Source organism: Nocardia aurantia, from assembly GCF_009604425.1.
Lineage (GTDB): Bacteria > Actinomycetota > Actinomycetes > Mycobacteriales > Mycobacteriaceae > Nocardia > Nocardia aurantia.
The window spans coordinates 56693-518065 of the sequence record NZ_WEGI01000004.1; the positions used below are offsets into that span (position 1 = coordinate 56693).

Here is a 461373-nt window from a genome sequence, read left to right on the forward strand (position 1 = left end):
CACCGGTGCGCAATCCGGCGCATCCCGGCACTTCGACCACGACACGCTCGCCGACCTCGCGCCGTGGTTCCGGGACGCACGAGTCTACGTGTGCGGACCGGAGCGGCTGATGGCCGCCGTGCGCGCGGTCTACGCCGCCGAGGGACTCGAAAGTTCGGTGCACACCGAGGAATTCACGCCGCCGACGACGGCGGTGGACCCCGCGGACGTGACCGGTGCGACCACGTTCTCGGCCAGCGGAGTGCGCAGCGAGAACACCGGCGCGAGCCTGCTGGAACAGGCCGAGGCGGCCGGGCTCACCCCCGAGTACGGCTGCCGGATGGGGATCTGCCTCTCCTGCACCGCGATCCGGCGTTCCGGCTGCACCCGCAACCGGCGCACCGGCGAACTCGGCAGCGATCCGGACCAGCCGATCCAGCTCTGCATCAACGACGCCGTCGGCGATGTCGACATCGCCATCTGAGACGTCACGAGATACCAGGGGAGTACGCAATGACCATCATCGAACCGAAGGCCACCGAATCGGCCGTCCTCGCCGAGACCGCGGCCGGACCGCTGGTCCTCGGACCGGAACAGGTCGAGGAGATCGGCCGCTACCTCGACGAGTTGCGCAATCGGATCACCGCCGATCTGGGGCAGCGCGACCGGGACTACATCTATTCGATCATCAAGGCGCAGCGCGGTTTCGAGATCGCCGGCCGCGGGCTGCTGTTCCTGGGCTTCCTGCCGCCGTGCTGGCTGGCCGGGGTCGCGGCCCTGAGCATCTCCAAGATCCTCGACAACATGGAGATCGGCCACAACGTCATGCACGGCCAGTACGACTGGATGCGTGAGCCGGGCCTGAATGCCAGGGTCTTCGAATGGGACAACGTGTGCCCGGCCGATCAGTGGAAGCATTCGCACAACTACGTGCACCACACCTACACCAACATCCACGGCCGCGACCGGGACATCGGCTACGGCATCCTGCGCATCGATGAGAGCCAGGCCTGGAACCCCTACTACCTGGGCAACCCGCTCTACGCGTTCGCGCTGATGATGTTGTTCGAATGGGGCGTGATGCTGCACGACCTGGAGTTCGACAACATCGTGCGCGGCAAGCGCTCCTGGGGTGACGTCAAACGCTTGCTCGGTGGGCAGGCGCGCAAGGCGAGCAAACAGGTGCTGAAGGACTACGTGGTGTTCCCGCTGCTGTCCGGGCCCATGTTCGTCTCCACCCTGGCCGGGAACGTGGCGGCCAACCTGGTCCGCAACGTGTGGGCCTATTCGATCATCTTCTGCGGTCATTTCCCGTCCGGAGTACAGACGTTCACCGAGGAGGAGACCGCCGACGAGACCCGCGGCGGATGGTACGTGCGGCAGATGCTCGGCTCGGCGAATATCACCGGCAGCAAACTGTTCCACATCATGTCCGGAAATCTCTCGCATCAGATCGAGCACCATTTGTTCCCCGATCTGCCAGCCAACCGGTATCCGGAGATCGCGCCGGAGGTGCGCGCGCTGTGCGAGAAATACGGCCTGCCATACCACACCGGACCGTTGCGCAAGCAGATCGGCGGAGTGTGGGGAAAGATCTTCCGGCTGGCTCTGCCGCCGTCGCTCGTCAAGTCGAAGGTCGAGCCCGGTGTTATCGTGGGGCGCAAGCCGGAATCGAGCGAAGCGGACGGGTGATGTTCGGAAAATTCGAGCGCAACAAGGATCTGATCCAGGAATTGACGTCGTCCGGGGCCCGGCGCATCGGCAATATCGCGACGATCATCACCGGCACGGTCGCCGAGGTGACGCGCGAGATCGGCGAATGGGTCACCGACGCGATCGAGATGCGGGAGGCGGCCGCCGCCGCCGAGGCCGACCGCCGGGCGGCCGCGCCGGTCAACCAGGGCCGCAGCGAGCCCGATGTGCTGCTCGAGGACCCGGCTCCGGAGATCCGACCGACCGCCGCACAGCCGTTCATCGACGCCGAGAAGCGGATCGTCGATCCGGGCGAACACTGACCGGCCCGCTCAGAACACGGGTAACCGCCGGCGCCGCTCGACCACATCGGTGATCAGGTCCCGGTAACCGTCGGCCAGTTCGGCGAGGCGCACCCACTGCAGGCGCGCCTCGCCGCTGACGCCGTGCTGCCCGAGACGCTGCCGGACCCCGCCCGGCGCCTCCGCCGGAGGTTCCGGCTCGGCGCTGGGGAGACCCAGCGCCTGTTGTGCCGCAACCCATTTCGCGGCGAGCCGATCGATCACCGCGCCGAGCGTCTCGGTGTGCATCGAGGCGCCGTCGCGGTGCACGATGTGCTCGGCGACCCAGCCGTCGATGCGGGCCACCTCCAGTGCGCGGTCCTGATCGATATCGTCGAGCAGCCGCCGGCAGCCGGCGACCAGCACCTCGGACGCGTCCGGCTCCCGGGCGGTCTGCTCGGCGCGCCGGCGCAATTCGTGGCAGCGTGCCAGCCGGTGCGCGGCCTCGAGCAGTCGATGTCCGGAAAGCCGATCGCCGGTCGCGCGGAATGCCCGCAGCACTTCCGTCGCGGACGGCAGCTCACCGGCTCCGGCGCGCATGCCGGGATACTCGGTCGCCATGAATCTCCACCCTCCGGGTCCGGACACAACGACCACCACAAACGCTCACGGTGAGGAAACCGGGAAATCCGCGACGATGCGGGAGGACGGTCCGTCATAGCAGGACATAATCAGGAAAGCGCGTCGCCCGGACCGGCGCAACAGGTCACCGTCGCAAAAACCGAAGCTGCCTGGCAATCGTTATAGTCCATTACGGCACGGTCACATGATCGCCAAGAACGGAGATCGTCTAGCCTGGATTCTCGTGCCCGCCTACGTCTCCTCGCCGGAACTGCGCTTCGGCTTCCTGTTCGCGCTGGAGGATCCGGATCGGATCGCCGAGGTGGTCCGGAATCTGGTGGAACGCCGCCAGGTGTCGGTGTTCCGGCTGGCCCACGTGTCCGGCGCCGACGGGCCACCGGAACGCTACGTGGTGAATTGGGCGGCGGTCGGGTACATCTCGATCATGACGGCCGCCCCGGCGCCCGAACAGCTGGCCGCGAACGGCACCATGCTGGTCAACGCGTTCCTGGGGGAGAACGGGGAGGTCTCGCTGTACTCGTCGGACGGGCCCGGCGGCCGATGACGCCGGACCCGTGACGGCTCAGCCGATCCGGGCCTGGGTGCCGGAGAGTCGTTGCAGCAGTACCTGTTCCAGCAGCGCCACCAGCACCTGCTTCACCGATTCCCGGCTCCGGGCGTCACATTCGACCACGCACAACTCGTCGTCGAGGTCCAGCGCCTCGCGCACCTCGTCGAGATCGAAGCGGGGTCCGCCCTCGAACTTGTTGACCGCCACCACGAACGGGGTCTTGCGATGTTCGAAGAAGTCCAGCACCGGGTAGCAGTCCTGCACTCGGGACGTGTCGACGATGATGACCGCGCCCAGCGCGCCGTCGGCCAGGTCGTCCCACAGGAATTCGAAGCGCTCCTGGCCCGGCGTGCCGAACAGGTACAGCACCAGGGTGCGATCCAGGGTGATCCGGCCGAAGTCGAGCGCCACCGTCGTGGTGGTCTTGTTGGACAGCATGCCGGGTTCGTCGACGCCGACGGACACCTCGGTCATGGCCGCTTCGGTGGCCAGTGGCTCGATCTCGGAGATCGCGCCGATGAAGGTCGTCTTCCCCACTCCGAACCCGCCGCTGATGACTATCTTGACCGACGAGGTGGTCGGCTGTGGTGGTGTGGGGCTGTCAGAGTGCCCGTACAAGGTCCCTGATCCTCTCGATGGCATCGATGGACAATTCGTCGGTGGCGCTGACCGACACGTGTCCGGTGGTCACCAGATCGCTGACCACGACGCGGGCCACACCGATCGGAACGCGCAGCGCCGCGGAGATTTCGGCTATGGAGTGCGGCTGCTGGCACAACCGCACGACCGAATGTTGTTCGAACCGCAACGGCGCCGACAGCGCGGCGGGTGCAGCATAGACCATGGATTCCAGCCGCAGACCGTCGACCAACGGAATCGTCCGGCCACCGGTCATCAGGAAAGGGCGGACCACCGGGCCCTGTTCCGCGGCGGCCCGCGCATACTCGTCCTGATCCGATGCGCCGGACCAGGTTTCGGGGCGGGCGGGTGGAATCATCCGGGAGTCGGGCAGCCGCGGTGGCTCGGTCATCTGCGCAGGGACTCCCGCAGTTCGGAGATCAGCGCGGGGGTGAGCAGCGTGCCGGCGCGGTCGGCCAGCACCGCCATCTGGTAACCGATCAGGCCGACATCGCCCTCGCTGTCGGCGATCACGCCGATGCAGCTGCCGTCGGCGATCGCGGACACCAGCAGGAAGCCGCGCCGCATCTCGATCATGATCAGCTTCAGGCCGTCGAACTCGTAACTGCGCGAAGCACTCCGGCCGAGGCTCACCAATCCGGACACCATCGCGGCGAGGCGGTCGGCCCCGGTGCGGTCCAGGCCGTCCGACATGGCCATCAGCAGGCCGTCCGAGGAGACCGCGACGGCGTCGCGAACTCCCGCGGTGGTACGGACGAAATCGGCCAGCAGCCAGTTGAAGGTATGCGGACCGGAGTCCTGGAGGTGCGTGGTCACCTGGTTTCCTCCTGGGTCGTCGAAGCAGGAATCCATTGCCGCTCATCGGCATGCGTGTCGGACGTGCCGGTGCGTTCGCCACGCTGGTGACCGGCCCGGAAGTCCGCCAGCATACCGCGTATCTGCTCGGGTGAGCGATCCGCGGCAGGATCGGCCTGCGGCCTGAGCGTACGCACAGTCCGGTCGGTAGGTACGGTATCGCGATTCTTCCTGGCGCGCTTGACAAGCCCGTTGCGGGTTCGCTCGACGTCCCGAACGCCCGTTTCGCCCTGATTGTCTCGCGTGACGTCCACCGCCGGCCAGGAACCGGTACGGAACGATTCGGCCTCGTGCCGCTGCGTGACGGCGGCCTCCAGCAGGTCCTTCACCGGGCCCGCGGGCATGGTCGGGAACGGATCGGGCCGCGTGCCGCGATCCGGATGCACGTGACCGTTGGCCGCGGGCAGCGGATCCCGGCGCGGCCGGTCCTGCGTCTGCTCCTGGTTCGGCCGATCCGCCAGTGGCGGTGCGTGATCCGGGACGCGGTGGATGGCCTCGTCGTGCACGGTGAATCCGGTGGCGTCGATGACGAGCGCCTCGCCGGGCGCGGGCGGGGCGACCGGGGGTGTGACCAACGGGGATAGCGGAATTCCGGCACGCGGCGGAACCGGCTCGGGCGCGGGCGGTTTCGCCGCCGACGTCCTGGACCGGGACGCGTCCGCCGGGCCGGCCGGTCGCGGCTCGGTCGCGCGGCCGTCGCGCGTACCGGGGGCGAATCCGGCGGATAAGCCGGATACGGCGCCGTTGTGCGTGCCGGCCGCGGCGTCGCGTGCGGCGCCCCGCTGCGGTTCGGCCGTGGTGACCTTGCGCGGTTCGGCGGTGACCCGGCGCGGTTCGGCCGTGGTGACCTGGCGTGGTTCGGCCGCGGCGACTTGACGTGGTTCGGCGGCGGTGACCTGGCGTGGTTCGGCGGCGGTGACTTGGCGTGGTTCGGCGGCGGCGACCCCGCGCGGTTCGGCCGCGGGGATCCGCTCCGACTTCACCGTGGTGATCGGCGGCGACGCGGGGGCGGGGGCCGGCTCGGCCTTCGGGGCTCGCAGCGGATCCGGTTTCGCCTCGGCCACCGCGGCCGGTTCGGCCAGGAGTTCGGTGGGCAGCAGCATGCGGGCCACCACGCCGCTGACCGGCGATACAGTCAACTCCACCTCGACCCCGAGCCGCGCGGCCAGCCGGCCGACGACGTAGTGGCCCAGGTAGCGGGTGGGGGACAGCAGGAAGTCGGTCTCGCCGCGCAGCCGGGAATTGGCCTCGGCCAGCGCTTCCGGCGGCATGCCGACCCCGTGGTCGACGACCGCGAGCATGTACTGCCGGCCGAGCCGGCGGCCGTAGATCTCCACCTCCAGATCCGGTGGGGAGAAGGCCAAACCGTTCTCGATGAGCTCGGCGACCATGTGCGCGAGCTCGCTGACCGCCGAACCCACGATCGGCGCGTCGTCGACGCGGCGCAGGATCACCCGGCGATAGTCCTCGACCTCGGACAGCGCGGCGCGCAGGACATCGGTCAGCGCGATCGCCTCGGTCCAGCGGCGCGGGCTGGCCTCGCCGACCAGCACCAGCAGGCTTTCGGCGTTGCGGCGCATGCGCGTCGCGAGGTGGTCGAGCTCGAACATGTTGGCCAGCGCCTTGGGATCGAGCTCCTCCTCTTCGAACTGGCTGATCAGGCCCAGTTGGCGGCGGACCAGATTCTGGTTGCGCCGCCCCAGATTCGCCAGCGACTCGGAGGTGTTGTGACGCAGCAGCGCCTGCTGCGAAGCGAGTTCGAACGCGGTGGTCTGCACTCGATCGAGTGCCTGTGCGACGGAGGCGATCTCGGCGCTGGCGCGGGGTTTCGTGCGAATCGGTTCCGGCGGCGCGGGCTCGGCGTCCGCCTGCCAGGCCGAGATCAGTTCCGGCAGACGGTGTCCCGCGACCTCGTCGGCCTCGCCGGCCAGCGCGGTGAGTGGCCGGGCGATCGACCGCACCGTCGCGATCGTGACCGCGATCTGGGCCAGCAGGGCCAGCAGGGCGACGGCCAGGCAGCCGATGAACTGGATACCGGCCAGATTGCGCAGGTGCTCGGCGCGCTGCACGGTGTCGGCGGCCACCGAGCGCTGCACGTCCCGTTCGGCGTCGATGAGCCCGGACATGTTGACCCACCAGGTGTTCGGATCGATCACGCGGGTCAGCGGACCGTCGGCGGAGGCGATCGCCACTCCCTCCGCCGCGGCGGCGCGACCGGCGTTCTCGCTGCGGAACACGGCATCCAGCTTCGCGCGCTGCGCGGACGTGGCGTCGCGGACGAAATCGGCTTGCGCCGCCTGCCGCAGCCCGCGGATATCGCTGAACTGGACGTACTCGCCCTGACCGAATTCGTTCTTGACGAAGATGCCGTTGAGGAAGCCGCGGGTCTGGCCGGTGTACTCCTTCAGATCGCCGAGTGCGTACAGCGCCTGCAGATCTCGCCACAGGTCGGTGTCCCGGGCCAGGTCGGCGCCGGGCCGTACTCGCTGCACGGCCGCGATGGCGTCGGTATAGAAGCGGAAGACCCGGTTGGCGTCGATGCGGTGGGTATCGAGATCTGCGCGGGTGGCGGTGAGGCCGGCGAACTGCTGCAATGCCGTGCGCACATCGGCGTTGCCGGGCACGCCACCGTCGGCGAGGGCGGCGTCGAGTGCCCGGCGGGTGGCGTCGACGGCGCCGCGCTGGCCGATCAACTGATCGTGCATGGAGTTCTGGCCGTTGGCCACGCCGACCGACAGGCCGCGCTCGCGCTGCGCCTCGTGCACGAAATCCTGCACCGCCGAGGCCAATCCGATGGCCCGCACGGTGTCCTGCGAGGCGCGGTAGCGGCCGGAGACGTCCACGATGATCACGGCCAGCAGGGTGAGCACCAGCACCACCGACACCATCAGCATCCGGGTGAGCTGCCCGCGGATGGTGGGCAGGCGCCTCCGCCGGCGATCGCCATCGTCCGGCAACAGAGGTGCTCGACGGAATTGCACGTGTTCTCCTTGTTTCCCGCTGACGCACGGCCTCCGGTCGCCCGGTCCGGAGAATCAGAAGCAACCTGACACATGCGGGTCGGATTTGCAAGGCAGGCACCTCCGTCCGGCCGAAGGCCCATGTGACACACGGAACTCGACACGCCGGATGCTATGGGCACAGTGCGGTGTCGACTGCGGCCGACCCGGTGTAGTGCGGACGGGAATGCGAAACAATTATTCGCACGCGGGCTCACCGCCGAGCCCGGAAATCTGGAGGAGCGCGATCATGTCTTCCGGCAGTCCCGTCTATCCGATCCGCGTCCGTGGCGATCTCGACCCGGCGCTCTCGCGCTGGCAATGGATCGTCAAGTGGATTCTGGCAATTACCCGCGCGGACTTTTCGACTTCAATGTGGGTGTGCTGCGGTGGAGTTGGCGGGTGCAGTTCTATGCGGCGGCGCTGGGCACCGATCGCTATCCGCCGTTCAGCCTGAGCGTGCACGCCGATTATCCGGCCGACCTCGAGGTCGATTATCCGGAACGGTTGAATCGCGGTCTCGTACTGATCAAATGGTGGCTGCTGGCGCTGCCGCAATATCTGATCGTCGCGGCGCTCACCGGCGGGGGCATGCGCTGGATGAGCGGCGGGCACCACGACGGCGGCGGCGCGATGATCTCGCTGTCGGCCGTGTTGTTCCTGGTGGCGGGGTTCGGGCTGCTGTTCACCGGCCGGTATCCCGGCGGGGTGTTCGCGCTGCTGGTGGGGGTGTACCGGTGGTCGATCCGGGTGCAGGGCTACGCCTCGCTGTTCACCGACGAGTATCCGCCCTTCCGGTTGGATCAGGGCGCGCGGGAGCCGGCGCCGGAGTCGGAGCAGCCGGTGGGGTCATCCGGAACCGACTGAACCACAATCGTTCTCGTCCACCGCGCCCGGTCCGCCGGGGCGCGGTGGCGTCGTGGATGTCTCAGCCGGGGTGGCGGCCGGGCGCGCGCAGCGGGGCCCGGGCGGCCGCGGCCGTGGCGGTGGGCAGCACGATGCGGGCCGGCCGGACGTCCGGGATGCGCGATTCGTAGATGCGTCGCACCACGTCCTCGATGTCGGGTTCCTCGATGGACAGATCGCGGACCTCGGCGCGTGCCGAGACGGCGGTGAGAAGCTGTGCGGCGGTGGTGGTTTCGGCGTCGAACGCCAGGCGCTGCCGGACGCCGCCGCCCTCGGTGGCGATCAGCTGCGCTCCCGGCAGGCCGTCGAGTTCGGCGGTGGGACCGGTCAGGTCGACCACCAGCACCCGGCGCACGCCGACGGTGCGCGCCAGCCCGGTGAGGGTGCCGTCGTAGACCAGCCGGCCGTGGTCGACCACCAGCACCCGCTCGCACAACCGCTCGATGTCGCCCATGTCGTGGGTGGTCAGCAGCAGGGTCGTGCCGCGCTGGACCCGCTCGTAACTGAGGAACTCGCGTAGTCGTTGCTTGGACAGCACGTCGAGCCCGATGGTGGGCTCGTCGAGAATCAGTAGTTCGGGCGAATGTAGCAGCGCCGCAGCGATTTCCGCGCGCATACGCTGCCCGAGCGAGAGTTGCCGGACGGGGGTGTCGAGGGTTTCGGTCATCTCCAGTTGCTCGACCAGTTCGTGGGTGCGCTTGCGGGCGCCGTCGGGTTCGAGCCGGTGGATGGCCGACAGGATGGTGAACGATTCGCGCAGCGGCAGATCCCACCACAGCTGCGAGCGCTGCCCGAACACCACTCCGATCCGACCGGCCAGTTCCCGGCGCTGCCGCACCGGTTCCAGCCCACAGGTGTGCACCGACCCGGACGTGGGCACCAGGATGCCGGTGAGCATCTTGATGGTGGTGGATTTGCCGGCGCCGTTGGCGCCGATGTAGCCCACGGCGGCACCGGATTCGACGCTGAAGCTCATCCGGTCGACGGCCGTGATGGTCTCCCGGCGGCGCCGCCTGTGCCGCTCGTCCCGCCGACGCAACACGAATTGTCTGGTGAGTTCGTGGATCTCGATCGCGTTCACCCGCCGCCTCCCTGATAGTGACGTACACCCAGCCGCCAGAACGTCAGTGCAAGAGCCCAGATCCACAGTGCAGCACCCGGAGACGCCCACGCCAGTCCGGCGGGCAGCCAATCGGGGCCGCGGAGGTCCAGTAACGCGATCGTGGGCAGGTACGCGACGAAGGCCACGGGGACGGCGAAACCGAACAGGATCGTCAACGGGAGGCCGAACACCGAGGTCGGCTGTTGCGCGGCGAACGAACCGCCGTAGGTGAAACTGTTGGTCAGTTCGGAGCCGTCGATCAGGAAGAACTGCAGTCCGGCGGCGCCTACGAACAGGCCGCCGAAGATCGCGACGCCGCAACCGAGCGAGAATACGAGCAGGACGAATTTCGTTGCGGTCCAGTGGATGTCGTTTTCGACGAGGCCGACGGAGAGCACCACGGCGGCGACCGCGGCGCGGGTGAGCCGGCGCAGCGAGATGTCGCTGGTGATCAGTTGCAGCAGCAGTGGTTGCGGGCGCAGGTGGAAGGCGTCCAGGGTGCCCAGGCGGATGTAGGTGGGCAGGGTGTCGGTGTGGCCGACCGCGATCTGCGCGATCGCGAAGGTGAGGTTGCTGAGCCCGAACAGCAGCAGCATGCCCTTCATGTCGAGTCCGCCGAGGAATCGGACGTTGTGGTAGATCACCCACACCTCGGCGAATTCGACGATGCCGACCAGCAGTGACGAGAGCATGTCCGCCGCGAACGACAGTGGGTAGGCCCGCTGGGACCGCATCCTGGAACGGAGCACGGCCCGATAGGGCGTGAACCAGTTCCCGTACGGTACCGCCGGCGACTCACCCACCCTGTACCTCCAGTTTCCGCCGGCCCGCGCGCAACAGCGCGCGGCCCAGGGCGAGGGCCGTGATCACCCAGAAAACCTGTACGGCAAGAATTCCCGCAGCCTCTCCCCCGGTGGCATGCCCCGACAGCACGTCGATCGGTCCCTGCAACTGGGACGGAAACGGGCTGAGGTTCGCCAGTGTACGCAGCCACCCGGGGAACAGGTGGACGGGAACGAAAAGTCCCGCCAGGAATGTCGCGACGATCTGATAGAGCAGCCGGATGCCCCGGGTCTCCACCAACCAGAAACCGACCAGCGCGACCGCGAACAGCAGCAGGAACGAAATGCTCACCGCCAGTACGACACTGATCGCGCCGAGCACGTACGGCAACACGCCGTGCGGCGGCTGGAGTTGCAGGAACAGCATGCCGGCGGCCACACTCGGCAGCCCGCGCAGCAGCAGCGTGCACCCGGCCCGGCCGAGATCACCGGCCAGATAGCAGAATTGGATGTCGATCGGGCGCAGGAAGTCGATCGCCACGTCGCCGGTGCGGATCCGCTCGACCAGATCCAGCGGTGGGCCCATCACGCCGAGCGCGCCGAGCAGACCCTGCGAGAGCCAGACGTAGGCGCCGATCGAATCGGGCGTGTAGCCACCGAATCCGGCGGAGGTGCGCACGGCGGCCAGCATCACGGAGGCCCGGACCAGACCGAACACCACATTGGTGAACATGCCGGCGAACATCGCCATCCGGTAGTGCCATTGCCTGCGGAAACCCGCTTCGGCCAAACGAATGTAGACGTCGGGTCGCGCGTGCACAATCACACCACGCTATGGTGCTCGGCTCGGGTTCACAACCTGTCGGCAGACTCCCGAATGTTCCGAAAGTGATACCGCGCGGTTGCCGAGCTGCGATCCTGGCGGTTCGCCGAAACTCTTGTGGCCAGGCCCTGTTCAATGTTAGAAACAGGTACATTTCAGATTGTTGGGGCCGGTCCCGGCTCCCGCCCGGCGAAGGACCGCCATGACCACAGTCTTCGAAACACTCGAATCGAACGTGCGCAGTTACTGCCGGGCGTGGCCCACGGTCTTCGACACCGCCCGCGGCGCCTGGCTGCGCGACGAGAGCGGCCGGGAATACCTGGACTTCTTCGCCGGCGCCGGTGCGCTCAACTACGGCCACAACAACCCGGTGCTGAAATCGGCTCTGCTGGAACATCTGTCGCGGGACGGCATCACCCACGCACTGGACATGAGCACCACCGCGAAACGCGATCTGCTGGTCGCGCTGCGCGATATCGTGCTGGTGCCGCGCGGATTGGACTACAAGGTGCAGTTCCCCGGGCCGACGGGAGCGAACGCGGTGGAGGCCGCGCTGAAACTGGCCCGCAAGGTCACCGGGCGCACCGCGATCTGGAACTTCACCAACTCCTTCCACGGCGTGAGCCTCGGGGCGCTCGCGGTGACCGGCAACGCCGCCAAACGGGCCGCCGCCGGCGTACCGCTGGCACACGCGGTGCCGATGCCCTACGACGGCTACCTCGGCGACGATCCCGCCGCGGGCCCGGCCTGGATGCGACGGGTGCTCGACGATTCCGCCTCCGGATTGGACAAGCCCGCGGCGGTGATCGTGGAGACCGTGCAGGGCGAGGGCGGGGTGAACGTGGCGAGCGGGCAGTGGCTGCGCGCCCTCGCCGAATTATGTTCCGCCCGAGGCATTCTGCTCATCGTCGACGATGTGCAGATGGGGTGCGGGCGGACCGGTCCGTTCTTCTCCTTCGAAACGGCCGGGATCACTCCCGACATCGTCGTGCTGTCGAAGTCGATCGGTGGATACGGGCTGCCGATGGCACTGGTGCTGCTGCGGCCGGAATGGGACCAGTGGGCGCCCGGCGAGCACAACGGCACCTTCCGCGGCAACAATCCGGCGTTCGTCACCGCCCGGGTGGCGCTCGAGCACTACTGGACCGGCGACGGCCTCACCGCGTCGACCCTGGCGCTGGGGGAGCGGGTGCGAGACGCGCTGGACGAGCTCGCCGCACGGTATCCGGGGGTGTCGGCCCGCGGCCGCGGGCTGGTGCACGGGCTGGCGTTCGCGGACGTGTCGGTGGCGGGCAAGGTCTCGCGGCTGGCCTTCGAGCGCGGGTTGCTGGTGGAGACCTCCGGGCCGGACGACGAGGTGGTGAAACTGCTGCCGCCGCTGACGGTCACCCCGGACGAACTCGGGTACGGCCTGACCCTGCTCGCCGAGGTGGTGGACGAGATCTGCGCGGGGTCACCGGCGGTGACCGGCACCGTGCGGGCGCGTTTCACAGGCTGCGGCTAGGTTCGCCACAGCTGGAAGAGAATCTGCTCGGGCACAGTCGGCAGGCCACGGCAGGGCGCCGGGCAACCGCTTCGCATCCGGCTCGGCTGAAGGACTCGCTCTCATGGCCAGATATTCCAACGGTGAATCCGTGCTGTCCCGGCTGGCGCGGCTGTTCGAGGCGTTCGGCCCCGAGACCCGGTCGTCGACGGTGTCGGAACTGTCCGAGCGCACCGGCATCCCACTGCCGACGGTGTCGCGCATGGTCGCCGAACTGGTCGAGCGCGGCTGGTTGCAGCGCGATGCCGACCGGCGGGTGTGGATCGGCGTGCGGATGTGGGAGATGGTCAGCCGGGCCGCGCCGATGCGCGAATTGTCGCGCACGGCCGTGCCGTTCATGACCGAACTGCACGCCCGCATCGGCCAGCACGTGCACCTCGGCGTGCGTGAGGGGCACGAGGTGCTGATCATCGAGCAACTCTCCGCCCCGGTCGCGGTGCGCAGCGCGGTGTCGACCGCGAGCCGGTTGCCGCTGCACGCGTCCGCACCCGGATTGGTCCTGCTCGCGCACGCTCCCGCCGATGTGCAGGAGGCGGTGCTCGCCGAACCGCTGCGCGGCTACACGCCGCACACCGTCACCGACCCCCGCGCGCTGCGGACGGTGCTGAGCCGGGTCCGGCGGGCCGGCGCGGCCTACTGCCCGGGCCTGATCGATCCCGTGGCGACCTCGATCGCCGTGCCGTTGCGGGCCGCGGACGGGCAGGTGATGGCGGCGTTGTCGGTGGTGTTGCCCAACACCGAGTCGGCGACGGCGATGGTTCCCGCGGTCCGGGCCGCCGGGGTGCGTATCTGCCGTGCGCTGGCGGATCGCCGGGTCAGCGAGCTGGCGGTGATCTCCGAGGACCCGCGTCCGCTGCGGACGGGGACATTGTGAGCTGAACCACACCGTTGCATAATTGTGATACTCGGCGCGCTGTCGGTCGCATATGTTGTTGGCTACAACATATGGCCGACGCCACATCCGTACCCGACGGGCCGGCGTTCGGTCGCCAGCTCGAAAGGTGCATCTGATGAGGACGAAAGCGCTCGGCGCCGTTGCCGTGGCCCTGGCCGGTCTGCTGACCCTGGCCGCGTGTAGTTCGTCCGGCGGCTCCGGGGGCGGTGGCGGAAACAACACCGTCGGTGTCATCCTGCCCGAGACCGCCACCTCGGCCCGCTGGGAGGGCTTCGACCGGCCGATGCTGCAGAAGGCGTTCAAGGCCCAGGGCTTCGACGCCGACATCCAGAACGCGCAGGGCGACGTGCAGAAGTTCAGCACCCTCGCCGACGGCATGATCGCCAAGGGGGTGAAGGTGCTGGTCATCGCGTCCATCAACAGCGAGGTCGGCACCGCGGTAGCCAACAAGGCGAAGAAGGCCGGCATCCCGACCATCGACTACGACCGGCTCAACCTCGGCGGTTCCTCCGACTACTACGTGTCGTTCGACAACGTCGGCGTCGGCCAGTTGCAGGGCCAGGGGCTCGCGACCGCGCTGAAGGACAAGCCGGGCGCTCAGGTGATCGAGATCGAGGGCGCGCCCACCGACAACAACGCCACCCTGTTCTACGAGGGTCAGGAGAAGGTGCTGAAGCCGCTCTACGACACCGGCGCGCTGAAGCTGGTGCACAGCCAGCCGATCGACCAATGGGACAACCAGAAGGGCGGCCAGGTCTTCGAGCAGCTGCTCACCGGTAACGGCGGCAGGATCGACGGCGTCGTGGCCGCCAACGACGGCCTCGCCGGCGCCATCATCACCGTGCTGAAGAAGAACGGCCTCAACGGCAAGGTGCCGGTCACCGGGCAGGACGCCACCGCCGACGGGCTCAAGGCGATCCTGCGCGGCGACCAGTACATGACCGTGTTCAAGCCGATCCAGGACGAGGCCGACGCCGCCGCCAAGCTGGCCGCCGCACTGGTCAAGGGCGACAAGGCGAGTGCCGACGCGCTGGCCACCGCGGTCAGCAAGGACACCAAGGGCAACCGGGACGTGAAGTCGGTGCTGCTGACCCCGCACCTGACCACCAAGGCCGAGGTGAAGCAGGTCGTCGACCAGGGCTACATCAAGGCGTCCGACCTGTGCTCCGGCGATGTGGCGGCGGTCTGCGCTCAGCTCGGGATCTCCTGAGCCATCAGATAATTCACCGCTTCGAGGAAGACCATGAGCGAACCGCTGCTGCACATCACCGGGCTGAACAAGAGCTTCGGTGCCGTCCATGTCCTGCATGACGTCGAATTCACCGCTCCCGCAGGGGAAGTCACCGCGCTGGTGGGTGACAACGGCGCCGGCAAGTCGACCCTGGTGAAATGCATCGCCGGAATCCATCCGGCCGATTCGGGCACCATCCGGTTCAACGGGGCCGACGCGCATATGCGCGGGCCGAAGGACGCGGCGGAACTGGGTATCGAGGTCGTCTACCAGGATCTGGCCCTGGCCGACAATCTCGACATCGTGCAGAACATGTTCCTCGGCCGGGAACGCGGCAAGCCGTGGTTCCTGGACGAGGCGGGCATGGAGGAGGCGGCCCGCCGCACCCTCGCCTCGCTGGCGGTGCGCACGGTGAAATCCGTGCGCACGCCGGTGTCCGCACTGTCGGGCGGACAGCGGCAGACCGTCGCGATCGCGAAAGCGGTGCTGTGGAACAGCAATCTGGTGCTCCTCGACGAGCCGACCGCGGCGCTGGGCGTGGCTCAGACCCGGCAGGTGCTCGATCTGGTCCGGCGGCTGGCCGAACAGGGCCTCGGCGTGGTGCTGATCAGCCACAACCTCGCCGACGTGTTCGAGGTCGCCGACCGGATCGCGGTGCTGTACCTGGGACGGATGGCGGCGCAGGTGCGCACCGCCGACGTCACCCAGAACCAGGTAGTGGAACTGATCACCGCGGGCCGCTCCGGCGAACTGGGCTTGGCCCGGCCCGAATCCGCGGTGCTCTAGCAGGAAAGACAGTGTGATGACACAAGTTTCGGCCCCCGGCTCGAACACCAACGGCACTCCGGCCTCGAGCACCGACCGCTCCGCGGCGGAGCCCGCCGGCACCGATGCGGCACAGTCCGCGATCGCCGATTTCGGCATCGACACCACCACCGTGTCCACGGCGGAGGCCGTGCGCGCCTATCTCGCCCGAGTGAGGGGCGGTGAGATAGGTTCGCTGCCTGCGCTTCTGGGGCTCGTGGTACTGATCGTGCTGTTCAGCGTGCTGTCGGATGTGTTCTTCTCGCTGAACAACATCGCCAACCTGCTGGCGCAGGGTGCGGGACAGACCATCATCGCGATGGGCATCGTGTACGTCCTGTTGCTCGGCGAGATCGACCTGTCCGCCGGCACCGCGTCCGGCGTGGCCGGCGCGGTGCTGGCCATGCACTACGTCGACAACGGAAATCTGTTGTCGGGCATGGGCAACACCGTCTTCGTCCTCTTCGATGCCCTGCTGGTGCTGGCGGCGGTGCTGGCCGGACTGCTGCGGATCTGGCCGGGTGTGGCGATGTCGCTGCTGGGCGTGGTGCTGACGGTGTGCGGATTCCACGCCAACCCGTGGATCGAGATGCTGCTGGCGGTGTGCGTGGGCACCGCGATCGGCTGCATCACCGGATTCCTCATCGCCAGAATTGGAATGCCGTCGTTCGTGGTCACGCTGGCGTTGTTCCTGGCCTGGCAGGGCGCCATCCTGCAGTTGATCGGCCAGGGCGGCGTGCTGGGCATCAGTTCCTCGCACGTGCTCGACGAGGTGGCCAACGGCAACCTGTCCGTCGTCGGCAGCTGGGTGTTGTTCGTGGTCGGCGCCGGCGGCTTCGCGTCGGTCACCCTGGTCGGCCACTTCCGCAGGCGGGCAAAGGGTCTGGTGACCCAGCCGACTTCGCTGGTGGTGCTGAAGGTGTCCGCGGTCGGCGTGCTGGCCGCGGTGGCGACCGCCCTGCTGTCGGTGAATCGCTCACCCAGCGCGCTGATCCGGATCTCCGGTGTGCCGTATGTGGTGCCGATCATCCTGGTGCTGCTCGTGGTGGGCACCTATGTGCTCAACCGGACCACTTACGGCCGGCACCTCTACGCCACCGGCGGCAACAACGAGGCGGCGCGGCGGGCCGGCATCAACGTGGTCCGGTTGCGCGCCAGTGCCTTCGTGATCTGCTCCGGGGTCGCGGCGATCGGCGCCATCGTCTACTCCTCGAAGGTGGGTTCGGTGGATCCGCAGGCTGGCGGATTGAACACGCTGTTGTTCGCGGTCGGCGCCGCGGTGATCGGCGGTACCTCGCTGTTCGGCGGCCGGGGCCGCGTGGCGGACGCCGTGATCGGCGGCGCGGTGCTGGCGGTGGTGTCCAACGGCCTGGGGCTGCTGCGGCAGCCGGCCGCGGTCGTCTCGATCGTCACCGGCCTGGTGTTGTTGCTGGCGGCCACGGTCGACGCGCTGTCACGGCGGCGGGCGGCGGCCACCGGCCGATGACTGCGCGGACGGCGATTCGGCCGGGGTGCCTGCGGATCGTCGGCGTTCGACCCGCCGGCACCCCGGCCGTATCGCCGGATGCCCCGGCGGCCCTGTCCCGGTTGTACTTTCGGCCGGACGGACCGCCGGGGCGTCGCGCGCCCGATGGTCGTGGTGACGGCGGGTGGCGAGGTGAGGGGCCTGCAGTGCTATTGATGAGGCCATGACCGTCGCCCGTCCGGACGAGGTACGCCGATTCAACCGGGCCAGCCTGCTGCGTCTGCTGCACGTGGGTGGCCCGGCGACGCGCGCTGCCCTGGCAACGGAATTGGGGCTGAACCGATCGACGATCAAGATGCTCGTCGACGGCTTGGCCACCGACGGCGTGGTGGAGGAACGGGTGCCGCGGCTGGCGCAGGGCGCGGGCCGGCCCTCGCTGCTGGTGCTGCCGCAGGCCCAGGCCGTGGTGGTGCTCGCCGTGGACGTCCAGGTGGAGCACGCCGCGGTCGCGCTGGTCGGACTCGGCGGCCAGATCCTCGGCCGCAACAGCTGGAATCTGCATGGGCGGCAACGGAATCCGGAGGAGGTCGTGACGCACGTCGCCGAATCGGCCGCCCTGCTGGTCAGCGATCTGGGAGTGCGCCCGGTCGCGGCGGGCATCTCGGTGCCGGGCGTGGTGCGCCGCGGCGACGGGCTGGTGCACGACGCGTCGAATCTGGGCTGGACCGAGGTGCCGTTCGGCGAGCGGATGGGCACCGCGCTCGGGATACCGGTGGTGGTGGGCAACGACGCCGAATTCGGCGCGCTGGCAGAGTATGTGCGCGGGGTCGGCCGCGGCGCCTCCGACGCGGTGTTCGTCTCCGCCGATGTCGGGGTCGGCGGCGGCATCATCGCCCAGGGCGGGCTGCTGCGCGGTTCGGCCGGTTATCTCGGCGAGATCGGGCACATGACCGTGCATCCCGGCGGCCGAATGTGCCACTGCGGCAACGAGGGCTGCTGGGAGACCGAGGTCGGCGAGGCGGCGCTGCGCCGCGCCCTCGGCCTGGACCCGATGGCCCCGCGCGGTGCGATCGTCGCGGAAATGCGCCGCCTGCAACGGGATTCCGATCCGGCCGGCCGGCTCGGCGAATACGTCGAGTGGCTGATCCTGGGACTGGTCAACGTGGTCAACATCCTGGGCCCGGAACTGGTGGTCCTCGGCGATCTGTTCACCACCCTGCCCGGCCCGGTGCTGACCCTCGCCGAGCGGGAGGTCCACCGGCGCAGCATGATCAGCCGGGCGATCGGCGGCATCCGGATCGAGAAGTCCAGTCTCGGCGCGGATCTCAAACTGCTCGGCGCGGCGGAGGCGGCGTTCGAGGGCGTGCTCAGTGCGGTCTGAAGGTTCCGGACTCGCCCGGTGGACCGGGATCCCCGCGCCGGCGCAGGGGCTCACGGGATCCATTGCGCCACAGCGGTATCCGGCCGCCGAGTCGCAGACCGGCCAACAGCCCCGCACCACGTCGGCGCAGGGCTGTTCGCGGACCGGCTACTGTCCGGGCGGCGGTGGGCAGCCCGGCGGCGGCCCTTGGGGATCACCCGGCGGCGGACCCTGCGGGGCGCCGGGCGGCGGACCCTGCTGGTCACCGGGCGGCGGCCCGCACTGCCCCTGCGGGGGCGGTCCACCCGGACCGGGATCGGCGTTCGCCACGGCCGCGCCGAAGCCCAGCGCGCTGAGCAACACACCACCGGCGACGGCGGTCTTCACCAGCTTCGCCTTGATAGCCATATACGTCCTCTCCTAGGTCGGACCAGGTCCGAATCCACCGGACAACCACTGTCGACCGGCGAAATCGAGTCTCTCGGCGGGATGTCGGCCCGCGATTGGTACAACCTGTGCAACGGTTATGTGCGGCTGAGAGTCCGCTGATCGAGCAGTGCCCGCCGGTTCAGAATTCCAGCTCGGCCCACGAGATTTCGATGGGGAACGGGAAGCCGATCGCGATGCCGTCGGTGTCGGAGCTGTGCCATTCTCCGGCGACCAGATAGTTCGCCGGTCGTACGGGAGACACGCCGTCCGCCAGCACGCCGTGTCCGATCTCCAGGGCGTAGGCCCGGACGGTCGCAATGCGCGCCGGCGTGCGCTCGGTCAAAACCTCCCAGTACCAAGGGATTCCCGAGCAGGCGTAGTACGCCTTGGCGAATTCGAAATCGTAGGGACCGTCGGGGAACGGAATTACTTCGCCGGCCAACTGGACATCGGTGTCCAGGACGGGTGCGTCCCGTCGGTCGCCGGGAAGATGGACCAGGAAGTCCGGGTCGATGAAGTCCGACCCTTCCGCGCCGAGCGCGATCGTCTTTCCGGCCGCGACGACGAAGCGGCATCCGCCGCTTTCCGGTGTGCTCCGGTCGGCGCAGCGGTGCAGGGCTTCGCGTAGCGCGGCCGCGTAACGGCGACGTTCGGTGTCGTCAGGACGAACTCGGACAGCCCGCCCCGCCGATCGGCCGGTGATGTCCTGCGATTCCCTCGTGCGTTCGGTCGAGCATTCGAACTGTGCCACAGCGGGATTCGGGTTCACCATGCGACCATGGTAATCGTCGGCCGGTCCTCGACCACGCTGCTCAGGGTCGAAGTACCGCTCCGTGCCGGGTGGCACAGCGCTCGGTTGTCGACCAGGATCGGCCTGTGGCCGGCGGGCACGAATGAGAGAGTCGCTCGTTGTCTTCGGTGCTGCCGAATGGCTCGAGCCGCGGCCGGACCTCCGATTGCGGAGTGGGCCGACCGGCGTATCGCGTGGTACGCGTTACGCCGGTCGATCATCCGAGTCGGATCAACCGGCGGCGGGCGGAGCGCCCGGCGGGAGGGCCGGAGCGTTGCCGTCGGTGCCGCCGAATTGATGTGGGCCGCTGCCGTTTCGGCCGCCGGGGCCGCCGAAGCCGGGGCCGCCTCGGCCGTCCGCCTGGGTGCCGGGGTCGGCCAGGGCTCCGGTTCCGCCCGAACCACCCGGTCCGCGCCGGCCGGCGCCGAATCCGCCTCCGGTGCTTCCGGTTCCGGTTCCCTCGGTGATCGTGGTGGCGGTCGAGGTGCCGCCGGCGCCGGTGCCCAGGATGCGGACGGTGTCGCCGACCTTCACCGCTGAGGCGCCGGTGGTGGACGCGGTGATGGTGTAGGTCTGGGTGTAGTCGTCGGCGCTCTTGGCGGTGATCGACTCCGCGGAGACCGCCGTGACCGTGCCGAGCTGGGTCGTCTCGGTCACGTAGGTGCTGCCTTCGGCGATCACGAACTGGCCGTGCAGGGCTGCGGCGGGGGCGGTTCCGGCGCGGCCGGGTTCGGACTGGCCGCCGGTACCCTGCTGCCCCTGCTGGGACTGGCCGCCGGGGCCGCCGTTCATGGCGATACCGGGGCCGCCGCCGGGACCGTGCTCGGTGTTCGAGTGGCCGGAGGCGGCGTAGATGACGCCCGCGCCGCCCGCGGCGATGACGGCCGCGATGCCGACGGCGGCCAGGGATTTCTTCGTGGTCCACGGCGAGGCCGCCGGTTGCGGGGTGCCCCAGGTCTGCTGACCCGGTGGGGCGGCGATCGGCTCGGTCGGCTGCTGCCGGTAGGCGTATTCGGGTGTGCCGGGCTGCGGTTCGGGGCCGGACGGCGGTGCCGGAGGGTGGGTCATGCTCGTGTGCTCCTCGGTTGCGGGATCGTCGCGGCGTCGGCGGCCGCGCTCGGTCCCACCGTGGGTGGCGAAGCTCTGCGGGTGCTGTGCGGGCCGTCCGGGTTGACTGTGCGTGACTGGGGGTTCGCTGTGGCTGTGGCATCCTGTGACGAGGCCCGATGTCACCACCAGGCGTTTCACAGGTTGCGCACAGGTGCGGCCAAGCTGGCACCGAGCTCTCCGATGAAGGATGTCCCGGTGCCTACGAGCAGTGCCAATACCCAGACCGAACGAACCGTGATGCGCCGCGCCGACGGTAGCCCGATCAGCGTGCTGGTCGTCGACGACGAGCCCATGCTGGCGGAGATGCTGTGCATGGCGTTGCGGTACGAGGGCTGGGAGTCCGCGAGCGCGGGTGACGGGCGATCGGCGATCTCCAAGGCCCGGGACCTGCGGCCGGACGTCGTGGTGCTGGACGTCATGCTGCCCGACATGACCGGTCTCGACGTGTTGTTGCGGCTGCGCAAGCACATTCCGCATCTGCCGGTGCTCCTGCTCACCGCGAAGGATTCGGTCGAGGACCGCATCGCCGGGCTGACCGCGGGCGGCGACGACTATGTCACCAAGCCGTTCAGCATCGAGGAGGTCGTCCTGCGGCTGCGGGCGTTGTTACGGCGGACCGGTATCAGCGGCCGCGACGCCGGCGCCCAGTTGATGGTCGGCGATCTGGTGCTGGACGAGGACAGTCACGAGGTGACCCGTGACGGTGAGCCGATCCAGCTCACCTCCACCGAGTTCGAACTGCTGCGATTCTTCATGCGCAACCCGAAGCGGGTGCTGAGCAAGGCCCAGATCCTGGACCGGGTGTGGAGCTACGACTTCGGCGGCCGGTCCAACATCGTGGAGCTGTACGTGTCCTACCTACGCAAGAAGATCGACAACGGCCGCGAGCCGATGATCCACACACTGCGCGGATCCGGCTATGTGCTCAAGCCGGCCGGCTGAGGTCACGCGCCGCTTCCGGCTCTGGCGGCCGTGGTCGCTGCGGCTGCGCCTGCTGATCGGGCAGGTACTGCTGCTGGTCGCCGTGGTGACCGGGGTCGGCGCGGTGACCGAGATCGCGTTGCAGCAGTTCCTCGTTCATCAACTCGACATGCAGCTGTACGACCTGCAGAACCCGTCGCTGATGGATGTGGGCGGCGGTCCCCGGCTGGGACCGCGGCCCAGTGTGCTGCCTTGGCCGCCGGTCCCGGCCGCCGAGACACAGACCGCGGCGACTCCGCCGGCCTCGTCCGCGGCACCGGGACCGGATGCCGCGGAGAGTTCGGAGGCGCCGCCGCCGGGCGGGGTGATCCGGCAACCGCCGCCGGTGGTCGGGGGTTATGACGACGGCCGGCCGCTGCCACCGGGTCCGCCGGGCGGCGGGTCCGGCGATCGGGCGACCGCGCCGCCGCCGGGGAATGCGCATCCGGGCGGTGGGGGATCCGGCGACGGTTCCGGCGGCGGTGATGGTTCCGGCGACGGCAACTCCGGCCACGGTGGCTCGGGCGATGGCAGCTCCGGCCACGGTGGCTCGGGCGATGGCAGCTCCGGCCACGGTGGTTCCGGCGATGGCAGCTCCGGCCACGGTGGTTCCGGCGATGGTGGTTCCGGCGATGGTGGGCCCGGTAATGGTGGGTCGGGGAACGGTGGTTCCGGAAACGGTGGGTCGGGGAACGGTGGTTCGGGGAACGGCTCCGGCGCCGGTACCGGGAACGGTCCGGGCATGCCCAGCCCTGGACCGGGAATCGGGCCCGGTGGATTCGGATCCGTGCCGGGCGGCGGCCACGGCATGCCGGGCGGCGGTATGCGGGGGATCATCGCCGATTCGCTCGCCCCGGCGCGGACCGTGCCGGCCCAGGTGTCCCCGGATCCGCAGCCCGCGAATCCGCCGCAGCGGACCGGGAATTCGGGTCCGTCGTTCCTGCACCGCGGTGGCATCCAATCCGGTTCGGTGGGCGCGATCGTCAACCACGGCATCGTGACCGCGGCCGGCCGCATCAGCGTCGACGGCACCCAGAGCGACCTGTCCGCACTGGCGAAACGGCAGCTCGCGGAGGTGCCGGCCGACAGCGTGCCGATGACCGTCGGCCTCGACGGCGCCGGTCGCTACCGGGTCATCGCCGATCCCACCTGGGACGGCACGGTGGTCGTCACCGGCCTGCCGATGGCGGGTGTGGACGCGATCCTGATGCGCGCGCTGCTGGTGACGGTGGTCGTCACCGCGGTCGCCCTGAGCATCTCGATCACCCTCGGCGTGTGGCTGATCAGCCGGTCGCTGAATCCGCTGAGCCGGGTCGCGGTGACCGCCTCGAAGGTCGCGGACCTGCGGCTGGACCGCGGCGAGGTGGCGCTGCCGGTGCGGGTGCCCAGTGGCGACGCCGACCCGGCCACCGAGGTCGGCCGGCTCGGCGCCGCGGTGAACCGGATGCTCGATCACATCGCCGACGCGCTGTCGTCGCGGCACGCCAGTGAGACCCGGGTCCGGCAGTTCCTCGCCGACGCCAGCCACGAACTGCGCACCCCGCTGGCCGCCATTCGCGGCTATACCGAACTGGCACAACGGGATCGGCACGACATGTCGGCACAGGCCGCGGACGCGATGGCCCGGGTCGATGCCGCCGCCCGGCGGATGTCGGCGCTGGTCGAGGACATGTTGCTGCTGGCCCGTCTGGATTCCGGCCGGTCGCTGGAGCAGGGTCCGGTGGACCTCTCGCAGCTCACCGTCGACGCCATCAGCGATGCCCACATCGCCGGTCGCGAGCATCGCTGGGACCTGGACCTGCCCGACGAGCCGGTGGTGGTGGCCGGCGACGGCGCCCGCCTGCATCAGGTGCTGTCGAATCTGCTCACCAACGCGCGCGTGCACACACCGCCCGGCACCACGGTCACGGTGTCGCTGGACTTCGCGGGCGAGGGAGCGGTCTGGCGGGTCTGCGACGACGGGCCGGGCATCCCGGCGCACCTGCAACCGGAGGTGTTCGAGCGTTTCGCCCGGGGTGACTCGTCGCGGTCGCGGCAGGCCGGCAGCACCGGGCTGGGGCTGGCGATCGTCGCGGCGGTGGTGAAGGCGCACGGCGGGACCATCGCCGTCGACAGCGTGCCCGGCGCCACGGCCTTCACGGTCCGGTTGCCCGGACGAGCGGCAGCGCCGGAAACGAACTGATCGCGCGGCCCTGCTCCCAGGGAACGCACAGCTTCGGCGCAGCCGGGTGGCACGAATCGTCAGCAGGATCGTGGATGTGACGACGACTGTATTGGAACCTGTGGCTCCGCCCGGCCGGTCGCCGCGGCCGGTGCGGGATCGGACGACGGTGTGGCGGCGGCTGTCGCTCGGCGCCCTGCTCCTGGCGACCGCGGCACTGTACCTGTGGGATCTCGGCGCCGGCGGCTGGGCCAATCAGTTCTACGCCGCGGCCGTGCAGGCCGGGTCGTCGAGCTGGAAGGCGATGCTGTTCGGCTCGAGTGACGCGGCCGGCGCGATCACCGTGGACAAGACGCCCGGCGCGCTGTGGGTGATGGATCTCTCCGCGCGCCTGTTCGGATTCAACGCGTGGAGTCTGCTGGTACCGCAGGCGCTGGAGGGTGTCGCGACGGTGGCGGTCCTGTACGCCGCGGTGCGGCGGGTCGGCGGCCACGGCGCCGGGCTGCTCGCGGGCGCGGTACTGGCCGTGACGCCGGTGGCCGCGTTGATGTTCCGCTACGACAATCCCGACTCGCTGCTCGTGCTGATGCTCACCGTGGCGGCCTACTGCGTGCTGCGGGCGATCGAAAAGGACGCCGCCGCATGGTGGTTGCCGCTGGCCGGGGTCGCGATCGGCTTCGGTTTCCTGGCCAAGATGATGCAGGCGTTCCTGGTGCTGCCGGCCTTCGCCGTCGCGTATCTGCTTGCGGCACAAGGTGGCTGGGGTAAGCGGCTGTGGCGCTCGGCGACCGCGCTGCTCACGCTGGTCGTGTCGGCGGGCTGGTATCTGGCGCTGGTGGCGCTGTGGCCCGCGAGTTCACGGCCCTACATCGGCGGCTCCCAGCACAACAGCGTGCTCGAACTCGCGCTGGGCTACAACGGTGTCGGCCGGATCACCGGCAACGAGACCGGCGGGCTGGGCAACACCAACTTCGACGTCGGCTGGGACCGGCTGTTCGGCGACGAGATGGGTGGCGACATCGCCTGGTTGATCCCGGCGGCGCTGATCCTGACCGTGGCCGGGTTGTGGGTGCTGCGCAGGGCGCCGCGCACCGACCCCGCGCGGGCGGCGCTGGTGCTGTGGCTGGGCTGGCTGGTCGTCACCGGCGCGGTCTTCAGCTACGCCAACGGGATTCTGCATCCGTACTACACCGTCGCGCTGGCGCCGGCGGTCGGCGGCGCGGTCGGTATCGGCGCTAGCCTGATGTGGCAGCGCCGCAACGATATTCGGGCGACCGCGGTGTTGTCGGGCACCCTGGTGGTGACGGTGGTACTGGCCGACGTGCTGTTGCGCCGTACCCCGCAATGGAATTCGTGGCTGGTGCCGGTGGTGACTGTGGCGGGTGTCGTCGCGGCGGTGGCGGTGCTGTTCGTCGGCCGGCTGCCGCGGACGCTGGCGACCGTCGCGACCCTGCTGGCCGTCGCCGCGGCGCTGGCCGGACCGGCGGCCTACTCGATCGCGACGGCGGCGACGACCCACGGCGGTCCGATCCCGTCGGCCGGTCCGGGTGGTTCCGGCTTCGGCGGGCGGCACGGTCCGCCCGATGGTGGCAATCGGGACGGCAACTCCGGCAAGGCTTTCGGTGGTTCGCGCAACAGCGGCGGCGCGCCGGGACAGCCCGGTACCGCCGGGCCGGGTGCGGCGGGTGCCGGTACGGGACCGGGCGGCACAGGTCCCGGTACCGGGCCGGGTGGTACGGGTTCCGGTACCGGTTCGGGTGGTACGGGTTCCGGTACCGGGTCGGGCGGCACAGGTTCCGGTACCGGGTCGGGCGCCGCGAGTTCCGGTGCGGGACAAGGTGATCCGCGATTCGGTGCAGCAGCCGGTGGCGCCCCGGGCGGACCGAATACTGCTGCGGGCCCAGGCATTCCGGGATCCGGTGCGACGGCGAACGGCGGTACGACTGGTGCCGCGGGCACTGGCGGTACGGCCGGTGCCGCGGGCAATGGCGGGACGACCGGTGCCGCGGGCAACGGTGGCGGCGGTGGCTTCGGCGGCGGCCCGATGGGCGGAATGTTCGGCTCCGACAAGGCGAGTGCGCAGGTGGTCGCGGCGCTGACGGCGAATGCGGGCGATTACACCTGGGTCGCCGCCGCGGTCGGCTCCAACAATGCCGCGACCTATCAGCTGGCGACCCGTGATCCGGTGATGGCCATCGGCGGATACAACGCCACCGACCCCGCCCCAACCCTGGATCGGTTCCGGGAGTACGTGGCGCAGCACAAGATTCACTACTACATCGACGGATCGACGATGGGTGGTATGCGCGGCGCGAACAGCGGCGGCAGTACCGCGTCGACGGAGATCGCCGCCTGGGTGAAGGCCAACTTCACCGCGCAGACGATCGACGGCGTCACGGTCTACGACCTCACCCCGGGTTCCTGACCCGCCGAGCGAAACACGAACGGCCCCGGAAGCATTGAGCTTCCGGGGCCGTCATGTGTATGAGCGGATGACGGGATTCGAACCCGCGACCCTCACCTTGGCAAGGTGATGCGCTACCAACTGCGCTACATCCGCACGTTGCCGTCCGGCAACGAGAAGGAACAATATCCCACCGTCGCGTGAAACTGCGAATCCCCAGGTCGCGCGGTTCCCAGCGAACTCTCGGCGTAGACAAATCCGGTCCGTACGCGCGGCACCGACGATGGAGTCAACGCAGGAGAGGACCTGACATGACGCTCATCGAAACCCCCGTGCGGCGGGCCCATCCCGCCGATCCGACACCACCGCGACCGGCCCGGCCGCGCAACCGATGGTTCTACGGACCACCCGATCGGCCGCGCTGGGCCCGGCCCTCGCTGCTGGGCCTGCTGGTCGCGACCGCGACACTGTATCTGGTCGGTCTCAGCCGAAACGGTTGGGGCAACGACTATTACGCGGCGGCGGTGCAGGCCGGCACCAAGAGCTGGAAGGCGCTGCTGTTCGGTGCGCTGGACGCCGGCAACTCGATCACCGTCGACAAGCCGCCCGCGTCGCTGTGGGTGATGGGCCTGTCCGGACGGCTGTTCGGCTTCGGTTCCTTCTCCATGCTGTTGCCCGAGGCGCTGATGGGTGTGGCCTCGGTCGCGCTGGTGTATGCGACGGTGCGCCGCTGGAACGGTCCCGCCGCGGGCTTGCTGGCCGGTAGCGTACTGGCGCTGACACCGGTGGCGGCGTTGATGTTCCGGTTCAACAACCCGGACGCGCTGCTGGTGTTCCTGCTGTGCGCCGCCGCCTACTGCACCGTACGGGCCACCGAGACCGGCAGCGGCCGCTGGCTCGCATTGACCGGTGCCGCGCTCGGGTTCGGCTTCCTGGCGAAGATGATGCAGGCGTTCCTGGTACTGCCGGCGTTCGGGCTGGTGTTCCTGCTCGCCGCGCCGATCGGACTGTGGCGACGGGTGTTCGCCCTGGCGGGTGCGGTGGTCGCGCTGGTGGTGTCCGGTGGCTGGTTCGTCGCGCTGGTCGAGCTCTGGCCGTCGGCGTCCCGGCCCTACATCGGCGGGTCGACCAGCAACAGCCTGTGGGAACTGGCGATGGACTACAACGGACTCGGGCGCGTGTTCGGCGGCTCGGGCAACCACGGCGGTGGTGGCGGTGGCGGCGGCAGTTTCGGCGGCAGCACCGGTGTGACCCGGCTGTTCGCCGAGCAGATCGGCACCGAGATCTCCTGGCTGCTGCCCGCCGCGCTGATCGGCCTGGTGGCGGGGCTGTGGTTCACCCGGCGTGACCCGCGCACCGGACGGACCCGCGCCGCGCTGGTGCTGTGGGGCGGCTGGCTGGTCGTGACCCTGGTGGTGTTCAGCTACATGCAGGGCACGATGCACCCCTACTACACGGTCGCGCTGGCACCGGCCATCGCCGCGGTGCTGGGTATCTGCCTGACCGAATTGTGGCGGGGCCGTGGCACTCTCGGCGCGCGCGCAGTTCTCGGCGGGATGCTCGCTGCCACCGGGATCTGGAATTATGTGCTGCTGGACCGCACCCCGGACTGGTATCCGGCGCTGCGCTGGATCGTGCTGATCGGTGCGATCGTGGTCGCCGCCGTGACCGTGGTCGGCCTGCATCAACTCGGCCGCCTGACGGTGGTCGTGGCCGCGGCTGGACTGCTGTTCGGGCTGGCGGGGTCGACCGCCTACACGATCGAGACGGTGGCGACCGTGCACACGGGTTCGATGCCGTCGTCGGGGCCGAGTACCGGGCACGGCTTCGGTGGACCCGGCGGCGGTACCGGCGGTGGCGCACCGGGTGCCGCCGCCCCGGACGGCTCGACCGGCGGTTCGGGCTCCGGCGCTTTGGGCACGGCGGATGGGGCGGCCGGTTCGGGCTCGGCCGGATCGGTCGGCGGACAGGCCGGCGGTGGTTCGGTGACCGGATCGGTCGGCGGACAGGCCGGCGGTGGTTCGGTGACCGGTTCGGCCGGCGGACCGGCGGGCGGTGGTTCGGTGACCGGTTCGGCCGGCGGACCGGCGGGCGGTGGTTCGGCCACCGGTTCGGCCGGAAAACCGGCGAGCGGCGGTTCGGGAACCGGTGCGGCTGCGGCCGGCGAGGGCGGGGACGCGGCGCGGGGTGGGCCGGGCGGCGGCAGCGACAACGCCGCGGTTCAGCAATTGCTGAGAGATTCCGGTGAGTTCCGCTGGGCCGCCGCCACCATCAGTGCCCAGTCCGCGGCCGGTTTGGAACTGAACACCGGCGCCTCGGTCATGGCGATCGGCGGATTCACCGGCAGCGACCAGTCGCCGACGCTGGCACAGTTTCAGCAATACGTGGCCGACGGCGATGTCCACTACTTCGTCGCGGGCGGCGGTATGGGCCCCAGCGGTGGCTCGGGTGTCGGATCGGAGATCACGGCGTGGGTGCAGCAGCACTACGCGGCGACCACGGTCGGCGGCAGTACGGTCTACGACCTGACCGCGCCGATCTCCTGATCGGCCGGACGACGCGAGGCCCGGGGTTCCGAAGGGGCCCCGGGCCTCACGGTCGTGCGGAAGAGATCAGAAGGGCAGCGGAATCCAGGTGCCGAACAGCGAGAACCCGTGCTGCTGCTGGCTCTGCGGCAGCTGCTGGCCCTGCTGGCCCGGCTGCTGCGGCTGGGCTTGCTGCCCCTGCTGGCCCTGCTGCTGCGACTGCCCCTGCTGCGCCTGCTGGCTCTGCTGGTCCTGCTGGCCGGGGGACGACTGCTCCGGCTCGGCGACGGCGATGCCCGCCCCCATCCCCAGGGCCGCGATCGTCACACCACCGGCCAGGACGGTCCGGGCAAGCGTCGACTTCACCTTCATGCACACGCTCCTCTTCGTCGGTAGGACCTTCACAGCTACGTATGAGCTAGGTGCCGATTGTGCCGATCCGAGCGGCAGATGCACATCGACTCGCCGAAGGGGTGATGGTCGGCGTAGCGATCTGCGTCACAAAAAGGTAACGGAAAAGCCTCGATTGCCGAATACTTGCCAGAGAGTGCCGGTCGAGGCTCGTTCCGCCGGTGCGTCCAGAACGTCACACCGCACGGGTCGATTTTTCCGCCTCCGGAGTGTCAGCCGCGGCGTGTTGAAGTGAAAGGTCGACGAACGGATGCAGATGGGGAATTTCGACTCCTCCCGGCGGCGGACCGCCCCGGGATTGCGAGCCTGGGTGTGCGCGGCGGTGCTGGCGATGCTGATACCGGTGACCACCGCGCTGGTCGGTTCGGGCACCGCCCTGATCGGCGCGGGCACCGCCGCGGCGGCCCTGGACCCGGACGGCTTCGACTTCTACGTGGATTCCGCGATGGGCCCGATCAAGTCCCGCGTGTTCCGGGCCGCGGACGGCAACACCAGCCGCGTGGTCTACGCGCTCGACGGTATGCGAGCCCGGGAGGATCTGAGCGGCTGGGAGATCAACACCGAGATCGCCCGCTCGCTGACCGCCGCGAACATCAATGTCGTCATGCCGATCGGCGGTGAGTCCAGTTTCTACACCGACTGGAACGCGCCGAGCAGCATCCTCGGCACCGGTTCCAGCAGCGGTTCGTCCGGTGGTTCGGGCAACGGCTCCTCCTCGGGGTCGGCCTCCGGTTCCGGCGGCCTGCAGGTGCTGTCCAACACCGGCCCGGGCAAGTCCTACACCTACAAGTGGGAAACCTTCCTCACCCAGGACCTGCGCAACGCGCTGCGGGACCGGCTCGGCTTCGCGGCGAGCCGTAACGGCATCTTCGGCCTGTCGATGGGCGGCAGTGCGGCGCTGACGCTGGCCGCCTACCACCCGGACCAGTTCAGCTACGCCGGCTCGTTCTCCGGCTATCTCAACCTGTCGGCGCCGGGTATGCGGGACGCGATCCGGGTCGCGATGGTCGACGCCGGCGGATACAACGTCGACTCGATGGCGCCGCCGTGGGACAAGAAGTGGCTGCGGATGGATCCGTTCGTCTTCGCGCCGCAGTTGATCAACAACGGTACCCGGCTGTGGGTGTCGGCGGCCAGCGGCCTGCCCGCGGCCGGTGACGGCCCGAACCTGAACACCGTCAACGGCATGGGCCTGGAGGCGCTGGCGCTGGTGAACACCCGCGCGTTCCAGGTGCGGATGAACACCCTCGGCGGCGGGAACGTCACCTACGACTTCCCGGCCGCGGGCATCCACGAGTGGAACAATTGGGCGAACGAGGTCAACCGGATGATTCCGGATCTGTCCGCCAACATCGGCTAGCCCGCCGTCGTCTCGTCGGCGCATCCGCCCGTCTCACCATCCGGTGGGGCGGGCGGTTGCGAAATCTCCCTATTCGAACAAACCGTGCGGACGAGAAATAACGTGCGGTCGTATGCTTTGAATATGGCTCCGCCGACAGCCGACAAGCGCGTGCTCCGGGGCGCTCGGACCCGTCGCATCATCGCCCGCCACGCCGCCGACATCGCCTCCCAGGACGGGCTCGACGGCCTCAGTCTGGGCCGCCTCGCCGAGGACCTGGGCCTCAGCAAGAGCGGCGTGCAGACCCTCTTCGTGACGAAGGAGCGGCTGCAACTGGCCGCCGTCGAGGCCGCCCGTTCGCTGTTCGCCGAATCCGTCGTGACCGCGTCCGACTCGGCCGCGCCGGGACTGGCCACACTGCGGGCCCTGATCGAGCGCTGGATCGAGTATGCGGCCGCCCCGTTGTTCCGCGGTGGCTGTTTCTGGGGCGCCAACCTGGTCCGCTTCGGCAACAAACCCGGTCCGGTGCGGGACGCGCTGGTCGCGAGTTCCCGGGAATGGACCGATCTGCTGACCCGGGAACTGGGCACCGCGATCTCCGCCGGCGAGGTCGCCGAGCGGGACGTCGAGCTGACGGTCTTCCAGCTCGACGCCCTGCTGCTGGCCGCCAACACCCGGCTGCGGCTCGGTGATACCGAGGCGATGACGAAATTGCGGCGGACCGTCGACGAATTGCTCAGGGCGCCATGACGGTCGCCCGGTCGTGCAGCGACGCGCGCAGGCCGGTGCTCGGCGGGATGCCGAGTTCGTCCCGCAGGATCCGCTCCGCGGACTGGTAGGACTCCACCGCCTCGGCGTGCCGGCCGATCCGGCGCAACGCCACGACCAGTGCCGAATGCAGTCGTTCGTTCAGGGGATCATCCACGAGGAATCGTTTCGCGTTCACGATCGCTTTCTGGTGCCGGCCCAATTCGATCCAGGCGTGCACCAATTCTTCGCGGGATGCCGCCCGTAATCTGTGCAGTTCGTCGGCAATGGAACACAGCAGGGGTCCGTCGAAAACATCGAGAAGTGCGTCACCGCGCCAGAGTGCCAGTGCGTCGTCGAGTACGGCGGCCACCACCGAGGGCGCCGCCGGTGCGAGATTCAATGCGTTCTCCACACGGGTCGCGAATCGATGCGCGTCGACGGCGGAACGTTCGATGTTGAGCCGATAACCCGACCCTACGGTCTCCAATACGCGATCGTCCGGTGAATGAAATTGAATCCACTTCCGAAGTCGCGTCATATTGGCGTGCAGAGCATTGACAGGATCTCCCGTCGAGCGATCGAGCGCCAATTCCTCGACCAATTCGTCGCGGCGGACGGTATCGCCGGCGCGATATGCCAGCAAGGCCAGGATGCTTCGCATCTTCGTGCCGCTGAGCTGTGCGAGTCCGGTTCCGCAGCGTGTTTGTAGTGGGCCCAGCACGTTGATCTCGATCGATGTCGTATTCACCAATCCTCCGTCTGGTGGGTACCTTTCGGCCGAACCCTGCCGAGTTCGGACCCAACCGGCGAACAACGGTTGTATCCGGTACTGTGCGAGGAAATCGCTATTCACCCGGGTGGACGATGACCACGTTGTCCGATTCCCCCCGTGGAAACCGTTCGGTATCTGATACCGTGCGGCATGCGAACTTTATGTCTCGATGTTGACCGGTGAGAACGGCGCCGGAAAGCCGATAATTGTGGTGCCACCAGCACTTCCGGCTGTCACCCCCGCTTTCGATGTGCCGCCGACGAGTCTTCCGGCGGTTGGCCGAAATTCGTTCCGCAGTGCTCTGGTGAAGCGCTCCTGGACGGCATACAAGCAAGAATACGTGCGATCGTATTGTGAACTCAAGGTAATTGTCCGAAGAGTGTCGATTCAGATGTGATCTCGAGCACGCGGAAGCGCCCCCCTGCCCCAGACTTTCGGGGCTTGCCCCGATGGCGAGCGGTCCGGCGAGCGGTCCGGTGCAGGTGGCGGAACGCCGGTCGGAGTACGCGTGTCCTCGATCCTGCTCTTGACATCACGCATCCCCGGCGCATACTCACATACACGAAGTATGTCACAGACTCTAGACAGGTGAGTTGGCATGAGTTCGGTCGATGTCGTGCCCGCCCGCGTGACGGCTCGGGCCCGGGTGGTGAGGTTCTGGGACGACCATCCCAGGCGCTCGATGGATACCGTGGGCCGGCAGTTGGCGATGGGGTGGGAACTGCTCCGAGGTCTCGCGATCTCCCTGGTCCGCGGTACTTTTCCCTGGCGTGAGTTCGTCCGCCAGTGCTCGTTCATGGCGAGCGTGTCGGCGATACCGACGATGATCGTCGCGGTCCCGGTCGGCGTGGTGATCGCACTCCAGGTGGGCGCGGTGATCCAGCAGGTGGGCGCGGATTCGTTCATCGGCTCGGCGGTCGGGATCGGGGTGCTGAAACAGGGTGCGCCGCTGGTCGCGTCGATGATGATCGCGGGCGCGGTCGGGTCGGCCGTCTGCGCGGATCTCGGTTCCCGCACCATCCGCGAGGAGATCGACGCGATGCGCACGATGGGTGTCGATCCGCTGCAGCGGCTGGTCGCGCCGCGGCTGGTGGCGGCCATGCTGGTCAGCGTCCTGCTGTGCGGATTCGTGGTGTTCGTCGGCTTCGCCGCGACGTTCTGGTTCTACGTCTATCAGGAGGGCGGGACGGCGGGGTCGTTCATCCATGCCTTCGTGAGCTTCGCGACCCCGTCCGATCTGATGGTGGCACTGGTCAAATCGCTGCTGTTCGGCCTGTTCACCGCGGTGATCGCCGGATACCACGGACTCAACGCGCGCGGCGGCCCCGGCGGGGTGGCGAACGCGGTCAACGCCGCCGTCGTGCAGTCGGCGCTGATCCTGTTCGGCGCAAATGTGCTCATCTCCGAGGTCTACAACGTGCTGTTCCCGAGCCGGGTGATCTGATGTCCGCGACCTACATCCCCGCCGCCGCCCGACCGATGCGCCTGTTGCGCGGGCCGGTCAACCTGCTGGCCGCCGCCGGGCACCAGGTCTTCTTCCTGGTGCGCACGTTCCTGTCCGTCCCGGTCGCGATGCGCAACTACTCCCGGGAGGTGCTGCGGCTCATCTCCGACGTCACCTGGGGCAACGGCACCCTCGTCGCCGGCGGCGGCACCATCGGCGTGGTGCTCGTGATCTGCGGTTTCGGCGGTATGACCATCGGTATCGAGGCGTTCAACAACCTGAACCTGCTCGGCGTCGGCCAGGCCACGGGGGCGATCTCGGCGCTCGGCGCCACCCGCGAGATCGTGCCCATCCTCGCCACCCAGGCCTTCATCGTGCAGGCCGGCTGCCGGTTCACCGCGCAACTCGGCGCGATGCGGATCTCCGAGGAGATCGATGCGCTGGAATCCATCGCCATCCGGCCGCTGCCCTATCTGGTCACCACCCGGGTGATCGCCGTCGCCGTGGTCGCGCTGCCGTTGTACCTGGGCGCGCTGGCGATCTCGTACCTCTCCACGCAACTGGTGGTCGAGGTGATCGGCGGCCTGCCCGGCGGGACCTACCAGCACTATTTCTTCCTGTTCCTGGTGCCGGGGGATCTGCTGCGCTCGATGCTGAAGATGCTGATCCTGGTCTCGCTGACCACCTTCATCCAGTGTTACTACGGCTATTTCGCGACCGGCGGCCCGGAGGGTGTCGGGGTGGCGGCGGGCCGGGCGATCCGGATGTCGATCATCGTCATGGTCACCTCGAATCTGTTCATGTCCCTGGCCATCTGGGGCACCACCGCCGGAGCGGCCCGATTCTCGGGGTGAGATATGAACGCCTACAACGGAAGTCGACTCGACGGCGACACCGTCACCGATCGGGCCCGGGCGGTGCTGGCCGAACTGGAGCGCGTCATCGTCGGCCGGCGCGCCGCGCTCACCACGGTCCTGCTGACCGCGATGGCCGGCGGCCACATCCTCATCGAGGACCTGCCCGGCCTGGGCAAGACCCTGATCGCCCGCTCGTTCGCGACGGTGCTGGGGCTGGAGGTCACCCGGATCCAGTTCACTCCGGACCTGTTGCCCGCGGACGTGGTCGGATCCACCGTCTACAACCTCGCGACGGGCGCCTTCGAGTACCGGCCCGGACCGATCTTCACCAATGTCCTGGTCGCCGACGAGATCAACCGCACCCCGCCGAAGACGCAGGCGGCGCTGCTGGAGGGAATGGCCGAGGGGCAGGTCAGCGTCGACGGCCGCACCCGGCCGCTGCCCACGCCGTTCCTGGTGATCGCCACCGAGAATCCGATCGAGCACGAGGGCACCTACGCGCTGCCCGAGGCGCAATTGGATCGCTTCGCCGTGCGAATTCGGCTCGGCTACTTGGATTCCGCCGATGAACTGGCGATGTTGCGTCGTCGGCTGGACCGCGCGGCCCGCGAACCGCGGGTCCACCCGGTGCTCGATGCCGCGGGGCTCCCGGCGTTGCAACGCAGCGTGGAACGGGTGGCCGCGCACGACGACATCCTGGAATACGTGGTGGCACTGGCCACCGCCACCCGCCGGCATCCGCACGTCGACATCGGCGCCGGTCCCCGCGCCGAACTCGATCTGCTGCAACTGTCCCGCGCCCGGGCGGTGCTGGCGGGCCGCGACTACGTGATCCCCGAGGACGTGAAGGCCTTGACCGTGGCCACGTTCGCGCATCGCGTCACGGTCCGGCCGGAGATGTGGGTGCGCCGGATCCGCAGCGAGGACGTGGTCACCGAGATCCTCACCCGGGTTCCCGCGCCCCGGGCCGACGCACGGGTCGGCGAATGACTTCCGGAAGTCGTTGTCTCGGAATGGGTTCCGTTGCGCCGCACCTCGCGCAGGACGGGCCGGGAGGCACGGTTGCCGGGGACGCGGCCGCCGAGCGGGACGGCCCCGGCCCCTCGATGGGATCCGACGCCGATGCGGTGCCGTCGAACGGGACAGTCGCGCTTGCCTGTTCGGGTCGCCGGTGGGCGTTCGGCGACCAGCGCAGGCGGGGGATCCGGCGCGGACCCGGGCTCGATATCCGGGTGGTGGCCGAGATACCGGGCGCGTGTCGTGAGGTGGATCGTGGTGGTCGCGGCGCAGGGGGCCGCGACCACCGTGCCCGACCGGGCTGTGCCGCGGTCGCGCGGGAGTGGGGGCCGTGATGGTAGTCCGGGACGGTGGGGTGCGGCGGGGGACGGCAGTGCGATCCGCGCTGGCGTTGGTGGCGCTCGTGCTGACGGTAGTCGCGTTGCAGGGGGAGATTCCGGCGGGAACCGGCGCGGGGCAACCGGTTCCGGTCTCCTCCTCCCGATCGCAATCGGTGGCGGTGCTGGTCGTGCTGGGTGTCGCGGCGGTGAGCGTGATCGCGGCGGCGTTGTTCCGGTACCTGCGCCACGGGAACGAGCGGGCCGCCACGGCGGCGGCCGAGACTTCCGTGCCGTGGCGAACGTGGCGTTTCGGGTTGCGACAGTGGATATTTCTCGGGGCCGCGCTCGCGGTGACGGCGGGGATCATCGCAGCGATGGCGATCGGAGCCGGGTTGCCGGCTCGTCCCGCCGCGACGCGGTCACCGGCGGAGACCACCGACAGGACGGCCGGTCGGACGGATGACTCTGCGCCGCAGCCTGTTTCGCCTTCGGCGGGCGAGGGGCCGAATCTCGTGGTCGCGGCCGCGACCGGTGGGGTGGTCGTCGCGGTGGCGTTGGCGGGGACCGTGATCGCCGCCCGGTCCGGCAGGAAGCGAACCGAGGTCGCGGCTCCGGACGAGGACGACGACGCGATCGTGGTCCGGGTGCTCGCGACCGCGGCCGAACGTGGCCTGGCCGAGGTGATCGAGGGCGGCGCCGACGCGCGGGGAGCGATCATCGCCTGCTACACCGCGATGGAGAACGCGCTCACGGAGATCCGGGATGTCGCACCGGCACGGTCCGATACCGCGAGCGAAGTGCTGGCGCGAGCGGTCGCCAAGGGCGTGATCCGGCGGCGGGCGGCCACCGGGCTGGTGGAGCTGTTCGCGGAGGCCCGGTTCAGCGGCCATCCGATCACCGACGCGCATCGTACGGCCGCGGCCGGGCTGCTCGCCGAGGTGCTGGCGGAACTGGAGGTGCGGCAATGACTTTCGGCCGAATCGCGGTCGCGGGAATCGTCCTGCTGGCCGGCGTGGAGATCGTGCTGCTGTGCTGCTGCCGGTCGTTGTTGTTACCGGTCGGGGGAGTCGGACTGCTGCTGGTGCTGGCGGTGCTGCGACCGGCCGCGGATCCGGGCCCGCGCGATCACGCGGAAACGGAGGCGCCCACACCGGAGCCGATCGAGCGCTGGCTCGCCCGCACGGCGGCTCTGCTGGACTTCGCCGATTCCTCGCGCGGTGACTGGGATCGGCACCTGCGTCCGGTGCTCGCGCGCGAATTCGCGATGTCGTTGGGGCACAAGGCGGTCGGTGATCGGCGGCTGGTCGCCCAGGTCGGCACGGCGCACTTCGGTGCGGCGCTGTGGCCGTGGGTGGATCCGTCGGCCGCCGCGCCGGACCGGCGATCCGACCCGGGGCCCGGCCGCGGCGTGCTGCTCGAGATCATCGACCGGCTGGAGCGACTGTGACGGAAACCGCCGAGCCGCACCGGATCCGGCGGCCGTCGCCGCTGGCCGTGGCCCTCGTGACGGCTGCGGGTCTCGTGCTGGCGGTCGCGGTCGCGCTGCGGCAGCCGCAGGTGGCGGTGTTCGCGGCTCCCATGGTCGGCGTCCTGGTCGCGGGGCTGTGGCGGCCGCCGCGGGGTTCGGTCCGGGTGACGGCGTCGGAGCCGGGCATCGTGCGCTGCTTCGAGACCGAGGAGCTGGAAGTCACGCTGACGGCCGAGGTGTCGGGCGGTGAGGCCGAGATGCGCCTGGCGGTACCGCCGGTCGACGGACTGTCTCTCGATACCGCGACCGGACCGGACCGGGCCGTGCTCACGCTCCGGATCACCACCGGGCGGTGGGGCGATTACGCACCGCCGGTGCTGGTCACGGCCGTCGATCCGCTCGGGCTGGTGCTGGCCACCACGATTCACCGTCCGCTGCGGCTGCACGTCTACCCCCGGGCCGACCCGCAGCGGATCGATCTCGATCCGCCGGTGCTGCCCGACCGCGCCGGTACCCACCGCACCCGGCGGCGTGGCTCCGGCACCGAGTACGCCGATACGCGAATGTACGTGCCGGGTGACAGTGTTCGATCGATCGACTGGCGCACGACCGCACGCCGCGGCGCGCTGCACGTGGCCGAGCGGTACCGGGAGCATGCCGCCGATCTGGTGCTGCTGCTCGATACCGCACCGCAAGCCGGCGGTCCCGCCACCCGATCGCTGGATCGCGCCGTGCGCGGGGCCGCGCAACTCGCACGCTCGGCACTGGCGAGCGGTGACCGGGTCGGCATCGCCCTGCTCGGCGGCGACACCCGCTGGCTCGACGTCCGCGACGGCCGGCACCAGCTGTACCGGATCGTCGCGGCGGTCCTCGACGCGAACGAGGCCGGAATGTCGGCGGTGCCGGGCACCTTGCTGCCCCGGCAGGCGCTGCCACCGCATACGTCGATCGTCGCCTTCTCGACCCTGCTCGACGCCTCGTTCGGCCTCTCGCTGATCGAATTGCACCGCCGCCGGCACCCGGTCCGGGTAGTCGACACCCTGTCCGGCACACCGTTCGAGGAACCGGAGGATCCGATGCTGTCGCGATGGTGGAGCCTGGAACGCGCCGCGATGTACCGCGACCTCGCCACCGTCGGCGTCGAGGTCCTCGCCTGGGACGACGATCGCACCCTCGCGGAGGTCCTGTGGACCGGCCGGTCCCGCCGCGACGCCGGGCACATCGGAGTCGCGCGATGACATCTGCCGTTCCACTGCTTCCGATGGTCCTGGCTACGGTGGTGCTGCTCGCCGCCGGCGTCCGGTGGCCCCGGCTGACTCCGGTCGCGGTGCTCGCGGTGGTGGGGGCTCTGCTGGTGGCGCGGGGCGGGGTGATCGAGTACGCGGCCGGCGGGTTGGGGGCGACCGCATATCTCGTTGTGGTGCATCGGATCCGGAGCTCCGTGCGGCCTGCTCCGGCGGATCGGGCCGCGGTCGTCGTCGGTGCGGTGTCGTTCACCCTCGTGGCGGCCGCTGTGTTGCTGATGCCGGTCCATCTGCGGTGGATCCCGGTGCTGGCCCCGTTCACCGCGCTCGCGCTGGTGGTCGTCCCGGTCCGGCGATGACCGGAGTGCGAGGGCCCGGTCGGTGGCCCGGCTCAGCCGAGCGCTCGTGCCGGTGCCGGACGGTTGTTCTGGGGGATGTCGCGGTCCGGCGGGGTCAGCGGGAGGCGCAGCGGGGTCCAGGCGCGCTGGTAGCGATGCTTGCGGTGGCGGCGGAAAAGGGTGCGGGGGAGCACGATTCGCCTACCGGTGATGGCGCGGGCGATGGCCCGGGCATCCAGCCGGAAGTCGGGTAGGTCGCCGAGGAGCCGGAAGCCGATGAAGTACAGGCCCGGCGCCTTCGGGACGGAAGTGCCGAAGGCGTGCGGGCGCGCGTTGTGGTCGAGCACGTCGAGATGGCCGACGAGCGACTCCAGGCCCGGCCGGGCGCCGGTCGCGCACACCACGACATCGGCGGGCAGGCGGCTGCCGTCGGCGAGCAGCACCTCGGATTCGTCGAAACCCGTTACCGCGGCGACGGTTTCGATCTGTCCGCAGCGCAGTGCGGCCATCAGGCCGCGGTCGATGATGTAGCCGTGCCCGGTCTCGCGGACCGTCCTGATCAGGCCGAGTTCGGGGACGGCGAACCGGAATCGGGAGATGTCGCCGTAGTAGAAGAACCGGATGCAGTACTGCAGGAAGGTGGTGAACGGGTCCAGGATCGGATCGGCCCAGCGCCCGAACCGTTTCACGAAGAAGGTGAACGTGGTGGGGGAGATGCCGAGTACCGCCGGCGGGGAGATGTGCGGTGGCCGCCGCACCGAGATCCACACTCGCCGTGCGCCACCGGCGGCGCATTCCAGCGCGACGTCGGCGGCGCTCTGCCCGGCGCCCACCACGAGCACGGTCCGGCCGGCGTAGGGTTTCGCGTTGCGATAGTCCCTGGCGTGCAACAACTCTCCGGTGAATTCGGACAGGCCGGGCCACTGCGGTATCGTCGGCTCGGCGTAGGCGCCGGTGGCCACCACCACCTGCGGCGCCCACAGGCATCCCGAGTCGGTGTGCAGCAGCCAGCCGCCGTCGGCGCGTTCCAATCGGCGGACGTTCACCCCGAACTCGATGTCGAGTTCCCAGCGGCGGGCGTAGCGCTCGAGGTAGAGCAGGAAGTCCGTGCGGGAGGGGAATTGCCCGGCGCCGTTGTCGATCAGCATGCCCGGCAGTGACGACAGGACGCGGGGCGAGTTCAGGCGCAGCGAGTCGTAATGTCCGAGCCAGCTCTGGCCGACATTGTCGCCACGTTCCAGGAGCACGGGCCGGACGCCGGCGCGGGTGAGCGCGTAGCCGGTCGCCAGCCCGGCGGGGCCCGCGCCGATGATCACCGGTCCGTCGAACCTCCGAATCCCCGTGTTCGGACCGATTTCGTTGCTGCCCAGCATGTTCGCTCTCCCTGCCCCAAGGCCCGCCCCATGGTTCGAGGCGGGCGTCGGGGTCCCACTATGGTGGGCGCGCCTGATGTCCGGCTGACACCGGTTATCGGCCGGACGGTGGCAACGTCAGACCGAAATGTCCGTGCGCGGAGCCGGTTCCACCTCGGCGACGGTCTCGTGTTCGGTCTCGGTGAAGCCCCGCCGGGCGTGCCAGCGGGCCAGTGGACCGGGCGCCCACCAGTTGGCGCGGCCGAGCAGCCGCATGAAGGCGGGAACCAGCAAGGGGCGCACCAGGAATGCGTCCAGCACGACGGTCAGCGCCAGGCCGACGCCGAGGGCGCGCATGAACGACACCTGCGCGGTGGTGATGGAGAGGAAGACGATCGCCATCACCGTGGCGGCCGCGGTGACGATCCGGCCGGTGCGGGCCAGGCCGAGGGCCACCGCGCGCTGGTTGTCCGCCGCGGTGCCGCCGGAGCGCAGCCACTCCTCGCGCATCCGGGAGAGCACGAAAACCTCGTAGTCCATGGACAATCCGTACGCGAGGCAGACCAGCAGCGGCGGCATCGTGTAGTTGTACGAACCGGTCGCGACCGTACCGAGGCCGCCGAGGTGCCCGTCCTGGAAGATCCAGGTCATCACGCCGAAGGCGGCCGTCAGCGACAGCATGTTCATGATCAGCGCCTTGATCGGCAGCACCACGCTGCCGGTCATCAGGAAGATCAGCACCAGCGTGGAGATCGCGATCAGCGCCAGCATCCACGGCAACCGCTCGACGATGCCGTGCACGTCGTCGCGTTCGCGCTGGGCCAGGCCCGTGAACAGCGCGGGCGCGGGCGTGGGTACCTCCTTCAGCGTGGCGAGCTGATCCTGCCCGGCCGGCGACAGCGGATCCGCGTCGGTGGTGACGGCCAGGTAGGCGGCGTCGCCCTTCTGCGCGGAGTCGACGGTGACGATGCTGATGAGCTCGCCGTGGGCGTAGACCCCGCCGGGTGCGGAAACGGTGTTGACGCCGGGGATCTTGGACAGCTGGATGGCGTATCTGCTCAGCGCGGGCGAAGACGATGCGCCGCTGGGCATCACGATGTGCACCACGCCCAGCTCACCCTCGGAGAACTGGCCGCGCAGGATCTCGCCGACCTGCCGCGCCGACGAGGAGGTGGGCAGCACGCGGTCGTCCGGATAGCCCATCCGGGTGCCCAGCAGCGGCGATCCGAGCAGCAGGAACAGCGCGCCCAGCACGACGATCACCGGCACCGCCCGGCGCATCGCGAACGTGGCGGTGCGATACCAGAAGGTCTGCTCCGGCGCCTTCGGCACCGGTTCCGGCCGGCGCAGCAGCCGCCGGATCGGCTTGCGGATATCGCCCGCGTCGAGCTTGTCGCCGAGCAGCACGATCAGGGTCGGCGCCACGAGCAGCGAGCCGAGCAGCGAGAATCCGACCCCCGCGAGACCCGCGTAGGCCAGTGAGCGCAGGAAGTAGATCGGGAAGGCGAACATGGTCGCGGCCGTGACCACCACGGTGAGCGCGGAGTAGATGACCGTGCGGCCCGCCGTGTTCATGGTGCGGATCAGCGCCCGGTCCCGCGGTTCGCCCGCGGCGACCTCCTCGCGGTAGCGGTTGATGATGAACAGCGTGTAGTCGACCGCCAGCGCGAGGCACAGTGCGGTCGCCAGATTCAGCGCGAAAACCGCGACATCGGTGAAGGCGAACAGCGTGCGCAGCGCGGCGGTGGTGGCCGCGATCGCGAAGCCCGCCACGGCCAGCGGCAGGATCGCGGCGATCACGCTGCCGAAGATCCAGACCAGGGCGAGGAAGGTGAACGGCGCGGCGACCAGCTCCAGTGTCACGAGGTCGACCCGGGACTGCCGGTTCAGCTCGTACTGGGAGATGGCCTCGCCGCCGGCGTGCACGGTGACCCCGTCGCGGTCGCCGGCCAGTTCGGCGGACATGTCGTGCGCGCGCTGTGGTGCGTCCCGGTCGTTGCCGGATACCTGCGCCACCACCAGGGCCGTGGTGTGGTCGCGGCCGACGAGCGCGCCGGCGAACCGCGGCGGCGTCGCCCAGTACGAAATGATCTGCCGCGCATAGGGACTGCGATGCAGTCCGGCGACGACGTCCGCGCCGCGGGCCTTCGCGGCATCGCTGTCGACGCCCGCCGGATCGGTCACCGTCATGATCAGCGTGAAACCGCCGGTGTCGAACTTGTCGGCGAGAATTTGCTCGGCCTGCGTGAATTCGGTGCCGGGGACGTCGTAACCGCCGGCGAGCAGTTTCGTGGTGACCGGCAATCCGAACGCCGCGGCCGCCACGAACAACGCCAAAACCACACCGGCGACGCGGCGGGGGGACCGCAGGGCTAGCTCGGCCATTTTGGTCAGCATGGTATTTCCCCTTCTGCTGCACGGTCGACGTGGATGTCGCACCCGCCCGCATCCGCGCGCGGATACATGATCGGCGCAGAACTCATACGCCAAGTATGTAATGTTACTTACCGTAGGTCAATGCTCGACTGATGGGTATGCTTGACCTGTGTCGAACGTCAAGAGTCGTCGGGAGCTCTACTCCGAGGCCACCCGGGAAGCCCTGCTCGACGAGGCCACCCGGTTGTTTGCCGAGAAGGGTTTCGCCGACACGTCGCTCGACGAGATCGCGACCGCCAGCCTGCTGACCCGTGGTGCCGTCTATCACCATTTTGCGAGCAAGAAGGCGCTTTTCGAGGCGGTCCTGGATCGGCTGGGTACCGCGGTGGTGCAGCGCGTCACCGCCGTGGCGGCGCAATTCCAGGAACCGGTGGTGGCCGCCACGGCCGCGCTCGACGCATTTCTCACCGAATCGTGTGATCCGGTGTACGGCAAACTGGTCTGGCAGGAAGGTCCGCTGGCGCTGGGCTGGGAGGGCTGGCGCCGGTGCGAGCACGAACATTCCTATGCTCTGGTCGAGGCGTTCGTGCTCGCGTTGATGAACAACGGATACCTCGAGCGAAAAGCCGAGACGACGACGATCCGATTGTTCTACGAAATGATCGGTGGCGCCGGGCTGGCGATCGCGGAGGCGGATTCGGCCGACAAGGAACGGGTCCGCTCGGAATGTTCGGACGTGATGCTCCGATTGCTGGCCGGATTGCGCCGGGCGGAATGACCGGCGCGCCGGAATAATCCCGGTTGCCCGCGAAATCAAGAGCAGATCGAGGAACTCTGCCCCAGGGTGGTCACGATTCCGCAGGCCCACGTCTTGTCCAATTTCCATGTGCCCTGATCGGCGACCAGCGGGACCTGGCCCGGATTGGGCTGCCCGTTGAGGGTGAGCACGGCGTCGGCGGTGGCCGTGCCGTCGCAGTGGTCGGTGACGTTGTTGATGTTCACCGAGAGGTCGGCCTGCTTCAGTGCCGCGGTCATGCGGTTGAAGATGTCGGGATCGGCCTCGGTGCCCTGGACCAGCTCGACCTTCTGCGCGGCGGGGACGTTCGGGTCCAGGCCGCGCCGCAACAGCGCGTTGAGCTGGTCGAGTGTGGGCGTGGCCGGATATTTCGCCGAGGCCGGACAGGTGCCCGGCGCGGCCGCGGCCGCGGCAGTCGAGGACGCGGTGGCGGTGGTCTGCTCGGGGGAGTCGGAGCAGCCGGCCAGCAGGGCGGCCAGCGCGACGGCGGCGATCGAGATGCCCCGGGCGCTGTGGCTGAGGTGAGGACGCTTCACGGATGCACATTCCTTCCGAACCTACGGCGTGTGCTGATTGATACTCTTGGTATCACACATACTCTACGTATGTAAACAACAGGCGTTGCACCGCGACCTCGATACCGCGTCGCAGGACGGGCACGGCCACCTGCTCGAGCAGGCCCGCGAGGGTGGAGGTACCGAAATCGAAGGTCGCCTCGAACCGGACCTCGCAGCCGTCGCCGTCGGGCTCGACTCGCCACGAACCGCGGAACACGTCGAAGTCACCGGAGATCTGCTCGAAAACGACTGTGCGACGATGGGACTGGCAGTAGTCGACCTGGGTCCAGGTCATCACCCCGTCGGGAAAGTGCGCCTCCCAATCGCTCTCCGCCGGCAGGTCGGCACCGGCCCGGCGCACGCGCAACGGCCGGACGTCGTCGGCGACCTCGGTGAACCGCTCGAAGCGGCTGATCGTGTCGTACGCGGTGTCCGCGTCGACGTGCGCGGCGCGCACACTCAGTTGCAGGCTTCGCATGCTCCCCTCCGGATCCTCGACGGTACTGTGCGCCCGGGGCGCTGATGCCGCCCTGAAATCCGGCCCGGCGCAGCGTCGGTCGTGGCTCAGGACCCCTTCCTAGGCTGGGTGCGCCCATCATCGGCTGTTGTCCGAGCCATCGATCACCGGCAGAGGAGTCCGTATGTCCGAGGTCAGTTTCGTCGTATCCTGTGACGCGCCACTGGAGGTCGCGTTCGCCTACGTCTCCGATTACCGCCACGTGCCGGACTATTTCGCCGGGATCACCAGCTATGTGCCCTCGGGCGCGCAGACGACCGGCGTCGGCGCCTCCTTCGACGCCGAGATGTCCATCGGCCCGACGTCGATGAGTTCCGTTGTGGCAGCGGAGGAATGGGAGGACAACCGGCGTCTGGTGTTCTCCTCCACCGGTGGGGTGCGCAACATCACCACCTACGACTTCACGGCGGTCGACGAGACGCACAGCCGCATCGACTTCCGCTTCGAGTTCAGACTGCCGGGCGGGCTCGCGGGTCGCGCGCTGGCCCAGGCGCTGGAGCCGCTGGTCTCGCCGGCCGCGCAGCGCACCGCGGAAAACCTGTCCCGCAACATCGCGGAATTCGCTGCGAAGCAGGCGGTTCCGGGCAACTGATCGGACGCCCACGGCCCGCCGCGGCAAGCTGCCGCGGCGGGCCGTCGCGTATCCGGTTACAGGTCGGCGAGCGCCGCGCGCAACACCCGGGCGGTCTCGGCCGGGCCCAGGGTGTCGATGCGCTCCAGATCCGCGAGCACCCCGGGCCGGCCGCCGGCGCCGAGGAATTTGCGGCGCACGATCGCCGGATGATCGCGGCGGGTGTCCGGCCCGTTCATCCCGATCGCCACCGGGCAGTCCTCGGAAACGCTGGTGCCGTCGCTGAATTCGAGTTCGACGCGCGCGCCGATCGCCATCGTGGCGTGCTCGAAGGTGTCCTCCGGCGGGCCCAGTTCGGCCAGGCGACCGGCGATGTCGTCGCCCGCCCAGGCCATCAGCTCCGGCCAGGCGGCCGCGGCCGGTCCGGCCTGCCGCAGCGCCTGCCCCAGCGGGGACGTGGCGCGGACCATCCGCTCCGACAGGGCCATGTCGTGGACGATCTCCACCCGCGCCGCCAAGTCCCAGCGGGCCGGATCCGCCAGCGCGGCCGGGGTGAAATCCGTTGCGCCGAGCGCACCCTCGCGCAGCAGCGTGGCGATCCCGTATCCGGTGCAGAACGTCGCCGCGGTCACCGGCGTCAGTGGCCCGCGGACGTGGCCGCTCACCTTGTGGTCGAGCAGCCAGGTCAGCAGCGAGGCGTGCACGGCGATCCGGCGGACGGCGGCCGCCTCGATCGGGCCGTGCTGCCGGTACATCCGCTGCGCGCAATCGTAGGCCGCCTGCGAGTAGGCGCTGCCCGGGAACCGTTTGAACGTGAGAGTGTCGGTGTGCCAGCGGGTTCCGAGCCCGGAGAGCATCCCGCCGGGGATGCGCACGCCGGAGAGCCGGGCCAGCAGGCCGTCGTCCCCGCCGAGTACGTCGGCGGTGCCGGTGATCCCGGCGCGAGCCGCGTCGCAGGCGTCCAGGGCCTGGCGCACCGGCATCGTGGCGGTGAGCATCTTGAGGTCGCTGTCGAGTACCGCGCCGGACACCGGGGTGGAATGCAGTCCCAGTGCCAGTCCCAGCGCCGAAACCCATTCCGCGGCACCGGCTTCGCGGGCTCGCAACAAGGCGGCGGCCGCCCCCATCTGGTGGCAGTGCGCGGCGGTCTGCGCCCGGAAGAACGGCCCGAGGATGGTCGCCGAGGTGAGCCGGGCCGCGCATTCGTTACCGGCCACGACGGCGGTCAGCAGGTCCGCCCCGGACAGGTCCAGATCGGCGGCGTAGGCGATCGGCACATCGACCGTCGAGACCGACAGATGGCCCACACAGGAGACATCGTCGAAGTCCAGGCAGTTCGCGAGACCGGCCAGCACGGCGGCGGATTGCTTCGCGTCGACCTCCAGCGGCCGCCCGAGCGCGGCGACCAGCCGGCGGCCGAGCGGATGCGACCAGCCCGCCCGCACCGCGGCCAGCGTCGAGATCAGCTGGCTGCGGGCGAAGGCCGCGGTCGCCGCCGGGATGTCCGGGAAGCGCAGTGCCGCCGCCCATTCCGCGAGGGCGGCGGTCACGGCGACATCCTGCTCCACGGCGGTCACCGCAGTGCCGCCGCGGGTGCGCGGTCCTGGCCGGATTCACGCAGCCGGCGCTGGAATTCGATCCAGGCCGGGGTCGCCTTGGGCTCGAACGGCACGGTGAACGGCTTCAGGAAATTCCCGAACAGCGCTCGGTCACCGCACAGATGGATGGGGACGACCAGCATGGCCCAGCCCCAGCCGAACAGGAGGATCCAGACGCCGAGCACCGCGGCCTGGGTGACCAGGCTGTGCATGGTGTTGTAGAGGACGTAGTAGACCCGGGAAATCTCGCGCCCGCCGGCGCGGCGATACGCCACCGCACCGGGCAGATAACCGATCACGTCGATGTACACGAACAGCAGCACCGCCGTCGGCCAGTACACCGAGCGGATGTGGATGAGCCCGAGCACCAGGCAGATCACCAGTGCGACAGCGTATTCCAGCCGGATCAGGCGATAGGTGGCGACGCTGTCCCAGCGATTGACATGGTCCATCTCAGGCCGCCGTGGTCGCGAGCTTGGCGGCGAGCGCCGCGGACACCGCCGGATCGCCCACGACCGCGGCGTCGCCGAGCACCTGCAGCAGGGCGTAGGCGATGCCCTCCTTGAGCACCTTGGTCGCGATCGGCTCCAGCACGCCCTCCAGGCTGGGGATGCCGAAATCGAAGGTCACCTCGAACCGGACCCGGCAACCCGCGCCGAGCGGCTCCACTTCCCAGACGCCGTGGAAGAATTCGAAATCACCGTGGGTCTGCTCGAAGGTGATCCGCAGCATATCCGGTTCGAACGTGTCCACCTCGGACCAGCGCAGCGGGCCGTTGCGGAAATGGACCTCCCAATCGCTGCGCAGGGCGCCGGGGTGATCGTCGTCGGAAGACACCGTGATGGAACGGACGTCGTCGACCAGCTCCGGGTAGCGCTCGAATTTTCCGATCCGCAGATATGCCTCGGCCGCGTCGCAGGCGGTGGACTCGATGGTCAGAACCACATTCCGCATGATGGTTTCACCTTTCGGGGTAATAGTCGGCAGTGGTGATCGCGGCCCGTTCGAACCGGTCCAGCAGGAACTGCTCGTCGGCGGCGCTCAGGATCGCCGGGGGCGTGAGACGCAGGACGTTGTCGGCGTTCAGGGAGAAATTGCCGATCACGTTGTTGTCGACGAGGTCGATGAGCAGTGCACCGGCCATGCCCGGTTCGGCGAACTCGATGCCGATGAGCAGGCCGCAGCCGCGTACCGCCTTCACCCGGGAACCCAAGTGCCGCAACGCGATCTCCTCGAGAGCCGGGGTGAGCCGCGCGCCGAGTGCGGCGGCCCGCTCGACCAGCCCGTCCTCTCGGACGGCCGCGATCGCACCACAGACGGCGGCCATCGCCACCGGCGCCGCGGAGAAGGTCGAGGTGTGCAGGAACGGGTCCCGGTCGAGCCGGGCGAAGGCGTCGCCGGCGGCGATGGTCGCCGCCACCGGCAGCACGCCGCCGCCGAGTGCCTTGCCGGACAACAGGATATCGGGCACGACATCCTCACGGTCGCAGCCCCACCAGGCGCCGAGGCGGCCCAGTCCGGTCTGGATCTCGTCGGCCACCAGCAGCGCACCGTATTCCGTGCACAGCGCGCGCACGGTGCTCAGGTACCCGGGTGCCGGGATGACCACGCCGCCCTCGCCCTGGACCGGCTCGACGAAGACGCTCGCGGTGCCGGGATGCGCGCGCAGCGCCTCGGTCAGCGCCGGAATGTCGTCGTAGGGAACATGGATCACGTCCGGCAGCAGCGGCCGGAACGGGTCCTGGAAGACCGATCGCGCCGTGAGCGACAGGGCCCCCATGGTTTTGCCGTGGTAGCCGCCGTGCATGGAGATCAGGGTGTGGTGCCCGGACAGCCGCGCGATCTTGATCGCCGCCTCGACCGCCTCCGTGCCGGAACCGCTGAAGTGCACCCGATCCAGTCCCGGTGGGGTGACCGAGGCCAGCAGTTGGGCGGCGCGGGCGGCGGTGGGCTCCAGGAACATTCGGCTGCCGACCGGGTGCCGGTCGAGCTGCTGCCGTACCTCGGCCAGCACCAGCGGATGCCGGGAACCCATGATGAACACGCCGTAGCCGCCCGCGTTGAGGTAGCGGTCACCGTCGGCGGTGCCGATCCAGGCGCCGTCGGACTCCACTTCCACTCGGCCGCCGAGCATTTCGCCGACGCGGGCCCGGCCCGGCCCGAGATGGGCCCGGTAGAGGTCGATCACCCGGTCGGTCACGAGGTCTTCGGATCCTGTCGTCATACCTGTCTTCCTGATTCGGGGCGCTCAGTTCAGGCGCAGCACGCCGTCGGTGAGGCTCGCCGCCAGCGCCTCGACGGTGCTCGACCGCGACGGCGGATGGAACGCCAGGCAGCGCGCGGCGGACGCCAGATAGGCCACCTCCGGCGAGCGGATGAACACGTTGCCGCCGAGCGCCTCCACCGCGCGGTTCACCACGTCGGCCAGCGCGTCCTGCGCGCCGTACCGTGCGACCAGCGCCTCGGTCAGCGCGAAATTGTCGGTCGCGCCGGTGTCGAGCAGCGACGCGATGCCCTCGAGCAGCAGTGCCGCGGTCTCCAGCCGTACCCCGAGATCGGCGAGAGTCTGTGCGCTGCACCGGCCCCCGCTGAAGGCGCGTTCCACCAGTCCGCTCGCCATGCCCAGATAGCAGGAGGAGATGAGCATCTCGAACCAGATGAACCCGACGGTCTGCATCCGGTCGATCACGCCGTCGTCGTCGATCTCGGCGGGAGTCACCAGGCGCTCGTCGACGAATACGTCCGTCAGCCGGACCTCGTCGCTCTCGGCGCCGGCCAGGACCGGGGAACCCCAGAACGGATGGGTGGAGATGCCGGGGCTGGCGGCGGGGACCAGCAGCAGAATCATCGCGGTGCCGCCGTTCTCGTCGGGCACCGCGGCGCTGGCGGACAGCAGATCCATCGAATGCGCCATGCTGCACGGCTTCTTGGCGCCGTCCACCACGTAGCCGCGCTCCACCGGCCGGGCCCGCACCCCGGGGGACAGAATGCCCTGGCCCGGCCGCCCCTCGGCGAAACCCGAAGCGACGAGCAGGTTCTGGTCGGCGATCCCCTCCAGGATCGCCCACTCGGTGCCCTGCGCGCGCAGGCTGTCGGCGAGGGTGAACAGGGTGGCGACCGAGAAGTGGTGCATCGCGGTGGCCACCGACAGCGACGGCGCGCGGGAGCCGATCGCCCGCATCACCCGCAGCGCATCGGCCGCCGAGGCGCCGAGACCGCTGTAGGACTTGGGGATCACCAGCGCCGGACCGCCGTGGCGGCGGAACAGCTCCAGGCCCGGATTGCCCGGCTGCTCCAGTTCGAGCAGCGGGATCTCGTCCAGCGCCGAGTAGAGGCCGGGAAGATGGGTCTCACAGGCGGTCCGGGCGTCGTCCAGCGTCTTCACAGCAGGCCCTCCTCGGCCGCGTCGCGGTAGGCCGGCGGCCGGGTGCCGTCGGAGATGGCGACTCCCTGCAGGTGGGTGGTGCGCAGCACTGGGTAGTTGGCCTCGCCGAAAACACCGCCCGTCACACCTGTTCCGCCGTGCGAGGGCAGCGGTGCGACGAAGGAGATGTGGGATTCGTTGATCTTCAGCAGACCTCCGTTGACCACCTCGTTCACGTACCGGTCGATCACCGCGGTGTCCCTGGCCCACAACGAGTTCCGCAGACCGTAGCGGTTGGTGTTGACGTAGTCGATCAGCACGTCGAGCAGCGGGCCGTCCTCATCGGCCTCGGGCACCACCACCGGGATCAGCGGGAAGAACGTCTCCTCGCGGACCGCGTCCAGCTCCCGCGCCTTCAGCAGGCCGTCGACCCGGATCACGGTGGGCTCCAAGAAGAATCCGGTATCGCCGGGAGTGCCGTCGAGATGCAGGCCGCGGCCGCCGGTGACCAGGGTGGCGCCCTTGGTGACGGCGTCGTCGAGGAAGGCGTGGAACCCGTCGTGGCGCAGCACCGGCGACAGCACCACACCCTCCTCGTCGGGGTAGCCCGGCCGCAGCGCGCGGGCCCGGTCGGCGATGCGGGCGATCAGCTCGTCCGCGATCGCCGGATGCGCCAGTACCTGATTGGGAATCATGCACAGCTGCCCGGAACCGTAGAAGCCCTCGGCGACCGCGGTCGCGGCATGGTCGAGATCGGCGTCCCGCCACACCAGTACGGCATCGTTGCCGGCCAGTTCCAGGATCGGCTTCTTGCCCGCCGCAACGCATTTCTGCTCGAACTTGAGGCCGGAGTCCACACCGCCGAAGTACATGATGTCGTCGACGTGCGGGCTCTCCAGCCACATCTTCAGCAGCGGAGCGGGATTGCCGCACACCACGTTCAGGGTGCCCGGCGGCGCGCCCGCGGCCTCCAGCAGCGGCGCGATGACCTCGCGCAGCCCGAACATCGCGCCCAGCGGTGAGGTGCGCGGCGCGCGCACCACCACCGCGTTGCCGGAGGCCATCGCCAGCGCCGCCAGCATCGAACTCGACATCGGCGCGTTCGCCGGGGGATTCACGCACACCACACCGTCGGGCTGGCGTCGCACGATCCGGCGGCGGCCGTCCTCGGTGCGGTATTCGCGCCACAGCTGCTCGCGCAGGAATTCCCGCGCGACCGGCCCGGTCGCCGCGAGCATGCCGGCGTACTCCCAGCGGGCCAGTTCCAGCGGATGACCCTCCACGGTCAGCATCCGGATCAGATCGGCGGCATGGGCGCGTACCGCCTCGTGTACCTGCGCCAGGATGTCCAGCCGCCGTTCCAGCGGGAAGGCGCGCCACCGCACCGCGGCCTCGGCGGCCGAGCTCAGGGCCCGCCGGCACACCTCCTCGTCGGCGAGGGCGACCCGGCCCACCAGGGTGCCGGGCTCCTGGTCGGCCACGTCGGCGGTGCCCCGGTCCAGGTCCCGCTTCAGTCGCAGGCTGCGGAACGAATCCTCGAGCATCGCGCGGGTCGACAGCACGTGTACCCACCGATCACCGGAAACGTCCTCGCCCGCAACGTAACTGCCGTACGTCAGCAGTGTGTCCGTCGTAGCGATAGATGTCGCGGATTGCGCCATGGAGCTACCCACCCTTCTCCTCGTCCTGCGCCGAGTGTCGTGGACCGGGCTGAAGTTGCCCTGACACTGCCGAATTCGTGGTGTCAGAAGCGGATCAGGGCATCGCTGCCAGGATGCAACTCGTCGCCGGTCGGGAGGGTCGGCCGGGACAGTGCGAGGAGGCCGCGGTGACAGTACCGGAGTCGGAGACATCGGCCGGCAACGCGCTCGCCGTCGAGGTGCTGCGGAAGTGCTCGGACAATCCCAGCGCCTTCCTGGCCCTCAACCAGGGCAACGAGATCTACACGGTGCCCGAGATCTTCGGATTCGTCTGCTTCAAGCGGGTGGGCCGGTACCGGGTGCAGTTCGGCGGGCCGTTCGCCGATCCGGCCGACCGCCCGGTGTTGTTGCGGCGCTTCCTCGCCGACACCCGGGCCGCGCGAAAGCGGGTGCTGGCACTGCAAGTGCAGCGCGAGGACGCGGAACTGTATGCCGAACTCGGCATGCGGGTCAACCAGATCGGCGCCTCCTACGCGGTCGAGCTGGCCGGTGCGACGTTGCGCGGCAAGAAGTTCGTCAGTCTGCGCAACAAGATCTCGCGCGCCACCCGGGCGGGTCTGGAGATCGCCGAGGTCGACGCCGCGGCGCATCGGGCCGATATCGAGGCCGTCGACCGGCCCTGGCTGCGTGGCAAGGGCCGGCACGTGAAGGAACTGGAGTTCCTGATCGGCGAGATCGGCGGGCCCGCACAGGAATACCGGAAACTGTTCCTCGGCACCATCGAGGGCCGGCCGGTCGGCTACCTGTCGTTCGCGCCGGTGTACGGCCGCCGGGCGGGCTGGTTGCACGATCTCAGCCGCCGGTTGCCGGACGCGCCGCCGGGGGTGATGGAGGCGATCAACTTCCACGCCATGACGCAATTTCGTGAAACCGGAAGTGAATGGCTGCATTTCGGCTTCACACCGTTCACCGGACTCGAGGCCGGCCACGAGTTGCCGGGGGCCCGGCCGTTCGTCACTCGGGTGGTGCGGCTGCTGGGCGAACGTGGTGAGCTGGTCTACCCGTCGAAGACCCAGCTGGAATACAAGATGAAGTGGAATCCGGCGGTGATCCTGCCCGAGTACATGGCGTACCCGAGCCTGCTGACACCGCCCGCGCTCTGGAGCCTGCTCCGCGTCACCAACAGCGTGTGACGCACCGAGGAAGGGTACCCGAAGAGGCCCAACGGGGTCCGGTCACGGCCGGTCGAGGTGATACTCCCGCAGGTTCGAATCCTGCCCCTTCCGCATCCGGCGGACATCCGTCCGCGCACGTACATTGTCGATACGAGGCGTAAATTCATGACCGACAAGCACCTTCGTGTGTTCGCGATCGTCAACCCGCGCGCGGGCGGCGATCCCGGTGGCACCGTCGCGGAGCTGGAGTCCCGCACCGATCTGACCGTGGTGTGCTCCTACACCGGCGCGCCCGGTGACGCCGAACGGCTCGCGGCCGAGGCCGCCGCCGACGGCTGGGCCGACGTGGTGGTCGCCGTCGGTGGTGACGGCACCGCGGGTCAGGTGGCCGCGGGGCTGTTCCGCGCGGGATCCGCCGCGGCGCTGGTGATCGCGCCGGCCGGCACCGGTAATTCCAGTTATCGCGGCCTCGCCGACGACCGGCCCTGGCCCGACCTGGTGGACGATCTGGCCTCTGGTCGGCTGTTCCCGTGCCGGATCGATCTGGCGATGATCGAGGAACTGCGGCGACCGGTGCTGCTCGGCACGACCACCGGAATCCTGCCCGCCACCCTCGTCGCCGCCCGCGAGATGTCCGGCACCGGCCGAGACCTGCTGGCGGAGGCCACGGTTCGCGCGTTCGGCACGCACCGGCCGCATCCGGTCCGGGTGAGCGTGGACGGCGCCGCCGTGTACGAGGGTGAACTGCTGGGCACCTTCGTCGGCGGGATGCGGCACCGCGGCGGGCGTTTCGAGATGCTGCCCGATTCGCTGCTCGACGACGGACTGCTCGACGTCTGCTGCCTCAGCACGATCGCGCCGCCGCAGTACTCCCGCGGCGAGCACGTCTGCGTCGAGCGCCTCGACGGCGAGGGTCTCCTGATCGAATGCGACGGTGAGCTGGAGCAATTGGCCGAGACGGTCACGGTCCGCGTACTGCCCGCCGCCCTGCACACCCTGGTACCGGTCCCGGTGCCCGCGGCGATGAGCCGCTGAACCCGTATCCACGGCACCGGTACTCGCCGTGCCGGCCGCCTCGAGAAGCCCCGCAACTCCTTCCGGGTCGCGGGGCTGCGCCGTGCGCCGAACCGCTGCCGAAACCAGCTGAGCGCGTTCGTGTCTCGTAGTACTGCGGATTGGGTCGCGGCCTCGCCGCCGGCGTCCGGCGGGCCGTCCGTCCGGTATATAGCCGGGCAGTCGGCGAGCGGACCGGTAGGTACCGGCATCGGCTGCCACGCTCAGCGTGCGGAGCCGATCGGCATCCGTGATCGGGTGAGCGGTCCCGATGTACCGCATCGGCGCGGCCGCGGCGCCGGACCCGGCCACCGCTGCGGCTACCGAGCGGCCCTCCGGGACAACGGGGTCGGCCGAGCGTCCGGGCGCAGGTCAGCGGCTGCGGCACTCGACGAGCCGCTCGGGCCCGAGGATTCCGGGCAACCGGCGCGTCGAGGGAAACGAAGCCGGTCGGTCCGGTGCGCAGCCGGCCGGCAAAGGAAGAACGAAGCCGGTGGGGCCGGTGCGCAGCCGTCCGGCAATCAGTGCGCCGCCGTGTATTCCGTGTCGCTGGAAAAACCGTTTTCGTCGCGCAGTTCCTGCCGGTACAGTTTCCGCGCCTCGGCGACGGTGGCGACCTCCGCGCGCCGCGGGGTGCCGGCGGCCCAGTGCTGCCGCAGGATTCGGCCCGAGATGGGTGCGGCCAGCCGGACGGTGGTCCGGGTTGCCCGCTTCGACTTGTTCAGGGTGCCCAGTAGTCCGCGCATGAACGGCAGGTAGGCGCGGTCCACGGCGGCCGGCTGATCGAATCCGATGAGCCGGCGCATCCAGCTCGGCAGCGTGATGAGGGTCGCGGGGGTGGCGAATCGGCTGAAGGCGGCCAGTTTCGCCGTCGAGTTCGGTCCCGAGGTGGCCAGCAGCTGCCGCATGCCCGACAGCGCGGCCTCGGTGACGCACAGTTGCGGGCGCAGCGTCGCGTAGTATTCGCGGACGCCGTCGCGTGAACGGGGGATGTCGTCCGGCTTGCAGGTGAAAAGTTCTGCCGCCGTAGCGCATTCGTTCCAGAATCGGTGATCGTCGGCGGGTGAGAGAGGGCCCGGGCCGAACACCTCGTAGCACTTCAGCATCGACTGCCAGCCGTCGATGTGCGTGAACAGCTGGGTCTCCGGATTGTTGGCGTGGTACCGCCGCCCGCTGATCGGTTCGATTCCGGTCGCGCGGGTATGAATTCGCATGATGAAATCCGAGGTCTGCAACGCCGTCCGGCTGTCGCCGAGAATTCCGCTGAGCAGGAAGCCGAGCGTCATATCGTAGAAGTGGCCGGGGTATTTGTAGATGGCCTGCGCGTCGTCGTGCGCCGCGGTGAAGAACGGGTTCAGGAATTGCACCGCCACCGCGCGCTGCAGGCCGATCAGGATCGACGGATGCGTCCACACCCGCCAGGCCACCGAATCCGGCCCGAAGAATCCGTGATCGACCCGCCGCAGCTCCGGCATCAGTCCGGGGTCGGTCAGGATGTTGGCGGCCATCTCACGCTCCCTGTCTGCCGAACACCAGCGCCACGTTGTGCCCGCCGAATCCGAACGAATTGCTGATCGCGTATTCGATGTCCTGCGGTCGCGGCGCGCCGGCGACGATGTCGAGGTCGCCGATCCGCGGATCGGGCGTGCGGTAGTTCAAGGTGGGCGGCACGATGCCGGTCCGCAGGGTCAGCACGGTGAGCGCCGCCTCCAGGGCGCCGGCCGCGCCGATCGAATGTCCCAGTGCGGATTTCGGCGCGTATATCGACGCGTGCCCGCCGACGGCGGACCCGATCGCGCGGGCCTCCGCCAGATCGCCGACCGTCGTCCCGGTCGCGTGCGCGTTCACGTGCGTGATGTCGGCGCCGCGCAGGCCCGCCGACTCGAGCGCCCGGCCCATCGCGCGCGCCGCGCCCCGGCCATCGGGATCCGGCGCGACCAGGTGATGACCGTCGGAGGTGAGACCCGCGCCGAGCAGCCGGGCCAGTACGGTCGCTCCCCGGGCTCGCGCGTGTTCGGCCGACTCGAGGACCAGCAGGGCGCCGGCCTCGCCGAACACGAAACCGTCGCGGTCGGCGTCGAACGGCCGCGAGGCGCCGGCCGGATCGTCGTTGCGGGTGCTCATCGCGCGCATCATGGAGAACGCCGCGATCGGCACCGCCTCGATGTAGCCCTCGACGCCGCCGGTCACGACGATGTCGGCGTCGCCGAGCAGGATCATCCGCCAGGCGGTGGCGATCGCCTCGGCGCCGGAGGCACAGGCCGAGACCCGGGTGATCACACCGGCGCGCGCACCCAGCTCCAGACCGACATAGGCGGCCGGGCCGTTGGGCATCATCATCTGCACGGCCAGCGGTGAGATCGTCCGGTAGCCACCGGTCCGCAGCCGTTGCGTGGTGTCCACGTACGCGTCCGCGCCGCCGAGTCCGGTGCCGATGGCGACGGCCAGCCGGTCCCGGTCGACGTCCGGGCTGCCGGCCTCCTTCCACACCTCCCGGCCGAGGACGGTCGCCAGCTGTTCGACGAACGCCATACGGCGGCGCTCGGTGCGGGCCAGCAGTTCACCGGGCGGGCATGTCAGCCGGCCGCCGATCCGTACCGGCAGGTCGTGTTCGGTGAGGAAGGCGTCCTCGAGCCGGCCGATCCCGCTGTGACCGGCGAGCAGTCCCGTCCAGGTGGACTCCAGGGTGTCGCCGACCGAGGTGGTCGCGGCCATCGCGGTGACCACGACCTCCGGGAAGCCCTCGGCGGGCCGGAACGCGGTCACCGGACGGCCTGCGCGGTCACGAGGGGCGCGGTCAGGAAGGCGTCCTCCTCGACCCGGCGGGTCGCGAACCAGTAACTCGTGCCGGTGCCGGGCCAGGACTGCCGGTTGCGGCCGGTGTGATCGAGGAACCAGCTGTGGCAGCCGCCCGAATTCCACACCGAGCCCGCGAGTTTCCCGTGCAGCCGGTCGTTGAAGTCGCGCTGCACGCTCTCGCGCACCTCGAACCGGGTCGTGCCGCGGGACCGCATCAGCCGCAGGCATCGCGTGATGTAGCGGATCTGGGTCTCGATCACGAACAGGATGGATTGCGAGCCGCCACCGGAATTCGGGCCCATGATCATGAAGAAGTTCGGGAATCCGGTCACCGTCATGCCGAGGTACGCCTGCATGCCGTCGCGCCACGCCTCCTGGATGGTGATTCCGTCCCGGCCGACGATGTGCTCACTCGCGCAACGATTCTCGGTGTCGAATCCGGTGCCGAGGATCACCACGTCGGCGGCGTGGAACTCGCCGTCGGCGGTGCGGATGCCGCCCGCGGCGAACTGCTCGATCGGCGCGGTGACGAGCGCGGCGTTGGGCTGCTGCAGGGCCGGATAGAAGTCGCTGGACAACAGGATCCGCTTGCAGCCGATGGTGTACGAGGGTGTCAGCTTCGCGCGCAGTCCGGGATCGGGCACCTGCCGGCGCAGGTTTCGCATCGAGGCCCATTTCAGCAGGAACAGCAGGCGCGGGTGCAGGAACCCGGCCACCGGCACCTCGTGGGTCCAGAACGCGATGTTGCGGTAGATCTTCATCGCCGCGGGGAAGGCCTTGAACAGCTTGTGTTCCCGCGTACTCACCGGCCGGTCCGGCTTCGGCAGCACCCAGTGCGCGTTGCGCTGGAACACGGTGACCCGCTCGGCGCGCTGCACGATCTCCGGCACGAATTGCGCCGAGCTGGCGCCGGTTCCGATCACCGCCACCCGCTTGCCGGTCAGGTCGACATCGTGATCCCAACGGGCCGAATGGAATACGGGACCGGTGAATTCGCTCCGCCCCGGGAAGTCGGGGATGTTGGGCCGGTGCAGCGCGCCGTGCGCGGCGACGACGACGCGCGCCAGATATTCGGCGCCGTCGGCGGTGCGTACCCGCCAGCGGTCGGCGTCGTCCTCGAAGTCGTAGGACACCACCTCGGACCGGAATCGGATGTGCCGCCGCAGTTCGTAGTGCTTGGCCACCCGCCGGATGTAGTCCAGGATCTCCGGCTGGCCCGCGTACAGGCGACTCCAGTCGGTGCTGGGTGCGAAGGAGTACGAATACATCATCGACATCACGTCGCAGGCGCAGCCGGGGTAGGTGTTCTCCCGCCAGGTGCCGCCGACATCGTCGGCCTTCTCCAGAACCAGGAAATTGTTCTCGCCGGCCTCGCGCAGCCGGATCGCCATACCGAGCCCGGCGAATCCGGCGCCGACGATCAGAACATCGAGAACCGCAGCAGTGGTCGCGTCGCCTTGTGCCATGCTCGCAGTCTGGCCGCGGTCTTCTGACACCCGGCTGAAATCCGCCGGGCGCCGGCCTCAGACACGTGTCAGTCCGGAATCGAATACTGCAGGCGCGGCACAGCATCCGCTGTCGTACCCCCGAGGATCAGGTGGCGCGAAATGACAGCACCCTATGAACGACTGCTGGCGACCCCCCGGACCGACCCCATCGCGGAATCCGATCGTTCCGCCGCGGCCGGTCGGCGGGAATCGCCGTTCCCGGCCCTGCAGGCGGAGATTCGCGCGGCGGGACTGCTGGACCTCCGGTGGCGGCACTATCTCGGCAAGATGATCGTGAACGTGATCATGCTGATCGCCGGCTGGACCGTGTTCTTCGTGCTCGGCTCGTCGTGGTGGCAACTGCTCGTGGCGGTCTACCTGGCGTTCTGTTACGTCCAGACCGGGCTGCTCGGTCACGATATCGGGCACCATCAGGTCAGCCGGCGCAAGCGCACCATGGAGGCGCTCGGCTATCTGCACGGAAATCTGCTGCTCGGTGCGAGTTACGAGTGGTGGATCAATCATCACAACCGGCATCACAGCAATCCCAACCACATCGAGAAGGATCCCGACATCGTCCGCCGCAAGGCGATCTTCACCGCCGAGCAGGCGGATCAGCCGATGTCGGCGGGGCGTCGATTCGTGGTGCGGCACCAGGAGAAGGTGTTCTTCCCGATGGCGATCCTGGAATCGCTGGGGCTGCGGGTGGTGAGCGCCCGCGCGATCGCGCAGCGCACCGTGCGCCGGCCGATCGTGGAGGGCGCGCTGATCGCGGTGCATTTCGCGGCCTATCTCACCGCTGTGTTCGTCGTGCTGGATCTACCGAAAGCACTGGTGTTCATCGCCGTTCACCACGGCCTGACCGGTCTGTACGGCGGCATGATCTTCGCGCCGAACCACAAGGGCATGCCGGTGCGCACCGACCGGGAATCGCTGGATTGGATGACCCGCCAGGTGATCACGGCCCGCAACATCCGCGGCGGTTTGGTGACCGACTATCTGTACGGTGGTCTGAATTACCAGATCGAGCACCATCTGTTCCCGTCCATGCCGCAGCCGAATCTGGGCAGGGCCCATCCGATCGTCCGGAGGCATTGCGAGGCAGCCGGTCTCACCTACCACGAGACCTCGATCCCGGGTTCGTACCTGGAGATCGTCCGGCACCTGCACCGGGTCGGCCGGGAGGCGCGGCCGCGCCTGATCGCCGCCGGGCAGCGCGCGGGCCGGTAACTCACCGGATGCGGTTGGGATTGCGCCGCAACGGGTTTCGGAAAGAGGTCGGCCGCGTGCGGTACTGTTTCCGGTAGGAGACAGGAGCTGCCGTGGTGAGCCGTTGGTTTTCGTTGTTGGTCTTCGTCTGGCTGATCCTCGGCCTCGTCGCCGCGCTCCAGCGCGGATATCTGACCCATCCGTCCGACAATTGCGCGGATTTCGCGACCGTTCTGCTGAACGTGGTGGCGGGACCGTTGAACTACATCGGCATACACCCGTCGATGTCGGATTGCGTTCTGCCGCAACCTACTCCGTGAGGCTGTGATCCGCCGGGCCGCGATGTCCGGGAACGTGTTCCGGGTGCTGTCGCGGTAAGCCCGCCGCGGCCCGCATCGCGGACCGGCCGCGCGCCGCCGCGCCGGGGTCGTCGAGCAGCTGGATCTCCTGGTTGACGGCCATCGCGATGCCGATGAGCGCCGTCGCGGTCTCGTCCGGTGGCCGGTGCGCGGATTCGACTCGGGCGGCGGCGATCTCGTCGGTCAGCCGGGAGCGCCAGGCGGTGACCACCGTGCGCAGGTGGTCCCGGAGCGGGCCGGGCCGGCCGTCGAATTCGGTCGATGCGGCGGTGACGAAACAGCCGCCCGGGAACGGGCAGTCGGCGAGGTAGCCGATCCAGGCGTCGATGAGCCGGGCCAGCCGGTCCGCGCCGTGCGGCAGTCCCTTCAGCGGTTCTGTCACGGCCGCCCGGAAGATCCCGCCCGCCCGGTCGAGCGCCTCGATCTGTAACCGCTCGCGGGAGCCGAACGGGCCGAGGATGCCGGATTTGCTCATGCCCAGTCCGTCGGCGAGCGTGCCGATGGTCAGTCCCTCCAGGCCGACCCGCGAGGCCTCCGCGACGGCGTATCCGACGATCCGGTCGCGGGTCCGGGCCGCCTCGGCGAGGGAATGACGGGGAGACATCGCCCAACTATAGCGTCCGGTCGTTCGCTATTGTTTGATGGAGTACGACCGTGCGCTATTTCTCTCGAAGGTGGACCATGATCGACCTGTTGCGGCTGGACGCGACCGCTCTCGCCCTGATCGCCCACGATGTGGCGATGCTCACCGATGCCGAGCTGGATCGGCCGACCCCCTGCACCGGCTGGAACGTCGCGGATCTGTTGCGGCACATGAACGAACGGCACGAGGCCGTCATCGCCGCGGTTCTCGGCGGCGAACCCGACGACGCCGCCGACCCCCGCGCCGGATTCGCCCGGATCGGCGGCCGCTGGCTGGCGGCCATGGAACGCACCGGCGACGCGGTGCCGTTGCCGGAACGCGGCGCCCTGCCGACCGATCGCGTGCTATCGATTCACTTCGTGGACATGCTCGTCCACCGCTGGGACATCGCCCGCGCGCTGGGCCGGCCCTGCGCCGTCCCGGATCGGCTGACCGCCGCGGCGCTGCCGATGGCCCGTGTGACGACCGCCCCCGGCAGTCCGCTCAACGGGCCGGACGGGGTCTACGCTCCCCGGCTGGCGGAGGATCCCGCCCGTCCTGAGATGGACAACGTCGCCGCGCTCCTCGGCCGGGATCCGCGCTGGTGTGCGGTGACCGGCTAGCGGCCGGCAGCGCGCTGGAACAGGTTCTTACCCGGCGCGGCCGCCGGATGGCCGGGGCACCACTGCTCGGCCGGGACGGCGGCCCGGACCTGGTCGACATGCTGGCCGCAACCGGTCCAGGTGGTCTTGCCGCAGGTGGCGCAGGGAACGGGTTGGCACATGGAGTGAATCCTCTCGGTTCGGTCGGGGCGTCGCCCGCACTCGTCCCAGCCTGCCACGCCACCGCGGACGAACGCGACGAACACCACGCCGGACCGGATCGATCACATGCCCTTGACCTCGATCAGCGGTGGTGGATACGACGAGGACGCGAGTGGCGCGCGCCACGGGCGGTGCACCGTGTCGTCCGGCACGTCGGCCAGTTCCGGAATCCACCGGCGGACGTACGCGCCCTCCGGATCGTGCCGCTGCGCCTGCAGGATCGGATTGAGCACCCGGTTGGGCCGGGTGTCGGTACCGGTGCCGGCGACCCACTGCCAGTTCAGTTGATTGTTGGCGACGTCGGCGTCGACCAGCCAGTGCAGGAAATGACGTGCGCCGACCCGCCAATCCACGCCGAGGGATTTGACCAGGAAGCTGGCGGTGATCAACCGGGCGCGGTTGGGCATCCACCCCTCGGCCCGCAACTGCCGCAGACCCGCGTCGACGACCGGATATCCGGTGCGGCCCTCGCACCAGGCCGCCACCGCCTTCGGGTCGTCGCGCCAGCGGACGTTCCGCTGCCGATAGTCGTGCCAGCCCGCGTCGGGCCGCGCGGAGAGTACTTGGTGGTAGAAGTCACGCCATGCCAGCTGCCGGACGAACGCCTCAGCGCCCGGCTTCGCGGTGTCGGCCCGCGACAGGATCTCCGTCGCCGACAGGCAGCCGAAATGCAGATAGGGCGACAGGCGTGAGGTGGCGTCGGCGCCCAGCTCGTCGTTGCGGGTGTCGTACTCCTCGATCGACCCCGACAACCAGCGGTTCAGTAGTTTGCGGCCGGTCGCTTCACCACCGACTCGCAGCTCGGGGGAGCCCTCGCTGTCGGCGAAATCGGGCAACGGGTCGGAGTGCACCCGCGGCACGACCACCTCGTGCGGCGCCCGGAGTGGTTTGCGCAGCGGGACATCGTGCCAGCGCTTGTAGTACGGGGTGAAGACCGCGAAATGATCCCGGCCCGTCCCCGGGGACAGCTCGGCGCGATCCACCGCGGTGATCGAGGAGCGGTGGGTGTGCAGCAGGCAGTTGCGCGCCTCCAGCCGCTCCCGCAGCCGCCGCTCGCGGCGGCCGGAGTACGGGGTGACATCGGCGGCGATGTGCACGCTCTCCGCGTGCGCTTCGGCGGCGACCTCGTCGACCACGTCCACGACATCGCCGTGGCGGACGACCAGCCGGCCGCCGTGCGCCCGCAGAGCCTCGTCCAGTTCGGCCAGCGCGGCGGCGAGGAATCGCATGCGGTTGGGTGCGGCAGCGGTGCGCTCGATCAATTCGTCGTCGACGACGAACAGCGGGACCACGGCGGCGCCTTCGCTACATGCCGCCGCCAGCATCGGATTGTCGTGCACCCGCAGATCGCGGGTGAACAGCGCAATGGTCACGCACATCGACGTACTTCCTTCCGGGATTCGTTGTGCGGCCGGGGCGTGATCATGACGCGGATCCCGTCTCGCCGACGTGGTGCGGCCCGTGCCTGGACTCGGCACCTCTGCTCCACCATAGCGCACTATCGATGCACAAACGATGCGTCCGTTCGGGGACGCGCATCACCCCGGCACGGGCACAATGAAGGCATGCCCGCCGGTTCCGTCTCAGATCCACGCGCCGGGTACACCGTCGGCGCGGTCGCCGAGCGGCTCGGCGTCCCGACGGCGACCCTGCGTAGCTGGACCCAGCGCTACGGCATCGGCCCGTCGCGACATCAGCCGGGCCGGCACCGGCTGTACACCGAGGCCGACATCGCCGCGCTGGAGCGCATGCTGGAACTCGTCCGCGCCGGGGTCAGCCCGGCCGGCGCCGCCGAGGCGGCCCGCGGACCGCAGCCGGCCGTCGGCGACCACACCGCCCTGCTGGCCGCCGCGTTCGCGCTGGACGCCGACACCGTGACCGGACTGCTGATCGCACATCTGCGGGCCTACGGGGTCATAGACACCTGGGACCGCCTGTGCCGCCCCGCATTCGGTGAGATCGTCGCCGAACAGGCCCGCGGCACAGGCTGTATCGACGTGGAGCATCTGCTGTCCTGGTGTGTCGCATCGACACTCCAGCAGTCCCACCCCGCGTCGGCGGCGCGCACCGCCGCGATCCTGGCCTGCACCAGTGGTGAAACCCATTCGCTGGCACTGGAAGCGCTGCGCGCCGCGCTCGCCGAACGGGACATCGCCGCCCTGATGCTCGGCGCCAACGTGCCCACGGACGCCCTGCGCGACGCGCTGGGCCGCACCCCCGGACCGGCCACCGTGGTGCTGTGGTCCCAACAGGAATCCACGGCGCTGGTCTCGGCGGTCCGCGCCTGCGCCGACACCGGCGCCCGGGTACTGGTGGGCGGACCGGGCTGGTCGAGCGCGCTGCTGCCCGGCGGTGTCGAGCCGGTGGGAACCCTCGCCGAGGCGGTCGAACGACTGCGCTGAAAGCCGAGGTGCGCTCTGCCCGAGCCGGTTTCGCGTGCGGGTGGACGGGCCCCTCCGGCGCCGATATCGGCCCGGCGGCCGGCGCGCCGCCCGGCTGAGGTGTTCGCCTCGGGCTCAGGCTGTTCCGGGTGTGTCCGGATCGGTTGTCCGGGTGCGGCCGAACAGATGGCGCAGGGCCGGTTCGAGTTCGGGCGTGCGGAAGCGGTGGCCCGCGGCCTGCAACCGGACCGGCAGCACGCGCTGACTGGCGGTGGCCAGTTCCGCGGCGCCCTTCTTGCCCAGCAACAGCTCCGGGCCGAAGGACGGCACCGGCAGGAGGGCGGGCCGGTGCAGCACCCGGGCGAGGACGGCGGTGTACTCGGCATTGCGAACCGGGTGCGGCGCAACGGCATCCACCGGTCTGGAGAGGGATTCGTCCCACAGCGCGCGGTGGTAGACGTCGACCAGGTCGTCGATGCCGATCCAGGGCAGCCAGCCGCGGCCGTCGCCGATGCGGCCGCCGAGACCAGCGGTGAACAGCGGTCGCAGCAGGCGCAGCGTGCCGCCGCGGGGGGATTGCACGATGCCCGTGCGCACCGTGACGGTGCGCACGTCGCCCGCGGCGGCGGTGGCCCGCTCCCAGCGCTCCACCACATCGGCCACGAATCCCGCACCGCGAGAACTGGTTTCGTCGAGCGGTTCGTCACCTCGATCGGCCCCGTAGTAACCGACCGCCGACGCGCCGACGAACGCCCGGACCTTCGCCTCGGCCGCGCGGGCGGCCAGCCGTTCGGTCGGTCCGATCCGGCTGTCGGCGACCGCGCGCTTGTGCGCCTCGGTGAACCGGCCCGCGATGGACGCCCCTGCCAGATGGATCACCGCGTCGACGCCGTCGAGCAGTCCGGGCGCCGGATCGGCCGGATCCCAGTGCCGCTGCCCGGGCCCGGCCGACCCGCGCACCAGCCGGATCACCGTGTGCCCGCCGGTGGTCAGGAAGGCGGACAGGGCCGTGCCGACCAGCCCGGACGAGCCGGTCATCGCGATGGTCGCCGGACCGTAGCCGTGGGCGGCCGCGTCCCGGTGCGCGGCCAGATCGCCCGCGAGCTGCCGGTAGCGGTAGGCGAACATCGGCCGCAGCGCGGCGGCGGGCACCGGCGTCTCGACGCGGTCCGACACCCGGGTCCGGTCCGGTCCGAGTTCGTCGAACTCGTGGATGTGCCGCCAGGGCAGTAGGCCCGCGGGCGCGGAGGTGATGCCGCGCACCGTGATCCGGTCGACGAAGCGATGCGGCGGGTCGTAGTCCGCGGCCTGATGTGCGGCCACCCACCGCAATCCGCCGGGCAGGCGCAGCACCGCCACCCCGTCCGCGAGCGAATCCGCTTCGGCCGCAACGGCGACCGGCTGCCAGGGCGGCGCCAGCCGGGTGAAGGCGCCCGGCCGGGTGTGCCAGGCGAACACCTCCGCCCGGGGCGCCGCGACGATGGTCGAACTTTCGATGCCCACGCGCCGACTCTAGCGCCGAACGGCTCCGTTGAGTCGTTTCTGCATCGATATATGCCGATTCTTGACGCGTCAGTCGAAGGTGCAGTCCGGGACCGGCGTGCCGTTGAGGCGGTCGACGATGTACGAGATCGCGCCGTTGGTGCCGTAGCCGTCGATCAGTTCGGGGCCGAAGTGATTGGGCAGCGTGAAGCCGGGCAGGATCGGCGGCAGATGGTTCGTCCGGAACGTGACGGTGGCGCCGCTGCCGCACCATTCGGTGGCCAGTTGCCGGGCCTGACCGTAGGGGACGGTGTCGTCGTTGATCCCGCTGGTGATCAGCACCGGCGCGGTCGGGGTGCGGGTGCCCACGCGCTGGTCGTTCAGGATCTCCAGCGCCGCGGGGACCTCGTGCAGTTCGTCGAGCATCGGCCGGTGGTCGAGGGTCAGGTTCGAGGTCCGCTCGAAGGGGTGTTCCAGGATGACGTCGCCGATGCATTCACCCTGGAGTTCGTGCAGCAGGCCCTGGGCCGCGGGGGTGATGCGCTTGTCCAGTTCGGGCCGCAGGTCCGGATAGCGGGCGAGGAATCCGTTGAGCGCGTAGCCGATCACGCCGCCGATCAGGTTGCCGTCGACCTGCCCGAGCACGGCGGCGAGGTCGGCGACCGGCGCGCCGGCCCACACACCCTTCAGCGCGAGTTCCGGGGCGTAGGAGGGCTGCAACTCCGCTGCCGCCGCGGTGGCCCCGCCGCCCTGGGAGTAGCCCCACAGCGCCAGCGGGGTGTCCGGTCCGGTGCCGGAGAGGGCGTCGGCGGCACGCGCCGCGTCGAGCACGGCGTGCGCCTCCTCCACCCGGTTGACGTAGGTGTGCACGCCGGGGGTGCCGAGTCCGATGTAGTCGGTCACGAAAACTCTGGCGCCCAGCGCATTCCAGGCCAGCGCCGACAGCGCCTCCTGATTGGCGGAGATGCTCGGCGGGGTGATCTGCGCGTAGAGGCCGGTGGCGAAGGCCAGCGACGGCGCGCACTGCCGGCCCTGGCCGACGGTGCCGGGTGCGATGACGATGGTCGGCCGTGGTCCCGTGCCCTGCCAGGGACTGGTCGCCTCGATATAGGTGCCGCTCACCGCGACCGGCACGTCGTCCTGCGTGCGCGAGGTGTACATGACCTTCTGCGCACTCAGCGGCCACGGTCCGATGCCCGGCGGGGCGACGAAGACCGGCATCGGCTCGGTCTTGATGACCGAGCCGGGTTCGGTCGCGAATTGTGCCGGTGGCGTGTAGAACTCGTCGATCGGCGCCGCTGTGCCGGGGCCGGTCGCCACGCCGGTCAGTGCGGCGCCGGCGCAGGCGGCGACGCCGAGGGTCAGGGTCCGGCGCAGCCGTGCCCGGCGCCGCCGGGTGGGTGCGGAGGTTCTGCTCACCGATTGTCCCGGCAGTCCGGCCATGGCACGTCGCTCCATTGCGTCGATCGAGTCCGCCGTTGTTACCGGGCGGTAATGATTAACGGTTAACTTATCGCCGGAAATCTGCGGGAACCAAACCGTTCGTCATATTCGACAACGTGCCTGCGATCTGTTTGTTGTTCGCCACAGGCACAGCCGGCTCCAGGCCTCGTTCGCTCGCGTTGTGCAGGCCCAGCAGCGGGAAGGCGGCGCTGCGGGACACCGGTGTTTGTTCACCGCCCCGGCCGAATCGGTGGCGGTCGGCGAGTGGCGGTTGCGGACTCCCGGGGTCCGGCCGCCTCGGGCTCGCGCGGGGACCGTCCGGGCGATCCCGCTGCGGTCACGGGCCCGTGTGGACGTATCCGGACACGAGCACCGCGCGCAGCGTGCGATCGGCCGATTCGCGCGATGTCGTTCGATATCTCCGCTCGGCCGAGGCGATCCGGAATCGGCGCGGGCCGTAGTCGGTCCGGAGGTACGCGTATCCGGCGGCAGGCGCCGGTCCGAGGTCGGCCGTCCCGAATACCACCCGCAGCTCGTCGGCGGGAAGACTGCCCAGTGCGATACGTGTGGTCAGGTGCGTTTCGAGACCGCGCATGTCGTCCCCGCTCAACCGTTCCGCCGCGAGCACCATGACGAAACCGTGGGATCGGCCGAGCCTGCCGAGGGCGACCAGCACGTGCCGTAGATCCGGCTGTCGCGAGAGGAGGTCGTCGACCCCGTCGACGACGACCACCAGGGTGGGCAGGGGATCCAGATCGGCGCCCGCTGTTCTCGCCTGCTCGTAGTCGTAGATGTCGGTGAACTTGGCTGTGGCACCGAGTGTCTCGATTCGCCGGGCGAGTTCGGCGGACAGGGCCGCGACGACCCGGTCGGTGTGCCCGGGCTCGTGCGCGGTATCGGAGACGACCGCCGAGACATGCGGTAGCGCCGCGAGTTCGGCGAACGCTTCGCCGGCGTGGGAATCGGCGAGGAAGAAGCTCACCGCCTCCGGCGGATATCGCAGTGCCAGCCCGAGCACGATCGTCGCCAGTAGTTCCGACCTCCCGGATCGCGCCGCGCCGATCACGGCGACGTTCGCCGCTCGTTCCGGCACCTGCGGGATGTCCAGCTCGATCGGTTCGCCGTTGCGGGCGAGTCCGATCGGGATCCGCAGCCGGCCGTCGCGGGGGCGCCACTGGGCCGTGACATCCGTGTGTTCCGGATCGTCCAGGCCGTATAGCACCGCGAAATCTACTGTGGCGTCCGGAGATACGGGCCGGATGTCGCCGACCCGCGCCGAGGGGGCCACCCAGGTTCGCCACTGCTCGGGCACGAAGCGGCCGTGCGCGCGCAGATGGGCGATGAGCTCGTGCCGCAGGGCGTGGTCGGGCCGGTCCGGGCCGTCGAAGCGCACCGGATCTCCCTGCGTGCGCAGGTAACCGGAGCCCGGTCGGGTCAGCCGGTGCGCGAGCGGTGTGCCCAGTGCCGCCCGCGATTCGTCCGGCGACGAGGTGCGCAGTACGAGCCGGTAGCCGAGGATTCCGTCGAGCGCGCTCACTCGTGCCCGGCCGAATTCGTGTGCGCAGAGCAGCAGATGGACCCCACTGCGGGGCTCGGACCGGGCGATGTGCCCGATCATCGCCGCGAAGTCCGGCACCTCGATCAGCATCCGGGCGAAATCGTCGACGACGATCACGAGCCGGGGCAACAGCGCCACGGGCCGTCCGGAACTGGTCCCAGCGGGCCCGAAGTGCTCCCGCGCCAGGCGATCCCGGGTCCGGACGTCCGCGAGGACGGTGTGGGAGATCGCGCGCTCGTGCGCCAGATACCGTGCGGCGCCGGACACCAGGTAGGTGGTGTGCGGCAGGGTCGCGAGATCGTCGAAGCTGCCCCGGCCGGCGTAGTCGAGGTAGATGTAGCGGAGATGGTCCGGCCCGTGCGTCATCGCCGTTGCCAGCACGAGGGTTTCGATCAGCGCGGCGCGCTCCGCGACCGTCCCGCCCACCAGCAGACCGTGCGGACCCACACCCCCGTTGCCGTGCGCTTCGAAATCCAGCCCGAGCGGCCGGCCGTCGGAGGTCCGGCCGAGCGGAGCGCACAGCCGGTCGGCCGCGAACTCCGCACGCCACCACTGGTTTCCGGTGACCATGCTGTGCCGGTCGATGCCGAGCAGTACTTCTCGATCGGATTCCACCGGCCACTCCTCAACCCCGTCGCCCGCCAACCTCCGTCGAGACGCCGTGCGGCGATCATAGCCACCGGTCCTGAGCATCAAGGGTTCGCGGCGGTCGGTTGTCGCATGCCACGATGCGCGCCGAGGTGCTTCGTGATCATCGCGAGCACGCCTGCGGTTTCCGGGGCGGTGATCTCGCGCCGCCCGAGCAGATGTAGGCCTGAAGCGTCGACGAAAGGTACTTATCGGCGAGGGACCGCGCGCGCTGTCCCGGCCGCGGGAATCCGGCGGTGCCGGGCCTCGGCTGCGTGAGATCCACTGCGCGCGTGCACAGTCGCGGGACCGCTCACCGTTCGTATCCGGGCCTTCCCGGAGCGACGGGCCGAGTCGCTCACCGTTCGTGGACGATCTCCCCGCCGACGAACGTGATCCGGACCGCTGCGCTGTCCGGCCGCGCGTACATCTCCCCGATCGGCCGGTCGAGCAGGACGAGATCCGCCACGGCGCCCGGTGTGACGGTCCGGGCCGGGCCGCCCGGATCATCCAGTGGTGCAAGATATCTCGTCAGCGCATCGGTGGGGGACAACGTTTCCGTGCCGCCGACGACCACGCCGCCGGGAGCCCGGCGCGTGGTGGCCGCGGCGATCACCTCCCAGGGATCGGCGGGACCGTAGGGTGCGTCGCTGGACAGTGCGAGGCCCACACCGGCCTCGCACAGGCTGCGGCAGCGGTAGAGATCCTGGTGGTCACGGGCGTCGACCCGGTGCAGATAATCGTCGCCGCGGTCAGCGAGGAATCCGGGCTGGGTCACCACCGTGAGACCGAGCCGGCGCAACACCCCGATCGACTCCACCGGGATCAGCGCACCGTGCTCGATCCGGTCACCGGTGCGAGTGCCGGTCGACTCGAACACGGCGAGCAGGACGAGCAGCGCCTCCCGGCTGACACAGTGCACCGCGACCGACCGGCCGAGATCGTGTGCGCGCCGGACGATCTCCTCGAGCCCTTCGATATCCGGCAGGTCGGAATCCGCGATGACGATTTTGTACGGCCCGACCGTGACAGCGGGATCGGCAGGATGGCCGAGCGGCACCCCGAGCAGGTGCAGCCGCTGCGGGATCGCGCCCGACACCGCCGCACCACTCAGGCTCGCGAGTGACTCCGGGCTCAGATCCGGTGTGGCGTCGGTGATTCCGGTGATCCCGTAACGGGCGAGCCGCGCCGCCACCGGTCTCGGATCGGGCGGCCCGGTATCGGGCAGCCGCGACCGCAGCCAGGTGTCGGCCCGCCAGATCCGGCCGGTGGGATGGCCGTGCTCGTCGCGCTCCACCCCCCGTTCCGTCGCGGTATCCAGGCCGACCAGACGGGCGGCGGCCGAATTCAGGATCCACAGCGCACCGCTGCGATGCTGAATTCGCACCGGTCGCTCTCGGTGCAGGGCATCCAGCGCGACCGAATCCAGCAGCCCGGCAACAGTTTCCACGTAGCCGACGCCACGGATCCACCCGTCGCCGGGCGCGGCCGCCAACGCCCGCGCGAGCGCATCGGCGGTCCGAACCTGCGGCGGCCCACAGCGAACCGATGCCGAATCGGCCGCGAGCGCGTGCAAGTGCAGATGATGATCGTGCAGCCCCGGGACGAGCGCGCCGCCACCGGCATCGAGCACGGGGATCCCGGGAACCGCCGAATCCACGCCGATCGCGGCGACGAGACCGCCGCGCAGCAGCACATCGGTGCGGGCCCCGGACACCTCGGCATCGCGAATCAGCAAGTCGGTCATGGTCGTTGCCCCGGTGCGGCTTCGCCCGGGCGCGGTATGGCACCGCCATCGGATCGCCGCGGCCGCACAATGTTTCGCGAGGCGTTGATCGGCAGGTGTGTCACGGCCACCGCCCCAGTTCGGTGAGAACGGACACGGTGTCTCGGCCGCTGTCCGGTGCGGCACCGGTGACGGCGCGCCGGCTCGGGGCGATGATCAGCGACTCCTCGATGGGGTCGGCAGTGGCACCGGTGTCGAGCGTCGCGGCCACGACGGACGACATGGCGATGTCCCACAGCCGGCCGGAGCTGCCGGTGGGGGCCGACATCGCGAGAGCGGCCGCCGTCAGGCCGGTCAAGGGGTCGGCGATGGCGTCGCCCACGAAAAGTGGTGTGCCGTCGGCGGTTCGGGCCACGAGTCCGGCCCCGGCGGCGACGTCGTCACCGAATCCGACACGGTTCGACGCCCGGCCGTGTGCGGTGATCGACAGCCAGGTGCCACCGGAGTCGGCGAATGCCCGTGCGTCGAGCCCGAATCCGGCGAGGGCGCGGGGTCGCGACGCCTCGATCACGATGTCGGCGGAGGCGACGAGGTCTGCGAGAGCGGCGCGCTGACCCGGGTCGTTCGGGTCGAGGACGACGGATTCGTGGCCCGCGTGCAGCAGCCGATAGAACCCGGGATCGCCGCGCCGGGCTCCGTCGGGGCGAGTCGGCGTCTCCACCTTGATGATTCGCGCACCCGCCAGCCCGAGCAGGTGGGCACACAGCGGGCCCGCCCAGAGCGCGCTGAAGTCGACGACCCGAAGTCCGTCCACCGGGCGCGGCACCAGCGTCTCCGGTGCGAAGAATCCTGCGACACTTGACGTTTTCGCGATGTGGGTGCTGTGCCGGTCGGACGTGCTGGTGCCCGCGGCCGCTGGTTCCGTCCGGGCTGTGTGCCGATCGACCGCCTCGGCCGGTGTCGTGACGGGTGCGGCGGCCAGGCCGAGGAGTTCCGCGCGCTCGACCAGTTCGGCGCCCGTATGTGTGCGGAGCCAGTCGGCGACGTGGGGCCACGGGTCGTTGCCGACGTCTCGGCAGACGAGTGCGCCGAGGAGAAGCGGGTCGTCGGGGCGGGCGCAACTGACCGCGGCCCAGCCGTCGGCGGTGGGGAGCAGGCGGCAATGGCGGCCTGCGGAAAGGGTGCCACCGCGGGTGAAGCCGGTGTAGGCCGCCCGTTCGGAGAGCAGCCGTGCGCCGTCGAGCCGGACTCGGTCACCGGTCGCCGCCGCGATGTAAGCGGTGTGCCGCCGGGCGATGGTGGCCGCAGATCCGGGCGGAATCAGGGACGGTCCGCCGGTGTATCCGGTGAGCGCGGGCACCCCGCTCTCGGCCCAGTCGCGCACCCGCTGCGACGTCTCTCCCGAGTCGATTCCGGACACGCTGACCATCATAGGCAGCCGGAAATAGTCCGCTACCTGCCTTGTCCCCGGATTTCCTCGGCCATCGTCGAGGTGCGCCCGGTCGGAGCGTTGCCGAGGGCGCAGTGTCGGTTGGCGGCTACGGGGCACCGGACTCGTGGCCTGTTCGCTTCGTACTGACGTCGCCGCGTTCGGTGCTCGCTGTGTGGGTGCCTGCCCCGGCTGCTCGGTTCCGCGTACGTCGCTCGGAGTCGCCGGCGCTCCGGCGTGAATGTTGCGTGCAAGTAACTAGTTGCGGTTGCACCCTGTCAACCCTTGCGTGGGGGTGAATCTTCCGCCACACTGATCTGCATCCAGAAGTGTATACACTTTGAGGGGATCCTATGACCCACCAGCTGACGGTGCCGCAGCGCCGACTCGCCTCGAACGACCCGCGCTATGCGGAGGTCGTCGATTTCTACTTCTACGAGGCGGAACTGCTCGACGACCTGAACGAGCGGCAGTGGTTGACCGACCTGGTCAGCCCCGACATCCTGTACCAGGTGCCGATTCGTGAAACCGTCGAGCGGGCACGCGGTTTCGGATTCTCGGACGCCTCCTATCACCTGAACGAGAACCTGGGTTCGCTCGAATCGCGAGTCGCGCGCGGTGAGACCGAATACGCGTGGGCCGAGGATCCACCGTCACGGGTGCGGCACTTCGTTTCCAACATCCGCGTGCTCGAACACGACAGCGGCGACGCCGACCTGATCATCGGGCGCAGCAATACCCTCATCTACCGCACGCGCCAGGACCAGACCGTTCCCCAGATGCTGTCGGGTGAGCGCCGCGATGTGCTTCGCCGCGAAGACGGGCAGCTCAGATTGCTGCATCGCGTGGTCTATCTGGACCTGACGGTGATCGGCACCCACAATCTGTCACTTTTCTTCTGAGCGACCGCGTTCGCTCGATTCCAGCCCAGGAGTTACACACCTATGACCGCGATACGGGAACCCTCACTGTCGCCGCGGGTCCGGACCTTGATGGATCGGATCGAATCGGGACTGCCCGAGGGGCGGATTCCCGCGAGTATTTTCGGAAATGCCGAGGTGCATCAGGCGGAGCTGCGCAAGATATTCGGCCGGGCCTGGGTCTATATGGCGCACGAATCCGAGATCGAGGCGAACGGCGATTATGTCGTGCGGCGGATCGGGGAGGATTCGTTCGTCGTGACCCGGGACGAGAACGGTGACATCCACGTCCTGTTCGACGCCTGCAAACACCGCGGCGTGCAGATCTGCCGGGCCGACTCCGGCAACACCTCGCACTTCCGTTGCCCGTACCACGGCTGGACCTACTCCTCGGACGGCAGTCTGGTCGGTGCGCCGCTGTGGAAGAACGCCTTCGGCACTATGAGCAAGGCGGACAACGGGCTGGCGAAAGCGGCGCAGGTGGAATCCTTCCACGGCCTGATCTTCGCGACGCTCGACCCCGGCGCGCCGCCGTTGCGGGAATATCTGGGCGGTATGGCGTGGTACATGGACCTGTTGTTCGGCCTCGACAAAGACGGTGTGGAAGTCCTGGGCAAGCCGCAGCGTTTCGTTCTCGACGCCAACTGGAAATCCGGCGCCGACAATTTCTCCGGCGACGATTACCACCTCGGCACACTGCACAAGTCTGTCTATGCGATCGGCGCCTTCCCGGTGCCGTTCAGCGAGAACATGATGGGCTACCACATCCAGGCCTCGCCCGGACATTCGCTGTCGTTCTCGATGGCCGAGGACGCCGATGAACCCGGGCCGAAATTCTTCGGATTCCCGGAATCCCTCGCGGAGAATTTCGACACCGCCAACATTTCCGGTCACCAACTCGAGGTGGCCCGCCGCTCACGGGTATTCGTCGGAAACGTTTTCCCCAACTTCTCCATTCTGGCGCTGCCGATGACCGAGGACGGCGCCACTCATGCGCCGACCGGCGTGCTCACCGTGCGGTGCTGGCAGCCGAAGGGGCCCGGTCAGGTCGAGATGTGGAACTGGTTCCTCGGCTACAAGAACATGACGCCCGAGCAGAAGGACCGCGCCTACCGTGCGGGGCTCGGCACCTTCTCCCTCGGCGGGGCCTTCGAGATGGACGACACCGAACCGTGGATCACGGTCGGGCGCACCGGCCGTTCGGTCGCGGCGGAGTTACTGGACTTCGAATTGAACTACGAGATGGGAATGCCGGGTGTCGGCATGGCTCATCCGGTGCAGGACTGGCCCGGGCCCGGGAAGGTCTACTGGACCCGCTACGAAGAGGGCGTCCAGCGCAATATGTACGCCTACTACGCGGATCTGATGCGCGCCGAACCGGGCCAGTGGCCGGAGCACGAGTTTTGAGCGGCGCGGACGCCGTGCCGGCGGACGAGCAGGTCCGGGCCCGGTACCGGGAGGGCGGCCTGCTCGGAACACTCACTCCCGGAACACATCCCGCGCTGGTGGTCGTCGATCTCCAGTACGGATTCACCGAGGCGCAGTACGGCCCGGGCTTCGAGATGGACGCGGTTGTCGTCGCGACCCGGGAACTGGTGGACGCGGCGCACGAGCACGACGTGCCGGTCTACTTCACGACCATCGCCTTCCCGGTGGACGGCGACGGCACCGCCGGAACCTGGTTGCGCAAGATGCCCGCGATGCGGGGACTGCGAACCGGTGAGCGCAGTGTGCGGATCGATCACCGGCTCGGCCGACGCGACGATGACCCGCTCACGGTCAAGCAAGCGGCCTCCGCGTTCTCCGGCACCGATCTGGCACGACGGTTGGCCGCCGCCGGCGTCGACACGGTACTCGTCACGGGCGCGACGACCTCCGGCTGCGTCCGCGCCACCGTTGTCGACGCCTGCGCGGCCGACCTGCCCGCCTTCGTCGTCCGCGAGTGCGTGGGCGACCGCGAGGAGGCACCGCACCGGGCCGCACTGCTGGACATCGACGCCAAATACGGCGACGTGATCCCACTCGCCACCGCACACGCGATCGTCAAGGGGCTGCTATGACCACTGCTCTCCGATCGGCGCTGCACCCCGCGCCGGCCCTCGACACTCCGGCTCGCGTGGCCGGGGATCTGCCGGGCCGGCTGGTCGTGCCCGGCGTCGAATCTCCCGACTGGGGCCTGGCCGCCGAGCAGGAACTCGGATTCTTCGGCCCCGCAGTGGAATCCGCGGAATTCCTGGCCGAGCTGGCCCGCTCGGGCCTGCGCGGTCGCGGTGGCGCCGGATTCCCCGCCTACCGCAAATGGTCGGCGGTGGCGGCGAGTCCGGACAGTGTGGTCGTCGCCAACGGCCACGAGGGTGAACCCGCGTCGAGCAAGGACGCATGGTTGCTCACCCGCCGGCCGTATCTGGTGCTCGACGGGCTGCTGACGGCCGCGGTCGTCACCGGATCGGGTGAGGCGGTCGTGTACGCCTCCGAGCCCGCGGTGCTGGCATCGGTCCGTGCCGCTGTCGCCGAAGTCGTTGCGGCAGGGCTGGTTCCGCCGGGGATGGGGTTGCGGGTACACGAGGCGCCCGCGGGATATGTGGCGGGCGAGGAGTCGGCGGTCGTGGCCGCCATCAACGGCCGCCCGGCAAAACCGGTCAGCAAGCCGCCTCGCCCGTTCGAGGTGGGTGTGCGCGGTCTGCCGACGCTGGTGAGCAATGTGGAGACCTTCGCGCACGCGGCGTGGATTCGCCGTTACGGCGCCGCCGAATTCGCCCGTGCGGGTACCGCGGCGTCGCGTGGTACAGCATTGTTCACCGTCACCGGCCGCGTCGCGGCACCCGGTGTCTATGAAATGCCGCTGGGCACAACGATCTCGGATCTGGTTGCCGTCGCCGGTGGTGGGGCGGCGCCGATGACGGCCGCGCTGCTCGGCGGTTGGTTCAACGGAATCTCGCTCGGCGACGTGGGTGCGCTGTCGTGCTGCTACGACGCGATGCGCGCGGCGGGTACCGGTCTCGGCTGCGGCGCGATCACGGTACTGGGGCCCGACGACGATCTGGTCGCGCTGGCAGCCGAGCTCGCCGTCTGGTTCCAGAACGAGAGTGCCCTGCAATGCGGTTCGTGCTTCACCGGCACGAAGGCGATCGCGCGGGCGTTTCGGCAGATCCTGCGTGGCGAGGATGCCGCACGGCATATGACGGACCTGACCCGCTGGGGTTCGGACCTCCCCGGCCGCGGCGTGTGCGGCCTCATCGACGGCGCCGCGGCGCTGGCTCGCAGCGGCGTGGAAGAACTCGCGCGTCGCGACGCACGGAAGGAGCGGTGAGTATGCGGGTGATCGTGGACAACACCAGATGCGACGGGTATGGGACGTGTTTCGACATGTGTCCCACTGTCTTTCGCTCCGACGACTGGGGATATGCCGCGGCCGTCGGCGACGGCAGCGTCGCGGAATCCGACGAGACCCTGGTGCGGCGGGTGATCTCGTTGTGCGCCGAGCACGCGATACGCGAGATCTGAATCCGCCACACCGGCCGAGCGCCTCGGCGGCACGACGATCGATCAGCTGAAGGAGAACTTGTGTATCTGGGTCTGGAAAACGGTGTGGCGCTGGTGACGGCCGCCTCCCGCGGCATCGGCCGGGCGACCGCCGAACGGCTGGCCACCGAAGGGATGACGGTGGTCGCGGCCGCGCGCAGTGCGGCCGGCGAACCCGAAACCGTCGGCACCGGGTCCATCGTGCCGTTCGCCCACGATCTGGGTGATGTCGAGGCCACCGCGGCCCTCGTCGACACAGTGGTGGCCGCCCACGGTGCGGTGGACGTCGTGGTGCTCAACACCCCGGGGCCGCGGATCGTGCCGGCGCTGGACGCCGAATGGGACGACTGGGCCGCGGCCCACGACACCCTGCTGCGTCCGGTGGTGCAACTCGCCACCGCGGCGGGTCGGGTCATGCTCGACAAGGGCGCGGGCGCGATCATTCTGCTGTCCTCGACCTGGGTGCGCCAGCCCGCCTCGGGCGGGGTGCTGTCCGCGGCGTACCGGTCGGCCGCCTCGGCGTTCGTCAAGAACCTTGCGAGCGAACTGGCTCCGGCGGGCGTGCGGGTGAACCAGATCATGCCCGGCGCCACCGGCACCGACCGGATGCGGGGGATCGTCGAGATGAAGTCCGATCGCAACGGCACCACCGTGGAGGAGGAGATCGCGCGCGTCGTCGCCGATATCCCGGCCGGCCGGTGGGCGGAGGCGAGTGAGATCGCCGATGCGGTCGCATTCCTCGCGTCGGCGCGCGCGTCGTTCATCACCGGCACCACGCTGTCGGTCGACGGTGGCGCTGTGCGTGCCGCGCACTGAGTCGTCGGCCAGGTGAAAAACCCAGCTGGAGAACATATTTCGTCACCGAGAAGGAAGTTGTCATGCCGAAAACCCTGACCGAGAACTTCGTCGAACAGTTCCGGCTGTGCAAGGTGAACGCCGGCGAGACCGTAGCGGTGATCGCCGAACTCGGACAGAAGACCGAGTACGTCGAATCCGCCGTGGCCGCGGCACGACAGCTGGGCGCCGGTGTGCTGGTGCTGCACGCGTCCAGCCTGTCCAATCCGATGCTGCCGCCCTACCAGCCCGACGGCCGCGAGGTCGCGCCGCTGCTGGCCGCGGCGGGGGAGTGCGATTTCGTCGTCGACGTCACCGTCGGTGGACTGATCCATTCCGATGTCCGCACCCGGATCACCGGGAACGGCAAGCGGATGTTGTTCGTGGCCGAGCCGAACGATGTGCTGGAACGCCTGATGGGCGACGAGAACTTACGCAGGACCGTCGAGGCGGGTGGCCGGAAACTACGTGCGGGATCGACGCTGCATGTGACCAGTGCCGCCGGCACCGATCTGACTGCCGACATCTCCGGAGCCGACCTGCCCATCACCCACCAATGGGGGTATGTCGACGAGCCGGGCCGCTGGGACCACTGGCCTTCGGGTTTCGTCGCCTGCTTCCCGCACGACCGCACCGCCGAGGGCCGCATCGTGTTGCAGCCCGGCGACGCGCTGATCCCCTGGCAGCGCTACGTCCAGGACACGGTCACCATCGAGGTCGAGAAGGGCTACATCACGAGGATCTCCGGTACCGGCACCGACGCGCACGTTCTCGACGACTATTTCCGGGCCTGGGGCGACGACGAGGTGTGGGCCACCAGCCACATGGGCTGGGGTGTGCTGCCGCACGCGCGGTGGTCGGCGTTCGACGTCTACGATCCGCGCTCGCTCTACGGTCAGGAATTGCGTTCCACCGCAGGCAATTTCATGTGGTCGACCGGTTCCAACCGGTTTGCCGACCGCGAGACGCCCGCCCATCTGGATGTGCCGATGCGCGGCTGCACCGTCGAGATCGACGGCGTGGCAGTGGTCCGCGACGGCGCCCTCGTCGAACAGGAGTGAGGACAGTGCCCGCGGACAAGAACGCGATCGAACGGGCCGTCCTGGCGATGGCCCGCGACACCGAACTGCTCGAGCAGGTGAATGCGCAGCCCTCGCGTGCGCCGGAACTGCTGGGCATCGACCGGGAATGGGCCGAGACCATTCTGTCCGGTAACCGAGATCGGTTGCGCGCCATCGGACTCAACGACGGCCTGACCATTCTGGTCAGCCGCTGGTTCAACGACGATCTGGGTGACGCCGCCAGCCACGGCGGATTCATCGTCGACGACACGCTGCCACGAGCCGATCCGGACGTACCCGACGGTGTGGTCTTCGCCGGAGGCTGCTCCCACGTGCCGGATCTGCTGGCGCGCCCCGAGATCGATCCCGACGATGCGGTGGCGCGGTTGCTGGACGGCTACGAACGTCTGCGTCGCGATCTGATCGCCGCCGATCCCGACATCGTGCTGGTGACGGCCGATTGCCACTTCCAGAGCTTCGAGACCGGCCACAACGTGATCGGCACCGGCTCGGGTCACACCGGCTCGATGGAGTTCTTCAAGCGCGGCGATCTGGATCTGAGTCTCACCGGAATGCCTGATTTCGCAGGCGAATTGGCCGCCGCCGTGCGCGCGGCCGGCCTCGAGGTCGAAGAGGCCGAGCGGGTCGACCTCGACCACGGGCTGATCGTGCCGCTGCGGCTGGTGCTGCCGCGCCCGGATCTGCCGGTGATCCCGATCATCACCCAGCCGCACCGCAGCTTCTCCCCGTTCAACGCGCGTCGCTTCGGTGCGGCGCTGCGGGGTGTGGTGACGCGCTCGGGCCTGAAGGTGGCGTTCCTGGCCACCGGTGGCCTGTCGCACTGGCTGGATCCCGGGCACTTCGGCGGGGTGGACGTCGAATTCGACACCTACATCCTGAAGCTGCTGGAGACCGGGCGCGGTCTGGACCTGTGCTCGCTGGAGCCCTACCCGCTGCTCGAGCACGGTCAGTACGAGATCCAGAACTGGATGATCATGCTCGGGCTCATCGGCCCCGGCGTGCACGGCACCGTGTACACCTACGAGCCGATGCAAGCCTCCGGTGGCGGCTGGACCGTGGTGAACATGGATCTCGCCCGCGCGCGGACCGAGACCACGGTGGCAGTCGCGGCGGAGCAGGCGTCATGACCGCGCGAACGCTGAAGGTGGGCCTGACCCAGTGGCACGCCACCACCGATATCGCCGCCAACCTGGCCACCGCCCTCCGGCTGATCGAACGGGCCGCGGCCGCCGGGGCACAACTGGTGACGCTGCCGGAGAACGGCCTGATGCTGGGAACCAACGTGCAGATGCGCGAGGCGGCCCTGCACGAGGACGCCACCGAGATCCGGCAGTTGCGCCGGGCCGCCGTCACCCACGGGGTGGCGGTGGTGCTGGGCGGGATGAAGAATCGCACCGGCGAGGCGACCTACAACTCGGCGCTGGTGATCGACGCCGCCGGCGAGCTGGTCGGACGCTACGACAAGATGCACCTGTTCGATGCCCGGATCGGCGGCCGGTCCTTCGAGGCGTCGACGGTGGAGCGACCCGGCGCCGGGCCGGTCCTGTTGGAGCTCAACGGGATCCGCATCGGCCTGACCATCTGCTACGACGTACGCTTCCCCGAACTGTCGCGGGCGCTGGCCGTGGCCGGTGCGCAGGTGCTGCTGGTGCCGGCGGCGTTCGTGCAGTCGACCGGCGCCGCGCACTGGCACACGCTGCTACGCGCGCGGGCGATCGAGAATCTGGCCTATGTGGTCGCGCCGGCGACCGTGCATTCGCCGGACCCCGAATTCGCGGACGCGTTCGCCACCTACGGGCATGCGCTCGTGGTGTCGCCGTGGGGTGAGATCCTCGCGGATCTGGGAGAGGATCCGGAGGCGGTGCGAGTGGTCGAACTCGATCTCGAAGCCGTCACCCGGGCCCGCGCCGGCCTGCCCGTTCTCGCCGGTCGCCGCGGCGCGGGCGAGTACGACGCCGAACCACGCGTACTGCGGCTCTCGGGCCGCGCCGCGGAGGTGGCGCGATGAGCGAGCGGGATGCCCGCGATCTGCCGACCGGGGTGATCCGCGCAGGCGAATGGTCCGGAGTCGGAAACGAATTCACCGGTGTCCGATTCCGCAAGGTGTGGACCCGCAACGGGGAACGCCTCGAGATCCACGTGCCGCGCACGGGCGCGCACATCCTGCTCGACGCCATGGCCCTCGAGGTCGTCGCGGGGCAGGCACCCGAGTTCTTCACCCGGCTGATCGCCGAAGGACTGGGCGCGGCCGACGAATGACCCTTTCACCACTCGATGACGAAGGTAGCCAGTCGATGACGACGAAACGAGTGGGCATGATCGTGCCCAGCTCCAACACCACCATGGAAACGGAGATTCCGGCCATGCTGCGGGCGCGCGCCGAGGTGCGGCCCGAGGAACAGTTCACCTTCCATTCCTCGCGAATGCGCATGCAGCACGTGACGCCGGAGCAGCTGACGCAGATGGACAGCGATTCGCTGCGGTGTGCCGCCGAACTCGCCGACGCCCGCGTCGACGTGATGGCCTACGCCTGCCTGGTGGCGATCATGGCGCAGAGCCGCGGTTATCACTCGGTCTCGGAATCCAAACTGGCGCAGGTCGCGAAAGAGGAAGCCGGCGAAACCATTCCGGTGCTGTCCTCCGCGGGCGCGCTGACCGAGGCGCTGGCACATTTGAACGTGCGCAAGATCGCCGTCGTCACGCCGTACATGAAGCCACTGACCGCGACCGTATGCGACTACATCGAGCACGAGGGCTTCGAGGTGGTGGATTCGCTGAGCCTCGAGGTCGCCGACAATCTGGCCGTCGGGCGCCTGGATCCGGGCAATCTGCTCGAACACGCGCGCACTGTCGACACCTCCGACGCGGACGCGTTGGTGATCAGCGCCTGTGTGCAGATGCCGTCGCTGCCGATCCTCGACGAGGTGCAACGGCAGTTCGACATCCCGGTGCTCTCGGCGGCCGCGGCGACCACGTGGCGCTTGCTGCGCAGCCTCGACCTCGATCCGATCGTCCCGCGCGCGGGGGCGCTGCTCGCCCCGTAGGTCCCGAATCCCCCGAGTTCTCTGTATCTCGAATTCCCTCGGCCCCTTACGAATCGAGATTCCCATGAGCTTCGATGCTCTTTTCCGGCCCGGCCGCATCGGCCCGGTCGGGCTCCGCAATCGCGTGGTGAAATCACCGAACAGCAGCGCGACCGCCAATATGGACGGCACGATCAGCCGGCGCACCGTCGACCACTATCGCCGTCTCGGTGAGGGTGGTGCCGGCCTGATCATGACCGAATACACCTACGTCGACGACGACGCCAGCAAGGCGATCCACAACCAGCCCGGGATGAGCCGGCACGAGCACATCGCCGGATGGGGCTGGCTCGTCGACGAGGTGCACGCCACCGGCGCCAAGATCGGTCTGCAACTGGCCCACGGCGGCCGCCAGATATTCCTCGGCACGGCACCGATCAAATCGGCCACCGACAGTTCCTGGGATTACGTCGAGGCGGTGGCCGGGGTGATCCCGCAGCCGGTGACCGTCGCCGAGATCGACGATATCGTCACCGCGTTCGCGCAGGCCGCGCTGCGTGCCCGGAAGGCCCGCTTCGATCTGGTCGAGGTGCATGCCGGACACGGCTATCTGATCACCAATTTCCTTTCTCCGCACACGAATTCGCGTACCGACGACTACGGCGGCAGTTTCGCGAACCGTTCCCGGATCCTGGTCCGGATCGTCGACGCCATCCGCGCCACGGTGCCGCGTGATTTTCCCCTGAGCGTGCGCGTCTCGGTCACCGACTACGAGCCCGACGGTATTCCGATCGAGGAGACCGTGGAGCTGTGCCGGCTACTGGAAGCACACGGCGTCGATGTCATCCATGCCTCCGGTGGTCACCATGCCACCATGGAGTGGGAGGTCAGTCCCTGGTTCAACACCCGTGCACCGCACCGCTGGGGCTGGGAGAAATTCCGGCCCGAGCTGTCGATTCCGGTGATCGGTTCGGGTTCGCTGGTCTCCCCGGAGATCGCGAACGACGTCATCGCTTCCGGCTCCGCCGATTTCGTGTCATTGGGTCGCGCGATGCTCGCCGATCCGGACTGGACGCGCAAGGCGCAGGCGGGCCGGACGCTCGAGATCGTGCCCTGTATCCGCTGCAACGACGGTTGCCTGCATCGCGGCGTCGACACGGGGCGTTCGGTCGGATGCACCGTGAACCCGTCGGTGACCGAGGAGGGCCGGTTCCCGATCACCGTGTCCGACACCAGGAAATCGGTCGCCGTCGTGGGCGGAGGACCCGCCGGCCTGCGCAGTGCGGCGGTGCTGAGCGACCGCGGGCACGAGGTGCGGCTGTTCGAACCCGGTGAGCTCGGTGGCCTTCTCACCCACGCGCTGGGCTCCACGGTGAAACAGGACATCGCGGCCTTGGTGACGCATCTCGTGCACGAGGTCCGGCGCCGCGACATCGCGGTCGTTCCGGCCCGTGCCACCGCCGCGGAACTCGTCGCCGGCGGCGTGGACGCGGTGGTCGTCGCCACCGGAGCACCGTTGCGCGAACCGGACTTTCCGATCGCCGCGGAGGTGTCGCACGTGCATGCGGCGCACGTGCGCGCGCAGACGCCACTGCGTGGGCGCGTGGTGGTGATCGGCGGTGGGTTTCAGGGGTGTGAGACCGCGCTGCGGATCGCGGAGATGAGCGACACCGAGGTCACCGTTGTGGAGCAACAGGATTCGCTGCTCACCGGGGACGAGGTGATCTACGACGTGCTGAAACTGCCGCAGTTCCTGGACCGAGCCGGAGTGCGGATTCGCACCGGGGCACGGGTGTGCGACGTGAGCGCCGACGGCGTCGCGATCCGCAGCACCGGCGGTGACGAACTACTGCCCGCCGACACGGTGGTCACGGCACTGGGTCGGGTCCCGGCGTCGAACGAACTCGCCGACGAATTGCGCAGTGCCGGAATGGATGTGCACGTGATCGGCTCGGCGTTGCGGCCGGGCCGGGTGTACGACGCGATCCACACCGCGTTCTTCACCGCACGCGTCATCTGAGTTGGTTCGCGCGGGGCCGACCGTCAGGCGGACGGCTCCGGCGGCGCCATCAGGATCAGGTTGGAGGTCGCGAAATCCGGCAATACCGGATCGGAATCGATCCAGTAGATACGCGCGGGACGTTCGACGCGGCCCCGCTCGTCGTGTTCGATCACGATGTCCCGGCCGCGCATCGCCAGCAGTAGGGAATCGAAGCAGTGATCGGGATCGGCATCGAGGACCAGCCCCAGTGCCGCGTCGATCAGATGGAATTCCATGATCCGGCGAGCCGAGGCCGCGTTGCGATGGCTGATGGCATCGAGAAAGAACTGGTCACTGTCGATGAAGTCGTCCGGGGTGCGGGCATGGGAAAGATAGACGCTCTGATGCCGGTAGATCATGGTGTGCAGCTGCCGGGTGAGGTCGGCGAAATTCGACGGATACCGGTCGAGCGCCACATCGTGGAACAGCTGATGCGCGTCTTGGAAGCGACGACTGTGCGCGCGATGAGTGCGCATGTCCGCCAGATGGTTTCGCATCTGCTCGATATCGTCGTCGGTCAGCAGCTCGACGGTAGCGCCCACGGTCGGTGGCTCGAGCAGCAGTCGCAACGCATAGCTCTGCTCGGTCTCGGAATTCACCAGCGGGGCCACGTGCATGCCGCGGTTGGCGTGCGCCACGACGAGGCCGTCGGCTTCCAGTCGCTGCAGTGCCTCGCGCAGGGGAGTGCGGCTCACCTCGAGTTCGGTGGCCAACTGCTCCTGGGACATCCGCCATCCCGGCGCGTACGCACCGGTGATGATGCGCTCCCGCAGTGTCCGGTACAGCGCATCCACGGTGGTGCCGGCGCGGATCTGTCGAGCAGAGGTGGTCATCAGCATCATCCTAGAGGTCACGGGCAGGGACGGGGTCCCGGACCCGTAGAAGTGTATCCAATTATGTGTTCAGATGGCCGCACATGTCCACGTGTGAAACAACGTTTCGCAGAGGTAACGACATGGCGGAGGTGTTGCGGATTCCCGATCGGCCAGGCATGCTGCACTGTACACAAAAGTGTATTCATTATGGAGGCGACGGGACTACCCGGCGTGAGCCGGCGACCGGTCGCTGTTCATTACTGTATACAGTTTTGAACACAGATTCCGGTATTGCTATCCGTACCCGAACTTCAGGAAATTCTGGAGGCGTTATGCCAGCCCTGCCCGCGCAGCATTCCGTTGCTGATGAAGAATACGGCGCGCACCCGGTGCCTTCCAACGCCCGACTCGGCCGCTGGCAAGTCACCATGTCGTACTGGTCCCTGCTCTCGGCGATGGTCTGGCTGTTCTACGGCGCCCTCGCCGCGAGTTTGTACGGAACCCGCGACGCGATGATTGCCATTGCGCTGTCAACCGTGGTGTTCGCGCTGGCGAATATCGTGATGACACGACTGGGAATTCGCCACGGCGTCAATTCGACGCTATTGACGAAATCACTCTTCGGACGGTGGGGATCTTTGCTCACCGCCCTGCTCGTTGCGGCCACCGTGCTCTACTACGCGATATTCGAGTCGAGTACCCTTGCGGTGGCCTTCCGGAGCTACGTCGAGCATGGCGACATCCGGCTGTGGTATGCCGTGATCGTCGTCGTGAGTCTGCCGCTCATGCTGGGCAGCGTCCAGTCGTGGATGGCCAAGCTCAACGGTGTCCTGCTGCCGTTCTACCTCGTCGGTCTCGTCTCCGTCCTGATCGCGGCGGGCGTGAAGTTCGGCCACGGCTCGCACTGGCTCAGCTTCTCCGGCGTCGTTCCCGCCGAGGGTCGTTCGTTTCCCGGCTGGATCCTCTGCTTCGTGCTCTACATGGGCATCTACATCACCATGCCGACGACGATCGACTTTGCGCGATTCGCCCGGCGCGAGGACGAGAGGTTCCACGAGGTCGTCACCTTCGGATGGGTGTTCTACCTACTGCTGTTCATCCTCAACGGCTTCGCCGGCATCTATCTGGTGCAGCTGGTGTTGCCCACCGAGCCGGCCTCGGAAACCGGTGTGGTGCAGGCTATTCTGGCCAGTCTGGGATGGATCGGCCTGCTGTTCATCGTCATCTCGCAGACGCGGGTGAACACCCTGAACTACTACCAGTCGAGCACGAATTTCGAGCGGATCCTCAGCACGGTCACCTCGGTCCGTCTGCCTCGCTTCGTCTGGGTGACCGCCGTCGCCGTCGTCGTGTTTCTCATGATGCTCACCGATGTCTTCAGCTATCTGCAAACCGCGCTGAACTGGCAGGGCGTGCTCGTCATCGGATGGGTCGGTGTGGTTCTGACGCATTTCGCGCTCAGTAGGCGGGACCGGCAATCCGGCCCGGTTGTCGACGAGAGCATGCCGCGCGTCGGCTGGGGCCTGATCGCGTGGATCGTGCCCTCGATCGTCGGCATCCTGCTGCTGGAAGTGTCATCGGTGCCGGCCGCCGCCAGGCAGTCGGCACAGTTGATAGTCCTCGTTCTCTCGGTAGTGCTCTACACCGTGACCTATCTGCTGACCCGCCGGGCCGATGACACGGCAACCGACGCGCGGGTCGACGGCGCCGAAGTGCCCTCGGCCGTCCACTCGAAGCCGAGTGTGTGAGGGCAGCCGGTGAACCCGACGATCACGAAAACACAAGGATAGAAGGAGAACTCATGGGTGCACTGGATGGCCAGGTCGTAGTGTTCACCGGCGCCGGCGCCGGCATCGGCCGCTCGGTGGTCACGCGGTATGTCGCCGAGGGCGCACGGGTCGTCGCCGTCGACATCTCCGACACGGTCGAGGACCTCGCCGGCGAACTGGGCACGGCCGTCGTTCCGATCGTCGCCGATGTGGCCACGTGGGAAGGCAACCTCGGCGCGGCACAGGCGGCGTTGGACCGATTCGGCAGGATCGACGTCTTCGTCGGCAATGCGGGAATCACCGACAACGCCCAGCCGCTCGAGGACATCCGGGGTGCCGACCTGCCCGCGGCGTTCGGCGAGCTGTTCGGGGTCAACGTGCTCGCTCCGATGCTCGGTGTCCGTGCCTGCCTCGAATCGCTCATCGAAACGCGCGGCAGCGTGATCCTGACCGGATCATTCGCGAGTACGAACGCGGCCGGGGGCGGCTCCCTCTACACCGCTTCGAAACATGCCGTGCACGGGCTGATCCGCCAGCTAGCGTACGAACTCGCGCCGGACGTCCGCGTGAACGGGGTGGCGCCCGGGGTCGCCCCGACGCGGCTGCGTGCCACCGCCTCGCTCGGCCAGGTCACGACCGATTCGGTCCTCGACGGCACCGAGCGGGCGCTGCCCACCCAGCACATCGCGTCCGTCTCCGCCTACGACGGCGTGTTCACGATGCTCGCGTCGCGCACCGAATCGGTCGCCATGACAGGCACGCTCGTCACCGTCGACAGCGGACTGTCGATCCGCGGCATCGCCAAGCCGGGCGGCCGGGTGAGTCGCGCATGAGCAGGACGGATCTCACCGGCAGGACCGCCATCGTCACGGGTTCGCGACGGGGCATCGGCGCGGCGATCGCGCGAGAGCTGTTGGATCACGGTGCCACCGTCGTCGTGTGCGGGCGGAGTGAAGCCGGCGTCGCAGACCGGGTTCGGACGCTCGACACCACAGCGCCGGGACGGGTGCGCGGGTGCGCGGCCGACCTGACCACCGCACACGGGCGTGAGCACCTGCTCGAGATCGCGGCCACAGTGGACATCCTGGTCAACAACGCCGGAGGATTCACCCGGGTGATGGACACGCTCAGCCCGACGCTCGATGAATGGAACGACCAACTCGCCGTCAACCTGACTGTGCCGTTCCTGCTGTGCCAGGCCGTGCTGCCGACGATGATCGAGCAGGGCTGGGGACGCATCGTCAACATCGGGTCGATCGTGGCATCCGCTCCGCAGCTGGGCAACGCCATCGGATATGTGGCGGCGAAAGCGGGGCTGGTCGGGTTCACCAGGCAGCTCGCCGCCGAGGTAGCGCACGCCGGGGTGACCGCCAACGTCGTCAACCCGGGCACGATCGGCACCGAACATCTGCGGGACTACCTGGCCGCGTCCGACCGGATGACCGAGCAGTCGCTGGCCGGCCGCATTCCGGTCGGCAGGCTCGGCCGCCCGGCTGAGATCGCCGGCGTCATCCCCTATCTCGTGTCCGACGCAGGCGCATTCATCACCGGGGCGGTCCTCGACATCAATGGCGGCGCGATTCACGCCTGACCACATCGTCTGCGGGAGAACAGCTCGAAAGGAAGAACGAAATGGCAATCCTGAACGACAAAGTCGCGCTGGTCACCGGCGGCGCAAACGGCATAGGCCGGGCGGTCGTCGAGAAATTCCTTGCCGAAGGCGCGCGGGTCGCAGTGCTCGATCGTGATGTCGACCGCGCGCAGGCTCTGGCCGCCGAGCTCGGCGCCGACGTGCACGTGACGATCGGATCGGTCGAGAACTTCGCGGACGATCAACGCGCGGTCGCCGAGGCCGTCGAGAGCTTCGGCAAGCTCGATATTTTCGTCGGTAACGCCGGCGTAGGCGCCGGCAATCTCCTGCTCAGCGAGATCCCGGCGGACCAGCTGGAGGCGGCGATCGACGAGATCTACGCGATCAACGTCAAGGGCTACCTGCTCGGGGCACGCGCGGCGGCCCCGGCGTTGCTGCGCACCAACGGGAATATGGTGTTCTCCTGCTCGCTGGCCAGCTACCGGGCGGTGGACGACGGGGCGCTGTACGTCTCGACCAAGCACGCCGACCTCGGGATCGTGCGCGGGCTCGCCTGGGAATTCGCACCCAAGGTCCGGGTCAACGGGGTGGCGATCGGAGTCGCGCGGACCCGGATGGAAGGTCTCGCCGCGCTCGGGCAGCAACCGATCGATGCAGTTCTCCCCGGCGCCGAAAGCGTGATCCCGCTCGGTTTTATTCCGGAACCGAGTGATTACGCAGCGGGTTTCGCGTACCTCGCATCCGCGGAAGCACGCGTGGTGACCGGCGAGTGTCTCTGGGCGGACAGCGGATTCGGAATTCGCGGGATCGGCTCTCCGGCTGGTTCGGCCATGCGCGAAACCAAAGGCAGGCAGTGAAAGCACAGGGCGTTGCGGTTCATGGTGCGTGAGGGGCACCAGGAACGCGAAGGTGTTCATCGAGTTCTGTACCGGCCTGCTCGGCGACGAGGAGCGGTTCACCCCGGCGCCGGCCGACCATTCCTTCACCGACCCGTTCCCGGCCGCCGACCTCGATCCGCGCTGGGTGGCGCCGGGCCGGAATCCGCGGAACGACGTAACCGGGGACGGCCCGGGCCGACTGGTGCTCGACGCGGCGCCGGACGAGTCACGGTGGCTGCTAACCTTCGCCCGCGACCCGTACCGGACCGTCACCGCGCGCCTGACCCTCGACCGGGGAACCGCCCGGCTGCTGCTCCGAATGGACGCCGATCACTGGTACCGGCTGACCATCTCCCCCGAGGCCGTCGAGGCGACGATCGTCATCGGACCGATCCGGCAGGCCATCGCCCGGATCGAGCGAGCCCGACCGCATCGAACTGGCCGTCGTCGCGGCCGACGGAGTCGAGCACACTGTCGGCGAACTGCCCGGCCGCTACGTGTCCACCGAGGTCGCCGGGCGGCTTCACCGGTCGGATGAGCAAAGTGGAAGTCCTCGACGGCCGGGCGACCGTCGAGCAGATCTCGTACACGACGATCCCACCGGCAGATCCGCGCCCGGCCGGCGCGGCCGGAGCGGTTACAGTACATCGCTGCGGCCCTTGCGGTTCTGGTGACCGAGTTGCTCGCGGACGAAAGCACCGGCCCGACCGGCAGCGAGGGGTGATGCGGTGACCCCCTGCGTCATTGCAGTTCATTCACTATTTGCGCCCCCGGCAGGAATCGAACCTGCGACCTAGGGATTAGAAGGCCCTTGCTCTATCCAACTGAGCTACGGAGGCAGTGTGCAAACACCAAACCACCTTGCCGCGTCTGTGGCTTGGTTGTCCAGCGGGTTGATTATAGCGACCGTCCAGATCATTCCCCGTAGTTTGCGGGCGAACTTCCGGCATGTCAGCTGGGTCACAGGCCGGAACGATTTCCGCGCTACCCGGAGGGTTGTTCCCCGGCCACCGAACTAGGCTGAATCGCATGTCGTCACCGCAGGACCCGTCCGCCGCACTCGATCCGCGTGCCGTGCGGTCCGAGTCGGCGGCGAGTCTCCCGGCGCTGACGGTCCTGGCACTGGCGTTGACCGCCCTGGTCGCGCCACTGGTCGTGGCACTGTCGGCGGCTCAGGCGCTGACGCTGCTGGGTATTCCCGACCCCGGTCCGCTGACCACCTACGGGCTGCCCGCGGTGCGCGCGCTGGCCGATCTGACCGGCGCCGTCGCGGTCGGATCGTTGCTGTTCGCCGCGTTCCTGACCCCGCCGCAGTCCGACGGATTGCTGGACGTGGCCGGGTATCGGGCGCTGCGGCGGGCCGGGGTGGCGGCGCTGGCGTGGGCGGGTGCGGCCGTGTTGCTGGTGCCGCTGACCCTGTCGGACACCAGTGGGCAACCGCTGCGGAAGACGCTTCGGCCGGAGCAGATCTGGGACGCGATCCCGAAGGTCGAGGTCGCCGGGTCGTGGCGGGCGACGGCGATCATGGCGCTGGCGCTGGCGATCGGATGCCGGCTGGCGTTGCGGTGGGGCTGGACGCCGGTGCTGTTCGGCTGGTCGCTGCTGTGCCTGATGCCGGTCGCGCTGACCGGGCACTCCTCCGCCGGTGGCGCGCACGATCTGGCCACCAACAGTCTCATCCTGCATCTGGCCGGGGTCGCGGTCTGGGTGGGCGGGCTGTTCGCGGTGCTCGCCTACGCGCTGCGCGACGGCACGCACACCGGGCTGGCGGCACGGCGGTTCTCGGTGGTCGCCGCCTGCGCCTTCGTCACGGTCGCCGCCAGCGGGGTGATCAACGCCTGGCTGCGGGTGCCGTTCGGGGATCTGTTCGGCACCACCTACGGGCGGCTGGTACTCGCCAAGACCGCGGCGCTGTGCGCGCTGGGCGTGCTGGGATATCTGCAGCGGCGCAGCGCGATTCCCGCGCTCACCGCCGACGGCCGCGATCGGGCGGCGCTGATCCGGTACGCAGGGGTCGAGGTGCTGCTGTTCGCGGCGACGATCGGGCTCGCGGTCGGCCTCGGCCGCACCCCACCGCCGGATCTGCGGCGCGTGCCCGCACCGGACGAGGTCGCCCTCGGCTATCACCTCGCCGGGCCGCCCACGGTCGCGCGACTGCTGTTCGACTGGCGATTCGATCTGATCTTCGGGACTCTCGCGCTGGTCCTCGCCGTGCTGTATCTGGCCGGGGTGCGGCGGCTGCGCGCCCGCGGCGACGCCTGGCCGGTCGGCCGGACCGTCGCGTGGCTGTCCGGCTGCGCGGTGCTGCTGCTCGCCACCAGTTCCGGGGTGGGCCGGTACGCGCCCGCCATGTTCAGCGTGCACATGTTGCAGCACATGATGCTGTCCATGCTGACCCCGATCCTGCTGGCCCTGGGCGGGCCGGTGTTGCTGGCGTTGCGCGCCCTGCCACCGGCCGGCCGGAACGGGCCGCCGGGGCCACGGGAATGGGTGCTGGCCGCGGTGCACAATCCGGTGTCGCGGGCGCTCACCCAGCCGGCGGTCGCGACGGCGCTGTTCGTGGTCGGGTTCTACGCGCTGTACCTGGGCGGGATCTTCGACTCCGTCGTCGGTGAGCACGGCGCCCACCTGCTGATGAACCTGCATTTCCTGCTGTCGGGCTATCTGTTCTATTGGGTCGTCATCGGGATCGACCCGAAGCCGCGCCAGACGCAGCCGTTGATGCGGGTCGGCATGGTGTTCGGCTCGCTGCCGTTCCACGCCTTCTTCGGGGTCGCCCTGATGAGCATGACCACGGTGCTGGGCGGCTGGTTCTATCGTTCGCTCGGCCTGACCTGGAACAGCGACCTGCTCGGCGATCAGCGCACCGGCGGCGGCCTGGCCTGGGCGCTGGGCGAGGTGCCACTGGTCGTGGTGATGCTGGCGCTGCTGACCCAGTGGTCACGCAGCGACGAACGGCTGGCGGTGCGCCTGGATCGCGCCGCCGACCGTGATCACGACGCCGATCTGGCCGCGCACAACGCGATGTTCGCGCGGCTGGCCGAGCAGGATCGGGAGACCCACCGGTGACGGACGCGGCGGCGGAGCCGAAGGTGAAGCGGCTGTACCGCTCCGACGTGCGTGCGGCCCGGTTGCGGCTGGGCCGGCGGGTGCGGGTCACGCCGGTGTTCCACACCGAGGTCGCGGGCCCGGACGGGCCGGTCGCGGTGACGTTCAAGCTCGAATATCTGCAGCACGGCGGCACCTTCAAGGTGCGCGGCAGCCTCAACGCCCTGCTGGAGGCGCGCGACGATCGGCGGCCGGTGGTGATCGCCTCCGGCGGCAACGCGGGAATCGCCGCCGCGCTGGCCTGCGCGATGCAACAGCGGCCGTGCACGGTGGTGGTGCCCGAGTCGGCGCCGCACACCAAGGTGGCCGCCATGTGGGCCAACGGCGCCGAGGTGCAGTGGTTCGGCACCGACTATCAGGAGGCGTTCCGGCGCGCCACCGACGTGGCGGCCGAGCGCGGGGCGCTGCAACTGCACGCCTACGACCTGCCGGCCGTGGTCGCGGGCGCCGGCGTGGTGGGGCTGGAGATCGAGCAGCAGGTACGCGGTCGGCCGCCGGTGCTGGTGGCCGTCGGCGGTGGCGGTCTGGCCGCCGGAATCGCCGCCGCGCTGGGGCTGCGCGGCCGGGTGGTCGGGGTGGAACCGAAGGGCGCGCCGACCCTGCACTCCGCCCTGGCGGCCGGCCGGCCGATGGATGTGGCCGTGTCGGGTATCGCGGCGGACGCGCTGGGCGCCACCCGGATCGGCACCATCGCCTTCGAGATCGCGCAGCGCTACCGCATCACCTCGACGCTGGTCGCCGACGACGCGATCGCGATGGCCCGGGAATACCTGTGGCGGGAGTTCCGGATCGTGGTGGAACCGGCGGGCGCCGCGGCGCTGGCGGCCCTGCAGACCGGCGCGTACGTGCCGGAGCCGGGGGAGCGGCCGGTGATCGTGCTGTGCGGGGCCAACACCGACCTCGGCACGCTGTAACTCCGTCCGGAACGCTCGGTGTCCACATTCGGATATTCATCCACATTCCGCGTTTCGGCCTGGTGCGGGCCGGTGTCGCTGGGCAGGCTGGAGGGGTCCTGGTCACAGCGCATCGGTCGAGGGGTGGAGTCATGTACGAGGCGAACACGGTCATCATCGGCAATGTGGTGACGCACCCGGTACGGCGTACCCTTCCCGGTGGGGACCAGGTGGTGACCTTCCGGATGGCGAGCAACTCCCGCCGGCTCGATCGCATCAGCGGCCAATGGGTGGACAATGGCACTTTGTATCTGACCGTGAACTGCTGGCGGCGGCTCGGCGAGGGTGTGGACGGGTCGATTCGCCGGGGCGATCCGATCATCGCGTACGGTCAGCTGCGGTCGCACGAGTACCGCACCAAGGACGGCGTGGAGCGCCACGATCTGGAGATGCGGGCCTCCGCGCTCGGCCCGGACCTCAGCCGGTGCAGCGCTTCGGTTCGCCGGCGCAGTCCCGTCGGTCACCTGCCCGGGCCGTCCGTCGTGGAGCCGAGCCCGCCCGGTCAGCCCGCCGAGGCAGCCGCCGCGACCCCGGTAGAAGTCCGATAACCAGGTAATTTTCCGCTGGGCGGGAGGCGGTGGCTCCGCCTCCTGACCCACATCCCGACACGGATAGGCTTTCGTACATGGCGGAGTTCATTTATCAAATGATCAAGGTTCGTAAGGCGCACGGTGACAAGGTCGTTCTCGATGACGTGACCTTGAATTTCCTCCCCGGTGCCAAGATCGGCGTGGTCGGTCCGAACGGCGCCGGTAAATCGAGCGTGCTGAAGATCATGGCCGGATTGGACAAGCCGAACAACGGTGACGCATTCCTCGCCCCCGGCGCGACGGTCGGAATCCTGCAGCAGGAGCCGCCGCTGAACGAGGAGAAGACCGTTCGCGGCAACGTCGAGGAGGGCCTCGGCGAGATCAAGGTGAAGCTGGATCGCTTCAACGAGATCGCGGAACTCATGGCCACCGAGTACTCCGACGAGCTCATGGACGAGATGGGCAGGCTGCAGGAGGACCTCGACCACGCCGACGCGTGGGATGTGGACTCGCAGCTCGAGCAGGCCATGGACGCGCTGCGCTGCCCGCCGCCGGACGAGCCGGTCACCAAGCTCTCCGGTGGTGAGCGCCGCCGGGTGGCGCTGTGCAAGCTGCTGCTGAGCAAGCCCGACCTGCTGTTGCTCGACGAGCCCACCAACCATCTCGATGCGGAGAGCGTCAACTGGCTGGAACAGCACCTGGCCCAGTACCAGGGCGCCGTGCTGGCCGTCACCCACGACCGGTACTTCCTGGACAATGTGGCCGGCTGGATCATGGAACTCGACCGCGGCCGCGCCTATCCGTACGAGGGCAACTACTCCACTTATCTGGAGAAGAAGGCCGAGCGGCTCGAGGTCCAGGGCAAGAAGGATCAGAAGCTGCAGAAGCGGCTCAAGGAGGAGCTGGCCTGGGTGCGGTCCGGCGCCAAGGCCCGGCAGGCCAAGAACAAGGCCCGCCTCGGCCGCTACGAGGAGATGGCCGCGGAGGCCGAGAAGATGCGGAAGCTGGACTTCGAGGAGATCCAGATTCCCGCCGGGCCGCGGCTGGGCAGTGTGGTGGTCGAGGTCGAGCATCTGGACAAGGGGTTCGGCGACCGCCCGTTGATCAAGGATCTGTCGTTCACGTTGCCGCGCAACGGCATCGTCGGCGTCATCGGCCCCAACGGTGTCGGCAAGACCACGCTGTTCAAGACCATCGTCGGGCTGGAGTCGCCGGACAGCGGCACGGTCCGCATCGGTGACACGGTCAAGTTGAGCTATGTCGACCAGAACCGAGCCGGTATCGACCCGAAGAAGACGGTGTGGCAGGTCGTCTCCGAAGGCCTGGACTTCATCCAGGTCGGCAACCAGGAAATGCCTTCGCGTGCTTATGTGTCCGCGTTCGGCTTCAAGGGCCCGGATCAGCAGAAGCCGGCCGGGGTGCTCTCCGGTGGTGAGCGCAACCGGCTGAACCTGGCGATGACCCTCAAGCAGGGCGGCAACCTGATCCTGCTGGACGAGCCGACCAACGACCTTGACGTCGAAACCCTCGGCTCGCTGGAGAACGCGCTGGAGCAGTTCCCCGGTTGTGCCGTGGTCATCTCCCACGACCGGTGGTTCCTGGACCGCACCTGCACCCACATCCTGGCGTGGGAGGGCGACGACGCCAATCCCGCCGAGTGGTTCTGGTTCGAGGGCAACTTCGAGGCCTACGAGGCGAACAAGGTGGAGCGCCTGGGCGCCGAGGCGGCCCGGCCGCATCGCGTCACCCACCGGAAGCTGACCCGCGACTGATCGTCCGGGGGTACGGACCGTTCCGGAGCGTCGACACGCTCCGGAACGGCCCCTTCGATTACCTCGCAGCAAACCGGTTATCGGCCGGTTACCATCAGGCGAATTGTGTTGTTCGTCATATGTCGGACATGCGCCAAAATATCGTCGGCGCAACGTTTGTCGTTCGCTACCTGGAATTTCTGGTGGCGCGTGGGTGAGGTCGTACCGACCGGTCCGTCTTGATAACTGAACGACACCCCAGCTTTGGAAAGAATCCACTCCGCCTGCCGTGTCGCGCAGCTACTCTCGACTCCGGCGTCACTTTGTTACGGAACCGAATCCGAGGAGCTGGCGAAGAATGACAGTCTCGTCCGAATTGTCCACAGCCGCATGGGTTGCCGGGATGCCCGACCCCTTGCGCGGCGATCTCGCCACCCTCGAGGAGGCGTATTTCCGCCATGTGGACGCCGGCGATCTCGACTGTGTCATCACCGGTGATTCGATGGAAGTGTTCCGGCGGCATCTCGAGTTAGGTATGCAACGCCGATCGGGGCAGGCCCGCATGCGTGTGTACCACCCCGACGACGGCACCGGCCTCGGCGCCGCGGTGCAACTCGTCACGGACGACATGCCGCTGCTGGTCGAATCCGTGACCGCCGCGCTGGCCCGCCGGGCCATCAGCGTGAGCGAGGTGATCCACCCGATCTTCGAGGTGACCCGGGACGCCGACGGTCATCTGGTATCGGCGGCGCCGCACGAGGTCGACGGCAACGGCGTGACCGGACTGCGGGAGTCCTGGATGCATGTGCAACTGCATCCGGCCACGAGCCCGGAGTTGTTGTCCCGCATCGAATCCGAACTCCCGAACGTATTGTCCGACGTGCGCCGGGTGATCGGCGACACCGAGGCGATGCGGACAGTGCAGGACCGGCTCACCGGGCTGCTGGAGGCGGCCGCCGACGCCGGCGCGCCCCCGTTCTCCCGATCCGACCTGATCGACTGCGCGAACCTGCTGCGCTGGCTCGCGGACGGGCACTTCACGGTGCTCGGCTACGCCCGATTCCATCGCGCCGAACCGGGCGGTCAGGCGAAATCCGTTGTCGTGCCGGACAGTTGCCTCGGCGTGCTGCGGCCGGATCAGGGCCGCGGCACCGACTTCGAGGTCCCGGTCAACGGCGGCGAGCGTCCGCTGCTGACACTCACGCAGGGCCTGGTGCCCTCGACCGTGCACCGGACGGTGTACCCGTACTTCGTGGGGGTGGCCGAATCCGATCCGTCCGGGGCCATCGTCGGCGAGCACCTGTTCGTCGGTGTGTTCACGGTGACCGCGCTACACGAGAACGTCCTGGAGATCCCGGTCGTCGAGCGCCGGGTGCGGACCGTGATCGAACAGAGCGGTTTCGACCTGGAATCCTTCTCCGGGCAGGCGATGCTGGAGGTGATCCAGTCCTTCCCGCGCGCGGAGCTGTTCTCCTCGGATGTGGACACCCTGCGCCGCACCGCCGGCGCGGTGCTCAACGTGAGCATGCGCCGCCAGGTGCGGCTGTTCCTGCGCTCGGATTCCTACGGCCGCTTCGTGGCCTGCATGGTGTACCTGCCGCGCGATCGCTACACCACCCGGGCGCGGCTGGAGATGCAGGACATCCTGGTCCGCGAGTTCGGCGGCGTCTCCATCGAGTACTCGGCCCGCGTGTCCGAAAGCGACCTGGCCAGTGTGTATTTCACCGTCCGGATGCCCGGTCCGGGCGCGACGGTGGACACCTCCGAGGAGAACCGGCTGCGCATCCAGACGCTGCTGGCCGAGGCCACGCACACCTGGGACGACCGCCTGCGCGACGAGTCGGCCACCTCGGCCGTACTGGATCCCGCTGTCGTACAACGGTATTCGGATGCCTTCCCGGACGCGTACAAGCAGGACTTCGAACCGGTCCGGGCCCTGGCCGATGTCGTTCGGCTGGAGCGGCTGGGCGACGACGGCATCCATCAGCACCTGTACCGCCGCGTCGGCTCGGCGCCGGGCTCGTGGCGGTTCACCCTCTACATCGGCACCGGCATCTCGCTGAGTCAGGTGCTGCCGCTGTTGCAGAGTCTCGGCGTGGAGGTGGTCGACGAGCGGCCTTACCATCTGCGGCTCGCCGACGGAAACCAGTTCTGGATCTACGATTTCGGCCTCCAGGCCCGCCCCGATCTGCTGCGCGCGTCGCTGGACCGGGACATGGATTCCGAGCTGGTGGAGACGGCCGACCGGCTGGCCCTGCTCGACGCGCGCGAGCGCGGGCTGCGGGAGCGGTTCACCGCGGCCTTCGAGGCGCTCTGGTACGGCCGCGCCGAGGCCGACCCGCTCAACGAGCTGGTGCTGCGGGCCGAGCTGCCGTGGCGGTCGGTATCGATCCTGCGCGCCTACTCGAAATACCTGCAGCAGGCCGGTTTTCCCTACAGCCAGGCGAATATCGCCCGGGTGCTGCTCGGGTCGCCGGACGCGGCGCGTGGGTTCGTGCAGTTGTTCGCGGCGCTGTTCGATCCGGATGCCGCGTCGGCGCAGCGGGCGGTCGAGCTCGAGACCGAGGTGCGCGAGCGCATCGACGCCGTGGTGAGTCTGGACGCCGACCGCATCCTGCGCGCGGTGCTCAGCCTGGTACGAGCGACGTTGCGCACCAACTACTTCGTCGTCGACGGCGAAGGGCGTCCCCGGGATTACCTGTCGGTCAAGGTCGAACCGCGGGAGATCGCGGAACTGCCGAAGCCGCGTCCGCAGTTCGAGATCTTCGTGTATTCGCCGCGGGTGGAGGGTGTGCATCTGCGGTTCGGTGCGGTGGCGCGTGGTGGGTTGCGGTGGTCGGATCGGCTGGAGGATTTCCGGACGGAGATTCTGGGTCTGGTGAAGGCGCAGGCGGTGAAGAACGCGGTGATCGTGCCGGTGGGTGCGAAGGGTGGTTTCGTGGTGAAACAGCCCCCCGCGGCCACCGGTGATCCGGTCGCCGACCGCCAGGCCCTGCAAGCCGAGGGCATCGCCTGCTACCGGACGCTGATCTCGGGCCTGCTGGATGTCACCGACAATGTGGACCGGCCCACCGGCCGGGTCGTTCCGCCGGCGCGGGTGGTGCGCCGTGACGGTGACGACACGTATCTGGTGGTCGCGGCGGACAAGGGCACGGCGACGTTCTCGGATATCGCCAATGATGTTGCGGGGCAGTACGGTTTCTGGTTGGGTGACGCGTTCGCGTCGGGTGGCTCGGTGGGTTACGACCACAAGGCGATGGGGATCACCGCGCGTGGTGCGTGGGAGAGTGTGAAGCGGCACTTCGCGGAGATGGGTGTCGATACGCAGTCCGAGGACTTCACCGTGGTGGGTGTGGGTGACATGTCCGGTGATGTGTTCGGTAACGGAATGTTGTTGTCGGAGCACATTCGTCTGGTGGCGGCGTTCGATCATCGGCATGTCTTCGTGGATCCGGATCCGGTGGCGGCGAGTTCGTTCCGGGAGCGGCAGCGGTTGTTCGCTCTGCCGCGGTCGTCGTGGGCGGACTACGACACCTCGCTGATCAGCCCCGGTGGCGGTGTGTGGGACCGCACGGTGAAGTCGGTGCCCGTCAGCCCTCAGATGCGCGAGGCACTGGGCCTGGCCGCCGACATCGAATCGCTGTCGCCGCCGGAACTGATCCGCGCCATCCTGCACTCTCCAGTCGACCTGCTGTGGAACGGCGGCATCGGCACCTACATCAAGGCGCACGGCGAGACCAACGCCGAGGTGGGCGACAAGTCCAACGACGCGGTCCGGGTGAACGCCGATCAGCTGCGGGTGCGGGTCATCGGCGAGGGGGGCAACCTCGGTGTCACCGCCCTGGGGCGCATCGAGTTCTGCGCGCACGGCGGTAAGTGCAACACCGACGCCCTGGACAACTCCGCCGGTGTGGACTGCTCCGACCACGAGGTCAACATCAAGGTGCTGCTGGACACCGTGGTGTCCTCCGGCGAACTGGCCGCCGCCGAGCGCAACCCGCTGCTGGCATCGATGACCGACGAGGTGTCGGAACTCGTTCTCGCGGACAATATTTCGCAGAACTTCCTGATGGGCATGTCCCGCACCGAGGCGCCGCGGATGCTCAACGTGCACATGCGCCTGATCGACGATCTGGTGGCCCGGCGCGGGCTGGACCGCGAACTGGAAGCGCTGCCGTCGGATACCGAGATGCGTCAGCGGCTCGACGCCGACAGCGGCCTCACCTCGCCGGAGCTGTCGAATCTGATGGCGCACGTGAAGCTGGCGCTGAAGTCGGATCTGCTCGACGGCGACCTGCCCGACAGCGCCTATTTCGCCGCCAGGCTGCCGCGGTACTTCCCGACGCCGCTGCGCGAGCGGTTCGCCGCCGCCATCAAGAAGCACCGGCTGCGCCGGGAGATCCTGGCGACCATGATGGTCAACGAGATGGTCGACTACGGCGGCATCACCTACGCCTTCCGGCTCGGTGAGGAGATCGGCGCCACCGGATCGGACGCCGTCCGCGCATTCGCGGCTGCCACCAGGATCTTCGACCTCTCCGCCGTCTGGGACCGGATCCGGGAGACCTCGGCACCCACCGCGGTCAAGGACGAACTGGAACTGGAGACCAAGCGCACCCTGGATCGCGCCTCCCGCTGGCTGCTGTCCAACCGGCCGCAGCCGGTCGCCGTCGGCGCCGAGATCCACCGGTACGCGGGCAAGGTCGCCGAACTGGCGCCGAGGGTGCCGGGATGGCTGCGCGGCCACCACATCGACAGCCTCCAGCAGCAATCCGCGGACCTCATCGCGCAGGGCGCGCCGGCGGATCTGGCCATCGAGGTGTTCGGACTGCTCAACCTGTTCTCGCTGCTGGACGTGATCGACATCGCCGACATCACCGACCGCAGCGGCGAGGAGGTGGGCGCGCTGTACTACGCGCTGAACGAGCACCTCAAGATCGACTGGCTGCTGGCCGCGGTCAGCCATCTGGAACGCGGCGACCGCTGGCATTCGCTGGCCCGGCTCGCGTTGCGCGACGACATGTACGGGTCGCTGCGCTCGCTCACCCTCGACGTGCTCTCCGGTGGCGATCCGGAGGAGACGGCGGAGGAGAAGATCGCGTACTGGGAGTCGAAGAACCAGTCCCGGCTCGGCCGTGCCCGCGCGGCCCTGTCGGAGCTCTTCGAGTCCGGCACACACGATTTGGCGACGTTGTCGGTGGCCGCGCGGCAGGTACGCAGCATGGTCAGCGGTGTCGGTGCGCAGTCCGAGGTACCGCGCTGACCTCACCCCCACGGGAAACCTTCCTGCGGCACCGCCATACTGGTGAGCCGTAGGAAGGTTTCCGGCCACCGCCCCGCCGGAACCGTCGGCGTGTGTCGATCCTGTGCACTGTGGCACGAACCGCGAATTGTCGAGCGGGGCTGAATTCATGGGAGGTAACGCATGTCGAATGTCGGTGCTCCGGTGACGAACGGACACGCGGCGAGCACTGCCCTGCTGCTGCCCCAGCGCTACCACGCAAAGGTCGAGGTTCGCTGGTCGGATATGGATGTGTTCCAGCACATCAACCATGCCCGCATGGTGACGCTGCTGGAGGAGGCACGAATTCCCTGGTTGTTCGAGGACGACCGCCCCACCGCCGGGTTGCGGTCCGGCTGTGTGCTCACCGATCTGCACGTCCGCTACCGCGGCCAGCTCCGGCACCGCGACACCCCACTGGACATCGCGATGTGGGTGGAGAAGCTGCGTGCGGTCGATTTCACGATCGGCTACGAGGTGCGCGCCAACGACGCCGCTCCGGGTTCGCCGCCGGCGGTGATGGCCACCACGCAGCTGGCCGCCTTCGACATCGATACCCAGCGGTTGCGCCGGCTCACGGTTCCGGAGCGGGACTATCTGTCGTTGTGGAAGGTTTAGTGACACCTACCCTGCATGTGCACGACCCCGCCGAGCGGGAGAATCTGGCCACCTTCGCAGGTCATGCGGTGCGGCTGGATCCCGCGGCGGTGATCCGCCTCCGCCGTCGCGGGCACGATTATGTTTCTGCTTGGGCGGCAACGAGTTTCGAGGTACTCGCGGTCCGGACCGTGGTGGGCGAGCTGGCGCTGGACGACATCACCGTCGCCGGTGACCTCCTGCTGTCGAGCCTGTCCGGTCCGGCCGCGGGCGCCCCGATCGACCTGGGCTACTCGATGGATTCGGCGTGGCGTAGCTCGCTACCGCCGATGTCGGGTTTCGCGCATGTCGAGGACGTCCCGGCCCGCAGCCTGATCGAACTGGCCGAGCGCGGTGCGTCGATCGCGGCAGAGCACGCGGGCGGCCACGGGCCGCCCGCGTCGCTGCTCGATCAGGCGGTGCTCACCGTCACCGGTGGTGCGGATCGGGTCGAGGTGCCGATGCGGGTCGTCTTCGCCCTCACCGCGATGGATTTCATCCCGCACGGCGGCGACCGCACCGATTCGCGCCGGATCCCGCTCGACGAGATCGTCCGCGTCCGGGCCACCGCCGCCTGGCTGCGCCTCGACGCCCGCTACGGCTCGGTGGCCCGCCGCCGCGCCGGGGCCGGACCGTCCCTGCGCGTCCTCGGTTAGCCTCCGGCAGCCGATCACACCGGTCCGGATCTCGGTGTCACCGACCGGAACCCGACGGCCGGTCGCCGCCGCGATGCTCGGGATTGTCCGCGGCGGTCGCGCTCGGTAGGGGTTGCCACGGACCGGGAGCCGAAGGCCTCAGGACACCCCGCAGAGACGCAGCAGCGCCGTCGTCGCGGCTGCCGCGAGCACAACCAGGATCAGTGGCACCCGCCGCCACGCCAGCACACCGGCCACGAGAACGCCTGCGGGGAGGGCGAATCCGGCCCGATGTCCCCCCGCCGGGATGATCAGGGTCGAGGCCAGCGCGGTGAGCAGCACTATCGAACAGATCTCCAGCAACCGGGTGACCCGCGCGGGCACCTTCATGCGCTGCCGCACCATCGGCCCCGAGAACCGAATGGCGTAGGTGCCCATCGAGAGTGCCGCCACCCCGGCCACGACCGCCCCGTTCATTCGTGGCCTCCGCCGACGGATCGAATGCCGAGGGGCGAACCCGGCCGTCCGTCGCCTGATCCGGCAGCAGAGCGAGTGCTCGGAAATCGGCTGTGCGTAGGTGAATCCGGTGGTTCGCCGACCGATCCGGCACCCGGAATCGCCCTGTGCGCGAGTTCATCGACCTCGGCAAGCGTTGGTTCGTTTGCGGCCGAACATCTTTCACCACATCGCGTGTCCGCCACCGATTCTTCCCGGCTCACCGGGTTGCGGGTGAGCGCCATCGCGACCAGCAGCGCGACCGGCAAAGCCACCAGCACCGGTAGCCCGGCGGTGAGCAGCGGTGCCGTCGCCGCCGCGACGACGGCACCGAGCAGGGCGGACCATCGAGTCGCGCGGTCCCCGCGGATCGCCGGGAGCACCAGCGCCACCAGCACCGCCGGGAAGACCGCGTCCAGCCCGAAGGCGTCGGGATCGGGAACCGCCGCGCCGATGACGACGCCGAGCAGGGCGCCCACCGGCCAGGCCAGCAGCACCCCGAGCCCGCACATCCAGTACGCGGCTCGCCGCCGCGCCCGGTCCGGCTGGGCCAGTGACACCGCGACCGACTCGTCGTTCATGATGTGGGTGCCCAGCAACCGCCGCCGGCCCGTGCCGACCACGTCCGGCAGCGACAGCCCGTACGGCAGATGCCGGGCGTTGACCAGCAGGCCGGCCAGCACCGCCGCGATCACACTGCCACCCGCGGCCACGATGCCGACGAACAGCAACTCCGAGCCGCCCGCCAGGACCAGGACGCTGAGCACCAGCGGCAACCAGAACGGCAGGCCGGACGTGACAGCGGTGGCGCCGTAGGACACGCCGATCATCCCCACCGCCAGGCAGACGGCGGCGATCCCGGTGAGTTCATTCCGATTCAGTGTTCGGTAGATCGAACGCATGACTTATATAGTGAACATCGGGAGCCGGTTCGTCAACGCGGTTCCGGGTGCGTCCGGGTACTGTCGACAACCACCATGAGCGTGCCCGAAACCGCCGGGGGCCGGACCCCGCAGGAAGTGATCGCCGCCGCGCTGCGCCGCGAGCGCACCCGGGCCGGGTTGTCGCTGACGGAGGTGGCGCGCCGCGCCGGGATCGCGAAATCCACTCTGTCGCAACTGGAGTCGGGTTCCGGCAATCCGAGCATCGAAACCCTGTGGGCCCTGTGTGTGGCGCTGGGCATCCCGTTCTCCGGGCTGCTGGACCCGCCGCAGCCGACCGTGCAGGTGATCCGGGCCGGCGAGGGGCCGGTGCTGGGCTCCTCGCAGGCGGATTACCACGCGACGGTGCTGGCGGCCTCCCGGCCCGGCAGTCCGCGCGACGTCTATCGCATCACCGCCGAACCCGGGGGCCGGCGCGTGTCCGATCCGCATCAGCGCGGCGTCGTCGAACATGTGGTGCTCGGCGCGGGCCGGGCGCTCGTCGGCCCGGTCGACGCGCCGGTCGAACTGCACCCGGGCGACTACATCTGTTATCCGGGTGATCTACCGCACGTCTTCACCGCCCTGGCGCCGGGCACCTGGGCGGTGATGGTGAGCGACTACCCGTGACTAGGCGGCGCCCTCGCCCAGGTACTGCAGCCACACCGGGTCCAGGTCGCTGGTGGTCGACAGCAGTCGCCAGTGCGGGCCCTTCGGGGAGACCAGCGGTTGATGGAGGGTCCAGCCCAGTTCGCTGAGCAGTTTGTCGGCTTTCTGGTGGTTACACGGCGCGCAGGACGCGACGCAGTTCTCCCAGCTGTGCGCGCCGCCCCGGCTGCGCGGGATCACATGGTCGATGGTCTCGGCCTTACCGCCGCAGTAGGCGCAGCGATATCGGTCGCGATGCATGAGCGCGGCGCGGGTCATCGGGACCCGGGCGCGATACGGAACACGGACATAGGTGCGCAGGCGGATCACCGACGGCAGTGCGACGGACCATTCGGCGGAATGCACAACCGGTCCTTCGGGATCGTCGTGCACGGGGTCGGCCTTGTCGCAGATCAGCAACACGATGGCGCGGCGCGCGGAAAGCGCGGTGAGCGGCTCGTAGGTGGCGTTCAGAAGCAACACCCGGCGCTTCACCCAGGTAGCGGTTGGGGTCTCGAGCGTTCGATGCGGCAGGGCACCGAGATGCGAATGTTCGGACATGACATGCAGCGGAGTGGCCCCCGACCCACGATTGTGGACGTCGGCGGGCTCGAGTTGTCGATGTGCTCGCGCCTCGTGTGGTCGGGCGCCATGCCGCTGCTTCATGAGAACCCCGAATTCGTGTTGTCCGGTTCATATGGTATCTGGGCAGACACTGTCACTCAGTTGACCATGGAACCCGAACCAATGCACCCCGATTTCACACATTATGGGGCACATTCGGGTTAACAGACCGTGACCTGCGGCTTACTTGCCGCCGGAGTCGGTTCCGACGCCCATGATCAGGTTCGCGGTGATCGAACCGTCGGGCTCCCGGTCGCCGTGCACCATGATCAACGCCCCGGCCGGGATGTCGGGCACCCGGGTCGCCAGCAGGACGAGGACCTCGGTGTCGGCGGTGGTGTGAATCGTGGACACCGCTCCCAGCGCGTCCTGGACCTGCAATTTCGTACCGTCGTTGGCCTTGACGCGGCCGAGGGTGAAGCCCCGGTTGACCTGGATCGCCGCGGCCGGGGCGGGTTGCGGGTGCGAGCTCGGGCGGGACAACAGCACGCAGCTTATTACCAGCAACACCGCGACCACCAGTCCGGCGGCCACGACCTCGCCCCGGCCGGGACGATGGGTCAGCGCGATCTCCACGACATCTGTCCACCTCGTTGTCACCGGCTCGGGATTTTCGGCCGACCGGCCGTCCGCCGCCGCGATCGGCGCCTCGGCCGTTTCCGGTGCGATCGAGGGCGCGGCCGTCTCCCGGGCGACCGGTCGTCCGGCGCTTTCCGGGGTGCGGGTCGGCGCGGTGCTCTCGGTGGCTGGTCGCGCGGCGGTCTCCGGTGCGATCGAGTGCGCGGCCGTCTCCGGGGTGATCGGTCGCGCGGCGTTCTCGGGGGCGACCGGCAGTGCGGCTGTCTTCGAGGCGGACGGCCACCTGGCTGTCCCGGGCGCGAAGAACGGATCGGCGTCGGAGGCCGCCGGCTGCTCGGCGGTGCCCGGATCGGGCGATCTCGTCCCGCCCGGGGCGGGAGTCGGACTCGGCGGCACTGCGGTCCCGACCTCAGCGGTCCCCGCGGCCGGGCGCGGCGCGAGCTGCCGCGAGATGGCACGCCACCGGGCCGTCGGCTGCAACGTGGGCACGTGTGGCGTCCGCGCCGGGGCCGGTTGTGGCTCGGGGGACTGGCTCGACCAGGGCGAGTTCTGCTCGACCGGCAACTTGTCTGCCATTGCCCGACGGTACATCAACGCGCGGTACGCCATTCGATGGTCTATTGCCTCCGGTGGGGGCACCTCCGGCCGCGCGGGCACAATGGACTCCGGCGGACAACGGCAACGGGAACGAGAGGGTCGATGACTTCCGGCGAGCAGACGGCGACATCCTTCTACGCGGCGATCGGCGGCGCGGAGACGTTCCGGCGCATCGTGGCGGCCTTCTACCGCGAGGTGGCCGCGGACGAGGTGCTGCGGCCGCTGTATCCCGAGGCGGATCTGGGTCCTGCCGAGCGGCGGCTGCGGATGTTCCTCGAGCAGTACTGGGGAGGTCCGCGCACCTACTCCGACGAGCGTGGCCACCCGCGGCTGCGGATGCGGCACAACCCGTTCCGCATCGGCCCGATCGAGCGGGACGCCTGGTTGCGCTGCATGCGGATCGGCGTCGCCGAGATCGAGCCCGAGGTCCTCGACGACGAACATCGCCGGGCACTGCTCGAGTATCTGGAGATGGCCGCCGACTCGCTGATCAACTCGCCGATCTGAGACGGTCGCGACATCGCCCGGCCGTAGCCGGAAAGTTTTGGCACTATGGCCGGTGTGGTCACGCCTTCCTCGACATCCGTACCAGCCGCAACCGGCCCGGACGCCTGGTGGCGCGCGGCGGTGTTCTATCAGGTGTATCCGCGTTCGTTCGCCGACGCGAACGGCGACGGCGTCGGTGATCTGCGCGGGGTGCGCGACCGGCTCGACTATCTGAAGGCGCTCGGTATCGATGCGCTGTGGTTGTGCCCGGTGATGCGCTCGCCGATGGCCGACGGTGGCTACGACGTGAGTGATCCACGCGACATCGATCCGTTGTTCGGCGATCTGGCGGCGATGGACGAACTGCTCGCCGCCGCCCACGAGCGCGGGATCAAGGTCACCATGGACCTGGTCCCGAATCACACCAGCGATCAGCACCCCTGGTTCGCGGCGGCGCTGGCCGCCGGGCCGGACAGCCCGCAGCGCGCCCGCTACATCTTCCGCGACGGCCGCGGGCCCGGCGGTTCGGAGCCGCCGAACAACTGGCCCAGCGTGTTCGGCGGCCCGGCCTGGACCCGGATCACCGAGCCCGACGGTTCGCCCGGCCAGTGGTATCTGCACATCTTCGCACCCGAACAGCCCGATCTGAACTGGGTCGATCCCGAGGTGCTGGCGGATTTCGAGCAGACCGTGCGGTTCTGGCTCGATCGCGGGGTCGACGGATTCCGCATCGATGTCGCGCACGGCATGGCCAAGCCCGACGGCCTGCCCGATATGGCGAACGTCGACACCCGGATGCTGCTGCACGACGACGACGATCCGCGCTTCAACAATCCGGCCGTGCACGAGATCCACCGGGAACTGCGCAAGGTGCTCGACGAATATCCCGGCGCGGTATCGATCGGCGAGGTGTGGGTCGACGACAACATCCGTTTCGGCGAATACGTGCGACCGGACGAACTGCACCTGGCCTTCAACTTCCGGCTCGTCGACACCGGTTTCGACGCCACCGAAATCCGTGCCGCCGTGGACAATTCGATCGAGGCGGTGTCCGCCGTCGGCGCCTCGCCGACCTGGACGCTGTCCAACCACGACATCGAGCGCGAGGTCACCCGCTACGGCGGCGGCGCCGTCGGCACCGCACGGGCGCGGGCGATGCTGCTGCTGGAACTGGCCCTGCCCGGCACGGTCTTCCTGTACAACGGCTCCGAATTGGGCCTGCCCAACGTCGACGACCTGCCCGACGAGGTGCTGCAGGATCCGGCCTGGGAACGGTCCGGGCACACCGAACGCGGCCGCGACGGGTGCCGGGTGCCGATCCCGTGGGGTGGCGAGGCGCCGACGTTCGAATTCACCACCGGCCGGCCATGGCTGCCGATTCCGCCGCAGTGGTCGCAGCTCACGGTGGAAGCCCAGTCCGAGCGGCCCGACTCGACGCTCTCGCTGTATCGGCTCGCGATCGAAATACGTCGCGCGCGTACGGAATTCACCGGCGAGGCGGTGGAATGGCTTCCCGCTCCGGCGGGTTGCCTGATTCTGCGGCGACCCGGCGGGCTGCGGTGCGTCCTCAACGCGTCGACCGAGCCGATCCCGTTGCCGGTCGGTGAGGTGCTGCTCGCCAGCGCGCCGCTCGCCGACGGGCTGCTGCCCCCCGACGCCGCGGCGTGGGTGGTCTGACCGCCCGGGTCACGGCGAGGACACGGGCGCGGGAGGCTCACCGGTCGAACGCCACCCGGAGGCATCGTCTACCGTTGGGCTGTGACCATTCTCGAGACAGTGCTGATTTTCGGCGGCATTCCGCTGGTCATCTACGTGGTGATTGCCGGGTTGTCGTACCTCGGCAAGCCGCTGCCCGGCGAGAAGCCGGTCCACTACAACCTCGGTGATCAGTGGACGGCCGACCCGGTGCTGTGGAGTGCGACCGACGAGCAGACCTCGTTCGGTCACCATGCGTCCACTACGCATGATGATCACGCCGCCATCACAGCGGGCGCAGACCTGATCGGAGGCCGGGCAAGTGGCAACTTCTAATTGGCCCGCGGTGATCGAATCCGATCTGCCGCACGGATGGGTCGTCACCACCAGCGGCCGGGTGTCCGGGGTGCACGAGTCCGGCGACGTGTTCAAGGAAGCGCCGTTCAGCGACAACGAACGACTGCTGATGGACAACACGCTCACCGAGGCCACCCGGATTACCAAGGTGCGGTTCAACATCTACATCGGCGACCTCACCGCCGACCCCGCCGCCGGCGCCGACGCGGTATTCGCCGGCACGCCGGAGGCCGAGCGCTCGGTGCTGCTGGCCGTGTCGCCGAATGCCCGTGCCATCGAGGTCCGGTCCGGTCGCGAGGTCGCCGATCGCGTCAACGATCGGGTGTGCCAGCTGGGTGTCACCGCCGCGCTGAGCTCGTTCCGGCAGGGTGAGCTCATCGACGGGCTGGTCTCGGCCGTGAAGGTGATGGCCGCCGCCATCGGCCGGCCGTACTGACCTTGTCTTCTCGCTCCGACCGGCAGCAGGCGTTGCCGGTCGGAGTGCTTTCCACGGCATGTCGTTTACGCCCACAGCGGAATGCCACCGTCGCCCCGGCCGCATGGCCGTAGGCTCCGGATGTGGGCGAGTATCCGAGATTGCGTGCCATTCCCGGCGGCCGGCCGGATTCCGAACCGGCGACACCCGAACCGGCGGCGCCCGAGCCGTTGTGGCGTGAGGTGCTCGGACAGCGGCTGCGGGTGCTGCGGCAGGAGCAGGGGGACACGCTCGCCGATACTGCCCGGCGGGCCGGGGTCTCCCCGCAGTATCTGTCCGAGATCGAGCGTGGCCGCAAGGAACCATCCAGCGAGATGATCGCCGCGCTGGCGGGTGCGCTGGGCACGGACCTCGGCGGCCTCACCCAGCAGGTCGCGCACGAGCTGCGGACCCTTCGTACGAGCCTCTCCCCGCAGCGGCGCACCGGGCCCGTTCTGCTCGCGGCCTGATCCGGGATCGGCGGGCTGGGTAATGGGCGGAGCCGCAACGGTATTCACTCGCCGATTTCTCGAGCAGGCCTGCGACACCCGTCGGCGGCTGGTGGTCGAGTACGCCGCCTCCGGCGTGCTGATCCTCGGCACCCACTTCCGGCCGCCGGGCACCGCGTCACCGACGGTGACGCGGTGCGGTTCCGGCCGCTCGGCGCCTGATCCGGTCGTTCAATCGCGCGGGCCCAGCACGGTGTCCACGAGCCCGTAGTCGACGGCGGTCTGCGCGGTGAAGACCCGATCCCGGTCGGTATCGTGCCGCAACGTCTCCACGGCCTGCCCGGTGTGGGCCGACAGGATCGCCTCGATCTCGGCCCGCATCCGCACCAATTCGTCGGCCTGCAGGATTAGATCCGGAATCGCGCCCTGTCCGCGGGTGGCGGGCTGATGCAACACGACCCGGGCATGCGGCAGCATCGCGCGCCGGCCGCTCGCGCCGCCGGCCAGCAGCACCGCACCGACCGCGATCGCCTGTCCCACACAGGTGGTCGCCACCGGAGACTGGATGTGCTGCATGGTGTCGTACATCGCGAGCATCGCCGGAAGCTCGCCGCCCTCGCAGTTGATGTACAGATTGATCTCCTGCCCGGGACTGTCCGCATCCAGATGCAGCAGTTGGGCGATCAACGCGTTGGCCACTCCCGAATCGATCGGAGTGCCCAGATAGACGATCCGCTCGGTCAGCAGATGCGAATAGACGTCCATGATCCGCTCGCCACGCGGATGCTGCGCGATCACATTCGGAATCGTGTAACTGGTCATGAGATTCCCACCCGCTGCCGCCGCGGCATCACCTGTGCGAACGAATCCACGATGCCGTCGATGAACCCGTACTCCCGGGCCTGCTCGGCCGTGAACCACCGATCGTGCAGCGAATCCTCGTAGATCCGGTCGAACGGCTGCCCGGTGTCGTCCGCGATCAACCCCAGCACGGTGTTCACGGTGTGCCGCAGATCGTCCGCCTGCACCTCCACCTCACCCGCGCTGCCGCCGATCCCCGCGGACCCCTGATGCATCAGAATCCGCGCGTGCGGCAACGCGAACCGCCGCCCGTGCTCACCCGCGGACAGTAGGAATTGCCCGGCGCTGCACGCCAATCCGAACGCCAGCGTCGACACCGCACACGGCACCAGCCGCATGACATCCCGGATCGCCAGCATCGCCGGCACCGACCCACCCGGCGAATGGATCCACAGCGAGATCGCCGTCTCCGAATCCTCCGCCGCCAGCGTCAGCAACTGGGTCGCCAGCAATGTCCCGTTGTCGTCGTCGAGCGGCCCGTCCAGCACCAGAATCCGCTGCGTCAGTAGTTGTTCCCGTGCCCGCCAGCCGAACAGCGGGGCCTTGTCGTCTTCAGCCATGCACCCACCGTGCCCGGGCGCCCGGTCCTCGAGCCATACCTCGCTGCCGTGAGCAGATCTGCTGTGAGCAGCGGGAATTACCGCCGCAATGGGTTCGGGTATTTCCCCGGAATAATTCGATTCGAGGTTCGACCAATGCGAAGACAGAACAGTGAAAAACGGTCGTTATCACTGGATGACTTGGCGATGGCGGCGACGTATATTTACAGCGTTGCAGGTATTCGAAAGGAAGTCGTAGCAATGTCTTTGAATGCGTTCGATCCGCGAGTGCGGGAGGTTTTCGTGACGACCGCTGAACGGCTTCGTGTCGAAGGGAGGCTCGAAGGGCGACTCGAAGCGCAACGAGAGGTTGTGCTGATGATGCTCGAACTGAAGTTCGGGCCGTTGGCCCCGGTGCAATCCGAAGCTGTTCGTTTCGCTACGGGCGAAGAGCTGGATTTCTGGCTGCATCGGATTCTCGATGCACGACAGATCGACGATGTTCTCGTTGCCTGAATTGTTCTGAAGCGAATATTCGGTTTTGCAGTACCGCGTGTGGAAATTCGCCGGTCACGGAGTTCGGGTGCGTGACGGAGTTCGGGGCGAGAATCGTGCGATTCCCGCCCCGGGTCCGGGACCTACTGTGCGTCGAAAGTCCGTGCGCGCAGCGAGCGTTCGATGCCGGCCTTGCCCTCCACGACCAGGCGGCGCAGGGCCGGGGGGTGGTCGGTGGAGAGGAACTTGTCGGCGACGGCGACGGCTTCGTCGGTGATCGCCCAGTGCGGGTAGAGGCCGACGACCACGGTCTGGGCGACCTCGCTGGAGCGGCGTTCCCAGACGTTCGGGATCTCGGCGAAATACCGTTCGACGTAGGACTCGAGCAGGGCGGACTGGCCGCTCGGGGCGAAGCCGCTGACGATGGCGCGGGCGGTGATGTTGGGGACCGTGTCGTCGTTCATGGCGGTCTGCCAGGCGTTTTCCTTCACGTCGGCCAGTGGGCGCGCCGTGGCGGCGGCTGCCGCGTGGCGGCGGCCCGCGGCGGTGGGGTCGCGGTCGAGCTCGCCGTCGATGAAGGGGGTTTCGACGCTCTCGCCGTCCACCTCGCCGGCGGCGGCCAGGGCCGAGACGATCCGCCAGCGGAGGTCGGTGTCCACGACCAGGCCGGGGAGGCCGACCGTCGCCGGGTCGGCGTCCAGCAGTTCGGTGAGGACCTCGGTGTGCCAGGCCGACAGGCGGGCTCCGGTGAGGGCATTGACGAAGGCCAGCTGGTGGTCCGAGCCTGATTCGGCCTCGCGGGCCAGTTCCAGCAGGCGGTCGGCGAAGGCGGGCCAGCCGGTGTGCTCCGCCCATGCCGGGTCGGCGTAGCTGCCGAGCGCGGTCTGCGCCTGCATCAGCAGACGTTGCACCACACCGATTTCCGATTCCGCGGCCACGCCGCTCTGTACCAGGGCGACGAAGTCGCGGGCGCGCATCTCCGCCTGACGGGTCATCTCCCAGGCCGCCGACCAGCACAGGGTGCGGGGGAGCGATTCGGCGATGTCGGAGACCCGGGTCACCACCGTCTCCAGTGATTCCGGATCCAGCCGGACCGAGCAGTAGGTGAGATCGTCGTCGTTGATCAGGACCAGTTTGCCGCGGCCGACGCCGATCAGTTCGGGGACCTCGGTGCGGTCCGCAGCCTCGAGATCCAGCTCGACGCGCTTGGTGCGCACCAGCTTTCCGTCCTGCTCGTCGTAGACGCCGATCGCGAGCCGGTGCACGCGGTGCTCACCGGCGCCCGGCGCGGCGCCCTCCTGCACGACCGCGAAGCGGGTGAACACACCGTCGGCGACCTCGAAGTCCGGGCGCAGGATGTTCAGGCCGGTGGTCTTCAGCCACTGCGCGCCCCAATCGGAAAGGTCACGGCCGGAGGACTTTTCGAGCGCCCCCACCAGATCGTCGAAAGTGGCGTTGCCGTAGGCGTGTTCGGTGAAGTAGTCGCGCAGGCCCGCCAGGAACGGCTCCAGGCCCACGTAGGCGACCAGCTGCTTCAGCACGGAAGCGCCCTTGGCGTAGGTGATTCCGTCGAAGTTCACCTCCACGGCGTCGAGGTCCGGAATGTCGGCGGCGATCGGATGGGTGGACGGCAGCTGGTCCTGCCGATACGCCCAGGATTTCTCCACGTTCGCGAACGTGGTCCAGGCGTTGGTGTACTCGGTGGCCTCGACCTGGCACAGCACCGAGGCGAAGGTGGCGAACGATTCGTTCAGCCACAGGTCGTCCCACCACTTCATGGTGACCAGATCGCCGAACCACATGTGCGCCATCTCGTGCAGCACCGTCTCACAACGCCGTTCGTACGAGGCGCGGGTGACCTTGGAACGGAACACGTAGTCCTCGAGGAACGTGATCGCGCCCGCGTTCTCCATCGCGCCGGCGTTGAACTCCGGCACGAACAGCTGATCGTACTTGCCGAACGCGTACGGCACCCCGAAGTTTCGGTGGTAGAAGCCGAAACCCTGCTTGGTCTCGGTGAACAGCCGTTCGGCGTCCATGTGCTCGGCCAGCGAGGCGCGGCAGTAGATGCCGAGCGGGATCTCGCCGTGCTCGTCGGTGTAGGCGTCGGTCCACTTCGCGTAGGGACCGGCGATCAGGGCCACCAGGTAGGTGCTCATCCGCGGCGTGGTGCCGAAGGTGTGCTCCACCGCGTCGCCGACGGTCCGGGACGCGGTGGCGGCGCTGTTGGAGATCACCTGCCAGTCCGCGGGGGCGGTGACGGTCAGGTCGTAGGTGGCCTTCAGATCCGGCTGGTCGAAGCAGGCGAAAAGCCGCTTGCAGTCGGCGGTTTCGAACTGGGAGTACAGGTACACCCGGTCGTCGGTCGGGTCGACGAACCGGTGCAGGCCCTCGCCGGTGTTCGAGTACTCGCAGTCGGCCTCCACGACCAGCTCGTTGCGCTCGGCGAGCCCGGTGAGGGTGAGCCCCTTCGACTCGTCGTAGTCGCCGATCTCGACCGGCACGCCGTTCAGCACCGCCGACCGCACCCCGGCCGCCACGATATCGATGAAGGTCTCCGTGCCCGGCGAGGCGGTGAACGTGACCGTCGACCGCGAGGAGAACGTGCCCGTGCCGGCGGTGACCGGAACGGTCAGGTCGAGTTCGACGCGATAGTTGTCCACCTGGACCGTCGCGGCACGTGTGACAGCCTGCTCACGGGTGAGGTTCGGTGCGGACATGGGACTCCTTCGCTCGTCGGCGATACGGAACGCGGCCAGAGCCCAGAATGCCACGTTCCGTTCGCCGAGTTCTCGCCGCGCGGAAGCCGCCCTGTTGAAAGCTGTGTGCAGGGTCCGGCGCGGATCGCCGCGGAGGCGATACCGCTCCGTGCTCGAGCGGTGTCGGAACCGGCCGGTAAGGTGACCGCGACAAGGGTCGTCGGCGGCGGATTCGGAGGAGCGGCGTGAAGCATATCCATGCAGGCAAGGTGCGCGACCTGTATGAGGACGGCGACTCGCTGATTCTGGTGGCCTCCGACCGGGTCTCGGTCTACGACGTGGTGCTGCCGACCCGCATCCCGGACAAGGGCGCACTGCTGACCAAGCTGTCCAACTGGTGGTTCGAGTTCTTCGCCGATGTGCCCAACCACGTGGTGTCCACCACCGACGTACCGGCCGAGTTCTCGGGCCGCGGGGTGCGGGTGAAGCCGCTGAAAATGGTTGCGGTGGAGTGCATTGCCCGCGGTTACCTCGTCGGCTCCGGCCTGAAGGAGTACGAGCGCACCGGCGCGATCTCCGGGGTGACGCTGCCGCCGGGCCTGCGCGAGGGCGACCGGTTGCCCGAACCGATCTTCACGCCGACCACCAAGGCCGCCGAGGGCCACGACGAATTCATCACCTTCGACGACGTGATCGCCCAGGAGGGCCGGGAGGTCGCCGATCGGTTGCGTGATTTCACGCTCGAGATCTACACCCGCGGTGCCGAGCACGCCGCCGGCCGGGGTGTCATCATCGCCGACACCAAGCTCGAATTCGGCTGGGACGGGGATGTTCTCACCCTCGGCGACGAGGTGCTCACCTCCGATTCGTCCCGGTTCTGGCCCGCGGGCGAATGGGAACCGGGCCGCGCGCAGCGTTCCTTCGACAAGCAGTTCGTCCGCGACTGGGCGACGTCGACCGGCTGGGACAAGGAACCGCCGGGCCCGGAGATCCCCGCGGAGGTGGTCGCGGCGACCCGGAAGAAGTACGTCGAAGCGTACGAACTGGTCACCGGCGACACCTGGGAATGACCTCTGTTGCGGCGAGTCGCAGTGACGCCTCGCGAACGCCGCGCCGGGACAGTGCATTCGGCATTACCGTGATTCCACACGCACGACCGCGGCCGCCGGCCCGGGTGCCGTGCGCGGCGCGGACCGGACGGTCTGCGCAGTGGAGTTCGAGGTGAGGTGAGCACGACCATGGACCATCCGATGACCGGCGCACAGACGGTCGCCACGTTACTGGCGTACTGGGCGGGGGAGACCCCGTCGGCGCCGTTCCTGGTGTTCGACGATCTGGCGGGGAACATCGAATTGGTCGACTATCGCGGCACGATGGCGCTGGCCCGGCGCGGCGCGGCCGTGCTGTCGGGGCTGGGAGCCGGCCGCGGCGACCGGGTGGCACTGGTGCTGGACAACAGTGTCGAGTTCTTCGCCTGCTGGTTCGGCGCGGCGCTGACCGGTTCGGTGATCGTGCCGCTGTCGCCGCAACTGCGGGCCGACGACCTCGGTTACGCGTTCGGCCATGCCGGCTGTATGGCGGTGGTCTGCGGGCCGGCGCAGGCATCGGCGGTACGCGCCGGCACCCCGTTGCCGGTGGTCGTGACCGGGGCTGATTTCGACCGTCGCGCGGCCGGCCTGGTGCCGACGCCTGTCCGGGTGCGACCGGAGGATCCGCTGGCGATCCTGTACACCTCGGGGACCACCGATCGGCCCAAGGGCGTGATCGTCACACACGCCAACTATCTGACCGCCGGGCTCACCGTCGCGCACGGGCTGCGGATCCGGTCGGACGATCGCTGGCTGGTGGTGCAACCGCTGTTCCACGCCGATGCCCAGTACTACTGCACCATGTCGGCCCTGGTGTCGGGTGCGTCGATCGCGGTGGCCGCGCGGTTCTCCGCGACCCGCTGGGCCGCCCAGGCGTGCATCCACGGCGCCACGCTGACCAGCCTGTTCGCCTCGTCGCTGCGAATGATCCTGGCCGCGCCGGAAACTCCGTACGACGCGCAGAACCGATTGCGCGCGGCGCTGTTCGCGCAGAACATCTCCGAGGCCCAGTTGGTCCGTTTCCGCACCCGGTTCGAATGCCCGCTGCGGCAGCTGTACGGCATGACCGAGACCGTGGCGCCGCCGCTGCTCAATCCCCTGTTCGGCCCGCACGACAACGCCACCCTCGGCCTGCCCACCGCCTCCGGCCGGGTGCGGGTGGTCGATCCGGACGGTCTCGACGTCGTGCCCGGCGAGGTGGGTGAGCTGTTGGTCGGCGGCCTGCCCGGGTACACACTGATGGCCGGGTACCACGACGACCCCGAGGCGACCGCGGCCGTACTCGCGGACGGCTGGCTACGCACCGGCGACCTGGTGCGGTTGCGGCCGGACGGCTTCATCGCCTTCCACGACCGGGCCGACGACGTGATCCGGCGCCTCGGCGAGAACATCTCCGCCGCCGAGGTCGAGCGGGTGCTGGCCGACCACCCCACCGTGACCGACTGCGCGGTGATCGGCGTGCCCGTGCCCAACGGGGAGGAGTCGATCGTCGCCTTCGTGGTCTGCCATCAACCGGTTCCGCACGTCTCGGAACTGCTCGCGCACTGCATCGAATGGCTTCCGCGAGCGAAGGTTCCGGACCGGATCGACATCGTCGACACCCTGCCGCGCACGGTCATCGGCAGGGTCCGCAAACAGTTGCTCCGGGTCGGGGCCCTCGCCACCGAGCTGGCGGCGGGCTGAGCGCTACAACTCGATGTCCGGGTCGGCCAGCCGCTGCGGATCGGCCGGCCGGCCCGTGACGATGAGTTCCTTGATGCGATCGGTGACGTCCCAGACGTTCACGTTCATCCCGGCGAGGACCCGATTGCCCGAATCCAGCCAGAACGCCACGAATCGGCGTCCGGCCGCGTCGCCGCGGATCACGATCGAGGCGTCCTGCCCGGGGGCGACGTAACCGGTGTACTCCATGCCCAGGTCGTACTGATCGGTGAAGAAGTACGGCAGCCGGTCGTAGACCGCCGGACGGCCGAGCATGGTCGTCGCCGCCACCTCCGGCTGATTGAGGGCATTCGCCCAGTGCTCCACCCGGATTCGGCGGCCCAGCAGCGGATGCTGCTGATCGGCGATATCGCCGACGGCCACGATCGAGGGGTCGGAGGTGGCTAGACTCTCGTCCACCAGAACGCCCTCGCCGGTCGGCAGATCGGCGTCGACGGCCAACTCGACATTGGGCCGGGCGCCGACCGCCAGCAGCACCGCGTCGGCCTCGATCACGGTGTCGTCGGTGAGCCGGACCCCGGTGGCGCGCCCGTCGGTGGTGACGATCTCCGCGACCCGGGCCCCGCAGCGCAGATCGACCCCGTGGTCACCATGCAGGTCGGCGAACACCGCGCCGATCTGCCTCCCGAGCGCCGCCTGGAGGGGGACGTCCTCGGCCTCCAGCACCGTGACCTCGAGACCCGCCTCCCGGGCCGCCGCCGTGACCTCCAGGCCGATCCAGCCGCCGCCGATGACCACCAGCCGGTGCGCCGCGCCGAACAGGGTGAGCAGCGCGTCGGACTGCTCGATGGTGCGCAACTCGTACACGCCCGCGGCGTCGGTACCCGGAATCGGCAGCCGGCGCGGGCGTGAGCCGGTCGCCAGCGCCAGCCGATCGTACGGGACGGTCGAACCATCGTGCAGCGCAACGGTTTTCGTCGCACGGTCGACAGCGGTGGCTGTGGTGTCGAGGCGCAGGTCGACCTCGTGCTCGCGATACCATTCGGGCGGATGCACGGTGAAGTCCACCAGCGCCTTCTTGCCGAGCAGATGGTCCTTCGACAGCGGGGGCCGCTCGTACGGCGGATGCGACTCCGCGCTGATCAGCGTGAGCGCTCCGGTGTACTCCTGGGCCCGCAGCTGCTCGGCGAGCTTCGCCGCGGCGAGCCCACCGCCGACGATGACGAACCTGGAATCCTCGGTCATATCGGACCTTCCTGCGCCGGCCGCGCCGCGGTGTCGTGCGAATTCGGTGTGGTCGAACCTCTGCTGTCGCCGATCTCCCGGGGACTACCCGCCCCGGCCCGTCCGACACTACTGGGCGGCACCGACAACCCCGGAAATAAAGGGAAGTTTCCGGCGTTGATGTCGGTCGACGGCCGTAGTGTGCCGCCGCAGAGACACCAACCTCCGGAGAGGACTACCGACGTGACGACCGCACAGACCGGTGCCAAGGACCGTGTCGACTTCTGGTTCGACCCGTTGTGCCCGTGGTGCTGGATCACCTCCCGCTGGATCCTCGAGGTCGAGAAGGTCCGCGACATCGAGACCCGCTTCCACGTGATGAGCCTCGCGGTCCTCAACGAGGGCCGCGACCTGCCCGAGCAGTACCAGGAAATGATGAAGACGGCGTGGGGCCCGGTCCGCGTGGCCATCGCCGCCGCGCAGGAGCACGGGGACAAGGTGCTCTCCCCGCTGTACACCGCGATGGGCACCCGCATCCACAACCGCAAGGACGAATACGAGCGCGAGGACCGTGCCGAGACGTTCGCCGCGGTCGTGGCCGACTCCCTCGCCGAGATCGGCCTGCCGGCCGAGCTCGCCCAGGCGGCCGGCAGCACCGACTACGACGAGGAACTGCGCGTCAGCCACCACGCCGGCATGGACAAGGTGGGCCCGGACGTGGGCACGCCGACCATCCACATCAACGATGTGGCGTTCTTCGGCCCGGTGCTGTCGCGTATCCCGCGCGGTGAGGAGGCCGGCAAGCTCTGGGACGCAGCCGTGATCCTGGCCGCCTACCCGCACTTCTACGAGCTGAAGCGCACCCGCACCGAGGGCCCGCAGTTCGACTGACTGGTCGCGGCGGCTCGCATCCCCGCCGGATGCGAGCCGGACAGCGCTGGGCCCCAGTGAAATTCGATGGACACCCGAGCCGGCCCCGGAGACCATCGACCGATGACTTTCGACATCCGCACCGCCGATCTCGACGCGATCAACAGCGCCACGAAGTACCCCTCGATCCCGACGTACCACGGACTCGGCGAGCGCGGAGCGCTGACCGACACGGTCGTCGAGTTCGACGGCCCGGTGCTGGGCACGGAAAAGGTCGACGGCACCAACTCCCGGATCATCACCCTGCCCGACGGCTCCTGGCTGCTCGGCAGCCGCGAGGAATTGCTCTGTGCCCGAGGCGATCTCATCGGCAACCCGGCACAGGGCATCGTGGCGGCGCTACGAGACCTCGCTGAGTCCCTGCCGCCGGCCGACGGCGTCGTGCGGGTGCTGTACCTGGAGTTGTTCGGCGGCAAGGTCACCGCCGCCAGCAAGCAGTACACCACTGAGCGCGCCGTGGGTTTCCGCCTGTTCGACATGGTGGTGCTGCCCGACTGGGCGGACCTGTTCGCGCGCCCGATCGCGGAGATCTCCGCGTGGCGCGAATCGGGCGGGCAACCCTTCGTCACCGAAGCCGAATTGATCTCCGCGGCAGCAGATTTCGGTATCGAGCCGACACCCCGGCTGTTCACGATCGACGCCGCCGAGCTACCGCGTGAGATCGGCGCGATGCGCGACTTCCTCACCGATCGGCTGCCGGAAACTCGTTGCCGCCTCGATCCGGGCGCGGGCGGCCACCCGGAGGGCATCGTGCTGCGCAGCCCGGATCGCGCGACGATCGCCAAGGCGCGCTTCGACGATTACGACCGCACCCTCCGCCGCCGTCAACGCGCCTGAATTGTGTCGGCAGGCGCTGACAGCAGTACGTACAACATGTGATGACCAGGCCGGACAATATTCGGCCCGAGTCGGGATGACAGGATTTGAACCTGCGACCCTCCGCTCCCAAAGCGGATGCGCTACCAAGCTGCGCTACATCCCGGAGGCGGGCCGGAGTGTCCGGGGGACGACTGACGGTCCCACCAGAGCGGGCGACGGGAATCGAACCCGCACCATCAGCTTGGAAGGCTGAGGTTCTACCATTGAACTACGCCCGCGCGCATCCGACACCTATGGGATCGCCACGATGTCGTCTGCGCCTGAGACTGTACCGAACGTCACTCACCGAACGCCAATCGACCTGGCCTCGGTGGGTGCGGACGGGAGAAGCGGGCAATTGCGGCGGGGTTTACGTCCGGTTCGATTATTTCTCGGCGCGCCGCGCCGCGACACGCTCGCGAACCGTGTAACGCCAGGTCGGCAGTCGCGATCTCACCGGCGAATCGCCATTCGCGAGGTGCCGGAACAGGTTGTAGAACAGCATTTTTCGGTACCGGGTGGCTTGCTAGGATCCTTTTTGCCGGACGGGGGTATCTGGAAAGGGGGCGGTGAGCGTGCGCCGAGCAGGGTGTGCCGTACCGCATGACAGTGAGCACGACCGGGAGGGCGTGACCGGCCGGAGGGCCGGCACCGGCATCGTCTGCGCTGGGTGAGCGACCATGCGTACCGAGTTCGATACGCAGATCGCCGCCACCACTCGCGACTGGGCCCGTGCCGTCCACCCGGGCAGCGGCATCGCCGCGTCCGCCGAAGAGCTGGAACGCAGGTTCGGCTCGATGATCGATGAATTGCTTGTTTTGGCGGGCTCGGAACCATTTCCGGTGCCCGCCGCCCGCGCGATCGGGCGGCGGTTGGCGGAGGAGCCGTTCGAACGGACCCGGATGCTGGCCCCGGCGTCGCGCGCGTTGCTGGGTTTCGCTCCGGGCGAACCGGGTTCGCTGGTGGCGACCCGGTGGCCGTTCGTGGCCAGCCACGCCATCGACAGCTATGCCGAGGCGTTGCAACAGCGCGCGCTGGCGCTGCAGGAGCGGAACCTGAACGCCGCCGTATCGGTGCGGGTTCAGGAGATCGCCGCGCTGCAGCACCGGTTGCAGCACGAGGCCACGCACGACGCGCTGACCGATCTGGCCAACCGTTCGCTGCTGCAGGAACGGGTGCTGTCGATGGCGGCCGACCGGACCCGCGGGGTCGGGCTGCTGCTCATCGATCTGGACGACTTCAAGCAGGTCAACGACTGTTATGGCCATGCCGTCGGGGACGAGGTGCTGGTGGAGATCTCGCGCCGGCTGCGATCGGCCGCCCCGGGGGAAGCGGTCGTCAGCAGGTACGGCGGCGACGAGTTCGTGGTCGCGCTGCCGGCGTGGCGGAACACGTTGCGGGAGGCCGCTATGCGGGTGCTGGCCGCCCTGCAGGAGCCGATCCGGACCGCCGCCGGGCCGGTCCCGGCTTCGGCGAGCGTCGGCACGGCGTTCTGCCCGGCGAACCGCGCCTGTGACTTCGCCGACCTGCTGCGCAGCGCCGATCGAGCCATGTACTCGGCGAAGACGGCCGGCAAACGCCGGTTCGCCTTGGCGCCGGTGGAGGACGACGAGGAGGACATCGACACCGGCGGCCTGCCGACCGTCGCACTGCGCTACGGAGCCGCCGTGGCGGGATGAGCGGGCGGCATATCAGCAATTTCCCGGCGAAATTCGGACTCCAAGTACTCTGGACGACGTGGCGCTACTGCTGATACTTCTGGTTCTCGTTCTGCTGGTATTCCTCGCGGCGACGTTCGTCAGCCGGGGCAACCGCACCCGCGCGGCCACCCAACTGGCGGATGCCAAGGCGGAGGCGCGGCGGCTCACCGAGCGGCTCGGCGGCCAGGTGTACAACCTGACCGGCACCGACGAGGCCTCCAAGCAGGCCCTCGCCGACGCCGGCGAGCGGCTCAACGCGGCCGGCTCGCAGATCGACCAGGCGACCACCGTCCCGCAGGTCCGGCTCGCGAAGGAGACGGCCGTGGAGGGCCTCTACTACGTGCGCGCCGCCCGCACCGCGATGGGCATGGACCCGGGCCCCGCGATTCCGGAACTGGACGGCCAGCGCACGGCCGGCTCGGTCACCGAGGACCGCAGCATCGACTTCGACGGCCGCCGCATCGAAGCCTCCCCGAACCCCACCGGACGCACTCCCAACTACTACCCGGGCGGCATGGTCTCGGGCCGCCCGGTCCCGGCCGGCTGGTACTCCGAACCGTGGTGGAAGACCGCCCTGGTCGCCGGCGCCTGGGGTGTCGGCTCGGTCCTCCTGTTCGACGCCCTGTTCAGCGGCATGTCCGGAGTCGCCTACGGCGCCACCGGTTTCGAGGGCGGCTACGGCGACGGCTACCAGGACGGCTTCGCCGCGGGCGCCGACCAGGACTACTACGGTGGCGGTGACTACAGCGGCGACTTCGGTGGCGGCTACGACTCCGGTGGCTACGACGGTGGCGGCTACGACTCCGGCGGCTTCGGCGATTTCGGTGGCGGCGATTTCGGCGGTGGCGGCGGTTTCGACGGCGGCTTCTGACCCGCGACCATCCTCCGTTTTCACGGGAATGGCACGGCTGCCGTTCGTCTCGGCACGAGACCGCCGCCGAAGAAAATCCGAATTGTGATCCTCTGCACGACAATTCGGAATGCGCCATTCGAGAGAACGGTATTCATGTTCGGCCTTGGGTGGTGGCGTCGTTGGTGGAATTATCCGGTCGCCTGCTCCCCGTCCGGTTGACAAGTGGGGCACCAGAACAGGTTTCGGGATTCGAGGACGGTGTGGTGGATGGGGGTGGCGCAGATTCGGCAGGGGTCGCCGGTGCGGCGGTAGACGTAGGTGCGGGGTTTGTTCTCCGCGTAGGAGGGGGCGCCGTGGTCGTGTTCGGGGCGGACCACGACGATCTTGCCGCGGCGGACGCCCAGGCGCATGAGGTCGACTAGGTCGGTCCACATCTCGTCCCATTCGTCGCGGTGCAGGGCGCGGCCGGTGCGGTGCGGTGAGATGTGGTGGCGGAACAGGAGTTCCGCGCGGTAGACGTTGCCGATGCCGGCGACGACCGACTGGTCCATCAGCAGCGCGGCGATCGGGCGGGCCGAGCGGTGGATGCGGTGCCAGGCGCGGTCGGGGTCGGCGTCGCGGCGCAGGGGGTCCGGGCCGAGCCGGGTGGTGAGGGCGGTCACCTCCGGCTCGTGCAGGACCTCGCAGGCGGAGGGGCCGCGGAGGTCGGTACCCCACAGCGGGCCCTCCGCGCGGCCGGTGCCGATCATCCGCATCCGCACCTGGCCGACCGGATCACCAAGGGGGCCTGCGGTTTCCGTGAAGGTGCCGTACAGGCCGAGGTGGACGTGCACGAACAGGCCGGACTCGTAGCGGTGCAGCAGATGTTTGCCCCACGCCTCGGCGCGGACCAGGACGTGGCCGTCCACCAGGGCCGCGCCGTCGGCGAAGCGGCCCTGCGGGCTGGAGACCCGCACGACGCCACCCGCGAATCGCTTGTGGTGCAGCCGTGCCAGGCGGTGCAGCGTATGCCCTTCCGGCATGGCCGCGGATCAGTTCGGGACGACCGGTGCGACGCCCGTCTTCTCGTAGTCGGCGAGGATGTCGATGCGGCGCTGGTGCCGCTCCTCACCGGACCACGGGGTGGCCAGGAAGGCGTCGACGATCTGCAGGGCGTCCTCGGTGCTGTGCATCCGGCCGCCGATGCCCATCAGCTGGGCCTTGTTGTGCTGGCGGGCCAGGCGGGCGGTCTCGACGCTCCAGGCCAGGGCGCAGCGGGCGCCGGGGACCTTGTTGGCGGCGATCTGCTCACCGTTGCCGCTGCCGCCGATCACGATGCCGAGGCTGCCCTCGTCCGCGACCACGCGCCGCGCGGCGTCGATGCAGAACGCCGGATAATCGTCCAGGGCGTCGTATTCGTGTGCACCGCAATCGAATACTTCGTGGCCCGCGCGCTGCAGATGATCCTTGATGTTGTTCTTCAACTCGAAGCCGGCATGGTCGGCACCCAGGTATACGCGCATGGGTACCGATTGTGTCAGGCGACCGACACGGTATTCGTCGCGGGATCGCGGCCGCGCGGCGCTCGATAGAGTCGGGATCATGTCCGACGAACACTGGCGTCCAACGGCCGCGCAGCCGCCAACACCGGGTTGGAATCCCGTCACCGGGATGACCGGCTGGGATCCGCGGGTGGGGCCGCCGGGATGGGCACAGCAACAGCCTTACGTACCGCCGCAGATCCCACCGCACCAGCGGGATCGCGGATTGTCACCGTTCGGGATGCCGGCCCGGCACAGCTGGGAGATTCCACTGCTGGTCGTGGTGATCGTGGTGACGGTCCTGGCCTACCTGGTCGTGATCCTGATGGCCGTGCTGGGACACGTCAACCAGTACAGCCTGCTGCTGTTGTTCGCGCCGGTGCTGTTGTGGCTGGGCCGTGGCATGAACTATTCGCAGCAGCGGCTGAACGCGGTGCGGATGTCGCCGACCCAGTTCCCGGAGGGCTATCGGCTTGTGGTGGAGGCCGCCGGGCGGTTCGGGATGGCGAAGGTGCCCGACGCGTACGTGGTGCTGGGCAACGGCCAGATCAACGCCTTCGCCTCCGGGCACGGTTTCCGGCGGTACGTCTGTGTCTACAGCGATCTGTTCGAAGTGGGTGGCGCGGCCCGCGATCCGGATGCGCTGGCGTTCATCATCGGTCACGAGGTGGGCCACATCGCCGCCGGGCACGTCTCCTACTGGCGGCAGTTGGGCATGTTCGTCGTGCCCTTCCTGCCGGTGCTCGGCAACGCGCTGATCCGGTCCCAGGAGTACACCGCCGACAATCACGGGTTCTGCAACCGGCACCTCGGGGCGCCCGGCGCGATGCGGACGCTGGCCGCCGGAAAATATCTGAACAGCCTCGTGCACTTCGACGAGATGGCCGACCGCGCACCTCGGGAGAAGGGTTTCTTCATCTGGGTGGTCAACGCGATGGCCTCGCATCCGGTGCTGACCTGGCGGATGTGGGCGCTGCGCGATCGTAGCCGCCACGGCAAGCTGTTCCTGCGTCCGAGCGTGCCGCCGCCGGCGCGGTTCGCCGGGCCGCCGCCGGGCTATCCGCCGCCCGGCGGTCAGTACGGGGAAGTTCCGCCGTACCGGGCACCGTGACGAAATCTGTTGTCGGACAAGTCGATTCGCGACGAGCACGACGGTCGGTACCGCACCGGGCGGCGGTGGGGCAGACTGCCGGGGTGAGCATGAGGTTCAGTGCGGGCGTGCTGTTGTTCCGGCGGCACGCCGAACTCGAGGTCCTGCTGGGGCATATGGGCGGTCCGCTGTGGGCGAAGAAGGACGCCGCCGCCTGGTCGATCCCGAAGGGGGAGTATCTGCCCGAGGAGGAGACGGCCGCGGCGGCCGCGGCGCGCGAGTTCGAGGAGGAGCTCGGTCTCCCGGTGCCGGCGGGGGAGTGGGTGCCGCTGGGCGATGTGCGGTACGGCACCAAACAGGTGACGGTCTGGGCCGTCGAGGGCGATCTCGATCCGGCGCTCGTCGTACCCGGGACCTTCGAGATGCAGTGGCCGCCCCGCTCGGGCCGCATGCAAGAGTTCCCCGAGATCGATCGGGCGGCCTGGTTCGGGCTCGAAACCGCCCGGGAGAAGCTCGTGGCCGGGCAGCGGCCGATTCTCGACCGGATCGCCGAGCACGTCACCGGCGCGCTGCCGCGCTGACGGCGCTTCCAGCTTTCTCCCAGCTCCGGTGCGGAACAATGGGGTGCGTGAACAGCCCGACGTCGCACGCCGACCTACCCGCCGCCGAGAATCCCCGGCTCGCCGCCGACGGCCTGCCGCGGACGAGGCGCCGATGAGTCTGCGGCGCCGGGTGTCCTCGATCCCGCTGCGTATCGGTCTGGTGGTCGCGATGGTCACCCTGACCGGACTGGTGTTGCTGGCGTGTGGATTCGCGGTCACCTCGTCGCTGTCGAAATCGCTCACCGCTCGCACCGACGATCAGATCACCGACGCGGTGCAGAGCTGGGCCCGGCCGCGGCCGATGAAACAGGTCGACACCGCGAGCGGACCACGCTGGGTGCCCGCCGATCTGCAGGGCCCGCCGCCACCGCAACCGTCGAACGCGGAGCAGCCGCGGCGGTTCTTCGAGGTGCGGTTGTCGCCGAGCGGGGACGTCTATCAGCAGGAGGGTCCGCGGGTGTCCGGGCCGAGGCTGCCGGACAAGCCGGTGCCCGGACCGGTGACGGTCCCGTCGGTGGACGGGTCCACCTCGTGGCGGATCGTCACGCTGAGCAATCAGTACGGCTCGACGACCGTGGGCCTCCCGCTGACCGACAATCGCGACACCGTATCCCGGTTGATCGCCTTCGAGCTCGGCACCGGACTGGCCGGACTGCTACTGCTCGGCGCGGCCGGATACCTGGTGGTGCGGCGCAGCCTGCGCCCGTTGCGGCAGGTGGAGGAGACCGCGGCGGCCATCGCCGGCGGCGATCTCAACCGCCGGGTGCCGGTCCGCAACGTGGACACCGAGGTCGACCATCTCGCCCGGTCGCTGAACGCGATGCTCAGCCAGATCCAGTACGGCGTCCACGCCACCGAGGCCTCGGAGGAGGCGGCGCGCCGATCCGAGGCGAAGATGCGGCAGTTCGTCGCCGACGCCAGTCACGAGTTGCGCACCCCGCTGACCACGATCCGTGGGTTCGCGGAGCTGTATCGCCAAGGGGCGAGCCAGGATCCGCGGCTGGTGCTGGAGCGCATCGAGGGCGAGGCCGGCCGGATGAGCCTGCTGGTGGAGGATCTGCTGATGCTGGCCCGGCTGGACGCGCAGCGGCCGTTGGAACGCCGTCCGGTCGACCTGCTGACATTGGCCGGCGACGCGGTGCACAATGCCCAGGCGATGGCCGCGCAACAGGCCGGGCCGGACAGTCCGGCACGGCCGATCTCGCTCGAAATCGCTTCCGGCACGGGAACTCTGGAGGTCCGAGGCGACGAGGCCCGGCTGCGGCAGATACTCGCGAATCTGCTCGGCAACGCACTGACCCACACGCCGGCCGGCACTCCGGTCACCGTGCGGCTGACGCCGGACGTGGAGCGGGTGCGCATCGACGTCGCCGACAAGGGACCGGGGCTGTCCGCGGAGGCCGCGGCGCGGGTGTTCGAACGGTTCTACCGCACCGACACCTCGCGGACCCGGGCCAGCGGCGGCAGCGGGCTGGGACTGTCGATCGTGCGGGCCCTGGTCACCGCGCACGACGGCGAGGTGAGCGTATCCAGCGAGCCGGGCGCCGGCGCGACCTTCAGCGTCGTCCTACCTCGCTGACCTCGGCGAACACGGCACAGCGAGCTCCCAGGGTTTATCCAGCGACGCTGCAGCATCCGGCCGCATGCTCGAGTCATGACCGAGATTTCAACCGTTGTTCCCGCTTTCGATCGCCGCGGTGCGGCGGTTACCGCACCTGTCGTGGACGTGGTGATTCCCGTCTACAACGAGGAGCGTGATCTCGGCGTCTGCGTGCGCCGGCTGCACGAGTTCCTGCGCGGCGGTTTCCCGTTCACGGCCCGGATCACGATCGCCGACAACGCGTCGACCGACGCCACCCTGGAGGTCGCGCGGCTGATGGCCGCGGAATTGGACGGGGTGCGGGTGGTGCATCTGGATCGTAAGGGCCGGGGGCGGGCGTTGCGTGCGGTGTGGGAGGCGTCGGATGCGCAGGTGGTGGCGTATATGGATGTGGATCTGTCGACGGATCTGAACGCGTTGCTGCCGTTGGTGGCGCCGTTGGTGTCGGGGCATTCGGATCTGGCGATCGGGACGCGGTTGTCGCGGTCGTCGCGGGTGGTGCGGGGGCCGAAGCGGGAGTTGATTTCGCGGTGTTACAACCTGATTCTGAAGGCGTCGTTGCGGGCGCGGTTCTCGGATGCGCAGTGCGGGTTCAAGGCGATGCGGGCGGAGGTGGCGCGGCGGTTGTTGCCGTTGGTGGAGGACGGGGAGTGGTTCTTCGACACCGAGTTGCTGGTGCTGGCGGAGCGGTCGGGGTTGCGGATCCACGAGGTGCCGGTGGATTGGATCGATGATCCGGATTCGCGGGTGGATATCGTCGATACCGCGCGCAAGGATCTGCTCGGCGTCTGGCGGGTCTCGAAGGGCCTGGCGACCGGAGCGCTCCCGGTGGACGAGCTGCGTGCCGCGATCGGGCGGGAGCCGCTGGTCGACGGGGTGCCGCTGGGCATGGTCGGGCAGTTGGTGCGATTCGGCATCATCGGCGTGGCGTCGACCCTCGCCTACATGCTGCTGTATGTGTTGTTGCAGCCGCTGGCGGGGGCTCAGGCGGCCAACTTCCTCTCGCTGCTGATCACGGCCGTCGGCAATACCGCGGCCAATCGCGCGTTCACGTTCGGGGTGCGAGGCTCGACCCGGCTGGTGTCGCAGCACGTGCAGGGCCTGCTGCTGTTCGGGTTCGCCTGGGTGGTGACCAGTGGCTCGCTGTTCACGCTGCACCGCTGGGCACCGGACGCCGACGTACATCTGGAACTGTTCGTGCTGGTGGCGGCCAACCTGGTGGCGACCATCGCCCGCTTCGTGGGCCTGCGGTTCGTGTTCCGCAACGAGGCGCCCGCGGCCGCGGTGGTGAGCGAACAGGCCGCCACCAACCGGCTCGACCGCGTCTACGCCGACGCCTGACCCGACCCGGAGCCCGGCTCGATCACGAGCCGGGCTCCCAGCGTTCTCCCAGCCTCGTCGCAGCGGCCGACAGAGTCGGTCTGCGAGGCTGGGCGCCATGACCGATACCGCGACCGCACCGAGCCGACCCGTGCCCGGACCTCCGGGGCAGGACCGACCCGCCGGGCCGGTGTCCCGGTGGGAGTATCCGGCTTTGGCATTGCTGCTGGTCGGGACCGCTGTCGGGTATTTCTGGAATCTGAGCGCCAACGGCTGGGCGAATTCGTTCTACGCGGCGGCGGTGCAGGCAGGGGCGAAGTCGTGGAAGGCGTTCTTCTTCGGGTCCTCGGATTGGGGTAACTCGATCACCGTCGACAAGACTCCGGCGTCGTTGTGGCCGATGGAGATCTCGGTGCGGGTGTTCGGGTTGCATTCGTGGAGCATGCTGCTGCCGCAGGTGCTGCTGGGGCTCGGGTCGGTGGCGTTGATCTGGGTCACCGTGCGGCGCGTCGCGGGACCGGTCGCGGGTCTGCTCGGTGGTGTCGCGTTGGCGGTGACGCCGGTGGCGGCGTTGATGTTCCGGTTCAACAATCCCGATGCGGCACTGGTGTTCCTGATGCTGGCGGCGGTGTGGGCGATGACCCGCGCGCTGGCCGACGGGCGGTGGCGGTGGCTGGTGCTGTGCGGGCTGTTCGTGGGGCTGGGGTTCCTCGCGAAGCAATTGCAGGTGATGCTGGTGCTCCCGGCACTGGCGGTGACATATCTGGTGGCGGGTCCGCCGCGTCTGGGTGCACGGGTGCTGCAACTGCTGGCCGCCGGGGTGGCGGTGGTGGTGGGCGCCGGTTGGTGGGTGTTGATCGCTCAGCTGTGGCCGTCGGCGTCGCGGCCGTATTTCGGTGGGTCGGAACACAATTCGACGATGGAATTGGCGTTCGGCTACAACGGGCTGGACCGGTTGGGGGTCGGTGGCGACAGCGGATTCCCGGGACCGCCGCCCGGTGGTGGCTCCGAACGCCCGCGGTTCAACTTCTTCGGCTCCGAGCCCGGATTGCCCCGGCTGTTCAGTGAGACTGTGGGTGGTCAGGTGGCATGGCTGATTCCGGCGGCACTGGTGCTGGTCGTCGTCGCGATCATCCTGCGCGGGCGGGCGCCGCGCACTGACCCGCAGCGGTCCGCGCTGCTGCTGTGGGGTGGCTGGGCACTGGTGACCGGGCTCGTCTTCAGCTTCATGCGCGGCATCTTCCACCAGTACTACACCGTCGCGCTGGCTCCCGCCGTCGCCGGAACGCTCGGTCTCGGTGTGGTGCTGGTGTGGCGTGAACGCGAAAAAATCTGGGTGCGTGCGGCTCTCGCGTTCGCGATGGCGTTGACCACCGCCACTGCCGTCGTATTCCTCTGGCGGACACCGTCGTTCGTGCCGTGGTTGCGCTGGGCCGTGCTCGCGATCGGCGTGATCGCCACGATCGCTCTTCTGATACCGAGCGCGCGGCGTCCGGCTCCCGGCTCCGCGGGCCCGGGGCGTTTCGCGCTCGGCTCGGCAGTTCTCGCGACCGTCGCCGGACTCGCCGCTCCGGTGGCGTATTCGATCCAGACGATCGCCCTTCCGCACAACGGTGGCATCGTGCTCGCCGGTCCCCGCACCGGCAGCGGATTTCCGTGGGGGCCCGGACCGGGTGGGCCGGGTGCGGGTGGACCCGGCGGCCAACCGGGCACTGGTGGACCGGGTGCCGCCGGTGACCAGGTGAGTCCTGGCGGCTCGGGCAGTGCCGGTGGTCAAGCCGGTCCCGGCGGCTCGGGGAGCGCCGGTGGACAAGCCGGTCCCGGCGGCCCGGGTGGGCCGGACGGAGGGGCTGCTCCGGGCGTGCCTGGGAACGCGGCTCCCGGTGATTCGGAAGCACCCGATCGCGGTGACGCTCCAGAGGGTGACGGGACATCCGGCGGCCCGGCGGTTCCTGGCGCACCCGGAACTCCGGCCGGCCCGGCGACGCCCGACGGACCCGGCGCACCGAACGCCACGGACAGCACCGGTCGGAGTCCTGGTGTGCCGGGTGGACTTCCCGGTGCGGGAGGTGACGGACAGCAGCCGCAGCCGGCCGGTGATGGCAAGCCGGGCAACGGAACCGGTGGGCCGCGCGGGTCCGATGGATCCGACGACGAGGTGGTGGCGTTGCTGCGTGCGAGCAGCTCGGGATACACCTGGGCGGCCGCCACCATCGGATCGATGGGTCAGGCCGACCTGCAGTTGAACAGCGGACAGGCGGTCATGCCGATCGGAGGCTTCGGCGGTGGCGATCCGTCACCCACCCTGGAGCAGTTCCAGCAGTACGTTGCTACGGGCCGCATCCACTACTTCGTGACGGACAACCGAGGTCCGGGCGGTGGCGGTCCCGGCCGCAACAAGGACTCGGCGTCGGCGAAGATCAGCCAGTGGGTCAAGGACCACTACATCGCGACCGCAGTGGGGGACAGCGTGGTCTATGACCTCACCGCGACACGAATCCCCTAGCCGACACGAATCCGGTCGCGCTCGAGGCGATGTGGCCGCATGCTCCTCGACGGCCGGTACGACCACACGGTGGGCCGGTCCACTACGTCGTGACCGACAACGGAGGGCCCCGGTGGTGGCGATCCTGGGCGGAACAAGGATTCGGCCGTGCCGAAGATCGGTTGATGTCGACGATCGCCAGGCCACCGTCGGTGAGGCAGAGCGGTACACGACTTCACTGTGTGTCGTACCTCTTGGCCGACCGCGAATCCGGTCGGACTCGAGGTGGTGTCGCCCGTGTGCACTTCGAGCACGCGGGCGATACCACCTCGAAGGCGAGAAGCATGCGGTGACGCCGGACTGCTCAGCGCGAACAAGCCGACGGGATCGCCAAGGGGATCGATGGGCGGCACCACTGCTCAGGACCCGACGGGTGCGCCGGCCCATCGGCGCCGACCGAGAGCCGGTTGTACGCGCCGCACCGGATCCGTCGGAGTCGGCTGGGTCTGCGGCGCGCCGCGATGCACAGAGCCGGCGGGTACGAGTGTCGGATCTGCCGGGGCAGCGTGCGCGGCTCGCCGGAGGTTGGCGGCGGGTGCGGTGTGCGGGGTCTGCCGGGATTGGCGCCGGGTGCGGCTGCCGGGTCTGCTGGGGCAGCGTGCCCGACCCGAGGGGGTTGGCGGTGGGTGCGGTGTGCCGGGTCTGCCGGGGTTGGCGCCGAATGTGGCTGCCGGGTCTGCTGGGGCAGCGTGCCCGACCTGCGGGGGTTGGCGGCAGGTGCGGTGTGTCGGTCTGCCGGGGTTGGCGGTAGGTCCGGGTATCGGGTCTGCGGGGGTTGGCGGTGGGTGCGGGTGTCGGGTCTGCGGTGGGTGCGGTGTGTCGGGTCTACCGGGGTTGGCGGTGGGGGCGGGTGCCGGACCCACCGAGGGTTGGCGGCAGGTGCGGCATGCCGGGTCCGTCGGGTCTGCGGGGTTGGCGGTGGGTGCGGGTGCCGGACCCACCGGGGGCGGCGGCGGGAGCGGCGTGCCGGGCTTGCCAGGGCGGCCGCGGGTGTGGCGGGCTGGATCGGGCTCAGAGGCGGGGGTCGATCGGTTCGGATTCCAGGGCGAGGATCGCGAAGACGGCCTCGTGGATGCGCCACAGGGGGTCGCCCGCGACGAGGCGGTCCAGTGCTTCCAGGCCCAGGGCGTATTCGCGCAGTGCCAGGGAGCGTTTGCGGCCCAGGCCGCGGGCGCGTAGGCGGGCGAGGTTGGCGGGGTGCCGGTACTCGGGGCCGTAGATGATCCGGAGGTATTCCGGGCCACGGCATTTCACGCCGGGCTGCACGAGACGGTTACTGCGCGTGGCGGTTCCGTGTACAAGGGCATCGGCGGGTTTGACCACCATGCCTTCGCCGCCCGCGGTGGTGAGGGTGGACCACCAGGTGGTGGCTGCCGCTTCGCTGTCGGCATCCCCGAGGTCGACCACCACTCGCGCGGTCGGTGTGAACAGGTCCGGGTCCGCGGTGACCAGGGTGTCGAGCCGCTCGAGGTGCCAGAGGTGTTCGCGGACAGCGTAGTTGGCGCCCTCGCCGGCCAAGATCTGGAAGGGGGCCAGGCGCACACCCGCCAGGCCGTCGACGGGCCAGCAGTAGCGGCCGTAGGCGGCGGTGAAGGCGTCGGCGTCCGCGCGCCGGGCCGTGGTGCGGGCGGCGAGTTCGCCGACGTCCACGCCCCGGGCGGCGGTGGCCGCGAGCACCGATTCGGCGGCGTTCAATGCGGTCCGGGCGGCGGCGCCGACGGCGGCGTACTGCTCGCGTAGCAGTCCCATCGCCTTCGCCGACCAGGGCAGCAACTCGGCGTCCAGGACCAGCCAGGAGGTGTCCAGTGCCGTGAACAGGCCGGCACTCTCGGCGGCGGCGCGAACTCGGGACAGGATGGCCTCCGTGAGTGCCGGATCGTCGAAGAACGGGCGGCCGGTGCGGGTGTAGAGGGCGCCGGTGGTGCCGTCGTCGACGCCGAAGCGGTCTCGGGCGGCCTCGGCGGTCCGCGCGAGCACGACGATCGCCCGGGAGCCCATGTGCTTCTCCTCGCACACCACCGTCGTCACGCCCTCGGAGCGGAAGTAGTCGAACGCCTGGGCGGGATGCTCCAGGAGATCGTCGGAACCCGAGGTGGCGCACGGCGACATGGTCGGTGGCAGGTGGACCAGCCAGCGCGGGTCGACGGCGTACCGGCTCATGACCTCCAGTGCGGCGCCGGCGTTCTCCTCCTGGACGCTCACCCGGCCCAGGTGCCCGGTCTCCACCACGCGGCGGCCGATCACATCGTCCAGGTCGAGCACGCCGGGGTCGCCGTGCCGGACGCCGTCCACCCCGCTCGATGTCAGCGGGCGCACCGGTTCGTACCAGACCTGCCGGGCAGGCACGGAGATCGGTTCGCGCTCCGGATAACGCAGCGCGGTCAGGCGGCCGCCGAACACCACGCCGGTGTCCAGGCACAGGGTGTTGTTCACCCAGTGCAGGTCCGCGACGGGAGTGTGGCCGTACAGGACGGTGGCGCGACCGCGGTACTCCTCGGCCCACGGATACCGCACCGGCAGGCCGTATTCGTCCGTCTCCCCGGTGGTTTCGCCGTACATCGCGAACGAGCGCACCCGGCCGGAAGCGCGGCCGTGGTACTCCTGCTTCAGGCCGGCGTGCGCGACCACCAGGTTGCCGCCGTCGAGTACGTAGTGGCTGAGCAGGCCGTGACAGAAGTCGCGGGCCACGGCGCGGAACTCCGCGGACTCCGCGGCCAGCTGCGCCAGTGACTCGGCCAGGCCGTGCGCCACGGTGACCTTGCGGCCGTCCAGCGCGCGAACGAGCTTGTTCTCGTGATTTCCGGTGACGCACAAGGCATTTCCGGCGGAAACCATACCCATCACCAGGCGCAACACACCCGGGGTGTCGGGCCCGCGGTCGACCAGATCGCCGACGAACACCGCGGTGCGACCGTCGGGATGCCGCGCGTCGACCGGCCGGCCGCTGTCGTCCCGGTGCACTCGATAGCCGAGTGTGCCGAGCAGGTCCTCCAACTCGGCGCGGCAGCCGTGCACATCGCCGATGATGTCGAACGGGCCGGTCAACTCGCGCTTGTCGGTCCAGGACTTCTCGTCGACCACGGTGGCGGCCTCGATCTCGTCGACCCCGCGCAGCACGTAGACCCGGCGGAAACCTTCCCGTTCCAGGCCGCGCAGGCTGCGGCGCAGGTCGCGCTGGTGCCGGGCGACGACATGATCGGTGAGGTGGCTGCGTTCGGGCCGTAGTGCGTTGCGCTGCAGGCACACCCGGTCCGGGACGTCGAGCACGATCGCCACCGGTAGCACGTCGTGTTCCCGCGCGACCCGGATGAGCTCCTGCCGGGACCTCGCCTGCACGTTGGTGGCGTCGACGACGGTGCGCAGGCCGCGGCGCAGCCGCACCCCGGCGATGTGGTGCAGCAGCGCGAACGCCTCGTCCGTGGCCGACTGATCGTTCTCGTCGTCGCTGACGATGCCGCGGCAGGTGTCCGACGACACGATCGCCGTGGGCCGGAAGTGCTTGCGCGCGAACGTGGATTTACCCGAGCCGGTACTGCCGACCAGGGCCACCAGGCACAGTTCGGGAATGGACAGTTCGGTCATCGCCGCGCCTCCTCTGCTGCCGCGTCGTGCGGCGCGGCGGGTTCGGATGTGCCGAACACCGCCAACTGGGTCGGCGGTCCGAGCTCCGGATCCGCGGGACCGACCGGCTCGAACCGCACCGAATAGCCGTAGTTGCGGGCGACACTCGTCGCCCAGTTCGTGAATTCCGCCCGGCTCCATTCGAATCGGTGATCCGAATGCCGGAAGCTGCCCGCGGACAGCCCTTCGTACAGCGAGTTGTACTCGCCGTTGGGGGTGGTGACCACCACGGTCGCGGGCTTGGCCGCACCGAACACCGAGTGCGCCAGCGCGGGCAGTCGCGGTGGATCGATGTGCTCGATCACCTCCATGAGCACGGCGGCGTCGTAACCGCGCAGCGCGGCGTCGGTGTAGGTCAGCGCGCCCTGGCGGAGCTGGATCCGGTGGGCGAGCGCACCCGGCAGCCGATCGAGGCGCCGCCGCGCGATCTGCAGTGCTCGCGTCGACACGTCCACTCCGACGATCTCCTCGAACATGTTGTCGGCCAGCAGATCTCGCAGTAGGAGACCCTCGCCGCACCCGAGATCCAGTACCCGTCGGGCCCCGGCGGCGCGGAGGGTGCTCACCACCGCCCGCCGCCGCAGCACCGCCAGCGACGGCGGTGCCACAGCGGCCTGCGCGTCGGCCGGAAGCGGTCGTATGCGGTCGGAGCGAGGCGCGTCGGCCGGTTTCGCATCGGCTCGCGGAGCCGACCGGGAGGACGAAAGCTGCTCCGCAGCAGACGATTCCGTGCCGACCATGGCCGCGCCGGCCCGAGTGACCGTCGATCGGACCGCTGCGACATCCGCCTCCAGCGGACGTCGCCCGGCCTCGCCGGGCCCGACATCGGCCGGGCTCGCGGCTCCGGAGTCGGCAGCGGCGGCCGAGCAGTCGTCGGACTGGTCGGCGGTATCCACGTCGTCGACCGCATCCAGCTCCTCGGGTGCGGCGTCGTCGATCTCGGCGAGCCGGGCGAGGGCGGTGCGGACCAGGGACTGGCGGCGGGCCAGATAGCGACGGGTGATCCAGTCGCGTTCCGGATGGGCCGGAAGCCAGTTCGCGCCCGCCCGCAGCAGCTTGTCGATCTCGTCGGCGGCGAGCCAGTAGTGCTTGCCACCGTCGAGGACGGGAAGCAGGACGTACAGATGGTTCAGGGCGTCGGCGAGCCGCAGGGTGCCCGTCAGTTCCAGCCGCAGGTAGTGGGAATCGCCCCAGTCGGGGAACGCGGGATCCAGCGGGACGGGTGTGGCCGTGACCGACCAGCCCAGCGGTGCGAACATTCGCTCGGCGCGGTCGGGACCGCCCTTGCACGGGACGGCCGGCAGTTCGATACGCAGGGGAAGGGCCGTGTCCGGCAACTCGGGACGCAGGGCGCAACGGCCGTGCAGGGCACTGGAGAACACGGTGGAGATGGCGACCGCCAGCAGCGACGAGGCCGCGTAGGGCCGGTCGTTGACGTACTGGGCCAGACTGAATTCGGGTGTGCCACGGGTCTTTCCGCGCACCAGCCGGACCGGGTCGATCTCCAGCAGCAGCGCCGCGGTACAGCGCTGTGCGGTGGCCTCGGGATAGAGCACGTGCGCGGTGCCGTACGACTGATCGAACACCTGCGCCCGGTCCGGGTGTTTGTGCAACAGGTACCCGAGATCCGTTGCCGCCCAAGCGGCATTGTCGGGCCGGAGGCAGGTGATGGTCAACAGCATGCCGTGATCGTCACCCGGGACCGGCGAGTGCGGCAAGCTATTTCCGGTTCCCGCACCCGCTGCCGGGAAACTCGCGGCGCCCGGGACCACGGGAGTGCGGTCAGACCGCCGTCCCGAGCGGAGCCAGGCGGTCGAAGACCGCGGTCGCGGGCTGATACAGCTGGACCGAACGCAATTCGTGCACGTGCAGGTGACCGTCCAGTCGCCGCACCGCCCAGTTCGGTGGCACATTGCGGCGGCGGGCGGCGTACGCGGTCATCAGGTCGCGGGCGAGTTGCGGTGGCGGCACGCGGTAGGCGGCGCGGCGGTGCAGGATCAGCACCAGCACGTGTTCCGGTGGGGCGTCGAGATCGGCCGGGTCGCCCAGCAATCGGAACGAGCGCGCCGCGATGGGGGTTTCGAGATCACTGCCGAGGAATTCGGTTATCGCGCTGGGTGATTCGGCGGTGGCGACGAGCCGCGGCACCAGTTCGGGAGCCGGGTGCGGGGTTTCCGGACCCCTGGCGCGCAGCGGTTCGTGCCGGGCGACCAGGTCGGCGAACGCGTCCCGCAGCCCCACGGCATACAGGTAACCGGTGCAGCGCAGGGCGAAGGAGGTGGTGATGCCGTGGTGTGACGGTGCGGCCGACCGCGGGGCGGGGGCCACCGCGGCGGCGCTGCGGAGCTCCATGTTCGTCCAATCCTCATCGGCGTCCCAACCGGTTTCGTCGTCGGGAGTGGTGCGGAGCCTATACCTCGGAAGTGGGTTAAGCGGATGTGTTTCATTCTTATTGAGTGGACTCACGAATCGGCAGGTCAGACCCTTTGTCCACGGTGTGGTAGCTAGTGTTTCACTGTGTGCCACTGGCGGATTGCGGCCATGCGGACCGGCCGTGTTGACGCTGCTGTTGTCGGCCGGGCCGTGTAGGTTCGCCCCGGCGGCCCGGCGGGGTCGCCGAACGGATGTGCAACGACATCGAGGAGGAGCGCGAATGCGCGGAGTGGGCAGGATCGGATCGGTCGCGGCGGCGATGGTCGCGACGGCGGTACTGGCCGGGTGTGGCAGCAGCGGCGATTCGTCGACGACGTCGGCGACGGGCGCCGGCGCGACCGCCGCGCAATCGCAGGGCGCCGCCGGCCACGGCCGCGCCTGCACCGCCGACGACGTCAAGGTCGACGGTGGCTTCGGGGCGGCGCCGAAGATCACGCTGCCCGGCGACTGCGATCCGCCCGCCAACCTGATCACCAAGGACCTCGTCACCGGCACCGGGCCAGGGGCCGAGGCGGGTCAGCAACTGCTCATGAACTACTCGCTGGTCACCTGGTCGGACAAGCAGAAGCTGGACAGCTCCTTCGACCGCGGCCAGCCGTTCCCGCTGACCCTCGGCGCGGGCATGGTCATCCAGGGCTGGGACAAAGGGTTGACGGGTATCCAGCAGGGCGCCCGGCGCCTGCTGATCGTGCCGCCGCAGCTCGGTTACGGCCAGGGTGGCAACGGTGTGAAGCCCAACGAGACGCTGGTCTTCGTGACCGATGCGGTCAAGGTCGGCGGCTAGCCGCCGCCGCACGGCCCCCGGCCGGGAGTACCCGGGTCGGTCGACTAATCTGGTTCGGATGCGATCGGGGGGACCCTGAAGCCGACCGGACGATGTCGGCCGACCCACAGAACGTCAAACGGAAAAGTACAACGAACAAGGAGCATGTCCGTGAAGAGCACCGTCGAGCAGCTGAGCCCGACCCGGGTCCGCATCAACGTCGAGGTGCCCTTCGAGGAGCTGAAGCCGGACTTCGATCGGGCCTACAAGGCGCTGGCCAAGCAGGTCCGCATCCCCGGCTTCCGCCCGGGTAAGGCGCCCGCGCGACTGCTGGAGGCGCGGCTGGGCCGCGGCGCCATCCTCGAGCAGGTCGTCAACGACGCGCTGCCGGCCCGCTACAGCGAGGCCGTCTCCACCGCCGACGTGAAGGTGATCGGCCGCCCCGAGATCGAGATCACCAAGGTCGAGGACGGCTCGGAGCTGGCCTTCTCCGCCGAGGTCGACGTCCGCCCGGAGATCGCCCTGCCGGACTACAGCGCCATCGCCGTCACCGTCGACCCGATCGCGGTCGGCGACGAGGACATCGAGCAGCAGCTGCAGTCGCTGCGGCAGCGCTTCGGCACCCTGAAGAACGTCGAGCGCCCGGTCGCCGAGGGCGATTTCATCTCCATCGACCTCTCGGCCACCGTCGACGGCCAGGACGTCGAGGAGGCCGCCACCACCGGCCTGTCGCACGAGGTCGGCTCCGGTCAGCTGATCGCGGGCCTGGACGAGGCCGTGACCGGCCTGTCCGCCGGCGAGTCGAAGGAGTTCACCTCCACCCTGGTCGCCGGTGAGCATGCCGGCAAGGATGCGGTCATCACCGTCACCGTGCAGTCGGTCAAGGAGCGTGAGCTGCCCGAGGCCGACGACGAATTCGCCCAGCTGGCAAGCGAATTCGACACCATCGACGAGCTGAAGACCGACCTGCGCGGCCGGGTCGAGCAGTCCAAGAAGGTCGAGCAGGCCGGCGAGATCCGCGACAAGGTGCTCGAGGCGTTGCTGGAGCAGACCGAGGTGCCGCTGCCGGAGGGCGCCGTGCAGGCCGAGGTCGACGCGGTCACCCACGACGCGGTGCACGGCTTCGACCACGACGAGGCCGCGTTCGCCGCCGCCCTGGCGGCCGAGGGCTCCTCCCGCGAGGAGTTCGACAAGGACGCCAAGGAGGCCGCCGAGAAGTCGGTGAAGACCCAGCTGCTGCTGGACGCGGTCGCCGAGGCGGAGCAGACCGAGGTCGGCCAGCAGGAGCTCACCGAGCGGATCCTGTTCCAGGCGCAGCGGTACGGCCTGTCGCCCGAGCAGTTCCTGCAGCAGGTGCAGCAGGCCGGTCAGCTCGGCGCGATCTTCGCCGACGTCCGCCGCGGCAAGGCGCTCGCCGGCGTGGTCGGCCAGGCGACCGTCACCGACACCGAGGGCAACACCGTCGACACCGCGGAGATGTTCGGAGCCCTCGACGCTGACGACGAGGCCGTCGAGATCGTCGACGACGAGTCGGCCGCGGAGCCCGCGGGGACGAGTGCGGAGTAACGAGATGCGTTCGCGGCGCTATTGTCACGGGATGATGAGCGCCGTGCCGCGCGTCGGCGAGGTTCGCCGTTAGCGAAGTGGGGCGGTACCGGGAGTTCGGTGCCGCCCCGCTTCGTTAGGGTTTGTGTCAGCGAACAAGGACAGGGTCGAGCGATGGGCACCGAGGAGACGGCTTGCGTCACCACGGCACGCCTCTGGGAGACCGCAAATGGGATCAAGGCAGTGCTTGCGAGCACCGAGCCGGTGAGAGAGGGCAGGTATCCGTGACAATCAATCAGGCAGGGCCGGTCATGACATCCGCGACCGCTGGTCTCAACCTCAGTGATTCGGTGTACGAGCGCCTGCTGCGGGACCGCATCATCTTCCTGGGTACCCAGGTCGACGACGACATCGCCAACAAGCTCTGCGCGCAGATCCTGTTGCTGGCCGCGGAGGATCCGAGCCGCGAGATCTCGCTGTACATCAACTCGCCGGGCGGGTCGGTCACCGCCGGCATGGCGATCTACGACACCATGCAGTTCGCCGAGTGCGACATCTCGACGATCGCGATCGGCCTGGCCGCGTCGATGGGGCAGTTCCTGCTCACCGCCGGCACCACGGGCAAGCGATACGCGCTGCCGCACACCCGGATCATGATGCACCAGCCGTCGGCCGGTATCGGTGGTTCGGCCGCGGACATCGCGATCATGGCCGAGCAGTTCGCGCACACCAAGCGCGAGCTCAACGAGTTGCAGGCGCTGCACACCGGCAAGTCGGTGGAGCAGGTCACCGCGGACGCCGACCGCGACCGCTGGTTCACCGCCAAGGACGCGCTGGAGTACGGGTTCATCGACAAGGTGATCACCCATGCCCGGCAGGCTTCCAACGGCAGTGCGAACTGACCTGCGCCGCATAGCGAATCGAGCTCAACCCCACCGACTTTGGAGACGAAGATGACCCTCATCGATCCCCGCGCCGGCCTGTCCGGGATCGCGCCGGCGAGCCCGCAGGCGCGGTACATCCTGCCCTCGTTCATCGAGCACTCGAGCTTCGGTGTCAAGGAGTCCAACCCGTACAACAAGCTGTTCGAGGAGCGCATCATCTTCCTCGGCGTGCAGGTGGACGACGCCTCGGCCAACGACGTGATGGCGCAGTTGCTGGTGCTGGAGTCGCTGGATCCCGACCGCGACATCACGATGTACATCAACTCGCCCGGTGGCTCGTTCACCTCGCTGATGGCGATCTACGACACCATGCAGTACGTCCGGGCCGACGTGGCCACCGTCTGCCTGGGCCAGGCGGCCTCCGCCGCCGCCGTGCTGCTGGCGGCCGGCACTCCCGGCAAGCGGGCTTGCCTGCCCAACGCCCGTGTGCTGATCCACCAGCCATCACTGGAGGGGGGCATCCAGGGCCAGGTTTCCGACCTGGAGATCCAGGCCGCCGAGATCGAGCGCATGCGCCGGCTCATGGAGACCACCCTGGCCCGGCACACCGGTAAGGATGCCGACACGATCCGCAAGGACACCGATCGGGACAAGATCCTCACGGCCGACGAGGCCAAGGAGTACGGGATCATCGACACCGTGTTCGACTACCGGAAGCTCAGCGCTCAGAAGAAGTGAATTGTGGCGGATCCCTCGCCGGCAGCGGTCGGCGAGGGTTTTTCCGGAGCAGAAGTGGCAGGCGTGACGGACCGGGACACTCCCGTGACGAGAAACGTGCTCAAGTTGTCGACCTCGATCGCGCGTTCCGGGTACGGTCACTCTAGGGACCTTTGCTCATGGTTGCCGAATGGAGTCGAAGGCGAACCGGTGCCCACCCCCATCTGGCCGCGCCGAAATGTGGCCGGCGCGAGATACTGATGGTTGTGCGACGGGTAGCGTTGTTCGCAGATGGCTTGTCGGCAGCCGGGACAGACGGTTGCACGCGGACAAGGAAGTAGGGACCCACGAGATGGCGCGCATCGGTGATGGCGGCGATCTGCTGAAGTGCTCTTTCTGCGGAAAGAGCCAGAAGCAGGTCAAGAAGCTCATTGCGGGACCGGGGGTGTACATCTGCGACGAGTGCATCGATCTGTGCAACGAGATCATCGAAGAGGAACTGGCCGAATCCAGTGAGGTGAAGCTCGACGAGCTGCCGAAGCCGCAGGAGATCCGCGACTTCCTGGAGCAGTACGTCATCGGGCAGGATTCCGCCAAGCGCACCCTCGCCGTCGCGGTGTACAACCACTACAAGCGTATTCAGGCCGGGGACAAAGGCCGGGACAATCGCGGCGAACCGGTCGAATTGGCCAAATCGAACATTCTGATGCTGGGCCCCACCGGCTGCGGTAAGACCTATCTCGCGCAGACGCTGGCGAAGATGCTGAACGTCCCGTTCGCCATCGCCGACGCCACCGCGCTCACGGAGGCCGGTTACGTCGGCGAGGACGTCGAGAACATCCTGCTGAAGCTCATCCAGGCCGCCGACTACGACGTCAAGCGCGCCGAGACGGGCATCATCTACATCGACGAGGTCGACAAGATCGCCCGCAAGTCGGAGAATCCGTCGATCACCCGGGATGTGTCCGGCGAGGGCGTGCAGCAGGCACTGCTGAAGATCCTCGAGGGCACCCAGGCGAGCGTGCCGCCGCAGGGTGGCCGCAAGCATCCGCATCAGGAATTCATCCAGATCGACACCACCAACGTGCTGTTCATCGTGGCGGGCGCGTTCGCGGGGCTCGAGCGGATCGTGCAGGACCGGGTGGGCAAGCGCGGCATCGGTTTCGGCTCCGAGGTGCGGTCGAAGGCCGATATCGACACCAGCGACCGGTTCGCCGATGTCATGCCGGAGGATCTGATCAAGTTCGGCCTGATCCCCGAGTTCATCGGCCGGCTGCCGGTCGTCGCCTCGGTCACCAACCTGGACAAGGAATCGCTGGTGCGCATCCTGTCCGAGCCGAAGAACGCGCTCGTGAAGCAGTACGTGCGGTTGTTCGAAATGGACGGCGTGGACCTGGAATTCACCACGGACGCGTTGGAAGCCGTTGCGGATCAGGCGATCCTGCGTGGCACCGGCGCCCGCGGCCTGCGCGCCATCATGGAGGAAGTGCTGCTGCCGGTGATGTACGACATCCCCAGTCGCGACGATGTCGCGAAGGTGGTCGTCAACGCCGACACCGTCAACGACAACGTGCTGCCGACCATCGTGCCGCGCAAGCGGCAGCCACCGGAGCGCCGCGAGAAGACCGCCTAGTCGACTGCCGCGCCACGACGAACTCGTGTGTTCGGCCCCCGCCCCCGGCTTCGTCCGGGGGCGGAGTCGTGCGTGCCGGGCAATCTCAGTGTGCCGGGGATGCGCGCCTGGTCATGGGACGAATCGGGCCCCTCGGCGTAGGCTTCGACATCGGGAGACGCCGATTGTTCGGGCCTGCTCCGGTAGGAGGACGATAGAACCATGCACCGTAACGCCCCCACCCGTGATATCGACGAGGCCAGGCTCACGGTCACCCCGCCGAAGCAGCAGGCCGCCGGCGTGACGGCGGTGGCGGTCGCGCTGGAGCGCGCCGTCGAGGAGATGGGCGTGGTACGGACCGCCCGCACGCTGAGCCGGCTGAATCAGCAGCACGGCTTCGACTGCCCGGGTTGCGCGTGGCCCGAACCGAGCGGGCATCGCCGGCCCGCGGAGTTCTGCGAGAACGGCGCGAAGGCGGTCGCCGAGGAGGCGACACTGCGCACCGTCACCCCCGAATTCTTCGCGGAGCACTCGATCGCCGATCTGTCCGGAAGGTCCGGATACTGGCTCGGTCAGCAAGGCCGCTTGACGCATCCGATGGTGCTGCGCCCCGGAGCCACACACTATGCGCCGATCTCCTGGGACGACGCCTACCGGCTGATCGCCGAGACGCTGCGCGGACTGGACTCGCCGGACGAGGCGCTGTTCTACACCTCCGGGCGTACCGCCAACGAGACGGCCTTCCTGTATCAGCTGCTGGTCCGCAGCTTCGGCACCAACAACCTGCCGGACTGCTCCAACATGTGTCACGAATCGTCCGGTACGGCGCTGACCGGCTCGATCGGCATCGGCAAGGGGTCGGTCTCGATCGATGATTTCGAGCACGCCGATCTGGTCGTGGTGGCCGGCCAGAATCCGGGCACCAACCATCCCCGGATGTTGTCGGCGCTGCAGAAGGCCAAGGTGGCCGGCGCTCGGGTGATCGCGGTGAATCCGCTGCCCGAGACCGGCCTGCTCGGTTTCCGCGATCCGCAGACCGTGAAGGGTTTCACCACCGGCGTCGCGATCGCCGACGACTTCCTGCAGATCCGTCTCGGTGGCGATATGGCCCTGTTCCAGGGGCTGGCGAAACTGCTGTTCGAGGCGGAGGACCGGGCGCCGGGCACGGTGGTCGACCACGTCTTCGTCGACGCGCACACCGCCGGCTTCGCCGAGTACGAGAAGCATTGCCGTGCCGTCGATCTCGCGGTCGTCGAGGAGGCGACGGGCCTGTCCCGGGAGCAGCTGGAGCGGACCGCCCGGATGCTGGCCGAATCGACATCGACCATCATCTGCTGGGCGATGGGCCTGACCCAGCAGCGGCACGGCGTGGCGACCATCGAGGAGGCCACCAACCTGTTGCTGCTGCGCGGCATGATCGGCAAGCCCGGGGCGGGGGTGTGCCCGGTGCGCGGACATTCCAACGTCCAGGGCGACCGGACGATGGGCATCTGGGAGCGGATGCCCGAGACGTTCCTGGCCGCACTCGACACCGAATTCGGCATCACCAGCCCGCGCGCGCACGGCTACGACACGGTGGACGCGATCCGCGCGATGCGCGACGGCCGGGCGAAGGTGTTCGTCGGGATGGGCGGCAATTTCGTCTCCGCCACCCCCGACACCGGGGTCACCGAGGCGGGCCTGCGCGGTTGCGCACTGACGGTACAGGTTTCGACGAAGCTGAACCGCAGTCACGTGGTGCACGGGCACACCGCGCTGATCCTGCCCACGCTCGGCCGCACCGACGCGGACGTGAGCCCGGACGGCCGCAAACAGCAGGTGTCGGTGGAGGATTCGATGTCCATGGTGCATCTGTCCACGGGCCGGCTGACCCCGGTGAGCGAGCATCTGCGCAGCGAGGTCGCGATCGTCTGCGAGCTGGCGCTGGCGCTGTTCGGGCCCGATCATCCGGTGCCGTGGGCGCGGTTCCGGTCCGACTACGATCGGATCCGCGACGCGATCGCCCGCGTCGTCCCCGGCTGCGCCGACTACAACGCCAAGGTGCGGCAGCGCAACGGTTTCCAGCTTCCGCACCCGCCCCGGGACGCGCGGGAGTTCCGGACCGCCACGGGGAAGGCGAACTTCGCGGTGAACGACCTGCACTGGCTGCCGGTGCCCGCGGGCCGGCTGATCCTGCAGACGCTGCGCAGCCACGACCAGTACAACACCACGATCTACGGCCTGGACGATCGTTATCGCGGAATTCACAACGGCCGCAAGGTGATTCTGGTCAACCCGGAGGACATCACCGCGCTCGGCCTCGCCGACGGGGATCTGGTCGACGTGATCTCCGAATGGGCGGACGGTGAGCGCCGGGTCACCGGATTCCGGGTCGTCGGGTATTCCACGCCGCGTGGTAATGCCGCCGCCTACTATCCGGAGACCAATCCGCTGGTGCCGCTGGATCATGTTGCCGAACGGTCGAATACGCCGGTGTCGAAGGCGGTCCCGGTCCGGCTCGAGCCGCACGTCCACACGACCGTCGCGGCGTCATGAGCCGGGTCACCGCCCGTCGCCGCATGGTGCGGATCACCCCGGCGGGGGAGATCCGGCGCCCGGACTCGCTGGCGGTGGAGGAACCGCTGGAACTGCGGATCGACGGGCAGTCGCTGACGGTGACGATGCGCACGCCGGGTAACGATGTCGATCTCGCGCACGGATTCCTGCTGAGCGAGAACATCATCGGCAGCGCCGACGATATCGTGTCGGCCCGCTACTGCGCGGGCACCGACGAGGACGGCCGCAACACCTACAACGTGCTCGACATCCGATTGCGCACGGCCACACCGATACTCGCTCGGAGTTTCCCGACCACCAGCGCCTGCGGCCTGTGCGGCAAGACCTCGCTGGACGAGGTGCACGCCCGCAGCCGGTATCCGCTGCCCGCCGAGGGGCCGGTGGTGGACGCCGCCGTGCTGGCGGCGCTGCCCGGCGAATTGCGTTCCCGTCAGGCGGTTTTCGATGCCACCGGTGGGTTGCACGCGGCGGGTCTGTTCACCTCGGACGGGGTCGCGCTCGCGGTGCGCGAGGACGTCGGGCGGCACAACGCCGTCGACAAGGTGATCGGCGCGGCGATGCGCGAGGACCGGATTCCCGCCGGTGAGCTGGTGCTGGTGGTCTCCGGCCGCGCCTCGTTCGAGCTGGTGCAGAAGGCGGTCATGGCCGGGATCCCGGTGCTCGCGGCGGTTTCGGCGCCCAGTTCGCTGGCCGTGGACCTGGCCGCCGGCAGCGGGCTCACCCTCGCCGGATTCGTCCGCGGCGAGACGATGAACATCTACACGGGAGCCCATCGCGTCGCCCGCCGGAGTGCTACCCTCGCCATCTAGAACACGTTCCAATTCGGTGGGAGTCGAGATGGCGCAGGCGATTCGCGAGACGATCGAGCAGTACGTGGAGCTGATGACGACCGGCCCGGCGCCGAAGCTCGCCGCACTGTACGCGCCGGATGCGGTGGTCGAGGATCCGATCGGCAGCGAACCGCGCCGCGGTGCGGCGATCGAGGAACTGTATGCCGCGCTGGACGTGATGGAGCAGCGCAAGGCGGAACTGCACACCGCGCGCGTCAACGGCACCCATGCGGCGTTCTGGTTCACGTTGGTCACCGAGGTGAACGGGCACCGCATGACGCTGTCGGCGATCGATGTCATGGAATTCGACGACGAGGGCCGCATCGTCAGCATGCGGGCCTACTGGGATCCGGCGGAATTGCAGTTCGAGCCGATCTGACGTTGTTGTCGGACCCTCGCGCTACCGTGGCTGCGTAACCGGCGATCGGAGGGAGGGCCCGATGCGTATTTCGGTGGAGCGGTTCGGTGACGGGCTGCGGGTGCGTATGCGCTTGGATGTGGACCGGCGGCGATGGCTCGTTACGCGGATCGCGACGGCGCTGCTGGCGGTGATCGGGGTGGTGACAGGGGTGTGGGCGCTCGCCGCGCCCGCGGCCTGGTTCCGGAGTTTCCCGTTCGGGTTGAACTGGGTGCCGATGGGCGGCCCGTACAACCAGCATCTGGCGGTCGACGCGGGCGCGTTCTTCCTGGCGCTCGGGGTGCTCGCCGCGATCGCCTTCGCACTGGCCGACAGCCTGTTGTCCCGGGTGACGGGGGTGGTGTGGCTGGTGTTCGGTGTGCCGCACCTGATCTACCACGCCTCCCATCGCGCGGATATGTCCGCGGCGGGGTTCACGGTCATGCTGATCGCCGCGGCGCTCATGGTCGCGATCGCGGCCGCGGCGGTGATCGCCGCGCCACGCGGCCGGGTGCCGCTGCGCGATCCGGCGCCGATGAACATCCGGCTGCCGGGGCGTCGTAACGGGTGATGGCGGCGGCTCGATCTGATTGTTATCGGGCAAGGTTCAACGGCGAACCACGGGAGATCGACGAGGATCTCCGCCACGGGCGCGGCCGGTCCACCGGTCGTCACCGGTCCGACGCACGGGTATACCGCGAATGCCGGGAGGCGATCCGGGGGGTGCGGATGGAAGGGCACGCGGACAGCGTCACTCGCCGGTGGCGCTGTCCCCGACGATCTCCGCGCGAGGGAGAGCGGTCAATGCGGCCAGTGTGTTGAGGAAACCCCGGCGGTCCGCCGGGTCGAGGCGGCCGAGCAACTGCTCCTCCTTCGCCTGGATCGCCGACTGAGCGGCGTCACGCAGCCGCCGGCCGGCCGGGGTCAGCGCGAGCAACCGCGCGCGCCGGTCGGCCGGATCGGGGCGGCGTTCGATCAGCCCACGTTCCTGCAGGTCGTCCAGCACCGCGATGATGCGGGTCTTGTCGGCGCCGATCTCCTCGGCGAGCAAGCCCTGACCGCGCGTCGGCGCGCGGCCCAGCGCGAGGAGTACCGAATACGCCCACATGGTGAGCCCATGGGAATCCAGGACCGGCCGTTCCGCCGCCACGAGGGCACGAGCGAGCGGCACCATCATCGCCGCCAGATCCGGGCGTTCCGTCTTCGCCATGCGGACACACTCTACGTTCCCTGTCCCCGCGTATCTCCGCCGTGGCGAACGTGCGGCAGCGCCGGACCTCGCCGCGGCGAGCTGGCGACGCCGGGTCTCCACCGCGGCGAATCCGGTGCGGTTCAGTTCGATCGGAGCCGAATCGAGGCAATCTCCGGGAGGCGGGTCGGCATGTCGTCGGTGACCCAGGCGTATTCGAGTCCCGCCAGCGCGCCGTCCTCGATCCATACCAACACCTCGCCGAGGTATTCACCCGCCCCATCCAGGACGTGGGCGTCCACCGGCACGAGGTTCGTGAGCGCGGTCGCTCGTCTTAGCGGTTCGCGAACCCGGAAATCGACGCTCACCGAATGGGATGTCCGGATGGCCGTGACCTCCACCTGCTCGATCTGGCTTCGCAACTCCGCCGCACCGGCGAACTCGACGGACAGAATGTGCACCAGCAGAGCGCGCTCGGCCGCATTCAGGGCACGCGGGGAGATCGGTATCGCCACCCTTCTCACCTTCTCAGCTCCCGTGGCCGGGCCGAGCCGGATCGATGCGGCACAATACCCTGAACCTCGCGGCCTGCACAGAGTCCGTGGCGGTCGGGTCCCCGCTGATCGAACCTGTCGCGGCGTCAGTGCGGCCAGCCGGGTGAGCGGCCCAGCAAGGTGAGGACGCGGTCGAGCGGCGTGGCGTCGCTTTCCGGCAGCGCGGGGGCGAATGCCGCACCGGGACGCAGCCTTTCGTCGCCGTTGGGTACCGCCGCCGCGATCCGCAGCGCCGGTTCGGCGAGCGCGTCGTCGAGCCGGTACTCCTCGCCCAGGGCGCGAGCGACGTCCCAGCCATGCACGACGTAGTCGATGAAATGGAAGCCGATGGCCACGGCGCCGGGGACACGGAAACCGGGGCCGAATTCGGGAAGGTCGAAATCCCGTTCCAGCACACCGGGTTCCGCGTAGGCGGCGGTCACATCGGCCGCCGCCGCGGTGTAATCGGCAACGGGATCGCCGGCGAGTGGCCGAGGCGCCCAGACCGCCGGATCGGCGCCGGTCCCGCGGGCCGCGGCGGCGAAGCCGTGATGCTGAACGGTCATGTGGGACAACAGATCTGCCAGTGTCCAGGCGGAACACGGGGTTTTCCGGCCGAGGTCGGCGGCGGTGATTCGGGAGACGAAGGTGACGCTGTAGTCGACGGCGTGGCGGTTCAGTTCTCGGATGTCTGCCATATCCGAATGGTAAGCGCAGGCATATTATATGTCCATGCCTATTATATGCTCGGGTGCACCACGCGGTCCGGCCGACCGTGGCCCGGCGAGCGGCCCATCGAACCCGTCTGACAACTTCCTGAGAACCGGAGATGTGCGACACTCCGAACGGTTGTCGCGCGTTGACCAGGTATCGAGCCGGATCTCGGGACCCGGCTCATCACGAAGGAGAGTGCGTCATGAGCCTCATCGGCACGCTGCTCGGAATCGTCCTGACGGTGTTCATCGTGTTGCTGCTCGCGCGGATGGTGCTGGACTGGGCCGAGGTCCTCGGCGGCCGTTCGGAGTGGGCCCGCCGGGGCCGCCGGGTCGCCTACGCGTCGACCGAACCGGTGATCGCGCCGGTACGTCGGGTGCTGCCGCCGGTGCGCGCGGGCGGGATGTCGATCGACCTGGCGTTCACCCTGGTGTTCCTGGCGGCGATCGTCCTTCGCTCGGTCGCCTTCGCACTCTGAGACCGACCCGGAGCGCTCTGAGACCGACCCGGATGGGCGCCTGTGGCAGGCGCTCATCCGGGTGCGGATGCCGTCGGCGGTCAGCCGGTTCCAGTTGTCAGCCGACGGTGGCCGGTTCCGCCGTGGCCGAGGACGCGACCTCGGTCGTCGCGCCGGGCCGTGCGGGCCGCAGGCCCAGTACCGCCGCGAGAATCGTTGCGGCACAAGCGCCTGCGCCGACCCAGAAGGCCAGAGTGAACTGGCCTTCCTGCGGCAGGGACAGGTGCGGGAGCAGTTTCCCGGTGAGCAGGGTGGTGATGATGGCGCTGCCCAGAGAGCTGCCGACCGTGCGGGAGATGGAGTTGATGCCGTTGGCGACGCCGCTCTGATGGTGCGGGACACCGGCGGCGATCAGGGCGGGCATGGCGGCGTAGGCGAAGCTGATCGCCACACCGACCACCACGCCGGACAGGATCACCGGGGTGGTGTCGTCGTGTTGCAGTGCCAGCCAGCCGAATCCGATCGTGCCGACCAGGCCGGACAGCGCGAGCACCCAGCGGCCGCCGAGCCGGCCGACCAGCAGCCCGCCGATCGGGGCGGCCACCATCATGGCGAGCGTGCCGGGCAGGAGGTACTGCACCGAGGCGCGCAGGATCGAGGCGCCGAAACCGTAACCGGCGGCCCGGGCCGGGATCTGCGAGAGGTATGACACGCCGGTGAACTGCAGGAACATCGCGAAACCGATGAGCAGGCCGGCCAGGTTGGTGAACAGCACCGGCCGATGCGTGAACATGTCCAGATCCACCAGCGGCACCGGCACCTTGCGTTCGGTGATCACCCACAGGATCGCGAGCACGATCGCGGCGGCGAAGCAGCCCAGCGTGCCGGCGGAGGTCCAGCCCCAGGTGTGGCCCTGGGAGATCGGCAGCAACAGCAGGACCAGGAAGCCGCCGAGAGTCAGCGCGCCGGGCACGTCGACGCTGCCGGGATGCCGCTGCGAGGCGGCCGGGACCGCGACCGCCGTCGCGATCAGCGCGAGGATCGACAGCGCGGCGGTGAACCAGAACACCACGTGGTAGTCGGCGTCGTGACCCTTGGTCAGCAGGCCGGTGGACACCAGGCCGATGCCGCCGCCGAAGCCCAGGGTGCCGCTGACGATCGCCATCGCGCCGTGCAGCCGGCGCGCCGGAATGTGTTCCCGCAGCACCGCGAGCGCCAGCGGGAAGATCGCGGTCGCGACGCCCTGCAGCGCGCGGCCCACGAGCAGTACGGCGAGGGAATCCGCGAGTGCGGAGACCACCGAACCGACCACCGCGACGGCCAGCACCCCCAGCAGGGTGGGCTTCTTGCCGTACAGATCGCCCATGCGGCCCAGCAGCGGGGTGAAGACCGCGGCGGCCAGCAGCGTCGAGGTGGTCACCCAGCTGACCGATGTCGTCGATTCGTGCAGGTCCGTGGCGATCAGGCCCAGGATCGGCACGGCTTGGGTCTGCATCAGGGTCACGATCATCGCCGCGAACGCCAGCGCGGCGGTCAGTGACAACCCTTTTCGCTCCACCCGGTCACCTCCGGAAGACTCACATCGAATTACTTGAGGACTTCAATCATCTAAAGGTTCAATGATCTGGGTTGTCAAACGTGGCGGTACCATCGGATCTATGAGCCCCGACACACCGCCGAGCCCGCTGGCGTTGCTGGTCGCGCGCTTCGTGTCGGCCTATCTCGAGGAATTCCTCGCGTCCGCCGAGGGGCACGGCCTGACGTTGACGCAGGCCAAGATGCTGCTCGCGCTCAACGAACCGCCCTCGGAATTGCCGATGCGGGTGCTGGCGAGCCGGCTGACCTGCGACCCGTCGAATCTCACCGGGGTCGCGGACCGGATGGAGGCGCGCGGGCTCGTGCGGCGCACGGTGAATCCGGCGGATCGGCGGGTGAAATACCTGGTCGCCACCGAGGCCGGTCGGGAGCTGGCCGACCGGATCCGGGCCGGTCAGGCGCGTTCGCTGCGAGCGCTGGCCGAGTTGACGGCCGCCGAGGAGCGGCAACTCGAAAGCATGCTGGAGCGGCTGGTCGGCAAGCTCGAGGCCCGCGAGGACTAGGCGCCGTCCTCGGGCGCGAAGAGCAGGGCCGAATCGCCGAACTCGTGCCAGAGGTATCCGGCGGTGAGGGCGGCCCGGTAGGCGTCGCGGACCTGTTCCGGGCCCGCGACCGCGTCCAGCAGGTGCAGGTGGGAGGCGCCGGGCTCGTGCCAGCCGGTGATCAGTCCGTCGACGGTGCGCGCGGGACGGTCGCCGCCCAGGATCAGGTCGGTCCAGCCGGATGCCGGATGCACTCGACCGGCCGGGTCGGCCGCGGATTCGAGGGCGCGGGTGACCGTGGTGCCGACGGCCACCACTCGGCCGTCGGCGGCGTGGGTGGTGTTCACCAGCCGGGCGGTGGCGGCCGGTACCGCGAACCGTTCCGGACTCGGCGGTTCGCCGGTCTCGGGGGAGGAGACCCCGGTGTGCAGGGTGATCGGCGCGACGGTGATGCCGGCGGCGATCAGGCCGGTCACCAGGGTATCGGTGAATGGTCTTGCCGCGCTGGGCATTTCGGCGCTGCCGGGGATGCGGCCGAATACCGTGCGGTAGAAGTCCGGCGACCAGCGTTCGGTGACGTAGGCGTAGCTGATCGGCCGGCCGTGCCGGGCCAGCAGTGCGGGCACGTCGGCGTCGACCTCGGCCACCCACAATCGCCGCGCGGGTGGTAGCCAGGGGCCGTGCAGGGTCGCCACCGCACCCGGAAGATTTACGCGCGCACCGGGTTCCGGTTCCGCGGTGGTCAGCGGGACACCCGCTGGATCGCGCAGTTCCAGGACCCAGGCACCGTCGTCCAGGGCGGTGGCGAAGTGTGCGACCACCGGCAGGCCGCGATACCGCGCGTCGACCGCGGCGTCGATCGTCGCGGAATTGTTGACCACCAGCAGATCGCCGGGCCGCAGGAACCGGGGCAACTCGCGGAATCTGCCGTGGGTCAGTATCCCGTTGTCCGACACCAGCATTCGTACCTCGTCCCGAGCGAGCCCGCGGGCCTCCGGGGGTGCGGTCGCCGCGTGGTCGGCGGGTACCGTGAATTCGTGCAGTGCCACGGTCATCGGGGCACATCCTTTCGTCCGGCCGGAGTGACGGCCGTGCTCGGTTGCCTGTGCGGAGTCGAATACCGCACTCGGGCAGGGATTTCAGCGCATCGGCGCGAGATCGGCGGCGAGGTGGCGGCCGCTCGGCGGACGGGTGTCGATCAGGTGCAGGAAGGCCGGGACCACCGTCTCGGGTTGCGGCCGGTCCGAGATGTCCTCGCCGGGGAAGGCGGCCTGATGCATCGCGGTACGCATATCGCCGGGATCGAAGCTGTAGACGCGTAGGTCGGGATTCTCGACGCCGTAGATCGCGGTGAGGTGATCCAGTGCCGCCTTGGAGCAGCCGTAACCGCCCCAGCCGGCATAGGGGGTGACCGCCGCGTCGGAGCTGATGTTCACCGCGATCCCGCGCGCGGCGCGCAGCGCCGATCGGGACAGTTGCAGAACAGCCAGCGGCGCAACCACATTGGTGGTCAGTATGTCGCCGAGATCGGCCGGTGCGAGGTCGGCGAGAGCGGGCATCGGACTCGGGCCGAGGGCGCCGGCGTTGTTGACCACCAGATCCAAGCGGTCGAGCTCCCCGATCACGCGGGCGAGGCGGGTGCGGTGCTCCGGATCGGCCACGTCGCCGGCCAGCGCGATGGCGCCGGTCGCGTCCCGCACCCGGGTCAGCGGTTCGAGGTGACGCGCGGTGAGGATCAGATCCCAGCCGCGTTCGGCGAGGGCGAGGGCCAGCGCGCGGCCGAAGCCGGCCGACGCGCCGGTGATGAGTGCTGTTGTCGTTTCGGGCATGTCCCCATCGTCGAACCTGAACTATCCTTCAGGTCAAGGGGGCGCTGTCCGCCCACCGATGAATTCTCCCCGCCACCGCCGTCCAATCTGCGAACGACCCACTGCCGAGGAGACACACCATGACCTACACCTTCCGTCCCGGGGACCCCTGCTGGGTGGACCTGTTCACCTCCGACGCCGATCGCGCCATCGCCTTCTACGGCGAACTGCTCGGCTGGACCGCCGAGCGCGCCGAGGAGTTCGGCGGATACATCAACTTCAGCAAGGACGGCGAGCTGGTCGCCGGCGGCATGCCCAACGACGGCACCTCGGGCGGCCCCGACCAGTGGACCGTCTATCTGCACACCACCGACGCGCAGGCGACCACCGATGCCGCGGTCGCGCACGGCGCGCAGGTGGTGGTGCCGCCGATGCCGGTCGGCGATCTCGGGCAGATGGCCGTGCTGGGCGATCCGGCCGGCTCCGGCGTGGGCATCTGGCAGCCGGGTACGCACCGGGGCTTCGGTGCCCTGGGTGTCGTGGGCGACGGCGTCTGGCGTGACCATGTCGGTCACCCGTCCTGGTTCGAACTGCACACCCGCGACTACGGCACCGCCCTGGACTTCTACCGGACGGTCTTCGGCTGGCAGGATCCGTTCACGGTCGCCGACACTCCCGAATTCCGATACACCACCATCCATTCCGCCACTCCGATGCTGGGCGGCGTGATGGACTCGGCGGCCTTCCTGCCCGCCGGGGCGCCCGGCGGCTGGCGGGTCTACTTCGGCGTCGAGGATGTCGACGCCGCGGTGAAAACCGTGGTGGCACTGGGTGGTTCGGTCGAGCGCGAGCCGGAGAACACACCGTACGGCCGGCTCGCCGCCGTGGCGGACCCCGGCGGCGTCCCGTTCAGCCTGGGCGGCAACACCATCTGACGCGGATCGTCACGCCGGTCCCATCGCCTGCCGGAAGGTCTCCGATCCGGTTTCCATACTGGCGGCGAAGGGGCCGGCAAGACTGTCCGGCAAGAGATCCCGCGACCATACGAACCGGGTGCCGCCACCCTCGGCGGGCAGCACCTGCATCACCGCGTTGTCGTGGAGCAGCGGAACGGTTCCGTCGTAGACGGCGTAGACGAACCGGCGCGCGGCGTGGTCGACGGTGATCAGCCGCTCGTGCACGACGGTGCCGCTGACGAAAGTGACCGTGCGGGTGTCCGGTCCGGTCGCGTGGCTCTCCGCTACGAAGCCGGGGGCCATGCGGGCCGGGCCGCCGCCGAAGTCGGAGATGACGGCCCACACCTCGTCCGGCGGCGCGTCGATGGTGATTTCCCGGGTGATCGAGGCCATGTCCCGCCCTTCGTGTGGTGTGCCGAGGTGAGCGACACGGTAGCGGCAACCACCGACAAGTGGACTGCCGCGTAGTCAGGCGAGGGCGGCCTCGGCGGCGGGGCGGGCAGCTTCCCGGTCGGCGGCGACGAGGCCCAGGCGGGTGCGGCGGTCGAGCAGGTCGGCGGCGTCGAGGGCGCCCTCGTGGCCGACCGCGTACGCGAATTCGGCTCGCAGCACATCGGTTCCGGGCGCCACCGGCTCCGCGAGAGCCGGGTCGCGGCGCGCGAGCTCCACGACGGCGCGCGCCTCGCTGCCGTACCGTTCCACCAGCGCCGGTGGGGCGGCGATGCGATCGCGGGCGGTGCCGGTGATGGCGCCCACCAACGGAATTCGCGTGGTGCGGCACGGCCCGGCGGTCAGGCCCGCGTGCGCGACCGCGGCGTCGACGGCGTCCTGGGCCATCCTCCGGTAGGTGGTGAGCTTGCCGCCGACGACGGTGATCGGGCCGCCGGGCGACCGGAGTACCGCGTGCTCGCGGGAGATGTCGGCGGTGCTGTCGGCCGCCGTGCGCAGCAGCGGGCGCAGGCCGGCGAAGCTGCCACGGATATCGCTGCGGTGCAACGGTTCCCGCAGAACCGTGTTGACCGTGTCGAGCAGGAAGTCGATCTCCGCGTCGGTCGGGCGCGGCTCGTCGGGCACCGGGCCCGGGGCGTCCTCGTCGGTGAGACCCAGGTACACCCGCCCGTGCGGAGCGGGCAGTGCGAAGACGAATCGGCTGGTGCTGCCGGGGATCGGCACGGTGAGCGCGGCGGTCAGGCCGCCGAAGGCCGCGGCGTCGAAGACCAGATGGGTGCCGCGGCTGGGTCGCAGTTCGATGGCCGGGTCCAGCCGGTCGGCCCAGACCCCGGTGGCGTTGATCACCGAACGTGCTCGGACGGTGAGGGTTTCGCCGGACAGCCTATCGCGCAGCATCGCCGAATCGCCGGTGATCTCGCGCGCCTCGACCCGGGTGAGGATGTCGGCGCCGTGCGCCGCCGCGGTGCGCGCGATGGTCACGACCAGCCGGGCGTCGTCGACCAGCTGACCGTCCCAGGCCAGCAGGCCGCCGCGCAACCCGCCGCGCCGCAGGGTCGGCGCCAGGCGCAGCGCCTCGGCGGCGGGTACCCGGCGCGATCGCGGCAGGACCGCGGTGTGGGTTCCGGCGCTGCGCCGCAACACATCTCCGGCCAGGAAGCCGGTGCGCACGACCGTCCGGCGGGTCGCGCCGAATCGGGGGAGCAGCGGCACCACCTGCGGCAGGGCGCGGGTCAGATGCGGTGCGGTGGTGGTCATCAGCACATGCCGCTCCAGCGCGCTCTCGTGGGCGATCGCCACCCCGCCGCTCGCCAGGTAGCGCAGGCCGCCGTGCACCAGTTTCGAACTCCACCTGCTGGTTCCGAAGGCCAGGTCGTGCCGTTCGACCAGGACGGTCCGCAGGCCGCGACTGGCCGCGTCCAGCGCGACGCCGGCGCCGGTCACACCGCCGCCGACCACCAGCACATCGACGGTGCCGGCGTCGCCGAGCGCGTGCAGTTCCCGATGCCGCCGGTCGGCGTTCAGGGCCGAACTCGTGGGTGCCCGCATATCCAAGCTCCTGTCGGTCGTGGCGTGTCAGGCCAGGCGTTCGGCGCCGTCGGGAATGAGATAGCCGTCGATCGCGCGGGCCAGTTCGGCGTCGAGATGCTGTTCGTCGAGGATGTCGCGGACCATGTCGCCGGACTGGACCGCCGACTGCGCGATGAGCAGCAGCATGGTGGCCAGCTGCTCCGGATCGCCGTCCCGGATCGACCCGTCCCGCTGACCCTCCCGGATCACCGCGCCGAACAGCAGGATCAGCTCGCGCTGGTTGCGGCCGAGCCGGCCGAACACGTACGTCAGCATGAGGTCGGTGTCGGTGCGGAAGATCTTGTCGAACAACGGGTTGGTGCGGATCCGGTCGGCGCCGATGACGATCCCGTCGAGCAGCCGGGCTCGTGCGCTGCCGACGGTGGGGATGGCGTGCCCGACGATGTCGCGCAGCTCCCGGACCAGCAGATCGGCGATCAGGGCGCCGGTGTCGGGCCAGCGGCGGTAGACGGTGGGCCGGCTCACTCCGGCACGGCGGGCCACTTCGGTGAGTGTGGTGCGCCGCACCCCGAACTCGGCGACGCAGGCACGGGCCGCGTCGAGGATCGCGACGTCGACCGCGGACGGATCCGCGGGGGCTCCGGGAGCCGCAGAATCGGCGTTCGACCGGGTGTCCGGGGCTTCGAGGTCGGCGGCGACGATGTTGCCGGTGCCGGGCAGGCCGCCGGAGAACTCGATGCTGGGCAGACCGATTCGGGTGGCATGCGAGTGGCTCCCCGGGTTCGGCTCGGGGTGTGAACTGCCGTTGCGGGAGCTGGGTTCGGTCGGGGACATCTGGACTCCGCGATCTCGTGGTTCGCGATCTGGCTGCGACGTGTCGGGTGGACGAGGCGGTGGAACGCGGCACATCGAGCGGAACCGTCCGGTCCGAATCGTCCGGCGACCCGGCCTCGATGGCCTCGTTACCACTTTACATCCTGTGTCATACTGTAACGTATGGGCGAGATCATGCATACCGGGACGGCGAGTTCCGAGGACGCCGCCGAGACCCGCCCGGAGATGATCTGGGACGCGTGGGGTGTGCCGGCCGGGCACACTGCGCTGCCGGAACAGATCCGGCGCCTGCTGGCCGGGGTGTTCGGCATCTCCGGGGAACCGGTGACCCGTCGCGCCGAAGAGGATGTGCCATTACGGGTTTCGGCGCTCGGCGCGGAGGACCTGGCCGGGCTGTCGGCGGTGGTGGGCGCCGCCGAGGTGGACACCGGTGACCGGGCCCGGCTGCGGCACGCCGGCGGCAAGAGCACCCCGGACCTGCTGCGCCGCCGCGCCGACGGGCCACAGGACGCGCCGGACGCGGTCGTCACGCCCGCCGATCACGACGAGGTGCTGCGGCTGCTGGCCTACTGTGCGGACCGGGGGATCGCGGTGGTGCCGTTCGGCGGCGGGACCAGCGTGGTCGGCGGCCTCGACCCGATCCGTGGCCGATTCGGATCCGTTGTCGCCGTGGATCTCCGGCGGCTGGACACGCTGACCGACGTGGATCCGGTCAGTGGCACGGCCACTTTCGGCGCGGGCCTCACCGGACCACACGCGGAGCGGCTGCTGGCCCGGCACGGGTTGTCGCTCGGGCATTTTCCGCAGAGTTTCGAGTTCGCCAGTATCGGCGGCTTCGCGGCGACCCGATCCTCGGGACAGGCGTCGGCCGGATACGGCCGGTTCGACGACATGATCCAGCGGCTGGTCGTCGCGACCCCCACGGGCACACTGGATCTCGGGCGTGCGCCGGCCTCGGCCGCCGGGCCCGACCTGCGGGAGCTGTTCGCGGGCTCCGAGGGCACGCTCGGTATCGTCACGGCGGTCACGCTGCGGGTGCATCCCGTGCCGGAAACCGTTGCCTACCAAGCCTGGTCGTTTCCCGACTTCGAGGCCGGGGCGGCCGCGCTGCGGCGGGTGGTGCAGACCGGGGCCGCGCCGACGGTGCTGCGGCTGTCCGACGAGGCCGAGACCGGGCTCAATCTGGCACGGGCCGGCGACATCGGCGGCAGCCCGGTCGGCGGCTGCCTGGCCGTGACCACGTTCGAGGGCACCGCCGACCATGTGGCCGCCCGCAGCGCGGAGGCGTACGCGCTGCTCGCGGCCGCGGGCGGCAGCCCGCTCGGTGAGCAGCCCGCGCGCGACTGGGAACACGGCCGGTTCGCCGCGCCCTATCTGCGGGACGCTCTGCTGGACGTCGGAATCCTGTGCGAGACACTGGAAACCGCCACCGGATGGTCGAATCTGGCCCGGTTGAAGGCGGCGGTGACGACGGCGCTGACCGAGGCGCTGACCGCGCAGGGCACGCCGCCGCTGATCATGTGCCACATCTCGCACACCTATCCCACCGGCGCGTCGCTGTACTTCACCGTCGTCGCGAAGCAGGCCGACGACCCGATCGCCGGCTGGCAGCACGCCAAGCGGGCCGCCGGGGACGCGATCGTCGCGGCCGGGGGCACCATCACCCATCACCACGCCGTCGGCGCCGACCATCGGCCGTGGCTGACCGCCGAGATCGGCGAGGCGGGGGTGCGGGTGCTGCGCGCGGTGAAGCAGGCGGTCGATCCGGCGGGAATCCTCAATCCCGGCAAGCTGATTCCGTGAGTGCGCTACGGTCGGGCCCGGTGAGGTGGTGTGGTGCGTGAAATTCTGCTGGTGACCAACCCGCTGTCCGGCCACGGCAAGGGGCTGGCGGCGGCCACGGCCGCGCGGGCCCGGTTCGACGCCCGGGGCGTGCGGGTGCGCGAGGTGTGCGGGGCGACGGCCGACGAGACCCGGCGGCTGGTCGCGGCCGCCGTCGCCGCGCCGGAGGCGCCCGCCGCGGTCGTCTGCGCGGGTGGTGACGGCCTGATCTGCGTGGTGCTGCAGGCCCTGGCCGGCAGCGACGTGCCGCTGGGGCTGCTGCCCGGCGGCACCGGCAACGATCTGGCCCGAGAGCTCGGCATTCCGGAGGGCGATCCGGAGCGCGCGGCCGACATCGTCTGCGACGGGACGGTCCGGACGATCGATCTGGGTCTGGTCGAGACCGGCGAACACATGCTACCCGCGCCCGAAACCGGCTCGGTGGAGCGGGATTTCGGTGATCCGGCACCCGGTGCGCTGCGCTTCGCGACCGTGGCGGCCACCGGGTTCGACGCGCGAGTGACACTGCGCGCCAACCGGATGCGCCGCCCGAAGGGATCGCTGCGATACAGCCTGGCGGCGCTGCTCGAACTCACCGGGCGTCTCGCGGTGCCGTATCGCATCGAATTGCCGGACAGCGCAAGGAAAGTCGATACCGGCGACGGATCGACGGGGCCGATCACGACCGGACCGGTCGCCGAAGCGGTCATGGTCGCCGTCGGCAACACCCGCAGCTACGGCGGCGGCATGCTGATCTGCCCGGACGCCGCCCTCGACGACGGACTGCTCGACGTGACCGTGGTCGGCCGGATGACCCGGCCGGAGATGGCGCGGTTGCTGCCGGCCCTGGCCGCCGGTCGGCGCATCGAACATCCGGCGGTGGTCCAGTATCGGACGCCGTCGGTGCGAGTGTCGGCCGCGGCGCCGGTGACCGCCGACGGGGAGCCGATCGGGATGTTGCCCGCGGTCTTCCGCGCGCTGCCCGCGGCCCGCCCCATGCTGGTGCCCGGCGCGAATTCGCCGCGTATGTTTCCGTGACACGCCGTACGGAAGCGGCGAAATGCCGCCATTGCCGGGTGTGATCGAATTCACCGCCGGTGCCCAACGGTGAAATACGGGTTCGCCGGAAACGTGCTGAGACCCGATTCGAGTGCGGAAATCCGCCACTGTCTCATTCCGTTCGGAACCATCGGACTGTCCGGTGCCGGTCGTGCCGGCGCGCGGAGCGGGTGGCGGGCGCCGATCCGGCGCCTCGCCGAAACCGGCCGACCTGCGGGTCCGGCGATCGCGACTGTGACGGTCGACAGCCCCGCCGGGCGGCCGATAGTGTCCCATCCCGGCCGCGTCGCCGGCCTCGTGACCGGGAAACTTAGGGCAACGCAAGTGATTCGGACAGAACCTGAGAAAAGGCTTTGGATTCGGTTTCCGTGCCGGAAACGGCGGTAATCTAGTTGGCGTGGGCGGGGTTTTCGGTGTCCCTCATCCGCCGAAAGCCCCGCCCTTCGGGTATCTGCCGACCCTTTTAGGTTGTGAGCCCCTCCACTCCTTAGAATCGCACGGTGACCAGCGCAGCCCCTGAGAACTCACGCAATCGTGCCGACGACCTCCCCAAGAGCTGGAACCCCGGCGATGTAGAGGCCGAACTGTACGAGGGCTGGGTAGCGGCCGGTTACTTCCATGCCGACGCCGGCAGCGACAAGCCCGCCTACTCGATCGTGCTGCCGCCGCCGAACGTGACCGGCAATCTGCACATGGGCCACGCCTTCGACCACACCCTCATGGACCTGCTGACCCGCCGCAAGCGGATGCAGGGGTACGAGGTGCTGTGGCTGCCCGGCATGGACCACGCCGGCATCGCCACCCAGAGCGTGGTGGAGAAGCAGCTCGCCGCCGACGGCAAGACCAAGGAGGACTTCGGCCGCGAGCTGTTCATCGACAAGGTCTGGGACTGGAAGCGCGAGTCCAGCGGCGCGATCCAGGGCCAGATGCGCCGCCTCGGCGACGGCGTCGACTGGGCCCGCGACCGCTTCACCATGGACGACGGCCTGTCGCGTGCCGTGCAGACCATCTTCAAGCGCCTGTACGACGCGGGCCTGATCTACCGCGCCGAGCGCCTGGTGAACTGGTCGCCGGTGCTGCAGACGGCCATCTCCGACGTCGAGGTGAAGTACGAGGACGTGGAGGGCGAGCTCGTCTCGCTGCGCTACGGCTCACTGAACGACGACGAACCGCACGTGATCGTCGCCACCACCCGGGTGGAGACCATGCTCGGCGACACCGCGGTGGCGGTGCATCCCGAGGACGAGCGGTACCGGGACCTGATCGGCTCCACGGTGTACCACCCGATCACCGGCCGGCAGATCCCGATCGTCGCCGACGATTACGTCGACCCCGAATTCGGTTCCGGCGCAGTGAAGATCACGCCCGCGCACGATCCGAACGACTTCGAACTCGGCCTGCGGCACAACCTGCCGATGCCGACCATCATGGACAAGTCGGGCAAGATCGCCGACAGCGGAACCGAATTCGACGGCATGGACCGGTTCGAGGCGCGTGTGAAGATCCGCGAGCGGCTGGCCGAGGAGGGCCGGGTGGTCGCCGAGAAGCGGCCGTACGTCCACAGTGTCGGTCACTCCGAACGGTCCGGTGAGCCCATCGAGCCCCGGCTGTCGATGCAGTGGTGGGTGAAGGTGGAATCGGTGGCGAAGGCCGCCGGTGACGCGGTCCGCGACGGCGACGTGACGATCTACCCGGCGAGCCAGGAACCGCGCTGGTTCGAATGGGTCGACAACATGCACGACTGGTGCATCTCCCGGCAACTGTGGTGGGGCCACCGGATCCCGATCTGGTACGGCCCCGAGGGCGACGTCGTGTGCGTCGGCCCGGACGAGCAGGCCCCCGAGGGCTATGTGCAGGACCCGGACGTGCTCGACACCTGGTTCTCCTCCGGACTGTGGCCGTTCTCCACCATGGGCTGGCCGGACTCCTCACCGGAGCTGGCGAAGTTCTATCCGACCAGCGTGCTCGTCACCGGTTACGACATCCTGTTCTTCTGGGTGGCGCGGATGATGATGTTCGGCATGTTCGTGTCCGAGGACGCGGCGATCACCACCGGCAAGGATCCGCGGCGCAAGCAGGTGCCGTTCGACGACGTGTTCCTGCACGGCCTGATCCGCGACGAATTCGGCCGCAAGTACTCGAAGTCCAAGGGCATCGGCGTCGATCCGCTGGTGTGGATCGACGAATACGGCGCCGACGCAACACGTTTCACGCTCGCGCGGGGTGCGCAGCCGGGCAGCGACCTGTCCGTCGGCGAACCGCACGTGCAGGCGTCCCGAAACTTCGTCACCAAGCTGTACAACGCCACCAGGTTCGCGCTGATGAACGGCGCCGTGCCGGGCGAGCTGCCCGCGCGCGCCGCGCTCACCGACGCCGACCGCTGGATCCTCGATCGGCTGAACGAGGTTCGCGCCGAAGTGGATTCGTCGTTCGAGCGGTACGAGTTCGGCAAGGCCTGCGAGGCGCTCTATCACTTCACCTGGGACGAATTCTGTTCCTGGTACCTGGAACTGGCCAAGGTGCAGTTCGCCGAATCGGCCGAGCGGGCCGCCGCGACCCGCGTGGTGCTGGGCACGGTGCTCGACGCCGTGCTGCGGCTGCTGCATCCGGCCATGCCGTTCGTCACCGAATCTCTGTGGCTGGCCCTGACCACCGACGAGCGGGGTGCGCGTACCGCCGGCGAGTCGATCGTGATCGCCGCCTGGCCACAGGATTCCGGTGTGCCCGCGGACGAGGTTGCGGCGCAGCGTATCTCGGACGCGCAGCGGTTGATCACGGAGATCCGGCGGTTCCGCAGCGATCAGGGGCTCATCGACAGCCAGAAGGTGGCCGCGCGGATCGTCGGCGTCGGCGCCGCGGATCTGGACGGTCAGCTGGCCGCGATCACCAACCTGGCCCGGCTCACCGACGCCGCCGACGGATTCGCGGCCACCGCCTCGTTGGAGGTGCGGCTGTCCGCGGCGACGGTGACCGTCGAGATCGACACCTCCGGGACGATCGACCTCGACGCCGAACGCCGCCGGCTGGAGAAGGATCTCGCCGCCGCGCAGAAGGAATTGACCGGCACCGCAGCGAAATTGGGTAACGAGGCGTTCCTGGCCAAGGCGCCCGACGAGGTGGTCGCCAAGATCCGTGCCCGGCGGGAGATCGCTGAGGCGGAGGTGGCCCGGATCGGGGCGCGCCTGGACGAGATCGCGAAACTGGCCGGTAAGTGACGACGAGCGGGAGTGAGGCAGGCGTGAACGCGGAACCGGAGCATCAGCACGGGGGCGCCGGGCGCCTGCACTCGGGCCCGTCCCCGGTCGATCTGGCCGAGATGGCGCTGGCCGAGGCCGAACTCGACGCGCGGTGGGGCGAGCAGAAGATCGAGCCCTCGCTCACCCGCATCGCCACCCTGATGGATCTGCTGGGCTCGCCGCAGCAGTCGTATCCGGCCATCCACGTCGCCGGTACCAACGGCAAGACGTCGGTGACCCGGATGATCGACTCGCTGCTGACCGCGCTGCACCGGCGCACCGGCCGGTTCACCAGCCCGCACCTGCAGCTGACGACCGAGCGCATCGCGATCGACAACGCGCCGATCACCCCCGCGCGGTACGTCGAGACCTACCGCGAACTGCTGCCGTACGTCGAGATGATCGACGAGCGGTCGCAGGCGGCCGGTGGCCCGCGGCTGAGCAAGTTCGAGGTGCTCACCGCCATGGCCTACGCCGCGTTCGCGGAGGCGCCGGTGGATGTCGCCGTGATCGAGACCGGGATGGGTGGCACCTGGGACGCCACCAACGTCGTCGACGGGCAGGTCGCGGTGATCACTCCGATCGGCCTCGACCACACCGACTACCTGGGTTCGGACCTGACCTCGATCGCGGGGGAGAAGGCCGGGATCATCAAGGCCGCGCCGAAGGATCTGCTGGTACCGCGCGACACCGTCGCGATCATCGGCCGGCAGGAACCGGAGGCGATGGAGGTGCTGCTACGCCGGGCCGTGGCCGCCGACGCCGCCGTCGCGCGGGCCGGCTCGGAATTCCGGGTGCTGTCGCGGCGGATCGCCGTCGGCGGGCAGGTGCTGGAGCTGCAAGGCCTGGGCGGGGTGTACGACGAGATCTTCCTGCCGCTGCACGGCAAGCACCAGGCCGACAACGCGGCGCTGGCGCTGGCGGCGGTCGAGGCGTTCTTCGGCGCCGGGGCCGAGCGGCAACTCGACATCGACGCGGTGCGAGCGGGTTTCGCGAGCGCGATCAGTCCCGGCCGGATGGAGCGGATGCGCAGCGCGCCCACCATCTTCCTCGACGCCGCGCACAATCCGGACGGTGCGCGCGCCCTGGCCGCCACGCTGACCGAGGAGTTCGATTTCCGTAAGCTGATCGGCGTGGTCGCGGTGCTGGCGGACAAGGACGTCGACGGCATGCTGACCGCCCTGGAACCGATCTTCGACGAGATCGTGGTCACCACCAACGGCTCCCCGCGCGCGATGCCGGTCGACGATCTGGCCGACCGGGCGGTGCAGCGGTTCGGCGACGAGCGGGTCGTTTCGGCCACCACCCTGGCCGACGCGGTCGAGACCGCCATCGCTCTCGCCGAGGAGGCCGGGGACACCGGCGAGCCGATCTCGGGGGCGGGCATCGTCATCACCGGATCGGTGGTCACCGCCGGTGCGGCCCGATCGCTGTTCGGAAAGGATCCGCAATGAGTGGTGAGGAAGGACAGCCGGCCGTTCCGCCGCCGGCCACCGATCCGTGGAAGGGCCTGCGCGGTGTGATGGCCGGCACGCTGGTGCTGGAGGCCATCACCGTCCTGCTGGCGTTGCCCGTGGTCGGGGCGGTCGGCGGCGGGCTGAGCTGGTGGTCGGTGCTGTGCCTGGTCGGTCTGGCGGTGCTGATGTTCGCGGGCGCCGGGTTGCAGCGCCGGTCCTGGGCGCTGGGATTCAATCTCGGCCTGCAGGCGTTGGTGCTCGCCGGTACCGCGATTCATGTGTCCATCGGCGTCATCGGGGTGATCTTCGCCGCGGTGTGGGCGTTCATCCTGGTGCTGCGCCACGACGTCAAGCGCCGGATGGAACAGGGCCTGCTGCCGAGCCAACGGGCCGCGGCCGGGTCCGGATCGTGATCCGGCGGCCGCGCGAGTCCCGACGTCGCTCCCGGGGTCAGGTGCCTTATAGGCTGTGCCTGTGACTGAGCAGACGTTGGTACTCATCAAGCCCGACGGCGTGGCCCGGGGACTGATCGGTGAGATCATCACCCGGATCGAGCGCAAGGGCCTGAGGATCGCCGCCCTGGAGCTGAAGCAGGTCGGCGACGACCTGGCCGGTTCCCACTACGCCGAGCATGCCGACAAGCCGTTCTACGCCTCCCTGATCGAGTTCATCACCTCCGGCCCGGTCCTCGCGGCCGTGCTCGAAGGCCCGCGCGCCATCGCCGCGTTCCGGCAGATCGCCGGCGGCACCGATCCGGTCGAGAAGGCCGTGCCGGGCAGCATCCGCGGCGACTACGCCCTGGAGACCCAGTACAACCTCGTGCACGGGTCCGATTCCCCCGATTCCGCCAAGCGCGAGATCGCGCTCTGGTTCCCCGAATTCGCCCAGTAGCCGACGGCTTCGCCGCCCTCGGGAACGACCTGCCCGGGGGCCCGCTCAGCGGCCCGGACCAGCGAACACAGCGTCGATGGCGAAGGTGTCCCACCGGATATGGGATACTGGGAACGGAAGTGATGGATATCCGCCGCCGTGGCGGGTGACGAACACTACCGAATGGCACCGCGGTTCGACGCCGATCATCGCTGCCCCGGACGGTTACCAAGACTCGGCTGTCCGGCGCGCGCTGGATGATTGCTCGGACCCTGGTGTCGAAGCCAACAGCCAGGCGCCGCGTGACCAGTTAGCCCGACGAAAGACGTACGAATGGTGATAACCGGGCACGCGGGGCGAAGACCACAGGACCTTGCGCCCGCACGGGCGTGAGGCAGACGGACAGCGCCCCCGCGTCGGCCGCGTCACCCTCCTGACGGAGGGACGCGCCCGGGGGCCCGAGGAGATTTCGTGGCCGATCAAGAGCCGCAGGGAACATCGCAGAGCAACGGTGAACGCGCTTCGCAGGAGGCGAACGGCGCGGGGGAGGCAGTGCAGTTGCCCGATCGAATCCGGGTGCACGCGCTGGCCAAATTGCTGGGAACCACCAGCAAACGCATTCTGGCCCATCTGACCGAACTGGGCGCCGAGGCCCGCAGTCCGCAGTCCAGCCTGGACCGGACCGTCGCCGAGTCGGTGCGCGAAGCACTGACCCCGGCGGAGTCCGCCGAGGCGTCGACTGCGGACGAGGGCGGGACCGCCACGGCGGCACAGCCCGAGTCGGCCGGTACGGATACCACGAATGCGAAGGCCGGCACGGCCGAGAAGTCAGCGGCGGCGGAGGCCGCCACAGTATCCGAGGTCGCCACGGCGGCCGCTACTACAGAAGAGCCGCTACCCGCCGGCACCGATCCGTTCGGCGAGCCGGCAGCGGCCGCCGAACCGACCCCGCCGCGGCAGTCGCTGTTCACCAGCCCGTTCCGGGCGCCGGAACCCGTCGCAGCCCCCGAACCGGTGGTCTTCGAGTCGAACGCGGTGTTCGCGGCGCCGTTGTTCCTGTCGCCGGACGCCGCCGCGGCCGAGCAGGAACGCCGCAAGCGGCGCTCCGAGCGCGAGTCCGAGCGTGACGAGCGCGAACGTGACCGTGAGGCGCGCGAGCGTGAGGTCCGTGACCGCGAGGTGCGTGACCGTGAGGTCCGTGACCGCGAGGTGCGTGACCGCGAGGTGCGCGAGCGTGACGTGCGCGAGCGTGAGGTGCGCGAGCGCGAGGAGACGCCGGTCGCCGAGGAGACCGACGCCGAATCCGCCGACTGGGACGACGAGTCGCAGGACGACGGCGAGGACGGCGGTCGCTCCCGCCGGCGCCGCCGGGGCCGTCGTGGCCGCGGTCGCGGCCGGGGTGAACAGCACGCCGACCAGGATCAGGACGACACCGATACCGGCGAGGACGCCGAGGACGGCGACATCGAATCCGCCGCCGGGGACACCGACGAATCGGCCGACTCCGCCGACGACGCCGCCGACGAGAACGAGTCCGCCGAGGGCTCGAGCCGCCGGCGTCGCCGCCGCCGTCGCCGCAAGGGTGGCGAGGACGGCGAGACCGACTCCTCCGAGGACGATCCGCCGAATACGGTCGTGCACGAGCGCGAACCGCGCAACAAGCGGCGCGCCGTCGACGAGGTACAGGGCATCACCGGCTCCACGCGCCTGGAGGCCAAGCGGCAGCGCCGGCGCGACGGCCGGGAAGCCGGTCGCCGCCGCCCGCCGATCCTGACCGAATCGGAGTTCCTGGCCCGTCGCGAGTCGGTCGACCGAGTGATGGTGGTTCGCGAGAAGCGCATCGCCGCCGAATCGGGCGAACACGCGCACGGTCCCGCCGACATCACCCAGGTGGCGGTGCTCGAGGACAACATCCTCGTCGAGCACTTCGTCACCAGCACCGGCAGCGCTTCCATGGTCGGCAACGTCTACCTGGGCAAGGTGCAGAACGTGCTGCCCAGCATGGAGGCGGCGTTCGTCGACATCGGCCGGGGCCGCAATGGTGTGCTGTACGCGGGCGAGGTCAACTGGGAGGCCGCCGGGCTCGGCGGCAAGGAGCGCAAGATCGAGCAGGCGCTGCGTCCCGGCGACACCGTGCTGGTACAGGTGTCCAAGGATCCGGTCGGGCACAAGGGCGCCCGGCTGACCACCCAGATCAGCCTGGCCGGTCGCTTCCTCGTGTACGTGCCGGGCGGCACCTCCACCGGGATCAGCCGCAAGCTGCCCGACACCGAGCGCAAGCGGCTCAAGGAGATCCTGCGCGACATCGTCCCGCAGGACGCCGGAGTGATCATCCGCACCGCGTCCGAGGGCGTCAGCGAACCCGAACTGGCCCGCGACGTCGAGCGGCTACAGGCCACCTGGCGGACCATCGAGGACCACGCCCGGCAGAACTCGTCCGCGCCGAAGACCCTCTACGAGGAGCCGGACCTGCTGGTCAAGGTCATCCGCGACCTGTTCAACGAGGACTTCTCCAAGCTGGTCATCGAGGGCGACCGGTCCTGGACGACCGTGGAGAACTACATCCGCACGGTCGCGCCGGATCTGCTGGCCCGGGTCGAGCGGTACGACCACGAGCACGTGGACGTGTTCGGCAGCTACCGCATCGACGAGCAGCTGGCCAAGGCGCTCGACCGCAAGGTGTGGCTGCCCTCCGGCGGCACCCTGGTGATCGACCGCACCGAGGCGATGACGGTCATCGACGTCAACACCGGCAAGTTCACCGGCGCCGGCGGCAGCAACCTGGAAGAGACCGTCACCCGTAACAACCTGGAGGCCGCCGAGGAGATCGTGCGGCAGATGCGGTTGCGCGACATCGGCGGCATGATCGTCGTCGACTTCATCGACATGGTGCTGGAGTCCAACCGCGATCTGGTGCTGCGGCGGCTGACCGAGGCGCTGGGCCGCGACCGCACCCGGCACCAGGTGTCCGAGGTCACGTCGCTCGGCCTGGTCCAGATGACCCGTAAGAAGCTGGGCACCGGGCTGGTGGAGGCGTTCTCCACCACCTGTGAGCACTGCCACGGGCGCGGCATCATCGTGCACAACTACCCGGTCGAGTCCGCGCCCGTGGAAGAGGGTGTGGGCGGCCGCCGGGAGGGCCGTCGCCGCCGCAAGGACAAGGAGAAGGCGCCGGCCCCCGCGGCTGCCGTCACCAACGGCGTCGCACCGGCCGCCGAGCCGCAGCATGTGGAGGAGGAGGCGGCCGTCAGGCGGGCGCATCCGGTGGCGCTGGCGATGGCCTCGCACTCGCCCGACGAGGACGACATCATCGAGGTCGATCTCGCCGACGAGGCGGAGGAGATCACGCCGGAGCCTGCCCCGGAGCCGGTCGCCGAGCGGTCGCCGCGCCGGTCGCGGGAGCGGCTGCGGCGGCGCGCCGAGCGGTCCGCGGATACGGTCGCGGACACCGACAGCGCGTCGGTGGAGCAGGCCGAAGCAGTGGCCGAGCCGGTGGCGGTGGGCGAGCAGGCCGCACCCGCACCCGCACCGGCCCCGGAGCCGGTGGCCGACGCGGAGCCCGGAGCGCGGCGGGAGCGGCGACGTGTCGCCCGGACCGCCGCGGCGCCCAAGACCGACAGCGCGGGCGCGGTGTTCGTGTTGTCCAGTGCGGACGAGGAGAAGGCTCCCGTGGTGGATTTCACCACGATCGAGCCGGTTACCGTCCCGCGCAGCCGGCCGCGCCGCCGGGGCGCGGGCCGGGCCGCCGGAGCTCCCGAGTCCAACGACTGAGCGGGTACGCCCGCCCGGCCCCGGTTTGGTCGCGCGGGCGGGCGTCCTGTAACCTCGGTTAGTCGCTGCCCGGTGACAGCAATCTGCTGTGCGACCTGAGTGCCGCAAGGCGGGCCTTGTTTCCGTGCCCACCAGGCACTGAGGCGGCGGTGATTACCAGACCAGAGATGCGGCGGTATTCCGGTGCGAACCGGGCCGGCCGCACGGCACAGTGCCGAGCATATGTAGAGAAAGAAGGGCAGCCGACCGATGGCAACGTACGCGATCGTCAAGACCGGCGGAAAGCAGTACAAGGTCGCGGTCGGTGACCTGGTGAAGGTCGAGAAGATCGAGGGTGAGCCGGGCACTTCGGTGTCGCTGGTGCCGGTGCTGGTCGTCGACGGCGCCACGCTGACCTCCGACAAGGACGCGCTGGCGAAGGTTTCGGTGTCCGCCGAGGTGGTCGATCAGACCAAGGGCCCGAAGATCCGTATCCACAAGTTCAAGAACAAGACCGGATACCACAAGCGTCAGGGCCACCGTCAGAAGCTGACGGTCCTGAAGGTCACCGGCATCCAGTAACCCCGGACTCTCCGCGGAGACGTCCCTCACAGACTTCCGGGGTCTGACCGCCCCAGGCACGAGGAGTAGCAGTCATGGCACATAAGAAGGGTGCATCCAGCTCGCGCAACGGTCGCGATTCGAATGCCCAGCGGCTCGGCGTCAAGCGCTTCGGCGGTCAGTCCGTCCAGGCCGGCGAGATCATCGTCCGGCAGCGCGGCACCCACTTCCACCCCGGCGTGAACGTCGGCCGTGGCGGCGACGACACGCTGTTCGCCCTCGCGGCGGGTGCGGTCGAGTTCGGCAGCAAGCGTGGCCGCAAGACCGTGAACATCGTGGTTCCGGAGCCGGCGCAGGCCTGAGCCGCGCCGGAGCCTCCACACACTTCGAAGCGGGTCAGGGTGACACAACACCCTGACCCGCTTTTCGTTTGCCGACCGTCTCCGCGCCGACCGGGCGCAGCCGACATGTCCTGAAGGAGGATCATCACAACATGTCCAAATTCATCGACCGCGTCGTGCTGCACGTCCGGGCCGGTAAAGGTGGTCACGGGTGTGCCTCGGTGCACCGCGAGAAGTACAAGCCGCTCGGCGGGCCCGACGGCGGCAACGGCGGCAACGGCGGGGATGTGATCCTCGAGGTCGACCCGAACGTGCACACCCTGCTGGACTTCCACTTCCACCCGCACGCCCGGGCCGGCAACGGCAAGTCCGGCGAGGGCAGCAACCGCAACGGCAAACAGGGTGAGGAACTGTTGCTGAAGGTGCCGGACGGGACCGTGGTGACGACCGCCGACGGTGCGATACTGGCCGATCTGGTCGGTTCCGGCACCCGGTACGTGGCCGCGCTGGGCGGGCGCGGCGGCCTCGGCAACGCCGCGCTGGTGTCGAAGGCTCGTAAAGCGCCCGGCTTCGCCCTGCTCGGCGAGGACGGCGAGGAGCGCGATCTCGTCCTGGAACTGAAGTCGGTGGCCGATGTCGGCCTGGTCGGATTCCCGTCGGCCGGCAAATCGTCGCTGGTGTCGGTGCTGTCGGCGGCCAAGCCGAAGATCGCGGACTATCCGTTCACGACGCTGGTGCCGAATCTCGGTGTCGTGCAGTCCGGCGACACCACTTTCACCATCGCCGACGTGCCGGGGCTGATCCCGGGCGCGAGCGACGGCCGCGGGCTGGGCCTGGATTTCCTGCGGCATCTGGAGCGCTGCGCGGTACTGGCCCACGTGGTGGACTGCGCGACCGGCGAGCCCGGCCGCGATCCGATCTCCGATGTGGACGCGCTGGAAGCCGAACTGGCCGCGTATCAGCCCGCGCTCCAGGGCGACGCCGGCCTCGGCGATCTGGCGGACCGGCCCCGCGTCGTGGTGCTCAACAAGATCGATATCCCGGACGCCGCCGAACTGGCCGAGATGGTGGCCGCCGAATTCGCGACGCGCGGCTGGCCGGTGTTCGAGATCTCGACAGTGAGCCGGGAAGGCTTGCGGCCCTTGACCTTCGCGCTGGGCCAGCTGGTCGGCGAATACCGCGAGGCGCATCCGAAGGCGGAGCCGCGGCGGCCGGTCATCCGGCCGATCGTCAAGGGCGAGAGCGGTTTCACCGTCACCCCCGATCCGGAGATCCCCGGCGGCTTCATCGTCTCCGGCGAGCGGCCGGAGCGCTGGGTGCATCAGACCCAGTTCGACAACGACGAGGCCGTGGGCTATCTGGCCGACCGCCTGGCGCGGCTCGGCGTCGAGGACGAACTGGTCCGCCGAGGCGCGGAACCCGGCGCCCCGGTGACCATCGGCGACGTCTGTTTCGACTGGGAGCCGACGATCTCCGCCGGTGCCGAGGTCCTGATGACCCGCCGCGGCGTGGATCCGCGACTCGAGCACAACGAACGGGTCGGCGCCGCCGAGCGTAAGCACGCCTCGCGGGTGCGGCGTGGTCTGGTGTCGGAGGACGAGGAGTGAATACGGGCCCCACGGTGTGGGGCCCGCGGTGCGGTACGGCCGAGTGAGGGATGGTTCGAGTGAGTTCCGATACGGTGCAAGAGGATTCGGGTTCGCTGCCGGTTCGGGCGGACGGACCGAGCTCGGCCCGGCGGGCGATCGCGACGGCGCGCAGCATCGTGGTGAAGATCGGGTCGTCGGCGCTGACCAGCCTGGAAGGCGGCCTGGACACCGATCGGCTCGATCGGCTCGCGGATGCGGTGGAGGCGCGGATGCGCGCCGGATCCGATGTGGTGGTGGTGTCCTCCGGCGCCATCGCGGCCGGTGTCGCGCCGCTCGGATTGTCCTCGCGCCCCAAGGATCTGGCGACCAAACAGGCCGCGGCGAGCGTCGGGCAGCTGGCGCTGGCGCACGCCTGGGGAACCTCGTTCGCACGCTACGGCCGGGTGGTCGGGCAGGTGCTGCTGAGCGCCGGTGACTTCGCCCGGCGCGAGCATCACCGTAACGCGCAGCGCACCCTGGACCGGCTGCGGTCGCTGCACGCGGTGGCGGTCGTGAACGAGAACGACACGATCGCCACCGAGGAGATCCGGTTCGGCGACAACGACCGGCTGGCCGCGCTGGTCGCCCATCTGGTCGGCGCCGACGCGCTGGTGCTGCTGTCGGACGTCGACGGACTCTACGACGGTGATCCCCGCAAGGGCTCCGCGAACTTCGTTCCCGAAGTGCGCGACAGCGCCGATCTGGACGGCGTCATCGCCGGCAGCGGTGGCGCGCTGGGCACCGGCGGCATGGCGTCGAAACTGTCGGCGGCGCTGCTGGCCGCCGATGCCGGGGTACCGGTGCTGCTGGCCGCCGCGTCGGATGCGGGCGCCGCACTGTCCGGCGCCACGGTCGGCACGGCCTTCGCGGCCCGGTCGGCCCGGGTGTCCGCGCGCAAGTTCTGGGTCCGGCACGCCGCCGACAGCCGTGGTGCGGTGCTGCTGGACGACGGTGCCGTGCAGGCGGTCACCCACAGCCGCCGCTCGCTGCTGGCCGCCGGGATCGTCGGGGTGACCGGCCGATTCTCCGGTGGTGACGTGATCGATCTGGTCGCACCGGACGGGCGGGTGGTCGCGCGCGGGGTCGTCGAATACGACAGCTCCGAGTTGTCGGCCATGGTGGGCCGGTCCACCTCGCAACTCCCGGACGGCTTGCGGCGCCCGGTGATTCACGCCGACGATCTGGTCAAGGTCTGAACGGATCAGTCGTAGTAGTCGAAGAGCGCCTCGCCGAGGGTCTTCGGTTGCCAGCAGGCGATGTCGGCCGGGCTGACGTGGAGCCGTGCCGCGGGCGTTCGGCGGCCGTGCCGCGGCGTCCGGCGGTCGGTCGAGGTCGGCCGCGGTGAGCACCGTGCCCGGTAGTTCGGCCAGCGCGGCCGACAGTTCGGAGAGTTCTACGAAAGTCGGTGGACCGGAATCGGTTACGCCGTCGGTGCTGTCAACGATCCGCGGTTCGGCGATCGTGAGCACGGGTGAACCGCAGAGCGCGACCACGGCGATGTGACGGTCGTGGTAGCCGATGATGCCCTGATGGAAGTTCGGTGTCACACCGTGAGCCGGACGGAACTCGAGCACGGTGCCGCCTGTGCGGCGGGCAACCTCGTAGCACGCTCGGCGGAATCTCCGGAGCTCGGTCACGATGTGACGGCAGACGGCGGCGGTGATCCAGTGGATACCTTCGATGCCGATGCGACGGGTCGTATGCCGATGGTGCCGGCTCGGTTCCGCGCACATGAGCCGTTGTGACTCTCGTCCACTACGGCGCGGCTCACTGCCGTGATCCTCGACCACCGCATCCGGCGCTCACAGCGCGGCGACCTTCGGCGGCGCGCCGATCGCTGTCCGCTCCGAGCACCGCCGAAGGTCATGCAGCCGGTGACTGGGATCCGGCCTGCCGGCGCAACTTCCGGGCGGCGGCAGTCGGATGCGCAGCACCGAGGATCGTGGGCGTCGAGCTCCGGACGGGTGTGGTGGCCGGGTTGTCGTGTATTGGCTGGATCAGCCGGTCAGCCCGGGACTCGGCGCGGTGATCGTCGCGTTGCTGCGCAGCGGATCAGCGGCCGGGCGGTCGAAGCGCAAGCATTCGAGATTGCGGTGTCGAACGCCGAACGGGTGCCGCGGTCTTGTCGCGATTCGCCGGCAGGGCCGATCGCCACATTGCTGGGCGGCGGATCAGCCGCCGGGCGGAATGACTCCCGGCTGGTCCGGTGCCGGTGCGGCGGTGTCGTCCGGGATGGGGCCGGTGATGCCCGGTTGGCCGCCCTGGTCGCTGAGGGGCGGGCCGGCCGGAATCGACTGGCCCGGTGCGGGATCCGGTGGCGGGGGCACCGGTGCAGGTGCCGGTTGAGGTGGTGGCGGCGGTGCCGGTAGTGGCGTCGACGGGTCCGGGACATGTGTCGGCGGCGGAAGCTGTTGCGAGGGTGCGGGTTCCGGTGTGTGCGGGGGCGGACCGTCCTGCGCCGACGGTGGCGGTCCGTCTGTGGTCGGCGGCTGGGCGGGCGGCGTGTCCGGTGTCGGGGGCGGTGATGCGTCCGCGGTTGGCGGCTGGGCCGGGGGCGGTGCGTCCGCAGTCGGCGGCTGGGCCGGAGGCGGCGTGTCCGCGGTTGGCGGCTGGGCCGGCGGCGCGTCCGGGGTCGGCGGTTGCGGTGCGTCCGCGGTTGGCGGCTGGGCGGGCGGCGTGTCCGGTGGCGGGGGCGGTGATGCGTCCGTGGTTGGCGGCTGGGCCGGGGGCGGTGCGTCCGCGGTTGGAGCCGGTGCCGGGCTGTCCGAGGTCGGCGGTTGCGCCGGGGACGGGGTCTGCGTGGTCGGCGGTTGCGCGGGTGCGTGATCCGGTGTCGATGGTTGCCGGGGGGCGGGGGACGGCACCGGCGGCTGTTCGGAATTCGGTGGTGTGACCGGGGATTCGGGCGGTTCGGGGGCGGGCGACGGGGTGCTCGGGCGGGATTGGTGCCCGGAACCCGGTGCCGCGGAGCCGGTTTGGGGGAGGTCCGGCAGTGCCGGGACGTGCGAGCCGGCGGCGGAGTAGGCCGGTTTGTAGATCATGTTCATGGCCAGGACCGCCTCCTGGCGGATGGTCTCCTGGGCCATTCGGGCATTGATGACGCCGGTGGCCTCCAGTGCGCGGGCGATCGCGCCGATCGGGCCGCTGTCACCGGGCGGGGCGACCGCGAGCTTCACCGCTTCCGCGGCGGCGGCGACCGCGCCGAGGCGGGCGCCGACTTCGCCCAGGACAGTGGCCAATTCGTCGACCGAGGCGGCGAAACCGCGGGTGCCGGCGTAGGCGGCCTCGGCGGCGGCGCCCTCCCACCCGGCCGCGTTGATCAGGTCGTCGGCGGTGGTCCGGGTCAGCGGCATGGAGGTGGAGACCGTGCCCGCCGCTTCGACCCAGACCTGCGCCGCCGCCACGATCCGCGCCGCATCGATCTGCTGGGTGCCGGCATAGATCTGCTCGTGCGGGATGCCCTCGAAATGCTCCATCGCACTGATGTATTCGGGATCGCTGGCACGAGAACCGGGCTGGCCGTGGCGATATGCGCTCGTCATCGTTCCGCTCCGCTCGAAAGTGCGCGCAGCGCAGCGGCGTTCGCGGCGTCGGCCTCGTCGTAGAGGCCGGCGGACAGCAGGAACGCCTGCTTCATGAGGTAGGCGGCCGCGATGTATCGGTCGAGCAGCGCGGCGGCGGCACGCGCCTTGTCGCCGAAACCGGCCTGCAACTGCTGGGCCGAGTCGAATCCGCCGAAACCATCCAGGGTCGAGACCGAGCCGAGGCGTTGTTGCAGGTGGTGCAGCCGACCGGCCTGTTGGTCGTACAGGTCGGCGCAGCGGCGGGCGGCGGCCGGGTCGAAGCGGACCGTACCGGTCTGTGCCGCTTGGAGGAACCGGGTGATGTCGGCCTGGCCGGCCTCGAGCGTCATGGGGACCCCCCTTCCTCGATCAGGTCGAACAGTCGCCGAACCAGCGTAACGAATCCCGGCCGGTCTCGGGAATGCTCACTGCAGAATGCGTTTCTGCAGGTGGGCCGCGATCTGCTGCGGAGAGGCCGGAGTGATGTGCACCTGGCCGTCCGCACGGATCAGATAACGACCGTCGTCCGCGACATCTATCCAGGTGTAGTGCACCGGGGCGGCCGGCGGGTCCTGGTCCAAGTGGGTCTCGATGCGGAGGTGGCCCTCGGCGGTGTGCGGTTGCAGCAACAGTTTCCGGATGCGGCGCACGGGCGGGCCCGCGGTGTGCACGGCCTCGTCGTCGACGACCGTGTCCGCGGTGGCCGAGCGGGCGGGTTCGTGGCCGGGCGGGGTATCGGGGAGCAGGCTCGCGATGCGGGCCCCCAGCTTGCCGGTGTGGCCGATCGAAACATCCACGCGCCCACCGTAGTCCGGAGAGAAGCCGGGCTGCTGAACGGCGAGCACCGCGTGGTCGTAGACCGCGGCCCCGAGCGCGCGGATCTCGGTGCCCGGTTCGTGCCGGCCGCCGATGGCGACCACCCGGGTCCGGGGCTGCGCGAGAATCCGCAGGCAGGCGGACAGGTCCGGATCGGCGCGCAGCGGCAGCCGGGTCTCGATCTCGCGGCGCAGTGCGGCGGCCTCGGATTCGGTGCGGGCACTCTCCAGGATCCGCAGCGGGAACGGATGCCGATCGAGGTCGGTCTCCCGCCACACGTGCGCGAACTCGTCGGGTGTGAAAGACCAACTCACGCCACGTAACACCCTTCAGTGATCGCCGGTCCGGCCGTAGCCGATCGGGGCCGATGGTCCCCGCAGCCTAACGACCGTTCCGAGCGGCGGACAAGCGACGGGCCCGCGATCGCGCTCACCCCAGGTTCGGGGTGTTTCCGGCGCCGGTCATATCGGGTATACCGTTACGAGCCCCGTGGCGCGACCGTATCGCAGGCGACATGCGCGCGGGAACGGGAGGACACGGTGTATCCACCGGAACACGGCGCCGGGGGCGCGCGGTCGGCCGAGCCGCGCCACAGCGGTCACGAACTCGGGCTGGTGGCAACGGGATTCGGTGCCGATCCGGGTGGCCGGTGCTGATGCCGGGCACGGACGGCACGGCGGCCCGGATCCGCTCGCTGATCACGGCACTGGCGCCGGACGCGCGCCGGTCGGTCACCGACGACAGCCGGCTGGTGGAGGATCTCGGATTCGATTGCCTGCGCCTGACCGAACTGGCGTCGGTCCTGGAGCACGCTTTCGGCCTGCGGCCGTACGGTCCGGGAGACCTGCCCGGACCGGTCCGTGTCGCTGATGTGATCGCCGCGATCACCGGGGGGCGGCCGTGACCGGCATGATCTCGAATACCTTGTGCTGCCCGCTCATTCGGCCGTTTTACCGTGTACATGACTCGTCGTGCAGGGCGGTCGGGCACTGCCCCGGTGGCCTCCGATGGTCACCGTAAGGCCATGGAAAGGGCAGTGGTAGGGCCGCCTGGACCGTGCATGCTTGAAACTGCACCCGGCGCCGCTAGGAGATATGCCCCTTCGCAGATAGCGGCGCGCTGGATCCGGCGCGGTCCGCCCTTACCGCGCCGGGCTCGCGGTCCGGCCACCGTACGCGACGCCGGGTGCGTCCCGATCGCCCGCCTTGGAGGTACACCGATGTACGTATCGCATACGGACGCTGGTGACCTGTGGCCCGGCGGCAACGCCCTCACCTTGCCGGATTGGCACGAGTTGCTGGCCGCCTTCTGCGGGCACATCGGTGACCAGCCGGACGACCATCCGGTCACCCGCTGGGCCCACGCGCTGGCGCTGGTCCATCTCACCGCCCGCGAGCAGCCGTTGCGCGACGACGAATTCGATTGGGACCGTGCGGAACTGGTCGCTCGTATCGACGACTGGGTGGCGCGCCACAGCGATCGGCCCGCGCCCACGTCGCTGGGGGGCGCGATCGACGGCATGGCGGCGGCGCAGGTGCGGGCCACCTGGCTGCTGCGCAATGCCGACGACGTCGCCGACGACGAGGTGCACGCCGCCTGGTTCCTGCTGGCCTCCCTGGCCGACGGGTGGACGGATCTGGTGGCCGAGACCCTCGGGCACGCCGGAGCGTGGCGCGGCCGCAGCCTGCTGGACGACGCGCTGTGATCAGTATCCGGCGGTGACGTCGATGCGGGCCTCGAGTTCGTCGCCCGCGACGAATCGGGCGACGTTGTTCGCGACATGTGCGGCGTAGGCGCCGGCGCGCAACTGCGGGGGATTGGAATCATGCGGGGTGACAACGGCATTCGGCAGTTCCCACAGCGGATGCCCGTCGGGCAGTGGCTCCGGATCGGTGACGTCCAGGCCCGCGCCGCCGATGGTGCCGTCCCGCAGGGCGACGACCAGGGCGTCGGTGTCGATCAGGCTGCCGCGGGCGATGTTGATCACCCAGGAGGTCGGCTTCAGTTGGGCCAGTTCCTCTTTGCCGATCAGATGGCGGGTCGCCGCAGTGGCGGGCGCGCCGACGACCACGTGGTCCGTGCGTGACCACACCTCCGGCAGGCGTTCCGCGGGAAGGGTTTCCACCACACCGGGCGCGACGATCGGTGTGCCGGAACGGGTTACCGCGATGATGCGGGCTCCGAACGGTTCGAGCAGCGCGATGAGCTCGCGGCCGATGCCACCGGCGCCGACGATCGCGATCGTCGCGCCGCGCAGAGTGCCGATGTGCGGGAAGAATTCGGACTGCCGCCAGCTCCGGGCCTGCGTCTGCTGCGGCAGGTGACGCACCCCGGCCAGCAGCATCGCCAGGGCGTGTTCGGCGACACTGTGCGAGTAGGCGCCCGCCGCCGAGGTGAACACGACACCGGGAAAGCGCTGGAACACGTTGCGGGAGAACCAGTCCTCGACACCGGCGGAGAACAGCTGCACCCATTCGATACCCGCGGGCAACTCCTGCGGGAAATCGTCCGGACCGCTGTTCCAGATCAGCGCGCGGGCCCGGTCGAGATCCGCCACCGTCGCGCCGCCGTCGGCGACCGCCCGCGTCAGCAGTGGGGTCGCGGCGGGGCCGATCGCGATCGGGGTGGCGGTGGTGGACATGGTGGTGCTCCTTCGCTTCCGGCCCGCCCCGGCGCGCGACCGGGTTCGTCCCGGTCAGACTAGTGGCGGCCGGGGAGGGGCGCTCGCGATGGTTGCCCGGAGGTCACTCGTCGGCGTCGAGGTCGACCTCGAGATTGTCCCGCTCGGCCCACTCCAGCAAACGATCGAGTTCGAAGACGGCGTCATCGATGCCCGCGTGCAGGTCACCGAGCCGGGCATACCGGTCGGGCACGGTGGCGATGGTGAAATCGTCGGGCTCCACATCCGGGATCTCGTCCCAGCACACCGGGGTCGACACGGTCGCTCGCGGGATACCGCGCACCGAATAGGCGGCGGCGATGGTGTGGTCGCGGGCGTTCTGGTTGTAGTCGACGAACAAGAGTTTCGGATCGCGATCGCGGCGCCACCAGGTGGTGGTGACGTCGTCGGGGGCACGGCGTTCGACCTCGCGCGCGAAGGCCAGCGCCGCCCGGCGCACCTCCTTGAACCCCCACCGCGGCGCGATGCGCACATACACGTGCAGCCCGTGCCCGCCGGAGGTCTTGGGCCACCCGACCGCCCCGATCTCGTCGAGCACCTCGTGGACGACCTCCGCCACCCGCTGCACCCTCGACCACGGGCAATCCGGCATCGGATCCAGGTCGATCCGCCACTCGTCGGGCTTCTCGGTGTCGGCTCGGCGGGAGTTCCAGGGGTGGAATTCCACCGTGCTCATCTGCACGGCCCAGATCACGTCGGCCAGTTCGGCGACGCAGAGTTCGTCCGCGTGCCGCCCGTAGCGCGGGAAGTACACCCGGACCGTCGGCACCCAGTCCGGCGCGCCGGCCGGCAACCGCTTCTGATGCACCTTGTCGCCTGCCAGCCCTTTGGGGAATCGGTGCAACATGCACGGCCGATCCCGCAGCGCGTTCACGATGCCGTCCCCGACGCTGAGGTAGTACTGCACCAGATCGAGCTTGGTCGTCCCGCTGTCGGGGAAGTACACCCGATCGGGATTCGATATCCGTACCGTGCGGTCTCCGACGGGTAACTCGACCGCCGATCCCGCAGACTTTCCGGCCACTCGCGTCACCCTACCGGCGACTACCGACAGTCACCCGTTCCGTGATGCTGCCGAGGTGCGACCGCGGTGAGCCGGGCCGGCCGGCGCGACAGGGCAGGCGGCCGCCGGACGGCGGCCCCTTCGACCGGATGGGCGGCAGCCCTGACCTCCGGAAGACGTTCCGCCCCACCATGTTCGACGAGAGTCGAGCCGACGCCTCGCGCTTTTCGCCACGATTGCCCTCGACGGCGGTTCGATCGGACTTGCTCGGCGGAGGGATTCGATATCGAGATGGGACCGTGCCCGCAGTGAGTCGGATCAGGACGGGGTGGCCAGTGCGAAGGGCAGCACCGCGGGGGCGCCGGCCAGGCGGAGGGTGTGGGCGGCCAGGGTGAGGGTCCAGCCGGTGTCGGTGAGGGCGTCGACCAGCAGGACCGGGCCGTCGAGGCCGGTGAGGTCGGGCGGGGTCCAGGAGTCGAACAGGGCGGCGACACGATGGGCGGAGTTGGCCGCGGCGACCGGGCGGCGGTCGGGTCGCAGCGGCAGGACACCGAGGTCCCGGAGACGGCCGACTCGGGCGAGCCGGGCGGCCAGGTCGGCGGCGAGGCGGGGATGGGTGGGGGAGTCCATCGCCAGGACGGCCGTCGGGCGGCGGGTCCAGTTCCAGTCGCGCAGCACCGCGACGCAGGCGTCGAAGACCGAGTCCGGGACCGGGGCGTCGGGTCCGTCGAGCACGGCGCGCAGGCGCTGGCCCCACCCGAGATCGCTGAGGCGGCCCAGTACGCGACCGGTCTCGGCGCCGCCGGAGATCTTGCCGGACAACGGGATCCCGAGTTTGGACATGCCCGTCGGCCACTGCTTACGCGGCGCGAGATCGATACCGGGCCGGTCGAGACGGGTGCGGATGGCGGCCAGATCGGTGGCGTCGACCGTGGTGTCGGTGCGCTCGCCCGTGCAGTTGTCGCAGCGACCGCACACCCGCCCGTCGAGGCTGGGATCGTCGAGTTGGCGGCGCAGGAAGGTCATCCGGCATTCGGAGGTGGACTGATAGTCGATCATGGCCTGCTGTTCGGCCTCGCGGGCCACGGACAGCCGCTCGTAGCGTTCGGTGTCGTAGACCCAGGGTTCGCCGGTGGCCAGCCAGCCACCGCGGACCCGCCGCACCGCGCCGTCGACATCGAGCACCTTCAGCACCATCTCCAGGCGCGATCGGTTCAGCTCCACCAGCGGCTCCAGCGCGGTGGTCGACAGCGGGCGCTCCCGGTCCAGCGCCGTGAGCACTTCCCGGACCACATGCTCGCGCGGAAAGGCCACCGAGGCGAAATAGCTCCAGATCCGGCGATCCTCCGGACCGGGCAGCAGCACCACCTGGGCATTGTCGGTGCCGCGGCCGGCGCGGCCGACCTGCTGGTAGTAGGCGATGGGTGAGGAAGGCGCGCCGAGGTGCACGACGAAGCCGAGGTCGGGCTTGTCGAAACCCATGCCGAGCGCGCTGGTGGCGACCAGCGCCTTCACCTCGTTGCCGAGCAGCGCCTGCTCCAGCATCTCGCGTTCGGCCGGGTCGGTCTGCCCGGTGTAGGCGGCGACGCGATGGCCGTGCGAGCTGAGCACATCGGCCAGGTCGTGTGCGGCGGCGACGGTGAGCGCGTAGATGATCCCCGACCCGGGCAACTCGTGCAGGCGGCGGCTGAGCCAGGCGGTGCGCGTCACCGCGTCCTCGATCCGAACCACCGACATGTGCAGCGATTCGCGGTCGAGACTGCCGCGCAGCACCAGGGTGTCGGTGCCGATCTGGCCGGCGACGTCGGTGACCACTCGATCGTTGGCGGTGGCCGTCGTGGCCAGCACCGGGATCCCGCTGCCCAGATCGGCGATGAGGGTCCGGATGCGGCGATAGTCCGGCCGGAAGTCGTGCCCCCAGTCCGAGACGCAGTGCGCCTCGTCGATCACCACCAGGCCCGCGTCGGCGGCCAGTTTCGGCAGCACCGAATCCCGGAAGTCCGGATTGTTGAGCCGCTCGGGGCTGACCAGCAGCACATCGACCTCACCCCCGGCGACCTGGGCGTGGATCTCGTCCCATTCGGTCACATTGCCCGAATTGATGGTGGCCGCCACCACGCCCGCCCGCTGCGCGGCCGCCACCTGATTGCGCATCAGCGCGAGCAGCGGCGACACGATGACCGTCGGGCCGCGCCCGGCCGCCCGCAGCAGTTTGGCGGAGATGAAGTACACCGCCGATTTACCCCAGCCGGTGCGCTGGACCACCAGCGCCCGCCGCCGCTGGACCACCAGCGCCTCGATCGCCGTCCATTGGTCCTCGCGGAGCCGGGCCCCGGGCCCGGCCAGCTCGCGCAGCAGTGATTCGGCGGATTCACGCAGGTCGATGGTCGTCACGGGGTCCATCATGCCGGACGGCACCGACATCGGCGACCACCATCGCACAGCCGCACCCCGTGCCCTCGGTCGCACACCGTCCGGGGCCGGCGAGGGGTGCGGCGAGTCCGCCCGGCGCCCGGCCGCGACGGTCCCGTCGAAAATCCTGCGGCCGTGAGAATTTCGCACGCAACCCCGCATTTTCCGGATTCGCACCGGACAATGGTGCTCGCGGACAGAGGTTGACGGTCGGGGCGGCACTGTGAGGGAGGACGGGCGATGCCGAACAAATTCGAGTCACCGGCAGGTTGGTCTCCGCCCGGTGCCGAATTCCAGAATCAGCGCAGCACCGGGCGCACGCTCGGCGGCGTGCTGTTCGGCCTGCTGGTCACGCCGGTCGGCATCGCACTGGCGGCCAAGGGCGGCGCCGACATCCGCTACTGGGTGATCGTGGGCGCGGTCGTCGACCGCTGGACCGCCGCGCTCGAGATCACCGTCGGCAGCCTGTTGTTGCTGCTGGTCGCGACGCTGGCGGTGTTCGCGCCCGCCGGGACGATCGTGGCGAGCCTGGTATGGGGCATCTTCCCCGGCATCCTGCACATCCTGTTCCCCGACGACACCTTCCGGCTGATCTCGTCGCTGCCGTTCACCGACAGCGCCATGGTGGTGGCGCTGCACTCCTGGGTCACCTACGGTTTCGCGCTGATCTCCGGATTCATGCTGCTGGGGGCCGGATTCGTCGGGGTGCTACGCCGCCGGTGACGCGGCGGCCGGCGCATCGTGGCCGGTCGCAACGGATGCTGGATCACCAGCGCGGGCCGGGGCCAGGGCGGTGTCGCACCGGCCCCGCTGCGATTCGACCGACTAGAACTCGGTGCGCTCCACCCACTTCGGCAGCACCGCGGCGTCTCCGGACAACGTGAGCGCCGAGCTGTCGACCGGAATGCGGCCGAGGACAAGCAGATACAGGTCGACGGCCGTGGCTTCCACAGTGGCCGTGGTGGATTCGCCGTTCCCGTTCCAGCCGATGGAGTCCTCGGTCCGGTGCACCGGCCAGGTGTCGCCGGTGTCGGTGGCCCGGAACAGGATGCTCGTGCCCTCGTCCAGCGGGTTGCGGAACCGCGCCGATCCCATCTGCAGCAGGCCCAGGAACTCGTCGACGCCGTCGGCGGCCAGCACCGGATCGATCGTGACCGGCCGGTCCAGCGCGAGCAGCGCGTCGGCGCGGTGCCCGGTGTTCTCGTGCAGACGCCGGCGGATCCACCATTCGGACGGGCGCAGCGGCCCGAACGGCGTCCACACCGGCACCTCGGGCCCGGTCGCGTCGACAGCGTCGATCACGGCATCGGCGGTCTGCCGGAACCAGTGATCGACCTCGGCCGGGTCGCGCGGGCGGCGCACGTCCGGGACGGCGGCGAACTCGATGTTCTCGGTGGACCGGCGGGTGATGATCGTGGCGCACCACCGGTGCCCGCCGCCGACGTGGGCGAGCAGATTCTTCAGCCGCCATTCGCCGCAGGTCGGGATCGGCGTCTCGGGATCGGCCTCGCGGTACAGGTCGGCCAGTAGATCGTTCTCACTGCGCAGGGCGTCGCGGATCACCGCGGTGTCCAGTGGCTCCATATCACCGACCGTAGTTCAGCGGCCGAATCTGGCCAAGGCTTCGGATCGCCGGACACTGCCGCCGTGGCGGCACAGCACCGTGTCTGATTCGGCACGGTGCACGAGAGTATGGGGGCTCGACCAGGCACGCACCCGCTCGATCTCGCCGGAGAACCCCACCGGCGCGCCCGGTGCGGGTGGCCGCGCGGTGACCGGAACCGGTGCGGCGGCGGCCGCGGATCCGGGTGTCGGCTGGAACCGCTCGGCGCGTTCTTCTGCACCGTGTGGCACGCACCGGCACACGTGGATTCGGAGATGATCGTGGTCGCGCCGGCTCGTGGTCTGAACAGCTTCCGGCCCAAGCCGTTTCGCGCGTCGCTCGGGCACGCCGCGGCACACACCGCGCTCGACGACATGCCCGGGCGCGGTCGCTACGTCGGCACCCTCGCGCTCTGGGACCGGCACCGGCCGCCGCGCGGCCACCCCGATCTGATCGCCGCCGGTTTCGGATCGTTGTGAATACATCGATGTGAAACGGGTCCACGGCACGCGACGGCGGGTGCACTGTGGACGTATGCGCGCCCTGGTGATCGACGAGCCCGGCCGATATTCGATGCAGACCCGTCCCGATCCCACGCCGGAGCCGGCTGAGGTAGTGGTCCGGGTCGAGGCCGTGGGCATCTGCGGCACCGACCTGCACATCGTGGCCGGGGAGTTCCCGCCCGCCCCGTACCCGATCGTGCCCGGACACGAATTCGCCGGGGAGGTGGTCGCTCTCGGCCCCGGCGCCGACACGGCGGGGGTGCGCGCGGGCGACCGGGTCGCGGTGGATCCATCCCTGTTCTGCGGGCGTTGCCACTACTGCGCGATCGGCCGCGGCAACCTCTGCGAGAACTGGGGTGCGATCGGCGACACCGTCGACGGTGCGATGGCCGAGTATGTCGCGGTGCCCGCCGTGAACTGTCATCGGCTGCCGGGGCACGTCTCCGCGGCGCACGGTGCGCTGGTCGAGCCACTGTCCTGTGCGGTGCACGGATTCGATTTGCTGCCAAGGCAATTGGGCTCGCACTACCTGATCTACGGCGCCGGCACCATGGGGCTGCTGATGTCGCAACTGGCGATGGCCGCGGGTGCGGCCTCGGTGTCGGTGGTGGATACGAACGCCGAGCGGCTGACGGTGGCGCGAACCCTCGGCGCCGACGCGGCCGTCACCGCCGCCGACGAGCTCGACCGGCCGGAGGGCTGGGAGATCGTCGTCGACTGCACGGGCGTGATCGCGGCGATCGAGGACGGGCTGAGCCGGGTCCGCCGGGGCGGCACCTATCAGCAGTTCGGGGTCGCGCCGGGCGAGGCCCGCGCGACGGTGTCACCGTTCCGGATCTACAACGACGAGATCCGCATCGTCGGGTCGATGGCGGTGCTGCACAGTTTCGGCCGGGCCGTCGATCTGCTGGGCCAGGGCGTGATCGATGCGGAAACCATCATCACGCACGTCTTTCCGCTCACCGAATTCGACGAGGCGCTGCACACGTTCCGGTCCGGGTCCGGGCGCAAGATCCAGCTCCGGCCGGACGGGTCGCGATAGTGCGGAGTCGTCGGCTCCGCCGCCCGGTGGGTCGTGCCGACGGCCGATCCGGGTCGGCGGATCCGGGTCGAGCGATCGACTTCGTGGCCGGAATGCCGGTTTCGTTCGGGCGGGCGCCGCGAATAGGGTGGGTTACCGATCGGTTCATTCCCGGACTTCCAGGACAGCGACACGGAGGCACCCATGCGCATCGGCATCATGCTCGATCAACCGACCGGACCGGACGCGCTGCGTACTCTCACCGGCGAGTTGCAGCGCGCCGCCGACGACGGATTCCAATCGGCGTGGCTGTCGCACATCTTCGGGCTCGATGCGCTGACGGCGCTGGCGGTGGCGGGTAGCCGAGTGCCGGATATCGAGATCGGGACCGCCGTGGTGCCCACCTACCCGCGGCATCCCGGTGCGCTGGCACAGCAGGCCCGCACCACCGCGCTGGCCGTCGGCCCGGGACGGCTCACCCTCGGGATCGGGTTGTCGCACAAGATCGTGATCGAGAACATGTTCGGGCTCGACTTCGAGCGCCCGGCACGGCATATGAAGGAATATCTGGCGATCCTCGGGCCGCTGCTGGCCGACAAGCCGGTGTCGTTCACCGGTGAGACGCTGCGCGCCAACCTGGCCCTGTCGGTCCCGAACGAGGACCGGATCCCGGTACTGCTGGCCGCGCTCGGCCCGGCGATGCTGAAACTGGCCGGCCGGGAGTCCGACGGGACCGTGTTGTGGATGACCGGCCCGGTCACCGTGCGCGAGCACATCGCTCCGGTGATCAACTCCGCCGCCGAGGCGGCCGGTCGGCCGGCCCCGCGCATCGTCTGCGCCCTGCCGGTCTGTGTCACCGACGACCCGGCGCCGGCCCGGGAACAGGCCGGTGCGACCTTCGCCGCCTACAACCAGCTGCCGTCCTACCGGGCGATGATGGACCACGAAGGCGCGGCGGGCCCGGCCGATATGGCGATCATCGGCACCGAGGAGCAGGTGAGCGAGCGGATCCGGGCGATCGGCGCGGCCGGCGCGACGGAGTTCGTCGGCGTGCTGTTCTCGCCGGGCAACGGGGCGCGTACTCGCGAACTGCTTGTGGGGCTGTCGGATTGACATGACCGCGCGCGCCACGATCGAGGATGTGCACGAGACCTGCCTGGCTCTGCCGCACGTCACCGTCGAGTACGGTCCGAACGAGAACCCTGTTTACCAGGTCGGGCGCAAGTCGTTCGTCTTCTTCCGCACCCCGCGGCCGGATGCCGTCGATCCGGCCACGGGGGAGCGGTACCCCGACGTGATCGTCATCTGGGTGCCGTCGGAATCCGACAAGCTCGCGCTGGTGCAGGATCCGGGCTCACCGTTCTTCACGACCGCGCACTTCGACGGCCATTTGTCGGTGCTGGTGCGCGGCAGCCGGATCGGGGAGCTGAGCCGGGCGGAGCTGGTCGAGGTGCTGCAGGACGCGTGGCTGTCCCGGGCATCGGCGACCCGGGGCAGGCGATGGCTCGCGGAACACCGGCCCGAGTGATCGAGGTCCTTGACCTCGAGTCGACTTCAGGATGCAGTCTGGTCGCATGACACAGCAACCCGAGGTCTGGAACGCCGCCTACGACAATGACACCGCACCCTGGCTGATCGGTGCGCCGCAGCCGGCGATCGTCGGCCTGGAGGCCGCGGGCCTGATCCGGGGCCGGGTGCTCGATCCCGGCTGCGGCGGCGGGGAGCACACGATCCTGCTGACCGGGCTCGGCTACGACGTACTCGGCGTCGATCTGTCGCCGAGCGCCGTCGCCTACGCGCGCCGCAACGCCGCCGAGAAGGGGGTGCCGCAGGCCCGCTTCCAGGCGGCCGACATGCTGCGGATCGGGACCGACCCCGAAGCGGCGGCCGCGCTCGGGCATTTCGACACCATCGTCGACAGCGCGCTGTTCCACGTGTTCCTCGATGATCCGGCCGGCCGCACCGCCTACGTGGACGCGCTGCACACCCTCGCCGTACCCGGCGGCGTGGTCCACGTGCTGGCGCTGTCGAATGCCGCACCGGGCTTCGGCCCGCGGATCAGCGATACGCTGATTCGCGAATCCTTCACCACCGGTTGGGATATCGAGGATCTGCGGCCCGCGAGCTATCGGGGCCGGGCCGGTGTGCCGCCCGCCGGGACGGCCGAGCTCCCGGTCGCCGCCGACGGCACGGTCGAGGGCGCCGCCTGGCTGGCGCGCATCCGCAGGCTCTGACGGTCAGCGTTCGGGACGGGTGGCCTGGTAATAGGTCAGGCGCCCGATCACCCGGTGCGGCTCCGAGGCGACCTCGTGGCATTCGAAACCCGCGGCGCGCAACAGGTTCGGGATACCGTCGCCGGAATTCCGGGCGGCATGCGGATTGTTCATCATCATGCGGCCCAGTCGGCCGTCGGACTTCCGCATGTGGCCACCGACGTCGACCACGTGCAACCGCCCGCCGGGGCGCAGGATCCGCAGGGCCTCGGCCGCGGCGGCGGCGCGGGTGCCGTCGTCGAGGTGGTGCAGCATCAGCGCCGACAACAGGCGGTCGAAACTCTCGTCCGGATGGGGAAGATCCTGGGCGTAGGCCTGTTCGAATCGGATGCCACTGAGCCCCTTGGCCTTTCGCTGGGCCCGGACCAGTGCCCGGGGATCGGGATCGGTACCGATCACCTCGGCCCCGGGCTGCTCGCGTTTCGCGCGGATCGTGAGATTGCCGGTGCCGCAGCCGATTTCGAGTACCCGTTGACCGGGCGCCAGGCCCGCCTGATCGACCAGGCGGGCGTGCATCGCGGGGGTGCCCAGCACCCGGCTGAGCAGGTCGTAGGCCGGCAGCAGGGAATGCAGACCGGCGGCGGGCAGATAGTCCTGCCGATCGCGGGTCGCGGAATGGGGATGATGTTCGGTCATGAATCCCATCGTGGAGCGGCCCAGACGGCGGTAGTGCTCGGATTCTCGGCAGAAATGGGACTATCCTCGGTTCATGGCCGAGGTGACCCGGGTGGTCCGGCACCAGCGCGGTGTGCCGGTGCACGACTACCATGCCGACCCGGTCACGCCGCCGGTGACTGTGATGCGTGCCGCGCCCGGCGCCTTCCCGACGGTCCGTCCGCACATCCACGATTTCCCGGTGCTCTGGTATCGGCGCGACCCGGGCGTGGTCTACGTGATCGCCGCCGGCGCGGTGGTCGACGCCGGCGCCGCGGCTGCGGTGGACCGGGGCGCCGGTGTGTTCTTCGATCCGGCGGCGCTCGGCGGCGAGGCGCGGATGCCGTGGCCGGCGTGGCGAGCGCATCCGCTGTTGTTCCCGTTTCTGCACGGCCGGCCCGGTGGGCTGCTGCGTCTCGATATTCCGCCGGACCGGCTGGACTTCTGGGACGCGACCGTCGCCGCCATCGAGACGGAGGTCCGGCGACGCGACGAGGGCTATCGGCAGGCGGCGACGGCCTACCTGACGTTGTTGCTGGTCGATCTGGCGCGGCTCGCGGCCGACGTGGTGGGCGAGTTGCGCCGCAGCGGCGAGCCGCTGCTCGCCGCCGTGTTCGAGGTGATCGATCGGCAGTTTGCACAACCACTTTCGCTGCGGGACGTGGGCCGCGCGGTCGGCCTGACGCCGGGGCATCTGGCGACCGTGGTCCGGCGCCGCACCGGCCGGACGGTGCTGGAATGGATCGCGGAGCGCCGGATGACCGAGGCCCGGCGACTGCTCGCCGATTCGGATCTGTCGGTCGCCGAGGTGGCCCGCCGGGTCGGGATCGCCGATCCGGGATATTTCACCAGGCTGTTCCGCCGCGGCCACGGGATGACGCCGCGGCAGTTCCGTGGCGGTCAGGGTTCGCGGGCACGGTCCGAGCCGGATATATAGACTTCCGCAGGTGACCCAGAGCCGTAGAGTCCAAGGCCCGCCGCGGCGCGAAGGCAGGCCCACCGCCCACGACAGCGGACCGGGTAGTCGCGCCGGTGCGCCCGCCGGCCCGCGGCGCAACTTCGGTACTCCGGATCTGTTCGTCTGGTTCCCAGTGGTCGGGATTCTGCTGGCCGCCGGCCTTGTCGCGACCATCGGCGCCTCCGTTCTGCTGGGCGTGGTGCTGGTGCTGGTGGCGATCGTGCTGGTGGTCTTCGAATCGTGGGCCAATCGCAATCGCTGAACCCTCACGGCAATGCGCGCTCGATCTCGGCGCGCGACGGAATGGCCGCGCTCGCACCGAGTTTCGTGGTGGCGAGGGCGCCCGCGGTGCAGGCCCAGGCCAGTGCCGTCTCCGGGCCCTCGTGCCAGTGCGCCGCCAGCACACCGGTGAAGGTGTCGCCGGCGCCGGTGGTGTCGACCACCCGCACCGCGATGCCGGGGTGACTGAACTCCCCGCCCGGACCCCGGTACCGCGCGCCCTCGGCGCCGCGGGTGACGACGAGATGCGGCACCGTCTCCAGTGCCCGGCCCAGCCGATGCGCCTCGCCCTCGTTCACGATCGCGATATCGACCGCCGCCCACATCTCGGTCGGAAGATCCTGTGCCGGTGAGGGATTGAGGAGCACCGTGGTGTCGTGGGCCTGTGCGTGCCGGGCCGCGCTGAGCACCGTGCGGACCGGGATCTCCAATTGGCACAGCAATACGTCGGCCTCCTCGATCGTGCGCAGATCCGGCGCGGCCAGCTCGCTCAGCCCGGAGTTCGCGCCGCCGACGACGATGATGCTGTTCTCCCCGGCGGCGTCGACGACGATCGAGGCGACGCCGCTGGGCCCGGTCAGCGACCGTAACCGCTCGATGCCGACCCCCGCCTCGGCGAGTACCTGGCGGAGTTCGCCGGCGAAGACGTCGTCCCCGACCGCCCCCACGAACTCGACCTCGGCGCCCGCTCGCCGGGCCGCGATCGCCTGATTGGACCCCTTGCCGCCGGGCACGGACTCGAACCCGGAACCGAGCACCGTCTCGCCCGGATCCGGCCGTCGTTCGGTCGTCGTGACCAGGTCCATGTTGATGCTGCCCACCACAGCAATCCTCGCCATGCAGGCACCCTAGCCCCCCGCCGGGCCGCCGCCGAGCACTCTCGAAGTCCCGCACTCCCTTTCGGAATTCGCACAATCTTCCGGCGGTAGCGGGTGCGAAAACACCTGCAATCTCGAGGAAGGAGTGCGGCTGCGCCCGCGCCCTTCGCGGTGGTGGGAGCGGTCAGTAGGCTGGGGGACATGACTGCTCCCACTGCCACCGAATCGGACCGGGACGTCCGCGCGGTGGTGCACGACGCGGCGCGGCGCGCCCGGGTGGCGTCGCGCACGCTCGCCCAGCTGACCACCCAGGTGAAGGACACCGCGCTGCACGCCGCCGCCGATGCCCTGCTCGCCGCCAAGGACCGGGTCCTCGCCGCCAACGCGGAGGACATCGAGATCGCGAAGGCCGGCGGCACGGCCGAGCCGCTGCTCGACCGGCTGCGGCTCACCGAGGCCCGGATCGACGGCATCGCCTCCGGTCTGCGGCAGGTCGCGGGCCTGCCCGATCCGGTCGGCGTGGTGGTGCGGGGGTCCGCGCTGCCGAACGGCCTGGAGATCAAGCAGGTCCGGGTACCGCTGGGCGTGGTCGGCATGGTGTACGAGGCCCGCCCCAATGTCACGGTCGACGCGTTCGGCCTGGCGCTGAAGTCGGGTAACGCGGCGCTGCTGCGCGGTTCGTCGTCGGCCGCCCGGTCCAATGCCGCGCTGGTCGCGGTGCTGCGCGAGGCGCTGGCGGAGCAGGGCCTGCCCGAGGACGCGGTACAGCTGCTGCCCAGCGCGGACCGCTCCAGCGTCACCCATCTCATCCAGGCCCGTGGCCTGGTCGACGTGGTGATCCCGCGCGGCGGCGCCGGGCTGATCAACGCGGTCGTCCGCGATGCGCAGGTGCCCACCATCGAGACCGGCACCGGCAACTGCCACGTCTACGTGCACGCCGCCGCCGACCTCGACATGGCCGAGTCCATCCTTGTCAACTCGAAGACCCGCCGCCCGAGCGTCTGCAACACCGCCGAGACGGTGCTCATCGATCGGGCCGTCGCGGAGGTCGCGGTGCCGCGGCTGATCGGCGCGCTGGAAGCCGCCGGAGTCACCGTCCACGGCGATCTGCCGGGACTGGTACCGGCCACCGACGAGGACTGGGCCGACGAATACCTCTCGCTGGACATCGCCCTGAAGGTCGTCGACGATCTGGACGCCGCCGTCGAGCACATCGACCGGTGGGGCACCGGGCACACCGAGGCCATCGTCACCGGCGACCTGCGGGCGGCGCGCGAATTCACCGCCCGCGTCGACGCGGCGGCCGTGATGGTCAACGCCTCGACCGCCTTCACCGACGGTGAGCAGTTCGGTTTCGGCGCCGAGATCGGCATCTCCACGCAGAAGCTGCACGCCCGGGGCCCGATGGCGCTGCCGGAACTGACTTCCACGAAGTGGATCGTCTGGGGAGACGGTCAGACCCGTCCAGTCTGACGCGGCACGGGCGCCAGGGGCGGGAGCGCGAGTGCTCGCCGTCACACCGGGTATCTCGGCGACCGGGTGGGTGTGTAACTTCGAAAGTGGAGTTCTTACGGCGCATACCCGCGTGTGCCCAACGGCCTGCTGGCCGGCAGCTGTAGGGAGTGGGTGATCGCTCACTCCGGAGGAGGACCGTGACGGTGCGAAGCGCAGTGCACGAGCCGATTTTCACCTCGGTCGACGACGTGATCGACCGCTTGGCGACGACCGGATATCTGGCCGACAAGGCGACGGCGACCTCGGTGTTCCTGGCCGACCGGCTGGGCAAGCCGTTGCTGATCGAGGGACCGGCCGGCGTCGGCAAGACCGAGCTGTCGCGCGCGGTGTCCCAGGTCGCGGGCGCCGAACTGGTACGTCTGCAGTGCTACGAGGGCATCGATGAGGCGCGGGCCCTCTACGAGTGGAACCACGCCAAGCAGATTCTGCGTATCCAGGCGTCCAGCGAGAACGGCTGGGAGGAGACGAAGTCCGACGTCTTCAGCGAGGAGTTCCTGCTGTCGCGGCCGCTGCTGACCGCGATCCGGCGGGCCGACCCGACGGTGCTACTCATCGACGAGGCCGACAAGGCGGACGTCGAGATCGAGGGCCTGATGCTCGAGGTGCTCAGCGACTTCGCGGTCACCGTGCCCGAGCTGGGCACGATCACCGCCACGCGGCGGCCGTTCGTCGTGCTCACCTCCAACGCCACCCGCGAGCTGTCCGAGGCGCTCAAGCGACGCTGCCTATACCTCTACATCGACTTCCCGGACGAGGAACTCGAGCGGCGCATCCTGGCCAGCCGGGTGCCGGAGCTGCAACCGGCCGTGGCGGCGCAACTGGTGCGGATCGTGCACGTGTTGCGCGGGATGCAGCTGAAGAAGCTGCCCTCGGTCGCCGAATCCATCGACTGGGGTCACACCCTGCTCGCGCTCGGGCTGAAGGACCTCGACGACAAGACCGTGCGTGCCACCCTCGGCGTCGTGCTGAAACACCAGAGCGACCACCAGCGCGCGCTGTCCGAGCTGAAGCTGGCCTGATGGTCGGCGGCAAGCCCCGGCCCGTGGCGCTGCCGAACGCCACCGACACCGTGCTGAACCCGCCCGAGCACGGGCTGCCCGGTCATCTGATCGGGTTCGTGGAGGCGATGCGCGCCAAGGGAATTCCGGTGGGCCCTTCGGAAACGGTCGACGCCGGCCAGGTGCTCACGGTGCTCGACCTGATGGATCGCGAGATGTTGCGCGAGGGGCTGGCCTGCTCGCTGCTGCGCCGGCCGTCGCAGCGGGCCACCTTCGACGACCTCTTCGATCTGTGGTTCCCCGTGGCGCTCGGTGAGCGCACCGACGCCCTGGACGTGGAGCTGCCGCGCGGCGCCGACGGTTCGGTCGACATCCAGGCGCTGCGCCGGATGCTCGCCGAACTGCTCGCCGCCGACCCGACCCCGGAACAGCAGCGGCAGTTGCAGGCGCTGGCTGCGCAGATGGTCGAGCAGATGGGCCGCTACGACTCGCTGAAGGGCCCGTCGTTCTCCGCCTACCAGACCCTGAAGGACGTCCAGCCCGAGGTGCTGATCAGCAAGATCCTCGCGGGACTCGCTGCGGGCATGGACGATTCGGATTTCGACACCGAGGTCGCCCGCCGGGCCGCGCGGGAGCGGGTGCGGGATTTCCGCAGCACCGTCGAGGCAGAGACCCGGCGTCGCGTCGCGGAACGCCTGGGGCGGGAACGGGTTTCGTCGTACGGTGTGCAGCGGCAGGCGGAAGATGCCGACTTCCTTCGTATTTCGGAATCCGAGCTGGCCGAGCTGCGCCGCAGCGGTCAACGGCTCGCCCGGATTCTGGCCTCGCGATTGGCCGCCCGCCGGCGCCGGTCCCGGCGCGGCGAGATCGATCTGCGCAAGACCCTGCGCAAGTCGATGTCCACCGGCGGGGTCCCGATCACGCTGGCCACCCGCAAGCCACGGCCGGGCCGCCCGGACCTGGTGCTGCTGTGCGACATCTCCGGGTCGGTGGCCGGTTTCTCCAGCTTCACCATGCTGCTGGTCGACTCGCTGCGGGAGCAATTCTCCCGGGTGCGGATCTTCGCGTTCGTGGACCGGGTGGACGAGGTCACGCATCTGTTCGATCAGAGCACCCCGCTGGACCAGGTGACCAGGCGCATCTTCACCGAGACCAACGTGGTGGGGATCGAGGGGCATTCCGACTACGGCAGCGCGCTGAAGGGGTTCGCGGCGGATTTCCCCGAGGCCGTGACCAGCCGCAGTTCGCTGTTGATCCTCGGCGACGCCCGCACCAATTACCGCGATCCCGCGCTGGGCACCCTCGAACAGCTCGTCGACACCGCCAAACACGCCTACTGGCTCAATCCGGAGGCCGAGAAGATGTGGGGCACCGGGGATTCCGCGGCGAAGCGGTACGCCCGGGTGATCGAGATGCACGAGTGCCGGTCCGCCCGGCAGCTCACCTCCGTGGTGAGCCGCCTGCTCCCGGTCTGACGACGGCCCGACAGTGACGCGGCGTGTTGTGCGCTCGGGCGGACCGGAGTGCGGATGGCCCGGCCAGTAAGCTCGGCGGTTGTGCAAGAGACAGGCCGCCGCAAACTGGGCGTGATGGGCGGAACCTTCGACCCGATCCACCACGGCCACCTGGTCGCGGCGAGTGAGGTCGCCAATCGGTTCGATCTGGACGAGGTGATCTTCGTCCCCACCGGGCAACCGTGGCAGAAGACCGCGAAACAGGTCAGTGCCGCGGAGGACCGCTATCTGATGACCGTGATCGCCACCGCCTCCAACCCGCGGTTCTCGGTCAGCCGGGTCGACATCGATCGCGGTACCCTCACCTACACCGTCGATACCCTGCGTGACCTGCAACGACAGTATTCCGATGCCGACTTGTACTTCATCACGGGTGCGGACGCGCTCGCGAACATCCTGACATGGCAGGATTGGGCGGAATTGTTCGAGCTGGCGAAATTCGTCGGCGTGAGCCGTCCGGGATACGAACTGAATATCGATCAATTGGAGCAGCATCTGCGGGACGGCCCACCGGATGCGCTCACCGTCATCGAGATCCCGGCTCTGGCGATCTCGTCGAGCGAATGCCGGCGTCGCGCCGCCGAGGGGCGGCCGGTGTGGTATCTCGTTCCGGACGGCGTCGTGCAGTACATATCGAAGCGGCACCTCTACGTGCCGGGAGGGAACGGGAAGGTGGCACAGGCATGAGAGGTCGGGCGCGAAGTCGGGGTACCGCATGACGGCTACTGCCAATGCGGTCGAGATGGCACGGGTCGCCGCCCGGGCGGCCGACGAGAAGCTGGCGGTCGACGTGGTGGTGCTCGACGTCTCCGAGCAGCTGGTGATCACGGACTGCTTCGTGATCGCCTCGGCCCCCAACGAGCGGCAGGTCAACGCGATCGTCGACAGCGTCGAGGAGAAGCTGCGGCTGGCCGGGCACAAGCCGGTCCGGCGCGAGGGCACCCGCGAAGGGCGCTGGGTGCTGCTCGACTACGTCGAGGTCGTCGTGCACGTCCAGCACAGCGACGAGCGCAATTTCTATGCGCTGGAACGACTGTGGAAGGACTGCCCGGTGGTCGAGGTGGAGGGTGTCGGCGGCCCGCGGCCGGCGGACGGTGCCGGAGAGACCGCGTGAATCTGGTTCCCGACGAGGGGACGGCCCCTTCACAGTACGACGACGAGTCGCCCGAGATCGGCCTCGCTCGCCGCGCCAGCCGGCATGCCCACGTGCGCCGGCTGATCCTGCTCCGGCACGGTCAGACCGAATGGAACGCCTCCGACCGCATGCAGGGACAGATCGACACCGACCTCAGCGAGGTGGGTCGCGGGCAGGCCAAGGACGCCGCCCGGGAGCTGCTGTCCCACGACGCGATCGCGATCGTCGCCTCGGATCTGCGCCGCGCCTACGACACCGCGGTGGCGCTGGCCGACCACACCTCGCTGGATGTGGTGCGCGACCCTCGACTACGCGAGACCAGCCTCGGCGAGTGGGAGGGCCTCACCCACCACGAAGTCGACGCGCGGTATCCGGGCGCCCGGCTGACCTGGCGGATGGACGCCGGCTTCACCCCGCCGGGAGGGGAGAGCAAGCTCGAGGTGGGCGCCCGCGCCCTGCCGGTGGTGAACGAGCTGTTTGCCGAGCGCACCGACTGGCCCGGCCGTACCATCATCCTCGTCGCGCACGGCGGGCTGATCGCAGCGCTGACCGCTGCGCTGCTCGACCTGCCCCGAGAACACTGGCCGATCTTCGGTGGACTGGCCAATACCAGTTGGGTGCAACTGAGCAGCCACGGTCCCAGCATGGAGCAGCCCGGGTGGCGGCTCGATGTTTGGAACGCGGCGGCGAAGGTAGCTCCTGATGTCCTCTGAGAACCTGTCTTCCGACGACCGGGACGAACCGGTCCGGCAGGTGACCGATGAACTGATCCGCAAGGCGTCCGAGGGGCCGGTACGGCGCCTCCCGGACGCGCTGTTCGGCGGACCCGCACCGGCAACGGTTGCGCGCCCGGCGGATCGGCCCGATGGCGACCCGGGTGCGGTCTCCGACGAATTGCTGCGCAGGGCCTCCAGCGGCCGGATCCGGCAACTGCCGGACCTGCTGTTCGGCGGCCCGGCGGCGGAGACCGTTGCGCGGCACCGGGATTCCGGCACCGCGGTGGCCGGCCGGGACGAGGTCGGCGGCGACACGGCCGGGGCCGGTCCGCCCGACGCGGACGACGACTTATCCGCGTTACCCACGGCCCCCGTCGCGGGGGCCGGCGAAATTTCCAGCCCGGCAGCCGATTCCGCTGCCGACGCGGCGACCGTGCCGGTCGCCGCCGACACCCCCGACGGCACGACGGCCGGCGGGGGTGGCGTCGGTTCTTCCGGCGAAGGTTCGGTACGCCCACCGGATCCGCTCGACGTGGACACCGCGGCGCAGCGCGTCGATGCCGCGGGACCTGTCGGCACCGGTACCCAGTTGGAAGCTGCTGCCGGAGAGCACGATTCACCGGTGACCGCCCTCGCCGAGCACAGTGGCGTGGACGTCGGCCCGGCCCGGGGTGCGGAAGAATCCGAGCCCGACGATGTGACCGGGAAGGATGACGCTCGCATGCCGGATGAGCACCGTGCCGAGCCGCTGGAAGCTGCCTCGGCCGCCGACGGAATCGCAGCACCCGTCGGGGAACCTGCCGATCCGGCAACGGCGAATGCCGATGCGGCGGTGACCGCTCCGAGTCCGGCGCCGGAACCGGCCGACAGCGATCTGCCCGACGAGAGCGAAACGGCCGTGGCCGGGTCCGGCGACGTGGTTCCCGGCTCCGTGCCCTCCTCGGCGACACGCGGTGACAGCGCGCCCGCCGGGAGCGAAACCGCTGCGGCGGTGACAGATTCGGTGATCGGTAGCGATTGCGCGGTTTTCGGCGACGAGCCGGTGCCCGCGGTGGCGAGTGAGATCCCCGGCGATGCCGAGGATTCCGGGCGGCCGGTGCTCGTGGTGATCGCCGATTCGCTGTCGTATTACGGTCCCAAGGGCGGACTTCCCGCCGATCACAGCCGGATCTGGCCGAATCTGGTTGCCGCCGAGCTCGATTGGGATGTCGAGCTGGTGGGCCGGGTGGGCTGGACCTGTCGCGACGCGTACTGGGCGTTGATCGGCGATCCCCGGGTGTGGGCGTCGGTGCCGCGCGCGGGCGCGGTGGTGTTCGCCACCGGCGGTATGGATTCCCTGCCCTCCCCGCTGCCGACGGCGCTGCGGGAAATGATCCGATATGTGCGGCCGCCGGGGTTGCGCCGGGTGGTCCGAGGTGGCTACCAGTGGTTGCAGCCTCGGCTGTCGAAACTGGGCCGTCCGGTGGCGCTGCCGGCGCGGGTCAGTGTCGAGTACCTGGAACAGTGCAGGCAGGCGCTCGAACAGTTGCGGCCGGAGCTGCCCGTGGTGGGTGTGCTGCCGTCGGTACACATCTGTGACGCCTACGGGCGGGTGCACGCCGGCCGCGAGCCCGCGGTGCGCGCGGTCACCGAATGGTCCGCGAAAACCGGTGTGCCGCTGGTCGATCTGGGCGAGGCCGTGCGCGACCACATCTTCGCCGGCGAGGGCAATCCGGACGGGATCCACTGGGGCTGGGAAGGTCACGCCGCCGTCGCCCGCGCCATGGTGAAGGTGCTGTCGGAGGTGTGCGCCACCGAGGATCCGGCATGATCGGGCCGGGGTCGGCAGCGGAGCGTGCGCACGGCGGCTCGGCTCCGGCGTCCGACGGGTACGGCGTGCGCAGCCGAGAGGTGTGGGCCGGAGCGGAATGTGCCCACGGCGTCCCGGCATTCGGGTCCGAGCGCCACGGTTCGAGCAGCCGGTGGCGATGGGCGGCGCGGGATATTCCGAACGGGTCGTTGCTCGCGAGCGGTGCACGCGGCGTGCGGGGACGTTCCTCGGGAGAGCTCGTGCGGAGGGTCGGATAGGCGTGTCGGTCGTGGTGGTGACGGATTCGTCCGCGAGCCTGCCCGTCGAGTTGAGCGACGAGCTCGGCATCGTGGTCGTGCCGTTGCACGTACTGGTGGACGGCCGGGAGGTGACCGATGGGGACGAGATCGACTACTCGTCCACGACGGTGACGACCTCGGCCCCCTCGCCGGGCGAACTGTGTGCCGCCTATCGCCGAGCGCTGTCGCTCAGTGGCAGTGACGGTGTTGTGGCCGTACACCTTTCGCGCCAATTGTCCGCGACCTGGGAGGCCGGTCGGCAGGCGATCGCGGAGCTGGGCGCCGATGATCGTGTGCGCCTGGTCGATTCACTGAGCGCCGGGCTGGGCACCGGGCTCGCGGTGCTCGCGGCGGCGCGGCAGGCCCGCGAAGGTGGTTCGCTGGACAGGGTTTTCGCGGCCGCGGAGTCGGCAGCGGCTCGGGGCCGCGCCTTCATCATGGTGAACCGGACCGAGCAACTGCGCCGCGGCGGCCGCTTGAGCACCGCCGCCGCCTTCTTCGGCACCGAATTGGTGACCAAACCCCTGCTGCAACTGGTCGACGGCCGGTTGGAGCTTCGGGAGAAGGCCCGGACCCGTTCCAAGGCGTACGCGAAACTCGTTGCGGCGGCGGTGGATGCGGCCGGTGCGGAGGGCGCCGCCGTCGCCGTTCAGCATCTCGGCGCGCCCGAGGCCGCGGAGACCATCGTCACCCGTCTCATGGAACTCCTGCCGGGCATCCGTGAACTGATCACGGCCGAATTCGGGCCCAGCCTCGCGGTCCACCTCGGCGCCGGCGCGGTCGGCGTACTGGTGGTGCCCGGCGGCTGTGACTGAACCCGCGGCTGTCGGCCCGGTGGGTTGTCCACAGCGCGGGATCTGTCCACAGGCGACCTGAATCGCCTGGTCGGGACCGGGGGCGGTAGGTGCCGGCCGCCTACGGTGACGGGCATGGGGCGAGAAGACGAACGCAGGCGGGTACGGGAACGGCTGGGGGCGCTGGACGCCGCGAAGTTCGGTTCCGGTCCGCGGGCCGTGCCGGGCGGTCGCTGGGATCGGATCGAATTCGACGCCGCGGAAGCCACTACGGACCCGGACGAGGAGCGGTGGGACGAGGCCGGGGGCCCGCGAAACCCGCCGTGGCTCAGCGAGCCGGTCGGCAGCGTGTCGATGTGGCATCGGCGGCTGATTCCCGAACGGTTCCAGGGGATCCGGGTGGATCCGGGCCGCCGCGGCGTGCTGGTACTGGGAGCGTTCGCGGTGGCCGCACTGGTGGTGGCGGTCGCGTCCACACAATCGGAAGTGCCGGTGACGCAACCGGTTCCGCCGCTGCCGGCGGCCCGTATGCTGCCGGTCGCCACGGCGGAGCCGGCGGTGGCGGTGGCTTCCGTCGTCGCGACGACCTCGGCCCCGCCCCGCACCCAGGCAGTGGAGCTGGTGGTGAGCGTGGTCGGGCAGGTCGAACATCCGGGCCTGTTGCACATGCCGTCCGGTTCGCGGGTCGCCGATGCGGTGTCGGCGGCCGTCGCGAAGGAAGGCGCCGACCTGGCGACTCTGAATCTCGCGCAACGCCTGACCGACGGCGATCAGGTGGTGGTCGGCGTTCCCGGCGCGCATCCCGGGCAACCACGGCTCGGCAGTGTGGTGCTGCCCGGCCTTTCGCAGTCCGGGCCGGACCGCGGGCCCGGTCGGGCCGGAACGGCCGCTCCGCCGGTGCGTATCGATCTCAACTCCGCGACCGAGGCCGACCTCGACGATCTGCCGGGGGTGGGTCCCGCCACCGCTCGCGCGATCCTCACGTGGCGCATCGAGCACGGCCGGTTCAGCACTGTCGATCAGCTCGCGGAGGTGACCGGTATCGGTCCGTCGAAGTTGGAGCGCCTGCGTGCGCTCGTCACGGTGTGAACCGGTGTGGCGACAGGAGGAGAACACTATGACACCCGGCCCCTCCGGCGCGAGTGACCGCGAGCCGATCACACCGCCACCGCTGGACGCACGCCTGGTACTGCCGGCGATCGCGTGCTGGACCGCCACTCTGACCGCGATCGTGGCGGGTGCGCATTCGGGTCTGCTACTGGCGGCCGGCCTGGCGACGACGGCCGTCGTCGTGGCCGGATGGCGGTATCGCCACGGTCGGCGGTGTGCGGTCGCCTCCGTCCTGCTGGCATCGGTGCTGACCGCGGCGGGTTTCGCGGTGGTCGGCGCCTGGCACGAGGCCCGGGTCGCGGCGCACCCGCTCCGGCACCTCGCCGCGGGCACCTCGCTCACCGTGGTCGCCGTTCCGGCAGACGATCCGAAGCCGTTGCCCGCCAGACCTTTCGGCCCGCGGCAGTGGATGATCCAGGCCGAATTGCGCGAATACCGGGCCGGTCCGGATTCGGTGCGGGCCGGCGGCGCGGTGCTCGTGCTGGCGCCGGCCGCGGGCTGGTCGGCCCTGTTGCCGGGTCAGCAGGTGAAATTCCGTGCCCGCCTGGACAATCCGTGGCGGCACGACCTGACCGTGGCGGTGTTGCGCGCGCAGGGTCCGCCCGCTGCCGTCGGTCCCGCACCCTGGTGGCAGCGGGTGGCGGGCGTGATCCGCGGCCGGCTCGCGGCCTCGGCGGCACGCGCGCTGCCCGGCGATGCCGCGGGCCTGTTGCCGGGGCTGGTGGACGGGGACATCTCCCGATTGCCGGATCGCGTGCGGGAAAACTTCCGGGAGACCGACCTGACGCATCTGGTCGCGGTATCCGGCACCAACGTCACGATCATTCTGATGGCGGTGTCGAGGTCGGTGGACCGGCTCAGCGTCGACCGGCGGCTGGGACTCGTCCTCTCGGCCGCCGCGCTGCTGGCGTTCGTGATCCTGGCCCGGCCGTCGCCCTCGGTGCTCCGTGCGGCGCTGATGGGTGCGATCGCCGTCCTCGCCACCGCGCTGGGGCGGCGGAAGCAGGCACTGCCGGCCCTGTGTGCCGCGGTCATCGGCCTGATCGCCTACCGTCCGGGGCTCGCCCTGGACGTCGGATTCGCGCTGTCCGTGCTGGCCACTGCGGCCCTGATCGTGTTGTCGCCCGCCTGGTCACAATGGCTGGAACGGCACGGCTGGCCGCACCGCCTGGCCGAGGCCTTCGCGGTCGCCACGGCGGCCTTCCTCGTCACCACCCCGCTGCTGGCGGCGCTCACCGGTCACGTCGGTCTGCTCGCCGTTCTGGTGAACGTCCTGGTCGAACCGGTCGTCGCCCCGATCACCATCCTGGGCACGCTGGCCGCCGTGACCGCCGGTATCTACCCGCCACTGGCCGACCTCCTGCTCCGGCTGACGATCCTGCCGCTGCGATGGTTGCTGTCGGTCTCCGAACACGGTGCGTCGCTGGGAGTTTCGCTGTCCGTCCCGGACGGGGTGCGGGGTGGTGTCACGGTGGCCATCGTTGCCACCGCGCTCGTGGCGCTGCTCATCCGGCTGAGCCACCGGGCACCGATGACGCACGCCCCCGATCGCGACCCGGGCGGGTGACTCGGACGCGGCCGGTGCCGCCCTCCGACAGGCCGCGCACGGTGTGCCTTCGGTTGAGCGGGCGCGGTATAGCGAGTCGGGCGGGTGCCGATCGGCGGCGGGCGAGTGTGGTGTCGACTCGGTGCGATTCAGGGGAGGGCGCGGAGGGTGGGCCGGTCGGTTGGCACGGATCGCAGGGTGGCCAGTGTTTCGTCAGACGGGGGAGCGGACAGCTGGGCGACCAGGGAATCGAGCAGTTGGCTTACGTGCAGGGCGAACGGGGTGACCGTCATGCCCAGCGCGCGCATACGGTGGCGATCCGCGCAGACGTGCAGGCAGGTCGATGAGGCCTGGTGGATTCGGATGTCTCGCAACGGTTGTGGCACGTCGGTGATGAGGGCGCCCACCCGGGCGTAGTAGGCGCGCTCGGATGCGCGGTGGGTCTCCGGCAGGTTGTCGAGCGGATGCATCTCCTGGACGAGTTGTTCGAGGAAGGGCAGGTAATGGCAGTCCTCGTCCTCACCTAGTTCGATCAGCGGCAGCTGGTGCGCCTCGATGACGCGGCGCAGATCTCCCGGCGGGAGCCGGGCTTCCAGCAGGGAGCGGCGGTGGGTCAGACCTTCGACGCGATTGACCAGGATCGCGTCGATGAGGCCCGGCTTGGACCCGAAGTGGTACTGGACGGCCGATTTGTTGGCCATCCCGGCCTCGCTGCTGATCTGCCGCAACGGCACGCCGTCGAGGCCGTGCCGGGCGTAGAGCCGTTCCGCGGTGAGGATCAGCTGCTGTTTGGCGGAACGGCCGATGGAGGCCACCGACTCGGTCATGTTCTTCATCAAACCACTCTGGACAGCGCTAAGTCGTATGACTTAGAGTTCGGTCGGTCACATTAGAATTAAGTAACCGGGTGAATCGCGATCGCGGTCGGCACCCGGGCATCCGGGAAGAGAGCACCCCATGGCAGGACTCGAAGGACGCGTCGCGTTCATCACCGGCGCCGGACGCGGCCAGGGTCGCGCGCACGCGGTACGGCTGGCCCGCGAGGGCGTCGACATCATCGGGATCGACATCTGCGCGGACATCGACTCGATGACCTACCCCAACGCGACCGAGGCGGATCTGGCCGAGACCGCGGAACTGGTTGCGGCGCAAGGGCGGAAGATGGTCGCGCGCAAGGCGGACGTCCGCGATTATCACGGGCTGCGGGCCGCGTTCGAGGCGGGTTACGAGGAGTTCGGCCGGGTCGACATCGTCATCGCCAATGCCGGCATCATCCGGATGGGGACGGAGTCGGCGGATTTCCTCGCCGACTGGAAGGATGTCATCGACACTAATCTGTCCGGGGTCTACCACACCGTGCGGGCCGCGTTGCCCGAACTGCGGGCGGGTGGTCGCGGCGGTTCCATCGTCATCACCAGTTCCACCGCCGGGCTGAAGGCGTCGCCGTCGGTGCTCGCCAGTGGCAACGCCTACGCCGCAGCGAAGCGCGGAGTGGTCGGTCTGATGCAGGGGCTCGCGGGATACCTTGCGCCCGAATGGATTCGGGTGAACACCATCCATCCGACCGGCGTCGCCAGCGGGATGACCCAGAACGATGCCATGCGCGCGCTGATGGAACAGGCCGCCGCGGGCGGACAGAACTCGATCTCCGGAATGCAGAACGCGCTGCCGATCCCGATGCTCGAGGTGGAGGATGTCGCCAACGCCGTCGCCTACCTCGTCTCCGACGAGGCGAAGTTCATCACCGGTATCGAATGGCCGCTCGACGCCGGCTTCATGGTGCGGTGACCATGACCGGCACATCATCTCCGGCCGCTACCGACGTCCTGCCCACCGGCCTGCTCATCGGCGGCGAATGGGTGACCGGCTCCTCGGGCGGCACCTACGACCATATCTATCCGGCCGACGGGCGGCCCAACGCCACCGTCGAACTGGCCGGTGACGCCGAGATCGACGCCGCGGTGCGATCCGCCTGGCGGGCGCACCGCGAATGGATCTCCCATACCCCGGAACGCCGCCGCGACCTGATGATCGCGCTCGCCGATGCCATGCGGGACGACATCGAGCGTCTCGGTCGGCTGAATGTCCACGACTTCGCGGTGCCGATCGTCATGAGCCCCGGTCACGCCGCGCTGGCCGAGGGATTCATCCGCTACTACGCCGGCTACATCGACAAGGACACCGGCACCAGCACACCGGTGTCGAACAAGTTCGATGTCAATCTGATCGAGCACGAACCCTACGGGGTGGTCGGCATCATCGCCCCGTGGAACGGCCCGCTGGTCGTCATCGGACTCAACGTCGCGGCGGCGCTCGCGGCGGGAAACGCGGTGGTGCTCAAGCCTTCCGAGATCTCCCCGTTCACGCCGTTGCGATTCGGCGAACTGTGCCTGCGGGTGGGCATGCCGGCCGGCCTGGTCAACGTGGTGCCGTCGGGGCCCGAGGGCGGAGCCGCGCTCGTCCGGCACCCCGGGGTCCGCAAGATCCACTTCACCGGCGGCGGCCACACCGCGCGCGCGATCATCACCACTGCCGCGGCGAATCTCACCCCGGTGGCCACCGAACTCGGTGGTAAATCGGCGAATATCGTGTTCGCCGACGCGGATCTCGACGCGGCCGCCCGTCTGGCCGCGTTCCAGGGCCCGCTCGGCCAGGCCGGGCAGAGCTGTGCCTGTGGCAGCCGGATCCTCGTCGAGGCGCCCGTCTACGACGAATTCATGGCGAAATTCCTCGCCGTCGTCACCTCCGCACCGGTCGGCGATCCCTTCGATCCCGCCAACCTGGTGGGACCGGTCGTCAGCCAGGCCGCCACCGACCGGATCCTGCAGGTCATCGATCGTGCGGTAGCCGATCGGATGGGCGAGCTCGTGACCGGTGGCAACCGCCTCGGCGGTGACCTCGCGGCCGGGTACTACCTCGAACCCACGGTGTTCGCCGATGTCGACAACCGCTCCCCGCTCGCGCAGCACGAAACCTTCGGTCCCGTGGTGTCGGTCATGCGGTTCACCGACGAGGCCGAGGCGGTCGCCATCGCCAACGACACCACCTTCGGCCTCAACGCTTTCGTCCAGACCACCGACCTGACCAAAGCCCACCGCATCGCGCGGCAGCTCGAATCCGGCTCGGTCTGGATCAACCGCAACAGCGACATCTCCCCGCAGAGCCCCTACGGCGGATACAAACAGAGCGGCACCGGCCGAGCCGGTGGACTCGAAGGCCTCCGGGAGTTTCAACAGGTCAAGAACATTCGGATCGGAATGCCGTAGGCGTGTCGCCGGAAGGGGGTGGCGTCGTCCGTGGCGAGTGCCGGGCATTGGTCTACGGGCGGCCGCGGCCTCGGACCGTGATCGAATGCCGTGCGGCGCTGGTGTGGTCGGTAGCGCTCCTGCCACAGGTGACCGGTGCGGCAGGGTCCAGCGGTGGCCAGCCGGATCAGTCGTCGGCGGGAGCGCTGTCGATGGTGATCAGATGGGTGGACAGGTCGTCGACGAAGCGGCCGAGGAGGCGGACCAGTGCCCGCTGATCGCTGTCCGGCCAGTCGGTCAGGGCCGCGTCGAACCAGCCGTCGATGACGCGCAGATAGCGGCCCACCAGCTTCTCGCCCTCGGGGGTGACGGTGATCAGGCGGGCGCGCTGATCATCGGGATCGGGGACGCGACGCACCAGACGGCGCTTCTCCAGCGCGTTCAGCTGTCGGGTGACATGCGGCCCGGCGACCTGCATCCTCGTGGCGATCTCACCGACGCGCATCGGGCCCTCCGCCGACTCGAGGATCACCAGGATGGTGATCGCCGGTCGCTCCAGCGTGATTCCGGCCGTGGCCGTCGCGGTCTCGAACAGTTGCCCCCGGCTCAGGGTGCTGCTGAGCTGTGCCATCCGGGGCAGTAGCCCTTTCAGTGCCTCGTTGCCGCTGGTCATTCACCCACCTCAGTTGGCTACCTAAGTTAGGTATATTTTAGTTGGAGCCCCGATCGGCCACCCACACGGGCCCGCGGCCGAAAAATAGATACCTAAGGTAGGTAGTGGACATCGGGCGTGCCCGGGGAGAGCGCGGCCGCGACGTGAGGGGAGCCTCGACGCCGGATGTCCGGTTCGGATGCGAAGCTGAGGGCATGCGTGTTGTGGTGGCCAATCGGGGTGAGGTGGCGGTCCGAGTGTTGCGGACCGCCCGGGAGCGGGGCTGGTCGACGCTGGTTTTGCACACCGGGGACGAGGCCGGGAGCCTGCCCGTGCGGCTGGCGGACGAGGCGGTGCAACTGCCGGGCCGGGGCGCGGCCGCGTACCTGGATGTGGCCGCGGTGGTGGCGGCCGCCGCGTCGGCGGGTGCCGGCGCCTTCGTCCATCCCGGCTACGGATTCCTCAGTGAGAGTGCGGAATTGGCCGAGGCATGCGCGGCGGCCGGACTGGTGTTCGTCGGGCCCGCGCCGACGGCGCTGCGAATCTTCGGGGACAAGGTGGCCGCCCGGAGCGCTGCCGAACGGGCCGGGGTTCCCGTCGTACCGGCGACGGCCGCGGGCGCCGGGCCGGAGGAGATCGCCGCGCTGCTCGGTGCCCATCCCGCCGGTGTGATGGTCAAGGCCGTCGCCGGGGGTGGTGGGCGCGGGATGCGGCCGGTGCACGAGCCGGGGCAGGTCGCGGAGGTGTACGAGCGATGCCGGGCCGAGGCGCGGGCCGGCTTCGGCGACGACACCGTGTACGCCGAGGCGCTGGTGACCGGCGCCCGCCACATCGAGGTGCAGATCGTCGCCGACGGCACCGACGCGGTGGCGCTCGGTGATCGCGATTGCAGTGTGCAGCGGCGCAATCAGAAGCTGATCGAGGTGGCGCCGGCGCCGGATCTGGATCCGGAGATGCGGGCCGGGCTGCATCATGCCGCCGTCGCGCTGGCCCGGTCGGTGCACTGCCGCGGCGTCGTGACCGTCGAATTCCTGGTCACCGCTGCGGGTTTCCATTTTCTCGAGGTGAATCCACGGCTCCAGGTGGAGCACACCGTCACCGAGGAGGTCACCGGGGTGGATCTGGTTGCCGTGCAACTGGATCTGGCCGAGGGGCGGGTGCTCACCGAACTCGATCCGGCGCTGCACGCGGGCATCGTGCCGCGGGGCTGCGCGGTGCAGGCCCGGGTCAACGCCGAGACCCGCGCCGCGGACGGCACGCTGCTACCGAGCACCGGTGTGCTGGAACGGTTCTCGGCCCCGACCGGCGTCGGGGTCCGGGTCGACACGGCGGCCCGGACCGGGATGCGGCAGACGGCACAGTTCGATCCGTTGCTGGCCAAGGTGATCGCGCGCGGACCGTCCTACCGGTCGGCCCTGCAACGATGTGCCGACGCACTCTCCGAACTCGAGGTGGCCGGCGTCCGGACCAATGCCGCGCTGTTGCGGGCAGTCCTGGCCGAAATGGCCGGGACCCGCCCCGTCGACACCACCTGGTTCGAGCGCCACCTCGGCGAATTGACGGGCCTCGCAGACGAATACGTCCGGGAGGACGCCGCGGCGCAGTCGACGACCCATGAGGGCGTCGACGCGAAGGCCGACACCGCTGCGGCGGCAAGCCGTACGGCCGCGAACGGCGGTGGTGTCACGGCGAACGACGATGGTGCGGCCAGGCAACGCGGCGTGGCATCGAACCAGGGCGGCGCCGCGACGAACGATGGTGGTGCTGTGGCGAGTCACGGTGGTACGGCCGGGAGGCGAGTCGGCGCCGACGACGGCGACCTGCTCGACGGTGAAGCGGTGCTGCGGTCCCCGATGGGCGCCACGGTAGTCACCCTGGCGGCGCCCGGGACCGTGGTGGCGGCTGGGGCCGAGGTCGTGGTGCTGGAGGCGATGAAGATGCAGCACGTGGTGCGGGCCGAGCAGCCGATGCGGGTGGTGCGGCACGCCGCCGAACCGGGGGATGTGGTCGATGCGCGGACGGCGCTGCTCGTCTGGGCCGCGGCGGAACACGACGGCGAAACCGCCGAAATCGCCGCCGTCGACCTGGATGAGATACGACCGGACCTGGCCGAGGTGCTGGCCCGCAACGCCGCCACTCTCGACGCGGCCCGCCCCGAGGCGGTGGCCAAGCGGCACCGGCTGGGCCGGCGGACCGCCCGCGAGAACATCGCCGACCTGGTCGACCCGGACAGTTTCGTGGAGTACGGCGGACTCGCCATCGCGGCGCAGAAGGCCCGCCGCAGTGTGGAGGATCTGATCGCCAACACGCCCGCGGACGGTCTGGTCGCGGGTGTCGCGACGATCAACGCCGATCGGTTCGGCGCCGATCGGACCCGGGCCGTGGTGATGTCCTATGACTACACCGTGCTGGCCGGGACCCAGGGCATGCGTAACCACGGCAAGACCGATCGCATGCTGGAACTCGCGCACGAGCAGGGAATTCCGGTGGTGTTCTGCACCGAGGGCGGCGGTGGCCGACCGGGGGATACCGACCACGGCGGCATCTCTATGCTCGACGTCACCACGTTCCGCGCCATGGCGGCACTGTCGGGCCGAGTTCCGTTGATCGGCATCGTGTCCGGGCGATGCTTCGCCGGGAACGCGGCGCTGCTGGGCATGTGCGACGTCGTGATCGCCACCCCGGACGCGAACATCGGCATGGGCGGCCCGGCGATGATCGAGGGCGGCGGGCTGGGGGTGTACACGCCCGAGCAGATCGGGCCCGTGGCGGTGCAGCGCCGCAACGGGGTCGTGCACATCGTCGCCGCCGACGAGGCCGAGGCGGTGGCGATCGCCCGGCGGTACCTCGCCTACTTCCAGGGAACCACCGAGAAGTGGACCGCACCGGACCCCCGGTCGGCTCGGCACGCCGTGCCGGAGAATCGGCTGCGCGCCTACGATATTCGCGCCGCGATCGAATCCGTCGTCGACGTGGATTCGATGCTGGAGTTGCGCCGGGACTGGGGCGCCGGGGTGGTCACCGCCCTGGTGCGGGTGGAGGGCCGGGCATTCGGGCTGATCGCCAACGACTGCCGGCATCTCGGCGGCGCCATCGACGCGCCGGCCGCCGACAAACTCGGGGCGTTCCTCCGACTGTGCGGGGCGCACCGGCTGCCGATCGTCTCGTTCTGTGACACACCGGGTTTCATGGTCGGGCCGGAGGCCGAGGAACAGGCGACCGTCACCCGGTTCAGCCGGTTGTTCATCGACGCGGCCGCACTGGACGTGCCGTTCGGCACGATCGTCGTGCGCAAGGGGTACGGGCTGGGCGCACAGGCCATGGCGGCCGGTTCCTTCCGCGCACCGGATTTCGTGATCGCCTGGCCCACCGGCGAAATCGGCGGCATGGGCCTGGAAGGCGCGGTCCGCCTGGGTTTCTCGAAGGAACTCGCGGCGATCGACGATCCCGGCGAGCGTCAGCAGGCGTTCGACAATCTGGTCCGGCTGGCCTACGACAACGGCAAGGCCCTCACCGCGGCAACGGTTCTCGAACTCGACGCGGTCATCGATCCCGCCGACACCCGGCGCTGGATCCGGACGCTGCACCGCTCGGCGACGGTACGACCGGACCCGCCGCGGTTCACGCCAGGCGGGTGACCTCCACGACCACCTCCAGGTCGGTGGAGCCGTCACCGGAGAAGATGCCCTTCAGCGGGGTCACGTCGGCGTAGTCGCGGCCGACTCCGACCGAGACGTGCTGTTCGTTGATCGGGATGTTGTTGGTGGGGTCGTAGCCCCACCAGCCGCCGGTCCATGCCTCCACCCAGGCGTGCGACTGGCCGGCGACGGACTCGCCGATCGCCGCCGACGGCTGCGGGTGCAGGTAGCCGGAGACGTAGCGGCTCGGAATTCCCATGGCGCGCAACAGGACCAGGGTGAGGTGCGCGTAGTCCTGGCAGACGCCCTGGCGTTCGGCGAAGGCCTGCACCGCGGAGGTGTGCACCGAGGTGGTGCCGGCGAGGTAATCCATCTCGCTGTGCACCCATTCGGCCGCGCGCACCACGGCCTTCGCCGGCGGCACGCTGCGGGAGAGTTGCCGGGCGACGGTGGCCAGCCGCCGATCACGCGGGACGTATTCGGTGGGTTCCAGGAGTTCGTCGAAGCGATCGATGATCTCCTCGGTCTGCAACTTCTCCCAGGCAAGTTCCTCGGTGGGGCCACCGTCGGGTTCGGTCTCCACCACCGACGCGCCGGTCACCTCCAGTTCGGTGTGCGGGGCGTGCAGGTCGAAGGCGGTGACCTGGGTGCCCCAATAATCGGCGTAGCGATAGGCGCGGGTCGCGGGTACCGTCTCGACCCGGTTGAGGATCACGGTCTGCCGGCTGTCGGCGCGCGGGGTCAGGCGCGCCTCGTTGAACGACCGGGTCACCGGGGCGTCGTACACATATCCGGTCGTGTGGACCACTCGCATCCGCCACATGCCTAAACCTCCTCCACTTGCCGATCCTGACTGGAATGCAGGTCGGTCCAGGCCACCCAGGGCGCCGCGTAGAAGTACTGCCGCGACACCGCCTCACTGACCTGACGGCAGGTCTGCTGCAGCAGAACGAGTCTCGTCTGCAGATCCTCCAGAAGGACACCGGGCGGCAGGAATTCCAGTTCGCTGCGACCGCGGCCGAGCAGCCGGCCGGCCTCGTGCTGGGCGCCGAAGCGGCCGTTGGGCCGCTGATCCAGTTCCTGCAGACAGGATTCGGCGACCCGCAGCGAATGGAACACCGAGCGCGGGAAGGACCGGTCCAGCAGCATGAACTCGACCACCAGATTCGCGTCGAGCGCACCGCGATGCGAGCGCAGATAGGTGTCGTGCCCGCCCGCCGAGCGCAGCACGGTCACCCAGGCCGGGGAGGAGGCACGGTCACCGGCGCGGGACAGCAGCAGCCGGACGGTCATGTCGACCCGTTCGATCGCGCGGCCCAGCAACAGGAATCGGTAGCCGTCGTCGCGGCTGAGGGTGGAGTCCGACAGTCCGGCGAACATCGCGGCCCGGCCGGTGATGTAGTGGAAGAACTCGTGCGGGCCCAGCGCCCGGGCGTTCTTCTCGGCCGCGGCCAGCCCGTTGTAGGTGGCGTTGAGGCATTCCCACATCTCGCTGGTGGTGACTTCCCGTGCCCCGCGGGCGTTCTCGCGCGCCTTCCCGATCGAGTCGACGATCGAGCCGCCGTGCCCGTGGCTGAACGCGACCAGATTCGTCACCGACCACACGTCGAGTTCGCCCTCGGGCGGTTCGATTCCCAGCACCCGCAACATCACTCGCGAGGCCCGGTCCGGGTCGACCGTCGAATCCTCGAGCAGCTGATGCACCGCCACATCGAGGATCCGCGCGGTATCGTCGGCCCGCTCCACGTACCTGCCGATCCAATACAGGGATTCGGCATTGCGCGCCAACATCTTCGCCCACCGCCTTCAATTGTTCCCGCGCCCGGATGCCGTCCGGCGACATCCGGGCCGGGTCAACGCTCGATCTTGCCTGTCTGTTGTTGTTGCTGCTGTTGCTGACTCGCCTGGGCGGTGTTCAATTCCCGGCCCAATTCTTGAGTGTTCGTTTCCGGCAGTTCCGAAACGACTTCGGCGCCGGCCAATTCGCGTTTCTCGTCGGAGGTGCGCGGCGCCAGCACCCAGGTGTCCTTGCTGCCGCCACCCTGACTCGAGTTGACCACCAGGGAATCCGCCGGCAGCGCCACCCGGGTGAGGCCGCCGGGCAGCACCCAGATGGAGTCGCCGTCGTTGACCGCGAACGGGCGCAGGTCCACGTGCCGGGGACGCAGATCGTCGCCGATCCGGGTCGGCACGGTCGACAACTGCACCACCGGCTGGCCGATCCAGCCGCGCGGATTCGCGCGGATCTTGCGGCGGATCGCCTCCTGCTCCTTCGCGGTCGCGTCCGGCCCGATGACGATGCCGTAGCCGCCGGAGCCCTCCACCGGTTTGATCACCAGTTCCGCGGCCCGGTCGAGCACCTCGTCGCATTCCTCCGGCAGCCAGCAGCGCAGCGTGTCCACATTCGGCAGGATCGGCTTCTCGCCCAGGTAGTAGTCGATGATCGTCGGCACATAGGTGTAGGTGAGCTTGTCGTCGCCGACGCCGTTGCCGAAGGCGTTGGCGATCACCACGTTTCCGGCCCGCGCGGCGTTGAGGATGCCGGCGACGCCGAGCACCGAGTCGTGCCGGAACTGCATCGGATCCAGGTAGGGGTCGTCGATGCGGCGATAGACCACGTCGACCTGCACCTCACCGGCGGTGGTGCGCATGTAGACGACGTTGTCGCGGCAGAACAGGTCGCGGCCCTCGACCAGTTCGACGCCCATCTGGCGGGCCAGCAGCGAATGTTCGAAATAGGCCGAATTGTGCACGCCGGGGGTGAGCACCACGACGGTCGGATCCGCCGCGTTCGGCGCGGCCGCGCAGCGCAGGGCCCGCAGCAGTTGACTGGAATAGTCGCCGACCGCGCGCACCCGGTGCGAGAAGAACAGATCCGGGAAGACCCGCGCCATCGTGCTGCGATTCTCCATGACATAGGAGACGCCCGACGGCGACCGCAGATTGTCCTCCAGCACGCGGAATTCGCCGCGTTCGTCGCGGATGAGGTCGATTCCGGCGACATGGATGCGCACCCCGTTCGGCGGCACCACCCCGGTGGCCTCCCGGTGGAAGTGCTGACACGAGGTGACCAGGCGCTTGGGGATCACCCGGTCCCGCAGAATGGTCTGCTCGCCGTAGATGTCCGCGAGGAAGAGTTCCAGCGCGGTGACCCGCTGCCGGATGCCGCGCTCGAGTTTGGCCCATTCGGCGGCCGTGATGACCCGCGGCACCAGGTCCAGCGGGAAGGGCCGCTCCTGCCCGGACAGCGAGAAGGTGATGCCCTGATCGATGAAGGCCCGGTCCAGCGCCTCGTTGCGGCGCTGCAGGTCACCCTCCTCGATCGGGGCGAGCGCGTCGAACAGGCCCCGGTAGGCGGTGCGTACCCGGCCCTGGGCGTCGAACATCTCGTCGTAGGCGTGTTCGTAGCGTCCGGGCGAGTAACCAGCGAAAATGCCCTCGTCGGTGTGCCGCCGCGGCGCCGATGCCGCGGTGGTGGCGGGCGCGGTGGCGCGGGCTGCGGCGGTAGGGGACATATATCAATCGTCCAACATGTCGGGTTTCCGTGCTGTCGGACGCAGGTAAATTTTGCTTGATCAACATGTATCCGGCGATGACGACAGCCGGTTCCACCGGGCGACGACAGCCGGTTCCACCCGGGCGACGACCGCCGGTTCCACCGGGGCGATTTCAGTTCGCGGTGCGGTGGCTGGTACTGTCGATCGTCGGTGCAGCGCTATCCGCATGTCATGTGTTCGGTTCGGTGCGCGCCCACAGACTTCGTGGTTGTACCAGAGACAGCTAGACCAACCGACGACAAGAATCAGAGGAAACAGGCGTGGCCAACATCAAGTCTCAGCTGAAGCGGATCCGCACCAACGAGGCGGCGCGGCAGCGCAACCAGTCGGTGAAGTCCGCCCTGCGCACTTCCATCCGCAAGTTCCGCGAGGCCGCGGCCGCCGGTGAGAAGGACAAGGCGCAGGAGCTGCTGGTGTCGGCCAGCCGCAGCCTCGACAAGGCCGCGTCCAAGGGCGTCATCCACTCCAACCAGGCCGCCAACAAGAAGTCGGCCATGTCCCTGGCTTACAACAAGCTGGGCTGATCGCCGCGTAACAATCGTTTCGCATCGCCGCCGTGGCAGAGGGCTCGTGAAGTCGGGCGACCACGGCGGCTTTTGTCGTACGCGCAGGACTACGGTGGGGGAATGAGCGGGGTTATCGGCTTCCGGGGTGCCGCCGCCGCGCTGGCGATCGCCGCGGGAGTGTTGTCGGCCGGATGCGGCGGTGTGGCGCAGCACACGGCGACGGTCGTCTCGGGGGTGCGAGGATCGACGGCCACGTCCGATACCGCGGGAATGCCGAAAGCAGGCCCGGAATCGAGCGAGGCCTATCGCAGTCTCGATGCCGCACACCATCCCGACTGGCTCGGCGCCCTGCCCGACGGGCTCGGGCTGGGCCGCCTGTCGGTGCCCGGCACCCACGACACCATGGCGTTCCACGGTGACAAGGCCGGGCCCGCGGTGGTGACGCAGCAGCGTGTCACGGCCGGATGTGGATTCGACGACAAGACCTGCGTCTCGCGCCGAAGCCTGCGTGCCCAGCTGGACGCCGGTATCCGCGCGCTCGACATCCGGGTTCGCCGCGACGAGAACGACGGCCTCGCGCTACAGCACGGCTCCTTCTATCAGGACGCTCATCTCGATGATGTGCTCGCCGTCGCCGATCAGTTCCTCGCCGACCATCCCCGCGAAACCGTCCTGATGCGGGTGAAGGCCGAATGCGACAACACCGGTAAACCCTTCACCTGCGACGATGCCGGGCGGGTGCCGCCGGATCCGGCGCTGATCGATCGGTATCTGACCGCGGATCCACACGTCTGGCAGCCCTCGGTGACCGGGCGGGCGGCGCTCCCGGCGCTGGGCGAGGTGCGCGGCCGGATCGTGCTCACCCAATTCGACAACATCGCGAACGGTGACCAGCGCGGCCTGCCACTCGACATCCAGGACGATTGGCACGATCCGTCGGTGGACGCCAAATGGGCCGCGATCTCCGCCCAGCTGGACAAGGCCGCGACCGGCGATTCGCACACCCTGTACCTGAACTTCCTCTCCGCCAGCGGCGTACCCGATCCGGCCCGCGTGCCGGAGCGCTACGCCCACGACGAGAATCCGCGCACCCTGGACCGATTGCGGGCCGAGCCGGGCAGGACCGCCGGGCTGCTGATGGCGGATTTTCCGGGCAGCGCGCTGATCGACGAGATCATCGGCCACAACCCGCGCTGAATCCGCCTGCGCATCGACCTCGCTGAACCGGGCCGCCCGGGCCGGGGACGCGTACGGCATCGTCGCCCGAATGCTCCGGCCGCGTACGGCACTGATGCCGCGGTGGTCGCGGATCGGCCGTCCGGGGCTCAGCCGGCGCCGTGCAGGTCCAGGATGCGGGTGAGCGCGTGTTCCAGGGCGTAGTCGGAATCGGCGGCGCCGCCCTTGACGTCGCCGTTGAGCGTCGCGACGACCTGCAGGGCGGAGCCGATGGTGGCGGCGGTCCAGCCGCGGGCCTGCCCCTGGGCCTTCTTCACCTTCCACGGCGGCATGCCCAGCTGCGACGCGAGCTGGAACGGGTCGCCGCGACCGGCCGAACCGACCCGCGCGATGGTGTGCACCGAATCGGCCAGGGCGTCGGCGAGCAGCACCGCGGGCACGCCGCGGTCGATCGCCCAGCGCAGCGCCTCCATGGCGGCGGGCCGATCGCCCGCGACGGCGTATTCGGCGACATCGAATCCGGATACCTCGGCCTTGCCGGAGTAGTAGCGGCGCACCGCCGCCGCGTCGACCTTGCCGCCGGTGTCGGCGACCAGCTGGGAGCAGGCGGCGGCCAGCTCCCGCAGGTCGGAACCCACCGCCTCCAGCACGGCCTGCACCACGTCGCTCGCGGCGCGTACCCCGGCCGCACGGAACTCGTTGCGCACGAACTCGATTCGTTCACCGGCCTTGGTCAGCTTGGCGCAGGGGTGGACCTCCGCGCCGCGCTTCTGCAGATCGGCCGCGAGGGCCTTGGCCCGGCCGCCACCGGAATGCAGGACCACCAGGACCACGCCCTCCGGTGGATCGGTGACCGCCGCGGTGATGACGGAGACCGCGTCCTTGCCCGCCTCCGCAGCGGACTCCAGCACGATGACCCGGTCCTCGGCGAACAGCGACGGGCTCAGCAACTCGGCCAGCTCGGGGGTGCTCGCGTCGCCGGCGCGCAGCCGGTCGACGGGGAGCGCCCCCGGATCGGGGGAGACCGCCCGCGCCTGCGCGACGATCGCCGCGATCGCGCGTTCGATCAGCAGCTCTTCCTCGCCGAGGACGAGATGGACGGAAGCCGGGCGTTCGGTCACGGCGACGATCCTACGGCCGGACCCCGACAGGCTCGGCCGCCCGTCCTGTTGTGGTAGGCATCACACTCGCGTAGCGTCGATGTCCGGGCTCGAGCGATCATGAACGTGGTTCCTGAACTCCCTGACAGCAGGTCTGACCGAGGAGGGTGACGATATGTCTCCGACCGCGCAGGAAGTGGTGGAGGAGGACGTCGAGCGGCGGGCGGTGCCGTTACGGCGCAAACTGCTGGCCGAGGGTATCGGCACGTTCGTGCTGGTGTTCGGCGGCGTCGGCGCCTGGGTGCTGGAGGGATCGCACCGGATCGGCTCACTCGGCGTGGCGGTCGCCTTCGGATTCACGCTGCTGTTCCTGATGTACACGATCGGGCCCATCTCCGGCTGCCACGTGAACCCGGCGGTCACCCTCGGGCATCTGCTGCTCGGCCGGATCGGCCGCTCCGACGCGGGCTTCTACGTGCTGGCCCAGCTGATCGGCGGTTTCCTGTCCGGCGCCGTGATCTACGCCGTCGCCAACAACCTGCCCAGTTACGACCGTTCCCGGGACGGGCTCGGCGCCAACGGCTGGGGTGGGCACAGTCCCGCGAAATCGGTGGTCGACGGTCCGCTGGGCAATGTCACCACCAACGGCTACGGCCTGGCCGCCACCATCATCGTCGAGATCATCCTGACCGCGCTGCTGGTGTTCGTGATCCTGGCCTCCACCGACCAGCTCTCCGATGTGCCCCTCGCGGGCCTGTCGATCGGCACCGCCTACGCGGTGGTCACCCTCGTCGCGCTCCCCGTCGACGGCGCCTCGGTGAACCCGGTCCGCAGCCTCGCCGTCGCCCCCTACCAGGGCGGCGCGATGGGCCAGGTCTGGGCATTCATCCTGTTCCCGGTGCTCGGCGGGCTGCTCGGAGCCCTCGTCTACAGCCTCCTGTTCGGCCGCGCCCGCAACATGGCGACCTGATCGGTTGACCAATTGTGTTCTGCGGCAATGATTTCCGTCGGGAGGGGATTGGCTGTAGCATTCGCGGCCAGGGAGGTAGGCGATGGTGATCGTGCACAAGGACCACGATGTGACCGTGTCCGAATTCGAGAGAATCGCCCACGCCGTCGAACGCGAGTCGGACAGTGTTCGACTCGAATACATCGACGGACGAATGGGGGTCAAAGGGATGCCCGATGGGGATCACGGGGGGATTCTGAATTGGCTTCTGACGATGCTGTGGCCCCTGGGGCCCGCGCTGTTCCTGCATGTGGTCGGCCAAGGCTTGCGAGTGGACTCGTATCGCAAAGGGCGCGCACGCCCGGACGCAGTGGTGGCACCGCCGAAAGCCTTCGTCGGATGCGGCGAGTGGGCACCGGCCGACCAGGTGTCGATGGCTGTCGAGGTCACGTCCTACGACTCCGACACCAATCAACGTGACCGGATCGAGAAGCCCGCTGCCTACGCGCGTACTCCGATCCCGATTTACCTGCTCATAGACCGACAGAAGTCCGAGATGGTCGTTTACAGTGCGCCAGATCCGGACGCAGGGTTGTACCGCGAGATACATAGGTACGCCTTTGGAGAGAAGGTTCCGCTTCCCCGGCCGCTGAACTTCGAATTGGACACGGCTGCGATGCTCGACTGGCTCGGCTGACGATGCGTCGCCGCGGCGCTCAGAACCACTGATATTCGGCGCAGAGACGGTAGGCGACGAGGTCGAAGGTAGGGCGGGGGAGGATTGCGCCCTCACGGCGGATGCCCGCTTCGGGAATGTCGACCACGACGTCCAGGCGGGTCCAGGTGAAATTGCTGCGGCTCCAGGGCCCGGCGCCGATCGCGATCCAGGCCGGATCCAGTTCGTAGACCGGGTCGTGGGACAGCGGCAGGCCGAGCAGGGTGGTTCCGGAGCGGCCGACCAGCAGCACCGGGCGATCGCGGCCACCGGCAGGGTCGGATGCGTTCGGGATCCAGGTCCAGACGATCTCGCCGGCGTCGGCCGCGCCGTCCAGGTGAGGGCAGTAGACGATTCGGCGGGCGCGTTCGCGGCTCGGGACCGGGGTCGACGCGGCCGGACGGATATCGAAGGTGCCGCGGGTGCGGGCCGCTCGGTTCGGGGTGACCGTTGTCTCGCGGCGTCGAGCCATCGAACCGCCGTGTTCTTCGACGGGGCGGTCCGGGATTCCGGCCGAGCGACTTCGAGCGCCGGGCGGGTGGCCGGGCGGATCGGTCGGGCGGCCTGCTGCTGGAGCGTGACTACCGCCCACAGGTGACCGGCTGGGCGTTTCGGGCGCGCGGTTCCGGTCCCGGGTTGCGGGTGATCCGTGGGTCCGACCGATCGGCGTAGGGCGTTCGGGTGTCGCCGACATGGATCGCCTCCGGCCCGGAGGTGTGGGGCGGGCCCACTCCCAGATCGGGGTGCGGGCCATGCGGCGTACCAGGCGTGGCGCCTGGCGGACGACCATACGAGACCCATGGTCGATCGCCAGGGTTCCCAGTTGTTTTCCGAGAGCGCTCCATGTCCCGGGCATGGATCGGACTATAACGGCGTTCCGTACTTCCGCCGCCGCAACCCCGAATCGGCGCGCGGGGAGCGCCTTTCGCCGAGGCCGAATCCGAATCAGCGCGCCGAGTCGAGGCGGCGGTGGATGTCGTCCAGGGATTCCCGGACCACCAGGCGCATCGCGGCCTCCGCAGCCTCCGGATCTCCGGCGGCGACCGCGACGGCGACCGCGTCGTGCCGTGTGGCGTCGGCCGGATCGGGTACCGCGGGCAGTAGTTGCAGCGCCGCCCGGCCGCGCAGGAGTTCGCCGGTGACCGGGCCCAGCTGGGCGAACAGTGGATTGCCGGACATCTCGAGGAGCAGGCCGTGGAATCGGACGTCGGAGTCGACGAAGGCCGCGTGGTCGCCGGTCATCGCGGCGGCCCGCATGCGCGCCGACTCGGCCAGCAGGGCGGCGCGGGAATCGGCATCGGTGCGGCGGGCCGCGGCGGCGGCCGCGGCCGGTTCGACCGCGCCGCGCAGTTCGGTCAGTTCGTCGAGCAGGGCCGTCCGGGCCGGACCGGCGAGGCGCCAGCGGATCACGTCCGGATCGAACAGATGCCATTCGACGACCGGCCGGACCGTCAGGCCGATGCGCGGGCTGCTGCGCAACAGGCGCTTGGCCTGAAGTACCTGGATCGCCTCGCGAATCACCGTGCGGGACACCGCGAATCGCTCGGCGAGTTGGTCGGTGAGCAGGACGTCACCCGGGCGGAAGACCTCCGCGGCGATCTCGCCGCCGAGGGTGTCGGCGACCCCGCCCGCCCGGCCCTTGCCCAACTCCGCCATACCCACTCCGTCTCGTCGGTCTACCGAGCCATCATCGCCGCCGGGCCCGCGTCGGCCGAACCGGGCCATGCGGCAATGATATGACTAAATGTCCGATTTCTATTTATTAATCATACTTATTCGGTTACAGTGAGTCGCGCCCCGAAGCCCGAGGGGCGTTCCCGGTCGAAGGAGACCCATGTCAGGCCAGTCGCCGCCCCCGCCGATTCTGCTGGTCATGGGGGTTTCGGGGAGTGGTAAGACCACGATCGGCTCGCTGCTCGCGGGCCGACTCGGCTGGGAGTACGCCGAGGCCGACGGTTTCCATCCGCCCGCCAACGTCGAGAAGATGGCCGCCGGACATCCCCTCACCGACGAGGACCGCTGGCCCTGGCTGGCCGCGATCGGGGCGTGGATCGATCGGACCAGCGCCTCGGGCCGGGCCGGTGTGGTCACCTGCTCGGCGCTGAAGCGGTCCTATCGGGATCTGTTGCGCGACAACCGCCCTCAGGTCCGGTTGATCTATCTGGACGCCGATCCCGAGACCGTCGCGCGGCGGCTCACCGCGCGGCACGGGCACTTCTTCCCGCCGGATCTCCTCGCGAGTCAGTTCGCCGACCTGGAGGCGCCGACGGACGACGAACATCCGGTGCGGATCCCGATCGACGAGGAGCCCACGATCATCGTCGACGAGCTGATCGCCGCGGAGCACCTCGAACGCGTCGCGGCGGCACACGAACGCGACGAGCGGTCGGCCCCGAATCCTCCGCAGGCGTGAACCCTGCCTACAACGGCACCATCGAAAAAGGAAATCCCGTGCTCACCACTCTCGCCGAGGCGGCGGCCAAGTCCTCGTCCTGGACCGGACACGACACCCGCCTCATCGTCGTCGCGCTCGCGGGCATCGCGCTCGTCGTCCTGCTCTCCGCGGCGGCCAAACTGCATCCGTTCCTGGCGTTGCTCATCGGCGCGCTGTTCGTGGGCGTCTCCGGAGGCATCCCCGCCGACAAACTGCTCAAGAGCCTGACCACCGGCGTCGGTGGCGTGCTCGGCAATGTCGGCGTGATCGTCGCCCTCGGCGCCATGCTCGGCAAACTGCTGGTCGACTCCGGCGGCGCCGACCGGCTGGTCGGCGCGATCGTCGACCGGGTCGGTGAACGCCGGGCGCCGTGGGCCATGGTGCTCGCGGCGATGGTCATCGGCATCCCGATGTTCTTCGAGGTCGGCCTCGTGCTGATGATCCCGATCATCTACCTGGTGTGGCGGCGGGTCGGCGGTTCGATTCTGCGCGTGGGCATTCCGGCGCTGGCGGGGCTGTCGATCCTGCACGGCCTGATTCCGCCGCATCCGGGCCCGCTGGTCGCGATCAGCGCGCTGAAGGCGGATCTCGGCACCACCCTGCTGCTCGGCGTCATCGTCGCGATCCCGACCGCGATCATCGCCGGTCCGGTGTACGGGTCGTTCATCTCCCGGCGGGTGCAGCCGACCCCGCCGGAGCAGCTGGCGACGCAGTACAGCACCACCGAGCGCGAGGACGGCCGTCCGGCCCCGGGCGTGCTCACCACGCTGTCGGTGATCCTGCTGCCGGTCGTCATCATGCTGGTGAAGACGGTGGTCGATCTGGTCGTCACCGATTCCAAGGCCGAGGTGCACCGGGTCATGGACTTCATCGGCGACCCGATCATGGCGATGATCATCGGCGTGGTCTGGGCGATGATCGCGTTCCGCTTCGGCCGCGGCCGAAGCGGTGAGATCATGGGCGCCGCGCTCGCCCCGATCGCGGGCATCCTGCTGATCATCGGCGCCGGCGGCGGATTCAAGCAGATGCTGGTGGACACCGGCATCGCGGATTCGATCGGCAAGGCCGCGAACCATTCGCATCTGTCGCTGCTGCTGCTCGCGTGGCTGATCGCGGTCGGGATCCGGTTGGCGACCGGTTCGGCGACCGTGGCCACCGTGACGGCCTCCGGCATCATCGCGCCGATCCTGCTGACCTCCGATCACACCAGCGCGGCGCTGGTCGCGCTCGCCGTCGGATCCGGCTCGCTGTTCCTGTCGCACGTCAACGACGCGGGCTTCTGGCTGGTCAAGGAGTTCTTCGGGATGGATGTCAAGCAGACGTTCAAGTCGTGGTCCGCGATGGAGACGATCCTGTCCTGCGTATCCATCGTGGTGATCCTGATCCTCGGCACCTTCGTGCACTAGTGGAATGCGATATCCGGTGACGGACGGAGCGGTCGCTTCCGCCGTCGCCGAAATATGAAGTGCCACAAGCCGACATCCCGCCGGTCGGGCCCCGCGCCGATATGTTTCGATATCGCGGCAGGGGGCCCGGCCGGCTTGTTACGCTGACCGGGACGTCGAGGGAGGTGCGGATGTCGAGCGACCGGCCGCCGCCCCAGGGTGTCGATCCCACACAGCCGAACGCGGCCCGGGTCTACGACTATCTGCTGGGCGGCAAGGACAACTATGCCGTGGATCGGGCCGTGGCCGAGCGGATGCTCGCGGTCGCGCCGGAGAATCGGACGGTGGCGTGGTTCAGCCGCAAATTCCTCACCGGGGCAACGACTCTGGCGGCCGAGGCCGGTGTGCGGCAGTTCGTGGACATGGGTGCCGGCATCCCGACCTCGCCGAGCGTGCACGAGACGGCCATGAAAATCGACTCCGAGGTGCGGGTGGCGTCGGTCGACTACGACCCGGTGGTGTACACCCACGCCAACGCGATGCTGTATGGATTGTCCGCTGTCACACCGATGTTGGGTGATTTCCGGGATCCCGCGAAGCTGATCCCGCGGCTGCGGGACGAGGCGCGGCTCGACTTCGACCGGCCGATCGCGCTGCTGGTCGTCGGCGTGCTGCACTTCGTGATGGAGGACGAGGGCCCCGCGGAGATCATCGCCCGGTTCCGGGAGGCGATGGCGCCGGGCAGCTATGTCGCGTTCACCCACGGCGGCACCGAGAGCGACGCCGCCTTCATCGAGCAGACCCGGGCCGATACCACCGGCAGCACAGCCCAATTCGCGTTCCGGTCCCGATCCGAGGTGGCCGCCCTGTTCGACGGATTCGAACTGATCGCGCCGGGCGTGGTCCCGATCCAGGAGTGGCTCGGGGACGATCTGCCGCCGACCCGGCTGGTACTGCTGGGCGGGATCGGCCGCAAACTCTGACGGTTCCGGTCGAATCGGGCGAAACAGGCTGTCGCACATCGTGTTATGGCGCAAAATGGCCGTGTGGACGCGAACCCCGGCGGGTGGCGCGGCGGTCGCTGTAACCTGCGGGCACTGAAACCCGCGTCACCACAACGCTCGACCGGGGCGGCCGTACGGCGGTCTCGTAGTTCATGATCCACGTTCTCAGGACAGGGGGCGTGTCGCGTGCGAACCCTGATACGCGCACTGACCGCATCGGCCGCAGTCGTGCTGAGCTGTTTCGTGCCGACCGGCACCGGGGCCGCGTACGCCGACAACGCGTCGGCCTCCTGCCGGACCTTCCCGTTCCCGGTACCGCAGGGGCAGCTGGCATCGACGCTGTGCCTGCCGCCCGCGCCGGCCGATACCGTCATGGTTCTCATGTCGGGCTCCAATTTCAACGGCGGCTATTGGGATTTCGGGTATCGGCCGGACATCTACAACTTCCGGCGGGCCATGAACGCGGCCGGCTACGCGACGCTGGTCGTGGACCGGCTCGGCAACGGCGACAGCACCCGGCCGCCGAGCCTGACGCTCACCGCCGGCGCCACCGCCGAGGCGCTGCACGGCATCGTGCAGGCCGCCCGGCGCGGCGTGGACGGCGCCGCGCCCTTCGACAAGGTGATCACCGTCGGCCACTCGCTGACCGCGGGTACCTCGGTGATGGAGTCCACCGCCTACCACGATGTGGACGGTGTGGTGCTGACCGGTTATTCGCACGCGATCAACGTGCCCGAGACCCTCGGCGTCATCTCCAGTTACCATCCCGCGGCCGAGGATCGCGAATTTGCCGGGCGCGGTTACGATCCCGACTATCTGACCACCCGGCCGGGTGCCCGGCTGCACAACTTCTTCGACCCCGGCGATGTCGAAACGGCGGTACTCGACATCGACGAGCGGACCAAGGAAGTGTTCTCGCTCACCGAATATCCCGACGGAATGCTCTCGACCCTGCCCGGTATGTCCAATTTCATCACCGTTCCCACCCTCGTCGTCGCCGGCGGCCGAGACCGAATGGTCTGTGGCGCGGCCTATTCCATGTGTGCCGACACGGCCACTCTGCAAGCGGAGGAGACACCGTTCTTCGCTCCGGCCGCGCGGATGCGCGCCTTCGTGCTGCCGGGTAGCGGTCACGCGGTCAACCTCGCCCGCAACACCGCCGATTATCAGGCGGCCGTGATCGACTGGGCCGACACGATGGTCGGGCACTGATGCTCACCCGCGGCCGCGCCACCGTCGTCAGCTGCGACGATGATCCCCGGTACAATTCCGGTTCCTGACGCTCGCACGAAGCGAGCGGCGAATGCCCGGACCGGATCGCGAAACTCGGTCCGATCGGCTGGTTCGGATCGGCGTCCGCGGGGCTACCATGAGCAGATGCGACGGAGGGCAGCGGCTTCCACCGGGGGGTGTACCGGTGTGTGGTCCGCTGGTGGTCGCCGGGAAACGGAGTGGGGCATATGACGCCAGATTCGATCCGGACCGACATCATCGGAACGCCGGCAGCGGAGCGCGGACCGACCGCGCTGCGCATCATGGTCGGGACGCAACTGCGGAGACTGCGTGAGGCACGCAAGATTTCACCGCAACAGGCGGGCGAGCACATTCGCGGTTCGCACGCCAAGATCAGCCGGCTCGAACTGGGCCGCACCGGTTACAAGGAACGCGACATCGTCGACCTGCTCGACCTGTACGGCGTCGAGGATCCGGAACAGCGCGAGGCGTTCCTGAAGCTCGTGGCCAAGGCGAACGAACAGGGCTGGTGGCACGGTTACGCGGACCTGCTGCCCGCCTGGTTCGAGAACTACCTCGGTCTGGAGGGCGCCGCGAAGTCCATCAGAACCTTCGAGGCACAACTCATTCCGGGTCTGCTGCAGACCGAGGACTACGCTCGCGCGGTCGTGTCGCTGGCACACAACGGACTGGAGACCGCGCGCCGGGTCGAACTCCGCAGCAAGCGCCAGCAGATCCTGGAACAGCCCGGCGGGCCGACCCTATGGGCGGTGCTGGACGAATCGGCGTTGCGCCGGGCCGTCGGCGGCCGCGACGTGATGCGCGCCCAGATCGAGCATCTGCAGCGAATGTCACAGCGGCAGAACGTGACCATCCAGGTCCTGCCGTACGCCGCCGGCGGGCACACCGCGGTCGGCTGCTCGTTCACCATCCTGCGGTTCGCCGAGCCGGAACTGCCCGACATCGTCTATATCGAGCAGCTGCAGAGCGCGCAGTATCTGGACCGCCCCAGCGATCTGGACCTGTATCGCCAGGTGATGGATCAGCTGAGCCTGCAGGCGGATTCGCCGGTGAAGACCCAGGATCGCCTGGCGAAGGTGGCCGAGGAACTGGAGTAGGACCGCGCGTGCGGCCGGACGCGGCGGACGCCGCCGAATTCGAGCGACATCGCGCCTACCTGCTGGCGGTGGGGTATCGGCTCACCGGCAGTGTCTGCGATGCCGAGGACGCGGTGCAGGAGAGCTGGTTCCGGCTGTCCGCGACCGACCGCGGCGAGATTCGTGAGCTGCGCGCCTGGCTGACGACGGTGGTGAGCCGGATCTGCCTGGATCGGCTCGCCGGCGCCGCGCGCCGCCGGGAAACCTATGTGGGGCAATGGCTTCCGGAGCCGATCGTGTTCGACGCCGGCGAACCGGCCGACCCCCTCGCCGCGGTGGTCGGGGCCGAGGACGCGCGATTCGCGGCCCTGGTGGTGCTGGACGCGCTGACGCCGCCGCAACGCGTGGCGTTCGTCCTGCACGACGGTTTCGCCGTGCCGTTCCCCGAGATCGCCACGATCCTCGGGGTCACCGTGGACGCGGCCCGGCATCTGGCCGCGCGTGCCCGCCGCACCGCCGCGCGGGCCCGGCCGGTGCCGGACGCGGAGCACACCGCGGCGGTGACCCGGCTGCTGGCGGCGTTCGCGACCGGCGACGTCGCGGCGGTGGTGGCCGTCCTGCATCCGGACGCGGTGCTGATCGCCGACGGCGGCGGCGAGATCCGGGCCGCCCGCAACGTCATCGTCGGACCGGATCGGGTGGCGCGCTTCGTGTTCGGCCTGCGCCGGATGTACGGCGACGGTCTGGCGCCGCTGCCTGTGCTGGTGAACGGCCAGTTCGGGCTGATGTACCCGGCCGTCCCGGAGCGCCCGCTGCACGTGCTCGCCTTCGAGGTGTGCGACGGGCGGGTCCGGGCCCTCTACGATCTGGGCAATCCCGCGAAACTCACCGGGGTGCGGGCGAATCCGCCCACGGCACCCGGCACGAATCCGAGCCGAAACCCTGCGCCGTGATCCCCAGCGCGTGATTGAACCGGGCGCGGTGGTTCTCCAGCGCGATCTGATAGGTGAGCTCGACCACGCCGGCCGCGCCGAACCGCTCGGTCAGGGCGGCGACCTGCTCGTCGGTCACGGTCGTGGGGGTCGCGGTCATCGCCTCGGCGTAGGCGATCGCGGCCCGCTCGTCCTCGTCGAACAGCGGCGAGGTGGCGTACTCGTCGATGTGCCGGAGCCGGTCGACATCCAGCGAATCCAGCCGCATGAGCATGGTGCCGAAATCGACGCACCACGAGCAGCCGACGATCGTCGCGGCCCGGTACACCGCGAGCTCGCGCACCGCGGCGGGCAGCACGCGGCTCGCGCGGGCGGCCAGATTCTCGTGTAAACCATAGGCCAGCAACAGTTTCGGATGATGGGCCATGATCGTTACGGGTTCGGGTACCTCGCCGTAGGACCGCTTGGTGACGCGGTAGACGAGGCGGGTGAACCAGCCCGCCGCGCGGGGCGGGACGGCCGGAAGCCGGGTGCGGGAATCGGTGCTCACAGCGAACTCCTTCGTCCGGCGGGCGCGCCCGTCGCACCCGCTCATGGAGAGGACGAGGCGGTGGGGGCCGCCATGACGGGGTGTGGCGCGGCTCACGGCCGGTTCGTCAGTGCGCGGTGACCACTGCGTGCAGGACGACTTCCATGCGCTGGATCGCCTCGGTACCGAATTCCATGGTCGTGGCCGTGTCCGTGAGGGCCTCGATCGTCCGGCTCTGCGCATCCGGATCCTGGTCGTCCGAGAGCTGGAAATCCCGGGAGGCACGCAGACAGGCCGTCGCGGTGATGCCGAGGTGCTGCCGGAACTGCTGCCACAGCCGCTGCGCCTCGGGCTCCGGGACGGTGAAATAGCCGTCGAGTTCGGTGGTGAACCGGTCGAGATCGCCGCAGAACGCGACGACGACACCGGTGTCGACGTCGTGGCCGTCGCCGAGTTCGGTCAGGATCGCCCGCGCGCGATCCTCCAGATCGGCCGTTCGGAGAATCAGCGTATTGCCGCCGAGTTCGATCCACGCGGCGACCTGGATGGCCCGGGTCGCCGTCGAAACCTGCGCCGGACGGGATGCGAGCACCCCGTCCGGCACGGAAGTCGCCGCGGTATCGGACCTGTGCGGCGCGGTGCCGATGGCCGCAACGGCCACCACGGCCGCCATCGCCGCCGCCAGCAGGAATCCGATCACCCGGTCGGCCGGACTGGGTGGCTGGTCGGCCGGATCGGATGGCTGGTCGGCCGGACTGGATGGCTGGACGACCGGACCCGATGCCTGAACGGCCGGACTGGATGGCCGGACGACCGGACCCGATGCCTGAACGGCCGGACTGGATGGCCGGACGACCGGATCGGATGGCTGGTCGGCCGGACTGGATAGCTGGTCGACCGGATCAGATGGCTGGTCGGCCGGACTGGATGGCTGGACGACCGGACCCGATGCCTGCACGGCCGGACTGGATGGCCGGACGACCGGACCCGATGCCTGAACGGCCGGACTGGGTAGCTGGTCGGCCGGACTCGATGTCTGAACGGCTGGACCGGGTGGCTGGTCGACTGAACCGGGTGGCTGGTCGGCCGGACTCGATGACCGGACGGCCGGACCCGGTGGCCGAACGACCGGAACGGGTGGCTGGTCGGCCGGACTCGGTGCCCGGGCGGCCGGGGCCTCGGGGAGCGGGATCGGCCGCGATCGGAAGCGGGTGCGCAGGTGCGTGCCGACCTCCCAGCAGCCGGCGACGGCGAATCCGGCCACCACGCCCGCCATCACGAGCGGCAGCAGGCAACGCCACAACGGCTCGGTGAGGAACGGCCGCGCGCCACAGTATGTGCCGATCACCGACACCGAACGCACACATCCGTCGGCGGCCATCGCCACGTATGCCGCGGCGCCTCCGGTCACCAGGCCGAGCTCGGCGGCGACGATCGCGGTCAGCGGACGGTACGGTCCCGGCGGAGCGGCCGCCACCGTCGCAGCGACGATCATGGCGAGCAGTAGGGCCGCGAGCATCCACATCAGGTAGACGACCAGATATCCCGCCGAAAGGCGCACATGCCAGGCGTGCAGGTAAGCCTGCGCGGCGACGATCGCGACCAGTCCCGCGCCACCGCCTGCGGCGGCGGACCACAGCAGCCGTCGGGTCCGGGGCAGCGGCGGTCCGATTTCGGCCATCGGGTCGCGTGCCGGCCGTCGGTTCGGTACGGCCGAACCCCGTCGGTCCGGTCCGGCCGAATTCCGTCGGCTCCGCGCCTTGCCCGGCCCGAGCCGCCATCGGGGCGGGCGGAACGGTGGATTGCCTTGGTGGCGTGCCGGATTGCCCTGGTGGCGTGTCGGATTGCCGCGGTGCTGTGCCGGATTGCCGTGATGGCGTGTCGGATTGCCGCGGTGCTGTGCCGGATTGCCGTGATGGCGTGTCGGATTGCCGTGGTGCCATGCCGAATTGCCCTGGTGGCGTGTGAAATTGCCCTGGTGGCGTGTGGAACTGTCGGGCCGGCGTGGCCACCGGATCCCGGCCACGGTCCAGAGCAGCATCGGCACCGCCCACAGTGCGACTGCGGCCACGATGCCCAGACCGATGTTCTCCAAAGGCAATTCGCCGATCATGACGGTGGCCGCGATCTGCTCGGTGTGGTGGTCCGGCGCGGCCTCGCCGTAAACGGTGATGATCTCGTTCCACAGCCAGGGGCCACGGTACGGCCAGCCGAACAGGAGGAACACCCGGCCGGTGTCCTGCCACCACAGCATCCAGCGGGCCAGCGCCACACCGCCGGTCGCGAGTATGAGCACCATGGTGGGCCGGGTCGAGCGGCCGGGCCGGGTCCGGGCGGCCAGCAGGGCGCAGCGCGCCACCCACCAGCCGTAGCAGGCCCCGGCGGCCGGAAGTGACAGCAACGGCCAGGGCCACGCCGGCAGCCAATCCGTTGCCAGCACCTGGTTCGACACCAGGTCGGCGACGAGCATGCCGGCGCCGAGCCAGAATCCGGGTCCGGCTCCGGACGGCGGCCGGAGATCGGTCAGCACCGCGAACATCACCGCTCGCCACACCAGATAACCCGCCGTCACCGTCACCAGCCCGGCCGGGATCAGCGTGATGAATTCCGTTGCCCACGTGGGTAACTCGATGTCGTACAGCAGACCGTGCAGTTCCACGCCGAGCAGATCGACGGAAGCGCCGATCAGGAACATCGGCAGTCGCTCCAGGCCGAACAGCGCCGCCGGTGCCACCAGGGTGGCGCGGCGCTCGTCCCAGCGCGGGTGACTGCGCCACATCTGGGCGAAGGCGATCAACGCCGCTCTCGTCCGGTTCCGGGGCTCCGTGGCGACCGGCACCACCCAGCCGCGAGGATCGGCCCCCTGGTCCACGGCGGCGAGATCCGCGTACATCTCCCGGTGGCGCAGCACACCGGCCCGCGCGAGGTACACCAGCAGCACGAGACCCGTGGCGAACAGGACGCTGCGCACCTCGAAGGGCCGGTCGGTACGCCAATTCCGGTGTGTGCAGAGCGCGTACACGTAGTAGCTGGTGTAGGGAATCAGCACGATCGCGACGAACGCCCGCCACAACGCGACGGTGGCGTACGCCAGGGTCACATCGCCGTTGCGGATGTGCGCCAATTCGTGCAGGACGACCGCGCGGAAGCGGTGCGGCCGGGTGCGCCGGCCGGCCAGCAGGCCACCGTAGAGGCACACCGTGGCCCGGCCGGTGCGGCCGAACACCACGGCCCCGGCCCGCGCCGCCGCCGGATCGACCACGAAGCGCGGCGCGCGGCGCAGTCCGCTGACCGCGACCAGTTCCGCGAGCAGTCGTTGCGTACCGCCGGTGCGATCGATCTCGGCGAGCGGCACCACCCGGCCGCGGCGCGTCTGCCAGGCGTGCAGCGCGGGGAACAACGCCGCCGCGCAGAGCGGCACCAGGACGAGCCACATGAGCGGCACCCAGATCGGCAGCCGGCGGTCGCGGCCGCGCTCGCACGCCTCGAACAAGGTTCGCTGCCGGTCGATGACGGCGGTGATCTGTGCCGCGGTCCCGTCGGGGTCGCCGCCGGCGGCCAGCACACAACCCCAGTCGGGCCGCAGCAGCACCTGGGTGATCAGGTCGGCCATCAGCGACGCGCTCGCGCTGAGCAACAGGACGAGCAGCAGGATGAAGCGTGCGGTGGTGCCCGCGCCGATGGCCCGGGTGTCTCGGTGGTCGACCAGTGCCGCGGTCACGACGTCACTCCGCCGGGGCGCCGCCTCCCGGGGCCGGCTCGGGGCTCGGCGGCAGTGGCGCCGCCGGTTCGTCCGGGCCGGTGAGGACCAGCTCGCGCAGGACCGCGTCGGCGACGGCCGCGGCCTGACCCGGAGGGAAGCCCTGCTTACCGGTCGATTCCAGGATCAGCCGGTGCACCTCGTCCAGTTGGTCCCGGGTCAGCGGCGGGATCTCCACGGGACCGGACTTGCGCCGGAACACCTTGCGCACCAACACCTTCAGGCCGTCGAACGCGCCGTCGGCGGCCTTCTCGCCGATCCGGTGCGCCATCTCGTCGAGGACGAGCCAGACCACCGGGGTCACCAGACCGGCGATCTCGGCCATGCCGAAGCCCAGCGTCTCCCGCCGGCCCCGCCGCGACAACCGGCGCACCACGACCGCGTCGTCGAATCCGGACAGGCCCTCGACCAGCGGCAGTTCGTCCGGGGACACCTCGGTGACCACCGCCCGCACGATATCGCGCACCGGCCGGCGCGCGGCCTCGCTCCCACCGAAAGTCATTGCCCCTCCTACGCTTCGGTGCAAGCGTAACCGGACCGGTCACGCGGCGGCGGTCCGGTCAGGGTTTCACGCCGACCGCGGCCCAGGTCCCGAAAGCCTTGTCCGCCCAGGCCAGTCGTTCCTCGGGGATGTAGAAGTCGGCGCTGGGCCGCCAGCGGTGCAGCGGGACCAGGCCGGGCTCGACGAGATCCAGGCCCTCGAAGAAGCGGGCGACACCGGCCTTGTCGCGCAGCGTCACGGTGAGCCCGGACCGGGCGTAGACGTCGACGATCTTCCGGAAGATCTCCGGATTCAGGTCGCTGGACGCGTGGGTGATCGAGAGGTACGACCCCGGCGCGAACGCGTCCAGGTAGGTCCGGACGATGTCGTGGGCGCCCTCGGCGTCGGTGACGAAATGCAGGATGGCGCCGAGGTTCAGGGTCACCGGCTGCGACAGGTCCAGCACCTCGCGCAGGGTGTCCGAACCGAGCACCACGTCCGGATCCCGTACGTCCGCGGGAATGTAGGCGGTACGGCCCTCCTCGGAGCCGATCATCAGCGCGCGGGCCTGGGCCAGCACCAGCGGGTCGTGGTCGACGTACACTACCCGGCAACTCGGATCGACCGCCTGCACCGCGTTGTGCAGATTCGGCTCGGTCGGGATGCCGGTGCCGATGTCGAGGAATTGCCGCACGCCCGCGCGAGCCGCGAAACGCGTTGCGCGATGGATGAACTCGCGATTGGCCCGCGCCGCCTGGGCGGTGTCGGGGAATGCCTCCATGACCTGCGAGGCGGCCTCCCGGTCGGCGGGGTAGTTGTCCTTGCCGCCCAGGTAGTAGTCGTACATCCGCGCCGAATGCGCCTTCTTCGTATCGAATTCGACAAGCTCGTGCGGCATCGAAGTCTCCCCTCGGATCGCGGTGTCCGGCACGGCGGCCGAACTCGGTTGTGCGGCAGTGGGACCGGCCGGAAGACCGGTCATCTCGCCCCTGCCATACTGCCGCAGCGGTGTCCCGCGCACGACCGGTACGTCCGCGGGCACGAGCGGGCCGGGGCGAGGCCGGGCGGCAGGCCCGGAGCCGGGACCGGATGCGCGGATATCTCCCCGGTGACAGGGGCGGTTGTGACCTGAGGGCGGACCGGGCGCCGGTCCGTGGGATCATGGACTCCGCCGAAACAACCCATGACCAGGAGCACCGTGCCCAGCTTTGCCGACACGACGTTCACCGATCCCGCGCGGATCCGGAATTTCTGCATCATCGCCCACATCGACCACGGGAAGTCGACCCTGGCCGATCGCATGCTGCAGTTGACCGGGGTGGTCGAGGAGCGGCAGATGCGTGCGCAGTACCTGGACCGGATGGACATCGAGCGCGAGCGCGGTATCACCATCAAGGCGCAGAACGTGCGGCTGCCGTGGTCGCTCGACGGCGAGGACTATGTCCTGCACCTGATCGACACGCCCGGGCACGTGGACTTCACCTACGAGGTGTCGCGCGCTCTGGAGGCGTGTGAGGGCGCGATCCTGCTGGTCGACGCGGCGCAGGGCATCGAGGCGCAGACGCTGGCGAATCTGTATCTGGCGCTGGACAAGGACCTGACCGTCATCCCGGTGCTGAACAAGATCGACCTGCCGGCCGCGGATCCGGATCGGTACGCCGCGGAACTCGCGCACATCGTCGGCTGCGAGCCGGAGGACGTGCTGCGCGTGTCGGGCAAGACCGGCGTCGGCGTGCCGGAATTGCTGAACAAGGTGATCGGGACGGTGCCGTCGCCGGTCGGCGCGGCCGAGTCGCCGGCCCGCGCGCTGATCTTCGACTCCGTCTACGACACCTATCGCGGCGTCGTCACCTATGTGCGCGTGGTCGACGGCAAGCTCACCCCGCGGCAGAAGATCAAGATGATGTCCACCGGGGCCACCCACGAACTGCTCGAGATCGGCATCGTGTCGCCGGAACCCAAACCCACCGCGGGGCTGGGGGTCGGCGAGGTCGGCTACCTCATCACCGGTGTGAAGGACGTGCGGCAGTCGAAGGTCGGTGACACCGTCACCACTGCCCGGGAAGGCGCGACCGAGGCGCTCACCGGGTATCGGGAGCCGCGGCCGATGGTCTATTCGGGCCTCTATCCGGTCGACGGCTCCGACTATCCGAATCTGCGCGACGCGCTGGACAAATTGCAGCTCAACGATGCCGCGCTGACCTATGTGCCGGAGACCTCGGTGGCGCTGGGCTTCGGATTCCGCTGTGGCTTCCTGGGCCTGCTGCACATGGAGATCACCCGCGAGCGGTTGGAGCGGGAATTCGGTCTCGACCTCATCTCCACCGCGCCGAACGTCATCTACCGCGTGGTGATGGAGGACGGCGCCGAGCACGTCGTCACCAATCCGTCCTTCTGGCCGGAGGGCAAGGTGCGGCAGATCTTCGAGCCGATCACCAAGTGCACCGTCATCGCGCCGAGCGAATTCATCGGCACGATCATGGAACTGTGCCAGGGCCGCCGCGGCGAACTGCTCGGCATGGACTACCTCTCCGAGACCAGGGTCGAGATGCGGTACACGCTGCCGATGGCGGAGATCATCTTCGACTTCTTCGACTCGCTGAAGTCCCGCACCCGCGGCTACGCGTCGCTGGATTACGAGGAGGCCGGCGAGCAGCAGGCCGATCTGGTCAAGGTCGACATCCTGTTGCAGGGCGAGGCGGTCGACGCGTTCTCCGCGATCGTGCACAAGGACGCCGCGCAGGCATATGGCCACAAGATGACCACCAAGCTGCGCGAACTCATTCCGCGGCAGCAGTTCGAAGTGCCGATCCAGGCGGCCGTCGGGTCGAAGATCATCGCGCGTGAGAACATTCGCGCGATCCGCAAGGACGTACTCGCGAAATGCTATGGCGGCGATATCTCCCGGAAGCGGAAGCTGCTGGAGAAGCAGAAGGAGGGCAAGAAGCGGATGAAGACCATCGGCCGGGTCGAGGTCCCGCAGGAAGCCTTCGTCGCGGCGCTGTCCACCGACTCCTCCTCGGATAAGGCGAAGGACAAGAAGTAACCGATAAGGTCTCAATACCGGTGAGTAGGTAGCTACCGGCGTTCGTCACCTCGATAATGTGACAGGTTCGTTATGCTGCGCATAAGGTGTTGACGATCTAGTAGGTAGGACCCGTTCGGTTCAGTGCCGGGCATTGAGAGCGGAGCTTCGAGTTATGCGTGACCTGCCCCTCGACGAGGACGATCCGGGCGTGGGTGAGGACACTCCGGATGTTCCGTACCGGATCGCGACCGGCGTGGCCCGGGTCGCGCGGGCCGGCGCGTACGTCACCGGCGGCGCCCTGGTCGCCTCCAACGGCAGCCCGGCGCCGTCGCCCGAATCGCACGACAGCCGGTTCGCCAACTGGTCCACCAACGATCCGCAGCCCGACGCGCCCAGCCCGGTCGTGACCTACCCCGATCCGTCGCCGGATTCGGTGCCGCCGGTCCTGCGCGGGGGCGGTGCGCACGCGCCGGTGACCGTCGGCGACCATCCGACCACGGTGCTGCCGCGCATCGGCGGCACGCCGCCCGGCGATGGCGCGCCGAGCCCCACGCCCGGCTTCGGCGTGCCGGGCGGTGCCGAGGATTCGCACCTACCGACCCTCGACGGCGGAATGGGTGGCGGGCAGCATGTGCCCGGCGACGGAAACGGTTTTGGCCTACCGAATCTGGACGGCACCATGGGCGGGGGCGACGGCCACTCCGCACCCTCGATGGGGGTTCCGGGCTTCTCCCAGTTCCGGCCGCACACCCACGGCGCCTCGTCGCACTGGCTACCGGGAGATCCGGAGCGGGACGAGGACGGCGGCCACGAGGCGGACACCGGTGATGTGTCCCCGGTCGGCTGGTCCACCGCGAGCAGCCCCTTCGGGCTACCCGGCAGCCACCTACCCGGCGCCGCGGGCTTCGGACTACCCGGATCGAGCTACTGGCCCCAGGAGAATCGCACGCTCACCGCCGACACCGGCGATGAGCAAGCTTCGGACGAAACAGATTTCGGTCCCACGGACCAGGATGGATACGATTCGCCCGGCGGCACAACGCAATTCGGTGAGCTATCCGAGCACGGCTTCGGACTACCCGGCAGCTCCGGCTATCTCGCGGACACCGCCGGTGGGGGTTTCGGTTTGCCAGGGGGACCGGCGCATCTCGCCGACATCACGAGTGGGGGATTCGGTCTACCGGGTGGGGGATTCGGTTTGCCCGGTGGCGCAACGCATCTCGCGGATGCCTCGGGTGGGGGCTTCGGATTGCCGGGCGGCCCGGCGCATCTCGCGGACACCTCGGGCGGAGCGTTCGGTCTGCCGGGCGGCCCCGCGCATCTCACCGACGCGTCCGGCGGCGGGTTCGGACTCCCGGACACAGGCAGTGCCTTCGACGGAATCGGCAGCGGCGCGGGCCTGTTCGTGGGCACCGAGATGCAGGTCGACATCCATGTGGGTCTCGACGGCGTGTGGGTGACCACCGAGACCCAACTGAACGTCTCGCTCGGCAACGTCGGGCAGCAGGTCGACCACTACACCGACTGGCTCGGCAACGGCGTCGGCCGGGTGCCCGAAGGCAACGGCCAGGACAACGGCGTCGGCCTGATCTCACATCTCAACCACGACAACGCCGCCCGCGTCGCCGACGCCTCCGGCGGAGCACCGGGATCCGGGTTCGGGACCTCGGACGGCACCGCCCACAGTGAAATACCTGCCGCCGTCGGGGCATCGGCGGCAGGACCTTTCGCTGCGGTAGGTGTGGGCGACGCGGCGGTTGGCGGGCCCTTCGGCCACGGTTCCGTGGCAGGCGGCCCGCTGGGGACGGATCCCTCCGGGCACGCGTTCGATCTCGGCCGATCCGGTACCGCGCCGGGCACGAGCCCGGCGGACGGCCACTTCGGCGCCGGTCCCTCGAGCACGGTGGGCGGTCCGTTTGCCGGAAATTCCACCGGAGGTCCGGTGGGAGCGAACCCCGCGGGCGATCCGCTGGGCGCGGCTGCGGGGGCCGGTCCGCTGAGTGCGGGTCCGGCCGGGGGACCACTGGGTGCGGCTCCCTCGGGCGCGGTAGGCGCAGGCCCGGCGGGCGGTCTATGGGGCGGAGGCCCGACGGGCGGTTCGCTCGGCTCGGGCTCGGCGGGTGGTCCGCTGGGTGCGGGACCTGCGGGTGGTGCGGTGGGTGCCGGTCCCGCAGGTGGTCCGGTGGGTGTCGGTCCTGCGGGTGGTCCGGTGGGTGTCGGACCTACGGGTGGTCCGATGGGCGCCGGACCTACGGGTGCGGTGGGTGCCGGTCCCGCAGGTGGTCCGATGGGAGTGAACCCGGCGGGTGGTCCGATGGGCGCGGGAACGAGTCCCGGCGCGTTCGGCGGTGGGCCTGCGGGATTCGGCGGGGGTGGTTCGTTCGCACCCGGCCAGAGTTTCGGGTCCGCGGGTGTGGCCTCGAATCCGATTGTGGCGCAGTCGAGCCCGTTCGCGATGTCCGCACCGGCGGCGCCGCCCGCACCGGTCGTGCCGATGGTCGTGCAGCCGGTCGCGGCGACTCCGTTGCAGACCACGATCCAGCCCGAGGCGGCCAGCCATCCGATCGCCAACGTGTGGTCCGCGCCGGCCGGGCCTTCGCCGCTCACCGCGGCGTCCGGTGCCGCTCCCGCGTTGTTCAACGCGCCCAAGGCGCCGTCCGACGGCGATCGGGGACCGTTCGGCGGCCACTCCGGGTCCCCGGCCACGACGGCGGATCACACCGCCGATCCGGCCGGCCGGACCCCGGTCCCGCACGTCAGCGTCGCACCGGGCACGGTGACCGAGAAACCGTCCACTCCGGCGGATCCGACCCGGCCGGGCTCGACACCGTCGACTGCCGGCAAGCCCGCCGACGCGGTGACTCCCACGCACACCCCCGGCCGGGACGGCCTGCCGTCCACCGGCCGCGACACCACCACGTCCGGCACACACGACACGTCGCCCACGGCCGGTCGTGACGCCACGGACGGCCGGGACGGTTCGCCGTCGACCGGTCGTGACGGCGGCACGGACGGGCGGGACGGCTCGGGGAACAGCGGCCGTGACGCCACCGACAGCCGGGACGGTTCGCCGTCGACCGGTCGCGACGGCAGCGTGGACGGCCGGGACGGCTCGGCGAACAGCGGCCGCGATACCTCCGACGGCACCGGAACCCACGAGACCGGCCCTAGCACGGGCCGCGACGGATCCGCGACCGGCGGCCACGACCGCGGCACGACCGGCGGTCACGACAGTGGCGACGGCGTCACGGTGATCCCGCCGCGCGACGGCGGCGATTCGCATTCCGGTACCGGCGAGAACCATTCGCCTGGCGGTTCGGTCCCGTCCGGGGCCGTGCCGACCCGTCAGCCGGGGGACGGCGGCTCACTGTCGGGCCACGAGCAGTCCGCGCCGTCGGTGAACGCGCCGCTCCCGTCGAATCCGGGTCCCGGCGACAACGGCGGCGCCGCAGGACATTCGGCGCCTACGGCGCCCGTGCAGCCGCCGGTCACCGTCGACCCCGGTCATGTCGCCCCGCCGCTGAAACCGATCGCGTACGCCGCCGATGCGGGCGTCGCTCACTACGCCGATGCGGGCGTCGCTCACTACGCCGATGCGGGTGCCGCTCACTACGCCGACGCGGGTGTCGTTCATCCTGCCGACCCGAGTCTTGTTCGCTACGCCGGCACCGGCGTCGCGCATCCTGCCGACATCGGCCTCGTCCATTCCGCGGACACAGGCGAATTCGGCTGGCATCCGGATCATTCGGGGCTCGTCGCCGGCCTCGGGTTGTCGTCGGGCCTGTTGCCCGACGCCTTCGACACCGACCTTCATCCGGTGCTGCACCCCGTCGACAACCCACTGCACCTGTGAGCGGGCCGGTCGTCGCCGACGCCGCCACCGCCAAGCATCCCGATGCGATGGCGCCGTTGGTCGGGTTGCTCGACGAACTGCTCGAATGGACCGTGACCGCCGCGCGCGGTGATCTGTCGGTGCGGCTGGCCCTGTCGCGCGCCCGGGTCGCCGATCCGCGGGTGCGGCTGGTGGTCGTCGGCGAGTCCGGCACCGGGATGAGCACGCTGGTGAACGGATTGGTCGGGGTGGCGGTCAGCGCGACCCAGAGCCCGGTCAGCGTTCCGGTGATCGCCGAATACGGGCCGCAGCCGACCGCCACCCTGATCCGCTCGGTCGGCAACGGCCGGACCCAGCGGCAGCGCGTCGATCCGCTGGATCCGGGTCCGGCGCTGGCCGCGGAGAACGTGATCCGCGCCGAGTTCACCGAGCCGAGCCCGCTGCTGGCGGAGGGTTTCGTGCTGATGGACGCGCCCGGTGCACCCGCCGACACCCCGGCGGCCTGGTCGCTGATCGCCGCCGGCGACGCCGTGCTGTACGTGGCGGACGCCGGTATCGCCCTGACCACCGAGCAGATCACCTGGTTGCAGCGGATCCAGCAGGTGTGCCCGACGGTGGTGTGCGTGCTGAACAAGATCGATCGCTATCCGCACTGGATGCAGGTGCAGCAGCGCAACCGGGAGCTGCTCGACGAGGCGGGCCTCGGCTTCGCGGTCGCGCCGATCTCCGCGCTGCGCCATCTGCAGACCGCGAGCGACCCGCGCCGGGATCTGGAATCCGGTGTGCCGCAACTGATCGAGCATCTGCGCAGCTATGTGCTGGGCCGGGCCGACACTGTCGCCCGGGATGCCGCGGTCCGCGACATCCGCACCATCGTCGACCAACTGACGCTGACCCTGCGCTCCGAGGCGGAGACCCTGCGCGACCCGCGCCGCTATCGCGAGATCGCGGACCAACTGCGGATGCTGCGGAGCGAGGCTGACGAACTGCGGCAGCGCACGGCGGGCTGGCAGGTCACCCTCGCCGAGGGCTGCGCCGAACTGGTCGGCGACATCGAGCACGATCTGCGGCACCGGCTGCGCACGCTGGTCCGCGAGGCGGAATCCGAGATCGCCGAACGTGATCCGGCCCGCCGCTGGTCCGCGTTCGGCGCCGATCTGGACGCGCGGATCTGCGCGGCGGTCGAGGAGAACTTCGTCGTCGCCCACTATCGGTCGGTGGAACTGGCGCAGGAGGTGTCCGGCAAGTTCCCGGGCACGGAAAACGATGTGCCGCTGCCGGATCTGCGGCTGGGCGACCCGAGCGAGGTGCTGGAGCCGGTCGCCTCGCTGGAGCCGCTCGACACCGCGAAACATGGTGCGACGCAACAGTTTCTGACCGCGCTGCGCGGATCCTACGGCGGTATCCTGATGGTCGGCCTGGCCACCAGCCTGCTCGGGATGTCGCTGGTGAACTGGTATTCCGCGGGTGCGGGCGTGCTGCTCGGCGTGAACGCGCTGTGGGACGACCGCCGGATCCGCAAGCAGCGCCGGCAGGTGGAGGCGAAGGTGGCGGTCGCCCGGTTGATGGACGACGTGATCTTCCAGGTGGGCAAGGAATCGCGGAATCGGCTGCGCGCGGTGCAGCGGACCCTGCGCAGTCACTTCACCGACCTCGCCAACCAGACGCTGCGCTCGGTCGACGATTCGCTGCGCGCCGCCGAGGACGCCGCCGCCGGGCACGCCCCGGAGACCCGCGCCCGGCGGCTCACCGAGATCGAGTCGACGCTGGTGCGCCTGCGCGAGATCCGGGAGACCGCCGACGCGCTGTGAGCCGCCCGCTCAGGCGGTGGCGATCGCGCGTGGTCACGCGGTGGCGATCGCGCGTGGTCACGCGGTGGCGATCGCGCGTGGTCACGCGGTGCGGTGCGCGGCCCGGAACGCGCCCACCTCGGTGTGCTGCTCGGCGCGGATCACGTGGGTGAGCGCGTTGATCAGCGCCAGGTGCGTGAACGCCTGCGGGAAGTTGCCCAGATGCCGGCCGGTGCGCGGGTCCAGCTCCTCGGCGTACAGCTCCAGCGGGCTGGCGTAGCCGAGCAGCCGCTCGCACAGCCGCCGGGCCCGGTCCACCTCGCCGATCTCGACCAGCGCGGACACCAGCCAGAACGAGCAGATGGTGAAGGTGCCCTCGGCGCCGAGCATGCCGTCGTCGGTGGTGTCGGTGCGGTAGCGCAGCACCAGGCCCTGCTCGGTGAGGTCGTCCGCGATGGCCAGCACCGTCGCCCGGACCCGCGGATCCTCGGGCGGCAGGAACCGCACCAGGGGTACCAGCAGCAGTGAGGCGTCCAGGCCGTCGCCACCGTAGATCTGGGTGAACACGCCGTCCGCGTTCACGCCGTGTTCCAGGATGTCGTTGCGGATCTCGTCGGCGAGGTCCGCCCACTTCTTCGCGTAGTCGAGTTCGCCGTGCATCTCGGCCAATTGGGCGCCGCGGTCCAGCGCCACCCAGCAGAACACCTTCGACGAGGTGAAGTGCTGCGGCTCGCCGCGGACCTCCCACATGCTGCGGTCCGGTTCACGCCAGTGCGCGATCGCGGCCTCCACCTGGCGAAGCAGCATGGGCCACAACGACTCCGGCACCTGCTGGCGCGACTTCACATGCAAATACACCGAATCCAGCAGTATCCCCCAGATGTCGTGCTGTTCCTGGTTGTACGCGCCGTTGCCGATGCGCACCGGGCTGGCGCCGTCGTAGCCGTGCAGATGGTCCAGCTGCGATTCGGTGATCTCCCGCTCGCCGCCGACGCCGTACAGCACCTGCAGCGGAATGTCGGCGCCGTTGTCGGAGGTGCAGGCGTCGGACAGGAAGGCGAAGAAGTCGTCGGCCTCCCGGTTCAGCCCGAGGGTGTACAGGCCCCACAGGGCGAACGAGGAGTCCCGCACCCAGCTGTAGCGGTAGTCCCAATTGCGTTCGCCGCCAGGGGTTTCCGGCAGCGACGTCGTGGAGGCGGCGAGCAGCGCGCCGGTCGGCGCGTAGGTGAGGCCCTTCAGGGTGAGCGCGCTGCGCTGCAGATAACCGCGCCACGGGTGATCGGGGAACTTGCCCAGGGTGATCCACTGCCGCCAGTACTCGGTGGTGGCCCACATCTTCTCCGCCGCTTCGGCATACGTGCGCGGCGGCGGAAGCACCGACCAGGACAGCGCGACGAACACCTCGTCGCCCTCGCGCATCCGGGTGCGGGCCCGCGCCTCCCGGCCCTCCAGGCCGAGCCGCAGATCGGTGGTGAGCGTCAGGGTCGGGCAGTCCGGGCTGCCGCCGGCGGTGGCCTGTTCGTAGACCTCGCCGGTGTACTCCCAGACCACCGGGGTGCGGTGGTAGTCGAAGGCCGGTTCGCAGTTGACCTCCAGCTCGATCACGCCGCTGACGCATTTCACGGTGCGCAGCAGGATGTGCTCGGCGTCCCAGTCGATGGGGGTGCGGCGGTAGGTGCGGCTGCGCTTGTCGTTGTTGTGCCAGGCGCCCAGCACGAGCGCGTCACGCACGATCAGCCAGCCGGTGTCGGTTTGCCAGGTGGTTTCCACGATCAGCCCGCCGGGCAGGTAGCGGCGGGCGGCGGGCACGTTCACCCCGTAGGGGCCGACCCGGAAGTGCCCCGCGCTGCGATCGAGCATCGCGCCGAACACGCTGGGAGCGTCCGGCCGGGGCAGGCACATCCACTCCACGGCCCCGTTGCGGGCGATCAGGCAGCTGGTCTCGCAGTCGGACAGGAACGCGTAGTCATCGATCGGCGGATACGAGGACTTGTGGGTGCTGCCGATGGCCTTGGCGATATAACCGCCGCCCACCTCGATGTCCGGCGGATCGCCGAACGCGTCGCGCCGCACCGGCGCGTCGGTGGCGCCGGCGTCGATGGGGTCTTCGTCCAGCGGTTCGTCGTAGGACACCATGTGACCATCATCGGCGCGCTGTCCAGTGCCGTCTACACCGCATTTCTGGTTGCCAGGTGAACGATGTGCGGGAATTCGCGCACCGGGCGGATCGGGCGGACGTCAGCGAGTGAGCAACCAGGCGACGACCACGAGCACGAGCAGCGCGACGAGAGCCAGCTGCACCCGGGAGCGCGGCATCAGACGGCCTCCTCGGCGGCGCGGCGGCGGCGCGGGCGCGGGCCGCCCGGATGCCGCGGAGTCCCCGCGCCCGGGCCGTCGCCGCCACGAGCCGGCTGCCGGCGCCGGCGGGCGCCGACCGTGCGGGCCACGGCGGACCGGCCGGCGGATGGGGTGGCGCGCGTCACGGGGGTCTGCGCCGCCGCGGGCCGGTCCCGGCCGAGCAGCCGCAGGGCGATCCGCAGGCCGCGGTCGAGCAGGTAGGCGATCGCGAAACTGACCGGGATCATGCCCACGAGGACCACGGCGAACTGCGGAATGAAGGGCAGGCCGGCCACCCAGAGCTCGAAGCCGTCCCACCACCCTGCGAAGCGATGCACGGGCCCAGCCTAGTTGCTTTCGGCGGGTGCGGAACCATCGGATGAATGCGGGGAAAGAGTTCGGCGAAGCTGCCGAGTTGCCGGTACGCTGCACGGCATGTCGACCGATGAGGACTTCGCGGAGCTGACGGCCATGCTGGACGCCGACGATATCGAAGACGAGCCCCGCCTGATCGCCACCCACTACGCGACGCCCGAGGAGGCGATCGAGATGGTGCGCGCGGCGCAGACTCTCGGCCTCGGTATTCGCCTGCACAATCGCCTCCGGGTCGAGGAGCCCAACGACGACGGCGAGGAGACGGCGGTCGAGGAGTGGATCCTCGATCTGCTGGACAGCCCGCCGGAAGTCGAAGAGGACTGATCCGCCGGAGCCGCCGCTCAGCGGCTCCACAGCAGTGAATGCCGTCCGCGGTGCCGTCGCGCCCTCGTCCCGAGGCCGCGGCGCACCGCTCCCGGTGGGATCGCCCACCGTTTCCCGGCACCCGGTGCCGGCCCGCCGATGGTCCGCTCGGGCGGGCGATTGCACCGTTGGCGCCGAATTAACCGCACAGTCATCCGAGTAGTTCGCGGTGCCCTGTCCGATTCTGTTACAGTCTGCCGGTGTCTTCGAGCGCTGTACCGCAGGTCCGCCATGAATTGGCGTTGATCGCAGTCGGCTGTCTCGTCGTCGCGGACGTCTACTGTCGCGCTCAGTAGCGGCACCGCTGCGCGTTCTTCCCCGTGGGTAGACTGGCGCGCATTCTTTCGCAGTTGTGCCCGTACCTCCGAGCGGCCCCGCGCCGCAGCCGCGCCACCGCCGTGACCGTTATCGAGTCCGGCGGAGCTACCCGGCAACCGTCCGCGCCGACCCGATAACGCGCGGAAGCAGGAAAGGTTCAACCCGATGTCTCGCAGTTCCGGTTTTCTCTCACGCCGACGGGCCCTCGCCGTCGCGCTCACCGCGGTGGCGGCGGTCGGACTCACCGCGTGTGGCGGCGGATCCAGCGACTCGACCAGCGGCAAGAGCGACAATGCCGGTGGCGGGACCACCAGCAATCTCACCCTGGTCGCGTACTCCGCGCCGAAGCCGGGATTCGACAAGGTGATCCCCGCCTTCAACAAGACCGACGCCGGCAAGGGCGTGGCGGTCCAGGCGTCCTACGGCGCCTCCGGTGACCAGTCCCGGAAGGTGAAGGACGGCACCCCGGCCGACGTCGTGAACTTCTCCGTCGAGCCCGACATCACCCGCCTGGTCGACGCCGGTCTGGTCGATTCGAGCTGGAACGCCGACGCCAACAAGGGTGTCCCGATCAACTCGGTGGTCGTGATCGCGGTCCGCAAGGGCAACCCGAAGGGCATCCACGACTGGGACGACCTGCTGAAGCCGGGCGTCGAGGTGGTGACCCCGAGCCCGTTCAGCTCCGGTTCGGCCAAGTGGAACCTGCTCGCGCCGTACGGGGCCAAGAGCGAGGGCGGCAAGAACCCGCAGGCCGGGCTCGACTACCTGAGCAAGCTGGTCACCAAGGAGCACGTCAAGGTGCAGCCGACCTCCGGTCGCGAGGCCACCGAGACCTTCCTGCAGGGCACCGGCGACGTGCTGCTCAGCTACGAGAACGAGGCGCTGTTCGCCGAGCGCAACGGCGATCAGCTGGAGCACATCATCCCGCCGATCACCCTGAAGATCGAGAACCCGGTGGCGGTGCTGAAGAACGCCAAGAACCCGGACAAGGCCGTCGCCTTCCGCGACTTCCTGTACAGCTCGGACGGGCAGACCGCGCTGGCCACTGCCGGATTCCGCCCGGTGGATCCGAAGGTCGCCGCGAACTTCACCAAGGATTTCCCGGCGCCGTCGCAGAAGTTGTGGACCATCGCCGATCTGGGTGGCTGGAAGCAGCTGGACAAGGACCTGTTCACACAGGGCACCGGCAGCGTCGCGCAGATCTACGACAAGGCCACCAAGTAGCGACCACAGGAATCATTGAACGACGTGAGTGACAGCGACATCGACCTCGGGACCGCCGCCGGTCCCGAGGTCGGGCGGGAGACATCCGGCGGCAGCCCGCGGGCGTCCTGGCTCCGGATAACCGGAGCGGTCGGGCCGCTGGGGATCGCGACCGCGATGCTGTGGCTCAGCGTCATCGTGCTGCTGCCGCTGGCGGCGCTGACCGTGCATTCCTTCGACAGCGGCTGGTCCGGGTTCTGGGACGCGGTCACCGCGCCGTCGGCGTTGCAGGCCCTGCGCATCACCGTGCTGGTGTCCGTCGTGGTGGCGCTGATCAATGTCGTGATGGGCACCCTGATCGCGTGGGTGCTGGTCCGCGACGAGTTCCCGGGCAAGAACATCGTGAACGCCCTGATCGATCTGCCGTTCGCGCTGCCGACGATCGTGGCGAGCATCGTGCTGCTGGCCCTCTACGGGCCGCAGAGCCCGGTCGGTATCCACCTCAACGCCACCCAGCCGGGCCTGGTCGTGGCGCTGGCGTTCGTCACGCTGCCGTTCGTGGTGCGGGCCGTGCAGCCGGTGCTGATGGAGGCCGACCGCGAGGTGGAGCAGGCCGCCGCGTCGCTCGGCGCGGACAACCTGACCACGTTTCGCCGGATCGTGCTGCCGACGCTCGCGCCGGCGATCATCTCCGGCGGCGGGCTGGCCTTCGCCCGCGCCGTCGGCGAGTTCGGTTCGGTGGTGCTGATCGGCGGCAACATTCCCCGGCACACACAGGTGGCCTCGCAGTACATCCAGCAGCAGATCGAAATCGATCGGCCGGTCAACGCGGCCGCGGTGTCGGTGGCCCTGCTGGTCATCTCGTTCGCGGTGCTGCTGGTGCTGCGGCTGTTCTCGGAGCGGTCCGCCCGGAAGGAGAAGCAGACCCGATGAAGCTGTCCGCACCCACCCGGATCTCCTTGCGCGTGATCGCGCTGGCGTACCTTTTCGTGCTGCTGGTGGCGCCGCTGATCATCATCCTGTGGCGCAGTTTCGAGCACGGGATCGCCGCGTTCTTCTCCTCGATCACCACCCCGGCCGCGGTGTCGGCGATCGACCTCTCGCTGCTGATCATCGCGATCGTGGTGCCGCTGAACGTCGTGTTCGGCGTGATCACCGCGATCGCGCTGGTCCGCGGCAACTTCCCCGGCCGCACCCTGCTCCAGGGCGTGGTGGACCTGCCGTTCGCGGTGTCGCCGGTGGTGGTCGGCGTCTCGCTGATCATGCTGTGGGGGATCAACGGCTGGTTCGGCGGCGTCCAGGAACATCTCGGCCTCAAGGTGATCTTCGGCCTGACCGGCATGGTGCTGGCCACCATCTTCGTGACGCTGCCGTTCGTGGTCAGCGAGGTGGTACCGGTGCTGCACGAGATCGGCGACGATCAGGAACAGGCCGCCGCGACCCTGGGCGCCTCCTGGTGGCAGACGTTCTGGCGAATCACCCTGCCGGCCATCCGCTGGGGCCTCACCTACGGCATCGTGCTGACCGTCGCGCGCTCGCTGGGTGAGTTCGGCGCGGTGACCATGGTGTCGTCGGCGCTGCCGGGCATCTCGCAGACCCTGACGCTGCTCGTCCACGGGCGATACATCAACGACCACAACACCTTCGGCGCGTACTGCGCGGCGACGCTGCTGATGGCGCTGGCGCTCGTGACCCTGATTCTGATGACTCTGCTCGAACGCAAGCGGGGGAAAGCCAAGTGATTCGAGCGACCGTGCCGGAGGCGGCCAGATGATTACCGTGACCAACGCGAACAAGCGGTACGGCTCGTTCGCGGCCCTCGACGACGTGAGCCTGGAGATCCCCTCCGGCGAGCTCACCGCCCTGCTCGGCCCGTCCGGTTCGGGCAAGTCGACGCTGCTGCGCTCGATCGCGGGACTGGAGAGCCTGGATTCGGGCGTCGTGACGATCGCCGGCCGCGACGTCACCCGCCTCGCGCCGCAGAAGCGCGACATCGGCTTCGTGTTCCAGCACTATGCCGCCTTCAAGCACATGACCGTGCGCGACAACGTGGCCTTCGGCCTGAAGATCCGGCGGCGGCCGAAGCAGGAGATCAGCAAGCGGGTCGACGAACTGCTCGGCATCGTCGGCCTGGACGGTTTCCAGCACCGCTATCCGGCGCAGTTGTCCGGTGGCCAGCGGCAGCGCATGGCGCTGGCCCGCGCGCTGGCGGTGGATCCGCAGGTGTTGCTGCTCGACGAGCCGTTCGGCGCGCTCGACGCCAAGGTGCGCGAGGATCTACGCACCTGGCTGCGCCGCCTGCACGAGGAGGTGCACGTCACCACCGTGCTGGTCACCCACGATCAGGAGGAGGCGCTCGACGTCGCCGACCGGATCGCGGTGATGAACGCGGGCCGGATCGAGCAGGTCGGCAGCCCCGAGGACGTGTACGACCGCCCGGCGAACGAGTTCGTGATGTCGTTCCTGGGCTCGGTCGCGAAGCTGAACGGGCATCTGGTCCGGCCGCACGACATCCGCATCGGCCGCGACCCCGGCCTGGCGCTGGCCGAGCACGAGGGCACCGCGGAATCCGCGGGCATCACCCGGGCGACGGTCGAGCGCGTGGTGCGGCTCGGATTCGAGGTGCGGCTGGAGCTGCGCAACGCCGCCACCGGCGACCATTTCAACGCCCAGGTCACCCGCGGCGACGCGGCGGCCCTGAGGCTCGCCGAGGGGGAGACGGTGTACGCGCGGGCCACGCGCATCCCGGAGCTGCCGGCGAGTTGAGCTGCGGTGCGGTGACGCTCGGCTGACAACGCCCGGCCCGTGCGCCCGGCAACGCCTGAGGCGTGCGTCGGCGACAAGGCCGGGGGCCGCGCGTCGCTCGACCGGCACTTCGAAGTCGTGCTTCGCGTCCGGCAACGCCCGGGTGCGCGCTGGCCCCCGAGGTCGATGCGCGGCGTCTTCCCGGACAACCGGGTGTCCGGTGCTTGGCAAGCACCGGCATCCGATGATTGCCTGAAGCCGGTTCGGATCACGGTTCGATAAACGGCTCGGCGATCGGGGTGAACTGATGGCGGTCGGTCTCGGCATGAGTATCGGAACGGTCACTACGGTGTGCGCGATCGCGCCGGCCGGTGGTGAGCCCGTGCCGCAGCCCGTCACCCGGCGCACCACGCTCACCTTCGACAGTGCCGGGGCGGTACGGGTGGGGCGGATTCCGCCGCACGGCCGGGCGATCAGTGATTTCGCGGACCTGACCCAGCCGTGCCTGCCCGTCGCCCGGGTCGGCCGCCGCACGCTGACGGCCGCGGATCTGGTGGCGACGGTGGTCGGAAGTGTCAGCGCCGAGGCGCTCGGTGCTTCCGGCGCCGGTCGGCGGGATCGTCCGGTCGGCGCGACGATCGCGGTGACGCATCCGGTGGTCTATCCGGCCGCGCTGATCGCCGATCTGCGTGCGGCGCTGGCCGTCGCGGGCCGGGCCGACGCGGTGCTGGTGTCCGAGCCGGTCGCGGCCGCGGCCTGGTTGAGCGCGACGCACGGCCCGCTGCCGCCGGGGCTGACGCTGGTCTACGACCTCGGCGGCTCGGGCTTGACGCTCTCGCTGGTGCGAGTCGGCGCGGGCTGTGGACCCGACCCGATCGTGGGCGCCCCCGTCCGATCGGCCGAGTACGGCGGCCGGGCGTTCGGTGCGGAGGTGGCGCGATGTGCCGCCCGCGCGGTGCGGGCGGGGTCGGCGCCGCTGTCCGACGCCGGGATGGGGGCACTGCGCGGCGCCCATGTGCGCCGGTCGCTGGCGGAGGTGTATCGCTGTCTGCGCCTGGCCGACGTCACGATGGCCGATGTGGACCGGGTGCTGCTGATCGGGGGTGCGGCCCGTCCGCCCGAGGTGGCCGCGGTACTCGCCGAGGCGCTGGCTCGTCCGGTGGTCGTGGCGCCGGATCCGGCGCGGACCGTCGCCGAGGGCGCGGCGATCCTGGCCCGGCGTGCCGCCGAGCTCGCCCGGAGTGCGGAGATCCGGCAGCGCCGGGCCGGTCGGGCGCCCGCCGCGCGCGTGGTCCGGCGGCTGGTGCGGACGGCCGTGCTGGTGGGAGCGGTTTTGGCGGCCGTGGCGATGCTGGCGGCCGTGCCCGGTGATTGCGCGCACACGACGACCGGGTCGTTCGGCGCTGTATTACAGTTCGATACGCAAACGTATCGAACGTGATGCAGCACACGTGGTCCGGACGCCGATCTGTGGCCACGCGCTGAACTGGCGTGATCGCCGGTCCGGCCTGGCAGGGTGCTCTACCTCTCGCTGTTGACGTGACTGGGCGTACATGTAACTATTGGATACAGTTACCCAGTGAAAGTGAGGGGGCGATGACGATGGCGTCCGTTGCCGCGAAGCCCGACCTCGACCAGATCGTCGAGCAGGCCATGCAGTATGCCGAGAAGCTGATGTTGCTGTCACAGGGCTCGGTCGACAAGCACTTCGACCCGTTCGCCGACATCGACTGGGACAACGCGGATTTCGATCCGGATGCCCGTCCCGAGCGCTGGATTCTGCCCGCCTCGGCCGATCCGCTGGGCCGCCATCCCTGGTACCGCGCGCTGTCCGCCGAGCAGCAGATCGCGATCGGCAAGTACCGGCAGGCCAACATCGCCAAGGTCGGTCTCCAGTTCGAGTCGCTGCTGATCAGCGGCATGGTGCAGTACACCGCCTTCCAGGTGGAGAACGGGTCGCGGGAGTTCCGCTACTGCACGCACGAGATGACCGAGGAGCTCAACCACACCCAGATGTTCCAGGAGATGGTGAACCGCATCGGCGAGAACGTCCCGGGCATGGGCCCGGTCGTGCGCCGGCTGCGCCATCTGGTGGTGCCGATCGCGAACGCGTTCCCGAACCTGTTCTTCATGGCGGTGCTCGGCGGCGAGGAGCCGATCGACCACATCCAGAAGCAGATCCTGCGTTCGGGTGAGGACGTGCATCCGATCATGCGGGGCGTCATGGCGATTCACATCGCCGAGGAGGCGCGCCACATCTCGTTCGCCCACGAGTACCTGAAGCACCATGTGCCGGAGGCGGGCCGGATCGATCGGCTCGTGCTGTCGGTGATGATGCCGGTGATCATGTGGATCGTCGGCCGGGCCATCGTGACCCCGCCGCGTGCGTTCTTCGAGAAGTACGACATTCCCGACGAGGTCCGCGACGAGCTGTTCTTCGGTTCCGCCGAGGCCCGGCGCGTCTTCAGCGACTACTTCGTGGATGTGCGCGCGCTCGCCGAGGACATCGGCCTGATGAATCCGCTGTCCCGGCGGGTCTGGAAGTGGCTGCGCATCGACGGTGGAGTCAGCCGCTATCGGTCGGAGCCGATCCGCCGCGGCACGACGGCGGCCTGACCGGAGTATTCGAGTGCCCTACGTCGTCACCCAATCCTGTTGCAGCGACGCGTCCTGCGTCTATGCCTGCCCGGTCAACTGCATCCATCCGACCCCGGACGAGCCGGACTTCGCGACCGCGGAGATGTTGTACGTGGACCCGCAGGCGTGCGTCGACTGCGGCGCCTGCGCCACGGCCTGCCCGGTGGATGCGGTCACCTCGTCGAAGAAGCTGACCGCGGAGCAGTTGCCCTTCATCGAGATCAACGCCGATTTCTACCGGCAGGAAAGGCCGAGACCGCTACTGGCCCAGCCGATTCCGCCGGCGATGGTGGCACGCGGCCGGGAACCGTTGCGGGTGGCGATCGTGGGCGCCGGCCCGTCCGCGATGTACGCCGCCGACGAGCTGCTGACCCAGCCCGGCGTGGCGGTGACCGTGCTGGAGCGGCTGCCGGTGCCCTACGGGCTGGCCCGCCACGGCGTGGCTCCCGACCATGCCCGGACCCGGCAGGTGAGCCGGTTGTTCGACGTGATCGCCGCGCAGCCCGGTTTCGGTTCGTATCTGAATGTGACCGTGGGCGAGGATGTTTCGCAGGAGGACCTGCTGCGGCACTTCCACGCGGTGATCTACGCGGCCGGCGCCGCGACCGACCGGAAGCTGGGCATCCCGGGTGAGGGACTGCCCGGCAGCACCTCGGCCACCGCATTCGTGGCCTGGTACAACGGCCATCCCGATCACGCGGGGCAGCGGTTCGACCTGTCGCAGCGCCGGGTGGTGATCGTCGGCAACGGCAACGTCGCCCTGGACGTGGCACGGATCCTGACCGTCGATCCGGAATCCCTGGCCGGAACCGACATCTCGCCCGCCGCGCTGGATGCCCTGCGCCGCAGCGCGGTCGAGGAGGTCGTGATCGTCGGCCGGCGCGGCCCCGCCGAATCCGCCTTCACCGTGCCCGAATTCGTGGGTTTGCTCGGCGCCGACATCGACATCGTCGTGGAAGGCGATGTCCCGGAACCGGTTCCGGGACAGGCGCAGCGGGGGGAGCAGAAGCTCCGGTTGCTGCGCGGCCTGGCCGACCGGCCGGTGTCGGGGCGGCGGCGGATCGTGTTCCGGTACCTGTCGGCGCCGGTGGCGCTGCGAGGCGAGGAGCGGGTGACCGGAATCGAACTCGCCCGTACCGAACTCGCGACCGACGCCGACGGCACCGTGCGCGCGGTGGCGACCGGCACGACCGAAATCGTCGAGACGGGACTGGTGCTCGCCTCGGTCGGATATCGCGGGGTGCCGTTGCCGGGCCTGCCGTTCGACGAACCGGCCGGCGTCCTGCCCAACCGCGACGGCCGGGTCCTGGATGCGGTGGGCGGCAACGTGTTGCCCGGCACCTACGTCACCGGCTGGCTGAAGCGCGGCTCGACCGGCTTCATCGGCACCAACAAGTCCTGCGCGCAGCAGACCGTGCGGCAACTGGTGGACGATTTCAACACCGGCCGCCTGCCCGAACCCGCTTGCGACGCCGATGATTTCGATCGACTGGTGACGGCCCGCCGACCGGCGGCGGTGCGCGGTGGCGCGGTGGTGCCTCCGCGCCGCAAGCGGTCACTGCTGTCCAAGGCGTAATCGCCGCGTTCACTCGCCACCCGGAAGCCCCGCCCGATCGGTTTCACGACCGCGGCGGGGTTTTCGCTGTCGCTCGGGCCTTCTGTCCCGTAACCCGATGCCGCCTGCGCGAATTGCCGGATTGATGCTTTTTAGGAGGGTGGCTACCTTTCCGCGACTCGGTATTGATGTGTCATACACCGTCGATGCTCGGTCTTCGTCCGATTATTCGGGCGTACCGGTCGGTATCGCATTGGAAATTACTGTGTGGTAGCTGTTTTCGTTCGTTTTTGGACATCTGCACCGTATGTGTTGGCCAAATCTCGCCCTGGTCAGTGGTCTATCTGCGGAAATGTGTTGCATACCGGTGGGTTTCAAACCTTTTTCGCTGTTTGACTGTCCGTGATCGGTATCCACCAGCTAACCTGTCATCGCTGTTTGGTAAACGACCGCGACCACATGGTTCGACCGCGTGGGGCCGTGGTCTCGGTGCGTTGACGGGATGGCAAATGACGACTGGTTTCGGCATGAGCATCGGCACAGTGAATTCCGTGACAGCGGGTACGGCCGGGGAGCGCGAGCGTCCGTCCGTGCGGGTACGCCGTACCTCGGTCACGTTCGACAGTGCGGGCGGTCCACGGATGAGCGGCCTACCCCGATTCGCGCCCGTACTCACCGATTTCGCCGATCTCACCCGCGACTCGGAGCCGGTCGTGCTGGGCGGGCGCATCTGGCGCCCGGCCGACCTGGTCGGTGCGGTCGCCACCTGCCTGATCGAGGCGAGCCGGCCCACCGCGCCGGCGGTCGCCACCTATCCGGCCTGCTACACCGACCGGCAGATCTTCGCCCTCCGGCACGCCCTGAACTGGTCCGGATCCGGCGATGTGGTGCTGATGCCGGAACCGGTCGCCGCCGTGGAGTGGCTCGACGCGGAACACGGTGTCTCCGAACGCGGTCTGACCCTCGTCTACGACCTGGGTGGCGGCAGCCTCGACGTCGCGATCGTCCGCACCGAGGCCGATCGCGAGGAGCGCGGCGTACTGGGCCGTGCGGTGCGCTCCCACACCTACGGCGGCCGCCCGCTCGGCGTCGTCCTGGCCAGGTACGCCCGGGCGCTCGCGCCGGGCGCGCCGGCGCCGGTGTCGAAGGTGGTCCCGGCCGTCGACACCGCGCGCCTGCGCTGCTGGCACATCCGCAATTCCCTTCGCCTGGTCCGGCAATGCGTGCAGGCCTGCGGTGTCACATTGACCGACATCGACCGAATTCTCGTGGTCGGCGCCGCCGCCCGCCCGGCCGAGGTCGCGCAGGTGCTCAGCGAACTCGGCCCGCCGGTGGTCATCGCCCCGGACCCGGGCCATACCGTCGCGATCGGCGCGGCCGTCGCCTCGGCGCGGGCGGCCGACACCGGCACCGGACTCGGCCGCTACACCCGCGGCGCCGCCGTGATCTCCGGTGCGGCCGTGGCCTCGGCGCTGGCGATGTCCGCGGCCAGCATGATCGGCAACGGTCCGATCGGAACCGACGGCCCCGCACTGGAATTCGCGCCGATCCTGGCGGGGCCGGCCGACACCGCCCGCGCCTACGTGCAGGACTCGACCGTGCTGGACGGCCTGGGCTCGGTCTCCGGCGCGGCCCGGAAGATCCTGGCCTCGGTCACCACGGCCCACGACTACACCGCGGCGACGAAGGCCATCGTCGCCGTGGCGACGGAAGAGGTGCGGCGCGAGGTCGGTTCACACGGCGTCGGGACCCGATGCGACCCGGTCCGCACCTCACCCACCTGGCTGTACGCCGACCCCGCACGCTTCACCAACCCCCTGCCCTTCACCCCCGCCCCCGACCTCGAGCCGGCCCCGCCGATCGTCGGCCCGGTCGTCCAACCCCCTGTGGCACAGCCTATTTCGGCACCCCAATCCGGCTCCACCGCACAGCCGGTGAGCAACCCGTCCGGCTCCCCGGCTGCGGGCAACGCCGCACCGAGCTCGGGAGCGAGCGGCTCCCCGGGCGCGGGCGGCACGGTGGCCAGTTCCCCGGGCGCCTCGGCGGGCGGGTCTTCCACTGGGACACAGTCGAATCCGGGCAGCGACACCTCCGGGACCGGCAGCACCGGAACCGGCGCTACCACCGGTGGAGCCGGTTCTTCGGGCTCGACCGGGGGCGGCTCGACCGGGGGCGGCTCGGGCGGGACGGGTGCGGGTGCATCCGGAGACGGTTCCGGTGGGTCGGGTGCGGGTTCGACCGGGGGCGGCTCCGGTGGGACGGGTGCGGGTGCGTCTGGGGACGGCTCAGGTGGGACGGGTGCGGGCACCGGTGCATCCGGCGGCGGCCCCGGCGGAACCGGAACGGGGGCCGGTGCGGGGGCGGCCGGCGGAACGGGAACCGGCCCCTCGAATGGCAATGCGGGTGGAGCGTCCGGCCCCGCGGGAGCCGGTTCGGGCGCGGCGGCCGGCGGCCCTTCCGGCGGGGGCTCGAGCCCCGGTACCGGCGGCGCGGGATCCGCGGCGCCAGGCGGTAATTCGGCGGGTTCGCGACCCGGCGCCACGGGTTCCACCGGAGGCAGCGGCAATTCGGGCGGCCCGGGTTCCGGCGCTTCAGCCGCTGGGACGTCCGCCTCGTCCGGTGGATCCGGATCTGGCGCCTCGGCCCCGGGCGGTCGTGGCTCCGGTGGTGGTGGTGGCGTCGGCGGTGGGGGAGGCGCGGGTGGTGGTGGTCATGCTGGAGGAGGCGGCGGTGGACATCGCTGATCGGCGGCGAATCCCGTACGCGTGCGGACGGACGAGCCGAGCCGAGCGGCGGTGGCGACACCTCGTTCGAGCGGGCGCTGATGATCGCGGAGACCGATTCGAATTGGTACTGATGGCAACGAGACCCGGCCTTGTGGGCGTAGGTGCCGGCGGGCTTCGTTCGGCGCGTGCCGATGACGGAGAGGCTTATCCCGGGCGGGTGCCGATCGTGGTGAACCCGGTTCGACGCGTGTCGGTGTCGGCAGGCCCTTATTCGGGTAGGTACCGCTCGGAGGGAAGTCCTTTCGGGCAGGCGCCGACGACAGTAGGCGCGGTTCGGTTTGTGGCGGCGATAACACCGGGTGGGGGCCGATACCGGAGGGAGTTCATCCGGGCCGGCGTCCACGACAGCCGGACTTTCTCCCAGCGGGTGTCGATCGGATGAAAGTTCGTTCACCGCATACTGTTCCGGGCCCGCGTCGACGACCGGACCGAACTCGCCCCGTCACTGAAAATTATTCGGCAACAACAAGCTTCGCCGATGGCACCCGTCATCGGTGCTCAGCGAGGGTCGTCTCACCGACGTGCGGTATCGGGCCGCGCGCCCGGCGCGAGCGATCCATTGGATCGCTCGCGCCGGGCGACTTCTCGCCGACGGAAACCGCGGTCCCGGCGCACGTGAATTGAGGGGTGAGCCGGGATCGCGGTTCCGGGGCAACGATCGCCGAAAGTACACGGTGATGCCGAATTGCCTGCGCTACCAGTCGTAATAGGAGGCGACGGCGGGCTGGCCGGTGTAGCCAGGCCCGGCACGATCGTCGCCCCCGAGGTAGGCGGGGAATTCGAGCGCCAGAGCACCCGGTGACGAAATGCGATGGTGGCGGCCGTCATAGGTCAGTCCCGCCGCTCGCAGCCGGGCGACGACCGCGCGCGCCGCGGACGACCCGTCACGATGACGGACCGTGTGTGGGTCGAAGTGCGCCGCGAATCTTCCTTCAGGCGCGGTCCATCGGAGCATCGCCGCGATCAGCGCGAGCTTGTCGCCGATGTAGTGCAGGCCGTGCACGCAGGTGACGAGCTCGGCGGGCCGGTCCGGCAAATAGTTCCGGGCCGTGGCGGTGATCAGCCGTAGTCGGGCGGTGGCCGGTGCCGCCGCGAAATGCCCGACGAGATCGACACCACGCAGCGTCACATCGGCGTCCGGGAATTCGGTCCCGAATCTGCGTTCGGCCTCCAGCAGCGCCCGGCCCGCTCCACAGCAGACGTCGATCCAGCCAACCGATGCCGCCGGTGCGGCGCGAAGCCTGTCCGCCAGCCGCTCGTACGGGTCGAACCCCAGTTCCCGGCCGTAACTGTTCACGCCGGACAGCAAACGGTCGCGGTTCATCGCGTTGTTCGCCACCACCGAGGTCCGTTCCAGCGCACTGTCCTCGAGCAGTCTAGGACCGGAATCTGCTGTCACCGTTCGACTCTAGCGGTCACCCCGATCGCTCTCCGGCACACGGCAGGCAGTGCGAATCGACCGCCGCGCGCCAATGGCCCGGCCCTGATTCGCCGAGCGCCCGGCGTGGATCTGGCGAGCGACTTGGCCCTGATGTGGCAAGAGGCCCGGCGCGGATCTGGCGAGCGACTTGGCCCTGATCCGCCGAGTGACCCAGCGCGGAGCTGGCGAGGGCTTGGCCCTGATCTGGCAAGAGGCCCGGCGCGGAGCTGGCGAGCGGCTGGCCTTGATCCGGCGAGTGACTCGGCCCGATTCTAACGAGCGGCCTGGTCCGGATCAGGCGAGCGGTCCGGTCCGGAGCTGGCGAGCGGCCTGGTCCGGAGCTGGCGAGCGGCCCGGCGTGGATCTGGCGAGCGGCTGGTCCGGACCTGGCGAGCGGTCCGGCGCGGTTTCGCTGAGCAATCCCGCGCGGGAACGCCGGTGACCTGCGCCTTGACGGATATCCGTGCGCGCGCAACCATGGGAACTATGGAAACGATTTCAGTTTCTGGAGTTTCCACCGACCAGCGGATCGAGGCCATCCTCGCTGCGGCCGCCCGGCTGTTCTTCGCTCCCGGTCCCGGGCGCGTCAGCATGGACGATCTTGCCCGTGACCTGGGGATGAGCAAGAAAACCATCTATCGGTGGTTCCCGGACAAACAAAGTCTGATGATGGCGGTACTCGACCGTCAGTTCGAGCACATCGAGCACACCCTGAGTACCGCCGTCACGGCCCCCGACCTCCCCCTCGACGTCCGCGTCCAGCGGTTCCTCGCCGCGGTCGGCACCGAACTCGAGCGGATCGGCGCGGCCCAGCTGGCGACCGGTCGTGGTGACGCGGTCCTGCGCCAACATGTCGAACAACGCATCGACGCGGTGATCTACCGCCGCCTGGCGGCACTGTTCCGCGACGGTCATCGGCGCGGGCTGCTGTCGGCCCCTCCGGAACTGCTCGCCGAGATCACCCGCGGCGCGGTGGAGCGTCTGCTGAACTCCGGCCTGCCGCGTGAACTCGACTGCACCGCAGCCGATCTGCTGCGCACAACGGTGGACGCTCTGCTTTACGGGGCGCTCCGCTCCGACGGCGACGAGGCGGCGGCCTCATGACCGCGACGACCGGCCGGGTGGCCCTGGTGACCGGCGCCTCGGGTGGCATCGGCGCGGCCACCGCGCGGCTGCTGGCCGAGCGCGGGATGCGCGTGGTGGTCGACTACCTGCACAGCGCGGAGGCGGCCGGGCGAGTCGTGGCCGAGATCGAGGCGGCCGGCGGACGGGCGGCCGCGATACCGGCCGACGTGCGCGATCCCGCGGCGGTCGACGCCCTGATCGAGCGCGTCGGCGCGCTCTGGGGTGGCGTCGACGTCCTGGTCCACAACGCGCTCACCCCGTATGCGATCACATCGTTCCGTGAGATGACCTGGGACGAACTGGGCGGGAAGCTCGACGACGAGCTCCGCGCCGCCTTCGTGGTCACCAAGGCGGTCCTGCCCGCGATGACCGCGCAGCGCTGGGGCCGGCTGGTCTACCTGGGCACCGGCCTGAGTACCCGGCCACGCGCGGGCATGATCGCGCTCGGCACGGCCAAGGCGGCACTCACCCAGTTCGCCCGATATCTGGCCCAAGAACTGGGCCCCGACGGGATCACGGTCAACGTTGTCGCACCCGGCCCGGTGACCGATACCGCGATCTCGCACGTCCTCGACGAGGATCAGCGCCGTCGTCAGGTGGCCGCGACCCCGCTGGGCCGACTGGCCCGTCCCATCGACGTCGCGCGGGTCGTCGCCTTCTACGCCGGTGAGGACAACACCTTCATGACCGGTACCACCGCCGCGGTCGACGGCGGCATGTCGATGCACTGAGCGAGCTGCATCTCGCACCGCACCCCACCGCCGGACAGGCCGGCCCGGCGATCGGGGCCCCGCGATCGCCGCCGAACTCGGGCATGGCCGCGACCGTCGGCGCGCCGAGTTCTACCGCACTGCTTGCACTCTCATCGTGCGTCGATGCGGATCGCCGGCGCGGCTGTGCGTGGGGTCGCTGGCGCGGCTGTGCGTGGGTCGCTGGCGCGGCTGTGCGTGGGTCGCTGGCGCGGCTGTGCGTGGGTCGCTGGCGCGGCTGTGCGTGGGTCGCTGGCGCGGCTGTGCGTGGGTCGCTGGCGCGGCTGTGCGTGGGTCGCTGGCGCGGCTGTGCGTGGGTCGCTGGCGCGGCTGTGCGTGGGTCGCTGGCGCGGCTGTGCGTGGGTCGCTGGCGCGGCTGTGCGTGGGTCGCCGGCTCGGCCGTGCGTGGATCGCCGGCCCGGCTCTGCGCGGATCGACGACGGGCGGGACCGGCGCGACGGACGCTCACCCGCTGGGTGGGGCGCCGTCGTCGTCCGGACAGGTCCGGACGCGCTGCCGAAAAGCCCTGGAGTGGCTATCGTATGGCCTGGTCGGGTAGGAACGAGAGGACATCACATGAGTCATCGAGTCGTTCGCGGTGTCGGCCGCGCCGTGCTGATCGGGGCACTGCCGCTGGCCGTCACGCTGGAGTTGGGCGGGGTCGCGTCCGCCGCACCGGATCCGGTGGTGCGAAACGTCTCTGAGGGTGTACCGCTGGAGGTGGCGACGAATCCCGATGCGCTCGATCACGATCCGATCCAGAACGGTATCGTCGCCGGCGCTCTCGTGGGCGCCACCGGGTCCGGAGTGCTCGGCGCCGCACTGGGTTCCGGAGTCGGAGCGATTCCCGGGGCCGTGGTCGGCGCCCTGTTCGGTGGCGTGACGGGTGGGGTGCAGGGCTACTACAACCCGCGTTCGGTACCGCAGATCCTGCCCTGAGCGATGCGGCGCAGCCGTTTCCGGTGGCATCGGAACTCACCGGGCGGTGGTGATCGCCGGGCGTGCACACTGATCCGGTGGAATCCAGAATCATCGGAACCGTCATGCCCGTGCTCGAGGTCGCGTTGAACCCGGGCGATCGCCTGGTCGCGGAGGCCGGGCAGCTGTCGTGGATGACCGAGTCGATCCAGCTGCACACCTCGACCCGGTCCGCCGCCGGCGGCATGATGGGCGCGATGCGCCGGGCCTTCGCCGGAGCGGGCTTGTTCATGACCGAGTACACCGCCGCGCAGCAGCCGGGCCGGGTCGCCTTCGCGACGAAGCTGCCCGGGCAGATCATGCCGGTCCCGGTGCAGCCCGGCGCCGAATATCTGGTGCACCGGCACGGATTCCTCTGTGCCACCGAGGATGTGCAGATCGGGCTGAGCTTCCAGCGGCGGCTCGGCGCGGGCATCTTCGGCGGCGCCGGATTCACCCTGCAGCGCCTGGGCGGTCACGGCCACGCGTGGGTCGAATTGTCCGGTGAGGTGGTGCAATACAACCTCGCGCCCGGTGAGACGCTGCGGGTGCATCCGGGTCACGTCGGCATGTTCGACGCCTCGGTCTCCTTCGACATCACCGTGCTGCGCGGTATCCGCAACATCCTGTTCGGCGGCGACGGCCTGTTCCTGGCCCAGCTCACCGGCCCGGGGCGAGTGTGGTTGCAGTCGTTGACGATCGCCAACCTCGCGCACGCGGTCGGGCCGTATCTCGCCACGAGCGGGTAGTCCGCCGTAAGTGCATCTGTACGGTCGGGGACAATGAGCAGGTGGACGCCGCCAGACCCGAGTTGATCGCCCTCGACGTGGACGGGACCCTGCTGGAGACCGGCTCGCCGGCCTCCCCGCGCGTGCGCGCGGTGGTGCGGGCCGCGGTCGAGGCGGGCGCGCACGTGGTCGTCACCACCGGGCGCACCCTGCTGTCCGCCCGGCTGGTGCTGGAGGAACTCGGCCTCGCCGAGGGAAACGCGTTGTGCTCCAACGGCGCGGTGCACGTGGACATCTCGACCTGGGAGCCGCGCGCGCTGCACACCTTCGACCCGGTGCCCTCGGTCGGTGTGCTGCGCGAGCTGTTCCCGGACATGGTCCTCTCGGTGGAGAAGGTGGGCATCGGCACCTGGGCCACCGGCTACTACCCGGGTAGTTTCCGGCTCGGCGAGTTCCGTTTCGTCGAGGACCGCGATCTGGGCCGGGAACCCACGACCAGGCTGAACGGCTGGTGGCCCGGCGGCAGCCTCGCCGAGATGGTGGAGGTGATGGGGGCGGTGCAACTGCCCGGCGCCGGCTGGGTGCACGGCGAGCACGAACCGTGGCTGGTCGCCTCCAAGCACGGCGTCTCGAAGGGCTGGGCGCTGGAACGCCTGCGCGAGCAACTCGGCATCCCGCACGCGGCCACGCTGGCCGTCGGTGACGGCTACAACGATCTCGAAATGCTCTCCTGGGCAGGTCATTCCGTCGCCATGGGCAACGCCGTCGACGCCGCGAAGGCCGTCGCCGACGAAATCGCCCCCGACGTCACCGCGGACGGCGTCGCCACGGTGCTGGAACGCTGGTTCTGATCATTCACCGCGGATGCGGTTGCGCCACAACTGGGTAAGGTCAGGATCGCGATCGGAAAGTCCGGTCGGTGCGATGCCGAAGCCCCCGTACCGAACGCGGCCTGGAACCCCTGATCTTCTTCTCCGACGCCGTGGTGGCCATCGCCATCACCCTGATCGCGTTGCCGCTGGTCGACAGTGCTCGTGAGGTGGGTTCGTCCGCGGCCGCGCACTTCTTCGCGGAGAACACCGTCGCGCGGCGGGCTGCTGTCCGGCGACTTCAATACCGGATCCACCGCAGGCTGCGATTCGCCACCCTGGTCCCGGCCGAGTGACCTGCCGCCCGGAATGCTCAGGCGGACAGAGGCAGCGGAACGGTGACGGCGGTGCGGTAGCGGTCGAGGACCACGTCGACGACCGCGCGGTGCGCGCCGAGCGGGTCCGCGAAGCGGTGACCGATCGCGACGTCCCGTAGCCGGTCGGTGAGGCGGCCAGGGGCCAGGAACCAGGGGGCGACCACGATGCGGGCACAGCCTCGCTCGCGGAGCCGGGTGATCGCCTCGGGGAGCGCGGGTGCCGTGGTGGCGAAACAGGTTTCGGCTCGCCATGCGGTGCCGGCGACGAGCGGGCGGACCAGGCGGTGCGTGCGCTCGTTCGCCGCGGGGGTGGAGGCGCCGACGGCCGCGACGGCGATGCCGAGCGCCGGATCGCGCGGGTCGGCGCCGGTTTCCAGGATCCGGTCGCGCAGCGCGCCGATCAGCCGCGGGTCGGGTCCGAGCACCTGGGCCTGGGTGACGGACAGGAACGGATGCCGGGCGCGAGCTGCGGCGAGCAGGCCCGGCAGGTCCACCCGCGCGTGGAAAGCGTTGCCCAGCAACAACGGAACCACCGCCGTTGCCCGATGGCCCGCGGCGGCAACGGCGTCCACCGCCCGATCCACCGACGGTGCGTTCAGGTCCAGGAAGGCCGGATACACCGCGAGTTCCGGGCGCGCGGCCGAGATCGCCGCGACCACCTCGGAAACCGTTGCGGCGGAACGGGGGTCGCGGCTGCCGTGGGCCACGAGCACGAGTGCCGGCCCGGCGGTCCGGGGCAGGGACCGGCCGGGGAGCTGCGGGACCGTCGGCGTCATCGCGCGGCCGGGGCTCCGACCTCGACGGCGGTCAGGGCGTCACCGACCAGTCCCGCGGCCAGCGTGTTGCCGCCGGCCGGATCGATCAGCAGGAAGCTGCCGGTGTGCCGGTTCAGCCGGTAGTCGTCGGCCACGATCGGATCGGCGACGCGCACCGAGATGCGACCGATGTCGTTGAGCGACAACGATTCCGGGCTCGGATCGGCCGCCAGGTTCTGCTCGTCGAAGCGTTCGATGAGCGCGCCGACGATGGCCTGGGTGGTGCGGGTGCCGTGCTTGAGCAGCAGCCGGGCGCCGGCCCGCAGCGGCTTGTCGCCGAGCCAGCAGACCGTGGCGTCGAACGAGTCGATCGGCTCGGGGGCGTCCGCGACGGCGGCGATCACATCGCCCCGGGAGACGTCCACGTCGTCGGCCAGGACCAGCGTGACGCTGCGGCCGGGCTGTGCGGACGACAGCTCCCCGTCGGGGGTGTCGATGCGCTCCACGGTGGTGCGGGTGCCCGAGGGCAGCACCACGACCTCGTCGCCCTTGGCGACGACGCCCGCGGCGACCTGACCGGCGTACCCGCGGTAGTCCGGATGTTCGGCGGTCCGCGGCCGGATCACGTACTGGACCGGAAACCGCAGGCCGACCCGGTGCCGGCCGAAGCTGTCGGCGTCGACCGGTACCGATTCCAGATGCTCGATCAGCGAGGGCCCGTTGTAGAAGGGCGTCTTGTCCGAGCGGGAGGCGACGTTGTCGCCGTGCAGCGCGGACACCGGGATCTCCTGGATGTCCTCGGCGGCCCAGCCGAGAGTGGTTGTCAGCTCCCGGAATTCGGCCCGGATGGTGTCGAAGACCGCGGCGGGGTCGTCGACCAGGTCGATCTTGTTCACCGCTAGCACCAGCTTCGGCACGCCCAGCAGCGCCATCACCGCGGCGTGCCGCCGGGTCTGCTCGATGACGCCCTTGCGCGCGTCGACGAGCAGGATCACCAGCTGCGCGGTGGAGGCGCCGGACACCGTGTTGCGGGTGTACTGCACGTGGCCCGGTGTGTCGGCGAGCACGAAAGACCGTGCGGGCGTGGCGAAGTAGCGATACGCCACGTCGATGGTGATGCCCTGTTCGCGTTCCGCGCGCAGCCCGTCCACCAGCAGCGACAGATCCGGCGTGGCCAGGCCCTTGTCGACCGAGGCGCGGGTGACCGCGTCGATCTGGTCGGCCAGTACGGATTTCGTGTCGTACAGCAGGCGTCCGACCAGTGTGGACTTGCCGTCGTCGACACTGCCGGCGGTGGCCAGTCGTAACAGGTCGGACATCAGAAATAACCCTCTCGCTTGCGATCTTCCATGGCGGCCTCCGACACCCGGTCGTCGCCACGGGTGGCGCCGCGCTCGGTGAGCCGGGAGGCGGCCACCTCGGCGAGGATCGCCTCGTTGTCGGCGGCATCGGAAATGATTGCGCCGGTGGTGGATCCGTCGCCGACGGTGCGGTACCGCACCGACTTCACCAGCAGTTCCTCGTCGTCGCGCGGACCGCCCCAGCTGCCCGGGGTCATCCACATGCCGTCGCGCAGGTACACCGGCCGCTCGTGCGCGTAGTAGATCGTGGCCAGTTCCACGTTCTCCCGCGCGATGTAGCGCCAGATGTCCAGCTCGGTCCAGTTCGACAGCGGGAACACCCGCACGTGCTCGCCCGGCGCGTGCCGGCCGTTGTACAGATTCCACAGCTCGGGCCGCTGCCGCTTCGGATCCCAGCGCCCGAACGCGTCGCGCAGCGAGAAGATCCGCTCCTTGGCGCGCGAACGCTCCTCGTCGCGTCGCCCGCCGCCGAAGACCGCGTCGAACCGGTGCTCGGCGATGGCGTCCAGCAGCGGGACGGTCTGCAGCGGGTTGCGGATGCCGTCCGGCCGCTCCTGCAACCGGCCGTCGGCCAGATATTCCTCGACCGACGCGACATGCAGTCGCAGCCCGTACTTCTCGACCACGCGATCGCGGAAGTCCAGCACCTCCGGCAGATTGTGCCCGGTGTCCACGTGCAGCAGTGCGAACGGCAGCGGCGCGGGCCAGAAGGCCTTGAGCGCCAGGTGCAGCAGCACGGTGGAGTCCTTGCCGCCGGAGAAGAGGATCACCGGCCGCTCGAACTCGCCCGCGACCTCGCGGAAGATGTGGATGGATTCGCTCTCCAGCGCGGAGAGGGTGTCGAACTCGTCGAGCGCGGCCAGCACGTCGGTGTCACTGGTGATGTCTGCTGTGGTCATGACTGGTGCAACCCGCATTCGGTCTTGGCGAGGCCGGCCCAGCGGCCGCTTCGCGGATCGGCTCCCGGTTCCGGTTTCCGCGTGCACGGAGCGCAACCGATGGACGGATATCCCTCCTCCACCAAGGGATTGACGAGGATGCCGTGTTCGGCGATGTAGCCGTCCATCTCGTCGTCGGACCAGGCGGCGATCGGGTTGATCTTCACCAGGCCGAAGCCCTCGTCGAAGGAGATCAGGGGAGCGTTGGCGCGGGTCGGCGCCTCCACCCGGCGGATACCGGTGACCCAGGCGTTGTAGCGGGTCAGCGAATTGCCCAGCGGCACCACCTTGCGCAGCCGGCAGCACTCGTTCGGCTCGCGCTCGAAGAGGTTGCGGCCCAGCAGCGAATCCTGTTCGGCCACGGTGTGTTCCGGCGTCACGTTGACGATGTTCACGCCGTACACCAGCTCGGCCGCGTCGCGGGTGCCGATGGTCTCGGCGAAGTGGTAGCCGGTGTCCAGGAACAGGACGTCGACGCCCGCGCGGACCTGCGCGGCCAGATGCACCAGCACCGCGTCCTGCATGTTCGAGGCGACGATGTAACCCGGGCCGAAGGTTTCGTCGGTCCAGCGCAGCAGGTCGGCCGCGGTGGCGTCCGGACCCAGTCGCGCCGCACCGTCTTCGGCGATCCGCCGCAGCTCGGACTCGGACAGCTTCTCCAAAGTGGTTGCCATGTTCGAAACTCCGTTACCGTAGATCTGCTTCGTCGGTGCGGACGGCCCACTGGGCGAACCGCTCACCGGCGGTCCGGCCCTTGACGAAATTGCGCACGACGCGCTCGATGTAGTCGCCGACCTCGTCGCCGGTCACCTTGTGCTGACGCAACTTCCGGCCGAAACCGCTGTCGAGGCCGAGGCTGCCCCCGAGGTGAACCTGGAAGCCCTCGATCTGATTCCCGTCGCCGTCGTCGATCAGCTGGCCCTTGAAGCCGATGTCGGCGATCTGGGACCGGCCGCAGGAGTTCGGGCAGCCGTTGATGTTGATCGTGATCGGCACGTCCAGCTGCGCATTGATGTCGGCCAGCCGCTGTTCCAGCTCGGGCGCGAGCACCTGCGACCGCTTGCGGGTCTCGGTGTAGGACAGCTTGCAGAACTCGATACCGCTGCACGCCAGCAGGTTCCGCCGCCACATCGACGGGCGGGCGTGCAGGCCCAGCGGTTCCAGCTCGGCCATCAGCTGCTCGACCTTGTCGTCGGCGACGTCGAGCACGATCAGCTTCTGGTACGGGGTGAACCGGACGCGGCCGGCGCCGGCGCGGTCCATCGCGTCGGCCACCGCGGTCAGCACGGTGCCGGAGACCCGGCCCGCGATCGGGGTGAAGCCGACGGCGTTGCGCCCGTTGCGAAGTCGCTGCACGCCGACGTGGTCGATCGGCCGCTCCGGCCGCGCGGGCGCCGGGCCGTCGATCAGCTTCCGCTTCAGGTACTCGTCCTCCAGCACCTGCCGGAACTTCTCGATGCCCCAGTCCTTGACGAGGAACTTCAGCCGCGCCTTGCTGCGCAGCCGCCGGTAGCCGTAGTCGCGGAACAGCGCCACGACCGCCTCCCAGACCTCGGGGACCTCGTCTAGCGGCACCCACGCGCCGACGCGCTGCGCCAGCATCGGGTTGGTGGACAGGCCGCCGCCGACCCAGAGGTCCAGGCCGGGGCCGTGCTCGGGATGCTCCACGCCGACGAAGGCGACGTCGTTGATCTCGTGCACCACGTCCTGCTGGCCGGAGATCGCGGTCTTGAACTTGCGCGGCAGGTTGGAGTACTCCTTCTTGCCGATGTAGCGGCGCACGATCTCCTCGATCGCCGGGGTGGCGTCGATGATCTCGTCGAGGGATTCCCCGGCCAGCGGCGAGCCGAGCACGACGCGGGGGCAGTCGCCGCACGCCTCGGTGGTCTGCAGGCCGACGGCCTCGATGCGCTTCCAGATCTCCGGGACGTTCTCGATCTCGATCCAGTGGTACTGGACGTTCTCCCGGTCCGACAGGTCCGCGGTGTCGCGGGCGAACTCGGTGGAGATCGTCCCCAGCGTCCGCAGCTGCTCGGTGTTCAGCGCGCCGCCGTCGCAGCGGATGCGCATCATGAAGTAGCGGGCCTCGAGGATGTCGATGTTGTCGTCGCCGGTCCAGGTGCCGTCGTAACCCTGCTCACGCTGGGTGTAGAGGCCCCACCAGCGGAACCGGCCGCGCAGATCGGCCTTGTCGATCGAGTCGAAGCCGCCCGGCGCGTAGATGTTCTCGATGCGGGCGCGGACGTTGAGCGGGTTGTCGTCCTTCTTGCTCTGCTCGTTGGGATTCAGCGGCTCCCGGTAACCCAGGCCCCACTGTCCCTCCGACTTGCGGCGTACCGGTTTGCTCGCGGTGCGCTGGCGTGGCCCGGAGACCTCCTCGCGCGGGCGGGCCCGGCGTTCCCGGGCGGCGGCGGCACGCTCCCGCGCGGCATGCTCGCGCGCGCTGTTCACGGATTCTGGTGTGGGACCGGCGTCGGTGCTCGACGTCATAGGGTCGCTCCTGCGATGTGGATCAGGCCTGACGACAGGGGGGAGGGGCTGGCTCACGCCTGGCGGTGACACGGCCGGGGAGTGTGGCGCCGGAAAGAGGGCACCGGAAGAAAGGCCGGACTACCGGAGGCGATCCGGCAGACAGCAGGCGCTGCAGACACGCTTGTAGTCGACGTGGCGACGTGCCACCAGTCGGACTCCAAGTTCGGTCATGGTGCCTATTGTGCCATGTGAACAGGGTCTTTCCGACCGGGGGTCCATATTTTCCTTCAATTCGGGGGAAATCCCCTGGACGAGCGTCCCAAATTGTGAGATCGGTCATATGACGACCGTCCGGTTGCCGTCTTACGCCGTCGAACGGACATACCCGGCGGGGCTGTCGGGCGGCGGCGACGCGCCGGGGCGTCACACCCCGTCGCCGGGCGCGCCGTTGTGCGGCGGGAATCCGCCCCTGCGCGGAACCCGACCGGCGACCGTTCACACTGGTGGGGTGAGTTCGCTGACCCCGCTACCGGCCGCCGCCGCGCCGGCCACCGAGGCGCTCGAACCGGTGTTGCGTGATTTCGGCACCGGGCCGTTCGGTATCTACGTGCACGTACCCTTCTGCGCGACCCGGTGCGGCTACTGCGACTTCAACACCTACACCGCCGGTGAACTGGGCAGTTCGGCCTCACCGCAATCCTGGCTGGCTGCCCTTCGTGGCGAGTTGTCCACCGCCGCAGAGCTTTTCGCGGAACTGCCGAGCCCGCAGCCGGAGGTGTCGACGATCTTCGTCGGCGGCGGCACGCCCTCGCTGCTCGGCGGCGACGGCCTGGCCGAGGTGCTGGCCGCGATCCGCGCGCACTTCCCGCTCGCCGCGGACGCCGAGGTGTCCACGGAATCGAATCCGGAATCCACCTCGCCGGCGTTCTTCGAGCGACTGCGCGCCGCGGGCTTCACCCGGGTGTCGCTGGGCATGCAGTCCGCCGCGGAGCACGTGCTGCGCGTGCTGGATCGCACCCACACCCCGGGCCGGGCCGTCGCGGCGGCCGGGGAGGCGCGGGCCGCCGGATTCGAGCACGTCAACCTCGACCTCATCTACGGCACCCCCGGCGAGACCGACGCCGACCTGGACGCGTCACTGGACGCGGCGCTGGCCGCGGGCGTCGACCACGTGTCGGCCTATTCCCTGATCGTCGAGGACGGCACCGCGCTGGCCCGCAAGGTCCGCCGCGGCGACCTGCCCGCCCCGGACGACGACGTGCTCGCCGCCCGCTACGAGCTGATCGACCGCCGGCTGTCCGCGGCGGGCCTCGAGTGGTACGAGGTCTCCAACTGGGCCGCGGGCCCGGACGCGCGCTGCCGGCACAACCTCGGTTACTGGGACGGCGGCGACTGGCTCGGGGCGGGGCCGGGTGCGCACAGTCATCTCGGCGGGGTGCGGTGGTGGAACGTGAAGCATCCCGCCCGATACGCCGATCGGGTCGGCGCGGGAGGCTTGCCGGCGGCGGGCTGGGAGACCCTCGGCGCCGGCGAACGCTACCTGGAACGCGTCATGCTGACGGTCCGGTTGCGCAGCGGACTGCCGCTGGCGGATCTGGATCCCGCCGGGCGCACCGCCGCCGAGCAGGTCGTCGCCGACGGCCTGGCCACGCTGACCGGCGAGCGCCTGGTCCTGACCGACCGCGGCCGGCTGCTCGCCGACGCCGTGGTCCGCACGTTGCTGACATGACGCCGAGGAGGGAAACGATTCGTGAATTCGCTGTCGGGCGATGATCTCCGCGCGCGATTGTTCGCGCAGCTGGATCGGGGTGCGCGAGGTATCGGCGCGCCGCCATTTAAACTGGATTTCGGATGAACCCGGGAATCCGTGTCAACCACTCGCGCAGCGAGGATGTCGACGACTCGTACAGCGAGGATGCCGGCGCCTCGCTCGGCGAGGATGTGGACGACTCGTACAGCGAGGATGTCCACGGCTCACTTCGCGAGGATGTCGACCGCTCGCGCGTGGACGCGGGCGCGGGGATTGAGGCGAACGAGGAGGTGGGGCCCATGTCGAGTACCGAGCAACGGCGACTCGAGGTCCTGCGCGCGATCGTCGCGGACTATATCGCGACCAAGGAGCCGATCGGCTCGAAGAGCCTGGTGGATCGGCACAATCTCGGCGTGTCCAGCGCCACGGTCCGCAACGACATGGCGGTGCTCGAGGCCGAGGGCTACATCACCCAGCCGCACACCAGCTCCGGCCGCATCCCCACCGACAAGGGCTATCGCCAGTTCGTCGACAACATCTCGGAGGTCAAGCCGCTGTCGGTGGCCGAACGGCGCGCCATCCTCGACTTCCTCGAGAGCGGCGTCGACCTGGACGACGTGCTGCGCCGCGCGGTCCGGTTGCTGGCCCAGCTGACCCGGCAGGTCGCCATGGTGCAGTACCCCACGGTCTCGGCGTCCACGGTCCGCCACCTCGAGGTGGTCGCGCTGAACCCGGCCCGGTTGCTGCTGGTGGTCATCACCGACACCGGCCGCGTCGATCAGCGGCTGGTCGACCTGGGCGCGATCATCGACGACGACGATCTCGCCGTATTGCGCGCGATGCTGGGGTCGGCGATGGACGGTAAGCGGCTCGCGGTCGCGTCCAAGATGGTGGCCGAGTTGCCCGATCGCTCGCCCAGCCGACTGCGCGACGTGCTGATCCGGGTGTCCACCGTGCTGGTCGAGACGCTGGTCGAACATCCCGAGGAGCGGCTGGTGCTGGGCGGCACCGCCAATCTGACCCGCAACGGCGGCGATTTCGGTTTCCCCGGATCGCTGCGCGCGGTCCTGGAGGCGCTGGAGGAGCAGGTGGTGGTGCTGAAGCTGCTGGCCGCCGCGCAGCATCCGGGCACCGTGACGGTACAGATCGGCGAGGAGACCAAGGTCGAGCAGATGCGCGGCACCTCGGTGGTGTCGACCGGGTACGGTGTGCCCGGTACCGTGCTCGGAGCCATGGGGGTGCTCGGCCCGACCCGCATGGACTACCCCGGATCGATCGCGTCGGTCGCCGCGGTGGCGAGGTACATCGGTGAGGTGCTGGCCGAACGATGAACGTACTGCGGCACGACAGGGCAGCTGGGACGCGAATCAGCTGCGGCACATATTCGGAACAGGACTAGAGACTCACGTGGCACGGGACTACTACGCAATTCTCGGCGTCGGACGCACCGCGACCGACCAGGAGATCAAGCGCGCCTACCGGCGGCTGGCGCGGGAACTGCACCCCGACGTCAACCCCGACCCGGAAGCGCAGGAGAAGTTCCGCGACGTCTCCGCCGCCTACGAGGTGCTGAGCGACCCGGAGAAGCGGCGCATCGTCGACATGGGCGGCGATCCGCTGAGCGCCGCCACGGCCGGCGGGTTCAGCGGCGCCGGATTCGGCGGTCTGGGCGACGTGTTCGAGGCGTTCTTCGGCGGCATGAACACCGGCGGCGCCCCGCGCGGCAAACCGCGCGGCCGGGTGCAGCCCGGCGCGGATTCGCTGCTGCGGACTCGGCTTTCGCTGGCCGAGTGCGCGGTCGGCGTCACCAAGCATCTGACCGTCGACACGGCCGTGCTGTGCGACGTGTGCCAGGGCGCGGGTACCAACGGCAACTCCAAGCCGGTGCGCTGCGAGACCTGTGGCGGCGCCGGCGAGGTGCAGACGGTGCAGCGCTCCTTCCTCGGCCAGGTGATGACCTCACGGCCGTGCCCCACCTGTCGCGGTGCGGGTGAGACGATTCCGGATCCGTGCCGCAAGTGCGGTGGCGACGGCCGGGTGCGGGCCCGCCGCGAGATCGCCGCGCCCATTCCGGCCGGTGTCGCGAACGGCATGCGGGTGCGGCTGGCCGCGCAGGGCGAGGTCGGGCCGGGCGGCGGTCCCGCCGGTGACCTGTACGTCGAGATCGTCGAGCAGCCGCACGACACGTTCGTCCGCGACAGCGACGATCTGCACTGCACGGTCCGCGTTCCCATGGTCGACGCCGCGCTGGGCACCACCGTCGTGGTCGACACCATCCTCGACGGCCCCACCGAACTGACCATCCCGCCGGGCACCCAGCCGGGCGAGGTGTCGGTGCTGCGCGGCCACGGCATGCCCAAGCTGCGTTCCACCTCGCGCGGCGACCTGCTGGCCCACCTCGACATCGTGGTGCCGGCCAAACTCGACGCCAAACAGGTCGACCTGCTGCGCAAGTACAAGGCGCTGCGCAACGGTGAGCGCTCCGAGGTGTTGACGGCCGGATCGGAACACAACAGCGGCCTGTTCGCGCGCCTGCGCGCGTCCTTCAGCGGCCGCTGAAACATCCGTGGCCGCAACGGTTTTCTACCTCGACGAGATTCCGGAGCCCGGTGGGGTAGCGGTGCTGGACGGCCCGGAGGGCCGGCACGCCGCGACCGTGCGGCGCATCCGGGTCGGCGAGCCGATCACGCTGTCCGACGGCGCGGGCCTGCTCGCGGAGTCCGAGGTGATCGCCACCGGCAAGGACCGGCTGGACCTGCGGGTGTCGAATCGTGTTGTCGCCGAACGGGTCACACCACCGGTAACGATCGTGCAGGCCCTGCCGAAATCGGACCGCTCGGAACTGGCCGTGGAACTGATGACCGAGGCCGGCGCCGACACGATCGTGCCGTGGCAGGCCGCCCGATGTGTCGCCGACTGGGAACGCAAGGCGGACAAGGGCGTCGAGAAATGGCGGGCCGCGGCCCGCGCGGCCGCCCGGCAATCCCGCCGCCCATACATCCCCGGCGTGACCGGTCTGCATCGGACCGCGGACGTCGTGACGCTGATCCGTGCGACCGTGGCGGACGGCGGCACGGCCGCCGCCCTGCACGAATCCGGTGCGGGCCGGTTCACGGACCTGCCGTTGGCCACGGCCGCCGGCATCGTCCTGATCGTGGGCCCCGAAGGCGGCCTGGACGACTCCGAGATCACCGCCTTCGGCGAGGCCGGAGCGCATGCGGTCCTGCTGGGCCCGACCGTCCTGCGCACCTCCACGGCGGCCGCGGTCGCCCTGGGCGCGCTCGGTGCGCTGACCGCTCGCTGGTAGGGGGCGCGACGCGCGCGTTGCGGACTTCCGTCACCTCACCCGCGCGCGGTGTCGACCGTCACCGACGGCTCAGGTGTGCTGCGCCGGGCGATCGGTGCCGATGATCACGTGGCCGGTCGCACCGAGATGTCCGTCGGCGCCGCGCCGCAACGACATCGTCCGGCGCAAGCGTCGGGGCCGATCGAGTCGAGAAGCGGCCGATCGAATGCGGGTGCCGGGTCGGCCGACCTGTTCCCCGCGGGCGAACGGCGATTCGCCGCTCACCTGCTCCAGGTCGGCTCAGCGCTGCGGGTACGGGTACGGCGGTTGTTGCTGCTGCTGATAAGGCTGTTGCTGTTGCGGGTAGCCCGGTGACGGGTACGGCTGCTGCTGGGGCATCGGCTGCTGCAGCGGCAGATTCGGCTGCGACATCGCAGGGGCCGGTGCGCCCCACTGCTGCTGGGGCGCCTGCTGCTGCGGCGGCACGCCCTGCGCCAGCGCCAGCATTTCCGGCACGCGCTCCTTCGGGACGTCCGAGCCGGCGCCGCAGAACGTGCACTGCAGGGTGTGCTTGGTGCTCAGCGGAATCAGCGGGATGAAGAACAGAGTGAACCAGGTGACGACCTTGCGCAGCGTGTGCGCCGACGGATTGTGACAGTTGCCGCACACCAGAGTGATGATGGCCAGTTGCGTGACGCTGCGGCGCCAGCCCCAGATGAGCATGGAGAACCCCCGATAGGTTGCAAGTTGACCGGCCGGACTGTACTCGCGCCGTAGCAGTAGTGCCAGTGCCGGGAACGGTCCATACGGCCCCGGGTGCGGTGGTGACGGGCCACACAGCGCGCGGCACGATGTCCGATCCGTCCTTACCATCGGATGGTATGAGGATCGGTCGGCGGGGTTCGGCCACAGCGGAATCCGGTGCCCCGAAGCCGGACTCGGAGGGCGCCGGTCCGTTGCCGTCCGGATCGGCCCGGCACCGGTGGGCGCTCGCCGGCCGGATGGGGGTACGGGCGCTCGCCGCACTGATCTCGCTCGCGATCCTCGCCGGAACCGGCTGGGCGTGGCGAAGCTATCACACCGCGCTGACCGATGTCATCGTCTCCCAGGCGCTGCAGGACGCCCCGCGCTCACCGGGAGCCGATCGGAACATTCTCGTGATGGGCCTGGACAGCCGACTGGACGAGCACGGAAAACCGCTGCCGCAGGACATGTACGACGCGTTGCACGCCGGCGACGACTCCGTCGGCGGCCACAACGCGAATGTTCTGATCCTGCTGCACATTCCGGGCGACGGTTCGCGCGCCACCGCGATCTCGATCCCACGCGACGACTACGTCGCGCTGGACGCCGCCGCCTGTTCCGCGATCACGTGCAGGGGAAAGATCAAGCAGGCGTACGGTTTCGCCTACGCGCGAGCCAAGTCGGCGCTCTCCGCCACCGTGACCGACCAGGCCGATCTGGAGCAGCGTTCCCGCGACGCCGGGCGCAAGGCCCAGATCGCCACGGTCCGAGCGTTTCTCGGCGGTGTGCCGATCGACCACTTCGTCGAGGTGACGCTCGTGGCCTTCTTCCAGATCGCCGACGCGGTCCAGCCGATCACGGTCTGCCTCAACGAGAACACGACCGACCCCTACTATTCGGGCGCCGACTTCCGTCGCGGCGTCCAGCAGATCGACGCCGCACAGGCGATGGCCTTCGTGCGGCAGCGCCGCGATCCGCATCCGAGCCTGGATTTCACCGATCTGGACCGCACCCGGCGGCAGCAGGCCTTCATCGTCTCGGTGGCACGCAAACTCCAGGACGCGGGCACGCTCACCGATCTGGGCACGGTCTCGGGCCTGCTGACGATCGCCCAGCGCAACCTCGCCGTCGACGCGGGCCTCGATCTACCGCAATTCGCTTCGCAGGCTTCGGATCTCATGGCCGGTGGGCTGTCGCTGTACACGCTGCCGATCCAGGGATTCGGCACCACCGCCGCGGGTGAGGACGTCAATCTGGTCGATCCGGCCGGGATCCGCGGCATCGTGCACAACCTGATCGATCCCACCGGACCGGACGGCTCCCCGTTGTCCAGCCTCGCCGGCGGAGCGCCCGGAGGAGCCGTGCCAGGAACCACGGCGCCCACCTCGTCCGGGGCGAGCACCGCCCCCGGCGGGACTACCGCGTCCGGGACCGCCGCGTCGGGTGGGACCACCACCGTGCCGGGCGAGACCACCACGCCCGACGGGGCCACCGCCCCGGGCGGCTCCACTGCGCCAGGCGGGACCACCGCGCCCGCGCCGCCGCTGGTCTCCGCCACCGCGCCCGGGGCCGCGGCGCCCGCTGTGACCGATCTGTCCAGCATGGATGCCAATGGCATACCCTGCGTCAAGTAGGTCCGGGCGCGGTGGCGCATGTGAGACACCACTACCGGCTCGGCAGTCACGGGTATTGATCCCTATATTCGGTCTGTATGGCGCGCGCAGGTGAGTATCCGCGAAGACAGACGGACCCGGTCGATCCGGCAACCGTCCCGATTCGGCCGTACACCGCACCTCGCCGCCCGCGCCGGCGACCCCGCCGCCGCACCTCGCCCGCGCTGATCGCGGGCCGATCCGTGGTCGCCCTGGCGGCCGTGCTCGTCCTGGTCGGCACCGGGGCGGTCTGGCGCGGCTACCACGCGGCGCTGGACGGGGTGACGACCTCGCAGGCCCTCGACGACGGCCCGAAATCCGCCGGCGCCGACCAGAACATTCTGGTGATGGGCCTGGACAGCCGCCTCGACGAGCACGGGAATCCGTTGCCGCAGGACATGTACGACGCGCTGCACGCCGGCGACGACAGCGAGGGCGGCTACAACTCGAATGTGCTGATCCTGATGCACATTCCAGGCGACGGTTCCAAATCGACCGCGATCTCCATCCCGCGTGACGACTACGTGCCGCTGGACCCGGCCGCCTGCGGCGGTTCCACCTGCAAGGGCAAGGTCAAGCAGGCGTACGGCCTGGCGTATCAGGCGACGAAGGACAAACTGACCTCGACGGTCAAGGATCCGATCGAACTGGAGCAGCGCTCCCGCGACGCCGGCCGCAAGGCCGAGATCGCCACGGTCCGTACCTTTCTCGGTGGCGTGCCGATCGACCACTTCGTGGAGGTGACCCTCGTCGCGTTCTTCCAGATCGCGCAGGCGGTGCAACCGATCACGGTGTGCCTCAACGAGAACACCTCGGACAAGTTCTTCTCCGGCGCCGATTTCCACAAGGGCGAACAGCAGATCGACGCCGAGCAGGCGATGGCCTTCGTCCGGCAGCGCCGCGACCCGGATCCGAATCTGAACTTCACCGATATGGACCGCACCCGGCGGCAGCAGGCGTTCATCGTCTCGCTGGCCAAACAGTTGCAGGACAGCGGCACCCTGACCAATCTCGGCAAGCTGCGCAGCCTGCTCGACATCGCGAAACAGAACATCGCGATCGACAGCGGCCTGGATCCGATGCAGTTCGCCCAGCGCGCCTCCACCATGATGTCCGGCGGCATGTCGCTGTTCACCCTTCCGGTGGTCGACTTCGGACAGGACGATCTCGGCGAGGACGTCAACATCGTCGACATCCCGACGATCCGTGCCACCGTGCGCGAACTGCTCTCGTCGCCGGGCTCCGCGTCGAGCAGCGGCACGCCGACGAGCACCGGGGTCGTGACGGTCCCGATCCAGGCGGCCTCCGGGGTGACGGTGAACGTGGTCAACGGCTCCGACGAGACCGGCCTGGCCCGCAAACTCGAACTGGCGCTGGTGAATCGGGGCTTCACCGCCGGCGACGCGATCAGCGGGAGTTCGCGCAACACCACCACGATCACCTACGGCACCGGCGCGGACGCCGCGGCGTCGGCCCTCGCCGACCAATTCGGCGCCACCGCGACCAAATCGTCCGCGGTGGACTCGCACACCGTCACCGTCACCATCGGCGCCGATGCGGTCGGCAACGCCACGATCACCGCCATGGCCGCGAGCGTGCCCGACGACCCCACCTCCGCGACTCCCACGACGACCACGCCACCCCCGGCGCCGGTCTCGGCGACCGCGACGGGTGCCAACTCACCGGCCCCGACGGACCTGTCCTCGATGGAATCCAGCAAGGTGCCCTGCGTGAAGTGAGTTCGGATCATCGCTCGCGCATTCTCGCGGCGACCTCGTCCGGGTCGATCCCGGCCGCGAGCGGGTCCGCGGTGACTCCGAAGCCGGCAGCCTCGCGAAACCAGTCCGCGGCCTCGGCGGATTCGCCTCGCGCGGACAGCATTTCGGCGAGCTGGTACATCCCGTACGGGTCCCCTGCCCGCGCGGCGCGCCGGCACCAATGCTCAGCTTGCTCGGTCTCGCCACGCGCTTCGTACCGATAGGCCAGATTGCGCATCGCCGCCGTGTCGGCGGATTCGGCGACCCGGCGGTACCAGTCCTCGGCCGCGTCCGGATCGCCACGCTCGGCCAGGATCGTGCCGAGGCTCCCCATCGCTATCGCGTCGCCGGCGGCCGCGGCCGTGCGGTACCAGCGTTCGGCCTCGTCCAGCATGCCCTGGTCCTCGAGCAGCGCCCCGAGCGAAAGCGCGCCGATGGCTCCACCCTCCACGAGGTACCATTTCGCGGCTTCGGTGGCGGCGCCGCGGGCTGACAGCAGAGTGCCCAAGGTCCACGCCGCCTCCGCGACGCCGGCTTCGGCGCTGGTCCGAAGCCAGGGCTCGGCAGCCGATAATTCGTTGCGGTGGAACAGGATTCGGCCGAGCCACAGGGCAGCCTCCGGATTCCCGGCTGTGGCCGCCGCTCGGATCCACACCTCCCCGCCGTCCGGATCGCCACGTTCGCGCCGCGAGAGGCCCAGATTCAGGCTCCCTTCGGAGCGTCCGGCGTCGGCGGCCTGCCGGTACCAGTCCTCGGCCGCGTCGAGTTCGTCCTGGGCGGACAGCAGGTCGCCCAGATTGACCATCGCCATCGAATCACCTTCCGCCACAGCGCGGCGGTACCAGGGTTCGGCCTCGTCGCCGCGACCGTGCCGATGCAGGAATGCCCCCAGCCGGAACATCGCGCCGGCGTCTCCGGTATCGGCGGCCCTGCGGTACCAGAGTTCGGCCTGGGCCTGCTCGCCACGAAGCTGGAGCTGCGCACCGAAATCGGCCATCGCCTCGGACGATCCGGCGTCGGCCGCGGCGCGGTACCAGGTGTCGGCCTCGGAATCGTCACCCCGGGCCGTCAGTAGGCGGGCGAGGTGGTGCATGGCAGGCGCGATCGTCGCCGCCGCGGCTTCCCGGTACCAGTGCTCGGCTTCGGCCACATCGCCGCGCTCATCCAGCAGGCATCCCAGCTGGAACATGGCTTGGCTGTTGGCGTTTCCTGCCTCTCGGCGGTACAGCGCCTCGGCCTCCGCGTCGGCGCCGCGCTGCTCCAATATGTATCCGAGGTGCTCGACGGCATCCGGATCGCCTGCCGCCGCCGCCTTGCGGAACCAGGTTTCCGCTGCGGCGAGATCGTCGCGATCCAGAGCGAAGAAGCCGAGATTCGTCATCGCGTCGGCGTTGCCGGTCCGCGCCACCCGCTCGTACCAGGTCTCCGCCTCGGCCGATTCGCCGCGCCGCTCCAGTAGCGCACCGAGGTTGTACATACCCAACGCATCATCCGATGCCGCCGCGCGCCGGTACCAGCGCTCGGCTTCGGCGGTGGCGTCACGCTCGTCGAACAGGAAACCCAGGCGGACCATAGCCCCGGTATCGCCGGCCTCGGCGGCCCGGCGGTACCAGAGCTCGGCCTCGTCCGTGCGGCCCGACTCCTGCAGCAGCCAGGCCAGCGAGGACATGGCCCCGGCGATACCGAGTTCGGCGGCGCGGCGGAATTGGATCTCGGCCTCGTCGAGGTCGCCTTGTTCGTACAGGGCCACCGCGAGGGTGTGGATCGCGTGCGGGCTGCCCATGTCCGCGGCGCCCCGCAGCATGCGCACCGTCTCGGGCCGGAGCCCGCGCTGATACGCGCTGTATCCGACGGCCATCAGGATGTCCGCGTCGGCCGACTCGGCTGCCACGGCCCAGAAGTCGGCCGGGATCGGACGCACCCGGTGGTCCTGGCCGTCGTCGGCGGCGGTCAGATAGTCGAACGGTCGATAGCCGCGAATATCGTTGTCCGCGTGCTCGTCCCGGTCCAGCCAGCTGGTGTACAGCGCCGCCACCCGTCCGGTCTCGGCACTCGGGACGCGCGCGTCGGTAAGGGCGGCTCGCCAATCCGCCTCGGTGACAGCCAGTTCCGGGCGTTGCCGGCGCAGGGCCCGATCGGCGAGGTCGAGCAGGGTGGGTTCCGGGATCGGATCCGGCCGGCCGGTCCGTGCCCAGTCGATCGCGACCTGGATCAGGAGGTGCCACGGCGGGTCGCTGAACCGGGCGTCGTCGTACCGGCGCAGCAACTCCGGTGCGCCGGCCAGTAATTCGGCCAGTCCGTGCTCCTCCAGCGGCCGGCCCGGATAGGCGGCCGCCGCCGCGGCCTGCTCCTGTTCGTCGTCGCTGGTCGGCGCCAGCTCGATGACGACCGCCTGATTGAGCAGCATGCGCGCGTTGCGGTTGAGCTGTCCGGTATCGCGGCGCAGCAGTTCGCGGGCCTCCGAGCGCAGCGTCGCCACCATCGGCGTTCGCGCCCGACCGGCGGCCAGCCGGGCCAGCAGGGCCGGGGTCAGCGGCTTGGCGTGGATCAGATAGCGATCGAGATCGTCGAACCACACCGCGAGCGTCTCCGGGATGCCGGTGATCCGAGGGTGCGTGACGAGCACCGGCAGCGCGCCCGGCGCCGGCACCAGCAGTCGGGCCCGCGGGACGTGGGCCCGCAACGCTTCGAATGCGGTGCGGCTCTTGCCCGCTTTGGACGGGCCGACCACGAGCACCAGCCGGTCGCCGTCGAGCGCGGTGGCCAGGCGTTCGTCGACCCGGTGACTCGTGCGCGGCACGTAGGGGTCCTGCTCGCCGTAGCGGCCGACGGTGCCGACCACCGACGGAGTGACGCCGAGCAGATACGGATCGGCCGTGGCGACCTCCGGTAGTCCACCGTCGCCGTACCATTCGAGCAGTTCGTCGAGATCCGGTGGCGGTCCGGCCGTCGGTCCGATGGTGAGATCACCACCGACGACGACCCGGGACAGCGTGATACCCGCGGCCCTGATCCCGTCGCCGGGCGCGGTGGTCCGGGGTTGCTCTACCGCGCCGTCGGAGGGTCCGTCGGCAACCGGACTCCCGCCCGCACATCGCTGATGTCGATGCTGCCGTGCACGGTGGTGTCGACTGCCCGGACACCGCTGCCGGTGGACAGTACGTCGCTGATCCGCAGCGCGTCGGCCTCGATCCGTGCCAGGTCGACACCGATCGCCGCCGCGGCATCGGCCTCGTGGGCCCGCACTGCGGCAATCAATTTCTGTGCCGCCGCGAGCAATTCGGCATCCTCGTCGGCGCCGGCGGCCGACAGGTCCTCGGCCAGGGAATCGCGCTTCGCGATCGATTCCGGCTTCTTCTCCACCGGGGTGAGATCGACCTCGCGGTACCGGCCGGTGATCAGGCTCCGGACCACACGGTAGGCATCGGAGATCGCTTGCTTCGCCGTATCTTTCAGACCCGCCGCCGCGCCGGTGGCAATCGCGGTGGCGACGATGGTCGTCAACGGTTCCATGCCCGAACAGATTACCGGGCGGCGCGCTCCCCGGTGGCCGCGATCGCGATCAGGGCCGCGGCCACGACGGTGAGTGCCGCGACATACCCGGCCAGACCGGCCCACCCGTACCGGCCGAACACCACGCCCGCGAGCGCGCCGATCACGGAACTGCCCGCGTAGTAACAGAACATGTACAGCGAACCGGCGGCCGACCGGTTGCCGATCGCGGCCGTCCCGACCCAGGCCCCGGCCACTGTGTGCGCGCCGAAGAAGCCTGCGGTGCAGAGCAATACGCCGAGCAGGACCGCCGGCAGGCGGTCCGGCAGGGTGATCAGTACCCCCGCGCACATGACGGCCACGGAGATCATCAGCACCCGGACGCGGCCGATCCGGTTAACCCAGCGGCCGGCCAGTGTCGAGGTGACCGTGCCCGCGAGGTACAGCAGGAAGACGAATCCGGCTACGCCCGGCGACAATTCGAACGGCGACCGGGTCAGCCGGTAGCCGAGGAAGTTGTAGACCGAGACGAATCCGCCCATCAGCACGAACGCCAGCCCGAACAGGGCGAGCAGCGTGGGGGAGCGCAGCTGGGTACCGAGATCCCTTGTCAGCGAACGGATTCGCAGCGGCTGCGGGTCGGCGGGCCGCGGTGCCGGTAGTGCCCGCAGGAACCACACCGCGCAGGCGGCCGCCGCCACCGCCGCGGTCTCCGCCGCCCACCGCCACGGCATCACCTCCAGCGCCAGCGCCGGCAGCACCCGGCAGCCCAGGCCACCCAGGGTGGTGCCCGCGATGTACACGCCCATCGCGGCGCCGAGCCGGTCGCCGTGGATCTCCTCGGCCAGATAGGCCATCGCCACCGCGGGCACGCCGGCCACGACCAGGCCCTGGAGCGCGCGCCCGGCGAGCAGCACGTCCAGGTTCGGGCTCCAGGGCAGCAGCAGCCCGATCAGCGCCGAACCGGCCGTGGACGCGATCATCACCCGCGCGTGCCCGAACCGGGCCGACAGTGCGCTCACCGGCACGATCGCCAGCGCCAGCACTCCGGTGGTCAGCGAGACCGCCGACGCCGCGCGGGCGGGGGTCGCCCCGAACGCCGCCGACAGGCTCGGCAGCAGCGCCTGCGCGCTGTACATGGCCGCGAAGGTGGTGACGCCGGCGGCGAAGGCGGCCCTGGTGACGCGGCGCTCGTGGGCGGCGATGGACGGAGCGGGAGCGATGGCGGTGCTGGTCACCCCCTCACCCTCCGACCGTGGCTTCCGCAGCGGAAATGCATAATGATGCTCGAATTGATGCGCCCGGCGCATTAGTGGAGACGGCAGGGCGGAGCGGCAGCATGACGAGTGACGAGTTGCACTGGTTCACCACGCTGGCCGAACTCGAACATGTCGGCGCCGCCGCCGACCGGTTGCACGTCTCGCAGCCCACGCTGTCACGGATGCTGGCCCGGCTGGAGCGCCGGCTCGCGGTCCGCTTGTTCGACCGGCACGGAAAACGCTTGGCGCTCAACGAGTTCGGCCGCGTCTACTACGAGCACGCGCGCCGCGCCCGCGCCGAACTGGAGGCCGCCGACCGCGCCCTGGCCGACCTGGCGAATCCGGCGCGCGGCGTGGTGCGGCTGTCGTTCCTGCATTCGGTGGGCGCGCGACTGGTCCCGCAGTTGATCGCCGACTTCCGGCGCGGCTCCGGCCGGGTGACCTTCACCCTGGACCAGGACGGCGCGGAGGCGGTGACCGGCCGGGTCCTGGACGGCAGCGCCGACCTCGGCATCGTGTCCCCGCGCCCGGTCGAATCGGGGCTGGCCTGGCGCGCGCTGCTGCGGCAGCGGCTGGCACTGGCCGTGCCGCCGGATCACCGGCTCGCCGGCCAGCGCCGCATCCGGCTGGCCGAGGCCGCCGACGCCGAGTTCATCACCACCCATCCCGGCTTCGGGATGCGCCGCATCCTCGACGACCTCAGCGCCGCCGCCGACCTGCGGCCGCGGATCGCGTTCGAGTGCAGCGACCTGATCACCGTGACCGGCCTGGTCACGGCCGGTCTGGGCGTCGCCATCGTGCCGCTCGAGGATCCGGCCCGCCCCGCCGCGCCCGGCCCGGTGCTGATCCCGCTGGCCGATCCCGGCGCGACCCGCACGGTCGGCCTGATCTGGTCGGTGGCCGCCGTACCCTCCGACGTGGTGCGCGCCTTCCGTGATTTCGCCGGAGAGTGGGCCGCCGGACGCGCCGCGGACGCGCGCATCGTCGCACGCCCGTGACCTGCGGGTTGCGCTTTATTCACTGGGCGGTGTCGGTGCCGCGCGTTAGACTTTTGTCACCGATGAAAGATGTTCGAGGCCGCACCCGCCGGTCTCGAGACCGGAAAGCAGGCCAGAGCAACTTTTGCGAACAACAGGTGATAATGGCGACTCGACCACGCCGATGACCGGTCTCGTGGCCGACGACAACGGCGGAAGCCCCGCCGCGCGGACAGTGCGCTCCAGTATCGAACTAGCTCCGGAATCAGTCTTCGGCTTCCTCGGGTCCGCCGACGAGAACCTGCGTGAACTCGAACGGCTGCTCGACGCCGATATCCACGTGCGCGGCAACTCGGTCACGCTGACCGGCAAGGCGCCCGACGTGGCACTCGCCGAGCGGGTGATCGAACAGCTGGTGGCCCTGACCACCCGCAACCGCATGGTCACCCCGGAGGCGGTCCGGCACACCTTCTCGATGCTGACCGAGGGTTCCTCCGACTCCCCGGCGGAAGTTCTCAGTCTGGACATCCTGGCCCGGCGCGGCAAGACCATCCGCCCCAAGACCCTCAACCAGAAGCGCTACGTCGACGCGATCGACCACCACACCATCGTCTTCGGCATCGGCCCGGCGGGTACGGGCAAGACGTACCTGGCCGTGGCCAAGGCGGTGCAGGCGTTGCAGAACAAGCAGGTCACGCGGATCATCCTGACTCGTCCCGCGGTCGAGGCGGGGGAGCGGCTGGGCTTCCTGCCCGGCACGCTGAACGAGAAGATCGACCCGTACCTGCGCCCGCTGTACGACGCGCTGCACGACATGATGGATCCGGAATCCATCCCGAAGCTGATGACCGCGGGTGTCATCGAGGTCGCGCCGCTGGCCTACATGCGTGGCCGCAGCCTCAACGATTCCTTCATCATCCTGGACGAGGCGCAGAACACGACTCCGGAACAGATGAAGATGTTCCTGACCCGGCTCGGCTTCGGCTCGAAGGTCGTGGTCACCGGCGACGTCACGCAGATCGACCTGCCCGGGGGCACGGTCTCGGGCCTGCGCCGCGTGAGCGAGATCCTCACCGACATCGATGACATCCACTTCGCCGAGCTGACCTCCAAGGACGTGGTGCGGCACCGGCTGGTCGCGGAGATCGTGGACGCCTACGACCGCTACGAGTCGGAGATGCAGCCTCAGGTCGGCGCCACGCACTACCCGGGCAACCGGGCGCAGCGGCGGGCCGCCGAGCGGGGCGGACGGCGCTGACGGTGCCGGTCGCCCCGGCGCCGCCGGTGTGCCGGACGCTGCTCGGCGCGTTGCCGACGGTGGCCTAAGCTGACCCGGTGAGCATCGAGATCGCCAACGAGTCGGGTATCGAGGTATCCGAGGAAGAGTTGGTCAGTGTCGCGCGTTTCGTGATCGGGCGAATGGATGTGCACCCGGCCGCGGAGCTGTCGATGGTGCTGGTCGATCTCGACACCATGTCGGATCTGCACGTGCGGTGGATGGATCTGCCGGGGCCGACCGATGTCATGTCGTTCCCGATGGACGAATTGGAGCCCGGGGGCCGGCCGGACAGCGCGGAGCCCGGGCCGTCGATGCTCGGCGACATCGTGCTGTGCCCGGAGTTCGCGGGCGAACAGGCCACGCGCGCCGGACATTCGCTGGATCAGGAACTGGCGCTGCTCACCGTGCACGGTGTGCTCCACCTCCTCGGCTACGACCACGCCGAGCCGGAGGAGGAGAAGGCCATGTTCGGGTTGCAGAATCGGCTGCTGGCCGAATGGTACGAGAGCCTGCGCGAGGCGCAGCGCCGTGCCGAACTGGCGGAACGGGATCGGCGACTGCTCGGGAAGACCGGATTCACCACCGATGGTGATCCGCTGGATCCCGCGTGAATCCGTTCGTCCTGCTCCTGCTGACGATTCTGCTCGTGCCGGTGGGCGGGGTGTTCGCGGCCATCGACGCGGCGCTCGCCACCACCTCACCGGCCCGGGTGGAGGATCTGGTGCGCGCGGATCGCACCGGTGCCCGGCGGCTGGCCCGCATCGTGGTGGACCGGCCCCGCTATGTGAATCTCATGGTGCTGCTGCGGCTGGTGTGTGAGATCAGCGCCACCGTGCTGCTCGCGGCGGCGCTGGATCATGTGCTCAGTTCGGGCTGGGCGCTGCTGCTGACCGCCGCGGTGATGGTGGTGGTCGACTACGTGGTCATCGGCGTCGGGCCGCGCACCCTGGGCCGGCAGCACGCGTATTCGATCTCGCTGGCGGCCGCGCTGCCGTTGCAGGTGATCGGCTCGCTGCTGGGTCCGGTGAGCCGGTTGCTGATCCTGATCGGCAACGCGATCACCCCCGGCAAGGGATTTCGCAACGGGCCCTTCGCCTCCGAGGTCGAACTGCGCGAGGTGGTCGACATGGCGCAGGCCAGCGGGGTGGTGGATTCCGAGGAACGCCGGATGATCCAATCGGTGTTCGAACTCGGCGAGACCCCGGCCCGCGCGGTGATGGTGCCGCGTACCGAGATGGTGTGGATCGAGGCGGACAAGACCACGGCACAGGCGATGTCGCTGGCCGTGCGGTCCGGCCATTCGCGAATCCCGGTGATCGGCGAGAACATCGACGACATTCTCGGCGTCGTCTACCTGAAAGATCTTGTGCAGCACATGGATCGGGGTAAGAAGGTGCGGGTGCGCGAGGTGATGCGGGCGCCGGTGTTCGTCCCCGACTCCAAACCGCTGGACGAGTTGCTCGACGAGATGCAGCGCCGCCGCAACCACATGGCGCTGCTGGTGGACGAATACGGCGGAATCGCCGGACTGGTCACCATCGAGGATGTGCTGGAGGAGATCGTCGGCGAGATCGCCGACGAATACGACACCCACGAGATCCCGGACGTGGAAGATCTGGGTGGCGGGAAATATCGGGTGTCGGCGCGGCTCTCGGTCGAGGACCTGGGCGAGTTGTTCGGCATGGAGATCGACGAGGAGGATGTCGACACGGTCGGCGGTCTGCTCGCCCACGCACTCGGGCGGGTGCCGCTGCCGGGGTCGAAGGCGGTGGTCCACGGCGTGCAATTGCGCGGTGAGGGCGGCGCGGATGCTCGTGGCCGCGTCCGGGTGCACACCGTGGTGGTGCGGTTGCCACCCGAGAAGACGGAGAAGCCGGCGCGGGCCGATCGGGAAACCGGCCCGGCGGGAGCCGAGCGCAGCACGGATGATCGGCAGGGGAACGGATCCGGCGCGCAGCCGGGAGAGGGAGTTGGCGATGACTGAACCGAAGTCCACCGGGCTCGACGCCGAGGACAGCAAACTGCTGGTGCTGGCGCGTGGCGCGATGGCCCGCGCCGGGCACGGCAGCGGCGCCGCCGTGCGCGACAGCGACGGCCGCACCTACGCCGCGGGCCCGGTGCGCCTGCAGACCCTGTCGCTGACCGCGCTGCAGGCCGCGGTCGCGGCCGCATTGTCCAGCGGCGCAGAGGGTTTCGAGGCGGCACTGGTCGTCGGCGGCCAGCTGCGCGACGAGGGGATGGCCGCGGTGCGCGAGGTGTCGCCGACGGCGCGGATCGTGCTCGCCGACCGCACCGGCGCCGTGTACGACATCGTCGAGCCGGTGGCGCCGAATCTCACCGGCGCGCACGTCCCGGAGGGTTTCGACCTGGACACCGAATCCGAGGTCGGCTAGTGGCGGATGAATTCCGTTCCGGCTTCGTCTGTTTCGTCGGCCGGCCGAACACCGGCAAATCGACGCTGACCAATGCCATGGTGGGACAGAAGATCGCGATCACCTCCTCGCGGCCGCAGACCACCCGGCACACCATCCGCGGCATCGTGCACCGCGACCACGCGCAGCTGATCCTGGTCGACACCCCGGGCCTGCACCGGCCGCGCACACTGCTCGGCCAGCGGCTCAACGATCTGGTGCGCGACACCTACTCCGAGGTCGACGTGATCGCGCTGTGCATCCCGGCCGACGAGAAGATCGGCCCCGGCGACCGCTGGATCGTGCAGCAGATCAACCAGATGGCCCCGAAGACCACGCTGCTCGGCGTCGTCACCAAGATCGACAAGGTGAGCCGGGACGGCGTGGCCGAGCAGCTCGTCGCGGTGTCGCAACTGCTCGGCCCCGACGCCGAGGTGGTACCGGTGTCGGCGGTGCGCGGCGAGCAGGTCGAGGTGCTCGTCGACGTCATCGCGTCGAAACTGCCGGAGGGACCGGCCTTCTACCCCGACGGCGAACTCACCGACGAGCCCGAGGAGACGCTCATGGCCGAGCTGATCCGCGAGGCCGCGCTGGAGGGTGTCCGCGACGAACTGCCGCATTCGCTGGCCGTGGTGATCGAGGAGATCATCCCGCGCGAAACCGACGAGGACGCGGCGGAATCGCCGAAGTCCGGGGCGCGGACGGAATCGCCGAAATCCGGTGCGCTGCTGGACGTGCACGCGATCCTGTACGTGGAGCGGCCCAGCCAGAAGGCGATCGTCATCGGCCGCGGCGGATCCCGGCTCAAGGAGGTCGGCACCGCCGCCCGCGAGCAGATCGAGCATCTGCTCGGTACCCGCATCTACCTGCACCTGCACGTGAAGGTGGCCAAGGACTGGCAGCGGGACCCGAAACAGCTGGGCAAGCTGGGATTCTGAGGCGTCAGGCGGCCTGCTCCCACCACGGCAGCGGCCACAGCCGATCCCAATGCTGTTCCGATTCCAGCTGGGCCGCAACGGAGATGAGCAGCGCGTCGGAATTCGCCGGGCCCATAAGCTGCGCGCCGAGCGGCAGCCCGGTGCCGGTGAATCCGGCCGGCACATTGATGCTGGGCCAGCCCAGCACATTCCACGGCCAGGTGAAGGGGCAGGCGGCGGTGATGAGGGCGTCGGTGGCGAGGCTGCCGAGCCCGTCCATCGCCCGCACCGGTGGCGGCGGGGTGGCCGTGGTGGGCGCGAGCACCAGATCGTGATCGTCGAAGAAACGGCCGATTCGCCTGTGCAGCAACGGTTCCAGTGCCCGCGACAGCGCCAGCGCCGGTCCGGCGAGCAGCCGGCCGGTGGCGGCGTTGGCGCGAGTGCGCGGATCGACCTCGGCGCCAGGCAGTTTCGCGAGTTCCCGGCGCACCCCCACCATCGAGCGCGGCAGGAAGGCGGCGCCGACCAGCAGGCCGTAGTGCAGGTCGGTCACGGTCACCAGATGCCCCAGCCGGCGCAGCGCGGCCGCGGTCTCGCGGACCGCGAGCTCCACCTCCGGATCGAGCGCGGTGCGGGTGGCGGTGAACGGGATACGCAGGGACAGCGCGATTCTCAACCTTCCCGGATCCCGGCCCACCGACTCGGACGCGCTGATCGCGGGCGGGGTGTGCCGGTCGCCCGGATGCGGTCCGGCGACCGCGTCGAGCAGCAGTGCGGCGTCCGCGACGGTCCGAGCCAGCGGCCCGTTGACCGTCAGGCCGTAGAAGGATTCGGCCCGCGGCCAGGTCGAGATGCGCCCGCGCTGCGGTTTGAGCCCGATCAGATGGGTCCAGGCGGCCGGGATCCGAACCGATCCGGCGCCGTCGGAACCCAGTGCGGCGGGCAGCAATCCGGCCGCGACGGCAGCCGCCGCGCCGCCGGAGGAACCACCCGGGGTGTGCTCGGCATCCCACGGATTACGGGTGTAGCCGAACGCGGCGGCATCGGTGAACGGCCACTGGCCGATCTCGCAGGTATTGGTCTTCCCGACGACGACCGCACCCGCCACCCGCAACCGGCGTACCGCCTCGGCATCCTCCGTCGCGGCCGGGAAGTCGCCGCCGCAGCCGAAAGCCGTTGGCGCACCGGCGATATCGGTGTCGTCCTTGATCGCGATCGGCACGCCGAGCAGCGGTGCGCGATCGCCCGCGGCACGCCGCCGATCGGCCTCCGCCGCCTCTGCCAGCGCCGCCGTGCGGCGAATCACCCGGAAGGCGTTGAGCGTCGGCTGGGACGCCTCGATCCGATCCAGCGCGGCCGTCGTCGCGGCCACCGAGGTCACAGCGCCGGCGGCGATCGCGGCCGCCAGGTCGGCCAGTCCCGCCGGATGTTTCGCGGTCGTCATCGTGAACTCCTCCCTGCCGCACGAACCGTAGCGGTTGTCCCGGCCGATACCCATGGTCGGGAAACGCCCTGTGGCGCGTGCCGATCCGTAGCGTATCGATACCGTGTCCGAATTGTGGCTCGCAGCGACGGCCGGGTCACCTTACTATCCACGGCGTGAAGTGGATGTCGCGGATCTTCGGTGCGAAAGAGCTGCCACCGCAACTGCGTTCGGACCTGAATGCCGAGGGGATCGTGGTGTTCGCGCCGATCAGCGGCTCGCTGGCCCGCCGCAATTACCGCACGGCGCTGCACTATTCGTCGGCCAGCTGGACGAACATCGACGGCGGCACCATCGCCCTCAGCCGACGCCGCCTGGTGATCTGGGGCAACGGCGAGGCCCTGGTGGAGGTGCCACTCGGCCATCCGGCCCTCACCCTCGACCTGCGCGGCCCGGAACAGATGCTGGTGGAAGTCGACCTCGGCGCGGCGTGTCCCACCGGAACCGGCTGGATGACCCTGCTGCTCCGCACGCTGCACGGCCCCCGCATCGCCCAGGTCTACGGTGACGCCGGCCACCACCGCCCCGCCTTCCGCTGATCCGCCCGGGAATACGGCCCGGCGCCACCGGCACGGAGCCCCGTCGCTTCCACCCGGCCCGGCAATCGCCGTCCGCATCGGCCACGAGCGCAAAGAGGTTGTGGGGCAGCGGCGCGGGTGCGCCCGTTCACCGGTCCGCGCCGCTGCCCGGGTTCGTACACAGCCTCGGCATGGTCGCCGCCGTCCGGTCATGTGGGTCGTGGCCGGACCGGATGTGGTGTACAGGCCGAGGCGATCGCGTCATCGGAGAACAAGGTTCGGGCGGTCGGCTCGGCACGACCGTATTGCCGCTCGGGCAGGCCCGGGTGTGCCGGCTCACCGCGATCGCGGCACCGGCCTGCGGAACGGCGTGCGAGGATGGCGGGGTGCGTGTTTATCGGGACCAGGCGATCGTGCTGCGCCAGCACAAGCTGGGTGAGGCCGATCGCATCGTCACGCTCTTGACCAGGCAGCACGGTCTGGTGCGCGCGGTGGCGAAGGGGGTGCGGCGCACCCGCTCGAAGTTCGGGGCGCGCCTGGAGCCGTTCGCCTACGTCGACGTGCAGCTGTATCCCGGCCGCAGCCTGGACACCGTGACCCAGGTTCACACCGTGGAGGCGTTCGCCTCCGACATCGTCGCGGATTACGGCCGCTACACCACCGCCTGCGCGGTGCTGGAGACCGCCGAGCGCCTGGCCGGTGAGGAGCGCGCTCCCGCGCCCCGCCTGCACACCCTGACCGCCGGCGCCCTGCGCGCCATCGCCACCGCCCAGCGCCCGCACGAACTGATCCTCGACGCATTCCTGTTGCGCGCCATGGGTTTCGCCGGGTGGGCCCCGGCCCTGGACGAGTGCGCCCGCTGCGCCACCCCCGGCCCGCACCGCGCCTTCCACGTCGCGGCCGGCGGCGCGGTCTGCGTGCACTGCCGCCCGCCCGGCTCGGCCACCCCCGCCCCCGGCGTCCTGGACCTGATGAGCGCCCTCTACCGCGGCGACTGGGCCGGGGTGGACGCCGTCCCGGGCGCGGTACATCGCCAAGCCAGCGGCCTCACCGCCGCCCACCTGCAATGGCACCTGGAACGCCAACTCCGCACCCTCCCCCTGATCGAACGCACCCGCCCCCACGAATCCGCCGAATCCGCCGACACCCGCGTCGGCTGATCGCGCCGGGCCGGCAGGTCCCGGACCAGTCCCCCCGAGCTGTCGCTGAGTGGCGGAGGTTCCCGACCTCCGAAGCGGGCTGGCCTGCCCGGTCTGGCGAAGGGCGAGAACCGATCTCGTGCTCAGATGCCGGCTGATCCGGCGTGCCTCATTCGTCATTCCGGGGAGTTCCCGGGACCGGATGTCTACCCGGATCGAACTCGGTTCCGAAGCCAGTGAATTGCCGATCCATCTGCGACGATTCCGGACGTATGCGCCGGGTCCGCCACTGGCCGGCAGGCGTTCCATCGTGTGCTCGGGTAGGTAGCCGAGTGCTGGGCAGGTTGATCAGATCGGCGCCAATGTGGTCACCAGGACGTCGCGGTAAGCCGGTCGGCTGCGATCTGCTGGGCGCACCGGGGACACATCGTGCAGCGTGCACCGATCGTCGCCTAGCAGCAATGTTCCCGGCTCCTCCAAGGTCGCGGTCAGCACACGCTGCCCGTCGAGATCGAACACCGTGGTTTCGCCTCCGGTCGCGTTGCGGCGAGCGATCAGCAGCGACGAGACCAGTGTGACGCCGTCGCGGTGGCGGCCCTCCGGTGCGGGCGACCCCTCTGCGTCTGCCGTGCCGACTACCCGAAACAGATGCGCCCTGCCGATCCACTCGGGTGGATCATCCAGTGCCACCGCACATTCGACGAGCAACCGCAGCACGGCAGCGAACATTGGATCTGCCACAAAGGTATCGGTCAACGGCTCGAATACGCGGTCCACATCGATGTAGAGCGGGTTACTGTCCTGCGGCTGCGCGAACGGGCGCGGCGCCAGCAACCGGAAACTTCCTGTCCCGGGGGTCACGCGGAAGTGGCCGTACCGGCGCAGCCTCCGCATGCCGTGGTCATGCGCGTAGTCATCGACGGCCAGGTTGTCCCAATGCGCACCGAACCGCTCCCACCTTGCCTCACCGACACCGAGGAGCGAACTGGTCTCGCAGGCAGGCATGAGGTAAGTGCCGCTGCCGGTCAATGCCTCCCGCACCACTGACATCCTCGTCGTCATGCCCTGGCTGCTACCCGGATTACTTCCAACAAAACATCCTCTACCCCCTGCGCATCAACTGCTTGCGACGATCTCCGCGTCGAGGATGCACCGACGGCCGGTCACCCCGAGCAAGGCGTCGCACAGGTCCGGGAGCGGAGCTGGGTTCCGGGGTTACCGCAGGGGGCGCGCGCGGCGGGGTGGGTGTGGGTTCAGTGGTCGCGGTGTACCACCGCGTCCGCGAGGTGGAGCAGGTCGGCGGCGGCCGGTCGGTCCAGGAGGGGGGCGATCGCCGAGTGCAGGTAGCGCTGGGATTGCGTTGCCGCCCATTGTTTTCCACCGGCCTGGACGATCAGTTCGGTGGCGCGGGCGACCTCAGCGGGGGCGAGGGGGTGGTTCTCGCGGTACAGGCTCTCGAGTTCGTGCCCGGCGGGGGTGCCGGAGGTCAGGGTCGCGACCACGGGCAGGGAGCGTTTGCGCCGGATCAGGTCGTTGCCCACCGGTTTTCCGGTGCGGGCCGGATCGCCCCAGATACCGAGCAGGTCGTCCACCAGCTGGAAGGCGATGCCCAGTTCGCGGCCGAAACGGTTCATCGTCTCGACGGCCGCCGGCGCCGCGCCCGCGGCGAGCGCGCCCAGGACGCAGGCGCAGCCGAGCAGGGAGCTGGTTTTCTGCTGGACGGTGGCCAGGCAGTCGTCGAGGGTGATGTGCTGCCGGGTCTCGAAGGCGCAGTCCCGCTGCTGGCCCAGGCACAGTTCGATGACGCTGTCGGTCAGCCGGACCACCGAGTGCGGGGACGGGATCGGGGCCTCCGCGAGGGTGCGGACGGCGAGGCCGTGCATGGCGTCACCGACCAGGATCGCGTTGTCGACACCCCAGACCCGCCACACCGTGGGCCGGCCCCGGCGCAGCGCGTCACGGTCCATGACGTCGTCGTGGATGAGGGTGAAGTTGTGCACCAGTTCGATCGCGGTGGCGGCGTGCACGGCGCTCTCGGTGGAACCGCCGGCGGCCGTCGTGGCGGCGAATACCAGCGCCGGTCGCATGCCCTTACCGGATCCGGTCGCGGTCTCGGCGCCGTGCTCGTCCCACAGCCCGAGGTGATAACCGGACATGAGCCGCAATTCGCCGGGCAGCGAGTCGATCGCGGTGCGCAGCAAGGGTTTCGTCAGGAATTGGGCCCGGTTGAGGATGAGCCTGGCCTGCGCGGAGGATCCGCGCCGGGCCCCCGGGCCGGGTGGGACGGATGCGCCGAAATCGGCATCGGCGGTCGCTGCGCTCATGCTTGCCTCCCGGTACTGGTGCGGCGACCGCCGAGCGTGCTGACGAACGGCCCGGTCGGTCCGGCGATGCGCGGCCGCGGCCGCTGCGGAGCTGAAGCGGTGTACCGGCCGGTGCCGGCATGCCAGGCGAGGTTGCCCGCCAGATACTGCCGCCACCGTCGCACCTGCGCGAGGACGGCCTCGCGGGTCGGCGTGGCGACCTGGTGGTCGGTGAAGAACACCGGCAGCCGGTCCCGTGCCGTCTGCTCGAACTGGCACAACCGCTCCTCGGCGAGGTCGACGACGATGTCGCGGGCGGCCTCGCGCGAGCAGCTCAGGAAGGACTGGGTGATATAGACGAGGTTCTGATGTTCGCCACCGTCGTGGATCTCCCGGCGGTACGAGTACAGGTCGTTGACCAGTCCGGCATGGTCGAGTGCCGAATTCTCCAGTTGCCGGAGCACACTCGTGTCGGCGAGGGCGTCGGCGGCGCGCGGGTGGCCGGGGGGCCGCCCGAGCGCGGTGACCAGGCGGCCGCCGAACGCGGCCCGGCGGCTCTCGAGATGGTCGACGGGGTCGGGGATGCGCCGCCGGGTCTCGTTGTCCAGCCACAGTTGCCACGCCTCGATCGACTCGAGGACCGCGGCCCGCACCTGCTGCCGGCCCGCCGGATCCGTCGTGGCGGAGGTGTCGCGCCACAGCTGGGCCAGCGCTCGTTCGGCCGGCGTGGCCGGCGCCTGCGCCGGCGGGTCGGCCAGGAAGTGCGGCAGCCGGCGCAACTGGTCGCGGCCGGCCGAGGGGAGCGCCCGATAGGCGTGCGACAGCAGGTCGCCGACGTGGAAACCCCATGCGCACCAACGGGACCGCAGTACGAGGCCGGATTCGTCGGCCTCGGGATACACGAGCGCGGCGAGCAGCGCGAAATCGGCCTCGGCCACCGACCGCGTCGTCCAGCCCGGCGCGGCCGGATCCAGCAGGCCCGTCTCGGCGACCCAGTCCGGCAGATCGGCCCGCGCCACGGCCAGATGGGGATTGGGCGTGGCGAGGCCAGGAGCGGACAGGCCCGCGACCGCCGGATCGCCGGGGGCCCGCCGGGGCGGGGTGTGCTGATTCAACTGGATGCGCAGCCCCGGGATCAGGCGCGCGGTCGCGGTACCCAGTCCGGTCGGCCCGGTGTCCAGCCCGCTGTTCATGTAGCGGCTGGAGCGCATGTGCCATTCGTGCCCGCCGGACTGCCAGTCCTGCAGGCCGAGGATGTAGCGGACCACCGCGGCCTGTTCGGCGGGGGCGGCCGCGCGGGACAGGAACAGTTGCGGCACTTCGATTTCCGCGGTGTCCTCGAACTGTTTCAGCCGGGTGGTCAGCAGGTCGTTGACCAGATTCGCGGCGGTCTGGGTGGGCAGGCCCAGGAAGGTCTCGAACACCAGCACGGCGTTGGCGTTCTCGCCCTCGATGCGCACCTCCCGCTCGTAGGAGAACAGGTCGTTGCGCAGGTGCACGGCGTCGGAGAAGGTGTCGCACAGCACGCGTAGCGGCCGTTCGGCGGCGAACCGGTCCGGTATCTCGGCCCCGGCGGCGTATTCGACGAGATTCGCCGACCACGGCGCGCCGCCGACCCGCCGGCGCATCTCGACGTATTCGAGGGGGTTGGCCACCCGGTCGCGGGCGATATTGTCCAGCTCCCAGAGTGATTCGACCATCAGATTGTGCGTGCTGAGTACCATGCGCCGCCGCCAGGCCGCCGACATGGCGGGGATGGTGCGTGCCCAGCAGTCGGCGAGTCCGGCCTCGGCGGGATTCGCCGGCTCGGGTACGGCTGTCCCCGGTTCGGACATGAACAATTCGAGCCGCTCGAGGTATCGGGTGGCGGCCGCGCGTTGCCGGCCGTTCTTGAATTTGGCGAGGAAATCGTCGTCGAAGAAGAAGACCCAGACGTACCACTCGGTGACCAGTGCCAGTGCCTCGGCGTCGCAATCGGGGTGCGTATAAGCGCAGAGCAGGGCGAAGTCCATCCGCTCCAGCCGCTCCACATCCCATACCAGGCCACCGGCCGGATCGGGTTCGTCGAGGATGCCGATGCGTTTCGCCCAGTCCAGAGAATGGCTGCGCGCGAATTCCAGATGCGGATTGAGCCGGGGTGGATGAGGCAGATAGAAATCGGGCAATGTGAAGGGCTTCACGCGTGGCCCTTTCTCGGTGTGAAAAGTGCTGTGAATGACGTGCGCTCTGCGATCCGGGTGAACTCGACGAGCCGGGAAAAAGGGAACTCGGAACTCTCACTGCGACAACGCGTTCAGCTTCGAAAGCCCATGGTAGCGGTCGCATTGCGGGCTGCCAAGGGAAACGAAGATATCGGACTGTCCGGTCTCATCGCAACGGGTGCGAACCGTGACCGGCCGCACCGGAAACGTCGGCGTTCACCATTTCGGATACCGGCGAAAGCCGCATTCCGGCGGAAAAGAAAATATGTGCGTCCCTCGATCCGGCGCGGTCCATCCACCCATCCGCCGGGATCGTCGCGGGCGCGTGGTGCAGGATGGTGGTCGTGATCGGTAATCGCACCCCGTACGCCCCCGCCGAGCCCACGCGCACCGTCCGCCCGCCGTCGCAGCACCCGTCGGGCGCGCGTCCGCCGGCCATCCCGCAGGAGTTCGTACCGCGGCACGTGGCGCTCGTGATGGACGGCAACGGGCGCTGGGCGCAGGAGCGGGGGCTGCCGCGCACCGCCGGGCACGAGCGCGGCGAGGCGGTGCTGATGGACACCGTCGAGGGCTGCATCGAGATCGGCGTCAAGTGGCTGTCGGCGTACGCGTTCTCGACCGAGAACTGGCGGCGCAGCCCCGACGAGGTCCGCTTCCTCATGGGCTTCAACCGGGACGTGATCCGCCGCCGCCGCGACGAGATGCACGAGATGGGTGTGCGGGTGCGCTGGGCCGGCCGCCGGCCGCGCTTGTGGCGCAGCGTGATCAAGGAGCTCGAGGTCGCCCAGGAGCTCACCAAGGACAACACGGTGATGACCCTCACCATGTGCGTCAACTACGGCGGCCGCGCCGAGATCGCCGACGCCGCCCGGGAGATCGCCCGCCGGGTCGCCGCCGGCGAACTGGATCCGGAGAAGATCACCGAGAACACGTTCGCCGAATACCTGGACGAGCCCGACATGCCGGATGTGGACCTGTTCCTGCGGCCCTCCGGCGAGCTGCGCAGCTCCAACTTCCTGATCTGGCAGTCCGCCTACGCCGAGTTCGTGTACCAGCACACGCTGTTCCCGGACTTCGATCGCCGCAACCTCTGGGCCGCGTGCCTGGAGTACGCCGAGCGCGACCGCCGCTTCGGCGGCGTGAAGAAGTGAGCGGTACCCGGCGATGAGCGAAACCGATTCCGCGGATCCCGCGGTCGAGGAACTCCAGGTCCGCGCGGCGGCGTGCCTGATGAGCTACGAGATCCAGGTTCGCGTCGAGGCGGGCGGCCTCGGTTTCGAATACGACGGCGCGTTGTGCTCGCTGCGCGCGGTGAGTCTGTCCCCCGGTCTGGAGGTGCTGACCCTCACCTGCGTCCTGGCCTGGGACCGGCCGCTGAAACCGCAGCTGCACAAGCGGGTCGCCGAACGCAACGCCGCCCTCCAGTTCGGCTCGATCACCGTCGTCGGCCACGACAAACTCGCCGACGTGATCCTGCGCTACACCTTCCCCGCCGCCGGGCTCGCCGACGAGGCGCTGGCGACCATGCTGCTGCTGGTGCTCTCCGGCGCGGGCCGGGCCCGGCACGGCCTGGTGCCCTGAGTCACCCGGTGCCTTCGGGCTGTTGCGCGGGGTGCCGGTAGTCCGGCAGCAGCAGCGCTATTCCCCGGGCGAAGGTGTCCGGATCGGTGTCGCCGATCAGCAGGTGCTGGAGGATGAAGCCGGGCAGGATGCCCAGGATCACCTTGGTGACCGCGTCGGTGTCGACGTCGGCGGGTAGCCAGCCCACGTCCCGCATCCGTTCCACATAGATGTGCCAGAGCCCGCGCATCGCCAGGAGCAGCCCGCGGACGCTGTCGCCGACCTCGGGATTGGTCAGCGCCAGTGCCCATGCCTGCGGTGCGAGCCGCACCGGGCCGTCCGCACCGCTGAACCGGACGACCGCCTCGGTCACCACCGTGACCACTTCGGCCGGCAGGGGCAGCGGATCGCGCGCGACGACCTCCGCCAGCGCGGCCCGCACGCTGGTCGTGGTCTCGCCGACGAGGGCGGCGATGATCTCGTTCTTGGATCTGAAGTACCGGTACACCGCACCGGCCGACAGACCCGCCTCGGCGAACACGTCCTGCATGGAAGTCTCGTGAAAGCCCTTGCGCGTGAAGCACACTCGCGCGGCATCGAGGATCTGCTGCCGTCGCCGTTCCAGATGCTCGTCGCTGACTCGGGGCATGTTCCCAAAATAAAACGAATGCTCGTTCTTGACAAGCGGCGGCGGCCGATGCGACCGTGGAGACGCCAAAGAGAACGAACATCCGCTTTTCTTGGAGTCGTCATGACTGTCACCACCCGGGCCGTCGCCGTGGGAATCGTCGCGGCCCTCGTCCAGGCCCTGATGCTGGTCGCCTTCGCCTGGCCGGCGGCCAATCTGAAGCCGCGGGATCTGCCGGTCGCCGTCGCCGGTCCACAGGCCGCCGCGGTCGCGGGGAAACTGTCCGCACACGATCCCGGCGCCTTCGAAATCCATACGCTCGCGGACGAATCGGCGGCCGTCGCCGCCATCGGTGATCGAGAGGTCTACGGCGCGATCGTCACCGGCGGCGAACCCCGGGTGCTGGTCGCCTCGGCCGCGAGTCCCGTTGTGGCACAACAACTCACCGCGATCGCGCAACAGCTGTCGGGAAGCGCGGTCGCACCGGTGCGCGATGTGGTGGCCGCCGATCCGCACGACCCGCGCGGCGCCGCGTTCGGCGCGATGGTGCTTCCCCTGGTGATGGCGGGTATCGCCGCCGGCGCGCTGCTGTGCCTGCTGGTGTCGGCCGTCGGAGCGCGGGCGCTGGGCCTGGTCACCTTCGGTATCGCGGCCGGACTGCTGAGCATGGCTGTCGTGCAGGGCTGGCTGCGACTGCTGCCCGGCAACTATCTCGTGCTCGCGGGCGTCGCCGGGCTGGTGTCGGTCTCGGTGGCGGGCACGATCGTGGCGCTGCACGCCCTGATCGGCCCGCCCGGTATCGGTCTCGGCGCGCTGACCATGCTGCTGATCGGCAACCCGTTCTCCGGGGCGACCTCCGCACCGGAACTGCTGCCTCGGCCCTGGGGCACGATCGGCCAGTCACTGCCGCTGGGCGCGGCCGCGAGCCTGCTGCGTTCGGTCGCCTACTTCGACGGCCGGGCGGCCGCCGGGCCGCTGGCGGTTCTGCTGATCTGGACTGCGGCCGCCCTGGTCCTACTGGGCGCCGGAGCATTGCGCACCCGGCGCGCACCCGTAGCCGAACCGGTGCCGGCCTGAGGCGCCGACGCCTGGACAGGTCCACGGCTGCCCGGACGGCCGCGGACCCGTGCTGTGCGGGATCACTCGAGCCGCCGGAGCACCGGCTACCCGTGGCGATGTCGAGTGCGCCCCACTGCGCGCCGCGACGAACGCCCATCGCGCCGCGACGAACGCCCACTGCACGCCGCGACGAACACGGTTCCTCCGGCGAATCGCGCGAGCTGGGCGGCGCGGTCGATCAGGAGGCGCTGTGCTTGCTCGCGCAGTTCCGGCAGGTGCCGAAGACCTCCATGGTGTGACTGATATCGATGAACCCGTGCTGACCGGCCACCGATTCCGCCCACGCCTCCACGGTCGGCCCCTCGACCTCCACCGTGCAGCCGCAGTGCCGGCACACCAGGTGGTGATGGTGTCCCTTCGAACACTGCCGATAGACCGACTCACCGGAGTCGGTGCGCAACACGTCCACCATGCCCGCGTCGGCCAGTGACTGCAGCGTGCGGTAGACGGTGGTCAAGCCGATGCCCTCGCCGCGGCGGCGGAGCTCGTCGTGCAATTCCTGGGCGGATCGGAATCCGTCGATGTCGCCGAGCAGGGCGGTGATGGCGGTGCGCTGACGGGTGCTGCGGATTCCGACGGACTTCTCCGAGGTGCCCGTGTTGTCCGGCACGATCACCCTTCCTCGGCGTGGGCGACCGCGTCGACCACGATGCGTGCCAGATGATCGTCGACCAGCTCGTAGATGACCTCGCGGCCGGTCCGCTCGCCACGCACCACACCCGCCGACTTGAGGATGCGCAGGTGCTGGCTGACCAGCGGCTGGGTCACGCCGAGGGTGTCGACCAGTTCGTGCACGCAGCGCGGCGACTCGCGCAGTTGCAGCACGATGGCGATGCGTACCGGCGCGGCGAGCGCGCGCAGCAGTTCACCGGCGTTGTCGAGCACGCCGCGCGGCGGTACCGCGGGGGCCGACGGCGCCCGATAGGGGTACGGATCGTGAGGGATGGGCGTGGGCGCCTCCACGGCGACACGGCTGCGCCGCGCGGGAACACCACTGTCGGCGGTCATCGAACCAACTCCTTATTGGAAATCGATGCCAATTATTGTTATGCGCAGGTTCGCATGTCAACAGCGGGTCGGCGCGTGTCACCCCGATACTGCGTCGACCACGCCGGGGGCAGGCCATTACGCTGGTCTGGATCGCCGTTTGCACACCGTCCAGAGGGAGAGCTCGAGTCGTGGCACCCAAGTCGAAGGTCGACACCGTCGCCAATCTCGCCAAGCGCCGGGGCCTGGTCTACCCCAGCGGCGAGATCTACGGAGGCACCCGGTCGGCGTGGGACTACGGCCCGCTCGGTGTCGAACTCAAGGAGAACATCAAGCGGCAGTGGTGGCGGTCCATGGTGACCGGCCGCGACGACGTGGTCGGCCTCGACTCCGCGATCATCCTGCCGCGGCCGGTGTGGGTCGCCTCGGGTCACGTCGCGGTGTTCAACGATCCGCTGGTCGAATGCCTGAACTGCCACAAGCGGCACCGGCAGGACCACCTGCAGGAGGGGTACGCCGAGAAGCACAAGATCGACGACCCGGACACCGTCTCGATGGAGCTGATCGGCTGCCCCGACTGCGGCACGGTCGGCAAGTGGACCGAGCCGCGCGACTTCAACATGATGCTGAAGACCTACCTCGGCCCGATCGAGTCGGAGGAGGGCCTGCACTACCTCCGGCCGGAGACCGCGCAGGGCATCTTCGTGAACTTCGCCAACGTGATGACCACCGCGCGCAAGAAGCCGCCGTTCGGCATCGCGCAGATCGGCAAGAGCTTCCGCAACGAGATCACCCCCGGCAACTTCATCTTCCGCACCCGCGAGTTCGAGCAGATGGAGATGGAGTTCTTCGTCAAGCCCGGCGAGGACGAGCAGTGGCACCAGTACTGGATCGACACCCGGTTCGCCTGGTACACCGACCTCGGCATCGATCCGGAGAACCTGCGCCTGTACGAGCACCCGAAGGAGAAGCTCTCGCACTACTCGACCCGCACGGTCGACATCGAGTACCGCTTCCACTTCCAGGGCAGCGAATGGGGTGAGCTGGAGGGCCTCGCCAACCGCACCGACTTCGACCTGTCCACGCATTCGAAGCACTCCGGCAGTGATCTGAGTTTCTTCGATCAGAACACCGGCGAGCGCTACACCCCGTACGTGATCGAGCCCGCGGCCGGCCTCACCCGCTCGCTGATGGCGTTCCTCATCGACGCCTACAACGAGGACGAGGCGCCGAACGCGAAGGGTGTGCCGGAGAAGCGCACGGTGCTGCGCCTGGACCGCCGCTTGGCGCCGGTGAAGGCGGCGGTGCTACCGCTGTCCCGCAACGCCGACCTGTCGCCGAAGGCGAAAGACCTTGCGGCACAGCTGCGCAAGAACTGGAACGTCGACTTCGACGACGCCGGCGCGATCGGCCGCCGCTACCGCCGGCAGGACGAGATCGGCACCCCGTTCTGCATCACCGTCGATTTCGACACCCTCGAGGACCAGGCCGTGACGGTCCGCGAGCGCGACTCGATGACGCAGGAGCGCATCGCCCTGGATCAGGTCGAGGGCTACCTGGCCCAGCGGCTGATCGGGGCCTGACCGCCGGATCCGGTGGCATGACAACGGTTTTCGAGCAAGCGGGCGTGCGGGGTGTCCTGCACGCCCGGTGCCTCGGCACCGGCGCCGAGATCGATCTCGGCGCGGACGATCCCGTGGTGCTCGCCTCGGTCGTCAAGGTGCCGCTGGTCCTGGAGTTCGGCCGGCAGGTCGCCGCGGGACAACTCGACCCGGCCGACCGGGTGCGGGCGGTCGCGGCCACCCGGCTCGGCGGCACCGGCCTGGCCGGTTGCGCCGACGACGTGGAGTTGAGCCTGCGCGACGCCGCCTATCTCGCCCTGTCGGTCAGCGACAACACCGCCGCGGACCTGCTGTTCGACCGGGTCGGCCTCGACAACGTCCGCTCGCTGCTGCGCGAACTCGGTCTGCACCGGACCCGGATCGTCGGCGCACCACGGGATCTCGTGCGCACCATGGCCGAGGATCTCGGCGTCGCCGACGCGGCCGAATTCGCCCGGCGCTTCCCGGCCCTCACCGCCGACGAGGTCTTCGGCCTGCGCGCCCTGGATCCGTTGCGCACCAACGCGAGTACGCCGCGGGAGATGACCGGGCTGCTCGCGGCGATCTCTCGCGACGAGGCCGGGCCGCCCGAAGTCTGTCGCTGGTTGCGCGGACTGATGAGCCAGCAGGTCAACTGGTACCGGCTGGCGGCGGCCTTCCCGCCCGAGGTCGCCGTGTGGGGCAAGACCGGCACCCTGCCCGGCCTGCGCCACGAGATCGGCGTGGTCGAATATCCCGACGGCGGCCGGTACGCGGTAGCGGTCTTCACCCGGGCCGGGACATTGGAACAGCGCCTGCCGCAAGTGGATCGGGCGATCGGCGTGGCGGCCCGCGAGGCGGTGGAGCAGTTGCGTGGGGAAAGTACAGCTCGGTCGGTGCGGCGAGGTTACTCCGCGACCGTGTGAGGCGGCGGCCGGGTCGTCGGCGGCGGCTGAGAAAACTTGATGGGCAACAGCTTCGGGACCGAGCTCAGGGGCGCCCGAACACCGCGTTCCAGGGCCGCTGCCCGCTCTCCAGGGCAGTCGTCTCCGAAACCCCGTCCGCCCCGAGCACTTCCGTGATCAACTCGGCCAGCCGGCGCACCGCGGGATGCGGGACGGCCGCGGGCCAGGCCGCCGACATCCGCCGGATCAGCGGGGTGTCGCGCAGCGGCCGCCACACCGCGCGGGTTTCCTTGCGCGCCACCGTGCCCTGTTCGAAGGCGACACCCTGACCCGAGAGTACTTGTCCCAGCACGAATTCCGGATTGCGGGCGTGGACCACCCGGGCGGGCCGGAAGCCGTGCTCCCAGCAGGTGCGCAGCGTGGTGTCGTAGAGCCCCGGCGCGGCCGCGCGCGGGAACAGCACCAGTCCCTCACCGGCGAGGTCGGCGAGCGCGAGTTCCGGCCGGGCGGCCAGCGGGGAGTCACGCGGGAGTACCACGCCGAGCGGGGTCTCGATCACCGGTCCCAGCTCCAAGCCGACCACGTCGACCGGATGCTGGAGCAGCCCGGCGTCCAGTTCGCCGTCGCCGAGCAGCCGGACCTGTTCGGCGGTACTGAGTTCCAGCAGATCCAGCCGGACTTCCGGGTAGCGCTGCCGGAAGCCCGTGAGCAGCGCCGCGAGGAACCGGCCGGGCACCTCCGGCGGCACCCCCACCCGCAGCGCGTCCATCTCGCCCCGATGCGCCTTGCCGACCAGGGTCCGGGCCCGATCCCAGCGGGCCAGCAGATCGCGGGACTCGGCGAGCAGGATCTGACCGGCCTCGGTGAGTTCGACACCACGCCTTCCCCGGTCGAACAGCCGCGCGCCGAGGTCGCGCTCCAGCTCCCGGATCCGCTGACTCAACGGCGGCTGGGCGATACCCAGCCGCTCGGCGGCCCGGCCGAAATGCCGTTCCTCGGCGACCACGACGAAGTAGCGGAGCTTGCGCAGGGGGTCCACCCTGCGACGATATCGGTTTCGATATCGCCGCGTCGCGGGATCGGTCTTGGACGGCGCCGCCCTCGCCGTGTTTCGGTGTCCGGCATGACAGATCAGAGTTTCCGCGGTCCGAGCCGGCGCGCGCTGCTGGGCGCAGGGGTCGCGGCGGCGGCCGCACTGGCGGCCGCGTGCGCGAGCGAGCCGGCCGCCGCACCAGCGACCACCACCACCGCACCGTCGGACACCACGCTGCGCTGGTGGGGGAACAACGGCTGGGAGATCCGGGCCGGCGCGCGGACCGTGCTGATCGATCCGTGGCTGACCAGGTTCCGGACCGGTACCTACACCCCGCAGGGCGCCGATCCCCGGTCGCCGCTGTCGGTGGACACCGCCCTGATCGACTCGTACGTGGATTCCGGGCAGCTGCGCGCGGACCACATCCTGGTCACCCACGGCCACTACGACCATCTCACCGATGTCCCGTATCTGGCCCAGCGAACCGGTGCGACGGTGCTGGGCACCGAGACCCACCTGAACCTGATGGCCGCGCTCGGCGCCCCCGAGAATCAGCTCGCCCTGGTCACCGGCGGGGAACAGTTGGACTTCGACGGATATTCGATCCGGGTGCTGCGCTCCCTGCACTCCGAGGTCGGGACCCGCACCCAGATCGCCTACCCGGGAACCAGACCCGGCTATCCGGCGACGAAACCACCTCGTCCGCAGGTCATCTCAGATCTGGTGGAGGGTGGGACGCTGGCCTACCAGGTGACCGCGGGCGGGCGGAGCGTGCTGAACTTCGGCGGCTCCAACTACATCGAATCGGAACTGGCCGGACTGCGTCCCGATGTGGTGCTGCTCCCGACCGGCGGTGCCCGGGTGCACGACTACGTGCCCCGGCTGCTGACCGTACTGGGCCACCCGCGCCTCGTATTGCCCACGCACTGGGACGATTTCGACTATCCGCTGGGTGAGCCCGCGCGGGACGCCGGCGGGCTGGAGCCGCTGCGCAAGGCCGTCGCCGCCGCGGACCCGCACGCGACATTCCGGGTGCCGGCGCACCTGGAGGTGGTCACCCTCTGATCTCGCCGGCTACCGCGCGGCGGTGACGGTCAGGCGGCCGGCGCCGACGATGTGGCCGTACATCGAGAAGGCGGCCAGTGCCGGTGGCGTGGCCGCGGGCAGGCCGAGAGTGGGCACATCCAGGGCCAGCACGCTGATGCGGTAGCGATGAGCCGGGTCGCCCGCCGGTGGGCACGGACCCTGATAGCCCACCGAACCGGCATCGTTGGTCCCCGAAACGGCCGCCGTGGCAACCGAATCCGGTGCGGAACCGGCGGCGGCCGGAATATCCCAGGCCAGCCAGTGCCAGAAACCGCTGCCGGTCGGCGCGTCCGGATCGAACATGGTCACCGCGAAGCTGCGCGTGGTCGCGGGCGCGCCGCTCCACTGCAATCGGGGCACGTGCCCGGCTCCGGTGCAGCCGAACGAGCCGGCGAATTCGTCGGCCGGAAAGCTCTGTCCGTCACGCACATCCGGACTGTCGACCCGGAAAGTGACGGCGCCGGAGGGTATTCCGGATCTCACATGATCGCCAGGCGTCGTTGCGGCGGCCGGCGTCGTCGCGGTGCCGGTCGGCGCGGCGGCGGGGACGCCGCTGTCGTCGCAAGCGGCGGCGGTGAATGCCACCACGGCTGTGGCGATGACGGCGGTGACAGGGGCCGGATTTCGCACGGCTGCTCCTCCTCGGGCGGTGTTTCGAATGATGGAACGATCGTCTCGTTCTCCGGGACACCGCGGAAGGGCGCGCGGATCCTGGTATTCCGCCTGCCACCCGGCGGATCGGCCCGAATCGTGAGGGGACATGATGGGCCGGTGAGCACGGCAGGACACGAGACGGAACTCGGCTCGTTCCTGCGCGCCATGCGGAACCGGACGCGACCCGAAGAGATCGGACTGCCGGTGGCGGGCCGCCGCCGCACCCCGGGGCTACGCCGGCAAGAGGTCGCGGAACTCGCGGCGGTCAGCATCGACTGGTACATCCGGCTCGAACAGGGCCGCGTCGGCGCGCCGGGCTCGGCGGTCCTCGACGGCATCGCCGACGCGCTGCGGTTGTCGGCCGCCGAACGGACCCATCTGCACCTGATCGCCCGCGGCGAGGCGCCGCCGCCCGTCCACACTCCGGCAGCCGTGCGGTCGTCGTTGCGCGTGATCCTGGACGGCCTGGTCGCGCTGCCCGGCTACGTGGTCGACCATCGGTTCGACGTGCTGGCCTGCAACGAGGCCGCCGTGGCGCTGTTCGGTACCGGATTCGGCACCGGACTCGCCGCGAACACCGCCCGCACGCTGTTCCTGGATCCGGTCGTCCGCCGCACCCACCTGGACTGGGACCGGATCGCCCGCGAAACCCTCGGCAACCTGCGGGTGAACCTGGCGCGATATCCCGGCGATGCCGGGCTGCGGGCCCTGATCGACGAATTGAACGGCGCCAGTGCAGAATTCGCGACCTGGTGGCGCGACCACACCGTGCGGGAGCGGGCCCACGGAACCAAGACGATCCGGCATCCCGACGTCGGTGACCTGACCGTCGCCTACGACAACTTCGCGGCCCAGGACGATTCCGGTCAGACCCTCGTCGTGGTGACCCCTGTCGACGACATCGCCACTCGTGCCCTGCACGCCTTGATCACCGCGCACCGCGGCGCCGCCCACCTGCCCGCCGCCGGCTGAGTGTGCGCCCGGGCGGTGGCCGCGGGACAGCGGTAGCCGGGGGCCGGCGTCGGCCGGGGACAGCGGCGGCTGAGGGATGGCGTCGGTCGGCCGGGGACGGCGGCACTCCGGCGGACGCGTCACGACCCTCCCTGCACCCGGATCGACTCGACCGACCGGTCTTCCGGTAACGCACTGCGGATCTCGGGGGCACCCAGTATGGTGTGCGCGAAGACGGGTGCTGTGTGGGCTCAGGGTGGCGCGGCCGAGACGACATCGAGGTGGGATTGGTGGATTCGGGGCAGGCCGCGGGCTTTCCGCGGGACCGGATGGCGCGCCTGCTGGAGTTTCCGGTGGCGATGGCGGCGATGGCCGGCTTGCTGGTGTTCGGCGCGGTCGGACTGACCGCGATCCACGACGAAGCATGGATTCCGGCGGTACTGGCCGCGCTGCTGGCGGTACCGTGCGCGCTGATCGTGCTGCTGAACATCCTCGTCGAGACCGCCGGGATGCTGCTGCCGTGGCTGGCCGCGGTGGCCGTGGTGCTGTCGGTGCCGCTGCTGCCGATTCCGGGAGTGCGGCGCTGGGCGGCCCGGATAGTGAAGCAGCACAACGTGTTCGGGATGGGCTCGGACCGCTGACCACGTGCGGCCGGGTCTCCGGCTCGGCGGCGGGCGTGCGTCGGCCCGGGAATGCCCGGAGCGCCGGGTAGGTTCGGATCGGGTGAACGATGTTCCCGAGCCGAGAGGTGCAACCATGGCGCGCGCAGTGAGGTTCGATCGGTACGGCGATGTCGACGTGCTGAACGTCGTCGAGGTGCCGGATCCGGTACCCGGGCCCGGTCGGGTGGTCGTCGAGGTCGTCGCGGCGGCGATCAATCCGGGGGAGTCCAAGATCCGCGAGGGACTGCTGCACGATTACTTTCCCGCGACGTTCCCCTCGGGTGAGGGCAGCGATTTCGCGGGCCGGGTGGCCGCCGTCGGTGATTCCGGGGTCGGCGGGCTAGACATCGGGGCCGAGGTGATCGGCTTCACCGACGAACGGGCAAGTCACGCAACACATGTCGTGGTCCCGTTCGAACAGCTGACCCCGAAGCCGGCCGAACTGTCCTGGGAGGCGGCGGGTTCGTTGTACGTCGCGGGTACCACCGCGTTCGCGGCGGTGCGGGCGGTATCCGCCGGGCCGGGTGACGTGGTCGCGGTGTCCGGTGCGGCGGGAGGAGTCGGGTCGATCGCGGTGCAGTTGCTGCGCGAGCGCGGCGCGACGGTGATCGCGATCGCCGGGCCCGCCAACCACGATCGGCTGCGCGGGTACGGCGCGACCCCGGTCGCCTACGGCGACGGCCTGGCCGAGCGGCTGCCCGCCCTCGACGCGTTCATCGACACCCACGGCGACGGTTACGTCGAGCTGGCGCTGCGGCTCGGGGTGGAACCGGAACGCATCGACACCATCGCCGATTTCGCGGCCGTCGAGAAATACCAGGTCCGCGGCGACGGCAACGCCGCCGGCGGCACCATCGATGTGGTTGCGGCACTTGCCGATCTGGCCGCCGCCGGCACCATCGAGATTCCGATCGTCGCCGTCTACCCGCTCGACCTGGTCCGGGACGCCTACCGCGACCTGGAACACGGTCACACCCCGGGCAAGATCGTGCTGCGCCCCTGAATTCGGGCCTCGCCGTGACAGTCGTCATGGCAGGTTCGTGACGCTCGGGCCAGGTACCGCCGCGCCGGGCGGGCGACAGTGGAGGCATGACCTCATCGATCACGGCCCGCCCGGCGGACCGGTCCGGTATCGGACCGGCCATCGAGATCCGCGGCCTCACCAAATCATTCCGCGCCCGCACCGGGCCGGTCCGCGCCGTCGACGGCCTCGACCTGGTGGTCGCGCCCGGCGAGATCGTGGCCTTCCTGGGCCCGAACGGCGCGGGCAAGTCGACCACGATCGATATGCTGCTGGGCCTGCTGCGCCCCGACGACGGACAGGTGCTGGTGTTCGGCGGCCCGCCCGCGGAAGCGATTGCCGCGGGCCGGATCTCGGCCGTCCTGCAATCCGGCGGACTGCTGCCGGACGTGACCGTCGCCGAGACCGTGCGGATGGTGGCGGCCCTGCACGCGGCGCCGCGGCCGGCCGCGGAAGTGCTGGCGCGCGCGGGTATCTCGGACATCGCCGATCGGATGGTCGGTAAATGCTCCGGCGGCCAGCGGCAGCGGCTGCGGTTCGCGCTGGCGCTGTTGCCCGATCCGGACCTGCTGGTGCTCGACGAACCCACCACCGGCATGGATGTGGAAGGGCGGCGCGACTTCTGGAACGCCATCCGCCGCGACGCGAGCGACGGCCGGACCGTCGTGTTCGCCACCCACTACCTGGACGAGGCCGACGCCTACGCCGATCGGATCGTGCTGGTACGCAACGGATCCGTGGTCGCCGACGGCAGCGCTGCCGCGGTCAAGAATCTGGCCGCGGGGCGGACGGTCAGCGCCACGCTGCCCGACGCGGATCAGGGCCGCCTGCTGGCGATCACGGGCGTCGACCGGGTCGAACAGCGCGGCGACCGGATCCTGGTGCACGCCAAGGACTCCGACGCCGTCGCCCGCTACCTGCTCACCGGCACCGGCGCCGTCGACCTGGAGATCACCGCCCGCAACCTCGAGGACGCGTTCCTCGCCCTCACCGGAGACAACTGAGATGACGACACTCGACTCCCGCCCCGCCCGCCTGCGTCCCGGCGGCGTCAGCGCCGGCTTCGTGGGCCTGGAACTGCGCCGCATGCTGCGCAACCGCCGCACGCTGGTGTTCACCCTGCTGATGCCCACCCTGTTCTTCACCATCTTCGGCCTGCAATCCGATTACCGGACACAGGCTTTCGGCTCCGGCAACGTCACCGCGTACGTCATGGTCTCGATGGCCGTGTACGGCGCGATGCTCGCCACCACCAGCGGCGGCGCCATGGTGGCGGTGGAACGCGCGCACGGCTGGAGCCGCCAGTTGCGGCTGACGCCGCTGCGACCGGCCGCCTACATCGCCACCAAGATGATCGTCGCGATGACCCTGGGACTGGCCTCGGTCGCGGTGGTGTTCGTCGCCGGCGGGCTGGTCGGCTCGCGGTTGCCGGTGGCCGCCTGGGTGGGCTGTTTCGTGCTGGCCTGGCTGGGTTCCCTGGTGTTCGCCGCCTTCGGCCTGTTCGTGGGCTATCTGCTGCCGTCGGAGAACGTGATGCAGATCATCGGCCCGCTGCTGGCGGCGCTCGCCTTCGGCGGCGGGCTGTTCACACCGCTGCACGGCTGGTTCGCGACCGTGTCGAAGGTGTTCCCCACCTACGGCATCGCCACGCTCGCCCGGCTGCCGTTCGCCGACGCGAGCGCGGGCGCGATCGTGGCGGCGCTGCTCAACATCGCGGTCTGGACCGGCGTGTTCGCAGGTGGGGCGGCGATGCTGTTCCGCCGCGACACCGCGCGATGAGCGACAACCGACCGGCGCCGGCCCGCATCCCGCGGGTCGGTGCGGTAGCGTGCGCCATCGTGGGCAGCGCAGGCGAACCGGTGCGAGGATGAGGAACCGGATCGCCGCGCTGCCCCATCGACACGCCCGGGCGGAGCGGAGGTAGCCGTGCGGATGCCGCTGGCGGGCCTGCCGCGCCGATGGTCCCGCGCACTGGACCGCGCCGCCGAGCGGTCGGCGAACGCGGGCGGGTCGGCCTCCCGGCGGCCCGGATTCGGCGGACTGCTCGCCGGCGGGATGGCGATCGTCTGGCTGCTCTATCTCCTCGGGCCGATCCACCAGGCATGGGTTCACGGACATCACCTGCGCGCCGTTCTCGCGGGTGTGTGCGTCGTCGGCTACGGCACACTGATCGCCACCACGCTGGCCGCCTACCGCGGCCCGGACTGGGAGGACGGTGTCGACCCGCCGGCGCCCGGCCGTGGCGCGTGGATCCGGCTCGCGGCGATGACCGTACTGTTCGCCGCGGTACTCGCACTGCTCGGCTCCGCGGCGGTACCGAGCGTGCTGTACCTCGCCGTGGTCGCGATACTCGTCCTGCCGCTGCGGCAATCGGGAATCATCGCGGGTCTCGTGGCGGTGCTCGCCGCCGGGCTGGCGCTGGTACCGGGGTGGCGGCTCGGTGGCGGCACGATCTTTCTCGCACTGGTCCCGCCGGTCATCTGGCTGGGCCGTGAGGTCGGCACCCGTGGCCGGCGACTGCGTGAGCTGACCCGCCGCCAGCAGGCGGAGTTGGCGATCGTGGCCGAACGCAACCGGGTGGCTCGCGACGTGCACGACATCCTCGGCCATTCCCTGACGGTGATAACGGTGAAATCCGAACTGGCACAACGATTGTTGGATATCGATCCCGAACGCGCCCGCGTGGAGCTGGCCGATGTCGAACGCTTGGCCCGGGAAGCGCTGGCCGGGGTCCGCGACACCGTCGGCGGCCTGCGCGAGGTGAGCCTCGCGGGCGAACTCGCCAACGCCCGCACCGCTCTGCACGCGGCGGGTATCGCCGCCGACCTGCCGGACACCGATGTTCCGGGCGACCGCGGCGTCGTTCTCGGCTGGGTGCTGCGCGAGGCCGTCACGAATGTGGTGCGGCACAGCCGGGCTCGGCACTGCTATGTCCGGGTCACCCCCTCCGCCATCGACATCGTCGACGACGGGCAAGGTCTGGCCGTCGGCGCCCGATTCGGCTCCGGTCTGAGCGGCCTGCGCGAACGGGTATGCGCGGCCGGCGGCGCTTTCACCCTGACTACGCCACCCGGCGGCGGCCTGCGACTGGCGGTCAGCTTCGAGGACGGTGGTTCGTCCGCCCGGGAGGACAGGTGCGCCGCCGGGCACGATGCTACGCATTCCGGCGGCACTCGCGAGAACGGCGGCGCAGCCGGCGGCACCATCGTGCCCTCGCCTGCCGCTGGTACGGGTGCGGTTGTCGCCGGTGACGAGGCCCGGCGCTCAGCCGTCACCCGCGCGCAGCAAGCCGTCGCCGGTGCTGACGACGTGGACGCGACGGCCGGTCGTGCGCAGCAAGCCGTCGCCGGTGCTGAGGATGTGGACGCGACGGCCGGTCGTGCGCAGCAAGCCGTCGCCGGTGCTGAGGATGTGGACGCGACGGCCGGTCGTGCGCAGGAAGCCGTCGCCGGTGCTGAGGATGTGGACGCGACGGCCGGTCGTGCGGAGAAGGGCGTCGCCGGTGATGACGGTGTGCGCCGGGCCCGGACTTCCGAGGAGAGGACCGATGCCGGATGATCCGGTTGCTGCTGGCCGACGATCAGGCGCTGGTGCGCGGCGCGCTGGCCGCGCTGCTCGGGCTGGAGCCGGATCTCGAGGTGGTCGCCGAGGTCGGCAGCGGTGACGAGGTGCTCGCCGCCGTCGAGCGCACCACGCCCGACGTGGTCCTGCTCGACGTGGAAATGCCCGGCCTGGACGGGATCTCGGCCGCCGCGCAGGTGCACGCGCGCTTCCCCCGGGTGCGGATCCTGATGGTCACCACCTTCGGCCGCCCCGGATATCTGCGCCGCGCGATCGACGCCGGCGCCGACGGATTCATCGTGAAGGACACGCCCGCAAGGGAATTGGCCGACGCCGTCCGCCGGGTGCAACTCGGCCTGCGGGTGGTGGACCCGGCGCTGGCCGCCGAAACCCTCACCGCCGGAACCTCTCCGCTGACCGCCCGGGAGCGCGAGGTGCTGGCCGCCGCGGCCGGCGGCGCCACCGCGGCCGCGATCGCCGCCCGGCTGCACCTGTCCGAGGGCACCGTCCGCAACCACCTGTCGGCGGCGATCGGCAAGACCGGCTCCCGCACCCGCGCCGAGGCCGTCCGTGCCGCCGAACGGCTGGGCTGGCTGTAGGCGTAGGTTCGCACGATGTGCACTTGACCCAGATCCGGCTGATCGTGTCCGACTTCACCGGCACCGCCGCGTACTACCGCGAGGTGATCGGCCTGCGACCCCAATTCGACACCGTCGCACCACCGTACGTGGCATTCGAACCCGAGCACGGTAGCGCGCTGTCCCTGCACGACCGCGCCGACCTCGACGCGGTCCTCGGCGGCGTGCTGCGGCCCGGGTCCGGCGCGGACAGCGCGCTGATCGTCCTGCGCGTCGACGACCTGGACCGCTACCTCACCGAGGTCACCGGTCGTGGCGCCGAAATCTGCACGGGCCCGGTCGTTTTCGGCGGCCGGATCCGCAGCGCCTACCTGCGCGACCCGGAGGGCAACCTGCTCGAGATCCAGCAATGGCTGGTCACCCGCAGCGGCGAACCGGTGCCCCCGGCAAGCTGATCTGTCCGGCGGCCGGCCCTCCGCCACACCGAATCTGCGAGGTCCGCGCACAGGAAAAGAATATTCGCCCGCCGCAACGGAATGCCCGCTGCCGCAGCGGGTGTACGGGCTTGCCCCATCGCGTGTCGATTGCGCGACCGGTGCCGGTCGCATCGAGCCGCGCAGGACCGGTGATGTATTCGCCACCGGTCGAGACGAGGCGTAGCGGTCGGTCGAGTATCCGGCGGCCGGTCGGTCCGGCCGGATTGCCGCGGCGGTGCGATCACGTGGTGGAGACCGGCGCGGTTTCGTTCGCTCGGCGACCGCGGCCACCCTGCGCTATCGCCGGTGGCGTGCGGCCCGGGTCCTGGCACAGCAACAGCGGACGTCCGGCTCAGAACCGCCCGCCGCGACTGATCCGGCGGGAGCCGTCGGAACCACCGTAGGAGCCGGGCCCCCACGAGCCCGGATTCATCGGGCCGCCACCGAATCCGCCACGGCCGCCGCCGAATCCGCCGCGCAGCATGCTGTCGATCAGGATGCCGCCCAGGACCGCGCCGGTCTGGGACGACGTCGAAACCGGTTGCCGGGCCTGCCATTCCCGCACGCTCGTCTGGGCCGTGCGCAACGCGCGGGCGGCCAGTTCGGTGGCCTGCTGCGCACTGGCCAGGGCCTGCGGTGGATCGGTGGGCGCCAGGCCGCGGGCCCGGTCGAGGGCCCGTTCGGCCTCGGCGAGCCGGGTACGCGGGGTGGCGTCGATGCCGCCACGCCGGGTGCCGATGTAGTCGGCGGCCGTGCGCACCTGGGTGACGGCCGTGGTCATCGCCTGATCGAGGCGGCGGCGCAACTGCTCGGCGGCCAGTTTGCGATCCGAGGCCGCGGCGACGGCATGTTCCAGCGCGGCGTCGGCGGCCACGGCCTCGTGGAAGACGCCCAGCGGATTGCTGTCGCCGTCGGTGGCCGCCGCGGCCACGGCGGCGCGGCCGGAGGTGATCGCCGCGGTCAGATCCGGGCCGCCGTGCGGGGACAGCGCGGTGGCGGCATCGAGGTCGTGCCGCAGTTCGGCCAGCAGTGCGGGCAGTCCGGCGCGGGCCTGCTCGATATCGGTGGCGGCGGTGTCGACGGCGTCCAGCAGCGTGCGCGCCGCGGTGACCGCCGATTCCGCGCTGCGGATCGCCGCGACCGCGGCGCCCTGCTGCCCGACGGGCCGCGCGACGGCCGTCCGTCCCGCCCCGATGTTGGTCTCGGCGAAGTCGATTCGCTCCCGGGCCATCGCCACGTTGTCCCGGATCGGGGCCAGCGCGGCCGCGGGCTGGTCGCGGGTCAGCTGCGCGAGAGTGCCCTCGGACCGCGGCAGCCGCGCGGTGAGGTCGACCAGCGCCCGGGTGAGGGCGTCCAGCCGGTCCGGTGCGTCGATCAGCAGGTTGCGCATGGTGTCGAATTCGCTGACCTTGGCGTCGAGTTCGCGATCGGCGCGGGCGCAGGTGGAGATCAGCTCCACCAGCAGGTCGCGCCGCTGGTCCGGGGTCTCGGGGATGTCGTCGTCGAGGCGTTGCCGGATCGAGAATGCCTGGGCGAGAGCCTTTTTCGCGGACTCCAGCGCGGCGGCGAAGGGGGCCGTGGCGGTGCCGCCGAATTCGTCGGTGGCCAAACGCAATTCGTCGGTGCTGGTGCGCAGCGCGTCGTCCGTGTCGACCAGGATCTCCCGGGATCGCTCGTCGAGCAGATCGGGGCGCAGCGCCGCGAGGGCGGCGGTGTCGGTCGGATCGACCGCGCGGGCGGCGGCCCGGACCGCGCGCTCCCGGCCGGCCCGGCGGCGCCGCGACACCAGCAGCACCCCGCCGACCGCCAGTACCGCCACGACCGCGACGATCAGTACCGGGCCCGCGCCGATCGGATGGGTGGCGGGGCCGGCGATCGCCTGGCCCAGCCCCTCGGCGGTCACGACGGCCGCCTCGGCCCACTGCCCGTCCCGCAGTCGCGGTTCCACCCGATCCCGCAGCAGCGCATCCAGTTCCGATTCCCGCACCGACTGCGGCAACTGCCCGGTGAAGGCATACGAACGGTCGCCGGTGGCCACCGACAGCAGCACGTCGCGGGAACCGAATCCGGAGGCGGCGGCGGTGCGCGAACCCCACTCCTGCGGGTCCAGCCCGCCGAAGTCGTGCACGTAACTCACCCACAGCCGCTCCCGGTGCGCGTCGTAGAGCGAGTCGATCGCCGCCCGCACCTGTTCGCGCTGCGGCCCGTCCAGGGCCTGCGCGGTATCGGTGACGTAGCCGGGCAGCCGGGCCGGGTCCTCCGCGCCCGCCGCGGCGGGCAGGCACAGCACGATCAGGAGGATCCCCAGCACGGTCAGCAGCGAGCGGAGACGTCGAACCGGTGACGGCGGCATGGCACGAATGTATCCGTCCGGACCAGGTGGGCGCGTGGATCGTGCCCGTGTCGATGCCGGATGGCTAGGATCTATCCGGCTCGCCCGTTCCACCGCACGTCCCGATTCCGCGAGGAGTACCGCATGTCCGAGTACACCGGCACCGTGACCGTCGGCGGTCCGGCCGACGTCCGTGAACTGCCCGCGCTCACCCTCACCAAGGTGGCCGTCGGCCCGTTCGACAACAACGCATACCTGTTGCGGTGCAAGCACACCGGCAAGCAGCTGCTCGTCGACGCCGCCAACGAGCCCGAGACCCTGCTGAATCTGGCCGGCGGGCAACTCGACGCGGTCCTCACCACCCATCAGCACGCCGACCACTGGCAGGCCCTGGAACAGGTGGTCGAGGCCACCGGCGCGACCACCTACGCGGGCGTGCTCGACGCCGACGACGTCCCGGTGCCCACTCAGGTCCGGGTGGACGACGGCGACGTGATCCGGATCGGCGACATCGAGCTCACCGCCATCCACCTGGTCGGCCACACGCCCGGCTCGATCGCGCTGCTGTACCGCGACCCCGGCGACCCGGACGGCCACCCGCATCTGCTCACCGGCGACTGCCTGTTCCCGGGCGGCGTGGGCAACACCCGGAAGGATCCCGAGCGGTTCGCGTCGCTGTACGAGGGTGTGGTGACCAAGCTGTTCGACCGGCTGCCCGACGACACCTGGGTGTATCCGGGTCACGGCAAGGACACCACGCTCGGCGCCGAACGGCCCCACCTTCCCGAATGGCGGCAACGGGGTTGGTGAGATCCGGCCCGACGCAGCCATCGCGTCGCAACCTCCGCGTGACCGGGCGCTGGCAGACTCGGAGCATGTCGCCGGCCTCCGCGCGCACCCGTCCCCGCCGGGCACCCGGCGAGCCGGTTCAGCCGAGCCGGCGCGGCGCCGTCTTCGCGCGCTGGACCGGCCGGCTGGTGTCCGGCGCGGTGCTGATGGCGGTGGTGCTGGTCGGCGGCACCGCGGCGCGGGTGTGGCAGGTGGCGCGCCTCATCGACGAGGACCACGCCGACGCGATCGTGATCCTCGGCGCCGCGCAGTACAACGGCACTCCCACACCGGTGTTCGAGGCCCGGCTCGACCAGGCGTCCAAGCTGTTCTCGAAAGGTGTTGCGCCACTGATCATCACCGTCGGCGGAAAACAGGTGGGGGACAACTACACCGAGGCCGCCGCCGGCAAGACGTACCTGCGGGAAGCGGGGGTGCCGGACGATCGGATCGTGGCCGTGCCGACCGGTTCCAACACCCTGCAGAGTATCGAGGCGGTCGCGGCGGAGCTGAAGTCCCGCGACCTGTCGACGGTGGTTCTCGTCAGCGATCCGTGGCATTCACTGCGAACCCGCACGATGGCCAGGGACGCCGGACTGCACGCCTGGACCGCGCCCACCCGCACCGGCCCGGCCGTGTACACCCGGGAATCGCAACTGCACGGGATCGTCCGGGAGACCGGCGCCCTGCTGTGGTACCAGCTGACCCACGTCTCCGCGGATTTCAAGTACACCGCCGAGCAATGAAATCCACTGTGCGACAACGACTGTGAGAAGACGAACCTGATGAGCAGACGATGACCGGTTATCACGGGGCCGATCGGGATCGCATGGTCGCCGAATCGGCGAAGACGGCCGGGCTGAGCTGGTCCTGCACGCCGGCCGAGCGCAGCCCCTTCGCCCGCGACCGCGCCCGGGTCCTGCACTCGGCGGCGCTGCGCCGGCTGGCCGACAAAACCCAGGTGATGGGACCGCGCGAGGGCGACACCCCGCGCACCCGGCTCACCCATTCGCTGGAGGTCGCCCAGATCGGCCGCAGCGTCGCCGACGGGCTGGGCTGCGATCCCGACCTGGTCGACCTGGCGGGCCTCGCCCACGACATCGGCCATCCGCCCTACGGTCACAACGGCGAACGGGCGCTGGACCTGTTCGCCGACGAGCACGGCGGATTCGAGGGCAACGCCCAGAACCTGCGCATCCTCACCCGGCTGGAACCCAAGGTGTTCGGCCCGGACCCGGACGATCCGGAGAGCTTCGGGCTCAACCTGACCCGGGCCGCGCTCGACGCGACCGTCAAATACCCCTGGGCGCGCGCCGGCAGCGGCACCAAATTCGGCGCCTACGACGTGGACCTGCCCCGGCTGGCATGGGTGCGCGAGGGCGCCCCGGAACGCCGCCAGTCGCTGGAATCGCAGGTGATGGACTGGTCCGACGACGTCGCGTACTCGGTGCACGATCTGGAGGACGGGGTCATCGCGGGCCGCATCGATCTGCGCGCGCTGGCCGATCCGGCCGAACAGGCCGCGCTGGCCGCCCTCGGGCACCGGCAGCATCCCGCCCTGTCGGTGGACGAACTGATCGCCGCCGGGCAGCGGCTGTCCGGGCTGCCGGTGATCGCCGCGGCGACCGGCTACGACGGCACGCTGCGCGCCTCGGTCGCCCTGAAACGGCTGACCAGTGAACTGGTCGGCCGGTTCGCCACCGCCGCGGTGGAGGCCACCCGGGAGGCGTTCGGCGGCCGGAAGCTGACCCGCTACGCCGCCGATCTCGAGGTGCCGCGGCTGGTCGCCGCCGAGGTGGCGATCCTGAAGACGGTGGCGTTGCGCTACGTGCTGTCGGATTCGGACCATCGGCGGCGGCAGGCGGGGCAGCGCGAACGCATCCTGCTGGTCGCGCACCGCCTGCTGGCCGGCGCCCCCGCGACCCTGGACCGGGTGCTGCTGCCGTGGTGGGAGGCCGCCGCCGACGATTCCGCGCGGGTGCGGGTGATCGTCGACCAGATCGCCTCCTACACCGAGAGCCGGCTGGAACGGGTTGCCGCCCTCGCGTAGTCGATCCGGTAACCGATGCCGGCCGAGCCCGGGGCGCGGCCCGGGGACCGGGGAGCGGGCGCGCGGTAGACTCGCACACCGTGGCCGGACGACTCCCTGATCGCGATATCGCGGCAATTCGTGAACGCGTGCGCATCGAGGATGTCGTGGGCGAATATGTGGCACTCAAGCGCGCGGGCGCCGACTCGATGAAGGGCCTGTGCCCCTTCCACGACGAGAAGTCGCCGTCGTTCCACGTCCGGCCGAATCACGGGGTGTTCCACTGCTTCGGCTGCGGTGAGGGCGGCGACGTGTTCGCCTTCCTGCAGAAGCTGGAGCACATCGGATTCGTCGAGGCCGTCGAGCAGATGGCCGACAGCATCGGCTACCGGATCAACTACGAGGGCGGCGGCACCTCGGTGCAGCGCGACCGCGGCACCCGCTCCCGGCTGGTCGCGGCCAACGCCGCCGCGCACGAGTTCTACGCGGCTCAACTGAACGAGCCGGAGGCCGCCGCGGCCCGAAAGTACTTGACCGAGCGTAACTTCGACGGCGACGCGGCCCGCGCCTTCGGCTGTGGCTTCGCCCCCGGCGGCTGGGACACGCTCACGAAACACTTGCTGCGCAAGGGTTTCGACATCAAGGAGCTGGAGGCGGCCGGGCTGTCGAAGCCGGGCCGGCACGGCCCGATCGACCGGTTCCACCGCCGGTTGCTGTGGCCCATCCGTAATCTCGGCGGCGAGGTGATCGGCTTCGGCGCGCGCCGGCTGTTCGACGACGACCAGATCACCGCGAAGTACATCAATACCTCGGAAACGTTGCTGTACAAGAAGTCTCAGGTACTGTTCGGCCTGGACCTGGCCAAACGCGATATCGCGAAGGGTCATCAGGCGGTCGTCGTCGAGGGCTACACCGACGTGATGGCCATGCATCTGGCCGGGGTGAAGACGGCGGTCGCGTCCTGCGGCACGGCCTTCGGCGACGAACACCTGTCCGTGCTGCGAAGGTTGTTGCTGGACGACAACTTCTGGCGCGGCGAGATCATCTACACCTTCGACGGCGACCAGGCCGGGCAGGCCGCGGCGCTGAAGGCGTTCTCCGGCGACCAGAAACTGGCCGGGCAGACCTACATCGCCGTCGCCCCCGACGGCCAGGACCCGTGCGAACTGCGCCAGCGCTCCGGCGACACCGCCGTGCGGGACCTGGTGGCCCGGCGGGTTCCGTTGTACGAGTTCGTGATTCGCGGCCTGCTCGCCGAACACGACCTGGACTCCCCGGAGGGGCAGGTCGAATCGCTGCGCCGCGCGGTGCCGGTGGTGGCGCAGATCAAGGATTTCGCGCTGCGCAAGGCGTACGCGACCAAACTGGCCGGCTGGGTCGGCTGGGACGACATCCAGCAGGTGGTGCGCCGGGTCGGCGACGAGGCCCGTCGCAATCGCGGCGGGGACGAGCGTGGTTCGTCGGGTCGCGGTGCCGCCCCGGCGCGCGGCACCGCGACGGTGTCCGAGCATCCCGCCGCGCGCCCGGCCCCCGCCGATCCGGTTCTGTTGCCGCAGCGGCAGTCCCTGGCCGCGGCCCTGCAATATCCGGCCCTGTCCGGTCCCATGTTCGACTCGGTCGACGCGGAGGCGTACACCCATCCGGCGTATGTGGCGGTGCGCACCGCGATCGCCGCCGCCGGTGGCACGGCCGCCGGACTCGGTGGCTCGGAATGGGTGTCGCGGGTGGCCGACAACACCGAGGACCTGACGCTCCAGGCCCTGGTACACGAACTGTCCGCCGAACCGCTACCGGTCAAGTCGATCGACGACATCCAGCGCTTCGTGATCGGCGTGATCGCCCGCACCCAGGAGGCCTGGGTGGGCCGCCAGGTCGCGGAACTGAAGTCCAAGTTGCAGCGCATCTCCTCCACCGAGGAGTCCGACGCGTACATGGCCCTGTTCGGCGATGTCGTGGCGCTGGAGCAGTACCGCAAGAGCCTGCGCGATCAGGCGATGGGGAACGCCAGCGGTTTCGCGGTGGGCTGAGCGACTCCGGCGCAGCGCGATTCGGCACGGAAGGCGCCGGATCGAATGGCCGGCCGGCGCTGAGCACGATTCCTGGGCATCTGTGCCCCCGGCACGCGACATCGGTCGATCGTGGCGGGGACGCGTCCGCCTCAGCGGCGCAGCTGGTCCTGCGGGACGAGAATGGTGGTGCGCTCGTCGATCGGGACCATGGGTTCCAATTGCGGACGGGTGCTGAGTTTGTCCGACAGCTTCTGGCGGCCGACCCGGACCAGGGCTCGGGTGGCCGGGCTGCCGGCGATCACGCGAGCGGTCTTGCTGAGTTGCTCGTACCGCGCCCGCCCGGCCTTGGCGCCGAGCACATAGCCGGCCGCGATGCCGATGATCAACCGCAGCATGTCCTCGGTCTCCTCCCAGTCACTGTCCGCGGCGTCCATCCTGCCCGATGCCCGGTCCGCGTGTCGATTCGAGGTCCACCTTGCCAGAAGGGTCCGACATTCGGGCGGGGCCGCCCGGACCCGCGTGACAGGTTCCGGCACCGTGCGACGCGAATCCCGGCGGTGAAACGAATCCGGCGACCGGGCAGCGACCTTCGGCCGGGCGGGTGCTGCACGCGAATCCGGGTGCCGGAACGGATCCCGTCGGTGGGATGCGCGGTCAGGCCGCGGTGACCGGCTCCAGCCCGTGGGCCACCAGAATCTCTGCGATGGAACGGATTTCGTCGGCGGACAGCGGCGACAGCGGCGGGTTCACGGCCGCGCAGTCGATGATGCCGAGCAGGGCCATCGCCGCCTTGAACGCCCCGAGCGCGCCGGCGGTAAATCCGATCCGGCCGCGGTCGGCGACCGAGACGATCCGGAACAGCCCGGCGAGCCGGTCCTGTTCGGCGCGGGCTGTGGCGATGTCGCCGGCGCGGGCGGCCCGGTACAGCCGCACGTAGCCGTGCGGGTCCACATTCCCGAGTCCGGGCACGATGCCCGCGGCCCCGAGTCCGACGGCGGTGTCGGCGAACAGTTCCGAGCCGCTGAACGCGGGAAGATCGGTGCGCCGCAGCACTTCCCGGAACTTGGCCAGATCGCCGCTCGAATCCTTCAGCGCCACCACGGTTTCCGACTCGGCCAGGGCGGCGATCAGGTCCGGTGCCAGGGCGGTGCCGACCGCGGACGGGATGTCGTAGGCGATCACCGGCACGTCCACCGCCGCGTGCACCTGCCGGAAGTGCGCGAGCACCTCGTCCGGATGCGGCTGTACGTAGAACGGCGCGGTCACCACGACCGCGTCGGCGCCGAGTTCGGCGGCCTGCCTCGCCTGTTCGACGACGCGCCGGGTACCGGTGTCGACCGCGCCCGCGAGGACCGGCACCGCGCCGCCGACCACCGCGACGGTGGTGCGGACCAGGTCCCGGCGCTGGGCGGTGTCCAGCAGCGCGACCTCGCCGCTGGAACCGCCGACGAACACACCGTCCGCCCCGGCCGCCAGCTGCCGGGTGATCAGCCGTTCCAGCGAGCGCCGATCCAGCTCGCCGGTGGTGTCCAGCGGCGTGACCAGCGGTGGGATCACTGCCTCGAGCTTCATTCGTCGATCCTTTCCGGGACGGGTGAGTCGGTGGCGCCGAGCGCGCGGCCGATGCGGGCGGGCACGTCGAAGCCGATGATCAGCGCGACGACCACGGTCAGCGATCCGGCGAGCACGCTGAGCGCGGTGCCCAGGCCCAGATGGTTCGCGATCGAGGTGCCGGCCAGCGGCGCGACCGCGCCGCCGAGCGCGCCGACGTTGTAGGAGAATCCGAGCCCGGCCGCGCGCAGCCGGGTGGGGAAGTGGTCGCCGATGTACTTCGGCAGCAGGCCCGAGATGCCCTGGCTGGTGGCCTGCATCGCGAACAGCAGCACCCACAGCAGCGCCACGTTGCCGGACGGCAGCGCGAACACCGGGAACACGAAGATCAGCGAGACGAGCAGCCCGAGTACGTAGGCGCGCCGGGTGCCGAGCCGGTCACCGAGCCATCCGGCGAGGCAACTGCCCGCGGCGTAACCGAGCCCGGCCCAGGTGAGCGCGTCGGAAACCTGGCCGGGGTGATAGCCGAGCACGGTCTTCAGATAGGTCGGCAGCAGCGACTGGATCGGCCAGGAGTACAGGAAGGCGCAGAAGACGGTGACCATGATCGCCACGGTCATCGGCCACAGCCGCCCGGACAACTGCCACGCGAACAGGACGAAGCCCGCGATGACCAGCACGCTCAGATAGGGCGCCGCGGATCCGGACAGCTTCGCGAACAACACCACGAGCAGCGCCGACAGCGCCGCGGCCAGCACGATGTTGAGCACCCGGCGACCGGGTGCGAACAGCACGGAGGTGGTCGTGTGCCGATCCCGCCCGGCGACCTCGTGCTCCCATTCGGCCGCCTCGGGCAGCGAGCGCCGCAGATACAGCGTCAGCGCGACGGGCACGATCCCGACGTAGAACAGCCAGCGCCAGCCCCCGGCGGGCACGACCAGCCGATACGCCTGCGCGGCGAGCACCGTGCCGATCGGGTACGCGGACAGCAGGAATCCCGTGGCCCGATTGCGCATCTGGCGTGGCCAGGACTCCATGACATAGGTGGCGCTGGATCCGTACTCGCCCGCCATCCCGAGCCCCACGATCGCGCGGAACACGAACAGCGACCAGTAGTTCCAGGAGAATCCGCACAGTCCGCTGCCCAGCGAGAAGGCCACGATGGCCAGGATCATCGCCGGTTTCCGGCCGTACCGGTCGGCGATCGCGCCCAGGACCAGCCCGCCCAGCCAGCGCGAGACGAAAGCGGCCGAGACCAGCGTGGCCGCCTTGCTCAGGCTCAGGTGGAAGTCGCCGGCGATGTCGGTGAGGACCAGGGTGATGAGGACGAAATCGAATCCGTCGAGCAGGTAGCCCAGCCAGGCGGCGTAGAAGCCTCTGCGCTGCGCGCGGCTGAGGGTGCGAAACGACCGGGGTACGGCAGGGGACGACGTAGTCATGCCGGTTGACCTTCCTGAAACTGTACATAGGATGTCCTATGTCTGGCATCACGGTAGCGCGCGGATCGGCGCCGGGCAACCATCGGTCTACACTCGCGGCTGTGGAAAGGACAGTCGGCGAACGGGTTTCGGGTGCCCGCGCCAATCAGCACGCGCTGCGCGAGTCGATCAAGGGACTGATCGTCGCGCGCGGGCTCGAGCCCGGGGACTCGCTGCCGACCGAGTCCGAGCTGATGAAGGAACTCGGGGTGTCGCGGCATCCGCTGCGCGAGGCGATGAAGGCGCTCGAGGCGGTGGGCATCGTCGACATCCGGCACGGCTACGGCACCTACGTCGGTTCCGGACCGCTGTCGGGGCTCGAGGCGGGCCTGGCGTTCCGGGGCGCGCTGTCGGTGCGCGGCGACTACGCCGACATCCGCAACCTGCTCGAGGTGCGCGAGGTCCTGGAGGCCGGTCTGGTCTCGCGGGTGCTCGCCGCCCGCGACCGCCTCGATCTGCCCGAGCTGGCCGCCGCGGTCACCACGATGGAGGAGGCCGCGGGGCGCGGTGAATACGCCCCGGAACAGGACTGGCGCTTCCACGAGACCCTCTACCGGCCGCTCGGCAACGAACTGGTGCTCGACCTCATCCAGGTGTTCTGGAAGGTGTTCAACGCCCTCGACACCGAACTGCCCGGCACCGCCGCCGCGCCCGCGGTCATCGCGCGGTGGCACCGCGCCATCCTGGACGCGGTCCGCGCCGGTGACGAACCGGCCCTGCGCGTCGCCGTCGACGAGCATTTCCGGGGAATCCGCGAGCGCCTGACCGAAGCTCCGGTCGCCGCGACGGCTCGCCCGCGGCGCGACGACTGATCGGCCGCCCGGCGAGCGGCAGCAGGTCCGGCAGCGTGTCGAGACGGCAGCGCGACGGTCGGCGGCGACTCGGTCGACGCGGACGCCGTGCCGCTCGGCCGCCGCAACCCTGAGCCCGGCCGAGATCGCTTCCTTCCCCGCTCACGGTTCGGGGAGCGCACCCGGGAACAGGGCGGGCCGCAGGACCCGTAGCCGATTCGGATCAGCCACTACCTCGATGCCGGTGATCAGCGGCTCGGTGATCGTGAAGAGCATGACCGCGAACGGTCCACCCGCCGCGCTGACCAGCGCGGCCGGGATGCCGTCGGCCAGAATCGGTTCCGCGTGAGCGGACAGCCGTGCGAACGCCACCGCCTGCCGCGCCGCGATTCCCGCACCCCGCAGCCGGACCGGCGCGCCGGTGGGGGAGGCGGCCGCGTCGGCGCTGATCGCCACCTCGGGATCGAGCATCGCCAGCAGCGCGTCGAGGTCGCCGCCCCGGGCGGCGGTCAGGAACGCCTCGACCACCGCACGCTGCGCGCCGGTCTCCGGTCGCTCCTCGGGATCGACGACGATCCGCCGCCTGGCCCGGGTCGCCAGCAGCCGCGCGGCGTTGGGCGTCCGATCCAGGATCGCGGCGATGTCGTCGAACGGCACCGCGAACAGGTCGTGCAACACGAACGCGAGGCGCTCGGCCGGAGCGAGCCGGTCCAGCACGATCAGCAGCGCTTGTCCGCTCGACTCGGCCAGCAGCACATCCTCCTCGGGTCCGGGCGCCGGATCGGAGAGCCGGTCCGGCAGGTGGACGCCGAGCGGATGTTCCCGCAGCGCCGACCGGCTGCGCAGCATGTCCAGGCAGAGATGGGACAACACCGTGGTCAGCCATGCGCCGAGGTTGCCGACGCGGTCCGCGCCGGCGCGATGCAATCGCAGCCAGGTTTCCTGGACGGCGTCGTCGGCGTCGGCCGCCGAGCCGAGCATGCGGTGCGCCACCGCGCGCAGCCGGGGCCGGTGGTGTTCGAACGCCTCGCTGTCGTCCACTGACATATCTTGCGCCGCCGATTCGTCATCCGGGTATGGACACCACGACTCGTTCGTCCCGGCCCACCCTGAGTGCCGTCGCCTACTGGATCGCCACCGCCCTCGTCACCGCCGAACTCGCGATCGGCGGGGTGTGGGACATCGCCCGCATCGCCTACGTCCGCGACATCGTGACCGGTCTGGGCTACCCGACATACCTGCTGGTACTGCTGGGTGTCTGGAAGATCCTCGGCGCGGCCGCGCTGCTGGTCCAGCGTTTCCCATTGGTCAAGGAGTGGGCCTACGCCGGCACGTTCTTCGTCTACACCGGCGCGCTGGCCTCGCACCTGACCACGGGTTACGGCTTGGCCGAGGTGCCGGTCCTGGCGGTCATGACCCTGTTGACCGTCGCCTCCTGGTACCTGCGACCGCCGAGCCGCCGACTGCGGTGAACCGGCCGCGGCACATACCCGGGCAGCCCTCGCCGGTGCCCGGTTGTGGTCGCACGCGGGCTCAGGGTTGCAGCAGCACCTTGATCGCCCGCCGCTCATCCATGGCCCGATACGCCTCGGCGACCTCGCTCAGCGGCAGCGTCAGGTCGAAGACCTTGCCGGGAGCCATGCGCCCGGACAGCACCCGATCGATCAGGTCGGGCAGGAACCGCCGCACCGGGGCCGGTCCGCCGCGCAGGCCGACCATCGAGCCGAACAGGTCGCCGCCGTCGATCTCCACGCCGTGCGGGAGGCCGACGAAACCCACCGACCCGCCGGGCCGGGTGGCCCGCCGCGCCTGGGCCGAGGATTCGGCGGTGCCGACGCATTCCAGCACGGAGTCGGCGCCGACTCCGTGGGTGAGGTCCATGATCCGTGCGACGCCCTCGTCGCCGCGCTCGGTGACCAGGTCGGTGGCGCCGAAGTCGAGGGCCAGCTTCTGCCGGTCGTGGTGGCGGCTCATGGCGATGATCCGGTCGGCGCCGAGTTCCTTCGCGGCCAGCACGCCGCACAATCCGACCGCGCCGTCGCCGACGACCGCGACGGTGCCACCCGGCTTCACCTGCGCGGCGACGGCGGCGTACCAGCCGGTGCCCATCACGTCCGACAGCGTGAGCAGGCTGGGCAGCAGCGCGGGATCCGGATCGCCGGGCACCGCGACCAGGGTCCCGCCGGCCTGCGGGATCCGGATGTATTCGGCCTGGCAGGTGGTCATGGCCTCCCGCCGCATACAGGCCGTCTGGAAGCCGTACCGGCAGTGCGGGCAGGTGTTGTCCGAGGCGATGAAGGATCCGATCACCAGCTGACCCGGCCGGACCGTATCGACGTCGCGCCCGGCCTCCTCCACCACGCCGACGTATTCGTGACCCATCGGATGCGGGTCTCCGACCGGATTGATGCCGCGGTAGGACCACAGATCCGACCCGCACACACAGGTGGCGACGGTCCGGACGATCGCGTCGGCCGGTTCGGTGATCCGCGGGTCGGGCCGCTGTTCGAACCGGATGTCGCCGGGGGCGTGGATCATGGTTGCGCGCACGGATCGTCCTCCTCGCTCGATGGGCGGCCACACCGCCCGCATACGATGGAACCGGCGGGACGACGGCGGAAATGCACGATTGGCGGCGTTCCGGCCGGGTATCTCCCCAGTCCATGGTGACCGGTCCGGCCGGGAACCGACAGCGCCCGTGACCGCCCCGAGATCGTGCCGTCCGCATCGTGATATCCGTTGTGGCGCAAGATGTTCGGTGTCGAAGGAACGGCCGCGGGCATCGACGGTGATTTGCCTCGGGACGGATCCGTGCGGCATTTTGGCTGGAGGTGTCACCGACGGACCCGGCCGGTGCGACCGGACCGGATGGGAACGGACAAATCAGGAGTGCGCGTGTGAACAACCCCCTGGCGATCGCGAGGCGGAAGGCCACGTTCACCGCGCCGGGACCGGCAACGCCGGATGCCCGCCGCGGCGATCTCGACGGCCTGCGGGGATTGGCGATCGCCCTGGTGGTGGTGTTCCACATCTACTTACGCCGGGTGTCCGGTGGTGTGGACGTGTTCCTGGTGCTGTCCGGCTACTTCTTCACCGGCCTGCTGCTGCGGCAGGCCGGACGCAACGGTGCGGTGCCGGTGCTGCCGATCGTGCGGCGGACGGTGCGGCGACTGGTGCCCGCGCTGGTGGTGGTGCTGGCGGCGGTGGTGGTGGCGACGATCACGCTGCGCCCGTACACCCAGTGGTCGGATACCGCCGGTCAGACGCTGGCCTCGCTGTTCTACTACCAGAACTGGCGGCTGGCCTGGACCTGGTCGGACTATCTGGCGGCCGACCCGTCGGTGAGCCCGCTGCAGCACCTCTGGTCGATGTCGGTGCAGGGGCAGTTCTATCTCGCCGCCCTCGTCGTCGTCGCGGCCGTGGTGTGGGCGTGCCGGGCGCCGCGGGTGCGGCCGGTGCTGGCGATGGTGGTGATCGTCGCGGCGGTGGCCTCGTTCTGGTACGCGACCCGTGGCACCTCGCATCAGGGCTGGAACTACTACGACAGCGCGGCCCGCGCCTGGGAGTTGCTGGCCGGCGCCGGGCTGGCGCTGGTGCCCTACGACACGATGTTCCGTGGGTGGACGTTTTCTCCGGGCCTGGTGCGGGGAGTGCGGACCGGTGTGGCGGCGCTGGGCCTGGCCGGCGTCGTCGGTTGCGGCTGGTTGGTGACCGACGGGGTCGAACGATTCCCGGGCCCGGTCGCCCTGCTGCCGGTGGGGGCCACCGCGGCGCTGATCGTGGCCGGTTTCGGGCCCGGGCCGCTGGAGTGGCCGAGCCGGCTGCTGGCGACCGGCCCGATGCGGCAGCTCGGCGACGTCGCCTACCCGCTGTACCTGTGGCACTGGCCGATCCTGATCGTCGTGCTGGCCGAGCGGGACCATCCGGCCGCCGACTTCACCGACGGCCTGATCGTGCTGACCGTCTCGGCCGCCCTGGCCTGGCTGACCCATCGCTGGATCGAGGAGCCGTTGCGCGCCCGCCCGGCCGGCGTCGCGCGTCCCGGACATCCGCGGGCGACCGGCGCGCTGGTCGGCGTGCTGGCGGCGGCCGTGATCGGGGTGGTCGGCGCCTGGCAGATCACGGTCGGCTGGATCGTGCCGCCGCATCCGCCCGGCGGCCTGGATCCGGTGCTGTACCCGGGCGCGGAGGCCTTGGCCGCCCGGGCGTCGGTGCCGTCGGCGCCGATGCGGCCGACGGTGCTGGAGGCGCCCGCCGAGGTGCCGCCGCCGACCGTCGACGGCTGCATCGCCGACTGGAACACCCGCGACGTGATCACCTGCGTGTACGGCGACAAGGCCGCCGACCGCACGCTGGCGCTGGTCGGCAGCTCCCATGCCGAGCACTGGCTGCCCGCGTTGCAGGTGCTCGCCGATCGGCACCGGTTCCGGATCGTCACCTACCTGAAGATGGGCTGCCCGCTGACCCTGTCCGACGAGGTCAGCTACAAGGGCGAGCCCAATCCGGACTGCCGGGACTGGTCCCGCGAGGTCATCGACCGGCTCGGCACCGACCGGCCGGACTGGGTGTTCACCACCGGCACCCGCCCGCGCGGCGACATCGGCGACGAGACCCCGCAGGACTATCTGGACGTGTGGTCGGCGCTCGCGGACCGCGGCCTGGACGTGGTCGCCGTCCGCGACACGCCGTGGCTGCGGCGGAACAGCGTGCGCTACAAGGCGGTCGACTGCCTGGCCCGCGGCGGTGGGGGCGCCGACTGCGGGATCCGCCGCGCCGATGCGCTGGACCCGGTGAATCCGGCCCTGGAACCCGCGTCCCGGTTCCCGACGGTCTTCCCGATCGACCTCACCGACGCGGTGTGCCAGGCGGACGTGTGTCCCGCCGTCGCGGGCAACGTCCTCGTCTACCACGACGAGCACCACCTGACCGCCACCTACGCCCGCACTCTCGCGCCGGAGCTGGATCGTCAGCTGAAACCGATCCTCGGCTGGTGGTGACCGGCCGATTGTTCGCGGCCGGGGTCCGCATGGCACCATCACGGGCGTGGAACTCGATGTCCGGAAGATCGCTTATCGGCTTGTCTCGCACCGGTTCCCCGAGGCCCGTGCGGCCTGGCTGGGTGGCAGCGCCGCGGACGGCACCGGCACGGTGACCTCCGATCTCGACATCACGGTGCTGTTGGCGGGTGCCCCGGCGCCGTATCGGGAGTCGGTGTTCTACGGCGGCTGGCCCGTCGAGTTGTTCGTGCAGACCGAGGAGTCGATCCGCTGGTTCTGCGCCGGCGAACGCCGCGACGGCGATCCCACCACACGCCGATTGATCGGCGCCGCAACGATTCTCGTCGACCGGGACGGCAGTGCGGCCCGGTTGCAGAACGCCTGCCTGACCGAGCTCGAGGCCGGCCCGGATCGGCCGGCCGAGGAGCGGCTGGCCGACATGCGATACCGGGTGGGCACACTGCTCGACGATCTGTCCGGCGGCGGTCCCGAATCCGAACAACTGCTGGTGGCCACCGAATTGTGGCGCGCCACCCTGGAATTGCTGCTCGCCGGGCACGGCCGCTGGCTCGGCGGGGGCAAATGGCTGCACCGCGAGGCGGTCACGTACGACGAGCAGGCGGGCACCGACTACGCCGAGACGCTCGCCCGCGCGGTACGTTCGGTCGCCGAGGGCGCGGTGGAACCGATGATCGCCGTGGTCAGCGCGGTGCTGGAGCTGTTCGGTGGCCCGCTGTTCGACGGTTACCGGGTCGAGGGTCCGGAGCCTGCACGAACGTCAGCTTCGAGCGCTTCCGCAGAGTGAATCCCAGTGTCTCGTAAAGCCTGATCGCGGTGGTGTTGCCCGCGAGCGCGTGCAGGAAGGGCGTCTCGCCGCGTTCGCGGATCACCGCGCCGACCGCGCGGACCAATCGCGAGGCCAGGCCGCGGCCCCGGAATTCGGGATCGGTGCAGACCGCGCTGATCTCGGTCCAGCCGCGCGGATGCAGCCGCTCCCCGGCCATCGCGACCAGCCGCCCGTCCACCCGCAGGCCGAGGTAGGCGCCCATCTCGATGGTGCGCGGCAGGAACGGGCCGGGTTCGGTGCGGGCGATGAGGTCGAGGATCTCGGGCACGTCGGCCGCGGTGAGCACCTCGGCCTCCGGATCGAATTCGCAGCGCAGCCCGCTGCCGTCCATCTGCACCGAGGCCAGCTCGCGCACCACCGTCCACTCCGGCGGCGGCACATGGCCGTAACCGCGCAGCCCGGTCCCACCGCCGGGACCGAGCAACTCGGCCAGATCGGCCCAGTCCGGTGTGTCGAGGACCGGCGGGTGACCGACGAACGACGCGACCGCCGGATCGTAGCGGGCGACGCGGCCCACCCACTGCGCGAACCGGCTGTGCGCACCGCGCAGCGATTCCCGGACGGGATCGTCCAACGGGTGTGGGGCGGTAGCGAGTTCGGCGACGTCCATGGTCTCGGCGGTCACGGGCACTCCTCTGCGACGATGTCCGACGAAAGACGTTAGCGAGACATACGATACCGGGCACCCTTTGCGCTCAGCGCAATCCGAATTCGCGGCGGGAACTGCTCGCGGCGCTCACCGCCGGGTGACGGTCGCGAACCAGGCCGAGGCGCCGTGCTCCGTGCCGTCTCATCCTGGCATCGGTGTGGTCGCGAGCATCCGGTTTTCGACCCGCCGGTATGTACCATTGGTACGCCAGCGCCGCCGAGAGGGAGGAACGCCATGCCGGAGATCACCCTGGACGGCCTCGGCGAGATCGCCGCCGGCCTCGCGGATTTCTACCGTGACCTGCATCGGCATCCGGAACTGTCCCTGCACGAACAGCGCACCGCGGGCCTGATCGCCGACAGGTTGCGCGCCCTCGGCTACGAGGTGACCGAACGGGTCGGCGGCACCGGTGTGGTCGGCCTGCTGCGCAACGGCGAGGGCCCGGTGGTGATGCTGCGCGCGGACATCGACGCGCTGCCCGTCGAGGAGAAGACCGGCCTGCCGTACGCCAGCACCGTGCGCGTCACCGACGAACAGGGCCACGAGGTGCCGGTCATGCACGCCTGCGGCCACGACATGCACGCCACCTGCCTGCTCGGCGCCGCCACCGTGCTCGCCGGGCAGCGCCCGGCCTGGACCGGCACCCTGCTGCTGGTGTTCCAGCCCGCCGAGGAACTCGCCCGCGGCGCCCGGGACATGGTCGGCGACGGCCTGTTCGAGCGTTTCCCGAAGCCCGGCATCGTCCTGGGCCAGCACGTGGGCCCGCTGCCGGCCGGGATGATCGGGCACGCCAGCGGTTCGATCATGGCCGCGTCGGACACCGTGAACGTGGTGCTGCACGGCCGCGGCGGCCACGGCTCCCGCCCCGAGGCCGGGGTGGATCCGGTCCTGATGGCCGCCAACGTGGTCACCCGCCTGCAGGGCATCGTCGCCCGCGAGGTGGCACCCGCCGAGACCGCGGTGGTCACCGTCGGCCGCCTGCAGGCCGGGACGAAGGACAACGTCATCCCCGACGTCGCGGAACTCGGGATCAACATCCGCACCTATTCTCCGGAGGCCCGCACCCTGGTCCGCTCGTCGGTGGAGCGCATCGTCCGCGCCGAATCCGAGGCCAGCGCGGCCCCGAAGCCCCCGGACCTGGAGTGGACCAACGCCGCCCCGATCCTGGTCAGCGACCCGGACGCGACCGCGAGAACGGTGGCCGCCTTCACCGAGCACTTCGGCGCGCACCGCCTGCTGCCGCTGCCGACCATCACCGCCAGCGAGGACGTCGGCGTCTTCGGCGCGGCCGCGAAGGTGCCCACGGTGTTCTGGTTCTGGGGCGGACTCGACACCGACACCGTCATGACCGCCCTGCGGGACGGCCGATTCGACGAACTTCCGGCCAACCACTCACCCCATTTCGCACCCGTCGTCGAACCGACGTTGAGCACCGGCATCGAAACCCTGGTCGTCGCCGCCGATCTCTGGCTCGGCCACGCCCACGATGAGTGAGGACGGCCCCCGCGACCGCCTGCTGCGCCGCGGCGAACAACTCCTGGCCGAACGCGGCCGCCTCAGCGACCTGACCCTGCGCAAACTCGCGGAACAACTCGGCACCAGCCACCGCATGCTGATCCACCACTTCGGTTCCCGCGACGGCTTTCTCGCTGCCCTGCTGAGCGAATTGCGCCGCCACGAACAGCGCACCCTCGCCGCCCTGTCCACCCGGGACAGCTACGACGACGCGCTGAGCATGCTCGAAAACCTGTACCTGGACCCCGCGCAGCGCCCCCGAGCGGCCGCCTTCTTCTACGTCCTCGGCCTGGCCGTCCAGGACCCGGCCTCCTACGGCGACTTCCTGAATTCCCTGGAGGACTGGATAACCCTGGTCACCACCCTCGGTGAGCGCACCGGCCTGCCCCCGCGCGAGGCCAGGGCCCGCGCGGTGGCCCTGGTCTGGGCGGCCCGCGGCCTGTTCGTCACCGCCCTCACCACGAACGACGGCGCGGCCGCCTTCGCCGAATTCCGTACCGTGGCCGGCCTTCTCGCCCCCTGAATCACGTGGCACCGATTCGGTTCCGACAAGCGGTACCGAAAAACCGTCCGGATCAGTCGATCCCCGCGTGCATCAGATAAACGTTGTAGTGCCCGTACTCCGACACCGTGAAATACAGATCGTGGCCGGTCGACCACGGATGAATGAACCCGCCGTACCCCGACGGATAGTCGGCGGTGTGCAGCAGTACCGCCGGATCCGACCACAACCCCTGCGGCGTCGCCGACCGCCGCAACACGATGACGTTCTCGGACACGTCGAGATACGTCATCTCCCACAGTCCCGCGGCGGTGTCGAACCGCACCGAGAGCTCGCCGGCTACCCCGGAAAGCAAAGGGCTGGCGGACAATTCGATCCCGGTCCCGTCCGGCCCCGGCGGCTGGAAGGTCGGCCCCCAGAACCCGTCCGCCCAATACTGATACGCGGTTTTGTTCAGCACATCGTCCTGCGGCACCCGGGCCAGCGCGATGTTCCCGAACCGCCCGTTGGGCGTCCCGAACATGTAGACGTACCCGTCGTGCGGCACCATCGCCACCACCTGGAACTGCCCCTGCCCGAAGATGTTGTCCCACCGCGCATAGGCGTCCTGGTCCCAGGTCTGCCCGCCGTCGTCGGAATAGGCGAGCCCCCCGTACGCGGTCCACCACTTCCCCGGCGTCTTCGACCACCGGGCCACGGACATATAACTGAGATACTGCCGCCCCCCGAGCGCGAACCCCGACGTCGGGATCACGGTCATCTCGAAGTTGTTCACCTTGTAACTCTTCAGCACCTCCGCCGCGTGACAGGGCCCGTCCGACACCATGCTGTCGAACGACAACCCTTGCGCGAGATCGCGATTCGAACTGAACGCGAGAACGTTGCTCCGCCAATCGGTCCCACTGGGCCCACCGTCCTCGAACCCCTGCCCGAAGGTATCCCCGAACGCCACCGCGACCTGCCCCGGCGCGGACTCCCACATCAGCCCCAGATCGGTCCCGCCCACCTGCCACCGGCTGTCGGTCCGATTCTGCGACCCCGGCCCCGTCACCTGCGACACCGGGAAAACATCGTGCACCACCGGCGCCGCCACCGGCCGGCTCAACGGCGCCGGCTGCACCGGCGGATGCATCACCGGCGGTACCGGCCCCGGCCGCGGCCCGGTCACATCGGGCCCCAGCAGATTCAACGGCACGGGAATGGTTTCCGGATCCTCCACGATCCGCACCCGCGGAACCAGATCCGGCGCAGCGGGAGCCGGAGCGGGCGGCGGCGCCACCACCGGCGCCGGACGCTCGTCCCCCGCGGGCAGCGAATCCTGCGGCCACACCGGTGTTCCCGGCGGAATCGGAATCGCGGTCCGGTCCACCCCACCCGCCAGCTCCGGACAAGGATTCACACAAGGATCGGCGGGCAACGCCCCCGGCGAAACCCGCGTCCGATCAGGCTGTTTCGGCACGAAGAACGGCACCGCCTTCGGCACCGGCACATGCACGGTAGGAGTCACCGGCCCGGGAGCCTCCGGAACCGGCGGCGGCACATCAGGATTCGCCCGCCGAGCCACCGGATCGAATCCGGCCTCCCCGCAGGTATTGACCGGCGCGGGCAGCCACCCCAGCGGATCCGCTGCGGAACCCCCCTGCGTGGCCCCCACAGCGGTAACCACACTCGCCACAACCACCGCGGCCCGTCGCAACACCCGCCGACTCCTCTTCGTACCTTCCCACCTGGGCCTACAACCTATCGCGTCCCCACCCCACCCGGAACCCGTACCCCGACGAGCCTGCCCCGCAACACGATTCACACCCGCCCCCGACCCGAATTCCCCGGGACTTGACCTGAACATTACTCGAGGTCCTAGATTCGACCGGACGACGACGAACAGGAGCAACGATGGATTCCCGCCCGACCCTCCACTCCGCACACACCGACGACTCCGCCCGCGCCACCGCCGAGCAATTCGCCGCCGGCCTGCAACGAGCAATGGAACACAACAGTGCCGACGTCTACGATGCCGACTTCGCCGAGGACATCCTCTGGGGCAGCCCCTACGGCGCCACGGTCGACGGCTACCCGACCCTCAACGCCATCCACCGCCGCCTCCACACCGAACACGCCGCCCCGCCGTCCCGCTTCGAAGTGGTCACCGCCCGCCACCCCGCCCCCGGCATCCTGCTCACCCACATCCGCCGCCGGTCCCTCGACCCGGAAGGCTTCTCGGAAATGGCGCTGTACATCCTGGTGGAACGCGACGGCCACTGGTGGCTGGCCGCCGGCCAGAACACCCCGATCCGCGCGAGATAGAACCAGCCGCATCACTCCAAGGTGGCGAGAAATGCTTGTGCGGCGTCGTCGACGCGGTCGCGATCGCCGGTGGCGAGCAGGTCGAGCAACAGGCCGCGGAGGGTGGCGATGATCAGAGTGGCCCGGCGGCGTGCGAGGTCCGCGTCGACGCCGGGGCCCTGGGCCTCGCACAGGGCGTTCATCCAGTCCGTGACGACCCGGTCGAGGAACCGTTCGAACTGGTGCGGGGCTTGCAGAGCCCGCCCGTAGACGGCGAAGAACAACCTGAACTCCGCCCATTGCCGTGGGTCCGATGTCCGCGTCCAGACCGCCCGGGCCGCGGCGGCGAGGTCGGGGTGGTCGCCGTCGCGCGGACCCACGGCCGCGAAGATGCGTTCCCGCAGCCGGCCCAGGACGGCTTCGAGCATCTGCTCCCTGGTGCCGAAGTGATGGACCAGCGTCGTGGGTGACACCCCGAGCGCGGCCGCGGCGGGACGCCAGGACAACTCCGAGAACCCGTGCTCGATCGTGTACTCGACCATCGCGTCGAGCAGTTCGGCGCGTCGCTGAGGGTCGACCGGCCGCCCTGCCATGACTGCCTCCTGTGATTGACATTTCGCTAACGACTGTACTAGAAATATTCCTAGTACAGTCGCACAAGAAATTGTGCCTGTCGACACCCCTTCTCGGAGAACAGGATTCGAACCATGGCGCGAGTTGTCGTATTCGACGAAACGGGCGGACCCGAGGTCCTGCGGATCATGGACGAGCCCGTCGCGGAGCCCGGCCCGGGGGAGGTGCGCATCAGGACGCAGGCCGTCGGAGTCAACCGGCTGGATCAGATGGTCCGCGCGGGCGCCTCACCGGTGCCGGTGCGATTGCCGCGGGCCCGGCTGGGCGTCGAAGCCACCGGCACCGTCGACGCCCTCGGACCGGGAGTCGACGGACTCTCTCTCGGCGACGAGGTGATCGTCACCGCCGTTCCCGACATGGACGTCAACGGCACCTACACCGAATATCTCGTCCTGCCGGCCCGCTCGGTCGTCCCGCGGCCGGCCGGGCTCGACGCGACCACCGCGGCGGCCCTGTGGGTGGCCTACTCCACCGCCTACGGCGCCCTCGTCGAGAAGGCCGGTATGCGCCCGGGCGACCACGTCCTGATCACCGCGGCCTCCAGCGCCGTGGGGCTGGCCGCCATTCAGATCGCCAACCAGATCGGTGCGGTGCCGCTCGCGGTCACCCGTGGCGCGACGAAGAAACAGGCGCTGCACGCCGCCGGGGCCGCCGCGGTCATCGTCACCGACGACGAGGACGTCGTCGACGCCACGCACCGGCATTTCGGCGGTGGCGCCGACATCGTCCTGGACTCCGTCACGGGCCCGGGACTCGCCCATCTGGCGGAGGCGGCGAACGCCGGCGCCACCCTGGTCACCGTCGGCTGGCTCGATCCCCGCCCCGCCTCCTTCCCCCAACGCCCGATCACCCTGCACCGGTACATGAGTTTCGAGCACACCCTCGACCCGATCGCGGTGCGGCGCATCGCGGCATTCCTGGCCGCCGGCCTCCGCATCGGAGCGCTGAAACCCACCGTGGACAAGGTGTTCACGCTCGACGACATCGTCGAAGCACACCGATACCTCGAACAGGGACATCAGATCGGCAAGATCGTCGTCACCGTGTGATCGGCGCGTGGCCGTGCCCGACCGGCTTGGGGAAAGAGCCGGTTTCGGATAGATTGCGCTCCCACGGCCGGCGGCGGCCCACCCCCGGCGAGGAGTCCTGTGTTCGAGAGCGCGAGCCGGGCAGCCGCCGACGCCGCGCATCTGATCTCCGATGCTCTGGCGAAGGCCGGCAGAACTGTCGCAGGCAACGTGCGGCGGTTCGGGCGTTCGACCTCCGAACACGCGAATCTGCTGCGCGCACATGAAGCCGAATCCGCGATCCGGCACCGTAATACGTTGTTCCGCAACGAAAATCCGGAGACCAGGTCCGTTCCGGGCGTCGAACAGCACACGGACGCTCCGCTCCCGCTGCCGGAGGGAGCGGTACATGCGCGAGTTGCCGAAACCGGTTGGAACACGGATCCGATCACCCTGCGCAGCCACATCACCGACGCGGGTACGGTGATCCCGCCGAGAAGCTTGTCGGAGGGCACGTTCGGCGCCCCGGCACAATTCGACGGACTGTTCACCAGCCGGGCAGGTCTCACCGAACTGTTCCGGATGAACATCGAAGGCGGTGTCCGGCTGGATCGTCTCGAACCGCGCACGCCGATCAATCCGCACTTCAACTGTCACGGATACACTTTCAGCCGCGAGGGCGAAGCGGGATGGCTGGCGGGCCGCCGAGTGGAAGACATCTTGTCGGACAACGGATTCCGCAGGCTGTCCGAAACCGATGCCCCGGTTCCGGGCGATGTGGTGATCTACCGGAACAGCGACTCCGTCATCACGCATTCCGGCGTGGTCGCCGATGCGAATTCCGCTGAGGTACACGTCGACTCGAAGCAGGGACCGCTGTCGGTGGTCCGGCACCGGCTCACCGAGGTCACCGGTATGTACGGCTCGGACGTGTCGATATACCGCACCGAACGTCCGGACGGCAGATTCCTCACCCCGGTACGGAATTCCACGGAAACCGCACCCCCCTGGCCACCCACCCCTCCGCCCGAACCCTGACCGACTTCTCTTTCGCGAACGCCGATTCTATTGCGGAAGAAGTGATTTCGCGACAAACATGATCAGGCGGGATGCCGCAGCAGCGCCGCGAGGCCCTATTCGAATATTGCGTCGTAGTCCGTCGGTGCCCGAAGCGCCTGCCCAGTGCCCGACCGGGCCAAGCGCCGCTCCGCAGGGGGCTCCTCCCGGCCGGCGGGACTGGTCCAAGTGGCATCGCTACACCGCCACCATCTCATCGGGCGGTCACCTGGCGCCCGCCCAGGCCGCCTGATCCGCGGAATCTGCCCGTGTGAGGCGTGTCATCTTGGCGTGTCTCTCTAGAGATGTACATCATGTACATGATGTACACTTGGCCGTGCAGGAGAGATCGAGGGACCAGCGATGACTGCCGCAATTCAAACCGTTCAACGCTACGATTCCATGGTCAGCGCCCGGGGCAGGTTCAGCGAGTTGCTCGACATCGCCGAGGAGGGCAATGTCGCTGTCATCTCCCGTAAGGGCAAAGACTCCGCGCTGGTACAGGTCGGGCGCCTACGATGGCTGCTCGCACACATCATCAGCCCGCATGAGCCGCAGGTAGTACGGGAAAACGGCAACTGGGTCGCGTATCTGCCCGGGTTGCCGCTCGCGGTGGAAGAGCCCGACTTCGAGACGGCAACCACGGCGCTGATCGAGGCGATGCGTGAATATACGGCCGATTGGCAGGACCACTTGCATGCGGCGGTCAACCACAGCGGCAACGTCGACTTCGTCCAGTTCGTGGAGCTATCCACGGACGACCAATTGAGAGAATGGTTGACGGCGGCTGAGCGGTGACCGCGTACCCGCCGGGCACGAAGAAAGCGCACGACATCTTCTGCCGCAACGACGAATGGACTCTGGTCCGTAACTCGCGCGGCGGTGTTGTCGGACACCACATCACCTGGGAACTACCGTTGCCCGACGGTCGTATCCTGCGCACCCGTATCTCACGCCCCGCGGACAACACCGACTACGGCGCGAGAATGTGGTGCCAAATCCTGAAGGATCAACTCGAGGTCAGCGAGGACCAGTTCTGGGCATGCGTGAACGACCGCACGCGGCCTACGCGATCCACCGGTGGCGTGGCGATCCCGGACAAGGAACCCATTCCGTTCGGTGTTGTCGAGAAGCTGATCCGCCTGGTGGGCCTCACCGCCGACGAGATCGAAAGTATGACAAAGGCTCAGGCGGTCAATCGCCTGGACCAGTACTGGGCCGAAATGCAGTAGCCGTAGACCAACCCACTGTGGACAAGATGTTCACGCTATCGCAGAAACAATATTGCCTAACCCGGTGGTGCGAATCTCCGCGCCAGATCCCGAAGGTGTTGCGCCGCTGCGGAACCGCGATCGGATGCGACCGGTGAGCCGGGTCCTCGGCTCAGTCGCTCGATCCGGTCGGCCAAGCGCAGATGCTCGTGTTGAGCGTGTTCGCGGCAGGCGAGGCAGGTGACCTTGTCGGGATGCGTAGCGGTCATCACATATCGCACCCGCAGCCCGCAACCCGTCGTGACAATGCTCGGCGAGTCGATCGCGCGCCCGAACATGGAGGTGATCACGGTCCGATAGGCCGCCCCGGCCTGCGTCACATTCTTGACGACATGAATGTGCGGATCATCCTCATGCTCGCTCACGCGCGCGACCGCCTTCTCGCATTGTCGGATCACCTTCCAGAGTAAGCGTTCCGACGCCCGATGAGGTTCTGCCGCTTCACTGCTCGGATATGGATCTCGTCGGCACGGTCGTCGCCGAAATCGGAACGATGATCGACCACGGCGCGTCCAGGCGCGGGCCCGATCGCAGGAGTGATGCTCGACGCACGGGCCGGGCCACGAATCCGTACGCCGTTTCTCGGTGAATCCTGGTGTCGCCGCGAGGCTTCGGGCCCGGGTGTTACCGGTGGAAATGTCCGATCTCGTGGGATTCGAGGCAGTCTCGGCGAGTTGACGCAGTCATGGGTTTGTCTCATGTAACTGAGGTGCAGTGATCACGTCGGCTCACGTCCTGTTGTGACGAGCGGCGGCGAGTCGTCAGGCCGTGTCGATGCGTCCGGTGAACTCGAGAATGGTCTTCGCCAGCTCGTCGGGGGCCTCCATCGCGGCGTAGTGGCCGACCCCGTGGAGGGATACCGAGCTGACCTCGGTCGCCGGCGCGGCCTGGGCCATGCTGGTCGCTGTGAAGGAGCCTCCGCCGGCGCCGACCGCGAGCACGGGTACGGTCAGGCCCGGCACGTCGGCGAGAGCTTTGATCTCCGGACCCTCGCGCAGCATCGACCGGTAGAGGCCGATCGCTCCTCGCCAGCCGTCGGGCCGCGCATAGGTGCGGACGAATTCGTCGATATCGGCGGCGGTGCTCGGATCCGAGGTCGCGCTGGTGGCCGAGAATGCGAACTGCCCCAGGAACTCGCGCTCCCGCCCAGTCAGCAGCATCTCGGGAATGCCGGGCGCGGCGAGAACGCCGATGTACCAGGCGCCGCCGTGGGTGACATCGGCCAGCGCCTCCACGCCGAACCCGGGCAGCCCGGTCTCGATCGCGGTGAAGCTGAGCACGTCCGCCGGGTACTCGGTCGCCAGGCGGAACACGGTCGCACCGCTGATGTCCTGCCCGGTCAGGTGGACCGGGCCGAGGTCGAGGTGTCCGATCAACTGGTGCAGGTCCTCGGCGGAGACGGCGCTGTCGTACTCGCCCGGTCCGTTGTCGGAGTCGCCGAAGCCGCGCAGATCGACGGCGATGACGCGGTGATGTTCCGCGAGCAGCGGGATGAGTTTGTGGAAGGCCCACCAGGTCTCGGGGAACCCGTGGACCAGCAGGATCGGTGTTCCACCTGTTCCCGCCGTGACGTAGTGCAGCGTTGTCGCGTTGACCTCGACGCGGTGGTGAGTGATCTCCGGAAGTGTGGCACCGGCGGGTGTAACGGTCATGACCCCTCCTCATTTCGACAACCTGGTTGTCGATATATTAGCCAACCTGGTTGTCCATGTCCAGGTACGCTTCTGCCATGTCTCGCTCCGGCGCCGATCTCGCGCTGCTCATGCTGGGGGGGTTCCGTTCACTGGTGGACGACGCGACCACCGAGCTGGCCCGGCGCGGCTACGAGGATGTGCGTCCCGTCCACGACTTCGCGATGCGTGCCATCGCCGCGGGTGCCGACAACGCCTCCGCGCTCGGCCGCCATCTGTCGGTTTCCAAGCAGGCGGCGGCGAAAACCATTGCGGTGCTCCAGGAACGCGGATACGTGGCGCGCGATACCGACCCCCTCGATGCCCGCCGCAAACGCCTGCAGGTCACCGCCCTCGGCTTCGAAGTACTGCGCCAAGGCGAGGAAATCTTCGACCAGCTACGCGATCAATGGAAGCGGAAGATCGGCGCCACCGAACTCGAGAAGCTCGAGGCGCACCTGGTAACGCTGGTCGGCGCTTCGTCCATCCGCTTCGACACCCCTGGCTGGTTGTCCCGAGACCTCGGCTGACCGGCCTGGACGGCTTGCCTCCTGTTCAACGAGACGAACCCATCATTCGCCGTCTCGATATGTTGAGGCACCACAAATGAACGGGGTTGGGGAAGCAAGCCGTCGAGACTTATTCGGGCGATGCGTGCCAAATGCGCGGGGTCGGTTTCGGCGCCTGCGTGGTGGATCGCGGCGAAGGCGCCTGCGACGAGGGCCATGAGTTCGTCGGCGGTGACGTCGTCGCGGACGATCTCCTTCGCCGCTCCGTCAAGTCGGGTCAGCTGAGGCAACGCCATCGCTACGGAAGGTCCGCTGACCGGACCTCCGAACGAGCTGACGCAACAACGCCGTCGCTGCCGATACCTGAGCCGTCGCTGCCGATACCTGATCATCAGGGACGGCTTGCGCTAACTGGAGCAGCTCGTCATGAGTTGCGCTCATGGTGGCCAATGTAGTTCGGGTGGGATGCTGAGAAGACACCCTGCGTCCTGGCTGCCGTGTGCCGATGTCGGGCAATTGTCGGCAACGCGTCTGGCTGTGGGTATTCGCGCAGATCGAAAAGGAAACCCCCAGCGACCTGGGGGTTGCTGCTCCCCATCTGGACTCGAACCAGAAACGTGCCGACTGTCCGGTTTTCTACGGCTATCTGCACTGATGAGCCTTCATCTCGAAAATTATGGCAACAGCTAACTTTTTGCTACTCAGTGATTTCGAAAATTCCCGTTCATAGTGGACCCATGATGGACCCTGGTTCGGTACGTGGCTGCACGGTTCTCGGCAGCGTGCGCCCGTCCGGGTTATCTCGACCGGTCCTCGAGAGCTCTGCGGATCAAAGCCCGTGCTGCGTCGCCGGTCACTGACTGACCGGCCAGTGTTTCGAACACTCGGCCGTAGAGTGCTATCTCTCGCGGCTGGGTGACGGTCAGCTCGGCTGTCACAGCTTCAACCAGGGCCATGCGTTCGTCGAAGATGACGAAGTTCGTGATTTGCATCGGTAGTTCAGCCCTGGCGGGGACGATGCCCAGCAGGACGCGCGGCAAGCCGATGACAGCCAGCAGCCGGTCGAGCTGTCCGATCATCACCGAGTCACCGCCCACGGTGGTCTGGAGGGCCTGCTCGGCGATGAGAATGTGGAACCGGTGCTTGCCGCGATACAAGAGCTGTTGGCGCTCCAGACGTTTCGAGACACCCTCATCCAAATCGTCGGGGACTCGGTAGAAGTCGATGTACCGTCGGAGTACGGCCCCCGCATACTCGGCGGTCTGGAGTATGCCCGGGATGATGGACGGCTGAAAGATCCGCATCAGCTGCGACTGCTCGGCCAGCTTCACCGCTTCGTGCTGGCGGCGTTTGGTGCCGGTGCCGAGCACCTTGCGCCACTCCCGGTATGCCTCCTGGACATTACGCAGCGTGGCGATGAGATCGGGAAGCTGATCTTCGTTGCCGGTGTGGACACAGTAAGCCCGTATCTGCGCCTCGGTGGGGCTACGGTCGCCGGTCTCGATCTTCGAGACCAGCGATTCATGCCAGCCTGCCAACCCCGCCAGAGCGCGCCCGGACAGACCGGCATCACGGCGAAGCTCCCGAAGCCGAGCTCCGAGAGCCTCTCGTGCCTGATGAACCGAACTCGTCACAGACCGGCGTACTCCGCATAAGGGGTCGCCAGCGCCCAGAGTCGTTCCCGTGTGGTCTGGCAGTAGTCGACAATGCGCGGATCGGTTGTGACGGCCAGGCCGGCGGAGACTCCGGCCTGATCGGTCAGGTTGTAGACGACACGTTCGTGATCCATCAGCCACCAATCGTCCGGCGAGACCTCCCCCGCGAGATGCCTGGGCACATAACGGATATCTTCACCTGCGTCGACGTTGTACCCCGTCACGGACAGCAGCCACCGCTGATAGTCCGAGTGCGGCACCGTGACCACGCGAATACGGCTCACGGACACACCTCGGTCGGCCGTCTCGCGCATGAGGTCTTGCCATGGTGTTCGGGTGTACGGGGCCGGTTCGCCCGCAAGGAATGCGCTCACGCGGGAGTCCTCATCGGCCACGTGGTAATCGTCCCGAACTTCGAGGTGGAACGCCTCCTGTCGAAGCTCCCGGAAGAGCTTCGGCCACAGGTCCGGCTCATCGAGCAGCCGAAGCAGCACCGTAGAACGTCCTTTCTCGCTTGGGGACCTCGACTACGGTTTCGTCGCTGGCCAGGTTCAGTTGCCTCAACGTATCCGCCTCGGAGATCGGCCGACCCGACAGTGTGAACGTTCCGCGCCCCGTGTCCGCCATCGCCGTGCCGATGTAGGTGTCCGGCTCGCAGAAGCCGAGCAACAGATGGGGAATCTCCACTGTCTCCGGTCTATTCGTCTGCCAGCCCTGTACTACATAAGAGTCTCGATCTGTCGCAAAGAGACTGGGACAGCCCCCGGAATCCGAGCCGCCTTTCCCGAGGAAGGTTAGTTTCATCGTCGTCGCTCCCGTCCAGCAGTATGACGTTGTTTGTCGTTGTCTCACTTCATAGTCCCGTAGGCTGGCCGATTCTGCTGCTGCTCGCACAGTTTTTGTCTAGTTCTGTCAAGTTCGTAGCTTCGGCTGGTTGCCGGTTCGTAGCGTCGCAGTCGGCCCCCGTGGCATGTGACGCCGTACCGGCCGCGGGGTGCCTTCCATACATCGCTCGGGAGGCGAGATGCACGAAGGCGCACGGGTATACGAGGTTCCTGGTGGGTGGGAACGATACGACCCGGACGAGTACGTAGACCTCACCAGGCGATGCTGGGATGTCGACCCGGAAGACCAGCCGCTGCCGCAACGGCACCGTTGGTGTAGATGCCACCGTATTCCGGAGCCGCTCGTGCCGATCACGGAGAGCGACGACTTCAGCCGTGACCCCGAAACCATGGTCAAGGTTCGAGACGCGCTACAGGCTGCGCAGTGGTGACGTTCGTTGGCCTGGTGGCGATCGTGGCGGTATGCGCCGGTGTGATGTTCGTGTCGTTCACGTGGCCGAAGCGGACGCGAACCACGCTCCGGCCGTCCGGCAAGCTGAAAGAGCTTGCCGAGCAAGCGATCAAGGGCAGCCGGGGCATCGACTGAGCCGTACGTCACCGTGACCCCTTCGGGCAATGGGGCTGTCTGGCAAACGGACGGACCCGTGATCAGGGTCGCCTCGTTCTGGGTCGAAGACCACACGGTCAGCTACTTCGCCCCGCGTCCGCTGTCCGACTGCATAGACCACATGCCGCTCACGCTCACGCTCGCGGTGTGGGCGCACTATGACGAATTCGTTGGCAGAGAACGTATTTCGACCCGCTCGGGACGTGGTCATGGGGTATGACGGTCCGGACGCCGATCCGGAGGATGACGGTCCGGCCACGCTCCAACAGGCATATCTCGAAGACTTGGCGAAATATGAGCGGTGGGGCTGGACCGAGAGAGTCGAGGAACTCCGGCGGCAAGGTCCGCCCCCGCCGATGGCGTCGGACGGCTACGGCGGAAGGCTCGCCTACTACCGGCACCACGCCGACGCTGGCGATCCGGAGGCGATCGAGGTCTATCGGCGGTTGCTGGCCGAAGGCAAGGCGGGCTGCACCGACGAGCGCTCGCTCACCGATGCCGACCACGACCACATACGCGAGCACGGACAGCGATCAGATGGACACGGGGGCGTCCCCGGCATTGGTTGATGGCGGCCGGTATCGAGTCCGAAGACAACCTTCTGATTCCGTCCCCTCGGCGCAAAAGCTGGAACCCGAACAACTTCAACGAGACGTGGCGGGCGGTCCGGGGTGACAACTTCAAGCACATCACGCCGACGCAGATTCGGCACCGGGTTGGCACTGATGTCCGCCATGCGGTCGGCATCGAGCAGGCGGCGGCCCAGTTGGGCAACTCACCGGTGGCGGCGGCCAAGCATTATGCGGCGCGAAACCGTGAGGTGGACAACAGAGCGTCGTTCGAACGACGTACCGCGTAGATATCCGTCATGACCTGTCGAATCGCGTCGATCCTGGACCCATCCTGGACCTTTTAGGCCAGCAAACAGCGATGCCCTCTAACCTTCGGAATTGTTTCCGCTGCTCAGAGGGCACTCTAGAGGCTCCCCCATCTGGACTCGAACCAGAAACCTGCCGATTAACAGTCGGCTGCTCTGCCAATTGAGCTATAGGGGACTGCTCAGGTCGCCGTTACCGGCGGCCGAGGAGAAACTTTAGCGTATCGCTTGTCCGCATCCCAAATCGGCCGCTGACCTGGGGGTCAGGTGGTCGGGTGCGGTGGCGGGACGGGTCGGCGGTTCTGGGGTAGGCGCCGCCCATCGATCGGCTGGTGGTCTGTCATGGTGACGCCTGTGCGCCCAACACGCTCATCGGGGACGATGGGTGTTTCGTCGGTCATGTCGACATGGGGGCGCTCGGTGTCGCCGATCGGTGGGCGGATCTGGGGACTGCCGCGTGGAGTGCGGATTACAACTACGGGCCGGGTTGGGTCCGGCCGCTGCTCGACGCCTACGGCGTCGACGAGGATGTGGAGCGGCTGGCGTACTACCGGCGGTTGTGGGAGATCACCTGACCGATGCCGGGTCGGTTCAGGAGAGGGCTGCCGCGAGGGGAGTGGTTTCGCGGCCCAGTATCTCGGCGAGATCCGATGTGGCAGGGGCGAACTCGTTGTTGCGGATGGCCGTGAACAGGCCGGTGAACATGTCGGCGAGATGTTCCGGCAGGCCGTGGGCCAGCAGGTTGTCGCGATAGTCCTTGTCCGGGATCGCGATTCGCTCCAGTGGGCGGCCGGTTCGAGCCGCGACCACGGCCGCCACGCCGGTCAGATCGGTGGCATCGGCGCCGGTGAGCGGGGGTGTGATGCCGAGAGGGCGGCCGTCGGTGAGGGCGATCGCGGCAGCTTCGGCGAGATCGGCGTGCGCGGTCCAGGCCACCGGGGCGTCCTGGGGTGCGATGATCTTTCCGGTTTCCAGGGCGTTGCCCAGCAGCTGCGCCGCCGAGGCGGCGTAGAAGCCGTTGCGCAGCACCGTGAACGGGACCCCGGCCTGTTGGAGGATCGTCTCGGTGACGGCGTGGTCGGGCATGGGCGTGAACGCGGAGTCGGGGTTGGCGCCCATGTGGCTGGTGTAGAGGATGTGTTCCGCGCCCGAGCGGACGGCGGCATCGATCGCCGCGCGATGGCGCCGCACGGCCTCGTCGCCGGTGCTGTCGACCGACACCACCAGGACCTGGGTGGCGTCCTCGAAGGCATAGTCCAGGCTCGCGGGGTCCGCGAAATCCCCGCGACGGACCCGGACATCGCGTTCGGCGGCCCACCCGGCCGCTGCCGGATCGCGCACGCTGACGCCGATGTCGGTGGCCGGAACCCTGCGCAGCAGGTTCTCGACCACTCGGCGGCCAAGGAGTCCGTTGGCTCCGGTGATGATGATCATGGGTACTACCTCCTGTTTCCAGTGATATCGAAACAACGATAACACTGGAAACCTAACTGATAACAGAGAGTTGTTACCATCGGAAACATGGAAACCGGTGAGGTCGCGGACCGGCATCGTGAGCGAATCGTCAATGCCGCTACTCGTCTACTGGCCGAGGACGGCCCGGACGCGGTGTCGACGCGGGCGGTCAGTGCCGCGGCGGGAGTGCAGCCGCCGACCATCTATCGGCTGTTCGGCGACAAGCAGGGGTTGCTGGACGCGGTCGCGGCGCACGGATTCGTCCGCTATCTGGCCGGCAAGTCGAAGCGGAGGTCGACCGGTGACCCGCTGATGGACCTGCGGGCCGGATGGGACGAGCATGTCGCCATGGGCCTGGCCGAACCGGCCCTGTACACGTTGATGTACAGCGGTTTCCGGCCGGAGACCGAGACGCCGGTGGCGCGCGCGGCCTTCGACATCCTCGGCAAGCACATCCGGGCCATCGCCGAGGCGGGCCGGCTGCGGGTGCCCGAGGAGCGCGCGGCCGCGCTCGTGCACGCGGCCGGGTCGGGGGTGACGCTGACGCTGATCCGCACACCGGCGGATCAACGGGATCCGGAACTGTCGGCCACCGCGCGTGAGGCGGTGATCGCCGCCATCACCACCGACGCCCCGGCGCATGCCGCCTCGGCCACGGTCGCCGCCGCTGTCACATTGCGCGCCGCGCTACCCGAACTCGGGCAGCTCAGCATCGCGGAACGCACCCTGCTCGCCGAGTGGTTGGATCGCTTCACGCGCTGACCCGGTTCACACCCGCAGCACGGTGATCCCCGGCCCGCACATCAGCGCCAGATGTCCGGGATCCGAGGTCAGGACGGTCACCGGCGGCCGACCGGCCCGGGCGATGGCGGCGAGCGTCGCCTCGCCGGCACATCGGCGGCCGTCGAGTCGGTGTGTGCGCAGCAGTTCGGCGGCCGCATCGCTCACCGCGCACGAGATGGCGTGGACCTGTAGACGCGACAGGATCCACTCGACCTTCGTGGTACGCGTCCCGGTGTGTTCCGCTTCGAGCCGAGCCATCGCGGTGGTGCCGACTCGCCGTCCACCGCGCTGCGCCGCGGCGACCAGCGTGTTGACCATCCGGTCGTCCTGACAGAGCTTCGCGAGGCCGGCGCCGTCCAGCAGGACCGTCCCGTTCATACCTCGACCGGATCCTGCCGAGGGGTCCGGAGCATGAGGTGAGCGGCCTCGATCTCGGCCTCGGTGAGCGGCTCGTTGCGCCGATTGAATTCGGAGACGATCTCGCTCAAATTCTCCATGGCCAAGCGGTGTTCGAGACATTCCCTGACGTAGCTGGAGAAGCTGCCGGAGCCGATACGCGACCGGACCGATTCGGCGAGTTCCTCGGGCAGGATTATCGAATACTTCTTGCCGGAAACCGTGTTCCGGACATCGGCCGCGGCACTGTTCTCTGGCTCGGAAAACCCGGTGACGACGCGTAATACGCCGCCGGGTCGGGGCAGGTCGGCCGGTGATTCTGTGCACAGATCCGTCTGCATGTAACCCCCATCTGATCGGATTGTCCGCACACCGTACAACCACCGATGCCCGGCGGCAAAATATTCAATTTTCCGACCGAATGAATTCCCGGATATCGAATATCGAATTCCGGTCGGGTGTCGGATGTCCGATTCCCGCTCTGTCCGGAATAGAGTGAGGTCCCGTTGGCCTTGAACCCCGGTGGACGATCACGAAGGAGGCCGGAAACCATGCGTGCGGTGACCTACGACGCGTACAGCAAGGACAACTCCCGACTGCGGGTGGGCGAGGTGCCGGAACCCCGGCTCGGCCCGGGGCAGGTGCTCGTGAAGGTGCGGGCGGCGGGGGTGAATCCGGTCGACTGGAAGGTCATGGCCGGGGGCTTGGATCCGATGATGGCGGCGGTGTTTCCGGTGATCCCGGGGTGGGATGTCGCGGGGGAGGTCACGGCGGTCGGACCCGACACCCGGGAGTTCGCGGTCGGGCACGAGGTGATCGCGTACGCGCGCAAGGACGTGGTCAACGCCGGCACGTTCGCCGAATATGTGGCGGTGTCCGCCGACGCCGTCGCGCGTAAACCGGCGAGCCTGGGCTGGGAACAGGCGGGTGGCTTGCCGCTGGCGGGGCTGACCGCGCTGCGGAGCCTGGATCGGTTGCAGGTCGGTGCGGGCGACACCGTGGTGGTGTACGCGGCTTCCGGTGGGGTGGGCGGTGTGGCGGTGCAGATCGCGCGGTATCGCGGCGCCCGGGTGATCGGTACGGCGTCCGAGCGCAATCACGACTATGTCCGGTCGCTGGGCGGCGAGCCGGTCGCCTACGGGGACGGCCTGGCCGAGCGGATTCTCGCGCTCGCGCCGGACGGGGTGCACGCGGTGGCCGATTTCGTCGGCGGGCAGTTGGACACGACGCTCGCGGTGCTCGGCAAGGGCGGACGGCACGTGTCGGTGGCCGATCCCTCGGTGCGAGAGCACGGCGGGCAGTGGATCTGGGTGCGGCCGGACGGTGCGGCGCTCGCGGAGGTCGCGGGGCTGGTCGAATCGGGCGCGGTCGGAGTGGAGATCGCCGGCACCTATTCGCTGGACGAGGTGGGTGCGGCGTTCGACGCCAGCCGCAGCGGGCGGACCCGCGGGAAGCTGATCATCGTTCCGTGACAACGGGATTCGAGCCGTGACGCCGGGCGGCAAATGCCCGGCGCCACAAGCCGGGTCAGGCCGCGGCCGGCTCCGGCGCGGCGGCGCGGCGCCGGTCGCGGGTGCGCGGTCCGAACAGGGCCAGCACCACGGCCCCGGCCAGCCAGACGGCGGCGATGAAGTAGAACACCGATCGGTACCCGCTCCAGGTGTACAGGTGGGCGATGATCAGCGGGCCGGCGGCGTTGGACAGGCGGCCCAGGCCGTACGAGACCCCGGTGCCGAGCGATCTCGTGCGGGTGTCGAACAGTTCCGGCGAGTAGGCGTAGCCGAGGGCGGTGTAGCCGCGCTCGAACAGGTTCACCAGGAAGCCGAAGGCGACGATCATCACCGGCGTGAAGGTCAGCCCGTACAGCAGACCGCAGGCTGCGATCACCGAACCGAACGCCACCAGGCACCATTTGCGTTCGAAGCGGTCGGTGACGAGGGCCGACAGACCGGCGCCCAACGGCGCGCCGACGGTCGCCAGCGCCACGTACAGTGTCGAACTCTGCACGCTGAAGCCCTGTTTCGCGAGAAGTGAAGGCGCCCAGGTGGAGTAGCCGAAGAAGCCGATCGACTGGGTCACCCACATCACTGTGAGAAGCAGTGTCGGCAGCAGATATCGGCGTCGCAGCAGCAGGGTCCACGGCGCCTTGCCGGGACGATCGGCGACCACTTCCGGGGCCGGTTCGGGCAGCGGGCCGTGTTCCGCCGAGACGCGGGCCTCGATGTCCCGCAGCACCGTCTCGGCGGCCGCGTAGTCGCCCCGATTCTCGTGCCACACCGGCGATTCCGTCATCCATCGGGCGAAGACCAGCACCACCAGGCCCAGCGCGCCCCACAGGTAGACCAGCCGCCACGACCACGGCGAGATGCTCACCACGCCGCTGGCGATGAAATTCGTTGCGGGCGTACCGCAGATGCCGATCACGATGGCGTACGCCTGATACTTGCCGCGCACCGCCGAGGGGAACAACTCGTTGACGTAGATCACCGCGACGACGGTCATCGCCGACAGGCCTGCCGAGGTCAGGATGCGGAACGCCGCCAGGGAGCCGATGTCCCACGAGAACACGGCCGCCAGCGAGAAGATCGAGAATTCCAGCGTGGTCCAGATCAGGGCGCGCTTGCGCCCGAAGCGATCCGCCAGCCAGCCGGCCAGCAGTGCGCCGATGAACATGCCGATGAACGACAACGAGGTCACCCAGGCGATCTCATCGACACTCACCTTCCACACCTCGAGCAGCCGCGGCGCGGTGATGGAAAAGCTGTTGATATCGGCGAATTCGAAGAAGTAGGCGATCGCGACGGCGGCCAGGATCACCTTGTGGAAGCGTGATATGGGCAGCCGGTCGAGCCGGTTGGACGCGTTGCAGCGCTGCATGGGCGGTCCTGTCGAAACGAAAAGGTAAGGGAATCAGCTGGTTTCGTCGGGCCAGTACAACCGCATGGGGTTGGTGACCAGCAACCGCTGCCGAAGTTCGGCGGTCGGGGCGATGTGCGGAATGTGGTCGACAAGCAGGCCGTCGTCGGGCATGTGGCCGGTGAGATTGGGGTGCGGCCAGTCGGTGCCCCAGAGCACCCGGTCCGGGAATTCCTCGACCACCGTGCGCGCGAACGGCACCACATCGCGGTACGCGTCCCGCTCGCCGTGCAGAGCGGGCGGTCCGCTGACCGAAAGTCGTTCCGGGCAGCTGACTTTCACCCACACATCGGTGCGCTCGGCGAAGCGCAGGAAGCCGGTGAACTCGGGGCCCTCCGGTGGTGCGGTGACGTCGGGGCGGCCCAGGTGGTCGACCACCAGCGGGGTCGGCAGGCTCGCGAAGAAGTCCGCCAGCTCGGGCAGGTCGGCGGCCTCGAAGTAGATCACGATGTGCCAGCCCAGCGGGGCGATCTTCGCCGCGATCGCCGCCAGATCGTCCTTCGGGGAGGCGTCGACCAGGCGCCGGAGGAAGTTGAACCGGACCCCCCGCACCCCGGCCGCGTCCAGTTCGCGCAGTTGCGCGCCGGTGACGTCGGGGCGCACGGTCGCGATGCCGCGGGCCCGGCCGTCGGCGGCGCGGACCGCGTCGACCATGGCCCGGTTGTCGGCGCCGTGGCAGGTGGCCTGCACGATCACGTTGCGGGAAACCCCGAGATGGTCACGTAGCGCGAACAATTGGGTCCTGCTCGCATCGCACGGGGTGTACTTGCGTTCGGGGGCGTACGGGTATTCGTCACCCGGCCCGAACACGTGGCAGTGCGCGTCGACCGCACCGGCGGGCAGCGTGAATCGCGGCGTGCTGGGGTCGGCGTACCAGTCCAGCCAGCCCTCGGATTTCGTGAAGCTCATCGCCCCTGCTCCGAAAGCCTTGCGTCCAAACGGGAATAGACCGTCCGGGCGTTGCCGGACAGCACCGCCGCCAGGTCCGGCTCGGACAGGCCGGCGGCGGTCACGTAACGCCGGGTGTCGTCGAAGTGGTGGCCGGTGCGAGGGTCGATGTCGCGGACCGCGCCGATCATCTCGGAGGCGAAGAGTACGTTCTTCGTCGGGATCACGTTCAGCAGCAGGTCGATTCCGGGCTGGTGGTATACGCAGGTATCGAAGAACACGTTGTTCATGACGTGCTCCTCCAGTTCGGGTTTCCTCGAAGCCATTGCCAGGCCGCGGAATCGGCCCCAGTGGTAGGGCACCGCCCCGCCGCCGTGCGGGATCACGAACTTCAGGGTCGGGAAGTCGGCGAACAGATCACCCTGGACCAACTGCATGAACGCGGTGGTGTCGGCGTTCAGGTAGTGCGCGCCGGTGGTGTGGAAGGCCGGGTTGCAACTGGTCGACACGTGGATCATGGCCGGGATGTCGTATTCGGCCATCTTCTCGTAGATCGGGTACCAGGACCGGTCGGTCAGCGGCGGTGCGGTCCAGTGGCCGCCGGAGGGGTCCGGGTTGAGGTTGATCGCGACCGCGCCCAATTCCGTTACGCTGCGGACCAATTCGGGTACGCAGGTGGCCGGGTCGACACCGGGGGACTGCGGCAGCATGGCCGCGGGCGCGAACCGGCCGGGGAACAGCGCGCTCACCCGGTGGCACAGGTCGTTGCAGAGGGCCGCCCACTGCGCGGAGACCGCGAAATCGCCGATGTGGTGGGCCATGAAGGAGGCCCGCGGCGAGAAGACGGTGAGGTCGATACCGCGCTCGTCCATCAGCCGCAGCTGGTTGGACTCGATGCTCTCCCGGAGTTCGTCGTCACCGATGGTCAGTTCGTCCGGCGAGGGCGCCCGGCTCGGATCATCGATGCCCGCGACCTGCCGATTGCGCCACGCTTCCAGAGCCGGCGGCGCGGTCGTGTAGTGGCCGTGGCAGTCGATGATCATCGGGTGCTCCATGGTTGCTCGGGCTGTTACACAGCCAACATAACCGTAGCCAAGATTGTTGACAATATGGTCCCATGAATTTCCGATGATGGATATCGGCTATGACCGGGCACGGCGCCGGCGGATCCACCTCCGGCGCCGCGCCGCGCGTTCAGTGCCCGCGGGCGATCCATTCCGCCAGGTGCGGGGCCTCGGTGCCCACGGTGGTGCCGTCGCCGTGACCGGTGTGCACGGTCGTCTCCCCGGGGAGAGTCAGAACACGTTCCCGGATCGAGCCGATGATCTCCGGGAAGCTCGAGAAGGACCGTCCGGTCGCGCCCGGCCCGCCGGAGAACAGGGTGTCGCCCGAGAACAGCACCCCGGCCTCGGGCGCGTACAGGCACGACGAGCCGGGGGAGTGGCCCGGGGTGTGGATCACCCGCAGTTCGGTGCCCGCCACCCCGATGCGCTGATCGTGCTCGAGCGGCGCGTGCGGGACCCCGGCGTGGGTCTGCTCCCACAGCACGTCGTCGCCGGGATGCAGCAGGATCGGGGCGTCCAGAGCGGTCGACAGCTCCGGCGCGACGGTCACATGGTCGTTGTGGCCGTGCGTGCACACCACGGCCACCACCCGGCGGCCCGCGACGGCGCCGGCGATCGGGGCCGCGTCGTGCGCGGCGTCGATCACCACCACCTCGGAGTCGTCGCCGACCACCCAGATGTTGTTGTCCACCGCCCAGGTGCCGCCGTCGAGGGCGAACGTGCCCGAGGTGACCACCCGATCGATGCGCAGGCTCACAACACCACCACCGAGCGCAGCACCTCGCCGCGATGCATGGTCTCGAACGCCTTCTCCACGTCGCCGAGGCCGATGCGCTCGGTGACGAACTTCTCCAGCGGCAGCCGCCCCTGCCGGTACAGGTCGATCAGCACCGGGAAGTCGCGCTCCGGCAGGCAGTCGCCGTACCAGGAGGACTTCAGCGACCCACCGCGGGAGAAGAAGTCGATCAGCGGCATCTCCAGCGTCATGTCCGGGGTCGGGACGCCGACGAGCACCACGGTCCCGGCCAGGTCGCGGGCGTAGAACGCCTGCTTCCAGGTCTCCGGGCGGCCGACCGCGTCGATCACCACGTCCGCCCCGAAACCGCCGGTGATCTCCTGGATCGCCTCGACTGCGTCGACCTCGGCGCTGTTGATCGTGTGGGTGGCGCCGAGTTCGGTGGCCCAGTCCAGCTTCCGCGCGTCGCGGTCGACGGCGATGATCGTGTGCGCGCCGACCAGCCGGGCACCCGCGATCGCCGCGTCACCCACGCCGCCGCAGCCGATCACCGCGACCGAATCGGTGCGGTCCACGCCGCCGGTGTTGATCGCCGCGCCCAGCCCGGCCATCACGCCGCAGCCCAGCAGCCCGGCGACCGCCGGATCGGTGTTCGGATCCACCTTCGTGCACTGCCCGGCATGAACCAGGGTCTTGTCGGCGAAGGCGCCGATGCCCAGCGCCGGGCTGAGTTCGGTGCCGTCGGTCAGCGTCATCTTCTGCGCCGCGTTGAAGGTGTCGAAGCAGTACTGCGGCCGTCCGCGCTTGCACGCCCGGCACTGCCCGCACACCGCCCGCCAGTTCAGGACGACGAAATCGCCGGGTGCCACCGATTCCACGCCGGGCCCGACGCTCTCGACGGTGCCCGCGGCCTCGTGCCCGAGCAGGAAGGGGAACTCGTCATTGATCCCGCCCTCCCGGTAGTGCAGGTCGGTGTGGCAGACGCCGCAGGCGGCGATCGCGACCACCACCTCGCCGGGCCCCGGATCCGGGATCACGATGTCGGTGACCTCGACGGGTGCGCCCTGCGCCCGGGCGACGACGCCCCGAACCGTTTGCGGCATATCTGCTCATCCTCCTGGGAGTGGGGAACAACGCGCGATCGCATCGCGATACGTGCATGCCGCCGGGCGACATGCAGCGCTGCGTCGACGCTACCGTCCGGTCGGCCAGTTCGGACCTGGCCGACCGGACGGCGGGAACTGTCCGAACGGCCAGGTGCGGCGGGCCGCCCGAAATCTAGAGTGGGCGGATGGCCAGACCCGCGCGACGCACCGAAACACCCGCCGAACTGCTGTCCGGGATGCGCGAGGTGATCGACGGACCGCTGGCCGAGATCGCGAACCGGTTCTCTCAGCGCCTGGCCGACCGCTGCCCGCACACCGCCCTGATCATCTTCACCCGCGAGTGCACCGGCCGCCCGCGCAAGGTGGCCGGCCCCGCGGAGTTCATCGAGCGGGTCACGGTCGGCGAACTCGACGTCCTGCGGCAGTCCCTGCCGCCCGGCGCGACCGCCACGGGCCCGGCGCGGCTGGCCGGCGGCACGCACCGGGTGTGGTCGGTCCGTGACCGCACCGACACCCTCCTGGTCCTCACCCTCCCCGACGGCGCGGAAGTGGCCGCGCCGGAAGAACTTTCGGCCCAGTTCGGCATCGTCGCGACCTCGATCCGGCAGCAGGTGGCGCAGGCCAGCCCCGACTACCTGGCCGAATCCCGCGCCGCCTCCAGCGAACGCGCCCGCACCATCGCCGAACTCACCGCCGTCCAGGAGGCGACCCTCACCGGCCTGCTCGGCACCCTGCGCTCCGCGGACCTCGACGACCGCCGCGCCCGCGCCGCCGCCACCGAGATCGCCTCCGGCGCACTGATTTCGCTGCGCGCGGCCGGCGAATCCGACCGCGCCCGATTCGCCGAACCACTGACCGAGGCGTTCGCCCGCCTGCACGCCGAGATCGACTCGCTGCTGTCCGGCCGCGGCATCGATCTGCACTGCTCGGCCCCTGCCGACGACCGCAGCATCTCGGGCGAGATCGCCTATGCCGCAAGGGCGATGGTGCGTGCGGTGGTCCTGGCCTTCGGCGCCGAACCCGGCCCCGAGCGGATCCGCGTCGCCTGGTCGTGCGACGGCGACAACCTGCTGATCGATGCCCAGGAACAGGCCGCGGGCACCCTTGACACCGAGGCCCTGTCCCGGCAACTGGCCGGCCGCGCCGACGCCGTCCGCGGCGCCTGCACCCTGGAATCGGTGCCCGGCTGGGGCAGCCGAGTCACCGTCACCATCCCCCTGGAACACACCCGCCCCCACCCCCGCGAACACCCCCTGTCCACCCTGAACCGTCGCGAACTGGAAGTCCTCGGCCACCTCACCACCGGAAAACGCAACCGCGCCATAGCCGATGCCCTCGGCATCGCCGAGAGCACCGTCAAATTCCACGTCGCCCGCCTGCTGAAGAAACTGGACGTCACCACCCGAGGCGAGGCCGCCGTCCTCGGCACCCGCCTGGGTGTCGGCGCCTGAGTCGCCGCAGCCGCCGGAACCCCCGGCGCTCGAATGGACCTCTACACCATGACAATGCTTGCCGGACAAGGGTTCCCGGGCAGCGGTGTTCCCGATGTTCCGGGTTCAGTTCCGGCGGACGAAGTTCGGGCGGGTGGTGGGGTCGGGTGGGTCGTAGTAGCGGTGGAAGGTGGGGGTCAGGCCGGCGGACATGGGGGGATTGATCCAGGACCAGTCGGCGGGGCAGCCGCGGCCGGCGGCGGCCTCGCGCTGGATGTGGCCGACGAACTGCTTGGCGACCGTGTGGTGGTCGACGATGTAGACGCCGGCCTTCCGGTAGCTGTGCAGCACAGCGATGTTCAGTTCCACCAGGGCTCGGTCGCGCCACAGGGTGCGTTCGCTGGTGCGGTCCAGGCCCAGTCGTTCGGCGATCACCGGCAGCATGTCGTAGCGGTCGTGGCCGCTGAGGTTGCGGGCGCCGATCTCGGTGGACACGTACCAGCCGTTGAAGGGGGCGACGGGATAGGTGATGCCGCCGATTTCCAGGTCCATGTTCGACACCGCGGGTATCGCATGCCATTTGAGGCCCAGGCCGGCGAACCATGGGTGTTCGGGGTGTTCCAGCGGGACCTCGCGGACGACGTCCGGCGGCAACGGGAACCAGCGCAGCGGCTCGCCGGGTGCGCTGATCAGCAGGGGCAGTACGTCGAAGGCGGTGTGCGCGCCGCGCCAGCCGAGCCGGCGGGCCAGATCGGTGAGGGCGACGTTGTCCGGATCGCCGATCACCGTGCCGTCGGGAGCGGGGTATCCGGCGTATCGGATCAACTGCGCGTTGATGATCCGGTACGGGTGCCCGCCGGGGTCCGCCGGCGGGCCGACGGTGATCAGGGAGCGCACCGCGCGGCCGTCGAAGGCCCGGCGTAGGTGCTCGAAGCAGGCCGCGGCCAGATCGGCGGCGCAGCCTGCGGATCGGGCGTCGATCAGATCCAATGAGCGCCAATGGCTGCGGCCCACACAGCGATCGTGATTGCGCCACGCCAATTGCGCGCCGATCAGGATCTCCTCGGGGGTCTGCCGGTAGCTGCCGTGGGTACGCAACTGCCACAACGCCGTCAGCCGTCGCCGGCGGGGGAGATGCGCGAGTTCGGGTTGCCGGAAGAATTCGTCGCATTCGCGCATCCTGCGGGCCAGGCCCGCGTCGGGCGACGGTTTCGGCAGAGCGACGGACGGGACACGAGCGGCGGTGCGATCCACGACAACTCCGGTTCGATGCGACGTGCTACGTGATAACTGCACTTGTCATCGTGCCAGCGCCGGACGTGTCATGTGGGTTGTTTCACAACGATATCGTGTTTGTGGAGAACGGATCTGCCGGTGAACCAGGCATTTGCGACAGGATCAGGCGGGCGCGGACTCCGGGGTGGGTTCCGCGCTGCCGAAGCGAATCCCCCTGGCCTCCTTGCCGAGCGTGGTGAAGATGATCACCGTCAGGAAGACCGGAATGATCGTCACCGCCAGCGCGAACGGATATCCGTGGTGTTCGGCGAGCCGCTCCTGGATCGGCAGATTCAGCGAGGCCAGCAGGTTGCCCAGCTGATAGGTGACCCCCGGATAGAAGCCGCGGATGGCGTCCGGCGACATCTCGGTGAGGTGCGCCGGGATCACCCCCCAGGCGCCCTGCACCGCCAACTGCATGAGAAACGAACCGAGACACAGCATTCCGGCAGTGGTCGAATACGCGAACAACGGCACGATCGGCAGGCCGAGCATCGCGCAGAACACGATTGTGTTGCGGCGCCCGTACTTCGACGACAGCGTGCCGAACACCAGGCCGCCGATGATCGCACCGACGTTGTAGAGCACCGCGATCCAGCGCGCGGTGGTGGTCGACAGCCCGGCGCCCTCGTGCACGTGCGCGGACAGGAAGGTCGGATACACGTCCTGGGTGCCGTGGCTCATCCAGTTGAACGCGGTCATCAGCAGCACCAGATAGACGAAGCGGCGCAACACGATCGGGCTGGTCAGCACCTTCCGTACCGAGGTCTTCGTGTTGCGCAGCTTCTCCTGCGTGGACTCCCAGACCTCCGACTCCTTCACCCGCGATCGGATGATCAGGATCACCACCGCAGGCACCAGCGACAACGCGAACAACCACCGCCACGACAGCCCCCACCAGTTGATCACCAGCAGTGAGGCCAGCGACGCCAGCAGATATCCGAACGAATAACCCTCCTGCAGCAGCCCGGAGAAGAACCCGCGGCGTTCGGCCGGAATCTTCTCCATCGCCAGCGCCGCGCCGAGCCCCCATTCGCCACCCATGCCGATGCCGTACAGCAGCCGCAGGATCACCAGCACCGTGAAGTTCGGCGCGAAGGCGCACAGGAATCCGGCGACCGAATAGAAGGCGACGTCGACCATCAACGGGATCCGCCGACCCACCCGATCCGCCCAGAGCCCGAACAGCAGCGCCCCCACCGGCCGCATGATCAGCGTCGCCGTCGTGATGAACGCGACCTCGGAGGTCTTCATATGGAAGGTCTTCGCGATGTCGGCGTACACCAGCACCACGAGGAAGAAGTCGAAAGCGTCCATCGTCCAGCCCAATTGGGCCGCGAGGAAGGCATTGCGCTGGTCGGTGGTGAGCCGGCCGCTGGAAGGCTGCGACATATCGGTCCTAACCGGGCGAGACGATTCCGGTGGCGCCGGAATCGCCACCGGCACGTCGCCGGTCGCGGACCGGCGCCGCGGCGAAAGTGTGCATTTCACCCCGGATTCGGCGCCCCACTTCGAACCGTTTCTAACATTCCCTTGAGAAACTTTACGGCCACTTGGTATTCCGTGAGGCCGTCGCTTACCCCGCGTCCGCCCGTCGCTCCCCCGTAGCGACGTTCTCGCCTACTCCGAAGGCGGAGTAGCGGATTCGACGGACCCCGTCCGGTCACCATCCCATCCACCGCCGCCGGAATGTCGAGGCCCGCCCCGGGCCTGGACCGACGGAGGCGGGGGAGCGAAGCGGAGGAGCCGGAGGAGGGAAGGCCCGGGGTCACGAGGGCCTCGACCGCCGGAGCGAAGCGGAGGCCAAAATTACGGCCCGGGGTCACGAGGGCCTCGACCGCCGGAGCGAAGCGGAGGCCGATAACGCAGTGAGATCGCGCAGTACAACGTGATTCCGGTCGGCGAAACTCCCGAGTGAGTGGTCCGGGTGCAGGCCCAGGTACTGGCGGCGCGTGCGGGTGCTCCAGCGCCGCGCGGCCTCGGTACGGGTCTTGTAGAAGTTGACCATGTACCCGCCGGTGTACAGCCGGACCATCAGATAGCCGCCCGGATACTCCTTGACCGCGGCACCCTCGGTGAACTCGACGTCGATCCCGATGTCCGGCCGCCCTCGCCGGTTGCGGTGCGTGTGCCCGCTGTGGTGCAGGAAGACGCCGGGCGACTGCCGGTACAGCTCGTGCAGGCCGGCGGCGGTCGCGCGGTCCAGGACGAAACCCGGTCCGCCCGGATTGCTCACCGCGGCGGACAGCGTCACCGGATGATGCCCGAACACGATGGTGGGCCGGTCGGGATCGGCGGCCAGTACCTCCCGCAGCCGGTCCAGCTGCGGGGTGACGATCGTGCCGCCGGAGCCGCGCAGCCGCGTGGTGTCTAGCCCGATCAGCCGCAATCCGCCGGCCTCGTGGGTGATCAGTTGCTGCCGCGCGTGGAAGGCCGCTCCCCACGGATCGTTGTCCGGTGCGATCGGCGCGTCGTGGTTGCCGCGGCAGACCAGCCAGTCGTCGCCGTGCCGGCCCCAGCGGTCGAGCCGGTCCCGCACCGCGCGGGACTGTTCCGGGGTGCCGCTGTCGGTGAGGTCACCGGCGAGGATCAGGTGGTCGGCGGCCCGGTCGGGCCGGTGCACGTCGTCGAGGACAGCCTCGAGCATCAGCTCGGGATGTTCGGCGAACTCGTCGCGGAACCCGCTGGGGAATCCGGCGACCAGCAGGCCGCTGGTGCGCTCGCCGTAGTGCACGTCGTTGGCCAGCACCACCGTGCGCAGCAACACGCCCGGCGGCGGGGTGAGGGTGGTGAACACGCCCGTGGATTCGGGCGTGCCGGGAGCGCGGGTCACCAGCGTGCGCGCCGGGACCGCGCGCCGCCCGTCCGAATACGCCTCGAACCGGTACGACCGGCCGGGCTCGAGCCCGTGGATCTCCGCGTAGTGGAACGGGGTGCGCTCGGTGGCGTGGAAATACGTGGTCGCCGGGAGCCGCCCGTCGGCGGGTGCGATGCGCACCTCGGTGTCCGCGGGCGCCGGCCGCGGCCGCCCGGAGCCGTCGCGGGCGCGGGTGGTCCAGGTCAGCACCGCCGACCGGTCCGTCACCGTCACCACCTCGAGATCCGAGGCGACCAGCGATTGCCGTTGTGTCCGAACAGGTTCCGTCGTACGGGTGTGGAACGCCGCCGGCGTCCGGAACGGGGTCCGCACGGTCACTGCCGCCGCTCCGACCGCTACGTTCGCCAACCACACCGTCCGTAGCCGAGTGCCCATGGAGACCTCCACCCAGTGTCTCTGGTTTCGTCCCGGCAACGGTAGGACCGTCGTCTGAACGTCCCGCGCTGTGGACGTGTCCGATCGGCTTCCGGCGCGGGATATTTGCGTCTCGCGCCGACACCATCGGCAAGATGGTGTTCGCCTGGGCCTACGCCGGGGAAAGTCCCGATGACGACTGCACACCGGTGTGGCGGATCTCGGCGATGGGAAGGCGCAGGGCGGCGGGCGCCGAGTCCGGCACCACGGGCTGCCGCGGCGCGACGGGCGAGATCCGCCGATACTCCGCACCGGCGGCGGGCCGCGGATCGGCCTCGCCCCGGTTCGGCCACAGCGCCGCGGCCCGTTCGGCCTGGGCGGCGATGGTCAGCGACGGGTTCACGCCGAGATTCGCCGAGATGGCGGAACCGTCGACCACGCTCAGCGTCGGGTATCCGTGCACCCGGTGGTAGGGGTCGATCACGCCGTGCTCGGAGTCCGCGCCGATCGTGCAGCCGCCGATGAAATGCGCGGTGAGCGGGATCCCGAACAGGTCCGGCCAGGTGCTCCCGGCGATCGCGCCGATCTTGTCGGCGACCCGGCGGGTCACCTCGTGCCCGGCCGGGATCCAGGTGGGGTTCGGCTCTCCGTAGCCTTGTTTGCTGGTGAATCGCCGACCGAGTATTCCGCGCTTGGTGAAGGTCGTGATCGAGTTGTCCAGGCTCTGCATGACCAGCAGGATCATTGTCCGTTCGGACCATTTACGGGTCCGCAGCAGCTTGCTGGTCCGGACCGGGTGGCCCACGATCATCGGGATGATGCGCATCCAGCGCGGCACCCGGTGACCGCCGTCGACCAGATAGGTCTGCATCAACCCCATCGCGTTCGAACCCTTGCCGTACCGGACCGGTTCGATGTGGGTGTCGGCGGTCGGATGGAACGAGGAGGTGATCGCGACGCCGCGGGTCAGGTCCAGGCCGGGATCCAGCACCGGGCGGCCGGCGCCGAGGATCGCCTCGGAATTCGTCCTGGTCAGCACGCCCAGCCGGGCCGACAGCGCGGGCAGCACACCCTGGTCGCGCATCCGGAACAACAACCGCTGGGTACCCCAGGTGCCCGCCGCGAGCACCACGCGTTCGGCGGTGATCGTGCGGCGGCGGCGTACCGGCGATCCGGTGCGGACCGTGTCCACCCGCCAGCTGCCGTCCGGCTGCGGCCGCAGCGTCCGCGCGGTGGTCATCGGGAACACCTGCGCACCGGCCTGTTCGGCGAGGCCCAGATAGTTCTTGACCAGCGTGTTCTTCGCGCCGTGCCGGCAGCCGGTCATGCACTCGCCGCACTCCAGGCAGCCGGTGCGCTCGGGGCCGGCGCCGCCGAAGTACGGATCGGCCGCGGTCTTGCCCGGCTCGCCGAAGTACACGCCGACCGGGGTCGGTACGAACGTGTCGCCGCGGCCCATGTCCTCGGCGACCTCGCGGATGATCTCGTCGGCGGGCGTGACGTGCGGATTGGGCACCACGCCGAGCATCCGGCGGGCCTGGTCGTAGTAGGGGCCGAGCTCGTCGTCCCAGTCGGTGATCCCGGCCCACTGCGGGTCGCCGAAGAACGCCGCGCCGGGCTTGTACAGCGTGTTCGCGTAGTTCAGCGATCCACCGCCGACCCCGGCGCCGGCCAGGATGAAGCAGTCCCGCAGCCGGTGGATGCGCTGGATGCCGAAGCAGCCGAGCGCCGGCGCCCACAGGTACCGGCGCAGATTCCAGCTGGTGTCGGCGAAATCGGCGTCCCGGTAGCGGCGGCCGGCCTCCAGTACGCCGACGCGGTACCCCTTCTCGACCAGGCGCAGCGCGGTCACGCTGCCGCCGAATCCGGATCCGATGACGAGGACGTCGAAGTCGTACTGCTGCGCGGTCATAATCCCCGACGTTAACAGTTACTCCCGGTTACGCACGACTGTTTGTGCCGGGTACCAATCGCCGGTGGCCGTGCTGATGACAAGGCCCGTCGTGCCCGCGGGCGCAGTGGCGGCGCACCCGTGGTGTGCGCGCGGATCCGAGGCAGTAATCTAGTGATTGCTGTCAGTTTGCTATGGGTGCGCCCGCGGCGGATGCACCCGGGCGGGGCGCGTACCCGCCGCGAGTGCTGTCCACCGCGATCCGCCGGATGAGTCCTCCAGGAGGCCGGGCATGGCGAACACATGGGACGCCGATCAGCAGCGTCGCATCGACGAAATTCTCACCGATCCCCAAGTCCGCGCCGCGCTGCCGTCGGACGACGTCACCGATGCGGTGCTGCGGCCGAGCATGCGGCTTTCGCAGATCCTCGACATTCTCGCGACCGGCTATTCCGACCGGCCCGCTCTCGGCATGCGGGCGGCCGAACTCGGCTCCGACGACACCGGCCGGCGGGTTCGCCGGCTGCTGCCGGTCTTCGACACCATCACCTATCGCGAGATGTGGTCGGGCGCGGGCGCATTGGCCGCCGCCTGGCATCGCGACGAACGACATCCGGTGCGCGCCGGGGACTTCGTCGCCATCCTCGGGTTCACCTCCGCCGACTACGTCGTCATCGATTTGGCCTGCGCACGGCAGGGCATCGTCGCCGTCCCGCTGCAATTCAGCGCCCCGCCGGGGCAGTGGGCGGCGATCCTCGCCGAGACCACCCCGCGGATCCTCGCCTCCGGAGCGGAATTCCTCGCGGACGCGGTGGAGGCGATCCTGACCGGTTACGCCCCGGAACAGCTGCTGGTGTTCGACTACCACCCGGAGGACGACGGCCACCGCGCGGCGATGGAGGCCGCGCGCCACCGGCTGGTCGCCGCAGGCAGCCCGGTCCGGGTGTGCGCCCTGGCCACTCTGCTCGACCGCGGGCACAACCTGCCCGAGGTCCCGCTGTACATTCCGCCGGCCGGGGAGAACCCGCTCAGTATGCTCATCTACACCTCCGGCAGCACCGGCACCCCGAAGGGCGCGATGTACACCGAGCGCATGGTATCCGCGCTCTGGCGGGCACGATACGAATCCGGCCTGGTGCCGAAGCTGCCCACGATCGGGCTGAGCTACATGCCGCTGAGTCACCTCGCCGGCCGGTTGCAGCTGACGTCGGCGCTGATGACCGGCGGCACTTCGTATTTCGCCGCCGCCAGCAACATGTCCACCCTGCTCGACGATTTCTCGCTCGCCCGGCCCACCTCGCTGTTCTTCGTGCCGCGCATCTGCGACCTGGTGTTCCAGGAGTTCACCAGCGCCGTCGAGCACCGGATCGCCGCGGGGGAGGACCGCGCGGCGGCCGAGCGCGCGGTGCGAACCGATCTGCGGGAGCGGCAGTTCGGTGGCCGCGTGCTGTCGGTGGGCAGCGGCACCGCACCGCTGTCCGCGGAGATGCGGGCGTTCGTCGAGTCGGTGTTCGAACAGCCGCTGCACGACGGCTACGGCTCCACCGAGGCCGGAGGAGTGTTGCGGGACAACCACATCCGCCGTCCCGAGGTGCTGGACTACAAGCTGGTCGACGTACCCGAACTCGGCTACTACACCACCGACCAGCCGCATCCCCGCGGCGAACTGCTCATCAAGACGATGACGATGTTCCCCGGTTACTACAAGCGCCCGGAGCTGTCCTCGGAGATGTTCGACGAGGACGGCTTCTACCGCACCGGCGACATCATGGCCGAAACCGGCCCGGACGAACTGGTCTACGTCGACCGCCGCAACAACGTGCTGAAACTGTCGCAGGGCGAGTTCGTGGCGGTCTCCCAGCTGGAGGCGGTCTACGCGACCAGCTCACTGGTCCGGCAGATCTTCGTGTACGGGTCCAGCGAGCGGGCCTACGTACTGGCGGTGGTGGTGCCCACCGACGAAGCGCGCGAAGCGCATCCGGACGACCTGTTGGCCGTGCTCACCGATTCGCTGCAACGGATCGCGCAGAACGCGGGCCTGGCCGCCTACGAGATCCCCCGCGACCTGATCATCGAGACGCATCCCTTCACCCGGACCGAGGGCCTGTTGTCCGGGGTCGGAAAGCTGTTGCGCCCCAAGATGAAAGAGCGCTACGGCGCGCAACTGGAACAGCTGTACCGGCAGCTGGAACAGCAGCAGATCGACGAGTTGTCCACGCTGCGCGCCGGCGCCGGCGATCGGCCCACCCTGGAGACCGTGATGCGCGCCGTGCGGGCCCTGCTCGGCACCGGCGACGCGGATATCGCACCGGATTCGCACTTCGGTGACCTGGGCGGCGATTCGCTGTCGGCGCTGTCGCTGTCGAATCTGCTCCGCGAGATGTACGACGTCGAGGTGCCGGTCGGTGTGATCGTCGGTCCCGCAGTGGATCTCGCGGAGCTGGCGAGGTACATCGAGAACGAGCGGGCGAGCCGCGGCGTGCGCCCCACCGCGCGCGGCGTGCACGGCGCCGGCGACCGGATCCGCGCCGCGGACCTCACCCTGGAGAAATTCCTCGACGAGACCACCCTGACCGCCGCCACCACCGCGCCGCCCGCCGCGGATCCGCCGCGCACCGTAGTGCTCACCGGCGCGAACGGTTACCTCGGCCGATTCCTGTGCCTGCAATGGCTGGAACGGCTGGACGCCCGCGACGGGTCGCTGATCTGCCTGGTCCGCGGCAAGGACGCCGCGGCCGCGCGCGCCCGCCTGGACGCGGCCTTCGACACCGGCGACCTCGGATTGCAGCGCCACTACCGGGATCTGGCGCAACGACGGCTACAGGTCCTGGCCGGCGACATCGGCGAACCGAATCTCGGCCTGTCCGAACCGGATTGGCGACGACTGGCCGAGATCACCGACATGATCGTGCATCCCGCCGCCCTGGTGAACCACGTCCTGCCCTACGACCAGCTGTTCGGGCCCAACGTGGCCGGCACGGCGGAGATCCTGCGCCTGGCGCTGACCACCCGCCGCAAGCCGGTCACCTACCTGTCGTCGGTGGCGGTGGCCGGGCAGATCGCCCCGGGCGCGTTCACCGAGGACGGCGACATCCGGCAGATGAGTCCCGAACGGGCACTGGACGATTCGTACGCCAACGGCTACGGCAACAGCAAGTGGGCCGGCGAGGTGCTGCTGCGCGAGGCGCACGACCGCTTCGGCCTGCCGGTCTCGGTGTTCCGCTCCGACATGATCCTCGCGCACAGTTATTACGCCGGACAGCTGAACGTCGTCGACATGTTCACCCGCCTGCTGCTGAGCATCCTGGCGACCGGCCTGGCCCCGAAGTCCTTCTACCGCACCGATTCCGCGGGCCATCGGCAGCGCGCCCACTACGACGGCCTGCCCGCCGACTTCACCGCCGAGGCGATCACCGCCCTCGGCGTCGCGTCCGGCGCGGGCTACCACACCTACGACGTCCTCAACCCGCACGACGACGGGATCTCCCTGGACCAGTTCGTCGACTGGCTCATCGACGAGGGTCACCCGATCCGCCGTTTCGAGCATTACGACGAATGGTTCGCCCGCTTCGAGACCGCCCTGCTGGGCCTGCCCCAGCAGCAACGCCAGCAGTCGGTCCTGCCCTTGCTCCAGGCCTACCGCAACCCCGCCCCGCCGACCCGCGGCGCGACCCTGCCTGCCGACCTGTTCCGCGCCGCGGTGCGGCGCGCCGACCTCGGCCCCGACGGTGACATCCCCCACCTCACCCCCGCCCTGATCCACAAATACGTCACCGACCTGCACCTGCTGAAACTCCTGTGATTCCGCGACCTCGCTGTTTTCCCGGCACCGCGCCGGGTAGTCGCCGAATGGAACCCGACCGGAGCAAGGAGGTCAGAACATGAGCACCATCACCGCCTCGACCGAGGTGAAGGTCCCACTTCGTACCGCCTACAACCAGTGGACCCAGTTCGAGTCCTTTCCAGCGTTCATGGAGGGTGTCGAGCGCATAGATCAGCTGGACCCCACGCACACCCACTGGACGGTGAAGATCGGCCCCGTCGAGCGCGAGTTCGACGCCACCATCACCGAACAACACCCCGACGAGCGGGTCGCCTGGCATTCCGACAACGGCCCCAAGCACGCCGGCGTCGTGACCTTCCACCGCATCGACGACAACACGACGCGGGTGATCACCCAGATGGACATCGACCCCGAGGGCTTCCTCGAGAACGTCGGCGACAAACTGGGCGTACTCGACCACCGGGTCAAGGGCGACCTCCGCCGATTCAAGGAGTACATCGAGGACCAGCCCCACGAGACCGGGGCCTGGCGCGGGGACGTGCAGCACCCCTGATCGGGGACCCGGCATCGATCGTGTCACCGCCCACGGTCGCCGAGCCCACCACGGCGCGAGCCGGGCAATTCCGCCCGGCTCGCGCCGGTCTCGCGCCCGAATTGTGTACCGCTACTCCGACCCGTCGGATGTTGCCGCCGAACCGAATTCGGCGAGCACCGTGCCGTGCCGCACGACCCCGGAGAGACCGGGAAGCTCGGCCGGCGCCGACCACGTCCGGAACCCGTCATAGCTGTCGCTGTAGAGATAACGCCCCTCGGTGTAGGCGTCGAGGTAGATCCGATGCCCCCCGCCGGGCAGCACCACCACCGAGGGTCCTTCCAGCGGCCCACCCCACCCCGCCCAATCCCCTTTGGCGACAAAGCGATACGGCCCCAGCGGATGACCGGCCACCGCGAGCTCGACCAGCTTCGTATCCTCGTTCTTCACGAACGCGTACACCCGCCCGCCGAACCGGACGAGCTCGGCATCGATGTATCCCAGCGATCCCGGCCCGCAAGGCCCGATCCCGAGCAGCGGGATCGGCGGCGACCACACGGACAGCGCCGGTCCCCGCGCCGTCAGCAGATGCGGGGTGAACCCGTACCCCCAGGTCAGCGACACGACGATCCCGACCCGCCCGTCGGCACCGGAATACCACTCCGGCGCCCACGTCCCCTCCAGCCGCCCGGGCACCAGCATCGGCACCGGCGGCAGCGCCGTCCAGTCGATCCGATTCCGGCTGCGCGCCATACCGATCGAGGTCGCGTCGGCGGCCGACGTATAGGTGAGGTAGTACCACCCGTCGGTGTGCCACAACACGCTCGGATCCCGAACCACCCCCACCGCCGGCATGTACGCACGCTCCGCCACCGGTGTGAACCACGTCCCGTCCGCCGACTCGTACACCGCCAGCGTGCTGTCACTGTCGGCCCGGAACGCCGTCATCGTGTACCGACTCGGAACCTCCTGCGCGTCAACGCCTCCCGGCGCCTGCGCACCCGCCCGGCCCGCTGCCCGCACAGCCACCCCCGCCAGCAGTGCGAGTACGGACCTGCGTCCCACGGTGATCGCCACGAGCAGCGATTCTGCGGTCCGAGCAGGACGACCCACGGCAGGCGCGCCGGGCCCGGACCCGGCCACGCACCGGCTGTGCCATCGATGCCCGCCGACTCCCTGAACAGTCCGCTCGATCGAGGCGCCTGATTCGAGGACGTCGGGGTGTGCAGTGGCCGTCACCCGTTGATTTCCAATGCTGCTTCGGGCCTCGGCGACGGCCCTTTCGTTCTCGCGGAATCAGCATCAGCCCGGCGGCCCCACGTTCGGCCGCCGTCGCCTCGCTGCGCCCGGCAGTATGCGTTTCGTAGGCTCTGACCCTACGAAACGCATACTGCCGACCTCTGCGATCCCGGAAACGCACGAAACGAGCTGTCGTTCGGCGACTGTGGTGAGGCCGCACACCGCCGCCGACCCGATAGCAGGCGTCTCTGCGCGCGAGACCCAGGGCGCCCTGACGGGTTCTTTTATGGCCGCAGGGGGCATTACAAGGGGGTATTAAGGGTGTATTTGAGGGTATATTTAGGTAAGGTTTCCTCATGCCGATCGAACTCTCCGACGTGGTCGCAGGTCTGCGGGCCTCTGCTGGTGACGGGACGAATATCGAGGTGAAGTCCGCTGCGGGCGGCCTCCCCGAGTCGTTGACCAGCACTTTGTCCGCCCTGGCGAACCATCCAGGGGGCGGATTGATCATCCTCGGGCTCGACGAGCGCGGCGGATTTCGTCCGGTTCGTCTCCCGGACCCGCAGACGTTGAAACAAGGGCTGGCCAAGAAGGCGCGCTCATTCACCCCGCCCGTCCAATTGACGATCGAGGACGGCACAGTCGACGGCGAGCCGGTGATCGCGGCAACAGTCCACGAGTGCGCTCCGTCCGCCAAGCCGTGCCGGGTGACCGCGACCGGCGCGGCCTACCTGCGCGGCTACGACGGCGATTTCCATATGTCGGCATTGGAGGAACAAGCATTTCTCGCCGCGCGCCGTCCACCGCTGTTCGACCGGATCCCGGTCAGCGACTCATCCCGTGGCGATCTCGACGAGGAATTGGTCGACGGTTTCGCTCGCACCGTTCGACTGCGCGATCGGCAGGGGCTGGGTCGTTTCGAGGGGGACGAACTGCTGCGGCGTGCCGGTGTGATCACTGTCGACGGTGTACCGACCCGCGCCGGGCTGCTGGCTCTCGGCACGTATCCGCAGCAGTGGTTCCCCCGCTTGATCATTCGTGCTGCCGCCGAGCCGTCGCCGACCGACCCGCCGGGTACCCGGGCCCGCAATCAGGTGACGATCTCCGGGCCGATCCCACGGATGTTGGACGGAGCACTCGAATGGGCGGAACAGAACTTCGGCAACCTGCTGCTGTCGCGACCGGACGGAACCGTGGTCGATGTGCCGGCATACCCTCTGATCGCCTTCCGGGAATTGATCGCCAACGCACTGCTGCACCGCGATCTCGACGAGTGGTCCATGGGTATGGCAGTGGAGGTGCGGCTCCGGCGTGATCGCCTGATCGTCACCAATCCGGGCGGGCTCTACGGCATCACGGTGGATCGGCTCGGGAAGGATGTCGTGACTTCGGCTCGAAACATGTGGCTGGTCAACATCTGTCAGTACCTCCGTTCGCCCGAGACCGGCGGTCGTGTGATCGAGGCACTGGCGACGGGTATGCCGACCATCGCCCAGGCTCTCTCGGAAGCCGGGCTGCCGCCGGCGCGGTACGACGACGCTGGGATCCGGTTCACCGCGGTGCTGCGGCCCGCCGACGGCCGGATCACCGCCGAGGCGCCACAATCGTCCCCAGCGGTGTCGCTCGCCCGCGCGGACCCGTCGGCAGTCACGGGACTGTCGGAGGGCCAGCAGCGAATCAGCGACATCCTGGCCGAAGGCCCGAAGACCATCGCGGAGTTGGACTCTCGGCTCAATCTGTCGATCAGCGGTATTCGCAAGGCACTTGCACGAATGCGGGCCGGCGGGCTGATCGACCAGGTGGGAGGGCGTGGACAGCGGACGGTCTATCGGCTGGCAACTCCGTAGCGCCTGCCGCGTGGACGCGACCCGCGGAATCCTCGGCTGCCGAGGGTAATTCGCTACCCGGACAGTGGCCGGGAGCATAGGGTGCCGGGTATGAGCGACGGGGTGCGGCTGGACGGGAACCGGGTGGTACTGCCCGGTGGGGTAGGAGTGCGGTTCGTCCGCACCCTGCGATTGCCGGAGGAGGGTACGCATCCGCTGCCGCCGGGGCTGGGTGATTTCCCGGTGCGGCGGGTGGCGGATTACGCGGACGCGGTGCCCGAGGAATGGCGGCGGCGCGGCGGGGTGATGCTGCCGATGTATGTGCGCGAGGCGATGTGGTTGTCGTTCGGTACCGAGGAGCCGGCCGCGCTGCAGGTGGGGGTCGGCAAGGTGTGCGCGGTGTCGGGGAAGCCGTGGAGTTCGCGGCTGGCCCGCGATCCACAGAACTATGTGGTGCTGCCGCGGCAACCGTGGCTGGACGGCATCAACTCCGGTAAGGGCACCATCCGGCAATTCGTGGCGGTGCCGATGGGCCTCGGCGCGACCGTCGAGGGGCAGGTCACCGGCGAAGAGGTCTGGGGCGGAATCCAATTGCAGAACTTCGCACTGACTCCCGCTGCGCGAGAGCGCTGGCAGGCCGAACAGCAGCGAGAGATGAAGCGGCTGCGCGAGACCGCGGTCGGTAGCGCGCCGCCGTTCCCCAGCGCGATGCCCGCGCCGGCGGGAGCGGCGTTCGGCGCACCGCCGCCGGCTCCGGGTGGGGCCCCGGTGCGGGCGAAGGCGATGGGTCTCGGGGTCGGTGGCACCATGCGCCAGGAGATCTTCCACGACACCCGTCCGGCGACGGACTGGGCGGCCGAGCCGTCCGGCCGGGTGTTCGTGCATCTGGTCACGCCGCGGGACTGGCGTGCCATCACCGGTGAGGTGCCGCCCCCGTCGCCGGTGGACCGCAAGGCCTACACCGATGCGGGCCTGCCCTGGTTCGACTACTACGACGCCGACGGCACCGATCTGGCGCCGGCCGACCCGCTCACCGGCGTCGCCCCGGTCGGCGAATGGTTCGGCGACGACCACGAACCCTGGCAGCCGCCGTCGGCAGGTCAGGTGAAGCACCTCGGTGACCCGCCGGGCAAGCCGATCGCCGACGGAGAGTGGTGATGACCCACCGGTTCCGACAGCCGATCCGGCACTTCGGATTCGGCAGTCGAATACGTTGCCGCAGAGCCGATCCCGGCCGAGCCGTCACGAATCATCGCCGACAACGAGCGCTCCGGTAGGCGCGCGGCGGCGATCGGTCGACCGGAACGGCCGCGACAGGCACCGGTCACGGCTGGATCGGAAGGTAGCGGTCACGGCTGGACCGGAAGCAGCGGTTGCGGCTGGACCGGAAGGAGGCGGTCGCGGGCTGGCTGGAACGAAGTGGTCGCGGGTCGACCGGAACGCCGCAGGTGGCGAGTCGGCTGGTGGCCGGGCCCGCCGCCTCGGATCTGACAGCTGAGATGCGTTGCCGCAGAGCCGGTCCGGCCGAGCCGCGAGCGGTCGTGGACAACGAGCGATCCGGTAGGCGCGATGGCGAACCTCGATCGGAACGGCCGCGACAGGCACCGGTCACGGCTGGACCGGAAGGAAGGGTTCGTGGGCTGACCGGACCGAGGCGCCCGCGGGTCGACCGGGCCGATCGCGGTCGCGGGTCGACCGGAACGCCGGAGGCGGCGAGTCGGCTGGTGGCCGGGCTCGCCGCCTCGGTGTTCACCTCCGCCGTACCGGACGGATGGTCCGGACCCGGGAGCGCTCGTGGCGCTCCGATGGATCGCGGCGGCCGGGGTGAACCGGTACCGGCCGCCGCGATGGCGGTGTCGGCGGCCGAGGGTCGACGGCCGCCGAGGTACAGGGGTTACGCCACGATGCGTAACGGGTTCTCCAGCAAGGACTTCAGCTGCTGGAGGAAGCGAGCCGCGACGGCGCCGTCGATCGCGCGGTGGTCGGCGGAGAGGGTGACGCGCAGGATCTTGCGGGTCACCACCTCACCGCCGTCGAGGCGCAGTTCGTCGGTGGCGCCGCCGACAGCGAGGATCGCCGATTCGGGTGGGTTGATCACCGCGGTGAACTGCTCGACCCCGAACATGCCCAGGTTCGAGATCGTGAAGGTACCGCCGGACATCTCGTCGGCGCGCAGCTTGCGGTCGCGGGCTCGCTCGGCCTTGTCGCGGGACTCCCGCGCGATCTCCGAGACCGATTTGCGATCGGCGTCGCGGACCACGGGCACCAGCAGGCCCGCCGGCGTCGCCACCGCGATTCCTAGATGAATACCCTTGTGCTGCAACAATTTATCGCCCGCGAAGGACACGTTCACGGCCGGATCCAGGCGCAGCGTGGTCGCTACCGCCTTCACCAGCAGGTCGTTGACGCTGACCTTGCCCGCGCCCGCGGCCTCCAGGGTCCGGTTGATCTCCACCCGGAACCCCAGCAGATCGGTCACGTCGATCGCGCTGGTCAGATAGATGTGCGGGGCCTGCTGTTTGCTCTCGGTGAGCCGGACGGCCGAGACGCGCTGGATCGTGGTCAGCGGGATCTCGTCGTAGTCGCCGGAGGCGGGGGCGGCGGCTGCCCCCGCCCCGACGTTCGTGGTGCCGTTTACCTCGAAAGATGTTGCAGGCATGGCATTCTCGGGCGCGACCGGCGCGTTCTCGACATCGCGCCGGGTGATCCGCCCGCCGGGGCCGGTTCCGGTGACAACGGCCAGGTCGACCCCGCGCTCGGCCGCGATCTTGCGGGCCAGCGGCGAAGACTTCGGGCGGCGGCGGCGGCCGTCGGCGGAACCGGCTGTGCCCGAACCGATCACACCGGTCTCGACCGGGCCGCCACCGGACGCGCCGCTGTCGGCTTCGGCGGGTGTGGTGGAACGATCGGAAGCGGGTGCGGCCCCGGCGAGTCCGGGTGCGGATTCAGGCGCACCGGAAGCGGCCGTGCCGCTACCCGCGGCTGCCGCAGCCGAAACATCCGGCCCCACAGCCGAACCCGTCCCGTCCCCGAGCAGGGCGATCGTAGTACCGATCGGTACCCGCGCCCCGGCCTCGGCGACGATCCGCTCCAGCACCCCGTCGTCGTAGGCCTCCAATTCCATGAGGGCCTTGTCGGTTTCGATCTCGGCGAGCACCTCGCCGCGGCTGACCCGGTCGCCGACCTGCTTCAGCCAGCTGACGACGACTCCCTCCTCCATGGTGTCGGAGAGCCGGGGCATGACGATGTCGGACATGTTCGATCCTTTCGAGCCGGCTCAGCGACGACGGCCCACGGCAGCGAGGGTTTCCCGCGCGGCGGTGTACAGGGAATCGGCCGACGGCAGCGCGAGCTGCTCCAGCGGCTTGGCGTAGGGCAGCGGCACCTCGGCCATCGCGACCCGGCGCACCGGAGCATCGAGGTAGTCGAAGGCGCCGTCGGAGATCGAGGCCGCCACCTCCGCGCCGATGCCGTAGGTGAGCCAGTCGTCCTCGCCGACCACCGCGCAGCCGGTCTTGCGGACCGAGGTCACCAGGGTGTCGCGGTCCAGCGGGCGCAGGCTGCGCAGGTCGATCACCTCGGCGGAAATGCCTTCGGCGGCAAGTCGTTCGGCGACCTGACCGCAGACGGTGGCCATCCGGGAATAGCCGATGAGGGTGATGTCGGTGCCGGAGCGGGTGATCGCGGCCTTGCCGATCTCGGCGGCCGGAAGTTCCGCGGGCACCTCGCCCTTGGTGTTGTAGAGCGAGAGGTTCTCCAGGAACAGCACCGGATCGTCGTCGGCGATGGCGGCTTTCAGCAGCGCGCGGGCGTCGGCGGGGGTGCTCGGCGCGACCACCTTCAGGCCGGGCACGAACGCGTAGTACAGCTCGATGTTCTGCGAATGTGTCGCGCCCAGTTGCTGTCCGCCGCCGCCGGGGGTGCGGATCACCATCGGCACGTTGGTCTGCCCGCCGAACATGCCGTAGATCTTGGCCGCGTGGTTGACGATCTGATCCAGTGCCAGCAGCGAGAAGTTGATGGTCATGATCTCCACGACCGGGCGCAGGCCGAGCATGGCCGCGCCGATGGCGGCGCCGACGAAACCCTCCTCGGCGATCGGGGTGTCGCGCACCCGCTTCTCGCCGAACTCGGCCAGCAGGCCGGCGGTGATCTTGTAGGACCCCTCGAAGACGCCGATCTCCTCCCCGATCAGGAAGACGTCCTCGTCGCGCCGCATCTCCTCGCGGAGGGTCTCGCGCAGCGCTTCGCGATAGGTCATGACTGGCATAGTCGGTTACCTCAGAACAGCGGGTCGGCGGGCAGGCGGCGGGAGTCGCCCGCGACCGGGGTGGCATAGGTGTAGTCGAACAGGCTCGACGGTTCGGGATGCGGGCTCGCGTCGGCGAAATCGACCGCGGCGGTTACCCGTTCGCGTACCTCGGCCTCGACCGCGGCGGCCGAGTCGTCGTCGAGCAGTCCGGCGGCGCGCAGCTCACCGGCGAAGCGTTCGATCGGATCGTGGGCCCGCGCCTCCGAAACCGTCTCGGCGGAGCGGTATTTCGCCGGGTCGACCACCGAATGGCCCTTGAGCCGGTAGCTGACCGCTTCCAGCACGGCGGGTTTGCCCTCGCGGCGCGCGCCCTCGATCAGTTCGGCGGCGGCGTCGCGGACGGCGAGCACGTCGGTGCCGTCGACGCGTTCACCGCGCATCCGGTAGGCGGCGGCGCGCTTGTACAGTTCCGGTTCCGCGGAGGACTTCTCGACGGTGGTGCCCATCCCGGTCTGGTTGTTCACCACCAGGAACACCACCGGCAGCCGCCACAGCGCGGCGATGTTCAGCGATTCGTGGAAGGCGCCGATATTCGTTGTGCCCTCGCCCATCTGGCACACCACCACGTCGTCGCCGCCGCGGTAGTCGACGGCCAGCGCGGCGCCGACGGCCAGCGGCACCTGGCCGCCGACGATGGCGTAGCCGCCGAGCAGCCGAGTTTCGGTGTCGTACATGTGCATCGACCCGCCCCAGCCCTTGGAGGTGCCGGTGGCGCGCCCGTACAGTTCGGCCATCACCCGGCCGGGTTCGATGCCCTTGGCCAGCGCGTAGCCGTGCTCGCGGTAGTTGGTGAACAGGTAGTCCGTCGGCCGCATGGCGGCGCCGATGCCGACGACGGTGGCCTCCTCGCCGAGGTTGAGGTGGCAGTAGCCGCCGATCTTGGCCTGCTGGTAGCTCTGCGCGGTGCGCTCCTCGAAGCGCCGCACGAACAGCATGTCGCGGTACCAGCCGCGCAGGACGTCCGGGTTCTCGCCGGCGAACGGGGTTGTGCGCGTGGCCTCGTGGGCCGTCTCGCGGGGTGCGGTGCTGGTGGTCATCGCGATCTCCTCAGCGCTTACGCGGCGCGATGTGCAGGGGCATGCCGAGACCGGCCAGGGCCGTCTCCATGCCGATCTCGCCGAGGGTGGGGTGGGCGTGGATGGTGCCGGCGAGCTCGTCGAGCGTCGCTTCGAGCGAAATCGCCAGGGCGCCTTCGGTGATCAGGTCGCTGGCGGAGGGGCCGATGATGTGCACGCCGAGTACCTCGCCGTGCCGCTGTCCGGCCACGATCTTCACGAAACCCTCGGTCTCGCCGAAGGTCTTGGCGCGGCCCAGGGCCGCGAACGGGAATCTGGCGGTGACGATCTCGTGCCCGGCCTCGCGGGCGGCCGCCTCGGTGAGCCCGACGCTGGCGATCTCCGGATGGGTGAAGGTGGCCGCGGGGATCACCGCGTAGTCGATGTGCGCCGGATGTCCGGTGATCACGTCGGCCGCGACGATGCCCTGATGCGAGGCGACGTGCGCGAGCAGCGCCTTGCCGGTGACGTCGCCGATCGCGTACACGTGCTCGACGCCGGTCCGCAGGCCCTCATCGACCGGAACGAAACCCCGTGCGTCGGTGGTGATTCCGGCGACATCCAGGCCGAGGTCGGCGGTGTTGGGCCGCCGGCCGACGCCCACCAGCACCACATCGGCGTCCAACTCGGCGGGTTTCGGGCCGCCGACGGTGACGCGCAGGCCGCCCGCGGTCTCGGCGATCGACTGCACCGTCGCGCCGGTCAGTACGGTGATGCCGCGCTTGCCGAACGAACGGTCCAGCGCCGCACCGATTTCCGCGTCCTCGACGGGGACGAGCCGATCCTGCATCTCGACGATCGTGACCTCGGCGCCGAAGGTGTGGAACAGGCTGGCCCACTCCGCGCCGACGGCGCTGCCGCCGACGATCACCACCCGGCCCGGCACCTCGGTCAGCCCGAACGCGCCGTCGGAGGTGATCACGCCCGGCAGGTCGGCGCCCGGAATCGGCAGCCGGGCCGGTACCGAACCGGTGGCGACGACGACATCCCGCGCCTCGATCCGCCGGAGGGCGGTGGTCGGGGCGGCCGCGTAGCGCGGTCCGCCGGGGAAGATCGGTGACGGCCCGGCCTCGGACACCTCGACGGAGGTCGGACCGGTGAACCGCGCGTGCCCCTCGATCACCGTGACGCCGTTGGCCTTCAGCAGTCCGGCGACCCCGTCGGTGAGTTCCTTGACGATGCCGTCCTTGCGCTGGCGCACGGCCCCGAAGTCGTACCGGACGTTGTCCGCGTATACGCCGAATTCGGCTGCGGCGGTGACGGTGTGGAAGACCTCGGCGGACCGCAGCATCGCCTTGGTGGGGATGCAGCCCCAGTTCAGGCAGACCCCGCCGGGCCGCTCCTTCTCCACCAGGCCCACCGACAGCCCGCGCTGGGCCGCCCGGATGGCGGCGACATAGCCACCCGGCCCGCCACCGATCACCAGCAGATCGAAATCCGGCACTCGTGGTGCTCCTCAGTCTCGAACGGAAACCGTGCGCCGGGTACGGCACAGGTCGTCGACACGAGTCTTGCGCGTACTCGCAGCACAATCAAGCGCCGGAAAGCCCAGCGATCAGCCGACAAGATTGTGCACGGAGCCCAATCAGGCACCGGGTAGCCCGCAGCCGGGTCCGCGGTCGCACACGGCCGCGCGGGCACCCCTCAATCCTGATCGCGCGCCGATTGCTCGAACTGGTCGAATGACCGTGCCGGAAAACTCGGGACGAAATTTTCGGGCTCGAAGAATCGGTGCGGAATGTGTGCGAACGGGTAGCCGAGTATGAAGGGTTCCCACGAGGTGGGCTACACTACGGAAGATGTTCTCGCGGTAAAGAGTTGTGGCAGCAATCGTTATCGAGGGAGGGCTTTCTGATGGGACAATTGTCGGCCAGGGTAGCGGTCGCCTATCACACCGGAAAAGGGCACACCGGCAGCCTGGCCGAGGCCGTCGCGGAGGGCGCGGGCGATATTCCCGGCACCGGCGTCGACCTCGTTCCGGTCGGGCAGATGGACGATCGGAACTGGGATGTGCTCGATGCCGCGGACGCGATCGTATTCGGCTCGCCCACCTATATGGGTGGCAGCAGCGCCACCTTCCGGGAATTCGCCGAATCGACGAGTGGGATTTTCGCCGACAACATGCGCTGGCGGGACAAGATAGCCGCCGGATTCACCGTCGGCGGTTCCATGAGCGGCGACAAATTACAGACGCTCACGCAGATGGCGATCTTCGCGGCCCAGCACGGCATGATCTGGGTCGGGCTCGATGTCTACTGCGGCTGGAACAGTTCCGCGGGTGGTCCGGAGCAGGTCAACCGGATCGGCAGCTGGCTCGGCGTCATGGCGCAGGCCAACGTGGATCAGGGTCCCGACACGGCACCCCCGGCCAGCGACCTGCGCACGGGCGCCCTCCTGGGCAGGCGGGTCGCCGATCTGGCGCATCTGCACGCCCACGGGCGCGCCGGATACGTGGCCGGGCGGGTGCCGGTCAATTCGGGGATGTGATCGCCCGTTTCAGGCGCGCAGGGCGTGCAGCCGCGCGGTCGCCGCTTTCAGATGCCGATGGACCGCGGCCGGATTGATGCCCCGGTAGGTGTCGGCGAGGATGGCCTTGTCCTCGCCGGTCACCGCGGGGTGCCGCAGTACCCGTTGATACGGTGTCGCGGTGTCGTACCGGCGGCCGTGCGCGGTGCCGACCAGTCGCTGTTGCGGGTGGAAATAATTGGTCAGCATCGAACGGTCGATCCAGATCTCGTCGCACAGGGCCAGTTCTCCCGGGAAAGGTCGCTGCTGCGCGAGCGGTGGCGGCAATTCGCAGCTGGTGGCCATCCGGGAACGCGCGAATGTCAGCCGGCGCTGCCGGCACCAGGCCAGCAGGACGGCGTCCGCCTCCCGGCCGCAGTCGATCGAGCCGAGGCCCAGGATCGGGAACGGCAGGATCCGCGCGATGTCCTCCACCGCGGCCGCCGCCTGCGCGGGCGCGCCCAGCGCGCGGCTCTCGGTCCAGCCGGTGGCGATGTCGGTGACGGTGAGGGTGCGGCTGCGGCCCTCGTGGGCCATGGTCACCCGGGCGAAGCCGGGCTGGGTGTGGTCCCAGCCGTTCCAGGTGAGCGCGGTGAGATCGTCGCGCACCGTGGGGGCCAGCCGGATCTTGCGGCTGGGGGCGGGTGGGTGCCGGCGCCGCTCGTCGGCGAGCCGGCGGTCGATCGTGGCCGGCGACATCTCCCCGAGCAGGTCCGCGGTGCGATCGTCGATGCCGAGTTCCCCGTGGCGGCGCAGGACCGCGACCAGTTCCGGCAGGATCGGCGCGAGCCGTTTGCCGGCCGGCTGGTCCAGGATCGTCCAGCAGAATTGCAGGGCGTCGACCACTTTCCCGTCGTATTTCACGTGGTCGGCGCCGGCGCGGGTGGGTACGGATTCCTGCTGGGTGGCGTTGCTCAGGGCCTTGCGGGCGTGATTACGGTGCCAGCCGGTGGCGGCGCAGACCTGATTCAGAATGCGGGTCTTCTCCAGCTTGTCGGCACGTGCGTATGTGCTTGCGAATGAGCGGGTGAGTGCCTTCCGCTCGGCAAGGGTCATCGCCGGTGATATGGTCAGAATATCCATGGAGTCGCGCATGGTTGCAGCCCTCGTGTATTTATTCCGAAAGTCCTGCTCCGGCCGTGCGGCCACGCGCTCGCGCAACACTGCGGGAGCCCCCGGCGGAAAACCGGGATCCATGAGCCGTAGTGAGCCTAATTTTGTTGTAACCGCGTGTCAACAATTTTTCGACTGTGAGAAGACGCACGGAGTTGACGTGTCAAAGGAGCTGGAAAAGGACCGAATGTACAATTTTGGGGCCCCGAATCGAACCGCTGGTACAGCAATTCGGGGCGGCCACGGTGATCGTCACCGGGTGTTTCTGCACAGCACCTCGTAGGCGCGTACCGCGTCTTCGGGAAATACCAGCACCTGGACCCGGCCGCCCCACGTCGCCGGGCGCCGGGACGGACCGGAGGTTGCCCGTATCCCGTTGCGGCGCAGCAGCTTCCGGACGACATCGGCGGCCCGGTCGTCGGTCACGGTGGCGGCGGCGACGAGCAGCCCGTACTCGCCGCCGCGCGCCGAACTCGAGAACTTCATCGGCTCACGAATTCCGGTCCTGATACTCGTTCAGGACGGCCAGTTGTGCCTGCTCGCCGTGCCTTTCGTGCTGCTCGAGCACCTCCGCCTCGGCCGCGGGGTCGGCGCGGAGGAAGGTACCGCCGCCGGGACGGCCGGCGAAACCCAACTCGTTCATCTTCTTCGGCACCTTCGCCCCCTGGTATTCCAGCGGCACGGGGTGGCCGTGCTCGTCGACCGGGCCCAGCGACTGGTGCACCTCGATGTACGCACCGTGCGGCAGCCGCTTGATCAGGCCCGTCTCGATGCCGTGGGACAGCACCGACCGGTCACTGCGCTGCAGGCCCAGGCACATTCGGTAGGCGAGGTAGTACGCCACCGGCGGCGCCACGAGCAGTCCGACCCGCCCGATCCAGGTCATGGCATTGAGCGAGATGTCGAACTTCAACGCGAGGACGTCGTTGACACAGGACAGCGTCAGCACCACGTAGAACGCGATGGCCATGGCGCCGATTCCGGTGCGTACCGGCACATCTCGCGGTCGCTGCAGCAGGTTGTGGATCGCGGTGTCGTGGGTCAGTCGCCGCTCGATCGACGGGTACATCACCAGCACCGTGAACACCAGCCCCATGATCACCGCCACCCAGAAGGCCGCGGGAATCGTGTACGGCCCCAGGTAGATCTCCCACGCGGGCAGCAGCCGGGCCAGGCCGTCCGTCCACATCATGTAGAAGTCCGGCTGCGAACCCGCCGACACCTGTGCCGGGTTGTACGGGCCGAAGTCCCAGATCGGATTGATCTGCAGCACACCGCCCATCACCGCCACGGTGCCGAGCGTGAACATGAAGAACGCGCCCTGGTCGGCGGCGAACACCGGCACGATGCGCGAGCCGACCACGTTCTTCTCGGTCCGCCCGGGACCCGGATACTGGGTGTGCTTCTGATACCAGACGAGCGCCACATGCGCGGCGATCAACGCCAGCATGATCCCGGGGATCAGCAGTACATGGGCGATGTACAGCCGCGGGATGATGACGGTGCCCGGGAACTCCCCGCCGAAAAGCAGCCAGTGCAACCAGGTTCCGATCACCGGCACGGCCATGGTGATCCCGCCCAGCGGCGACCGCAGCCCCGTGCCGGACAGCAGATCGTCCGGCAGCGAATAACCGAAGAAGCCCTCGAACATGGCCAGGATCAACAGGATCGAGCCGATGGTCCAGTTCCCCTCGCGCGGCTTACGGAACGCGCCGGTGAAGAAGATCCGGAACAGATGCAGGATCATCGAGGCCGCGAAAAGCAGTGCGGTCCAGTGGTGTACCTGCCGGATGAACAGCCCGCCGCGCACCTCGAACGTGATGTTCAGCGCCGTCTCGTAGGCCCGCGACATCGTGACGCCGCGCAACGGCTGATAGGAGCCGTTGTAGACCGTGTCGCTCATCGACGGGTCGAAGTACAGGGAGAGATAGATTCCCGACAGGATCAGGATGATGAACGAGTACAACGCGATCTCGCCGAGCAGGAACGACCAGTGGGTCGGGAAGACCTTGTTGATCGACCGCTTGACGAACGGCGCCATCCGGTACCGGGAGTCCGCCTCCCGCGCGGCGTGCGCCGCGCGGGAAACGGATCCGGCCTGTGCCGGGGCACTCATTACGCCGGCTCGCCCTTGAACTCGGAGACGATCTTGTAGACACCCGGGCTGGGCTTGCCCAGGGCGGCCGTCCGCTTCGCGAACTCCTGCGCCGCCGGGTCGCCCATGGTGGCCTTCGCGTCGTCCGGGCTCGCCCACTGCGCCAGGTTGATCACCTTGCTGCCGTCGACGCTGGCGAACAGCGTCACCGAGACGAAACCCGGGCGGTGCCGGATGACCGTCTCCGTGGCCTCGTTGAGCAGCTCGATCAATTCCTTCTGCTTGGCCGGGTCGACCTCGATGACATTGAAGAAGTTGGCGGTCATATGCGGTTTCCTCCTGATTCGACGGTGTCCGTGTGGTCCGGACCGGGCCCGCGCCGGGCTCGGTTGATCCGGCTCCACTGCTCATGACGACGCAGCGCGCAAGAATGTCTGGTGCCGCGGCAGACGTTCCCGTGACCTGTGTCGTCTACTGGATATGAGTGCTTCACCCGAGCGAGGACCGGACCGGGAGGACGCCGTGGACGACACCGTGCCGGACGACCTGCACGCCGTGGCCCAGGAGCGGCGGGCCCTGATGAACCTCGGCTATCGGCTGCTCGGCTCGGTCGCCGACGCCGAGGACGCCGTCCAGGAGACCTATCTGCGCTGGTACAAACTCACCGAGGCCGGCCGGCAGGAGATCGAGTCGCCGATGGGCTGGCTGATGACGACGGCCGGCCGGGTCTGCCTCGACATGCTCGGCTCGGCGCGGGCCCGGCGCGAGCGCTACGTGGGGGAGTGGCTGCCCGAGCCGTTACCCGATCCGGGGCGCTGGACCAGCCACAAACCCGCGGACGACACCACCGATCCGGCCGACCAGGTCACCCTGGACGAATCGGTGGCGATGGCGCTGCTGCTGGTCCTGGAGGGGATGACCCCCGCCGAGCGGGTCGCGTTCGTGCTGCACGACGTGTTCCAGTACCGGTTCACCGAGATCGCCGACATCGTCGGCCGCTCGCCGGGCGCGTGCCGCCAGCTGGCCTCCTCGGCACGCCGGCGGGTGGACACCGCGCGGGTGGTCGACGCGCCGCCACAGCAGCGGGCCTCGCTGGCAGGCGCGTTCCGGGCGGCCTGGCAGACCGGTGATCTCGCCGAGCTGGTCCGGCTGCTCGATCCGCAGGCCACGGCGGTCACCGACGGCGGCGGGCTGGTCAGCGCCTCGATCGAGCCGATCGTCGGCGCGCCGGCGGTGGCCCGGTTCTTCCTGGACGTCTTCGGGCGGCAGCCGGATCTGCTGGTCGAGGAGGCGCTGGTCAACGGCGAACCGGGCCTGGTCGCCCACGCGGCGGGCGAGGTGCTCGCGGTCATTTCGCTGGGCGTCACCGACGGCCGGATCGACCGGATCTGGGTCGTCCGCAACCCGGAGAAGCTGGCGGCCTGGAACTGATTTCGCGACGGCCCAGCACGGTGATGCGGCCGACCGGGCCCGGCCCCGGAACAGCGATGGCGGCCGGGAGTCCCCGGCCGCCACCATGTTTCGCCGCATCAGCGTTGTTCGTGCTCCTCCTGCTGGGCGCGCACATGCCCGCCGACCCGGCTGCCGACCAGTGATTCGACCGTCGTCCGGTAGTCGCGGGTGATGGCGGCGAGCCGGGACGACACCTCCGCCTCGGGCCGGCCCGCGACGGCCCGCTCCTTGCGGTCCATGGACCGGTTGGCGCGCACGATCGCGGTGGTCGCCGGGATCCGGATCGACTCGTAGCGGCGCAGGCCCGTGACCAGGTCCTCGTCGCGGGTGAGTTCGTCCGCGAGGACGATCGCGTCGACGATCGCCTGGGACGCGCCGTTGGCGCCGATCGGGTACATCGGGTGCGCCGCGTCGCCGAGCAGCGTGACCCGGCCGTATCCCCAGCTCTCCAGCGGCTCCCGGTCCGCCATCGGATACCGGAGGATCTCGCGGCAGTGGGTAAGCACCGCCGTCAGGTCCAGCCAGCCGAGATCCCAGTGCGCGAACCGCGGCAGCACCTCGGCGAGCGGATCGCCGTCGGTCCGGCCGGCGGGGCCGGCGGCCAGGCACACCCAATTCAATAGTGCGCGACCACGTTCGGCGTGCGGCCGCGAGCACGGGTAGGCGATGAGCCGGTTGCCCTGCTCGTCGGATCCGATGATCATGGTGCGCCCGTCCAGGAAGCCCGGCAGTTCGGTGACCCCACGCCACATTCCGACGTCGGAGTGCACCACCGGCGGGCCGGCCGGATGCAGGCGCGCCCGGACCGCGGAGTGCAGGCCGTCCGCGCCGACCAGCACGTCGGCCTCGTGCACCGCGTCGCCGGCGTGGACGCGGACCGAACCCGGGCCGGGTTGGAAGGCGCGCAGCGGTTCACCGGTGCGCACGGCGTCCGGCCCGAGCCGGTCGCGGACCGTCCGCAACAGCAGCATCTGCAACTCGCCTCGATGAATCGAATACTGCGGGAAGGGATTTCCGGCGTCGATGCCGCGCGGCTCGCTCCACAGCGTGGCGCCCCGGTGGTCCACGTACCGGTGCGCCCGGGTGGCGATGCCGTTGTCGGACAAGGCCGTACCGAGCCCCAGCCCGGTGAGCTCGCCGACCGCGGCCGGCTGGATGTTGATGCCCACGCCCAGCGGCCGGATCTCGGGGGCGGCCTCCAGCACGGTGACGCGGTGGCCGCGAGCGTGCAGCGCCAGGGCGGCGGTCAGTCCGCCGATGCCGGCGCCGGCGATCACGATGGTCGATGTCGTCATGGGAATTTCCGCCTTTTTACAGTAAAGGACGCCGAAAACATACTGTGCGTATGCGTGAGCGGCAATATCTTCGGTGACTCACGCGCGGTGCGCGCATCCGCTGGGAATATCCGCTCATTTCAGGTGAGGCAACGGCACATTGAGCACCGGCTGAACCGTTGTTACCATTTCGTTTCGTCGGGATGTAAGCGCCGTGCAATCGAATGCCGAGGAGCGCACATGAACACACCGGTAGTCGACCAGCAATACGATCGTATTCGTTCTGCGAATCGAATCGTGGTAGAACGCTATATGAACACCAGGGGGCAGGATCGGCTGCGCCGTCACGAATTGTTCACCGAGGACGGCCGCGGCGGGCTCTGGACCACCGAATCCGGCGAGCCGATCGTGATCAACGGCCGGGATCGCCTTGCGGAGCACGCGGTTTGGTCGCTGCGTTGCTTCCCGGACTGGGTCTGGACCGATATCGAGATCTTCGATACGCAGGATCCGCAGCGATTCTGGGTCGAATGCGAGGGAGCCGGACGGATCATTTTCGAGGGTTATCCGGAAGGTTACTACCGCAATCATTTCATCCACTACTTCCAGTTCGAGGACGGAAAAATCAAGTTGCAGCGGGAATTCATGAACCCCTGCCAGCAGTTCCGTGCCCTCGGCATCGAGGTCCCGCATGTCGTGCGGGCCGGTATTCCGACCTGACCAAACGCTCGTGAGCGGGCGATATTCGAGGGGTTGATCGTGACGTACCCAGCTTTCCCGGGGCGGACGCTGCCGGCCGCCCAGCAGCCGGAATGGGATGCGCCGGACCAAGTTGCCAATGTGCGCACCGTGCTGGCCACCGCCGGTGCGCTGATCGAATTCGAGCAGGTCGTCGCGCTGCGACGGGCGCTGGCCGCGGTCTCCGCCGGCTCCGCGCTGGTGTTGCAGGCCGGTGACTGTGCCGAGGATCCGAACGAGTGCACCCGGCCGCACATCGCGGCCAAGGCCGGGCTCGTGCACCGGCTGGCCGATCTGCTCGCCGCGGAGGCGGGCCTGCCGGTCCTGCGGGTCGGCCGGATCGCCGGCCAGTTCACCAAGCCTCGCTCCCAGCCGATCGAACAGGTCGGTGACGTGGTGCTGCCGGCCTACCGCGGGCACATGGTGAACGCGCCCGAGTTCGACGCGGACAGCCGCCGCCCGGATCCGCTGCGAATGTTGCAGTGCTTCATGGCCGCTCGCGAGGCCATCGGCCATCTCGGCCGGCTGTCCGGCCCCGGTCTGGAGGACCGGGTGTGGACCAGCCACGAGGCGCTGCTGCTGGACTACGAGCAGCCGCTGCTGCGCGGCAGCGGGCCCGAGGACATGTTCCTCGGGTCCACGCACTGGCCCTGGATCGGGGAACGCACCCGCCGGATCGACGGCGCGCACGTCGATCTGCTGTCGCGCGTGACGAATCCGGTCGCCTGCAAGATCGGCCCCACCATCACCCCGGCCGAACTGCTGGAGCTGTGCCACCGGCTGGATCCCGAACGCGAGCCGGGCCGGCTGACGCTGATCGTCCGCATGGGCGCGGACACCATCGAACAGCGGCTGCCCGCGCTGGCGCGGGCGGTGCGCGACGACGGCCATCCGGTGCTGTGGCTGTCGGATCCCATGCACGGCAACACGATCAAGCTTCCGGGCAATCGGAAGACCCGGCTGGTCGCGACCGTGGTCGCGGAGCTGCGCCGGTTCCGGTCGATCCTCGCCGACGCGGGCGTCGCGGCGCACGGGCTGCACCTGGAGGCGACGCCCCATCCGGTCGGCGAATGCCTCGCCGACGCCGACGCGCCGGTGCCGGCCGCGGCCGCCGCGACGCTGTGCGATCCGCGGCTGAACCCGGAACAGGCGGCCGAGGTGGTGGCGGCCTGGTCCGCCGAACGCCTGGATGTCCTAGAGGCACTGACGAATTCGGAGTGACCATGACGATCGTGCCCACACCGGCCCTGCAGGTGCAGCCCTATCCACTGCCGAGCCGGACCGAACTTCCCGACAATCTGGTCGACTGGCGGGTGCGGCCCGAGCAGGCCGTGCTGCTGATCCACGACATGCAGCAGTACTTCCTGGCCACCTTCCCGCACGCACTGCGCAGCCGCCTGGTCGGCAACGCGGCCCGGCTGCGCAAGTCGTGCGCCGACCGCGGCGTGCGGATCGGTTACACCGCACAGCCCGGACGGATGACGACCGCGGATCGCGGTCTGCTTTTGGACTTCTGGGGCCCGGGGATGACCACCGCCGAGGCGGACCGCGCGATCGTCGCCGAGCTGACCCCGGAGACGCCCGACTGGACCTTCACGAAGTGGCGGTACAGCGCCTTCCATCGCTCGAACCTGTTGGGTCGCATGCGTGCCGAGGGCCGCGATCAGCTGCTGCTGTGCGGCGTCTATGGGCACGTCGGGATCCTCGCGACCGCGCTGGAGGCGTACGCCAACGACCTTCAGGTCTTCCTGATCGCCGACGCGATCGGCGACTTCTCGGCCGAGAAGCACCGCTTCACCCTCGAGTACACCGCGAGCTGCTGTGCGCGGATCACCACGGTGGACGAGGTGCTGTCGTGAGCGGTCGGGGGCCGGAGGCGGCAGCGGAGCGTTACCACGGAGGTCCCCCGCTCACGACCGTCGAACATCGCGTGAGCGGTCAGGGGCCGGAGGCGGCAGCGGAGCGTCATCACGGAGGTCCCGCGCTCACGACCGTCGGTCACCGCGCGAGCGGGGATCTACTCGGGTCCGTGATCGACGGCACCGCAACGGATTTCGCGATCATCAGCCGACCCGGCCGGGATGTCACGGTGCTGGTCGGCGCGGTCGAGCGGCCGGAGTCGCTGGCCGGCATCCGGCTGGGGCACCGCGATGAACCCGGCAGCGAGGCGCTGGTGCTGGTCCCGTATCGGCAGCTGGCCGAGCGCGGTTTCCCCGCCCCGGACGACGGCACCCCGCTGCTCACCCTGGCGGTGCGCGGCGAGGAGCGGCATCCGCTCGGGGCGGTGCTGGCCCGGCTGCCGCGGCAGCGGGTTCCGTTGGGCGAGGGCAGTTTCGACTCCGACGACGCGGCCTATGCGGCGACGGTCCGCGCGATCATCGACAACGAGATCGGCACCGGACAGGGCGCCAACTTCGTGATCAAGCGCACCTACACCGCCGATATCTCCGGCTACACCCCGGCGGTGGCGCTGTCGGTGCTGCGCGAACTGCTCGCCGCCGAGCGCGGCGCGTACTGGACCTTCCTGGTCCGGGTCGGCGACCTGACCCTGGTCGGCGCCTCGCCGGAACGGCACGTCTCGCTGGAAAGCGGCGTGCTGCAGATGAATCCGATCAGCGGCACCTACCGGTACCCCGCCGGCGGTCCCACCCTGGACGGCGTCACGGCCTTCCTCGCCGACCGCAAGGAGACCGAGGAGCTGTACATGGTCGTCGACGAGGAACTGAAGATGATGTGCCGGATCTGCGAACCGGGCAGCACTCGGATGATCGGGCCGTTCCTCAAGGAGATGGCCTGGGTCGCGCACACCGAGTACCACCTGGAGGGCCGGTCCCGCCGCGATGTGCGGGACGTGTTGCGCGAGACCATGTTCGCGCCCACGGTCACCGGCTCTCCAGTGGAGAGCGCGGCCCGGGTGATCCGGCGCTACGAGCCGGCCGGCCGCGGATACTACAGCGGGATCATCGGCTTGGCGGGCCGGGACGACCAGGGTGAGCCGATGCTCGACTCGGCCATCCTGATCCGCACCGCCGCCATCGAACCCGGTGGGCGGCTGTCGATCTCGGTCGGTTCGACGCTGGTGCGGCACTCCGATCCGCTGGCCGAGGTGGCCGAGACCCAGGCGAAGGCGGCGGGCCTGCTGGCCGCCTTCGGCGCCGCCGGTGGCGGCGAATTCGCCGACCACCCGGAGGTGGTGGCGGCGCTGCGCCGCCGCAACGACGACATCGGCGCGTTCTGGGCCGGACTCACCTCCTCGACGACCCGCTCCGAACGGCTGCACGAGCACAACGTGCTGGTGATCGACGCCGAGGACACCTTCACCGCGATGCTGGAGCATCAATTGCGGATGCTGGGCCTGTGGGTGACCATCCGGCGCTTCGACGAGGACTTCGACCTCGCGGGCCACGATCTGGTGATGGTCGGGCCCGGTCCCGGTGATCCGTGCGCGGCCGACGATCCGAAGATCGCCAAGCTCGCCGCGGTGGTCGACGAATTGCTCGGCAGCGGAAGACCGTTCATGGCGACCTGCCTGAGCCATCAGGTGCTGAGCCGGCGGTTGGGCCTGCCGGTGCTGCGGCGCAGCCTGCCCAACCAGGGCACACAGCGCTGGATCGACCTGTTCGGATCGCGCGAACGCGTCGGCTTCTACAACACCTTCTCGGCCCGCAGCGAACACGACCGGCTGGACACCTGGGCCGGCACGGTGCAGGTCAGCCGCGATCCGGGCACCGCCGAGGTGCACGCGTTGCGGGGACCGCGGTTCGCCTCCGTGCAGTTCCACCCGGAGTCGCTGCTCACCATCGACGGGCCCCGGATCCTCACCGGAATGGCCGAAGGAGTTCTGGCACAATGACTCTCCCCACACCCGCGCCACCCGCGGGGGTACCGGCTGCCGCCGGGCCGCCTGCCGCCGGGCCGCCTGCCGCCGCACTGCCTGTCGCAGGGCCGCCTGCCGCCGCACCACCTGCCGCAGGGCCGCCTGCCGCCGCACCACCTGCCGCAGTGTCACCCGCTGGCGCACCGCTTCCCGCTGCGGTGTCACTGGACCCGGTGTCGCCTGCTGTGGTCTCGTCGGACCCGGTGTCGCCTGCTGCGGTGTTGTCGGATGGGGTGCCGTCTGCTGCGGTGTTGTCGGATGGGGTGCCGTCTGCTGCGGTGTTGTCGGACCGGGTGTCGCCTGCTGCGGTGTCCTCGGACCTGATGCCCTCTGCTGCGGTGTCCTCGGACCCGATGCCCTCTGCTGCGGTATCGCCGGACCCGGCTTCACCTGCTGTGGTGCCGACGAGTCCGGTGTCACCTGCTGCGTTGGAGATCGCGTGGTGGGATCTGGACGGGTCGGCGGTCACCGTCGACCGGCTCACGGCCCAGTTGGCGGACGAGGACGTCCCCGCCGGGTGGCGCGATGTCGAGGGCCTGGACGAGAAGTTCTGGATCGCCGACCCCGACGGTTGCCGGTGGGGTGCGGTGATGGTGTGGCGCGGCGCGAAACCGGCTGAGCTGCCGCCGAATTCGGCCCTGCGGCTGATCGGCCGGCCGCCGACGCACCGCGACCGATTCGAGGTGCGGGCCCGGGTGCGCGGGGCGACCCGGCCCGGCCATCGCTACGTGGTGGTGGACGCCTTCGCCCGGGAACCGTTGTCCGGCAACCCGGTCGCGGTGTTCTTCGACGCCGGCGACCTGGACGGCGAGCGGATGCAGCGGATCGCCCGGGAGATGAACCTGTCCGAGGTGGTCTTCCTGCTGCCGCCGACCAGCGACGACGCCGACGCGCGGGTCCGGATCTTCACCCCGGTCAACGAGCTGCCGTTCGCGGGACATCCGTTGCTGGGGACCGCGGTCGCGGTCGGGCTCGAGCGCGGTGTGCGGCGGCTGCGCTTCGAAACCGCCATGGGCACCGTGCCTTTCGAGGTCGGGCCGGGCGGCGACGAGGTCGCGTACGTGTCGATGCGGCAGCCGATCCCGCGCTGGCGCAGGTTCGAGCGCGGTGAGGAACTGCTGGCGGCGCTGGGGATCACGGATTCGACGCTGCCGGTGGAGATCTACCGCAACGGCCCACGGCACGTGTTCGCCGGCCTGCCCGATGTCGACGCGCTGTCGGCGCTGCGGCCGGATCACCGTGCGCTGGCGGTGTTCCCGGACATGGCGGCCAATTGCTTCGCGCCCGCCGACGGCCACTGGCGGGCCCGGATGTTCTCGCCCGCCTACGGCGTGGTCGAGGACGCGGCCACCGGTTCGGCCGCCGGGCCGCTGGCGGTGCACCTGGCCCGGCACGGCCTCGCCGACTACGGGCGCACGGTCGAGATCCATCAAGGCGTCGAAATCGGCCGCCGCTCCGTCATGTTCGCGCGGGCGACGGCGGCCGGTTCCGGCGAGATCACCGAGGTGCGGGTGAGCGGTCACGGGGTCGTGGCCGCCGCGGGCACCCTCCACGTCTGAGGAGACGGTCGATGAGCAGTCGATACGAAAGTGTCACCGGGGTAGTGGATCTGGAGTTCCCGGAGTACGACGACCCGCCCGAGGAGCCGATGGCGCTGGCGCGGCAATGGATCTCGGAGGCCGTCTCCGGCGGCGTGCGGGAGCCGCTGGCGCTGGCGCTGGCCACCGCCGACGCTGCCGGCCGCCCCTCCACCCGGATGGTAGCGGTGATCGACGTGTCCGCGCGCGGGCTGGTGTTCAGCACCCACGCCGGCAGCCGCAAGGCCCGCGAGATCGCCGCCACCGGCTGGGCCTCCGGGTTGTTGTACTGGCGGGAGAACACCCGCCAGCTCAGCATCTCCGGCCCGGTGGCGGCGCTGAGCAACGGCGAGAACATCCTGCTGTGGGATCGCCGCCCACCGGCCCTGCACGCGATGTCGGCGGCATCGCGGCAGAGTGAACCGCTCGACGACCCGGAAGCCTTACTGGCCGAGGCCGATTCGCTGGCACAGCAGTCCCCGCTGCCCCGGCCGGATCGGTTCGTGGGCTTCCGGCTCGAGCCGCATTCCGTCGAATTCTGGTCCGCCGCCGAAACCCGGCTGCATCGGCGGCTGCGCTACGAGTACACCGAAACCGGTTGGCGCGTAGCGAAATTGCAGCCGTGATCGAGAGAAAGAGAAAGACGAACCCATGAGCGCACCCGCCTCGGATCGCCTGGACGCGATCGTCATCGGAGCCGGTTTCGCCGGAATCTACATGTTGCACAAGCTGCGCAACGAGCTCGGCCTGCGAGTCCTCGCCTTCGAGAAGGCCGACGGGGTCGGCGGAACCTGGTATTGGAACAAGTATCCCGGCGCCTGCTCGGACGTCGACGGCATCGTCTACCGCTACTCCTTCGACCGGGAGTTGTTGCGGGAGCGGATGCCCGACACCCGGTACGTGCCGCAGGCGCAGACCCTGGCCCTGCTCAACGAGGTCGTCGATCGCAACAACCTGCGCGGCGACATCCGATTCGGCACCGGAGTGGTCGGCCTGACCTTCGACGACGACCGCAACGAATGGACCGTCCGCACCGACGACGGCGCCGAATACGTCGCCCGCTACGTGGTGAGCGGGCTGGGACCGTTGTCGGAGCGGAACTTCCCGGAGATCGAGGGCCGGGAGAGCTTCGCGGGCCGGCTGGTGCACACCGGCGCCTGGCCGGAGGATCTCGACATCACCGGCAAGCGGGTCGGCGTGATCGGCACCGGATCGACAGGCACGCAGTTCATCTGCGCGGCCGCCCCGATCGCCGGACATCTGACCGTCTTCCAGCGCTCGCCGCAGTACGTGGTCCCGGCGGGCAACGGCCCGCTCGGCGCCGACTATCTGGCGCAAGTCCGCGACGGCTACGACGCGATCTGGGAGCAGGTGTACGACTCGCGGGTCGGCTGCGGCTTCCCGGAGAGCGACGTTCCGGCGATGAGCGTGTCCGCCGACGAACGCACCCGGGTCTTCGAGGAGGCGTGGCAGGCCGGCAACGGATTCCGGTTCATGTTCGGCACTTTCGGCGACATCCCCTTCGATCCGGAAGCCAACGAGGCCGCCGCCGCGTTCATCCGGGCGAAAATCGCCGCGACCGTGCGGGATCCGGAGACCGCGCGGCTGCTGACCCCCACCGGGTATTACGCCAAGCGGCCGATCTGCAACGACGGCTACTACGAGGCCTACAACCGCGACAACGTGAAACTGGTGTCGGTGCAGGAGAATCCGATCCAGCGGATCACCCCGGCCGGCGTGGTGACCGCCGACGGCGTCGAGCACGAACTCGACGTCCTGGTCTTCGCCACCGGATTCGACGCGGTGGAGGGCAGTTACAACCGGATCGACGTGCGCGGCAGCGGAGGCCGCACACTGCGCGAACACTGGTCCGAGGCGCCGACCACCTACCTGGGCGTCGCCACCAGCGGATTCCCCAACCTGTTCATGGTGTTCGGGCCGAACAGCGTGTTCTGCAACCTGCCTCCGGGCATCGAGAGCCAGGTCGAGTGGATCTCGGATCTGATCGCCGCCGCCGAACAACGCGGCGCCGAACGGGTCGAGGCGACCGTCGCGGCCGAGGACGGCTGGACGCAGACCTGCCGCGGCATCGCCGAGGCGAGCCTGTTCGCCAAGGTGGACTCGTGGATCTTCGGCGCCAACATCCCGGGGAAGAAGCCGCGCACGCTGTTCTACTTCGGCGGCCTGGGCACCTATCGCGCCACCCTGCGCGAGTCGGCGGCCGCCGACTTCGCCGGTTTCGTCTTCGACCCGGAGGATCTGCCGACCGCCGTGTGAAGCGTCGTCAGCGGTCCTGGGCGACGGGCGCGATGCCCAGTTCCAGTGCGGTGAGGGCGAGCGACAGTTCCAGGATCGACCGCTGGTCCTCCAGCGGTCGATCCAGCAGCACGGTGATCCGCTGCAATCGGTTGATCACTGTGTTGCGGTGACAGTGCAGCCGGGGCGCGGCGTGCGCCGCGGAGCAGTTCTCGTCCAGCCACACCGACAGCGTCTGCAACAGCATGTCGCGCTCGCGGGCCGGTAGCTCCAGCACCGGCCCGAGGGTGTGCGCCGCCAGCAGGCCGGTGAGGTCGGGGGAGCGGACCAGCAGGGCCTCCGGGTACCGCTGGTCCAGCGCCACCAGGCCGGTCGCGTCGGCGGGCAGGGTGTCCAGCGCGATCAGGGCCAGGGTGTGCGCGGAATCCACCTGCGCCAGACCGGGTACCGCCGGTGACGCCCCGGCCCGCCCCCGGACCAGCGGCCGCAGTTGCGCCACGACGGTCGCGGCCTCGCGTTGCTCCAGCGCGACCACCGCGATCGTACTGTCCACCCGGTCGTGCCACACCGAGCGAATTCCCAACGCCCCCAACGCTGTTTCCGCGCCCGCGCGCACCGGCCGGGCATCGGAGCGGGCGGCCACCACCAGATAGCCGCCGTGCGGGGGCAGGTTGAGCTCGCGGGCGGCCCGCGCGGCGAAGGTGGCGTCGTGGGCGCGCCCGGCCAGCAGATCCTCGATGAGGGCGTGGCGGCGGCGTTCGTCGCGGCGGACCTGTTCCAGTTCGGTCTTGCGATAGGAGGTGACCAGCGCCGAGGACAGGCCGTCGATGACCGTCCACATCGCGGTGCCGGCCTCGCGGATCTCCTGCGGGCCGACCTGGTTCTGCGGGGTCAGATCGGCCTTGTCCAGCAGCGCCGCCCACACGATGCCGCCGCCGAGCCGGAATGTCCGCTGCATCGCCTCCAGCGGGACGCCCTGTTCGGCGCGTTCCCGGCCGATCGACGCCGCGACGTCGTCGTGTTCCGGATCGGAGGTCTCGCCGCCGAGCAGATCCAGGATTCGGGTCAGGTATCGGCGGCAGCCGTCGCGCAGCGCGGCGCGCGGTACGGACGTGTAGTCGGTCCACTCCGGGTTGTCGGTGAAGATCGCCGACAGCAGCCGCTTCGTCAGTTCCGGGATCTCCGGCCGGCACGCCTCGGCCAGCCTCCGGGTGCCGGAGGTGGACAGAACACGGTGCGGAACGGCCATAACGACTCACGCTACCTGCGCGGACCGTGCCCCCGGACGGCGACGTTGGAGATTCCGCCGACCCGCGGCCGGGATCGCACGCGTGTTTTCGGCGGATCGGTGGCTGGCGACGGCGAGCCGATACCGGTGTACTGACCGGGCGGGGGATCGTGGTGCGGGTGCTGCGGTCCCGGGAGCCGGAAGGAGTGGCGGTGCTGGTCATCGAGAACGGATATGTCGCGCCGGTGGTGGGTGCGGAGGTCGCGTCCGGCCACGTCGTGGTGGAGTCGGGCCGGATCACGGCCGTCGGCGCCGGGCCGGCGCCGGACCTCGCCGGGGCCGAGCGGATCGACGCCGCCGGCTGCCTGGTCACGCCAGGCCTGGTGAACACCCATCACCACCTGTACCAATGGGCCACCCAGGGCCTGTTCCAGGAATCCACCCTGTTCGAATGGCTGACCGGCTCGTACCGGATCTGGGCGGGCATGGACGCCGAGGTCGTGCACGGAGCCGCGGCCGCCGGGCTGGCGTGGCTGGCCCTGAGCGGCTGCACCACCTCGAGCGATCACCACTACGTGTTCCCCGCCGGGCGCGGCGACCTGTTCGAGGCGGAGGTGCTGGCCGCACGCGAGGTCGGCCTGCGGTTCCAGCCCTGCCGGGGATCGATGGACCGCGGTGAATCGCAGGGCGGCCTGCCCCCGGACGAGGTGGTGGAGGACCGCGACACCGTGCTGGCGGCGACCGCTGCGGCGATCGACCGCTTCCACGATCCGGCCTTCGATTCGATGCTGCGGGTGTCGGTCGCCCCCTGCTCGCCGTTCTCGGTGAGCGAGGGTCTGATGCTCGACGCGGCGGAGCTGGCCCGCGCCCGCGGCCTGCGCCTGCACACCCACCTCGCCGAGACCCTCGACGAGGAGGAGCTGTGCCTGCGGCAGACCGGCCGCACCCCCGTGGACTATCTGGACGAACTCGGCTGGCTCGGCCCGGACGTCTGGTTCGCCCACGCGATCCACCTGCACGACAAGGATGTTCGCCGCTTCGCCGAGTCCGGGACCGGTGTCGCGCACTGCCCGAGCTCCAACGGCCGCCTGGGCGCGGGTGTCGCGCGGGTGGTGGATCTGCTGGCGGCGGGCGTACCGGTCGGGCTCGGTGTCGACGGCGCCGCCTCCAGCGAACTGACCTCCCTCGCCGGAGAGATGCGCCAGGCCCTGCTGTTCCAGCGCGCACTGCACGGCCCCGCCGCCCTCACCGCAAGGCAGGCCCTGGAACTCGGGACGCTCGGCGGCGCGCGAAACCTGGGCCGGGAGAACGAGATCGGCAGCCTGGAGCCGGGCAAACTGGCCGACATCGCGATCTGGCGGGTGGACGGCTTCCGCGACGCGGTCGCGGACCCGTTGTGCGCCTTGGTCTTCGGTCCCACCCCGCCACTGGCACGCCTGCTCGTCGGCGGCCGCACGGTGGTGGCGGACGGTGAATTACGCACGGCGAACCAGGAAGTGATGGCCCGGCTCGGTGTCGCCGCACGAGACAGATTGCTACGCCACGAATCCCGGTAGATCCGCCGGTCAGTGGCCGACGAGATAGTCCGCGCCGCCGACATAGACGGTGTGGCCGGGTTCGGCATCGGCGGTGGTGGCGTCCGCGACGGCGGCCGCGAACTCCTCGACGGTGGGCAGCGGGCCGTGCTCGGTGCGGGCGCTGACAGCCTGCGGATCGCGCCGGTGCAACAACCGGACGATAATCGTGCCGTCGATCATGTCGCCGGACACCACGGTGAAACCGATTCCGCGTGAGATGAATTCGGGGATCAGGTCCCGAAGCGCGTCCTCCCCGGCACGTTTGCTCGCGGCGATCGGCAGATAGGCGTCGGGAACCGGTTTGCGCCCGTGGAAGTGCGCCTGATGGCTGGTGACGAACACGATACGCCCGCCGCTGGGCAGATGCGGCAGCGCCAGCCGGACCAGGCGCAGTTGAGCGTCCCGGTTCACGGTCATCGGATAATCCTCCGGCGCACCGATTTCGAGACCGCCGGATGCGTTGAGCACCAGCACATCCACTCGGCCGAACTCCTGGACCACCCCGTCGACCAGTTCCCCGGCCGCGGCGGCGTCGGTGAGATCCGCCCCCGCGATCGACGCGCTGCCCCCGGCCGCGATGAACTCCGCCGCGAGTTTCGCTGCGCGCGAACGTTTCTCGCGATAGTTGAGCACCACATGGTCGCCGCGGGCGGCCAGGATGCGGGCGGTCTCCGCGCCGATGCCGCGGGACGCACCCGTCACCAGCACCACTCGCCTGGATGTCATGGGCGCACTCCCTCCGTCATCGCTTCTGATTCAGAACCACTATCGTGGTTCGAAATGAGAAGTGCAAGACAGCAGGGAACGCCGCGCCGCGAGGATCCCACCGCGGCGCCCGCGCATGCCGCCATGGAATTGCTGGGCCAACGCTGGATGCTGCGGGTGATCTGGGAGTTGGAGCCGGGCCCGCTCGGATTCCTGGAACTGCGCCGCCGGATGGGTAACTGTTCGTCCAGCATGTTGTCGGTGCGGTTGCAGGCGTTGCAGAACGCCGGGCTGGTGGTGAAGCGGCCGGACAAGTCGTACGAACTGGCCTGGCCCGGAACGGAACTCGGTCGCGCGCTGGAACCGCTGTGGAGCTGGTCGCAGCGCTGGATCGCCGGCGGCGCCGACGCGGACCCCGGCGAATCGTGACCCGCCGATGGTGCGATGTCACCGAGCGCGGCCGGATCGACCGGCGATTCCGACAGCGATTTCCGACCGCCGGGTCGGCTGCCGCCGGGTGCGCTAGTCTTCCCGCAAGCTCACGCCCGATGGGCCTGTAATTTCGATTGCGATAGATTTGCGGAGCCTCCGGCGTGGGGAGGTAGCCTGACGTAACGGCAGCGCCCGGACGGGCTCGACGAAGGGGTATGGGGTGCGGACCACCGGAAATGCCACTGTTCGCGGATACCGGCGCTCGGGTGCGATGGCATTGCTGGCCGCTGCCGCGATCGTCCTCGCCGGGGGCTGCGGCTCCGAGTCGGACGGCGCCACCCTGACCGCGCACACCGCCGGCGTGCCGCAGGTCATCGACTGCCCGTTCCACCAGGCGGTGGTCCGGCCGGACACACTGATCCTGGCCTGCGCCGACCTCGGCGCAGTGGTCGAGGAGATCACCTGGAGTTCCTGGGGTCCCGAGGGCGCCGAGGGCGAGGGCACCGAACGCGACAACACCTGCGATCCCAGCTGCGCCGCCGGGAACATGGTCACCAAACCCGTGCACGTGATGCTGTCCGCCCTGGTGCAGCCGGGCAATGTGTTCACCCAGGCGACCACGGTCGACGCCGCCGGGCAGCAGTTGATCCGCCCGATGACGAAGCGCTGACCGGCACGACTCTAGCTGTAACTCTGGGTTCCATATAGCGGGGAATTATTGCTACGCTCGTGTAGCAACGGCGGTCCGCGCCGGAAACGAGCACCTGGAGTACCGATGAAGCTACTTCCCCTTCGGGCACTTCCCGAGACCGGCGATCCGGGGGAGGTGGCGCTGCGGGCGCGGAACGTGCGGTTCGATTGGACGGATACGCCGCTGCGCTGGATGCCCACGGAACCGATCGCCTCGCACGTCATCAACGCGCTGAATCTGCTGCTGCCCGAAGGGGAACGGATGTTCTGCCGCGCCTTCGCCGAGGCGTTGCCGCTGGTCCGTGACGACCGGCTGCGCGAGCAGATGCTCGGCTTCGTCGGTCAGGAGGCGATGCACGCCGAAACCCACCACGGGGTGCTCGAACAGGTGCTCACCGCGCACGGTGTCGACGTGGAACCCTATGTGCGGCAGATGGAATACCTGTTCCGCACGACCCTCGGCCCGCGCGGCGGGCGCGACCCCCGGGCGGAATACCAGATCCTGGTCGAGCGTCTCGGCATCATCGCCACGCTCGAGCACTTCTTCGCCTTCCTCGGCGACTGGGTGCTCAACGCCGATCTGGAACGGTTCGGCGCCGACCCCCGCGTGCTCGACCTGTTCCGCTGGCACGGCGCCGAGGAGGTCGAGCACCGGTTCGTGGCCCACGAGGTCGCCGAATACTTCGGGATCGGCTATGTGCGCCGGGGCGCGCTGATGGTCATCACCTTCCCGATCTTCCTGGCGTTGATCGTCCGGGGTACCAAATACCTTGTGCACCAGGATTCCGCGCTACCGGATCCGAGTTATCCGCGCCTGCTGGCACAGGTGCTGGGTGCGATGCGGCGGGGGGCGCTGCCCGGTGTGCCGTCGCTGGTGCGCAGCGCGCTGTCCACGTTCCGGCCGGGCTACACCCCGGCGGGGGTGGGATCCACCGCGCAGGCGGTCGCCTACCTCGCGAAATCTCCTGCGGCACAGGCGATGGTCTCGTGACGGTACGGCGGGAGCGGCCCGCGGACCTGTTCGGCCGGCGGCGCGGCGACCGCGCGATCCGGCTGTTCAGCGGTGTCGCCGAGACCCGGTTGCGCTGGACGGCGCTGATCCATCGGCGGATGCCCGCCGGCCGGATCGATGATCACCGGCTCACCCTCACCGTCGCGCAGCGGCGGGTGGCGGCCCACGACACCGATGTGGTCGCCCTGCGACTCGTCGCCCCCGACGGCCGGGCACTGCCGGCCTGGTGGCCCGGCGCCCACCTCGACCTCGAACTACCGTCCGGGCGGCTGCGGCAGTACTCGCTGTGCGGTGATCCCGCGGACCGGTACGCGTACCGAATCGCGGTGCGGCGCATCCCCGATGGCGGCGGCGGCTCGATCGAGATGCACGACCGGCTTCCGGTCGGCGCCCGGATCACCGTGCGCGGCCCGCGCAACGCCTTCCCGTTCGTGCTACCCGGACTCGGATCCACTTCCGCCCGAATACGTTTCATCGCGGGCGGGATCGGCGTCACCCCCATTCTGCCGATGGTGCGGGCGGCACGCCGGTCGGGCGCCGACTGGTCGCTGATCTACACCGGCCGCAGCCGCGACACCCTGCCGTTCCTGGACGAGATAGCCGCCTTCGGCGACCGGGTCACCGTCCGCACCGACGACGTATCCGGGCTGCCGGACGCCGCCGAACTGCTGGCCGACGCGGGGCCGGGCACCGCGGTCTACTGCTGCGGCCCGGCGCCGATGACGGCCGCCGTCGCCGCCGAGGTCCGGCGCCGGCCGGGCATCGAACTGCATTCCGAACGGTTCTCCGCGCCACCGGTTCTCGCCGGCGAACCGTTCCGGGTGCGGCTCGCCCGCACAGGCGAGGAGTTCGCCGTGCCGGCCGACCGCACCCTGCTGGCGGAAGTCCTTGCCCGGCGGCCGGATACGCCGTACTCCTGCCGGCAGGGCTTCTGCCGCACCTGCCGGGTGCGGGTGCTGTCAGGCGCGGCGGACCACCGCGACACCGTGCTGACCCCCGCCGAGCGCGCCGCCGGTGACCTGTTGCCCTGCGTCTCCCGCTGCGCCGGAGACCTGCTGGAATTGGATCTGTGACATGCTCGTTCGTACCACTTCACGCGCCGAGGAGATTCCGTTGACCGACCCGACGCCAGTCCCGGATACCGAACGGATCGTCCGCAACGACGGATTCGACCTGGCCGTCTACGAATACGGCGATCCGGCCGCCGAGACCGTGGTGCTGGTGCACGGCTGGCCCGACGACCACCACCTGTGGGATCGGGTGATCCCGTTGCTGTCCGGGCGTTTTCACGTCGTCGCCTACGACACCCGCGGGCACGGCCGCTCCACCCGCACCGACCGCACCGCCGACTACCGGCTGGACCGGTTCGCCGGGGACTTCTTCGCGGTGGCCGCCGCGGTCAGCCCGGACCGGCCCGTGCACGTGCTCGCCCACGACTGGGGTTCGGTGCAGATGTGGGCCGCGGTGTGCCTGCCGGAGGCCGCCGATCGGGTCGCGTCGTTCACCTCGGTATCCGGCCCGAACCTCGACCACCTCTCCCGCTGGGCGTGGCGCAAACTCTTCCGTGGTGCGGTGTGGGCGCCGTTCACCCAGGTGCTGTCCTCGGCCTACACCCTGCTGTTCATGACGCCCGGACTGCCGCGCGTCGTGCTGCGTCCGGTGGCGACCGAGCGGATGTGGCGGCAGTTCGTCGCGCTGATGAACGAAACCTCTCCGGAGAACGTGAAACTCGGCCCGATGTTCCGCCGGGACTTCTTCGACGGGATGCGCATCTATCGCGCGAACATCATGCGCCGCGCGTTCGTCCCGCGCCGCCGGCACACCGAGGTACCGGTCCAATTGATCATCGCCCGTAAGGATGTCGCGGTGCGGCCCGCCGGTTACGAGGACACCCCCCGGTGGACCGCGCAGCTGTGGCGGCGCGAGGTCGGCGGCGGGCACTGGCTGCCGTTCTCCCACCCGGAGCTACTCGCCACGGCCACAACGGAACTCGTGGATTCCCTGGGCGGCGGCGACACACCCCGGACCCTGCGCCGCGCCGAGGTGGGCCGGCCGGGACGGCCGTACGACGACCACCTGGTGGTGATCACCGGCGGTGGCAGCGGGATCGGCCGCGAGACGGCGCTCGCGTTCGCGCGCCGCGGCGCCGAGATCGTGCTGTCCGACATCGATCTCGACGCGGCGAAGGAGACCGCCGCCCTCGTCGCCGCGGCGGGCGGCACCGCGCACCCCTACGCCGTCGACGTGGCCGACGAGACCGCCGTCGCGGACCACTGCGCCGCCGTGATCGCCACGCACGGCGTGCCGGACATCCTGATCAACAACGCCGGCGTCGGCCAGGCCGGCGACTTCTTCGACACGACCGCGGCCGACTTCGACCGGGTGCTGCGCATCAACCTCGGCGGTGTGGTGAACGGCTGCCGGACCTTCGGCGCGGCGATGGCCGAGCGCGGACTCGGCGGCCACATCGTGAACCTGTCCAGCATGGCCGCCTACACGCCGCAGCGCGGTTTCAGCGCGTACTCGACGAGCAAGTCGGCGGTGTTCATGTTCTCCGACTGCCTGCGCGCCGAACTGGCCGGCCGGGGCATCTCGGTGCACACCGTGTGCCCCGGCATCGTCCACACGAATATCATTGCCGCCACCCGATTCTCGGGCCTGTCCGAGCAGGCCGAGGCCGACCGTCAGGCCCACTACGACGCCCTGTACCGCCGCCGCGGCTACGGCCCGGAGAAGGTCGCCGAGCAGATCGTCCGGGCGGTCGAGAACGACCGCGCGGTCGTCCCCGTGACGCCGGAGGCGCACCTCCAGTACCACGTCAACCGCCTGGCACCGGCCCTGGTCCGTTTCGCCGCGTCCCGGGTGAAGCTGACCTGATCCGTTCGGGCTCCGGGAGTTTCGTCAACCGGGGTCCGGCCACGCGGGTGGTCTCGGCCCGGCCGGAACATGCCGTTGCGGTACCGCGAAGCCGCACCGGCTGTCCCCGTAACGGGAAGGCCGGTCCCGCAATAGCTTTCAGAGCTTCGTGAAACCCGGGTGCAGTAGCGGTGTCAGCCCTTGTTCCGCGGCCACCCGCTGTAGCAGGGACTGCAACGTGCTGCGTTCCTCTGCGCTCAATGCGGCGCAGACGGCCTGTTCGTGCGCCATGCCGACCTCGCGGAGCCGTCCGAGCAGCGCCTCGCCCTGCGCGGTCAGGTGAATCGCGTGCAGTCGCCGGTCGTCGGGGTTGCGGCGGCGTTCGATGAGCCCGCGTTGTTCCATCGCGTCCGCGAACGGCACGAACCGGCTCGGCGGCAGTCCCAGCGCGTCGGCGAGTTCGCGCTGGCTGCGGCCCGGTGTCGCGGCCAGCAGCCGCAGCAACCCGGCCTGCGGCGGGGTCAGATCGAGTTCGGCGACCCGCTCGGCGAATCGGGTCGTCGCATGCGCTCCCAGCTGTGCGAGCAGGAACGCGACGCCACCGCCGCGCGGCGGCCCGCCGGTCGTACCGTTCGTTTCCACCCGGGTATCATAGCGCCTTGACAATCGTTACAGATTGTAATCATTATTTACGTACACGGTTGTTCCGCTCCGACCTCAGGAGGACTCCATGACCACCGACACCGCGCCCCGCACCCGCCGCCGCCCGCAGTCCGGGCCGCCGCTGTGGATACCGACCCTCGCGTTCACGGCCCTCACCGTCGCCTATGTGGTCGTGAACCGATCGACCCCGCACCCCGACGCGTCCGGATCCGACGTATTGCGTTATGCCATCGAACATTCGGGCGCGCAGCAGGCGGGCGCGTTCCTCATCCTGGTCTCGGCCATGCCGCTGACGATCGTCACCGCCGTGGTCTACCGCCGGCTGCGCGCGCTCGGCATCACCGCACCGGGTTCGGCCATCGCACTGCTCGGCGGGACCCTCGCCGCGGTCGCCCTCGCCCTGTCCGGCCTGTTCACCTGGGCCGGGTCTCGTCTGGGCGCGGACGCCGGCCCGGCACTGGCCCGCGCGCTGGCCGACCTGTCGTTCGTGGCCGGCGGCCCGCTCTACGCGGCGACGTTCGGCCTGCTCATCGCGGGCATCGCCGTGCCGGCCCTGCTGGCCCGCCTGGTTCCGGCGCCGCTGGCCTGGATCGGCCTCGCGCTCGCCGTGGCCGGCGAGGTCGCGACGCTGGGCCTCCTGGTCGACGCCCTGACCTACCTGCTTCCCGTCGTGCGCTTCGGCGGCCTGCTCTGGTTGCTGGTGACCGCCTTCCCGCTGCCCCGGCACCGCCGCGACGTCTGACCCGAAAATACTTGTCCACGAAGGGAATTCCCATGCTCGCCACCTACGCTGACCTGACCGGCAAGGTCGCCGTCGTCACGGGCGGTTCCCGGGGCATCGGCGCTCGGACCGCTCGCCTGCTCGCCGAGCAGGGCACCGCGGTCTGCGTCGTCGGCCGCGACGAGGACGCACTGACCGGCGTCGTCGCGGCCATCACCGCCGCGGGCGGTACCGCGATCGGCAAGGTCGCGGACGTGACCGACCCCGATGCCCTTGCGGCACTGAGCCCGATGGTCGAATCCGAACTCGGACCACCCGATATCCTGGCCGCCTTCGCGGGTGGTCAGGGACGCCCCACACCCACCCGGCTACTCGGGGTCGAGCGCTGGTACGAGGTCCTCGACTCCGACCTGACCTCGGCCTTCCTCACCATCCGGACCTTCCTGCCGGCCATGCTGGAACGTCGGCGCGGCGCGATCATCACCATGGCGTCCGCCGCGGGCCGTCAGCCCAGCCAGGCCAACCTGGCCTACGGTGTCGCGAACGCCGGCCTGATCATGCTCACCCGCCACCTCGCCACCGAACTGGGCCCGGACGGCATCCGGATCAACGCCATCGCCCCGTCGTCGATTCGCACGGAGAAGGTCGCCGCGAACATGCCCGAACCCGTGCAGCGACAGGTCGCCGGCATGCACCCGTTGCGCCGCCTCGGCACGACCGACGACGTCGCGCAGACCGCGCTGTTCCTGGCCTCGGACGCCTCGGCCTACCTCAGCGGGATCACCGTCGACGTCGCCGGCGGCCGAATCACCAACTGAAACAGGCTGCGCCGCAGCCGGTCCCGGCCGCACGGCATGCCCGATGTGCCGGATCCACGCATGGGCCGGTTCCGATGGGCCGGGAAGTGCGCGTCGCCGCTGCCACGTACGGAATCCATCGCCTGTCGTTGCGACGGGAGCAGCGATCACCGGGTACGGGATGTAGCGGAACCGGTTTCGCGCAAGGCGGTTTCGATGAGGTCGACCCGATCGAGGGGGATACCCCAGGGCCGGTCCACACCCACCACGGTGTCGAGATCCCAGAGCACGCAACGCTCCCCGGGGCGGGCCACAAGTGACCAGGCGACCACCGTGCGGCCGAGCTGGTCGGCCATGGAATCGGCTGTGCCGCCGCCGAATCCGTCACCCTCGGGAAAGTGGTGGAGGAAGCGGCCGTAGGCGTCGTCGCAGAAGCGGGCGTAGCGACCGGTGCACAGGATCAGGCCGTGCCAGGCCTCGTCGACCGCGTGCGACGGCATGCCGATCCGTTTGCCGTCGCGCATCGCCGCGCCGCAGCAGCGAAGCCATTGCCGCAGGCCGGTGTCCACCAGTTCGCGCGGTTGCCACGGGGAGGTCTTGAAGACCGCCTCGGACAGCTCGAGCACCTCAACCGCCCGCTGCATCCGGGGCAGGTCGACGGGGCGCATCGGGTTCGCGGCGGTGCGCGGAGAGCGTTGCCACAGCACACCTCACGGTAGAGCCGGGCGGACCCGGCAGGCAACCGTGCGGCGCTGCCCCGGAATTCGAGTGGTTGACGAGCGGCGGCGGTGCCGGAAAGCTGCGTGTATGAGCATCGTCCTGGTCATGGCCCTGTTCGTGTTCGGGCCGGTGATCCTGGTTCTCGTCATCATCGGCCTGGCCGTCCGATCGCAGTCCCGGCGTGCGTACCGCCGTGGTCCGGCGCGGCGCTACCGGGCCGGGGGATCGGATTATTCCGGCGGCAGCGACGACGATTTCTCGCGCAACGCCGCACTGTGGGCCGCCGGGGAATCCGCGGGCTGGTCCGGCGGTCACCATTCGCCCGGTGGTCATCACTCACACGGCGGCCACCACGACAGCGGCCCCGGTTCGACGCACCACCACGACAGCGGCGGTTCGCATCACGGAAGTAGTTGCGGCGGTGGCCATCACAACAGTAGCTGCGGTGGTGGCAGCAGTTGCGGGGGCGGCAGCAGCTGTGGCGGGGGCAGCAGTTGCGGTGGTGGCGGCAGCAGTTGCGGCGGAGGCAGTTGACCGCCGTTGCCGGGGCGGCGGCAGACGTCCGCCGAGTGTTCCCGCGGCACAGCGGAAGCGGTGCCGCCGACGATCGGGGCCGCGCGTCGCTCAGGTGGTGGTCCGGTCCCGGGTCGCGTAGAGGCTCGTGGCGGTGACCGTGCCCAGCGCCGCGACGATCACCAGTAGTGAAGCGGCGGTGGGGATCTCGGGCACCGCGACACCGGTGCCGTGCAACCATTCCAGGATCAGCTTCAGGCCGATGAATCCGAGGATCGCCGCCAGTCCGTAGGCGAGGTGCACCAGCCGCGACAGCGCCGCGTGCAGGACGAAATACAGCGCGCGCAGACCCAGCAGCGCGAAGGCGTTGGTGGCGAACACCAGATACGGGTCACCGGTCACGCCGTACACCGCGGGCACCGAGTCGACCGCGAAGATCAGATCGGTGGTCATCACCGCGACCACCACCAGCGCCAGCGGGGTCAGCGCGCGCCGGCCCGAGACCCGGCCGAGCATCCGCGTGCCCTGGTATTCCTCGGTCACCGGCACCAGTCGCCGCAGCACCCGCACCGACCGCAGCTTGCCGACCTCCACCGTCTGCTCGTGTCCGCTCACGGCGTCGCGGATCAACTTCGCGGCGGTGAACAGCAGGACCACCCCGAACAGCAGGAACGCCCAGTCGAAGGTAGCCAGCGCACCCGCACCCACCGCGATGAACACCCCGCGCAGGACCAGCGCCCCGGCGATCCCGTACAGCAGCACCCGCTGGGCCAGCGCCGCCGGCACGGCGAAGGCGGTCAGCAACAACATGAAGATGAACAGATTGTCGACCGACAGTGATTTCTCCAGGAGATAGCCGGTGACGAATTCGGTGGCCGGTTTTCCCCCGAATGCGGCCCACAACAGGCCCGCGAATCCGAACGGCAGGGCCACATAGAACACCGTCCACTTCACAGCCTCACGTGTGGACACCTCGTGCGGCCGCCGGGTGACGGCGAAATCCAGAACCAGCAGCGCCAGCACTCCGGCGATCGTGGCGATCCACAACCAAGGCGACGCGACGGTGTGTAGCGCGGTCTCGGTGGACGACGCGGACGCTGCCAGGGTGGAAAACATGAAACTCCTCGGGTACGACAAACAACCCGAGGTCTCCTTCGCCCGTAATGGGCGGCCGCCCGGGGATCCCGCCGGTGGAATCCGTACTGACCGAGTCGGCTCTTGGGAAGTACTCCCCTCGCCCCGTCACGATAGCGAAGATTTTGCCGGTATGCCAATCGGGGGCGTCCAGCGCCGCGGCGGACCGTTCAGTCCGTGCCGGAAATGCCTGCGACATGGCGTAATTGGGCCAGGAATTCGCCGTGATCGTCGGCGGCGACCAGGTAGTGGGACACCGCCAGCCGGACGATCGTGCCCGCGATGACCGCCGGGTCGCCGTGCGGCACGAGCGGCCCGAGCAGGTCGCGCATGATCGGCACGATCCGATTCATCTGGGAGAGAACGTGATCCGGCTCGATGTGGACGAGGCTGGTCAGCCGATAGGTGCTCTGTGAGGCGACGATGGACCGCAGCACGGCGTCGAGCCGGTCGGCCTCGGTCGGTCCCGTCGCGGCGCGCCGGAGCTCCTTCTCCACGTTGTGCAGTTCGTATTCGCCGAAGGCCGCGAGCAACTGCTCCTTGGAGGAGAACAGCCGATAGAGCGTGGGCCGGGAGATCTTCGCCTGGATGGCGACGTCGGACAGGCTCAGCTTGCCGGCCCCCCGGCGACTGAGCACCTCGTAGGTCGCGCGCAGGATGCGCGTACGGGTGCTGGTGTCGCGGTCGCCGGAAGTCGAGTCCACTTTACAACCTTTACACTTTTTGTAAGGAATGTAATACTAGCCGCGGTCGGGCGGCCCGGTTCGTTCCTTCGCTCGTTGTCGAATCCTAGGTGTCTCCTGCCTGCTCACGGGAGAAGCGGGTGCCTCGGCCGCACGCGAGAGAGAGGCATCATGACCGACACGCTCGTCTCCGACGACGCCATCGACTTCGACCCGTTCGCCGCCGAATTCCACGAGGACCCGCATCCCCTCTACCGCCGGTTGCGCGACGAGGCTCCCGTTTACCACAACCCGCGCTACGGCTTCTACGCCCTGTCCCGCTACGCCGATGTCGCGCCGGCGATGAAGGATTTCGACGCGTACTCCTCCGCCCGCGGCATCACCCTGGAACAGGTGCTCGCCCCGGAACCCCCGGACCAGCGGATCCCGATGATCATCATGATGGATCCGCCGGAACACACCCGGATGCGCAAACTGGTCAACAAGGTCTTCACCCCGCGCGCCATCTCGGAACTGGAGCCGATGATCACCGCGACCGTGCGCGAATTCGCCGAACGCCTCGATCCCGAGCAGTTCGACCTGGTCGAGGACTTCTCCACCCTGTTCCCGATCGAGGTCATCACCACCATGCTCGGCGTGCCGCGCGAGGACCGGCAGCAACTGCGCGCCTGGCTCGCCGCCCCGCTGGAACGCGCCCCCGGCCAGATGGAACTCAGCGAGGAGGGCAAGGCCGCGGTCATCGAATCCACGATGTTCTACGCGAAGCTGATCGCCGAACGCCGCGCGAATCCGCAGGACGACATGATCAGCCGCCTGATCGAGGTGGAGGTCGACCGCGAGGACGGCAGCACCACCCGCCTCACCGACCGCGAGATCCTCGGCTTCGCGGCCCTGCTGGCCGGCGCCGGCGCGGAGACCGTCGCCAAGGTGCTGGGCATCGCCACGGTGATCTTCGCCGACCACCCGGACCAGTGGCGGGCGATGCACGCCGACCGGTCCCTGATCCCCGGCGCCTTCGAGGAACTGCTGCGCTACGACGGCCCGGTCCAGTACGACGTGCGCTACAGCCGCCGCGACATCACCCTGCACGACCGCACGATCCCCGCGCAGAGTCCGGTCCTGATGCTGCTGGCCTCCGCGACCCGGGACCCGCGCAGTTTCGCCGACGCCGACCGCTTCGACATCACCCGCCCGTTCACGGGCAACAACCTCGGCCTCGGCTACGGCATCCACCGCTGCCTCGGCGCGGCCCTGGCCCGGCTCGAGGGCCGAATCGCGTTGAACGCCATGCTCGATCTGATGCCGGAATACGAACTGGACCGCGCGGGCCTGCGCCGCGCCCACGTCACCAGCGTCGGTGGCTGGACCAACGTGCCCGTCCGAGTCCACCGCTGACGATCCCGCTTGACTTCAACCAATGTTGAGGTAGCACCCTGGTCGAATCGTGTTCGAGTGAAAGGAAACGACCAACATGCGTGCTGTGCAAGCGAATTCGTTCGGCGGCCCCGAGGTGCTCACCCCCGTCCCGGTCCCCGACCCGGTGGCCGGCCCGGGGGAGGTGCTCGTCGACGTCGCGGCCGCCGACGTCATGTTCCTCGACACCCTGCTGCGCAGCGGCTGGGGCACCGAGTTCTTCCCGGTGCGGCCCCCCTACATCCCCGGCGGCGCGATCGCGGGTGTGGTCGCCGAGGTCGGCGCCGACGTGGACCCGTCCTGGCTGGGCAAGCGGGTCGCCACCCAGACGGCCGCCAGCGGTATCGGCGGCGGCGTCCCCACCGGCGGCTACGCCGAACGTGCCCTGGCCAAGGCGGAAACCTTGAACGAGGTCCCCACCGAACTCGACCTGCTGACCGCCGCGGCCCTGGTACACGACGGCCGCACCGCCTACGCCGTGTTCGAAGCAGCGGCCGTCCGCCCCGGCGACCGGGTCCTGATCACCGCTGCCGGCGGTGGCGTCGGCACCCTGCTCACCCAACTCGCCACGGCCGCGGGCGCAGAGGTGACAGCCGCCGCCCGGGGCGAGGCCAAACTGGCTCTGGCCCAACGACTGGGCGCCGCGACCACGGTCGACTACAGCGAATCCGGTTGGGCGGAAGAGGTTCTGAAGGCCACCGGCGGTGAGGGCGCCGACATCGTCTTCGACGGCGCCGGTGGCCCGCTGGGCCGCGCCGCTCTGGACGCCACCGCCTCCGGCGCCCGCTTCTTCGGCTTCGGCAGCGCCGCAGGCGGTTTCGCCGTCGACGACGAAACAGCGGCGGCCCGCGACGTCACCGTGGTCCCACTGCGCTCGATCACGGCGTCGGGAGTCGACTGGAAGGCCGTCGGCTCCCGGGCGATCACCGAGGCGGCCGCAGGCCACCTCACCGTGACCGTCGGCGGAATCTACCCCCTCGAACAAGCCGCCGAAGCCCACGCCGCCATGGCCGCCCGCACCACCCTCGGCCGCACGATCCTGACCGTCTGACGGTCAGCGCGGGCTGAGCACCACGACCGAGATCGGCCGCTCGGTCCGCTGCTGATACGCGGTGTAGCGCCCCTGGTTGACCTTGTCGACCAGGGCCCACCGCCGCGCGTAGTCCGGATCCCCCGGATAGGTCGCCCTGGCCGTGACCGGCACCCGCCGCCGCCCGACCTGGATCTCCGCCTCGGGCGCCGCCTTCAGATTCGCCAGCCACCCCGGCGGCCGCGGCGCACCCCCGTTGGAGGCGGTGACCAGCCAATCCTCCCCGTCGCGCGCGTACGTCAGCGCACTGACCCGAGGCTGCCCCGTCTTCCGCCCGACCGTCCGCAACAACAGGGTCGGATTCCCGAACAACACCCGATGCCCCACGAAACCGCCGGACACCTCGTACACCTTCTGATGGACCCGCAACAGATTGCCGAACAGACTGGTCATCGCCGCCTCCCGTGTCGTCACAGCCACCCTATCGCCTCCGCACCCCGTCCCGAATGCTCCGGCGCCGCCCCCATCCACGCGCCCCGCGGGTGCGAATACCTCTCTGGTGTCCGGCGGCGGCTTGCGCGGCCCGCCGGGCACATCTCGGATACGACCGGTGCTGGTGATCGAACGCCCCGAGCCGCTGACGTTCACCAGCACCGGTGCCGTACCCGGTCGGCTCCCGAGCAAGACCAACCGGGTCTCCTCACGCATACCCCCGGATCACTCCGGAGGACACCACCTAGCTGGTGACGAGATCCCAGGTCCCGTCCTGCGCCTGGGTGCACTGGTACTGCGAGCCACCGGTTTTCGGCGACGCACCATCAGCGGCACACGCCTCCGGGGTGGCGTAGTTGCCGATGTAGTCGCTGTGCACGACAACCGGGCGCGCGGAGGCGACACCGACACCGGCGGTGGCGACAGCCGCACCGAGAATCCCGGCGGCAACAAGGGTCTTGATCATGAACACGTCATCCTTTCGATGTGGCGCGAGTTTCCGCGCCGCAGAGAGGGTATCGCCTCCGGACCGGTTTGTCGGACTTCCGGATCGATGTCCATCCGGACTCGCCCGAGTTCGAGTTATCAACCGGCAGAGTCCGTTTCGAGTACTCATCATGATCAATTCCGAGTGTGTGGATCGATGCGAGAGGCTCGGATGTTAGTGAGGCGACAGAACTTCATCGCGGAGTCGCCCGGCACCGTGCCGCCCGCGACCGCCGGCACCGATGGATCAGTGCCCTTCCTCCGGTCTCGTTCCGGCAACAACCTACCGCCGGAGACCCGACCTTCGCGCAATCCGCCATCCCGAACCCGGCCGCCACGCGGGTACCTTTTGTCGCGACACCCTCGACTTGCTATCGTCCGGGGCATGCCCCCGTAGCTCAGTCGGTTAGAGCTGGGAACTCATAATTCCTCGGTCGCAGGTTCGAGCCCTGCCGGGGGCACCACTGAAAACGTACTTTACCAGCAACGATGAACCTATCGACTGTAGGTGATGCCGCGTCACTGTAGCTTACGGGCGGTACTCCTCCCGCTGCCGCGCCGGCCCGATCCCTCGCGGGCACCGTACGATTCGGGCATGGTTTCGCCGGACGACTGGGTGCCTCGATACGCGATCGGAGGCATCGAGGTCGAGCCCGGCCGGTTGTGGCAGACCGCCGACGGATGGGCGGAAGCCTCGCCGCTGGAATGCCGCAACGGCCACCGGCTCGGCCCCGGCCGGGTGCGTGTCGGGCACCAGCCCTGCAATGGCGGGGCGCACCGGACGCACCACTGCGAAGAATGTGGATCCGTCATTTACGCACCGCCTTTGCGGCCCGGCCGCGACCACTGCGCCTCCGCGCGAATCACCGTGCGCCGTGGGATCTGGCAATCTCATCAATCCGGTCGATGAGCAGAAAGTCGAGTTCGGTGATGACATCGCCTGCTGTGTGAGTCGTCATCGGGATGCGTAGGCCGGTCCACCTGATGTCGATATCCGGCCGGTGCTCCAACTCGATCGCCACCTTGCCGATCTCCCCGACCATTTCGATACCGGTGTCGTAGTCGACACCCAACACCGCACGGATGTTCATCGGCATCACGATTCTCGGAGAAACGGCCCCGCCGCCGTTGTGGGCCACCCCCGCCGACACCTACCGGCCCTGCCCCGATCTCGCGTGCGGTGCGTCCACCGCCGACCGTGACGAACAATTCCACACCGTCACCGTCTACACCCTCACCGAACCCGCCCTCCCCTGGTGGACCACTATCGAAATCCACTAACCGCGACTGTTGCGGTGCTGCACGACAATCACATGTCGTACCTGCACCGTCGCGCCGCCGCCGTGCTACTCCAGCTCGCTGAACACCCCGACGGCGGATGGGCACTGCGTGAGGAACCCGCCGCCGTGGTACACATGGCCGCTCTGGCGTTACACGCCACCGCCGCCGAACTCGCACACCAGCACCACACCAGCCTCCTCGCAGTCCTCGAACGCACCGGCATCCGCTCCTGCGCCACCGACACCTGCCACCGCACCGCCGTTCACCCCTGAAACGTTCTGTACTCCACCAGGAAGGCCAATCCGGGGGTGATCCGGCGACAGCGTTCGACCGTGGTGCCTGGTGTGGGTATTCGTTTGAAGTATGCGCGAAAGCGTTGACCGTTAAACCAGTGAAAACATATTCCCGGCAACGTTCGTTAAAGGCCACCTAACGGAAGCCTTTGTCGGATCGTCAATGAAACCCGATCGAATTTGATCGCTGTCATTTATTCGGCACCTATCACTGGCCCCGAGGGCCAATACGCCATTAGTTCGTCAGGTGTGTGCGGTGCCTGGTAGGCGGCATGGAGGACCTTCGATACCGGCGCTCCGGTGGTGTCGGCCAGCCGGACGAACCAGTCTATTCCCGCAGAATATGACCAGAGGTAAGATCGCAACAGGACATTGGCACCGCGGTCTGTCAGCAAGTCGGCGATCTGCGAATCGGTCCAATAGGGCACACTGCGTCGGGCTTGCTCGGCCAGGTCGAGTATCGGCTCTCCAGCTGCCAGCGCCAAGTGCAGTTGGCCGCGGACAAGTTGATGGTAGTGATCCAATCGCACCCGTGCGACGAGATTTTCGTCGTCTGGTGTCACAATCAAGGGCATTGCTTGAGCGAGACCTTCGAACAGTACTTGGCTCGGTGAGTGGACGGAGCACAGCCGGATCCATGGCACATCTTCACTGGCGCATCGGGCTGCTATGGTCGCGAATTGTAGTGCGTGACCGAGTATTTCGTGTAGCGCGAACTGGCGTGCCGCGACCCTGGTGAATCGGGAGTTTCGGAGGTTGATTCGCAGCCTGACTTTCTGTCCAGCACCATCGAGCCAATAGCTCCAATAGGCATCGATATCAACAGATTCGATGCTGAGATCGTAGGACGCCACCGACTTCGTCGCGACTCGCACGGCCGGCTCCAGGTCGGCTGCGGCTTCCCGGATCGCATCGGCACTGTCGGCCGCGTCGAGGGTTCCCTCAGCCTCCATCAAGTCGGTCATGGTCTTCGGGCCCCACCCGACACCGAGCACATCGAGACACTGTTGTGCTCGTTCCAGATGCTGTTGGAGGTATTCCTGTGACCAGCCTTTGGGCTCGCATCCCTGCGTTCGGAGAACATACTGCTGTAGTGGTTCCCGCTGGCCGAGAAGGGCCGCGCAGTATGCGATGTCCGCGTCGATCCTGGTCGCAAGAGAGGCATCACCAGCCGCATCAGCTTCAGACTTCAGCGCTGACAAGCGTTGCAGTGCCTCGAGCCTGCTTTCGACGGCCGGGACCTCCGATGTGCTGGGGAAGCAGTCGTAGTCTATTACCGGCTGCGCGTCGCGCTCGATCTCGTAGCGATTCCACGCTCGCAGGGTGTGCTCGGCGGCGTCACGCAGCTCCCTCGTCACAGGTCGACCTCCCAACGCAGTGTGACCGATTCGTTCGGCCGCAGGTAGTCTCTGGTCAGCGTGACCACGATGTCATCGCCGTCGTAGTCCCACAGTAGGTCCTCGGTCGCACTGCCGATCAATCCATTCGGCTGCACCTCCTCGCCGGAACAGGTGACGAGTCGATGCCGGCCTGCCTGGCGCATGACGATCGTGAACCTGCGGGTGTACCGCAGAATGTCCTGCCGCCAGTAGAAGGCGTCGACGAATCGGCCACCGGTACAGGTGTAGCTGATCATGCCCGTTTCCCCAGGCTGGATGGGCGGCGAGACCTGACAGGAGAACTTCGCCATTGTCGCGCCGGCATTGTGCGTCCGATCGATCGAGATCTGGCGGTGGTCACGGCGAAGGGGTTCGATGTGCAGGCCGTCCGGCTCGGCGTGCTCGAACCACAGCTGCCGGGCAACCCGAGTCAAGGGCTCATCGGACATGTTGAAGATGTCGTGCGTGTATAGGATATGCGCCCTGCCGTCCACGTCGATGTGGATTTCGATTCGCAATTCCAGCTCCATGACGTTGCCTACCAGGCTGGCCAGCTGCACTGTCTCCGTCGCGTCGAGCCGAAGCACCTGGGACAAGGCAGCGAGCTTCTTTCCGATCCGCCGCGCACCCTCCGGCAGGTCGGCGGCGTCGAAATCATGGACGGCTTGAGGCAATTTCGGTGTGCTGGCGCCGGTCGCAGCGGGTAGACGTACCGGACCCCAGCCTGTGACAGTGGTGTCTCGTGTCTGCAGGGCCGCAGCGACCGCCTCGACGAGTGGTCCATACCCAAACCCGTTGCGGGAACGACGCTTTAGGCGATCTGCCACAACGTCGGCCGGCGAGAACAACTCTTCGGCAGTCCATCCGGGGAACATGCTCTCGAGGATGCGGCAGTGGTGCCCTCGCGGAACGGTGTTGAGTGTGCCGGCGAGCCACTTGTAGTACTGGCCTTTGGTCGGTGGTGCGGCCGCGTTCCCGCTCAAATCCAAAGCAGCCGCGTGTTTCTTGTACTCCGCTGAGAAGGCGGTGTGCTCATGCAAGCGTTGGTCCTGAAGAAGGACCTTCAGAGCGATGCTCATGGTCGAACCCCCCCGACCTACTCCGGAAGTGCGCTCTCCCAAGGGATCTTACCGAGAAGGTGACCAAAGGAGACTCAAGGAGCCGAAACCGCTCACATGGTGTGACGAAAGGCGACTGTGACCTGGACGAAAGTAGCGTGCATGGCCGCCGACTTGCATCTTTCTCGCTCCCAGGCACGGGAACAGGGACCACTGCCGCTGCAACTCGGTGATGGCCTGTCCGCTGCGGTCGATGTCGCTCGGCGCGAGAGCAGCGCCGTCCTCGTCGGACGGCTGCGTTGTAACTCCAGTCGCCTCAACCCGTTCGAGGCTCCTGATAGGAAGGTGATGTGACATGCTGCCCACCGCGGATGTGGACAACCGAGCGTTACTCAGACAGATTGCTTGTCTCCGGACGATCGACGTCTCGCTGCTGGAGCGACTGCGCCATGAGGCATTGACCGTTCCGGATGAGCAATTGTGGGTCGAGGAATATTCGCAGTACCAGTCGGGTGGGTGGTCGACCCTCTCCCTGCTCAACGGCTCGGGATCATCTACGGATGTGCGGATAGGCGACTGCATTCCGGTAGCGACAACGCTCCTGGAGCGTATGCCCGTGACGCGAAAGCTACTGACATCTCTGGGATTGCGGTACATGTGGGTGCGGCTTGCTCGCCTCGGCCCGAATTCGTTCCTCTGGGAGCACCGCGATTACGACGAGCTCAGCGATTCCGCTCGCCAGCGGCTCCACATACCGTTGATGACCAACAGTTCGGCCATGCTCGTGACCGGCGGCGTTCGGGTCTGGTTACGCCCAGGCCGGATCTGGCGATTGACGCCGACGCATGTGCATGGCGCATGCAACCTGCTCGGCCCGGATCGATATCACCTGCTGCTCGACTGCTATACCGATGACCGCCTCGCCGCGCTCACCGCCAACGAATGGCTCGATGACGCCGATCTCGTGCGATTGCCTCCGGCGACCGAGACCGAACTGCAGGTCCACTTTCGGAAGGCGCTCTCCTTGGCACGCCTGGGTTACCGACAGTCGGCGGAAAAGTATCTGCTGCGGTTGTTCTATCAGCGATCGTTGCCCGAGGGGCTGATCTACGACCTGATCGTTTCGCTGTACGACGCACTTGGCGACGCCGGCGCGGCGCGCGAGTGGAGTGCCAGCAAGACCACGCTGTTGGGCCTGGCTGGATCGAGGGGGACAGCATGAATTCGCTCATCTTGAGCAAGCTCGCCGAGGCGAACCGCCCCGAGCAGTTTGCGCTGCTCGAGCACGCGACGGAGAGACTCACCACAAGCGATGCGGTGACGCACCTGCTCGTGCGAGGCTCCCTGGCCCGCGGCATGGCCGATCGGCTGTCCGACGTCGACTTCGTTGTCGGCGTGGACGATTCACTGTTCGAAGAGTTCGTCTCGGTAGTGGACCCACTGGTCACCACTGATCTCGGCGGCGTCCTGCCGGGGTGGCGCGACACCATCGTCGGCGACATGGGCGGTCTCGGCTACGTCTACCTCATCGGATGGGCCGGCCGTCTGCAGCAACTCGATGTATACCTTGCTCCGGCCAGCTGCATCGGCCGAGTACAAGAACAAACGATCTGCCAGCCGATTTTCACGCGCGACCCGGCGGCGGTGTACCAGCCGGTCCCTGAAACCGCACGATTCACGGCAGACACGATAGGTAAGCCTCGGTCCTGTGAGGATCTGCTGGTCGAGGCGCTGGTCATCGGCTACCTGATCCGCAAACGGATCTCACGCGGCCAGGAGTTCATCGCCTACTCCGAAGTCTTCTTGTTCAACACTGCGGTGAAGAACCTGATCAAGACCGCGCTGGCACCCCTGTCGACGTTCTACGGCTGGTACCAGCTGAACGAGGAAATCGGTACGACACCGATCGGGCGGCAGTGCCTGAACCACCTTGTAGCGCTGATCTCCGCGCCTGCGATCCCGACGGTTGCATGGCTGATCGAAGGGCTGGACCACGTGCTCACTGTTGCGGACATGGTGGCGCCGGAAACGGTCGACAACCTCAAAGAAGCAATTGACGCCTACCGCTACTACCTGGAGTTGCCATGAGTTCGCCGACCCGAACATCCTTCAGCGCAACCTTTTTCGGCGGCGTTGTGCCAGCGTCGGAAGCGGAACAGTCGCTGGCCTGCGACATCGGCCGAACCTTGGCCGAAGCCGGGTTCTCGCTTCAGCACGGCGGGTACAACGGGCTGATGCAGGAAGCCGCTCGCGGCGCGGCCAGCGCAGCTGGCGAGGTTGTTGCGGTCACCTTGGCCGAGGTGAATTGGGGGGACTTCAATCCCTATGTCTCCCAAGCATTCCGACTGCCCAGGATGGGTGATCGCCTCCATCGGTTCCTGGACGGGGCCGACTTGGTGGTGGCGATGGGCGGCGGCGTCGGAACCCTGCATGAGCTGACCGCGGCGATGTGGTACGCGGGTAACATCCGCCCGGTGCCGGTATGGCTGGCCGGTGCGACCGCGCTGCGACTGTTGGCCTTCCTGCGATCGGAACACTGGTTGTTCGAGTCGCCAACCCGGCCGCTCGGCTTCCTTAAAGAGATTCCCGACGTCGCCGCATTCGGCCGGGCGCTCACCGAGCTGACCGACAGCGGCGCCTTCGCTGCTGCAGCGACGGCGTCAACGCCGGCGAATGGACGTGGCTGATGTTGCCGACGAACCTCGTTGCCCGAATTCGGGCAACTGCGTTACAGCACGGCGAGTTCACGCTGGCATCGGGCGAGGTACTCGATGAGTACTTCGATCAGTACGCGCTTGCTGCTGATCCTGTGCTGCTTCGCGACGTGGCGGATGCGCTCGCCCGGGAGCTTCCACGACAGATCGACAGCCTGGTCGGCATAGCGCTGGGCGGCGTGCCGCTCGCGGTCGCGACGTCCGCTGCTGCCGGGATTCATACCAGCTTCTACCGGCCCGCACCCAAGACGTACGGCACCTGCCGCCAGATCGAGGCGGCCTTCGGCAACGGCAGCAGGGTGGTGGTCGTCGACGACGTCGTTCGAAGCGGCACGCAGGTCCTTCGGGCAGCTGAGATTTTGAGGGAGGCCGGCGCGGTAGTCGTAGCCGTCCTCTGTGTGCTCGATCGGGAGTGCGGCGGCCGTGAGCGGTTGGAACAGAACGGGATAGAACTGCGGTCGTTGTTCACCCCAGCAACTCTCTATGGGGTCGAGCCGGAACGGAACGCCAGCTGATGTGGCGCACTCGAACACCTCTGTACGCAGCGCTGTTCGATCTGGACGGGGTCATCATCGACACGCGCACAGCCACAAAAGAAGCACTTCGAACACTTGCCCTGGCAGCTGCCACACCCGTCGATTCGGCAGCGCTCGACGCCTGCGTCCTGCTCCCGCCCGTTGACGCGCTCGAATCGCTCGGCGTACCGGAGGCACGCGAGGCATACCGCGATCAGTTCGACGACGCATTGTCGCTCGCCATCGGCAGGCTACGTGTTTTCGACGCGGTCGTGGCCGGTATGGCGGCACTGGCGGAAGCCGGAGCCGGACTCGGAATAGTCACTGCTCAGGCGCGCGACCGCCTACTGTACCTGCTCCCGCCAGCGGTGAAAGAGTTGGTCGATGTCGTCATCGCCCACGAAGACGCACCGGCCAAACCAGCACCGGACGGCATCCTGGCCGCGTGCACACACCTCGGCGTTCCAGCCGAGCGTGCTCTTTTCGTAGGGGACACGCCGACTGATGTGCAGGCGGCCCACGCCGCCGGAGTGCTGGCCGTGGGCGCGGGGTGGGGATTCGCCGGCCCCACCGTTCTCAGTACCGAAGGCGTGGATGTTCTGCTCACAGAACCAGATCAGGTCGGCCCCCGAGTGCTCAGACACCTCGGGGGCCGACCGATCCGGCCGGCGATTACGCCGTAACGGTCTGCCCGATCACGCGGCGCACTTCTTGCAATGCCTCGGCGGTGGCGAGCGGGTCGGTGCCACCACCCTGGGCAATGTCCGACTTGCCGCCACCGCCGCCCTTGAGCACCTTGGCTGCGGTCCGCACCAGATCACCGGCCTTGAGTCCGCGTTCGCGACCCTGTTCGTTCACGGCAGCCACGACGATCGGCTTTTCATTGGCCAGCGCGGTCACGATGACAGAGGCCGCTCGACCTTCGAAGTGCTCGCGAACGTCGAGCGCGACGCTCCGCAATTCCTCGGTGGTCACCGGCTCCGGCACATGAGCGGTGACCACGGCGACATCACCGATCATCTGCGCGCCTTGGACGAACGCCTCCGCTGACTGACGCAGCTGAATCGCACGGAAACGGCCGATCTCCTTTTCGGCGTCTCGCAGCTGCTTCAGCACCGCAGAAACACGATCGCCGATCTCACTGGTCGGCACCTGCAAGATGTCGGATACCTTCACCGCCATCGCGCGTTCCTTGGCCAGGAAGCGGAGGGCTTCGATCCCGACGTACGCCTCGATACGCCGCAAGCCCGACCCGACCGACGATTCGCTGATCAGCGTCAGTGGCCCAACCTGCGAGGAATGGGACACATGCGTCCCACCGCACAGCTCCCGTGACCAGGCGCCGCCGATTTCTACGACGCGAACCTCCTCATCGTAGGCTTCACCGAACAGCGCAAGAGCGCCCAGTTCGCGAGCTTTCGGCAACGTCATGTACTCGACCGCCACCGGCAGATCACGCCGTACGGCCAGGTTCGACACTTCCTCGATCTCGCTGCGGGTCTCCGGCGACAGGCCACCTGTCCACGAGAAGTCCAGGCGAAGATAGCCCGGCTTGTTGTAGGAACCGCTCTGCAAGGCGGTCGGCCCGAGCACCTGGCGCAGCGCGGCATGCACCACGTGGGTGCCCGAATGAGCTTGCCGGGCACCGATCCGCCATTCAGGATCGACCTTGGCCAGCACGTTCTGTCCCTCGGTCACCTCGCCGCGGCGGACGCGCACCTGGTGCACCCACAGCTTGCGAGCGACCTTCTGAACGTCGAGCACCTCCAATTCGATGCCATCAGCCACGATCAGGCCGGCGTCGCTTTCCTGGCCGCCGGATTCTGCGTACAGAGGCGTGCGGTCCAGAACGACTTCGACGATGTCATCTTCACCAGCCGCCGCGAGCCGCGCGCCATCACGGATCACACCGCGAATGACTGCCTCGGATTCCAGCTCGCTGTAACCAGTGAACTCGGTCGGACCGAGAGCAAGCAGATCGCGATAGACGCCGGTCTCGCCGTGGCCGCCGGTCTTGCGGCGGACAGCGTCGGCTTTGGCACGTGCACGCTGCTCTTGCATCAACTTGCGGAATCCCGCTTCGTCCACGGACAGGCCCGCCTCCGAGGCCATCTCCAAGGTCAGATCAATCGGGAACCCGTACGTGTCGTGCAGCTGAAATGCCTTGTCACCGGGCAGGACAAGATTGCTACTCTTACGTACTTCGTCGGCAGCGAGGTCGAAGATAGCGGTGCCGGCCTTCAAAGTCTGGATGAAGGCAGCTTCTTCGGCCACGGCAATCCGATCGATGCGTTCCCGCTCGCCAGTCAACTCGGGATACATCGGGCTCATCACCTGAATCGTCTTGGCGACGAGTTCGTGCACCACCGGGTCTTCGGATCCGAGGAGACGCATCATACGTACGGCCCGCCGCAGGATGCGCCGCAAGATGTAGCCGCGTCCGTCGTTGGCAGGCGTGACACCATCGCCGATGAGCATGACACTGGTCAAGATGTGATCGGCGATCACACGCAGCGAGACGTCGTTGCGAACCCCTGTGCCGTACCGAGCGCCACTGAGCTCGGCTGCCAGATCGAGGATCTGCCGGGTGGTATCGATATCGAAGATGGTCGGCACGTCCTGAAGTAAGGCCGCCATACGCTCCAGCCCGAACCCGGTATCGATGTTCTTCGACGGCAGGTCACCGAGGATCGGATAGCCTTCCTTCGCGGGGCCTTCACCTCGGATGTTCTGCATAAACACCAGGTTCCAGATCTCCAGATAGCGCTCGTCGTTGGCGACCGGGCCACCATCCTGTCCGAACTCGGGGCCGCGATCGAAACAGATCTCCGAACAGGGACCGCAAGGGCCGGGCACGCCCATCGACCAGAAGTTCTCCGACATGCCCAGACGCTGGATCCGCTCGGCAGGTACACCGATGTCCCGGCGCCAGATCTGCTCGGCCTCGTCGTCGTCGAGGTACACCGTGACCCACAACCTGTCCTCGGGCAATTCGAGGCCACCGTCAGCGACCGGACTGGTCAAGAACTCCCAGGCATAGGGGATCGCCTTCTCCTTGAAGTAATCGCCGAAGGAGAAGTTGCCGAACATCTGGAAGAACGAACCATGGCGGCTGGTTTTGCCGACCTCTTCGATGTCGACTGTCCGCACACACTTCTGCAGACTCGTCGCACGCTTGTGCGGCGCCGGCGCCTCACCCAGAAAGTACGGCTTGAACGGGGCCATACCTGCATTGATCAGTAGCAGCGTGGGGTCGTCAGCAATCAGCGATGCCGAAGGCACCACCGTGTGACCCCGGTCCTCGAAGAAACGAAGGGCACGGCTACTGATGTCCGCCGAGTGCATAGACGCCTTCCAAGTGGTGTCGATGGGCGCTGTTGGATGGAGCAGCCCCCAAGGCTTGACGCTAGAGGTATCGATCAATCCTAGGTCCGCCTATCCAGCCGGTTTCTAGAGCCCCGAAGCCGTCTCGGATCGAACGTTCGACGTCAGGCTTGAGACGCATGGGAACAGGAGGTCCGCTCCGTTGTCGCTCTGGATGGTCTCGACGGCGAACGGCAACTACGACAGAACATAGTCCAGGAACTGGATCGCGGTCTTCTGGTTGGTGCGCGGGTAGATCTTCAGGATCCGCGGCCGGGTGCGGTCGTCGATCGCGGTGTACTGGTAGAACTGCCCGCGCCGGCCAACCGGCTTCACCACTGGGGCGCCGGTCTTGCCGGGTAGCGGCCCGACGAACTCGACGTCGATCTGCACAGGATGGCCTGGGCTTGCTTCTTGTACCGTTTCCAGCGGCGGTCGTGCCGCTTGTCGCGCTGCGATGCCGGGAGACGTGCCATGTCCAGGCGTTCGAGGATGCGCCACACGCCGGACTTGCTGATCTGGACGTCGTGGTAGCGCGCCAGGTACCTGCTGATCTTGTCCAGCTCGAAGTGATGGTGCTACCGCAGGTGAACGATCTTCTCCATGGCCTCCCCAGTTCGGATCCGGATGGTTCGGCTCATCCCCGCATGTGCGGGGAGTGACGGGTTGTGCCCCTGTCTGCACGCTACGTCTGAGGCTCATCCCCGCGCGCGCGGGGATGAGCCCGCTTTCCATGTCTCCCATGCCTGTCACGACCGGTGCTCCCCGCACGCGCGGGGATGAGCCTCGCCCGGGGCCGGGAGCAGCCGGACGCCACCCGTGCTCCCGGGCGGTTCCCCACCAACCCGTCGCGCCGATTGTGCGGGACGACCCCGGGCCGACCACGACCGGTGGACCGGCGAACCTCTATCGGGGTGGCGTCGGTGCCCGCATTCAACGGACATGATCGTCACCGGTCGCCGGGAGCTGGATATCCAAATTCGTTCAGTACGACGTTGGCGGTGTGGGGCGAGTCTGGGTGGGGTAGAAAGGGTTTTGGATCTCGGGGTCGTCGTGGTCGAAGGCTGCCTCGTTGCAGGGCTGCCGGGTGCCGGTGTGATGGGCGATGCGCGGACCGCGTTCGGGAAGATCGGCCAGCCGTAGCCGCTCGGGGACAGCGTCGCCGCGCTCAGCCGTCCACAGCGCCCATACCGGGCCTGCCGGGCCGTCGGGGTGGGTCAGGTCGCGACTGGTGGTCGCGATCACCAGGCCAGGGCCATGGGTGCCGAACGCGCGGGCCAGCGCGGTGCGTAACCCGGCCTCGCGGCGGGCCGAATGCACAGAGAACAAAAGGATCCCGAACCTGTCGGTCGGGAACCGTTGATAGTCGGCGAGTTTAGCGGTCACGGTCTTCAACGACTCTGTGCCGGTGTCGTATTCGAGGAAGAACCGCACCCCGCGCCCGTCCTGTTCGAAGCAGCCGTACCCGTCGGGATGCAGTTGGTCCTCGCCGGAGGCGTGGGTCCAGAACATTTCGGCGCATTGACGCTCCGACCACCACTGGGTCAACCCGTCCACCGAATCCGGCACCACCGGATCCCGACGGTGAGCGGAGTTGCGGCGGGCGGCCAGGCCAGCGAAGAACCCGTTCACACCGAGGCGGTGGCCGAGCATCGGCGAGCACGCCAGCCGCTCCAGTCCCAGCGCGTACTTGGCCGGTGTGGGCGGGGTCTGCGCGCGCGCAGCCGCGATCAGGCGCGCGCCGGCGTATCCGAGCGCGTGCCGTGTCTGGCTGGTGCCGCCGCCGTAGAGGGACTCGCGGAAGGCGAACAGCATGCCCATCTCCCGCTGTTTGCGCAGCCGATCCTGCGCGCGGCGCACCGAGGCGAACTCCAGCGCCGCGATCTGGTCGGTGGTGAAGACCTTGTGCTCGGACAGCAAGGCCAGCAGGCGCCGGTCACGATCGAGCAGCCGAAACCATGCACCCGCGTCCGGACGCCCGCCCCGATGCACACTGCGCACGCCACGCCGCCCGACGGGGGAGTACGTCCGAGTTTCAGTACTCATTCTGGAATCCGTTCCGTTGCCTCGAATACGTGCCCGACCGGCCCGAATGCGCGTGCCGTCTTCGGCGTGTGGGGCGGCGGCTATAGGACGCCGAGCACCCGCCACCCCCTCCGCGCCACCAACCGCCACCCCATCCGCAGCCCTGCTGTCGTCGCGGCCGCTCACCGGGCATCACCACCGGCCGACCGACCCGCGCCGACCGCCGGCGGCCGAACCTCCGGCCCGTCGAGGCCCACCATGAGACCGGTCTGCCGGGCCGTCGGGTTCGCCGGCGAACGGCCTGCTGTCCGCCACCGCCGCAGCACCTTGCGGCCGTAGTTGTTCGTGCCCGCGATCCGGTCCAGCTCCGCGCCGGTCGGTGTCCGCCCCCGCGACCGCTCGCTGCGGTAGTACGCCCACATCCGCTGCTCCGCGGTCCACTGCGCGGGTGAGCCAGACCCTGCCGAGACCGGCACGAGACCTGCGACCGGCGGCCCCGGTTCCGCGGTCCCGGTCGTCTCGCTGGTCTCGGTGGGGGTCTCGTCCCCGGTCTCGTCGGTCTCGTCGTGGTGGCGCTTCAAGGCCCGGTTCAACAGTTCGACCGCCAGCAGCAACGCCACCGGCGGGCACGCGGCCACCACGACGCTGAACACGCTCAGCACCGGAGCCGCCGCGATATTCGCGCACAACGACAAGCAGACCCCGAACGCGAACGCCGACCACGCCGCCCACCGGCCGCCCCCGCTCCGATCGCGCCCGGTCTTCCACAGTTCGACCGTCGCCAAGGTCAGCAGTCCGTCCACGATCACCGGCCAGATACCCGCCGTCGTAGCGTCCGCGCCGAACCGCAGCGCGAACTCCCGACCATGCCGATACGAGGCGTACGCCGCGCCGACTGCGACCACGGCGGTACAGGCACACTGGATCCACAACGTCCGATCACGACGACCCGAGATGGAGGTGCTCATCCCAGCGCACCTCCCGCCCGGCACACATCTCCCACACCGCAAGAGGCACAAGCAAACACCCGCGACCCGACGATCGAACGGCCGACCGGCACATACGGAACACGAACGCGCAGACAGTCAGCCCCGCACACCACGCAGACCAGCCCATCGGGCTGCAACGGATTCAACCCGGTGATGATCCGGTCGGCGTTCACCGCGCACCACCGCCGGAACGACGACGCCGCCGGACGATGTCAACGATGGCGGAAACCCGCAGTTCGCGGCGGGTACGGTTACGTGCAGATGCTGTACGCGCCGCGCCGGGGGCACTCCACCTGCGTCACATAACCGCAGGTCAGAGCAAGACCACAACAGCAAGCCAGACGAGGGTTTCGGAAAGGCGCAGGTCGCACGTCGCAGGTTCGCGCCTTCGGGGGTTGCTGACAGCTAAAGCCCCTGTTCACGGGCTGGTGTCACCGCGCTCGACACGACCACCATACTCGGCCAGCACCGCGCCCGATGCGGACCGACCGTCGCATCGGGCCGCTGGCTCCGTGCAACACCGCCGAAGCAGCCAGACCACCCGCCGCTGGACGTCCATCCCGGCCGCGTGAAGCACGCGCCGCAGCGGCCTTCAGCTGCTGATAGTTCAGCGATAACTGATGTTATCGGGCAGCAAACGGTGCCGGATTCGGTCAGTTACCGGTGCGCGGTGCCGGGGTCTGGTCGTGTGCGGGAGTGTCGGATTACCGGTGGATCTGACCCCGGTAGGGGTTGGTGTCCGGTCGGGGTGATCCGACACTCCCTCGCCGGTCCGGGCGAGCCCCCACGCGGTGTTGTCGGTCGACACGGTAGGGGTGGGGTGGTTCCTCGACATGTCGTGCCGGCTACAGGGGCAACCCCTGCTCGAGGAGGTCCAGCGCTCGCAGCATCTCGTCCAGGGTGCCCGGCTCGGCGGGGTCGTCGACGTACCTCGCTACGTGAACGAGGACACCGGTCAGGGCGGCGGAGAAGACCCGGATGGGCAGATCCTCGGGTCGGCGTCCGGTGTAGTCGGCGAAGAACTGGGCGGTGCCGGCGAACCCGTTGTCCTCCTGGGCCTGTGCGGCGGCGCGCAATTCTGGTTCCCGGTCGATGAGGTGTCGGCGCTGGGGGTTGCTGGCCCACGGATCCCTCGCCCCGAGTTGGTAGACCCCGGTGACGAGTTGGCGTGCACAGTCGAACACCGTCAGTCCGCGCGGCAATGCGCGCACTATCTCCTCGATTGCCGGGCCGAGGTCGTCGTCGAGGATGATGGCTTCTTTGGTCGGGAAGTGTCGGAACACCGTCATGTGGGACACGTCCGCGTCGCGGGCGATCTGTTCGACCGTGGTTCGTTTGAACCCCTGTTCGGTGAACAGTCGCAGCGCCGCCGCGCGGATGGTGTCGCGGGTGTGCTGCTTGTCGTGACGCGCCCGGGGGCCGGTCGGCGTTGCCGACCGGCCCCCGGCGTTCTGTTCTGGTGTGCTCATCGAGTCCTGACCGTCGCGTGCTGGGTGGCGGGAACATCTGCGTTCCCGGCATGAGGGGACTCGCTGTCGAGTCCGGTATCGCGCACCGCTGTGCCTTCGATGTCGAAGTCGGGGACCAGCTTGTCCAACCATGCCGGCAGGCCCCACGCCCGCTCACCGAGCAGGGCGATGATCGCCGGCACCACCATCATCCGGATCACGATCGCATCGAGCAGCACCGCCACCGCCAGACCGAACCCCAGCATCTTGGAGATCGTGTCCGGGGAGAGCATGAACGCCGCGAACACACTGATCATGATGATTGCCGCCGAGGCGACCACTCGCCCGCCGTGGCGGTAGCCGGCGATGATGGCGTCCTTGGCCGACATGCCGTTGAGGAACTCCTCGCGCATCCGGGTGGTCAGGAACACCTGGTAGTCCATAGCGAGACCGAATACCACACCGATGAGGATGATCGGCAGGAACGACAGGATCGGACCCGGGTACGTGATCAGCCCCAGCGCGCCCTCCTGGAAGATCGCGACCGTCAGACCGATGGTGGCGAGCACGGAGAAGATGAACCCGACCGTCGCGATGAGCGGCACCCACAGCGAGCGGAACACCGCGATCATGATGAGGAACGCCAGCCCGACCACCACGATGAGGTACGGGATGAGGGCGCTGCTCAGTTTCGACGACAGGTCCGAGGTGATCGCGGTCTGGCCACCGACGTGCAACTGGGCACCGGCCTGCTCAGCGGCCGGGGTGAATTCACGGATCTGTTCCATGAGCTCGTGGGTGGCTTCTGCTGCCGGGGCGCTGCGTGGAATGACCGAGATCAACGCGGAATCGGCACCGGTGTTCGGCTCTGGAGAGCCATTACCGATCCAGGTCAACGCGTCGGGGTTGGTGACGTCGTCGAGGGTCTTGATGTGGTCGACGGTGCGCTGCGCGATCGCCTGGATGGGTTGGCCATTGTCGTTGTGCAACACCACCAACAGCGGGCCGTTGATGCCTTCACCGAATCCGCGGGCCAGCAGCGACTGCGCGGGCTGCTCGGCGGCGGAGGTCATCGACAGACCCAGCTCCATCTTCGTGGCCGGGATGGCCGCGACGGCCAGCAGAGCGAGGCCCACGACGATGAACGCGATCGGCTTGCCGGTCACCAACCGGCCGAGACGCACCGTCAACGAGTCACTGCTCTCGTCGACCTCGGCATGCTTGATCCAGGGGATTCTCGGGGTGAACGCACGGCTCCCGGTCGCACCCAGTGCGGCGGGGATGAGTGTCAGCGCGCTCGCCACGGCGATGACGACCGCAACCGCGGCGCCGGCACCCATCTGGGTGATCAACGGGATACCGACGACCATGAGTGCGACGACGGCGATGACCACGGTCAGCCCGGCGAACACCACAGCCGATCCCGCGGTGCCCACCGCTCGGCCCACGGCGTCGGCCGGTGACCCGCCGCGCCGCAGTTCGCTACGGTAACGGCTCACGATGAACAGTGCATAGTCGATCGACACCGCGATACCGAGCATGGTGACGATCGCCGTCGCGGTCTGGTTGACGTCGAGGAACTGCGCGGCGAGCGTGACGAGCATGATGGTGCCGACGACCCCGACAATCGCGGTCACCAGCGGGATGAATGCGGCGATCAACGCACCGAACGCGATGATCATGACGATGAAGGCGACACCGAAGCCGAGCAACTCCGCTGTCGCTCCCCCACCGCTGACCTGCATCAACGACCCGGTGGCCTCGACTTGCAGTCCGTCGGTGCGGAATTGGTCCATGATGTCGACGAGCTTGTCGTGCTGCGCCGAATCGAGATCGGAGGTCTCGACGTCCTGGCGCACCTGAATGAGTCCGACCTTGCCGTTGTCACCCACCACCGAGGACGCCACCTGCGGGTTCGCCGCGGCGACGGTCACGGGGTTGGCCACCGCCGCGGGGTCGGCGACCTTGTCCAGGCCGCGCAGCTCACTCACCAGTTGATCAATCCGCCCCGTATGCGCGGCGAGACCGTCGTCGGCGGCCACCAGCACGCTCGTCGAGGCCTTGTCCAGCTGGTCGTTGACTGCGGGGAAGTATTTCGCGACCTGGCTGGTCGCGGTCCCGGAATCCGTTCCGGGCAAGTCGAAATCCTTTTGGAACGCCGGGCTGAGAACCTGCACCGCCACAGCGACACCGATCACCGCCGCCAACCACCCGGCGATCACCGCCCACTTGTGTTGGAAACAAAACCGTCCCAGCCGAAACAACACTGATGCCACCGCGGTGGTCCCTTCTCGAGAATCTGACCGAGGCGACCTCCACCCGGCGACCCCACAACACTAACGCACTGTTAGTTAGTAACTAACGTGTTCCTGGTCACTCCCGCAAGGCCGACGGCGAGCGGTCTGGGGACGCGGTGCCGACACTGCCCCGGCCATCCCCGTGTGGGGACGGCGGGGGATCTATGACCACGGCGAACTGTCCGACACCGAGCTACCGAGGAGGCCACTTTCCGACAAGGACGCTTCGGAACCAAGCCGGTCTCGTTCGCCGACCCGAGTCGGTGGGGCCCGCCAGCGCCGGAGTTCGACTGGGGCGAGGACCCCACCCAGAAGCCGGGCAGCGTCAAACCGCAAGACTGGCCGCCGGCAGCGGTGCAGCGGCACCTGCTGAGTGAATGTCGTGAAACGATCCTTTGACCGACACCCTGGCGGCGCGGCCGCTCGGCGGGGTCGGGCCTGGTCGCCGCATCGGCCGAGTGTCGGAAAAACGTGTCGCCCGAGTGCGGTTGTCGAATAAGTCTCGCCGACCGTTTTCCGCACACCAGGGTGGGCTTGGGCCATCTCCGCGCCATCACCCGCCGCCGGCTTGGGAATGACGCTCGGCGGCGACCCGTCCCGGTCACCCGGGGAAGCTGAGGGTGGACTTCCGCTTCCAGACGGAAGTCCGCCGGATTCACCCTGCTGCTCGACCGCATGCCGGGCTGGGCCCGGCGTCGCTGGTGCTCTACGACGTGTCCACGCTCTACTTCCAAGTACGAGGCTGGATACCACCGGATGGCCCGTGGGTGGGCCGTCCGATTCGATGGACATCGAGAGCGAAAGGCGTCATTAGGTGGCATCTAGTACTGCGGTTCGGTCCGGTTCGCACTGCGATCCCGAACGGTTGCCGTTGCGCTGGTTCGTGATCCTCGCGACCGCGGGGGCGAGCGGCACCGCAATTGGGGCGATCACCGACCTGAGCGTCGGAGTAGGGATCAGCCTTGCGGTCGTCGGTTTGCTGCACACGATCCTCGACCCGTAACGAACATCCACCCGCTCCGACGTGGTCGTCCACGTCGGAGCAGGGGAAGGGAGACACCTCCGACGACACGCCGACTGGCACCCCGACACGACTCAGACCGAACCTGGGAGCTGCTCACCACCGACGAAACCGAAGGAGGCGTGGAATACGCTCTGGCCGGCACAGCCGTTAAGCGGCATCAATCCGGCTTTGGATAGCCAAAACGCGCCTCGATGGTCAGCGTTCCCCAAGAAAACCGCTGGTCGCCGCCGGTCCCATCCTTATAGAGCCCTGCCGGGGGCACTAACCTGTGTTGCTTTTGCGCAGGTCTATGGAGTCCTCGAGGAAACCCTGCTTGGCTGGAGCTGAGGCGTGATCACTGGCCAGCGGAACGCTGTACGAGGAATTGCCTGAGATTCCGACACACCGGCTGAAAAGTTCTGCCAGCCGGTGCGGCGCCTGCTTCTGGCTGCTCGCTTCGACACGGCCGAGCCGCAAACGAAATTCGGCCATCCCCGCCGGACCCGAACGGGAAGCTTGACCCTGACGCTGCGTCAGTGTTGCAACCTCGGTTCATGACGAAGAACATCGCTTCCACAGTCCGTCCCACCCCGCCGATCGGAGGATTCGAGACGATCGGCGGCCGCAACATTTTCTTGCATCGGGTGGGCAGAGGCGGACCGGCCGTCGTGTTCCTGCCAGGCTCCGGTGCGGTCGGACTGGACTATTTCGCTGTCCAGCAAAGGGTGTCGCTATTCGGCGTCGCCGTGGTGTACGACCGTGGTGGTAGTGGTTACAGCGATCCGGTTGCGTTGCCGCGCACCGCTGCCGCGGTCGCGACCGAATTACACGAGTTGTTGCGGACCCAAAACATCGCCGCGCCATACATCCTGGTGGCGCACTCCCTCGGCGGCGCCTACGCGCACCGGTACACCCAGCTGTACCCGGACGAGGTGGCCGGGCTGGTCTGGGTGGACGCCTTCCATCGCGACTGGGCGGACTTGATGCCCGCCGAGGCGAGCACCGGCCGGCAGGCGACGCCCGATCCCGAACAGCTCCGCGCCGCCGTACGCGAGATGTACGCCGCACTGCTGGCGGACTACCCGCAGCACATCCGGCAGCCGCTGATCGACGCCCATAGCGGCGACGACTGGCTTCGGATCGCCGCTGCCGAGCGGGGCAGCCTGGTCGCACTCACCGAGGAACTACGGCCTGGGGCCGGCCTACCCGACGTGCCGGTGATCGCCCTCACCGCCGAGGGCGTCGACCCCGGCTCACCGGCGTCGATGCCGGAAGCGAGGATCCGTGCGACGAACGAGGGCCTGCGTAGGATGGCCGCGGCCGTGGTGAGCGCCGTGTCGTGCGGGGAACATCGCATCATGGCGGACGTCGGCCACCACCAGTTGTGCTTCACGCGCCCGGATATCGTGGTCCAGGCGATTCGCGACGTCGTCGATCGGACGGCACGAATCTAGACTCGACCACGTTCCCCGAGACCGGAGGCAGGCGGTGCTCACGATCGGCCAGTTGGCAGCGATCGCCGGCGTCACCGTGCGCACCGTTCGTCATTACCACCAGGTCGGTCTGTTGCCCGAGCCCGCACGCGACGGCTCCGGCTATCGCCGCTACAGCGCGCAAGCAGCGGTGGATCTCGTCCGGATAAGGACTCTCGCCGATACCGGCGTGCCCCTGAGCCGCATCGGCGCACTGTTGCACGCACAACCGGTCGAATTCGCCGCCGCGATCAGCGACATCGACGCCGCATTGCGAGCCAGGATCGATCAGCTCACCGAGCATCGCCGCCGCATCGCCGAATTGGCCGGCGGCGAAGAACTCGTTCTGCCGCCCGAGATGGTCGCCATACTGAACCGGCTGCGCGATCTCGGAGTCAGCGAACGAACGATCCGGCTCGAGCGAGACTGGTCCATCCTGCTGCGGGCCTCCGACCCGGAGGCGTTACCGCAGTGGATTCACGACAGGAACGTCGGATTCGAGGACCCCGAGAAGATGCGCCTGTACCTTGCCTGCGACCGCGCCGTCGACTACGACCCGCATGATTCACGCGTGGATCGTCTCATCGACGACCTGGAGACATGGGAGATCGAACACGAAGGCAACAGCAGCAGGCCGAAGAACCCCACGCCGATCTTCACTCTGATACTCAGCGAATCACCGGCATGGCGTCGAATCCTCGAAACTCTCGCCCACCGCGCGCAGCGCCGCCGAAAAGCCTTGCCCGACAGTTGACACCGTACAGGTGCGAAATCCGGAGGCCACTCAGCCCACAACAGCTTCGGCTGCGGAGCTCGAACGTGAACACCACCGAGTCCTCCGCCGCCGGCAGCAGGATCACGGCCCGGACGAGCGCATACGCCGGACCGGATCCCGCCTCGTCCCCCGGCGAGCCGTGAACGCGGTCAGCCGAGAGTGGACACCAGACCCACCCGGTAGGCGAGGACGACGGCCTGGACCCGGTCGCGCAGGCCGAGTTTCGTCAGAATCCGCGATACGTAGGTCTTCACCGTCTCAGGGGTGATGAAAAGGCGGGTGGCGATCTCGGTGTTCGACAGGCCCTCGGCGATCCGGCAGAACACTTGCAGTTCACGGGGAGTCAGGGTGCTCATGATGTGATCGCGGTCGGGGCTCGACGTGTCGGCGCGGCGGAGGTGTTCGGCGAAGTGCCCGATGAGGTTTCGGGTGACGGCGGGGGACAGGAGTGCCTCGCCGGCGGCGACGGTGCGGATGCCCTCGATCAACTCGGCCGGGGGCGCGTCCTTGAGGAGGAATCCGCTGGCGCCGGCCCGCAGGGCGTCGTAGACGTAGGCGTCCACGTTGAAAGTGGTGACCACCAACACTTTCGGTGGTTCCTCGGCCTCCGGGCCGGCCAGCTGCCGGGTCGCCTGGATACCGTCGAGCAAGGGCATCCGGATGTCCATCACGATCACGTCGGGCCGTAATCGCCGCGCGGCGGCCACCGCCTCGTGTCCGTTCATCGCCTCGCCGACGACCTCCAGATCGGGCTGGGCCGAGAAGATGGTGACATAGCCGGTGCGGACCAATTCCTGGTCGTCGCAGACGAGTACACGGATCGGCGGTGGCGTATCGGGCACGGTGTCACTCCTGGACGGGCGGGTACGGGATGACGGCGCGGACCTCGAACCCGCCCTCGGGCCGTGGACCGGCCACCAGTTCACCATCGAGCATCCGGACGCGGGCACTCAGTCCGGCCAGCCCTCGCCCGCCTTCGGAGCGCGGCCGCCGTGCCGCCGGTGGGCTGCCGGGCCCGTCGGTGGTCGCGGCGATCTCGAGATGATCGGCGTTGTGCCGGAGAAGGATTCGCGTCGGCATGCGCGGTGCGTGTTTCATCGCGTTGGTCAGCGCTTCCTGGACCACTCGATAGGCGGCCAGTTCCATATCCATCGGTTGCGCTCGCCGCTCGCCCTGTTCGGTGTAATCGACGGGTTGTCCCGCTCTGCGGGCCTGGTCGATCAGGTCCGTGATCCCGCCGCGCGCGGGCACCCGATCCGCGGTCGCCGATTCGCCGGTCGCCTCCAGCACGCCGAGGAGGTGGCGCAGTTCCCGCAGCGCGAGACGTCCGGTGTCGCTGACGGCGGACAATCCCGCGCCGGCCCGTTCCGGCGCGGAGGTCAGCAGGATCTGCGCGGCGTCGGCCTGGATCACCATGGCCGTCACATGATGGGTGACGACATCGTGCAGTTCGCGGGCGATGCGTGCGCGCTCGATCGCGGTGGCCGCCTCGGCCGACGCTCGGCGAGCGAGTGCCGCGGCCGTCCGACGGGTGCGAACGGTATTGCCCACCGCCCACACCACGGACAGGGTCAGATAGAACGCGAGGTAGTCCGCGATCCCCTGCGGTGATCCCAGGCGGTGCAGTGTGACCGCGAGCCCGAGGTAGCCCGCGCTCGCGACCGCCGCCAGGCCACCGCGGAACCGAATCTGATGGGCCCCTGCGGAATACAGGGCCAGATACAGGCCGATGCTCCCGAACGTGGTCGCGAAACCCAGCGCCTGGTGCCCGGCGAACGCGGAGGCGACAATCGCCAGGCAGCCGGCGGGCCACCGGCGGCGGACCGCGAGGGGCACGGTCTGGGCCAGGGTCAATCCGAGGCCGAGCAGGTCGGCCGGGCGTTCGGGCAGATCGCCGATCTGCGCCCCGATCTTCGACATGGTCGGCACGAATGCCAGCAGTGTGAGGGTGAGGGCGAGGAGGGCATCGCCGAATCCGGTGTCGCGCAATCGGATCCACGCGGATCTCCACCCTGCCCGGCGGGCCGTCACTGTTCGTCCGCTCCGGCCGGCGGGCCGGTCCGGGTGTCGCGCGCGGACAGCAGCGTGCCGCGCCGGCGGGCCAGCGCGACCATGAGCGCGGACAGCGGCAGCGCGATGATCACGGGCACGATCGACGCCTCCAGCCCGAATCCGCCACCGGTCAGAAAGTCCGCGCCGTGAACATCGGCCGTGAACAAACCCTCGGACGCGTGTCCGGAGACCGGGATGCCGAGCAACTGCTGGACTGTGTTCCAGCCGAAGTGCAGGCCCGCCACGAACCAGATGCTACGCCGCCACAGGTATGCGGCGCCCAGCATGACACCCGCCTCCAGCGCGATGGCGAGGCCGCTCCACACGGTCGCACCGGGATTCAGCAGATGCGCGACACCGAAGAACAGACCGGTCACCGCGAGGGCCGCGCGGCTTCCCCACCATTGCTCCAGGGCCTGCAGGGCCAGACCGCGGAACATCAATTCCTCGGTGACCGCGCCACCGATCTGCGACGCGACCGCGGAACCCACCACCGACGCCGGGACATTGCCCGCCCACGAGAACGACAGGCCCCCGCACGCCGCGATCACCAGGACGGCGGCGGCCAGGAAACCCACACCCAGTGCGCCGCCGAGCAACACCGCCGAAGTTGCGCCCCGCCAAGCGATTTCGGGGGTCTCGCGGCGCGCCTGCCGGCGCATGACCACCCGATAGACGACTGTCGCGACGGCCGCGCCCAGCACCGGCACCGGTCCCGGGCCCATCGCGGTCAGCGCCGCGACCGCGCCGATCCCTGCCGATCCCGTGAGCATCCAGCCCAGTGGAGAACGCAGGATCCGGCACAGCCGGCCGGCCCGGTACCCGTCGGATGTCGTTGTCATGTGGCCTCCCTGAGCTCGAACGCCGCATCCGGCAGCGACTCGACCACCACGCTAGGAAAGCGACCGTCTCCGCGAATCACCCCCGCGCGGAACGCCTTTGTAGCTCTTCCGGGGGATGTGCTCGAGCCCGCACACCGCTCGTCCGCACATCAGCCCAGTGGTATCCAGCCGGTGACGACCTGCCCGCTCTGCGCACTCAGCCACAGCCGCAACCATTTTCCGGACTCGGCGAGGCCGTTGCTGTTCGACCGGATCACCGGCGACACCCGGCAGCGCAGCGGACCCGGTTCGGCTGCCGCAGCACGGTGACAGCTGTCAGCGCAGGGCAGGGTCGCGGGGGTCGGTCTCGGGCGAAACCGGTTGCTGGACATCGGATCTGGTGACAGCGAGATAGGTGACCAGTGCGACGATCGCCAGACCCAGGGCGACGACGACCGGCGCGTCGCCGAGGCCCAGGCCGCTGCTGTCGCGGGGCTTACCGGCCCAGTCCGCGATCGAAGCGCCCAGGGGGCGGGTGATGACATACGCGGTCCAGAAGCACAGGATCGGGTTCCAGCCCAGCCACCGGTAGCCGGCGGCGGGGATCAGGATCAGCACCGCGAAGACCGCGGCCGAGGTCGCGTAGCCGAGATGCAGTGTGTAGGCGGTGAAGTCGCCCAGGGCGGTGCCCATCGCGAAGGTGGCGACGACCGCGGCCCAGTAGAACAGCTCACGGCGGGTGGTGTTCACCGTGTGGATCGACAGTGTGCCTTCGACACGGTGCCACAGCACGAAGACGGTCGCCAGGATCAGGGCATAGAACGCGGTCGAGGCGGGGTACGGCACGCCCAGCGCGACGTGCATGACGTCGGCGGCCATGGTGCCGAAGACGCCGACCATGACGACGCCGAGCCAGTACGTCCACGCGTTGTAGCGACCGGCCCGCAGTTGCAGCGCGAGGGCGGCCACGAAGGCCAGGAAACCGAGGACGACGGCGATCACGGGGTCCATGCCGGTGACCAGGAAGTCGGAGGCGGATTCGCCCATGGCCGTGGACAATCCCTTGACAATCCAGAAGACAGCCGCGATCTCGGGGACTCGCAGGGCGCCGGCGCGGGTCAGGATGGACGACAGCGCATTCGGGCGTGCGGGCGCTGGATTCACAAGGGCCACCTTCATCGAGCGAGGGACGACAGGACGGATCGGTGTCACCGTTGGAACAGGCGAGAGCATGCGCGGCAACACGATTCGAGGCGTGAACGGCGGCATATATCCGCGAGTTCGGCGGCCACCGAACCGCGCGTGAACCCGGCGGACAACAGCCTCCGGCAGTATCGCCCGCCGGCGCTGAGAGCACGCTGAGAGATCCGGCTACCCCGCTACCGGCAGGGTGACCGTCAATCGCGCTCCGCCCAGGGGCGAATCGTCGATGCGGACGGTGCCGTGGTGTGCGGCGACGATCTCGGCCACGATCGGCATGCCCAGCCCGGCGCCACCGGTCGCGCGGGCACGGTCGTCGGCCAGGCGGACGAAGCGGTCGAAGACCCGGCTCCGGTCGGTGGCCGGGATGCCGGGGCCGTCGTCGTCGACGATCACCCGGGCGTCGGCGGCACCCTGGACCGTGCGGACGGTGACGGTCGATCGCGCGTGGATCACGGCGTTGTCGACCAGATTGCGCACCACCCGCGTCAGCGCGCCCGGGTCGCCACTGATGCGGGCGGGTGCGAGCTGTCCGGACAGCTCGACGGTGGTGGTGTGGCGGACCAGGTCGAGCACGGTGGCGGCGATGTCGTCGAGGTCGACGTCGGTGCGGTGCAGGGTGAGGAGGTGGTCGTCGGCGGCGGCGAGGGTGAGCAGATCGTCGACCAGGTTCTTCATCCGCATCGCCTCGGGCAGCAGCGTGGATTCGATCATGGCGGTGTCGACGGTCTCCGGGTGGTCGCGAGCGAGTTCGAGGCCCGCGATCACGGTCGACAAGGGGCTGCGCAGTTCGTGCGAGGCATCGGCCAGGAATCGGCGTTGCGCGGCGTGGCCTGCTTCGATCCGGGCGAGCATGCCGTTCATCGTGGTGGCCAGCCGGGCGATCTCGTCCGCGGCGGCCGGGATCGGAACCCGTTGGGACAGTTGGGAAGCACCGATATCGGCGACGCGGCTCCGGATCGCCTCGACGGAGGACAGTGACCGCCCGACCAGCCGGTAGGTCGCGGCGGCGGCCGCGGCGACGACGATCGGACCGCTGAGGGCAAGGCCGGCGACGAGCGCTTTGAGCACGTCGTCGGCAGGGTCGACGCTGACCGCGACGAGCACCGTAGCGGGTGCGGGACCGTGGGTGCGGCGGGCGGAAACTCGCAGATCGGGCTCTGCCCGGATACCGGTGACCGTGCCGGAGTCGGGAACCGTGATCAGCGGACCGCTGGGCGCTCCCGTCGTCGAACGAATCGGTGCGCCGGACGGGTCGAGGATCTGCACGATCTCGACGTGGGAGTCGGGGGCGAGCAGGTCCGCGGGTAGGTCCGCGGGTGCCGCGGAGTGCAGCCGGTCGCTGATTTCGCTGATCCGGCCGAGCGCATACGAGTCCGCGGCGCCGTAGAGGGCTCGATTCAGCAAGGTCAGCATCACGATCGCGCCGAATACGACGACGACCGTCACCACCGCGGCGGCGGTCAGCGCCGACCGGGCACGCAGTCCCCATCGGGAGGGGTGGCGCAGGAGGTCGATGCTGGGCATGCTTGATCTTCGATCATGAACAGGACAGGTGGGTAGCCGAGTGCGGGTGCTGTTGGTCGAGGACGAGCCTCGTTTGGCGGAGACGGTGCGCCGCGGACTGGCGGCGGAAGGGTTCACGGTACAGGTCGCCGCCACCGGGCCGGACGGACTGCGGCGGGCGACCGACGAGCCGTTCGACGTCATCGTCCTCGACATCATGCTGCCCGGGCTCAGCGGCTACGAGGTACTGCGGCACCTGCGCAGAACCGACAAGATGACACCGGTGATGATGCTGACCGCCAAGGACGGCGAGTTCGACCAGGCCGACGCCCTGGACCTGGGCGCCGACGACTACCTGACCAAACCGTTCTCGTTCGTCGTGCTGATCGCCCGCCTGCGCGCGATGCTGCGACGGCGAGCGCCGCAACAGCCGGCCCTGCTCGAGGTCGGCGACCTGGTGCTCGATCCGGTGCGGCGAGCGGTGCGGCGCGGTGACCGGGACATCGTGCTCACCTTCCGCGAATTCGGGCTGCTCGAGTTCCTGATGCGCCGGCCGGGCGCGGTCGTCACCAAGACCGACCTCGTGCGCGGCGTGTGGGACGAGCACTACGAAGGCCCGGAGAACGTGGTCGAGGTCTACATCGGCTACCTGCGCAAGAAGATCGATACCCCGTTCGGCCGGAACAGCATCCGAACCCACCGGGGCGCGGGCTACCAACTGATCGACGACCACAGGCCTGCCGCGGCATGCCGGGCGTGACCCGGTCCGCGACGGACTTGTCCGTGTGACACGCGGCCATCGGACGCTCGGTGCTATCCGAGCGCGGTGAGCAGGTCGGTCAGCGCCTGGGTCTCGGTCGCCGCATCGGGGGACTTGGTGCGCAGGGCCTTCAAGGCGATGTCGATCTTGTGGTCGAGTACTTCCCATCCGGTCCGGTCCATCGGCTGCAGAGTGTCCTGATCCCGGTCCCACAGGGTTTCCAGGTCTTTGATCCGCGTCGTCGCGGCGGCCTGCTGCCCGGCCTGCACCTTCGACACGGTGTCCTGGGTGATCGCGCGGAACTTCGCGACCTCGGTCGCCGGGAAGTGCGCGGCCGCCCGGCCCGGGCCCATCGCGGTAGTGGCCGGTCCGGCAGTGGGCTCATCGCTCGTCAGGGCATGCGGCCGGCCCGATGCCCACACCAGCACCCCGGCGGCGACCACCGCGACGAGCGCGTAGAAGCCGAGCATGATCCGCTCCCGGACCGGGTTCGCGACGCCCTCCGGTTCCGGGCGTTGCTGTGGGTCGGCGATGACGTCGCTGCGCGAGAACGTCAGATAGGCGACGACGGCCGAGATCGCGAGCAGGAACACGACGCTGGTGACCGCGGTACCCAGCCCCAGGCCGTGCTCGCCGGTCGGCGAGGCGAACCAGTCACCGAGATTGGCGCCCAGCGGGCGGGTCAGGATGTAGGCGAGCCAGAACGCGAGCACCGCGTTGGCGCCCAGCCGCCGGCCCACCACGACCGAGACGATCAGCACGGCAGGCAACAGCACCGACGCACCCGGTCCCCAGCCGGTCAGCTGCAGCGTCCAGTCACCGGCCGCGGTGCCGAGCGCGAAGGTGACCAGAACGGCCAGCCAGTAGAACATTTCGCGCGGCAGGGTGACGATGGAGTGGATCGACAGCGTCCGCTCGCGGGCATACCAGATCCCGAACACCACTGCCAGGAGCACCGCGAACACGCTGGTGCTCACCGCCAGCGGGACATCGAGCCGGTCGGTGAGGATGTCGGTGTACAGCGTGCCGGTCACGCTGACCACCACGACGGTGAGCCAGTACACGAACGGCACGTACCGGCTCAGGCGCAGCTGCCAGCCGAGGACCGCGGCCAGCACGACCGTGAACAGCAACGCAGTGCCGGTCAGGCCGATGCCCAGGGAGGTGTCGATCCAGTCGGCGAACGTTTCGCCCACCGTGGTGCACAGGATCTTGATGACCCAGAACCACACCGTGACCTCGGGCACCTTGCTCAGCATCCGCCGAGCGGCCCCCGCCGCGGCGTCCGTCGTCTCACTCATAGGGCCGGACCGTAGCGATCCGACGCTGTGGCGACGCTGAGAAGCAGCGGCCGATCGCGTGTCCATGGAAACCCTGCGACAGATCTCAGCGTGTTCTCAGCGCCGAGCGGCGATACTCCGTAGCGGAACGGACGGCGCGCACGCGCCGTCGAGAGAGGAGAACCAGGCGATGAGCCGGCCCGCGGGCAGTGCCCACACGTCGTACAAGCTGCCCCAGATCACGGTGTTGTTCTGGGTTCTCAAGATCGCCGCGACAACCTTGGGCGAGACGGGTGGCGACTGGGTCGCGCAAACGTTGAACCTCGGCTACCTCGACGCCACCCTCCTTTTCTTCGCCATCATGGTCGTCGTGCTGATCGGGCAACTGCGGGCACGCACCTTCCACCCCGCGCTGTACTGGACCCTCATCGCCGCGACCAGCACCTCGGGCACCACCTTGTCCGATCTACTCAACCGCGGTAACCAATCCGGTTCCGCCGAGAACGGGCTCGGCTACCCGGCCGGCGCCGCGATCCTGATCTCCGCCTTGGCGATCGTGTTCGTCATCTGGAAGTTCAGCGGCGAGACCTACGACGTCGCCCACATCACCACCCACCGGGGCGAACTGCTGTACTGGGCCGCGATCGTGCTGTCCAATACCCTGGGCACCTCCACCGGCGACTTCCTGTCCGACAGCTCCGGCCTCGGCTACTGGGGCGGCGCGGCGGTGATCGCCACCCTCATGGTCGCGATCCTGCTCGCCCACTACTTCACCCGGATCTCCGGCGTGTTCCTGTTCTGGACCGCGTTCGTGCTCACCCGGCCGCTCGGCGCGACCGTGGGCGATTTCCTGTGGAAGCCACACGCCAAGGGCGGCCTGGCTCTCGGCAGCGGCGGCACCTCCGCGGTCATCCTCGCGATCCTGGTCGCCGGCGTCGCCTACAGCATTCGGCAGAACAGGCGGGAGAAGCCGGAAACGGTCACCGCCGATACCCCCGCCACGGCCGGGGCGGGCTGATCGTGCACGCAGACCACCGAGGACCGTTCGTGGATCTGAGTTATTCCCGGTCCGCTCTCGAGGGTGACGGTCCGCTCGTCGAGGGATGTGATGACTGCGTGCAGGCCACCGCAGGTCACGACCGTCTGTCCGGGTCGAAGCCGACGGTTCAGCGCGCGTACCGCTCGCCGTTTGCGGAGTTTGAACACGGTTCCCAGCAGCAGTGGAATGGCCAGTGGCAGTAGCAGAACCAGGTACTGCCACCATGGTTCCCCGCCCGACGGCGACATGCCGGGCAACCCGGCGGGGAAGGGAGGCATGCCGAGCGCGCCCGGCGGCGGGGACGGCATTGCCGGTACAGGGGTCGGGGGCATGGGTCGGGCCTTCCGTGCGGGCGAGTGTCAGGCGGGCGGCGAAACAGCCCTGCGGAGGGCGTCACGGAGGTCCTGCGGGTCCGGTAGTGGGCTGGGCCGTCCGTCGCGACGGAAGTACAGGCGGCAGGTCAGCGCGGGTTGCGGGTCTTCGGCGGGGACGATGTCGTGTCCGTCGACGCGGATGGTCGGTGATCCGACGAAGTTCTCCGCTCTGGCTTCGTCCATGGTGACCATCTGACGGCTTTCGATGACCTGTGGGTCGATGCCGAGTTCCCGCAGTGCCTCTGCCAGCATGGTTTCGGCTTGCGGGTGGGAGGGGCAGCCGGACCACCACAGCAGTTCGATGCGGGGTGTGTTCATTCCAGCGTCCACTTGATCGTGCAGCCGACCGGTTCGGTGTCGGCGACCGCGGGCCCGCCGGTGAGCACGTGGTCCAGTGCGTCACGCAGCCACCGCGCGTTCAGCGACTCGTCGTAGGCGTCGGCGTCGGGGGCACCGTGGTAGGCGATGATCCCGTCGGCGTCGACGACGAACACGTCCGGGGTGTGCCGGGCGCCCCACCGCCGCGCGACCTGTTGCCCGTCGTCGAGCAGATACGGGCCCGCGAAGGCGCCGTCGGTGACGCGCCGCCGGGAATGCTCCACGGCATCCTTCGGGCTGATCTCCGGGTCGTTGCCGTTGATCTGCAGCATTCGTACTCCGACGGCGGAGTACTCGTTCGCGACCTGCTGCAGTCGATCGTGCCAGCCCAGTGCCCACGGGCAGGCGTTGCAGGTGAACACGACCACGGTCACCGCGTCACCGCCGGCCCGCAGCGACACCGGCTCACCGGCGGTGTCGAGCAGGGTGAAATCCGGAGCCCGTTGCCCGGTCGCCAGCGCCGGACCGAGATCCGCGGGCTCGGTATGGTGCGGCTGCGGACTCAATCCGGTGATCAGGCCCTGCGCATCGAGAGTGAAGGTGAAGTCCATCGCCGCCATGGGGCCGCCCGGGCTCGGCAGCGGTTGGCCGCCGGGCCCGGTGATCCGCACGGTCGTCCGCCGATCGTCGCCGCCGGGCAGAACCGACCATTGCCCGTCGGCCAGCCGCCGCACCGGCATCGCCTTCAGATGCTCGATCACGGCGTCGATACCGGCGATCTCGCGGCCGGCGAAGCGGAACACCACCTGCGGCGACGCCACGGCGCGCAGGTCGGTGAGCTCCGGTTCCGGTGCGAGTTGCACCTCGAACCAGCGTCGGACGCTGGGAGGCGCGAGGTCCAGCGGTGTGGTCATGGTGAGTCCTTTCCCATGGATGCACCGGGAACTGCGGCGCGAGACCCACCATACCTGCCTTTGTGACTAAATTGTTAAGAATATTGTTTGAGTGTCACAATGTGGGTGCGGCGCTGAGCAGGGCCTCGAAGTAGGCGTGCGCAGCCGGTCGCCACACCCCCATGCGGGTGGCCATCAGCGCGCGAGCGTCTTCGCGTGGCCATCCCGGACGCAGCACTTCGTCGGGCAACCCCGGCTCGGTGAGCACGCAGTCCCGCCACGCGTGTAGCAATTCGGTCCACGCGGTGAAGCGCTGCTCGTCGGTATCGGCCCGGCGGGTGCCGAATCCGGACAGGAGCCGGTCGTAGCGCCGGGAGATCGCATCCAGATCCCACGCGCGTTCGACCACGGCACGGACGTCGGGGTGGTCGACGCGGGAGGTGAGGACGGTCACCTCGACGTCGGGTTCCGCGGACAGGGCCGCAAGGATCTCCCCTTGGAACTGCCGCCGCGGCGATACCCAGACACCGTTACCGAGATAGCCGAGCCCGTCCAGCAGCATCGAGGTCCGCAGCCGGTAACGGGAGCGCTGATCCTGGCCGCGGGTGCGGACGATGAACACCACCCAGGTGCCGTCCCACTCGATAAGCGTGTCGGTGACAGCGGTATCCAGCGTTGCGGCGCCCCGTAACAGCATCGCCCGGGCGGGGTCGTGCAGCGTCACCACCGAACCCCCGCCCCGGCGGGTGCTGGTCAACGCGCCCTCGCGCGCGGAGCGGGAAATGGCCTGCCTGACCGCTGCCGGTGAGTGACCCAGCACCCCCAGCGCCCTGGTCAATGCCACGTGGGTGACCGAGGTTCCCCGCGGCGCGACATATTCGCCGAGTACATCGACCAACGCACTCGCGGCCGACATGGCGCCGGGCGCAGCGGGATTGTCGATGGCGCACTCCTCGTACTCGGTATCCGCGCGGGAACGTACCGCTCACGATATCGCCGCGCCCGTAGTGCCATCCGAGGAGCCGGCGGCCTCGTAACCAGCGGTCGGTGTCGGGTCCGGCGTCGGCGACGGTCTCGCCGCGCACCGCGGGTCGTCACCAATGTTGCTGTGGGGGAGCGTATTTCGGTAGTCCTCCGCAACCGTGCCCTGCCGCTGACCGCAAAGGTCGCGAACGGCGGAACGGTCCTGCCGGCGAGGTCGAGGGCGAAGGTGGACCGATCATGGGCGCTTCGCCCCGCCGACCAACTCGGGCGGCCGGGCGGTTCCGGGCGCCGAAGATGAGTGCCCGACCGGTTGTCCGCGGCCGGTCGACCGCATCGCGGATACGATCATCCCGGCGAAAGAACATCTATTCCGAGGAGATCGAGGCCGTGCTGCACCGGCACCCGGCTGTCCTGGATGCAGCGCGGGAGCGGACGGTCACCGCCGCCGAACTGCGCGCGGCCGGGCAGATCGACAAATCCACGCTTCGAGCACGGCTCGGCACCGGCCGCGCACCGCGAGGAGCGTGAGATGGGCTTCCTCACCGCCTCGCCGGAGCCGATGCCGCCCGCGGAGTTCGTGCGCTTGCCGCTGCGCGAGCGTATCCGCGTGCTCAGCACGCACTGGGTGCACGACGGTTTCAACATCCCGTACTCACTGCACATGGTCTACATCCTGAAGATGCTCGGCCTGTATCTCGTTGTCGGGCTGGCGATCACGTCGTGGACCACCGATCATGTGCATTTCACCGAGCCGGGCACCTGGTTGGTCGACATCGTCGTCTACCAGAAGCTGGCTGTGTGGCTGATGCTGCTGGAAGTGCTCGGCCTGGCGGGCGCGTTCGGCCCGTTGTGCGGGCATTTCGTGCCGATGCTCGGCAACATCCGCTACTGGATCCGGCCCGGCACCATCCGGATGGCCCCCTGGGGCCGGCGCCTGCCGGGCACCGGAGGCGACGCCCGCACCTGGTTCGACGTCGTCCTCTTCCTGGGTGTGCTGGCAAGCCTGGTGTGCCCGCTGGTGGTCCACGCCGAAACGGTCGCGGTGCTGCCCGGCGGAACCGGACCGCAGGAACTGATCCCGCCGGCGGCCTTCCTCCCCATCCTGGTCACGGTGCCGCTGATGGGCCTGCGCGACAAGGTCGTCTTCCTGGCCGCGAGGGCCGAGCAGTACCTGCCGATCATGTTCTTCTCCACCGTGTTCGGCGCGCTCGCGCTGCGCGAACACGCCACCGCAGCGGATTTCGTGAACCTGATCGTCGTGTTCGAGATCGTCATCTGTGCCGTGTGGATCGGCGCCGGGGTGTCCAAGCTCGGCAACCACTTCGCCGGCGTAATCCCGCCGATGATCTCGAACAGCCCGGGGCAACCGGGCCTGATCAAGAACCTGTACTACCGCGACGCCCCACACGACATCCGGCCCAGCAGGCTGGCCTGGTTCACCGCGCACATCGGCGGCACGACCGTCGAGATCGTGATCCCGCTCGTACTCCTGCTGACCACGAACCACACGATCGCGATGCTGGGCGCGCTGGTGATGCTGCTCTTCCACCTCTACATCACCTCGACCTTCCCGCTCGCGGTGCCGTTGGAATGGAACGTCTACTTCGGGTTCATTCCCATCGTGCTGTGGGGCGGCTTCGACGCCTCGGTCTACAACATCCGGCACTTCTCCACCCCGTGGCTGTTGATCCCGATCCTCGCGCTGCTCTGCGCCGGCCCGGTGCTGGGAACCCTGCGCCCGGACCTCGTCTCGTTCCTGCCGTCGATGCGGCAGTACGCGGGCAACTGGGCGGCGACGATCTGGGCGATGAGGCCCGGTATCGAGGAACGGCTCAACGAACTGCCGCTGGTGGAGAATCAGACAGACCAGTTGCGCCGAATGAAACCCATGCCGTACGAACGCGACGCCGCGGAGATGACGGTGCAGAAGGCACTGGCCTGGCGGTCCATGCACAGCCAAGGCCGCGGACTGCTCTCGGTTCTCTACGAACACCTCGACGACATCGAGCACCGCACCGTGCGCGAAGGCGAAGGCGTCTGCAACATCCTCCTCGGCTGGAACTTCGGTGACGGCCACCTGCACGACGAACGCCTGATCGCGGCGGTCCAGAAGCGCCTGAACCTGGCCCCCGGCGACCTGGTCGTCGCCTACTGCGAGTCCCAGCCCACCCCGTGGCGCAATCCGCCGCAGCAATACCGGGTGATCGACGCCGCCCTCGGCATCGTCGAGCGGGGAACCTGGAATGTCGAGGACTGCGTGGGTCAGCAGCCCTGGCTGCCCAACGGGCCGGTACCGCTACGCGTGTCCTGGACCGCGCCGGACTACCGCCGGCACGGCACGCTCACCACCGACAAGGACAAGGCATCCCACCACGCTTGTCATCGAAGACCGTTGCGATGGTGCGGTTCTCAGCGCTGAGCGGCCAGGGTGGTCCCCGGGCTGCGGTGTGTCTAACCTGTTCGGAGCGCTTTCACGTCGGGCGCGCCGCGCGATGCGAACCATGCCTCCAGATCCGGGCCGTCCAGCGGTACGGCGGAGTCGACTCCGATGTCGACTGGCCCGATGAGCAGACCGGCGGCGCCATCGACATGCGCGTCCGCGATTCGCGCACCGGTCAGCCGAGTTCGTTCCAGCACGCAATTCCGCAGATCCGCATTGCGCAGATCTGCTCCGGAAAACGTTGCCCGCATGAGACGTGCACCGCGTAGATCCGCGCCACGAAGGTCCGAATGACTGAAATCGGCCTGCTGCATATCTGCTCCCAGCAGCTTCGCTTCCTGCGCCCGGCATCCTCGGCCTTGGACCTTGCGGAGGTCGGCGCCGCTCAGATCGGCGCCGGCCAGCACCGCATCGGCCAGCCATGCTGTGTAGAGATCGGCACCGATCAGTAGTACCCGGTTCAGTCCGGCCTCGCTGAGTTCGGCACCGAGCAGGTCCAGGCCGGAGAGGTCAGCATCTGTGAAGTCGAGCCCCCGGCCATTGAGCAGCATTGCGGTGGTCTGTTCCGAAGCCGGATCGGCCGGCAGGCTTTCCAGATAATCGGCAATCGCCCGGCGCGCCCGCACGTCCACCGGCCATCGGCGCACATTGTCCGGCGTACGCCCATAAGCAGTGGTCATCTCTACCAGAGCACCTTTCCTTGCCATTGCGGATTATTCGCGACAATTTCCTGCAAGCGCGCCTTCCGGTCGGCTGTCATGCCGCTTTCGTCGATCATAACGCCTTCTCCGGAAGCGATCGAATCGTTGACCATGTCAATGAATTCCTGATCGGACTGCGGATTGGATATCGGATTTCCCGCAACTTGTGGAGGTCGGTAGTCCGGAATGACATCCGGCGAGCTTTTCACATCCCAGCGCAGATTTGTCTCGGTGTCGATGAATTCACCCTGATCTTCACCGTGCGGGCCCAGCGGGGCTCGTTCGAGGGGCCCCACCCTACCCGCGTTCTCGTTGGCCAGCCCGACCTCGGCTTCTCTCCTCGATTGCGGACTGATTTTTCCGTTCTTCGCCGGATCCTTCGCGAGTTCTTCCACCCGCTGCTGATAGTCGGGGGTTCCGGGCGTATTGCTCGAATTCGCAGGACCGGCGTGCGTACGGTCGTCGTCGAGGCTGTCGATTGCGACTTTGAGGGCGAGGATGGTGGCGAGGGCGCCGGTCACGGTTTTGATGTTCTTGGCGGCGTTGAAGGCTTCGATCACGCCGACCGCACCGCGTCCGAGTCGGCCGAGCAAGCCCAAAATCCGAATGAGTTTGGTGCCTTCGTAGGCGGTGCGGACAGCGTTGACGGTGTTCGCGATGATCGTGGCGATTCCGCCTCCGGCCGCAGCCGCGCCGGCGCCGAAGGTGAAGACCGCAGCGACGATCCCGACCGCGGCGGTGACAGCGATCCCGATCACAGCGGTCGAGACGATACCGCTGATCGCCGAGCGAACCTCGCCGGTCCCGGCGGCATAATCGGAAACCGCAGTACTGATCGACAGGCTGGACGCGGCGACGTCGGTAGCAGCTCCGCGCAGGGTACCCAACTGCTCGAGCAGTGTGTCCTTGTGCGGATCGCTGATCGAGTCGAACAAGCCGATCACGGTCTGAATGTCGGCGGCGGCCTCGGTTACAGCATTGTTGTGCGCGAAAGCATTCCAGGCGAGCGCCGCGGTGTCGAGCAAGCGGATATTGCCGTTGGGCAGGCCACCCAGTTCGTCCTGGATTTTGTCGAGGAACTTCTCGTAGACGCCACTGTCGCCACCGTCGCGATCAACACCGGGGCCATTACCGGCACTGGATGCGGGCATATCCATCTCGGTGTCGTAGTAAAGTTCGGATTCGGTCGGCTTGTCCGGCATGTGGTCGGGATGCTGACTGACCGCATAGTTCCAGCCGAACGCATTCAGCACGTCCCCGTATTTCACCAGCGCATTGACCAGGGCGGCTACCGCACGAAAATGGTCGGCGGCAATCACGTCGTATTCGGCGGCCCACTGCAGACATCCCGGCGCATCGCCGGCCATACCCTTGCACTCCCGCACCAGGACGGATTCCAGCGGCCCGAACGCCAGCGACAACCGGTCAGCCAGATCGTGGCAGTGCCTACCAGCGGCGTACAGGGTGCTCCACTGCAGTTCGATCGCCACCCATCACCGCCCGCCGAGCATACGACCGTTGAGTTCGACTGCCCGCCGCACCTTCTCGTGCGCCAGTCGTGCCGCTTCGTGTGCCGTCTGCACTCCTTCGGCGAAGTCACGAGCATCGGTCGCCCAGCGTCGATGCGCATTCTGATACGCCTCGGCGGCGTCCGAATTCCATACGCCCGGACCGAAACTCGCGACCGCGTTGTCGATCGCGTCGAGCTTCTCCGTGATGAACCCCGCCAAGCCGGACAACCGCGCGACGATGTCGTCGAGGCGCTCGAGGTCGACTCGCAACCCGTCATCCATCCCTGGCCCTACAGTTTCAGGCTGTTGAACTGTGTGGTGGACGTATCCTCAGTCGACTCGTAGACGCCGGCAGCCCTGCGGAGCGCCTCCGCCAGATCGGTGAGCGCGGAGAGGATTTCGGCGCCACTGTCGCGTGTCTCGGTCCATCCCCGCGTGAACCGGGTCGCCGCCGGACCCGACCAGCCCGATTCCAGCAGCGACTTCACCTCGCCACTCACCGATTCCAACGCCGAACGCAATTCCGTCCCCGCCTGCGATATCAGTCGAGCCACCGCCCGAACCGCATCGGGCGCCACCTCGACCACACCACCGGAGTCACTCGACTCCGCGGCGTCCCCCTCGACTTCGCCCATAACCGATAATTCAACCGGTACGGACGGACAGCGTCAATCGGGTCTGCCCCGAATCTGCTGCCGCGCTGACGGCCGATCGGGCCGGTGCGCGGATGGCGCCGGTGTGCGCGGCCGGTCCGGCGACGCCGGTCGACATGGCGAAGATCATAGTTCGAATCCGTGGCCTTCGTGGTCGTCGGCGGGCCGCGATTTCGGCGCTGACCTGGCTGTCTGCTCCCGGTAACCACACCTCGACATTCAGTTGCTTTCGGCAACTAATTGGTGGGATGCTGTTCTGAGACGGCCGAGCGGGTAGCTGTCGGGGCATCGCAGGACGGATGCCGAGAACCGCTCGCACGGCCGGGCGGACGTCGCGGTGATCCGACCTCCGGCGAGCACATCGTTGTGATTCGGCTCGCGCGAGCGTCGCCGCGATGCGCGTCCGCCCGCACCCCTGGACACTCCCAGCGCAACTAGGAAATCGAGGCTTATATGGCAGTGGTAGCACCGGCCCGGACGACGGTGACGGCACCCGATCCGGGTGTCGCGATGTCCCATCGGCAGATCATGGAGGCCCTGTCCGGGCTGCTGCTCGGCCTGTTCGTGACGATCCTGTCGTCCACCATCGTGTCGAACGCGCTGCCGACGATCATCGCCGATCTGCACGCCAGCCAGACCACATACACCTGGGTGATCACCGGGACGCTGCTCTCGATGACGGTCACCACCCCGATCTGGGGCAAGCTCGCCGACCTGGTCAGCAAGAAGCTGCTGATCCAGATCGCGCTGGCGATCTTCGTCATCGGCTCGGCTATCGCCGGTCAGGCGCACAATCCCGCGATGCTCATCGCGGCCCGGGTCGTGCAGGGGCTCGGTGCCGGCGGGCTCAGCGCCCTGGTTCAGGTGATCATGGCGGTGATGATCTCGCCACGCGAGCGAGGCCGCTACTCCGGCTATATGGGCGCGGTCTTCGCGCTGGCCACGGTCGGCGGTCCGCTCATCGGCGGTGTCATCGTCGACACCTCCTGGCTGGGCTGGCGGTGGTGTTTCTATGTGGGCGTTCCGTTCGCCGTGCTCGCGCTGATCGTCCTGCAGAAGACCCTGCACCTGCCCGTCACCAAGCGGAAGGTGAAGATCGACTGGCTCGGCGCGACGCTGGTCTCCGGCGCGGCCGCCCTGCTGTTGCTCTGGGTGTCGTTCGCGGGCAACAAGTACGACTGGCTGTCGTGGCAGACCGCCGCGATGCTCGGGGGCGCGCTCGTGCTGGCGCTGGCGTTCGTCCTGGCGGAGACCGTCGCGGCCGAGCCGATCGTGCCGCTGCGGCTGTTCCGGATCCGCACCCTGTCCCTGTCCACGCTGGCCAGCCTGTTCATCGGCGTCGCGATGTTCGGCGCGACGACCTTCCTCAGCCAGTACTTCCAGCTGGCCCGCGGCGACTCTCCGACGAAGGCGGGCCTCATGACGCTGCCGATGATCGCCGGCCTCGCCGTCGCCTCGACGATCTCCGGTCGCGTCGTGAGCAGCACGGGACGCTGGAAGAACATCCTCGTGCTCGGCGCCGTGCTGATGACCGCCGGTTACGGCCTGCTGGGCATGCTTCGTTACGACACCTCCTACTGGGAGGCCGCCGTCTACATGCTCTGCGTCGGGGCGGGCCTGGGCATGACCATGCAGAACCTCGTGCTGTGCGTGCAGAACCAGGTGCGGCCGCAGGAACTCGGCGTCGCCAGCTCGACCGTCTCGTTCTTCCGCTCGCTCGGCGGCGCGCTCGGTGTGTCGGCGCTCGGCGCGCTGCTGGGCACCAAGGTCACCGACTACATCCAGGACGGCCTCGGGCGCATCGGCGTGCACTCCGTCGGCGGCGGTGGCTCGATCCCGAAGCTGTCCGCCCTTCCGGCCCCGGTCCGCGCGGTCGTCCAGGACGCCTACGGTCACGGCATCGGCGATGTCTTCCTGGTCGTCACGCCGTGCGTGCTGATCGCGGTGATCGTGATCCTGTTCATCAAGGAGGTGCCGCTGCGCACGTCCAACAGCCAGGAACCGGTTCTCTCCGCGCCCGTGCCGGACGCGCCGGTGCACGGCCGGCACGCGCAGCGCCCGGGGGCACAGCCGGTCGTCACCGCCGCGCGCAACGAGGCGATGTCCGGTAGCCGGGTCACCGCACCGGCGTATGCCGCCGCCCCGGCGGGAGAGTCCTTGAACGGCAGCACGATTCGCGGTTTCGTCCGCGACGGCGACATTCCGGTGCCCCGGGCCGCGCTCACGCTGATCGACGTCGACGGGCGCCAGGTCGGCCGGGCCACCACCGGCGACGACGGGCGATACGTCCTGTCCGTTCCCGACGGCGGCACCTACGTACTGATCGCGGCGGCCGAAGATCACGACCCGCACGCGGCGACCGTCGTGGTCGACAGCGGGCCGGTCGACTTCGACGTGGCGCTGACCGGTTCCGGTGGCCTCGCCGGAGTCGTCCGCGACGCCGACGGCACACCCATCGAAGGCGCGATGGTCGTCGTGACGGACGGACGTGGTGAGGTCGTGGTCGTCGGCACGACCGATGCCGACGGCGGCTTCTTCTTCCGCGGGGTGCCCACCGGCTTCTATACGCTCGCGGTCGGCGCCGCCACGTACCGGCCGAGCGCCGTGCCGGTCGAGGTCGGCAGCGGCCCGACCCACCACGAGGTCGCACTGCTGCACGGCAGGCGGGTCCACGGCACGATCCGGGCCGACGGCCGCGGACCGGTCCCCGACGCACGTGTCGCGCTGTTCGACGCGGCGGGGAACATGGTCGGCACGACGACCACCGACCTCGACGGCGAGTACGAGTTCACCGGCCTGCCGGACGGCCGATACACCGTCACGGCCAGCGGATATCCGATGGTGGCGAACGGAATCGACCTCACCGGCCAGGGTGACGACCCGCACGATCTGCGGCTCGGCCACCTCGCCGAATGACACGGGTCATGGGCACCACCGCCGCCGAACACGAGGCGTACCGGGCGGTCGAGCACGAACTGGGCGTGCTCTTCCGCCGGGCGCGGGCGCTGTCCGCCGAGGTGGCCCGGGAGGTGCACCCGGAGCTCGAACCCGGCGCGTACGGGCTGCTCATCGGCACGTACGACTGCGCCCGCTCGCGGCCCAGCGATCTGGCCGAGCACTTCGGTGTCGGCAAGGCCACCATCAGCCGGCAGGCGAAGGTGCTGGAACAGCTCGGGCTGATCGAGCGCCGGCCCGACCCCGACGACGGTCGCGCCCACCTGCTGGTCCTCACGGACGAGGGACGCCGCCGGGTGGAGACCGCCCGCACAGCCCGGCAGGAACGCTTCCACGCGATGCTCCGAACCTGGTCGGTGGAGGATGTCCGCATGCTGGGCGGGATGCTCGCCCGGTTCAACGACCTTGCCGAGGGCAGGGCGGATCGCCGCTGAGGACGGTTCAGAATTGGCGTCGATCCGGCTGGTGGTGGGGTTGACCGATCGGCCGTAGTTCCGACTCCTTGGCAATGGATCGGGCCATCTCGCCGTTTTCTCGGTAAATGACGATCCCATACCAGTCTCGGTTCGTGTCCCCGCCACCAGACCAGCACGGCACCCCACCGAACACCGTCAACGCTTGCCGACTTGGATCGAACGGTCTTTCCGGCTCGGTCGAGGTCCAATCCTGACCGGGGACAACGGTTCTCCCGACATCATTCACCCATGGGGGCGGGCCTTCGAGCGCAGGCGACCGCTGCCACGGCGATCGCAGCGATAGGCCGAAAGGTGTGCGGATCGGTCGCAATCCCATCGTGCAAGCCTAATGATTCCGCCTTCTGCAGCGCAGCTTTCGCGCACCAGGTGACGGTCTGTCAGGCGCGCAGCACGGTTACCGTCCGGCTGGATGGTGTGATCGCAGTGGAGAATTCGGTGCGTTCGGCGATGGGCGGCGCGGTGGGGCGGCGGTCGAAGATCACGAGGAGGCCGGTGTCCAGCCGAGGCGGTCGAGGTAGCCGTCGAGTTGATGGAGGCCCTCATCGGTCGGGTCGGTGTACCCGCTGCGGCGGACCTTGATTTCGATGGCTTCGCGTTGGACTTCGCGTTTGCCCTCGGTGTCGACGTACGGCTGGCGGATCAGCAGGTCGATGCGGCCGCGGCCGAGGCCGTATTCGCGGTCGACGAAGCCGCCACCGTTGATGATTCGGTGCAGGTATGCCATGAGGACCAGTTGGGGCGCGACTTCGTGGTAAGCCTGTTTGCTGGTGAGGATTTCGCCGTGCTCGATCCAGAAGCGGGTGAATTCGCGGAGCAGGCGCGGGAAGTCGAGACGGCCGTCGGGAAATCGGAAGCTCGCGGGTGTGGCGGTGACATTGTCTTCGATTCCGGTGCCGAGGACTCGGACGATGACCTCGTTGTAGATCGGGTTGGCGATGCGGACGGATTTGTCGTCGGCGATCAGCCCGAGATCGCGGAGGTAGGAGACCGCGTCGTCGAAGGTGGAATCCGGGTCGATCAGGGTGCCCGCGATCAGCGGTTCGATCACGTGCTGTACCCGGGGCTCGTTCAATCTGGCGACCAGGGAGTCCAGATGTGTGGCGCGGGCGAGGATCAGGCGTTCCTTGGCTTCGTCGATGTGATCGTCGGTGATCGTGGTGCGTATCTTCATTCTCCGGATGACCTCCGAGGCGAGCGCGTTGACCAGCCAGGGTTGACCTGCGGAGTAGTGGTAGGCGAGATCGACTGCGCGGGTCGTGAATTCCTGTCCGGTCTCGGCGGTGTGCTGGGCATACAGCGTGCGGACCTCGGTCTCGTCGAAGTCGGCGAGGCGGATCGAGGCGACCGTGATGTTGAACGGGTGGGAGGTGAGGCGGTTTCTGTCGTCGCCGGTGGCGGTCTGGTGGTCGGTGACATCGCGCAGTCCGCACAATGCGATGGAGTGCACGAAACGAGCTCTGTCGGCGGTGTAGCCGTCCCGCAACTGTCGCAGCACGCTGATCAGGCTTCTGCCCTGTAGTGCATCTATTTCGTCGAAGAACAAGACGAGCGGGCGTGGGCACCGCGCCGCCCATTTCGACAGGCCTGCGACCAGGCGTCCGCCGGACTCGGCATCGGGCCAGTGGTCCGGCGGCTGCGCGTCGGCGGGCAGTGCCCATCGGGCCGCTGATCTGATGCTGTCGAGCACCAGCTTCTCGACGGCTGGAAAGTCTTCGCGCAGGGGTTCCGCGGTTTCACACGAGAACCGCAGTGCCGCATAGGTTCCCTCGGCAGTCAGTTGTGTCGCCAGCGCGTCGAGGCTGGTGGTCTTCCCGCTCTGCCGCGGCGCGTGGAGCACGAAATACTCACCGTAGGTGATGTATTCGCGTGCATCGGGAATGCGTTCGGTGGCCGAGAGCATGTAATGCAGGTGTGGGTGACACGGTCCGGCGGTGTTGAACGTCTTCACTGCCCCTCGCTGCAAACGTCGCCAGCAGGCCCGGTGCGGACCCCAGCGCAGCATACTGTCGGGCGCTCGGCCCGATCCTCGGTCATCACGATGGCGGGTGACGCCCTCGGCCCGGCCGGCCGGTAATGCGTCGATCACCCCGTTGCCGTCACCTTCGGTGGCGTGGTCGGTGGATGGGCGATCGACGGGGTCGATGGAGGTGCCGACTTCGCCGGGGTCGCGGGCTTTGTGGTCTTCGGTGCCGTGGTCGCCGCGGTCGCCGACGGTGTGGTCGTCGGTGGAGTGGTGAGTGTTCTCGACACCTTCGGTGATGTCGACGCCGTAGTCGAACTCGGCGCAACCGTGGTGGTCGGTGGAGTGGTCGTGGGCACGGTTGTAGTTCTGGTGGTCGTCGGTGCCGTTGTCGTGGTCGGTGTCGTCGTAGTGGTTTTCGGCACTGTGGTGGCCGGCGTAGTCGAGGTGACGGTGATGGTCGACGGGGCGGCCGATACCGTCACGGTGCTCGGGTCGGCTGTCACCGTGACCGTCGACGTATCCGTCGGGGGCACCGCGACGGTCACCGTGGATGTCGAGGTGGGGGCCACCGTGCCCGGGTCCGGTATGCCGGCTGGGGCTTGGATCGAAAAGCTCGCTGTGGCAGTGAGACTCGCGCTCATCGAGGCGGCGGCGGAGTTCGGCGGTGCGGGTTCCGCCGGTGGGGTTGTCGTCGGTTCCGGCGTCGCGGGTGCGACCGGGTCGGTACCGGGGTCGGTGGTGCCGGCCGCCGGTTGGTCGGTTCCGGTGTCACTGGTTGTGTCGGTGCCCGGGTTGTCGGCGGTTGCGGGGGTGCCGGGCGACTCCGGGTCCGTTGCGCTGCTCTGGTTCTGGGCGGCGCTGAAATCGTAGGTGCGGATGGTGGATTCGGCCGCGATCGCCGCCGCTGTGCTCGCTCGTGCCGGTGGGCTCGAATCCGCCCGTACCACGAGGGTTATCCCGATCGCGGTGGTCATCAGCGCCGCCAGCACGCCGGCGTGGGGGAGTTGCGCTCGCAACCGGCCGGGATGTGCGGCCGGGCCGCCGGGCCATGTCGGAAATCGATGTCGCGGTGCGGGTTCGGTCTCCCGGTCTTCGTTGTCTTCGACGGTGTGCAACGGTCTACTGCTTTCTTCCCCGCAGGCGTGCGGGTCGACGGAATCGGTGGTGGGCACGGCCGATGAATTCGGCTCGGTCACATGGCATGCGGAAACCGGCCCGGGCATCGTCGATTTCGGCAGTGGGCGGGCGCCGCGTAATCACGGACTCGTGCGGCAAAGTCCGGGCATCGAATCTCGAAGCGATTCGATTATTTTCCGATTCGAGGGAGGCTTTTCGATCGAAATTCAGGGTTTGGGATAGGGATCCACGTCGCGCAGGCGTTGCCGGTGGATGCGCTGCAGTTCGCCCGCGCGGGTGAGGAAGTCGGCGATTATTTCCAGTTCGGCGGAGTCGTACCAGGTGAGCAGCATCTTGTAGCTCTCGACCATCATGGGTGCGACCAGTTCCTGGACTCGGTGGGACGCGAGTTCGGTGGCCGTCACGATCACCCGGCGGCGATCGGTCGGGTGCAGCGAGCGGACGATGTAGCCCTGTTTCTCCAGCCGGTTGAGCATGATCGTGACGCCGGCGGCGGTGAGGCCCAGTCGTTCGGCGAGCATTCCCGGTGTCGTGGACTTCCCGTCCTCGAGCAGGACGATCTCCAGTGCGCGCCGATCGGTCTCGTTCACACCCAGCACCCTGATCAGTTCGCGGACCAGCTCTTCGGCGGTCTCATGGTAGAACTCCCGGGCCCTTCTGAGCTCGACCGAGATCCGGGCGGGTTCGGTTGTTCTCGGACACACAGGCTTTCCCCTCGACCACTCGAAACATCTGACGGCTCAGCAGAAGTCACCGATCGGGGCGTATCCGGTTGCCGGGCGCCCGATTCCGTCCGGGGAGTCAGGAAGTTGGCATGTGCGTTCCTGTCGATCGATTGGCCGGCGGCCCGAACCGCGGCCGACGGACATCACGAAAGCGGCTACCGCTCCGGCCGTCGGAACGACCGTGGGCTGTGTGGACATGCACTGTACGACACCGCGGCCGATGCGATACTGTGCATCGTATAATTCGATCGAGAATCAAACCCGAAGTGGGGCAACCACTATCGGGAACAGTGGATACCCGGTACGGCTCGGGTGGGACCCGGTCCGGGCTGCCGGCGCAACCCGGACCGGGCATGTTCACCACAGACCGCCGGCGCCGTCACGCCGTCCGCGGGCTCAGCTGACGGTTGTGGTGGTGATGGTCGGCGACGGGTTCGGGTAGCAGGAGGCCGCGACATTGCCGACCAGGGCGACGTTGGTCGTCACGGTCATGCCGGGGCTGGCGTAGCTGGTCCCCGCGTACTTGCTGGTGATCGGCGTTCCCGCAGCGCCCGCGGTGACGTTGAGGGTCACCGCCGGCGGGGTGAAGCTGGAGCCGCCGGCGATCGGACCCGGTATGGTCAGAGTGGTATTCCCACCCGAGGTGGAGACGGTGCCGGCCACGGTACCGCCGGAGGCGGTGGCCGAGACCAGCGTCGAATTCGCCGGAGTCGGGATGGTCATCTTCAGGTTGCTGATGTTGTTCACGGTGAAGCCGGAGGCCGAAGTCGGGACCGTCGAGGAACCCGAGGTGAAGGTGATGGCCACCGCCGAGCCGTGTACCGCCGAGGCCGGCGCGGTGCCGGTGACCGAGGTGGTCATGCTCGAGTTCGCGGGGATTCCGAAGATGCTGGCCTGGCAGGCCCAGTTCACGCTGATGGGGGTGGCATTCGCCGGTGCGGCCAGACAAAAGACGGTGGCGACGGCCATCGGGGCGAGAACGCCGGCGCGCAGCAGGGTCGAGAACGATCGCATGATTAACTCCAGGAAATGTAGAGCAACGGTACGGCGGGAAGTCGAACCGTAACAGTGGGTGTTTGAAATATAGCTCGTTCTCATCTTCACGTGGTGAAAATCGTCAATTATTCCGTGCCGTGAACGTCATTATCCGAAATTGATTGTTCACTGCGGATAGTTAATTGCGGTAAGTTTTTCTGAATGGATTCATCCCGATATCCGCGGGTCCGTCGCGGTGTGGGCAATCCCGCAATTCCCTCGAATGTGATCCCTCTCCCGAGATTACATCTGTGCTTGCCGGGAGCGGAGTCCGCGGGGTGCCGAACCGCGCCGGACGCCGGAATCGGCGGCGGCGTGGTCCGGTCGGTACCCGATGGTCAGGGTTTCGTCACCGTTTCCGCCGCCGGTTCCGGTCCTCCGGCGCATACCGTCGCAACGGTGAGCGGACTTGTCGAAGAGCAGCGGCGCCCGGCGGGCAACAGCGCGCGCGGTCCCGAGGTCGCCGCGCGGGTCGGTATCGCGCTCGGGACCGCGATACTGGTGTGTTTCGTGACGGGCCTGCTGAGTCATTGGATTCAGAATCCGCCGCAGTGGTTCCGGTGGCCGGCCCATCCCGTCTGGTTGTATCGGGTCACGCAGGGGGCGCACGTCGTGTCGGGCGTCGCGGCGGTGCCGCTGGTACTGGTGAAATTGTGGGCCGTGTATCCGCGGCTGTTCCAGCGGCTGCGGCCGCGGTCGCCGCTGTGGATCGCCGAGCGCGGCTCGATCGCCCTCCTGGTCGGTTCGGTCCTCTTCGAGTTGTCCACGGGGTTGGCGAACATCGCCCAGTACTACCCGTGGCAGTTCTTCTTCCCGGCCGCGCACTACGCGATGGCGTTCGTGGCGCTCGGGTCCATGGCGGTGCATCTGGCGGTCAAACTGCCGCTGATCCGCACGGTGCTCGCCCGGCCGGGCGACGCCGCGCCCGCGCCGGGCACGCCGCGGGTGTCGCGGCGCGCGGTACTCGGCGCCGCGTGGGTCGCCACGGGGGTGGCGGCGCTGTCGGTCGCGGGCCAGACCGTCCCCTTCCTGCGCTGGGCGGCGGTGCTCGCCCCGCGTTCCGGGCATGGCCCGCAAGGGCTTCCGGTCAACCGGACGGCCGCCGAGGCGGCGGTCACCGCGACGGCCCGCGATCCCGGTTACCGGCTCGTCGTCCGTGCCGGGGACCGCTCCCGGGCGTTCAGCCGCGACGAGCTGGCCGCCATGCCGCAGGCGGAGGCGGATCTGCCGATCGCCTGCGTCGAGGGGTGGTCGGCGTCGGCGCACTGGTCGGGGGTCCGGTTACGCGATCTGCTCGACGCCGTGGGTTACCACGGCGGGGACGTCCGGCTGACCTCGCTCGAACAGAGCGGCCTGTACCGCGGTTCGATCCTGCCGGCGCGATTCGCCACGGACCCTGACACTGTGATCGCCTTGACGCTGAACGGCGGCGTTCTGGACCTGGACCACGGCTACCCCTGCCGCCTCATCGCGCCGAATCGTCCCGGTGTGCTGCAGACGAAATGGCTGTGCCGGATCGAGGTGGCGTGATGATCACGGCCGTGCGCGCGGTTCTGCTCTGCGGCGGAATCGGACTGGGCTGGTACGGGATCGGCACACTGCTCGGATTCCCCACCCCGGCCCTGATCTCGGTCGTGGTGTGGTTCGCCGGCGGAATCCTGTTGCACGACGCGGTTTTCGCCCCGCTGGCCGCGATCGCCGGGATCGGTGGCCGCCGGCTGCTGCCGGTCCGCTGGTGGGGGCCCGCGGCCTGCGGCGCGGTGTGCACCGTGGCGTTGTCGGCGATCGCCGTGCCGGTGATCGCCAGGCACGGCGCGCGACCGCTGAACCACACGATCCTGGACCGTCCGTACGCGGCCGGGCTGGCCGGCGCGCTCGTGGTGGTGTGGGCGCTCGTGGCGCTCGCCGTCCTGGCGGGGCGAATCCGGCGTCGCCCGGAATCGGGCGCCGGCTCGTAGGCCGCCGTCGGCGGGCTCGGAAAAATTTTCGCCCGTTCGACCAAACCGGCACGGCCGGCAGTGCGAAGTCCTTTGCGTTCGTGTCTGTTGTCGCGCGGTCGCCGGTACGGCCGCCGGAGGAGAGGTCGGGAAAATATGCCCGCGATCTGACCCGAGCATCCACGCCCGGCCGGTCGTGCGCGGAACCCCGTGCGCGGCAAGCGGTTCCGTTGTGACCAGTTTCGGAGGAAACACGCAGGTGCGAACGTGACCGAGCAGGACAGTGCAGCGCCGGCCCGGATCCGGCATGTCGACGACGAGGGGCCGCCGCCACGGGCGTGTCCCGCCGGCGCCGGGCCCGGTGATCCGGAAGCGGCGGCGGAACTCGCGGAATTGGTCACGGCGGTGGCCGCGGGCGACCGTGGCGCGTTCACGCTGCTCTATCGCCGGACCAGTCATCGGGTGTTCGGACTGGCGTGGCGGTTGCTGGGCAATCGTGCGTCGGCGGAGGAGATCTCGCAGGAGGTGTATCTCCAGGTGTGGTCGCTGGCCGACCGGTACGACCGGCGGCTGGCCAGTCCGATGGGGTGGCTGATGATGCTGACGCACCGGCGCGCGGTCGATCGGATTCGCGCCGAACGGGCCGGGACGGACCGTGATTCGGTGTTCCAGGGCCTGCATCTGGTCCGCGATCACGATGTGGTCGCCGAGGAGGCCACCCAGAATCTGGAACAGCAGGCCGTGGTGCGATGCCTGGGCACGCTGACCGACCGGCAACGCGACACGATCACGATGGCCTACTACGGGGGACTGACCTATACCGAGGTGGCCCAGCGTCTGGACACGCCCGTAGCCACCGTGAAATCCCGCATCCGAGACGGATTCAAGCGACTCTCGGCGTGCCTGACAGGAAGCGACCCACGATGACCACCTCCGGCCCGCCGGACACCGGCCTGCTGGATCTGGCCTACCCGTACGCCCTCGACGCGCTCGGCGCGGACGAGCGGGCCGCCCTCGACGATCGGCGTGCCCACGCGCATCGGGTGGTCGCCGGTGAGTTCGATGCCGTGGTGCGCACGGTGCACGACACCCTCGCCCGGCTGACGGTCCTCGACGCCCGCCCCGCGCCACCGGCTCTGGAACACCGGATACAGCGGGCACTGGACCGCGCCCTGTCCGGGCGTGCCGCCGCCGCTACCGTGCCGTGGTGGCGGGCGCGGCCGGCCCGGCTCGCCGCCGCGGTGATCCTGACCGTGGCGCTGGGGACGGGCGCGGCGCTCACCGCGGCGCACCTGCACGGTTCCGGCGGCGGGGGCGTCGTCGCGGCGGTCGACAACGCCCCCGATGCCCGAATCCGGGTGGCGGACACGACCATCGGCGGCCGGATCCGGGTGCGCTCGTCGGCGGGGCTCGCCCGTGCCGTGCTGACCCTCGACGGGGTTCCGGCTCCGCCGCCGGGCCGGTCGTACCAGGTGTGGCTGGTCCAGCCCGGAGGTTCGCCGCGCTCGGCCGCGGTGTTCACCGCCGTGCCGGGATCGGAAGTGGCCGTGGACTATCGGCCCGCCGACACGGTCGCGGTCACGATCGAACCGCCCGGCGGATCACCCGCGCCGACGACCACACCGATCGGCAGCCTCGAGCTCACCTGACCTCGTCCGCGCCACCGACAGCATCGAAACCCGATGGGCTCCTGCGCGTTCAGCGAACCTCCGCACGTGTCCGGTGCCACCGCGACCCTGCGTGTTCAGCGATCCACCGCACGTGACCCTGTACCCTGCGACCCCGGAGTGACCGTGAATCCGCTTCGCCCACCGCGACTTTCCCTCGCCGGCCTGGCCCTCGCCACCGTGGCCCTCGTCACCGCGCTCACCCCGTCGGCCGAGGCCGCACCGGTGTATCCGGTCGCGGACCCGGACCCGTTCTACGCCGCGCCCGCCGATCTCGCCGCCAGCGCACCCGGTGACGTGCTGCGCACCCGGACCGTTCCCCGCTCGCCGTGGCCGGGAACCACCGTGTGGCAGTTGCTGTTCCGCTCCACCGACTCCGGGGGAGCGCCGATCGCGGCCGTCACCACCCTCATCTCGCCCGGGGCCGGGCCGCGGCCGCTGCTGTCCTACCAGCCCTTCGTGAACTCCCTCGGCTTGCAGTGCGCCCCCTCGCACACCCTGTTCACCGGCGCCCTGCAGGAAGCCCGCGCGCTCGAGCTGCTGCTGGCCCGCGGCTGGGCGGTCACCGTCCCCGACCATCTCGGACCCGCCGGCGCATACGGCGCCGCCCGTCTCGGCGGGCAGATCACCCTGGACGGGATCCGCGCCGTCCGGCGGTTCGCTCCCGCGGGCCTGCACGATTCGCCCGTCGGGCTCGCGGGCTATTCGGGTGGCGCGATGTCCACCGGATTCGCCGCCGCCCTGGCCCCCGAGTACGCCCCGGAACTGCCCATTGTCGGTGTCGCACAAGGCGGCCTGCCGGTGGATCCGGGCGAACTCGCCGCCCGCGTCGGCGACAACCCCAACCCCCTGTTCGGTCTCGGTTTCGCCGTGGCGGTCGGACTGCAACGCGAATACCCCGACCGGCTGCCCCTCGACGATCTGCTGACCCCCGCCGGGCTGGCACTGCGCGACCGGATCGCCGACGCCTGCACCGACGACATCATCTCCGCCGGGGCCGGTCATCACACCAGCGAATACCTCACCACCACCACGCTCGCCGCGGATACCGGCATCGCCGGGGTCCTGCACGACAATGCTCTGGAAGCCTTCCCCGGCACGCCCCGCGCGCCGATCTACCAGTGGCACGGCGCCGACGACCAGGTTCCCCTCGATCGGGTACGGGCAACCGTCGCGCGTTACTGCGCCGCGGGCACTCCCGTGCGACTCGACGTCATCCCGGGGGCCGATCACGGCGCGGCGATTCTTCCCGGCACCCTCCGCGCCGTCGCCTATCTGGCCGACCGCTTCGACTGCCGGCCCGCGCCCGTCGACTGCTGACGCCGAATCGGTTCGGCGGCAGGCGATCATCCGCCGCCGACCTCGGAATCCGCCGCGGTCACGTTCGCGACATAACACCGAAACATGTGATCCCGCCGATATCGTGCTGCCGGCCACCGTACCGGTATTCCGTGTGCGTCTCCCGGACGTCCGTGTCGCATCGGTGACGGTCGCCGCACTAGCGAGAATCGGCCTGCTCCAAGCGAAATGGTGACACTTGGGTACGGCCTTCGTCGCCGTTCGCCCACGTGGAGATATGGGCGAAAACATAAGTTCGTCGAAAATGGTTGGGATACAGTGCATCAGGCCAGTTCAAGGTGGGTCCACGGAAGTTCGGCGGTGATGCGAAAGGCGGCAATATTCCGAGAATCTCCAGTAACAACAGGGACTTTCGATATCGCCGCGGATATGGGGTGGCTCACAATTCGGGCGGCGATCCGCACCCGGCGGGCACAGACGCTGTGGAGCGGGCGGGAAACAAGGCGCGGACGGTGGTTAGTGTGGACGGGTTCGTTCGAGCCGAGGAGAACGGTTGAAAGCCTTTCTGGCAATTGTAGTTACCGTGCTTGTCAGCCCCATGATGCTGCTGGCCGGGCAACCGGCCACCGCCCAACCACCCGACAAACCGGCACCCGTGGCGCCGGATACCGCGGGACCGTCGCCACTACAGCAGTGGATCGACAACACCATTCCCGCACCGCCGCTGGTCGCGGCGCCGCAGCCGCCCGAGGCGGAGCAGGCGGCCCTGTGGCGGGCCATCCTGTCGTCACCGGTGGCGGACCCGACCTTCGACGCCTGGCCCGCGGGACTCGAGACCCTGGCGCCGGGGCAGGTCATCGAGACCCGCAACATCACCGCCACCGCGGCGACCATGTTCGACGCGCCGATCGCGCGCGCCACCCTCGTGAAGTTCCGGTCCACCTCGGCGGCAGGGACGCCGTCGTTCGGTACCGCCACGTTGCTCGAGCCCGCCGCCGCGTGGAACGGGCCGGGGCCGCGGCCGGTGGAGGTCGACACGCTGCCGATCAACGCGCTGGGACTGCGCTGCACGCCCGGTTACACGATCTCGCACGGCGTGCGCGACAACCACGCCATCAACGTGTTCCTGCCGGGCGTCGCCACGGCGCTGAACAAGGGCCACACCGTTCTGGTCCCGGACCACGAGGGGCCGCTGGTGGCCTACGCGGAGCCGACCGTCGCCGGGCACATGACGCTCGACTCCATCCGCGCGATCCGGTCGCTGGCTCCGGATCGGTTCGGCGACAGCCGTTTCGCGGTCACCGGCTACTCCGGTGGGGCGATCGCCTCGTACGCGACGGCGATGCTGCTGCCCGAGTACGCGCCGGAACTGGCGGCTGTGCTGGTGGGCGCCTCGATCGGCGGGCTGGTGACCGACTATGTCGCGGTGGCGCACGTGTTCAACGGGCACAGCGCATCCGGGATCCTGCTGTCGGTGGCGCTGGCCATGTCCCGGGAGCACCCCGACATGCTCCGGTACATGAACCATCTCGCGCAGTGGGTGGGCACCTCGCCGCTGAAGAACATCTGCGGTGACGCCGACGGCCCGCTCGGTGCGGTGGGCATCCCGGTGGAGGTCGCGGCGAACATCGATCATCCGCTGGAAAGCGGTATCTCCGAGGAGATTCAGCGCCGGACCGATCTCACCGGCCGCACATCCGGTGTGCCGCTGTACATCTACCACGGAGCCGACGATTTCTGGATCCCGATCCAGGGACCGCAGCGGATGTACCGATCGCAGTGCGCCCGCGGGGTCGCGGCGGAATTCCGCACGGTGCCGGGCGAACACGTCTCCGCGATGCTGAACGGCGCGGGCGGTTCCGTCGACTGGATCGATGCCCGGTTGCGCGGTGAACCCGCACCGAACGAATGTGCGTGACAAGCTTTTCCGCGAACGAGTGCGCCCCCGCCCCGGCCGTCACGGCCGGGGCGGGGGCGCACTGTCGTGATCTCCCTCAGCAGTCGGCGGGGGCCGGTTCGCCGCGCAGTCGCGCGAGGATCCAGTCGTCCAGACCGGGCGAGCCGGTGACGTAACCGATCAGGTGCTCGCCGGGCACGACCCGGAAGACGGCCGGAACGCCACGGCCGCACTGCTGCTGGGCGGTCCGCCGGGCGTCCTCGAGCGGGATCCACGGGTCGTGCGCACCGTGGTAGATGTACAGCGGGACGGCCGAGGTGCGGTCGCCGAGATTCAGCCGGTCGAACATCTCCTCCGCGATCGGAGTGTTCAGGGAGTCACCGACATTCGCGACGACGTCCATCGGGAACCCGACCACGCCGAGCGGGCCGTCCGCGTCGCCGCAGATGTCCTTCAGCGGCGAGGTGCCCACCCACTGCGCGAGATGGTTCATGTACGGGAGCATCTCGGGATGCTCCCGCGCGACCGCCAGCGCGACCGACAACAGGATCCCGGAGGAGATGTTGCCGTTGAAGCGATGGGCGATGTCCCGATTGTCGGTGACCACACCGCCCGCGGCCGCGCCGACCACGACATCCGCCAGCTCGGGCGCGTATTCGCGCAGCAGCATCGCCGTCGCGTACGAGGCGATCGCCCCGCCCGAGTAGCCGCTGATCACGAAACGGCTGTCGCCGAACCGATCCGGGCCCATCGTCCGCGTCGCGCGGATCGAGTCGAGGATCACGTGCCCGGCGACGTTCGGCTCCGCGTACGCCATCAGCGGACCTTCGTGGTCGGGCACCAGCACCGCGTGCCCCTGGCCGAGCGCCCACCAGATGGACGGCAGGAACACCGCGAAATCGGTGTTCGGCTTGTCCAGAATGCCGTGCGACAGCTGGTATCCCGGCGTGCAGTGCGCGCCCAGCGAATTGATCGGCAGCGCAACCACTTCCACCGGCTGCGGGCCCTGGCCGGCCCACCCGGCCGCCGGGGTGATCAGGGTCGCCGTGCCGAAGGTGGGCGCGCCCGTCGCGGAGGTGGACCGGTACTTCAGCAGCTGCGCCTGCCGGATCGGCACCGCCATCCGCGTGGCGGCGGTGGCTGTGACATCCCGGGTTTCGATGATCTCGCCCGGCTGGAGGCCGTCCAGGCTCGGCGGCGAGGTGTCGAAGACCGGATCCCCGGTCGGTGTGGACAGGATGCCCTTCCACAGCGTGCTGTCGTCGGCGGCGACCGGCGGTGCCGGGACGGTGTTGTCGATCCACTGCTGCAGCGGTGACGGACTCGGCGCGGCCGGTATCGCGGGTGGCGGCGGGACGTCGGGGGGTTGTGCGGTGGCGGTCGGCTCGGCCAGCATGATGGGGCTCACAAGCACGGTAACAACCATTGCCAGAAAGGCTTTCAACCGTTCTCCTCGGCTCGAACGAACCTGTTCACCCTAGCCACACCGGCCCCGCGGCCCCCCTGCGCTCCGGCGCATCTGTGCCCTGTCCGCCAACGCGCAGCCACCCGTTTGTGACCGGCCCCAAACCGAAACACGCTCGAACTCGATGTCCGGCACGGTCGTACGCGGTCCGGCTATCCGGTGGCCAAGGTCACCCGCATGGTGCCGTCGGGGTCCAGGACCACGGTGTGCGCGCAGGCGGGTGGACCGCCGCCGGCTTCGGCGCCCGTCGCGAGGTCGTACGCGCGGCCGTGCAGCGGGCACACCACGACGCCGGCGTCGACCAGACCGTCCGCCAGCGGGCCGCCGTGGTGCGGGCACGCCGCGTCGAGGGCGCGTAGCCCGCCGTCGCGCAGCCGGTAGACCGCGATCTGGCGGTCGTCGAGGACGAAGGCGCGGCCTTCGCCGGGCGGGATGTCGTCGAGGACCCCGATGATGTGCTCGCTCATCGCATCGGCACCCGAGGCAGCGGAATCAGGGGCAGGGCGGTGCGATAGCGGTCCGGGGCGCCCGATTGTGCCGCGGCCCACGGGTCCTGGTACGCGTCCACCGATTTCTGCACGGCGGCATCGAGATCGGCGGCGATGCCGTCGCGGTCGTCGACCACCACGGCGCGGATCGTCTCGATGCCGACCCGGGGCACCCAGGCGTAGGTCCGTTCCAGCCAGTCGGCGTTCTCCCGGTAGTACTGGAGGAATCGCCCGGCGAGCGTCAGCACCTCGGCGGCGGTGCCGACGGTGGCCAGCAGGTCGCCCTTGCGGATGTGGGCACCCGCCGCGCCGCCGACGTAGATCTCCCAGCGGCCACCGTCGATCGCCACCACGCCGAGATCCTTGCAGAGGGCCTCCGCGCAGTTGCGCGGGCAGCCGGTGACGGCCAGCTTCATCTTGGCCGGGCCGGGGATGCCCTGGAAGCGCTGCTCCAGGGCGATGCCCAGCGCGGTCGAGTCGCCGAGTCCGTAACGGCAGAATTCGCTTCCCACACAGGTTTTCACCGTGCGGAAGCTCTTGCCGTAGGCGTATCCGGAGGGCATGCCGAGATCGGCCCACACCGCGGGCAGATCCTCCTTGCGGATACCGAGCAGGTCGATGCGCTGGCCGCCGGTGAGTTTGATCATCGGCACGTCGTACCGGTCGGCCACATCGGCGATGCGGCGCAGCTGATCCGAGGTGGTGACGCCGCCCTGGATCTGCGGCACCACCGAGAACGTCCCGTCGCGTTGGATATTGGCGTGCACCCGGTCGTTGATGAACCGGGCGTCGGGCTCGTCGACGAAGTCCGCGCCCCACATCATGTGCAGCAGCGACGCCAGGGCCATCTTCGAATGCGCGTCCTCGCGGCCGTCGGGGGCGAGCGCCGCGAAAACCGAGGACACCGAACGTAATCCGAGTTCGCGGATCAACCGCATCAGCTCGGGTTTCGGATACGGGACCCCGGGGACGTACCAGGATGCGGCCGGGTCGTCGGCGACGGCCCCGCCGGCCGCCCATTCGACGATCTGCGTGACCAGCGACTTGCACGATCCGCAGCCCTTCCCCGCGCGGGTGGCCGCCATGACGCCCGCCACCGACTGCTCACCGGACCGCACGCAGCTCACCAGCGTGGCCTTGCTGACACCGTTGCAGTTGCAGACCTGGGCGTCGTCGGACAGTTCGGCCGCGCCGACCTCGACCGGCGGGGTGCCGAGGTCGAACATCAGCGACACCCGTTCCGGCGGTAGCGGCAGGCCACGGTCGAAGGCCTGCATCAGGAAGGCCACCTTGCGGACGTCGCCGAGCAGGGTGGCGCCGACCAGTTTGTCGTCGCGGATGACGATGGTCTTGTAGACGCCGAGGCGCGGCTCGCTGAACTGGACGAACTCGTCGTCCGCGCGTTCGGGGCCCTTCAGGCCCATCGAGGCGACGTCGACCCCCGCGACCTTCAGCTTCGTCGCGGTGCGCGAACCGTGGTATCGCGCAGCCGGATTCGCGCCGGTGAGATGGTCGGCCAGCACCACGGCCTGCTCCCACAGCGGAGCGACCAGGCCGTACACCTGTCCTCGATGCTCGGCGCACTCGCCGACGGCGTAGATGTGGTCGTCGTCGACCGACCGCATGTGGTCGTCGACCACGACGGCCCGCCCTACGGTCAGCCCCGCACCGCGCGCGAGCCCGACGTTCGGGCGGATACCCGCGGCGACCACGAGCATGTCGCAGTCGACTCCGGTGCCGTCGGCGAACGTCACGCCGGTGACGGCGCCGTCCGCCCCGCGCACCCCGGTGGTCGCGGTACCCGTGTGCACGGTGATGCCGAGTTGCTCCACCGAGCGGCGCAGGATCGCGCCGGCCGGGTCGTCCAGCTGGGCGTTCATCAGGGTGGTGGGGGAGTGCACGACGTCCACGGCCAGCCCGCGCTGTTGCAGTCCGCGGGCCGCCTCCAGGCCGAGCAGCCCGCCGCCGACCACCACCGCGTGGGTGCGGGACGCGGATTCGTCGATCATCGACAGGCAGTCGTCCAGGCTGCGGAAGCCGAAAACGCCGCGGAGCAGCGTCTTGTCGTCGGCCCACATCCCCTCGATCGGCGGGAAGAACGAGCGGCTGCCGGTCGCGATGACCAGCCGGTCGTACCGCAGGGCCGTGCCGTCGTCGGCGTGCACGATCCGTGCGTAGCGGTCCAGCCGCACCACCCGGACCCCGGCCCGCAGATCGATGCCGTTGTCCGCGTACCAGTCCAGTGGGTTGAGATAGATCTCGGTCGTATCGTCCGATCCCGCAAGCACATTCGACAGCAGGATGCGGTTGTAGTTGCCGTAGGGTTCGTCGCCGAAGACGGTGATGTCGAACAGGTCGGCGCCGCCGCGGGCGAGGATCTCCTCGACCGCGCGAGCGCCGGCCATGCCGTTGCCGACGACCACCAGCCGCAGCTTGTTCCGCGTGTCCATCTCGTTGTCCTCCCGCTCAGATCTCGATCAGCCCGAGGTCGATGACGACGGTGCCCGCGGATTCGGCCGGCGCCAGCAGGCGCAGTTCCAGGACCGTGTCGGCGAGCAGGTCCTCCACCACGCGCAGCGAGACGTGCAGTGTGCCCTTCGCCGCGATCGGGAAGTACCGCATCGGATCTCCGTCGCGGTAGAGCGCGATCGTGATCATCTCGTCCGCCGAATTGCCGCCGCGGAAGTACACCGGCTGGGTCGTCGCGCCGGCCGGTACGACATAGCGCAGCGACTCGTCGACGGTGACGGGCTCGGTGAAGCCCTTGCCGCGGAACTCGAAGACTCCCTGGAGGAATCGTGGTGTGCTGCCGTCATTCATGGTGCTGCTCGCCTTCGACGTCGGAATCGTGGGCCGGGACGTACTTGTCGACCGCCACCGCGCACACCTTGAACTCGGGCATGCGCGAGTGCGGGTCCAGGACGGGATTGGTCAGGAGGTTCGCCGAGGCCGGGCCACCCCAGTGGAACGGGGCGAAGACGGTGTCGGCGCGCACGTCGGCGCTGATCCGCGCGGTCAGCACCGCGGTGCCGCGGCGGGTGCGCAGCCGGACCGGATCACCCTCGCGCACCCCGAGGCGCAGTGCCAGCGAGTCGTGCAGTTGCACCGTGGCGACCGGCTCGGCGTCGCGCAGCCGGCCCACCCGGCGGGTCTGGGTGCCGGACTGATAGTGGCCGGCCAGCCTGCCGGTGGTGAGGTAGTACGGATAGTCCGCGTCGGGCGTCTCGGCCGGGCCGCGATGCTCCACCGCGTGGAACCGCGCGCGGCGATCCGGGGTGGGGAAGTCGACGGTGAACAGGCGCGGCGTGCCCGGATGCCGCGGCGACGGGCAGGGCCAGAAGACGCCCTGTTCGGCGGCGATCCGGGCGTGGCTGATGCCGGTGTAGTCGGCCTTGCCGCCGCTGCTGGCGCGGCACAGCTCCGCGAACACCTCCGCCGGGTCGTCGTGGAATCCGCTGTGCCCCAGGCGGTCCGCCAGCGCGGACAGCGCCTCGAGGTCGGTCCGTACCTCCGGTGGCGGCGGCACCGCGCGGTTGCGCAGGA

Annotated in this window: 421 protein-coding genes, 6 tRNA genes and 2 pseudogenes (2 of these 429 only partly in view); 248 read left to right on the plus strand and 181 right to left on the minus strand. The window is 69.3% G+C overall.

The window, feature by feature from the left end; translation table 11 throughout:
- The 3 genes in view from NRB56_RS09575 to NRB56_RS09585 are tightly spaced (at most 29 nt apart) and all read left to right on the plus strand, a layout consistent with a single transcriptional unit that may run on beyond the window.
- A protein-coding gene (locus tag NRB56_RS09575) for a ferredoxin reductase (RefSeq protein ID WP_153340599.1) crosses the window boundary here: on the plus strand, positions 1–463 show its final stretch. 602 nt of this gene lie to the left of the window's left edge; 463 of the gene's 1065 nt are visible here — the last part of the coding sequence; its start codon lies off the left edge, out of view; the stop codon is at positions 461–463.
- Positions 464–492: 29 nt separating this feature from the next.
- Complete coding sequence (locus NRB56_RS09580) at positions 493–1671, plus strand: fatty acid desaturase family protein (protein WP_153340601.1); 1179 nt, start codon at positions 493–495, stop codon at positions 1669–1671.
- Positions 1671–1994: a hypothetical protein gene (locus NRB56_RS09585; protein ID WP_153340603.1), complete on the plus strand. Its 324-nt coding sequence runs from the start codon at positions 1671–1673 to the stop codon at positions 1992–1994. Before NRB56_RS09580 ends, NRB56_RS09585 begins: the two co-directional genes overlap by 1 nt.
- 9 nt (positions 1995–2003) lie before the next feature.
- Here NRB56_RS09585 and NRB56_RS09590 read toward each other — a convergent pair whose 3' ends face one another.
- Complete coding sequence (locus NRB56_RS09590) at positions 2004–2573, minus strand: DUF4254 domain-containing protein (RefSeq protein WP_153340605.1); 570 nt, start codon at positions 2571–2573, stop codon at positions 2004–2006.
- Positions 2574–2778: 205 nt separating this feature from the next.
- On the opposite strand from NRB56_RS09590, the gene NRB56_RS09595 reads away from it, so the two are divergent.
- Positions 2779–3138 (plus strand): hypothetical protein, encoded by a 360-nt coding sequence (locus tag NRB56_RS09595; RefSeq protein WP_153340607.1) that lies wholly within the window; start codon positions 2779–2781, stop codon positions 3136–3138.
- Positions 3139–3156: 18 nt separating this feature from the next.
- Here NRB56_RS09595 and NRB56_RS09600 read toward each other — a convergent pair whose 3' ends face one another.
- From NRB56_RS09600 to NRB56_RS38820, 4 genes are read right to left on the minus strand one after another with little or no spacing between them, the layout of a single operon-like run.
- Entirely contained in the window at positions 3157–3786 is a 630-nt protein-coding gene (locus tag NRB56_RS09600; protein WP_227837460.1) for a GTP-binding protein, read from the minus strand.
- Positions 3746–4174, minus strand: coding sequence for a DUF742 domain-containing protein (locus NRB56_RS09605; RefSeq protein ID WP_153340611.1), 429 nt, complete (start codon positions 4172–4174; stop codon positions 3746–3748). The genes NRB56_RS09600 and NRB56_RS09605 overlap by 41 nt, the downstream gene beginning before the upstream one ends.
- A complete protein-coding gene (locus NRB56_RS09610) occupies positions 4171–4599 on the minus strand; it encodes a roadblock/LC7 domain-containing protein (RefSeq protein WP_319942776.1) in 429 nt (142 codons plus the stop codon). The genes NRB56_RS09605 and NRB56_RS09610 overlap by 4 nt, the downstream gene beginning before the upstream one ends.
- On the minus strand, positions 4596–7619 hold the full coding sequence (locus tag NRB56_RS38820) for a sensor histidine kinase (RefSeq protein ID WP_319942777.1): 3024 nt from the start codon (positions 7617–7619) through the stop codon (positions 4596–4598). The genes NRB56_RS09610 and NRB56_RS38820 overlap by 4 nt, the downstream gene beginning before the upstream one ends.
- A gap of 268 nt (positions 7620–7887) precedes the next feature.
- Here NRB56_RS38820 and NRB56_RS09620 point away from each other — a divergent pair.
- Positions 7888–8504: pseudogene (locus NRB56_RS09620) on the plus strand (DUF4389 domain-containing protein).
- A gap of 61 nt (positions 8505–8565) precedes the next feature.
- On the opposite strand, the gene NRB56_RS09625 reads toward NRB56_RS09620, so the two are convergent.
- The 3 genes from NRB56_RS09625 to NRB56_RS09635 all read right to left on the minus strand — a co-directional run bounded on the left by NRB56_RS09625 (position 8566) and on the right by NRB56_RS09635 (position 11247).
- Positions 8566–9519 carry an ABC transporter ATP-binding protein gene (locus NRB56_RS09625; protein ID WP_153341235.1) on the minus strand — a complete coding sequence of 318 codons (954 nt, stop codon included), beginning with the start codon at positions 9517–9519 and terminating at the stop codon, positions 8566–8568.
- Between the two features lie 101 nt (positions 9520–9620).
- Positions 9621–10448 carry an ABC transporter permease gene (locus NRB56_RS09630; protein ID WP_319942779.1) on the minus strand — a complete coding sequence of 276 codons (828 nt, stop codon included), beginning with the start codon at positions 10446–10448 and terminating at the stop codon, positions 9621–9623.
- On the minus strand, positions 10441–11247 hold the full coding sequence (locus NRB56_RS09635; RefSeq protein WP_319942780.1) for an ABC transporter permease: 807 nt from the start codon (positions 11245–11247) through the stop codon (positions 10441–10443). Before NRB56_RS09635 ends, NRB56_RS09630 begins: the two co-directional genes overlap by 8 nt.
- A gap of 205 nt (positions 11248–11452) precedes the next feature.
- Between NRB56_RS09635 and ectB the strand changes: the two genes are divergently transcribed.
- The 6 genes from ectB (at position 11453) to NRB56_RS09665 (ending at position 18569) form a co-directional block, all read left to right on the plus strand.
- Positions 11453–12754 carry a diaminobutyrate--2-oxoglutarate transaminase gene (gene ectB / locus NRB56_RS09640; RefSeq protein ID WP_153340615.1) on the plus strand — a complete coding sequence of 434 codons (1302 nt, stop codon included), beginning with the start codon at positions 11453–11455 and terminating at the stop codon, positions 12752–12754.
- A 103-nt stretch (positions 12755–12857) separates the two neighbouring features.
- Entirely contained in the window at positions 12858–13667 is an 810-nt protein-coding gene (locus NRB56_RS09645) for an IclR family transcriptional regulator (RefSeq protein WP_153340617.1), read from the plus strand.
- Between the two features lie 136 nt (positions 13668–13803).
- Positions 13804–14898, plus strand: coding sequence for a sugar ABC transporter substrate-binding protein (locus NRB56_RS09650; protein ID WP_153340619.1), 1095 nt, complete (start codon positions 13804–13806; stop codon positions 14896–14898).
- A gap of 33 nt (positions 14899–14931) precedes the next feature.
- Positions 14932–15705, plus strand: a complete 774-nt coding sequence (locus NRB56_RS09655) for an ATP-binding cassette domain-containing protein (protein ID WP_153340621.1) — start codon at positions 14932–14934, stop codon at positions 15703–15705.
- Between the two features lie 16 nt (positions 15706–15721).
- Positions 15722–17209: a sugar ABC transporter permease gene (locus NRB56_RS09660; RefSeq protein WP_153340623.1), complete on the plus strand. Its 1488-nt coding sequence runs from the start codon at positions 15722–15724 to the stop codon at positions 17207–17209.
- A gap of 202 nt (positions 17210–17411) precedes the next feature.
- A complete protein-coding gene (locus NRB56_RS09665; RefSeq protein WP_153340625.1) occupies positions 17412–18569 on the plus strand; it encodes an ROK family transcriptional regulator in 1158 nt (385 codons plus the stop codon).
- 147 nt (positions 18570–18716) lie between these two features.
- Here the strand turns inward: NRB56_RS09665 and NRB56_RS09670 are convergent, their stop codons facing one another.
- The 3 genes from NRB56_RS09670 to NRB56_RS09680 form a co-directional block, all read right to left on the minus strand.
- Complete coding sequence (locus NRB56_RS09670; protein WP_153340627.1) at positions 18717–18956, minus strand: hypothetical protein; 240 nt, start codon at positions 18954–18956, stop codon at positions 18717–18719.
- 160 nt (positions 18957–19116) lie between these two features.
- Positions 19117–19749, minus strand: a complete 633-nt coding sequence (locus NRB56_RS09675; protein WP_153340629.1) for a Uma2 family endonuclease — start codon at positions 19747–19749, stop codon at positions 19117–19119.
- Between the two features lie 249 nt (positions 19750–19998).
- On the minus strand, positions 19999–20835 hold the full coding sequence (locus tag NRB56_RS09680; protein ID WP_194290789.1) for a hypothetical protein: 837 nt from the start codon (positions 20833–20835) through the stop codon (positions 19999–20001).
- A 222-nt stretch (positions 20836–21057) separates the two neighbouring features.
- Between NRB56_RS09680 and NRB56_RS09690 the strand changes: the two genes are divergently transcribed.
- The 3 genes from NRB56_RS09690 to NRB56_RS40450 all read left to right on the plus strand — a co-directional run bounded on the left by NRB56_RS09690 (position 21058) and on the right by NRB56_RS40450 (position 26423).
- Positions 21058–21819, plus strand: coding sequence for a response regulator transcription factor (locus NRB56_RS09690; RefSeq protein ID WP_153340633.1), 762 nt, complete (start codon positions 21058–21060; stop codon positions 21817–21819).
- A gap of 760 nt (positions 21820–22579) precedes the next feature.
- Positions 22580–24019: a sensor histidine kinase gene (locus tag NRB56_RS40445; RefSeq protein ID WP_153341241.1), complete on the plus strand. Its 1440-nt coding sequence runs from the start codon at positions 22580–22582 to the stop codon at positions 24017–24019.
- A 76-nt stretch (positions 24020–24095) separates the two neighbouring features.
- Positions 24096–26423 carry an ArnT family glycosyltransferase gene (locus NRB56_RS40450; protein WP_406603454.1) on the plus strand — a complete coding sequence of 776 codons (2328 nt, stop codon included), beginning with the start codon at positions 24096–24098 and terminating at the stop codon, positions 26421–26423.
- Positions 26424–26485: 62 nt separating this feature from the next.
- On the opposite strand, the gene NRB56_RS09705 is transcribed toward NRB56_RS40450, so the two are convergent.
- Positions 26486–26558, minus strand: a tRNA-Gly gene (locus NRB56_RS09705).
- A gap of 155 nt (positions 26559–26713) precedes the next feature.
- Between NRB56_RS09705 and NRB56_RS09710 the strand changes: the two genes are divergently transcribed.
- Positions 26714–28948, plus strand: a complete 2235-nt coding sequence (locus NRB56_RS09710) for an ArnT family glycosyltransferase (RefSeq protein ID WP_153340635.1) — start codon at positions 26714–26716, stop codon at positions 28946–28948.
- 66 nt (positions 28949–29014) lie between these two features.
- Here NRB56_RS09710 and NRB56_RS09715 read toward each other — a convergent pair whose 3' ends face one another.
- Positions 29015–29299: a hypothetical protein gene (locus NRB56_RS09715; protein WP_153340637.1), complete on the minus strand. Its 285-nt coding sequence runs from the start codon at positions 29297–29299 to the stop codon at positions 29015–29017.
- A 289-nt stretch (positions 29300–29588) separates the two neighbouring features.
- On the opposite strand from NRB56_RS09715, the gene NRB56_RS09720 reads away from it, so the two are divergent.
- Positions 29589–30698, plus strand: coding sequence for an alpha/beta hydrolase (locus tag NRB56_RS09720; protein ID WP_153340639.1), 1110 nt, complete (start codon positions 29589–29591; stop codon positions 30696–30698).
- A 123-nt stretch (positions 30699–30821) separates the two neighbouring features.
- Complete coding sequence (locus NRB56_RS09725; protein ID WP_153340641.1) at positions 30822–31427, plus strand: TetR/AcrR family transcriptional regulator; 606 nt, start codon at positions 30822–30824, stop codon at positions 31425–31427.
- On the opposite strand, the gene NRB56_RS09730 is transcribed toward NRB56_RS09725, so the two are convergent.
- On the minus strand, positions 31414–32175 hold the full coding sequence (locus NRB56_RS09730; protein WP_153340643.1) for an AfsR/SARP family transcriptional regulator: 762 nt from the start codon (positions 32173–32175) through the stop codon (positions 31414–31416). The genes NRB56_RS09725 and NRB56_RS09730 overlap by 14 nt on opposite strands.
- 622 nt (positions 32176–32797) lie before the next feature.
- Here NRB56_RS09730 and NRB56_RS09735 point away from each other — a divergent pair.
- The 7 genes from NRB56_RS09735 to NRB56_RS09765 all read left to right on the plus strand — a co-directional run bounded on the left by NRB56_RS09735 (position 32798) and on the right by NRB56_RS09765 (position 38908).
- Positions 32798–33643, plus strand: a complete 846-nt coding sequence (locus NRB56_RS09735; RefSeq protein WP_153340645.1) for an MlaE family ABC transporter permease — start codon at positions 32798–32800, stop codon at positions 33641–33643.
- Positions 33643–34497 carry an ABC transporter permease gene (locus NRB56_RS09740; protein ID WP_153340647.1) on the plus strand — a complete coding sequence of 285 codons (855 nt, stop codon included), beginning with the start codon at positions 33643–33645 and terminating at the stop codon, positions 34495–34497. Before NRB56_RS09735 ends, NRB56_RS09740 begins: the two co-directional genes overlap by 1 nt.
- A 3-nt stretch (positions 34498–34500) precedes the next feature.
- Positions 34501–35490 carry an AAA family ATPase gene (locus NRB56_RS09745; RefSeq protein WP_153340649.1) on the plus strand — a complete coding sequence of 330 codons (990 nt, stop codon included), beginning with the start codon at positions 34501–34503 and terminating at the stop codon, positions 35488–35490.
- 361 nt (positions 35491–35851) lie between these two features.
- A complete protein-coding gene (locus NRB56_RS09750; protein ID WP_227837525.1) occupies positions 35852–36805 on the plus strand; it encodes a DUF4129 domain-containing protein in 954 nt (317 codons plus the stop codon).
- Positions 36802–37284, plus strand: coding sequence for a hypothetical protein (locus NRB56_RS09755; RefSeq protein ID WP_153340653.1), 483 nt, complete (start codon positions 36802–36804; stop codon positions 37282–37284). The genes NRB56_RS09750 and NRB56_RS09755 overlap by 4 nt, the downstream gene beginning before the upstream one ends.
- Positions 37281–38543, plus strand: coding sequence for a DUF58 domain-containing protein (locus NRB56_RS09760; RefSeq protein ID WP_153340655.1), 1263 nt, complete (start codon positions 37281–37283; stop codon positions 38541–38543). Before NRB56_RS09755 ends, NRB56_RS09760 begins: the two co-directional genes overlap by 4 nt.
- 23 nt (positions 38544–38566) lie before the next feature.
- A complete protein-coding gene (locus NRB56_RS09765) occupies positions 38567–38908 on the plus strand; it encodes a hypothetical protein (protein ID WP_153340657.1) in 342 nt (113 codons plus the stop codon).
- Positions 38909–38940: 32 nt separating this feature from the next.
- Here NRB56_RS09765 and NRB56_RS09770 read toward each other — a convergent pair whose 3' ends face one another.
- Both NRB56_RS09770 and NRB56_RS09775 read right to left on the minus strand, forming a co-directional pair.
- Positions 38941–40260 (minus strand): flavin-containing monooxygenase, encoded by a 1320-nt coding sequence (locus NRB56_RS09770; protein WP_153340659.1) that lies wholly within the window; start codon positions 40258–40260, stop codon positions 38941–38943.
- 117 nt (positions 40261–40377) lie between these two features.
- Entirely contained in the window at positions 40378–42624 is a 2247-nt protein-coding gene (locus NRB56_RS09775; RefSeq protein WP_227837463.1) for an MMPL family transporter, read from the minus strand.
- A 160-nt stretch (positions 42625–42784) separates the two neighbouring features.
- Between NRB56_RS09775 and NRB56_RS09780 the strand changes: the two genes are divergently transcribed.
- Complete coding sequence (locus NRB56_RS09780; protein WP_319942781.1) at positions 42785–43393, plus strand: TetR/AcrR family transcriptional regulator; 609 nt, start codon at positions 42785–42787, stop codon at positions 43391–43393.
- A gap of 35 nt (positions 43394–43428) precedes the next feature.
- Here the strand turns inward: NRB56_RS09780 and NRB56_RS09785 are convergent, their stop codons facing one another.
- Both NRB56_RS09785 and NRB56_RS09790 read right to left on the minus strand, forming a co-directional pair.
- A complete protein-coding gene (locus NRB56_RS09785; RefSeq protein WP_319942782.1) occupies positions 43429–43947 on the minus strand; it encodes a hypothetical protein in 519 nt (172 codons plus the stop codon).
- Positions 43948–43999: 52 nt separating this feature from the next.
- Positions 44000–44446: a type II toxin-antitoxin system RatA family toxin gene (locus NRB56_RS09790; protein WP_153340663.1), complete on the minus strand. Its 447-nt coding sequence runs from the start codon at positions 44444–44446 to the stop codon at positions 44000–44002.
- Between the two features lie 163 nt (positions 44447–44609).
- Here NRB56_RS09790 and NRB56_RS09795 point away from each other — a divergent pair, with 163 nt between their 5' ends.
- On the plus strand, positions 44610–45077 hold the full coding sequence (locus NRB56_RS09795) for an SRPBCC family protein (RefSeq protein WP_153340665.1): 468 nt from the start codon (positions 44610–44612) through the stop codon (positions 45075–45077).
- Positions 45078–45133: 56 nt separating this feature from the next.
- On the opposite strand, the gene NRB56_RS40080 is transcribed toward NRB56_RS09795, so the two are convergent.
- Genes NRB56_RS40080 through NRB56_RS09825 form a run of 6 tightly spaced genes read right to left on the minus strand, consistent with a single transcriptional unit; the run spans position 45134 to position 51679 of the window.
- Positions 45134–46624: an MmgE/PrpD family protein gene (locus tag NRB56_RS40080; RefSeq protein ID WP_194290790.1), complete on the minus strand. Its 1491-nt coding sequence runs from the start codon at positions 46622–46624 to the stop codon at positions 45134–45136.
- 5 nt (positions 46625–46629) lie between these two features.
- Entirely contained in the window at positions 46630–47106 is a 477-nt protein-coding gene (locus NRB56_RS09805) for a hypothetical protein (protein WP_153340669.1), read from the minus strand.
- A 1-nt stretch (position 47107) separates the two neighbouring features.
- Positions 47108–47608 (minus strand): type II toxin-antitoxin system RatA family toxin, encoded by a 501-nt coding sequence (locus tag NRB56_RS09810; RefSeq protein ID WP_153340671.1) that lies wholly within the window; start codon positions 47606–47608, stop codon positions 47108–47110.
- A gap of 7 nt (positions 47609–47615) precedes the next feature.
- The gene (locus NRB56_RS09815; RefSeq protein ID WP_153340673.1) at positions 47616–48878 is read right to left on the minus strand and encodes an aspartate aminotransferase family protein; all 1263 of its coding nucleotides are present in this window, start codon (positions 48876–48878) and stop codon (positions 47616–47618) included.
- A 24-nt stretch (positions 48879–48902) separates the two neighbouring features.
- On the minus strand, positions 48903–50039 hold the full coding sequence (locus NRB56_RS09820; RefSeq protein ID WP_319942783.1) for an acyl-CoA dehydrogenase family protein: 1137 nt from the start codon (positions 50037–50039) through the stop codon (positions 48903–48905).
- Positions 50036–51679 carry an aldehyde dehydrogenase family protein gene (locus NRB56_RS09825; RefSeq protein WP_194290817.1) on the minus strand — a complete coding sequence of 548 codons (1644 nt, stop codon included), beginning with the start codon at positions 51677–51679 and terminating at the stop codon, positions 50036–50038. The genes NRB56_RS09820 and NRB56_RS09825 overlap by 4 nt, the downstream gene beginning before the upstream one ends.
- A gap of 167 nt (positions 51680–51846) precedes the next feature.
- Between NRB56_RS09825 and NRB56_RS09830 the strand changes: the two genes are divergently transcribed.
- A complete protein-coding gene (locus tag NRB56_RS09830; protein WP_319942784.1) occupies positions 51847–52851 on the plus strand; it encodes a bifunctional lysylphosphatidylglycerol flippase/synthetase MprF in 1005 nt (334 codons plus the stop codon).
- 147 nt (positions 52852–52998) lie between these two features.
- Entirely contained in the window at positions 52999–53868 is an 870-nt protein-coding gene (locus NRB56_RS09835) for a diacylglycerol/lipid kinase family protein (RefSeq protein ID WP_153340675.1), read from the plus strand.
- 539 nt (positions 53869–54407) lie between these two features.
- Here the strand turns inward: NRB56_RS09835 and NRB56_RS09840 are convergent.
- From NRB56_RS09840 to NRB56_RS38835, 3 genes are read right to left on the minus strand one after another with little or no spacing between them, the layout of a single operon-like run.
- A complete protein-coding gene (locus NRB56_RS09840; RefSeq protein ID WP_153340677.1) occupies positions 54408–55394 on the minus strand; it encodes an oxygenase MpaB family protein in 987 nt (328 codons plus the stop codon).
- A gap of 1 nt (position 55395) precedes the next feature.
- Positions 55396–56652 carry a KasA/KasB family beta-ketoacyl-ACP synthase gene (locus tag NRB56_RS09845; protein ID WP_319942785.1) on the minus strand — a complete coding sequence of 419 codons (1257 nt, stop codon included), beginning with the start codon at positions 56650–56652 and terminating at the stop codon, positions 55396–55398.
- Complete coding sequence (locus tag NRB56_RS38835; protein ID WP_227837464.1) at positions 56649–58151, minus strand: flavin-containing monooxygenase; 1503 nt, start codon at positions 58149–58151, stop codon at positions 56649–56651. Before NRB56_RS38835 ends, NRB56_RS09845 begins: the two co-directional genes overlap by 4 nt.
- Positions 58152–58292: 141 nt before the next feature.
- On the opposite strand from NRB56_RS38835, the gene NRB56_RS09855 reads away from it, so the two are divergent.
- Positions 58293–59402, plus strand: a complete 1110-nt coding sequence (locus tag NRB56_RS09855) for a fatty acid desaturase family protein (protein WP_153340683.1) — start codon at positions 58293–58295, stop codon at positions 59400–59402.
- A gap of 95 nt (positions 59403–59497) precedes the next feature.
- On the plus strand, positions 59498–59701 hold the full coding sequence (locus tag NRB56_RS09860; protein ID WP_319942786.1) for a hypothetical protein: 204 nt from the start codon (positions 59498–59500) through the stop codon (positions 59699–59701).
- Here the strand turns inward: NRB56_RS09860 and NRB56_RS09865 are convergent.
- Complete coding sequence (locus NRB56_RS09865; protein WP_153340685.1) at positions 59691–60344, minus strand: TetR/AcrR family transcriptional regulator; 654 nt, start codon at positions 60342–60344, stop codon at positions 59691–59693. The genes NRB56_RS09860 and NRB56_RS09865 overlap by 11 nt on opposite strands.
- A 77-nt stretch (positions 60345–60421) precedes the next feature.
- On the opposite strand from NRB56_RS09865, the gene NRB56_RS09870 reads away from it, so the two are divergent.
- Positions 60422–60985, plus strand: coding sequence for a TIGR03086 family metal-binding protein (locus NRB56_RS09870; protein WP_153340687.1), 564 nt, complete (start codon positions 60422–60424; stop codon positions 60983–60985).
- Here the strand turns inward: NRB56_RS09870 and NRB56_RS38280 are convergent.
- Positions 60982–61146 carry a hypothetical protein gene (locus NRB56_RS38280; protein WP_194290791.1) on the minus strand — a complete coding sequence of 55 codons (165 nt, stop codon included), beginning with the start codon at positions 61144–61146 and terminating at the stop codon, positions 60982–60984. The genes NRB56_RS09870 and NRB56_RS38280 overlap by 4 nt on opposite strands.
- A 102-nt stretch (positions 61147–61248) precedes the next feature.
- Positions 61249–62565, minus strand: a complete 1317-nt coding sequence (locus NRB56_RS09875) for a cryptochrome/photolyase family protein (RefSeq protein WP_153340689.1) — start codon at positions 62563–62565, stop codon at positions 61249–61251.
- 186 nt (positions 62566–62751) lie between these two features.
- Between NRB56_RS09875 and NRB56_RS09880 the strand changes: the two genes are divergently transcribed.
- Positions 62752–63588 (plus strand): MerR family transcriptional regulator, encoded by an 837-nt coding sequence (locus NRB56_RS09880; protein WP_153340691.1) that lies wholly within the window; start codon positions 62752–62754, stop codon positions 63586–63588.
- Between the two features lie 114 nt (positions 63589–63702).
- Here NRB56_RS09880 and NRB56_RS09885 read toward each other — a convergent pair whose 3' ends face one another.
- The 5 genes from NRB56_RS09885 to NRB56_RS09905 form a co-directional block, all read right to left on the minus strand.
- Positions 63703–65070: a TIGR01777 family oxidoreductase gene (locus tag NRB56_RS09885; protein WP_319942787.1), complete on the minus strand. Its 1368-nt coding sequence runs from the start codon at positions 65068–65070 to the stop codon at positions 63703–63705.
- A gap of 69 nt (positions 65071–65139) precedes the next feature.
- Positions 65140–66492, minus strand: coding sequence for a lipase family protein (locus NRB56_RS09890; RefSeq protein WP_194290818.1), 1353 nt, complete (start codon positions 66490–66492; stop codon positions 65140–65142).
- A gap of 337 nt (positions 66493–66829) precedes the next feature.
- The gene (locus tag NRB56_RS09895; protein WP_194290792.1) at positions 66830–68665 is read right to left on the minus strand and encodes an FtsK/SpoIIIE domain-containing protein; all 1836 of its coding nucleotides are present in this window, start codon (positions 68663–68665) and stop codon (positions 66830–66832) included.
- A gap of 370 nt (positions 68666–69035) precedes the next feature.
- Positions 69036–70424, minus strand: coding sequence for an amidohydrolase family protein (locus NRB56_RS09900; RefSeq protein ID WP_153340695.1), 1389 nt, complete (start codon positions 70422–70424; stop codon positions 69036–69038).
- 100 nt (positions 70425–70524) lie between these two features.
- Positions 70525–71832, minus strand: coding sequence for a CoA transferase (locus NRB56_RS09905; RefSeq protein WP_153341261.1), 1308 nt, complete (start codon positions 71830–71832; stop codon positions 70525–70527).
- A 353-nt stretch (positions 71833–72185) separates the two neighbouring features.
- On the opposite strand from NRB56_RS09905, the gene NRB56_RS09910 reads away from it, so the two are divergent.
- The 12 genes from NRB56_RS09910 to NRB56_RS09965 all read left to right on the plus strand — a co-directional run bounded on the left by NRB56_RS09910 (position 72186) and on the right by NRB56_RS09965 (position 83233).
- Entirely contained in the window at positions 72186–72734 is a 549-nt protein-coding gene (locus tag NRB56_RS09910; protein ID WP_153340697.1) for an aromatic-ring-hydroxylating dioxygenase subunit beta, read from the plus strand.
- Between the two features lie 42 nt (positions 72735–72776).
- Positions 72777–74159 (plus strand): aromatic ring-hydroxylating oxygenase subunit alpha, encoded by a 1383-nt coding sequence (locus NRB56_RS09915; protein ID WP_153340699.1) that lies wholly within the window; start codon positions 72777–72779, stop codon positions 74157–74159.
- Positions 74156–74812 (plus strand): isochorismatase family protein, encoded by a 657-nt coding sequence (locus NRB56_RS09920; protein WP_153340701.1) that lies wholly within the window; start codon positions 74156–74158, stop codon positions 74810–74812. Before NRB56_RS09915 ends, NRB56_RS09920 begins: the two co-directional genes overlap by 4 nt.
- Positions 74809–76062, plus strand: a complete 1254-nt coding sequence (locus NRB56_RS09925) for an NADH-ubiquinone oxidoreductase-F iron-sulfur binding region domain-containing protein (protein WP_153340702.1) — start codon at positions 74809–74811, stop codon at positions 76060–76062. The genes NRB56_RS09920 and NRB56_RS09925 overlap by 4 nt, the downstream gene beginning before the upstream one ends.
- A gap of 2 nt (positions 76063–76064) precedes the next feature.
- Positions 76065–76256 (plus strand): ferredoxin, encoded by a 192-nt coding sequence (locus tag NRB56_RS09930; protein ID WP_153340704.1) that lies wholly within the window; start codon positions 76065–76067, stop codon positions 76254–76256.
- Positions 76257–76316: 60 nt separating this feature from the next.
- Positions 76317–77090: an SDR family oxidoreductase gene (locus NRB56_RS09935; RefSeq protein WP_319942789.1), complete on the plus strand. Its 774-nt coding sequence runs from the start codon at positions 76317–76319 to the stop codon at positions 77088–77090.
- Between the two features lie 62 nt (positions 77091–77152).
- Positions 77153–78169, plus strand: coding sequence for a M29 family metallopeptidase (locus tag NRB56_RS09940; protein ID WP_153340706.1), 1017 nt, complete (start codon positions 77153–77155; stop codon positions 78167–78169).
- Positions 78170–78174: 5 nt separating this feature from the next.
- Positions 78175–79317 carry a DODA-type extradiol aromatic ring-opening family dioxygenase gene (locus NRB56_RS09945; RefSeq protein WP_319942790.1) on the plus strand — a complete coding sequence of 381 codons (1143 nt, stop codon included), beginning with the start codon at positions 78175–78177 and terminating at the stop codon, positions 79315–79317.
- On the plus strand, positions 79314–80198 hold the full coding sequence (locus tag NRB56_RS09950; protein WP_153340708.1) for a nitrilase-related carbon-nitrogen hydrolase: 885 nt from the start codon (positions 79314–79316) through the stop codon (positions 80196–80198). The genes NRB56_RS09945 and NRB56_RS09950 overlap by 4 nt, the downstream gene beginning before the upstream one ends.
- On the plus strand, positions 80195–80449 hold the full coding sequence (locus NRB56_RS09955) for a hypothetical protein (RefSeq protein WP_153340710.1): 255 nt from the start codon (positions 80195–80197) through the stop codon (positions 80447–80449). Before NRB56_RS09950 ends, NRB56_RS09955 begins: the two co-directional genes overlap by 4 nt.
- Positions 80450–80484: 35 nt before the next feature.
- Positions 80485–81234, plus strand: a complete 750-nt coding sequence (locus NRB56_RS09960) for a maleate cis-trans isomerase family protein (RefSeq protein WP_153340712.1) — start codon at positions 80485–80487, stop codon at positions 81232–81234.
- A gap of 64 nt (positions 81235–81298) precedes the next feature.
- A complete protein-coding gene (locus tag NRB56_RS09965) occupies positions 81299–83233 on the plus strand; it encodes an oxidoreductase (RefSeq protein ID WP_153340714.1) in 1935 nt (644 codons plus the stop codon).
- A gap of 23 nt (positions 83234–83256) precedes the next feature.
- Here the strand turns inward: NRB56_RS09965 and NRB56_RS09970 are convergent, their stop codons facing one another.
- Complete coding sequence (locus tag NRB56_RS09970) at positions 83257–84087, minus strand: GntR family transcriptional regulator (RefSeq protein WP_153340716.1); 831 nt, start codon at positions 84085–84087, stop codon at positions 83257–83259.
- A 314-nt stretch (positions 84088–84401) separates the two neighbouring features.
- Here NRB56_RS09970 and NRB56_RS09975 point away from each other — a divergent pair, with 314 nt between their 5' ends.
- From NRB56_RS09975 to NRB56_RS09995, 5 genes are read left to right on the plus strand one after another with little or no spacing between them, the layout of a single operon-like run.
- The gene (locus NRB56_RS09975; RefSeq protein WP_194290793.1) at positions 84402–85817 is read left to right on the plus strand and encodes a purine-cytosine permease family protein; all 1416 of its coding nucleotides are present in this window, start codon (positions 84402–84404) and stop codon (positions 85815–85817) included.
- A 53-nt stretch (positions 85818–85870) separates the two neighbouring features.
- On the plus strand, positions 85871–86671 hold the full coding sequence (locus tag NRB56_RS09980) for an SDR family NAD(P)-dependent oxidoreductase (RefSeq protein WP_153340718.1): 801 nt from the start codon (positions 85871–85873) through the stop codon (positions 86669–86671).
- Complete coding sequence (locus NRB56_RS09985) at positions 86668–87429, plus strand: SDR family NAD(P)-dependent oxidoreductase (protein WP_153340720.1); 762 nt, start codon at positions 86668–86670, stop codon at positions 87427–87429. The genes NRB56_RS09980 and NRB56_RS09985 overlap by 4 nt, the downstream gene beginning before the upstream one ends.
- Before the next feature lie 41 nt (positions 87430–87470).
- Positions 87471–88286 carry an SDR family oxidoreductase gene (locus NRB56_RS09990; RefSeq protein WP_153340722.1) on the plus strand — a complete coding sequence of 272 codons (816 nt, stop codon included), beginning with the start codon at positions 87471–87473 and terminating at the stop codon, positions 88284–88286.
- 28 nt (positions 88287–88314) lie between these two features.
- On the plus strand, positions 88315–88845 hold the full coding sequence (locus NRB56_RS09995) for a hypothetical protein (protein ID WP_153340724.1): 531 nt from the start codon (positions 88315–88317) through the stop codon (positions 88843–88845).
- Between the two features lie 227 nt (positions 88846–89072).
- On the opposite strand, the gene NRB56_RS10000 is transcribed toward NRB56_RS09995, so the two are convergent.
- A tRNA-Arg gene (locus NRB56_RS10000) sits at positions 89073–89146 on the minus strand.
- A 190-nt stretch (positions 89147–89336) separates the two neighbouring features.
- Between NRB56_RS10000 and NRB56_RS10005 the strand changes: the two genes are divergently transcribed.
- From NRB56_RS10005 to NRB56_RS10035, 7 genes are all read left to right on the plus strand, one after another.
- A complete protein-coding gene (locus NRB56_RS10005) occupies positions 89337–91376 on the plus strand; it encodes a cytochrome c oxidase assembly protein (protein WP_153340726.1) in 2040 nt (679 codons plus the stop codon).
- A complete protein-coding gene (locus NRB56_RS10010) occupies positions 91373–92329 on the plus strand; it encodes a serine/threonine dehydratase (protein ID WP_319942791.1) in 957 nt (318 codons plus the stop codon). Before NRB56_RS10005 ends, NRB56_RS10010 begins: the two co-directional genes overlap by 4 nt.
- A 131-nt stretch (positions 92330–92460) precedes the next feature.
- Positions 92461–92916, plus strand: a complete 456-nt coding sequence (ssb, locus tag NRB56_RS10015) for a single-stranded DNA-binding protein (protein WP_153340728.1) — start codon at positions 92461–92463, stop codon at positions 92914–92916.
- Positions 92917–92993: 77 nt separating this feature from the next.
- On the plus strand, positions 92994–94670 hold the full coding sequence (gene ettA, locus NRB56_RS10020; protein WP_153340730.1) for an energy-dependent translational throttle protein EttA: 1677 nt from the start codon (positions 92994–92996) through the stop codon (positions 94668–94670).
- A 337-nt stretch (positions 94671–95007) separates the two neighbouring features.
- Entirely contained in the window at positions 95008–99912 is a 4905-nt protein-coding gene (locus NRB56_RS10025; protein WP_153340732.1) for an NAD-glutamate dehydrogenase, read from the plus strand.
- Positions 99913–100074: 162 nt separating this feature from the next.
- Positions 100075–100548, plus strand: a complete 474-nt coding sequence (locus NRB56_RS10030) for an acyl-CoA thioesterase (RefSeq protein ID WP_227837466.1) — start codon at positions 100075–100077, stop codon at positions 100546–100548.
- Entirely contained in the window at positions 100548–101222 is a 675-nt protein-coding gene (locus tag NRB56_RS10035; protein ID WP_319942792.1) for a hypothetical protein, read from the plus strand. The genes NRB56_RS10030 and NRB56_RS10035 overlap by 1 nt, the downstream gene beginning before the upstream one ends.
- A 138-nt stretch (positions 101223–101360) precedes the next feature.
- Here the strand turns inward: NRB56_RS10035 and NRB56_RS10040 are convergent, their stop codons facing one another.
- Positions 101361–101678 (minus strand): AzlD domain-containing protein, encoded by a 318-nt coding sequence (locus NRB56_RS10040; protein WP_153340734.1) that lies wholly within the window; start codon positions 101676–101678, stop codon positions 101361–101363.
- The gene (locus NRB56_RS10045) at positions 101675–102598 is read right to left on the minus strand and encodes an AzlC family ABC transporter permease (protein ID WP_153340736.1); all 924 of its coding nucleotides are present in this window, start codon (positions 102596–102598) and stop codon (positions 101675–101677) included. The genes NRB56_RS10040 and NRB56_RS10045 overlap by 4 nt, the downstream gene beginning before the upstream one ends.
- Before the next feature lie 75 nt (positions 102599–102673).
- Here NRB56_RS10045 and NRB56_RS10050 point away from each other — a divergent pair, with 75 nt between their 5' ends.
- Positions 102674–103246, plus strand: coding sequence for a helix-turn-helix domain-containing protein (locus tag NRB56_RS10050; RefSeq protein ID WP_153340738.1), 573 nt, complete (start codon positions 102674–102676; stop codon positions 103244–103246).
- Here NRB56_RS10050 and NRB56_RS10055 read toward each other — a convergent pair whose 3' ends face one another.
- Complete coding sequence (locus NRB56_RS10055) at positions 103247–103930, minus strand: HNH endonuclease (RefSeq protein WP_194290794.1); 684 nt, start codon at positions 103928–103930, stop codon at positions 103247–103249. It lies immediately after the preceding gene.
- Between the two features lie 141 nt (positions 103931–104071).
- Positions 104072–105043 (minus strand): hypothetical protein, encoded by a 972-nt coding sequence (locus NRB56_RS10060; protein ID WP_153340740.1) that lies wholly within the window; start codon positions 105041–105043, stop codon positions 104072–104074.
- Between the two features lie 123 nt (positions 105044–105166).
- Here NRB56_RS10060 and NRB56_RS10065 point away from each other — a divergent pair, with 123 nt between their 5' ends.
- The 5 genes from NRB56_RS10065 (at position 105167) to NRB56_RS10085 (ending at position 108526) form a co-directional block, all read left to right on the plus strand.
- Positions 105167–105571 (plus strand): globin, encoded by a 405-nt coding sequence (locus NRB56_RS10065; protein WP_153340742.1) that lies wholly within the window; start codon positions 105167–105169, stop codon positions 105569–105571.
- A gap of 54 nt (positions 105572–105625) precedes the next feature.
- Entirely contained in the window at positions 105626–107227 is a 1602-nt protein-coding gene (locus NRB56_RS10070) for a glycoside hydrolase family 13 protein (RefSeq protein ID WP_406603455.1), read from the plus strand.
- Positions 107228–107308: 81 nt separating this feature from the next.
- Positions 107309–107581, plus strand: coding sequence for an aa3-type cytochrome oxidase subunit CtaJ (gene ctaJ, locus NRB56_RS10075; protein ID WP_319942793.1), 273 nt, complete (start codon positions 107309–107311; stop codon positions 107579–107581).
- Entirely contained in the window at positions 107568–108038 is a 471-nt protein-coding gene (locus NRB56_RS10080; protein ID WP_319942794.1) for a DUF5130 domain-containing protein, read from the plus strand. Before ctaJ ends, NRB56_RS10080 begins: the two co-directional genes overlap by 14 nt.
- 122 nt (positions 108039–108160) lie before the next feature.
- On the plus strand, positions 108161–108526 hold the full coding sequence (locus tag NRB56_RS10085; RefSeq protein ID WP_319942795.1) for a helix-turn-helix domain-containing protein: 366 nt from the start codon (positions 108161–108163) through the stop codon (positions 108524–108526).
- A gap of 210 nt (positions 108527–108736) precedes the next feature.
- Here NRB56_RS10085 and NRB56_RS10090 read toward each other — a convergent pair whose 3' ends face one another.
- Positions 108737–109327, minus strand: coding sequence for a ClpP family protease (locus NRB56_RS10090; protein WP_153340746.1), 591 nt, complete (start codon positions 109325–109327; stop codon positions 108737–108739).
- Positions 109324–109926 (minus strand): ClpP family protease, encoded by a 603-nt coding sequence (locus NRB56_RS10095; protein WP_153340748.1) that lies wholly within the window; start codon positions 109924–109926, stop codon positions 109324–109326. Before NRB56_RS10095 ends, NRB56_RS10090 begins: the two co-directional genes overlap by 4 nt.
- A 135-nt stretch (positions 109927–110061) precedes the next feature.
- Here NRB56_RS10095 and NRB56_RS10100 point away from each other — a divergent pair, with 135 nt between their 5' ends.
- Positions 110062–110421 carry an RpnC/YadD family protein gene (locus NRB56_RS10100; RefSeq protein ID WP_153340749.1) on the plus strand — a complete coding sequence of 120 codons (360 nt, stop codon included), beginning with the start codon at positions 110062–110064 and terminating at the stop codon, positions 110419–110421.
- Between the two features lie 122 nt (positions 110422–110543).
- Here the strand turns inward: NRB56_RS10100 and pepN are convergent, their stop codons facing one another.
- On the minus strand, positions 110544–113120 hold the full coding sequence (pepN, locus tag NRB56_RS10105; RefSeq protein WP_153340751.1) for an aminopeptidase N: 2577 nt from the start codon (positions 113118–113120) through the stop codon (positions 110544–110546).
- 224 nt (positions 113121–113344) lie between these two features.
- Between pepN and NRB56_RS10110 the strand changes: the two genes are divergently transcribed.
- Positions 113345–114169 carry a phosphoribosylaminoimidazolesuccinocarboxamide synthase gene (locus tag NRB56_RS10110; RefSeq protein ID WP_319942796.1) on the plus strand — a complete coding sequence of 275 codons (825 nt, stop codon included), beginning with the start codon at positions 113345–113347 and terminating at the stop codon, positions 114167–114169.
- A 156-nt stretch (positions 114170–114325) separates the two neighbouring features.
- A complete protein-coding gene (locus NRB56_RS10115) occupies positions 114326–115870 on the plus strand; it encodes an AMP-binding protein (protein ID WP_319942797.1) in 1545 nt (514 codons plus the stop codon).
- 3 nt (positions 115871–115873) lie between these two features.
- On the opposite strand, the gene NRB56_RS10120 is transcribed toward NRB56_RS10115, so the two are convergent.
- Positions 115874–117094 carry an NAD(P)/FAD-dependent oxidoreductase gene (locus tag NRB56_RS10120; protein ID WP_153340753.1) on the minus strand — a complete coding sequence of 407 codons (1221 nt, stop codon included), beginning with the start codon at positions 117092–117094 and terminating at the stop codon, positions 115874–115876.
- A 222-nt stretch (positions 117095–117316) separates the two neighbouring features.
- Here NRB56_RS10120 and NRB56_RS10125 point away from each other — a divergent pair, with 222 nt between their 5' ends.
- Together NRB56_RS10125 and NRB56_RS10130 are read left to right on the plus strand one after the other, a co-directional pair.
- The gene (locus NRB56_RS10125) at positions 117317–117964 is read left to right on the plus strand and encodes a mycothiol-dependent nitroreductase Rv2466c family protein (RefSeq protein WP_319942798.1); all 648 of its coding nucleotides are present in this window, start codon (positions 117317–117319) and stop codon (positions 117962–117964) included.
- Between the two features lie 102 nt (positions 117965–118066).
- Positions 118067–118840, plus strand: a complete 774-nt coding sequence (locus NRB56_RS10130; protein ID WP_153340755.1) for an RNA ligase family protein — start codon at positions 118067–118069, stop codon at positions 118838–118840.
- Between the two features lie 71 nt (positions 118841–118911).
- Here the strand turns inward: NRB56_RS10130 and NRB56_RS10135 are convergent.
- Together NRB56_RS10135 and NRB56_RS10140 are read right to left on the minus strand one after the other, a co-directional pair.
- Positions 118912–118985 (minus strand) — tRNA-Pro (locus NRB56_RS10135).
- Between the two features lie 44 nt (positions 118986–119029).
- Positions 119030–119100, minus strand: a tRNA-Gly gene (locus tag NRB56_RS10140).
- 441 nt (positions 119101–119541) lie between these two features.
- On the opposite strand from NRB56_RS10140, the gene NRB56_RS10145 reads away from it, so the two are divergent.
- Both NRB56_RS10145 and NRB56_RS10150 read left to right on the plus strand, forming a co-directional pair.
- Positions 119542–120540, plus strand: a complete 999-nt coding sequence (locus tag NRB56_RS10145) for a GGDEF domain-containing protein (RefSeq protein WP_153340757.1) — start codon at positions 119542–119544, stop codon at positions 120538–120540.
- 49 nt (positions 120541–120589) lie between these two features.
- On the plus strand, positions 120590–121432 hold the full coding sequence (locus NRB56_RS10150) for a GA module-containing protein (protein ID WP_153341286.1): 843 nt from the start codon (positions 120590–120592) through the stop codon (positions 121430–121432).
- Positions 121433–121602: 170 nt separating this feature from the next.
- Here NRB56_RS10150 and NRB56_RS10155 read toward each other — a convergent pair whose 3' ends face one another.
- Positions 121603–122436: an Fpg/Nei family DNA glycosylase gene (locus NRB56_RS10155; RefSeq protein ID WP_153340759.1), complete on the minus strand. Its 834-nt coding sequence runs from the start codon at positions 122434–122436 to the stop codon at positions 121603–121605.
- A gap of 9 nt (positions 122437–122445) precedes the next feature.
- Complete coding sequence (locus tag NRB56_RS10160) at positions 122446–122916, minus strand: ribose-5-phosphate isomerase (RefSeq protein ID WP_153340760.1); 471 nt, start codon at positions 122914–122916, stop codon at positions 122446–122448.
- Positions 122917–123064: 148 nt separating this feature from the next.
- Here NRB56_RS10160 and NRB56_RS10165 point away from each other — a divergent pair, with 148 nt between their 5' ends.
- The 5 genes from NRB56_RS10165 to NRB56_RS10185 all read left to right on the plus strand — a co-directional run bounded on the left by NRB56_RS10165 (position 123065) and on the right by NRB56_RS10185 (position 130052).
- Complete coding sequence (locus NRB56_RS10165; protein WP_406603463.1) at positions 123065–124045, plus strand: M48 family metallopeptidase; 981 nt, start codon at positions 123065–123067, stop codon at positions 124043–124045.
- 89 nt (positions 124046–124134) lie between these two features.
- A complete protein-coding gene (locus tag NRB56_RS10170) occupies positions 124135–124605 on the plus strand; it encodes an NUDIX domain-containing protein (RefSeq protein WP_153341288.1) in 471 nt (156 codons plus the stop codon).
- A gap of 190 nt (positions 124606–124795) precedes the next feature.
- Positions 124796–126205 (plus strand): sensor histidine kinase, encoded by a 1410-nt coding sequence (locus tag NRB56_RS10175; protein ID WP_406603464.1) that lies wholly within the window; start codon positions 124796–124798, stop codon positions 126203–126205.
- A 75-nt stretch (positions 126206–126280) separates the two neighbouring features.
- On the plus strand, positions 126281–127567 hold the full coding sequence (locus NRB56_RS10180) for a bifunctional glycosyltransferase family 2/GtrA family protein (protein ID WP_153340766.1): 1287 nt from the start codon (positions 126281–126283) through the stop codon (positions 127565–127567).
- Positions 127568–127664: 97 nt separating this feature from the next.
- Complete coding sequence (locus NRB56_RS10185) at positions 127665–130052, plus strand: glycosyltransferase family 39 protein (RefSeq protein ID WP_153340768.1); 2388 nt, start codon at positions 127665–127667, stop codon at positions 130050–130052.
- Positions 130053–131102: 1050 nt separating this feature from the next.
- Here the strand turns inward: NRB56_RS10185 and NRB56_RS10190 are convergent.
- From NRB56_RS10190 to NRB56_RS10200, 3 genes are all read right to left on the minus strand, one after another.
- Complete coding sequence (locus tag NRB56_RS10190; protein ID WP_153340770.1) at positions 131103–133673, minus strand: polynucleotide kinase-phosphatase; 2571 nt, start codon at positions 133671–133673, stop codon at positions 131103–131105.
- Entirely contained in the window at positions 133670–135394 is a 1725-nt protein-coding gene (locus tag NRB56_RS10195; RefSeq protein WP_153340772.1) for a 3' terminal RNA ribose 2'-O-methyltransferase Hen1, read from the minus strand. Before NRB56_RS10195 ends, NRB56_RS10190 begins: the two co-directional genes overlap by 4 nt.
- 100 nt (positions 135395–135494) lie before the next feature.
- Positions 135495–136064, minus strand: coding sequence for a condensation domain-containing protein (locus tag NRB56_RS10200; RefSeq protein ID WP_153340774.1), 570 nt, complete (start codon positions 136062–136064; stop codon positions 135495–135497).
- A gap of 301 nt (positions 136065–136365) precedes the next feature.
- Here NRB56_RS10200 and NRB56_RS10205 point away from each other — a divergent pair, with 301 nt between their 5' ends.
- The 9 genes from NRB56_RS10205 (at position 136366) to NRB56_RS10245 (ending at position 146020) form a co-directional block, all read left to right on the plus strand.
- Complete coding sequence (locus NRB56_RS10205) at positions 136366–136929, plus strand: FKBP-type peptidyl-prolyl cis-trans isomerase (RefSeq protein WP_194290795.1); 564 nt, start codon at positions 136366–136368, stop codon at positions 136927–136929.
- A 150-nt stretch (positions 136930–137079) separates the two neighbouring features.
- On the plus strand, positions 137080–138474 hold the full coding sequence (tig, locus tag NRB56_RS10210) for a trigger factor (protein WP_319942799.1): 1395 nt from the start codon (positions 137080–137082) through the stop codon (positions 138472–138474).
- A 269-nt stretch (positions 138475–138743) separates the two neighbouring features.
- Positions 138744–139355, plus strand: coding sequence for an ATP-dependent Clp protease proteolytic subunit (locus NRB56_RS10215; RefSeq protein ID WP_255359834.1), 612 nt, complete (start codon positions 138744–138746; stop codon positions 139353–139355).
- Positions 139356–139406: 51 nt separating this feature from the next.
- The gene (locus tag NRB56_RS10220) at positions 139407–140075 is read left to right on the plus strand and encodes an ATP-dependent Clp protease proteolytic subunit (RefSeq protein ID WP_019928809.1); all 669 of its coding nucleotides are present in this window, start codon (positions 139407–139409) and stop codon (positions 140073–140075) included.
- Between the two features lie 331 nt (positions 140076–140406).
- Positions 140407–141687, plus strand: coding sequence for an ATP-dependent Clp protease ATP-binding subunit ClpX (gene clpX, locus NRB56_RS10225; protein ID WP_153340778.1), 1281 nt, complete (start codon positions 140407–140409; stop codon positions 141685–141687).
- A gap of 201 nt (positions 141688–141888) precedes the next feature.
- Positions 141889–144201: an FdhF/YdeP family oxidoreductase gene (locus tag NRB56_RS10230; RefSeq protein ID WP_153340780.1), complete on the plus strand. Its 2313-nt coding sequence runs from the start codon at positions 141889–141891 to the stop codon at positions 144199–144201.
- Positions 144198–145031 (plus strand): formate dehydrogenase accessory sulfurtransferase FdhD, encoded by an 834-nt coding sequence (gene fdhD / locus NRB56_RS10235; protein WP_153340782.1) that lies wholly within the window; start codon positions 144198–144200, stop codon positions 145029–145031. Before NRB56_RS10230 ends, fdhD begins: the two co-directional genes overlap by 4 nt.
- 28 nt (positions 145032–145059) lie before the next feature.
- Complete coding sequence (locus NRB56_RS10240; protein ID WP_153340784.1) at positions 145060–145431, plus strand: nuclear transport factor 2 family protein; 372 nt, start codon at positions 145060–145062, stop codon at positions 145429–145431.
- 61 nt (positions 145432–145492) lie between these two features.
- Positions 145493–146020 (plus strand): hypothetical protein, encoded by a 528-nt coding sequence (locus NRB56_RS10245; RefSeq protein WP_153340785.1) that lies wholly within the window; start codon positions 145493–145495, stop codon positions 146018–146020.
- 180 nt (positions 146021–146200) lie between these two features.
- Here NRB56_RS10245 and NRB56_RS10250 read toward each other — a convergent pair whose 3' ends face one another.
- From NRB56_RS10250 to NRB56_RS10260, 3 genes are all read right to left on the minus strand, one after another.
- Entirely contained in the window at positions 146201–146659 is a 459-nt protein-coding gene (locus NRB56_RS10250; protein WP_153340787.1) for a MarR family winged helix-turn-helix transcriptional regulator, read from the minus strand.
- Between the two features lie 122 nt (positions 146660–146781).
- Complete coding sequence (locus tag NRB56_RS10255) at positions 146782–147153, minus strand: hypothetical protein (protein WP_153340788.1); 372 nt, start codon at positions 147151–147153, stop codon at positions 146782–146784.
- Positions 147154–147278: 125 nt separating this feature from the next.
- Entirely contained in the window at positions 147279–147869 is a 591-nt protein-coding gene (locus NRB56_RS10260; protein ID WP_153340790.1) for a TIGR03086 family metal-binding protein, read from the minus strand.
- Positions 147870–148087: 218 nt separating this feature from the next.
- Here NRB56_RS10260 and NRB56_RS10265 point away from each other — a divergent pair, with 218 nt between their 5' ends.
- Complete coding sequence (locus NRB56_RS10265) at positions 148088–148363, plus strand: YggT family protein (RefSeq protein ID WP_153340792.1); 276 nt, start codon at positions 148088–148090, stop codon at positions 148361–148363.
- Positions 148364–148460: 97 nt separating this feature from the next.
- On the opposite strand, the gene NRB56_RS10270 is transcribed toward NRB56_RS10265, so the two are convergent.
- Positions 148461–149900 carry an MFS transporter gene (locus NRB56_RS10270; protein WP_319942800.1) on the minus strand — a complete coding sequence of 480 codons (1440 nt, stop codon included), beginning with the start codon at positions 149898–149900 and terminating at the stop codon, positions 148461–148463.
- A 100-nt stretch (positions 149901–150000) separates the two neighbouring features.
- Between NRB56_RS10270 and NRB56_RS10275 the strand changes: the two genes are divergently transcribed.
- The gene (locus NRB56_RS10275; protein WP_153340794.1) at positions 150001–150441 is read left to right on the plus strand and encodes a MarR family winged helix-turn-helix transcriptional regulator; all 441 of its coding nucleotides are present in this window, start codon (positions 150001–150003) and stop codon (positions 150439–150441) included.
- Here NRB56_RS10275 and NRB56_RS10280 read toward each other — a convergent pair.
- Together NRB56_RS10280 and NRB56_RS10285 are read right to left on the minus strand one after the other, a co-directional pair.
- The gene (locus NRB56_RS10280) at positions 150438–151475 is read right to left on the minus strand and encodes an S-adenosylmethionine:tRNA ribosyltransferase-isomerase (RefSeq protein ID WP_153340796.1); all 1038 of its coding nucleotides are present in this window, start codon (positions 151473–151475) and stop codon (positions 150438–150440) included. The two genes, NRB56_RS10275 and NRB56_RS10280, sit on opposite strands and share 4 nt — an antisense overlap.
- 84 nt (positions 151476–151559) lie before the next feature.
- Positions 151560–152249, minus strand: coding sequence for an SDR family NAD(P)-dependent oxidoreductase (locus NRB56_RS10285; RefSeq protein WP_153340798.1), 690 nt, complete (start codon positions 152247–152249; stop codon positions 151560–151562).
- 119 nt (positions 152250–152368) lie between these two features.
- Here NRB56_RS10285 and NRB56_RS10290 point away from each other — a divergent pair, with 119 nt between their 5' ends.
- Positions 152369–153163, plus strand: a complete 795-nt coding sequence (locus tag NRB56_RS10290; protein WP_153340800.1) for a VOC family protein — start codon at positions 152369–152371, stop codon at positions 153161–153163.
- Between the two features lie 9 nt (positions 153164–153172).
- Here NRB56_RS10290 and NRB56_RS10295 read toward each other — a convergent pair whose 3' ends face one another.
- From NRB56_RS10295 to NRB56_RS10305, 3 genes are all read right to left on the minus strand, one after another.
- Positions 153173–153577, minus strand: coding sequence for an SRPBCC family protein (locus NRB56_RS10295; RefSeq protein ID WP_153340802.1), 405 nt, complete (start codon positions 153575–153577; stop codon positions 153173–153175).
- 75 nt (positions 153578–153652) lie between these two features.
- A complete protein-coding gene (locus NRB56_RS10300; RefSeq protein ID WP_153340804.1) occupies positions 153653–155182 on the minus strand; it encodes a glycerol-3-phosphate dehydrogenase/oxidase in 1530 nt (509 codons plus the stop codon).
- 27 nt (positions 155183–155209) lie between these two features.
- On the minus strand, positions 155210–155770 hold the full coding sequence (locus NRB56_RS10305) for a TetR/AcrR family transcriptional regulator (protein ID WP_406603465.1): 561 nt from the start codon (positions 155768–155770) through the stop codon (positions 155210–155212).
- 390 nt (positions 155771–156160) lie between these two features.
- On the opposite strand from NRB56_RS10305, the gene NRB56_RS10310 reads away from it, so the two are divergent.
- The 11 genes from NRB56_RS10310 to proB all read left to right on the plus strand — a co-directional run bounded on the left by NRB56_RS10310 (position 156161) and on the right by proB (position 171917).
- Complete coding sequence (locus NRB56_RS10310) at positions 156161–157801, plus strand: FAD-binding oxidoreductase (protein ID WP_406603456.1); 1641 nt, start codon at positions 156161–156163, stop codon at positions 157799–157801.
- Positions 157802–157834: 33 nt separating this feature from the next.
- Positions 157835–158857 carry a diacylglycerol kinase family protein gene (locus NRB56_RS10315; protein ID WP_319942801.1) on the plus strand — a complete coding sequence of 341 codons (1023 nt, stop codon included), beginning with the start codon at positions 157835–157837 and terminating at the stop codon, positions 158855–158857.
- Positions 158858–159378: 521 nt separating this feature from the next.
- The gene (locus tag NRB56_RS10320; RefSeq protein WP_319942802.1) at positions 159379–162093 is read left to right on the plus strand and encodes a valine--tRNA ligase; all 2715 of its coding nucleotides are present in this window, start codon (positions 159379–159381) and stop codon (positions 162091–162093) included.
- Positions 162094–162194: 101 nt separating this feature from the next.
- A complete protein-coding gene (gene folC, locus NRB56_RS10325) occupies positions 162195–163568 on the plus strand; it encodes a bifunctional tetrahydrofolate synthase/dihydrofolate synthase (RefSeq protein ID WP_153341302.1) in 1374 nt (457 codons plus the stop codon).
- Positions 163565–163984, plus strand: a complete 420-nt coding sequence (locus NRB56_RS10330; RefSeq protein WP_153340806.1) for a DUF4233 domain-containing protein — start codon at positions 163565–163567, stop codon at positions 163982–163984. Before folC ends, NRB56_RS10330 begins: the two co-directional genes overlap by 4 nt.
- Positions 163985–164045: 61 nt before the next feature.
- Positions 164046–164462, plus strand: coding sequence for a nucleoside-diphosphate kinase (gene ndk, locus NRB56_RS10335; RefSeq protein WP_319942803.1), 417 nt, complete (start codon positions 164046–164048; stop codon positions 164460–164462).
- Positions 164463–164912: 450 nt separating this feature from the next.
- Positions 164913–168212, plus strand: coding sequence for a translation initiation factor IF-2 N-terminal domain-containing protein (locus NRB56_RS10340; RefSeq protein ID WP_456320175.1), 3300 nt, complete (start codon positions 164913–164915; stop codon positions 168210–168212).
- Positions 168213–168461: 249 nt separating this feature from the next.
- Entirely contained in the window at positions 168462–168773 is a 312-nt protein-coding gene (gene rplU, locus NRB56_RS10345) for a 50S ribosomal protein L21 (protein WP_153340808.1), read from the plus strand.
- Between the two features lie 74 nt (positions 168774–168847).
- Positions 168848–169114 (plus strand): 50S ribosomal protein L27, encoded by a 267-nt coding sequence (gene rpmA / locus NRB56_RS10350; RefSeq protein ID WP_153340810.1) that lies wholly within the window; start codon positions 168848–168850, stop codon positions 169112–169114.
- Positions 169115–169245: 131 nt separating this feature from the next.
- Positions 169246–170700, plus strand: a complete 1455-nt coding sequence (gene obgE / locus NRB56_RS10355) for a GTPase ObgE (RefSeq protein WP_153340812.1) — start codon at positions 169246–169248, stop codon at positions 170698–170700.
- A gap of 95 nt (positions 170701–170795) precedes the next feature.
- Positions 170796–171917 carry a glutamate 5-kinase gene (gene proB / locus NRB56_RS10360; protein WP_153341308.1) on the plus strand — a complete coding sequence of 374 codons (1122 nt, stop codon included), beginning with the start codon at positions 170796–170798 and terminating at the stop codon, positions 171915–171917.
- A 975-nt stretch (positions 171918–172892) separates the two neighbouring features.
- Here the strand turns inward: proB and NRB56_RS10365 are convergent.
- From NRB56_RS10365 to NRB56_RS10375, 3 genes are all read right to left on the minus strand, one after another.
- Positions 172893–174263: a hypothetical protein gene (locus tag NRB56_RS10365; protein WP_153340814.1), complete on the minus strand. Its 1371-nt coding sequence runs from the start codon at positions 174261–174263 to the stop codon at positions 172893–172895.
- Positions 174260–174634 (minus strand): hypothetical protein, encoded by a 375-nt coding sequence (locus NRB56_RS10370; RefSeq protein WP_153340816.1) that lies wholly within the window; start codon positions 174632–174634, stop codon positions 174260–174262. The genes NRB56_RS10365 and NRB56_RS10370 overlap by 4 nt, the downstream gene beginning before the upstream one ends.
- Before the next feature lie 75 nt (positions 174635–174709).
- A complete protein-coding gene (locus tag NRB56_RS10375; protein ID WP_319942804.1) occupies positions 174710–175414 on the minus strand; it encodes an ESX secretion-associated protein EspG in 705 nt (234 codons plus the stop codon).
- 341 nt (positions 175415–175755) lie between these two features.
- On the opposite strand from NRB56_RS10375, the gene NRB56_RS10380 reads away from it, so the two are divergent.
- A complete protein-coding gene (locus NRB56_RS10380) occupies positions 175756–176004 on the plus strand; it encodes an acyl carrier protein (protein ID WP_153340818.1) in 249 nt (82 codons plus the stop codon).
- A gap of 315 nt (positions 176005–176319) precedes the next feature.
- Positions 176320–176805, plus strand: a complete 486-nt coding sequence (locus NRB56_RS10385; protein WP_194290797.1) for a DUF4254 domain-containing protein — start codon at positions 176320–176322, stop codon at positions 176803–176805.
- Here NRB56_RS10385 and NRB56_RS10390 read toward each other — a convergent pair whose 3' ends face one another.
- The 3 genes from NRB56_RS10390 to NRB56_RS10400 form a co-directional block, all read right to left on the minus strand.
- Complete coding sequence (locus NRB56_RS10390) at positions 176806–177741, minus strand: D-isomer specific 2-hydroxyacid dehydrogenase family protein (protein WP_153340820.1); 936 nt, start codon at positions 177739–177741, stop codon at positions 176806–176808.
- A gap of 103 nt (positions 177742–177844) precedes the next feature.
- Complete coding sequence (gene ligD / locus NRB56_RS10395; RefSeq protein ID WP_319942805.1) at positions 177845–178804, minus strand: non-homologous end-joining DNA ligase; 960 nt, start codon at positions 178802–178804, stop codon at positions 177845–177847.
- A 297-nt stretch (positions 178805–179101) separates the two neighbouring features.
- On the minus strand, positions 179102–181186 hold the full coding sequence (locus NRB56_RS10400; RefSeq protein ID WP_153341310.1) for a RecQ family ATP-dependent DNA helicase: 2085 nt from the start codon (positions 181184–181186) through the stop codon (positions 179102–179104).
- Positions 181187–181435: 249 nt separating this feature from the next.
- On the opposite strand from NRB56_RS10400, the gene NRB56_RS10405 reads away from it, so the two are divergent.
- A complete protein-coding gene (locus tag NRB56_RS10405) occupies positions 181436–181918 on the plus strand; it encodes a hypothetical protein (RefSeq protein WP_153340824.1) in 483 nt (160 codons plus the stop codon).
- A 102-nt stretch (positions 181919–182020) separates the two neighbouring features.
- On the opposite strand, the gene NRB56_RS10410 is transcribed toward NRB56_RS10405, so the two are convergent.
- Positions 182021–182779, minus strand: coding sequence for a maleylpyruvate isomerase family mycothiol-dependent enzyme (locus tag NRB56_RS10410; protein ID WP_153340826.1), 759 nt, complete (start codon positions 182777–182779; stop codon positions 182021–182023).
- Between the two features lie 294 nt (positions 182780–183073).
- Between NRB56_RS10410 and NRB56_RS39670 the strand changes: the two genes are divergently transcribed.
- The 5 genes from NRB56_RS39670 to NRB56_RS10435 all read left to right on the plus strand — a co-directional run bounded on the left by NRB56_RS39670 (position 183074) and on the right by NRB56_RS10435 (position 186556).
- Entirely contained in the window at positions 183074–183277 is a 204-nt protein-coding gene (locus tag NRB56_RS39670; protein WP_264767012.1) for a hypothetical protein, read from the plus strand.
- Positions 183278–183332: 55 nt separating this feature from the next.
- A complete protein-coding gene (locus NRB56_RS10420) occupies positions 183333–184343 on the plus strand; it encodes a zinc-dependent alcohol dehydrogenase family protein (RefSeq protein WP_153340830.1) in 1011 nt (336 codons plus the stop codon).
- 183 nt (positions 184344–184526) lie between these two features.
- Positions 184527–185435: an LLM class F420-dependent oxidoreductase gene (locus NRB56_RS10425; RefSeq protein WP_153340832.1), complete on the plus strand. Its 909-nt coding sequence runs from the start codon at positions 184527–184529 to the stop codon at positions 185433–185435.
- Position 185436: 1 nt separating this feature from the next.
- The gene (locus tag NRB56_RS10430) at positions 185437–185850 is read left to right on the plus strand and encodes an MmcQ/YjbR family DNA-binding protein (RefSeq protein WP_153340834.1); all 414 of its coding nucleotides are present in this window, start codon (positions 185437–185439) and stop codon (positions 185848–185850) included.
- A gap of 46 nt (positions 185851–185896) precedes the next feature.
- Positions 185897–186556: a class I SAM-dependent methyltransferase gene (locus NRB56_RS10435; RefSeq protein WP_153340836.1), complete on the plus strand. Its 660-nt coding sequence runs from the start codon at positions 185897–185899 to the stop codon at positions 186554–186556.
- Between the two features lie 3 nt (positions 186557–186559).
- On the opposite strand, the gene NRB56_RS10440 is transcribed toward NRB56_RS10435, so the two are convergent.
- Positions 186560–187231 carry a class I SAM-dependent methyltransferase gene (locus NRB56_RS10440; RefSeq protein WP_153340838.1) on the minus strand — a complete coding sequence of 224 codons (672 nt, stop codon included), beginning with the start codon at positions 187229–187231 and terminating at the stop codon, positions 186560–186562.
- Positions 187232–187304: 73 nt separating this feature from the next.
- Here NRB56_RS10440 and NRB56_RS10445 point away from each other — a divergent pair, with 73 nt between their 5' ends.
- On the plus strand, positions 187305–188186 hold the full coding sequence (locus NRB56_RS10445; protein ID WP_153340840.1) for a helix-turn-helix transcriptional regulator: 882 nt from the start codon (positions 187305–187307) through the stop codon (positions 188184–188186).
- A 10-nt stretch (positions 188187–188196) separates the two neighbouring features.
- Complete coding sequence (locus NRB56_RS10450; RefSeq protein ID WP_153340842.1) at positions 188197–188469, plus strand: hypothetical protein; 273 nt, start codon at positions 188197–188199, stop codon at positions 188467–188469.
- A gap of 4 nt (positions 188470–188473) precedes the next feature.
- Here NRB56_RS10450 and NRB56_RS10455 read toward each other — a convergent pair whose 3' ends face one another.
- Complete coding sequence (locus NRB56_RS10455; RefSeq protein ID WP_153340844.1) at positions 188474–189325, minus strand: ribokinase; 852 nt, start codon at positions 189323–189325, stop codon at positions 188474–188476.
- A gap of 180 nt (positions 189326–189505) precedes the next feature.
- Here NRB56_RS10455 and NRB56_RS10460 point away from each other — a divergent pair, with 180 nt between their 5' ends.
- From NRB56_RS10460 to NRB56_RS10505, 10 genes are all read left to right on the plus strand, one after another.
- Positions 189506–190777 carry a glutamate-5-semialdehyde dehydrogenase gene (locus NRB56_RS10460; protein WP_153340846.1) on the plus strand — a complete coding sequence of 424 codons (1272 nt, stop codon included), beginning with the start codon at positions 189506–189508 and terminating at the stop codon, positions 190775–190777.
- 179 nt (positions 190778–190956) lie between these two features.
- Positions 190957–191838, plus strand: a complete 882-nt coding sequence (locus NRB56_RS10465) for an AAA family ATPase (protein ID WP_319942806.1) — start codon at positions 190957–190959, stop codon at positions 191836–191838.
- Between the two features lie 107 nt (positions 191839–191945).
- Positions 191946–193292, plus strand: a complete 1347-nt coding sequence (locus NRB56_RS10470; RefSeq protein WP_227837540.1) for a vWA domain-containing protein — start codon at positions 191946–191948, stop codon at positions 193290–193292.
- A 54-nt stretch (positions 193293–193346) separates the two neighbouring features.
- On the plus strand, positions 193347–194018 hold the full coding sequence (nadD, locus tag NRB56_RS10475) for a nicotinate-nucleotide adenylyltransferase (RefSeq protein WP_153340848.1): 672 nt from the start codon (positions 193347–193349) through the stop codon (positions 194016–194018).
- Positions 194019–194046: 28 nt separating this feature from the next.
- The gene (gene rsfS / locus NRB56_RS10480) at positions 194047–194445 is read left to right on the plus strand and encodes a ribosome silencing factor (protein ID WP_153340850.1); all 399 of its coding nucleotides are present in this window, start codon (positions 194047–194049) and stop codon (positions 194443–194445) included.
- A gap of 56 nt (positions 194446–194501) precedes the next feature.
- Entirely contained in the window at positions 194502–195179 is a 678-nt protein-coding gene (locus NRB56_RS10485; RefSeq protein ID WP_319942870.1) for a histidine phosphatase family protein, read from the plus strand.
- Between the two features lie 1066 nt (positions 195180–196245).
- Entirely contained in the window at positions 196246–196992 is a 747-nt protein-coding gene (gene octT, locus NRB56_RS40085) for a diglucosylglycerate octanoyltransferase (protein ID WP_406603466.1), read from the plus strand.
- A 259-nt stretch (positions 196993–197251) separates the two neighbouring features.
- A complete protein-coding gene (locus tag NRB56_RS10495; protein WP_319942807.1) occupies positions 197252–198085 on the plus strand; it encodes a DegV family protein in 834 nt (277 codons plus the stop codon).
- 114 nt (positions 198086–198199) lie between these two features.
- On the plus strand, positions 198200–199153 hold the full coding sequence (locus tag NRB56_RS10500) for a ComEA family DNA-binding protein (RefSeq protein WP_194290799.1): 954 nt from the start codon (positions 198200–198202) through the stop codon (positions 199151–199153).
- A 28-nt stretch (positions 199154–199181) separates the two neighbouring features.
- Complete coding sequence (locus NRB56_RS10505; protein ID WP_153340852.1) at positions 199182–200741, plus strand: ComEC/Rec2 family competence protein; 1560 nt, start codon at positions 199182–199184, stop codon at positions 200739–200741.
- Between the two features lie 128 nt (positions 200742–200869).
- Here NRB56_RS10505 and NRB56_RS10510 read toward each other — a convergent pair whose 3' ends face one another.
- Positions 200870–201556 (minus strand): TetR/AcrR family transcriptional regulator, encoded by a 687-nt coding sequence (locus NRB56_RS10510; protein WP_227837473.1) that lies wholly within the window; start codon positions 201554–201556, stop codon positions 200870–200872.
- Between the two features lie 121 nt (positions 201557–201677).
- Between NRB56_RS10510 and NRB56_RS10515 the strand changes: the two genes are divergently transcribed.
- Both NRB56_RS10515 and NRB56_RS10520 read left to right on the plus strand, forming a co-directional pair.
- Complete coding sequence (locus tag NRB56_RS10515; protein ID WP_153340854.1) at positions 201678–202508, plus strand: mycofactocin-coupled SDR family oxidoreductase; 831 nt, start codon at positions 201678–201680, stop codon at positions 202506–202508.
- A gap of 2 nt (positions 202509–202510) precedes the next feature.
- Entirely contained in the window at positions 202511–203986 is a 1476-nt protein-coding gene (locus tag NRB56_RS10520; RefSeq protein ID WP_153340856.1) for an aldehyde dehydrogenase family protein, read from the plus strand.
- A 166-nt stretch (positions 203987–204152) separates the two neighbouring features.
- Here NRB56_RS10520 and NRB56_RS10525 read toward each other — a convergent pair whose 3' ends face one another.
- A complete protein-coding gene (locus tag NRB56_RS10525) occupies positions 204153–204638 on the minus strand; it encodes a MarR family winged helix-turn-helix transcriptional regulator (protein ID WP_153340858.1) in 486 nt (161 codons plus the stop codon).
- A gap of 194 nt (positions 204639–204832) precedes the next feature.
- On the opposite strand from NRB56_RS10525, the gene NRB56_RS10530 reads away from it, so the two are divergent.
- Positions 204833–208255 (plus strand): carboxyl transferase domain-containing protein, encoded by a 3423-nt coding sequence (locus tag NRB56_RS10530; protein ID WP_153340860.1) that lies wholly within the window; start codon positions 204833–204835, stop codon positions 208253–208255.
- Here the strand turns inward: NRB56_RS10530 and NRB56_RS10535 are convergent.
- The 3 genes from NRB56_RS10535 to NRB56_RS10545 form a co-directional block, all read right to left on the minus strand.
- Complete coding sequence (locus tag NRB56_RS10535) at positions 208239–209078, minus strand: transglutaminase family protein (protein WP_194290800.1); 840 nt, start codon at positions 209076–209078, stop codon at positions 208239–208241. The genes NRB56_RS10530 and NRB56_RS10535 overlap by 17 nt on opposite strands.
- Before the next feature lie 2 nt (positions 209079–209080).
- Positions 209081–210046 carry an alpha-E domain-containing protein gene (locus NRB56_RS10540; RefSeq protein ID WP_153340862.1) on the minus strand — a complete coding sequence of 322 codons (966 nt, stop codon included), beginning with the start codon at positions 210044–210046 and terminating at the stop codon, positions 209081–209083.
- 62 nt (positions 210047–210108) lie between these two features.
- Entirely contained in the window at positions 210109–211770 is a 1662-nt protein-coding gene (locus NRB56_RS10545) for a circularly permuted type 2 ATP-grasp protein (RefSeq protein ID WP_194290801.1), read from the minus strand.
- A gap of 302 nt (positions 211771–212072) precedes the next feature.
- Here NRB56_RS10545 and rpsT point away from each other — a divergent pair, with 302 nt between their 5' ends.
- Both rpsT and NRB56_RS10555 read left to right on the plus strand, forming a co-directional pair.
- Entirely contained in the window at positions 212073–212336 is a 264-nt protein-coding gene (gene rpsT / locus NRB56_RS10550) for a 30S ribosomal protein S20 (protein WP_319942808.1), read from the plus strand.
- Positions 212337–212438: 102 nt separating this feature from the next.
- Positions 212439–213515 (plus strand): phosphatidylinositol-specific phospholipase C, encoded by a 1077-nt coding sequence (locus tag NRB56_RS10555; protein ID WP_153340864.1) that lies wholly within the window; start codon positions 212439–212441, stop codon positions 213513–213515.
- 128 nt (positions 213516–213643) lie between these two features.
- Here the strand turns inward: NRB56_RS10555 and holA are convergent, their stop codons facing one another.
- On the minus strand, positions 213644–214615 hold the full coding sequence (gene holA / locus NRB56_RS10560; RefSeq protein ID WP_319942809.1) for a DNA polymerase III subunit delta: 972 nt from the start codon (positions 214613–214615) through the stop codon (positions 213644–213646).
- Positions 214616–214769: 154 nt separating this feature from the next.
- Here holA and NRB56_RS10565 point away from each other — a divergent pair, with 154 nt between their 5' ends.
- Both NRB56_RS10565 and NRB56_RS10570 read left to right on the plus strand, forming a co-directional pair.
- A complete protein-coding gene (locus tag NRB56_RS10565) occupies positions 214770–215564 on the plus strand; it encodes an aquaporin (RefSeq protein WP_153340868.1) in 795 nt (264 codons plus the stop codon).
- An 82-nt stretch (positions 215565–215646) separates the two neighbouring features.
- Positions 215647–216240 carry a Uma2 family endonuclease gene (locus NRB56_RS10570; RefSeq protein WP_153340870.1) on the plus strand — a complete coding sequence of 198 codons (594 nt, stop codon included), beginning with the start codon at positions 215647–215649 and terminating at the stop codon, positions 216238–216240.
- Between the two features lie 19 nt (positions 216241–216259).
- Here NRB56_RS10570 and NRB56_RS10575 read toward each other — a convergent pair whose 3' ends face one another.
- A complete protein-coding gene (locus NRB56_RS10575) occupies positions 216260–216730 on the minus strand; it encodes a type II toxin-antitoxin system PemK/MazF family toxin (protein ID WP_153340871.1) in 471 nt (156 codons plus the stop codon).
- A gap of 473 nt (positions 216731–217203) precedes the next feature.
- Positions 217204–217914, minus strand: coding sequence for a FadR/GntR family transcriptional regulator (locus tag NRB56_RS10580; protein WP_153340873.1), 711 nt, complete (start codon positions 217912–217914; stop codon positions 217204–217206).
- Between the two features lie 178 nt (positions 217915–218092).
- Between NRB56_RS10580 and NRB56_RS10585 the strand changes: the two genes are divergently transcribed.
- The 6 genes from NRB56_RS10585 to sigJ (NRB56_RS10610) all read left to right on the plus strand — a co-directional run bounded on the left by NRB56_RS10585 (position 218093) and on the right by sigJ (NRB56_RS10610) (position 224364).
- Positions 218093–218671, plus strand: a complete 579-nt coding sequence (locus tag NRB56_RS10585) for a gluconokinase (protein ID WP_153340875.1) — start codon at positions 218093–218095, stop codon at positions 218669–218671.
- Between the two features lie 38 nt (positions 218672–218709).
- Positions 218710–220098 carry a GntP family permease gene (locus tag NRB56_RS10590; protein ID WP_319942872.1) on the plus strand — a complete coding sequence of 463 codons (1389 nt, stop codon included), beginning with the start codon at positions 218710–218712 and terminating at the stop codon, positions 220096–220098.
- Between the two features lie 170 nt (positions 220099–220268).
- Positions 220269–221060: an SAM-dependent methyltransferase gene (locus NRB56_RS10595; RefSeq protein ID WP_153340877.1), complete on the plus strand. Its 792-nt coding sequence runs from the start codon at positions 220269–220271 to the stop codon at positions 221058–221060.
- A gap of 207 nt (positions 221061–221267) precedes the next feature.
- Entirely contained in the window at positions 221268–222293 is a 1026-nt protein-coding gene (locus tag NRB56_RS10600) for an alpha/beta hydrolase (RefSeq protein ID WP_319942810.1), read from the plus strand.
- Positions 222294–222541: 248 nt separating this feature from the next.
- Entirely contained in the window at positions 222542–223432 is an 891-nt protein-coding gene (locus tag NRB56_RS10605) for a helix-turn-helix domain-containing protein (RefSeq protein ID WP_153340879.1), read from the plus strand.
- Positions 223433–223440: 8 nt separating this feature from the next.
- The gene (gene sigJ / locus NRB56_RS10610) at positions 223441–224364 is read left to right on the plus strand and encodes an RNA polymerase sigma factor SigJ (protein ID WP_319942811.1); all 924 of its coding nucleotides are present in this window, start codon (positions 223441–223443) and stop codon (positions 224362–224364) included.
- On the opposite strand, the gene NRB56_RS10615 is transcribed toward sigJ (NRB56_RS10610), so the two are convergent.
- The 4 genes from NRB56_RS10615 to NRB56_RS10630 all read right to left on the minus strand — a co-directional run bounded on the left by NRB56_RS10615 (position 224297) and on the right by NRB56_RS10630 (position 230011).
- Positions 224297–224893 carry a carboxymuconolactone decarboxylase family protein gene (locus tag NRB56_RS10615; RefSeq protein ID WP_319942812.1) on the minus strand — a complete coding sequence of 199 codons (597 nt, stop codon included), beginning with the start codon at positions 224891–224893 and terminating at the stop codon, positions 224297–224299. The two genes, sigJ (NRB56_RS10610) and NRB56_RS10615, sit on opposite strands and share 68 nt — an antisense overlap.
- Positions 224894–224999: 106 nt before the next feature.
- Positions 225000–228593 carry a M48 family metalloprotease gene (locus NRB56_RS10620; RefSeq protein ID WP_153340883.1) on the minus strand — a complete coding sequence of 1198 codons (3594 nt, stop codon included), beginning with the start codon at positions 228591–228593 and terminating at the stop codon, positions 225000–225002.
- A gap of 4 nt (positions 228594–228597) precedes the next feature.
- Positions 228598–229134 carry a hypothetical protein gene (locus NRB56_RS38285; RefSeq protein WP_194290802.1) on the minus strand — a complete coding sequence of 179 codons (537 nt, stop codon included), beginning with the start codon at positions 229132–229134 and terminating at the stop codon, positions 228598–228600.
- A 58-nt stretch (positions 229135–229192) separates the two neighbouring features.
- Positions 229193–230011: an SAM-dependent methyltransferase gene (locus NRB56_RS10630; protein ID WP_153340885.1), complete on the minus strand. Its 819-nt coding sequence runs from the start codon at positions 230009–230011 to the stop codon at positions 229193–229195.
- Positions 230012–230296: 285 nt separating this feature from the next.
- Between NRB56_RS10630 and lepA the strand changes: the two genes are divergently transcribed.
- The 3 genes from lepA to NRB56_RS10645 all read left to right on the plus strand — a co-directional run bounded on the left by lepA (position 230297) and on the right by NRB56_RS10645 (position 237784).
- Complete coding sequence (gene lepA, locus NRB56_RS10635) at positions 230297–232159, plus strand: translation elongation factor 4 (protein ID WP_153340887.1); 1863 nt, start codon at positions 230297–230299, stop codon at positions 232157–232159.
- A gap of 154 nt (positions 232160–232313) precedes the next feature.
- Positions 232314–235994: a hypothetical protein gene (locus NRB56_RS10640; protein ID WP_153340889.1), complete on the plus strand. Its 3681-nt coding sequence runs from the start codon at positions 232314–232316 to the stop codon at positions 235992–235994.
- The gene (locus tag NRB56_RS10645) at positions 235991–237784 is read left to right on the plus strand and encodes a P-loop NTPase family protein (RefSeq protein WP_319942813.1); all 1794 of its coding nucleotides are present in this window, start codon (positions 235991–235993) and stop codon (positions 237782–237784) included. The genes NRB56_RS10640 and NRB56_RS10645 overlap by 4 nt, the downstream gene beginning before the upstream one ends.
- Positions 237785–237865: 81 nt before the next feature.
- Here NRB56_RS10645 and NRB56_RS10650 read toward each other — a convergent pair whose 3' ends face one another.
- Positions 237866–239899: a glycoside hydrolase family 15 protein gene (locus NRB56_RS10650; protein WP_153340891.1), complete on the minus strand. Its 2034-nt coding sequence runs from the start codon at positions 239897–239899 to the stop codon at positions 237866–237868.
- Between the two features lie 179 nt (positions 239900–240078).
- Positions 240079–240438: a hypothetical protein gene (locus NRB56_RS10655; RefSeq protein ID WP_153340893.1), complete on the minus strand. Its 360-nt coding sequence runs from the start codon at positions 240436–240438 to the stop codon at positions 240079–240081.
- Positions 240439–240535: 97 nt separating this feature from the next.
- Between NRB56_RS10655 and NRB56_RS10660 the strand changes: the two genes are divergently transcribed.
- The 10 genes from NRB56_RS10660 (at position 240536) to NRB56_RS10700 (ending at position 252040) form a co-directional block, all read left to right on the plus strand.
- Positions 240536–240799, plus strand: a complete 264-nt coding sequence (locus NRB56_RS10660) for a hypothetical protein (protein ID WP_153340895.1) — start codon at positions 240536–240538, stop codon at positions 240797–240799.
- 239 nt (positions 240800–241038) lie between these two features.
- The gene (locus tag NRB56_RS40455) at positions 241039–241134 is read left to right on the plus strand and encodes an Ms4533A family Cys-rich leader peptide (RefSeq protein ID WP_406603457.1); all 96 of its coding nucleotides are present in this window, start codon (positions 241039–241041) and stop codon (positions 241132–241134) included.
- 187 nt (positions 241135–241321) lie between these two features.
- Entirely contained in the window at positions 241322–242380 is a 1059-nt protein-coding gene (locus NRB56_RS10665) for a sulfate ABC transporter substrate-binding protein (RefSeq protein WP_153340897.1), read from the plus strand.
- 117 nt (positions 242381–242497) lie between these two features.
- Entirely contained in the window at positions 242498–243292 is a 795-nt protein-coding gene (gene cysT, locus NRB56_RS10670; protein WP_319942873.1) for a sulfate ABC transporter permease subunit CysT, read from the plus strand.
- Complete coding sequence (gene cysW, locus NRB56_RS10675; RefSeq protein WP_153340901.1) at positions 243289–244101, plus strand: sulfate ABC transporter permease subunit CysW; 813 nt, start codon at positions 243289–243291, stop codon at positions 244099–244101. Before cysT ends, cysW begins: the two co-directional genes overlap by 4 nt.
- A 28-nt stretch (positions 244102–244129) precedes the next feature.
- Positions 244130–245125, plus strand: a complete 996-nt coding sequence (locus tag NRB56_RS10680) for a sulfate/molybdate ABC transporter ATP-binding protein (RefSeq protein WP_153340903.1) — start codon at positions 244130–244132, stop codon at positions 245123–245125.
- Positions 245126–245429: 304 nt separating this feature from the next.
- Complete coding sequence (locus NRB56_RS10685) at positions 245430–246545, plus strand: Hsp70 family protein (protein WP_227837475.1); 1116 nt, start codon at positions 245430–245432, stop codon at positions 246543–246545.
- Positions 246546–246700: 155 nt separating this feature from the next.
- Positions 246701–247720, plus strand: a complete 1020-nt coding sequence (locus NRB56_RS10690) for an AurF N-oxygenase family protein (RefSeq protein WP_194290803.1) — start codon at positions 246701–246703, stop codon at positions 247718–247720.
- A gap of 13 nt (positions 247721–247733) precedes the next feature.
- Positions 247734–249317: an FAD-dependent oxidoreductase gene (locus NRB56_RS10695; RefSeq protein ID WP_319942814.1), complete on the plus strand. Its 1584-nt coding sequence runs from the start codon at positions 247734–247736 to the stop codon at positions 249315–249317.
- A 530-nt stretch (positions 249318–249847) separates the two neighbouring features.
- Positions 249848–252040 carry an acetate and sugar kinases/Hsc70/actin family protein gene (locus NRB56_RS10700; RefSeq protein ID WP_153340907.1) on the plus strand — a complete coding sequence of 731 codons (2193 nt, stop codon included), beginning with the start codon at positions 249848–249850 and terminating at the stop codon, positions 252038–252040.
- Between the two features lie 736 nt (positions 252041–252776).
- On the opposite strand, the gene NRB56_RS10705 is transcribed toward NRB56_RS10700, so the two are convergent.
- Positions 252777–253481, minus strand: a complete 705-nt coding sequence (locus tag NRB56_RS10705; RefSeq protein ID WP_319942815.1) for a class I SAM-dependent methyltransferase — start codon at positions 253479–253481, stop codon at positions 252777–252779.
- Positions 253482–253988: 507 nt separating this feature from the next.
- Between NRB56_RS10705 and NRB56_RS10710 the strand changes: the two genes are divergently transcribed.
- The 6 genes from NRB56_RS10710 (at position 253989) to NRB56_RS38290 (ending at position 258226) form a co-directional block, all read left to right on the plus strand.
- Positions 253989–254606 carry a TetR/AcrR family transcriptional regulator gene (locus NRB56_RS10710; RefSeq protein WP_153340909.1) on the plus strand — a complete coding sequence of 206 codons (618 nt, stop codon included), beginning with the start codon at positions 253989–253991 and terminating at the stop codon, positions 254604–254606.
- Entirely contained in the window at positions 254603–255358 is a 756-nt protein-coding gene (locus NRB56_RS10715; RefSeq protein WP_153340911.1) for an SDR family NAD(P)-dependent oxidoreductase, read from the plus strand. Before NRB56_RS10710 ends, NRB56_RS10715 begins: the two co-directional genes overlap by 4 nt.
- 594 nt (positions 255359–255952) lie before the next feature.
- Positions 255953–256315 (plus strand): hypothetical protein, encoded by a 363-nt coding sequence (locus NRB56_RS10720; RefSeq protein ID WP_153340913.1) that lies wholly within the window; start codon positions 255953–255955, stop codon positions 256313–256315.
- Positions 256316–256392: 77 nt separating this feature from the next.
- Entirely contained in the window at positions 256393–257082 is a 690-nt protein-coding gene (locus NRB56_RS10725) for a TIGR00266 family protein (RefSeq protein WP_319942816.1), read from the plus strand.
- A gap of 41 nt (positions 257083–257123) precedes the next feature.
- Positions 257124–257912, plus strand: a complete 789-nt coding sequence (locus NRB56_RS10730) for an HAD family hydrolase (RefSeq protein ID WP_319942817.1) — start codon at positions 257124–257126, stop codon at positions 257910–257912.
- A 68-nt stretch (positions 257913–257980) separates the two neighbouring features.
- Positions 257981–258226 (plus strand): TMEM175 family protein, encoded by a 246-nt coding sequence (locus NRB56_RS38290; protein ID WP_194290804.1) that lies wholly within the window; start codon positions 257981–257983, stop codon positions 258224–258226.
- A 17-nt stretch (positions 258227–258243) separates the two neighbouring features.
- On the opposite strand, the gene NRB56_RS10740 is transcribed toward NRB56_RS38290, so the two are convergent.
- The 6 genes from NRB56_RS10740 to NRB56_RS40460 all read right to left on the minus strand — a co-directional run bounded on the left by NRB56_RS10740 (position 258244) and on the right by NRB56_RS40460 (position 264052).
- Positions 258244–259023, minus strand: coding sequence for a sirohydrochlorin chelatase (locus NRB56_RS10740; RefSeq protein WP_153340915.1), 780 nt, complete (start codon positions 259021–259023; stop codon positions 258244–258246).
- A complete protein-coding gene (locus tag NRB56_RS10745; protein ID WP_153340917.1) occupies positions 259020–260321 on the minus strand; it encodes a sulfate adenylyltransferase subunit 1 in 1302 nt (433 codons plus the stop codon). Before NRB56_RS10745 ends, NRB56_RS10740 begins: the two co-directional genes overlap by 4 nt.
- On the minus strand, positions 260321–261262 hold the full coding sequence (gene cysD / locus NRB56_RS10750) for a sulfate adenylyltransferase subunit CysD (RefSeq protein WP_153340918.1): 942 nt from the start codon (positions 261260–261262) through the stop codon (positions 260321–260323). Before cysD ends, NRB56_RS10745 begins: the two co-directional genes overlap by 1 nt.
- Entirely contained in the window at positions 261259–261975 is a 717-nt protein-coding gene (locus NRB56_RS10755; protein WP_153340920.1) for a phosphoadenylyl-sulfate reductase, read from the minus strand. The genes cysD and NRB56_RS10755 overlap by 4 nt, the downstream gene beginning before the upstream one ends.
- Positions 261976–261988: 13 nt before the next feature.
- Positions 261989–263791, minus strand: coding sequence for a nitrite/sulfite reductase (locus NRB56_RS10760; protein ID WP_153340922.1), 1803 nt, complete (start codon positions 263789–263791; stop codon positions 261989–261991).
- Positions 263792–263911: 120 nt separating this feature from the next.
- Positions 263912–264052 carry an Ms4527A family Cys-rich leader peptide gene (locus NRB56_RS40460; RefSeq protein ID WP_406603458.1) on the minus strand — a complete coding sequence of 47 codons (141 nt, stop codon included), beginning with the start codon at positions 264050–264052 and terminating at the stop codon, positions 263912–263914.
- Positions 264053–264341: 289 nt separating this feature from the next.
- On the opposite strand from NRB56_RS40460, the gene hemW reads away from it, so the two are divergent.
- The 4 genes from hemW to NRB56_RS10780 all read left to right on the plus strand — a co-directional run bounded on the left by hemW (position 264342) and on the right by NRB56_RS10780 (position 268830).
- Positions 264342–265502, plus strand: coding sequence for a radical SAM family heme chaperone HemW (hemW, locus tag NRB56_RS10765; RefSeq protein ID WP_319942874.1), 1161 nt, complete (start codon positions 264342–264344; stop codon positions 265500–265502).
- 320 nt (positions 265503–265822) lie between these two features.
- A complete protein-coding gene (gene hrcA / locus NRB56_RS10770; RefSeq protein WP_153341350.1) occupies positions 265823–266854 on the plus strand; it encodes a heat-inducible transcriptional repressor HrcA in 1032 nt (343 codons plus the stop codon).
- 76 nt (positions 266855–266930) lie between these two features.
- Positions 266931–268082: a molecular chaperone DnaJ gene (gene dnaJ / locus NRB56_RS10775; RefSeq protein ID WP_319942819.1), complete on the plus strand. Its 1152-nt coding sequence runs from the start codon at positions 266931–266933 to the stop codon at positions 268080–268082.
- A gap of 7 nt (positions 268083–268089) precedes the next feature.
- Positions 268090–268830, plus strand: a complete 741-nt coding sequence (locus NRB56_RS10780; protein ID WP_319942820.1) for a 16S rRNA (uracil(1498)-N(3))-methyltransferase — start codon at positions 268090–268092, stop codon at positions 268828–268830.
- Between the two features lie 279 nt (positions 268831–269109).
- On the opposite strand, the gene NRB56_RS10785 is transcribed toward NRB56_RS10780, so the two are convergent.
- Complete coding sequence (locus NRB56_RS10785; protein ID WP_153340924.1) at positions 269110–269532, minus strand: zinc-ribbon domain-containing protein; 423 nt, start codon at positions 269530–269532, stop codon at positions 269110–269112.
- A 158-nt stretch (positions 269533–269690) separates the two neighbouring features.
- On the opposite strand from NRB56_RS10785, the gene NRB56_RS10790 reads away from it, so the two are divergent.
- Together NRB56_RS10790 and NRB56_RS10795 are read left to right on the plus strand one after the other, a co-directional pair.
- Positions 269691–271187 carry an LCP family protein gene (locus NRB56_RS10790; protein WP_153340926.1) on the plus strand — a complete coding sequence of 499 codons (1497 nt, stop codon included), beginning with the start codon at positions 269691–269693 and terminating at the stop codon, positions 271185–271187.
- Between the two features lie 77 nt (positions 271188–271264).
- Positions 271265–272944 (plus strand): LCP family protein, encoded by a 1680-nt coding sequence (locus NRB56_RS10795; RefSeq protein ID WP_153340928.1) that lies wholly within the window; start codon positions 271265–271267, stop codon positions 272942–272944.
- Between the two features lie 7 nt (positions 272945–272951).
- On the opposite strand, the gene NRB56_RS40095 is transcribed toward NRB56_RS10795, so the two are convergent.
- The 3 genes from NRB56_RS40095 to NRB56_RS10810 all read right to left on the minus strand — a co-directional run bounded on the left by NRB56_RS40095 (position 272952) and on the right by NRB56_RS10810 (position 277692).
- The gene (locus tag NRB56_RS40095; RefSeq protein WP_153340929.1) at positions 272952–275804 is read right to left on the minus strand and encodes an SEL1-like repeat protein; all 2853 of its coding nucleotides are present in this window, start codon (positions 275802–275804) and stop codon (positions 272952–272954) included.
- Between the two features lie 203 nt (positions 275805–276007).
- Positions 276008–276475, minus strand: a complete 468-nt coding sequence (locus NRB56_RS10805) for a hypothetical protein (protein WP_153340931.1) — start codon at positions 276473–276475, stop codon at positions 276008–276010.
- Between the two features lie 11 nt (positions 276476–276486).
- Positions 276487–277692, minus strand: a complete 1206-nt coding sequence (locus NRB56_RS10810; RefSeq protein ID WP_319942821.1) for an MFS transporter — start codon at positions 277690–277692, stop codon at positions 276487–276489.
- Positions 277693–277793: 101 nt separating this feature from the next.
- On the opposite strand from NRB56_RS10810, the gene NRB56_RS10815 reads away from it, so the two are divergent.
- The 6 genes from NRB56_RS10815 (at position 277794) to era (ending at position 283318) form a co-directional block, all read left to right on the plus strand.
- Positions 277794–278711, plus strand: coding sequence for a LysR family transcriptional regulator (locus tag NRB56_RS10815; protein ID WP_153340935.1), 918 nt, complete (start codon positions 277794–277796; stop codon positions 278709–278711).
- Between the two features lie 163 nt (positions 278712–278874).
- Entirely contained in the window at positions 278875–279948 is a 1074-nt protein-coding gene (locus tag NRB56_RS10820) for a PhoH family protein (RefSeq protein WP_153340937.1), read from the plus strand.
- Between the two features lie 77 nt (positions 279949–280025).
- Complete coding sequence (gene ybeY / locus NRB56_RS10825; protein WP_319942822.1) at positions 280026–280580, plus strand: rRNA maturation RNase YbeY; 555 nt, start codon at positions 280026–280028, stop codon at positions 280578–280580.
- Positions 280577–281953, plus strand: a complete 1377-nt coding sequence (locus tag NRB56_RS10830; protein ID WP_319942823.1) for a hemolysin family protein — start codon at positions 280577–280579, stop codon at positions 281951–281953. Before ybeY ends, NRB56_RS10830 begins: the two co-directional genes overlap by 4 nt.
- Positions 281946–282362 carry a cytidine deaminase gene (locus NRB56_RS10835; RefSeq protein WP_153340939.1) on the plus strand — a complete coding sequence of 139 codons (417 nt, stop codon included), beginning with the start codon at positions 281946–281948 and terminating at the stop codon, positions 282360–282362. The genes NRB56_RS10830 and NRB56_RS10835 overlap by 8 nt, the downstream gene beginning before the upstream one ends.
- Positions 282362–283318, plus strand: a complete 957-nt coding sequence (gene era, locus NRB56_RS10840; protein WP_319942824.1) for a GTPase Era — start codon at positions 282362–282364, stop codon at positions 283316–283318. The genes NRB56_RS10835 and era overlap by 1 nt, the downstream gene beginning before the upstream one ends.
- 4 nt (positions 283319–283322) lie before the next feature.
- Here era and NRB56_RS10845 read toward each other — a convergent pair whose 3' ends face one another.
- Positions 283323–284741 carry an amidase gene (locus NRB56_RS10845; RefSeq protein WP_153340941.1) on the minus strand — a complete coding sequence of 473 codons (1419 nt, stop codon included), beginning with the start codon at positions 284739–284741 and terminating at the stop codon, positions 283323–283325.
- A gap of 155 nt (positions 284742–284896) precedes the next feature.
- On the opposite strand from NRB56_RS10845, the gene NRB56_RS10850 reads away from it, so the two are divergent.
- Both NRB56_RS10850 and recO read left to right on the plus strand, forming a co-directional pair.
- Positions 284897–285319, plus strand: coding sequence for a hypothetical protein (locus tag NRB56_RS10850; protein WP_153340943.1), 423 nt, complete (start codon positions 284897–284899; stop codon positions 285317–285319).
- A 365-nt stretch (positions 285320–285684) separates the two neighbouring features.
- Complete coding sequence (gene recO / locus NRB56_RS10855; protein ID WP_319942825.1) at positions 285685–286458, plus strand: DNA repair protein RecO; 774 nt, start codon at positions 285685–285687, stop codon at positions 286456–286458.
- Positions 286459–286785: 327 nt separating this feature from the next.
- On the opposite strand, the gene NRB56_RS10860 is transcribed toward recO, so the two are convergent.
- The 3 genes from NRB56_RS10860 to NRB56_RS10870 all read right to left on the minus strand — a co-directional run bounded on the left by NRB56_RS10860 (position 286786) and on the right by NRB56_RS10870 (position 290920).
- On the minus strand, positions 286786–287487 hold the full coding sequence (locus tag NRB56_RS10860) for a 2OG-Fe dioxygenase family protein (RefSeq protein ID WP_227837558.1): 702 nt from the start codon (positions 287485–287487) through the stop codon (positions 286786–286788).
- 203 nt (positions 287488–287690) lie between these two features.
- Entirely contained in the window at positions 287691–288761 is a 1071-nt protein-coding gene (locus NRB56_RS10865) for a polyprenyl synthetase family protein (RefSeq protein ID WP_153340948.1), read from the minus strand.
- Positions 288758–290920 (minus strand): terpene synthase family protein, encoded by a 2163-nt coding sequence (locus NRB56_RS10870; RefSeq protein WP_153340950.1) that lies wholly within the window; start codon positions 290918–290920, stop codon positions 288758–288760. Before NRB56_RS10870 ends, NRB56_RS10865 begins: the two co-directional genes overlap by 4 nt.
- A 356-nt stretch (positions 290921–291276) precedes the next feature.
- Between NRB56_RS10870 and NRB56_RS10875 the strand changes: the two genes are divergently transcribed.
- Entirely contained in the window at positions 291277–292092 is an 816-nt protein-coding gene (locus NRB56_RS10875; RefSeq protein ID WP_153340952.1) for an isoprenyl transferase, read from the plus strand.
- A gap of 13 nt (positions 292093–292105) precedes the next feature.
- Positions 292106–292522: a hypothetical protein gene (locus NRB56_RS10880; RefSeq protein ID WP_153340954.1), complete on the plus strand. Its 417-nt coding sequence runs from the start codon at positions 292106–292108 to the stop codon at positions 292520–292522.
- A 1-nt stretch (position 292523) separates the two neighbouring features.
- Here the strand turns inward: NRB56_RS10880 and NRB56_RS10885 are convergent, their stop codons facing one another.
- Complete coding sequence (locus NRB56_RS10885) at positions 292524–293150, minus strand: TetR/AcrR family transcriptional regulator (protein WP_153340956.1); 627 nt, start codon at positions 293148–293150, stop codon at positions 292524–292526.
- Between the two features lie 102 nt (positions 293151–293252).
- On the opposite strand from NRB56_RS10885, the gene NRB56_RS10890 reads away from it, so the two are divergent.
- Positions 293253–294206: an ABC transporter permease gene (locus tag NRB56_RS10890; RefSeq protein ID WP_153340958.1), complete on the plus strand. Its 954-nt coding sequence runs from the start codon at positions 293253–293255 to the stop codon at positions 294204–294206.
- Positions 294207–294426: 220 nt separating this feature from the next.
- Here NRB56_RS10890 and NRB56_RS10895 read toward each other — a convergent pair whose 3' ends face one another.
- Entirely contained in the window at positions 294427–294858 is a 432-nt protein-coding gene (locus tag NRB56_RS10895) for a Fur family transcriptional regulator (protein ID WP_406603459.1), read from the minus strand.
- Between the two features lie 2 nt (positions 294859–294860).
- Complete coding sequence (locus NRB56_RS10900) at positions 294861–295256, minus strand: ArsR/SmtB family transcription factor (RefSeq protein WP_153340960.1); 396 nt, start codon at positions 295254–295256, stop codon at positions 294861–294863.
- 170 nt (positions 295257–295426) lie between these two features.
- On the opposite strand from NRB56_RS10900, the gene NRB56_RS10905 reads away from it, so the two are divergent.
- Together NRB56_RS10905 and NRB56_RS10910 are read left to right on the plus strand one after the other, a co-directional pair.
- Positions 295427–296818 (plus strand): glycine--tRNA ligase, encoded by a 1392-nt coding sequence (locus tag NRB56_RS10905; protein ID WP_319942827.1) that lies wholly within the window; start codon positions 295427–295429, stop codon positions 296816–296818.
- A 17-nt stretch (positions 296819–296835) separates the two neighbouring features.
- Complete coding sequence (locus tag NRB56_RS10910; RefSeq protein ID WP_153340962.1) at positions 296836–297741, plus strand: serine hydrolase; 906 nt, start codon at positions 296836–296838, stop codon at positions 297739–297741.
- A gap of 64 nt (positions 297742–297805) precedes the next feature.
- Here the strand turns inward: NRB56_RS10910 and NRB56_RS10915 are convergent, their stop codons facing one another.
- Positions 297806–298759, minus strand: coding sequence for a LysR family transcriptional regulator (locus NRB56_RS10915; RefSeq protein WP_319942828.1), 954 nt, complete (start codon positions 298757–298759; stop codon positions 297806–297808).
- Positions 298760–298843: 84 nt separating this feature from the next.
- On the opposite strand from NRB56_RS10915, the gene NRB56_RS10920 reads away from it, so the two are divergent.
- A complete protein-coding gene (locus NRB56_RS10920) occupies positions 298844–299818 on the plus strand; it encodes an MBL fold metallo-hydrolase (RefSeq protein ID WP_153340964.1) in 975 nt (324 codons plus the stop codon).
- A 9-nt stretch (positions 299819–299827) separates the two neighbouring features.
- Here the strand turns inward: NRB56_RS10920 and NRB56_RS10925 are convergent, their stop codons facing one another.
- Entirely contained in the window at positions 299828–300469 is a 642-nt protein-coding gene (locus NRB56_RS10925) for a YbhB/YbcL family Raf kinase inhibitor-like protein (protein ID WP_319942829.1), read from the minus strand.
- A gap of 141 nt (positions 300470–300610) precedes the next feature.
- Between NRB56_RS10925 and NRB56_RS10930 the strand changes: the two genes are divergently transcribed.
- The 8 genes from NRB56_RS10930 (at position 300611) to NRB56_RS10965 (ending at position 307721) form a co-directional block, all read left to right on the plus strand.
- Entirely contained in the window at positions 300611–301465 is an 855-nt protein-coding gene (locus NRB56_RS10930; protein WP_319942830.1) for a helix-turn-helix transcriptional regulator, read from the plus strand.
- 269 nt (positions 301466–301734) lie between these two features.
- Positions 301735–302085 (plus strand): hypothetical protein, encoded by a 351-nt coding sequence (locus tag NRB56_RS10935; RefSeq protein WP_153340968.1) that lies wholly within the window; start codon positions 301735–301737, stop codon positions 302083–302085.
- Positions 302086–302200: 115 nt separating this feature from the next.
- Positions 302201–303109, plus strand: a complete 909-nt coding sequence (locus tag NRB56_RS10940; protein WP_153340969.1) for an NADP-dependent oxidoreductase — start codon at positions 302201–302203, stop codon at positions 303107–303109.
- Positions 303110–303195: 86 nt separating this feature from the next.
- Entirely contained in the window at positions 303196–304131 is a 936-nt protein-coding gene (locus NRB56_RS10945; RefSeq protein ID WP_153340971.1) for an ABC transporter ATP-binding protein, read from the plus strand.
- 1 nt (position 304132) lies between these two features.
- Positions 304133–304906 (plus strand): ABC transporter permease, encoded by a 774-nt coding sequence (locus NRB56_RS10950; RefSeq protein ID WP_153340973.1) that lies wholly within the window; start codon positions 304133–304135, stop codon positions 304904–304906.
- A gap of 153 nt (positions 304907–305059) precedes the next feature.
- On the plus strand, positions 305060–306685 hold the full coding sequence (locus tag NRB56_RS10955; protein ID WP_227837565.1) for a sensor histidine kinase: 1626 nt from the start codon (positions 305060–305062) through the stop codon (positions 306683–306685).
- Complete coding sequence (locus NRB56_RS10960; RefSeq protein ID WP_153340975.1) at positions 306682–307287, plus strand: response regulator transcription factor; 606 nt, start codon at positions 306682–306684, stop codon at positions 307285–307287. The genes NRB56_RS10955 and NRB56_RS10960 overlap by 4 nt, the downstream gene beginning before the upstream one ends.
- A 23-nt stretch (positions 307288–307310) precedes the next feature.
- On the plus strand, positions 307311–307721 hold the full coding sequence (locus NRB56_RS10965; RefSeq protein ID WP_227837478.1) for a VOC family protein: 411 nt from the start codon (positions 307311–307313) through the stop codon (positions 307719–307721).
- A 373-nt stretch (positions 307722–308094) separates the two neighbouring features.
- Here the strand turns inward: NRB56_RS10965 and NRB56_RS10970 are convergent, their stop codons facing one another.
- Entirely contained in the window at positions 308095–310095 is a 2001-nt protein-coding gene (locus NRB56_RS10970) for a TPM domain-containing protein (protein ID WP_153340979.1), read from the minus strand.
- A 123-nt stretch (positions 310096–310218) separates the two neighbouring features.
- Here NRB56_RS10970 and NRB56_RS10975 point away from each other — a divergent pair, with 123 nt between their 5' ends.
- From NRB56_RS10975 to dnaG, 4 genes are all read left to right on the plus strand, one after another.
- Positions 310219–310884 carry an MBL fold metallo-hydrolase gene (locus NRB56_RS10975; RefSeq protein ID WP_153340981.1) on the plus strand — a complete coding sequence of 222 codons (666 nt, stop codon included), beginning with the start codon at positions 310219–310221 and terminating at the stop codon, positions 310882–310884.
- A 65-nt stretch (positions 310885–310949) separates the two neighbouring features.
- Positions 310950–311648: a YdcF family protein gene (locus tag NRB56_RS10980; protein WP_153340982.1), complete on the plus strand. Its 699-nt coding sequence runs from the start codon at positions 310950–310952 to the stop codon at positions 311646–311648.
- 50 nt (positions 311649–311698) lie between these two features.
- Entirely contained in the window at positions 311699–312952 is a 1254-nt protein-coding gene (locus NRB56_RS10985) for a deoxyguanosinetriphosphate triphosphohydrolase (protein ID WP_153340984.1), read from the plus strand.
- 80 nt (positions 312953–313032) lie between these two features.
- A complete protein-coding gene (dnaG, locus tag NRB56_RS10990; RefSeq protein ID WP_319942831.1) occupies positions 313033–314958 on the plus strand; it encodes a DNA primase in 1926 nt (641 codons plus the stop codon).
- 131 nt (positions 314959–315089) lie between these two features.
- Here dnaG and NRB56_RS10995 read toward each other — a convergent pair whose 3' ends face one another.
- The 3 genes from NRB56_RS10995 to NRB56_RS11005 form a co-directional block, all read right to left on the minus strand.
- The gene (locus tag NRB56_RS10995; RefSeq protein WP_153341361.1) at positions 315090–315335 is read right to left on the minus strand and encodes a hypothetical protein; all 246 of its coding nucleotides are present in this window, start codon (positions 315333–315335) and stop codon (positions 315090–315092) included.
- A gap of 259 nt (positions 315336–315594) precedes the next feature.
- The gene (locus NRB56_RS11000; RefSeq protein ID WP_153340985.1) at positions 315595–316512 is read right to left on the minus strand and encodes a dihydrodipicolinate synthase family protein; all 918 of its coding nucleotides are present in this window, start codon (positions 316510–316512) and stop codon (positions 315595–315597) included.
- Positions 316509–317930 carry an MFS transporter gene (locus NRB56_RS11005; protein WP_153340987.1) on the minus strand — a complete coding sequence of 474 codons (1422 nt, stop codon included), beginning with the start codon at positions 317928–317930 and terminating at the stop codon, positions 316509–316511. Before NRB56_RS11005 ends, NRB56_RS11000 begins: the two co-directional genes overlap by 4 nt.
- 101 nt (positions 317931–318031) lie before the next feature.
- Here NRB56_RS11005 and NRB56_RS11010 point away from each other — a divergent pair, with 101 nt between their 5' ends.
- On the plus strand, positions 318032–318781 hold the full coding sequence (locus tag NRB56_RS11010; protein ID WP_319942832.1) for a FadR/GntR family transcriptional regulator: 750 nt from the start codon (positions 318032–318034) through the stop codon (positions 318779–318781).
- Between the two features lie 141 nt (positions 318782–318922).
- Here the strand turns inward: NRB56_RS11010 and NRB56_RS11015 are convergent, their stop codons facing one another.
- A complete protein-coding gene (locus NRB56_RS11015; RefSeq protein WP_153340989.1) occupies positions 318923–319807 on the minus strand; it encodes a sigma-70 family RNA polymerase sigma factor in 885 nt (294 codons plus the stop codon).
- A 29-nt stretch (positions 319808–319836) separates the two neighbouring features.
- Here NRB56_RS11015 and NRB56_RS11020 point away from each other — a divergent pair, with 29 nt between their 5' ends.
- On the plus strand, positions 319837–320232 hold the full coding sequence (locus tag NRB56_RS11020) for a DoxX family protein (protein WP_153340991.1): 396 nt from the start codon (positions 319837–319839) through the stop codon (positions 320230–320232).
- Positions 320233–320293: 61 nt separating this feature from the next.
- Here the strand turns inward: NRB56_RS11020 and NRB56_RS11025 are convergent, their stop codons facing one another.
- Positions 320294–321298 (minus strand): zinc-dependent alcohol dehydrogenase family protein, encoded by a 1005-nt coding sequence (locus NRB56_RS11025; RefSeq protein WP_153341365.1) that lies wholly within the window; start codon positions 321296–321298, stop codon positions 320294–320296.
- Positions 321299–321657: 359 nt separating this feature from the next.
- Here NRB56_RS11025 and NRB56_RS11030 point away from each other — a divergent pair, with 359 nt between their 5' ends.
- Positions 321658–323757, plus strand: coding sequence for an acyltransferase family protein (locus NRB56_RS11030; RefSeq protein WP_319942834.1), 2100 nt, complete (start codon positions 321658–321660; stop codon positions 323755–323757).
- A 46-nt stretch (positions 323758–323803) separates the two neighbouring features.
- Positions 323804–324562 (plus strand): nucleotidyltransferase domain-containing protein, encoded by a 759-nt coding sequence (locus NRB56_RS11035; RefSeq protein ID WP_153340993.1) that lies wholly within the window; start codon positions 323804–323806, stop codon positions 324560–324562.
- On the opposite strand, the gene NRB56_RS11040 is transcribed toward NRB56_RS11035, so the two are convergent.
- On the minus strand, positions 324459–325214 hold the full coding sequence (locus NRB56_RS11040; protein WP_153341369.1) for a GNAT family N-acetyltransferase: 756 nt from the start codon (positions 325212–325214) through the stop codon (positions 324459–324461). The two genes, NRB56_RS11035 and NRB56_RS11040, sit on opposite strands and share 104 nt — an antisense overlap.
- Positions 325215–325487: 273 nt before the next feature.
- On the opposite strand from NRB56_RS11040, the gene NRB56_RS11045 reads away from it, so the two are divergent.
- Positions 325488–326747, plus strand: a complete 1260-nt coding sequence (locus tag NRB56_RS11045; protein ID WP_153340995.1) for an amidohydrolase — start codon at positions 325488–325490, stop codon at positions 326745–326747.
- A complete protein-coding gene (locus NRB56_RS11050; protein WP_153340997.1) occupies positions 326740–327291 on the plus strand; it encodes a TetR/AcrR family transcriptional regulator in 552 nt (183 codons plus the stop codon). Before NRB56_RS11045 ends, NRB56_RS11050 begins: the two co-directional genes overlap by 8 nt.
- A gap of 52 nt (positions 327292–327343) precedes the next feature.
- Here NRB56_RS11050 and NRB56_RS11055 read toward each other — a convergent pair whose 3' ends face one another.
- On the minus strand, positions 327344–328669 hold the full coding sequence (locus tag NRB56_RS11055) for a DUF4185 domain-containing protein (RefSeq protein WP_319942835.1): 1326 nt from the start codon (positions 328667–328669) through the stop codon (positions 327344–327346).
- Between the two features lie 494 nt (positions 328670–329163).
- Between NRB56_RS11055 and NRB56_RS11060 the strand changes: the two genes are divergently transcribed.
- The gene (locus NRB56_RS11060) at positions 329164–329574 is read left to right on the plus strand and encodes a DUF4440 domain-containing protein (RefSeq protein WP_153340999.1); all 411 of its coding nucleotides are present in this window, start codon (positions 329164–329166) and stop codon (positions 329572–329574) included.
- 11 nt (positions 329575–329585) lie between these two features.
- Here the strand turns inward: NRB56_RS11060 and NRB56_RS11065 are convergent, their stop codons facing one another.
- Positions 329586–330146, minus strand: coding sequence for a TetR/AcrR family transcriptional regulator (locus tag NRB56_RS11065; protein ID WP_153341001.1), 561 nt, complete (start codon positions 330144–330146; stop codon positions 329586–329588).
- Positions 330147–330260: 114 nt separating this feature from the next.
- Between NRB56_RS11065 and NRB56_RS11070 the strand changes: the two genes are divergently transcribed.
- The 4 genes from NRB56_RS11070 to NRB56_RS11085 all read left to right on the plus strand — a co-directional run bounded on the left by NRB56_RS11070 (position 330261) and on the right by NRB56_RS11085 (position 333481).
- Positions 330261–331235, plus strand: coding sequence for a zinc-dependent alcohol dehydrogenase family protein (locus NRB56_RS11070; RefSeq protein ID WP_153341003.1), 975 nt, complete (start codon positions 330261–330263; stop codon positions 331233–331235).
- Positions 331236–331334: 99 nt separating this feature from the next.
- Positions 331335–332231: a hypothetical protein gene (locus tag NRB56_RS11075; protein WP_153341005.1), complete on the plus strand. Its 897-nt coding sequence runs from the start codon at positions 331335–331337 to the stop codon at positions 332229–332231.
- A gap of 381 nt (positions 332232–332612) precedes the next feature.
- Positions 332613–333047: a prevent-host-death protein gene (locus NRB56_RS11080; protein ID WP_153341007.1), complete on the plus strand. Its 435-nt coding sequence runs from the start codon at positions 332613–332615 to the stop codon at positions 333045–333047.
- The gene (locus NRB56_RS11085) at positions 333044–333481 is read left to right on the plus strand and encodes a cytotoxic translational repressor of toxin-antitoxin stability system (RefSeq protein ID WP_227837480.1); all 438 of its coding nucleotides are present in this window, start codon (positions 333044–333046) and stop codon (positions 333479–333481) included. The genes NRB56_RS11080 and NRB56_RS11085 overlap by 4 nt, the downstream gene beginning before the upstream one ends.
- A 56-nt stretch (positions 333482–333537) precedes the next feature.
- On the opposite strand, the gene NRB56_RS11090 is transcribed toward NRB56_RS11085, so the two are convergent.
- Both NRB56_RS11090 and NRB56_RS11095 read right to left on the minus strand, forming a co-directional pair.
- The gene (locus NRB56_RS11090) at positions 333538–333885 is read right to left on the minus strand and encodes a hypothetical protein (protein WP_227837482.1); all 348 of its coding nucleotides are present in this window, start codon (positions 333883–333885) and stop codon (positions 333538–333540) included.
- 396 nt (positions 333886–334281) lie between these two features.
- Positions 334282–335172 (minus strand): alpha/beta fold hydrolase, encoded by an 891-nt coding sequence (locus tag NRB56_RS11095; RefSeq protein ID WP_153341009.1) that lies wholly within the window; start codon positions 335170–335172, stop codon positions 334282–334284.
- Positions 335173–335249: 77 nt separating this feature from the next.
- Between NRB56_RS11095 and NRB56_RS11100 the strand changes: the two genes are divergently transcribed.
- Positions 335250–335720, plus strand: a complete 471-nt coding sequence (locus NRB56_RS11100) for a MarR family winged helix-turn-helix transcriptional regulator (protein WP_153341011.1) — start codon at positions 335250–335252, stop codon at positions 335718–335720.
- 776 nt (positions 335721–336496) lie between these two features.
- Here the strand turns inward: NRB56_RS11100 and NRB56_RS11105 are convergent.
- Genes NRB56_RS11105 through NRB56_RS38850 form a run of 3 tightly spaced genes read right to left on the minus strand, consistent with a single transcriptional unit; the run spans position 336497 to position 338041 of the window.
- The gene (locus tag NRB56_RS11105; protein WP_319942836.1) at positions 336497–337333 is read right to left on the minus strand and encodes a helix-turn-helix domain-containing protein; all 837 of its coding nucleotides are present in this window, start codon (positions 337331–337333) and stop codon (positions 336497–336499) included.
- Positions 337330–337848 carry a DUF6879 family protein gene (locus tag NRB56_RS11110; protein ID WP_319942837.1) on the minus strand — a complete coding sequence of 173 codons (519 nt, stop codon included), beginning with the start codon at positions 337846–337848 and terminating at the stop codon, positions 337330–337332. Before NRB56_RS11110 ends, NRB56_RS11105 begins: the two co-directional genes overlap by 4 nt.
- Complete coding sequence (locus NRB56_RS38850; protein ID WP_227837484.1) at positions 337826–338041, minus strand: hypothetical protein; 216 nt, start codon at positions 338039–338041, stop codon at positions 337826–337828. The genes NRB56_RS11110 and NRB56_RS38850 overlap by 23 nt, the downstream gene beginning before the upstream one ends.
- Positions 338042–338623: 582 nt before the next feature.
- On the opposite strand from NRB56_RS38850, the gene NRB56_RS11120 reads away from it, so the two are divergent.
- From NRB56_RS11120 to NRB56_RS11130, 3 genes are all read left to right on the plus strand, one after another.
- A complete protein-coding gene (locus NRB56_RS11120; RefSeq protein ID WP_153341015.1) occupies positions 338624–338785 on the plus strand; it encodes a hypothetical protein in 162 nt (53 codons plus the stop codon).
- A gap of 179 nt (positions 338786–338964) precedes the next feature.
- The gene (locus NRB56_RS11125; RefSeq protein ID WP_153341017.1) at positions 338965–339375 is read left to right on the plus strand and encodes a hypothetical protein; all 411 of its coding nucleotides are present in this window, start codon (positions 338965–338967) and stop codon (positions 339373–339375) included.
- A complete protein-coding gene (locus NRB56_RS11130; RefSeq protein ID WP_153341019.1) occupies positions 339375–339665 on the plus strand; it encodes a hypothetical protein in 291 nt (96 codons plus the stop codon). The genes NRB56_RS11125 and NRB56_RS11130 overlap by 1 nt, the downstream gene beginning before the upstream one ends.
- A 123-nt stretch (positions 339666–339788) precedes the next feature.
- Here the strand turns inward: NRB56_RS11130 and NRB56_RS11135 are convergent.
- Positions 339789–339861 (minus strand) — tRNA-Asn (locus NRB56_RS11135).
- Positions 339862–339997: 136 nt separating this feature from the next.
- On the opposite strand from NRB56_RS11135, the pseudogene NRB56_RS11140 reads away from it, so the two are divergent.
- Positions 339998–340258 (plus strand): annotated as a pseudogene (locus NRB56_RS11140) (phosphotransferase); the annotation flags it as partial.
- 16 nt (positions 340259–340274) lie between these two features.
- Here the strand turns inward: NRB56_RS11140 and NRB56_RS11145 are convergent.
- Positions 340275–341117 (minus strand): NmrA family NAD(P)-binding protein, encoded by an 843-nt coding sequence (locus NRB56_RS11145; protein ID WP_153341021.1) that lies wholly within the window; start codon positions 341115–341117, stop codon positions 340275–340277.
- Positions 341118–341204: 87 nt separating this feature from the next.
- On the opposite strand from NRB56_RS11145, the gene NRB56_RS11150 reads away from it, so the two are divergent.
- Positions 341205–341900, plus strand: coding sequence for a TetR/AcrR family transcriptional regulator (locus tag NRB56_RS11150; RefSeq protein ID WP_153341022.1), 696 nt, complete (start codon positions 341205–341207; stop codon positions 341898–341900).
- Positions 341901–341906: 6 nt separating this feature from the next.
- Here the strand turns inward: NRB56_RS11150 and NRB56_RS11155 are convergent, their stop codons facing one another.
- Together NRB56_RS11155 and NRB56_RS38855 are read right to left on the minus strand one after the other, a co-directional pair.
- Positions 341907–342299: a DNA-binding protein gene (locus NRB56_RS11155; protein WP_153341024.1), complete on the minus strand. Its 393-nt coding sequence runs from the start codon at positions 342297–342299 to the stop codon at positions 341907–341909.
- Complete coding sequence (locus NRB56_RS38855; RefSeq protein WP_227837486.1) at positions 342296–342658, minus strand: hypothetical protein; 363 nt, start codon at positions 342656–342658, stop codon at positions 342296–342298. Before NRB56_RS38855 ends, NRB56_RS11155 begins: the two co-directional genes overlap by 4 nt.
- A gap of 210 nt (positions 342659–342868) precedes the next feature.
- Between NRB56_RS38855 and NRB56_RS11165 the strand changes: the two genes are divergently transcribed.
- Positions 342869–343789 (plus strand): NADP-dependent oxidoreductase, encoded by a 921-nt coding sequence (locus tag NRB56_RS11165; RefSeq protein WP_153341026.1) that lies wholly within the window; start codon positions 342869–342871, stop codon positions 343787–343789.
- 55 nt (positions 343790–343844) lie between these two features.
- Here the strand turns inward: NRB56_RS11165 and NRB56_RS11170 are convergent, their stop codons facing one another.
- The 5 genes from NRB56_RS11170 to NRB56_RS11190 all read right to left on the minus strand — a co-directional run bounded on the left by NRB56_RS11170 (position 343845) and on the right by NRB56_RS11190 (position 349024).
- Positions 343845–345194: an MFS transporter gene (locus tag NRB56_RS11170; RefSeq protein ID WP_153341028.1), complete on the minus strand. Its 1350-nt coding sequence runs from the start codon at positions 345192–345194 to the stop codon at positions 343845–343847.
- Positions 345195–345227: 33 nt separating this feature from the next.
- On the minus strand, positions 345228–346142 hold the full coding sequence (locus tag NRB56_RS11175; RefSeq protein WP_153341030.1) for an amidohydrolase family protein: 915 nt from the start codon (positions 346140–346142) through the stop codon (positions 345228–345230).
- Positions 346139–347164, minus strand: coding sequence for an amidohydrolase family protein (locus NRB56_RS11180; protein ID WP_153341032.1), 1026 nt, complete (start codon positions 347162–347164; stop codon positions 346139–346141). The genes NRB56_RS11175 and NRB56_RS11180 overlap by 4 nt, the downstream gene beginning before the upstream one ends.
- A 151-nt stretch (positions 347165–347315) precedes the next feature.
- Entirely contained in the window at positions 347316–347942 is a 627-nt protein-coding gene (locus tag NRB56_RS11185; protein ID WP_319942838.1) for an MBL fold metallo-hydrolase, read from the minus strand.
- The gene (locus tag NRB56_RS11190; RefSeq protein WP_153341034.1) at positions 347939–349024 is read right to left on the minus strand and encodes an S-(hydroxymethyl)mycothiol dehydrogenase; all 1086 of its coding nucleotides are present in this window, start codon (positions 349022–349024) and stop codon (positions 347939–347941) included. The genes NRB56_RS11185 and NRB56_RS11190 overlap by 4 nt, the downstream gene beginning before the upstream one ends.
- Before the next feature lie 188 nt (positions 349025–349212).
- Here NRB56_RS11190 and NRB56_RS11195 point away from each other — a divergent pair, with 188 nt between their 5' ends.
- On the plus strand, positions 349213–350478 hold the full coding sequence (locus tag NRB56_RS11195) for a LuxR family transcriptional regulator (protein WP_153341036.1): 1266 nt from the start codon (positions 349213–349215) through the stop codon (positions 350476–350478).
- A 105-nt stretch (positions 350479–350583) separates the two neighbouring features.
- Here the strand turns inward: NRB56_RS11195 and NRB56_RS11200 are convergent, their stop codons facing one another.
- The 4 genes from NRB56_RS11200 to NRB56_RS11215 form a co-directional block, all read right to left on the minus strand.
- Entirely contained in the window at positions 350584–351636 is a 1053-nt protein-coding gene (locus NRB56_RS11200) for a nitric oxide synthase oxygenase (protein WP_153341381.1), read from the minus strand.
- Between the two features lie 219 nt (positions 351637–351855).
- Positions 351856–353124, minus strand: a complete 1269-nt coding sequence (locus NRB56_RS11205; protein WP_153341037.1) for an MFS transporter — start codon at positions 353122–353124, stop codon at positions 351856–351858.
- A 430-nt stretch (positions 353125–353554) separates the two neighbouring features.
- Positions 353555–354928, minus strand: coding sequence for a metallophosphoesterase (locus NRB56_RS11210; protein ID WP_319942839.1), 1374 nt, complete (start codon positions 354926–354928; stop codon positions 353555–353557).
- A gap of 208 nt (positions 354929–355136) precedes the next feature.
- Entirely contained in the window at positions 355137–356876 is a 1740-nt protein-coding gene (locus NRB56_RS11215; RefSeq protein WP_153341041.1) for a GMC oxidoreductase, read from the minus strand.
- A 271-nt stretch (positions 356877–357147) separates the two neighbouring features.
- Here NRB56_RS11215 and car point away from each other — a divergent pair, with 271 nt between their 5' ends.
- Together car and NRB56_RS11225 are read left to right on the plus strand one after the other, a co-directional pair.
- On the plus strand, positions 357148–360657 hold the full coding sequence (gene car, locus NRB56_RS11220; protein WP_153341043.1) for a carboxylic acid reductase: 3510 nt from the start codon (positions 357148–357150) through the stop codon (positions 360655–360657).
- Between the two features lie 79 nt (positions 360658–360736).
- Positions 360737–361192, plus strand: a complete 456-nt coding sequence (locus tag NRB56_RS11225; RefSeq protein WP_153341045.1) for an SRPBCC family protein — start codon at positions 360737–360739, stop codon at positions 361190–361192.
- Positions 361193–361303: 111 nt separating this feature from the next.
- Here NRB56_RS11225 and NRB56_RS11230 read toward each other — a convergent pair whose 3' ends face one another.
- Positions 361304–362248 carry a family 43 glycosylhydrolase gene (locus NRB56_RS11230; protein WP_319942840.1) on the minus strand — a complete coding sequence of 315 codons (945 nt, stop codon included), beginning with the start codon at positions 362246–362248 and terminating at the stop codon, positions 361304–361306.
- Positions 362249–362766: 518 nt separating this feature from the next.
- Between NRB56_RS11230 and NRB56_RS11235 the strand changes: the two genes are divergently transcribed.
- Together NRB56_RS11235 and NRB56_RS11240 are read left to right on the plus strand one after the other, a co-directional pair.
- Complete coding sequence (locus NRB56_RS11235) at positions 362767–364257, plus strand: ATP-binding protein (protein WP_153341047.1); 1491 nt, start codon at positions 362767–362769, stop codon at positions 364255–364257.
- A gap of 90 nt (positions 364258–364347) precedes the next feature.
- The gene (locus NRB56_RS11240) at positions 364348–365394 is read left to right on the plus strand and encodes a hypothetical protein (protein ID WP_153341049.1); all 1047 of its coding nucleotides are present in this window, start codon (positions 364348–364350) and stop codon (positions 365392–365394) included.
- A gap of 736 nt (positions 365395–366130) precedes the next feature.
- Here the strand turns inward: NRB56_RS11240 and NRB56_RS11245 are convergent.
- From NRB56_RS11245 to lpdA, 4 genes are read right to left on the minus strand one after another with little or no spacing between them, the layout of a single operon-like run.
- Positions 366131–367492 (minus strand): dihydrolipoamide acetyltransferase family protein, encoded by a 1362-nt coding sequence (locus NRB56_RS11245; RefSeq protein ID WP_194290806.1) that lies wholly within the window; start codon positions 367490–367492, stop codon positions 366131–366133.
- Positions 367493–367513: 21 nt separating this feature from the next.
- Positions 367514–368497 carry an alpha-ketoacid dehydrogenase subunit beta gene (locus NRB56_RS11250; RefSeq protein WP_227837488.1) on the minus strand — a complete coding sequence of 328 codons (984 nt, stop codon included), beginning with the start codon at positions 368495–368497 and terminating at the stop codon, positions 367514–367516.
- Between the two features lie 20 nt (positions 368498–368517).
- Positions 368518–369585 carry a pyruvate dehydrogenase (acetyl-transferring) E1 component subunit alpha gene (gene pdhA, locus NRB56_RS11255; protein ID WP_153341053.1) on the minus strand — a complete coding sequence of 356 codons (1068 nt, stop codon included), beginning with the start codon at positions 369583–369585 and terminating at the stop codon, positions 368518–368520.
- 10 nt (positions 369586–369595) lie between these two features.
- Positions 369596–371047, minus strand: coding sequence for a dihydrolipoyl dehydrogenase (gene lpdA / locus NRB56_RS11260; protein ID WP_319942841.1), 1452 nt, complete (start codon positions 371045–371047; stop codon positions 369596–369598).
- 410 nt (positions 371048–371457) lie between these two features.
- Between lpdA and NRB56_RS11265 the strand changes: the two genes are divergently transcribed.
- Positions 371458–372090, plus strand: a complete 633-nt coding sequence (locus tag NRB56_RS11265) for a flavodoxin family protein (protein ID WP_153341055.1) — start codon at positions 371458–371460, stop codon at positions 372088–372090.
- A gap of 9 nt (positions 372091–372099) precedes the next feature.
- Here NRB56_RS11265 and NRB56_RS11270 read toward each other — a convergent pair whose 3' ends face one another.
- The 4 genes from NRB56_RS11270 to NRB56_RS11285 all read right to left on the minus strand — a co-directional run bounded on the left by NRB56_RS11270 (position 372100) and on the right by NRB56_RS11285 (position 375642).
- Positions 372100–373191, minus strand: coding sequence for an integrase (locus tag NRB56_RS11270; protein WP_153341057.1), 1092 nt, complete (start codon positions 373189–373191; stop codon positions 372100–372102).
- A gap of 282 nt (positions 373192–373473) precedes the next feature.
- Positions 373474–373707, minus strand: a complete 234-nt coding sequence (locus tag NRB56_RS11275) for a hypothetical protein (protein ID WP_153341059.1) — start codon at positions 373705–373707, stop codon at positions 373474–373476.
- A 4-nt stretch (positions 373708–373711) separates the two neighbouring features.
- Positions 373712–375337: a cytochrome bc1 complex cytochrome b subunit gene (gene qcrB / locus NRB56_RS11280; RefSeq protein WP_153341061.1), complete on the minus strand. Its 1626-nt coding sequence runs from the start codon at positions 375335–375337 to the stop codon at positions 373712–373714.
- Positions 375337–375642, minus strand: a complete 306-nt coding sequence (locus tag NRB56_RS11285) for an antibiotic biosynthesis monooxygenase family protein (RefSeq protein WP_153341063.1) — start codon at positions 375640–375642, stop codon at positions 375337–375339. Before NRB56_RS11285 ends, qcrB begins: the two co-directional genes overlap by 1 nt.
- Before the next feature lie 154 nt (positions 375643–375796).
- On the opposite strand from NRB56_RS11285, the gene sigJ (NRB56_RS11290) reads away from it, so the two are divergent.
- Positions 375797–376747 (plus strand): RNA polymerase sigma factor SigJ, encoded by a 951-nt coding sequence (sigJ, locus tag NRB56_RS11290; protein ID WP_153341065.1) that lies wholly within the window; start codon positions 375797–375799, stop codon positions 376745–376747.
- Between the two features lie 98 nt (positions 376748–376845).
- On the opposite strand, the gene NRB56_RS11295 is transcribed toward sigJ (NRB56_RS11290), so the two are convergent.
- On the minus strand, positions 376846–378063 hold the full coding sequence (locus NRB56_RS11295; RefSeq protein WP_153341067.1) for an FAD-dependent monooxygenase: 1218 nt from the start codon (positions 378061–378063) through the stop codon (positions 376846–376848).
- Positions 378064–378117: 54 nt separating this feature from the next.
- Here NRB56_RS11295 and NRB56_RS11300 point away from each other — a divergent pair, with 54 nt between their 5' ends.
- The 7 genes from NRB56_RS11300 (at position 378118) to NRB56_RS11330 (ending at position 386511) form a co-directional block, all read left to right on the plus strand.
- Complete coding sequence (locus NRB56_RS11300; RefSeq protein WP_319942842.1) at positions 378118–378762, plus strand: PhzA/PhzB family protein; 645 nt, start codon at positions 378118–378120, stop codon at positions 378760–378762.
- Between the two features lie 33 nt (positions 378763–378795).
- Positions 378796–380001 (plus strand): 3-deoxy-7-phosphoheptulonate synthase, encoded by a 1206-nt coding sequence (locus NRB56_RS11305; protein WP_153341069.1) that lies wholly within the window; start codon positions 378796–378798, stop codon positions 379999–380001.
- Positions 380002–380003: 2 nt separating this feature from the next.
- Entirely contained in the window at positions 380004–380639 is a 636-nt protein-coding gene (locus NRB56_RS11310; RefSeq protein WP_153341071.1) for an isochorismatase family protein, read from the plus strand.
- 170 nt (positions 380640–380809) lie between these two features.
- On the plus strand, positions 380810–382633 hold the full coding sequence (locus NRB56_RS11315) for an anthranilate synthase family protein (RefSeq protein WP_319942844.1): 1824 nt from the start codon (positions 380810–380812) through the stop codon (positions 382631–382633).
- Positions 382634–383070: 437 nt separating this feature from the next.
- Complete coding sequence (locus tag NRB56_RS11320) at positions 383071–384216, plus strand: PhzF family phenazine biosynthesis protein (protein ID WP_319942845.1); 1146 nt, start codon at positions 383071–383073, stop codon at positions 384214–384216.
- 11 nt (positions 384217–384227) lie between these two features.
- Positions 384228–384860 (plus strand): phenazine biosynthesis FMN-dependent oxidase PhzG, encoded by a 633-nt coding sequence (gene phzG / locus NRB56_RS11325; protein WP_153341073.1) that lies wholly within the window; start codon positions 384228–384230, stop codon positions 384858–384860.
- 25 nt (positions 384861–384885) lie between these two features.
- Positions 384886–386511, plus strand: a complete 1626-nt coding sequence (locus NRB56_RS11330; protein WP_153341075.1) for a flavin-containing monooxygenase — start codon at positions 384886–384888, stop codon at positions 386509–386511.
- Between the two features lie 7 nt (positions 386512–386518).
- On the opposite strand, the gene NRB56_RS11335 is transcribed toward NRB56_RS11330, so the two are convergent.
- On the minus strand, positions 386519–387739 hold the full coding sequence (locus NRB56_RS11335; protein ID WP_153341077.1) for a PucR family transcriptional regulator: 1221 nt from the start codon (positions 387737–387739) through the stop codon (positions 386519–386521).
- A gap of 185 nt (positions 387740–387924) precedes the next feature.
- Here NRB56_RS11335 and NRB56_RS11340 point away from each other — a divergent pair, with 185 nt between their 5' ends.
- Entirely contained in the window at positions 387925–389274 is a 1350-nt protein-coding gene (locus NRB56_RS11340; protein ID WP_406603467.1) for an 8-oxoguanine deaminase, read from the plus strand.
- A 9-nt stretch (positions 389275–389283) separates the two neighbouring features.
- Here the strand turns inward: NRB56_RS11340 and NRB56_RS11345 are convergent, their stop codons facing one another.
- Positions 389284–390021 (minus strand): SDR family oxidoreductase, encoded by a 738-nt coding sequence (locus tag NRB56_RS11345; protein ID WP_153341079.1) that lies wholly within the window; start codon positions 390019–390021, stop codon positions 389284–389286.
- A 54-nt stretch (positions 390022–390075) separates the two neighbouring features.
- On the opposite strand from NRB56_RS11345, the gene NRB56_RS11350 reads away from it, so the two are divergent.
- The 5 genes from NRB56_RS11350 to NRB56_RS11370 all read left to right on the plus strand — a co-directional run bounded on the left by NRB56_RS11350 (position 390076) and on the right by NRB56_RS11370 (position 395011).
- Positions 390076–390429 carry a winged helix-turn-helix transcriptional regulator gene (locus NRB56_RS11350; RefSeq protein ID WP_227837490.1) on the plus strand — a complete coding sequence of 118 codons (354 nt, stop codon included), beginning with the start codon at positions 390076–390078 and terminating at the stop codon, positions 390427–390429.
- A 274-nt stretch (positions 390430–390703) separates the two neighbouring features.
- Positions 390704–391102 carry a hypothetical protein gene (locus NRB56_RS11355; protein WP_153341081.1) on the plus strand — a complete coding sequence of 133 codons (399 nt, stop codon included), beginning with the start codon at positions 390704–390706 and terminating at the stop codon, positions 391100–391102.
- A gap of 105 nt (positions 391103–391207) precedes the next feature.
- Positions 391208–392113: a metal-dependent hydrolase gene (locus tag NRB56_RS11360; protein WP_153341083.1), complete on the plus strand. Its 906-nt coding sequence runs from the start codon at positions 391208–391210 to the stop codon at positions 392111–392113.
- Positions 392110–393207 (plus strand): PDR/VanB family oxidoreductase, encoded by a 1098-nt coding sequence (locus NRB56_RS11365; RefSeq protein ID WP_319942847.1) that lies wholly within the window; start codon positions 392110–392112, stop codon positions 393205–393207. Before NRB56_RS11360 ends, NRB56_RS11365 begins: the two co-directional genes overlap by 4 nt.
- Before the next feature lies 1 nt (position 393208).
- A complete protein-coding gene (locus NRB56_RS11370; RefSeq protein WP_153341086.1) occupies positions 393209–395011 on the plus strand; it encodes an SDR family oxidoreductase in 1803 nt (600 codons plus the stop codon).
- A 138-nt stretch (positions 395012–395149) separates the two neighbouring features.
- Here the strand turns inward: NRB56_RS11370 and NRB56_RS11375 are convergent, their stop codons facing one another.
- Positions 395150–395632 (minus strand): MarR family winged helix-turn-helix transcriptional regulator, encoded by a 483-nt coding sequence (locus NRB56_RS11375; RefSeq protein ID WP_319942848.1) that lies wholly within the window; start codon positions 395630–395632, stop codon positions 395150–395152.
- Between the two features lie 88 nt (positions 395633–395720).
- Between NRB56_RS11375 and NRB56_RS11380 the strand changes: the two genes are divergently transcribed.
- Together NRB56_RS11380 and NRB56_RS11385 are read left to right on the plus strand one after the other, a co-directional pair.
- Positions 395721–396395, plus strand: coding sequence for a DUF4386 domain-containing protein (locus tag NRB56_RS11380; protein ID WP_153341089.1), 675 nt, complete (start codon positions 395721–395723; stop codon positions 396393–396395).
- Positions 396396–396427: 32 nt separating this feature from the next.
- Positions 396428–397192, plus strand: a complete 765-nt coding sequence (locus NRB56_RS11385) for an SDR family NAD(P)-dependent oxidoreductase (protein ID WP_153341091.1) — start codon at positions 396428–396430, stop codon at positions 397190–397192.
- Positions 397193–397338: 146 nt separating this feature from the next.
- Here NRB56_RS11385 and NRB56_RS11390 read toward each other — a convergent pair whose 3' ends face one another.
- On the minus strand, positions 397339–397839 hold the full coding sequence (locus tag NRB56_RS11390; RefSeq protein WP_153341406.1) for a glycine-rich domain-containing protein: 501 nt from the start codon (positions 397837–397839) through the stop codon (positions 397339–397341).
- 139 nt (positions 397840–397978) lie between these two features.
- On the opposite strand from NRB56_RS11390, the gene NRB56_RS11395 reads away from it, so the two are divergent.
- On the plus strand, positions 397979–398425 hold the full coding sequence (locus NRB56_RS11395; RefSeq protein ID WP_153341093.1) for a hypothetical protein: 447 nt from the start codon (positions 397979–397981) through the stop codon (positions 398423–398425).
- A 90-nt stretch (positions 398426–398515) separates the two neighbouring features.
- Here NRB56_RS11395 and NRB56_RS11400 read toward each other — a convergent pair whose 3' ends face one another.
- Both NRB56_RS11400 and NRB56_RS11405 read right to left on the minus strand, forming a co-directional pair.
- Positions 398516–399520 carry a TerC/Alx family metal homeostasis membrane protein gene (locus NRB56_RS11400; RefSeq protein ID WP_153341095.1) on the minus strand — a complete coding sequence of 335 codons (1005 nt, stop codon included), beginning with the start codon at positions 399518–399520 and terminating at the stop codon, positions 398516–398518.
- A 188-nt stretch (positions 399521–399708) separates the two neighbouring features.
- Positions 399709–400242, minus strand: coding sequence for a TetR/AcrR family transcriptional regulator (locus NRB56_RS11405; protein WP_319942849.1), 534 nt, complete (start codon positions 400240–400242; stop codon positions 399709–399711).
- A 150-nt stretch (positions 400243–400392) separates the two neighbouring features.
- On the opposite strand from NRB56_RS11405, the gene NRB56_RS11410 reads away from it, so the two are divergent.
- Together NRB56_RS11410 and NRB56_RS11415 are read left to right on the plus strand one after the other, a co-directional pair.
- A complete protein-coding gene (locus NRB56_RS11410; RefSeq protein WP_153341097.1) occupies positions 400393–401616 on the plus strand; it encodes a cytochrome P450 in 1224 nt (407 codons plus the stop codon).
- 76 nt (positions 401617–401692) lie between these two features.
- Positions 401693–402685, plus strand: coding sequence for a zinc-binding dehydrogenase (locus NRB56_RS11415; RefSeq protein WP_153341099.1), 993 nt, complete (start codon positions 401693–401695; stop codon positions 402683–402685).
- 3 nt (positions 402686–402688) lie between these two features.
- Here NRB56_RS11415 and NRB56_RS11420 read toward each other — a convergent pair whose 3' ends face one another.
- Complete coding sequence (locus NRB56_RS11420) at positions 402689–403117, minus strand: nitroreductase family deazaflavin-dependent oxidoreductase (protein WP_153341101.1); 429 nt, start codon at positions 403115–403117, stop codon at positions 402689–402691.
- Positions 403118–403400: 283 nt separating this feature from the next.
- Positions 403401–403622: a hypothetical protein gene (locus NRB56_RS11425; RefSeq protein ID WP_153341103.1), complete on the minus strand. Its 222-nt coding sequence runs from the start codon at positions 403620–403622 to the stop codon at positions 403401–403403.
- Positions 403623–404029: 407 nt separating this feature from the next.
- Between NRB56_RS11425 and NRB56_RS11430 the strand changes: the two genes are divergently transcribed.
- Positions 404030–404106: transfer RNA gene (locus tag NRB56_RS11430), tRNA-Ile, on the plus strand.
- 399 nt (positions 404107–404505) lie between these two features.
- Here NRB56_RS11430 and NRB56_RS11435 read toward each other — a convergent pair.
- Entirely contained in the window at positions 404506–404733 is a 228-nt protein-coding gene (locus NRB56_RS11435) for a 4a-hydroxytetrahydrobiopterin dehydratase (RefSeq protein WP_227837492.1), read from the minus strand.
- Between NRB56_RS11435 and NRB56_RS11440 the strand changes: the two genes are divergently transcribed.
- Both NRB56_RS11440 and NRB56_RS11445 read left to right on the plus strand, forming a co-directional pair.
- Positions 404726–404923 (plus strand): hypothetical protein, encoded by a 198-nt coding sequence (locus tag NRB56_RS11440; RefSeq protein WP_153341107.1) that lies wholly within the window; start codon positions 404726–404728, stop codon positions 404921–404923. The two genes, NRB56_RS11435 and NRB56_RS11440, sit on opposite strands and share 8 nt — an antisense overlap.
- 14 nt (positions 404924–404937) lie before the next feature.
- A complete protein-coding gene (locus NRB56_RS11445; protein ID WP_319942850.1) occupies positions 404938–405195 on the plus strand; it encodes a hypothetical protein in 258 nt (85 codons plus the stop codon).
- Between the two features lie 215 nt (positions 405196–405410).
- Here NRB56_RS11445 and NRB56_RS11450 read toward each other — a convergent pair whose 3' ends face one another.
- Both NRB56_RS11450 and NRB56_RS11455 read right to left on the minus strand, forming a co-directional pair.
- Complete coding sequence (locus NRB56_RS11450; protein WP_227837494.1) at positions 405411–406574, minus strand: hypothetical protein; 1164 nt, start codon at positions 406572–406574, stop codon at positions 405411–405413.
- Entirely contained in the window at positions 406571–407674 is a 1104-nt protein-coding gene (locus tag NRB56_RS11455) for a hypothetical protein (protein ID WP_153341109.1), read from the minus strand. The genes NRB56_RS11450 and NRB56_RS11455 overlap by 4 nt, the downstream gene beginning before the upstream one ends.
- A gap of 334 nt (positions 407675–408008) precedes the next feature.
- Between NRB56_RS11455 and NRB56_RS11460 the strand changes: the two genes are divergently transcribed.
- The 5 genes from NRB56_RS11460 to NRB56_RS11480 are packed head-to-tail and all read left to right on the plus strand — an operon-like array spanning position 408009 to position 411565.
- Complete coding sequence (locus NRB56_RS11460; RefSeq protein WP_153341111.1) at positions 408009–408875, plus strand: aspartyl/asparaginyl beta-hydroxylase domain-containing protein; 867 nt, start codon at positions 408009–408011, stop codon at positions 408873–408875.
- Complete coding sequence (locus NRB56_RS11465) at positions 408872–409741, plus strand: hypothetical protein (RefSeq protein ID WP_153341113.1); 870 nt, start codon at positions 408872–408874, stop codon at positions 409739–409741. Before NRB56_RS11460 ends, NRB56_RS11465 begins: the two co-directional genes overlap by 4 nt.
- The gene (locus tag NRB56_RS11470; RefSeq protein WP_153341115.1) at positions 409738–410340 is read left to right on the plus strand and encodes an SLOG cluster 4 domain-containing protein; all 603 of its coding nucleotides are present in this window, start codon (positions 409738–409740) and stop codon (positions 410338–410340) included. The genes NRB56_RS11465 and NRB56_RS11470 overlap by 4 nt, the downstream gene beginning before the upstream one ends.
- On the plus strand, positions 410340–410882 hold the full coding sequence (pyrE, locus tag NRB56_RS11475) for an orotate phosphoribosyltransferase (protein ID WP_153341117.1): 543 nt from the start codon (positions 410340–410342) through the stop codon (positions 410880–410882). The genes NRB56_RS11470 and pyrE overlap by 1 nt, the downstream gene beginning before the upstream one ends.
- Positions 410882–411565 (plus strand): HAD family hydrolase, encoded by a 684-nt coding sequence (locus tag NRB56_RS11480; RefSeq protein WP_153341119.1) that lies wholly within the window; start codon positions 410882–410884, stop codon positions 411563–411565. The genes pyrE and NRB56_RS11480 overlap by 1 nt, the downstream gene beginning before the upstream one ends.
- On the opposite strand, the gene alaS is transcribed toward NRB56_RS11480, so the two are convergent.
- From alaS to NRB56_RS11510, 6 genes are all read right to left on the minus strand, one after another.
- Positions 411555–414227, minus strand: coding sequence for an alanine--tRNA ligase (gene alaS / locus NRB56_RS11485; protein ID WP_153341120.1), 2673 nt, complete (start codon positions 414225–414227; stop codon positions 411555–411557). The two genes, NRB56_RS11480 and alaS, sit on opposite strands and share 11 nt — an antisense overlap.
- Before the next feature lie 216 nt (positions 414228–414443).
- Entirely contained in the window at positions 414444–414638 is a 195-nt protein-coding gene (locus NRB56_RS38295; RefSeq protein ID WP_194290808.1) for a hypothetical protein, read from the minus strand.
- Between the two features lie 591 nt (positions 414639–415229).
- Positions 415230–416291 carry a replication-relaxation family protein gene (locus tag NRB56_RS11495; RefSeq protein ID WP_153341122.1) on the minus strand — a complete coding sequence of 354 codons (1062 nt, stop codon included), beginning with the start codon at positions 416289–416291 and terminating at the stop codon, positions 415230–415232.
- A 161-nt stretch (positions 416292–416452) separates the two neighbouring features.
- Entirely contained in the window at positions 416453–417238 is a 786-nt protein-coding gene (locus NRB56_RS11500; RefSeq protein ID WP_153341124.1) for a DUF2637 domain-containing protein, read from the minus strand.
- A gap of 866 nt (positions 417239–418104) precedes the next feature.
- Positions 418105–418728: a TetR/AcrR family transcriptional regulator gene (locus NRB56_RS11505; protein ID WP_194290809.1), complete on the minus strand. Its 624-nt coding sequence runs from the start codon at positions 418726–418728 to the stop codon at positions 418105–418107.
- The gene (locus NRB56_RS11510; protein ID WP_319942851.1) at positions 418725–420983 is read right to left on the minus strand and encodes an MMPL family transporter; all 2259 of its coding nucleotides are present in this window, start codon (positions 420981–420983) and stop codon (positions 418725–418727) included. Before NRB56_RS11510 ends, NRB56_RS11505 begins: the two co-directional genes overlap by 4 nt.
- A gap of 835 nt (positions 420984–421818) precedes the next feature.
- Between NRB56_RS11510 and NRB56_RS11515 the strand changes: the two genes are divergently transcribed.
- The 3 genes from NRB56_RS11515 (at position 421819) to NRB56_RS11525 (ending at position 424233) form a co-directional block, all read left to right on the plus strand.
- Positions 421819–422007, plus strand: a complete 189-nt coding sequence (locus NRB56_RS11515) for a hypothetical protein (RefSeq protein ID WP_153341128.1) — start codon at positions 421819–421821, stop codon at positions 422005–422007.
- Positions 422008–422561: 554 nt separating this feature from the next.
- Positions 422562–423461: an alpha/beta fold hydrolase gene (locus NRB56_RS11520; protein WP_153341129.1), complete on the plus strand. Its 900-nt coding sequence runs from the start codon at positions 422562–422564 to the stop codon at positions 423459–423461.
- 52 nt (positions 423462–423513) lie between these two features.
- The gene (locus NRB56_RS11525; protein WP_153341132.1) at positions 423514–424233 is read left to right on the plus strand and encodes a MerR family transcriptional regulator; all 720 of its coding nucleotides are present in this window, start codon (positions 423514–423516) and stop codon (positions 424231–424233) included.
- A 170-nt stretch (positions 424234–424403) separates the two neighbouring features.
- Here the strand turns inward: NRB56_RS11525 and NRB56_RS11530 are convergent, their stop codons facing one another.
- From NRB56_RS11530 to NRB56_RS11550, 5 genes are all read right to left on the minus strand, one after another.
- On the minus strand, positions 424404–425096 hold the full coding sequence (locus tag NRB56_RS11530) for a response regulator transcription factor (RefSeq protein ID WP_319942852.1): 693 nt from the start codon (positions 425094–425096) through the stop codon (positions 424404–424406).
- Positions 425097–425100: 4 nt separating this feature from the next.
- Positions 425101–426243, minus strand: coding sequence for a sensor histidine kinase (locus NRB56_RS11535; protein WP_227837496.1), 1143 nt, complete (start codon positions 426241–426243; stop codon positions 425101–425103).
- A 38-nt stretch (positions 426244–426281) separates the two neighbouring features.
- Positions 426282–427148 (minus strand): CPBP family intramembrane glutamic endopeptidase, encoded by an 867-nt coding sequence (locus NRB56_RS11540; RefSeq protein ID WP_153341136.1) that lies wholly within the window; start codon positions 427146–427148, stop codon positions 426282–426284.
- A gap of 315 nt (positions 427149–427463) precedes the next feature.
- On the minus strand, positions 427464–428291 hold the full coding sequence (locus NRB56_RS11545) for a COG4705 family protein (RefSeq protein ID WP_319942853.1): 828 nt from the start codon (positions 428289–428291) through the stop codon (positions 427464–427466).
- Positions 428292–428498: 207 nt separating this feature from the next.
- Positions 428499–429854 (minus strand): sensor histidine kinase, encoded by a 1356-nt coding sequence (locus NRB56_RS11550; RefSeq protein WP_153341140.1) that lies wholly within the window; start codon positions 429852–429854, stop codon positions 428499–428501.
- Positions 429855–429894: 40 nt separating this feature from the next.
- Here NRB56_RS11550 and NRB56_RS11555 point away from each other — a divergent pair, with 40 nt between their 5' ends.
- Complete coding sequence (locus tag NRB56_RS11555; RefSeq protein ID WP_319942854.1) at positions 429895–430593, plus strand: response regulator transcription factor; 699 nt, start codon at positions 429895–429897, stop codon at positions 430591–430593.
- 53 nt (positions 430594–430646) lie between these two features.
- Here NRB56_RS11555 and NRB56_RS11560 read toward each other — a convergent pair whose 3' ends face one another.
- Positions 430647–431894 (minus strand): COG4705 family protein, encoded by a 1248-nt coding sequence (locus tag NRB56_RS11560; RefSeq protein WP_153341142.1) that lies wholly within the window; start codon positions 431892–431894, stop codon positions 430647–430649.
- 169 nt (positions 431895–432063) lie between these two features.
- Between NRB56_RS11560 and NRB56_RS11565 the strand changes: the two genes are divergently transcribed.
- Entirely contained in the window at positions 432064–432891 is an 828-nt protein-coding gene (locus NRB56_RS11565; RefSeq protein ID WP_153341144.1) for a COG4705 family protein, read from the plus strand.
- On the opposite strand, the gene NRB56_RS40465 is transcribed toward NRB56_RS11565, so the two are convergent.
- The 4 genes from NRB56_RS40465 to NRB56_RS11585 all read right to left on the minus strand — a co-directional run bounded on the left by NRB56_RS40465 (position 432813) and on the right by NRB56_RS11585 (position 435413).
- Entirely contained in the window at positions 432813–433244 is a 432-nt protein-coding gene (locus NRB56_RS40465; RefSeq protein ID WP_153341146.1) for a preprotein translocase subunit YajC, read from the minus strand. The genes NRB56_RS11565 and NRB56_RS40465 overlap by 79 nt on opposite strands.
- 27 nt (positions 433245–433271) lie before the next feature.
- Complete coding sequence (locus tag NRB56_RS11575) at positions 433272–433604, minus strand: DF family (seleno)protein (protein WP_153341148.1); 333 nt, start codon at positions 433602–433604, stop codon at positions 433272–433274.
- On the minus strand, positions 433601–434518 hold the full coding sequence (locus tag NRB56_RS11580) for a redoxin domain-containing protein (protein WP_153341150.1): 918 nt from the start codon (positions 434516–434518) through the stop codon (positions 433601–433603). Before NRB56_RS11580 ends, NRB56_RS11575 begins: the two co-directional genes overlap by 4 nt.
- 94 nt (positions 434519–434612) lie before the next feature.
- Positions 434613–435413, minus strand: coding sequence for a PaaX family transcriptional regulator (locus tag NRB56_RS11585; protein ID WP_153341152.1), 801 nt, complete (start codon positions 435411–435413; stop codon positions 434613–434615).
- A 597-nt stretch (positions 435414–436010) separates the two neighbouring features.
- Here NRB56_RS11585 and NRB56_RS11590 point away from each other — a divergent pair.
- Positions 436011–437900 (plus strand): DUF3556 domain-containing protein, encoded by a 1890-nt coding sequence (locus tag NRB56_RS11590; protein ID WP_153341155.1) that lies wholly within the window; start codon positions 436011–436013, stop codon positions 437898–437900.
- Between the two features lie 32 nt (positions 437901–437932).
- On the opposite strand, the gene NRB56_RS11595 is transcribed toward NRB56_RS11590, so the two are convergent.
- The 5 genes from NRB56_RS11595 to NRB56_RS39675 are packed head-to-tail and all read right to left on the minus strand — an operon-like array spanning position 437933 to position 440904.
- Positions 437933–438601, minus strand: coding sequence for a pentapeptide repeat-containing protein (locus NRB56_RS11595; protein WP_194290810.1), 669 nt, complete (start codon positions 438599–438601; stop codon positions 437933–437935).
- A 2-nt stretch (positions 438602–438603) separates the two neighbouring features.
- Positions 438604–440112, minus strand: coding sequence for a hypothetical protein (locus NRB56_RS11600; protein WP_153341159.1), 1509 nt, complete (start codon positions 440110–440112; stop codon positions 438604–438606).
- 3 nt (positions 440113–440115) lie between these two features.
- Positions 440116–440403: a WXG100 family type VII secretion target gene (locus tag NRB56_RS11605; RefSeq protein WP_227837499.1), complete on the minus strand. Its 288-nt coding sequence runs from the start codon at positions 440401–440403 to the stop codon at positions 440116–440118.
- 20 nt (positions 440404–440423) lie between these two features.
- A complete protein-coding gene (locus tag NRB56_RS11610; RefSeq protein WP_153341162.1) occupies positions 440424–440768 on the minus strand; it encodes a WXG100 family type VII secretion target in 345 nt (114 codons plus the stop codon).
- Positions 440769–440778: 10 nt separating this feature from the next.
- Entirely contained in the window at positions 440779–440904 is a 126-nt protein-coding gene (locus tag NRB56_RS39675; RefSeq protein ID WP_264767013.1) for a hypothetical protein, read from the minus strand.
- A 335-nt stretch (positions 440905–441239) separates the two neighbouring features.
- Between NRB56_RS39675 and NRB56_RS11615 the strand changes: the two genes are divergently transcribed.
- Both NRB56_RS11615 and NRB56_RS11620 read left to right on the plus strand, forming a co-directional pair.
- A complete protein-coding gene (locus NRB56_RS11615; protein WP_227837501.1) occupies positions 441240–443702 on the plus strand; it encodes an MFS transporter in 2463 nt (820 codons plus the stop codon).
- A gap of 8 nt (positions 443703–443710) precedes the next feature.
- Positions 443711–444175, plus strand: coding sequence for a MarR family winged helix-turn-helix transcriptional regulator (locus tag NRB56_RS11620; RefSeq protein ID WP_227837502.1), 465 nt, complete (start codon positions 443711–443713; stop codon positions 444173–444175).
- A gap of 520 nt (positions 444176–444695) precedes the next feature.
- Here the strand turns inward: NRB56_RS11620 and NRB56_RS11625 are convergent.
- Entirely contained in the window at positions 444696–446165 is a 1470-nt protein-coding gene (locus tag NRB56_RS11625) for an AAA family ATPase (protein WP_319942855.1), read from the minus strand.
- A 162-nt stretch (positions 446166–446327) separates the two neighbouring features.
- On the opposite strand from NRB56_RS11625, the gene NRB56_RS11630 reads away from it, so the two are divergent.
- Positions 446328–447050: a hypothetical protein gene (locus NRB56_RS11630; protein ID WP_153341166.1), complete on the plus strand. Its 723-nt coding sequence runs from the start codon at positions 446328–446330 to the stop codon at positions 447048–447050.
- Between the two features lie 294 nt (positions 447051–447344).
- Positions 447345–447539 carry a hypothetical protein gene (locus NRB56_RS11635; RefSeq protein ID WP_153341168.1) on the plus strand — a complete coding sequence of 65 codons (195 nt, stop codon included), beginning with the start codon at positions 447345–447347 and terminating at the stop codon, positions 447537–447539.
- Here the strand turns inward: NRB56_RS11635 and NRB56_RS11640 are convergent.
- Together NRB56_RS11640 and NRB56_RS38860 are read right to left on the minus strand one after the other, a co-directional pair.
- Complete coding sequence (locus NRB56_RS11640) at positions 447524–448021, minus strand: MarR family winged helix-turn-helix transcriptional regulator (protein ID WP_319942856.1); 498 nt, start codon at positions 448019–448021, stop codon at positions 447524–447526. The two genes, NRB56_RS11635 and NRB56_RS11640, sit on opposite strands and share 16 nt — an antisense overlap.
- A 417-nt stretch (positions 448022–448438) precedes the next feature.
- Entirely contained in the window at positions 448439–449056 is a 618-nt protein-coding gene (locus NRB56_RS38860; protein WP_227837504.1) for a hypothetical protein, read from the minus strand.
- Positions 449057–449476: 420 nt separating this feature from the next.
- Between NRB56_RS38860 and NRB56_RS11650 the strand changes: the two genes are divergently transcribed.
- From NRB56_RS11650 to NRB56_RS11675, 6 genes are all read left to right on the plus strand, one after another.
- Complete coding sequence (locus tag NRB56_RS11650) at positions 449477–450607, plus strand: molybdopterin-dependent oxidoreductase (protein WP_319942857.1); 1131 nt, start codon at positions 449477–449479, stop codon at positions 450605–450607.
- On the plus strand, positions 450607–451035 hold the full coding sequence (locus tag NRB56_RS11655) for a hypothetical protein (protein ID WP_153341170.1): 429 nt from the start codon (positions 450607–450609) through the stop codon (positions 451033–451035). Before NRB56_RS11650 ends, NRB56_RS11655 begins: the two co-directional genes overlap by 1 nt.
- 246 nt (positions 451036–451281) lie before the next feature.
- On the plus strand, positions 451282–451941 hold the full coding sequence (gene sigK / locus NRB56_RS11660) for an ECF RNA polymerase sigma factor SigK (RefSeq protein ID WP_319942858.1): 660 nt from the start codon (positions 451282–451284) through the stop codon (positions 451939–451941).
- Positions 451938–452663 (plus strand): anti-sigma factor, encoded by a 726-nt coding sequence (locus NRB56_RS11665; protein ID WP_153341172.1) that lies wholly within the window; start codon positions 451938–451940, stop codon positions 452661–452663. The genes sigK and NRB56_RS11665 overlap by 4 nt, the downstream gene beginning before the upstream one ends.
- A gap of 144 nt (positions 452664–452807) precedes the next feature.
- Positions 452808–454001: a lipase family protein gene (locus NRB56_RS11670; RefSeq protein ID WP_319942859.1), complete on the plus strand. Its 1194-nt coding sequence runs from the start codon at positions 452808–452810 to the stop codon at positions 453999–454001.
- A gap of 562 nt (positions 454002–454563) precedes the next feature.
- The gene (locus NRB56_RS11675; protein ID WP_319942860.1) at positions 454564–455898 is read left to right on the plus strand and encodes a lipase family protein; all 1335 of its coding nucleotides are present in this window, start codon (positions 454564–454566) and stop codon (positions 455896–455898) included.
- A 76-nt stretch (positions 455899–455974) separates the two neighbouring features.
- Here the strand turns inward: NRB56_RS11675 and NRB56_RS11680 are convergent, their stop codons facing one another.
- The 5 genes from NRB56_RS11680 to NRB56_RS11695 all read right to left on the minus strand — a co-directional run.
- Positions 455975–457291, minus strand: a complete 1317-nt coding sequence (locus NRB56_RS11680; RefSeq protein WP_319942861.1) for a lipase family protein — start codon at positions 457289–457291, stop codon at positions 455975–455977.
- A gap of 203 nt (positions 457292–457494) precedes the next feature.
- Positions 457495–457809 (minus strand): Rieske (2Fe-2S) protein, encoded by a 315-nt coding sequence (locus NRB56_RS11685; RefSeq protein WP_153341178.1) that lies wholly within the window; start codon positions 457807–457809, stop codon positions 457495–457497.
- The gene (gene nirB / locus NRB56_RS11690; protein WP_153341179.1) at positions 457806–460280 is read right to left on the minus strand and encodes a nitrite reductase large subunit NirB; all 2475 of its coding nucleotides are present in this window, start codon (positions 460278–460280) and stop codon (positions 457806–457808) included. Before nirB ends, NRB56_RS11685 begins: the two co-directional genes overlap by 4 nt.
- Positions 460281–460296: 16 nt before the next feature.
- Entirely contained in the window at positions 460297–460650 is a 354-nt protein-coding gene (locus NRB56_RS38300; RefSeq protein ID WP_194290811.1) for a molybdopterin oxidoreductase, read from the minus strand.
- A protein-coding gene (locus NRB56_RS11695; RefSeq protein WP_319942862.1) for a molybdopterin oxidoreductase family protein crosses the window boundary here: on the minus strand, positions 460643–461373 show its end. Its footprint extends 1393 nt past the window's final position; 731 of the gene's 2124 nt are visible here — the last part of the coding sequence; the start codon falls outside the window, past its right edge; the stop codon is at positions 460643–460645. Before NRB56_RS11695 ends, NRB56_RS38300 begins: the two co-directional genes overlap by 8 nt.

Bases quoted from the DNA above. Each gene is read 5' to 3' on its own strand.
- NRB56_RS10510 (WP_227837473.1), bottom strand. From the start codon at position 201,556: ATGAAGAACATGACCGAGTCGGTGGCCTCCATCGGCCGTTCCGCCAAA.
- NRB56_RS11095 (WP_153341009.1), bottom strand. From the start codon at position 335,172: ATGACCGTTACACCCGCCGGTGCCACACTTCCGGAGATCACTCACCAC.
- NRB56_RS10720 (WP_153340913.1), top strand. From the start codon at position 255,953: ATGAGTCATCGAGTCGTTCGCGGTGTCGGCCGCGCCGTGCTGATCGGG.
- NRB56_RS10310 (WP_406603456.1), top strand. From the start codon at position 156,161: ATGGGCGAGATCATGCATACCGGGACGGCGAGTTCCGAGGACGCCGCC.
- NRB56_RS10660 (WP_153340895.1), top strand. From the start codon at position 240,536: ATGTCGACCGATGAGGACTTCGCGGAGCTGACGGCCATGCTGGACGCC.
- NRB56_RS10950 (WP_153340973.1), top strand. From the start codon at position 304,133: ATGACGACACTCGACTCCCGCCCCGCCCGCCTGCGTCCCGGCGGCGTC.
- NRB56_RS09955 (WP_153340710.1), top strand. From the start codon at position 80,195: ATGAGCGAGCGGGATGCCCGCGATCTGCCGACCGGGGTGATCCGCGCA.
- NRB56_RS10565 (WP_153340868.1), top strand. From the start codon at position 214,770: ATGTCTCCGACCGCGCAGGAAGTGGTGGAGGAGGACGTCGAGCGGCGG.
- NRB56_RS10605 (WP_153340879.1), top strand. From the start codon at position 222,542: ATGACGCCAGATTCGATCCGGACCGACATCATCGGAACGCCGGCAGCG.
- NRB56_RS10370 (WP_153340816.1), bottom strand. From the start codon at position 174,634: ATGACGCTCGAGGCCGGCCAGGCCGACATCACCCGGTTCCTCCAAGCG.
- NRB56_RS09725 (WP_153340641.1), top strand. From the start codon at position 30,822: ATGGCTCCGCCGACAGCCGACAAGCGCGTGCTCCGGGGCGCTCGGACC.
- obgE (WP_153340812.1), top strand. From the start codon at position 169,246: ATGTCCAAATTCATCGACCGCGTCGTGCTGCACGTCCGGGCCGGTAAA.
- NRB56_RS10575 (WP_153340871.1), bottom strand. From the start codon at position 216,730: ATGGCTCGACGCCGCGAGACAACGGTCACCCCGAACCGAGCGGCCCGC.
- car (WP_153341043.1), top strand. From the start codon at position 357,148: ATGGCGAACACATGGGACGCCGATCAGCAGCGTCGCATCGACGAAATT.
- NRB56_RS10445 (WP_153340840.1), top strand. From the start codon at position 187,305: ATGGCCGAGGTGACCCGGGTGGTCCGGCACCAGCGCGGTGTGCCGGTG.
- NRB56_RS11285 (WP_153341063.1), bottom strand. From the start codon at position 375,642: ATGACCGCCAACTTCTTCAATGTCATCGAGGTCGACCCGGCCAAGCAG.
- NRB56_RS10755 (WP_153340920.1), bottom strand. From the start codon at position 261,975: ATGGCAACCACTTTGGAGAAGCTGTCCGAGTCCGAGCTGCGGCGGATC.
- NRB56_RS39675 (WP_264767013.1), bottom strand. From the start codon at position 440,904: ATGTCGACCGGCGTCGCCGGACCGGCCGCGCACACCGGCGCCATCCGC.
- NRB56_RS10090 (WP_153340746.1), bottom strand. From the start codon at position 109,327: ATGACCAGTTACACGATTCCGAATGTGATCGCGCAGCATCCGCGTGGC.
- NRB56_RS11400 (WP_153341095.1), bottom strand. From the start codon at position 399,520: ATGTTTTCCACCCTGGCAGCGTCCGCGTCGTCCACCGAGACCGCGCTA.
- NRB56_RS10385 (WP_194290797.1), top strand. From the start codon at position 176,320: ATGTACGTATCGCATACGGACGCTGGTGACCTGTGGCCCGGCGGCAAC.
- NRB56_RS10165 (WP_406603463.1), top strand. From the start codon at position 123,065: ATGACCGGCTGGGATCCGCGGGTGGGGCCGCCGGGATGGGCACAGCAA.
- NRB56_RS39670 (WP_264767012.1), top strand. From the start codon at position 183,074: ATGATCGTGGTCGCGCCGGCTCGTGGTCTGAACAGCTTCCGGCCCAAG.
- NRB56_RS11015 (WP_153340989.1), bottom strand. From the start codon at position 319,807: ATGTCAGTGGACGACAGCGAGGCGTTCGAACACCACCGGCCCCGGCTG.
- NRB56_RS10630 (WP_153340885.1), bottom strand. From the start codon at position 230,011: ATGCCGCACGAGCTTGTCGAATTCGATACGAAGAAGGCGCATTCGGCG.
- NRB56_RS10535 (WP_194290800.1), bottom strand. From the start codon at position 209,078: ATGTGGCGGATGCGAGTGGTCCACACGACCGGATATGTGTACGACGCC.
- NRB56_RS11500 (WP_153341124.1), bottom strand. From the start codon at position 417,238: ATGAGCACCTCCATCTCGGGTCGTCGTGATCGGACGTTGTGGATCCAG.
- nadD (WP_153340848.1), top strand. From the start codon at position 193,347: ATGGCCCGGCCAGTAAGCTCGGCGGTTGTGCAAGAGACAGGCCGCCGC.
- NRB56_RS11380 (WP_153341089.1), top strand. From the start codon at position 395,721: ATGACCACCGACACCGCGCCCCGCACCCGCCGCCGCCCGCAGTCCGGG.
- NRB56_RS10665 (WP_153340897.1), top strand. From the start codon at position 241,322: ATGTCTCGCAGTTCCGGTTTTCTCTCACGCCGACGGGCCCTCGCCGTC.
- NRB56_RS10280 (WP_153340796.1), bottom strand. From the start codon at position 151,475: ATGACCGTGGCACTGCACGAATTCACGGTACCCGCCGACCACGCGGCG.
- NRB56_RS11025 (WP_153341365.1), bottom strand. From the start codon at position 321,298: ATGATCCACGCCCCCGGCGACATCCGGTTCGAACAGCGGCCCGACCCG.
- NRB56_RS11020 (WP_153340991.1), top strand. From the start codon at position 319,837: ATGGACACCACGACTCGTTCGTCCCGGCCCACCCTGAGTGCCGTCGCC.
- NRB56_RS11250 (WP_227837488.1), bottom strand. From the start codon at position 368,497: ATGACCTATCGCGAAGCGCTGCGCGAGACCCTCCGCGAGGAGATGCGG.
- NRB56_RS10045 (WP_153340736.1), bottom strand. From the start codon at position 102,598: ATGCGTTCGATCTACCGAACACTGAATCGGAATGAACTCACCGGGATC.
- NRB56_RS10520 (WP_153340856.1), top strand. From the start codon at position 202,511: ATGACCGGCACATCATCTCCGGCCGCTACCGACGTCCTGCCCACCGGC.
- NRB56_RS11235 (WP_153341047.1), top strand. From the start codon at position 362,767: ATGCCGATCGAACTCTCCGACGTGGTCGCAGGTCTGCGGGCCTCTGCT.
- NRB56_RS11245 (WP_194290806.1), bottom strand. From the start codon at position 367,492: ATGTCCGACATCGTCATGCCCCGGCTCTCCGACACCATGGAGGAGGGA.
- NRB56_RS09915 (WP_153340699.1), top strand. From the start codon at position 72,777: ATGACCGCGATACGGGAACCCTCACTGTCGCCGCGGGTCCGGACCTTG.
- NRB56_RS10860 (WP_227837558.1), bottom strand. From the start codon at position 287,487: ATGTCAGTGGTGCGGGAGGCATTGACCGGCAGCGGCACTTACCTCATG.
- NRB56_RS09660 (WP_153340623.1), top strand. From the start codon at position 15,722: ATGACACAAGTTTCGGCCCCCGGCTCGAACACCAACGGCACTCCGGCC.
- NRB56_RS11240 (WP_153341049.1), top strand. From the start codon at position 364,348: ATGAGCGACGGGGTGCGGCTGGACGGGAACCGGGTGGTACTGCCCGGT.
- NRB56_RS09940 (WP_153340706.1), top strand. From the start codon at position 77,153: ATGCCGAAAACCCTGACCGAGAACTTCGTCGAACAGTTCCGGCTGTGC.
- NRB56_RS11125 (WP_153341017.1), top strand. From the start codon at position 338,965: ATGACGAATTCGTTGGCAGAGAACGTATTTCGACCCGCTCGGGACGTG.
- NRB56_RS10435 (WP_153340836.1), top strand. From the start codon at position 185,897: ATGACACAGCAACCCGAGGTCTGGAACGCCGCCTACGACAATGACACC.
- NRB56_RS11195 (WP_153341036.1), top strand. From the start codon at position 349,213: ATGGCCAGACCCGCGCGACGCACCGAAACACCCGCCGAACTGCTGTCC.
- NRB56_RS11425 (WP_153341103.1), bottom strand. From the start codon at position 403,622: ATGATCAAGACCCTTGTTGCCGCCGGGATTCTCGGTGCGGCTGTCGCC.
- NRB56_RS09625 (WP_153341235.1), bottom strand. From the start codon at position 9,519: ATGAGCTTCAGCGTCGAATCCGGTGCCGCCGTGGGCTACATCGGCGCC.
- NRB56_RS10400 (WP_153341310.1), bottom strand. From the start codon at position 181,186: ATGGACCCCGTGACGACCATCGACCTGCGTGAATCCGCCGAATCACTG.
- NRB56_RS11310 (WP_153341071.1), top strand. From the start codon at position 380,004: ATGACGATCGTGCCCACACCGGCCCTGCAGGTGCAGCCCTATCCACTG.
- NRB56_RS11270 (WP_153341057.1), bottom strand. From the start codon at position 373,191: ATGGATATTCTGACCATATCACCGGCGATGACCCTTGCCGAGCGGAAG.
- ssb (WP_153340728.1), top strand. From the start codon at position 92,461: ATGTACGAGGCGAACACGGTCATCATCGGCAATGTGGTGACGCACCCG.
- NRB56_RS11505 (WP_194290809.1), bottom strand. From the start codon at position 418,728: ATGAGCACACCAGAACAGAACGCCGGGGGCCGGTCGGCAACGCCGACC.
- NRB56_RS11595 (WP_194290810.1), bottom strand. From the start codon at position 438,601: ATGACCACTGCTTATGGGCGTACGCCGGACAATGTGCGCCGATGGCCG.
- NRB56_RS10120 (WP_153340753.1), bottom strand. From the start codon at position 117,094: ATGACCGAGGATTCCAGGTTCGTCATCGTCGGCGGTGGGCTCGCCGCG.
- NRB56_RS10170 (WP_153341288.1), top strand. From the start codon at position 124,135: ATGAGGTTCAGTGCGGGCGTGCTGTTGTTCCGGCGGCACGCCGAACTC.
- NRB56_RS09880 (WP_153340691.1), top strand. From the start codon at position 62,752: ATGCCCGCCGGTTCCGTCTCAGATCCACGCGCCGGGTACACCGTCGGC.
- NRB56_RS10440 (WP_153340838.1), bottom strand. From the start codon at position 187,231: ATGACCGAACATCATCCCCATTCCGCGACCCGCGATCGGCAGGACTAT.
- NRB56_RS10410 (WP_153340826.1), bottom strand. From the start codon at position 182,779: ATGGAGCCACTGGACACCGCGGTGATCCGCGACGCCCTGCGCAGTGAG.
- NRB56_RS09710 (WP_153340635.1), top strand. From the start codon at position 26,714: ATGACGCTCATCGAAACCCCCGTGCGGCGGGCCCATCCCGCCGATCCG.
- NRB56_RS09970 (WP_153340716.1), bottom strand. From the start codon at position 84,087: ATGACCACCTCTGCTCGACAGATCCGCGCCGGCACCACCGTGGATGCG.
- NRB56_RS09675 (WP_153340629.1), bottom strand. From the start codon at position 19,749: ATGGTGAACCCGAATCCCGCTGTGGCACAGTTCGAATGCTCGACCGAA.
- NRB56_RS10545 (WP_194290801.1), bottom strand. From the start codon at position 211,770: ATGTCCCCTACCGCCGCAGCCCGCGCCACCGCGCCCGCCACCACCGCG.
- NRB56_RS10155 (WP_153340759.1), bottom strand. From the start codon at position 122,436: ATGCCGGAAGGGCATACGCTGCACCGCCTGGCACGGCTGCACCACAAG.
- NRB56_RS09720 (WP_153340639.1), top strand. From the start codon at position 29,589: ATGCAGATGGGGAATTTCGACTCCTCCCGGCGGCGGACCGCCCCGGGA.
- NRB56_RS11420 (WP_153341101.1), bottom strand. From the start codon at position 403,117: ATGACCAGTCTGTTCGGCAATCTGTTGCGGGTCCATCAGAAGGTGTAC.
- NRB56_RS10145 (WP_153340757.1), top strand. From the start codon at position 119,542: ATGCGTACCGAGTTCGATACGCAGATCGCCGCCACCACTCGCGACTGG.
- NRB56_RS09810 (WP_153340671.1), bottom strand. From the start codon at position 47,608: ATGCGGAATGTGGTTCTGACCATCGAGTCCACCGCCTGCGACGCGGCC.
- NRB56_RS11265 (WP_153341055.1), top strand. From the start codon at position 371,458: ATGGGACAATTGTCGGCCAGGGTAGCGGTCGCCTATCACACCGGAAAA.
- NRB56_RS09965 (WP_153340714.1), top strand. From the start codon at position 81,299: ATGAGCTTCGATGCTCTTTTCCGGCCCGGCCGCATCGGCCCGGTCGGG.
- NRB56_RS10985 (WP_153340984.1), top strand. From the start codon at position 311,699: ATGACCGGTTATCACGGGGCCGATCGGGATCGCATGGTCGCCGAATCG.
- NRB56_RS10290 (WP_153340800.1), top strand. From the start codon at position 152,369: ATGACCTACACCTTCCGTCCCGGGGACCCCTGCTGGGTGGACCTGTTC.
- NRB56_RS10690 (WP_194290803.1), top strand. From the start codon at position 246,701: ATGACGATGGCGTCCGTTGCCGCGAAGCCCGACCTCGACCAGATCGTC.
- NRB56_RS38280 (WP_194290791.1), bottom strand. From the start codon at position 61,146: ATGTGCCAACCCGTTCCCTGCGCCACCTGCGGCAAGACCACCTGGACC.
- NRB56_RS11205 (WP_153341037.1), bottom strand. From the start codon at position 353,124: ATGTCGCAGCCTTCCAGCGGCCGGCTCACCACCGACCAGCGCAATGCC.
- NRB56_RS10160 (WP_153340760.1), bottom strand. From the start codon at position 122,916: ATGCGCGTATACCTGGGTGCCGACCATGCCGGCTTCGAGTTGAAGAAC.
- NRB56_RS09990 (WP_153340722.1), top strand. From the start codon at position 87,471: ATGGCAATCCTGAACGACAAAGTCGCGCTGGTCACCGGCGGCGCAAAC.
- NRB56_RS10515 (WP_153340854.1), top strand. From the start codon at position 201,678: ATGGCAGGACTCGAAGGACGCGTCGCGTTCATCACCGGCGCCGGACGC.
- NRB56_RS10500 (WP_194290799.1), top strand. From the start codon at position 198,200: ATGGGGCGAGAAGACGAACGCAGGCGGGTACGGGAACGGCTGGGGGCG.
- NRB56_RS10995 (WP_153341361.1), bottom strand. From the start codon at position 315,335: ATGCTGCGGTTGATCATCGGCATCGCGGCCGGCTATGTGCTCGGCGCC.
- NRB56_RS11180 (WP_153341032.1), bottom strand. From the start codon at position 347,164: ATGATCATCGACTGCCACGGCCACTACACGACCGCGCCGCCGGCTCTG.
- NRB56_RS10180 (WP_153340766.1), top strand. From the start codon at position 126,281: ATGACCGAGATTTCAACCGTTGTTCCCGCTTTCGATCGCCGCGGTGCG.
- NRB56_RS09645 (WP_153340617.1), top strand. From the start codon at position 12,858: ATGGCCAGATATTCCAACGGTGAATCCGTGCTGTCCCGGCTGGCGCGG.
- NRB56_RS11060 (WP_153340999.1), top strand. From the start codon at position 329,164: ATGGATTCCCGCCCGACCCTCCACTCCGCACACACCGACGACTCCGCC.
- NRB56_RS10875 (WP_153340952.1), top strand. From the start codon at position 291,277: ATGGTGGTCGTGATCGGTAATCGCACCCCGTACGCCCCCGCCGAGCCC.
- NRB56_RS10885 (WP_153340956.1), bottom strand. From the start codon at position 293,150: ATGCCCCGAGTCAGCGACGAGCATCTGGAACGGCGACGGCAGCAGATC.
- rpmA (WP_153340810.1), top strand. From the start codon at position 168,848: ATGGCACATAAGAAGGGTGCATCCAGCTCGCGCAACGGTCGCGATTCG.
- NRB56_RS10540 (WP_153340862.1), bottom strand. From the start codon at position 210,046: ATGTTGGCGCGCAATGCCGAATCCCTGTATTGGATCGGCAGGTACGTG.
- NRB56_RS10380 (WP_153340818.1), top strand. From the start codon at position 175,756: ATGCCGGGCACGGACGGCACGGCGGCCCGGATCCGCTCGCTGATCACG.
- NRB56_RS10975 (WP_153340981.1), top strand. From the start codon at position 310,219: ATGTCCGAGTACACCGGCACCGTGACCGTCGGCGGTCCGGCCGACGTC.
- NRB56_RS11370 (WP_153341086.1), top strand. From the start codon at position 393,209: ATGCTCGTTCGTACCACTTCACGCGCCGAGGAGATTCCGTTGACCGAC.
- NRB56_RS11350 (WP_227837490.1), top strand. From the start codon at position 390,076: ATGAGAAGTGCAAGACAGCAGGGAACGCCGCGCCGCGAGGATCCCACC.
- NRB56_RS10525 (WP_153340858.1), bottom strand. From the start codon at position 204,638: ATGACCAGCGGCAACGAGGCACTGAAAGGGCTACTGCCCCGGATGGCA.
- NRB56_RS10330 (WP_153340806.1), top strand. From the start codon at position 163,565: ATGAGTGGTGAGGAAGGACAGCCGGCCGTTCCGCCGCCGGCCACCGAT.
- NRB56_RS09755 (WP_153340653.1), top strand. From the start codon at position 36,802: ATGACTTTCGGCCGAATCGCGGTCGCGGGAATCGTCCTGCTGGCCGGC.
- NRB56_RS10715 (WP_153340911.1), top strand. From the start codon at position 254,603: ATGACCGCGACGACCGGCCGGGTGGCCCTGGTGACCGGCGCCTCGGGT.
- NRB56_RS09790 (WP_153340663.1), bottom strand. From the start codon at position 44,446: ATGCGAAGCCTGCAACTGAGTGTGCGCGCCGCGCACGTCGACGCGGAC.
- NRB56_RS11550 (WP_153341140.1), bottom strand. From the start codon at position 429,854: ATGCCCAGCATCGACCTCCTGCGCCACCCCTCCCGATGGGGACTGCGT.
- NRB56_RS10460 (WP_153340846.1), top strand. From the start codon at position 189,506: ATGACTGCTCCCACTGCCACCGAATCGGACCGGGACGTCCGCGCGGTG.
- NRB56_RS11410 (WP_153341097.1), top strand. From the start codon at position 400,393: ATGACCGACACGCTCGTCTCCGACGACGCCATCGACTTCGACCCGTTC.
- NRB56_RS11355 (WP_153341081.1), top strand. From the start codon at position 390,704: ATGGCATTGCTGGCCGCTGCCGCGATCGTCCTCGCCGGGGGCTGCGGC.
- NRB56_RS11215 (WP_153341041.1), bottom strand. From the start codon at position 356,876: ATGACCGCGCAGCAGTACGACTTCGACGTCCTCGTCATCGGATCCGGA.
- NRB56_RS09595 (WP_153340607.1), top strand. From the start codon at position 2,779: ATGATCGCCAAGAACGGAGATCGTCTAGCCTGGATTCTCGTGCCCGCC.
- NRB56_RS10815 (WP_153340935.1), top strand. From the start codon at position 277,794: ATGACGAGTGACGAGTTGCACTGGTTCACCACGCTGGCCGAACTCGAA.
- NRB56_RS10425 (WP_153340832.1), top strand. From the start codon at position 184,527: ATGCGCATCGGCATCATGCTCGATCAACCGACCGGACCGGACGCGCTG.
- fdhD (WP_153340782.1), top strand. From the start codon at position 144,198: ATGAGCCGGGTCACCGCCCGTCGCCGCATGGTGCGGATCACCCCGGCG.
- NRB56_RS11190 (WP_153341034.1), bottom strand. From the start codon at position 349,024: ATGCCGCAAACGGTTCGGGGCGTCGTCGCCCGGGCGCAGGGCGCACCC.
- NRB56_RS11460 (WP_153341111.1), top strand. From the start codon at position 408,009: ATGCTGCCCACCGCGGATGTGGACAACCGAGCGTTACTCAGACAGATT.
- NRB56_RS11100 (WP_153341011.1), top strand. From the start codon at position 335,250: ATGTCTCGCTCCGGCGCCGATCTCGCGCTGCTCATGCTGGGGGGGTTC.
- NRB56_RS10805 (WP_153340931.1), bottom strand. From the start codon at position 276,475: ATGGAACCGTTGACGACCATCGTCGCCACCGCGATTGCCACCGGCGCG.
- NRB56_RS11390 (WP_153341406.1), bottom strand. From the start codon at position 397,839: ATGCGCCCCGTCGACCTGCCCCGGATGCAGCGGGCGGTTGAGGTGCTC.
- NRB56_RS11045 (WP_153340995.1), top strand. From the start codon at position 325,488: ATGCCGGAGATCACCCTGGACGGCCTCGGCGAGATCGCCGCCGGCCTC.
- NRB56_RS09805 (WP_153340669.1), bottom strand. From the start codon at position 47,106: ATGGACCATGTCAATCGCTGGGACAGCGTCGCCACCTATCGCCTGATC.
- NRB56_RS10195 (WP_153340772.1), bottom strand. From the start codon at position 135,394: ATGCTGTTGACCATCACCTGCCTCCGGCCCGACAATGCCGCTTGGGCG.
- NRB56_RS11225 (WP_153341045.1), top strand. From the start codon at position 360,737: ATGAGCACCATCACCGCCTCGACCGAGGTGAAGGTCCCACTTCGTACC.
- NRB56_RS11005 (WP_153340987.1), bottom strand. From the start codon at position 317,930: ATGACTACGTCGTCCCCTGCCGTACCCCGGTCGTTTCGCACCCTCAGC.
- pdhA (WP_153341053.1), bottom strand. From the start codon at position 369,585: ATGACCACCAGCACCGCACCCCGCGAGACGGCCCACGAGGCCACGCGC.
- rplU (WP_153340808.1), top strand. From the start codon at position 168,462: ATGGCAACGTACGCGATCGTCAAGACCGGCGGAAAGCAGTACAAGGTC.
- NRB56_RS09795 (WP_153340665.1), top strand. From the start codon at position 44,610: ATGTCCGAGGTCAGTTTCGTCGTATCCTGTGACGCGCCACTGGAGGTC.
- NRB56_RS40465 (WP_153341146.1), bottom strand. From the start codon at position 433,244: ATGCCCCCGACCCCTGTACCGGCAATGCCGTCCCCGCCGCCGGGCGCG.
- NRB56_RS11275 (WP_153341059.1), bottom strand. From the start codon at position 373,707: ATGAAGTTCTCGAGTTCGGCGCGCGGCGGCGAGTACGGGCTGCTCGTC.
- NRB56_RS11000 (WP_153340985.1), bottom strand. From the start codon at position 316,512: ATGAAGCTCGAGGCAGTGATCCCACCGCTGGTCACGCCGCTGGACACC.
- NRB56_RS09690 (WP_153340633.1), top strand. From the start codon at position 21,058: ATGAAGGATGTCCCGGTGCCTACGAGCAGTGCCAATACCCAGACCGAA.
- NRB56_RS09875 (WP_153340689.1), bottom strand. From the start codon at position 62,565: ATGTGCGTGACCATTGCGCTGTTCACCCGCGATCTGCGGGTGCACGAC.
- NRB56_RS09840 (WP_153340677.1), bottom strand. From the start codon at position 55,394: ATGGCCGCCAACATCCTGACCGACCCCGGACTGATGCCGGAGCTGCGG.
- NRB56_RS10760 (WP_153340922.1), bottom strand. From the start codon at position 263,791: ATGACGTCGAGCACCGACGCCGGTCCCACACCAGAATCCGTGAACAGC.
- NRB56_RS10205 (WP_194290795.1), top strand. From the start codon at position 136,366: ATGCGCGGAGTGGGCAGGATCGGATCGGTCGCGGCGGCGATGGTCGCG.
- NRB56_RS11080 (WP_153341007.1), top strand. From the start codon at position 332,613: ATGACTGCCGCAATTCAAACCGTTCAACGCTACGATTCCATGGTCAGC.
- NRB56_RS11440 (WP_153341107.1), top strand. From the start codon at position 404,726: ATGTTCATCGGCATCACGATTCTCGGAGAAACGGCCCCGCCGCCGTTG.
- NRB56_RS11360 (WP_153341083.1), top strand. From the start codon at position 391,208: ATGAAGCTACTTCCCCTTCGGGCACTTCCCGAGACCGGCGATCCGGGG.
- pyrE (WP_153341117.1), top strand. From the start codon at position 410,340: ATGTTGCCGACGAACCTCGTTGCCCGAATTCGGGCAACTGCGTTACAG.
- NRB56_RS11130 (WP_153341019.1), top strand. From the start codon at position 339,375: ATGGCGGCCGGTATCGAGTCCGAAGACAACCTTCTGATTCCGTCCCCT.
- phzG (WP_153341073.1), top strand. From the start codon at position 384,228: ATGAGCAGTCGATACGAAAGTGTCACCGGGGTAGTGGATCTGGAGTTC.
- NRB56_RS11040 (WP_153341369.1), bottom strand. From the start codon at position 325,214: ATGGACGTCGCCGAACTCGCTACCGCCCCACACCCGTTGGACGATCCC.
- NRB56_RS09815 (WP_153340673.1), bottom strand. From the start codon at position 48,878: ATGACGACAGGATCCGAAGACCTCGTGACCGACCGGGTGATCGACCTC.
- NRB56_RS10640 (WP_153340889.1), top strand. From the start codon at position 232,314: ATGCGTGACCTGCCCCTCGACGAGGACGATCCGGGCGTGGGTGAGGAC.
- NRB56_RS10970 (WP_153340979.1), bottom strand. From the start codon at position 310,095: ATGCCGCCGTCACCGGTTCGACGTCTCCGCTCGCTGCTGACCGTGCTG.
- NRB56_RS10685 (WP_227837475.1), top strand. From the start codon at position 245,430: ATGAGTATCGGAACGGTCACTACGGTGTGCGCGATCGCGCCGGCCGGT.
- NRB56_RS09650 (WP_153340619.1), top strand. From the start codon at position 13,804: ATGAGGACGAAAGCGCTCGGCGCCGTTGCCGTGGCCCTGGCCGGTCTG.
- NRB56_RS09865 (WP_153340685.1), bottom strand. From the start codon at position 60,344: ATGTCTCCCCGTCATTCCCTCGCCGAGGCGGCCCGGACCCGCGACCGG.
- NRB56_RS09735 (WP_153340645.1), top strand. From the start codon at position 32,798: ATGAGTTCGGTCGATGTCGTGCCCGCCCGCGTGACGGCTCGGGCCCGG.
- NRB56_RS09750 (WP_227837525.1), top strand. From the start codon at position 35,852: ATGGTAGTCCGGGACGGTGGGGTGCGGCGGGGGACGGCAGTGCGATCC.
- NRB56_RS10710 (WP_153340909.1), top strand. From the start codon at position 253,989: ATGGAAACGATTTCAGTTTCTGGAGTTTCCACCGACCAGCGGATCGAG.
- NRB56_RS11565 (WP_153341144.1), top strand. From the start codon at position 432,064: ATGAGCCGGCCCGCGGGCAGTGCCCACACGTCGTACAAGCTGCCCCAG.
- NRB56_RS09745 (WP_153340649.1), top strand. From the start codon at position 34,501: ATGAACGCCTACAACGGAAGTCGACTCGACGGCGACACCGTCACCGAT.
- NRB56_RS10405 (WP_153340824.1), top strand. From the start codon at position 181,436: ATGCCGAACAAATTCGAGTCACCGGCAGGTTGGTCTCCGCCCGGTGCC.
- NRB56_RS10900 (WP_153340960.1), bottom strand. From the start codon at position 295,256: ATGACCGCCGACAGTGGTGTTCCCGCGCGGCGCAGCCGTGTCGCCGTG.
- NRB56_RS38285 (WP_194290802.1), bottom strand. From the start codon at position 229,134: ATGACTTTCGGTGGGAGCGAGGCCGCGCGCCGGCCGGTGCGCGATATC.
- NRB56_RS40460 (WP_406603458.1), bottom strand. From the start codon at position 264,052: ATGGACCCCCGGTCGGAAAGACCCTGTTCACATGGCACAATAGGCACC.
- NRB56_RS10190 (WP_153340770.1), bottom strand. From the start codon at position 133,673: ATGACCGAACTGTCCATTCCCGAACTGTGCCTGGTGGCCCTGGTCGGC.
- ectB (WP_153340615.1), top strand. From the start codon at position 11,453: ATGACCACAGTCTTCGAAACACTCGAATCGAACGTGCGCAGTTACTGC.
- NRB56_RS09890 (WP_194290818.1), bottom strand. From the start codon at position 66,492: ATGGCCGGACTGCCGGGACAATCGGTGAGCAGAACCTCCGCACCCACC.
- NRB56_RS09975 (WP_194290793.1), top strand. From the start codon at position 84,402: ATGCCAGCCCTGCCCGCGCAGCATTCCGTTGCTGATGAAGAATACGGC.
- NRB56_RS38300 (WP_194290811.1), bottom strand. From the start codon at position 460,650: ATGAATGACGGCAGCACACCACGATTCCTCCAGGGAGTCTTCGAGTTC.
- NRB56_RS11665 (WP_153341172.1), top strand. From the start codon at position 451,938: ATGACCACCTCCGGCCCGCCGGACACCGGCCTGCTGGATCTGGCCTAC.
- NRB56_RS10595 (WP_153340877.1), top strand. From the start codon at position 220,269: ATGTCGAGCGACCGGCCGCCGCCCCAGGGTGTCGATCCCACACAGCCG.
- NRB56_RS11470 (WP_153341115.1), top strand. From the start codon at position 409,738: ATGAGTTCGCCGACCCGAACATCCTTCAGCGCAACCTTTTTCGGCGGC.
- NRB56_RS10420 (WP_153340830.1), top strand. From the start codon at position 183,333: ATGCGCGCCCTGGTGATCGACGAGCCCGGCCGATATTCGATGCAGACC.
- NRB56_RS09980 (WP_153340718.1), top strand. From the start codon at position 85,871: ATGGGTGCACTGGATGGCCAGGTCGTAGTGTTCACCGGCGCCGGCGCC.
- NRB56_RS11575 (WP_153341148.1), bottom strand. From the start codon at position 433,604: ATGAACACACCCCGCATCGAACTGCTGTGGTGGTCCGGCTGCCCCTCC.
- NRB56_RS38855 (WP_227837486.1), bottom strand. From the start codon at position 342,658: ATGCAGACGGATCTGTGCACAGAATCACCGGCCGACCTGCCCCGACCC.
- NRB56_RS10200 (WP_153340774.1), bottom strand. From the start codon at position 136,064: ATGGAGCTCCGCAGCGCCGCCGCGGTGGCCCCCGCCCCGCGGTCGGCC.
- NRB56_RS09665 (WP_153340625.1), top strand. From the start codon at position 17,412: ATGACCGTCGCCCGTCCGGACGAGGTACGCCGATTCAACCGGGCCAGC.
- NRB56_RS38860 (WP_227837504.1), bottom strand. From the start codon at position 449,056: ATGCGATCGTTCTCGACCCTGCTGCGCGCCGGCGTTCTCGCCCCGATG.
- NRB56_RS11580 (WP_153341150.1), bottom strand. From the start codon at position 434,518: ATGACCACACCGCTGGACCTCGCGCCTCCCAGCGTCCGACGCTGGTTC.
- NRB56_RS10845 (WP_153340941.1), bottom strand. From the start codon at position 284,741: ATGACGACCGCGAAACATCCGGCGGGACTGGCCGACCTGGCGGCCGCG.
- NRB56_RS10910 (WP_153340962.1), top strand. From the start codon at position 296,836: ATGACAACGGTTTTCGAGCAAGCGGGCGTGCGGGGTGTCCTGCACGCC.
- NRB56_RS09930 (WP_153340704.1), top strand. From the start codon at position 76,065: ATGCGGGTGATCGTGGACAACACCAGATGCGACGGGTATGGGACGTGT.
- NRB56_RS10650 (WP_153340891.1), bottom strand. From the start codon at position 239,899: ATGGTGTCCTACGACGAACCGCTGGACGAAGACCCCATCGACGCCGGC.
- NRB56_RS11480 (WP_153341119.1), top strand. From the start codon at position 410,882: ATGTGGCGCACTCGAACACCTCTGTACGCAGCGCTGTTCGATCTGGAC.
- NRB56_RS10300 (WP_153340804.1), bottom strand. From the start codon at position 155,182: ATGCGGGCACCCACGAGTTCGGCCCTGAACGCCGACCGGCGGCATCGG.
- NRB56_RS09910 (WP_153340697.1), top strand. From the start codon at position 72,186: ATGACCCACCAGCTGACGGTGCCGCAGCGCCGACTCGCCTCGAACGAC.
- NRB56_RS10060 (WP_153340740.1), bottom strand. From the start codon at position 105,043: ATGGCAGACAAGTTGCCGGTCGAGCAGAACTCGCCCTGGTCGAGCCAG.
- NRB56_RS10040 (WP_153340734.1), bottom strand. From the start codon at position 101,678: ATGAACGGGGCGGTCGTGGCCGGGGTGGCGGCACTCTCGATGGGCACC.
- NRB56_RS10295 (WP_153340802.1), bottom strand. From the start codon at position 153,577: ATGGCCTCGATCACCCGGGAAATCACCATCGACGCGCCGCCGGACGAG.
- NRB56_RS10055 (WP_194290794.1), bottom strand. From the start codon at position 103,930: ATGAAGCAGCGGCATGGCGCCCGACCACACGAGGCGCGAGCACATCGA.
- NRB56_RS11150 (WP_153341022.1), top strand. From the start codon at position 341,205: ATGGAAACCGGTGAGGTCGCGGACCGGCATCGTGAGCGAATCGTCAAT.
- NRB56_RS11165 (WP_153341026.1), top strand. From the start codon at position 342,869: ATGCGTGCGGTGACCTACGACGCGTACAGCAAGGACAACTCCCGACTG.
- NRB56_RS11560 (WP_153341142.1), bottom strand. From the start codon at position 431,894: ATGAGTGAGACGACGGACGCCGCGGCGGGGGCCGCTCGGCGGATGCTG.
- NRB56_RS10220 (WP_019928809.1), top strand. From the start codon at position 139,407: ATGACCCTCATCGATCCCCGCGCCGGCCTGTCCGGGATCGCGCCGGCG.
- NRB56_RS09985 (WP_153340720.1), top strand. From the start codon at position 86,668: ATGAGCAGGACGGATCTCACCGGCAGGACCGCCATCGTCACGGGTTCG.
- NRB56_RS10470 (WP_227837540.1), top strand. From the start codon at position 191,946: ATGCGCGCCAAGGGAATTCCGGTGGGCCCTTCGGAAACGGTCGACGCC.
- NRB56_RS10175 (WP_406603464.1), top strand. From the start codon at position 124,796: ATGGTCACCCTGACCGGACTGGTGTTGCTGGCGTGTGGATTCGCGGTC.
- NRB56_RS09590 (WP_153340605.1), bottom strand. From the start codon at position 2,573: ATGGCGACCGAGTATCCCGGCATGCGCGCCGGAGCCGGTGAGCTGCCG.
- NRB56_RS10430 (WP_153340834.1), top strand. From the start codon at position 185,437: ATGACCGCGCGCGCCACGATCGAGGATGTGCACGAGACCTGCCTGGCT.
- NRB56_RS11655 (WP_153341170.1), top strand. From the start codon at position 450,607: ATGATCACGGCCGTGCGCGCGGTTCTGCTCTGCGGCGGAATCGGACTG.
- NRB56_RS10980 (WP_153340982.1), top strand. From the start codon at position 310,950: ATGTCGCCGGCCTCCGCGCGCACCCGTCCCCGCCGGGCACCCGGCGAG.
- NRB56_RS10365 (WP_153340814.1), bottom strand. From the start codon at position 174,263: ATGACGAGCGCATATCGCCACGGCCAGCCCGGTTCTCGTGCCAGCGAT.
- cysW (WP_153340901.1), top strand. From the start codon at position 243,289: ATGAAGCTGTCCGCACCCACCCGGATCTCCTTGCGCGTGATCGCGCTG.
- folC (WP_153341302.1), top strand. From the start codon at position 162,195: ATGGCGCTGGCCGAGGCCGAACTCGACGCGCGGTGGGGCGAGCAGAAG.
- NRB56_RS11415 (WP_153341099.1), top strand. From the start codon at position 401,693: ATGCGTGCTGTGCAAGCGAATTCGTTCGGCGGCCCCGAGGTGCTCACC.
- NRB56_RS11050 (WP_153340997.1), top strand. From the start codon at position 326,740: ATGAGTGAGGACGGCCCCCGCGACCGCCTGCTGCGCCGCGGCGAACAA.
- NRB56_RS09670 (WP_153340627.1), bottom strand. From the start codon at position 18,956: ATGGCTATCAAGGCGAAGCTGGTGAAGACCGCCGTCGCCGGTGGTGTG.
- NRB56_RS10530 (WP_153340860.1), top strand. From the start codon at position 204,833: ATGCGTGTTGTGGTGGCCAATCGGGGTGAGGTGGCGGTCCGAGTGTTG.
- NRB56_RS09825 (WP_194290817.1), bottom strand. From the start codon at position 51,679: ATGGCGCAATCCGCGACATCTATCGCTACGACGGACACACTGCTGACG.
- NRB56_RS10100 (WP_153340749.1), top strand. From the start codon at position 110,062: ATGCGAAGACAGAACAGTGAAAAACGGTCGTTATCACTGGATGACTTG.
- NRB56_RS10455 (WP_153340844.1), bottom strand. From the start codon at position 189,325: ATGGCGAGGATTGCTGTGGTGGGCAGCATCAACATGGACCTGGTCACG.
- NRB56_RS10920 (WP_153340964.1), top strand. From the start codon at position 298,844: ATGACAGATCAGAGTTTCCGCGGTCCGAGCCGGCGCGCGCTGCTGGGC.
- NRB56_RS09740 (WP_153340647.1), top strand. From the start codon at position 33,643: ATGTCCGCGACCTACATCCCCGCCGCCGCCCGACCGATGCGCCTGTTG.
- lepA (WP_153340887.1), top strand. From the start codon at position 230,297: ATGACCAGGAGCACCGTGCCCAGCTTTGCCGACACGACGTTCACCGAT.
- NRB56_RS10245 (WP_153340785.1), top strand. From the start codon at position 145,493: ATGCGTATTTCGGTGGAGCGGTTCGGTGACGGGCTGCGGGTGCGTATG.
- NRB56_RS09600 (WP_227837460.1), bottom strand. From the start codon at position 3,786: ATGCCATCGAGAGGATCAGGGACCTTGTACGGGCACTCTGACAGCCCC.
- NRB56_RS09960 (WP_153340712.1), top strand. From the start codon at position 80,485: ATGACGACGAAACGAGTGGGCATGATCGTGCCCAGCTCCAACACCACC.
- NRB56_RS10065 (WP_153340742.1), top strand. From the start codon at position 105,167: ATGACTTCCGGCGAGCAGACGGCGACATCCTTCTACGCGGCGATCGGC.
- NRB56_RS10790 (WP_153340926.1), top strand. From the start codon at position 269,691: ATGAGGATCGGTCGGCGGGGTTCGGCCACAGCGGAATCCGGTGCCCCG.
- NRB56_RS10275 (WP_153340794.1), top strand. From the start codon at position 150,001: ATGAGCCCCGACACACCGCCGAGCCCGCTGGCGTTGCTGGTCGCGCGC.
- NRB56_RS10025 (WP_153340732.1), top strand. From the start codon at position 95,008: ATGACAGTCTCGTCCGAATTGTCCACAGCCGCATGGGTTGCCGGGATG.
- NRB56_RS10820 (WP_153340937.1), top strand. From the start codon at position 278,875: ATGACCGGTCTCGTGGCCGACGACAACGGCGGAAGCCCCGCCGCGCGG.
- NRB56_RS10960 (WP_153340975.1), top strand. From the start codon at position 306,682: ATGATCCGGTTGCTGCTGGCCGACGATCAGGCGCTGGTGCGCGGCGCG.
- NRB56_RS09900 (WP_153340695.1), bottom strand. From the start codon at position 70,424: ATGACCGACTTGCTGATTCGCGATGCCGAGGTGTCCGGGGCCCGCACC.
- NRB56_RS11435 (WP_227837492.1), bottom strand. From the start codon at position 404,733: ATGAACATCCGTGCGGTGTTGGGTGTCGACTACGACACCGGTATCGAA.
- NRB56_RS11170 (WP_153341028.1), bottom strand. From the start codon at position 345,194: ATGCAGCGCTGCAACGCGTCCAACCGGCTCGACCGGCTGCCCATATCA.
- NRB56_RS10250 (WP_153340787.1), bottom strand. From the start codon at position 146,659: ATGGCGAAGACGGAACGCCCGGATCTGGCGGCGATGATGGTGCCGCTC.
- NRB56_RS09715 (WP_153340637.1), bottom strand. From the start codon at position 29,299: ATGAAGGTGAAGTCGACGCTTGCCCGGACCGTCCTGGCCGGTGGTGTG.
- NRB56_RS09950 (WP_153340708.1), top strand. From the start codon at position 79,314: ATGACCGCGCGAACGCTGAAGGTGGGCCTGACCCAGTGGCACGCCACC.
- cysD (WP_153340918.1), bottom strand. From the start codon at position 261,262: ATGACCACAGCAGACATCACCAGTGACACCGACGTGCTGGCCGCGCTC.
- NRB56_RS09775 (WP_227837463.1), bottom strand. From the start codon at position 42,624: ATGGCCGAGCTAGCCCTGCGGTCCCCCCGCCGCGTCGCCGGTGTGGTT.
- NRB56_RS09925 (WP_153340702.1), top strand. From the start codon at position 74,809: ATGACCACTGCTCTCCGATCGGCGCTGCACCCCGCGCCGGCCCTCGAC.
- NRB56_RS10945 (WP_153340971.1), top strand. From the start codon at position 303,196: ATGACCTCATCGATCACGGCCCGCCCGGCGGACCGGTCCGGTATCGGA.
- NRB56_RS10785 (WP_153340924.1), bottom strand. From the start codon at position 269,532: ATGCTCATCTGGGGCTGGCGCCGCAGCGTCACGCAACTGGCCATCATC.
- NRB56_RS10795 (WP_153340928.1), top strand. From the start codon at position 271,265: ATGGCGCGCGCAGGTGAGTATCCGCGAAGACAGACGGACCCGGTCGAT.
- NRB56_RS09770 (WP_153340659.1), bottom strand. From the start codon at position 40,260: ATGCTGGGCAGCAACGAAATCGGTCCGAACACGGGGATTCGGAGGTTC.
- NRB56_RS10865 (WP_153340948.1), bottom strand. From the start codon at position 288,761: ATGAGCGCAGCGACCGCCGATGCCGATTTCGGCGCATCCGTCCCACCC.
- NRB56_RS10745 (WP_153340917.1), bottom strand. From the start codon at position 260,321: ATGTCCGACCTGTTACGACTGGCCACCGCCGGCAGTGTCGACGACGGC.
- NRB56_RS38835 (WP_227837464.1), bottom strand. From the start codon at position 58,151: ATGGCACAAGGCGACGCGACCACTGCTGCGGTTCTCGATGTTCTGATC.
- hrcA (WP_153341350.1), top strand. From the start codon at position 265,823: ATGTCGAGTACCGAGCAACGGCGACTCGAGGTCCTGCGCGCGATCGTC.
- NRB56_RS09870 (WP_153340687.1), top strand. From the start codon at position 60,422: ATGATCGACCTGTTGCGGCTGGACGCGACCGCTCTCGCCCTGATCGCC.
- NRB56_RS11295 (WP_153341067.1), bottom strand. From the start codon at position 378,063: ATGACGACATCGACCATCGTGATCGCCGGCGCCGGCATCGGCGGACTG.
- NRB56_RS10265 (WP_153340792.1), top strand. From the start codon at position 148,088: ATGAGCCTCATCGGCACGCTGCTCGGAATCGTCCTGACGGTGTTCATC.
- NRB56_RS10285 (WP_153340798.1), bottom strand. From the start codon at position 152,249: ATGCCCGAAACGACAACAGCACTCATCACCGGCGCGTCGGCCGGCTTC.
- NRB56_RS10585 (WP_153340875.1), top strand. From the start codon at position 218,093: ATGTCAGGCCAGTCGCCGCCCCCGCCGATTCTGCTGGTCATGGGGGTT.
- NRB56_RS11155 (WP_153341024.1), bottom strand. From the start codon at position 342,299: ATGAACGGGACGGTCCTGCTGGACGGCGCCGGCCTCGCGAAGCTCTGT.
- NRB56_RS11065 (WP_153341001.1), bottom strand. From the start codon at position 330,146: ATGGCAGGGCGGCCGGTCGACCCTCAGCGACGCGCCGAACTGCTCGAC.
- NRB56_RS11455 (WP_153341109.1), bottom strand. From the start codon at position 407,674: ATGAGCATCGCTCTGAAGGTCCTTCTTCAGGACCAACGCTTGCATGAG.
- NRB56_RS11070 (WP_153341003.1), top strand. From the start codon at position 330,261: ATGGCGCGAGTTGTCGTATTCGACGAAACGGGCGGACCCGAGGTCCTG.
- NRB56_RS11585 (WP_153341152.1), bottom strand. From the start codon at position 435,413: ATGTCGGCCGCGAGTGCGTTGGTCGATGTACTCGGCGAATATGTCGCG.
- NRB56_RS11615 (WP_227837501.1), top strand. From the start codon at position 441,240: ATGGCAGTGGTAGCACCGGCCCGGACGACGGTGACGGCACCCGATCCG.
- NRB56_RS40445 (WP_153341241.1), top strand. From the start codon at position 22,580: ATGCCCAGCCCTGGACCGGGAATCGGGCCCGGTGGATTCGGATCCGTG.
- NRB56_RS11200 (WP_153341381.1), bottom strand. From the start codon at position 351,636: ATGCGCGAATGCGACGAATTCTTCCGGCAACCCGAACTCGCGCATCTC.
- rsfS (WP_153340850.1), top strand. From the start codon at position 194,047: ATGACGGCTACTGCCAATGCGGTCGAGATGGCACGGGTCGCCGCCCGG.
- NRB56_RS11685 (WP_153341178.1), bottom strand. From the start codon at position 457,809: ATGAGCGAGCACATCATCGGGGTCCTCGACGACATCCCGCCCGGCGAA.
- NRB56_RS10130 (WP_153340755.1), top strand. From the start codon at position 118,067: ATGACTTTCGACATCCGCACCGCCGATCTCGACGCGATCAACAGCGCC.
- NRB56_RS11330 (WP_153341075.1), top strand. From the start codon at position 384,886: ATGAGCGCACCCGCCTCGGATCGCCTGGACGCGATCGTCATCGGAGCC.
- NRB56_RS10570 (WP_153340870.1), top strand. From the start codon at position 215,647: ATGGTGATCGTGCACAAGGACCACGATGTGACCGTGTCCGAATTCGAG.
- NRB56_RS11345 (WP_153341079.1), bottom strand. From the start codon at position 390,021: ATGACATCCAGGCGAGTGGTGCTGGTGACGGGTGCGTCCCGCGGCATC.
- NRB56_RS10880 (WP_153340954.1), top strand. From the start codon at position 292,106: ATGAGCGAAACCGATTCCGCGGATCCCGCGGTCGAGGAACTCCAGGTC.
- NRB56_RS10940 (WP_153340969.1), top strand. From the start codon at position 302,201: ATGGCGCGCGCAGTGAGGTTCGATCGGTACGGCGATGTCGACGTGCTG.
- qcrB (WP_153341061.1), bottom strand. From the start codon at position 375,337: ATGAGTGCCCCGGCACAGGCCGGATCCGTTTCCCGCGCGGCGCACGCC.
- NRB56_RS09585 (WP_153340603.1), top strand. From the start codon at position 1,671: ATGTTCGGAAAATTCGAGCGCAACAAGGATCTGATCCAGGAATTGACG.
- NRB56_RS09655 (WP_153340621.1), top strand. From the start codon at position 14,932: ATGAGCGAACCGCTGCTGCACATCACCGGGCTGAACAAGAGCTTCGGT.
- NRB56_RS11540 (WP_153341136.1), bottom strand. From the start codon at position 427,148: ATGACAACGACATCCGACGGGTACCGGGCCGGCCGGCTGTGCCGGATC.
- NRB56_RS10240 (WP_153340784.1), top strand. From the start codon at position 145,060: ATGGCGCAGGCGATTCGCGAGACGATCGAGCAGTACGTGGAGCTGATG.
- NRB56_RS11175 (WP_153341030.1), bottom strand. From the start codon at position 346,142: ATGAGCTTCACGAAATCCGAGGGCTGGCTGGACTGGTACGCCGACCCC.
- NRB56_RS10890 (WP_153340958.1), top strand. From the start codon at position 293,253: ATGACTGTCACCACCCGGGCCGTCGCCGTGGGAATCGTCGCGGCCCTC.
- NRB56_RS11335 (WP_153341077.1), bottom strand. From the start codon at position 387,739: ATGGCCGTTCCGCACCGTGTTCTGTCCACCTCCGGCACCCGGAGGCTG.
- NRB56_RS09905 (WP_153341261.1), bottom strand. From the start codon at position 71,832: ATGGTCAGCGTGTCCGGAATCGACTCGGGAGAGACGTCGCAGCGGGTG.
- NRB56_RS10095 (WP_153340748.1), bottom strand. From the start codon at position 109,926: ATGGCTGAAGACGACAAGGCCCCGCTGTTCGGCTGGCGGGCACGGGAA.
- alaS (WP_153341120.1), bottom strand. From the start codon at position 414,227: ATGCACTCGGCGGACATCAGTAGCCGTGCCCTTCGTTTCTTCGAGGAC.
- NRB56_RS10030 (WP_227837466.1), top strand. From the start codon at position 100,075: ATGTCGAATGTCGGTGCTCCGGTGACGAACGGACACGCGGCGAGCACT.
- NRB56_RS11590 (WP_153341155.1), top strand. From the start codon at position 436,011: ATGGGCTTCCTCACCGCCTCGCCGGAGCCGATGCCGCCCGCGGAGTTC.
- NRB56_RS09580 (WP_153340601.1), top strand. From the start codon at position 493: ATGACCATCATCGAACCGAAGGCCACCGAATCGGCCGTCCTCGCCGAG.
- NRB56_RS09855 (WP_153340683.1), top strand. From the start codon at position 58,293: ATGACAGCACCCTATGAACGACTGCTGGCGACCCCCCGGACCGACCCC.
- NRB56_RS11520 (WP_153341129.1), top strand. From the start codon at position 422,562: ATGACGAAGAACATCGCTTCCACAGTCCGTCCCACCCCGCCGATCGGA.
- nirB (WP_153341179.1), bottom strand. From the start codon at position 460,280: ATGGACACGCGGAACAAGCTGCGGCTGGTGGTCGTCGGCAACGGCATG.
- NRB56_RS10580 (WP_153340873.1), bottom strand. From the start codon at position 217,914: ATGGCGGAGTTGGGCAAGGGCCGGGCGGGCGGGGTCGCCGACACCCTC.
- NRB56_RS10680 (WP_153340903.1), top strand. From the start codon at position 244,130: ATGATTACCGTGACCAACGCGAACAAGCGGTACGGCTCGTTCGCGGCC.
- NRB56_RS11620 (WP_227837502.1), top strand. From the start codon at position 443,711: ATGGGCACCACCGCCGCCGAACACGAGGCGTACCGGGCGGTCGAGCAC.
- NRB56_RS10740 (WP_153340915.1), bottom strand. From the start codon at position 259,023: ATGACGCCGACGGTCCCGCAGCTCCCCGGCCGGTCCCTGCCCCGGACC.
- NRB56_RS10835 (WP_153340939.1), top strand. From the start codon at position 281,946: ATGACTGAACCGAAGTCCACCGGGCTCGACGCCGAGGACAGCAAACTG.
- NRB56_RS11395 (WP_153341093.1), top strand. From the start codon at position 397,979: ATGAGCATCGTCCTGGTCATGGCCCTGTTCGTGTTCGGGCCGGTGATC.
- NRB56_RS10230 (WP_153340780.1), top strand. From the start codon at position 141,889: ATGCACCGTAACGCCCCCACCCGTGATATCGACGAGGCCAGGCTCACG.
- pepN (WP_153340751.1), bottom strand. From the start codon at position 113,120: ATGTCCGCACCGAACCTCACCCGTGAGCAGGCTGTCACACGTGCCGCG.
- NRB56_RS10050 (WP_153340738.1), top strand. From the start codon at position 102,674: ATGAGCGTGCCCGAAACCGCCGGGGGCCGGACCCCGCAGGAAGTGATC.
- NRB56_RS10260 (WP_153340790.1), bottom strand. From the start codon at position 147,869: ATGGCAGACATCCGAGAACTGAACCGCCACGCCGTCGACTACAGCGTC.
- NRB56_RS11385 (WP_153341091.1), top strand. From the start codon at position 396,428: ATGCTCGCCACCTACGCTGACCTGACCGGCAAGGTCGCCGTCGTCACG.
- NRB56_RS09765 (WP_153340657.1), top strand. From the start codon at position 38,567: ATGGTCCTGGCTACGGTGGTGCTGCTCGCCGCCGGCGTCCGGTGGCCC.
- NRB56_RS10955 (WP_227837565.1), top strand. From the start codon at position 305,060: ATGCCGCTGGCGGGCCTGCCGCGCCGATGGTCCCGCGCACTGGACCGC.
- NRB56_RS09835 (WP_153340675.1), top strand. From the start codon at position 52,999: ATGACCGACAAGCACCTTCGTGTGTTCGCGATCGTCAACCCGCGCGCG.
- NRB56_RS09605 (WP_153340611.1), bottom strand. From the start codon at position 4,174: ATGACCGAGCCACCGCGGCTGCCCGACTCCCGGATGATTCCACCCGCC.
- NRB56_RS11145 (WP_153341021.1), bottom strand. From the start codon at position 341,117: ATGATCATCATCACCGGAGCCAACGGACTCCTTGGCCGCCGAGTGGTC.
- NRB56_RS10185 (WP_153340768.1), top strand. From the start codon at position 127,665: ATGACCGATACCGCGACCGCACCGAGCCGACCCGTGCCCGGACCTCCG.
- NRB56_RS11495 (WP_153341122.1), bottom strand. From the start codon at position 416,291: ATGAGTACTGAAACTCGGACGTACTCCCCCGTCGGGCGGCGTGGCGTG.
- NRB56_RS10505 (WP_153340852.1), top strand. From the start codon at position 199,182: ATGACACCCGGCCCCTCCGGCGCGAGTGACCGCGAGCCGATCACACCG.
- NRB56_RS10390 (WP_153340820.1), bottom strand. From the start codon at position 177,741: ATGTCCACCACCGCCACCCCGATCGCGATCGGCCCCGCCGCGACCCCA.
- NRB56_RS10555 (WP_153340864.1), top strand. From the start codon at position 212,439: ATGAGCGGGGTTATCGGCTTCCGGGGTGCCGCCGCCGCGCTGGCGATC.
- NRB56_RS11610 (WP_153341162.1), bottom strand. From the start codon at position 440,768: ATGGGCGAAGTCGAGGGGGACGCCGCGGAGTCGAGTGACTCCGGTGGT.
- sigJ (WP_153341065.1), top strand. From the start codon at position 375,797: ATGAGTGCTTCACCCGAGCGAGGACCGGACCGGGAGGACGCCGTGGAC.
- NRB56_RS09680 (WP_194290789.1), bottom strand. From the start codon at position 20,835: ATGACCCACCCTCCGGCACCGCCGTCCGGCCCCGAACCGCAGCCCGGC.
- clpX (WP_153340778.1), top strand. From the start codon at position 140,407: ATGGCGCGCATCGGTGATGGCGGCGATCTGCTGAAGTGCTCTTTCTGC.
- NRB56_RS11465 (WP_153341113.1), top strand. From the start codon at position 408,872: ATGAATTCGCTCATCTTGAGCAAGCTCGCCGAGGCGAACCGCCCCGAG.
- ettA (WP_153340730.1), top strand. From the start codon at position 92,994: ATGGCGGAGTTCATTTATCAAATGATCAAGGTTCGTAAGGCGCACGGT.
- NRB56_RS10005 (WP_153340726.1), top strand. From the start codon at position 89,337: ATGTCGTCACCGCAGGACCCGTCCGCCGCACTCGATCCGCGTGCCGTG.